At 35.9% G+C, this 461,373-nt stretch carries 410 protein-coding genes, 6 tRNA genes and 1 pseudogene (2 of these 417 only partly in view); 270 read left to right on the top strand and 147 right to left on the bottom strand.

Going from position 1 to position 461,373, the window contains the following annotated elements; all coding sequences use genetic code 11:
- Window positions 1-34, top strand: partial view of an acyltransferase gene (locus KIK00_RS07850; protein ID WP_255816002.1) — the final stretch only. The gene continues 1,082 nt to the left of window position 1, outside the view; the window shows 34 of its 1,116 coding nt (coding positions 1,083-1,116); its start codon lies off the left edge, out of view; the stop codon is at window positions 32-34.
- Between the two features lie 258 nt (window positions 35-292).
- Here KIK00_RS07850 and KIK00_RS07845 read toward each other — a convergent pair whose 3' ends face one another.
- On the bottom strand, window positions 293-1,330 hold the full coding sequence (locus KIK00_RS07845; RefSeq protein ID WP_255816001.1) for a serine hydrolase: 1,038 nt from the start codon (window positions 1,328-1,330) through the stop codon (window positions 293-295).
- Window positions 1,331-1,485: 155 nt separating this feature from the next.
- Between KIK00_RS07845 and KIK00_RS07840 the strand changes: the two genes are divergently transcribed.
- On the top strand, window positions 1,486-1,998 hold the full coding sequence (locus KIK00_RS07840) for a hypothetical protein (protein ID WP_255816000.1): 513 nt from the start codon (window positions 1,486-1,488) through the stop codon (window positions 1,996-1,998).
- Between the two features lie 416 nt (window positions 1,999-2,414).
- Here the strand turns inward: KIK00_RS07840 and KIK00_RS07835 are convergent, their stop codons facing one another.
- From KIK00_RS07835 to KIK00_RS07825, 3 genes are all read right to left on the bottom strand, one after another.
- Entirely contained in the window at window positions 2,415-3,878 is a 1,464-nt protein-coding gene (locus KIK00_RS07835; RefSeq protein ID WP_255815999.1) for a RagB/SusD family nutrient uptake outer membrane protein, read from the bottom strand.
- Between the two features lie 10 nt (window positions 3,879-3,888).
- Window positions 3,889-6,843 carry a SusC/RagA family TonB-linked outer membrane protein gene (locus tag KIK00_RS07830; protein WP_255815998.1) on the bottom strand — a complete coding sequence of 985 codons (2,955 nt, stop codon included), beginning with the start codon at window positions 6,841-6,843 and terminating at the stop codon, window positions 3,889-3,891.
- Window positions 6,844-7,035: 192 nt separating this feature from the next.
- The gene (locus tag KIK00_RS07825) at window positions 7,036-7,188 is read right to left on the bottom strand and encodes a hypothetical protein (protein WP_255815997.1); all 153 of its coding nucleotides are present in this window, start codon (window positions 7,186-7,188) and stop codon (window positions 7,036-7,038) included.
- A gap of 673 nt (window positions 7,189-7,861) precedes the next feature.
- Between KIK00_RS07825 and KIK00_RS07820 the strand changes: the two genes are divergently transcribed.
- Window positions 7,862-9,370, top strand: coding sequence for an adenosine kinase (locus tag KIK00_RS07820; protein WP_255815996.1), 1,509 nt, complete (start codon window positions 7,862-7,864; stop codon window positions 9,368-9,370).
- A 77-nt stretch (window positions 9,371-9,447) separates the two neighbouring features.
- Here KIK00_RS07820 and KIK00_RS07815 read toward each other — a convergent pair whose 3' ends face one another.
- Together KIK00_RS07815 and KIK00_RS07810 are read right to left on the bottom strand one after the other, a co-directional pair.
- The gene (locus KIK00_RS07815; protein WP_255815995.1) at window positions 9,448-10,659 is read right to left on the bottom strand and encodes a winged helix-turn-helix domain-containing protein; all 1,212 of its coding nucleotides are present in this window, start codon (window positions 10,657-10,659) and stop codon (window positions 9,448-9,450) included.
- 133 nt (window positions 10,660-10,792) lie between these two features.
- On the bottom strand, window positions 10,793-11,740 hold the full coding sequence (locus tag KIK00_RS07810) for a beta-1,6-N-acetylglucosaminyltransferase (RefSeq protein ID WP_255815994.1): 948 nt from the start codon (window positions 11,738-11,740) through the stop codon (window positions 10,793-10,795).
- Between the two features lie 441 nt (window positions 11,741-12,181).
- Between KIK00_RS07810 and KIK00_RS07805 the strand changes: the two genes are divergently transcribed.
- From KIK00_RS07805 to KIK00_RS07795, 3 genes are all read left to right on the top strand, one after another.
- Window positions 12,182-12,967 carry a DEAD/DEAH box helicase gene (locus KIK00_RS07805; protein ID WP_255815992.1) on the top strand — a complete coding sequence of 262 codons (786 nt, stop codon included), beginning with the start codon at window positions 12,182-12,184 and terminating at the stop codon, window positions 12,965-12,967.
- A gap of 133 nt (window positions 12,968-13,100) precedes the next feature.
- Window positions 13,101-13,295 carry a cold-shock protein gene (locus tag KIK00_RS07800; protein ID WP_255815990.1) on the top strand — a complete coding sequence of 65 codons (195 nt, stop codon included), beginning with the start codon at window positions 13,101-13,103 and terminating at the stop codon, window positions 13,293-13,295.
- A 349-nt stretch (window positions 13,296-13,644) separates the two neighbouring features.
- A complete protein-coding gene (locus KIK00_RS07795) occupies window positions 13,645-14,103 on the top strand; it encodes a MaoC family dehydratase (protein WP_255815988.1) in 459 nt (152 codons plus the stop codon).
- 178 nt (window positions 14,104-14,281) lie between these two features.
- Here KIK00_RS07795 and KIK00_RS07790 read toward each other — a convergent pair whose 3' ends face one another.
- Window positions 14,282-15,346: a serine hydrolase gene (locus KIK00_RS07790; protein WP_255815986.1), complete on the bottom strand. Its 1,065-nt coding sequence runs from the start codon at window positions 15,344-15,346 to the stop codon at window positions 14,282-14,284.
- 222 nt (window positions 15,347-15,568) lie between these two features.
- Here KIK00_RS07790 and KIK00_RS07785 point away from each other — a divergent pair, with 222 nt between their 5' ends.
- Window positions 15,569-16,399, top strand: a complete 831-nt coding sequence (locus KIK00_RS07785) for an SDR family NAD(P)-dependent oxidoreductase (protein ID WP_255815985.1) — start codon at window positions 15,569-15,571, stop codon at window positions 16,397-16,399.
- Window positions 16,400-16,460: 61 nt separating this feature from the next.
- The gene (locus KIK00_RS07780; RefSeq protein WP_255815984.1) at window positions 16,461-17,381 is read left to right on the top strand and encodes an AraC family transcriptional regulator; all 921 of its coding nucleotides are present in this window, start codon (window positions 16,461-16,463) and stop codon (window positions 17,379-17,381) included.
- A 24-nt stretch (window positions 17,382-17,405) separates the two neighbouring features.
- Here KIK00_RS07780 and KIK00_RS07775 read toward each other — a convergent pair whose 3' ends face one another.
- The 4 genes from KIK00_RS07775 to KIK00_RS07760 all read right to left on the bottom strand — a co-directional run bounded on the left by KIK00_RS07775 (window position 17,406) and on the right by KIK00_RS07760 (window position 21,896).
- Window positions 17,406-17,894: a GNAT family N-acetyltransferase gene (locus KIK00_RS07775; RefSeq protein WP_255815983.1), complete on the bottom strand. Its 489-nt coding sequence runs from the start codon at window positions 17,892-17,894 to the stop codon at window positions 17,406-17,408.
- 939 nt (window positions 17,895-18,833) lie between these two features.
- The gene (locus tag KIK00_RS07770; protein ID WP_255815982.1) at window positions 18,834-19,475 is read right to left on the bottom strand and encodes a DUF6705 family protein; all 642 of its coding nucleotides are present in this window, start codon (window positions 19,473-19,475) and stop codon (window positions 18,834-18,836) included.
- Window positions 19,476-19,760: 285 nt separating this feature from the next.
- Complete coding sequence (locus KIK00_RS07765; RefSeq protein WP_255815981.1) at window positions 19,761-20,345, bottom strand: DUF6705 family protein; 585 nt, start codon at window positions 20,343-20,345, stop codon at window positions 19,761-19,763.
- A gap of 24 nt (window positions 20,346-20,369) precedes the next feature.
- On the bottom strand, window positions 20,370-21,896 hold the full coding sequence (locus KIK00_RS07760) for a hypothetical protein (protein ID WP_255815980.1): 1,527 nt from the start codon (window positions 21,894-21,896) through the stop codon (window positions 20,370-20,372).
- 618 nt (window positions 21,897-22,514) lie between these two features.
- On the opposite strand from KIK00_RS07760, the gene KIK00_RS07755 reads away from it, so the two are divergent.
- Both KIK00_RS07755 and KIK00_RS07750 read left to right on the top strand, forming a co-directional pair.
- On the top strand, window positions 22,515-22,964 hold the full coding sequence (locus KIK00_RS07755) for a hypothetical protein (protein WP_255815979.1): 450 nt from the start codon (window positions 22,515-22,517) through the stop codon (window positions 22,962-22,964).
- Between the two features lie 410 nt (window positions 22,965-23,374).
- The gene (locus KIK00_RS07750; protein ID WP_255815978.1) at window positions 23,375-24,517 is read left to right on the top strand and encodes a serine hydrolase; all 1,143 of its coding nucleotides are present in this window, start codon (window positions 23,375-23,377) and stop codon (window positions 24,515-24,517) included.
- A 67-nt stretch (window positions 24,518-24,584) separates the two neighbouring features.
- Here KIK00_RS07750 and KIK00_RS07745 read toward each other — a convergent pair whose 3' ends face one another.
- Complete coding sequence (locus tag KIK00_RS07745) at window positions 24,585-25,106, bottom strand: hypothetical protein (protein WP_255815977.1); 522 nt, start codon at window positions 25,104-25,106, stop codon at window positions 24,585-24,587.
- 124 nt (window positions 25,107-25,230) lie between these two features.
- Window positions 25,231-27,627, bottom strand: coding sequence for a TonB-dependent receptor plug domain-containing protein (locus KIK00_RS07740; protein WP_255815976.1), 2,397 nt, complete (start codon window positions 27,625-27,627; stop codon window positions 25,231-25,233).
- Window positions 27,628-27,989: 362 nt separating this feature from the next.
- Between KIK00_RS07740 and egtD the strand changes: the two genes are divergently transcribed.
- From egtD to KIK00_RS07715, 5 genes are read left to right on the top strand one after another with little or no spacing between them, the layout of a single operon-like run.
- A complete protein-coding gene (gene egtD / locus KIK00_RS07735) occupies window positions 27,990-28,970 on the top strand; it encodes an L-histidine N(alpha)-methyltransferase (RefSeq protein WP_255815975.1) in 981 nt (326 codons plus the stop codon).
- Window positions 28,971-28,986: 16 nt separating this feature from the next.
- Window positions 28,987-30,177 carry an ergothioneine biosynthesis protein EgtB gene (gene egtB, locus KIK00_RS07730; RefSeq protein ID WP_255815974.1) on the top strand — a complete coding sequence of 397 codons (1,191 nt, stop codon included), beginning with the start codon at window positions 28,987-28,989 and terminating at the stop codon, window positions 30,175-30,177.
- Window positions 30,178-30,185: 8 nt separating this feature from the next.
- The gene (locus tag KIK00_RS07725) at window positions 30,186-31,106 is read left to right on the top strand and encodes an ABC transporter ATP-binding protein (protein ID WP_255815973.1); all 921 of its coding nucleotides are present in this window, start codon (window positions 30,186-30,188) and stop codon (window positions 31,104-31,106) included.
- Window positions 31,103-32,668: an ABC transporter permease/substrate-binding protein gene (locus KIK00_RS07720; RefSeq protein ID WP_255815972.1), complete on the top strand. Its 1,566-nt coding sequence runs from the start codon at window positions 31,103-31,105 to the stop codon at window positions 32,666-32,668. Before KIK00_RS07725 ends, KIK00_RS07720 begins: the two co-directional genes overlap by 4 nt.
- Before the next feature lie 10 nt (window positions 32,669-32,678).
- Window positions 32,679-33,836 (top strand): MalY/PatB family protein, encoded by a 1,158-nt coding sequence (locus KIK00_RS07715; RefSeq protein ID WP_255815971.1) that lies wholly within the window; start codon window positions 32,679-32,681, stop codon window positions 33,834-33,836.
- 115 nt (window positions 33,837-33,951) lie between these two features.
- On the opposite strand, the gene KIK00_RS07710 is transcribed toward KIK00_RS07715, so the two are convergent.
- The 7 genes from KIK00_RS07710 to KIK00_RS07680 all read right to left on the bottom strand — a co-directional run bounded on the left by KIK00_RS07710 (window position 33,952) and on the right by KIK00_RS07680 (window position 41,743).
- Window positions 33,952-34,290 carry a hypothetical protein gene (locus KIK00_RS07710; protein ID WP_255815970.1) on the bottom strand — a complete coding sequence of 113 codons (339 nt, stop codon included), beginning with the start codon at window positions 34,288-34,290 and terminating at the stop codon, window positions 33,952-33,954.
- A 57-nt stretch (window positions 34,291-34,347) separates the two neighbouring features.
- Window positions 34,348-34,743, bottom strand: a complete 396-nt coding sequence (locus tag KIK00_RS07705; protein ID WP_255815969.1) for a hypothetical protein — start codon at window positions 34,741-34,743, stop codon at window positions 34,348-34,350.
- Window positions 34,744-34,970: 227 nt separating this feature from the next.
- Window positions 34,971-35,252 (bottom strand): hypothetical protein, encoded by a 282-nt coding sequence (locus KIK00_RS07700; protein ID WP_255815968.1) that lies wholly within the window; start codon window positions 35,250-35,252, stop codon window positions 34,971-34,973.
- A complete protein-coding gene (locus KIK00_RS07695) occupies window positions 35,252-38,326 on the bottom strand; it encodes a deaminase domain-containing protein (RefSeq protein WP_255815967.1) in 3,075 nt (1,024 codons plus the stop codon). The genes KIK00_RS07700 and KIK00_RS07695 overlap by 1 nt, the downstream gene beginning before the upstream one ends.
- 45 nt (window positions 38,327-38,371) lie before the next feature.
- On the bottom strand, window positions 38,372-39,826 hold the full coding sequence (locus KIK00_RS07690; protein ID WP_255815966.1) for an ATP-binding protein: 1,455 nt from the start codon (window positions 39,824-39,826) through the stop codon (window positions 38,372-38,374).
- Between the two features lie 107 nt (window positions 39,827-39,933).
- Complete coding sequence (locus tag KIK00_RS07685) at window positions 39,934-41,376, bottom strand: contractile injection system tape measure protein (RefSeq protein ID WP_255815965.1); 1,443 nt, start codon at window positions 41,374-41,376, stop codon at window positions 39,934-39,936.
- Window positions 41,377-41,422: 46 nt separating this feature from the next.
- Window positions 41,423-41,743 carry a hypothetical protein gene (locus tag KIK00_RS07680; RefSeq protein ID WP_255815964.1) on the bottom strand — a complete coding sequence of 107 codons (321 nt, stop codon included), beginning with the start codon at window positions 41,741-41,743 and terminating at the stop codon, window positions 41,423-41,425.
- A gap of 572 nt (window positions 41,744-42,315) precedes the next feature.
- Here KIK00_RS07680 and KIK00_RS07675 point away from each other — a divergent pair.
- From KIK00_RS07675 to KIK00_RS07585, 19 genes are all read left to right on the top strand, one after another.
- Window positions 42,316-42,900 (top strand): DUF4255 domain-containing protein, encoded by a 585-nt coding sequence (locus KIK00_RS07675; protein WP_255815963.1) that lies wholly within the window; start codon window positions 42,316-42,318, stop codon window positions 42,898-42,900.
- A gap of 47 nt (window positions 42,901-42,947) precedes the next feature.
- Complete coding sequence (locus tag KIK00_RS07670) at window positions 42,948-44,417, top strand: phage tail sheath subtilisin-like domain-containing protein (protein WP_255815959.1); 1,470 nt, start codon at window positions 42,948-42,950, stop codon at window positions 44,415-44,417.
- Window positions 44,414-44,689, top strand: a complete 276-nt coding sequence (locus tag KIK00_RS07665) for a phage tail sheath C-terminal domain-containing protein (protein ID WP_255815958.1) — start codon at window positions 44,414-44,416, stop codon at window positions 44,687-44,689. The genes KIK00_RS07670 and KIK00_RS07665 overlap by 4 nt, the downstream gene beginning before the upstream one ends.
- An 86-nt stretch (window positions 44,690-44,775) precedes the next feature.
- On the top strand, window positions 44,776-46,497 hold the full coding sequence (locus KIK00_RS07660) for a phage tail sheath C-terminal domain-containing protein (protein ID WP_255815957.1): 1,722 nt from the start codon (window positions 44,776-44,778) through the stop codon (window positions 46,495-46,497).
- 37 nt (window positions 46,498-46,534) lie between these two features.
- Window positions 46,535-46,966: a phage tail protein gene (locus KIK00_RS07655; RefSeq protein WP_034699490.1), complete on the top strand. Its 432-nt coding sequence runs from the start codon at window positions 46,535-46,537 to the stop codon at window positions 46,964-46,966.
- Between the two features lie 23 nt (window positions 46,967-46,989).
- Window positions 46,990-48,363, top strand: a complete 1,374-nt coding sequence (locus KIK00_RS07650) for a phage tail sheath family protein (RefSeq protein ID WP_255815956.1) — start codon at window positions 46,990-46,992, stop codon at window positions 48,361-48,363.
- A 35-nt stretch (window positions 48,364-48,398) separates the two neighbouring features.
- Window positions 48,399-48,830, top strand: a complete 432-nt coding sequence (locus KIK00_RS07645) for a phage tail protein (RefSeq protein WP_034699490.1) — start codon at window positions 48,399-48,401, stop codon at window positions 48,828-48,830.
- 2 nt (window positions 48,831-48,832) lie between these two features.
- Window positions 48,833-49,300 (top strand): phage tail protein, encoded by a 468-nt coding sequence (locus KIK00_RS07640; RefSeq protein ID WP_047388278.1) that lies wholly within the window; start codon window positions 48,833-48,835, stop codon window positions 49,298-49,300.
- A gap of 201 nt (window positions 49,301-49,501) precedes the next feature.
- Window positions 49,502-49,663, top strand: coding sequence for a DUF5908 family protein (locus KIK00_RS07635; RefSeq protein WP_255815955.1), 162 nt, complete (start codon window positions 49,502-49,504; stop codon window positions 49,661-49,663).
- Window positions 49,663-50,382, top strand: a complete 720-nt coding sequence (locus KIK00_RS07630; RefSeq protein WP_255815954.1) for a LysM peptidoglycan-binding domain-containing protein — start codon at window positions 49,663-49,665, stop codon at window positions 50,380-50,382. Before KIK00_RS07635 ends, KIK00_RS07630 begins: the two co-directional genes overlap by 1 nt.
- 1 nt (window position 50,383) lies before the next feature.
- Window positions 50,384-52,129, top strand: a complete 1,746-nt coding sequence (gene vgrG / locus KIK00_RS07625) for a type VI secretion system tip protein VgrG (protein WP_255815953.1) — start codon at window positions 50,384-50,386, stop codon at window positions 52,127-52,129.
- 5 nt (window positions 52,130-52,134) lie between these two features.
- Window positions 52,135-52,425 carry a PAAR domain-containing protein gene (locus KIK00_RS07620; RefSeq protein ID WP_047421512.1) on the top strand — a complete coding sequence of 97 codons (291 nt, stop codon included), beginning with the start codon at window positions 52,135-52,137 and terminating at the stop codon, window positions 52,423-52,425.
- Window positions 52,426-52,580: 155 nt separating this feature from the next.
- A complete protein-coding gene (locus KIK00_RS07615; protein ID WP_255815952.1) occupies window positions 52,581-52,724 on the top strand; it encodes a hypothetical protein in 144 nt (47 codons plus the stop codon).
- 7 nt (window positions 52,725-52,731) lie between these two features.
- On the top strand, window positions 52,732-52,992 hold the full coding sequence (locus KIK00_RS07610) for a GPW/gp25 family protein (protein WP_255815951.1): 261 nt from the start codon (window positions 52,732-52,734) through the stop codon (window positions 52,990-52,992).
- 89 nt (window positions 52,993-53,081) lie between these two features.
- Entirely contained in the window at window positions 53,082-56,132 is a 3,051-nt protein-coding gene (locus tag KIK00_RS07605; RefSeq protein ID WP_255815950.1) for a baseplate J/gp47 family protein, read from the top strand.
- 24 nt (window positions 56,133-56,156) lie between these two features.
- Entirely contained in the window at window positions 56,157-58,970 is a 2,814-nt protein-coding gene (locus KIK00_RS07600; protein WP_255815949.1) for a hypothetical protein, read from the top strand.
- Window positions 58,960-61,962, top strand: a complete 3,003-nt coding sequence (locus KIK00_RS07595; RefSeq protein WP_255815948.1) for a PKD domain-containing protein — start codon at window positions 58,960-58,962, stop codon at window positions 61,960-61,962. The genes KIK00_RS07600 and KIK00_RS07595 overlap by 11 nt, the downstream gene beginning before the upstream one ends.
- A gap of 85 nt (window positions 61,963-62,047) precedes the next feature.
- Window positions 62,048-65,659, top strand: a complete 3,612-nt coding sequence (locus tag KIK00_RS07590; RefSeq protein WP_255815947.1) for a hypothetical protein — start codon at window positions 62,048-62,050, stop codon at window positions 65,657-65,659.
- A 105-nt stretch (window positions 65,660-65,764) separates the two neighbouring features.
- Window positions 65,765-66,673, top strand: coding sequence for a hypothetical protein (locus KIK00_RS07585; protein WP_255815946.1), 909 nt, complete (start codon window positions 65,765-65,767; stop codon window positions 66,671-66,673).
- A gap of 74 nt (window positions 66,674-66,747) precedes the next feature.
- Here the strand turns inward: KIK00_RS07585 and KIK00_RS07580 are convergent, their stop codons facing one another.
- Window positions 66,748-67,410 carry a S24 family peptidase gene (locus KIK00_RS07580; RefSeq protein WP_255815945.1) on the bottom strand — a complete coding sequence of 221 codons (663 nt, stop codon included), beginning with the start codon at window positions 67,408-67,410 and terminating at the stop codon, window positions 66,748-66,750.
- Window positions 67,411-68,178: 768 nt separating this feature from the next.
- Here KIK00_RS07580 and KIK00_RS07575 point away from each other — a divergent pair.
- The 14 genes from KIK00_RS07575 (at window position 68,179) to KIK00_RS07510 (ending at window position 84,060) form a co-directional block, all read left to right on the top strand.
- Entirely contained in the window at window positions 68,179-68,337 is a 159-nt protein-coding gene (locus KIK00_RS07575; protein WP_156106583.1) for a hypothetical protein, read from the top strand.
- A 385-nt stretch (window positions 68,338-68,722) separates the two neighbouring features.
- Window positions 68,723-68,890, top strand: a complete 168-nt coding sequence (locus tag KIK00_RS07570) for a hypothetical protein (RefSeq protein ID WP_156118455.1) — start codon at window positions 68,723-68,725, stop codon at window positions 68,888-68,890.
- A 60-nt stretch (window positions 68,891-68,950) separates the two neighbouring features.
- Entirely contained in the window at window positions 68,951-69,331 is a 381-nt protein-coding gene (locus KIK00_RS07565; protein WP_255815944.1) for a hypothetical protein, read from the top strand.
- 307 nt (window positions 69,332-69,638) lie between these two features.
- On the top strand, window positions 69,639-72,719 hold the full coding sequence (locus tag KIK00_RS07560; protein ID WP_255815943.1) for a hypothetical protein: 3,081 nt from the start codon (window positions 69,639-69,641) through the stop codon (window positions 72,717-72,719).
- Window positions 72,637-73,689: a hypothetical protein gene (locus KIK00_RS07555; protein WP_255815942.1), complete on the top strand. Its 1,053-nt coding sequence runs from the start codon at window positions 72,637-72,639 to the stop codon at window positions 73,687-73,689. Before KIK00_RS07560 ends, KIK00_RS07555 begins: the two co-directional genes overlap by 83 nt.
- The gene (locus tag KIK00_RS07550) at window positions 73,686-74,822 is read left to right on the top strand and encodes a hypothetical protein (protein ID WP_255815941.1); all 1,137 of its coding nucleotides are present in this window, start codon (window positions 73,686-73,688) and stop codon (window positions 74,820-74,822) included. The genes KIK00_RS07555 and KIK00_RS07550 overlap by 4 nt, the downstream gene beginning before the upstream one ends.
- A 181-nt stretch (window positions 74,823-75,003) precedes the next feature.
- Window positions 75,004-75,411, top strand: a complete 408-nt coding sequence (locus KIK00_RS07545; RefSeq protein WP_255815940.1) for a 5-fold beta-flower protein — start codon at window positions 75,004-75,006, stop codon at window positions 75,409-75,411.
- 406 nt (window positions 75,412-75,817) lie between these two features.
- On the top strand, window positions 75,818-76,675 hold the full coding sequence (locus KIK00_RS07540) for a hypothetical protein (RefSeq protein WP_255815939.1): 858 nt from the start codon (window positions 75,818-75,820) through the stop codon (window positions 76,673-76,675).
- A 74-nt stretch (window positions 76,676-76,749) separates the two neighbouring features.
- Complete coding sequence (locus KIK00_RS07535; protein WP_255815938.1) at window positions 76,750-77,613, top strand: hypothetical protein; 864 nt, start codon at window positions 76,750-76,752, stop codon at window positions 77,611-77,613.
- A gap of 340 nt (window positions 77,614-77,953) precedes the next feature.
- Window positions 77,954-79,807: a hypothetical protein gene (locus KIK00_RS07530; protein ID WP_255815937.1), complete on the top strand. Its 1,854-nt coding sequence runs from the start codon at window positions 77,954-77,956 to the stop codon at window positions 79,805-79,807.
- A gap of 432 nt (window positions 79,808-80,239) precedes the next feature.
- Window positions 80,240-80,977 carry a hypothetical protein gene (locus KIK00_RS07525; protein WP_255815936.1) on the top strand — a complete coding sequence of 246 codons (738 nt, stop codon included), beginning with the start codon at window positions 80,240-80,242 and terminating at the stop codon, window positions 80,975-80,977.
- 672 nt (window positions 80,978-81,649) lie between these two features.
- The gene (locus tag KIK00_RS07520) at window positions 81,650-82,966 is read left to right on the top strand and encodes an ATP-binding protein (protein ID WP_255815935.1); all 1,317 of its coding nucleotides are present in this window, start codon (window positions 81,650-81,652) and stop codon (window positions 82,964-82,966) included.
- Window positions 82,967-83,053: 87 nt separating this feature from the next.
- A complete protein-coding gene (locus KIK00_RS07515; protein ID WP_255815934.1) occupies window positions 83,054-83,623 on the top strand; it encodes a hypothetical protein in 570 nt (189 codons plus the stop codon).
- Entirely contained in the window at window positions 83,620-84,060 is a 441-nt protein-coding gene (locus KIK00_RS07510; RefSeq protein ID WP_255815933.1) for a lysozyme, read from the top strand. Before KIK00_RS07515 ends, KIK00_RS07510 begins: the two co-directional genes overlap by 4 nt.
- A gap of 122 nt (window positions 84,061-84,182) precedes the next feature.
- Here the strand turns inward: KIK00_RS07510 and KIK00_RS07505 are convergent, their stop codons facing one another.
- Window positions 84,183-84,365, bottom strand: coding sequence for a hypothetical protein (locus KIK00_RS07505; RefSeq protein WP_255815932.1), 183 nt, complete (start codon window positions 84,363-84,365; stop codon window positions 84,183-84,185).
- Window positions 84,366-84,401: 36 nt separating this feature from the next.
- Here KIK00_RS07505 and KIK00_RS07500 point away from each other — a divergent pair, with 36 nt between their 5' ends.
- Genes KIK00_RS07500 through KIK00_RS07490 form a run of 3 tightly spaced genes read left to right on the top strand, consistent with a single transcriptional unit; the run spans window position 84,402 to window position 90,861 of the window.
- A complete protein-coding gene (locus KIK00_RS07500; protein WP_255815930.1) occupies window positions 84,402-85,244 on the top strand; it encodes a hypothetical protein in 843 nt (280 codons plus the stop codon).
- Window positions 85,245-85,258: 14 nt separating this feature from the next.
- Window positions 85,259-86,278, top strand: coding sequence for a hypothetical protein (locus KIK00_RS07495; protein ID WP_255815929.1), 1,020 nt, complete (start codon window positions 85,259-85,261; stop codon window positions 86,276-86,278).
- Entirely contained in the window at window positions 86,278-90,861 is a 4,584-nt protein-coding gene (locus tag KIK00_RS07490; protein ID WP_255815927.1) for a hypothetical protein, read from the top strand. Before KIK00_RS07495 ends, KIK00_RS07490 begins: the two co-directional genes overlap by 1 nt.
- Window positions 90,862-91,043: 182 nt before the next feature.
- On the opposite strand, the gene KIK00_RS07485 is transcribed toward KIK00_RS07490, so the two are convergent.
- Window positions 91,044-91,490: a hypothetical protein gene (locus KIK00_RS07485; protein ID WP_255815925.1), complete on the bottom strand. Its 447-nt coding sequence runs from the start codon at window positions 91,488-91,490 to the stop codon at window positions 91,044-91,046.
- A gap of 565 nt (window positions 91,491-92,055) precedes the next feature.
- Here KIK00_RS07485 and KIK00_RS07480 point away from each other — a divergent pair.
- Genes KIK00_RS07480 through KIK00_RS07470 form a run of 3 tightly spaced genes read left to right on the top strand, consistent with a single transcriptional unit; the run spans window position 92,056 to window position 96,924 of the window.
- Entirely contained in the window at window positions 92,056-92,907 is an 852-nt protein-coding gene (locus KIK00_RS07480) for a hypothetical protein (protein ID WP_255815924.1), read from the top strand.
- A gap of 2 nt (window positions 92,908-92,909) precedes the next feature.
- Window positions 92,910-94,328: a hypothetical protein gene (locus KIK00_RS07475; protein ID WP_255815923.1), complete on the top strand. Its 1,419-nt coding sequence runs from the start codon at window positions 92,910-92,912 to the stop codon at window positions 94,326-94,328.
- Window position 94,329: 1 nt separating this feature from the next.
- The gene (locus tag KIK00_RS07470; RefSeq protein WP_255815922.1) at window positions 94,330-96,924 is read left to right on the top strand and encodes a pyocin knob domain-containing protein; all 2,595 of its coding nucleotides are present in this window, start codon (window positions 94,330-94,332) and stop codon (window positions 96,922-96,924) included.
- A 402-nt stretch (window positions 96,925-97,326) separates the two neighbouring features.
- Here KIK00_RS07470 and KIK00_RS07465 read toward each other — a convergent pair whose 3' ends face one another.
- A complete protein-coding gene (locus KIK00_RS07465; protein ID WP_255815921.1) occupies window positions 97,327-98,325 on the bottom strand; it encodes an NADP-dependent oxidoreductase in 999 nt (332 codons plus the stop codon).
- Between the two features lie 229 nt (window positions 98,326-98,554).
- Between KIK00_RS07465 and KIK00_RS07460 the strand changes: the two genes are divergently transcribed.
- The 7 genes from KIK00_RS07460 to KIK00_RS07430 all read left to right on the top strand — a co-directional run bounded on the left by KIK00_RS07460 (window position 98,555) and on the right by KIK00_RS07430 (window position 107,694).
- A complete protein-coding gene (locus KIK00_RS07460; RefSeq protein ID WP_213279976.1) occupies window positions 98,555-99,142 on the top strand; it encodes a Crp/Fnr family transcriptional regulator in 588 nt (195 codons plus the stop codon).
- A gap of 496 nt (window positions 99,143-99,638) precedes the next feature.
- Complete coding sequence (locus tag KIK00_RS07455; RefSeq protein ID WP_255815920.1) at window positions 99,639-100,397, top strand: SDR family NAD(P)-dependent oxidoreductase; 759 nt, start codon at window positions 99,639-99,641, stop codon at window positions 100,395-100,397.
- Window positions 100,398-100,768: 371 nt separating this feature from the next.
- On the top strand, window positions 100,769-101,386 hold the full coding sequence (locus KIK00_RS07450; protein WP_255815919.1) for a TetR/AcrR family transcriptional regulator: 618 nt from the start codon (window positions 100,769-100,771) through the stop codon (window positions 101,384-101,386).
- Window positions 101,387-101,438: 52 nt separating this feature from the next.
- The gene (locus KIK00_RS07445) at window positions 101,439-102,773 is read left to right on the top strand and encodes a TolC family protein (protein WP_255815918.1); all 1,335 of its coding nucleotides are present in this window, start codon (window positions 101,439-101,441) and stop codon (window positions 102,771-102,773) included.
- 16 nt (window positions 102,774-102,789) lie between these two features.
- Entirely contained in the window at window positions 102,790-103,833 is a 1,044-nt protein-coding gene (locus tag KIK00_RS07440; RefSeq protein ID WP_255815917.1) for an efflux RND transporter periplasmic adaptor subunit, read from the top strand.
- Between the two features lie 6 nt (window positions 103,834-103,839).
- Window positions 103,840-106,905 carry an efflux RND transporter permease subunit gene (locus tag KIK00_RS07435; RefSeq protein WP_255815916.1) on the top strand — a complete coding sequence of 1,022 codons (3,066 nt, stop codon included), beginning with the start codon at window positions 103,840-103,842 and terminating at the stop codon, window positions 106,903-106,905.
- A gap of 12 nt (window positions 106,906-106,917) precedes the next feature.
- The gene (locus tag KIK00_RS07430; RefSeq protein ID WP_255815915.1) at window positions 106,918-107,694 is read left to right on the top strand and encodes an SDR family oxidoreductase; all 777 of its coding nucleotides are present in this window, start codon (window positions 106,918-106,920) and stop codon (window positions 107,692-107,694) included.
- A 494-nt stretch (window positions 107,695-108,188) separates the two neighbouring features.
- Here the strand turns inward: KIK00_RS07430 and KIK00_RS07425 are convergent, their stop codons facing one another.
- Entirely contained in the window at window positions 108,189-108,992 is an 804-nt protein-coding gene (locus KIK00_RS07425) for an abortive infection system antitoxin AbiGi family protein (protein ID WP_255815914.1), read from the bottom strand.
- 177 nt (window positions 108,993-109,169) lie between these two features.
- Window positions 109,170-112,148, bottom strand: a complete 2,979-nt coding sequence (locus KIK00_RS07420) for a TrlF family AAA-like ATPase (RefSeq protein ID WP_255815913.1) — start codon at window positions 112,146-112,148, stop codon at window positions 109,170-109,172.
- A 605-nt stretch (window positions 112,149-112,753) separates the two neighbouring features.
- On the opposite strand from KIK00_RS07420, the gene KIK00_RS07415 reads away from it, so the two are divergent.
- Complete coding sequence (locus KIK00_RS07415) at window positions 112,754-113,299, top strand: hypothetical protein (protein WP_255815912.1); 546 nt, start codon at window positions 112,754-112,756, stop codon at window positions 113,297-113,299.
- Window positions 113,300-113,373: 74 nt separating this feature from the next.
- Here the strand turns inward: KIK00_RS07415 and KIK00_RS07410 are convergent, their stop codons facing one another.
- Window positions 113,374-113,886, bottom strand: a complete 513-nt coding sequence (locus KIK00_RS07410; protein WP_255815911.1) for an AAA family ATPase — start codon at window positions 113,884-113,886, stop codon at window positions 113,374-113,376.
- 149 nt (window positions 113,887-114,035) lie between these two features.
- Here KIK00_RS07410 and KIK00_RS07405 point away from each other — a divergent pair, with 149 nt between their 5' ends.
- From KIK00_RS07405 to KIK00_RS07390, 4 genes are all read left to right on the top strand, one after another.
- On the top strand, window positions 114,036-114,707 hold the full coding sequence (locus KIK00_RS07405; RefSeq protein WP_255815910.1) for a hypothetical protein: 672 nt from the start codon (window positions 114,036-114,038) through the stop codon (window positions 114,705-114,707).
- Between the two features lie 145 nt (window positions 114,708-114,852).
- On the top strand, window positions 114,853-117,357 hold the full coding sequence (locus KIK00_RS07400; protein WP_255815909.1) for a PIG-L family deacetylase: 2,505 nt from the start codon (window positions 114,853-114,855) through the stop codon (window positions 117,355-117,357).
- Window positions 117,358-117,457: 100 nt separating this feature from the next.
- Complete coding sequence (locus KIK00_RS07395) at window positions 117,458-119,149, top strand: sodium:solute symporter (RefSeq protein ID WP_255815908.1); 1,692 nt, start codon at window positions 117,458-117,460, stop codon at window positions 119,147-119,149.
- Window positions 119,150-119,183: 34 nt separating this feature from the next.
- Complete coding sequence (locus KIK00_RS07390; protein WP_255815907.1) at window positions 119,184-119,702, top strand: DUF2911 domain-containing protein; 519 nt, start codon at window positions 119,184-119,186, stop codon at window positions 119,700-119,702.
- Window positions 119,703-120,392: 690 nt separating this feature from the next.
- Here the strand turns inward: KIK00_RS07390 and KIK00_RS07385 are convergent.
- Together KIK00_RS07385 and KIK00_RS07380 are read right to left on the bottom strand one after the other, a co-directional pair.
- Window positions 120,393-121,046, bottom strand: coding sequence for a hypothetical protein (locus tag KIK00_RS07385; protein WP_255815906.1), 654 nt, complete (start codon window positions 121,044-121,046; stop codon window positions 120,393-120,395).
- 468 nt (window positions 121,047-121,514) lie between these two features.
- On the bottom strand, window positions 121,515-121,853 hold the full coding sequence (locus KIK00_RS07380; RefSeq protein WP_255815905.1) for a hypothetical protein: 339 nt from the start codon (window positions 121,851-121,853) through the stop codon (window positions 121,515-121,517).
- 639 nt (window positions 121,854-122,492) lie between these two features.
- Between KIK00_RS07380 and KIK00_RS07375 the strand changes: the two genes are divergently transcribed.
- The 4 genes from KIK00_RS07375 (at window position 122,493) to KIK00_RS07360 (ending at window position 130,626) form a co-directional block, all read left to right on the top strand.
- Window positions 122,493-125,513: a SusC/RagA family TonB-linked outer membrane protein gene (locus KIK00_RS07375; RefSeq protein ID WP_255815904.1), complete on the top strand. Its 3,021-nt coding sequence runs from the start codon at window positions 122,493-122,495 to the stop codon at window positions 125,511-125,513.
- 22 nt (window positions 125,514-125,535) lie between these two features.
- A complete protein-coding gene (locus KIK00_RS07370; RefSeq protein WP_255815903.1) occupies window positions 125,536-126,939 on the top strand; it encodes a RagB/SusD family nutrient uptake outer membrane protein in 1,404 nt (467 codons plus the stop codon).
- On the top strand, window positions 126,929-129,475 hold the full coding sequence (locus KIK00_RS07365) for a S9 family peptidase (RefSeq protein ID WP_255815902.1): 2,547 nt from the start codon (window positions 126,929-126,931) through the stop codon (window positions 129,473-129,475). The genes KIK00_RS07370 and KIK00_RS07365 overlap by 11 nt, the downstream gene beginning before the upstream one ends.
- A 959-nt stretch (window positions 129,476-130,434) precedes the next feature.
- Window positions 130,435-130,626 (top strand): cold-shock protein, encoded by a 192-nt coding sequence (locus KIK00_RS07360; protein WP_255815901.1) that lies wholly within the window; start codon window positions 130,435-130,437, stop codon window positions 130,624-130,626.
- Between the two features lie 184 nt (window positions 130,627-130,810).
- On the opposite strand, the gene KIK00_RS07355 is transcribed toward KIK00_RS07360, so the two are convergent.
- From KIK00_RS07355 to KIK00_RS07330, 6 genes are all read right to left on the bottom strand, one after another.
- On the bottom strand, window positions 130,811-130,942 hold the full coding sequence (locus tag KIK00_RS07355) for a hypothetical protein (protein WP_255816656.1): 132 nt from the start codon (window positions 130,940-130,942) through the stop codon (window positions 130,811-130,813).
- Between the two features lie 472 nt (window positions 130,943-131,414).
- Window positions 131,415-133,880: a glycoside hydrolase family 3 N-terminal domain-containing protein gene (locus KIK00_RS07350; RefSeq protein ID WP_255815900.1), complete on the bottom strand. Its 2,466-nt coding sequence runs from the start codon at window positions 133,878-133,880 to the stop codon at window positions 131,415-131,417.
- Between the two features lie 5 nt (window positions 133,881-133,885).
- A complete protein-coding gene (locus KIK00_RS07345; protein WP_255815899.1) occupies window positions 133,886-134,917 on the bottom strand; it encodes a nucleoside hydrolase in 1,032 nt (343 codons plus the stop codon).
- Between the two features lie 10 nt (window positions 134,918-134,927).
- The gene (locus KIK00_RS07340; RefSeq protein WP_255815898.1) at window positions 134,928-135,806 is read right to left on the bottom strand and encodes an alpha/beta hydrolase; all 879 of its coding nucleotides are present in this window, start codon (window positions 135,804-135,806) and stop codon (window positions 134,928-134,930) included.
- A gap of 332 nt (window positions 135,807-136,138) precedes the next feature.
- Window positions 136,139-138,430, bottom strand: coding sequence for a glycoside hydrolase family 3 N-terminal domain-containing protein (locus KIK00_RS07335; RefSeq protein WP_255815897.1), 2,292 nt, complete (start codon window positions 138,428-138,430; stop codon window positions 136,139-136,141).
- 10 nt (window positions 138,431-138,440) lie between these two features.
- Window positions 138,441-140,699 carry a TonB-dependent receptor gene (locus KIK00_RS07330; protein WP_255815896.1) on the bottom strand — a complete coding sequence of 753 codons (2,259 nt, stop codon included), beginning with the start codon at window positions 140,697-140,699 and terminating at the stop codon, window positions 138,441-138,443.
- Window positions 140,700-141,070: 371 nt separating this feature from the next.
- On the opposite strand from KIK00_RS07330, the gene KIK00_RS07325 reads away from it, so the two are divergent.
- On the top strand, window positions 141,071-141,820 hold the full coding sequence (locus KIK00_RS07325) for an NUDIX domain-containing protein (protein WP_255815895.1): 750 nt from the start codon (window positions 141,071-141,073) through the stop codon (window positions 141,818-141,820).
- 183 nt (window positions 141,821-142,003) lie between these two features.
- Here the strand turns inward: KIK00_RS07325 and KIK00_RS07320 are convergent, their stop codons facing one another.
- Complete coding sequence (locus KIK00_RS07320) at window positions 142,004-142,144, bottom strand: hypothetical protein (RefSeq protein ID WP_255815894.1); 141 nt, start codon at window positions 142,142-142,144, stop codon at window positions 142,004-142,006.
- A gap of 174 nt (window positions 142,145-142,318) precedes the next feature.
- On the opposite strand from KIK00_RS07320, the gene KIK00_RS07315 reads away from it, so the two are divergent.
- The 4 genes from KIK00_RS07315 to KIK00_RS07300 all read left to right on the top strand — a co-directional run bounded on the left by KIK00_RS07315 (window position 142,319) and on the right by KIK00_RS07300 (window position 143,521).
- Window positions 142,319-142,459, top strand: coding sequence for a hypothetical protein (locus KIK00_RS07315; RefSeq protein ID WP_255815893.1), 141 nt, complete (start codon window positions 142,319-142,321; stop codon window positions 142,457-142,459).
- A 7-nt stretch (window positions 142,460-142,466) separates the two neighbouring features.
- Complete coding sequence (locus KIK00_RS07310) at window positions 142,467-142,598, top strand: hypothetical protein (RefSeq protein ID WP_255815892.1); 132 nt, start codon at window positions 142,467-142,469, stop codon at window positions 142,596-142,598.
- 485 nt (window positions 142,599-143,083) lie between these two features.
- Window positions 143,084-143,269 carry a hypothetical protein gene (locus KIK00_RS07305; RefSeq protein WP_047433500.1) on the top strand — a complete coding sequence of 62 codons (186 nt, stop codon included), beginning with the start codon at window positions 143,084-143,086 and terminating at the stop codon, window positions 143,267-143,269.
- 87 nt (window positions 143,270-143,356) lie between these two features.
- Window positions 143,357-143,521 (top strand): VOC family protein, encoded by a 165-nt coding sequence (locus KIK00_RS07300; RefSeq protein WP_255815891.1) that lies wholly within the window; start codon window positions 143,357-143,359, stop codon window positions 143,519-143,521.
- A 285-nt stretch (window positions 143,522-143,806) separates the two neighbouring features.
- Here KIK00_RS07300 and KIK00_RS07295 read toward each other — a convergent pair whose 3' ends face one another.
- Window positions 143,807-144,370 carry a ferritin-like domain-containing protein gene (locus KIK00_RS07295; RefSeq protein ID WP_255815890.1) on the bottom strand — a complete coding sequence of 188 codons (564 nt, stop codon included), beginning with the start codon at window positions 144,368-144,370 and terminating at the stop codon, window positions 143,807-143,809.
- A gap of 121 nt (window positions 144,371-144,491) precedes the next feature.
- Here KIK00_RS07295 and KIK00_RS07290 point away from each other — a divergent pair, with 121 nt between their 5' ends.
- Complete coding sequence (locus KIK00_RS07290) at window positions 144,492-144,875, top strand: low affinity iron permease family protein (protein ID WP_255815889.1); 384 nt, start codon at window positions 144,492-144,494, stop codon at window positions 144,873-144,875.
- Window positions 144,876-145,053: 178 nt separating this feature from the next.
- Window positions 145,054-145,650 (top strand): Crp/Fnr family transcriptional regulator, encoded by a 597-nt coding sequence (locus KIK00_RS07285; protein ID WP_255815887.1) that lies wholly within the window; start codon window positions 145,054-145,056, stop codon window positions 145,648-145,650.
- Window positions 145,651-146,072: 422 nt separating this feature from the next.
- Here the strand turns inward: KIK00_RS07285 and KIK00_RS07280 are convergent, their stop codons facing one another.
- On the bottom strand, window positions 146,073-147,542 hold the full coding sequence (locus tag KIK00_RS07280; RefSeq protein WP_255815885.1) for an AraC family transcriptional regulator: 1,470 nt from the start codon (window positions 147,540-147,542) through the stop codon (window positions 146,073-146,075).
- Between the two features lie 375 nt (window positions 147,543-147,917).
- Between KIK00_RS07280 and KIK00_RS07275 the strand changes: the two genes are divergently transcribed.
- The 7 genes from KIK00_RS07275 to KIK00_RS07245 all read left to right on the top strand — a co-directional run bounded on the left by KIK00_RS07275 (window position 147,918) and on the right by KIK00_RS07245 (window position 159,522).
- On the top strand, window positions 147,918-148,490 hold the full coding sequence (locus tag KIK00_RS07275) for a hypothetical protein (protein WP_255815884.1): 573 nt from the start codon (window positions 147,918-147,920) through the stop codon (window positions 148,488-148,490).
- Window positions 148,491-148,593: 103 nt separating this feature from the next.
- Window positions 148,594-149,121, top strand: coding sequence for a hypothetical protein (locus KIK00_RS07270; protein WP_255815882.1), 528 nt, complete (start codon window positions 148,594-148,596; stop codon window positions 149,119-149,121).
- 169 nt (window positions 149,122-149,290) lie between these two features.
- Window positions 149,291-155,083, top strand: coding sequence for a thrombospondin type 3 repeat-containing protein (locus KIK00_RS07265; protein ID WP_255815880.1), 5,793 nt, complete (start codon window positions 149,291-149,293; stop codon window positions 155,081-155,083).
- 139 nt (window positions 155,084-155,222) lie between these two features.
- A complete protein-coding gene (locus tag KIK00_RS07260; protein WP_255815879.1) occupies window positions 155,223-155,651 on the top strand; it encodes a transposase in 429 nt (142 codons plus the stop codon).
- Window positions 155,652-155,662: 11 nt separating this feature from the next.
- Window positions 155,663-155,989, top strand: a complete 327-nt coding sequence (locus KIK00_RS07255) for a helix-turn-helix domain-containing protein (RefSeq protein WP_255815878.1) — start codon at window positions 155,663-155,665, stop codon at window positions 155,987-155,989.
- An 803-nt stretch (window positions 155,990-156,792) separates the two neighbouring features.
- Window positions 156,793-158,475 (top strand): helix-turn-helix domain-containing protein, encoded by a 1,683-nt coding sequence (locus tag KIK00_RS07250; RefSeq protein ID WP_255815877.1) that lies wholly within the window; start codon window positions 156,793-156,795, stop codon window positions 158,473-158,475.
- Between the two features lie 582 nt (window positions 158,476-159,057).
- Complete coding sequence (locus KIK00_RS07245; protein WP_255815876.1) at window positions 159,058-159,522, top strand: hypothetical protein; 465 nt, start codon at window positions 159,058-159,060, stop codon at window positions 159,520-159,522.
- Between the two features lie 219 nt (window positions 159,523-159,741).
- On the opposite strand, the gene KIK00_RS07240 is transcribed toward KIK00_RS07245, so the two are convergent.
- Window positions 159,742-159,818: transfer RNA gene (locus KIK00_RS07240), tRNA-Arg, on the bottom strand.
- Between the two features lie 60 nt (window positions 159,819-159,878).
- Here KIK00_RS07240 and KIK00_RS07235 point away from each other — a divergent pair.
- Genes KIK00_RS07235 through KIK00_RS07225 form a run of 3 tightly spaced genes read left to right on the top strand, consistent with a single transcriptional unit; the run spans window position 159,879 to window position 163,659 of the window.
- Window positions 159,879-160,925 (top strand): ABC transporter substrate-binding protein, encoded by a 1,047-nt coding sequence (locus tag KIK00_RS07235; protein WP_255815875.1) that lies wholly within the window; start codon window positions 159,879-159,881, stop codon window positions 160,923-160,925.
- Between the two features lie 45 nt (window positions 160,926-160,970).
- Window positions 160,971-161,615, top strand: a complete 645-nt coding sequence (gene mtgA, locus KIK00_RS07230; RefSeq protein ID WP_255815874.1) for a monofunctional biosynthetic peptidoglycan transglycosylase — start codon at window positions 160,971-160,973, stop codon at window positions 161,613-161,615.
- 13 nt (window positions 161,616-161,628) lie between these two features.
- Window positions 161,629-163,659, top strand: a complete 2,031-nt coding sequence (locus KIK00_RS07225) for a site-specific recombinase (protein ID WP_255815873.1) — start codon at window positions 161,629-161,631, stop codon at window positions 163,657-163,659.
- Window positions 163,660-163,729: 70 nt separating this feature from the next.
- On the opposite strand, the gene KIK00_RS07220 is transcribed toward KIK00_RS07225, so the two are convergent.
- The 3 genes from KIK00_RS07220 to KIK00_RS07210 form a co-directional block, all read right to left on the bottom strand.
- A complete protein-coding gene (locus KIK00_RS07220; RefSeq protein ID WP_034699575.1) occupies window positions 163,730-164,023 on the bottom strand; it encodes a hypothetical protein in 294 nt (97 codons plus the stop codon).
- 157 nt (window positions 164,024-164,180) lie between these two features.
- Entirely contained in the window at window positions 164,181-165,260 is a 1,080-nt protein-coding gene (locus KIK00_RS07215; RefSeq protein ID WP_255815872.1) for a DNA replication/repair protein RecF, read from the bottom strand.
- 3 nt (window positions 165,261-165,263) lie between these two features.
- The gene (locus KIK00_RS07210; protein ID WP_255815871.1) at window positions 165,264-166,019 is read right to left on the bottom strand and encodes a hypothetical protein; all 756 of its coding nucleotides are present in this window, start codon (window positions 166,017-166,019) and stop codon (window positions 165,264-165,266) included.
- Window positions 166,020-166,037: 18 nt separating this feature from the next.
- Here KIK00_RS07210 and KIK00_RS07205 point away from each other — a divergent pair, with 18 nt between their 5' ends.
- From KIK00_RS07205 to KIK00_RS07100, 22 genes are all read left to right on the top strand, one after another.
- Window positions 166,038-171,944 carry an alpha-2-macroglobulin gene (locus KIK00_RS07205; protein WP_255815870.1) on the top strand — a complete coding sequence of 1,969 codons (5,907 nt, stop codon included), beginning with the start codon at window positions 166,038-166,040 and terminating at the stop codon, window positions 171,942-171,944.
- A gap of 151 nt (window positions 171,945-172,095) precedes the next feature.
- The gene (locus KIK00_RS07200; RefSeq protein ID WP_255815869.1) at window positions 172,096-172,584 is read left to right on the top strand and encodes an ecotin; all 489 of its coding nucleotides are present in this window, start codon (window positions 172,096-172,098) and stop codon (window positions 172,582-172,584) included.
- 413 nt (window positions 172,585-172,997) lie between these two features.
- The gene (locus tag KIK00_RS07195; protein ID WP_255815868.1) at window positions 172,998-174,416 is read left to right on the top strand and encodes a TolC family protein; all 1,419 of its coding nucleotides are present in this window, start codon (window positions 172,998-173,000) and stop codon (window positions 174,414-174,416) included.
- A gap of 11 nt (window positions 174,417-174,427) precedes the next feature.
- Window positions 174,428-175,384 carry an HlyD family secretion protein gene (locus KIK00_RS07190; RefSeq protein ID WP_255815867.1) on the top strand — a complete coding sequence of 319 codons (957 nt, stop codon included), beginning with the start codon at window positions 174,428-174,430 and terminating at the stop codon, window positions 175,382-175,384.
- 66 nt (window positions 175,385-175,450) lie between these two features.
- A complete protein-coding gene (locus KIK00_RS07185; protein WP_255815866.1) occupies window positions 175,451-176,659 on the top strand; it encodes an ABC transporter permease in 1,209 nt (402 codons plus the stop codon).
- 376 nt (window positions 176,660-177,035) lie between these two features.
- Window positions 177,036-177,491, top strand: coding sequence for a DUF1569 domain-containing protein (locus KIK00_RS07180; RefSeq protein ID WP_149832696.1), 456 nt, complete (start codon window positions 177,036-177,038; stop codon window positions 177,489-177,491).
- A gap of 10 nt (window positions 177,492-177,501) precedes the next feature.
- A complete protein-coding gene (locus tag KIK00_RS07175) occupies window positions 177,502-177,972 on the top strand; it encodes a hypothetical protein (RefSeq protein WP_255815865.1) in 471 nt (156 codons plus the stop codon).
- Between the two features lie 2 nt (window positions 177,973-177,974).
- Complete coding sequence (locus KIK00_RS07170) at window positions 177,975-178,379, top strand: hypothetical protein (RefSeq protein ID WP_255815864.1); 405 nt, start codon at window positions 177,975-177,977, stop codon at window positions 178,377-178,379.
- A complete protein-coding gene (locus tag KIK00_RS07165; protein ID WP_047378065.1) occupies window positions 178,376-178,747 on the top strand; it encodes a VOC family protein in 372 nt (123 codons plus the stop codon). Before KIK00_RS07170 ends, KIK00_RS07165 begins: the two co-directional genes overlap by 4 nt.
- A 15-nt stretch (window positions 178,748-178,762) precedes the next feature.
- Window positions 178,763-179,308: an SRPBCC family protein gene (locus KIK00_RS07160; RefSeq protein WP_255815863.1), complete on the top strand. Its 546-nt coding sequence runs from the start codon at window positions 178,763-178,765 to the stop codon at window positions 179,306-179,308.
- Between the two features lie 37 nt (window positions 179,309-179,345).
- A complete protein-coding gene (locus KIK00_RS07155; protein WP_255815862.1) occupies window positions 179,346-179,795 on the top strand; it encodes a VOC family protein in 450 nt (149 codons plus the stop codon).
- 165 nt (window positions 179,796-179,960) lie between these two features.
- Window positions 179,961-180,062 (top strand): DUF1398 domain-containing protein, encoded by a 102-nt coding sequence (locus KIK00_RS07150; RefSeq protein WP_255815861.1) that lies wholly within the window; start codon window positions 179,961-179,963, stop codon window positions 180,060-180,062.
- A gap of 128 nt (window positions 180,063-180,190) precedes the next feature.
- On the top strand, window positions 180,191-180,868 hold the full coding sequence (locus KIK00_RS07145) for a DUF2490 domain-containing protein (protein WP_255815860.1): 678 nt from the start codon (window positions 180,191-180,193) through the stop codon (window positions 180,866-180,868).
- Window positions 180,869-180,945: 77 nt separating this feature from the next.
- Complete coding sequence (locus KIK00_RS07140; protein ID WP_255815859.1) at window positions 180,946-181,950, top strand: bestrophin family protein; 1,005 nt, start codon at window positions 180,946-180,948, stop codon at window positions 181,948-181,950.
- 122 nt (window positions 181,951-182,072) lie between these two features.
- Window positions 182,073-183,686: a Na+/H+ antiporter gene (locus KIK00_RS07135; protein ID WP_255815858.1), complete on the top strand. Its 1,614-nt coding sequence runs from the start codon at window positions 182,073-182,075 to the stop codon at window positions 183,684-183,686.
- 231 nt (window positions 183,687-183,917) lie between these two features.
- A complete protein-coding gene (locus KIK00_RS07130) occupies window positions 183,918-184,343 on the top strand; it encodes an SRPBCC domain-containing protein (RefSeq protein WP_255815857.1) in 426 nt (141 codons plus the stop codon).
- 3 nt (window positions 184,344-184,346) lie between these two features.
- Complete coding sequence (locus KIK00_RS07125) at window positions 184,347-184,853, top strand: GNAT family N-acetyltransferase (protein WP_255815856.1); 507 nt, start codon at window positions 184,347-184,349, stop codon at window positions 184,851-184,853.
- Window positions 184,850-185,233 (top strand): VOC family protein, encoded by a 384-nt coding sequence (locus KIK00_RS07120; RefSeq protein WP_255815855.1) that lies wholly within the window; start codon window positions 184,850-184,852, stop codon window positions 185,231-185,233. The genes KIK00_RS07125 and KIK00_RS07120 overlap by 4 nt, the downstream gene beginning before the upstream one ends.
- Window positions 185,234-185,268: 35 nt before the next feature.
- Window positions 185,269-186,291: a glutaminyl-peptide cyclotransferase gene (locus KIK00_RS07115; protein WP_255815854.1), complete on the top strand. Its 1,023-nt coding sequence runs from the start codon at window positions 185,269-185,271 to the stop codon at window positions 186,289-186,291.
- 159 nt (window positions 186,292-186,450) lie between these two features.
- Window positions 186,451-187,347 (top strand): hypothetical protein, encoded by an 897-nt coding sequence (locus KIK00_RS07110; protein ID WP_255815852.1) that lies wholly within the window; start codon window positions 186,451-186,453, stop codon window positions 187,345-187,347.
- Window positions 187,348-187,374: 27 nt separating this feature from the next.
- Window positions 187,375-187,989 carry a deoxynucleoside kinase gene (locus tag KIK00_RS07105; RefSeq protein ID WP_002977952.1) on the top strand — a complete coding sequence of 205 codons (615 nt, stop codon included), beginning with the start codon at window positions 187,375-187,377 and terminating at the stop codon, window positions 187,987-187,989.
- An 87-nt stretch (window positions 187,990-188,076) separates the two neighbouring features.
- Window positions 188,077-188,427 (top strand): ArsC/Spx/MgsR family protein, encoded by a 351-nt coding sequence (locus KIK00_RS07100; protein ID WP_255815851.1) that lies wholly within the window; start codon window positions 188,077-188,079, stop codon window positions 188,425-188,427.
- A 49-nt stretch (window positions 188,428-188,476) separates the two neighbouring features.
- On the opposite strand, the gene KIK00_RS07095 is transcribed toward KIK00_RS07100, so the two are convergent.
- The 3 genes from KIK00_RS07095 to KIK00_RS07085 form a co-directional block, all read right to left on the bottom strand.
- Entirely contained in the window at window positions 188,477-188,947 is a 471-nt protein-coding gene (locus KIK00_RS07095) for a hypothetical protein (protein ID WP_255815850.1), read from the bottom strand.
- A gap of 66 nt (window positions 188,948-189,013) precedes the next feature.
- On the bottom strand, window positions 189,014-189,319 hold the full coding sequence (locus KIK00_RS07090) for a DUF493 family protein (protein ID WP_255815849.1): 306 nt from the start codon (window positions 189,317-189,319) through the stop codon (window positions 189,014-189,016).
- 40 nt (window positions 189,320-189,359) lie between these two features.
- The gene (locus KIK00_RS07085) at window positions 189,360-190,031 is read right to left on the bottom strand and encodes a DUF4197 family protein (RefSeq protein WP_255815848.1); all 672 of its coding nucleotides are present in this window, start codon (window positions 190,029-190,031) and stop codon (window positions 189,360-189,362) included.
- Window positions 190,032-190,395: 364 nt separating this feature from the next.
- On the opposite strand from KIK00_RS07085, the gene KIK00_RS07080 reads away from it, so the two are divergent.
- From KIK00_RS07080 to KIK00_RS06985, 20 genes are all read left to right on the top strand, one after another.
- Window positions 190,396-193,245 carry a SusC/RagA family TonB-linked outer membrane protein gene (locus KIK00_RS07080; protein WP_255815847.1) on the top strand — a complete coding sequence of 950 codons (2,850 nt, stop codon included), beginning with the start codon at window positions 190,396-190,398 and terminating at the stop codon, window positions 193,243-193,245.
- A gap of 3 nt (window positions 193,246-193,248) precedes the next feature.
- Complete coding sequence (locus KIK00_RS07075) at window positions 193,249-194,700, top strand: RagB/SusD family nutrient uptake outer membrane protein (RefSeq protein ID WP_255815846.1); 1,452 nt, start codon at window positions 193,249-193,251, stop codon at window positions 194,698-194,700.
- A gap of 75 nt (window positions 194,701-194,775) precedes the next feature.
- Window positions 194,776-196,170, top strand: a complete 1,395-nt coding sequence (locus KIK00_RS07070) for a glucoamylase family protein (protein WP_255815845.1) — start codon at window positions 194,776-194,778, stop codon at window positions 196,168-196,170.
- A 38-nt stretch (window positions 196,171-196,208) separates the two neighbouring features.
- Window positions 196,209-196,916 (top strand): prolyl oligopeptidase family serine peptidase, encoded by a 708-nt coding sequence (locus tag KIK00_RS07065; RefSeq protein ID WP_255815844.1) that lies wholly within the window; start codon window positions 196,209-196,211, stop codon window positions 196,914-196,916.
- An 80-nt stretch (window positions 196,917-196,996) separates the two neighbouring features.
- The gene (gene bglX, locus KIK00_RS07060) at window positions 196,997-199,324 is read left to right on the top strand and encodes a beta-glucosidase BglX (protein WP_255815843.1); all 2,328 of its coding nucleotides are present in this window, start codon (window positions 196,997-196,999) and stop codon (window positions 199,322-199,324) included.
- Between the two features lie 93 nt (window positions 199,325-199,417).
- Window positions 199,418-199,804, top strand: a complete 387-nt coding sequence (locus tag KIK00_RS07055; RefSeq protein WP_255815842.1) for a hypothetical protein — start codon at window positions 199,418-199,420, stop codon at window positions 199,802-199,804.
- Window positions 199,805-199,923: 119 nt separating this feature from the next.
- The gene (locus KIK00_RS07050; protein WP_255815841.1) at window positions 199,924-200,334 is read left to right on the top strand and encodes a hypothetical protein; all 411 of its coding nucleotides are present in this window, start codon (window positions 199,924-199,926) and stop codon (window positions 200,332-200,334) included.
- 321 nt (window positions 200,335-200,655) lie between these two features.
- Window positions 200,656-202,260 carry a T9SS type A sorting domain-containing protein gene (locus KIK00_RS07045; protein WP_255815840.1) on the top strand — a complete coding sequence of 535 codons (1,605 nt, stop codon included), beginning with the start codon at window positions 200,656-200,658 and terminating at the stop codon, window positions 202,258-202,260.
- Between the two features lie 6 nt (window positions 202,261-202,266).
- A complete protein-coding gene (locus KIK00_RS07040; RefSeq protein ID WP_255815839.1) occupies window positions 202,267-206,013 on the top strand; it encodes a DUF5977 domain-containing protein in 3,747 nt (1,248 codons plus the stop codon).
- 8 nt (window positions 206,014-206,021) lie between these two features.
- Window positions 206,022-206,555, top strand: a complete 534-nt coding sequence (locus KIK00_RS07035) for a hypothetical protein (protein WP_255815838.1) — start codon at window positions 206,022-206,024, stop codon at window positions 206,553-206,555.
- Window positions 206,556-206,567: 12 nt separating this feature from the next.
- Window positions 206,568-207,578, top strand: a complete 1,011-nt coding sequence (locus KIK00_RS07030) for a hypothetical protein (RefSeq protein ID WP_255815837.1) — start codon at window positions 206,568-206,570, stop codon at window positions 207,576-207,578.
- Window positions 207,579-207,587: 9 nt separating this feature from the next.
- Window positions 207,588-211,142 (top strand): DUF6443 domain-containing protein, encoded by a 3,555-nt coding sequence (locus tag KIK00_RS07025; RefSeq protein WP_255815836.1) that lies wholly within the window; start codon window positions 207,588-207,590, stop codon window positions 211,140-211,142.
- A 434-nt stretch (window positions 211,143-211,576) separates the two neighbouring features.
- Entirely contained in the window at window positions 211,577-211,717 is a 141-nt protein-coding gene (locus tag KIK00_RS07020) for a hypothetical protein (RefSeq protein WP_255815835.1), read from the top strand.
- 376 nt (window positions 211,718-212,093) lie between these two features.
- Window positions 212,094-213,521 carry an adenylosuccinate lyase gene (purB, locus tag KIK00_RS07015; RefSeq protein ID WP_047377647.1) on the top strand — a complete coding sequence of 476 codons (1,428 nt, stop codon included), beginning with the start codon at window positions 212,094-212,096 and terminating at the stop codon, window positions 213,519-213,521.
- Between the two features lie 50 nt (window positions 213,522-213,571).
- Window positions 213,572-214,543 carry a WG repeat-containing protein gene (locus tag KIK00_RS07010; RefSeq protein ID WP_255815834.1) on the top strand — a complete coding sequence of 324 codons (972 nt, stop codon included), beginning with the start codon at window positions 213,572-213,574 and terminating at the stop codon, window positions 214,541-214,543.
- A 189-nt stretch (window positions 214,544-214,732) separates the two neighbouring features.
- The gene (locus tag KIK00_RS07005) at window positions 214,733-218,428 is read left to right on the top strand and encodes a phosphoribosylformylglycinamidine synthase (protein WP_255815833.1); all 3,696 of its coding nucleotides are present in this window, start codon (window positions 214,733-214,735) and stop codon (window positions 218,426-218,428) included.
- Window positions 218,409-218,822, top strand: coding sequence for a ribonuclease inhibitor (locus KIK00_RS07000; protein ID WP_255815832.1), 414 nt, complete (start codon window positions 218,409-218,411; stop codon window positions 218,820-218,822). Before KIK00_RS07005 ends, KIK00_RS07000 begins: the two co-directional genes overlap by 20 nt.
- A 390-nt stretch (window positions 218,823-219,212) precedes the next feature.
- On the top strand, window positions 219,213-219,842 hold the full coding sequence (locus tag KIK00_RS06995) for a GDSL-type esterase/lipase family protein (RefSeq protein WP_255815831.1): 630 nt from the start codon (window positions 219,213-219,215) through the stop codon (window positions 219,840-219,842).
- Entirely contained in the window at window positions 219,842-220,174 is a 333-nt protein-coding gene (locus KIK00_RS06990; protein WP_255815829.1) for a gamma-glutamylcyclotransferase family protein, read from the top strand. The genes KIK00_RS06995 and KIK00_RS06990 overlap by 1 nt, the downstream gene beginning before the upstream one ends.
- Before the next feature lie 190 nt (window positions 220,175-220,364).
- Window positions 220,365-220,823 carry a GyrI-like domain-containing protein gene (locus KIK00_RS06985; protein ID WP_255815827.1) on the top strand — a complete coding sequence of 153 codons (459 nt, stop codon included), beginning with the start codon at window positions 220,365-220,367 and terminating at the stop codon, window positions 220,821-220,823.
- Window positions 220,824-220,930: 107 nt separating this feature from the next.
- On the opposite strand, the gene KIK00_RS06980 is transcribed toward KIK00_RS06985, so the two are convergent.
- A complete protein-coding gene (locus KIK00_RS06980) occupies window positions 220,931-221,317 on the bottom strand; it encodes a diacylglycerol kinase family protein (RefSeq protein ID WP_255815826.1) in 387 nt (128 codons plus the stop codon).
- Window positions 221,318-221,649: 332 nt separating this feature from the next.
- Between KIK00_RS06980 and dnaN the strand changes: the two genes are divergently transcribed.
- The 6 genes from dnaN (at window position 221,650) to KIK00_RS06950 (ending at window position 228,723) form a co-directional block, all read left to right on the top strand.
- Window positions 221,650-222,780 carry a DNA polymerase III subunit beta gene (gene dnaN, locus KIK00_RS06975; protein ID WP_034699704.1) on the top strand — a complete coding sequence of 377 codons (1,131 nt, stop codon included), beginning with the start codon at window positions 221,650-221,652 and terminating at the stop codon, window positions 222,778-222,780.
- Window positions 222,781-222,929: 149 nt separating this feature from the next.
- Window positions 222,930-223,763: a M23 family metallopeptidase gene (locus tag KIK00_RS22865; protein ID WP_304664988.1), complete on the top strand. Its 834-nt coding sequence runs from the start codon at window positions 222,930-222,932 to the stop codon at window positions 223,761-223,763.
- A gap of 56 nt (window positions 223,764-223,819) precedes the next feature.
- Complete coding sequence (locus tag KIK00_RS06965) at window positions 223,820-224,650, top strand: AraC family transcriptional regulator (protein ID WP_255815825.1); 831 nt, start codon at window positions 223,820-223,822, stop codon at window positions 224,648-224,650.
- Between the two features lie 62 nt (window positions 224,651-224,712).
- On the top strand, window positions 224,713-225,330 hold the full coding sequence (locus KIK00_RS06960; RefSeq protein ID WP_255815824.1) for a DUF417 family protein: 618 nt from the start codon (window positions 224,713-224,715) through the stop codon (window positions 225,328-225,330).
- A 206-nt stretch (window positions 225,331-225,536) separates the two neighbouring features.
- Complete coding sequence (gene pheT / locus KIK00_RS06955) at window positions 225,537-227,939, top strand: phenylalanine--tRNA ligase subunit beta (RefSeq protein ID WP_255815823.1); 2,403 nt, start codon at window positions 225,537-225,539, stop codon at window positions 227,937-227,939.
- Window positions 227,940-228,312: 373 nt separating this feature from the next.
- Complete coding sequence (locus tag KIK00_RS06950; RefSeq protein ID WP_047377637.1) at window positions 228,313-228,723, top strand: META domain-containing protein; 411 nt, start codon at window positions 228,313-228,315, stop codon at window positions 228,721-228,723.
- Between the two features lie 48 nt (window positions 228,724-228,771).
- Here the strand turns inward: KIK00_RS06950 and KIK00_RS06945 are convergent, their stop codons facing one another.
- The 6 genes from KIK00_RS06945 to KIK00_RS06920 form a co-directional block, all read right to left on the bottom strand.
- Window positions 228,772-229,011, bottom strand: coding sequence for a hypothetical protein (locus KIK00_RS06945; RefSeq protein WP_002977986.1), 240 nt, complete (start codon window positions 229,009-229,011; stop codon window positions 228,772-228,774).
- 52 nt (window positions 229,012-229,063) lie between these two features.
- On the bottom strand, window positions 229,064-229,954 hold the full coding sequence (locus tag KIK00_RS06940) for a 3-hydroxybutyryl-CoA dehydrogenase (protein WP_174774454.1): 891 nt from the start codon (window positions 229,952-229,954) through the stop codon (window positions 229,064-229,066).
- Between the two features lie 10 nt (window positions 229,955-229,964).
- Window positions 229,965-230,375 carry a hypothetical protein gene (locus KIK00_RS06935; RefSeq protein ID WP_255815821.1) on the bottom strand — a complete coding sequence of 137 codons (411 nt, stop codon included), beginning with the start codon at window positions 230,373-230,375 and terminating at the stop codon, window positions 229,965-229,967.
- Between the two features lie 33 nt (window positions 230,376-230,408).
- Entirely contained in the window at window positions 230,409-231,287 is an 879-nt protein-coding gene (gene bla-A / locus KIK00_RS06930; RefSeq protein WP_255815820.1) for a CGA/CIA family class A beta-lactamase, read from the bottom strand.
- A gap of 66 nt (window positions 231,288-231,353) precedes the next feature.
- Window positions 231,354-233,084: a cellulase family glycosylhydrolase gene (locus tag KIK00_RS06925; protein ID WP_255815819.1), complete on the bottom strand. Its 1,731-nt coding sequence runs from the start codon at window positions 233,082-233,084 to the stop codon at window positions 231,354-231,356.
- A gap of 338 nt (window positions 233,085-233,422) precedes the next feature.
- A complete protein-coding gene (locus tag KIK00_RS06920; protein WP_149832655.1) occupies window positions 233,423-234,385 on the bottom strand; it encodes a Gfo/Idh/MocA family protein in 963 nt (320 codons plus the stop codon).
- 116 nt (window positions 234,386-234,501) lie between these two features.
- Between KIK00_RS06920 and KIK00_RS06915 the strand changes: the two genes are divergently transcribed.
- The 4 genes from KIK00_RS06915 (at window position 234,502) to KIK00_RS06900 (ending at window position 237,030) form a co-directional block, all read left to right on the top strand.
- Window positions 234,502-235,152 (top strand): protein-L-isoaspartate(D-aspartate) O-methyltransferase, encoded by a 651-nt coding sequence (locus KIK00_RS06915; RefSeq protein ID WP_255815817.1) that lies wholly within the window; start codon window positions 234,502-234,504, stop codon window positions 235,150-235,152.
- A gap of 208 nt (window positions 235,153-235,360) precedes the next feature.
- On the top strand, window positions 235,361-235,624 hold the full coding sequence (locus KIK00_RS06910; RefSeq protein ID WP_255815816.1) for a prevent-host-death protein: 264 nt from the start codon (window positions 235,361-235,363) through the stop codon (window positions 235,622-235,624).
- Between the two features lie 76 nt (window positions 235,625-235,700).
- Window positions 235,701-236,687 (top strand): D-glycerate dehydrogenase, encoded by a 987-nt coding sequence (locus tag KIK00_RS06905; protein WP_255815815.1) that lies wholly within the window; start codon window positions 235,701-235,703, stop codon window positions 236,685-236,687.
- Window positions 236,688-236,736: 49 nt separating this feature from the next.
- Window positions 236,737-237,030: a hypothetical protein gene (locus KIK00_RS06900; RefSeq protein WP_255815814.1), complete on the top strand. Its 294-nt coding sequence runs from the start codon at window positions 236,737-236,739 to the stop codon at window positions 237,028-237,030.
- Window positions 237,031-237,145: 115 nt separating this feature from the next.
- Here KIK00_RS06900 and KIK00_RS06895 read toward each other — a convergent pair.
- Window positions 237,146-237,582 (bottom strand): annotated as a pseudogene (locus KIK00_RS06895) (endonuclease domain-containing protein).
- A gap of 310 nt (window positions 237,583-237,892) precedes the next feature.
- Here KIK00_RS06895 and KIK00_RS06890 point away from each other — a divergent pair.
- From KIK00_RS06890 to KIK00_RS06865, 6 genes are all read left to right on the top strand, one after another.
- Window positions 237,893-239,878 carry a urocanate hydratase gene (locus tag KIK00_RS06890; RefSeq protein WP_255815813.1) on the top strand — a complete coding sequence of 662 codons (1,986 nt, stop codon included), beginning with the start codon at window positions 237,893-237,895 and terminating at the stop codon, window positions 239,876-239,878.
- Between the two features lie 16 nt (window positions 239,879-239,894).
- Complete coding sequence (locus KIK00_RS06885) at window positions 239,895-240,437, top strand: Crp/Fnr family transcriptional regulator (protein ID WP_255815812.1); 543 nt, start codon at window positions 239,895-239,897, stop codon at window positions 240,435-240,437.
- A gap of 226 nt (window positions 240,438-240,663) precedes the next feature.
- Window positions 240,664-241,425 (top strand): MBL fold metallo-hydrolase, encoded by a 762-nt coding sequence (locus tag KIK00_RS06880; protein ID WP_255815811.1) that lies wholly within the window; start codon window positions 240,664-240,666, stop codon window positions 241,423-241,425.
- A gap of 479 nt (window positions 241,426-241,904) precedes the next feature.
- Window positions 241,905-242,600, top strand: a complete 696-nt coding sequence (locus KIK00_RS06875; RefSeq protein ID WP_255815810.1) for a TonB-dependent receptor plug domain-containing protein — start codon at window positions 241,905-241,907, stop codon at window positions 242,598-242,600.
- 93 nt (window positions 242,601-242,693) lie between these two features.
- Window positions 242,694-243,260 (top strand): hypothetical protein, encoded by a 567-nt coding sequence (locus KIK00_RS06870; protein ID WP_255815809.1) that lies wholly within the window; start codon window positions 242,694-242,696, stop codon window positions 243,258-243,260.
- A gap of 5 nt (window positions 243,261-243,265) precedes the next feature.
- Window positions 243,266-243,721, top strand: coding sequence for a hypothetical protein (locus tag KIK00_RS06865; protein WP_255815808.1), 456 nt, complete (start codon window positions 243,266-243,268; stop codon window positions 243,719-243,721).
- A gap of 97 nt (window positions 243,722-243,818) precedes the next feature.
- Here KIK00_RS06865 and tpx (KIK00_RS06860) read toward each other — a convergent pair whose 3' ends face one another.
- A complete protein-coding gene (gene tpx / locus KIK00_RS06860; RefSeq protein WP_255815807.1) occupies window positions 243,819-244,388 on the bottom strand; it encodes a thiol peroxidase in 570 nt (189 codons plus the stop codon).
- A gap of 173 nt (window positions 244,389-244,561) precedes the next feature.
- On the opposite strand from tpx (KIK00_RS06860), the gene KIK00_RS06855 reads away from it, so the two are divergent.
- The 5 genes from KIK00_RS06855 (at window position 244,562) to KIK00_RS06835 (ending at window position 248,901) form a co-directional block, all read left to right on the top strand.
- Window positions 244,562-246,190: an NADP-dependent glyceraldehyde-3-phosphate dehydrogenase gene (locus tag KIK00_RS06855; RefSeq protein WP_255815806.1), complete on the top strand. Its 1,629-nt coding sequence runs from the start codon at window positions 244,562-244,564 to the stop codon at window positions 246,188-246,190.
- A 144-nt stretch (window positions 246,191-246,334) separates the two neighbouring features.
- Window positions 246,335-246,844 carry an RNA polymerase sigma factor gene (locus KIK00_RS06850; RefSeq protein WP_255815805.1) on the top strand — a complete coding sequence of 170 codons (510 nt, stop codon included), beginning with the start codon at window positions 246,335-246,337 and terminating at the stop codon, window positions 246,842-246,844.
- An 8-nt stretch (window positions 246,845-246,852) separates the two neighbouring features.
- Window positions 246,853-247,671, top strand: coding sequence for a hypothetical protein (locus KIK00_RS06845; protein WP_255815804.1), 819 nt, complete (start codon window positions 246,853-246,855; stop codon window positions 247,669-247,671).
- 116 nt (window positions 247,672-247,787) lie between these two features.
- Window positions 247,788-248,297: an RNA polymerase sigma factor gene (locus KIK00_RS06840; RefSeq protein ID WP_255815803.1), complete on the top strand. Its 510-nt coding sequence runs from the start codon at window positions 247,788-247,790 to the stop codon at window positions 248,295-248,297.
- A 13-nt stretch (window positions 248,298-248,310) separates the two neighbouring features.
- A complete protein-coding gene (locus KIK00_RS06835; protein WP_255815802.1) occupies window positions 248,311-248,901 on the top strand; it encodes a hypothetical protein in 591 nt (196 codons plus the stop codon).
- A gap of 43 nt (window positions 248,902-248,944) precedes the next feature.
- Here KIK00_RS06835 and KIK00_RS06830 read toward each other — a convergent pair whose 3' ends face one another.
- Window positions 248,945-250,342, bottom strand: coding sequence for a S41 family peptidase (locus KIK00_RS06830; protein ID WP_255815801.1), 1,398 nt, complete (start codon window positions 250,340-250,342; stop codon window positions 248,945-248,947).
- 316 nt (window positions 250,343-250,658) lie between these two features.
- Between KIK00_RS06830 and KIK00_RS06825 the strand changes: the two genes are divergently transcribed.
- A complete protein-coding gene (locus tag KIK00_RS06825; protein WP_255815800.1) occupies window positions 250,659-251,756 on the top strand; it encodes an MBL fold metallo-hydrolase in 1,098 nt (365 codons plus the stop codon).
- On the opposite strand, the gene KIK00_RS06820 is transcribed toward KIK00_RS06825, so the two are convergent.
- Window positions 251,757-252,044, bottom strand: a complete 288-nt coding sequence (locus KIK00_RS06820; protein WP_047377616.1) for a GNAT family N-acetyltransferase — start codon at window positions 252,042-252,044, stop codon at window positions 251,757-251,759.
- 486 nt (window positions 252,045-252,530) lie between these two features.
- Between KIK00_RS06820 and KIK00_RS06815 the strand changes: the two genes are divergently transcribed.
- The 4 genes from KIK00_RS06815 (at window position 252,531) to KIK00_RS06800 (ending at window position 256,195) form a co-directional block, all read left to right on the top strand.
- Complete coding sequence (locus KIK00_RS06815; protein ID WP_255815799.1) at window positions 252,531-252,998, top strand: hypothetical protein; 468 nt, start codon at window positions 252,531-252,533, stop codon at window positions 252,996-252,998.
- A gap of 115 nt (window positions 252,999-253,113) precedes the next feature.
- Window positions 253,114-254,019: an AraC family transcriptional regulator gene (locus KIK00_RS06810; RefSeq protein ID WP_255815798.1), complete on the top strand. Its 906-nt coding sequence runs from the start codon at window positions 253,114-253,116 to the stop codon at window positions 254,017-254,019.
- A gap of 86 nt (window positions 254,020-254,105) precedes the next feature.
- The gene (locus KIK00_RS06805; RefSeq protein ID WP_255815797.1) at window positions 254,106-255,107 is read left to right on the top strand and encodes an aldo/keto reductase; all 1,002 of its coding nucleotides are present in this window, start codon (window positions 254,106-254,108) and stop codon (window positions 255,105-255,107) included.
- Between the two features lie 95 nt (window positions 255,108-255,202).
- Entirely contained in the window at window positions 255,203-256,195 is a 993-nt protein-coding gene (locus tag KIK00_RS06800) for an MBL fold metallo-hydrolase (RefSeq protein WP_255815796.1), read from the top strand.
- Between the two features lie 181 nt (window positions 256,196-256,376).
- Here KIK00_RS06800 and KIK00_RS06795 read toward each other — a convergent pair whose 3' ends face one another.
- The 7 genes from KIK00_RS06795 to KIK00_RS06765 form a co-directional block, all read right to left on the bottom strand.
- Window positions 256,377-256,769, bottom strand: a complete 393-nt coding sequence (locus tag KIK00_RS06795; RefSeq protein ID WP_255815795.1) for a DoxX family protein — start codon at window positions 256,767-256,769, stop codon at window positions 256,377-256,379.
- Between the two features lie 45 nt (window positions 256,770-256,814).
- Window positions 256,815-257,591 (bottom strand): thioredoxin family protein, encoded by a 777-nt coding sequence (locus KIK00_RS06790; RefSeq protein WP_255815794.1) that lies wholly within the window; start codon window positions 257,589-257,591, stop codon window positions 256,815-256,817.
- A 352-nt stretch (window positions 257,592-257,943) separates the two neighbouring features.
- Window positions 257,944-258,702: a LytTR family DNA-binding domain-containing protein gene (locus KIK00_RS06785; protein ID WP_255815793.1), complete on the bottom strand. Its 759-nt coding sequence runs from the start codon at window positions 258,700-258,702 to the stop codon at window positions 257,944-257,946.
- A complete protein-coding gene (locus KIK00_RS06780) occupies window positions 258,683-259,696 on the bottom strand; it encodes a sensor histidine kinase (protein ID WP_255815792.1) in 1,014 nt (337 codons plus the stop codon). Before KIK00_RS06780 ends, KIK00_RS06785 begins: the two co-directional genes overlap by 20 nt.
- A gap of 79 nt (window positions 259,697-259,775) precedes the next feature.
- Window positions 259,776-260,219, bottom strand: coding sequence for a cytochrome P460 family protein (locus tag KIK00_RS06775; protein WP_255815791.1), 444 nt, complete (start codon window positions 260,217-260,219; stop codon window positions 259,776-259,778).
- Window positions 260,216-261,199: a heme-binding domain-containing protein gene (locus tag KIK00_RS06770; RefSeq protein WP_255815790.1), complete on the bottom strand. Its 984-nt coding sequence runs from the start codon at window positions 261,197-261,199 to the stop codon at window positions 260,216-260,218. Before KIK00_RS06770 ends, KIK00_RS06775 begins: the two co-directional genes overlap by 4 nt.
- Window positions 261,200-261,371: 172 nt before the next feature.
- Window positions 261,372-262,118 (bottom strand): SDR family oxidoreductase, encoded by a 747-nt coding sequence (locus KIK00_RS06765; RefSeq protein ID WP_255815789.1) that lies wholly within the window; start codon window positions 262,116-262,118, stop codon window positions 261,372-261,374.
- Between the two features lie 101 nt (window positions 262,119-262,219).
- Here KIK00_RS06765 and KIK00_RS06760 point away from each other — a divergent pair, with 101 nt between their 5' ends.
- On the top strand, window positions 262,220-262,555 hold the full coding sequence (locus KIK00_RS06760) for a helix-turn-helix domain-containing protein (protein ID WP_105700908.1): 336 nt from the start codon (window positions 262,220-262,222) through the stop codon (window positions 262,553-262,555).
- 185 nt (window positions 262,556-262,740) lie between these two features.
- Here KIK00_RS06760 and KIK00_RS06755 read toward each other — a convergent pair whose 3' ends face one another.
- The gene (locus KIK00_RS06755) at window positions 262,741-264,960 is read right to left on the bottom strand and encodes an NADP-dependent isocitrate dehydrogenase (RefSeq protein WP_255815788.1); all 2,220 of its coding nucleotides are present in this window, start codon (window positions 264,958-264,960) and stop codon (window positions 262,741-262,743) included.
- 370 nt (window positions 264,961-265,330) lie between these two features.
- On the opposite strand from KIK00_RS06755, the gene tpx (KIK00_RS06750) reads away from it, so the two are divergent.
- The 29 genes from tpx (KIK00_RS06750) to gcvP all read left to right on the top strand — a co-directional run bounded on the left by tpx (KIK00_RS06750) (window position 265,331) and on the right by gcvP (window position 289,871).
- Entirely contained in the window at window positions 265,331-265,834 is a 504-nt protein-coding gene (gene tpx, locus KIK00_RS06750; RefSeq protein WP_255815787.1) for a thiol peroxidase, read from the top strand.
- 82 nt (window positions 265,835-265,916) lie between these two features.
- Window positions 265,917-266,492: a Crp/Fnr family transcriptional regulator gene (locus KIK00_RS06745; RefSeq protein ID WP_255815786.1), complete on the top strand. Its 576-nt coding sequence runs from the start codon at window positions 265,917-265,919 to the stop codon at window positions 266,490-266,492.
- A 67-nt stretch (window positions 266,493-266,559) separates the two neighbouring features.
- Window positions 266,560-267,249: an alpha/beta hydrolase gene (locus tag KIK00_RS06740; protein ID WP_255815785.1), complete on the top strand. Its 690-nt coding sequence runs from the start codon at window positions 266,560-266,562 to the stop codon at window positions 267,247-267,249.
- An 85-nt stretch (window positions 267,250-267,334) separates the two neighbouring features.
- The gene (locus KIK00_RS06735; protein ID WP_255815784.1) at window positions 267,335-267,682 is read left to right on the top strand and encodes a VOC family protein; all 348 of its coding nucleotides are present in this window, start codon (window positions 267,335-267,337) and stop codon (window positions 267,680-267,682) included.
- A gap of 9 nt (window positions 267,683-267,691) precedes the next feature.
- Window positions 267,692-268,096, top strand: a complete 405-nt coding sequence (locus tag KIK00_RS06730; RefSeq protein WP_255815783.1) for a glyoxalase superfamily protein — start codon at window positions 267,692-267,694, stop codon at window positions 268,094-268,096.
- Between the two features lie 39 nt (window positions 268,097-268,135).
- The gene (locus tag KIK00_RS06725; protein ID WP_255815782.1) at window positions 268,136-268,969 is read left to right on the top strand and encodes an AraC family transcriptional regulator; all 834 of its coding nucleotides are present in this window, start codon (window positions 268,136-268,138) and stop codon (window positions 268,967-268,969) included.
- A 48-nt stretch (window positions 268,970-269,017) separates the two neighbouring features.
- Window positions 269,018-270,148 carry an NAD(P)/FAD-dependent oxidoreductase gene (locus KIK00_RS06720; protein ID WP_255815781.1) on the top strand — a complete coding sequence of 377 codons (1,131 nt, stop codon included), beginning with the start codon at window positions 269,018-269,020 and terminating at the stop codon, window positions 270,146-270,148.
- Between the two features lie 63 nt (window positions 270,149-270,211).
- The gene (locus KIK00_RS06715; protein ID WP_255815780.1) at window positions 270,212-271,423 is read left to right on the top strand and encodes a DUF763 domain-containing protein; all 1,212 of its coding nucleotides are present in this window, start codon (window positions 270,212-270,214) and stop codon (window positions 271,421-271,423) included.
- 280 nt (window positions 271,424-271,703) lie between these two features.
- Complete coding sequence (locus KIK00_RS06710) at window positions 271,704-272,294, top strand: Crp/Fnr family transcriptional regulator (protein ID WP_202838587.1); 591 nt, start codon at window positions 271,704-271,706, stop codon at window positions 272,292-272,294.
- A 76-nt stretch (window positions 272,295-272,370) separates the two neighbouring features.
- On the top strand, window positions 272,371-272,778 hold the full coding sequence (locus KIK00_RS06705; protein WP_255815779.1) for a VOC family protein: 408 nt from the start codon (window positions 272,371-272,373) through the stop codon (window positions 272,776-272,778).
- 97 nt (window positions 272,779-272,875) lie between these two features.
- Complete coding sequence (locus KIK00_RS06700) at window positions 272,876-273,286, top strand: VOC family protein (RefSeq protein WP_255815777.1); 411 nt, start codon at window positions 272,876-272,878, stop codon at window positions 273,284-273,286.
- Window positions 273,287-273,319: 33 nt separating this feature from the next.
- The gene (locus tag KIK00_RS06695; protein ID WP_255815776.1) at window positions 273,320-273,781 is read left to right on the top strand and encodes a hypothetical protein; all 462 of its coding nucleotides are present in this window, start codon (window positions 273,320-273,322) and stop codon (window positions 273,779-273,781) included.
- A gap of 256 nt (window positions 273,782-274,037) precedes the next feature.
- Window positions 274,038-274,562 (top strand): DinB family protein, encoded by a 525-nt coding sequence (locus tag KIK00_RS06690; protein ID WP_255815775.1) that lies wholly within the window; start codon window positions 274,038-274,040, stop codon window positions 274,560-274,562.
- Between the two features lie 2 nt (window positions 274,563-274,564).
- Window positions 274,565-275,341: an alpha/beta fold hydrolase gene (locus KIK00_RS06685; RefSeq protein WP_255815774.1), complete on the top strand. Its 777-nt coding sequence runs from the start codon at window positions 274,565-274,567 to the stop codon at window positions 275,339-275,341.
- Window positions 275,342-275,428: 87 nt separating this feature from the next.
- On the top strand, window positions 275,429-275,860 hold the full coding sequence (locus KIK00_RS06680) for a VOC family protein (protein ID WP_047377588.1): 432 nt from the start codon (window positions 275,429-275,431) through the stop codon (window positions 275,858-275,860).
- Window positions 275,861-276,098: 238 nt separating this feature from the next.
- Entirely contained in the window at window positions 276,099-276,512 is a 414-nt protein-coding gene (locus tag KIK00_RS06675; RefSeq protein ID WP_047377587.1) for an SRPBCC family protein, read from the top strand.
- Window positions 276,513-276,547: 35 nt separating this feature from the next.
- Window positions 276,548-276,787, top strand: coding sequence for a hypothetical protein (locus KIK00_RS06670; protein WP_223601634.1), 240 nt, complete (start codon window positions 276,548-276,550; stop codon window positions 276,785-276,787).
- Between the two features lie 167 nt (window positions 276,788-276,954).
- Window positions 276,955-277,821 carry a VOC family protein gene (locus KIK00_RS06665; RefSeq protein WP_255815773.1) on the top strand — a complete coding sequence of 289 codons (867 nt, stop codon included), beginning with the start codon at window positions 276,955-276,957 and terminating at the stop codon, window positions 277,819-277,821.
- A gap of 47 nt (window positions 277,822-277,868) precedes the next feature.
- The gene (locus KIK00_RS06660; RefSeq protein WP_255815772.1) at window positions 277,869-278,702 is read left to right on the top strand and encodes an SDR family oxidoreductase; all 834 of its coding nucleotides are present in this window, start codon (window positions 277,869-277,871) and stop codon (window positions 278,700-278,702) included.
- A 140-nt stretch (window positions 278,703-278,842) separates the two neighbouring features.
- Complete coding sequence (locus tag KIK00_RS06655; protein ID WP_255815771.1) at window positions 278,843-279,271, top strand: SRPBCC domain-containing protein; 429 nt, start codon at window positions 278,843-278,845, stop codon at window positions 279,269-279,271.
- A 43-nt stretch (window positions 279,272-279,314) separates the two neighbouring features.
- Window positions 279,315-279,773, top strand: a complete 459-nt coding sequence (locus tag KIK00_RS06650) for an SRPBCC domain-containing protein (RefSeq protein ID WP_255815770.1) — start codon at window positions 279,315-279,317, stop codon at window positions 279,771-279,773.
- Between the two features lie 125 nt (window positions 279,774-279,898).
- Entirely contained in the window at window positions 279,899-280,357 is a 459-nt protein-coding gene (locus tag KIK00_RS06645; RefSeq protein ID WP_255815769.1) for a DoxX family protein, read from the top strand.
- Between the two features lie 177 nt (window positions 280,358-280,534).
- Window positions 280,535-282,538 (top strand): S9 family peptidase, encoded by a 2,004-nt coding sequence (locus tag KIK00_RS06640; RefSeq protein ID WP_255815768.1) that lies wholly within the window; start codon window positions 280,535-280,537, stop codon window positions 282,536-282,538.
- Window positions 282,539-283,316: 778 nt separating this feature from the next.
- On the top strand, window positions 283,317-283,871 hold the full coding sequence (locus KIK00_RS06635) for an RNA polymerase sigma factor (protein ID WP_223601627.1): 555 nt from the start codon (window positions 283,317-283,319) through the stop codon (window positions 283,869-283,871).
- Window positions 283,872-283,882: 11 nt separating this feature from the next.
- Window positions 283,883-284,215 (top strand): hypothetical protein, encoded by a 333-nt coding sequence (locus KIK00_RS06630; RefSeq protein ID WP_149832605.1) that lies wholly within the window; start codon window positions 283,883-283,885, stop codon window positions 284,213-284,215.
- Window positions 284,216-284,306: 91 nt separating this feature from the next.
- A complete protein-coding gene (locus KIK00_RS06625) occupies window positions 284,307-284,567 on the top strand; it encodes a hypothetical protein (RefSeq protein ID WP_213279852.1) in 261 nt (86 codons plus the stop codon).
- Between the two features lie 143 nt (window positions 284,568-284,710).
- Window positions 284,711-285,352, top strand: a complete 642-nt coding sequence (locus tag KIK00_RS06620) for an alpha/beta hydrolase (RefSeq protein WP_255815767.1) — start codon at window positions 284,711-284,713, stop codon at window positions 285,350-285,352.
- 379 nt (window positions 285,353-285,731) lie between these two features.
- Window positions 285,732-286,379, top strand: coding sequence for a J domain-containing protein (locus KIK00_RS06615; protein WP_255815766.1), 648 nt, complete (start codon window positions 285,732-285,734; stop codon window positions 286,377-286,379).
- A 633-nt stretch (window positions 286,380-287,012) separates the two neighbouring features.
- The gene (gcvP, locus tag KIK00_RS06610) at window positions 287,013-289,871 is read left to right on the top strand and encodes an aminomethyl-transferring glycine dehydrogenase (protein ID WP_255815765.1); all 2,859 of its coding nucleotides are present in this window, start codon (window positions 287,013-287,015) and stop codon (window positions 289,869-289,871) included.
- A gap of 123 nt (window positions 289,872-289,994) precedes the next feature.
- On the opposite strand, the gene KIK00_RS06605 is transcribed toward gcvP, so the two are convergent.
- The 4 genes from KIK00_RS06605 to KIK00_RS06590 all read right to left on the bottom strand — a co-directional run bounded on the left by KIK00_RS06605 (window position 289,995) and on the right by KIK00_RS06590 (window position 293,120).
- A complete protein-coding gene (locus tag KIK00_RS06605; protein ID WP_255815764.1) occupies window positions 289,995-290,780 on the bottom strand; it encodes a hypothetical protein in 786 nt (261 codons plus the stop codon).
- A gap of 448 nt (window positions 290,781-291,228) precedes the next feature.
- Window positions 291,229-291,651 (bottom strand): hypothetical protein, encoded by a 423-nt coding sequence (locus tag KIK00_RS06600; RefSeq protein WP_255815763.1) that lies wholly within the window; start codon window positions 291,649-291,651, stop codon window positions 291,229-291,231.
- Window positions 291,652-291,657: 6 nt separating this feature from the next.
- Window positions 291,658-292,404 (bottom strand): YggS family pyridoxal phosphate-dependent enzyme, encoded by a 747-nt coding sequence (locus KIK00_RS06595; protein ID WP_255815762.1) that lies wholly within the window; start codon window positions 292,402-292,404, stop codon window positions 291,658-291,660.
- Entirely contained in the window at window positions 292,401-293,120 is a 720-nt protein-coding gene (locus KIK00_RS06590) for an AAA family ATPase (RefSeq protein ID WP_255815761.1), read from the bottom strand. The genes KIK00_RS06595 and KIK00_RS06590 overlap by 4 nt, the downstream gene beginning before the upstream one ends.
- A gap of 1,189 nt (window positions 293,121-294,309) precedes the next feature.
- On the opposite strand from KIK00_RS06590, the gene KIK00_RS06585 reads away from it, so the two are divergent.
- Complete coding sequence (locus tag KIK00_RS06585; RefSeq protein ID WP_255815760.1) at window positions 294,310-294,645, top strand: multidrug efflux SMR transporter; 336 nt, start codon at window positions 294,310-294,312, stop codon at window positions 294,643-294,645.
- Here the strand turns inward: KIK00_RS06585 and KIK00_RS06580 are convergent.
- From KIK00_RS06580 to KIK00_RS06570, 3 genes are all read right to left on the bottom strand, one after another.
- Window positions 294,642-295,298 carry a glycosyltransferase family 32 protein gene (locus KIK00_RS06580; RefSeq protein WP_255815759.1) on the bottom strand — a complete coding sequence of 219 codons (657 nt, stop codon included), beginning with the start codon at window positions 295,296-295,298 and terminating at the stop codon, window positions 294,642-294,644. The two genes, KIK00_RS06585 and KIK00_RS06580, sit on opposite strands and share 4 nt — an antisense overlap.
- Before the next feature lie 276 nt (window positions 295,299-295,574).
- The gene (locus KIK00_RS06575) at window positions 295,575-296,546 is read right to left on the bottom strand and encodes a DUF6268 family outer membrane beta-barrel protein (RefSeq protein ID WP_255815758.1); all 972 of its coding nucleotides are present in this window, start codon (window positions 296,544-296,546) and stop codon (window positions 295,575-295,577) included.
- Window positions 296,547-296,553: 7 nt separating this feature from the next.
- Window positions 296,554-296,982, bottom strand: a complete 429-nt coding sequence (locus KIK00_RS06570) for a hypothetical protein (RefSeq protein WP_255815757.1) — start codon at window positions 296,980-296,982, stop codon at window positions 296,554-296,556.
- A gap of 192 nt (window positions 296,983-297,174) precedes the next feature.
- Here KIK00_RS06570 and KIK00_RS06565 point away from each other — a divergent pair, with 192 nt between their 5' ends.
- The gene (locus tag KIK00_RS06565; protein ID WP_255815756.1) at window positions 297,175-298,251 is read left to right on the top strand and encodes a sensor histidine kinase; all 1,077 of its coding nucleotides are present in this window, start codon (window positions 297,175-297,177) and stop codon (window positions 298,249-298,251) included.
- A complete protein-coding gene (locus KIK00_RS06560; RefSeq protein WP_255815755.1) occupies window positions 298,251-298,973 on the top strand; it encodes a LytTR family DNA-binding domain-containing protein in 723 nt (240 codons plus the stop codon). Before KIK00_RS06565 ends, KIK00_RS06560 begins: the two co-directional genes overlap by 1 nt.
- A 254-nt stretch (window positions 298,974-299,227) precedes the next feature.
- Here the strand turns inward: KIK00_RS06560 and KIK00_RS06555 are convergent, their stop codons facing one another.
- Both KIK00_RS06555 and KIK00_RS06550 read right to left on the bottom strand, forming a co-directional pair.
- Complete coding sequence (locus tag KIK00_RS06555) at window positions 299,228-299,962, bottom strand: DNA-formamidopyrimidine glycosylase family protein (RefSeq protein ID WP_255815754.1); 735 nt, start codon at window positions 299,960-299,962, stop codon at window positions 299,228-299,230.
- 100 nt (window positions 299,963-300,062) lie between these two features.
- Window positions 300,063-300,692: a bifunctional 2-polyprenyl-6-hydroxyphenol methylase/3-demethylubiquinol 3-O-methyltransferase UbiG gene (locus tag KIK00_RS06550; RefSeq protein ID WP_255815753.1), complete on the bottom strand. Its 630-nt coding sequence runs from the start codon at window positions 300,690-300,692 to the stop codon at window positions 300,063-300,065.
- A 204-nt stretch (window positions 300,693-300,896) separates the two neighbouring features.
- Between KIK00_RS06550 and KIK00_RS06545 the strand changes: the two genes are divergently transcribed.
- Window positions 300,897-302,252, top strand: coding sequence for a deoxyguanosinetriphosphate triphosphohydrolase (locus tag KIK00_RS06545; protein WP_255816654.1), 1,356 nt, complete (start codon window positions 300,897-300,899; stop codon window positions 302,250-302,252).
- Between the two features lie 7 nt (window positions 302,253-302,259).
- Here the strand turns inward: KIK00_RS06545 and KIK00_RS06540 are convergent, their stop codons facing one another.
- The 6 genes from KIK00_RS06540 to KIK00_RS06515 all read right to left on the bottom strand — a co-directional run bounded on the left by KIK00_RS06540 (window position 302,260) and on the right by KIK00_RS06515 (window position 306,025).
- A complete protein-coding gene (locus tag KIK00_RS06540) occupies window positions 302,260-303,333 on the bottom strand; it encodes a nitronate monooxygenase family protein (RefSeq protein WP_255815752.1) in 1,074 nt (357 codons plus the stop codon).
- Between the two features lie 30 nt (window positions 303,334-303,363).
- Entirely contained in the window at window positions 303,364-303,816 is a 453-nt protein-coding gene (locus KIK00_RS06535; RefSeq protein ID WP_255815751.1) for a nuclear transport factor 2 family protein, read from the bottom strand.
- Window positions 303,813-304,547, bottom strand: a complete 735-nt coding sequence (locus KIK00_RS06530) for an SDR family NAD(P)-dependent oxidoreductase (RefSeq protein WP_255815750.1) — start codon at window positions 304,545-304,547, stop codon at window positions 303,813-303,815. The genes KIK00_RS06535 and KIK00_RS06530 overlap by 4 nt, the downstream gene beginning before the upstream one ends.
- A 7-nt stretch (window positions 304,548-304,554) precedes the next feature.
- Window positions 304,555-304,773, bottom strand: coding sequence for a 4-oxalocrotonate tautomerase family protein (locus KIK00_RS06525; protein ID WP_047377560.1), 219 nt, complete (start codon window positions 304,771-304,773; stop codon window positions 304,555-304,557).
- A 38-nt stretch (window positions 304,774-304,811) separates the two neighbouring features.
- Window positions 304,812-305,345 carry a YceI family protein gene (locus tag KIK00_RS06520; RefSeq protein ID WP_255815747.1) on the bottom strand — a complete coding sequence of 178 codons (534 nt, stop codon included), beginning with the start codon at window positions 305,343-305,345 and terminating at the stop codon, window positions 304,812-304,814.
- Between the two features lie 107 nt (window positions 305,346-305,452).
- Window positions 305,453-306,025 carry a Crp/Fnr family transcriptional regulator gene (locus KIK00_RS06515; protein ID WP_255815746.1) on the bottom strand — a complete coding sequence of 191 codons (573 nt, stop codon included), beginning with the start codon at window positions 306,023-306,025 and terminating at the stop codon, window positions 305,453-305,455.
- Window positions 306,026-306,219: 194 nt separating this feature from the next.
- Between KIK00_RS06515 and KIK00_RS06510 the strand changes: the two genes are divergently transcribed.
- Window positions 306,220-307,158 (top strand): SPFH domain-containing protein, encoded by a 939-nt coding sequence (locus KIK00_RS06510; protein WP_255815745.1) that lies wholly within the window; start codon window positions 306,220-306,222, stop codon window positions 307,156-307,158.
- A 155-nt stretch (window positions 307,159-307,313) separates the two neighbouring features.
- Here KIK00_RS06510 and KIK00_RS06505 read toward each other — a convergent pair whose 3' ends face one another.
- The gene (locus KIK00_RS06505; RefSeq protein ID WP_255815744.1) at window positions 307,314-307,928 is read right to left on the bottom strand and encodes a DUF4377 domain-containing protein; all 615 of its coding nucleotides are present in this window, start codon (window positions 307,926-307,928) and stop codon (window positions 307,314-307,316) included.
- A 159-nt stretch (window positions 307,929-308,087) separates the two neighbouring features.
- Here KIK00_RS06505 and KIK00_RS06500 point away from each other — a divergent pair, with 159 nt between their 5' ends.
- The 3 genes from KIK00_RS06500 (at window position 308,088) to KIK00_RS06490 (ending at window position 311,169) form a co-directional block, all read left to right on the top strand.
- Window positions 308,088-310,097, top strand: coding sequence for a hypothetical protein (locus KIK00_RS06500; RefSeq protein ID WP_370647737.1), 2,010 nt, complete (start codon window positions 308,088-308,090; stop codon window positions 310,095-310,097).
- Between the two features lie 123 nt (window positions 310,098-310,220).
- Window positions 310,221-310,679, top strand: coding sequence for a lipocalin family protein (locus tag KIK00_RS06495; protein WP_255815742.1), 459 nt, complete (start codon window positions 310,221-310,223; stop codon window positions 310,677-310,679).
- A gap of 25 nt (window positions 310,680-310,704) precedes the next feature.
- The gene (locus KIK00_RS06490; RefSeq protein ID WP_255815741.1) at window positions 310,705-311,169 is read left to right on the top strand and encodes a hypothetical protein; all 465 of its coding nucleotides are present in this window, start codon (window positions 310,705-310,707) and stop codon (window positions 311,167-311,169) included.
- A 193-nt stretch (window positions 311,170-311,362) separates the two neighbouring features.
- Here KIK00_RS06490 and KIK00_RS06485 read toward each other — a convergent pair whose 3' ends face one another.
- From KIK00_RS06485 to KIK00_RS06475, 3 genes are all read right to left on the bottom strand, one after another.
- Window positions 311,363-311,707 (bottom strand): DUF962 domain-containing protein, encoded by a 345-nt coding sequence (locus KIK00_RS06485; RefSeq protein WP_255815739.1) that lies wholly within the window; start codon window positions 311,705-311,707, stop codon window positions 311,363-311,365.
- Window positions 311,708-311,866: 159 nt separating this feature from the next.
- Complete coding sequence (locus KIK00_RS06480) at window positions 311,867-313,549, bottom strand: APC family permease (RefSeq protein WP_255815738.1); 1,683 nt, start codon at window positions 313,547-313,549, stop codon at window positions 311,867-311,869.
- A 104-nt stretch (window positions 313,550-313,653) separates the two neighbouring features.
- Window positions 313,654-315,894 (bottom strand): CocE/NonD family hydrolase, encoded by a 2,241-nt coding sequence (locus KIK00_RS06475; RefSeq protein WP_255815737.1) that lies wholly within the window; start codon window positions 315,892-315,894, stop codon window positions 313,654-313,656.
- 257 nt (window positions 315,895-316,151) lie between these two features.
- Between KIK00_RS06475 and KIK00_RS06470 the strand changes: the two genes are divergently transcribed.
- The 4 genes from KIK00_RS06470 to KIK00_RS06455 all read left to right on the top strand — a co-directional run bounded on the left by KIK00_RS06470 (window position 316,152) and on the right by KIK00_RS06455 (window position 321,547).
- A complete protein-coding gene (locus KIK00_RS06470) occupies window positions 316,152-319,115 on the top strand; it encodes a tetratricopeptide repeat protein (protein ID WP_255815736.1) in 2,964 nt (987 codons plus the stop codon).
- A 3-nt stretch (window positions 319,116-319,118) separates the two neighbouring features.
- Complete coding sequence (locus KIK00_RS06465) at window positions 319,119-319,610, top strand: hypothetical protein (RefSeq protein ID WP_255815735.1); 492 nt, start codon at window positions 319,119-319,121, stop codon at window positions 319,608-319,610.
- Window positions 319,611-319,645: 35 nt separating this feature from the next.
- On the top strand, window positions 319,646-321,409 hold the full coding sequence (locus tag KIK00_RS06460; protein WP_255815734.1) for a TonB-dependent receptor: 1,764 nt from the start codon (window positions 319,646-319,648) through the stop codon (window positions 321,407-321,409).
- Window positions 321,410-321,473: 64 nt separating this feature from the next.
- Window positions 321,474-321,547, top strand: a tRNA-Arg gene (locus tag KIK00_RS06455).
- A gap of 135 nt (window positions 321,548-321,682) precedes the next feature.
- Here KIK00_RS06455 and KIK00_RS06450 read toward each other — a convergent pair.
- The 7 genes from KIK00_RS06450 to KIK00_RS06420 all read right to left on the bottom strand — a co-directional run bounded on the left by KIK00_RS06450 (window position 321,683) and on the right by KIK00_RS06420 (window position 329,065).
- The gene (locus tag KIK00_RS06450; RefSeq protein ID WP_255815733.1) at window positions 321,683-324,439 is read right to left on the bottom strand and encodes a hypothetical protein; all 2,757 of its coding nucleotides are present in this window, start codon (window positions 324,437-324,439) and stop codon (window positions 321,683-321,685) included.
- A gap of 48 nt (window positions 324,440-324,487) precedes the next feature.
- A complete protein-coding gene (locus tag KIK00_RS06445) occupies window positions 324,488-325,513 on the bottom strand; it encodes a hypothetical protein (RefSeq protein WP_255815732.1) in 1,026 nt (341 codons plus the stop codon).
- Window positions 325,506-326,309 carry a molecular chaperone gene (locus KIK00_RS06440; protein WP_255815731.1) on the bottom strand — a complete coding sequence of 268 codons (804 nt, stop codon included), beginning with the start codon at window positions 326,307-326,309 and terminating at the stop codon, window positions 325,506-325,508. Before KIK00_RS06440 ends, KIK00_RS06445 begins: the two co-directional genes overlap by 8 nt.
- 84 nt (window positions 326,310-326,393) lie before the next feature.
- Window positions 326,394-326,918 carry a hypothetical protein gene (locus tag KIK00_RS06435; RefSeq protein WP_255815730.1) on the bottom strand — a complete coding sequence of 175 codons (525 nt, stop codon included), beginning with the start codon at window positions 326,916-326,918 and terminating at the stop codon, window positions 326,394-326,396.
- Between the two features lie 298 nt (window positions 326,919-327,216).
- The gene (locus KIK00_RS06430) at window positions 327,217-327,582 is read right to left on the bottom strand and encodes a hypothetical protein (RefSeq protein WP_255815729.1); all 366 of its coding nucleotides are present in this window, start codon (window positions 327,580-327,582) and stop codon (window positions 327,217-327,219) included.
- A gap of 55 nt (window positions 327,583-327,637) precedes the next feature.
- Window positions 327,638-328,468: an AraC family transcriptional regulator gene (locus KIK00_RS06425; RefSeq protein WP_255815728.1), complete on the bottom strand. Its 831-nt coding sequence runs from the start codon at window positions 328,466-328,468 to the stop codon at window positions 327,638-327,640.
- A gap of 420 nt (window positions 328,469-328,888) precedes the next feature.
- Entirely contained in the window at window positions 328,889-329,065 is a 177-nt protein-coding gene (locus tag KIK00_RS06420) for a hypothetical protein (RefSeq protein WP_255815727.1), read from the bottom strand.
- A 299-nt stretch (window positions 329,066-329,364) separates the two neighbouring features.
- On the opposite strand from KIK00_RS06420, the gene KIK00_RS06415 reads away from it, so the two are divergent.
- From KIK00_RS06415 to KIK00_RS06395, 5 genes are all read left to right on the top strand, one after another.
- Window positions 329,365-329,841 (top strand): DUF5675 family protein, encoded by a 477-nt coding sequence (locus KIK00_RS06415; RefSeq protein WP_255815726.1) that lies wholly within the window; start codon window positions 329,365-329,367, stop codon window positions 329,839-329,841.
- Window positions 329,842-329,848: 7 nt separating this feature from the next.
- Window positions 329,849-331,558 (top strand): hypothetical protein, encoded by a 1,710-nt coding sequence (locus KIK00_RS06410; protein ID WP_255815725.1) that lies wholly within the window; start codon window positions 329,849-329,851, stop codon window positions 331,556-331,558.
- A gap of 484 nt (window positions 331,559-332,042) precedes the next feature.
- Window positions 332,043-333,065 (top strand): hypothetical protein, encoded by a 1,023-nt coding sequence (locus KIK00_RS06405; RefSeq protein WP_255815724.1) that lies wholly within the window; start codon window positions 332,043-332,045, stop codon window positions 333,063-333,065.
- 204 nt (window positions 333,066-333,269) lie between these two features.
- Window positions 333,270-334,274, top strand: a complete 1,005-nt coding sequence (locus KIK00_RS06400; protein ID WP_255815723.1) for a terpene synthase family protein — start codon at window positions 333,270-333,272, stop codon at window positions 334,272-334,274.
- Between the two features lie 26 nt (window positions 334,275-334,300).
- The gene (locus tag KIK00_RS06395) at window positions 334,301-335,290 is read left to right on the top strand and encodes a hypothetical protein (protein ID WP_255815722.1); all 990 of its coding nucleotides are present in this window, start codon (window positions 334,301-334,303) and stop codon (window positions 335,288-335,290) included.
- Between the two features lie 217 nt (window positions 335,291-335,507).
- Here KIK00_RS06395 and KIK00_RS06390 read toward each other — a convergent pair whose 3' ends face one another.
- Complete coding sequence (locus KIK00_RS06390; protein ID WP_255815721.1) at window positions 335,508-335,993, bottom strand: hypothetical protein; 486 nt, start codon at window positions 335,991-335,993, stop codon at window positions 335,508-335,510.
- A 433-nt stretch (window positions 335,994-336,426) separates the two neighbouring features.
- Between KIK00_RS06390 and KIK00_RS06385 the strand changes: the two genes are divergently transcribed.
- Window positions 336,427-338,226: a hypothetical protein gene (locus KIK00_RS06385; RefSeq protein ID WP_255815720.1), complete on the top strand. Its 1,800-nt coding sequence runs from the start codon at window positions 336,427-336,429 to the stop codon at window positions 338,224-338,226.
- Between the two features lie 12 nt (window positions 338,227-338,238).
- Here the strand turns inward: KIK00_RS06385 and KIK00_RS06380 are convergent, their stop codons facing one another.
- On the bottom strand, window positions 338,239-339,060 hold the full coding sequence (locus KIK00_RS06380; RefSeq protein WP_255815719.1) for an anti-sigma factor domain-containing protein: 822 nt from the start codon (window positions 339,058-339,060) through the stop codon (window positions 338,239-338,241).
- Between the two features lies 1 nt (window position 339,061).
- The gene (locus tag KIK00_RS06375; protein ID WP_255815718.1) at window positions 339,062-339,631 is read right to left on the bottom strand and encodes an RNA polymerase sigma factor; all 570 of its coding nucleotides are present in this window, start codon (window positions 339,629-339,631) and stop codon (window positions 339,062-339,064) included.
- A gap of 392 nt (window positions 339,632-340,023) precedes the next feature.
- On the opposite strand from KIK00_RS06375, the gene KIK00_RS06370 reads away from it, so the two are divergent.
- The 3 genes from KIK00_RS06370 to KIK00_RS06360 all read left to right on the top strand — a co-directional run bounded on the left by KIK00_RS06370 (window position 340,024) and on the right by KIK00_RS06360 (window position 342,222).
- Window positions 340,024-340,593, top strand: coding sequence for a fasciclin domain-containing protein (locus tag KIK00_RS06370; RefSeq protein ID WP_255815717.1), 570 nt, complete (start codon window positions 340,024-340,026; stop codon window positions 340,591-340,593).
- A 78-nt stretch (window positions 340,594-340,671) separates the two neighbouring features.
- Window positions 340,672-341,382: a ferritin-like domain-containing protein gene (locus KIK00_RS06365; protein ID WP_255815716.1), complete on the top strand. Its 711-nt coding sequence runs from the start codon at window positions 340,672-340,674 to the stop codon at window positions 341,380-341,382.
- A gap of 24 nt (window positions 341,383-341,406) precedes the next feature.
- Window positions 341,407-342,222 carry a ferritin-like domain-containing protein gene (locus tag KIK00_RS06360; protein WP_255815715.1) on the top strand — a complete coding sequence of 272 codons (816 nt, stop codon included), beginning with the start codon at window positions 341,407-341,409 and terminating at the stop codon, window positions 342,220-342,222.
- A gap of 790 nt (window positions 342,223-343,012) precedes the next feature.
- Here KIK00_RS06360 and KIK00_RS06355 read toward each other — a convergent pair.
- Complete coding sequence (locus KIK00_RS06355; protein WP_255815714.1) at window positions 343,013-343,258, bottom strand: thioredoxin domain-containing protein; 246 nt, start codon at window positions 343,256-343,258, stop codon at window positions 343,013-343,015.
- Window positions 343,259-343,521: 263 nt separating this feature from the next.
- Here KIK00_RS06355 and KIK00_RS06350 point away from each other — a divergent pair, with 263 nt between their 5' ends.
- The gene (locus tag KIK00_RS06350) at window positions 343,522-345,045 is read left to right on the top strand and encodes a catalase (RefSeq protein WP_255815713.1); all 1,524 of its coding nucleotides are present in this window, start codon (window positions 343,522-343,524) and stop codon (window positions 345,043-345,045) included.
- Between the two features lie 5 nt (window positions 345,046-345,050).
- A complete protein-coding gene (locus KIK00_RS06345) occupies window positions 345,051-345,572 on the top strand; it encodes an ankyrin repeat domain-containing protein (RefSeq protein ID WP_255815712.1) in 522 nt (173 codons plus the stop codon).
- 105 nt (window positions 345,573-345,677) lie between these two features.
- On the opposite strand, the gene KIK00_RS06340 is transcribed toward KIK00_RS06345, so the two are convergent.
- A complete protein-coding gene (locus tag KIK00_RS06340) occupies window positions 345,678-346,316 on the bottom strand; it encodes a response regulator transcription factor (RefSeq protein WP_255815711.1) in 639 nt (212 codons plus the stop codon).
- Window positions 346,309-349,302 carry a two-component regulator propeller domain-containing protein gene (locus KIK00_RS06335; protein ID WP_255815709.1) on the bottom strand — a complete coding sequence of 998 codons (2,994 nt, stop codon included), beginning with the start codon at window positions 349,300-349,302 and terminating at the stop codon, window positions 346,309-346,311. The genes KIK00_RS06340 and KIK00_RS06335 overlap by 8 nt, the downstream gene beginning before the upstream one ends.
- Window positions 349,303-349,658: 356 nt before the next feature.
- On the opposite strand from KIK00_RS06335, the gene KIK00_RS06330 reads away from it, so the two are divergent.
- The 4 genes from KIK00_RS06330 (at window position 349,659) to KIK00_RS06315 (ending at window position 351,894) form a co-directional block, all read left to right on the top strand.
- Window positions 349,659-350,546, top strand: coding sequence for a hypothetical protein (locus KIK00_RS06330; protein ID WP_255815708.1), 888 nt, complete (start codon window positions 349,659-349,661; stop codon window positions 350,544-350,546).
- Between the two features lie 116 nt (window positions 350,547-350,662).
- Window positions 350,663-351,112, top strand: a complete 450-nt coding sequence (locus KIK00_RS06325; RefSeq protein WP_255815707.1) for a hypothetical protein — start codon at window positions 350,663-350,665, stop codon at window positions 351,110-351,112.
- Window positions 351,113-351,166: 54 nt separating this feature from the next.
- Window positions 351,167-351,586, top strand: a complete 420-nt coding sequence (locus tag KIK00_RS06320) for a transposase (protein WP_255815706.1) — start codon at window positions 351,167-351,169, stop codon at window positions 351,584-351,586.
- Window positions 351,562-351,894 carry a helix-turn-helix domain-containing protein gene (locus KIK00_RS06315; RefSeq protein ID WP_255815704.1) on the top strand — a complete coding sequence of 111 codons (333 nt, stop codon included), beginning with the start codon at window positions 351,562-351,564 and terminating at the stop codon, window positions 351,892-351,894. Before KIK00_RS06320 ends, KIK00_RS06315 begins: the two co-directional genes overlap by 25 nt.
- A gap of 424 nt (window positions 351,895-352,318) precedes the next feature.
- On the opposite strand, the gene KIK00_RS06310 is transcribed toward KIK00_RS06315, so the two are convergent.
- Both KIK00_RS06310 and KIK00_RS06305 read right to left on the bottom strand, forming a co-directional pair.
- Window positions 352,319-352,777, bottom strand: coding sequence for an organic hydroperoxide resistance protein (locus KIK00_RS06310; RefSeq protein ID WP_255815702.1), 459 nt, complete (start codon window positions 352,775-352,777; stop codon window positions 352,319-352,321).
- A 44-nt stretch (window positions 352,778-352,821) separates the two neighbouring features.
- A complete protein-coding gene (locus tag KIK00_RS06305) occupies window positions 352,822-354,120 on the bottom strand; it encodes an epoxide hydrolase family protein (protein ID WP_255815701.1) in 1,299 nt (432 codons plus the stop codon).
- A 253-nt stretch (window positions 354,121-354,373) separates the two neighbouring features.
- On the opposite strand from KIK00_RS06305, the gene KIK00_RS06300 reads away from it, so the two are divergent.
- Complete coding sequence (locus KIK00_RS06300; protein WP_255815700.1) at window positions 354,374-355,231, top strand: DUF4240 domain-containing protein; 858 nt, start codon at window positions 354,374-354,376, stop codon at window positions 355,229-355,231.
- Window positions 355,232-355,309: 78 nt separating this feature from the next.
- Here KIK00_RS06300 and KIK00_RS06295 read toward each other — a convergent pair whose 3' ends face one another.
- The 4 genes from KIK00_RS06295 to KIK00_RS06280 form a co-directional block, all read right to left on the bottom strand.
- Complete coding sequence (locus tag KIK00_RS06295; protein WP_255815699.1) at window positions 355,310-356,116, bottom strand: SDR family NAD(P)-dependent oxidoreductase; 807 nt, start codon at window positions 356,114-356,116, stop codon at window positions 355,310-355,312.
- A gap of 96 nt (window positions 356,117-356,212) precedes the next feature.
- Window positions 356,213-356,800, bottom strand: coding sequence for a TetR/AcrR family transcriptional regulator (locus KIK00_RS06290; protein WP_255815698.1), 588 nt, complete (start codon window positions 356,798-356,800; stop codon window positions 356,213-356,215).
- Between the two features lie 280 nt (window positions 356,801-357,080).
- Window positions 357,081-357,509, bottom strand: a complete 429-nt coding sequence (locus KIK00_RS06285; RefSeq protein WP_370647736.1) for a transposase — start codon at window positions 357,507-357,509, stop codon at window positions 357,081-357,083.
- Between the two features lie 94 nt (window positions 357,510-357,603).
- Window positions 357,604-358,302, bottom strand: a complete 699-nt coding sequence (locus KIK00_RS06280; protein WP_255815697.1) for a hypothetical protein — start codon at window positions 358,300-358,302, stop codon at window positions 357,604-357,606.
- A gap of 681 nt (window positions 358,303-358,983) precedes the next feature.
- On the opposite strand from KIK00_RS06280, the gene KIK00_RS06275 reads away from it, so the two are divergent.
- Together KIK00_RS06275 and KIK00_RS22910 are read left to right on the top strand one after the other, a co-directional pair.
- Window positions 358,984-360,417 carry a hypothetical protein gene (locus KIK00_RS06275; protein ID WP_255815696.1) on the top strand — a complete coding sequence of 478 codons (1,434 nt, stop codon included), beginning with the start codon at window positions 358,984-358,986 and terminating at the stop codon, window positions 360,415-360,417.
- A 69-nt stretch (window positions 360,418-360,486) separates the two neighbouring features.
- Window positions 360,487-360,720, top strand: coding sequence for a helix-turn-helix transcriptional regulator (locus KIK00_RS22910; RefSeq protein ID WP_370647748.1), 234 nt, complete (start codon window positions 360,487-360,489; stop codon window positions 360,718-360,720).
- Window positions 360,721-360,804: 84 nt separating this feature from the next.
- On the opposite strand, the gene KIK00_RS06270 is transcribed toward KIK00_RS22910, so the two are convergent.
- Genes KIK00_RS06270 through KIK00_RS22905 form a run of 3 tightly spaced genes read right to left on the bottom strand, consistent with a single transcriptional unit; the run spans window position 360,805 to window position 364,258 of the window.
- Complete coding sequence (locus KIK00_RS06270) at window positions 360,805-361,242, bottom strand: hypothetical protein (protein WP_255815695.1); 438 nt, start codon at window positions 361,240-361,242, stop codon at window positions 360,805-360,807.
- 49 nt (window positions 361,243-361,291) lie between these two features.
- Complete coding sequence (locus KIK00_RS06265; RefSeq protein ID WP_255815694.1) at window positions 361,292-364,114, bottom strand: T9SS type B sorting domain-containing protein; 2,823 nt, start codon at window positions 364,112-364,114, stop codon at window positions 361,292-361,294.
- Window positions 364,115-364,165: 51 nt separating this feature from the next.
- On the bottom strand, window positions 364,166-364,258 hold the full coding sequence (locus KIK00_RS22905; protein WP_370647747.1) for a T9SS type A sorting domain-containing protein: 93 nt from the start codon (window positions 364,256-364,258) through the stop codon (window positions 364,166-364,168).
- Window positions 364,259-364,617: 359 nt separating this feature from the next.
- On the opposite strand from KIK00_RS22905, the gene KIK00_RS22900 reads away from it, so the two are divergent.
- Window positions 364,618-364,809, top strand: coding sequence for a response regulator transcription factor (locus tag KIK00_RS22900; RefSeq protein WP_370647746.1), 192 nt, complete (start codon window positions 364,618-364,620; stop codon window positions 364,807-364,809).
- 162 nt (window positions 364,810-364,971) lie between these two features.
- On the opposite strand, the gene KIK00_RS06260 is transcribed toward KIK00_RS22900, so the two are convergent.
- Window positions 364,972-365,331, bottom strand: a complete 360-nt coding sequence (locus KIK00_RS06260; protein WP_047377503.1) for a hypothetical protein — start codon at window positions 365,329-365,331, stop codon at window positions 364,972-364,974.
- 249 nt (window positions 365,332-365,580) lie between these two features.
- Here KIK00_RS06260 and gndA point away from each other — a divergent pair, with 249 nt between their 5' ends.
- The 5 genes from gndA (at window position 365,581) to KIK00_RS06235 (ending at window position 371,136) form a co-directional block, all read left to right on the top strand.
- Window positions 365,581-366,999 carry an NADP-dependent phosphogluconate dehydrogenase gene (gndA, locus tag KIK00_RS06255; RefSeq protein ID WP_255815693.1) on the top strand — a complete coding sequence of 473 codons (1,419 nt, stop codon included), beginning with the start codon at window positions 365,581-365,583 and terminating at the stop codon, window positions 366,997-366,999.
- A gap of 12 nt (window positions 367,000-367,011) precedes the next feature.
- The gene (gene zwf / locus KIK00_RS06250) at window positions 367,012-368,493 is read left to right on the top strand and encodes a glucose-6-phosphate dehydrogenase (RefSeq protein WP_255815692.1); all 1,482 of its coding nucleotides are present in this window, start codon (window positions 367,012-367,014) and stop codon (window positions 368,491-368,493) included.
- A 27-nt stretch (window positions 368,494-368,520) separates the two neighbouring features.
- Entirely contained in the window at window positions 368,521-369,231 is a 711-nt protein-coding gene (gene pgl, locus KIK00_RS06245; RefSeq protein WP_255815691.1) for a 6-phosphogluconolactonase, read from the top strand.
- Between the two features lie 670 nt (window positions 369,232-369,901).
- Window positions 369,902-370,540, top strand: coding sequence for a TetR/AcrR family transcriptional regulator (locus KIK00_RS06240; RefSeq protein WP_255815690.1), 639 nt, complete (start codon window positions 369,902-369,904; stop codon window positions 370,538-370,540).
- 356 nt (window positions 370,541-370,896) lie between these two features.
- Complete coding sequence (locus tag KIK00_RS06235) at window positions 370,897-371,136, top strand: hypothetical protein (protein ID WP_255815689.1); 240 nt, start codon at window positions 370,897-370,899, stop codon at window positions 371,134-371,136.
- Here KIK00_RS06235 and KIK00_RS06230 read toward each other — a convergent pair.
- Complete coding sequence (locus KIK00_RS06230) at window positions 371,100-371,453, bottom strand: hypothetical protein (RefSeq protein WP_255815688.1); 354 nt, start codon at window positions 371,451-371,453, stop codon at window positions 371,100-371,102. The genes KIK00_RS06235 and KIK00_RS06230 overlap by 37 nt on opposite strands.
- 306 nt (window positions 371,454-371,759) lie before the next feature.
- Between KIK00_RS06230 and KIK00_RS06225 the strand changes: the two genes are divergently transcribed.
- The 5 genes from KIK00_RS06225 (at window position 371,760) to KIK00_RS06205 (ending at window position 375,087) form a co-directional block, all read left to right on the top strand.
- Window positions 371,760-372,239, top strand: coding sequence for a hypothetical protein (locus KIK00_RS06225; RefSeq protein ID WP_255815687.1), 480 nt, complete (start codon window positions 371,760-371,762; stop codon window positions 372,237-372,239).
- Between the two features lie 5 nt (window positions 372,240-372,244).
- Entirely contained in the window at window positions 372,245-373,171 is a 927-nt protein-coding gene (locus KIK00_RS06220; RefSeq protein ID WP_255815686.1) for an IS1595 family transposase, read from the top strand.
- Window positions 373,162-373,401, top strand: a complete 240-nt coding sequence (locus KIK00_RS06215; RefSeq protein ID WP_255815685.1) for a hypothetical protein — start codon at window positions 373,162-373,164, stop codon at window positions 373,399-373,401. The genes KIK00_RS06220 and KIK00_RS06215 overlap by 10 nt, the downstream gene beginning before the upstream one ends.
- A 12-nt stretch (window positions 373,402-373,413) precedes the next feature.
- Complete coding sequence (locus tag KIK00_RS06210; RefSeq protein ID WP_255815684.1) at window positions 373,414-373,935, top strand: hypothetical protein; 522 nt, start codon at window positions 373,414-373,416, stop codon at window positions 373,933-373,935.
- Between the two features lie 513 nt (window positions 373,936-374,448).
- Window positions 374,449-375,087, top strand: a complete 639-nt coding sequence (locus KIK00_RS06205) for a TetR/AcrR family transcriptional regulator (protein ID WP_255815683.1) — start codon at window positions 374,449-374,451, stop codon at window positions 375,085-375,087.
- A gap of 69 nt (window positions 375,088-375,156) precedes the next feature.
- Here the strand turns inward: KIK00_RS06205 and KIK00_RS06200 are convergent, their stop codons facing one another.
- The 4 genes from KIK00_RS06200 to KIK00_RS06185 are packed head-to-tail and all read right to left on the bottom strand — an operon-like array spanning window position 375,157 to window position 380,679.
- Entirely contained in the window at window positions 375,157-376,686 is a 1,530-nt protein-coding gene (locus tag KIK00_RS06200) for a peroxidase, FMP-type (RefSeq protein WP_255815682.1), read from the bottom strand.
- An 18-nt stretch (window positions 376,687-376,704) separates the two neighbouring features.
- Window positions 376,705-378,156 (bottom strand): ferritin-like protein, encoded by a 1,452-nt coding sequence (locus KIK00_RS06195; protein WP_255815681.1) that lies wholly within the window; start codon window positions 378,154-378,156, stop codon window positions 376,705-376,707.
- 4 nt (window positions 378,157-378,160) lie between these two features.
- Window positions 378,161-380,236, bottom strand: coding sequence for a GMC oxidoreductase (locus KIK00_RS06190; RefSeq protein WP_255815680.1), 2,076 nt, complete (start codon window positions 380,234-380,236; stop codon window positions 378,161-378,163).
- A complete protein-coding gene (locus KIK00_RS06185) occupies window positions 380,233-380,679 on the bottom strand; it encodes a hypothetical protein (RefSeq protein ID WP_255815679.1) in 447 nt (148 codons plus the stop codon). Before KIK00_RS06185 ends, KIK00_RS06190 begins: the two co-directional genes overlap by 4 nt.
- 470 nt (window positions 380,680-381,149) lie before the next feature.
- Here KIK00_RS06185 and KIK00_RS06180 point away from each other — a divergent pair, with 470 nt between their 5' ends.
- Entirely contained in the window at window positions 381,150-381,857 is a 708-nt protein-coding gene (locus tag KIK00_RS06180; protein WP_255815678.1) for a M20 family metallopeptidase, read from the top strand.
- 86 nt (window positions 381,858-381,943) lie between these two features.
- Window positions 381,944-382,447 (top strand): M20/M25/M40 family metallo-hydrolase, encoded by a 504-nt coding sequence (locus KIK00_RS06175; RefSeq protein ID WP_255815677.1) that lies wholly within the window; start codon window positions 381,944-381,946, stop codon window positions 382,445-382,447.
- Here the strand turns inward: KIK00_RS06175 and KIK00_RS06170 are convergent.
- Entirely contained in the window at window positions 382,444-382,860 is a 417-nt protein-coding gene (locus KIK00_RS06170) for a RidA family protein (protein WP_255815676.1), read from the bottom strand. The two genes, KIK00_RS06175 and KIK00_RS06170, sit on opposite strands and share 4 nt — an antisense overlap.
- Before the next feature lie 154 nt (window positions 382,861-383,014).
- Window positions 383,015-383,617 carry an FMN-dependent NADH-azoreductase gene (locus KIK00_RS06165; protein ID WP_255815675.1) on the bottom strand — a complete coding sequence of 201 codons (603 nt, stop codon included), beginning with the start codon at window positions 383,615-383,617 and terminating at the stop codon, window positions 383,015-383,017.
- Window positions 383,618-383,733: 116 nt separating this feature from the next.
- On the opposite strand from KIK00_RS06165, the gene KIK00_RS06160 reads away from it, so the two are divergent.
- Window positions 383,734-384,090, top strand: coding sequence for a helix-turn-helix domain-containing protein (locus KIK00_RS06160; protein ID WP_047377493.1), 357 nt, complete (start codon window positions 383,734-383,736; stop codon window positions 384,088-384,090).
- A 106-nt stretch (window positions 384,091-384,196) separates the two neighbouring features.
- The gene (locus KIK00_RS06155; RefSeq protein WP_255815674.1) at window positions 384,197-384,793 is read left to right on the top strand and encodes a Crp/Fnr family transcriptional regulator; all 597 of its coding nucleotides are present in this window, start codon (window positions 384,197-384,199) and stop codon (window positions 384,791-384,793) included.
- Window positions 384,794-384,822: 29 nt separating this feature from the next.
- Here the strand turns inward: KIK00_RS06155 and KIK00_RS06150 are convergent, their stop codons facing one another.
- The 5 genes from KIK00_RS06150 to KIK00_RS06130 all read right to left on the bottom strand — a co-directional run bounded on the left by KIK00_RS06150 (window position 384,823) and on the right by KIK00_RS06130 (window position 389,197).
- A complete protein-coding gene (locus KIK00_RS06150) occupies window positions 384,823-385,665 on the bottom strand; it encodes a universal stress protein (RefSeq protein ID WP_255815673.1) in 843 nt (280 codons plus the stop codon).
- Window positions 385,662-386,138, bottom strand: coding sequence for a MarR family winged helix-turn-helix transcriptional regulator (locus KIK00_RS06145; RefSeq protein WP_255815672.1), 477 nt, complete (start codon window positions 386,136-386,138; stop codon window positions 385,662-385,664). Before KIK00_RS06145 ends, KIK00_RS06150 begins: the two co-directional genes overlap by 4 nt.
- Before the next feature lie 146 nt (window positions 386,139-386,284).
- Entirely contained in the window at window positions 386,285-387,490 is a 1,206-nt protein-coding gene (locus KIK00_RS06140) for an MFS transporter (RefSeq protein ID WP_255815671.1), read from the bottom strand.
- A gap of 88 nt (window positions 387,491-387,578) precedes the next feature.
- Window positions 387,579-388,493 (bottom strand): AraC family transcriptional regulator, encoded by a 915-nt coding sequence (locus tag KIK00_RS06135; RefSeq protein ID WP_255815670.1) that lies wholly within the window; start codon window positions 388,491-388,493, stop codon window positions 387,579-387,581.
- A 188-nt stretch (window positions 388,494-388,681) separates the two neighbouring features.
- The gene (locus KIK00_RS06130) at window positions 388,682-389,197 is read right to left on the bottom strand and encodes a hypothetical protein (protein ID WP_255815669.1); all 516 of its coding nucleotides are present in this window, start codon (window positions 389,195-389,197) and stop codon (window positions 388,682-388,684) included.
- Between the two features lie 117 nt (window positions 389,198-389,314).
- Between KIK00_RS06130 and KIK00_RS06125 the strand changes: the two genes are divergently transcribed.
- The 3 genes from KIK00_RS06125 (at window position 389,315) to KIK00_RS06115 (ending at window position 393,132) form a co-directional block, all read left to right on the top strand.
- Window positions 389,315-390,730, top strand: a complete 1,416-nt coding sequence (locus KIK00_RS06125) for a PLP-dependent aminotransferase family protein (protein ID WP_255815667.1) — start codon at window positions 389,315-389,317, stop codon at window positions 390,728-390,730.
- Window positions 390,731-391,014: 284 nt separating this feature from the next.
- Window positions 391,015-391,191 (top strand): histone H1, encoded by a 177-nt coding sequence (locus tag KIK00_RS06120; RefSeq protein WP_047377485.1) that lies wholly within the window; start codon window positions 391,015-391,017, stop codon window positions 391,189-391,191.
- Between the two features lie 369 nt (window positions 391,192-391,560).
- Entirely contained in the window at window positions 391,561-393,132 is a 1,572-nt protein-coding gene (locus KIK00_RS06115; protein WP_255815666.1) for a M28 family peptidase, read from the top strand.
- A gap of 100 nt (window positions 393,133-393,232) precedes the next feature.
- Here the strand turns inward: KIK00_RS06115 and KIK00_RS06110 are convergent, their stop codons facing one another.
- The 3 genes from KIK00_RS06110 to KIK00_RS06100 all read right to left on the bottom strand — a co-directional run bounded on the left by KIK00_RS06110 (window position 393,233) and on the right by KIK00_RS06100 (window position 398,549).
- Entirely contained in the window at window positions 393,233-393,889 is a 657-nt protein-coding gene (locus KIK00_RS06110; RefSeq protein ID WP_255815665.1) for an HAD family hydrolase, read from the bottom strand.
- A 42-nt stretch (window positions 393,890-393,931) separates the two neighbouring features.
- A complete protein-coding gene (locus KIK00_RS06105; RefSeq protein ID WP_255815664.1) occupies window positions 393,932-396,055 on the bottom strand; it encodes a Tex family protein in 2,124 nt (707 codons plus the stop codon).
- A 118-nt stretch (window positions 396,056-396,173) separates the two neighbouring features.
- The gene (locus tag KIK00_RS06100) at window positions 396,174-398,549 is read right to left on the bottom strand and encodes a hypothetical protein (RefSeq protein ID WP_255815663.1); all 2,376 of its coding nucleotides are present in this window, start codon (window positions 398,547-398,549) and stop codon (window positions 396,174-396,176) included.
- A gap of 313 nt (window positions 398,550-398,862) precedes the next feature.
- Between KIK00_RS06100 and KIK00_RS06095 the strand changes: the two genes are divergently transcribed.
- Window positions 398,863-399,540, top strand: a complete 678-nt coding sequence (locus KIK00_RS06095) for a YceI family protein (protein WP_105703657.1) — start codon at window positions 398,863-398,865, stop codon at window positions 399,538-399,540.
- Between the two features lie 92 nt (window positions 399,541-399,632).
- Here KIK00_RS06095 and KIK00_RS06090 read toward each other — a convergent pair whose 3' ends face one another.
- Window positions 399,633-399,989: a hypothetical protein gene (locus KIK00_RS06090; RefSeq protein ID WP_255815662.1), complete on the bottom strand. Its 357-nt coding sequence runs from the start codon at window positions 399,987-399,989 to the stop codon at window positions 399,633-399,635.
- A 119-nt stretch (window positions 399,990-400,108) separates the two neighbouring features.
- Here KIK00_RS06090 and KIK00_RS06085 point away from each other — a divergent pair, with 119 nt between their 5' ends.
- The 6 genes from KIK00_RS06085 to ychF all read left to right on the top strand — a co-directional run bounded on the left by KIK00_RS06085 (window position 400,109) and on the right by ychF (window position 406,439).
- Window positions 400,109-400,363, top strand: coding sequence for a DUF1294 domain-containing protein (locus KIK00_RS06085; RefSeq protein WP_255815661.1), 255 nt, complete (start codon window positions 400,109-400,111; stop codon window positions 400,361-400,363).
- Window positions 400,364-400,452: 89 nt separating this feature from the next.
- Entirely contained in the window at window positions 400,453-400,659 is a 207-nt protein-coding gene (locus KIK00_RS06080; RefSeq protein ID WP_047377476.1) for a hypothetical protein, read from the top strand.
- Between the two features lie 137 nt (window positions 400,660-400,796).
- Window positions 400,797-402,602 (top strand): translational GTPase TypA, encoded by a 1,806-nt coding sequence (gene typA, locus KIK00_RS06075; RefSeq protein WP_255815660.1) that lies wholly within the window; start codon window positions 400,797-400,799, stop codon window positions 402,600-402,602.
- A gap of 130 nt (window positions 402,603-402,732) precedes the next feature.
- Window positions 402,733-404,346: a glycoside hydrolase family 10 protein gene (locus KIK00_RS06070; RefSeq protein ID WP_255815659.1), complete on the top strand. Its 1,614-nt coding sequence runs from the start codon at window positions 402,733-402,735 to the stop codon at window positions 404,344-404,346.
- A 269-nt stretch (window positions 404,347-404,615) separates the two neighbouring features.
- Complete coding sequence (locus KIK00_RS06065; RefSeq protein ID WP_255815658.1) at window positions 404,616-405,167, top strand: ferritin; 552 nt, start codon at window positions 404,616-404,618, stop codon at window positions 405,165-405,167.
- A 180-nt stretch (window positions 405,168-405,347) separates the two neighbouring features.
- Window positions 405,348-406,439 (top strand): redox-regulated ATPase YchF, encoded by a 1,092-nt coding sequence (ychF, locus tag KIK00_RS06060; protein WP_047377472.1) that lies wholly within the window; start codon window positions 405,348-405,350, stop codon window positions 406,437-406,439.
- A 129-nt stretch (window positions 406,440-406,568) separates the two neighbouring features.
- Here ychF and KIK00_RS06055 read toward each other — a convergent pair whose 3' ends face one another.
- Window positions 406,569-406,727: a hypothetical protein gene (locus KIK00_RS06055; RefSeq protein ID WP_255815657.1), complete on the bottom strand. Its 159-nt coding sequence runs from the start codon at window positions 406,725-406,727 to the stop codon at window positions 406,569-406,571.
- 239 nt (window positions 406,728-406,966) lie between these two features.
- Between KIK00_RS06055 and KIK00_RS06050 the strand changes: the two genes are divergently transcribed.
- Both KIK00_RS06050 and KIK00_RS06045 read left to right on the top strand, forming a co-directional pair.
- Window positions 406,967-407,905, top strand: coding sequence for an AraC family transcriptional regulator (locus tag KIK00_RS06050; protein ID WP_255815656.1), 939 nt, complete (start codon window positions 406,967-406,969; stop codon window positions 407,903-407,905).
- Between the two features lie 89 nt (window positions 407,906-407,994).
- Window positions 407,995-408,759, top strand: a complete 765-nt coding sequence (locus tag KIK00_RS06045) for an SDR family NAD(P)-dependent oxidoreductase (RefSeq protein WP_255815655.1) — start codon at window positions 407,995-407,997, stop codon at window positions 408,757-408,759.
- A gap of 96 nt (window positions 408,760-408,855) precedes the next feature.
- Here the strand turns inward: KIK00_RS06045 and KIK00_RS06040 are convergent, their stop codons facing one another.
- Window positions 408,856-409,032 (bottom strand): hypothetical protein, encoded by a 177-nt coding sequence (locus tag KIK00_RS06040; RefSeq protein WP_255815654.1) that lies wholly within the window; start codon window positions 409,030-409,032, stop codon window positions 408,856-408,858.
- A 101-nt stretch (window positions 409,033-409,133) separates the two neighbouring features.
- Window positions 409,134-410,285 (bottom strand): methionine aminotransferase, encoded by a 1,152-nt coding sequence (locus KIK00_RS06035; protein WP_255815653.1) that lies wholly within the window; start codon window positions 410,283-410,285, stop codon window positions 409,134-409,136.
- Between the two features lie 227 nt (window positions 410,286-410,512).
- Between KIK00_RS06035 and KIK00_RS06030 the strand changes: the two genes are divergently transcribed.
- Window positions 410,513-411,049, top strand: coding sequence for a DUF2867 domain-containing protein (locus tag KIK00_RS06030; protein WP_255815652.1), 537 nt, complete (start codon window positions 410,513-410,515; stop codon window positions 411,047-411,049).
- 102 nt (window positions 411,050-411,151) lie between these two features.
- On the opposite strand, the gene KIK00_RS06025 is transcribed toward KIK00_RS06030, so the two are convergent.
- The 3 genes from KIK00_RS06025 to KIK00_RS06015 all read right to left on the bottom strand — a co-directional run bounded on the left by KIK00_RS06025 (window position 411,152) and on the right by KIK00_RS06015 (window position 416,213).
- Entirely contained in the window at window positions 411,152-412,375 is a 1,224-nt protein-coding gene (locus KIK00_RS06025; protein ID WP_255815651.1) for a T9SS type A sorting domain-containing protein, read from the bottom strand.
- Window positions 412,376-412,582: 207 nt separating this feature from the next.
- Window positions 412,583-413,308 (bottom strand): LytTR family DNA-binding domain-containing protein, encoded by a 726-nt coding sequence (locus KIK00_RS06020; RefSeq protein WP_255815650.1) that lies wholly within the window; start codon window positions 413,306-413,308, stop codon window positions 412,583-412,585.
- Window positions 413,277-416,213, bottom strand: a complete 2,937-nt coding sequence (locus KIK00_RS06015) for a histidine kinase (protein WP_255815649.1) — start codon at window positions 416,211-416,213, stop codon at window positions 413,277-413,279. Before KIK00_RS06015 ends, KIK00_RS06020 begins: the two co-directional genes overlap by 32 nt.
- Window positions 416,214-416,353: 140 nt before the next feature.
- Between KIK00_RS06015 and KIK00_RS06010 the strand changes: the two genes are divergently transcribed.
- The 7 genes from KIK00_RS06010 to KIK00_RS05980 all read left to right on the top strand — a co-directional run bounded on the left by KIK00_RS06010 (window position 416,354) and on the right by KIK00_RS05980 (window position 425,130).
- Window positions 416,354-418,240, top strand: coding sequence for a DNA topoisomerase IV subunit B (locus KIK00_RS06010; protein WP_255815648.1), 1,887 nt, complete (start codon window positions 416,354-416,356; stop codon window positions 418,238-418,240).
- 98 nt (window positions 418,241-418,338) lie between these two features.
- A complete protein-coding gene (locus tag KIK00_RS06005; protein ID WP_255815647.1) occupies window positions 418,339-418,848 on the top strand; it encodes a hypothetical protein in 510 nt (169 codons plus the stop codon).
- The gene (locus tag KIK00_RS06000; protein WP_255815646.1) at window positions 418,823-421,414 is read left to right on the top strand and encodes a DNA gyrase/topoisomerase IV subunit A; all 2,592 of its coding nucleotides are present in this window, start codon (window positions 418,823-418,825) and stop codon (window positions 421,412-421,414) included. The genes KIK00_RS06005 and KIK00_RS06000 overlap by 26 nt, the downstream gene beginning before the upstream one ends.
- 41 nt (window positions 421,415-421,455) lie before the next feature.
- A complete protein-coding gene (locus tag KIK00_RS05995; protein WP_255816653.1) occupies window positions 421,456-422,097 on the top strand; it encodes a rhomboid family intramembrane serine protease in 642 nt (213 codons plus the stop codon).
- Window positions 422,098-422,128: 31 nt separating this feature from the next.
- Window positions 422,129-423,217, top strand: a complete 1,089-nt coding sequence (locus tag KIK00_RS05990; RefSeq protein WP_255815645.1) for an AraC family transcriptional regulator — start codon at window positions 422,129-422,131, stop codon at window positions 423,215-423,217.
- 159 nt (window positions 423,218-423,376) lie between these two features.
- Window positions 423,377-424,162, top strand: coding sequence for an SDR family oxidoreductase (locus tag KIK00_RS05985; RefSeq protein ID WP_255815644.1), 786 nt, complete (start codon window positions 423,377-423,379; stop codon window positions 424,160-424,162).
- Window positions 424,108-425,130, top strand: a complete 1,023-nt coding sequence (locus tag KIK00_RS05980; RefSeq protein WP_255815643.1) for an NAD-dependent epimerase/dehydratase family protein — start codon at window positions 424,108-424,110, stop codon at window positions 425,128-425,130. The genes KIK00_RS05985 and KIK00_RS05980 overlap by 55 nt, the downstream gene beginning before the upstream one ends.
- 56 nt (window positions 425,131-425,186) lie before the next feature.
- On the opposite strand, the gene KIK00_RS05975 is transcribed toward KIK00_RS05980, so the two are convergent.
- The 8 genes from KIK00_RS05975 to KIK00_RS05940 all read right to left on the bottom strand — a co-directional run bounded on the left by KIK00_RS05975 (window position 425,187) and on the right by KIK00_RS05940 (window position 432,230).
- Window positions 425,187-426,728, bottom strand: a complete 1,542-nt coding sequence (locus tag KIK00_RS05975) for a hypothetical protein (RefSeq protein ID WP_255815642.1) — start codon at window positions 426,726-426,728, stop codon at window positions 425,187-425,189.
- A gap of 7 nt (window positions 426,729-426,735) precedes the next feature.
- Window positions 426,736-427,308: a hypothetical protein gene (locus tag KIK00_RS05970; RefSeq protein WP_255815640.1), complete on the bottom strand. Its 573-nt coding sequence runs from the start codon at window positions 427,306-427,308 to the stop codon at window positions 426,736-426,738.
- A 542-nt stretch (window positions 427,309-427,850) separates the two neighbouring features.
- Window positions 427,851-428,210: a DUF4180 domain-containing protein gene (locus tag KIK00_RS05965; protein WP_255815639.1), complete on the bottom strand. Its 360-nt coding sequence runs from the start codon at window positions 428,208-428,210 to the stop codon at window positions 427,851-427,853.
- A 5-nt stretch (window positions 428,211-428,215) separates the two neighbouring features.
- Window positions 428,216-429,238 (bottom strand): serine hydrolase, encoded by a 1,023-nt coding sequence (locus KIK00_RS05960; protein WP_255815637.1) that lies wholly within the window; start codon window positions 429,236-429,238, stop codon window positions 428,216-428,218.
- 27 nt (window positions 429,239-429,265) lie between these two features.
- Window positions 429,266-430,114, bottom strand: a complete 849-nt coding sequence (gene prmC, locus KIK00_RS05955) for a peptide chain release factor N(5)-glutamine methyltransferase (protein ID WP_255815636.1) — start codon at window positions 430,112-430,114, stop codon at window positions 429,266-429,268.
- Window positions 430,115-430,873, bottom strand: coding sequence for a peroxide stress protein YaaA (yaaA, locus tag KIK00_RS05950; protein WP_255815635.1), 759 nt, complete (start codon window positions 430,871-430,873; stop codon window positions 430,115-430,117). It abuts the gene before it with no gap.
- Between the two features lie 4 nt (window positions 430,874-430,877).
- A complete protein-coding gene (locus KIK00_RS05945; protein ID WP_255815634.1) occupies window positions 430,878-431,579 on the bottom strand; it encodes a CPBP family intramembrane glutamic endopeptidase in 702 nt (233 codons plus the stop codon).
- Between the two features lie 39 nt (window positions 431,580-431,618).
- Window positions 431,619-432,230, bottom strand: coding sequence for an L-threonylcarbamoyladenylate synthase (locus tag KIK00_RS05940; protein WP_255815633.1), 612 nt, complete (start codon window positions 432,228-432,230; stop codon window positions 431,619-431,621).
- A 101-nt stretch (window positions 432,231-432,331) separates the two neighbouring features.
- Between KIK00_RS05940 and KIK00_RS05935 the strand changes: the two genes are divergently transcribed.
- The 4 genes from KIK00_RS05935 (at window position 432,332) to KIK00_RS05920 (ending at window position 432,736) form a co-directional block, all read left to right on the top strand.
- Window positions 432,332-432,404 (top strand) — tRNA-Met (locus KIK00_RS05935).
- Window positions 432,405-432,442: 38 nt separating this feature from the next.
- Window positions 432,443-432,515, top strand: a tRNA-Met gene (locus tag KIK00_RS05930).
- Window positions 432,516-432,553: 38 nt separating this feature from the next.
- Window positions 432,554-432,625: transfer RNA gene (locus KIK00_RS05925), tRNA-Met, on the top strand.
- A 38-nt stretch (window positions 432,626-432,663) separates the two neighbouring features.
- Window positions 432,664-432,736 (top strand) — tRNA-Met (locus KIK00_RS05920).
- A 95-nt stretch (window positions 432,737-432,831) separates the two neighbouring features.
- Here KIK00_RS05920 and KIK00_RS05915 read toward each other — a convergent pair.
- Both KIK00_RS05915 and KIK00_RS05910 read right to left on the bottom strand, forming a co-directional pair.
- Window positions 432,832-433,077 carry an Ada metal-binding domain-containing protein gene (locus tag KIK00_RS05915; protein WP_255815632.1) on the bottom strand — a complete coding sequence of 82 codons (246 nt, stop codon included), beginning with the start codon at window positions 433,075-433,077 and terminating at the stop codon, window positions 432,832-432,834.
- A gap of 29 nt (window positions 433,078-433,106) precedes the next feature.
- The gene (locus KIK00_RS05910; protein ID WP_255815631.1) at window positions 433,107-433,820 is read right to left on the bottom strand and encodes a 2OG-Fe(II) oxygenase; all 714 of its coding nucleotides are present in this window, start codon (window positions 433,818-433,820) and stop codon (window positions 433,107-433,109) included.
- Window positions 433,821-433,991: 171 nt separating this feature from the next.
- On the opposite strand from KIK00_RS05910, the gene KIK00_RS05905 reads away from it, so the two are divergent.
- Window positions 433,992-434,438 carry a GNAT family N-acetyltransferase gene (locus KIK00_RS05905; RefSeq protein WP_255815630.1) on the top strand — a complete coding sequence of 149 codons (447 nt, stop codon included), beginning with the start codon at window positions 433,992-433,994 and terminating at the stop codon, window positions 434,436-434,438.
- A 344-nt stretch (window positions 434,439-434,782) separates the two neighbouring features.
- On the opposite strand, the gene KIK00_RS05900 is transcribed toward KIK00_RS05905, so the two are convergent.
- Window positions 434,783-435,364 (bottom strand): hypothetical protein, encoded by a 582-nt coding sequence (locus KIK00_RS05900; protein ID WP_255815629.1) that lies wholly within the window; start codon window positions 435,362-435,364, stop codon window positions 434,783-434,785.
- Between the two features lie 335 nt (window positions 435,365-435,699).
- On the opposite strand from KIK00_RS05900, the gene KIK00_RS05895 reads away from it, so the two are divergent.
- The 5 genes from KIK00_RS05895 to KIK00_RS05875 all read left to right on the top strand — a co-directional run bounded on the left by KIK00_RS05895 (window position 435,700) and on the right by KIK00_RS05875 (window position 440,562).
- Window positions 435,700-436,065, top strand: coding sequence for a BlaI/MecI/CopY family transcriptional regulator (locus tag KIK00_RS05895; protein WP_047374233.1), 366 nt, complete (start codon window positions 435,700-435,702; stop codon window positions 436,063-436,065).
- Window positions 436,066-436,070: 5 nt separating this feature from the next.
- Window positions 436,071-437,990 (top strand): M56 family metallopeptidase, encoded by a 1,920-nt coding sequence (locus KIK00_RS05890; RefSeq protein ID WP_255815628.1) that lies wholly within the window; start codon window positions 436,071-436,073, stop codon window positions 437,988-437,990.
- 57 nt (window positions 437,991-438,047) lie between these two features.
- On the top strand, window positions 438,048-438,950 hold the full coding sequence (locus KIK00_RS05885; protein WP_255815627.1) for a GLPGLI family protein: 903 nt from the start codon (window positions 438,048-438,050) through the stop codon (window positions 438,948-438,950).
- 158 nt (window positions 438,951-439,108) lie between these two features.
- Window positions 439,109-439,675, top strand: a complete 567-nt coding sequence (locus KIK00_RS05880; protein WP_255815626.1) for a sugar O-acetyltransferase — start codon at window positions 439,109-439,111, stop codon at window positions 439,673-439,675.
- Window positions 439,676-439,695: 20 nt separating this feature from the next.
- The gene (locus KIK00_RS05875; RefSeq protein WP_255815625.1) at window positions 439,696-440,562 is read left to right on the top strand and encodes a GLPGLI family protein; all 867 of its coding nucleotides are present in this window, start codon (window positions 439,696-439,698) and stop codon (window positions 440,560-440,562) included.
- A gap of 72 nt (window positions 440,563-440,634) precedes the next feature.
- On the opposite strand, the gene fsa is transcribed toward KIK00_RS05875, so the two are convergent.
- The gene (gene fsa / locus KIK00_RS05870) at window positions 440,635-441,288 is read right to left on the bottom strand and encodes a fructose-6-phosphate aldolase (RefSeq protein WP_047374243.1); all 654 of its coding nucleotides are present in this window, start codon (window positions 441,286-441,288) and stop codon (window positions 440,635-440,637) included.
- 220 nt (window positions 441,289-441,508) lie between these two features.
- Here fsa and KIK00_RS05865 point away from each other — a divergent pair, with 220 nt between their 5' ends.
- Window positions 441,509-441,997, top strand: coding sequence for a YdeI/OmpD-associated family protein (locus KIK00_RS05865; protein ID WP_255815624.1), 489 nt, complete (start codon window positions 441,509-441,511; stop codon window positions 441,995-441,997).
- Window positions 441,998-442,243: 246 nt separating this feature from the next.
- Here the strand turns inward: KIK00_RS05865 and KIK00_RS05860 are convergent, their stop codons facing one another.
- The gene (locus KIK00_RS05860; protein ID WP_255815623.1) at window positions 442,244-442,780 is read right to left on the bottom strand and encodes a hypothetical protein; all 537 of its coding nucleotides are present in this window, start codon (window positions 442,778-442,780) and stop codon (window positions 442,244-442,246) included.
- 196 nt (window positions 442,781-442,976) lie between these two features.
- Here KIK00_RS05860 and pepE point away from each other — a divergent pair, with 196 nt between their 5' ends.
- The 4 genes from pepE to KIK00_RS05840 all read left to right on the top strand — a co-directional run bounded on the left by pepE (window position 442,977) and on the right by KIK00_RS05840 (window position 447,172).
- Window positions 442,977-443,669 (top strand): dipeptidase PepE, encoded by a 693-nt coding sequence (pepE, locus tag KIK00_RS05855; protein ID WP_255815622.1) that lies wholly within the window; start codon window positions 442,977-442,979, stop codon window positions 443,667-443,669.
- Entirely contained in the window at window positions 443,669-444,523 is an 855-nt protein-coding gene (locus KIK00_RS05850; protein WP_255815621.1) for a hypothetical protein, read from the top strand. Before pepE ends, KIK00_RS05850 begins: the two co-directional genes overlap by 1 nt.
- A gap of 96 nt (window positions 444,524-444,619) precedes the next feature.
- Window positions 444,620-445,993: a D-alanyl-D-alanine carboxypeptidase/D-alanyl-D-alanine-endopeptidase gene (gene dacB / locus KIK00_RS05845; RefSeq protein ID WP_255815620.1), complete on the top strand. Its 1,374-nt coding sequence runs from the start codon at window positions 444,620-444,622 to the stop codon at window positions 445,991-445,993.
- Between the two features lie 6 nt (window positions 445,994-445,999).
- A complete protein-coding gene (locus KIK00_RS05840) occupies window positions 446,000-447,172 on the top strand; it encodes a HAMP domain-containing sensor histidine kinase (RefSeq protein WP_255815619.1) in 1,173 nt (390 codons plus the stop codon).
- Here the strand turns inward: KIK00_RS05840 and KIK00_RS05835 are convergent.
- From KIK00_RS05835 to KIK00_RS05810, 6 genes are all read right to left on the bottom strand, one after another.
- Entirely contained in the window at window positions 447,164-447,376 is a 213-nt protein-coding gene (locus KIK00_RS05835; protein WP_255815618.1) for a hypothetical protein, read from the bottom strand. The genes KIK00_RS05840 and KIK00_RS05835 overlap by 9 nt on opposite strands.
- Before the next feature lie 275 nt (window positions 447,377-447,651).
- On the bottom strand, window positions 447,652-449,508 hold the full coding sequence (locus KIK00_RS05830) for a peptidase M61 (RefSeq protein ID WP_255815617.1): 1,857 nt from the start codon (window positions 449,506-449,508) through the stop codon (window positions 447,652-447,654).
- A 132-nt stretch (window positions 449,509-449,640) separates the two neighbouring features.
- Window positions 449,641-451,272 (bottom strand): M1 family metallopeptidase, encoded by a 1,632-nt coding sequence (locus tag KIK00_RS05825; RefSeq protein WP_255815616.1) that lies wholly within the window; start codon window positions 451,270-451,272, stop codon window positions 449,641-449,643.
- A 123-nt stretch (window positions 451,273-451,395) separates the two neighbouring features.
- Complete coding sequence (locus KIK00_RS05820; RefSeq protein ID WP_255815615.1) at window positions 451,396-454,356, bottom strand: reprolysin-like metallopeptidase; 2,961 nt, start codon at window positions 454,354-454,356, stop codon at window positions 451,396-451,398.
- A 225-nt stretch (window positions 454,357-454,581) separates the two neighbouring features.
- Window positions 454,582-455,409 carry a twin-arginine translocase subunit TatC gene (gene tatC, locus KIK00_RS05815; protein WP_255815614.1) on the bottom strand — a complete coding sequence of 276 codons (828 nt, stop codon included), beginning with the start codon at window positions 455,407-455,409 and terminating at the stop codon, window positions 454,582-454,584.
- Window positions 455,410-455,542: 133 nt separating this feature from the next.
- On the bottom strand, window positions 455,543-456,502 hold the full coding sequence (locus tag KIK00_RS05810) for an SIS domain-containing protein (RefSeq protein ID WP_255815613.1): 960 nt from the start codon (window positions 456,500-456,502) through the stop codon (window positions 455,543-455,545).
- 158 nt (window positions 456,503-456,660) lie between these two features.
- On the opposite strand from KIK00_RS05810, the gene recQ reads away from it, so the two are divergent.
- The 5 genes from recQ to KIK00_RS05785 form a co-directional block, all read left to right on the top strand.
- Entirely contained in the window at window positions 456,661-458,865 is a 2,205-nt protein-coding gene (gene recQ / locus KIK00_RS05805) for a DNA helicase RecQ (protein WP_255815612.1), read from the top strand.
- 1 nt (window position 458,866) lies between these two features.
- Window positions 458,867-459,421, top strand: a complete 555-nt coding sequence (locus tag KIK00_RS05800) for a hypothetical protein (protein ID WP_255815611.1) — start codon at window positions 458,867-458,869, stop codon at window positions 459,419-459,421.
- Window positions 459,422-459,431: 10 nt separating this feature from the next.
- Window positions 459,432-460,514, top strand: coding sequence for a glycosyltransferase (locus tag KIK00_RS05795; RefSeq protein WP_255815610.1), 1,083 nt, complete (start codon window positions 459,432-459,434; stop codon window positions 460,512-460,514).
- A 78-nt stretch (window positions 460,515-460,592) separates the two neighbouring features.
- Window positions 460,593-460,943, top strand: coding sequence for a hypothetical protein (locus KIK00_RS05790; RefSeq protein ID WP_255815609.1), 351 nt, complete (start codon window positions 460,593-460,595; stop codon window positions 460,941-460,943).
- A gap of 48 nt (window positions 460,944-460,991) precedes the next feature.
- Window positions 460,992-461,373, top strand: partial view of a cupin domain-containing protein gene (locus KIK00_RS05785; RefSeq protein ID WP_255815608.1) — the 5' portion only. It continues 5 nt past the right edge of the window; 382 of the gene's 387 nt are visible here — the first part of the coding sequence; the start codon lies at window positions 460,992-460,994; the stop codon falls past the right edge of the window.

Here is a 461,373-nt window from a genome sequence, read left to right as displayed (position 1 = left end):
CATTAAATCCAGAGTTTTGAAAAAAATTGCTTAGTATTCTAAGTTCGCAGGAAAAATTACCAGATGTTCATTTTTTTTAACGCAAAGTTTTATCTTTTCAATCTGAATATGTAAGGGAGCAAAGCTGGAATCACTTTTATTGATTCTTATTAAGCTGACGATAATCACGAAGCTTCAATGCAACTTTGTCGCTATTTCTTTGCCCTCTTTAATTGATCTGTTTAAATTAATAAAACTTTGCGTTTAAGAATTTATGTCTCGAAGATTATGAATATTTGTAAAGTACTTACAATTATTTGGATCTCATTGCTTTTAACACTGCATTCTTTATCGAAGCTTCTTTAAAACTCCAGTATTCACTTTTTTCAGGCATCTGATTTTCTAAAATAACCAAAGTAGTATCTGTAGAAGGGAAGTATACATTAAGACATGTGAATCCATCACCAAGACCTGTCACGGCAAAATAATCAAGGCCTGCTTCTTTGATAAATCTTACATTGTATCCAAATCCCATACTTTCTTTTCCAAAAACATTGTGTTGGGAGCTTGTGGAAGGGGTCAGCATCTGCTTTTGAAACTCTGGAGAGAGAAGTTTTCCTTTAAATAATGCCTCATCCCATTTGGCAAGATCCTGTACTGTAGAAATAATGCCTGCAGCAGGAGACATATTATCATTCAGGAATGATTCTTTCACTTTTTCAAACTGATTGTTTTCGTTCATGTAGCCGGGAACAAGAGCCTGATTATTCTTAGTATTGTATACCAATGTTTTATCCATTTTCAGTTTTTTGAAAAGAGGAATGGCAAGCTCTGTGAAATTTTTTCCCGTGGTATTTTTAAGGATTTCTCCCAGTAGCATATAAGAAAGATTACCATATTTGAACTGGGAACCGGCTTTGAAAGCTGCTGGCTTATTAATATCTGTAATACCGTGAGTATGATTCAGAAGATGATGGATGGTAACGCTATCTGCCCAGCTTTGAGTAAGAGTAGGCAGGTACTTTTTGATAGGGGTATGAAGATTCAGTTTTCCCTGTTCTGCAGCCTGTAAAATCAAAACAGCGGTAACCTGCTTTGAATTGGACATGATTTCAAACTGGTCGTCTGTTTTCAAAGGAATTTTCTTTTCGAAATCTTTGTAACCATTGGATTTCAGATATTGGATTTTTCCTTTCTGAGCAATCAACACAACACCGTTGAAAGCGATCGGACTGGATGCTGTTATAATACTGTCTATTTTTTGCGTATAAATGTTTTTCTTCTGAGCTGTTGCAGTAACAGACAGTACTGCTGAAAATAGAGCTGTAAAGAATAATTGTGCTTTGGTCATTACGTATTTTTATTTATTGAAAGGTATAAGGTGGAAAGTGAAAATGATATTCTTTAAAATTATTTTGTGAGTGATTATTTAAAGGAATTTAGATTTTCAAATATATGTATTTCCTCTTTTTTCTTTTACTGCAAATATTTTAATAATTTAGTTTCATGAAAATAAAAACTATTAGCCTTTTTATCCTTCTTTTCGCTGTTATTTCCTGTAAAAAAGATAAAGAATATCCGAAATATGCTGAGCTGCAATCCGGTGGTGGAGAATATTCACTTTATATAAAAAACGGGAACTTTGAATTTTTAAAAACAGAACATATCAGTTATGATCAGATTTCAACAGCTTCATTTTCGGAAGGGAAATATGAGATATCTGGAGATGAAATTATTTTAAGAAGCGATAAAGGAAAAAAGTATACTTTCAAAATAGGGAATGAAGCTGAACTGATTCCTGAAAAAATGGATTCTTTAAAAGACCTGAAAGGATTGTACCCTGTTCAAATTCTTCATAATAATAAAATGCCGAAAGAAATTGGGCGCCTGGATTCCTTAGGAAGAAAAAATGCACTGTGGCTTTATTTCAATGAAAAAGGGAAGGTGATCAATCAGAGGTTGTACAAAAATGGTGAGTTACTGAAAGACAATTATAAATCTGATATTATTATAAAATAAAGAATCTGTAGAGTTCTTTTATCTCTCGCAGATCTTGCAAATTAAGCAGATTTAAAAAATCAGCGTAATATCCCGAATCAGTGTGAGAATTTGCGTATTTTTTAACGCAAAGTTTCTTTTATACCTCCATCATTTTGTAAGGGAGCAAAGGTTGAATCAACTTCATTAATTCTTTCTAAGCGGACGCATTATTAAACCACCTTCATCAGCGACAAAGTTGAAGTTCTTTACCTCCTTTACTATATTTTGCCTTATTAAACCTTGCGTTTAAGATAGCTCAATCTTCTTATTCTTTGTTGGGAAATCACGAAGACGCAAAGTTTTTCTAATAGATTAGATATAAAAAAGGCACCATTTACAAGTAAATGGCACCTCGTCACTGAATATATTTGAATGTAAAATTGTTTTAGGTTTATCTATTCATTCTGTTTGATTTGTGGGTTATTATTAATCTCTTTGTTAGGAATCTGGAATCTGAATTTGTCCGTAGTAAGGTTGAACCTTCCAAAAGTATGATTCGTTCCTGTGTATACTCTTTCTAAGGGAGTGTTTAGTCTTTTCATATCAAACCATGCGTAGCCTTCGCCCCACAATTCTATTCTTTTTTGCAGGATGATCTCATTGATCAGATCATTACCGGATTTTGTAGACAGGGTATAGGCTTTATCCCTTTTCGAGGTAATCTCGAATAATACTTGTCTTGCTTCCGTTTCTCTTCCCTGTCTGGCAAGGGCCTCAGCTTGTACATAATATAATGAGGAAGCTCGGAGGTAAATATAATCTCCTTCAAAAAGAGTAGGATCTTTAAATTTCCAGCTTACATACGGCGGATAATTTTTTGTTTTTCCATTAAAGGTATAAGCCGTATTCTGACTGCCATTGAACACTTTTTTACGGTAATCTGTTTCCGGAATCGCTTCATAAAGGCGTTTGTCTATCAGTTTGCGGATCTGTGCAGCTCCGGCATATCCTTCGTTGGTATTATCAAACATCGAGAAGAATGATGCATAATAATTTCCGATACTCATTGTGGAAATCGTATTATGGAAACCCCATATTACCTCAGGATTATTGATATTGGAAAATCCGGTAGTGGTATAATCATCTTCTGTCATAAGGCCAACTCCCTGTTTACTTTCTTCAGCGTATTTGGCAGCTTTAGTGTAATCTCCTGTTTCCAGAAATACTTCAGCCGCAATAGCTTTGGCCGTTCTTCGGTCAATCTGGGCTCTGGATGGACGGGCATAAGTATCTAAAAGTATAATAGATTCCTCAATATCATTCTTGATTTGTCCGTACACCTCAGCAACAGTTGATCTTGGAAGTCCCTGACTGGGATTGCTTGCGGTAAGCACCAATGGAAGCCCCGGCTCAGACTGGTGGCCATTATAATCGTTGGCATAAAAACGAACCAGATAAAAATAAGAGTAAGCTCTTAAGGCCAATAACTGTCCTGCTATAGCTCTGTTCTTTGCGCTTGCATTTTTATCTAAATCATCGAGAAGCTTGTTGATCACAAATATTCTTGCATAAAAAGTAGTCCATACAATCTCAGAAGCAATATTGCTGGCATTAGTTGCTTCGTAGTTATAGAACATTCCCAAGTGCTGGTTGGTAGACTGGATGACATCATTTGACATCAGGTCGGCTCCTGCTTTGATTCCCATGATTCCAAAATCTGAGTGAACGGTAGTACCGCCGGCACCATTGCTGCGAAGATCAAGATAGATTCCGCCTAGAATTTTTTCCGGACTGGAAGAGTCGTTATTCAGCTGCTCACCGGAAATATCGCCTTCTGGTAAAGTATTGAGATCGTTGGCACAGCTTGAGGTAATAAAACCAAGGGTTACAGCTGCTATAAAGTATTTTATTTTTTTCATTCCTATTCTTTTAAAAATTAAGTTTAAAACCTAAAGAGACACTTGACAGCAGAGAATATCGGTATGCATCAGAAACTCCCGTCAATGAAGCTCTTGGATCGTATCCTTTTCTCTTAGACCACAGATACAGGTTGTTGCCTGTCAGATAGACTTTCAGGCCTGATAAACCTGCCTGCTGTGCAAAACCATCAGGAAGCTGATAGGAGAGGGTAACATCCTGAAGACTGATATAATCAGATTTAATAAGATAAAGCGTTGAATTTCCGTTCTGGTTTGTAGCGGTGAGATCTACTCTTGGCAGCGCTGCAGTCGGATTTTCAGGAGTCCATGTTTTATCCAGATCCGTTGAATAATTAGAACCATAGCTGTCCGAATGGAATAGGCTTCTGTAAATATCATCATATCCATATCCTCCGAACTGATAGGCAAAATTCACTGCCAGATTAAATCTCTTGTAAGTAAAATCTGTTCCGAATCCACCATATACCTTTGGAATAGCTGATTTACCAGTGTTATAATCCGTAGCTTCCTTATAATTGCTAGTAACCGTTCTTTCCTCTTTCTGAGTGGCAGGGTTTATGGCAGTGCGATACCATAAAGCATCCCCGTTTTCAGGATTTACTCCGGCAAATTCTTTCAGGAAATAGGTATAGCGGTCTCCACCTTCTGTAAGGATAAACAATCCGGTAACCAAACCTGTATTTCTCTGCTCAGCTGGTAGTCTGGTAATCTTATTCTTATAATGGGTGGCATTGGCATAAACACTCCATTGGAACCCGTCACCACGGAGAATATCCACACTTAGATTCGCCTGAACACCTCTGTTGGTCATATCTCCAATATTTCCGTATTTCACATAAGAACCCGCATTGGATGGAGGAAGAGGAAGTGCGTAAATCATATCTGATACCTTCCTTTCAAAATAATCTGCATTCAAGGTTATTCTGTTTTTTAAAAGTGAGAGCTCAAAACCGGCATTAAGATTTTTGGAAGTCTCCCATTTTAAATCCTTATTTCCCTGTTTTTTTAGTGAAAGAACCGGCTTGTCATCACCGAAATTATTAATTCCATAGATATCCTGGTAGGCATAATAATCTCTGCTGGAACCTCCTAAAAGGATATTATCATTCCCCTGCTGGCCGTAAGAACCTTTTAACTTCAAAGAACTAATCACGCTGTTGTCCTTAAGGAAATCTTCTTTTGCAATATTCCAGGCCAGTCCCAATCCATAGAAATTTCCCCATCTGCTTTCCGGAGAAAAGACAGAAGAACCATCTCTACGGATATTGGCATTAAAGAAATACTTTCCGTCATAATTATACAATAGCCTTGTGAAATATCCTTCTACAGCATATTCATAGCCGCTTCCTGATAAATCCGTAATTTTCACGGCATTGTCAAAAGATTGAGAGTCGGGTAATAAAAGCTGCTGTTTTGATCCTGAAAAACCATCATCTTTTATCTTGTTCAGTTCATGTCCTACAAGAAGGTTAAAGCTGTGATTTCCAAGTTTTTTCTGATAGGTAAGCAATTGCTGATGGTTCAACGTATATTTAAAATTGGAGCCTTGAGAAATAGTACCGCCTACAGAGGAAGAAGTTCCTCCTTCCGTATTTCCGAACTGAAGGTTTCTTGTATTCTCAAGATAGGCACCGAAATTGTACGTGAAATCCAGTCCTTTGATGATTTCATAATTTAAACCAAGATTAAGATTGGTGATATTACTGATGATCTGAGATTTATCTTTCTGAAGGTTACCTACAGGATTTTCAAAAACGGCATATGATCTTGTGGCTCCGTTGGGTCCCTGGCCGTCTCCATAGTCATATAATGCATTTCCATTACTGTCATACAATCTCTGGTAATTATTATCTCTGAGGAAAACAGGATAGAAAGGAGCAATATTTCTGGCAAACTGGAAAGGGTTGGAAAAGCCTCCGGTTTCCCCAAAATCCTGCTTACTGTAGGTATAAGACAAAGCACTGGTTAGCTTCAGCTTTGATGTAATAGAGTAGTCTACATTTGATCTGATCCCGAATCTTTCAAAGCCGGAAGAAATTAAATATCCTTTGTCATCCAGATAATTAAGGGAAGTATAAGATTTTACCTGTTCCCCATTGGCGTTGATACCTACCGTAGCTTCTCTTCTCAAAGAAGGTCTGAAAAGAAGTTTTTTCCAGTTGTCCTGATACAGTAACTGTGCATCCGGATTGAAAGATCCATCCTTTGAAATCAGTTGATTAAACGGAACATTATAAACATTATATCCTAATTTATTCAACGCTGAAAGTCCCACATCATGTGGACTGGCACCAGAAGGAACAGCTCCCGGCTGCTTCAGTCTTGCGATTTCGCCAATTCTGGCTCTGTTATAATAAGCAGTATAATAATCCTGGGGAGAAGTATAAACTGAGTAATCTTCAATAGATCTGAAATTAACCCCGGTTCTTACATCGGCTTCAATACTTACTCCTTTACTCTTACCTCTTTTTGTATTTACAATAATCACTCCATTGGCTCCTCTGGAACCGTATAATGCATTGGAAGAAGCATCTTCAAGAAAAGAAATGCTTTCAATATCTGATGCTGCTATACTGTTCAGGTTTCCGCTGTATGGGATGCCATCCAGTACAATTAATGGATCACTGGAAGCATTGATGGAACCTATCCCTCTCATTCTGATGGTGGGTTGAGAACCAGGCTGGCCGGAAGAGATCACCTGTACACCTGCTACTTTTCCTCCAATTCCCTGAAGAATATTTCCGTTCTGAAGATTAGACAGGTCTTTTGCCTTCAATGACTGTACAGATCCTGTGATTTCTTCTTTTTTTTGCTTCCCGAAGGCCACCACAACCACTTCCTTTATTGAAGTTTCTTGGGAAAGGCTGTCCTTAGTTTGGGCAAAGCCGTATTCCGCGAATAGGAGTAAAGCCAATACACCAAGTTTACATTGTTTCTTTTTCATTATATTAATCTAGGTTTAAAATTGAACTGTGTATTACTGCTGATCTCTCTATGCTAAATATAACTTCCTGCCTCCTTTTTCAGGGAGGGTATAAGAAATAGATAGTAAAATTTACAGGAGATGTACCCGGATTAAAGAAGCCTTGAACTCATGGCTTTCATTCCTACAGTAATGAATGTATCTCTTAAAAAGTTATGACATCATCATTTTACACATCATATCAAAGCACATGTCTTGAGAAATACAGGTGTGCTGTGAATGGCGGGACTCTGCAGAACACTGATGCTGCATCGGAGCTGTTGCCGTGATAGTGCATAGGTAAGAATCAAAGTAGTTCTTATTCATGAGAATAAAGTTTATATTTTTTTTTAACTGTGTCAAAATTATTTAATAATTGATGAACCCCGGTAAAAGAGGAGTATGAGATAAATCATATTAACCTACTAAATTAGTAGACTAATGTAAAAATGTAAAGCTTATTTATTGTATCTGCTTGATAATCATTAATTTGATTAAGCATTGGAAATGTTAAAAAATTATAAAAAAATAGGATTTAAAGCTGTGAATTAAAATTAACACCATAAGTCTATTGTTTTTATAGACTTTTTATTTATTTTATAACACAAGCTGCTGTCTGAACTGGAAGACTGATAGGTGAAATTTTTGTAGGAGGTTTGGTTTTGGCTAAGAATAAGATAGATCCGGCGATGTCTGCTTTATCAGATGTCTAAGAATAGATAAATTTTATAGTTTTGATAAAAAAATAATAAAATAAGGCTGTCTTTCAGGTAAGGCATCCTTTTTCTTAAGATTGTTTTTGTAACTCAGTGAATTGCATTTGCAGCAACCTTTGAAAAACTGTTTCTGAAATTTAAAAATTGATATCTTTCATCATTCTTAATGGAGATTGGAGTTCTTTTACAGAAAAATTAATTATATTTTTGATAATTATTTTATTTGCACAATTCTTTATCAAAAGTGATAAAGCGTAACGATTGTAGAAAACCACTCCAATATTATGATGAAAAAGTACCTTACTTATATAGCACTTTTGGGAGCACCTTTGTTTTGGGGACAAAATAACGTAACCGAAACATCTGCTTACCAGCAAAGCTTGAAATTATCAGAGAAGGAAAATGAAGCCATGGCATTTGATAACGATATAAAATTATCTGATGCTGAAATAGCTTTGGATAAAAAGATATTCCAAATACGTAAGCAGTTTCTGAGTGATACAGAATCTAAAAAAATATCATTATACAACAGCTCTTTCTATGAAATAAAACCTTTAGTAGAAGGCAGTAAGCTGTATGAAATACTACAGGCCATGCCGAAAGGAGGTTTACTGCACACCCACAGCGGAGGGATAACGGAGGTGAAATGGATTATTTCGGCTGCCAGAAAATATCAGGAATGCTACGTTTACGATCAGAAAGATAATGATCAGTTCATTTTCGGACAGCTGGCTTTTTTTGAAAAAGGAAAAGTTCCAAACGGATTTGTCAGCCTTGATAAAAAGCTGAACTCAAACCCTGATTTTGAAAAGCAACTACAGGAACTTCTTACTCTGAAACGTGATAACCTTTGCTCTTATACAGATTATTGGATTGAATTTGAAAAACGATTTAAGCGTATCAATCTGCTGCTTCCTTATCGTCCTTTCTTCAAAGAATATTATTTAAAAGGATTCCAGGATTTGATCAAAGATAAAGTACAGCACGTAGAAATCAGATATATTTTTGATGAGCTTTATGATTTCCAGCATGGGAAATACCCTTTAAAAACTTCAATCACAGATCTGCAGGATATTCTTAAAGAAGTACACAAGTCTGATCCGCAATTCACCCTGAAACTGATTTATTCAAGCTTTAAATTCCTGGATAATGAAAGTATCGGAAAACAGCTGGAAACAGCATTTGCGATGAAAAGAGAATTTCCGGATATGATTTCGGGGTTTGACCTTGTGGCGGATGAAGCTGCCGGACATAACATCAGCTTTTTTGAAAAAAACTGGGCAAAACTGAAAGAGCTTAATAAAAAGTACGGCGTAGAAATGCCTCTTTTCCTTCACGCAGGAGAAAGTAACTCTTCCCTGAATAAAAATGTTCTGGATGTAGCCTTATTAAACAACAAAAGAATTGGACACGGACTGAATCTGATTTATTTCCCAAAAACAATGGAGCAGATCAGAACACAAAATAAACTGGTTGAAGTAAGCCCAATCAGTAACCAGGTTTTGGGATATGTGAGTGATATGAGAAATCATCCCGCCAGAGTATTATTAAGCAATGGAGTACAATGTTCCATCAACAGTGATGATCCTTCTGTATATGGATACACAGGGCTTAGTTATGATTTCTGGGTAGCATTGGTGTATTGGGAACTGGATGTAAAAGCGTTAAAAAAACTGGTTTTCAATTCCATTAATTATTCTTCTTTAAATGAAAATGAGAAAAAGAAATCATTAACCTATCTGAACCAGCAATGGAGTGATTTTGTCCAGAAAACGAATCAGAAATTAAACTAATCAGGGGTTTCCTGGAAAAAATAAAATCGCATTATTGACTTAATAATGCGATTTATCTTTTAATAGATCAATGAAGATTACTTTTTAAACCTTAATCTGGATAATTCTTTTTTTACAGTAGTGCCCAATTTTGATGGGCTCACCTTTGTCAGAACCCAGGATTCACAACCGTTGAAGACAGCAAAGCGTTTTATGGTTTCTACAAAAGGTGTAAGCCATAATTCAGGAGCTATCGTATTGTTTTCAATATGTAAATGAATAAGTTCAAATTTTTTTTCCTTTCTGTGCGCTTTACAGTCAACCCTTCCGATGAACTGATCTCCAAACAGAATGGGCAGACAGAAGTAACCATACTGTCTTTTTTCTTTTGGAGTATAGCATTCCAACCGGAAATCAAAATCAAAAATCTGTTTGATCCGGTCACGATGAATAATAGAATTATCAAATGGTGACAGCAGCCATACATTAGAATCTGTCAGATCAAATGTTCTTTCCAGCAGTTTATTTTGAACATAAACAGAGTTTCCTCCATCAACTTTAGCTTTCGATATTGTATCTTCTTCAAGCATAGCCTGTAAAACTTCATTCACATTTTTCTTCAGGTCATTTCCTGTCCGAAGATGGGTAATCTGCTTTACTGTAGTAAACCCATAAGCACGGAGATTGGTTGTTACCAGATATTTCGCAAACTCAAGTGGAGTAGGTTCTGTGGTATTAATGGAAGAGGGCAGAACTCTTTCAGCCAGATCATATGTTTTCTGCATTCCGGAACGTCCGCTGATCATCAGATCACCCTGCATGAAAAGCCTTTCAAGAGCTAGTTTGGCAGGTTTCCAGTTCCACCAGGTTCCTGCTTTATGACTTTCGTTTTCAAAATCTCTTGCCCGTTTAGGACCTTCATTGCGAATGATGTCTATGACATATTCCATTACTTTTGGGTCTGCATTGTAGTAGCGGGATTCCCCTCGCTTGATGGTAAGCATTTGAGGTAAAACATACCGGAAATCCTGCATCGGAAGATAAGAAGCTGCATGAAACCAATATTCAAATACCTTACGCTCCTCAACCAGTTCTTCAAGATAATCTGCCTTAAAGTCAGGAATTCTTGTCCAAAGCGTATGATGATGGGCACGCTCCACCATAGATAAAGTATCAATCTGTATATATCCGAGATGCTCCAAGGCATGAAGAACCGCATCTTTTCCGGTTCCGAACGGTGTAATTTGTGTTAATCCCTGACTGTCTAATGTTGCAAGCTTTAAGTGTTCTAACGCCAACTTCTTTTCCATATCCGAAGAAAACAGGTTTTTGATGTTTTTTCAAATATAAGGATTTGACCGAAAAGCTTTGGGTAAGATATCATTTAAATACGCCGGGTAATGGCTGGTAATATAGAATAATGATACTATAGAGGTAAAAAACTCAGTTGTTCTGGCGGTTATCTCTTTTTAATTCCCTTTCAATTTCATTCACAAAGGGTAAGGGAAGATGAAAACTTTCTTCAATATATTTTCTGATATTTTCATCAGTTTTGTTGTTTATCTTCCTGATAAAAAGTTGGTTGCCGGATTTTAAAGATTCAATATAATTGAATGTACTCTGTGTATTTTGAAAAATTGATTTCTCAAGTACAGCTCTTTTATCATCATTAATAATGATATCACTAAATGATGTATTCATAAGAACAGTCTGAAAAAAAGATTCTGCAGGTAAAAAAGTATGAAGATAATAATCTTCAAAATCCATTACCATTTTATTATTGATTAAGAATAAGCAGGTTTCTCTTGTAAAAATGAACCATTTTCCGCCAATAAAAGGGGTTACTCCTTTCATAAATGTTCTTTTGTAGATGAAAGATGAGATCACATAGGCAAATTCTGTAAAATAACTTTGTATTCTTTGCAGGGTGTCCGGTCTGTAAAATTTCTGGTCGTAATAAAAAAGATAATTTCTGTCTTTATGGGTAGAAAGAAATTGGCGGATAATATTTTGTGATTTCAGGGGATAATCTTCACCGCTTAGATTAATAAAATAGTCCCATTCTTTACTTACATTTAAGAGAAACTCCATAGCATTCAATTCAGCCTGAACCATATTGAAGCCTCCTGAAACAATATTCAGACTGTCCAGAATATAGACATTGGGAAACTGAACTGCATATAGCTGTATTTCTTCAATGAAATCAGGCTTGGCTTTTCTGTCGATATGAATAAGATAAAACTGATCCCTTGTATAAATTTTCTTAAACATCTCCTTAAATACTTCAGATTTATGATGTAGCATAATAAAATATGCAATCCTTACATGTGGGCCTGTATGTGATTCTAGTGTTTTGGGATAAGGTTTTGTTCTGGGATCAGAAGTTTGCATGATTCGGAGTTTAAAATCATCTGCATCAGCAAACAATTTAGTTAATTGCTAGAAGATACGAATAATTTTTTGATAATCAATCAATTAAATAGAATTGTGTTTGTTTTTTTTATTGTAAGTTTGCAAAACATTTATAAAACAGGTCACTGCCTTTGCTATTCTGTCACAGTTTAAAATCACATTTTTTTCTTTCAGTTTTGCTTTTTCAGCTACCAATTTATAGTCTTCATTTTCTTGGCAGAAATCAGAGATTATAAAGTTCTATTGTAGATTAGGAGCGATACGTCATAGCTGGATAATATGTTACAGATATTATTGTAGCTAAAAGAAGAAAAAGATGAGCAGAAAAGAATACTCTTTATTTGTTTATCCTTACCAGATACCAACTCAAATTCTGATCAACAGATTTGCTTACAAAATACCGGAAAGCCGGAATTTATAATGAATTTTAAAAATTTAAATCTAATCAACCCAATTATCCGTGCAGTGACAGAAGCAGGATATTCCAGGCCCACTGAAATACAGTGTAATGCAGTTCCGTCTATTTTAGCTGGGAGAGATGTTGTAGGATATGCTCAAACGGGTACAGGAAAAACAGCAGCATTTGTTATGCCTATTTTGCAACTGTTGAAAAGACATACTCCGGACCATAAAGAAATACGAATTTTAATACTTACGCCAACACGGGAATTGGCTATGAAGCTGGAAGAAAATCTTGGAATTTACAGTAAGTATTTACCATTGTCTCAGCTTTCTGTTTATGAAGGTTTTCCCATTGGAAGCCAGCTTGCAGCGCTGAGGAAAAGAGTGGATATTCTTGTGGCAACACCAGAAAGACTTCTTGATTTAGAGAATCAAAGACATATTGACCTTACCAAAATTGAAATATTTGTTTTAGATAAGGCAGATAAAATGCTTGATATGGGCTTCATTAATGAAGTGAAAAAAGTTTTAAAACTGCTTCCCCAGAAAAGACAGAACCTGTTTTTTTCTACAACAATGCCAGGAAGCGTAAAACATTTTGCCGGAACAATTCTGAACAATCCTGTGGAAGTTATTGTTAGTCCGGTATCTTCAACAGCAAAGACGGCTAAGCAGCCGGTTTGTTTTATAGAAAAAGAAAAGAAAACAGATTTGCAGACAGATGCACTGCAGAAAAAAAATATAAGATCAATGGTTTTTACACGTACTAAGCATGTAGCCAATAAACTGGTCCAGCAGCGGTAGAATTTCCGAATATTCCTGAAACCTGTGTTCACAGGATTGGATGAACCGGAATAGAAGGAACTGCTATTTCATTTTTATAAATAGAATCTGTAGCGTTTACAGACTATAATATACAATTTTAATAATAATTACAATGCAAGAAGGCACCGTAAAATTTTTCAATGAAGCAAAAGGCTTCGGTTTTATTACTCCAGCAGATGGAAGTAAAGATATATTTGTACATTCTTCAGGATTAAACACAGGAACGATCCGTGAAAATGATAAAGTAGTTTTTGATGTACAAAAGAGTGATAAAGGCTTAAATGCTGTTAACGTAAAGTTGGCATAATTAAAGTCTTACTTGCAGGTATGTTACAATAACATCCCTTTCCATATTAAGTTTCATATTTTTTATATTTTTTTACAGATTCGAAATCCATAAAACTTAGTATCTGGATCTATTGTTTGAAAAAACATTAATGTAATTTAGATTACTTTTTATTTTCATTAGCCTCTTACTTTACGTGAGAGGTTTTCCAGGATTTGAAAAGATAAGAATAGTAATTGGACCAGATATTGATAGACTGAGATTGGATGTCTGAAAAATTTATAAAAAATATGCAGACTTGGTATATCATTATTACAGTGTTTATGACAGCTGTAAATATTTTAATCCCTCAAAAGGTTCAGAAAATAATATGATTATTATTAATAATTTTAATGAGTATAAGTCTCTTGAAGGACAGATGATAGGAGTTTCTGACTGGCATACGATACATCAGGATCAGATCAACAGATTTGCAGATGCTACTTTAGATGATCAGTGGATACATACTGATCAGGAAAGGGCAGAAAATGAAGGCCCTTTTAAATCAACTATTGCTCATGGTTATTTAACATTATCATTGATTCCTTATCTCTGGAAACAGATTGCAGATGTTCGAAATGTAAAAATGGAAATCAATTACGGAATAGAGAACCTTAAATTCGGAGATGCTGTTCCGGTAAACAGTGAGGTGAGGCTGCAGGCAACAGTAAAATCAGTAATCAATCTCAAGGGAACTGTAAAAGCAGTCGTTGAAGCTAAGCTGCTGATTAAAGATCATATAAAACCTGCTTATACAGGTGATGTTGTTTTCCTTTATCATTTTTCCTGATACAGAATTTTAAAAAGTAAATCCGTTAATTTTATTATCATCTTATAAATAAAAAGCATCATTGAATTCAATGATACTTTAACCTTTTGCTACCTGTTCAATGTTTTTATAAAACAGCTGTCCATGTATTTTTAACTGGTGACTGTTATTTCATGATATTCAAACTATTGGGTAGATATCATTGTTTATCTTTGATTTCCGGAAGTTTAATTTCTTTGTTATAAAGCAGATCAACTACATTTTTGATGAAACTTTCTTTTTTGATTCGTTCTCCGTTGGTATTATATGCAATGGAGAGATCAGCCTCTTTATTATAGATAAGAATAGCGTGTGACCCTAAGGTATCACCGCCATGACCATAAAATGTAATGCCGTCAAAATCCCAGATTGCCATTCCTCTTCCCCAGGTTTCTTTTCCCAATACAGGTTCCATCAGTTTCAGAGTCTCTTTTTTCAGAATAGTACTGTGGAATAAACTGTTGATGAAAATATTCAGATCATAAGGCGTTGAAGAGACATCACCCACACCAATTACATTGAGAAAGTCTATTTCCTCTTTCAACATACTCCAGGAATTGTTTTCATAATGATAAGGCAGAAGTATATTTTTTTGATTCGCCTGGAAAGAAGCTGAATTTTTTAATTGAAGAGGTCTTAGAATCTCTGAACGAACTATTTTGTAATACGGTTTTTTATATTTCTGTTCAAGAATTTTTGTTAAAAGATAATAAGCAGAATTGGAATAGGCCACCTTTTCACCAGGCTCAAAACTCTTACCTTGTTTGATGATCAGATCCATGATCTCTTTGTCACTCTCTTTTCCGGTAACCCATACTTCTCCATCTTTCACCACATAGCTTCCCAGTCCGCTGGTATGCTCTAATAAATTTTTAATAGTTATTTTATCTGAATTAATAATTTCAGGATAAAACTCAGAAAGCTTATTATTGAGATTCAGTTTGTTTTCTTCAATTAATTTGAAAATTAAAACAGCTGTAATCATTTTGGTAACAGAGCCCACTTGATATTTAGTATTGTTATTGTAAGTTAACTCAGGGATGTTTTTTTGTCCGAAATTTTTAGAATAAACTTCTTTACCATTTTTAAAAATGGACAGACTGCCTACTCCCAGATTATTATTTTCAATATAATTAAAGTAATGATCTAATTTTTCAGGGTTGATGGTTTGTGAAAAAAGATAATTGGAAATAAGAAGAAGCAGTAATGTAATTTTAATATTCATGATGAGTCTTTGTGGGTTAGTCATTGATAAAACAACCGGATAGGTAAGAATATTACATAGCATGATGTTTCTGTCCTCCAAAACTCCCTTAAGTGTTTAAAGCTCTTGTGGTTTCGTTTCTGCTTAAAGATCCTCAATTCGCCTACAAAGGTCTGCGATTAGACTACAATTTCAGGAGACAGGCTTTATAATTTTGCTTTATCAAAAAAACATTTTAAAATTATGATACAACAAAATAGAATCTGGTTTATCACTGGAGCATCAAGAGGCTTCGGACGCATCTGGACTGAAGCAGCGTTGGAACGTGGTGACAAAGTAGTAGCCACGGCAAGAAAACTGGAAAGCATTGCCGATTTTAAGGAGAAATACGGTGATAACGTACTTACTTTAGCATTGGATGTTACCCAGCCTGAGCAGGTAAAAGAAGCCGTGCATAAAGCCCACCAACATTTCGGAAAGCTGGATATCGTACTGAACAACGCAGGATATTCGCTGGTAGGAACCATAGAAGAGGCAGGTGCAGATGAAATCCGTGCTTTATATGAAACCAATATTCTTGGTCCCGTAAGTGTCATTCAGGCGGTATTACCGATTATGAGAGAACAGGGATATGGGCATATTCTGGGGACATCAAGCAATCTCGGACACGTTACATTGCCGGTCATTGGGTATTACAGTTCTTCCAAATGGGCTTTTGAAGCAATCCATGAGAGCCTTGCAGAAGAGATTAAGCAATTCGGGATCAAAGTGACGATTATAGAACCGGGAGCGTATGCTACAGAATTTGGAAGTCAGGATTCACTGAAGTTTTCCCAGAGCCTGGAGGTGTACAATGATTTTAAAACAGAATTTATAAAGACCATTCAGTCTTATGAGAAGGGAGATCCTAAAGCGACACCTGAAGCGCTCTTTAAAATGGTAGATGCTGAAAATCCACCGTTACGCTTTCATCTGGGAAGTCATAATCTTCCTTTGGTGAAGTCTGTATATGCAGAAAGAATCAATCTCTGGGAAGCCTGGGATGAAGTTTCCAGTGCAGCGCAGGGATCATAACAAACAGTAACAGCCGGTTATAAAATTATAGCCGGTTTTTCGTACCTTTAAAATACCAATTATGAAAAAGACAGATCAGACTCCATTCAAATTTGAATCGTTATCAGAGGCCAGCCGGTTTTTCGGACTGCCAACACCCAAGCATCCACTCATCAGCTTAATGAATGGGGCACATAATCTGGTGGCAACAGATAAGTTGTCTCAAAAACATGTGTTGAGTTTCTATAAAATATCCTATAAACCCAAACTGGAAGGCAGAATAGAGTACGGACAAGGCTATTACGATTTTAATGAGGGGGGACTTCTCTTTGCAGCACCCGGTCAGGTGATAGGAGGGAACGGAAACAGTGATACCGCCTGTTCACAATACTCTCTGCTCATTCATCCTGACTTCTTTCTTGGGTATCCCATCGCCAGGAAGATCAGGCAATATGGTTTTTTCTCCTATTCTACGAAAGAAACCCTGCATCTTTCTGAAGAAGAGAAAAATACGGTGCTTTCTATCTTTAATTTTATTGAATCTGAACTCAACAGCCGTATTGACGACTTCAGCCATGATGTGATGATCTCTCAGATAGAACTGCTCCTTACCTATGCCAATCGTTTTTATAAGCGCCAGTTTATCACCCGTAAAGCAACCAGCAGCAGCCTTCTGCAAAAATTTGAAGATTTGCTTGATGGATATTTTAAAGATGAAATATCTCTTAATAAAGGGATACCCACGGTAAGTTATTTTGCAGAAAATCTACATCTTTCACCCAGTTACTTAAGTGATATGCTGCGTTCCTTAACGGGGCAGAGTACCCAGCAGCATATTCATGACAAACTGATTAGCGAGGCAAAGGAAATGCTTTCCACCACCAGCCTGTCTGTGAGTGAAGTAGCGTATGCACTGGGGTTTGAGCATTCCCAGTCGTTCAGTAATCTATTTAAAACAAAAACCAAGCTTTCTCCTTTAGAATTCAGGAAGTCTTTCAATTAATGCTTTGATTTTATTGGGATTAAATTAACGGTCGAGTCTGTAAATAAATTCCTCAATCTCCGTTTGTCTGGCATTGGCAAAGCCTTTATCTGTACCGATTTTGACAAAACCACAGTTTTCCAACACTTTTTGCGAACCGAAATTATCAAAGGCAACCCGTCCGAAAATAGGTCTGGTGGTTTCAAGGGTGAGAAAATCTTTCAATGCTGTTGTGGCAACCCCTTTTCCCCAGAAAGGCTTATCAATCCAATAGGTGATTTCTGCATCCCCTTCCATGATAAATTTGGCAATACTTCCGGCGATCACATTATCAGCCATAATAGTCTGGTTGTTGATGGTAGGGTCATTCAGCAGTCTTGTGAATTTGGCGAGATAAGCTTCTTTATTGGCGAAATCTTTTGAAGTAAAAGCTGCCAGATACCTGGCTTCAGGGTCAAGCTGAAATTCAAAAAGAATATCCAGATCAGCCACTACGGTAGGCCTGAGTTGTATTTCATAATTACTGTTTTTCATTGTAATGGGTGTGTTGGTTGATCTTCAAATATAATTAAATACTGGGATCAAAATGTATCGGGGGTTCGAATCCCTTCCTCTCTGCAAGATTTGATGAGGGTTCGAATCCCTCCAACTTCATGAAAAGTAGGTGAGTGGTTGTTATGTCAGTAGTTTATTGAGGTTAGCAAAAAGATTTTTATCCCTTTACCCCTTCAGAAGTCCCTCGAACCACTATGATAAGGGGCTAGACCCTCTTTGATAAGTATCTCTAGCCCCTTGTGTAACACCCTTTACCCCCTTATACAACCCCCTATACCCCCTTACTTAAGAGGGTAGAGCCACTTGCTCAAGGGGGTAGAGGCTGTTCCGAAGTCCCTGGAGAGGGTATGATAAGTGGGTAGAGCCCCTTAGATAACGGTCTGGAGGCAGTTTATAGGTTTCGGGACACACTTATATGATTGTCAATATACAGTTATCTAAGTGTCTGTAGACAGTTCTTTAAGTGGTCAGAGCGACTAGAGAAGAAGCTGAAGATATTTCTGTAAGTGGTTCCGGACACATAGGTAAGTGTTGCAGATTATTTCTGAAGGGGGTGCAGACAGTTTGGAAAATCCTTCCGGATACTTGTAGAAATGTCCGGAGGTTCTTTGAAAGTGCCTTCAGCCTTTGTATTTGAATTCTATGTTTTTAAGAAAGCACTGAACCAGCTTGGTTAATAATATTCAAATACTCTTTCTATTTTTTGTTGTATTATCCCTTGATCATCTACTAATTCTTCATAAATGGAGTTGGCTTGCGGTTTGCATTATTACATCCATAATCCTTCTTTCATCGTCAATTCCCATAAAACGTAAAGTTATGAGTTTATGACTTGTAACTGAAAGTAGCTTAAAATAAAAATGATTGGCTTTACCTGTCGCGGTATAACCAATCATTTTTTATTTCATCAACTTTAATTTATTGTTTTACCAAGGATATTGATTTTTTATATGGTATAGTAGGTTGGTAGGATGGTGGACATTCTCCCCATGTAATGTCAGCATCTTGCAACATCAGTATACTCATTTTATTTGGTGTTTCTGGTTTAATTCTTAAATAAACGATTCCTTCTTCGCCACAAGCAAATTCACTGTTACCAATAAAGTACATCATGTATGCTTTTAAATCGGGTTGAAAATTCAATCCATCAAAATTTGTTTTTATATCATTAGGTTCATTAAAAGTATTATAGATAATATTTCCGTTAGTATCAGTTACTTTCATTCTACCAATTAATTTATCTCTTTTTATACCTATTTCCTCATAAATGCCTTTTTTGAGTTGAATCTCATAGGTTTTACCATTATAAGTTCCTTTCCATGTACTGATATATTTATCTAGAGAATTATTAATATCTTTTGCGTAATTATAGTTTGGGCAATTAGGATTTGTTAGACATTGAGCCGCTTCTTCTAAAGAAATTACTTGTGCGTTACAAGAAATAGTAAAAAAGATTAAAGTAAAAAATAAGTATTTCATAATATTTTTTTTAGTTTGGACAATTTGTTTCTGTTGTATCTGTTTTATCAGAATTAAGGCTAATTTCTGTGGTTGTTCCATCTGTATTCATTCTATACAAACTTACTCCTTTATCTCACTCAGAGAATAGGAACAATTAATACAATGAAATTATTGATTAACTTATAATATATTAACATATAGAGCACTTTCCTGTTCTTGAATCTATCGTACAGCAAGTATTTTTTAAGCTATTCTTATTGTGTTTTCCAAGTCTTAAACCTTGATTTTATGACTTGTACCTGAAAGCAACTTAAAATAAAAATGATTGGCTTTACCTGTCTGTGGTAGAACCAATCATTTTTTAGTTAAAGATATTGAGTGTAATTACTGTTTAGTAAAAATCAAATCTTTTGTTTTTGGTAAGTAAATTTTCGTGTCTAAAGTAGGAGGGCACTTACTTGCTGTTGTCACCAAATCATTTGGTAAATACTCCCAAGACATTTGAGTGGTATTTATTTTCTTTAATATTATTTTACCCCAACCTACACCACAATTTGTTCCAGAATAGTTTAATGTTACTCTTGTCCCATTTTCTGTAACCCATAAACTATAAATTGTATGTAATGAATCTGGTTGAAATATCATACTTTTAGTATCCTGAAGAATGGCTCCAGAAGAATTTTTTATGATATATCTTATAGATAAAACATCTTTGTAAATCTGTTTACCTCTGGTGTTAAAAAGCTTATCGTTTTCTTTATCAATATATAATGTAATTTGATTTCCATTATATGTTGATAAATATGTACCTACAAAAGATTGAAGTTCATTATTTGTGTCTTTTAAATGAGACATATTAGGAATGTTATCAATTGATGTTAATAACGGAAAATTTTGTTGCGCTTTGCAAGATATTACGCTTAAAAATAAGCCTAAAATTAATACTGTTCTTTTATATGTTACTTTCATATTTCTTTATTATTTTGATTAATATTAAGGACATGGTGTTGCTGTAATTGCCCCAGTACTATCTTGACTTATATTATATACAGTTCCATTAGGTTCTACTCGTTGAAGAATAACTTTATTATCTATTCCTATATTTTTTAAAGTGTCAAAGAAAAGGGTTTCAAGTCCTTTTTCATTTAATTTACCCGAACTATTAATATAGGTGGTTCCATGTAATATTGGTTCAGATAATTCACTTTCTTTAGTTTGGTAATCATTTTTAAATTGTATCATTTGTGCAGGTGAATATACAAAATTTGCTAATTCTCCTCCCGTGCCCAAATAACGTATTACATAATGTATATATTTAACGTTATCAGGACAAGTGCTACAAGGTTCTCCAGCAATCATACCAAAATAAGCATTCCCAACTCCATCAGATACACTTTGTGCTGCTGCAAATCCGAATAAGGTTTCCACAATATCTGGTGGAGAAAAGATATGAATCCCTGTAGCAGTATGATTGTGATACCCTCCATAGCCATCCGTTACATCATTGAATACAACTTGGTGGGCAGAATTAACATCAGCAAGTACTACAGTTCCATCTTTCTTTTCTTTAAAGCCTAATTCTCCTATATTTGGATTGGTAACAGTAAGTTTTGCATTTCCTTTTATATTATTAATACCTTGTTGCACATTAGGTCTATTTAGCATTACTTTTGTTTTTTCACATGGTGATGCTTTGCTGGCTAGTGAAAATGTTGGTAATGTAGGAGTTCCTTCATTTGGTCCACTCCCTAAGCCCGTAGTAGGCCCCAATTCGCCACCTCCTGGTGAGCCATCATCTCCTAAGGCTGTACTTGCTGTGCAGACTAATGCTACTACAGTAAGGTGTTGAGCGGGATAACCTCCTTCACTTTGCCAGTTACAGCCTCCCCAACTGTCTTCATTACCCTGGTGATGTTCTCCTGTGTAGCAAGAAAAATAGATATCTACTGTTTGATAAGAGCAGGATTCGGCGCCTCCCATGCTTCTATTAGAAATCACTCCTCCATATGTTCCTTTTGCAAGCTCAATAGCTGTTGTTTTACCAGTCGTTTTCACACCTTTTCCCGCAAGTAAGTCAAGTTTTTCTTGCGGTGTAAAATTATAAGTAACTAAAAGCTCCTTATAAGTTCCATCAGGTAATGAAGATAATACAAGGTTTTCTAAAGGAGCATTTTCAGGAGCATTTTCTCTATCCAGATTAAATGTGTAGGTATGGAAAGTTGGTCCATATTCGATGTAAGTTACATTATCAGTGTCAATCGAAACTCCATTTGTGAAATCAACTGATTTGCCTGATGCGTTAATACTGGTTTTTTGGAGATTAATTTGTGCTTTCTGTAATTCAGTTTTAAGCACTAGTTTATGTTTACTTTGTTCTAAACTAATTGTTTTGGATGTTGGTCTGAATTGACCACTGTTGTTATAAGTTTCTTGTTCCGATGTTAGTTCATTCCTACAGGAATATAACAAGACCATAATAGTTACCAAAGAGAGTAACCTAGCAATAAATTTGTTTTTCATTATTTGTTTTTAAGTTAAAGTTTGTTTTAACCTTATTTTGCGCAAAGATATAAATTAATTCAGTCTCAACAGGATGGCATTGTCTTTATTTATTCTTTACAACAGTGCTGCAAATGTACATCCACAAAGCGGCAAAACGTGTCGTAGTATATTTAATAAATACTTATTTAAAAATAATTTATTTATTACAAATGAAGCTTATATAGAATTTCAAGATTCCAGCCCCTAAAAATTATTTTTGATAAGATACACCAGAAAAAAAGATAAGGGCTAGAATCCGTAAACACCTAGGTAAAAAACGGCTAATTTTTATTACCTGACCAAGTGCCATTCACCCCAGCAGAATTATTTACCCAAGTTCCAGTTGCTGAGGTACCTTCCATTTGGCCTGTAAATTTTGCTCCTGATTCAGCAGTTCCAGCAATAGCAGAGAAACTTCCAGATTCAGAAACTTTACCTTTTACATTGAAGTTTTCTTGAAAGACGATCGATGTTGTTGTTCCTGTTACGTCTCCCGCTGAACTTACATTGATCTTAGATGTTCCATGATCTTTTTGTCCTGAATATGTTGAACCTCAGCTTTGGAAAGGTGGTAAGAAGCGCTCCGGGTTACAGCTGATGGAGAACTTTTTCCAGTTCAATGATCTGGCAGCCTCTAAAGAGAAGTTAAACAGCATTATGAGTTACGCCGTAAAGCGAAATAGCTGGATCAATGAAGATCCGTCGGTAGTTTTTCAGTTTCATCAGGCGGTGCAGTCGTTTGTACGTGCGTGCTACCTCATCCACTTAGAAGGAAAGAAATGGGTTGCAGATCCTCCGTTGGAAAATCCTTCTCCAGGGGTTCTCGGCTTGCTTTCGGAGAAGGAATATCAAAATCCTCTGTTGGTTTTTAAAAAGGCATTCAAAGAATACAGCGTCAAAGAGTTTGATTATTTTATGTCCGGGATTGTGTATTTTTCAATGGGTATGTATGAAAATTTGCCGGAAAGAAATATCGTCATTCCCTACATTCACCTCACGAAAATGCTGGATGCTGCACACCACATCCTTGAAAGAAGAGGGAGGTAGGAGCTGGGAGCGGGAAGCTGGAAGAAGAGGAAGTTATTGTAAGGTGTAGCGATAGCTGGTGGGCGTGAAACGTCTAATTTCAAGCTTCTATCAAAATTTAACGCAAAGGATTATAATATCATTATCTGATTATAAGAGAGCAAAGCTGGAATCAATTTCAAAAATGTATGCATAAATTCAAAGCTTTGTATGAAATATTTTTGAATTGGCTATTGAGCTAATTGGAATACTTGAGCTGGAAGAAGGAAATTACTATGGGTTGCAGGTATTGGTCGTCAGCATACAATGACGTTTTTTAACTGAAAATCAGAAAACTCCTGAAGCAGTGTATAATACTGATGATATTCTTTGTACTTTTAGTACGGCAATAAAGGCGAAGGAGAAACGTCAATATTGTAAACAAATAGAAAATGAACAGCAAAATAATACAATCCATCTTTGGCTTATCTTTTACCTTACTTCTTCTTTCCTGTTCGGGAACAAAGCACGCTGTTGGGGTTGAAAAGCTGAAAAGAGATTCACTCTATACCGAAATTCAGCGAATCGGTTTGGAAGCAACCAAAAATAACAATGTTCCCGGAGTAGCCATAGCTGTTATTCAGAATGGGAAAATAGTCTGGACACAATGTATAGGATTTGCTGATAAGGAAAGCCAAAAGCCGGTAACCACAGAAACTATTTTTAATGTAGGTTCTGTTTCCAAAATGGTATCTGCATGGGGATTGATGCAATTGACAGAGAAAGGACTTGTAAACCTGGATGACCCTGTAAATGAATACCTGACCCGCTGGAAATTACCCGTTTCCCAATATGATGTATCAAAAGTTACGCTGAGGCGTATTCTCAGCCATACGGCAGGACTATCAGTACATGGTTATGGAGGCTCTGAACAAGGAACAAAATTGTTGAGCCTGGAAGAATCCCTTTCCGGAAAGACAAAAAGAAACGGAGAAAGTGTACGTTTAATAAGCGAGCCGGGAACACAGTGGGAGTACTCAGGCGGTGGCTACACATTAGCACAGCTGATGTTGGAAGAAAGAACGAAGGAGAAATTTTCAGATTATATGAAAAAGAATGTTTTCAACCCTTTAGGATTGAATCATACTACTTATGAATGGACGGAAGAAATGATGAAAAACTCTGCAACAGCTTATGATGCTTCAGGTAAGCCTATAAAGAACAGAATATTTACAGAACAGGCTGCAGCAGGATTGCAAACAACAGTTTTGGATCTGGCGCATTTCGCAGAACTGTCACTAAACTATAAACAAAACGAATTGAATAAAGTTCTGAAACCGGCAACCGTACAATTGATGGAGAAACCTGTTTTACCATTTTCTGATAAAGGAAAAAGCGGTCTTGGATATAGGTTCATGAATTATGAAGGGCTTGAAACAGTAGGACATACCGGAGAAAATGAAGGCTGGAGCGCTGGCCTGTTTATGCATTTGCCCACAAAGAGCAGTATTGTAATTCTCTGTAATGGTTCAAACGGAGATCGTGTCTGGTTTCCGATCTATCAGAGCTGGGCAAAAAGAATAAAAGCAAATTGAAACAGAGTACTGTAATAAAAAATCCAGAAAACACTTTTCTGGATTTTTGTATGATAGCTTAGGAGATTTATTTCAGGACTTTGTCGTAGATCTCATTCAGCAGGTTTTGTCTCATTTTTGAATTTCTTTGATTGAGAAGGATGATAATTCCCCATTTTTTTACCCTGTTGTAGCAGATGATGGACAATTGGCAAACTGGAATTTGAAGTTCTTTTGAAATATCCTGTATGGTTAAAGAAGGATTAAGAAACGGCTTTTCTTCTGTCATCAATTTCTTCAGTTTCAATAATTCCTCATTGTGTACATTTTCATTAACGGCTTCGGAATTATTATTTTTTTCCTCAGAAATAATATCGGAAACAAGCTTTAATTTGGAATTGATATGAGTACCGGCATTATTTTCAAGGTAGAGCTTTTTAGAAGCGGTATCTACAGTATAAAAGCGAGGCAGTAAAGCAATATTTGCGATTAAAAAAGGAAGGAGATGGATGAGGTACTTGGGTTTGAGCTTAAAGTCAGAATAACAAACAGACAGTACATACAGATAAAAAACAGGAATCTGTAAAAATGCACATGTATTTCTCAGCATTCCCAGATTGGAAGGACCGTCAGAAATTCAACTAGCTATTCTTTATGACGATCATAACTTCCTCCTTCCAGCCTCCAGCTTCAAAACTAAAAAAGCCTCTCAGGATCATTGAGAGGCTTTTTTATTATTTCAAAATCTGCTGATCATAAAGAATATGGTCATCTTCATCAAAACTTATGATCAGTACTTTATATTGTTTTGCACTGTCGTTATTGAAGAATTTAATTCTTGGCGGAACGTAATCGCTGTCAAATAAATTAGGGTTCCAGTAAAGGGTTTCTCTGGTGTCATTTTCAATTTTTGCCGGAGCATCTTCATCTATCATTTCAATAGGAAACTCCGAGGGTTTATCATATCCTTTGATGATAGCTGAGTTGTTCTTTGGAACTTCTTTTTCATTAGTTTTAGATTTCATATTACCTTTCATGGTATAGATGGCTACGGCATCACCTATTAATCCTGAACCTTTAATAATTTTTACCATCGCAATATTATTGACAGGAATGTTTGAAATCATGGTAGGATCAGTAAGCACCTCATCTAAATACAGCTTAGCCTGCTGGCCTCGGATGTAGGGAACATTTACCCCTGAATTATTTCTTTGAAATGTTAAGCCGGCAGCTCTTCCCTGCAGCCAGTCTAATATATTAGTAGATCCTGCGGCATGCTGGTCTTCATTCACAAAATCAAAGACGGTAGAATTTACAGAACTGAACATTCCGGTGGACAGTTGTTTGTCTAATTCTTCTTTTGGGTCTTTCTTTTTTCCTACTAATGCTACTTCCTGAATCTGGATATCATTACCCTCTGTTTTTTTATAATTTTTTTGAGTGTTGATAGCTCTGGAAATTGCTGGAGGAAGGATTTTGCTTTTAGCAGATTTTACCAGTGTATATTTTGTACCCGGGAAGTTGCCTTTAAATTCTGAAGGAGTTACAAGCGGTTCCACGGTAACAAATAGATTATCAGTGCTTGACTCTTTATTTTCTGAATTTACAAATAATGAAACATTCACAGGCTCATCATTGTTAAGATTATTTAAATAGACATATCCGCTTTGATCTGTTTTAAATTGATTAAAGGCTGGCTCATTTTTACCCAATTGTAATACTAAATTTACATCTGAGTTGATTAGCAGAGCATTATTTTTAATAGGTTTTACTCTGTAAGAAAGATATTGCTGAGATTTGGTTTTGATGGTGGGGGCAGTTCCGCTGAGTACGGAATTCCAGTCGAATCTCTTCCAGTTTTCAGAAATAAGCAGAGCATCCAGCGCTTCACTATTGGCGTTTTTGGAAAAATATTGTGCCGGGCTGTCTATTTTTGAAGTAAAATCTCCCGTTAGCCAAAGTCCGCTAAGGATATTTTCTTCTTCCGGAGTTGAGGTGCCGTCATCTTCACTCACCAAAACAGTATAATTTTTAAAATAAGACTCCGGAGAAAGATCAATGCTATTGAAAGATCTCGGGGTTTGTTTTAAGCTCTGAGCTATGATTTCTGCTTTTTCAATCTTTAAATCACCAGGTTTTATAAAGCAAAGTCTTTGAGCCACAAGATTATCCTGCTCATCAAAAATTGCCAATTGCAAAACACCGTTGGCGCCGTTGCTGATTTTTGTGGGAATAAGACTTGAAGCTTCATTGGTTAAATGGTTGATATTTGCTCTGTAAGCAAGATGGTTATTGATAAGTCCTACAATTTTATAGCCCTGGAGCTGCTGTTTCAGATTAACACCTTTTAGAGTGTATTTAATCCCTTCTTTAGAGCTGGAAACGTCTACATTCAGACCGCTGTCAGCAACCTGTGGCAGATCTATTGTCTGGCTTTTTCCATTATTATCCTGAATAACAGCCTGGTATTTTTTTCCTGATGCCGGAGTTATTTTAAAGGAAGCAACATTTTTATCAAAAGATTTAAATGTAGTAACAGGAGTTTTTGGATTTTGTACATCAATTATTTTTCCGGTCCAGTTTTCCGGTAAAGAAGAATTGGCAGATAATCTTACGGCAAATTTGGTAGGCATGCCATTAATGAAAGTTCCTCCTTCTGGAAACACTTTTGCAGACCAATCAGAATTTTTAGCAATCACTAATGATTCTGTGGAATTTGGGTTGTAAACGGGAAGTGTTTTAACAATCTGAAAATCTTCGTTAAAATTGGTCATGTAAGGTGTATAAGCTCTCACAAAATAAACCTGTTCAGGAAGATCTTCTTTCAGTTGAAAATCTCCGCTGCCTTCACCATTGGTAAGAAGTACCGTTTTCCAGTCTATTAATTTTTTATCAGAATTGTACAATTCAACAAATAGGGTAGTAGATAATGCAGAGCGGTTATATCCATCAAATACGAAACTTTTGAACCAGATTTTATCACCAGCGGCATATTGGGATTTATCGGTAAGTAAGTATACTTTTTCCTGCTCGTAATTATTCTCAAGATTGGTAATTGCTTTTTCTAATTTAGTCTGGGCCAGTACAGGCTGTACCATTGAAATAAGCAAAACACAGAATATATTTTTCATAAAAATCTCAGCGCATTTTAATTCTGGGCTAATTTAATCATTTAAAGACTTCGGAAGGGTTAAAAACTGATATTTATCCAATTTAAAGAACATTACTTTCAGATTATGATACACTGGTTTTTAAATGCAAAACTGTCAGTGATCTTTGTCGGAAAACGATGCTGATAAAACGGTTTGATCAAGGAAAAGCATCTGTGGACTGTTACATATCTTACCAATAAAATGAGATGTGGTAGGTGAAATTCACAAATAAATCCTACCTTTAATTAGATGAATTGGAGACGCTTATAGGTACATGGGGGATAATTCCGGTGTCGGCAAGATAGTTGTATTCAATGAACAACCAAAACAAAATTTAAACTATGAATGTACCGTTAAAAAAGGATTGTCATTTTAAAAATGAAGGTACCGACAATTTCGGTTCGGACGTTTTGAAAGGCTTGTTCGCTCATCCGAAAAAATTATCTTCAAAATATTTTTACGACAAAACAGGCGATCACCTTTTCCAGCAGATTATGGCCATGCCGGAATATTATCTTACCAATTGTGAACTGGATATATTTCAAAATAAAACTGAGGAACTCGCAAAGGCAATTTCCAATATCAATGAATCTTTTGATCTGATAGAATTAGGTGCAGGTGATGCAATGAAATCATCTTACCTTCTCAAAAATTTAGTAGAGAAAGGAACAGATTTTACTTATATGCCTATTGACATTTCAGGGAATATTCTTTCTGTTTTGCAGGAAACCCTGAAGAAAAAATTGCCAGGGTTGAAAATATTACCGTTGGAAGGAGAATACTTTGATATGCTTGATAAAGCCACTGGCATTTCAAAAAGAAAAAAAGTAGTTCTTTTCTTAGGCGGAAATATAGGAAACATGGAAAGTGAGGAAGCCAGAATTTTCTGCAGTGAAGTGAAAAGAAAACTGAATGCCGGAGACCTGTTTCTCGTAGGTTTTGATCTTAAGAAAAACCCAAACACTATTCTTGCTGCATACAACGATTCAGCGGGAATTACTGCTTCGTTCAATCTTAATCTTCTTACAAGAATCAATCGGGAGCTGAAAGCTGATTTTAATGTGGACAATTTCCAGCATTATCAAAATTATGACCCGATTTCAGGAGCCTGCAGAAGTTTTCTGGTAAGTCTCTGTGATCAGGAAGTTCATGTGGGAAACCATTTGTTTCACTTTAAAAAAGATGAGCTGATTGATATGGAAATTTCTCAGAAATTTTCGGAACAGGACATCAAAAAGCTGGCTGGAGATTCAGGATTTCATATCCTTGTTGAAATTAAAGATGCAAAAAACTGGTTTGTAGATTCTATTTGGATGGTATAGTTTAAAATGATTTTTTATGAAAAAAGATGCAACACTGGTAAAAGCAAATTCTCATAAAAACTGGATAAAAAAGTACTCGGAAATCCGAAATCATTCCGTTGAGATTTGCAGTCCTTTGGAAATTGAAGATTATGTGGTTCAGCCTATAGTGGATGTAAGTCCTCCGAAATGGCATTTAGGCCACACAACCTGGTTTTTTGAAACCTTTATATTGCAACCTAATTTTCCGGGGTATGAAGTTTTTGATCCTCAGTATAATTTTGTGTTCAACAGTTATTACGAAACCATCGGGGCCCGTGTTATCCGTACCGACAGGGGAAATCTGAGCCGTCCCTCCGTTTCAGATGTTTTTAAATATCGTGAATATGTAGACCAGAAGATGGATGAATTTCTTCAGAACGGATATCTTACAGAATCTCTGGAATCTCTGTTGGAATTAGGCTTAAACCACGAACAGCAGCACCAGGAACTGCTACTGACAGACATCAAATATATTTTAGGACACAATCCTTTATTTCCTGCTTACAGAAAGAAAGATATTTCTAAAAAGGAAAGCGCTGGAAACTCAGAAATGATTAGTTTTTCAGAAGGAATTTATGAAATTGGTTTTAATGGTGAAGGTTTCTGTTTTGATAATGAGCTTGGAAGACATAAGGTGTATCTGAATGATTTTAATATTTGCAGTCAATTAGTAGCCAATAAAGAGTACTTAGAATTTATTGAAGCCGGAGGTTATGAAGATTTCCGGCACTGGCATGCTGAGGGCTGGGACTGGGTGCGGCAAAACAATGCGAAATCCCCTTTATACTGGCATTTCATTGATGGAAAATGGATGAATTATACTTTAAACGGTTTACAGGAAATCGACCCAGAGGAAGCGGTCTGCCACATCAATTTTTTTGAAGCTTCTGCTTTTGCTTCATGGAAAGGAAAACGTCTGCCTACCGAATCTGAATGGGAAGCCGCATCAGAATATTTTGACTGGGGAAAACGCTGGGAGTGGACGAATTCCGCCTATCTTCCATACCCTGGATTTAAAAAAGAAGCAGGAGCTGTAGGAGAATATAACGGAAAATTTATGGTGAATCAAATGGTACTTAGAGGTGCTTCAGTGGCCACTCCGCCCGGGCATAGCAGAAATACCTATCGGAACTTTTTCCAGACTCATTTACAGTGGCAGTTTACCGGAATCAGACTTGCACAATAATTTTGCCTATGATTACAGTTGAATCGGTTTCAAAAAGTTTTAACGGGAAAAAAGTGGTTGATGCTATTTCTTTTCAGGCCAATGATAAGGAAATTTTGGTTCTGTTAGGAACTAGCGGGTGCGGAAAAACAACCATGCTGAAAATGATAAACCGTCTCATCGAAGTAGATTCCGGGAATATTTTGATTGACGGTAAAAATATTCAGTCACAAAAAGTGGAAGAGGTACGCATGGGGATTGGCTTTGTTATGCAGCATTCCGGATTGTTTCCTCATTACACCATTCAGCAGAATATTGCAGTCATTCCCGATTTACTGAAATGGGACAAAAAAAAGACGAATAGTAAAATCCGTGAATTATTACATAAGCTTCATCTTTCAGAAGAGGTACTTACACGGTTTCCTAACGAATTAAGCGGTGGCCAGCAGCAAAGAGTGGGGATTGCCCGTGCTCTGATTGCAGATTCGCCTGTTTTGTTGATGGATGAACCGTTTGGAGCGTTAGATAATATTACCAAAACTGATATTCATGCAGAATTCAAATCACTGGAAGAGCTTAAAAATAAAACTATTATTCTGGTTACTCACGATGTTCAGGAAGCATTCGACTTAGGTCATAAAATTTGCCTGATGGATAACGGAAAAATTATTCAGACGGGAACTCCAAAAGAAATGCTTTACCAGCCTGAAAATGATTTTGTTAAAAATTTCTTTGCTAAAAACCGGCTTTTACTGGAGTATAAAGTGGCCAGACTGAAAGATGTGATACCTTTGATTGAAGGCCGCCGTTTCTATGGAGAACTTCAGTTTTCAGAAAACACAGGAGTTTGGGATGCTTTACAACAGTTGAGTGCAGATACTTCGCTTTCCGAAGATTACGAAAATCTGGTTAAAGCTTTTAATGAATACCGAAAATTTCAGACTGTATGAGTGAACTAAGTTTTTGGCAGTTTATCACAGAGCAGCATGAAAAATTGCTTACTCAGGTTGTTCAGCACCTGGGCCTCACTTTTTTATCTTTGTTTCTGGCGATCATTATTGGTGTACCCTTAGGAATTTTAATTGCCCGAAAAAGAAAATTATCAGGTTCTGTTTTAGGAATTGCAGGAATTTTGCAGACTATTCCCAGTATTGCATTGCTTGGTTTTATGATTCCCGCATTCGGAATCGGGGCAACTCCGGCCATTGTTGCCTTGCTGATCTACGCGCTTTTACCCATCATCAGAAATACCTATACAGGAATTACAGAAGTAGATCCAATGGTCATTGAAGCTGCAAAAGCAATGGGAATGAATAGAAAACAACGGCTTTTTAAAGTTGAACTTCCTTTAGCGATGCCTGTCATTATTGCGGGAATCAGAACGGCAGCAGTTATCAATGTTGGTGTGGCAACTTTAGCTTCATTTGTGGCGGCAGGAGGATTGGGAGAATTTATTTTTGGCGGAATTTCCCTCAATAACACCAATATGATTCTGGCCGGAGCCATTCCTGCAGCATTACTGGCTGTTCTTTTAGATCAAGCCATCGCAGTTCTGCAGAAATTAAGCTATCAATCTGTAAAGAAATTAAAATATATTGTCCCGGTTGTATTAGCGATTATTGGGGGGATTTATCTTTTGCCTTCTGTTTCGGATCATAAGCTTAAAGCAGGTTTTACGCCAGAATTTATGGGACGGCAGGATGGAGATCTGGGACTTCGTTCGGTATATGGGCTGGATGTACATCCCTTGGTTGTAAGCGATGCCATTATGTACAAAGCAGCTTACGAAAAAGATCTGGACCTCATCAGCGGATATTCCACGGATGGCAGAATCAAAGCTTTTGATTTGTATGTTCTGGAGGATGACAAGAAGATTTTTCCTCCTTATTTTGCAGCGCCGGTGATCAAAACAAAAACACTGGAAAAGTTTCCCGGATTGGAAAAAACATTGAATCTTTTATCAGGGAAATTCAATGATTCCGTAATGACAGATCTGAATTATAAAGCTGATTATCTCAAACAAACTCCTGAGAAAATTGCCAAAGATTTTTTAATAAAAACAAATTTATATAAAGATCCGCGCAAGGGAAATTCCTCCACTATAAAAATTGGATCAAAAATTTTTGGTGAACAGTATATTCTTGCCGAAATTTACAAAATGCTCATTGAAGGCTATACTGATTATAAAGTGGAAACGAAAACAGGGCTTGGCGGAACAAAAATCTGTTTTGATGCTCTGATGAATGATGCGATTGACTTTTATCCCGAATATACAGGAACCGGGCTTTTGGTTTTGCTGAAACCTTCTGCAAAAACGATAGAAGAAGTCTCTAAAAGTCCGGAAAAAACATTTAATTATGTCAATCTGGAATTCCAGAAACAATACGGAATCAAATGGTTGAAGCCCCTCGGGTTTAATAATGCTTATGCTTTGATGATGCGGAAAAAGCAGGCTGATGAGCTTACTATTAAAAATATTTCAGACCTGAAAAATTATCAGGATTCAAAATAATGACGTTAACATGAAATATAATTTTGATGAAATCATAGAAAGAAGAGGAAGCCATTCTGTAAAATGGGATTGGGCAAAAGAAGATATCTTACCCATGTGGGTTGCTGATATGGACTTTAAAACTGCTCCGGAAGTTCTATTGGCTATTTCCGAGAAGGTTTCTCATGGTATTTTCGGATATGGTATGATTCCCAAAGAGTTTCATTATTCGGTGATTGATTGGTGGAAAACGAATCACCATTTTACTATAGAAAAAGACTGGCTTTTGCCTGCAACGGGAATTCTTCCTTCACTTTCGGCCATCATTCGTGCTTTTGTGAAACCTGACGAAAATATTATTTTGCAAACGCCTGTTTACAATCATTTTTTTACCATTTTAGAAAATTATGGATGTCATATTGTCTGCAATGATTTGAAATATGAAGGAGGAAATTACACCATTGATTTTGATGATCTGGAAGAGAAAGCTTCCGACCCAAAAACTAAACTTTTATTGTTGTGCAATCCGCATAACCCAGTTGGAAAAGTATGGACGAGAGAGGATTTGGAAAAGATAGCTGAGATTTGTTCACGGAATAGGGTGATGGTGGTTTCTGATGAGATTCATTCCGATTTGATTTTTAATAACCGCCAGCATATTCCATTTGTTTCTGTAGCTCAGAATTATGAGCTTCAATCGGTGACTTGTGGCTCGCCGTGTAAGACTTTTAATTTTTCAGGTTTGCCGGTATCATATCTTATTTCCCGGGACAAAAATATATTGGAACAGACTCGTAAGACTTTAGAACTTCAGGAAAACAGTTATCCTAACCCAATTGCAATGGAAGCCTTGATTTCAGCCTATACAAAAGGACATGAATGGATGGATGAACTTAAGGACTATCTGTATCAGAATTTTATATTTCTGAGAAATTTTTGCAGTGAACATTTGCCTTCAATCAAAGTGGTTCCTTTGGAAGCAACATATCTGGTTTGGCTGGATTGCCGTTCATTCGGTAAAACCTCTGATGAGCTGTCAAAAATTCTTCTGATGGATGGTAAGGTTTGGCTTAATTCAGGAACCATGTATGGTGGAAATGGGGAAGGTTTCCTGAGGATCAATATCGGATGTCCGAGGCAGCTTCTGATGGAAGGTCTGGAACGGCTAAAAAAAGCTTTGAAGGCCTGAAACAGGAACAGAATTACTCTTTTCAGACAACTCATCACTACTTCTGAAAATAAATAGTTGCTGATCAGATATCAAAATCAGAGCAGAAATAATCTGCTCTGATTGTATTTTTTACTTATTGATAAATGCTTTCTAAAAATAACATATACCTTCCGGGCTGAAATTCTCCATATGAAAACAGATAGATCATATCATTCTTTTTCAGATAATGAATTTCCAATCCCTCTTCAGATACATATTTTTCAATGAAACTGTTTTTTACATTAAATTTACTTTCTCTGACGATGGTATCAAAACTTTCACCATCTATTTCTTTTTTTAAATCTCTTAACGGACTGTTGTAAAAATCAATCAATTTAATTTTTTGATTCTCTATTTCAAAAATTTCTTTTAGGCATTCTTGTTCATCGCCATCAAATAATTTTTGTCTGGTTATTTCGTTTTTTTTGATCATGCGAATTTGTCATTGTATAATCATCTTTGTCTAAGGATTCTTCAAAATTTGAGTGTTTTAGTCAATATTGAAAGACGCCATATTTGATTTTTCACCAAGATATTCTATTTGAAAATAATAGGTTTCATCTTGTTTGACATTAAAATTAGCTCCTTTAAAATCGAGAAAAAGGTCATTCTCTATTTCTTCAAGTTTCGCTTTTAATATAAGCCGAGCAGATTCTCCTGTTTCAATTGAAGTTAGATTGGTAACATCATCTATAGGAATCATATAGCTTACTCCTTTATGTAATCTATCCTTATTTTTATCATATAAATGAACTGTTTCTCTTACAAGCCCACCCGTATTATTAGACAGGTTTAGCTTTAATGTCTCTTCAGATATATTGGAAATATTTACATAGAACAAGAAAGATTCTCCATCCTTTTCTATCTCTGCGTTTATTTTAATCATATTGATTTTTAATTACTAATTCTATATGGTATTCTATTTTTTTAATTTCCCAGTTACCGATAATCCTTTCGTGTGGTTTAATCTTATAAATCAAATATTTTAAAAACAAAAATATGCTTAAAAATGCTTAAAAAAATTATCATGTAAATTACAGCAGCAAAACTCATCTTTGAAAAATAAAAGCCACACAATATAATCGAGTGGCAGTGGGTGAATCTAAATTTTATTTAATCTAACCGATATTTGTCATCTTCCTTTGGCGGGAGAGGGTATTTTAGATAGTCTAACGAATACTTTTCTTTTTGAGATAGCTCGTTTTGTATTTCTCCAAGTCGAAGTGTATATTTAAAAATTAATTCTTTACTAGTGTCCTTAAAATCAATTTCTACAAAAGGTACACCTTCTTTATATTCTGCATATGCACAAATTTGTGTATTGTTTTGATTATTAAACCAATGAGTAAATTGTATTACTGCAATGTCTGCATAAAAAGCGCTGCTTATTTTCATTATTTCATATTTTTAATTCCGTCAACCAAATTTATTTTTACATTTGGAAACATTTTGCTGAAATCTTGAATTACTCCCTGGCAAGAAATGCAATAAGGTAATTCTGATGCAATTGTAATTTCCCCTTTAATATTTGTATATATTTTTCCTTTTTTCGCGCCTAGATTATTAGCAATTTTACTTAATTCAACGTATTCAGTATCAAATTCTCTACTCCAGGCATCAGGAGTATTTATATTTCCATTCTTATCAACTTTATATGTTTCAAATATCTCTTCTCCTTCGTATTTATTGCCACTTACTACAACATCAGAAGAATTAAATTTAAGCCCATCTATTTCTCCTTCAATATAAGCTAAATTTCTTTTCTCAAATCTTCCGGTTTCTAAAGCAAGCTCCTCGCCTGAAAGTTGTTTTTTTAAATTATATTTTTTATTCTCCCGAAACTCTTTGAATGTTCTTTTTGCTTTTGTGTAATCACGGCTAAAGCCTCTATAAATGTTTTGGTCTTCAACTAATTTAGAAGGTACTTTATCTGTTTCTTCCAGTAAATTCTTCACCTTTACAAGGTCATTATCTGCCATTGCTTTTTCAAGCTCGATAGCCAGCTTGTCATCTTTGGCTAAAGTTTTTGCCTTTTCAAAGGTATTTTTAACCACAAGCAATTGCTCAGGGGTTAATCCTGTCTCGCTTATGAGTTTGGTTAGTTTGAGTTCAGCTACAAAACTATCAAATGTAACAATTCCTTTCCGAATAGCAAATACTGCTCTGGCTAATAATTCGCCTGTTTGTGCCAAACCTGGTATTGTTGCGTAAGTAAGTTGTTTTGCTTTTACAAAGCCAGCCAGTATTTTTTGCTGTTGGGCTTGTATTTTAGCCTGTTTAATAATATTTTCCCTTACTTTTCTTTCAAGACCCTCGATTTTAAGTAGATCACTTTCTAAAGTGGCTAATGCTTTTGTAGCATCGTCGGCATCATTAAATGTTTTGGCCGCCACAGAAATAGGTTTAGCTGATCTTAGTATTTTTGCTAATGATCCTGCATCTAACGCAGCACCTGCAATGGCGAGTACCAGCCAAGCCAAACTTGGATCGTTACCTTGCAGCACCTGTCCGACTTGTATTGAGGCATCATATAGACTTTGGTTTAAGTTATAGTCATGAATCTCCTGTTTTACATAATATGTACTAATTGCTAAAGTACCTCCGCTGGCTAAAATAGCTAATAAAAATGGAGTAGCTTGCCCTAAGGATACAATGGAAAGAATGATACCTCCGGCTATAAGAATAATATTTTTTATAAGTTCATATTTCGCTTCCTGCCGTACTTTATCTTGTATGACTTTCACAGCATTTTTATTGCTGGAAATACCTGCCTGTTGTATAGAAATAGGAATAAGTTCTCCTAAATCCCAAATGAAATCTAAATCTTCATCTATTATATTTTCTTCAGCTTCATTTATTTTTTCCAACTGTGTTATAATGCTGTTTTTTAAATCAGATATAATTTGTTCGTCGGTTTTTAAATCAAAATTTTCCCAATCAGGAGCCCATTCTTGCTTTTCGGCTTTCATCCCTTTATTGTTGAAATCATCACCTATTGATAAAATAGGAATAGCTCTGTAAATTTCATTTCTGGCAGAGTATTTTCTTTCAATTCCTGATGCTTTATTTACTTTTTGATCATGAATGTCTGTTGCATAAGGATCCCTGCCAACAGCATCGTATGCTTCTTGATATAGCTTTTGCTGCTCTTTAAAACTAGGCAGGCTAGCTTGTATAGCAGCCATTTGTTTTTTATAAGCTTCTATACCGGATTTAAGTTCCTGTAATTTATTTTTATGTTCTCCATATGGCAGCCAAATACCATGTCTCTCTGCCTCTGTAAGAATTAATTTTCTGTTAATTTGAAGCATATAAAGAGCCATTTCTTTTCCGAATTTTTCAAACTCTTCAATTAATATGTCTTGTGCTTCGCTATTTTTAGGGGTTTTCTCTAAAATCGCAGCTGCTTTTTTGCCTTTTGGAGATAGTTCAGGTGCTTTTAATGATTTTAGTTTGTTTTTTAGTGCTATATATTCACTATCCTCTGTAATTTTACTGTATTCGTTGGTTAAAAATTTGTTAAGCTCTTCTCTGTTAATTTCCTTTTCATCTTTTTTATCTTTACCATTGTCTACAATTCCTAATAATTTTTGCTTTAAAGCTTCTCTGGCAGATTCGTTTTTTGGTGCTCCAAAGAAAAGATTATCAAGATATTTCTCAAGGGGTACATTTACATTTGTTGGTGTTCCTGCTTTAATCTCTCTTGCAAAGTTTATTCTACCGTCTTCACCCCAGCGTTCAGCTACTTTTATTGCATTCTCTTTACTGCCACCATATACAGCCTGATAATAAATAGCGTATCCTTCAATTGTATTTCCTTTTGGGATGTTTGTAGTGGGAATGAAGCTGACGATTAAGCAATAATCAAGTGCGTGTTCAGGGTTACATTTTTTTAATTTTATAGGATCTTTGCCTGTTTGGAAAGATGATTGGAAAAATTCTTGACTTTCAAGCTTAGATTCTGAACGAGATGCAGGTTCAGATGTCCCTTTATTGCTTTTGTCCGATTCTGTTTTTTTATTTGGTAATGGGGCATTTTTGATTGTTTCCCTTTCATCTGAATTTTTTGTTCCCTCATTCATTTTCAACAAAGTTTTCTTATCAAAGATTCCAGAGCGTGTAATTCCGTTATTGCTTTGAAAGTTGATGAGTGCAAGCCTTGTTTTATCGTCAAAATAAGCTTTGTTCTCGGATACTGTATGCCCTAACTTTTCAAGTGCATTATTAAGTGCTGCTACATGCTGCCCTTTATCAAATAATTGAATAACAGATCCATTTTTTTCTATTTTACTGAATGCCCTGTTTTTAAAAGGATCATATGTTATTTGGGTAACTTCTGTTTTTGCGAGAGATATTTTGCTGTCCTGATCGGTGATCTGTTCTTGTTGTTCTTTATCCTCTTTACTATTGTTGTTTTGCTTATCGGACCTGCCAGCCCTGGGTGCAAATGTTTTTTTGTGTCTGCTCATGTTATTGGTTATTAGATGAGTTTTTATTATGCTGTGCTAGGGGTTTTATTCTGGTTTTTGTACAAATGGGCTGAGACGGGATTGATTTTTTCCAAAAGCCTTTTCATTTTCTATCATTAGATAAGTGCTTATTAATGAATAGGTAATACTGGTTTCATTACGGTCATGCAATGCCATAGCAACATTTTTCATAATGTTTCGGATATTAGCACCCGTATAAGCGTACTCTTTGGTTAAATGTTTTAAGAGCTCCTCACTTTCAAAAGTTATATTTTTAGGCAAATAGTGCTCCCAAAGGGCTTTTCTGGTAGTTTCAGTCGGTCGTATTACATTGACAGAAACATCTATTCGGCGCTTGAAAGCATCATCCATATTGTTTTCAAAATTGGAAGCCAGGATTGTTAATCCGTCAAATTTTTCTATTCGCTGCAATAAATACGAAACTTCCTGGTTGGCGTAGCGGTCATGAGCATCTTTTACATCAGAACGTTTCCCAAACAAAGCGTCAGCTTCATCAAAAAACAGCATACAGTTTTTACCCTGCAGCCTGTTGAATAATACTTCAAGATTTTTCTCAGTTTCACCAATGTATTTGCTCACAACCTGTGAAAGGTCTACATGATACATATCAATACCATATGCATTAGCAAGAATACCAGCCAGCATTGTTTTTCCTGTTCCAGGTGAACCGTAGAATAAAGCAATGAAGCCAGGTTTAAAGCTATGTTCATTGGTTTTGAAAAAGCCGTTTTCCAATGCTTTTATATAATGTCCAATGGGTTTTATCTGTTCCCTCACATTATCTTCTAAAATAATATCGTCCATGGTGAGATCAGATTTGTAAAGCCTGCCGGGAAAGTAAGAACCATGATCCAGTTGTGGTTTCTGACCTGATAAAAAATAATTGAGATAAGCGGTATCCAATTCAATTTTTCCATGAATAAATTCTGTTGAAGAACGGTTGTAAATAATATCGTTTTTCAATAGTACACTGCCATTGATGAGTTGTGCACCATACTGTGACCAAAGTGATAAATCTTTACCTGCCAGCAAAAAAAGTGCGGTTTGAAAAGTTGGCTTAAAGCTGCGGTTGATTTTATCATATTCACCACCTGCTTCAATAGCAAATGCATTGCTGCTTTCTTCTATCTGTACAAATGTTTTCAGGATGGACGGATAATGAGCCGAAGCAATGCCCAGCGCTAAAATTATTCTGTCCACAACAGTAAGCTGATGGGTGTTGATCGTAATGGAATAAGGAGATTGGCCATCTGATTCCGGAGGTTCAGGTATTTCATAACCAATATTCAATTCTGTCTCATCTTCCAGAAATAGTTCTTTGCATCGCTTTTCAATAAGTGATTGTAACCATTTCATTTCTTCATTTAAAGAGTTATGATTTACAGCATTGACTTGAAATAAGGGATTGATTATTTCTGTTTTTTCATTAATATTTGTTTTTATTAATGATGAGTGTTCATAGTTAATAGGAGATTTCATAATCTTATTTTGAATTAATAGGGTTGCAGTGAGGGTATTGCTGATGTAAAATCAGCAACTTTAGAGTATTTGAAAGCGTTAGAATATTTAGAAAATGTGCCCTGTTATTACCAGTTTACAAAGATGAATTTTTTCTGCCAGGGGAGTTTTACGAGACCAATTCCCCAGGAAAGCTTTTCAAGAAGAATATCCTGTGTCTTTCGCTCTACGATAAGGGTGTAATCAGAGTCAGTGATGACTAATTTCCCTGGTCGCTGGAAAAACTCGTTTTGTAATAATGCAGCAGATGATTTTTTCATGGGAGCCCAGTTATGCTGTACACTTTCTATTACATTTTTAGCCTGCGATTTATGCTTACGTGAAAGTTTAATATGTCTGTTAATAGGTTGGTGTATCGGAATATTGCACAGGAATTTTTCAAAAATCATGTCATATTCAGGAGAATTTATTTTTCCGGTAGCGATATAATGCAATAGATGGGCACACAATTCCGGATCAATGAGCTGCTGGGTTTTTGGATCAAGGAGTTCACAATGTTCAAACAGGGTTTTGATGAATGGATGGATCAAAATAAGCCCCGCATTTTGAATATATTGTCCCTCGTTCTGGGTTACATCTTCCTGAACTATTACATTTTTTTCCTGAATAGGTTCTATTGAGGTTCTTACATTTTCAGGTTGATCTGCTACATTAGTTTTGATGCTATCAGAAATTTCATTTTCTGTAATAAAAGGGAATATCTTAACTATTGTTTTCCTGTTCTGATGATTGTTTTTTGTTGTTGATAAACCAATCTGTTCTATTGTTGAAATTTCCTGTAAAAGATACTCCCTGGGATGGTTATTGGATGTATTCCAATACTCCGATATTACATTGATGATCAAGCGCCATATTGCAATTCTGTCTGTATGATTCAGTTTTGATATATGACGTATTGTATCAGTTTCCAGGTTGATTTTCAATTCCTTGTTTTTCAAAATCGCCAGGCATAATTGCGCAATTTGTTCATTGGAAAGCTGATTGATAAGTCGGTTTCGAACATTTTCTTTTGACAAAACAGATATAATGCTTTTTTGAAAGCTATCAGCCAAAATAAGGCGATCAAAAACCGTTGATTCCAAAATAGCCATATTGTTGCTTTCCGAATTCCACCAGGGCATAGTTCCTTTTTCTAAAAAATAGATAAAAGCTCTGAGCATCTTTTCCTGATGATCTACCAGATAGGGTTTAGCCTCACTTTCTGTTTCCTGATGGGAAGTTTCAATGGGATTGGTAATTTCTGCCAGTTCTTCTTTAAAGAGTTCAGCTATTTGATCTTTTAACTCCGTGTTTAATGCGCTGCTTTTTACCTCCACATTTAATTCTAAACGGGGAATCTGTAGGGTATGGCCGGCCAACTTATATTCTAAAGCCTTGATATGCTTTTCTATTTCCGGAAAAACATCAATAGATAAAAAGCTGTTAATATCATCTTTTATACGCAATGCTTTTTCTTTGTTGTTAACGGTAATTTCAAGAAAAACTTTCTGAATGATATGATCTTGCTTCACATTGAATAGGATTAAATTATAAAATACTGGAAGTCGTCAGACAGTCTTACTTTTTGTCGAACTCTCCACCCCAGAAACCTGCAGGACAAAGACTGAATCTTGATCTCTGTTTGGCACTCAATCTGCATCCGCAGCCTCTGACAAATCCATCTTTTGGACCATCTATCACTTCTAGTGTATCTGGATTGAGCCATTTCATTGCATTGCAATTGTTGCCGTTTTTTAAAGGACATGCATTACAAATTTGTTCCCTTAATGAGAAAATAGCTTCTTCGTTTTGATTTGCTACACCCAATTTTGAGCGTAGTTCGTTAAAATGACCACCAATGATTTCATTGCGCTTGCTGAAAAGATTTTTAATATTCATATGATTAAAGTTTTTTAAATTATTGGGTCAAAATTAGAAAGAAGAGATCCTATTTTGCGAATTATAAGGGGGCTCTATTCTGTCTTTGCAGTAAAAGGCAAAATCATATCCTAATGATGCAGAGTTATATTTTCTGGAAATTACTGGTTGCGAAAAAGCTGATCTTTCTAATCAGGAAAGCATATGATTTTTTTGGAGAACCAATACTTTAGACAATCCATCATCGTACTCAATTATTAATCATTCGGAAAATACAGACCACTAAAAATAGCCATGTAATTAATGGACAATCATGTGTTGAAATACAATGATTTTTAAAAGCAGAATGAGACTCAATTAACAGACTGAAATTTGGCCATCATAAGAGGAGGAAAATCTTCGGGCTAGAATTTAATTTTTTAATACCGTTTTTAATGTATTTGTTGTCAGTGTATTAATAGTGTTGTTTTTAGTTTTCTTTTATAAGAATTAAAATCCTATTTACTGCAAAGACTGTATTGAGCCCTCAAAATATTTGTCTTTTGAGGGGGTGTGATTGTATGTTTGCACCATAATAATTAAGAACAGAAATTATGATTAATAAAGTATTAACAGTTTTAAAAAATCAGCTAAATGCTCCGGATGGTTTATGGGATCCTAACGTTCCTGGCGAAATTGAAATTGCTGTTGTTGATGACATCGCAAAACATGATGACAACACTGAGGGACTTAGTAACAAAGTAGTAATTAGTCTGCTCAACATTGAGGAGGAATCAACATTGAAAAACAGATCAAGGTATCAGCAGGTTGTGGTAGACAACAATCCGATTCGATATGATAAGGAAAGCACTCCGGCTTACTTAAATCTATATGTAATGATCTCTGCCAACAGAAGCACATACAGCAAATCTTTACTAAGTATTTCAAAAGTTATTGAGGTATTTCAGGCAAAGAATGTTCTGGAATATGTTGATCTTGAGCCCCAAAACAATTTCAGTTTCAGAATTGAACTGCATTCCATTCCCTTTGAACAGCTAAGTTACGTCTGGGGATTATTAGGCGGAAAAATAATGCCTTCTGCTTTATATAAAATCAGCGTGATAAAAATTGCGGCTAAGGAGGTAGTCCCTGTTAAATTAATTAATGACATTAATATACAAAGTATTAAAGTTGATTAATCATAAAAGCAAAAACTAAAAACTAATAACCCTTTAAATTTTTAAACATGTTAAATCCAGCAACACCAGGTGTTTCTGTTGAAGAAATTACAAAACTTCCATACTCAGTTGCATACATAGAAACAGCTATGCCAGCATTTATTGGGTATACCGAACTACTCCCTGTGGGGTATAATGAGCCTTTCAGAATCAGCTCTCTTTTAGAATATGAACAATATTTTGGAAAAGCAAAAGAAGAAAATATCCAGCTACAGGATGTAGAAGGTAAAGGAGCAACTATTGTAGCACCTCATGCACAGTTTTTAATGTATTATTCGCTGCAAATGTATTTTGCAAATGGCGGCGGACCTTGTTATATCATTTCTGTAGGAGATTATACGTCAGCAGAAGTACAATTATCCTCATTGGAAACAGGACTGGGTAAGATTGATCATAAAAACATTAAAGAACCAATTCTTATTATTTTCCCTGATGCTATTTCGCTAGCCAATGAATCTGATTTTTATAGCATTTACAATCAGGCAATTGATAAAGCTAAAGATGAGAATAAAAACAGATTTGTTATACTGGACACCTATTACGGGAATTCTGTCATCCAATCAAACAATCTTACCACTATTGAATCTTTTAGAAGTAAAGTAAACCCAACTAATCATGCGGCAGCTTACTTCCCTCACTTAAAAACCATTTTGAATTATACTTTTGATGAGACTAAAACACCTATAATACATACCGGTTTACAAAAAGCAGGACAAGGAAGTGCCCTTTTTTATGCGGGTGAGATCGCCGCTTTAGATGAATTAAAACGTTTGGCAAGTGCCGAAATCTCAACTGGATCTGCTGACGCTTACGTCCTTGCTGATTTATTAGATCAGGCTATTGCGATAGCAGAAGAAGTGAATGAAACAGCAGATGCAGGAGATAAAAAAAATGCTTTAACAGAAGTAATTGATGAGGCAAAAGTTGTGCTGGAAGCCATCTATGACGGAATAATAGATGATTTTATGATCCCTGATGGTTTAGACGAAAATGCACCTGTTTTCAGTGGAGAGTTTGATGCATTAAAAACGGCAATCCTTGAGATAAAAGACGAAAAAGGAGATGCAAACGGGATAACACTTAAAAATTTAGAATCATCCAATTCGGCACTATACAATCAGGTGAAAAAAGAAATGCTGTCGTTAAAAGTTGTATTACCACCATCATCAGCAATAGCAGGAGCATACGGCAGAATAGACAGTACAAGAGGTGTGTGGAAGGCCCCGGCAAATATCAATATTAGCCATGTCATTACTCCGACAGAAAAAATTTCCGATCAGGAACAGGCTGCTTTAAACATAGATGCTTTCGGAAAATCAATTAATGCGATCAGAACCTTTACAGGAAAAGGAACCTTAATCTGGGGAGCCAGAACCCTTGAAGGAAAAGATAAAAATGATGAAGGAAAAGATAACGAATGGAAGAAGGAAAAGATAACGAATGGAAGTATGTACATGTACGTCGCTATTATAATATGATCAGACAATCGATCAACGATGCACTCAACAAGTTTATGAATGAGCCTAATATCCCTCACACATGGTTACGGGCAAAAACAATGTTAGAAAATTTTCTTAACCAGCAATGGATGGAGGGTGCATTAGCAGGCAGCACTCCGAAAGAAGCTTACGAAGTAACAGTTAAGGGAGTAGAAGGAACGACTACGATGAATGTAAATCTCAAAATAGCATTAGTACGCCCGGCAGAGTTTATTATACTCAACTTCTCGCACAAATTGCAACAATTCTAAAAAGATAAAATCAATAAATCAATCACGAATAAATATTCGAAGTTTTACTTCGAAGAATAATTAATATTAACGTAAAATTTTTTAAAATGAATTACAAAACCCCTGGAGTTTACGTGGAGGAACAAGGAAAATTTCCCCCTTCCGTAGCGCAAGTTGAAACGGCTATCCCTGCTTTTATTGGATATACAGCGGATGGACCGAAAAATAAACCAACGAGAATTGCTTCGATGTTGGAGTATGAAGAACTTTTTGGAAAAGCAAACCCGGAAATCTTCGCTGTAGCTTTCAAAGACGGTGTTGCCACAGCAATGCCAACCAAGGTAAGCGACTTTAAAATGTATTATGCCATGCAGATGTACTTTGCCAATGGTGGTGGGCCTTGTTATATTGTTTCTGTAGGAGATTATAAAAGTCCGGAGGCTGTAGGTGCTCCTACACCGGCAGAAGCTTTTTTATCCGGGCTTGAATTATTAAAAAATGAAGACGAACCTACCCTGATCGTTTTTCCGGATCTTCAAAGTTTAGTTCCTTCTGCTGCTGATGTTTCTGCTGCTTCTGCTGTTGTCACTACAGCGTTAAAAGTTAAAAATATTGTTTCTGCGGCTAAAAGTATTGCAGGCCTTGTTGCAGACGCTGTTGCAGGTGCTAATGTAGACGCTGCTGTTGCTGCTGCTGTTGCTAAAGCTGCTGAGTTTAATGTTGCTAATCCTAACGAGTTACAGGCTGCTGGAGCTCAGGGCGGTCAGGCTGTTGTAGCTGCTGTTAAGATTGCTGCTGTTGTTGCTAATGCTACTGTTGCTACTGTTAAAGCTGCTGCTCAGAATGTTGCAACTGCTTTTGAGACAGATTTAACTTCGGCTGCAACTATTGAAACCAATGCTCTTGCTGCCAGCAGTCTTGTTACTGCCAGAGCAGGTGATTCTGTTGCTATCGGCAAAATCTATGCTTTGTACAATAAAGCTTTGGATCAGGCAGAATTATTAAAAGACAGGTTTGTCATTATGGATATTCTTCAAGACGCTGCTGCTTTTAGAGATAAAGTAACTTCTACAGGTCTGAAATATGGTGCGGCTTATTATCCAAAACTGAAGACTGTTTTAAGCTATGATTTCAAAGATGCTGATGTGTTAGTTACCGGTGCATCTGGTATTACCACTTTAGCCGAATTGAAGACTGCTAATTCTGAAATGTATAATCAGGCTAAAAAAGCAATCGAATCTGCATCAGTAGTATTGACGCCGTCATCAGCAATTGCCGGAGTTTATGCCAAAGTGGACAGTACTTCCGGAGTATGGAAAGCGCCTGCTAATGTAGGACTTAGTTTAGTAGATCTTCCTGCAGAAAAAATTTCTACCAAAGAGCAGGATCTGCTTAATGTAGATGCTACATCAGGAAAATCAATTAACGCGATCAGAACTTTCGCAGGAAAAGGAACATTAGTCTGGGGAGCAAGAACATTAGACGGAAACAGCAATGAATGGAAATATGTACCTGTACGTAGATTCTTCAATATGGTAGAAGAATCTGTGAAGAAAGCTACAGAACGTTTCGTTTTTGAACCGAATACTGCCAATACATGGACTCGTGTACAGGCTATGATCGAGAATTTCCTTGATCAGCAGTGGAGAGACGGTGCATTAGCCGGAAGCAAGCCGGAAGAAGCTTATTACGTAAGCGTTGGTCTAAACAAAACAATGTCTGCTCAGGATATTTTAGAAGGAAGAATGATCATTGAAATCGGGATGGCAGCAGTACGCCCGGCTGAATTTATCGTGTTACGTTTTTCACACAAATTACAGGAAGCATAAAATAAAATTAAATAACAATTAAAATTAAAAATAAATTATGAGTACATATCCATTAGTAAAGTTTGCCTTTGAAGTAGATTGGGGCGGAACAAAAGTAGGTTTTCAGGAAGTGAGCGGTTTGAATGTTGAAGCAGCTTTAATCGAGTACAGACATGGCGCAAGTCCTGATTTCAGTAAGATCAAAATGCCTGGAATGAAAACTTTCAGTAACATCACTTTAAAGAGAGGAACTTTCAAAACTGATAACGAATATTTCGACTGGTTCCAGAGTATTCAGCTAAGCACGGTAGAGCGCAGATCTATTACCATTTCCCTTTTAGACGAAACAGGAGCTCCTGCAGTAACCTGGAAAGTGAAAAATGCATTCCCGCTTAAATTACAATCAACAGATTTAAAAGCTGAAGGTAACGAGGTGGCTATTGAAACTCTGGAAATTGCACACGAAGGATTAACTATTGAAAATAACTAATATTAACTTTAAATTTTTAACAAATGAATTACAAAACACCTGGAGTTTACGTAGAAGAAATTGCGAAATTCCCACCATCTGTAGCACAAGTAGAAACGGCTATCCCTGCTTTTATCGGGCATACGGATAAAGGACCAAGAAATGAACCAACAAGAATCTCTTCTATGTTGGAATACGAAACGATTTTTGGAGGAGCAAAAAATGAAAAAACAGCGATCTCCATTTCGATTGAAGATACTGTTGTGACTGCAAAAGTAGACAACGCCAAGCTAAGTCCTTATAAAATGCATTATGCTATGCAAATGTATTTTGCTAACGGTGGCGGACCATGCTATATTGTTTCAGTAGCTGACTATGAAAAAACTCCTGTATTAGGAACAGAAACGGTTGCTGGCGGTTTATGGTTCGGACTGAAATCACTGGAAAAAGAAGATGAGCCAACGCTTATTGTTTTCCCGGATGCTGAAGTTTTAGGAGCAGATGCTTACAAGTTATACAATAAAGCTTTGGATCAGGCAGAAGACTTGAAAGACAGATTCGTTATTATGGATGTTTTTGAAGACGCTGCTGCTTTTAGAACCGGAGTAAATGCTACAGGATTAAAATATGGAGCTGCATATTATCCAAAATTAGAAACAGTTTTAAGCTATAGCTTTGATGATAAAGATGTTAAAATCGATAGCTATAAAGAAATCAATGCTTCAGGAGCCCTTGTGGATGTTACAATGCCTCAGAATGAAAATAATTTAGCATGGCTAAAATCAAAAAGCTCAGCATTGTACAACCAGGCAAAAAGAGAAATTGAATCTAAAAGATTGGTATTGGCTCCATCTTCATCAATTGCCGGAATTTATGCCAAAGTAGACAGTACTTCCGGAGTATGGAAAGCGCCTGCTAATTTAGCAATTAGCAATGTACTGGCACCAGTTGTAAAAATTTCCAATGAAGTACAAGACGGTCTTAACGTAGATGCGGTAGCAGGAAAATCAATCAATGCGATCAGAACTTTCACAGGAAAAGGAACGTTAGTCTGGGGAGCAAGAACACTAGACGGAAACAGTAACGAATGGAAATATGTACCTGTACGTAGATTCTTCAATATGGTAGAAGAATCTGTGAAGAAAGCTACAGAACGTTTCGTTTTTGAACCGAATACTGCCAATACATGGGTTCGTGTACAGGCTATGATCGAGAATTTCCTTGATCAGCAGTGGAGAGACGGTGCATTAGCAGGAAGCAAGCCGGAAGAAGCTTATTACGTAAGCGTTGGTTTGCACAAAACAATGTCTGCTCAGGATATTTTAGAAGGAAGAATGATCATTGAAATCGGTATGGCTGCAGTACGCCCGGCTGAATTTATCGTGTTACGTTTTTCACACAAATTACAGGAAGCATAAAATAAAATTAAATAACAACTAAATATAAAAACATTATGAGTACATATCCATTAGTAAAGTTTGCCTTTGAAGTAGATTGGGGCGGAACAAAAGTAGGTTTCCAGGAAGTGAGCGGTTTAAATGTTGAAGCAGCTTTAATTGAATACAGACATGGCGCAAGTCCGGACTTTAGTAAGATTAAAATGCCTGGAATGAAAACTTTCAGTAACATCACTTTAAAGAGAGGAACTTTCAAAACTGATAACGAATATTTCGACTGGTTCCAAAGTATTCAGCTAAGTACAGTAGAACGCAGATCTATCACGATCTCCCTTTTGGATGAAACAGGAGCTCCTGCAGTAACCTGGAAAGTGAAAAATGCATTCCCGCTTAAATTACAATCAACAGATTTAAAAGCTGAAGGTAACGAGGTGGCTATTGAAACTCTGGAAATTGCACACGAAGGATTAACTATTGAAAATAACTAATCATGGCAGTTTTATATCCTCCAACCAGTTTCTCTTTTATTGTTAATGGGATTTCAACAACAGAGGGTATTGACTCCAGATTTCAATCTATATCTGGTTTATCAACAGAAATTGGAACTGAAGAATATGCCGAAGGAGGCGAAAACAGGTTTACACACCAACTTCCTTTGAGACCCAAATATCCTAATCTGGTTCTTAAACGTGGGTTAATCGTAAGTTCCGGATTGATAAGCTGGTGCAGAAATGCGATGGAAAACTTCCAGTTTGAACCAAGAGACCTGATCATTACTCTTTCAGGGGGAATTCAGTCTACAGCACCCCTAATGGTTTGGAATGTAGTTGGAGCATACCCCGTAAGATGGGAAGTATCAGAATTCAACGCAGAAGAAAGCAAACTTGCTATTGAAACAATAGAACTGAAATATAGATATTTCACAATACCCTCATCGTTAGCAAGCTTAGGCTTGTAATTTCTAAATCAAATCTAAGCACTTGAACGTGTGTTAGTTTAAAGATAACTTTTACCCAAATCTTTTTTCACAAAAACAACAGATTGGTCTATAACAGAGACTGAACACACCCTTCATGTGCTTGGATTTTTAAAAACAAACATGTTAAATCATTGGTTATTAGTGTTTTGAATATTAATGATCGATTAAAAAACAAACGAAATGCCAATAGAAATAAAAGAGCTTCACATTAAAATAAATGTGGACGAAAAAGCTGCAGCTACCACAACTGCCGCATCGGTAGATGAAGCACTGCTTATGCGTGCGATCAGTGAAAGTGTGGAGCAGGCCGCAAAGATAGAACAACGTAAAAAAGAAAGATAATGAGAGGAGCAATTCAAAAACTGACAATCGGGACCTACGAAAACTCCGATTATGAAAAAAGAATTCAGAGCGGTGCTTTTAAAGCTTTTATCAATCCGACAGGTTTTTCTATGACCTATAAAACGAAATATAATACAGACCAGGCAGATGGTAATTCTAAACCTAATTTAGGATATACCTCATCAGCATCACCTGATTTGCAATTAGAATTTCTATTTGACGGGACAGGGGTTACGGAAGCAAATTCAGGACTTAAACTGATTAATAAAATTAAAGGAAAATCCTTTGCAAAAACAGCTGTTACCCAACAGATTAAAGATTTTTATAAAGCGACAGGCGAGCTCGTGGGCTCTATCCATAAACCCTATAATGTTATCCTTAATTGGGGAAGTTTTGAATTTAAAGGTGTGCTTTCTGAATTAACGATAGAATATAAGTTATTTGATAACGAAGGCCAGCCTCTGAGAGCCATAGGAAAGGCAACATTCAGTGAATCAACAAGTCCGAAACTTGCCGGTAAAATTGAAAAGCTGGAATCACCGGATCTTACCCATAAAAGAACAGTACAGGCCGGCGATACACTGCCATTAATGACCGAAAGTATTTATGGAGATTCCAAATATTATCTGGAGGTAGCTAAAGTAAATAACCTTGTTAATTTCAGACAGTTAAAACCAGGCCAGGAATTATTCTTTCCGCCATTAGAAAAAGTTTCATAATATGAATAATAGCGGATACATACAAACAGCAAAAAATCCGGATTTAGTCACCTATAAGGTCATGTCCGGAGGAACAGAACTGCCGGGGAAGTACGGTGTGAAAAGCATTGTCGTGGAAAAAGAATTCAACAGAATTCCTTATGCCCGCATTGTTATTTTAGACGGAAGTGTACCGGAGCAGGATTTCAAGCTCAGTAATGAAGATCTGTTAATTCCCGGAAAAGAAATTGAGATTACCGCCGGATACCATTCTGAAGAAGAAACCATTTTTAAAGGAGTTGTTGTAAAGCACAACATAAAAATCAGAAGTGGATCTTCTTACCTGATTGTAGAATGCAGAGATAAGGCTGTAAAAATGACCTTAGGAAGAAAAAGCAAATATTTCTACGAAAGCACAGACAGTGATGTCATGGAAGAACTCATTAGTAATAACGGGCTTACTGCCGATGTTGAAGCTACTTCAAATTCTCATAAGGAATTGGTTCAGTACCAGGCTTCTGATTGGGATTTTATGCTTACCAGAGCGCAGGTAAACGGTAAACTTTGTTCCGTTGAAGATGGAACCATCAAAATTGCCAAACCTGATTTTAGGGCTGAAGCCGTAGAAACAGTGGTTTACGGATCATCCGTACATGAATTTGACGGAGAAATTGATGCCAGAGATCAATTCAGCAAGATTACAGCCAAAACATGGAGCTATACCGATCAGGAACTGACAGAAGTGGAAGCTCAGGATCCTGCCATTAATCTCAACGGAAATCTTTCATCAGGTGATTTAGCCAATGTTTTCGGAATTGAAGACCTGCAGCTTAAGCATGGTGGAAATCTTACCCAAGGGGAACTGCAGGAATGGGGTGATGCCAAAGCCACTTTCCAGCAATTAGCCAAAACAAGAGGAAGAGTAAAACTCCAGGGAATCCCATCTGTGATACCAGGAGCTTCATTAACACTGCAAGGAGTAGGAAACCGATTCAACGGGAAAATATACATAACCGGTGTCCGTCATGAAATCGCTGAAGGAAATTGGCTGGTGGATGCTCAATTCGGACTTTCTCCAACATGGTTCTCCGAAACCTATGATGTAAGTGAAATGTCTGGTTCAGGAATTATGCCTGCCATAAGCGGATTGCATGTAGGGGTAGTATCACAACTGGAATCAGATCCGGACGGAGAAGACAGAATTCTGGTACAGATTCCTATCATTAATAGCGAGGAAGAAGGAATCTGGGCACGTATTGCCACCCTTGATGCAGGTGAAAACAGAGGATCATTCTTCAGACCGGAAATAGGAGATGAGGTTATCATCGGATTTATTAATGATGACCCCAATGATGCCATTGTGCTTGGAATGCTGAACAGCAGTGCAAAACCAGCTCCTATTGTAGCTTCTGACGATAATCACGAAAAAGGATTTGTTACCCGAAGCGAAATGAAAATGATTTTTAATGACGACAAAATTTCGTACACACTGGAAACACCAAAAGGTAAAAAAGTGATTGTAGACGAAGATGCCGATGTCATTACAATAAAAGATGAGCATTCTAATATTCTTACCCTTAATAAAGACGGTATCAGTATGGAAAGCGGGAAAGACATCAAGATCAAAGCAAAAGGAGACATTAATATGGAAGGAACCAATATCAATGTAAAAGCAAGTGCTCAATTTAAAGCAGAAGGCAGTTCCGGCTCAGAGCTTAAATCAGGAGCAGTAACAGTAGTAAAAGGATCTCAAGTTAAAATTAATTAATAATCATGAAACCGGCAGCAAGAATTACAGATATGCATACCTGCCCTATGGTAACGGGAAATGTTCCCCATGTAGGAGGTCCTATAATGCCGGCAGGAGAACCCACAGTGCTTATCGGCGGAATGCCCGCAGCAAGACAAGGAGACAAAGCAGTATGTACCGGACCACCGGACACCATTGCATCAGGGTCTTCAAGTGTTTTAATAGGTGGGAAACCTGCCGCAAGAATGGGAGATTCTACCGCTCATGGAGGAGTGATAACCGCAGGTGAAGCTACTGTTTTAATAGGCGGATAATATTGAAGGCAGCTTTTAATACAATCATTAGCTCCCTATAAATAGGATCTGACTAAAACTAAAAATGTAAAACATCAATAACAAAAACGGTTAAAATAACCAAAACTCTATGCTACAGATGCAGGATGTGAACATTCAATATAACAAATTAACGTATGAAAATAAATACAGATTTTTTAGGAACAGGCTGGAGTTTTCCGCCTGAGTTTAATGAAACTGAAGGAAAACTGGCCATGACCACAGATGTGGAAGACATCAATAACAGCCTTAAGATTTTATTGTCAACACGCCCGGGGTGAACGTGTAATGTTCCCAAACTATGGGTGTGACTTGCAGGAAATGCTCTTTAAACCTCTGGACTTAACGCTGATTACCCAAATGAAAGGAATCGTTGAGCGTGCTATTTTATATCATGAACCCAGAATCAACATTCTAAGTATTGAAATAGATACTCAGGAAGAGCTTCAGGGAGAAGTTTTAATACAAGTTAACTACGAAGTAAGAAATACTAATACAAGAAGCAATATGGTTTTCCCTTTTTACAAAGGAGAAGCTACCGAAATATAATGAATTACGGGATGTCTGTAGCCATTTTGAATACTACCAAACACTACAATAAGTATTGCATCTGACCATAGAAAGATAAATATAAACAAATGAAAAAAACAGATACATTTTCACATTATCGTGAAGGAAAATCACAAATGCAGCGCTTTTTAGCAGAATTAGATCCTGGGAATCTTGAGTTACACGATTTCGATTTGTTTGACTGGCTATTATTCGCAAACAATTTTGCTCAACGTGTAAACTATTTTGACAAAGATGATAATACAACACCAAAAGGAAACTGGGGAAACTTCTTCCTGGGTGATGATGCCAAGGCTATTCCACGTAGAGAAAGCGTTGAGTATAAAAGTATGAAAAAACAGGTTACAGATCTTATGTCCCAGTTTGAACAGGATAGCAGTCTGACCCCTCACCTGACATTATTTGTTTGCTTTTTAAAATTATTAGATTTCTCAAAAAAAGCCTTCAATAATCTGACGAAAAGACACCTGGATTTCTATTATAACGAAATTCTTCAAATTGAGAAAAATGATGCCAAATCAGACAAAGTCTATGTGATTTTTGAACTTGCCAAAAAAGCGATTCAGGAAAGAATTCCAGCCGGTACATTGCTGGATGGGAATAAAGACGTTGATGGAAAAAAACGAATCTACAAAACAGGTGATGAACTTGTGGCCAATCAGGCAAAAGTAGTTGAGATCAAAAGCTTCTTAAATGATGTTGAAAAAAGAGAACTGAAAATGGCTTCGGTAGCCAACTCTGCTGATGGATTGGGTGATAAATTACCGGAAGACAGCAACTATTGGTGGCCGTTTGGATATAATTCTGATGAAACCGTTTCCAATAAATCTATTTATAAGGAACTTCCAAAAGCCAAACTGGGGTTTTCCATAGCATCCTCATTATTTGATTTAAAAGAAGGAGAACGTACAGTCACTCTTAAGATTGATTTTAATAAGAACTCAACCCAGAAATTACAGAATCTTTCAAAAACAGATATTGAAAATAATATCAAAGTGCTTTGTAGTGGGGAGAAAGAATGGCTATCAGGTGTTGTTTTGAAATGTATTAAAAACGAAGAAGGAAGACTAGAACTTTCTTTTACATTATCTAAAGATTTCTCAGCCGTTGTAAAATACAATAAAGAAGTACTTTCGGAAACATTTCAAACCAGCTTTCCTGTTATAAGATTGATGATTGAAGGAGAAAAATACTACGATATTTATGAAGCTCTTTCGGAAAAACTAATAAAAAACATAGAAATAGCGGTTGATGTAAAAGGAATAAAATCAATTCAGATAGAAAATGATAACGGGACATTAAATTCAGAAAAGCCTTATTATCCTTTCACCGCACAGCCTGTTAAAGGATCTAATTTCTACATCAAATGTCCTGAAATGTTTTCCAAAAAATGGCAAAATGCAGACATTACAATCAACTGGAAAAATGCTCCGGATTCTATAAAAGATTTATACAGCGGATATGTTATTCAGCCTAATCAAAATATCAGTTTAACCGATTTTGAATCCTTAAAAAACTCCTCAATCGTAGGTTCTGACGCTTATTTTAAAGCAGATGTTGCCTTGCTGGATAAGGAAATCTGGTATGACAAAGCCAATGATATTGATGTATTCAGTAAAGTAAAAGGCGCTTATAAAATCCAGTTTTCTGTAAATAATGCAAGTAATGAGGCGGGAACAAGTGAGACGATCAGATTAACACTGAATCAGTCTTCATTACAGGATGTATATCCTAAACTATATACATTGGCATTATCAAGTAATCCGACCTTTAAAAAACTTATTCCCAACGAGCCATATATTCCTTTTGCTGAAGATATAGAGCTGAATTACAGTGCGAAAGAAAATGCATATTCATACCTGAAAAGAGAATCTGCCGGGGAAGCTTCAAAAAATAAAGAAGTACAGCTGTATCACGAAGATGCATTCGGCCAATATGAAAAAGAAGTCGAAACCAATAGCATTGTACCGGTACACCAGAATGGAGGTGAATTATACATCGGTCTGGAAGCAATGCCTCAAACTACAGTGTCACTATTGATCCAAATGCTGGAAGGAAGTGAAAATCCTTTAGTGGAAACTTTCCTGGAAAAAGAATTCATAGAATGGCATATCCTTTCAAACAATACATGGATGAGTTTGTCGGATTATATGCTGCAGAACGAGACCAGAAAGTTCCTGGAATCAGGGATTGTCAAGTTTAAAGTGCCTAAGGATATTGATAAAAGCCATACAAGATTTACCGACGGATTAGTCTGGATCAGAGCCAAATCACAAAGAAGTTATGATGCAGTATGCAAAATCCAGGGAATCTATACTCAGGCGGTTTTAGCAACATTCCAGAATCAGGGCAATGATCTGTCTCATCTCAATAACGGATTGGAAGCAAAAACCATTGCTAAACTTATCACCAGAGTTCCTCAGGTAAAATCGGTCAGCCAGCCTTATAACTCGTTTGATGGTAAATACAAAGAAACAGATACGGAGTTTTACAGACGTGTGAGTGAAAGATTAAGACATAAGCACAGAGCCATTACACAATGGGATTACGAACATTTGGTATTACAGGAATTCCCGGAAGTTTTTAAGGTGAAATGTTTAAATCATACTTCCGAAACTTCATATATGGCTCCGGGCCACGTAACCCTGATGGTGGTTCCGAATATTAAAAATAAAAATGCTTTTGATATCTATCAGCCGAGGGTAAGCAGAGCTTCTTTGAATAAAATTCAAAATTATGTAAATGAATTAAATACAATGCATGTGAAAGCTCAGGTGATCAATCCCAATTATAAAGAAGCAAAAGTAGAAACAAAGGTCAAGTTCTTTGAGCAGTATGATGAAACATTTTATACCAAACAACTGGACGAAGATATTAAAAAATATATATCGCCTTGGGCTTTTACAGACTCTGAAAATATTGATTTTAATGTGGAGTTGAACGTTAATCAGTTGGTTAATTATCTGGAGCAGCTGTATTATGTGGATTACATTGATGAGATTAAAATATTGGTGAACAATGTCCCGCAAAGGCAATCTTTAATTGAAGTAGATCCAAAATCAATTTTGGTATCCGCCAAGCAGCACAATGTCACTATTACAGAACAGGTATGTATTTAATAATAAATAAGAAGAAACATAATCATGTCAGAAAATAAACATATTAGTATATCAAAAAATATAGAAACCGGGGATCAGACAGATTTTCATTTTCTACGCAAAACAGGAATTGAATACATAGAAAAGTTAGGAGGAAAACTCTGGACCGATTATAATTCTCATGATCCTGGTATCACCACTTTGGAAGTTTTAAGCTATGCCATAACGGATCTTGGTATGAGGATGAACCTGAACATGGAAGATATCTTGGCATCTGATGATGTAAAAACAGACATTCATACCCAGTTTTTAAAGGCTACAGAAATTTTACCTTCAAGACCTTTAAACGAACTGGACTACAGAAAGTTGTTTATAGATATCAATATGCCCGGAAGTCTTAAAAGACCGATCCGTAACTGTTGGTTAGTTCCTAAAAATGAAACATTATATGTCGATTGTAAAACCGGGGATTTAGACTTTAAACCTATCGGAGAAAAGACACAAAGTTTTAATGTAAAAGGCTTATATGATCTTTATGTAGATTATGCTGAAGATATTGATGCGGATGGTATCGGATGTGAAAAATCTAATGTCAATATCAAAATATTAGACAGTTACCATGCTAATAGAGGACTTTGCGAAGATCTGGCGGAAATTAAAGAAGTTGAAATCCAGAAAGTTGCAGTATGTGCCCGTATCGGACTTGTCAGTAAAGCAGATGAAGAACTGGTGCATGCTAAAGTAATCAGAACAATCAATAATTATCTATCTCCAGAGGTTCATTTTTATTCACTGAAACAGATGCTGGACAAAGGTCTGACTACAGATCAGATTTTTGAAGGTCCACTCCTGGATAATGGTTTTATTGATACAGAAGAACTTAAAAACAGTCAGTTAAGAAGAGAAGTCCGTCTTTCAGATATCATCAGTGAAATCATGAAAATTGAAGGTGTTAAAGAAATTCATGACGTTTCTATTGCAGGTTGTGACAGTGTGATCAAACAAAATAATGATTGGCTGATCTGTATTGAAAAAGGCAGAAAACCAGAACTGTGCGAACTGAGTTCATTCAGTTACAGTAAAGGATCTCTTCCCTTAAACATCAATGACAAAAAAGTTCAGGATTACTTAGAAATTCTTAAAAGAGAAGAAGAAGTACTTAGAGATGATGCAAGACAGAATAAAGAATTGGCTTTGCCTCAAGGAACTTCATATGATATTGCGAACTATGCTACTATTCTGAATGAATTTCCAGATACCTATGGAGTAGGAGAATCGGGAATTATTGGTAACCCATCCCCGGAGAGAGAAGCCCTGGCTAAACAAATGAAAGGGTATTTGTTATTTTTTGATCAAATCCTTGCCGGCTATTTCAAACATCTTGAGAAAGTAAAAGAAGTATTAAGCATTAATGGTAAGTTAAAAAGAACCTTTTTTACACAGGCTCTTAAGAATATTAAAGGCTTTGATGAACTGGTTTCTGAATATGATACTGAGAATGATGATCAACTTACAGATTCGTTATATGAAGAGCTGGATAACAGCGTGGAACGCCGAAATGAAGTTTTGGATCATTTGATCTCCCGTTTTGCTGAAACATTTAGTGACTACACCTTCTTAATGAAATCATTGTATGGGAAATCTACCGATGAAATTGTCTTAAACAACAAAGAAAACTTCTTAAAAGAGTATTCATCATTAAGTAAAGACAGAGGTTTAGGTTATAATTACACCTTAATTGGAGATTCAGATCTTTGGAATACCAGTAATATTTCCGGTGTTCAGAAAAGAATTGCCCGTTTGCTGGGAATTAAAGATTATACCCAGAGAAACTTATCTCAATCGCCGGTATCCATTATTGAAACAACAGATAATGCTGGTAAAAATACTTATACCTGGAAAATAAAAGATACCACCAGCAATATTGTTTTGTCGTCTGTTAATATTTATACGACTGAGCATATTGCAATCAAAAACCTGAATGAAGCAATTTACCAAACCATTCAGATTGATGAGGAAGACCTTGAAAATGCATTAAAAGAGCCGATTGAGCATAACCGTTTAATTGGAAATATAATCATTCGTTTTTCACTGGGAGGTAATTACTATTTTGAGATTGTAGATGATACCGATAAGAAAAATGTCATTGCTACTCACAAAAAAACAAATCCTTACTCAACGCCGGAAGAGTTGATAGCAGCAATTAGAACTACGGTGAAGTATTTCAAATATGAATTTACAGAAGAAGGTATTTTCCTTGTTGAACATTTATTATTAAAGCCAACCACTAAGGATTATAAACTCATGGGAGGTATTGGCTGCATGTCTGTAGGAGGTACTTTCAGAATCATGTATGACCTTGAAGAAGAAAATCCTACAACAGATCCGATAGAATATTCGGAAGCCTTTATGTCTTCTTGTGAAGAAGGTTGCGAAACTGATGTTTTTGATCCTTACTCTTACAGGGTGAGTGTTGTCCTTCCTGGCTTTGCTTATCGTTTCCAGGACCCTGATTTCAGACGTTATGCAGAAACCGTGATCAGACAGGAAATTCCGGCTCATGTTTTAGCAAAAATCTGCTGGGTGGGAGACCGTTTGAGTGAAAAACAAACCGCTCAGAATGATTTGGCTGAATTTGAAACAGCATTTAAAAAATACCTTTCAGATAAATCGAGAAACAATATTGTGAATCTTGGAAACAGCATTACGGATTTATTGACCGCTCTTAGCCATTTAAACAATATTTATCGACCAGGAAGGCTTTTGGACTGCGACGCCAATGATAACGACAGTCTGGACGGAAAAATCATATTAGGACAATCGAACTTATCAAAAAAATTGAAAAATAATGAACACTAAATTAGACAATGTAACAACCCAATATAGAAAGTTCAACGACAATCAGGCGTTAACAGAAGGGCAATTAAACGAATTTATAGACTATTTCGAAGATCAGGACAGATTATCAAGAACCCGCCTAAGTGGTGTTGGGGTAGTATGTGGTTTTCAATCGAAGTACGTAGAACTTGAAATCTCACCTTCTCTGACAGAAAAAGCATCCAGACCCGGAGATATGGATCTTGAGATTCCCCTTGATACTATTATGATTACACAGGGGGCCGGGGTTACTACAGATGGAGACTTAATAACACTGCGTCAGCAAGGAAGCAAAAGGTCAGAGGCTATCATAGACTTCAAGGCTAAAAATTACAGATACTATAGAAATTATACTGATGTTGTAGGATATGAACATTTTCATATCGGAGGACAGCAGATTCCTCTTTTAGAGTTGTTTACAACACAAGAGTATTTGCAATTGGTGAATGAAGGGGCTAATGCCGGGGATTTTAAGCAGGTAATGGATATTCGTAGCTCATTAAATGATAAAATTGTAATTCTGTATTTAGAAAGTTATTCTAATGATGAGACTCCATGTCAGGATGCAGATTGTGACAATAACGGAGCAGAGCAGGTATCTAATCTTAAAGTACTTCTGGCAGATTCAGCGTCTGTTTCAGAGCTTATCACAAAAGGTGATGCAAAAGATGCTATCTATAAACAGCACAATACATATGAAAAACTCTTTGACAGTTTACCCAACATAGAAGCCAAAAGAGTTATTCTGGATGCACTTGTAAAAACAGCACCACAGTTAAAAACAAAATTTCAGGGTGCTATCAGTACTGTTGCAGAATTAAGTGATGGCTTTACTTCTATTGCGGGAGCTTTTAATGTAAATATGAATCTGGGAGGGCAGACGCTCTTTGATAAATTGAATCCTTTGCTGACAAGCACTTCTCCAAATTTAGAAGATTATCAGTACCGATATGATTTACTAAAGGATTTGATTGACACCTACAATGAAATAAAAGGTTTGGTCCTGCATCTGAATGCTGAATGCTGTCCGGATATTGCCTCATTCCCTAAACACCTTATGTTAGGGCATGTTGGAGCAAAGCAGGAATTAGGAGAATATACTCCTTTACGTCACGGTTTTTATAATTCACCGGTTACTACAAATGATGACGAGAATTATGAAAGAGTCGTAATGCTTGCCAATCGTTTTGTGCAGAAAGTTAATGGATTTCAATCCTATATCGGACGTATTAAAATTACGCCTTCAAATTTGAATGTGAGATTGGGTAATAAAGCAATACCGTATTACTATAATGTAGATCAATCTTTATTGGCTCAATGGAACTTTGAAAAAACAAAAACCGATAGGGCAGCTTACAATTTAAGTTATCATACGGCTAATTTAGCAGGAGAAGATTTTATTCAGAATCCGCTGAATTATAATATTGACAATAATGATTTTTATAGAATTGAAGGTCACATAGGAATGCCTTATAAAACAGCATTGCAAAACATCAATGATCTTAAAACACAATACGGATTAGCTTTTGATGTCATTGCATTGGTTTTGGAAAAGGGCGAAAAACCTGGCAGCGAGCCGCCAATCCGAGAAAAAACAGTATCTATTGAAGAGCTCAGAAAGCAGCTGATATCCATTTCCAGTGATGTCAGCAACCGTACCAACAATTCACAAAATACTTTACAGAACATCTCTAAACTGGATGAACAGTTAAGATTGCTGAACCAGGCTGAATTCTCAAAAGAAGGATCAGCTGAAGGAGTTACGGTAGTAAAGCAAGACCCGAAAAAAGACGATGTTGTAAGTGAACTGTTAAGCGAATTTTTAGAAAGAAAATCAGGCCTGGAGCATGTGGCTGGAGTGGAACCGGGCGGAACTTTCGCACTGATTTATCACTCGGAAGCTGATAACCAGGTTCTTGCAGATTTTTCACTGCCTTACCTATGTTGCTCTAAAAAGGATCCTGCATTCCTGTCGCTACCGGCAAACAAACTATGCCAGAAAGATGCTCCAATTGTGATGACAATTGTTCCGGTAGATGGACAGGTAAAAGCATTTGTAAATGGTGCTCAGATTCCTGCGGTTACACAATCCGGAGGTCAAAGCTTCTTCGATCCTGCATTAGTTAACGCAGCTTATTTTGGACAAACCATTACGTTTACCGTTAATGATGATCCGGTGGAAGCACAGATGGTAGTGTATGCACAACCAAATATATCTGTGACTACAGGTACTGTGAGTTATGATGCTCCTACGATGGACGAAAATGCAAACAACCCTGATGCGACAGTTGAATTTGATGCTTCTGGGGACTTTACAGGTCTTACATTTACCTGGAATTTTGATGATGGTACTCCAATCGTACATAATGAGGCACCAACTAACAAAAAAATCCATGTGTATAAGCTTGTTGCCGGACAGGAAAAAACTTTCAATCCAACACTTACAGTAACCAATGCTAATGGATGTAGTAATGTTTACAGATTAGCTCCGCTAAAATTAAAAGGTCAATCCACTATTGCATGTTTAAGTGGAATGAGAGTGGTTATTCAGTACAGAGACGATGTAGATCAAGGTCACGTTTGTAATGATGCTACTTTCAACTTAAAAGGAAATAATATTGTAATAGGAGGGGTCAATCCATACCCTGGCTTTATTGGAAATATACATTTAAGTAATACAGGAGGTAATCAGGATAGAGGTAACCATAAACAAGGTACTCCTGCGCTGAGCAGATATAATGAAATTATCATTACTCAGGCTGAAGCTAAGCAAATGGCATCACAATCATTGGATGGTTTTGTAGAGTTTTCTCTTGAATGTGCTTTACCTGTTAATAACAGACCACCTACTGGTTGCCACCAGGATGTTGCTTATACGGAAATCTACTTAGCAAACGCTACAGTTCCTATTTATAAAGGATATCCAAACGGGAATTTCCTAAAAATAAACCCTTGTACAGGAGTGACAAAATAATAGTCAGATAATAACTTCATAGACAGTTTGAATTGTCTATGAAGTTTATTAAAAGACCTTAATAAATCATTAAAAATGAACAATAATGAATAATCAATTAAGTAATATAACAGTTCAATATCGAAAGTTCAGTAAAGGACAGTATCTGGAAGATCCTGATCAGTTCAATGAGTTTCTGGACTCCTTCGAAGATCAGGACCGTTTGTCCAGAGTATTGCTGCAGGGGGTAGGTGTTGTATGTGGTCTCAAACCAAAACTTATTTATAAAAACAGACTGTTAGACAGCATAGAGCTTTCCCAGGGAGCCGCCATTACAACTGATGGAGATTTACTAACCCTGAGTAATACCAGCAAGACGAGTGAAGACTTGTACATGAGCGATCTGAAGACAGTTGATCTGGAAAATAAAAAGTTCACCCATTTTAAAGTATATGATAATTTTAAAATAAAATACCCGTCCTTTTACGAAGGAAGCGAGCAGATTGAACTATGGGAATTGGCAACAGCTCAGGAAGCAAGATCTGATTTTCAACCTGTTAATAATCTTACAAATTTAGAAGACAAATACCTGCTGCTGTATTTAGAGGATTATGAAAAAGAAGTTAAACCTTGTAGAGGTGTTGACTGTGATAATCATGGAATACAACAAATCAGAAACCTTAAAGTATTAGTTACTACAGCAAGAGGGATCACTCATATTCTTGGAGAAGATGGTTTTACTCCACCTGACCCCGTAACAGGTGAGGTTAAACTCAAAAGAAAAGATCGTCTTCAGCCTCATCCTTTGTTTATAGAAGATATCATGGAACCTGTGAAGCAAAACAGGGTTATTTTAGAGCAGTTTGTTTCAGACAAAAAATTGAGTGCTTCTGATTTAAAAAATATATATATCAAGGCTCTGGATAAAACTGATTTTGGGAAGGTTGCTTTTGAAAGAATGGAAGCAATCGGTAAAATAGTAGGGATTCCAACAGCTAATTATGATACGTTTAAAGCATCATTTACAAGAATTTTTAATCAGGACTCGGGTTTTCAGTATGCTTACGATGTTGTAAAAGATTTAATGGATACCTATTCTGAAATTGTAGAATTGCTTCCTAAAGCATTTACTAGATGCCTTCCGGATTTTGTTTCTTTTCCTAAACACATCATGCTTGGGAAATTAATATCAGATATCCAATTGGATTTCTCAAGACATCAGTTTTATAATTCGCCTGCTTTGGATGATGAAAAAGCGACTCAAAAAGTTAAAACCTTAATTAATCGTTTTAATCAGCAAGTGGGAAATTTTGATCCTGATACTATTATTAAAAATAAAGAACGGGTTAAAATTACTCCATCGCAAAAATTAAATCCTCTTGGCAATAAGGCAGTTCCTTTTTACTATCATGTTACAGAAGAATTTTTAAAAACATGGAGTTTTGATAAGACAAGCAATCGGTCATCCGGCAATAATCTGACATTTGATACTGATTGGGTGTTAATAGGAAACTCCGAACAAGTAAGTCCTTTAAATCTCAATATAGATAACTATCCGTTTTATAATATAGAAGGCCATCAGGGGATGGATTACCAGGCTGCCTTTGAACAGATAAAAGAAATCAAGGATAAGCAGCAGCTGGGATTTGATATTATGCTCTTGTCTTTAGAAGAATTAAAAGGAAATAAAGATCTGTCAAAAGCATATTTCAATGAATATATAGAAAAAAATTCTGGATTGGAACATAAACGGGGCGTAAAACGTGGTGGCACTTTTATTCTGGTTTATGATTCTGTAAGAAATCCAAAAGTTATTGCAGACTTTTCACTTCCATACATCTGTTGTACTCCAAAAGCGATCATCAAATTAAGTTTGCCAACTTCTGTTATCTGTGCTGAATCCGGCCCAATACCTTTTACAGTATCCCCTATGAATGGAGTTGTGAAAGCAAGTATCGGGGATGGCGTGAAATTTGTCAATGGACAATACATCTTCGATCCGAAGGCTGTGGAAGAACAGTTCTATGGCCAGGAAATTACATTTACTGTGAATGGGAAACCTACAGATTGCAGCATTAAGGTGATTTCAGAACCGGATGTAAAAGTAGAAGTCGTTGAACCTGTCATTTATCCTGGAGGAGATTCAACAGCAACAATAGTAAACATTAAAGTTTCCGGAGCAAACTTTGCAGACTATACGTACAGCTGGGATTTCCTTGGGACTGACGTTTGGGTTCCTATAAAGCCGGATGTAAATGGATTTGTGAGCTATAAATACCTCAATCTGGATCTTAAAAATATTCCGGCAATAAGAGTAAAAGTAGATGGCAGCGGATGTATCCAGGATGTTATAATAAGAGACTGGTACGATGCTCCGGTTCGGTTAAGTTTAGCAACGGATATTATTTGTTCTGTATCCGATTCTATACCTTTTATTGATCTATTCCCTACGGATGGGATTGTGAAAGCCAGTGCTGGTGCTGAAGCCAGTGTTGTATCCAGCAATGGGAGCTATTCCTTCAATCCAAATGCAGTGAATTCTGCTTTGTATGGTCAATACATTACATTTACTGTAAACGATAAATCCACAAACTGCCGTATTAAGGTTATTCCGCCGCCTAAAGTTAATATTAATTATACTGTTGATTATCCAAGTAATGGTTCAACAGAAACCACAATAAACATTGACGTTTCCGGACCATATTTTACAGAATATATGTACGAATGGGATTTCCTGGGTACTGGACAGTTTACTCCTCCCAAACCTATAAATGGTAAAATAAGTTATAAATATTCTAACCTGGATCCGAAAAATATTCCGGTGATAGGAGTGAAGGTGACTGGAGGAGGATGCTCTCAATACACTGCTATAAGAGACTGGTATGATGCTCCGGTTCAATTAAGTTTGCCGGTGGGTACAATTTGTTCTGAATCCGGTTCTATACCTTTTAACGTGGTACCAAACAATGGAGTTGTAGCAGCTAGTGCTGGTGCTGAAGCTAGTGTTGTATCCGGTGCAGGGGGATATTCCTTCAATCCGAACCTGGTGAATCCTGCGTTACACGGTCAGGTAATTACCTTTACTGTAAACGGAAAACAAACCAACTGCAGTATTAAGGTTATTTCGACGCCAAACATTGGAATATCTGTTAAGTCTGTTGATTATCCGGCAGGTAATTCAAATGAAACAAAAGTAAACTTTGTCGTTTCAGGGTCAGGCTTTACAAACTATACTTACAGTGTAGATGGTAACACGCTTTCTCAGCCGGATGCTAATGGAAATATGAGTTATACCTTGATGAATGTAGATCCAAAAAATATCCCGGTGATCAATGTGACGGTGAGTAACGGAGAGTGTACCCAAACCATTACGATAAGAGATTGGTATGTTGCGATCAAAAAGATAGACTTATCAGGTAGTGTAAACTGCTGTCCTGCCACTCTGCCGATTATTAAAGCTGATGCCGGAGCGAAAGATCTGAGGTTTTCTTTATCACTAGGGAGATTTGGACTAAAAGGATCAGGTGATGGAGCGCCGGTACTTCTATACTTCTGGAGCAAACTAGAAGGCCCGAATGTGAGGCTTATTAATGACCCTGCTAACGGGGAACTGATAGTTGAAGATTTAATTGCTGGTAACTATAAATTCCAGCTTCTGGTTAAGGATGCTAATAGTGATGCATTTAGTATTGATACAACAACTGTAACAGTGTATTGAGATTAAACCTAATCTGATATCATGGGGTGTTTTTTTCTTTAGAATGATTTCAACACCCCTTCGATAATAATAAAAATATAATATTAACAATAAAAACATAATATAATGGCAGCAGCAAAATGTGATGTTTCATTCAAAATAGGATATGAATCTTCATTGCCAATAACAGAGGCGACTGTGACTTATTTAAATCCGCCGGGACCTACCCATGATATAAAACAATTGCTTGCAACTGGTGATACAATAAAGCTTAATGATATTCAAAATGATATTCAAGCTCCGGGCACATACGAATTGGAAGTGAAACTGGCTGTAGGTGAAATTGTTACTAAGAGAGATTTTTTTCTGAACGTTGGGAGGTGTAACTCTTCTTCTACTTGTTATGTTCCTAAAATCTATGATATAAAAGTGCTGGATGATGGCCAGATCGTAATGAATTACTGGGTTGATGATACCACCAATCTTGCAACATTGGAATATCAGATAGCAAAAGATCCTGATTTTACAGACGTTATTTATTCAAAAGTGGGCTTTAGTGATACTGCATACACCCAATTTGAAAATATTGATATGAAAAATGGAAAAATTCCTGATAATACTAAGTTATATATAAGAATAAGAAAGTATTGTAAGCCGGATGGAATTTCGGATTGGTCAGATGTTGTTCAGTTTGATTCTAAAGAATGGAGTAGTGCAATAGAAGCCTACTGCTTGTCTGGTATAGATGATCTGAACCCAGACCCTCTTTGTAATGGGACAGACCCTGCCTGGAAGACGAAAGTAATTTTGAAACCCTCTTCAGCAGATATAGGAACTTTGATTTACTTGACTAATGGTATGCTTGCAACACCTACAAATATAAAAGAATTTGAACCAAATGCACCCGAAAGCTTCAAAAGAAGTGGGATCAGATGGATAAGATTCCTAAGTTCATATTTTAACCCAAGTGTCATTTATCGGGTAGATCCGGAAAATGCGACAATAATAGGTATTGAAGAAAAAGTAAGCTGTTAGAATATCTTATTATGATGGGCCGGAATGCCCCAATAAAATCCTCAAGCAATTGAGGATTTTATTCACTCAGGCAGTTATCTTCTGTTGTTTTTACGTCTTGTACTTATAATATTGAAAAGCTTCGCAACATCCTTCAGATGGATTTCGAAATCTTCATAATATTCATTCAGAGAATGAAGGGTGATAATTCCTCTTTCCACATCATGGTTGACGATTCGCTTCACCAAAATTCCTTTCTCTTTGTGAACGATTACAAAATCCCATTTGTCATAATGCAGCTTACTCATCCAGTAATCCTGTCTGATGTTTCTGCATAAGATAATGTCACCTTCCAGGTAGCTTTCGTACGATCCGTTATCCATACTGTCTCCTTTCACTTCAAAGCACATGTATTCACCCCGGTGCTCTACATCGTCCGTAAAAGGAATAGTAGGTAAGCTTTCTATATATTCTTCATCAGCAAAATTACTCAGATAACCGGCTTGTGCATATTGATTCGCCAGTGGAACATGCATAATCTTCAAATCTGAAAAAACAACCGGAGATGCACTGTCATCATTGAGTTCCTGTTGCTTTAATAGTAAATTGGTTACAAAATAAGCCGTCGTTTCCGGTATCTTTCGTTCGCCTTTTTCCCAATATTGCACGGCTCTGGTGCCTACTCCTATAGATTTTGCTATATCAGCCTGCTTCATGTTTAGTTTCTTTCTGATTTCTTTGAATTCTAAATAGTTCATTTTGATATGTTTATAGTTATTTGTAAAAAAAAATGAACAAAATGTTCGTTTTTGTTTTGAAAAACGAACAATGTTCGTATATTTGTTTCGTCATTATGATAGAACAATGCAAATGTACAAAATTATATTTAGAATTTAATATTTTTTTAATATTTGAAAATGTTATTTTTTGTTTGTAATCATCTGTAATTAAAAAAGTTAGATGTTTGTTTTATACCCAATTTATTTAAAATGTAAATATTTTTCTTTTTTATTTTATCCGGTGTTAATTAAAATAAGAAAAACTTTCAATAATCTTTAAAATGTAAAAAGTGCGTTTTTTATATTAATTTATTTGAATTTTGTTCGTTTTGTTGTTGTTTGATTGATGATAAAAATGCGTTTGCTTTTTGATTGACATCTAAATAAAGCAATCATTTTGCTCTTTGCTTTTCCTGAAAATAAAAAATAACCCCAAAATGTAAAATAACACTACTGTTCAGCATATAAAATATCGATTAATTATAGTTGTCAGTAAAGCTGCTAATGCATCCGAAGGGCAAATGAAATTTAAAATAAAGAAGTCAGGGTAAGATTTTATTGGGAAATACCTGATACCGACTTCTGAAACAACAAAATTAAATAATTGAATTAGACATCTTTTTAAAAGGCGGAACATTCGCCTTTAGGGTTTCTTATGACTCAATGAAACGGTCAATGTGTAAGAAATAGGAAGCCTGTCTGATTCGGAAAAAACTTTTTAACCAAAAAAACTTTTAACCATAGAATATGAAACGTAGTAAAGAATTAGTCGAAAAAAGAAAAGATTTTGTCATTGATTATGTAAAACGTAATCAGGATAAACAAATGAAAGTGATTGTCAATGAGCTGATGGAAATGTTGTTTCTGTCTGAAAGAACAATATATAACATTATTCTTCAGCCATAGTGTATGATCACGGAAGAAAGCTCAGTCCTTACCATTTAATATAATGTTGTAATGTGAATATCAGTAAGATAATGTTTGTAGATAGTGTGTAATCATAATTCATGTCTTGAAATTATTCATTCTAAAAAGATAGAAAAGGATTCAAAGTTATTGCTAGATCCTTAACAGCCCATCATCAGATTAAAGGGCTGCTCTGATATCTTTCTCAAATTTAAATTATAGGTAAAATATTAAGGTGAAAAACGGTTTTTGCTTTTTAGTTCTATTGTTTTAAATGAAACATGAATTTTAAAAAGAAACCGTTTGGCCTTAGTGTATTGGAAGGGAAATCAATTTTAAAAAAACTAAAAAATCAATTATTCATTTAATTAAAATTCTAGTAGCCATGAAAAAAAAAGAAAAGAAAAAAAAGAAAAAAGATAAGGAAAAACTAAAGAAACCAGGCAGAGATATCAGTGATATTATTGACGAGCTGGCCTATGCGGATGAGAGCGAAAATATCCGGAAAATCAGAAAATTTTTAGATGATATGTACATCCTGTCTCAGGAATAATTAAACATCTGAAAGTTGTTTGAAAATTAAAATTTTTAATAAATAATAGAGAAGAAAAGAATGAATTTGGATAGTATAAAAGCCCTGTTAATCGGAACTGCAATAGCATTTTCAGGAGGGTTATTAAGGGTACTGGTCTCCATACAAAATAAAGAGAAAAAACAGCCATGGGAACATTTTATCACATTGGTAATTGTAGTAATCGTAGGCTTTACGATGAGCTATTTAATGAACAGAGCAGAATTGCATGACAAATGGTATTCAACAGGAGTACTGTTTGTACTGGGATATGGTTATGATAAATTCCTGAAAATGATCACTAATAATCTGCCTAATTGGATTGATAAAGCAGTGAACCTTCTTATCGAAAACCGATATGGTGGCAGCAATACAGACAGATCATCTGATGAGGAAGAAGAAAAGAAAGATGATATGAAATAATAAAAAGATTCTGAAACAGTCTTTACCGTAATGACAGAATCAATCACTCGAAAAGAGGTTTTATCCTGAAAAAGAGTGTGTTTAAAACTTAAAAAACCTGAAAATTCAAAAACAAGAGAACAAACAAGGAAATGGTTCAGTGTTGCCTGTTTCTCAAAGTCAAATGCCATTTCTATTTACTTACATTCTTAAAGAATCTACCCCAATTGGGACGATTTTTCCAACCCGGCAGGCACCCTATCAGGCACAATATTTTAGTTGTGCCTATAGGTCTTTTAAAACAATATGAAACTAAAAAACTAAGTCAATGAAAGCAGCAAAACCTGTAGAAAAAGACAATAAGGCCCATAAAAACCAGAGCAAAAAGCAAAAGCCGAAGGATCCGGTAGTTGTACCTCAGTCTGAGGTAGATGTGACCGGTATACAAACACAAAAATCCGGAAATCGTGGCATTACTGCCGGATCAGGAGGTCCTAATGATAGTATGCTCAACCTCAATGGTACCATTGCGGGTGTTCATGATTCCCGAAACATTTATGGTCAGGGATCAGAAAGAAATTATGGAAAGCTCCAGGAGAGTCTGGCAAAAACCGGTGATATTAATCATCCCGACACCAAGAAAATTGAAAAAGGCTATATGTCTACTTTGAATGACAATCAAATACAAGATTATCATAAACTCAAATCGGGAACCTATCTGCCCAAAACAGTACAAGAACAAGCTGTAGTTTATCATGAGAGTAAGAGCAATCCTGAAGTAAAAGCGGGTACAAAGATGGCAGGAAAAGCCGGATCCAAGAAACCGGAAGTTGCTGTTGTAGAAAAACCTCAGTCAGACACTGCAGATAAAACGGTGGAGGCTGATGCTGAAACTAAAACTTCTGCAAATGCCACAGACAATCCCGGATTTATAGAATTGAGCGGACGGATTAGTGCTACAGCTCAGGTGCAAAAACGTCATGAACCTGCAAAAAAATCATCGGAAGATGCACAGGCCGCAGCACCATCACCAGCCAATGAGCGTGAAAGTATGGCACAGGCCAGTCAGGTAGACACGATGGATGCACAGAAACCGGGTACATTCAGTAAAGAAGATTTTAAAGCCTTACTGAAAGCCAAAATTGAAGGCATTCAACTTCCGAAGGATGAGGCCGCAGCTGATGAGTTTGAGAAAAACAATAATATACAGGAGGTGAATCAGAGGGCAATGGGCGATGTTAAAAATGAAAAAAATGCAGCTTCAAATGATATTGCTACCACAACGGCTGCAAAACCTAATACTGCTGCACAGCCGGTTCGTTCTGTTGCAAAAATGCCGACACCTGATGTAGGAAAAGCTCCGGGTACCCCAAATGTAGCCAAAGCAATGCCTTCTAAAAGAGATGCAACAGGGGTGGAAAATCCTATACAAGAACAAACTGCTGGTATTGACAATGAAATGAAAGCTCATGGAGTTACTGATAATATGCTGGCCAATTCCAACGAACCTTCATTTACAAATGCTTTGGACGAAAAGAACAAAGCTCAAACGCAAAGTACTGCTGCCACACAGAAGTTTAGACAAACAGAAGAAAAAGAATTGTCTAAAACCAAGAATCAGGCACAGGCACAGGCGGTTCACCATATCACCGGTATGCACAGTGCCCGTAAAGGAGGGCTAGGCAATGCGCATGGTGAGCAAAAACAAACTGCTACAAAAGACAGTCAGAAACGTAAAGAAATTGCTGATCATATTAATAGCATTTATCTTAACTCTAAGAACGAGGTAGATACCATTTTAAATAGTTTGGATAAAACAGTAGCATCCAAATTTGATACAGGAAGTAAAGCAGCTAAAAAAGCATTTGAAGATCATATTGAAAAAAATATGCGTGCCTATAAATTGAAGCGCTATGGTGATGCAGCTAAAAGTTATGGTGCTTTAGCGGCTGCAGGTTTATGGATTTGGGACAAAGTCACCGGATTGCCTAAAGAGGTCAATGCTTATTTCAAAAGCGGTAAAGAGGTGTATATTAAAACCATGGACCGCTATATTGATGATATTGCAACCCATGTTACCAACCAGCTTAATGCTGCTAAGGGTAAAATTGCCAAAGGCAAAAAAGACGTACAGACATATGTTAACAGCTTATCACCAAGTTTACGCAAGATAGGAAAAGAAGCAATTGCTGATATCCAAAGTAAATTCAACGCCCTGGAAGAAAGTGTAAACAACAAAAAGGAGGTATTAATTGATGTGCTCGCTAAAAAATATGCCGAAAATGTGGCTGAAATTGATGCCAGAATCGAAACATTGAAATCGCAGAACAGCGGATGGGTCAACAAAGCATTGGGAGCATTGAGCGGGGTATTTGCCTTTATCATTGAAATTAAAAACACACTTACCAATTTATTGGCTGGCGTTGTAGATGCAATCCAGGCAATCATCGCAGATCCAATAGGATTCTTTAAAAACCTTATTGCCGGAGTTTCACAAGGGTTTACCAATTTCGGGAACAATATCTGGACCCACCTTAAAACCGGTTTCTTCGGCTGGTTAACCGGAGCGATGAAAGGTATTTCTATAACGATGCCGGAAGATGTATTCTCATTAAAAGGAATTTTCTCCATTACAACACAGGTGCTTGGTTTGACATGGAGTGGTATTAGAGCTATCGGTTCTAAAGTGGTAGGAGAACCTGTAATGAAAGTTCTTGAAACAAGCTTTGAAATGGTACAGATTGTTCGCAAAGAAGGTGTTGCCGGACTTTGGGAGCACTTGAAAGATCAGTTTGCAGATCTGAAAGAAACCGTTATGGATGCCATTATGGATATCATCCAGACACAGGTAATCCAGGCAGGGATTAAATGGATCATGGGATTAATGACTCCGGTGGGAGCCTTTATTAAAGCCGCTATGGCTATTATAGATGTGGTGAAATTCTTCATTCAGCGTGCAGCACAAATCATGGAACTGGTAAAAGCCTTCACTGATAGTATAAAAGCAATCGCCAGCGGAAATGTAGGTGCAGTAGCCAAAGCCATAGAAAATGCATTAGGTAAAGCTGTTCCTGTACTGATTGGCTTCTTAGCTTCATTGCTCGGAATTGGCGGTTTAGCAGATAAGGTTGTGGGTGTGATACGCAAAATACGTGAGCGTATTGTGAAGGCTATTACTAAGTTCTGGACTTTTGTAAAGAGTAAGGCTAAAGGTTTGCTTGGAAAAATTGGAATTGGTGGCAAGAAAGGAAAAGATAAAAAGGAAAAAAAAGCAGAAGACCAGCGTACTACAGCTGAAAAGGACAAAGATTTAAGAGGTGGTCTGAATGCAGCCAAAGAATATGCTAAAAAAAACTCAAGATGCCGAAAAAATAAGAAAAAAGCTACCGGAAATAGAAGAACAATATGACATGAAATCTCTTAAGATGGTTGTTGACGGACAAAATGAGAATGTAAAAACAATACATTTTGAAGGAAAAGTAAACCCTGAAGGAAAGACCGAAAAAATTGATATTAAAGCAGAGTCTTTTGGAGAACTAGTTGTGGGAAAACATCCGCTACAAGGAAAAGATAGAGAATCACACCATGTGCCCGAGAATAAATTTATGGATAGAATAAAGGAATTTTATGGTCATATTGGAAGAAAGATAAATGAAAAAGAAGAACCTAATAAGGATAAATACTTTCAAGATATAGCCGATAAGCTTTTGCAAAGAGAAGCTGATATAAAGGTTAATTTCCCCGGCCACGGAAATAACTTATCAGCAATTTTAATGCATAAAGATACACATAGAGAATCTGATAAGGCTGTTCATAGTCAAGAACTACAAAAAGATGTTACTAGAAATATAGAGAAGTATTCTTTAGAAAATAGGCAAATTATAATTATGGGTTATGATGGCGTAAAGAATGCCAAACGAGCTCAGATGTGGAAATCACATTGGGATAATTTTATTAAAGAGGCATATCTGCTATTAAAACGTGGTCATATTGATATAAATAGTTTTGTAGAGGAAAATAAAGGTAGTTTTGTTATAAAATCACAAGATAATAAAGCAGGAGCGTTTGATGTGATTTCAAAAGATGCTACTGATCAAATTCAAGAATTATTTGATAAATTTGCTGGAAATAGTAAAAATAATAGAGAATTTAATAGAGAATTACAGCAAGAAAAAAGAAAGATCTTATCAGATGTTAATGATATCACAATGAAAAGTTATCAGGATGGTTTAGTTGTTGGCCTACAAACAGTAGCCACAGCCCTTAATAAAAGTGATAAAGATGGAGATAAATCTGAACATTTAAAAGCATTAAATAAATTGGAATCAATAGCAAAACAAATATGGGAAAATCATATTGTTAAAAAAATTAATTTATGAAACTAAACAAAATACACCAGGATTTAAAAGAATTGTATGAGGGTAAAGAAAGATTAGATACAATTTTAGGCGTTGAATTTAGTCATCAGGAAGAAGTTAAAATTTATACCAAGATCTTAGAGATAGGGCAATGGTATGTAGCTCCTTTTTCTTTTGAAAGGTATGATAGCTATGCTATTAAATTAACACCAAATAAAAATTTGCTAGATTCTCCTGTTTATTTAAGAAACCGGTGGGACCATTATTTGTTTTCAAATAACTTAGCTAATTTTTTATCTTTTGGGCAGTTAAGAATGTTGGATACTGCTGACTTTATCCAATACATTTTAGATGATTGGCAATTATTGGAGGAACTTTCATTACCGTTTAGAGAATATACTAATAGTTTAGATTCTTTGAAGTTTTTAAAAGAATATCTACATAATGAGGATAAATTGAAATATCTAAAAAATCCTTCCGAATTTTACCCTAACGTATACTTGGATTTTTGGAATCATTATTATGATACTCCACAGCAAAGAGGATACGTTAAGTTGATGCAATTGATGATGGAAAAAGAATCTTACCTTCCAGATTTTGAAATAAAAGATTATGGCATCTGGAATATCAGAGTTTATAATGCTTTATCTCAAAGGGCTTATTCACATTCGTTGTTTGACTTAAATGAACAAAAAAAATCTAATTTTTACTGGCAAAGTTTTATTCAGGCACATGGTTTTGATGCAATGAGGTATGTTTTAGATATTCTACCAGAATTTAGTGCTAATAGTGATTCACAAATGACTACTACAATTGGTTTTGCGAATCCTGATAGAATTTATCAATTTCCAAAAAAAATGCAAGATCATCCATTATTTTTGCCATTAGAGAGAATAATTAAATCCTCAAAGTCATATAATGGAGATGCGCATATAGAGGCCGCTAAAGCTATAGATGAAGAATTAAATGATCCTGTTATGGCTTGGGATGCTTTAGTCAGTGCAGGATATTGGAATGGAGTAAATTTTGGAAGTCCCAATATGAATGCATGGAAAGCAGCTATTGATTTATCTGAGAAGCATGGCTGGACAGAGATTAATGAGGTTTTAATAGATCAATTAGAATTTTATAATCAATATAAAGATAAATTTTAAAAAAATTATTTAATAGCTTAAAGCGAAACTTTTAGAAAAGTTTCGCTTTTTCTTTTAATAAAACTCACTCTTCAGCAAATATAAATGACAGTTTTATTTTAATGATCCAACATAAAAGAATAATCAATACTTTTGAATACATCAAATAAACCAAAGTTAATAATCCATTAAAATCTTAAATATGAAAAAAACACTATTCTTTTGTTCCCTGCTCTTTGGTATTTCTGTAGGTGCCCAAACTATAGAATCCGGAAGCCACAGTACCACAGGATATATTAAAAGTGACGGAACCATAGAAAACAGCAGCCACTCCACTGTGGGATACATTAAAAATGATGGTACTGTTGAAAATAAAAGCCGAAGCACTATTGGGTACATCAAAAGTGACGGAACTATCGAAAACAAGAGCCACTCTACTGTGGGCTATGTGAAAGAAGACGGAACTGTAGAAAACAGCAGCCATTCCACCATTGGTTACATCAAAGATGACGGAACGGTAGAAAATAGTAGCCGCAGCACTATCGGGTATGCAAAAGGAGTTAAAAAAGAGTGGGCGGCGGTAGTGTATTTCTTCTTTAAACTGGATTGAGCATCAATTATGTGAAAATAAATTAGCATTAAGCATATAAGCTGAAAAGGCTCGGATTTTTATAATCTGAGCTTTTTTTATTATAGATACAGACCAGGTTTTATTAAATAAAAATGCTGCCCTGATTATTTTACTTATTCGGAAAAGAAAGGCTACTGCAACTACAGAATAGCGGGGCCAAAAAACTTTCACAGGAACAAAAAAAGTATGAATTTTGGACAATGAAACTTAAGAAGTCATCATCCGGTTTCTTACAAGTAAACGTTACTGCACATACAGCGTAACGAGGCTAAAATCCTTTTCCAGGGATAAAAAAGGATGAATTCAGAACTTTAAAACATAACATAAATTATCATTGAAACCAAAGTGTAATTATGCCCGGAAGCATAACTTATAAAAAAGTATTATGGAGGAAAATAAACTAACAACCAGAGACCAGTTAAAAATCTATTTTGAAACAGGGAAATACCCTACAGAAAGTCAGTTTGCGGATTTAATAGATTCTTTAAGACTTAGAGAAGATGTCTTTACCAAAAGAGAACTGGCCATTTTTGCCAATAATTTAGCAGCTATTGACAACTTATACGTTAATTTTTTAGCAAATAATGTCGGAAATCTAAAATTTTCAATAGTGGTAAGCACGAATGATGAACCGGATCAGGTGATCTCATCTACTGATTTCAGAAGCTTTTTAGATAAACGTTATATTATAGGCAGTGCACCTTATACGATAAAAGTAAAAGAAATCGTAGAAGGTGATTTGGGAGAAACGGAATATTATAATCTGGCTTATCAATTAAATCAGACCTATACCATTTACAGATTATTCGGAAATAATCTGAATGCAGTTTCTGCTGGTTTTGACTTTGGAGAGGTGGAAAGTATCGGCTTACCCATACAAATCACAAAAGGAGCCTATGGAAAAAAAATAAACATTTTAAACACTAATGTTAAGTTCATTAATAAAACGGAAGTACCTATCCAATATAGAATAGAAGCCGTTGGATGGGGCGATCAGTATAGAGCTGAAGATACCGTTACTGATCATTATGATTTGGGAGATTATTTGACCTTCTTTTATAAGGCAGACCTTACAAAAATTAATCAACACATAAAGTGTGAAGTTTATAATGCCGAAAATGATACCCTTTTGACGACAGGTTATTTATCAGCAGGACAAAACCAGAATTCTGTGAATGGCGGCCAGATCAATGAGGTCAGAAATGTAAGAATCGAATGCAGCTATTATGAGAATGTAAAATAGTAAAAGCTAAAAAGATGATTTTTTGAACTCTAGGCAGAACATGCAGAGAAATGAAAACCAAAGAATAAAATATCATGGAAGAAAATAAACTAACCCCAAGAGCCCAATTAAAAACTTATTTTGAAACAGGTAAACATCCCACACAAAACCAATTCTCGGATCTGATAGATTCTCTAAGACATAAGGAAGATGTTCAGACAAAAAGAGAATTGGTAGCCTTTGTTAATCGTATGGCATATATTGATAATGCATTTGTTTACTATTCTGCAAACAACGTTGGAGACTTGGAAATGCAGATTGTGATCACTTCGCATGATGAAGAAGATCAGGTAATCACAATCAGAGATTCTACCAAAGTAGGTACAATAAGACAGTTCTTATTAGGTAGTGGCCCTTATACTATCACAATAGAAAAAATAACAGGAGGCAGTAATTTAAAAGAAACCGAATACTATAGTTTTGGTTATCAATTAGGTGATAACTATTACGTTCGTAAATTATTTGGAAACAATCTGCCTGTAATTCCTGATGGGTATGACTTCGGGGAACTGAAGAATTATAACGTACCCATAGACATTCATAAAGAAGATATTCAGCAAAAAATAAATATTGTCAATACAAATATTAAGTTTATCAATAAAACTGAAATACCTATCCAATATAGAGCATACTCGCAATATTGGGGTGATAAATACAAAACTGAAGACTCTATTACCGATCATTATGATGTATGGGACTTCTTGTATATTTATTATAATGCAGATCTTCGGGCAATCAATCAATCCATACAATGTAATGTGTATGATGCGGATCATGACACGCTTTTAACAACTGGAATCTTAAACGCCGGGCAAAGCCAGGAGACCTGGTGGGGTGGTCAGGTAGAAAAAGTCAGAAATATAAGAATCGAATGTAATTATTCTGTAGATGAAAAATAATAACAAAGTTGAAAAAATTTACAGAAATGAAAAAAGATTGGTCTTAAGCTTTAAAGTATAAAAAGCCATCGATTGGCAACAGATGGTTGCTAATGAAGACACTCAAGAGATCTTATCCCCGCATTACTCCACAAAGGAATACTTAAATATTCATTTTCGGATCAGAACCATATAAAGACAAGAACGTTGAAAAAATACAACGTCAGATGTACAATAAGATTGCAAATCCTGCAATTAAAGGACTGATTATGCAATAGTACTATATTACTCAGGCATCACCAAATTTTATAGATGATACAATTCTATAATTCTAAAACAAAAAATCACTAAAATAAAATATATGTCAATACCATTAAAAACAATATACAGTTACTTCGAAACAGGTGACTTTCCGACTCAGGAGCAATTTCGGGAAGCATGGTCTTCATTCTGGCACAAAGATGAGTCTATTCTTCCATCCAATGTTGCAACTGTGGATGAGCCGGGAAACGTTTCTCCGTTAGGAAATGTTTATACCAAAAATCAGACTGATAACATGTTTATGTCTCACGGAGATTATACAGATAATAACGGAAATATCTTAGCTGAGAAAATACAAGCACTGGGCTTAACCACAATTGTTGAAGCTGTAGAAACCACAATTTCAGAATTTGCAGGCAATTCAGATTCATATAAGTTTGAAAATAATGATTTCATTGCCATTCGGATAAGTGAAGAGAATTATTCACTTTATATGTTCAAAGGAGGTGAAAAGAAAGATAAGAAAAATTATCTGCCAACCGGCATTGCCAATGTTACCATAGGAATGGTGGAAGGGCTCCAGACCGCTTTGAATGAAAAAATGAATAGGCCTGGTAATAATGGTAATTTCTTTATTCGAGGTCTGGGAGAGACTTCAAATTTCGCTTCAATAGCTCCTGCCACGAATTATTTACTTCACTGGGACGGCAGTGATTTCCGGGAATCTAATGTTTATTATAATACAGGAAAACTTGGTATAGATACAACTTCACCCACAGAAATGCTTCAGTTAAATAACGGAAGAGTGAGAAGTAAAGCTTATGTTTTGGATGAAAATAATGAGACCTTAGCAAATCAGATTACGGCTTACAATAGACGGTTATTATTTACAGATAACGGAGGGGTGAAAAAAACAGTTTTAACTGTAGAAGATTTTGCTTCCGAGTTTTTAAAATTGCCATCACTGTTAACACTGGCTCAGAAAGAAAAATTTGGAACAGACTGGAATAATCAGTATTCTAATGGAAGTCTGAATGTGTATAGTATAACACCTACTGTTATCAAAAATGATCATGTAGTTAGCTATCTTGTGTTACAGGGATTGAATTTAAATATAAATCCGGCGTCCACTTCCATACGATTCATACCCGTTGCCAATGCTGTTGGAGTGGGCGAAATAGATTGTTTAGGCTTTCAGACAATCGCCAGTGGCCAATCTATGATTGTTTCTGTCTATGGAGATTCATTACAAGCAGGAACTCAATATAATCTGGTTATAAGAACATCTTCTCCAATGCCGCAGGTTCACAGAACTACCAGCTCAATCAATGTAGCAGGTACTATTGATAGTATTGATGTTAGTAATCTAAAATGGGAGACGAAAACCTATACAAGCGGACAGGAGGGCAGCGTATTTACAACTAATGGCGGAATGTTTGCGTACAATTCCAATGTAAATAATAAAGCTTATGCTTATGAACCCAATGTGATAGTAGGTGCAGCTAAAAGCGACGTAATTTTTGGGGCAAATACGAACTTTTATTTAGAAATGAATATATCTCTTTCGATGACTGGGATTGGAGTTACTGAAGTAAATGATTTTTATGGGTATCTGGGATTGCTTCAAAATAATACTGCTCTGGCGCTGGCAGATAATTCCTTTTTTAGAGTGATAAATTCGAGTTTCAGAAGCGGGGGATATCAATCTATGGTAGTTTGGAACAATATAATGTCCACTGCAACAAAAATAGAACCTGGTGCAATAATGCTAAATGCAAATATTGTTATTATGAGACAAGGGAATGTATATACCCAATTTCTTACGGTAGGTAGTACAACCAGAATTCAATCCATAACATCTACTACAGAAGCCATCTCTCTGTCGCTTGCAGTATCCAATGGAACAACCCAAAAATCTATTAATTGCTCAATCGTTCAGGCATTTATGTTTTAGGATAGTCCAATACCATCAGATACAATATGAAATTCTTTCGAAACCGGATTTTCTAATCCAGTAACGGTTTCACTTTCAAACAAATTCCGTGGAAGCGGAAGTAAAGATTGACTGGAGGAAATGAAGACAGGTGAGTGGTGGATGAAGTAACAATTCTTCTGATAAAAAATAAGACTTACTGTAACTACAGAATAGGCAGGGTGAAAAACTTTAATAATAGGAAAAAAAAGATCAATTTTGGGTTTTGTGTTAAGTGGGTAACTTTTTGATTGTGAGGTGGATAGAATTCGCTGCAACTACAGGATAAAGAGAGTGAAAAACTTTTGTATGAACAAAAAAAGAATCAATTTTGAACTGTACGTCACAACTGGTAATCAGCTCCGGAAAGCAGTTATACTAAGAACATAAGCCAATAAAGAAAACTAAAATATCATGGAAGAAAACAATATATTAACCCCAAGAGAGGAGCTGAAAACCTACTTTGAAACGGGTAAATATCCTACAGAAAGCCAGTTTGGCAGATTCATAGATAATTATCTCCATTTAAATGAGCTTAATTTCGGCCTGGATGTAAAAGCATCAGCAGACTGGACAGCGAAATACTATCATTTCTATCGAGCAGGAAACATTGAAAAATCAGGACGGGGGCATATCAACCTGGAAGCTGAATCCGGAAGCGAACCACAGCAAATAGATAATTATGTACATACTTTCAGCAGAAGTGTAAGTTATAAATATCTGAAGGTAAAATTATCAAACGAATTGGATATTGATAAATACAAGCCTAAGATTATTATAAAACGTTACAAACAGAAAAAAAAGATCAAGAACGGATTCAAAGATGCTGGTTTTTACAGGGAACAGCTATTAGATGCAATATCCTGGGGTAGAATGTCCGAATACCCTGTAACGTCTAAAGAAATGCTTCTGGATATTAATCCTATTAATTATTTCAAACCTGGATCACAGCTCAATGAGTTTTATCCATCGGGTACACTTACCAGACCTGGTTCATTCAGACATACAGTTCATCACAGAAAACCATTTTCTCTTATTCAGATGTTTCTGGAAATTGAGATAAATGGAAAAAAATATACATCGTATCCCGTTAATATAAAAATTATTTTGGGACGGGACTTTTACGATTTGGTTAATTACATTATTGATTAATCACAAACATACCTCAATCGGAGAGATACTCTTTGGCAGGACACCTTTTAGCGTCTGAAATCCAGGAATTTTCTGATGTATAAGCATTAGAATCTCCTCCTGGAAGCAGAATGGCAGGTCTTCGGATCTTTTGTTCTCTTTCAAACGCAGATTGATTCTTTAAAAAGAAGGACTCCAGTGATGGAGCGACTTTCCAAAAGCAGCAGCTGTGTCAGCTGTGGAGAGACGCTCGAATGTGAGCTACTTTCCGGTTGAGGTTTTCTTTAAGCCAACTACGAAATACAATGTAACCATCCTTGAGATATTGCACAATATTTAAAAACATATAAAACATAAACATACCTCAATCGGAGAGATTCTCATTGGCAGGACACCTTTTAGCGTCTGAAATCCCGGAATTTTCTGATGTATAAGCATTAGAATCTCCTCCTGGAAGCAGAATGGCAGGTCTTCGGATCTCTTATTCTCTTTCAAACGCAGATTGATTCTTTAAAAAGAAGGACTCCAATGAAGGAGCGACTTTCCAAAAGCAGCAGCTGTGTCAGCTGTGGAGAAACACTCGAATGTGAGCTACTTTCCGGTTGAGGTTTCTTGAAATCAACCACAGGATAAGTGGAAGCATCTTAAAAGTAAAATGATGCAGTACACCAGATCTTAAAAAGATAAAAACCAATGGAGTCAGAACAATTACAAAAATTATTTACTCATTTAGAAAAGGTTATTACATGGCGTATAAATAATCCTTCAGAGGATTTTAATATAGGAGCCCCTGAATTTAATACCAGTAACCATGAAAATTTTCAATTAGGAGATTATATTTCAGGGAAAGAGCTTGCCCATCAGGAAGTTGTGATTCTTTTAATGGCTTTATTGCCACGATTGGATCCATCATTGCTGAAACGCATTTATCTGGAATTTCCGGGCGGTGCGCTGTTTGACTTCTGTTCAACCAACGATAGTGGCAGGCTCTTTTATCCTACAGTTCAGGCTGCTCAATACGTTTTAGGAGGGGATAGTATTTCAGAACGATTAAAAGCACTGGATTATTTCGGCCCGAATTCGGTTTTGAGTAAAGAAGAACTCATTATTTTTTCAGGTTCAGCTCACGAACAGGCATCAATGAACAGCCAGATAAGTGTTCATGAAGAAGCTTTTAATAAGATCATTTTTGGCTTGGAATTATTACCGAAAATGAGCAATGATTTTCCGGCAGAACAAATACTCACACGCCGATCATGGACAGATTTGATACTTCCTCAAGCTACGTTGCAGGAGCTTAAAAGTATTGAGGCCTGGTACAATAGCAGCCAGATTCTTATGGAAGATTGGGACATGCAGACAAAACTTAAACCAGGGTTCAGAGTGTTGTTTCATGGAGAACCGGGAACAGGAAAAACTCTTGCAGCCAGTCTTTTAGGAAAATACACCCAACGTCCTGTTTTCAGAGTGGATGTTTCTATGCTGGTCTCAAAGTACATTGGAGAAACAGAAAAACAATTGGCCAAACTGTTCGATAAAGCAGAAAATAAAAACTGGATTTTATTTTTTGATGAAGCAGATGCTATTTTCGGAAAAAGAACCTCTGTAAAAGATGCTCATGACAAATACGCCAATCAGGAAGTTTCTTATTTGCTGCAACGCATAGAAACATTTTCAGGGCTTATTATTCTGGCATCCAACTTTAAAAATAATATGGATAAAGCCTTTACGCGACGCTTTCATAGCTGCATACAATTCAATAATCCAAAGCATGAAGAGCGTCTGCGTATCTGGCAGCAAAATTTACCCGAACAATTAGAACTTGAAGGTATTGATCTGGAACAAATTGCCCAACGATATGAATTAACCGGTTCTAATATTATGAATATCATACAGGATGTAAGTTTAAAAACAATTGCATCAAAAGAACCTGGCTACAAAGTAAGTTTAGACGTGTTACTGGATAGCATCAAAAAAGAGTACGTAAAAGAAGATAAAATATTTATGTAAGAATTTGAATTCCAGTTGGGCTTTCTGGGATTGTAGAATTCAAGAAATCAGAGCTATAAGCCTGTTTAATTTTTAAAACTAAAATTAATGAAAACAAAGATTCTGTTATTGATCATATTGAGCAGCCTCATGTTGGGCTGCCGGAGTAAACACAAAATTACAGCCACTTATAAAGAAAATACAAAAAAAACAGAAAAAGTAAAAGCTGATTCTTTAAGCCTACAAAGCTCACAATCAAATCAAAGTATATCAGGTAATGTGTCGCTGAAGGAAGAAAGAAATGAAATATCCGGAGATCTCCTGATTAAGGGAAAATCTGATGTATCTAATCCCTTTGTTTTCCATAACGTGGTAGGGCGAGATACCATTCAAAGAATTTCCATCATGGGAAATGCAGAATATTCCATCAGCAACCATTATGCAAAGGCCAAGCATGAAAAATCAGAAGTTAAAAAAGAAGAAATTACTCATGTTACTCATGATTTAACCCAGAAAACGAGTTCAAAAGAAATGATCAAAGAAGTGGCTTCAAAAGTCTCTGAAGAAACAAAGAAAATTCAATCAAATGGGTTTGAAATTCTGGCCTGGATTTTCATTACGATTATTGGAATCACTTTAATACTCATCTTTTTCACCTACAAATATTTTAAGACATGAAAACATCACAAAAAGGAATAAACCTGATTGTATCATTTGAAGGCTTCAGTTCAAAACCCTATCTGGATTCTGCAGGAATTCCGACAATAGGGTATGGTAACACTTACTATCCGGGAGGAAAGAAGGTAACCATGAAAGATCCTGCAATCAGCAAAGAAAAAGGGATAGAGCTATTTTCATCTGTTCTACCAACTTATGAAAAAATCGTCAACAGTAAAATTAAATTGATTCTTACTCAAAATCAATTTGATGCTCTTGTATCTCACACTTACAATACAGGTGGATCTGACACTTTGTTTTCTTTGATTAATAAAAAAGCAGATGAGAAAGCAATCAGAAACTGGTTTACAGAGAAATACATTACTGCCGCCGGAAAAACGTTAAACGGACTCATCCGCAGAAGAAAGGCTGAAGCCGATCTGTTCTTTTCTAAATAAGCAATTCCCACCTGATAGTGGGGAGTTTAAACGATATATTAATCACTGGAAATAAATCTCCAAAGTCAGGTGATTTCACAAAGCGGCCTACCTTGTTCCGGCTTCAAAACTGCTCATACAGTTCAAATTTCACGCAAAGATTCTATAGTATCCCTGTAATATTTTGAGATAGCAAAAGTGGAATCAGCTTCATTGATTCTTTCTAAGTGAACGTATAGCCATATAGCTTTATCTGTAACGATATGGCTTTCTTCGCTCCCTTTAAAATACCACGCAATAGAAATAATCTTCAGGCCTTTCTCCAATTATCAATTTTATCAAAACTAATTATCAATTATCAAATGAGTACACCATTACATACAATTTTCAGTTGGTTTGAAACTGGAGATTTTCCAACAGAAACCCAGTTTAAAGAAACATTTTTATCTTTTTATCATAAAGATGACATAATCCCTATGGAAAGTATTGAAGGGTTAGAAGAAATTTTTCAATTATTTGTCAGTGCGGAAGCATTTCAGGAACATTTAAAAGACCCAAAGGCTCATTCGGAATATCTGGCATTATTGAATGCCGGCAATCTAACCTCGGCTCATGTTGACAGTTGGAAAAGCAAACTTGGAATTAGCAATGTTGCTACGATTGACAGTTCTGATGAATTGGGTAATGTGTACACTAAAATACAAGTAAACGGTTTTGTTGATGCATTGAAAGATGCTGATAAAGGCTTAGCCCTGGAGATAGAAAATATTAGAGACGTATTATTATCTAATGATCTGTCTTTAGATGAACTGCAGGAAATAGTAGACTTCATTAAAAAAAACCGTGAAGATATTGAAGCTTTAAAAGCTCTTCCAATAGGGGAATCAAGGGAAGATAAAGTAAAGCTGTTACTTGACTACAATTGGCTAAGCAGTCCGAAAAACCAACAGGAATTTAATAAGCAAATCTATGATAAGGTTTTGCTGATCTCACAGACAGCTACAAGTGCAGTGGTGCAGATTACCGGAAGTGCAGTATTTCCCAATACCCTTGAAACTGAAAATGTAATCATTCAAGCCCGGGACAGTGTTACAGGTAAAAAAATAAATATTGATGATTATGCAACCAATCAAACCATCGAGATTAAGATGTTAGGCGATCTCGCAAATCCCATTAACATTCTCATTTTAAAAGTTAAACCATAAAAAAATAAAGAACTATGAATAATAACGCAGTAATCAGTAATAACGCACATCAGGATAATTTTTTCGGGGAGTTGAAACGTACCCGTTTTCAACAATTTACTTCATTTCCTAGTACGGATGGTGTTCCTGCAGGTTGGGTAATTGATTATAATGGTCAGTTGCATCAATGGAACGGAGCCGAATGGGTTAATTTGGCTCAAAATTATGTACATCCTGATTATCCGCTGACTAATAATCCATTTCAAACAGATCAAACAAGCGGACTTCTATTGTTAAGTCAGATACTGACCAATAGTTCAGGACATGTTATTAAAATAGCAGGCCGAAATCTTACCAATGCAGATATTGTTTCTATTTTTTTGAATGATGCCATTCAGTCAGGTACATTTACATGGTCATCCAATAAGATTAGAACTTATATTGAAAATTTAATAGGACAAAGCCTTACAGGAGCACTTATTTATCAGCCGGGAGGTTATATTCCTTCTGCTGCTGAAGGCTCAATGACAGCTCCATCACCCGTTACATCAGCTACAATTAAAACAGGTATGGTGTGGGTTATTACGGCAAATGGCTGGGTGGGTAATGAACCCGTTTCTGTTGGTGATCATCTTATTGCTAATACTGATGATGCTTCCAATGCTCCTAAAAATTATCAGATTATAGAAAAAGGTATTCCTGATATTGTAGATGCTACAGATACAGTGAAAGGACTGATTCAAATAGCAACAGATGTTGAAGCTATTGCGGGAGTTGATACTAGTAAAGCAATGACTCCAAAATCTACGAAAACAGTTTTGGATGCAAAAATTAAATCCAAAACAGTGCAAATCGGAGATGGCTCATCCGTTACTTTTTCCATTAATCATGGTTGGAATACCCAGAATGTTGATTATATCTGTTATCGTAATGCTGATAATAGAAAAATAAATGTAAGCTGTGTGACTACATCAGCAAATGATGTACAAATAGATGTTTTAGCACCTCTTACCCCGAATGAATATAGAATTACTTTAACTGCAAGATTAGACTAATGATTGCTCCTGAATATTTTAACAATCACATCGCTGTAGAAGGCGAAATAATTGTGAAAAGTGTTCCAAACGATGCAGGTTCTGTAATGGTTTGGAATTCTGTAACGAAAAAAATCAGCACAAGAACCCATGCGGAAATTGTGTCTGATTTAAATTTAGTGACGACCAATACGTATCAAGAGATACCTGTAAGAAAAGCCTTCTCAGGAGCTACAGGTAATGCTTATAATGCAGTGGCTTTAGAATTAAGAGGTAATGGAGCATCTGATACAATTTACCCCGCAATATCTTTTCATCAGCCGGGCCTTTATGCCGGTACATTACAATATAGGGCCAACGGTTATCACTTTATGAATATCAATGGCAATGCTTTTGATTACGTGAGATCGGCCGGATATTATAAAGACGGGTCAAATGATGAAAGATTCCTTACGGGAGGCGGCGGAGATTATGATTCCCGAAAAAAAGAAGACTCCTGGTATCATTCCGGAAGAGATTTTCCACAAGGTACATTAATTGAAACTGATGTAGATTATTCTGTAGACTATGGAGATCAGTTTCTTTTAGAGATTAAAGGTAATATGTACGGGAGTGATCAACCTTTGGATTGTAAGATCCAGGGTTATATCTATAACGGTACTATTATTTCTCATAGCGGCTATTCTACATTATATTACTGGAATGCGATTACTGCATTAAACTTAAACGGTAAACTTTGTTTTTGGTTTACTCAATTATCTTATTGGCAGGGGTTTGATGTAAAAGTAACTGTTGGGTATGGAGGTTTAGACCAGGGTAAAAACAGGGTTACTTCAGTTGCGGATCATCCGGATCCGGGAGGTACAAAAAGAGTTCAGATAAATCTTAAACATTTACTTACTAAAGAAGAGTTAGTTTCTGATAATACATTTTGGCAGAAGAAAGATACAGGTGGCTATTGGGCATTAGATTCAGACAGACCTATAGCGGGTTTAAACGGTAATAGTTCTCAAGTTATGTTATCTGGTGGTTTACTGGCTTCCTCTGCTTATGCTGACTCCCAGTTTATTCCTGCTTATGGAATACATTCAAGAGGTTTTGTTCAGACAGATGAAGGTTTTCAAAATAGATTCTACAAAGTAGATGAAAGAAATAGAATTTGGTCATTTGCTAATGCTGATGCTTATGGACTTTCTTATTATCAGGGAAATGCTAATAGCTTGAATGAAGGTATAGGTTTCCATTTTGGAGATGCAGATCATCCTACCCATTTTATGGGGCGGTCAGGTCAGATTTATTCTAAACAAGGTATTTATTCTACTTCATTTACTACAGGAAATACCCAGGTTTTAAATTATGGTAATCCATCTACATTATATATAGGAAACCCTACTATTAATGCTATTATAGAATCTAATAACAATGATATAATACACTATAAGAATGGAGTAAATGGTGTAGTTTGGGATTCTCATAATTTAGATCCGTCAACTTTTGTTAAGTCATCAGCTTTAAATAATTATGTTCCCTATAATGGTGCAACACAAGATATTAATCTTGGGGCAAAGGATTTAGAATTTGATGGTGGGGGATCTATAAATAAACACCAAAATAAGGTAAGGATATTTAATAAAGTTTATCAGGGCTATTATGATGTTGGGGGACATACAGGTATTTTAGCTATTAAAATGCCGCAAGCTTCACCAGATCAGGCTATGTTTAGTATTGATATCAATATTTATGGATATGAAAGTCAGTACTTAGGAAAAGTGAATGTAGCTTTTTACAAATATGTATCCGGGACTATGGTCCCTAATGGTTCAAAAGCTATATGGGAAGTAACAGATAATTTTCCTACCACTACCGCAAGGATTGGGATTGGAACTGATGGATATGTCAGTATTTTATTAGGAGAGCCGAATACATTTTGGAATGCGTATTTTTCATTTGAAGTAGCTAAAGTAGAAGTTAAATATGGAAACTATAATCAAGATTGGAATCTGGGATGGTCTCATGCGATAGAGCCTAATTTTGACTTATATCCTGCCAATATCATTACTTTACCTTCTGATGTAGTGGCTACAAGAAGTTGGTTAACTAATTTTGCAGATAGCAGCTATATCCCTAAAGCTGTACAATATAATGATGACTTCAATAGTCTTGGAGGTTATTCCAATTCTGGAATTTATAGAGCAAACAATAACGCAGGAGGAGTTCAGCATTTATATAGTCCTATGTTGCACATGGGTGCTCAGGATACCACAGCACAGTTACAGATAAAATATAATGACACTAATGCAGACGCAGGAGAATTAGTCTATAGAAGTGGGCATAACGGCAATTGGACACTATGGAGAAGAGCTTGGGATAATGTAAACTTCAAACCGAGTGATTACCAGACAAGAAATACGGATGAAATTATATCGGCAGCAAAATCCTATTATAACAGAATACCTTTCAAACTAAAAAATAGTTCATATAAATCCTGGTCAATTCAGAAACCTACCAATAACAATTTAATATTGGCACCTTCTGTTACAAATAATGCAGAAGATTGGGATTTAAGTAATGGTATAGAATTCACTGATGCAGGTCAGGTTTCAGCAAAAGGGTTCAATAAAGTTGGGTATAATGATAATTATATTTTAACTGCAGGTGGTGGCCAAAGATTAGCCTCAGATTTTGTATCATCTTCAGACTTAGGGAACTATCTCAGAAAAGATGGCGGTACAATGACAGGTGCTTTTAATATAGAGACTCCATCGATGTTAGGTAGATGGAAAAGTACCGCACAAACAGGGAATTATCTGACCTGGCAAAAGTATGATGGGTCTAAAGATATAGCTTATATTGGAGCTGATGGAAATTCGGCATCAGGAGGTGGAGCAGGAGACAGTTTTGCCGTTAGAGCTGTAAATAATGGTGATTTATTATTGAGTTCAGATAGTGGTGTTGTTAAAATTCAAGGGGGCATTCCTTGGACTACTAACAATTTTAATCCCGGAGAATACTTAGCGAAAAGAGGTAATCATCAGGATGCAACTGCGGTAAAAACTGATTATCCTTTAAGTGTTACAGACTGGGCTACAGGTACCGGATTCCCATCTACTTATGGTAACTCTTTACATATTGCAGGAAATAATACATGGTATCATAGAATAGATTTTCCTTTATTCAGCAATCATTTAGAGTATTGGCAGGCTGTTAATTCAACAACCATGACGAAAAAAGGTAATATTCCTTTGCTGTCAGATGGAGAAGCGCTTTGGACCAATAATAATTTTAATCCTGACGCTAAAGTTAATTCTGCAGAAAATGCTCAAACATTAGGATTCTCAAGTGGTTTATCAGCAGGTGCCCCTTATATATATCATAGAACAGATGGTTATGTATTTCTGGCTACTCAATCTTGGGTATCATCTAATTTTACGAGCCAGACCCTGTCAATTCAACCTGAGGAGGAAGGTGGTCAATGGATAAATCTCTCTAATTCAGCCGGAGTCTTAGCTACCAATTACTTTGTTACTTCAAGAGATGGTTCAAGAAACCCGGATACAGTTGTTGCACCTAATGGTAATAGTCGTAGAGTTAGATTTGATTTTATTCAGGCCGGGCATGTTGGAGGAACTGGAAATTATGCAGGTGTAATGACGTATGCTCCTTGGGATGGTACTTCTGCATCAACGGGGGATTCTTCATACCAATTAGCTTTTGCCAATCAAACTGAGATCAATGGAGCAGGAATACCTATGCTTAAAATAAGAAAGGGGATTGATGATAAATGGTCTAGTAAGTGGTTTAAATTGTGGAGTGACGCAGATTTCTCACAAGGTAATATTGATAGCTGGAATTATATGTCTAATAACGGCATTATTGTAAACCAACAGTTTACTAATCAAACAGGTAATGGATTAATGGTTGTTGATAATTATAATGGTGGAGAATCTGGTATATATAATGAAAAAGATAAATTCTACTTAGCTGTATTAAAAGATGAGTATTATAAATATTCAAGCAGTTATAAGGGCTGGGAAGGTATTAATTTCAATAGAGGAAACAAAAACATTGGTATAGGTACACCAGCTAATAATTCGCATAAAGTAAATATTGCAGGATCACTAAATGTTTCAGACTCCGTAAACGTTGGGGGGTCAGTACATGTTTCAGATTCAGTAGACGTTGCTGGTTCAGTATATGTTGGGGACTCAGTAAAGGCTATTAAAAACTTTAAATCCGAAAATGAAGAACCTAATACTTTATTTATTCCGGACGGAAGTTTATCCCGCCTTGATGATGAGATTACCAATGAAGACTCCAGAATGAGATTGTCTCATGGCATGATTGAGCAGCAGCCAGGAACTCAATATTATGATTCTGACAATAGAATGTTGGTCATCAGATGTGTTCATGGCGAGCAATTTACATTAGGAAAATGTTTCCGAGGTCAGAGAATACTTGTATTAAATGCCAGTGATAGTTATGCGCAGGGATTTGACATAAAAAGCGCGGGTTATTCATACAAAATACCACCATATAGCTCTATCCAATTATTTGTCTGGGATGAAAAGACCGTTTATAAATATGCAGAAAATAAGATGTATTAAAACTGGAAAATTTAGAAACAAAAGAATATATAACTGATGTAAAATGGCGTCACTCCTCTTAAAGTGGCGTCATTTGACAGCTTGCGACCAGAACGGATTACCCTCAAAAATGGTTATGGATAATCAATCTTGAAGCTTTTAAGAATAAATATCTTCTATAATTATTAGGTAATTAAAAAAAATTAGTGAACAAGCGCCCATATTAAAACGCCAATTCCGGCATAAACAGTAACTGTAATGATATCAGCTATGGGTTGTGAAAAACGTTTTTCTGCAATTTTCTCGCTGTTGATCTGGTTCTTGTGAAATTTCAGAATTTTTTTAGGATTATAAACAGCATGTGCAACCAAACTGTCGCTTTCCCATCTGTCAACTATTATTTTATAACTCTTTCCATCAACATCAATCTTAACATTTTTGTTAGGGGCAAGCGTCTCCTGAATATTAATTGGGATAGGTGATTGAGCGGCTGTGTTCTGTATTTGCGTAGAAGTGTTACCCACAGATTCAGCAGTCTTTTTGGACTCCTGCTTATTGTTGGTCACTGGATCTGGCTGTTTTTTTACCTGATAAGTATAGCAGCTGGTAAGGGAAAATGATATAATGATGAGATAAAGATACTTTTGCATTGGCCAAATTTAAGAATTAAACGGAATATTCACGAGTTTCTTTTAAAAGATCCTGTTTTTATAAAAAATTATGCCTGCAAATGAGGTATTGGTTCTTATAAATTGGTTTACAGATAACAGGTTTTATTTGTTTTTAAACACTCTTATAAATGATTCGGTGCGTTTAAACTGTAAGTTTACTGCAACTACAGAATGCAGAGCCCAAAAAACTTTCACAGAAACTAAAAAAAAGTGAATTTTGAACACTGTGATTACAGAACAATATCATTCTGTTTCAGAAAAATAAAGTCTATTGCAGCTACAGAATAGAGAGGTCAAAAAACTTTTATAAGAGCGTAAGAAAAATGAAATTTGAGCTCTGAAAAATGTGAAAAGTCATTGAATTCACAAAATGCATAGTTTTCTAAATAATGGCATATAAATTCACTAATTGACAGGATGATAAAAGAGTGATGAATCAAAAATCGCTCAAAAAATATAAAATTCCATTCAAGACAATCAGCCTATGAATACTATAGGTTTCCTGAATGATCAATTTTATCAAAACTAATATTCAATAATCAAAATGAGTACACCATTAAATATAATTTTCAGCTGGTTTGAAAAAGGTGATATTCCTACAGAGTATCAATTTAAACAGACCTTTTCTTCATTCCGTCATTTAGATGAAAAAATCAAAATGGACGAGGTGATGGGCTTACAGGAAGCTTTTCAGAAAACACTGTCCACCACAACTTTTACAAATCACCTGGAAGATGAAAACGCACATGTTTCAGTGCTGGCAAAACTGAACGCATCCAATCTTACTGCTGCCAATGTAGATGAATGGAAAGATAAATTAAAAATCAAATTAGCCGCTACCATAGATGGAGGTGAAGAGATTGGAAATGTTTATACAAAAGAGCAGATCGGGGAAATTGTAAATGTAATTCAGGCAAAGGATGATGAAATGCTTGAACATATTGCAAGAATTAATGAAATACTGCTCTCTAATGACGCTAATCTTGATGAACTTCAGGAAATCGTAGACTATATCAAAGAAAACAGACAGCAGATAGAATTGCTTAAAGAAGCTGTTATCAGAAATATTTCAGATGATAAAATTAACCTTGCCGGCATTTATTCAAGCTGGGGTGCAGTCACCTATCAAAATCAGTTTAATGATTTGGTGTATGCTAAAATTAAAAATATCGAAGATACAGCCAGTTCCGAAAAAATTAAACATGAAGAGAGAGTTAGGGGAGACTCCAGGATAAAACATGATCTTGATACTTTAAGCTTTGTGATTGATGCTTATGACACCGTCACAATGTTTACAATACCCATTAAGGTAAGAAGAATAGACACCAATACTATAGAAGTACTGTTTGACTCATTACCACCAAATATAATTCAGTTAACAATTAAAAAAATATAATTATGGACATTAAATACGCTTATTACCGAAGCTCTGTAGGATACAAAATAGAGGGGAAAACAGACAATGATATTGTAACCGCAGGAGGCGGTACAAGGGCAATCAATTCTTTTTGGCATGATGGAAATTTAAATCCGTTAGATTATGTGCCAAAAACACGTACTCTAACAATTAACGGTACAGCCTATGATTTGTCAGCAAACAGATCATTTACAACACCAGATACAATTACGCGTCTGAAAGGTGGTGCATCCGGTACTTTGGTGTCCGGGGATGTTACTCTTGCAGCAGGGGCTAATATGACGGTTAACCAGACCGGAAATACAATCACATTAGCGTCTACAGATACAACATATAGCGCAGGTAATGGTTTGACATTGGCAGGAACTACATTTTCTTTACCTGTTACTACTTCAGGTACAGGGAATGTGGTTACGGGAGTTAGCCAGACAACCAATGGATTAACGGTATATCTGGGTTCTATGCCTACTTCATCAGATTTAGCTAATTACATCCCGTTATCACAAAAAGGTGCTGCGAATGGAGTTGCTGCACTGGATGCATCCGGACAGGTACCTGCATCTCAATTACCATCTTACGTGGATGATGTTTTGGAGGGATATTATAAAACAGCTGACGGGAAGTTTTACAAAGAAGCGGGTTATACTACTCTTATCACCGGTGAGACAGGTAAAATTTATGTATCCCTTGATACCAACAAAACTTACCGATGGACGGGAACAACGTTCGTTTATATCACCTCCGGAGCCGTAGATTCTGTAAATGGATTAACAGGTGTTGTAGTCTTAAACAAATCTCATGTTGGATTAGCTAATGCCGAAAATACGGCAGATGCAGTGAAAAATGTTCTTTCCGCTACAAAGTGGACCACTCCAAGAACTATTACGCTTTCTGGAGTTACTGCAACAGCACAAACTATTGACGGTTCCGGAAATGTAGCAATACCTATTACTGCTGTTCCTGCAACATTATTAACAGGGACTGCAGCAGTCAATACAACCGGATCAGCTGCAAAACTGACAACGCCAAGAACAATTTCTGCTTCAGGTGATGCTACCTGGACAACAACCTTTGACGGTTCTGCAAACGTTACCTCAGGGTTGACATTAGCTGCAACAGGAGTAACTGCCGGGACTTATGATGAGGTGACCGTTGATGCTAAAGGTAGAGTAATTGCCGGAAATAATAATGTAAAGTCATACACGACCTCTATTTCCGGATCTTCAGGTGTGGTACACAACTTAGGAACCAGAAATGTAGATGTTGCCATGTATGATACGGTAACCTTTTACAAAATAGATGGCAGAATAAAATTAACCGATCCAAATAAAATAGATGTTGAATTTGATTCTGCTTTACCTAATGCTGTATCCATAACAGTAACTCGTAAAGATATTTAGAATGGATGTAAAATACGCATATTATAACACCTCTAAAGGCTATAAAGTAACGGGCGGCACAGCTGCCCAGTTTTTAAAGGCGGATGGTTCTCTGGATAATAATTCCTATGTTAATAGATCGGGAGACCTGATGAGCGGTACCCTTACGTTTAATCATGCTACAAACAGTACAATAAAAAAAGATTTATCTACGATAACGACAGGAACCGGATTTGCAAGAGATATTTTACAGTTGGCAGGTTCTAATGGCGTAGTTGATACTGTTGGGTGGTTTGGCAATGTAGATGCAGAAGGTACTGTAAAAGTGACATATGGTTATTTAGGTACAACTGCTTACAATACTACTAAGGCGCTCCTGTGGACACCAGATCAGAGAGTAGGAATCGGATTAGGAGGAGCCTCATTACCACTCGATGGATATAGGCTTCATGTTTCCGGGAATAGTTATACATCTGGAAATATAGGAGTTGCGGGAGTTATTAACAGTACAGCGGGTGAACTTCAGGTTCAAAGACAGGGAGTAAACAGAATCAGAACAGGTTCAGCATTTACATTAATTTCAGGGGATGGAACTTCGGGAATTGTTTATTTGAGACCTCAGGGAGATTCAACAAGTGCAGGCCAGGTAGTTATCAATGCTAATAATACTCAGTTTGTAGATGCTTATAATTTGTTATTTGGCAGCCAAACGGCAGCAGGATCAGCTATTTTCCATACTAATCTGGCGAATACAACACATGGTTATGGGCTGTGGTTAGGCCACAATTTACAATTTAATGGTACTGATTTTGTCCAACCAAGGGGATCATTAAATTCATGGGGACTTACAGTGAATAACCATAAAAATTTTTCATTTAATTATGGGAGTGCTACTGGTACAAATGGGGAAATTCCTGCATTAACTGAGGTTGTAAAAATTAATAATACAGGTAGAATTACAACACTAAATGATGGAACTTCTGCTGACTGGATATCTGCTTATAATACAGGTTTTCTTTACAAGGGTGTTTTAGGTCCTACAGTAGATTTAAATAGCATTACTTCTACAGGATGGTGGGTTCAGACAGGAAATGCAAATGCAACTTCTGCCAATAATTACCCCGCGGCCTTAGCAGGACAATTAAGAGTTTACTATACTTCAACCCATATAGTTCAGGAGTATACTACTTATGCTAATAACAATGATGTTTACAGGAGATACTATTTTAGTGGAACCTGGTATCCCTGGACAAAAGATTGGGATTCAAATGATTTTTCTGCGGCCAATATAAACAACTGGAATACCGCATTCAATTGGGGAAATCATGCCAATGCAGGATATCTTTCGAATGCTGTATTATCTAATTACTACACAAAAAGTGAATCTTTAGATGTATTCATTAGAAAAAATGGAGTTGAGACAATAAGCGATACAAAGACATTTACCCATAGTCCTGTTATTCCCAATGGAACGTTAGGAACACACGCTGTAAACATTAATCAAATTGCATTAAATGCTAGTTCTGAAAATGAAGGAGGACAGCAATTAACTATTAGTGGCAATAATTCTGTCAATCTTACCAACTTTTTTGTAACATCAAGAGACGGATCAAGAAATGCAGACGATATTGCACCCAATTCTACGCCTAAAAGAGTCAGATTTGATTTTGCTAAATCTAACAGTGCCGGCCTGGGAGCGTCTGGAAATTATGCAGGTATCATGACCTATACTCCCTGGGATGGTACAACCGCCTCTACAGGAGATTCGTCTTATCAGTTGGCATTTGCCAATCAGACTGGTATTAATGGTTCCGGTATTCCGATGCTGAAAATTAGAAAAGGAATTGATGGAAATTGGACTACTTCCTGGTATAAATTCTGGACAGAGGCAGATTTTACTGAAACAAATATTCAGCAATGGAATTATATGGCTCAGTACGGGTTACAGCTAAACACGGACTTCACAGTAAATACCGGATCAGGTTTAGTGATTTCAGATAACCATCTGAATAGTGCTGAATCAGGTATTGTAGATATTCATCAGAAAAGATTTTTAGCAACGAAACGAAATGAATATTATTCTTATGGTTCTGAGTATGATGGGTTTGGAGGTTTAAATTTTCATATGGAGTCCAGTCGCTTCGGAATGGGAAGAGAAGCCAATGATAGTGATAAGTTAGCTGTAAAAGGCTCCATAAAAGCCAGTGAAAACTTTAAATCTGAAGATGAAAACCCAGATACAATGTTTATTCCTAATGGTAGAACAGCTACTCTCAAAGATGAAATTGTTAATGATCAATCTGATCCTAAGGATTACGCCATTAGATTAGATCCACATGAATATGAGTTCTCTTCTAGCAATCTTAGCATAGATGATAGAAACAGGCTTATCCATATTATTGGAGAACAGGTTAAAATGGTGGTCAATTTCAAAGAAATCTATCCAAAACAGCAGATTGTTATTTATAACTTTGACAATGGTGGAGGTACGATGGGAGTTGATGTATATGGCAAAAGAATCTATAATATCAGCCCGGGCTGTTTCCTTAGATTATATGTAACAAAATCAAAAAGAGTGATTGCAGAACAAGAACAGAACTGTAAGTTTATTTGGTAAGAAAATAGAATAGATATTTCAGGATAGAAATTGAAAAAATATCGCTACTTGTTTAAAGTGGCGATATTTTTTTGCGAACTTGCTGCTTGGAACTTCTAACCATTTGAATTTAGCATTAAACCACCATTTTGCCAAACTGCTGATTTCAAATGCTTTTATAGATGATTTGGTTCGCTTAAGCCAAATTAAACAAAAATCATAAAGCTCATTTTTGTCAAGTAATTTCTATTAGATTAACAAGATTATCAAAATATAAGGACTGTGGTCCTTTTTGAATATAAAATTTATTCAGATTTTGTAATAAGAGAAAGTAATTAACCTGATCGATATACCAATCGGGAGGTTATTATACAATTACCTATTAAGAGACGGCAAAAAGAAAAATCTTTTTGCCGGTTGGAGTCATTTCATTTTTATTACAACCTTTCCTTTTGCGCGTCCACTTTCAACATATTTCAAAGCGTCATTGGTCTGTTCATAAGAGTAAATCTTGTCAATTACGGGTTTGATAACATCAGCTTCAATTAACTTGGTTATTTTCTCAAGTTGACTTCCACTCGCTTTCATAAAGAGAAAAAAGAAATCTACATTATGTTTTTTCGCTTTTCTTCTGATGCTTAAACTAAGTAATGATAATACAATCTTCAAATACCAAGGCAATCCAATTTCGTTTGCAAACTCCGGCGTTGGCGGACCAGAAATGGAAATGACCTTACCTTCTGGTTTTAATATGTTGATTGATTTTTCTAATGTTTTATTATCCTGACTGTTGAGTACAATATCGTAATTTTTAAGCATTGTTTCAAAATCCTGTGTTTTGTAGTCAATCAGAACATTTGCCCCTAAATTCTTCAATATCTCGAAACTTTTTGCACTTGCGGTAGTTGCGACAGTAGCTCCCAAATATTTTGCCAATTGAATCGCTATGGTTCCCACACCACCTGATCCTGCCTGGATGAACACTTTCTGTCCTTTCTTCAAATTCGCATTTTCAACCAATGCTTGCCAGGCAGTCAATGCCACCAATGGAATAGAGGCTGCCTCTTCCATCGTTAGGTTTCTTGGTTTGAGCGCTACATCATTTTCGTTAATGGAAATATATTCAGCAAAAGTTCCGATGTGAAAATCTGATACTCTCGAATAAATCTCATCACCAACTTTAAATCTCGTCACATTTTTTCCAACCTGTGTAATTATTCCTGCAACATCATGCCCCAAAATCAATGGAAACTTGTATGGTAACAACAATTTGAACTCTCCCTTTTTGATTTTAGAATCCAAAAGATTTAAACTCGCTGAATGAACTTCTACCAAAACGTCATTGTCACCAACTCTTGGGGTCGGAACATCTGCAAGCTGAAGACCATCTTTGGTGTATTTGTTTATGATGTATGCTTTCATTTTTAATTTTTTAAAAATTGATGACTCTTTTTTGGATTAATGATATTAAATGCTATTTTCGGAAAGAATCTATTGACAAAATTAAAGATTTTTGAATCACCCACGCGAATTATGTGATGATCTTTTGACAAACCATTTATCAGTTCTCTGATCTATTTAGCTCCAATTTAAAATATTTATTTTTTTCTTATTAGATAGTTTAAGTAAATTGCAATAAATTACTTAAACGATGTCTGATTTTCCAGTGTTTTTCGATTACATAGAAAAAATATCGGGCAAATTGCTTTCAGAAGACGACAAGCGTTTGTTGATGGCATATTTCAAACCTAAAAAACTTCGAAAAAGACAATATTTTTTACAGGAAGGAGATGTATGCAAATACATTGGGTTTATTGTGAAAGGATCTGCCAGAACCTTTGCGGTAGATGATAAGGGAAATGAACACGTACTGAAGCTATCTGTGGAAAATTGGTGGCTGGCCGATTTTGAAAGTTTTTTTCTGTTGACCCCAAGCCGTTTTAATATTGAAGCACTGGAGCCACTTGAGATACTACAGTCAACCAATGCTGAAATTGAACAGTTTCTAAAGCATATTCCCGCCTTTTCAGCGATGACGAATGTAATCAATCAAAATTACGCTATTGCAGCTCAAAAAAGAATGCTGGCCTCAAATAGCTATACAGCTGAAGAACGTTATGAAGAACTGATCAGAAGTTATCCTCATTTCCTACAACGGTTTCCACAGAACATGATTGCTTCATATCTGGGTTTATCGCCAGAAACTTTGAGCAGGATAAAGAAAAACTTTTTAAAATAAATTCTTTTTATGTTAAGCGTATAATTCATGATGAATGTCGACTAATTAAATTGGAGATTATACATAAGCTTTTTCCCTGAATGAGAACTTTTCATAATAATCAGCTAGGAAATCACGTAAAATATAATTCTAAATTCATCATTTGATATCAATCATATTACATAGGTTTTCATATTAAGACTAAGTGGTTTTTCAGGCTGTTTCTCAGCAAATCCCCTACCGAAAAAATTGTTTTGCTCGAATAAAAAATTTGGTCTAAAAGGGCCTTTGTGCCGTTTCGATCTTGATGTTTTTTGTTTCTAGAGTGTTTTTAGTACTATTTTAATTTGCAGTATTATAATTGGTTATAAAATTAATTTGATTTAGATTATCATTCTGACTTGACCCATATCAAGCTTACTTAATGATGTATGTCAACCAACATTTCATCACAGGGTCGCATCTTTGTAGAGGCTTCAGAACAAAAATCTGAAGGATATTAACAAACAAAAAAGTAATGAGTAAATTAAAAAACAAAGTAGCAGTAATAACTGGTGCAGCAAAAGGAATAGGTGCTTCAATCGCAAAACATTTTGCCCATGAAGGAGCAAAGGTCGTTGTAAATTATGCTTCAAGCAAAGAAGCAGCGGATAGTGTAGTAAAGGAGATAACAGATCATGGAGGCATAGCCATTGCAGTACAGGCCAATATATCCAATGAAGCTGATGTGAATAGGTTGTTCGAAGAAACCAAAAAAAATTTCGGAACCTTAGATATTTTGGTAAACAACGCGGTTTTTCAACAATTTTTACCTATCGAACAAGTATCGGCAGAAGCTTTCCATCAGCATTTCAATGTCAATGTTTTGGGTTCTGTATTGACTATCCAAGCATCTTTAAAGCTGTTTGGAGATAAAGGTGGCAATATCATTAATATCAGTTCGGGTGCAAGCAAATCGCCAATGGCGGGAGTATCGTTATATTCTTCAACAAAAGCAGCATTAGATGCAATAACGATTTCTTTGTCGAAAGAACTGGGTCCAAAAAATGTTCGTATTAATTCTATTTTGCCAGGCGCTACAGAAACAGAAGGTGCCGTAAGTGCTGGTGTTACCAAAGGCAGTGATTATGAAAAAATGTTTGTTGCCAATACACCACTTGGCCGCAGAGGCCAGCCGGAAGATATTGCGAAAGCTGCGGTATTTCTTGCTTCTGATGATGCAGCATGGATTACAGGAGAGCAAATTAGCGTTTCTGGTGGTATGTTTGGTTTTTAAAAACATTGAAAGAACTGAAGATATGGGTATGTTATTGCATAGCAAATAGTGTTATCGAAATAAATAAAAATGGCGCCACTTGTCTTAATAAGTAGCGCCATTTGGCTTTTAGTGAGCGTATCTTCAAACACTTTTATTCATGATTTGGTTCGTTTGATCCAAATAAAACAAGAATTACAAAGCTTTTTTTATCCAGTAATTTCTATTTAACTCAATTCAAGTAAATAGGTATTTACAAGGAATATAGAGCTTTATTTTGACACACTTTTTAGATATTTGAATTTAATAAAACGAACAAAAATACCGATAAGTATAATTAAAATGAACAACGTTCAAAAAATAATTATATCTTTGCATAGTAAAATTATTTTATGAGCATAAGTGAAAGAAAACAAAAAGAAAAGGAAGCTTTAAGATTACTCATTCTTAATGGTGCAAAAAGACTTTTTGTGGAAAAAGGAATAGAGTATACCACCATAAGAAATATTGCTGATGAAATAAATTACAGTGTAGGTACTGTTTATGTTTATTTTAAAGATAAGAATGCTATTTTTCATGATCTGCATTCCATAGGATTTCAGGAATTGGGTGGATACTTCAGAGATTTAGTCAGTGAAGAAGATCCGTTATTGAGGCTTCGAAAAATGGGATTTGTCTACATGAAGTTTGCAATGGAAAATTCTGAGATGTATGATCTTATGTTCAACCTGAGAGCACCAATGGATTATCTTGAAACACAGAAAAATCAGCTGTGGTCTGAAGGAAATGAAACTTTTGGGTATGTTAAAAAGACGGTGGAAGATTGTATGCAAGAAGGTCATTTTAAGGAGCATAACTCAGAAGCATTATCTTTTTTGATCTGGAGTCTTGTGCACGGTATGTGCTGTCTGGAAATCCGCCAAAGAACAAAAGGTGTAAAATTCAGCAGTCCGGACACCATTATGGCGGAAGGGTATAACGAATTTTTGAAAATGCTGGAAAAGCTATAAATTTTTTTGTCAAAAAAATGAACAATGTTCAAATTATAAACAATGTATTTAAATGAAAAAACTGTCAATGTTATTACTGATTTGTTTAGGATGCATCACATATTCCCAAACTAACCTTGATCGATACATCGAAATCGGTCTTGAAAATAATGAAGTTATCAAACAAAGAAATTTTGATATCAATAAAAGCCTGTATGCTTTACAGGAAGCTAAGTCACTGTTTTCACCTTCGGTAGCTTTAATAACCAATTACACGATTGCCGACGGTGGAAGAACGATTGATATTCCTATCGGGGATATGCTGAATCCTGTGTACAGCACCTTGAATCAGATCACCAATTCCAACGCTTTTCCTTCGCTGGAGAATCAGTCGGTGCTGATTAATCCTAATAATTTCTATGACATAAAGCTTCATACGACAATGCCGCTTTTGAATTATGAGATTATTTACAACAAAAAGATTAAAACACAGCAAGCGGGTTTACAAAAAATTGAACTGGAAATTTACCGGCGCGAATTGGTAAAGGATATCAAGATTGCATACTATAAATACTTGCAATCTTTAGAAGGTATCAGAATTTATCAGAATGCTTTATTGATGGTGAAGGAAAATCAGAGAGTGAACAGAGCGCTTTTTAAGAATGACAAAATCAATCGTACAGCAGTACTGAGAAGTGATAATGAAGTAACAAGAATTCAGGCTAATCTCGAAACCGCCATCAATACAAGCAAAAATGCCCAGGCTTACTTTAATTTTCTGTTGAATCAGAAGCTGGATACTGAGATTGAAACCGATGAAATTATAGAAATTCCGACAGAATTGCTCTCGGAAAATACAGAAAACAAGGAAGAATTGCAGAAGCTGAATCAGGCTAAAGAGATCAATGAAAATGTGTATCAGCTGACAAGATCCAGTTGGTTTCCAAAACTAAGCGGCTTCGCAGATCTCGGTTTTCAGGATTTTGATTTCAGGGTTGATAAGACTTCACGCTATTATTTTGCAGGTCTGAGCCTGGAATGGAATATTTTTTCAGGTAATAAAAACAAATACAAACTGAAACAGGTAGATGAAGAAAGTAAAAAATTAGATTCTCAGATCAATAATGCCAAACAGCAGTTGCTACTCCAGTTTCAGGTTTCTCAAAATAATTTAAAATCCGCTTTGGAACAGTATGAATCTGACAGTAAACAGAAAGAGACCGCTACAAAATACAATGATGATGTCACCAAATTATACAAAGAAGGTTTAGCGATCTACATCGAATTGCTGGATGCCCAAAATCAGGTCGTCAACACACAGCTTAATACCAACATTGCCCTTTACAATTCATGGATTGCCTTCGCAGAGCTGGAAAGAGCCAATGCCACTTTCAATCTTAATCAATAAAATCAACACAGTTATTATGAATAAAACCATAACCATATCCTTGCTTTCAATCTTACTGACAGCTTCCTGCAAAGAAGAAAAAAAAGAGTCAAAACCATTTGAAACAACTGATATAATTGCCGTAAAAACAGCGTCTGTAGGATCATTGGCTCTTGCTTCAAACATCAATGCCTCCGGTTTGGTAACCACAGAAAATGAAACCACCTATTCCTTTAAAATAGGAGGAGTTGTGAACGGAATTTTTGTGGAGGAAGGACAGTTTTTCAGAAAAGGTCAGCTACTGGCCACTTTGGACGAGACAGAGATTCGTTCAGGCCTCAATCAGTCGGATTTAAATGTGCAGAAATACGAACGTGATTACAGACGCGCCACCAACTTATATAAAGACAGCGTGTATACCTTGGAGCAGGTTCAGAACACCAAGACCGGACTGGATATCGCCCGTAAACAGAAAGATGCGGTTGCATTCAATGCCAGATATGCGAAAATTTATGCAACCGCGGACGGTTTCGTTTCCCAAAAAGTGGCCGGTAAAGGTGAGATTGTAGGACCAGGCTCACCGGTTCTCATGATTAATGAAACTTCCAACAATAATAATTATCTATTGAAAGTAGGACTTACCGATACCGAATGGGCTTCTGTAAAGATCGGACAAAAAGCAGTGGTTACACTGGATGGTTATCCCGGCAAAAGTTTCGATGCCTTTATTTTCAGGAAGTCGCAGGCAGCTGATATGGCGCTTGGCTCTTTTCAGGTGGAGCTTAAACTGACGATGAATGACAGCAAGCCCGCAGTAGGAATGTTTGGAAAAGCCGAGATTAAGACTGATCATTCGGAAGATTTTATAATGGTTCCCTACAATTCCTTAATTGAAGCTGACGGGAATAAAGCTTTCGTTTTTGTGGTTGAAAATAACAAAGTGAAGAAAAGACCTATTACGATTGCCAGATTTGAAAATGATAAAGTGTTTGTAAAGGACGGACTTCAAAAGAACAATAAAATTGTGATCTCCAACAGTGCTTATCTGAATGAGCAATCAACTATTAAAATTATTAATTAAGAAACGATGAAGATTACAAATTTTGCCGTTAAAAATTATCAGTTTACGCTGATCATATTTCTTCTTGTTGCGGTGGTCGGTTTCTTAACGCTCTTCACAATGCCAAGATCCGAAGATCCATCCACGCATCCGCCACAATATCTGATCACCGTGATTTATCCCGGAACAAGCCCGAAAGATATGGAAGAACAGGTGGTAAAGCCCATCGAAAATAAAATCTACGGGCTGGAAAATATTGATAAAATACTGACGACTGTAGAAGACGGCGTTGCCGCTTTTCAGGTTAAATTTAAATATGGTGTTGATGTCGATAATAAGTATCAGGAAATTTCAACTGAGATTAATGCCTTAAAAAACAGTGAGCTTCCGAAAGATATTTATCAGATCAAAACAGAAAAAATATCATCTTCTGATGTGAAAATTCTGCAGGTTGCCCTGGTTTCTGAGAGTGCTTCCGAGAAAAAACTTCGAGATGAGGCAGATAAGCTTAAAACAAAACTTGAAAAGATCACGAATCTTAAAAATGTCATCTATTCAGGAATGCCAGAGCAGGAGATTAGGGTTGATCTTAAACTGGATAAGCTTGCACAACTGAGAATACCCTTAAATGTTGTTATGGGAAGTTTGCAGAGTGAGGCAGCCGATATCCCCGGAGGAAGTATCGATATGGGAACCAAGGTGTTCAATGTTAAAACCAGCGGTAAATTCAAAAATGAACAGGATGTTGCCAACACCGTCATTTATAATGCCAATGGTAAGATTGTCTATATGAAAGACGTTGCCGAGGTTGGTTACAAATCGCAGACCGTTGACCATATCACCCGAATCAACGGCCATCGTTGCATTCTTGTAAGTGCCGGAATGAAGGATAATGTGAATATTACCGATGTTCAGAAACAATTTGCCCCTATTTTGGAAGAATTCTCAAAAGATCTTCCTGAAAATATTAAGTTGATCAAAAACTTCGACCAGGCTGATATGGTTTCCCAGCGTCTGGGGCATTTAGGTTTTGACTTCGGATTGGCCATTGTTTTGGTTATCATTACATTGCTGCCTTTAGGTTCAAGAGCATCTGTTATTGTAATGATTTCAATTCCGCTTTCGTTGGCATTAGGTTTAATTGCGATGAATGCACTAGGATTTTCACTGAATCAGTTGAGTATCGTGGGATTGGTTGTAGCATTGGGATTATTGGTTGATGACAGTATTGTGGTTGTGGAAAATATAGAGCGCTGGCTACGTGAAGGGCATTCTAAAAAAGATGCGGTTCTTAAAGGAACCAAACAGATCGGTTTGGCGGTTGTAGGATGTACCGCAACATTGATCATTGCATTTTTACCATTGGCATTCCTTCCTGATATCGCCGGGGAATTCATACGGAGCCTTCCGGTAGCTGTAATTACGAGTGTTTTGGCGTCCATGCTGGTTGCGCTAACCCTCGTTCCATTTTTAGGCAGCCGATTCCTGAAGACCCACGACCATGAAGGTGGAAATATTTTCCTACAGTATCTTCAGAAATTTCTGACCAACAGTTACAAAGGAATTATGCCGAAAGCCTTGAAATATCCCAAAATAACAATCGGAATTTCAATTGCATTAAGTGTTTTGGCATTTGGATTATTCAGTTTAACAGGTTTTAAATTATTCCCGACTTCAGAAAAACCGATGTTTCTGATCAATATCAAAACACCGCTTCAGTCTAATATTTCAGAGAGTGACCGCGTTGCCAGGATTGTTGAATCAGAATTAAAAAAGCATCAAGAAATAACCTTTTACACTTCCAATGTAGGAAAAGGGAATCCACAGATTTACTACAATGTGCATCCACAGGACAGAAAGCCTGATTTTGCGCAGATCTTTGTGCAGTTGGATGACGAAGCAAAACCTGAAACGAAGACTGCTTTGATTGAAACTTTAAGGGAAAAATTCAAAACAATGCCTTACGCCAAAGTTGAGGTAAAAGATTTTGAACAGGGAACTCCGATTGAAGCCAATATTGTCGTGCGCTTATTCGGAGAAGATCCTGCTGTTTTGAGACAACTTTCTTCTCAGGTAGAAAATATTTTGAGAAAGCAAGAAGGAACGATGTACATCAACAATGAACTAAACACCTACAAAACCGATGTTAAAGTAAAAATCAACAAGGAAAAAGCGAGAACTCTAGGAGTGATGACGAGTGAGGTGGATAAAGTCATTCGTCTTGCCGTAGCCGGATTGCCGGTGGGAGACTATATCGACGACCGCGGCGATGCAAGAACAGTAACACTGACTTTACCGAGAGAAAAATTCTCTAATCTGGACGCCCTGAAGAATCTGTATGTCAATAATGTGCAAGGGGTACCAATTGCGCTCAATGAGATTGCTGCCGTTTCATTTGAAACATCTCCTACGGCAATCAACCATTTCAATAAATCAAGATTTGCAAAGGTTTCGGCCATGTCTGCAAAAGGATATTATGCCAATGATTTATTGGTTGACATTATTCCTCAATTGGATCAGCTGAAAATGCCAAAAGGCTACTACTATAAACTGTCAGGAGAAAAAGAATCAGAAGGTGATGCGTTAGGAGGAAACTTCATTTCTGTCATTATCTTAAGCACTTTTCTTTTCATTGCGGTGCTGTTGCTTCAGTTCAAAACTTTTAAAGGAATTATCATTGTATTGTCGATTATTCCATTGGGGATTTTGGGCGGTGTCATTTTGTTGCTGATTGATGGAAGCCCGATGTCATTAGTGGCAATTATCGGATTTATCGGACTGTCCGGAATTCAGGTTAAAAATTCTCTGTTACTGGTGGATTTTACCAACCAGTTGAGATTGGAAGGCCATTCGATTGATGAGGCCATTGCTATTGCGGGTGAAACGCGTTTTCTTCCTGTAGTTTTAACTTCCATCACGGCGATTTGCGGTTTAATTCCTTTGGCTTTAAACTCCAATCCTTTGATCGCTCCATTAGCCATCGTATTGATTGGCGGACTTATCAGCTCAACGATTCTCTCCAGAATTGTTACGCCGGTAATGTACAAACTGATTCCTCCAAGTCTGGACATTGAAAACAATGAAGAATATTAAAATTGAATAAAAATGAAAGAATACATTTTAATAACAGGCGCATCATCCGGTATAGGTTACCATATGGCCGTTCAGTTAGCTGAATTAAAGAAAGATCTGATTTTGGTAGCCCGAAGCGAAGATAAGCTCAAGAAACTTGCATCAGAACTCACTGCTACATACGGAATTTCCGTGGAATATATCGTCAAAGATTTGTCTGTTGTTGAAAATGCCATTGCACTATACCGTGAAGTTCAGGACAGAAATCTGCTTGTAACCGGATTGGTTAATAATGCTGGCGTAGGAACTTACGGAAAATTTACAAAAACATCATTGGAAGAAGAATTAAAAATGATCGATTTGAATATTTCCAGTCTCGTGGCACTTAACAAATTGTTTGTCAAAGATATGGTGACCAGAAAATCAGGCAGAATTATGAATATCTCATCTCTGATGGCATTCTTGCCATTCCCTTATTATTCGGTGTATTCTGCAACGAAGACTTTTGTCTTGGCCTTTACAGAAACACTCGCTTCCGAACTGGAAGGAACGGGCGTAGTTGTAACAGCATTATGTCCCGGGCCGATCGATACAGGCTTCTACAATGAAGAAATGTTACAAGCCAATATGATGAAGAGCAATAAACCCGTTAAGCCTGAGGTGGTTGCAAAAGAAGGTGTGAAACTTCTTTTACATGGAAAAGGTAAGAAAATTGTCGGTTTTATGAACTGGTTCCTGTCTAATATTCCACGCGTAACTCCGGATTTTTTAATGATGAAAATTAAAAAGAATCTGGCTGCAAAGGGGTGATTTCTTAAAGACTGTAAAAAGACATTAATCCGGTAAATAGTGCTATCGAAACAAATAAAAATGGGGCCACTTGTCTTAATAAGTAGCCCCATTTGGCTTTTAGTGATCTCGACGAGCGTATCTTCAAACATTTTATAGATGATTTAATCCGTCTGAGTCAAATTAAACAAGAATTATAAACCTGTTTCTTATCAGATAATTTTCTTGTAGGTGAACTTCTTGAAATTTAATTTTAAGCATTAAAAACAATTGAAGTTAACATAGTTGATCTTTAATTTGCTTTGATGTCACCATACAAGTGATCAACTACTTTTTCTAAAATTTCTCCTGTTTCATTAAAGCTGGTGTTTGTCAATATGGATATCCCTATATTTTGTTTAAGATAAATCACAAACCAATTCTGCATTCCGTAAATGATTGGTAATCATAATTTTTAAAATATTGGGCTCTCTCTCCAAAGTTGGGAGACTTCGGATAGCAGTGGAAATTAATACTTAGAAATCGTTTTTAATGCTTTTAGGATTGAATATTACTAAATTACCACTCAAAATAGATTCAATTACTACTTCTTTTCCAAACTTTTCATTTAAAACTGTGATAATAGACTTTCGTTGAGAGTCACTGTTAATCATTATGTAACGTAAATCATTGATTTCATTAATCTCTAAAGCTAATTCGGGGAAATGAGGTTTTTTTCTGAATTCATTATCTTTTAATAATTGAAATTCATCCTCAGTTTCATGTATTATTTTACTTACTTCATTCGGGAGATTTGGAATATATCTCCATTCTCTTTCCAAATAAGTAATTATTTCTTTTCCTTTATATTCAACTTTCCAGTTTTTGAAATGTTGAATGGCTGGAATTGTTATTTTATTTACTTCTTTAATTATTTTTTCATATTCAGTATAATCAGTTGTATCTTCTTTTCCTTCCAGTTTAGCTTTAATTATTTGTGGAAACATTTTCTCAAATAAGTCCCAAATATGTATATTATTTATATCACGATGTATATTACGGAATTTTGTGTTTTCATGCGTATAAACTACAGGTGAAATAGAATTTTTAATTGCCCAATCTAAGCTCATTCCAATGCCATAATTTCCATATCGTGCATACAATTCAACATCTTTTATAGGAATATTACAAAAACTCACCATAGGAATATAGTAATTGTTATCACCTACTTTTTCGATACAGTATGAGGGAGCAAATCCATTTTTTAGCATACTTTTTAATAAGGAAATATTTCTTGTGTAATGAAAAATATGATTTATTTTCTTTTGTTCGAAGCCCATTAGTTAAATTTTTTTTTTTTGATAATACGGTTATAAATCACTTCTAATATATAATTTAATACATATGTGTATCCCCGCTGCGCAAAGTCTCTTGACTTTGAGGTATGCAATTAAGAATATTTTATAATACATGCTCCGAAGCCGGGAGACTTTGGAAAGTGAGAGAACAGTAATAAATTATGATAATAATTTTTCAAAACGGTATCTTTTTTCTCTAAGGAGAAAAGCATCTTTACCTCCTTCTACAATATCAGCAATATGTTCTCTGATTCCCATTGATTTTAAAAGGTCTTTTTCTTCTTTATTTATTGGTGAGTTATTTTCAATTGCTCCATTTATATAGTCAAATAAAAACTCACTAGAAGATTCAACATCATTTTGACCTTTTTGATTGGCTACAATGATGTTTTCTGCATCTGAGTTTACTACAATATTAGCATTGTGGGTTACTACAATAATTTGACGTTCCAGTTTTTTATTCTTTAAATAAAACACTAAATCACGGGTGATCGATCTGTTATCTAAATTGTCTTCTGGTTGATCTATTAAAATAGGCGATTTCGATATACTTAGTCCGATAATCAACATTAAAATGACAAAACTTGCTTTACCAGTTGACATTTCTCCAAGTTTATCATTTTTATATGTTATTTTCCAGTAATCAAAGAAATAATCATCCAATAGCATTTTAATTCCTTCTTTTTTATTCACTTTAGGAAGAATCGCATAATTACCATTACAAATCTCATCGAAAACTTTTTCCAGCTCTGCTTTGATTACTGCATATTTAAAATCTGAGGTTGCCTTTTTTTGTTCATTGAATATCTCAGGATAGTTATTGTAATGAGCTTTTCTCCCATCACTAATTTCGAAAATCTTTTTATACAATTTCACAAAATTAAACTGAGAAATACCTTCTATTTTTAATCCATCTTTTTCAAGATCTGTTGTTCTTCCTTTTAGATCAGTAATAATTTGCTGATACTCTTTATAAGTACTATCATACATTTTAAATATGTCTTCTTTGCATTTTGCTAATGCTTCATTCTTTTCTATCTTTTCCTTATTGAGTTGGTCGATTTCTGTCAATGTTTTTTTATCAGAAGATATAGAATCGTTTAGTACTTTAACCTGCTGTTGAATTTGTTCATTTTTCTGAAAAGGTCTTAATTCTTCGTTAATAATCTTAGATGTACTTTCAATAATAGATACAAGCTCTTTAAATTTATTATCTTTAGTGAAGGATTTCTTCCCTTCCTCATCTGATACTAACTTAATTTCTTCAACCATAAAATCTATCTCTTGCTTAAGGGTTGAAATCATATCTAATTTTTGACGATAATATTCTTTTATACCCTCATCTTTAATACCATTAATAAATGTATCTTTCGAAGTGTTTAAGTTATCAACCTGTTGTCCAAGTTCTTTTAAAGATTCATTAGTATGTTTAAAGTCTTCTTTGAATTCTTCTTTTTTTTGTGTGTTATCAGCTTTTTTTTCTTGAATTTCTTTATATTTTACTAATTCCTCATCGGATAATCCAGCCTCTTTATTTAATTCTTCAACTTTATCAGTATTTGTTTTGATATTTGTTTCCAAAACCTCTTTATTCGACTTTGTTTTTAAATTTGCTTCTATTTTGTGAATTTCATCATTCAAATCAAAGTACTGATTAATTAGATCTTCTCTATCTTTATCAAAATTCTTAACATTTTTGATAAAAGTATCGTATTTTGACCTAGAATCAACATTTTCGTTAATCAATTCTCTTACAAGTTTATTAAGGGGCCGTCCTTTCTTATTAATCTCTGGTTCGGCTAGTTTAACTAAATAGTTTTGAGGAATATATTTTATATCGGGGATAATGGAATTTTCTTCTGAATCTCTAAGCATAGATTGTGAAATGCCTGATTTTGAGGTAATTTCAAAATTAAATTCGCTATCTATTGATTTTAAATCATATTTCTCTTCTGCAATATCTGTCAATAGTATTTCCTGATCAGGAAGAAGCGTCTTTGCAATTGAATACAATAGAATTGATTTTCCTGAAGACTTACCACCAATAATTACATTTAGGTTAGAATTTAGGTAAATCTCTTTATCTAAAAATTTTTTATTAGGAGAAATAAATTTCACCTTATCAATAATCACTTTATCTTCTTTAAAATCAGGTTTAGAAGTTTGTATTTTAACTCTTTGCTCAGGCTCGAAGCAAATTTGACGTAATCCTTCAAATGTTAGATCTGCTTTAATCCACGTAAATCTATTGAAAAGAGTTGCTTCTGAATGGGAATCACAACCAACAAGGCAAGGTTTTAAAGAGCCTCTTTGGTTTATTACTTCTTCCACTTCTTTTTTATACATTCCTTCGTTATAATCTGTGGCTCCCTCTAATCTTTTTCCTAGAAAATATTTAATATCTCTTGGATTGGTTGAAAAAATACAATGTGAAATTTTATAAATAGAAGTTCTTAAGCCATCCAATGAACCTTCTTCATTTTCGAACAAATCATAATGTTGTTGAACTCCAGAAGCTCCATCTTGATTTGAGTTGCTAACTACTAAAATACAGTTTTCATTAAATTTTTTATTTGCATTAATAAGCTTTTTTAAGGATGTTAAATCGATTACAAAATTATCAACTCCTTTTTTATATCTAAGAGCGTCTGTTTCTAAATTCGCATCTAGTTCTTGGCCATAATCAGTTAAACCATGTTTATTCATTTTTTTTCCTTCTTGGTTCGTAAGATGGCCAAAGAAGTCGTTTTCAAGATGTGCAACGTAGTCGGGATTGAAAATACAATGTATATTTATTAGACGAGCTCTATCTGTTGCAGGCAACATTCTAAGTTCTACATTAGGAAAAATAAATATATTCTTAATAAAGTTAATTTCTTCATCTGTAAACAACTGTGCTCCCGTTGTAGAATCAGTTTTTGTTTGTATTTGAGAGACATATTCCAAAGCATCCTTATAGCGGTCAATAGAGAAATAATCTGTTATGCCAATTGCTTGAACGTTATTGTCATATGCTTTTTTAAAAAATGTGTAAAAGAAATCATCTAAAGTTACGGAAGTAAATTGATCGTTTTTATTAGTACCTTTAGTATGTACATGAAAATTCCATTTTCTCCATTCTGAGCCTCTTTTTATCATAGTTTAGTTTTTATGGTGCTTTAATTAAATATGTCAATAAGTTCTTTCAATTTATAATGTTTAAATTTAAAAATATTTCTTTGATTGTACTTACGGAAAACCGTATTGATATATTTCAATAGCTTTTGAGCAATTAAGGTTTAATTTTATAAGATATTAAAGAATAAATATATAAGATTACTATTTATAAAAACTAAGTGTTTTTACGGAATTTTTAGAGTGTTTTTCAGAATTTCGAAATAATAAATCCCAACTTTCGTCAGGATTTATTAATTATATTGTTTTCGTAATCTATATTCCAATCATCTTGAAAAAGCTGGAAAGAGTCAAATTTCTAGCATGGCAAATTCGCATTATTGTAAGAAGAGCAATTTGATAGGTTTCATCGTCTCGTATTCTTCGAACTGTCTTTTCATCTATATTATGATCTACTGCAAATTTGCTATTATTGTTCAGAGGAATAACCCATTCATCCCTTATAAATTCAACAATTTTTCTATTTGCTTCTGTCATAGAAACAAATAAATTACATATTCTTATAAAAACCTCGGACTCAAATCCGAATGTTTGCAATTTTTTATTACATTTATAAAAAAATACAAACAATGAAAAAGAGCAGAACAAAATTCGATACCCGGTTTCGGGCAGATAAAAAACACTCCGGGTTGCAGCTTATGGAAACTTTCTTTCAGTTTAATGAGCTGGATGTTTCCAAAGAAAGGCTCAGCAACATTATGAATTATGCGGTAAAGAGGAATAGTTGGATCAATGAAGATCCGGCGGTCATCTTCCAGTTTCATCAGTCGATGAGGTCGTTGATCCGGGCAGGGTATCTCATCATGCTGAAGGAAAAGAAATGGACTGTCGATACCCGGCTGGAGAAGATTTCCCCGTGGGTTCTTGGCCTGCTTTCGGAGAAAGAATACCGGAATCCTCTGCTGGTTTTCAAAAAGGCATTCAGGGAATACAGCATCAAAGAATATGATTATTTTATGTCCGGAATCGTCTATTTCTCCATGGGCGTCTATGAAAATCTACCGGAAAGGAATATCGTTATGCCCTACATCTATACGGTTAAAATGCTGGATGCTGCACACCTTATTCTTCAAAGAAGGAGAGAAAAGGAGATGGCTGAGACCCATTCAGGATAAGAAAGTTGAGCATAATGCCAGAATTCAAACCTGTAACCTTTTTAAAGCCTTACAGAAGTTACCCACCTCGGATTCTAGGATAAAATTCCGGTCAACACCTGATCTTTTCGGTTCGATGAAGTTCCGCTTACTTTAATGACCTTTATTCCAAGATCCTCAATCCAGTCATAAAGTAACTCATTAACCTTATGCCTGAGTTTTGGCAGCTCTATTTGATGTTTGGATATCAGATCGGGTTCTTCAATAGGGACAAAAACAAAAACATCAATTTCATCGATGATGGTTTGAATTTTTTCAAAGAGAAACTGGATATTTCGACCTGAATCAAGAACATGAAGATAAGCTAAGATATCAATGACACATCTATCAAATATGACATCATCTCCGCTTTTGAAGACCAGTTTGGCTGCATAATTAAATTGTTCAAGAAAATCGTCAGGATGAGGTTCTTCTGAAAATTCATACCCTGAAGACTCCATCTGGTAATAGGGTTCTATTTCAAGTGTGTATCCGGGAAGGTTCTCCTGAAGTTCTTCTGCCAATGTGGTTTTACCGACTTTGTGAGCACCGATTATTGCAATTCTCATATTTCAGTTTATATTGTAATCCAAAAGTCTAATACGAAATTTTCGTGCCTGTTTTTTGAGCGTCCATTATATAACGTTTTGTCAATCTATTTAACACATAATTTTTCTATATTTAGAACAAGTATATAAATATAATATAAAAAAAGACAATGCCAATAAACCCACTACCTCCGGATGGAGGCATGTTATATAAAGAAACAGATATGGCTCAGTTTTTCCCCGAGCCATTAAATGCAGTAACTGCTATATTATTTTTAGCCATAGCCATTTTCTGGACCCTTAAACTGAAGGGTAATTTCAAAAAATATCCTTTTTTAACATACTGCTTGGTGTTATTATATATTGGTGCCATAGGGGGAACTGTTTACCATTCATTCAGACAATGGCCGGTATTTATCATGATGGATTGGATGCCCATTATGTTGCTCTGTTTGTCTGCCGGATTTTATTTTGTAGCTCAGAGCATCAGGTGGTACTATGCTGCTTTAATGGTTCTTGTATATCTGATATTTATGTTTGCTTTGAGAAATTGGATTTTGGTAGATAACACTTCTCTCTTTATCAACGTAAATTATGCAATCATGGCCTCATTTGTACTTTTTTCGGTATTAAGTTATTTAATCTATACCCAATGGAAAGCAGGCAAATGGGTAGGCTTTGCTTTATTATCGTTTGCTCTCGCGCTCACTTTCCGCATTGTTGATAAATGGGAATGGTTTAGTTTCGGAACACACTTTTTATGGCATACTTTTGGGGCGGCAGCAACATTTTGCATGTTTAATTATATCTACCTTACGCGGAATACAATTAGAAAAACATAAATGATTTTTATTTTCCTTGAAACTCTGATTTATGCATAGGTAATGAGTAGCAATGTTTATTTAATTTTGTGAAATTCACAGTCTAATTCTTTTAAGATTGAAAGAAAGATGATTTACTTATATTTGCCCTGCAAAGTAAAATTAAATGTTTAAAAAAGTAAGCACTGTATTTATCCTTGGATTTTATACGGTTTTTTGTTCGGCCCAGCAGGTTCGGCCCTCCAAATCATCTGAAATTTACCGTGAACTCAAAACACTTAAACAGCTGCCTAAAGTTTTATACCTTGCAGCTCATCCCGATGATGAAAATACAGGATTACTCTCCTGGTTAATCAACGACCAAAATGTAGAAACAGGCTATTTGTCTTTAACCAGAGGTGATGGTGGTCAGAATTTATTAGGTACAGAGCAAGGTGCTGCATTGGGGTTAATCAGAACACATGAACTTTTAGAGGCACGAAAGTTAGACGGCGCCCAACAGTTTTTTACCCGTGCGATTGATTTCGGATTCTCTAAAAATACTACTGACACCTTTAAACAATGGGATGAAAATAGTATTATAGCAGATGTAGTTTGGGTAATCCGTAAATTCCGTCCGGATGTTATCATTTGCCGTTTTCCTCCTACTGCTGCTGCAGGCCACGGACAACATGCGGCTTCGGCTGTGGTTGCGGAAAAAGCTTTTAAGCTGGCAGGCGATAAAACTGCTTTCCCAGATCAACTAAAACATGTTAATGCATGGCAGCCAAAACGCGTATTGTGGAATACCTTCCGCTTTGGTGGGGTCAATACGACAGCTGAAAATCAACTGAAAGTTACCGTTGGGCAATATGATGCACAATTGGGAATGGGCTACGGTGAATTGGCAGGATTAAGCAGAAGTTTACATAAAAGCCAGGGTGCGGGAACACAGTCTGTAGCCGGCATCAGAACTGAATATTTTGCCCATGTTATTGGCGAACCTGCAAAAACAACACTTTTTGACGGAGTAGGTAAAACCTGGACTTCAAAAGGAAACGCTGATATTGACCATTCGTTAGATGAAATTATTTCCGCTTTCAATTTCAATAATCCAGACCGTAGTTTACCTGCTTTGCTTGCTTTGCGAAAAAAGGTTGTAGCTCTTCAGGATGCAGACCTAAAAAGGGATAAAATTAAATCTCTTGACAATATCATTTTAAGCTGTGCGGGGTTTATGGGCGAGGTCGTTACCAATCAAGCTGAAGCTGTTGCTGGAGATCATTACAATTTCAGGTTAAATCTGATTTCAAGAGCTGAAAATCCTGTCGTTTTAGAAAATGTAAAATGGTTAACTCAATCAGAAAGCTTCAACAGAAAACTATCAAAAGATTCTTTAATTACCATTCAGCATGATATTCAGATTCCTGCAGATGCAGCACTCACAGAACCTTACTGGTTGGCAAAATCTCCCACGAACGCAGCAACTTTCTCTGTTCCGAATGATACTTTAATCGGTTTGCCTGAGACAGAATCACCACTGAATGTTTTGCTTAGTTTAAAAATCGGTTCTGAAAATTTTCAGGTTAAACTTCCTTTATCCTTCAAAAAATTAGACCCGGTGCGCGGTGATGTGGTGGAAGCCTTGCGCATTGTTCCCGCATTGGAACTTAAATTTACGCAACCCCTTTATTGGGTCAAAGAAAATGAAGATTTACATTTGAGTTTAAATTTTAAAGTTAATTCTAACAGACAGTATAATAAAGGTATTCTCAACCTGATGTATAACGGAGAACGATTAGGCGGCGCTGATTTAAGTTCACTCAATGGAAAAGATACTACCATCGATTACGTTATTCCAAAAACTAAGTTTGCCTCAATACATTCGGCTCGTTTGCAATTGGATGCCAATTTTGTGGCAGATGGAGTCACTTATAATAAAAAACAAGTATTAATTCAGTACCCGCATTTACCCTCCTTACAATATTTTTCGCCTGCAACTGCAACCGTAATGAAAGGCGATATTCAGGCGAAGGTTAAAAAAGTGGGCTATATAGAAGGAGCGGGCGATTTCATTCCTGAGTTCCTACGCATTGCAGGTATTCAGGTAGATGTTTTGAAAGACGAAGATTTTTATGGCAACATAAATGAATCTGCTGGAAACGGTAGTCAAAACAAGTTATCGCAATATGATGCCATCGTACTTGGTGTTCGTGCCAATAACACAGAGAAAAAACTGGGTCGCTGGATGCCTTTTTTATGGTCTTATGCAAAAGCCGGAGGTAATTTGGTGATGCAGTATAACACCAATCAGGATACAACCGTTGACAAATTGGGAATGTACAATTTCAGTATTGCCAATAAGCGTGTTACCGAAGAAAATGCAGCGGTTACGTTTTTAAATCCAAATCATAAATTACTGAACTTCCCGAATAAAATTACTGCTGATGATTTTAAAGGCTGGGTACAGGAGCGTGGCGCCTATTTCCCTGCTCAATGGGATGCAGCGTATGAACCGCTATTTGAAATGCACGACACAGATGAAGAGCCGCTACAGGGATCAACTTTATACGCCAAATACGGAAAGGGGAATTTTATTTATACACCGTTGGCATTTTTCAGACAGCTGCCTGCGGGAAATGTTGGTGCGGCACGTTTATTTTTTAACTTTTTATCTGCACAGAAAAACTGATGAACAAGCAATTTAAAAATTGGAATACCTTGTATATATTATTAGTAGCTGCATTAGTATTGCAGATCGTATTTTATTATTTGTTTACTAAATTCTGGGCATGAGTAATATAGATTGGACAGTTCTCATTTTGACCCTTTTTGCGGTGGTTGTTTACGGTGTATTTATCGGCCGTGGCCAAAAAAGCAACGAATCATATCTGAAAGCAGATAATAAAATGCCTTGGTACATTGTGCTTATAGGTATAATGGCTACACAGGCAAGTGCCATTACATTTTTGTCAGCACCGGGTCAGGCTTATACAGACGGTATGCGTTTCGTTCAGTATTACTTTGGTTTGCCTTTGGCAATGATTGTTATCTGTATCACTTTTATCCCGATTTTTCAGCGCTTAAATGTTTATACTGCTTATGAATATTTAGAAAACCGTTTTGATAAAAAAACAAGGGTGCTCACTTCACTGCTTTTTCTTTTTTCCAGAGGTTTATCAACAGGAATCAGCATTTATGCTCCCAGTATCATCTTATCAAGCGTTTTAAACTGGAATATCTATTTAACCAATGTTTTAACAGGTGGTATTTTGTTGATTTACACCTATATTGGCGGAGCAAAAGCGATCGCTCACACCCAAAAACTACAGTTTCTCATTATTCTGGGAACAATGGCTTTTGCGGGGTATTTGCTTATTCAAAATATGCCGAATGGAATTGGTTTTAATGACGCACTGTATCTGGCAGGGAAATCAGGAAAGCTCAATGTAATCACCACAGAATTCGATTGGAAAGATAAATACAATATTTGGAGCGGGCTGATTGGTGGTTTTTTTCTGGCACTTTCTTACTTCGGGACGGACCAGAGCCAGGTTGGGAGGTACATTACTGCGAAAGACAATACCAATGCAAAAATGGGTTTACTGTTGAACGGATTGGTGAAAATTCCGATGCAATTTGCTATTCTCCTGATTGGTGCCTTACTTTTCGCATTCTTTTCTCTAAAACCGGCTCCGATCTATTTTAACGAACGGTCTTATCAATATTTAAAGAAAGTACAGCCGGAACAGGCTGCGGTTTTTGAAAAAGAGCATCAGGATTTACAAATAAAATTTAATGCAGAATCGAAAGAAATTCTACAGTTGAAAGAAAATAATTCTCCCCAACTCAAAAAAACAATTCAGGATTTTAAAAACACACAAGCACAAGTAAAAGCACTTCACGGCAGGGTAGAGGAAGCTATCAATAATTCAAACTATAATGCCGAGAAAACGGATACCAATTATATTTTCCTGTATTTCGTAAAAAACACCTTGCCTGTAGGGATGATAGGTTTATTATTTGCCGTAATTTTCCTGGCCAGCTGGGGTTCAATTTCCGCAGCGCTGAATTCTCTTGCCGCCTGCTCATTAAAAGATGTTCATTTGATATTTAAACAAGAAATTCCTGATGATAAAACTGAATTGAAATACAGTCGCCTGCACACTTTAGCCTGGGGGATCTTCTCAATCGGTGTAGCCATGTTTGCCACTCAAATGGGTTCCCTTATTGAAGCGGTTAATGTATTAGGTTCTCTTTTCTACGGTCCGATATTGGGGATTTTTCTGGTCGCATTTTACTATAAAAAAATCGATGGTGCGAATGTATTTATTTCTGCAATTTTATCAGAAATTGCGGTTATTGCCGTTTATCAGTTCGATATTGTTTCTTTCCTTTGGCTTAATGTAATCGGCGCAGCGGCAGTTATTATATTTTCGACAATCATATTGCTGTTTTATAAGCAGAAAGCAGTAAATTCGTAACAAATAATAACAAAAACAAACAAATAAAAATAGTATGAAAACTATCATTAAATCTGCAACCGTACTTGTTGCAACAATGACAATCTCCTTGAATGCCTTTGCACAGGACACTAAAAAACCTGCCAGCCCTCCAGCTACTGCTACGGGAAAAATTAAAGATGCAACCATTACAATTGCTTACAGCAGTCCTTCTGTTAAAGGACGTACAATCTGGGGTGGTCTGGAAGCTTATGATAAAGTTTGGCGTGCGGGTGCCAATGAAGCCACTACTTTCGAAACGGATAAAGACATTACCGTTCAGGGTAAAAAACTTCCTGCAGGTAAATACAGCTTTTTCTTAATCCCTAAACAAAGCGGAACCTGGACTGCAATTTTTAATAAAGAGCCAAAACAATGGGGTGCTTATAAATACGAACAAGCTAAAGATGCTTTACGTGTTGATGTAAAAACAAAAGCTTTACAAGCAACACAGGAAACTTTAGTTTATAAAATAAACAATAATGGATTCACAATGGATTGGGATAAAATCTCAGTTCCTGTAGAGATCAAATAAATGTAAATATCAGAAATGAAAATCCCGTTAATCCGGGATTTTTTGTTTAAAATTTGATTTGAAAGTTTTACTTCTCTATTTCTTTCTCTATTTTCTCTATCATTTTTTCAGCATTACCGTTGGTTCCGCCAAGACTGATTGCTTTTTTATAACTCTCTAATGCTAAATCATATTGCTTATCTGTAAAATAAGCTTCTCCTAAACTATCGAAAAGAATACAATTGCTTCTTTTTGGTTCGTATTATAAAGAGCATTTTTTGCTCTAAGTTCATTCTTTTGATGCTAATATTCTTTCTAAGTTTTTTAGAAATTGTACCAGAGCGGTATTTATTATACGAAGGAAATTTTCTTTATTTCATATATGTACAATAAAAACTTTATTGCATTGACAAAATAAATTTTAGCCAGTTAAATTAATCTATAAATCATTAATTTCCATAGGTTTCATATCGTTAAACCAATAGTCTGGATTTTTCATTTTTAATTGAGGTAGTTCATTATTCATGAAATTTTCCTGATTACTTTTACTCGGAAACTTTAGTAGCAATTTAAATGTATCTCGTATTGTCAATGGTGTGGCTCTACCGCGGGAACTTTATTATTATAAATTAGTCATTGGGAAATTTAAAATGGCGAAACTTTCGACTTCTCCGTACCGTTGCTAATAAGCTGTTATTTGATGTAATTTTTCTATAATTTATCGCAGTAAATTTCAATTCCCTTTATCATTTTTGAAATTTCATTTTTCTGATCCTCAAATTCAGAATTTGCTTCTGCCAAAATAGCGAACTCCTTAGCTTTTTCACATTCACCAACTTCGACCAATGTATATACTAGATTATAGTATAAGTTCGTTTTTTCGGCCTTTGAAGGGTTTTTACTTAAACCAATTCTCAATATCTTTTCTGCTTTCTCGTAAAGTTTTTTCTTATTTAATAGTTTTCCATAATTGATGTAACTAATAACATATGAACTATCAATGGAAAGTGATTTCTCATAGTTTTTCTCGGCATCATTAATTTTGCCTTGCATACTTTCAATGTTCGCAATTCCATTTAATACTATTACATTATTTGGCTCTAAAAAATTTGCATCGGTAAAATATGTATAAGCTTCATCATAGTTATTACTTTCTATTGACTTCAATCCATTTTCAAACAAAGATTTAGCTTCCGAATTATTAATTACTATATTTTCATACACAATAGTCGATCTTGAATCTGTTAAAACGTGATTATTATTATTATTATTATTATTATTATTATTATTATTATTATTATTATTTTTCGGCTCTTGACAAGAACTTAAAAAAAAGATCAACAATAGAATAAGATTTGATTTCATGAAATTTTTAATTAAAATAGCAGGTAACGTCAGTCTGTGAAAAAACCTTCGTTTATTATAATCAAAAATAGTTAAATAAATTCAATAATAAGGGAGTAAATCGGTATGGTTAATGATGCAGCATATTATTTGAACTGACCATAATCAGATAGTAAGAAAGTAAACTTATATAAAATTCATGGTGATCTTCCGTAATAATTACAAAGTCGGACTATGATAACTTTTTTAGAAGTAAAAAAGAAGATGATATTTTATGGACAATGATCAAAGAGAAGATTGCTACAAAAAGTATTTTATTAACCCACTCATCATTCGGTGTAACATATTCCATAACGGATTCACCCGCTTTAACTTCTCTATTTCTATACTGTTCAATCCAATAATCTCTAATATTACAGAACAAGTTCTTTAACAATGTTACGAGGGCTATTACAAAGCAATTGGTAAATAAAAAAAGAGTCCTAATTATTACTTAGAACTCTTTTTTTTTATATTTTTTTCAAATTCTGAAATATCATTATCTGTAATTTTAGAGTACTGCTTTCCAAAATCTATCATTGTATATCCCATAGATTCTACAATAAGTATTATAGTTATCATCGTTGACCTTTTCTTTCCACTAAAGGCATTGCTCACAGTAGCTTTACGAATGTCTGCGTAAGAATTTGTAGCAATTTTCTCATAACTGTTAATTATATCAGCAGTATTATTATCAGTAGTTGCTATATAATTTTTATTACGACCTAATAAAAGCCGTAGTGCTATAGCTACTTTTATCATTATAATTCTTTCAACGTCATTATTCATAGACGCAATTACGAGATATTCAATAATTTATTCGGTACGCTTATGCGTACCATTAAAATTTTTACTATATTTGTAAGATAAGTTACAATAAATGTAACTTTGCGATACTTCAAAGAATTATAGAAGCTATTGCTTAGAATCTCATTCTGAAAACTGGTACTTTTTAACACACGAGATAATAAGTAAGCGGCTCACGACCTAGGCGTGGGCTCTCTTATCTGTGTGTAGGGTATACCAGTACCTCAGAATGGATATTGTAGAGTCCCATGCCGTTTTTTATTTATGCTTTCGCTTTATCTCTACATAATAAATCTAAGCCGCTTCCTAAAACATAGTATCAGACTACACGATACAATAGGAATGTACAACCTATTGCGGCTTTAAAAAGCTTACACGGGAAAACAGATTTCATTCATAAAATTCTTTCCGGTGCCCTAAAGGTCACTGCTTACAGAACCTCACCAGTCCTTTTTCATACCAAAGGGCATCAGGAAAGTCTTTATCTAAAAAATGAATCAAAAAACTACTCAACTTAAAATCAGAAGAAAGAAAAAGCCCCTTCCCATGCAGTTTGGACACTTACGGGAAAGAGCGTAGTTCAGTAATTAATCTTTAAAAATTAAAAACCTTTACAAATCTATGAAAAATTCCTATTACAATATAGGAGGCATTTTCTTTGGGCTCATGTTTACCGCTGTAAGCATCGATACAAAAGCCCAAACACGCACCATTTCCGGTACTGTAACCTCATCCGGCAAACCTTTACAGGGAGTTATAATCTCCCAAGAGGGTAGGGATCAGATAACCATGACCGGCAACAACGGAACCTACACAATACAGGTTTCAGCAGAAAATACCGTCCTATTGTTCAGACACCCTGATTATGCAGAAGAAAAGTTTACAGTCACTAATCAGACCATCGTTAATATCAGCTTAGAACAAAAAGTAAAGGGAATCGCAGAAGTTATTCTCAACGCTGGCTACTACAAGGTTAAGGACAAAGAAAGAACCGGTAGTATTGCCAAAGTTTCAGCAAAAGATATCGGAAATCAGCCCGTTTTGAATGTGCTCTCTGCGGCTCAGGGAAGAGTAGCGGGAGTGAATATTGTACAGAACTCTGGAATGCCGGGAGGAGGCTATGATATACAGATAAGAGGAAAGAACAGTCTGAGGGCGTTGGGGAATAATCCGTTGTATGTAGTGGACGGGGTTCCGGTAGGAGGAGAAATGGCTTCCCAGTTTTCAGGAGCGGTACTGCCAGCCAGCAGTATCAACCCGCTTAATAGTATTAATCCTGCGGATATTGAGAGTATTGAGATTCTGAAAGATGCAGATGCTACCTCGATCTATGGATCAAGGGGAGCGAATGGAGTAGTGCTGGTGACCACGAAGAAAGGGAAGAATGGGAAATCAGGAGGATCAGGAGCGGGAATGGAGAACTTAGGGTTAAATGTGGGGACTTCCTATGCGGTAAGTTCTGTGATTAATAACCTTACCATGATGAAGACCGGGGATTATCTAAGGATGCGAAGGCAGGCTTATCAGAATGACGGGATTACTGCCTATCCGGCTAATGCATATGATATCAATGGAGTGTGGGATCAGGGTAGGTATACGGATTGGAGGAAATCACTGATCGGAAATATCGCAGATGCTTTTACCGCGAATGTTTCATTAAACGGAGGGAATGAGAGAACAAGTTTTTTGGTGGGCTATGGGCACAATGAGCAGTCTACTGTGTTTTCAAAAGACTTTAAATATAAGGCGGATAATCTTTCTGCCAATATCAGCCATAGTTCTGAAGATAAACGTTTTCAGCTGAGTGTTTCCAGCAGGTTCTCGCTTCAAAAGAATAATGTCTTGAGTGAGGATATCACCAGACAGGCTTATCTGATGGTGCCCAATGCTCCGGCTTTGTATCTGCCGGATGGGAATCTCAATTGGGAGAACAATACTTTTAACAATCCTGCAGGACTCTATAACAGTTCTTATTCCTATGAGAACAAGCAGTTTTTAACCAATATGAATGTGCAGTATGAACTGCTGAAACATTGGTTTTTGAAGCTCAATGGGGGACTTAACTATCAGTCTTTTGATGAAAGATCCTTAAAGCCCAATACCATGTATAATCCTGCTTCCTATCAGGGGCAGTCCAGTGCGAGTTCACAGTCGTATAAGAGTAATCAGGACCGGTTTTCGTTTATTCTGGAACCTCAGCTCAACTGGCAGATGAAGAAAGGTAAACATGCCTTGGATGTACTGGCAGGGACTACCTTTCAGCGGGAAATAGGCACGCAGGGCTCTATGATCGGAATTGGATTTGAGAGCAATGCTTTTATAGAGAATGTAGGAGCAGCGAGGACCAAGATCATTACCGATCAGATCAGAATGGAGTACCGGTATGCCGCTTTCTTTGGAAGGGTGAATTACCAGTATGCCGGAAGGTATATCTTGAATGTGACCGGAAGACGGGATGGAAGCAGCCGCTTTGGTCCCAGTAATAAGTTTGTGAATTTCGGGGCTGTGGGAGCGACATGGATATTCTCTCAGGAATCTTTCCTGAAAAATAAGAAATGGCTGAGCTTTGGGAAACTTCGTAGCAGCTACGGAACTACCGGAAGTGATAATATAGGAGACTATGGGTATCTGGATACCTATGATCTCTCAGAATACCTGTATAACAATACCGCAGGGCTGAATCCTTCAAGGCTGTATAATCCTAATTACAGCTGGGAGAAGACCACCAAGCTGGAAGCGGCTTTGGAGCTGGGGTTTTTAAAGAACAGAATTAACCTGACTGCGGCGTGGTATAGGAACCGTTCGTCAAGCCAGCTGGTGGGATATCAGCTTCCGTCCATAACAGGGTTTCCAAGTGTACTGGCCAATCTGGATGCCGTAGTGGAGAATTCAGGCTGGGAGCTGGAACTTTCCGCTAAACCTTTTTCAGGAGGAGATTTTCAGTGGGAATCCGGGATCAATATCAGTTTTCCTAAAAACAAGCTGGTTTCTTTTCCGGGGCTGGCAGGTTCTACTTATGCCAATACCTATGTTATAGGACAGCCCATTACATCGGTGAAGGTATACCAGTATGAAGGGATTGATCCTGCAACAGGACTGTATCGGTTCAAAGATTTTAACGGAGATGGGAAGATCTCAGCTCCGGATGACCGGCAGGCCGTGGAGAATATCGGAGTTCGGTATTTTGGGGGATGGAACAATACCCTTCGCTTTAAGAATTGGAACCTGTCATTTCTTTTTCAGTTTGTGAAACAGAGAAACTGGAATTATAACAACATTATGCCTATACCGGGAACGATGAATAACCAGCCTCAGGAAGTAATGGATGTATGGTCCCAAGATAATCCTGGTGGAACCTATATGCCGTATTCCTCGGGGAGTAACGGAATCAAGAATCAGCTTCATGTGTTTTTTATGAACAGTACAGCAGCGGTGTCTGATGCATCATTCATCCGTCTTAAGAATCTGGAGCTGGGATATCAGGTTCCGGTAAAAGGAACTTTTAAAAGTGTGAAGGTCTATTTTCAAGGGCAGAACCTGCTGACTTTTACGAAGTATTTCGGGCCTGATCCTGAGTTCAGGAATATTGGCTATCTGCCGCCTTTAAAAACCTATTCAATGGGGGTTTTGATTACACTATAAAATAAATGCTAAAAAATTAATAATGAAAAATTCTAAAATCAATATAAATCAATGTTGTCAATTGATGAGGTTCTGTAGAAGCAGGGGATTGGTCCTGCTGTTTTGTGTGCTTCTTTTCTCCTGTGAGAAGATGCTCGAAGTGGAAACGCCTTCCAATCAGATCGGAAAGGATAAGGTCTTTGCAGATGTTCAGACCGCTAATGCAGCGCTGGCTGGGTTGTATGCAGGTTTGAGAGATAACTCACCCCTCTCAGGGGAGTCATTGGGAGCTTTCCTTGGAGTCTATACAGATGATCTGGACTCTTATGCCTTAACGGATACCAATGGGGTACTGGCGCTGTATCATAACCAGCAGACCGATACCAATTCTACGGTGTATTCGGTATGGTCTACAGCCTATCAGCATATCTATGCTGCCAATGCTATTATTGAAGGCGTCAGAGCATCGGCGTTGCCGGGTAATGAAAAAAACAGGATAGAAGGGGAAGCCCTTCTGGTGAGAAGTATCCTGCTGTTTTATCTTCAGCAGGTTTTTGGAGCGGTTCCTTATCCGGTAAGTACGGATTATACAGTAAATCAGTCTCTACCAAGGGTAGAATCTATAGAAGTGCTGTCAAGACTGGAAGCGGATCTTGTACGTTGTGGAGAGTTGCTGCCGGATCAGTACAGGGATGCCGAAAGGGTATATCCTAACCGTAAAGGAGCTGAGCTGATGCTGGCCAGAGTGTATATGCTGGAGCAGAAGTGGGCTCAGGCAGAAACTGTCCTGAAAACGATTCTGGGAAGCCCGCTGTATAGTTTTCAGGATGACCTGTCAAAAGTGTTTCAGAAGGATTCAAAACATATAATATGGCAGTTAAAACCTGCAAACCCAGGTGATCCTGTGAAAGAAGCCATGCTGTATTATTTTTCAGGGGCAGCGCCTACGGGATATGCACTATCTGAAAGTCTGATCAGTTCTTTTGAAGCGGGAGACCTGAGAAAACAGCAGTGGACGGTTCCTGTGACCGTAGGAGGAAATACCTGGTACCGAGTGAATAAGTATAAAAATATAACTAGTAATGATACGGAGGATTCCATAGTGTTCCGTCTCGAAGAAGTGTATTTACTGCTCGCTGAAGCACTGGCTCAGCAGAATAAAGTTGGGGAGTCATTGCAGTATATCAATCCGGTGAGGCAGAGAGCAGGACTGACTGCTTTAGCATCGGTTTCAAAAGAAGTGTTGCTGAGTGAAATCCTTTTGGAAAACAGGAGGGAGTTCTTTACCGAAATGGGACACCGTTTCCTGGATTTAAAACGAAATAACAGACTTGTTGATTTGCAGGCGGCAAAACCAAACTGGAAACCCTTTCATAGTCTATGGCCGGTTCCCCAGAAAGATCTGTTGCTTAATCCTAATTTAAAACCTCAGAATAATGGCTATTAACATCAATAAACTGATAATCCTTGTATTGATTCTTATGGGGATGGTCTGTTATGGTCAGGTCGTTAAGGGTTCATTGAAAGATGAAAGTTCTCAGTATTACAACATTGCCGTTAATAAAGTGTCGGATGACAGCAAATGGATAGTAACCACAAAAGTGTACAGGAATAATTATGATACCGCAGTAGTACTTGCTACAGGAAGATCAGGAGTAAAATCACTGGTTGGAACGCTGACCAAGAAATACCAGTACTCTTTTGTAAAAGGCAATCAGCTGCTGGCATTGGGCCAGGGGAAAGCCTTGTTATGGAATCTTGATACAGGAATGCAGAAAGAAGTGAAAACAGGTCGGGAGGGCAGTGATTCAGGAAGTATTATACAGAGCGGGATCATGGAGAAAGGGGATAAGTACTTTTTGCAGACCAGTGACAGTGTTTTGCATATCTATGATGCGAAATCTGCTCTGCTGGAGAAAGTAGAGCGGGTGCAGTATTTTAAGGTGAGCAGTTCAGGATCTGTATTATATATCGTGAAAAAATCAGGCAGGGAGACTCAGCTGGTAAGATATTCCGGTAATAAAGTAGAGAGCGTGTATGTTACGCCTGGCATGATCCGGAGTATGGAAGAAACGCCTTCAGGAAGCTTCCTGATTCTTAAGGAGGAAACAACATATGAAGGAGGTTCAAACAGTTCATTTCAGAAAGTTGTGCTGCTGGATACAAAGAGAGGGGAACTGGTGTTTCCTGATATAGGTAAAGTTAGAAAGGAAGAATACCTGCGTTTTACTGAAATACAAAACGGAAATGCCATCATGATTACAGGAATGATTCATATTCCGGGAGAAAAGGGAACGGTTGATATCTGGTATGGAAATGATGGTAATCTGGAAGCTAAGCAGGAAGGTTCTTTTGTCAAGAGATACTGGATATGGAAAAAGGATGGGAATGAGTTGATGAGAGTTCCTTCTGATCGTTTTTCAACAGTAATAAGCCTGAATAATCCTGATTATTTTTTGATGTTTAACAGGGAGGAATTGCAGAATTATTCAACACTGTTTCCTCTGATTCACGGTTTTCTGTATGATCGTAAAAAGGGTAGGTATGAGGATTTTGGTATTATGCAGGCGGAAGTTTCAGTGTCAGACGGTGGTAGTTATTTTATATATAAAAATAAGGAGGGCTTATGGGGATTGGTAGATAGGGAGACTTCGAGGAGAACAGTGCTGGAGAAGAAGGATTTGACAAAAGCATATTTCAGTCCGGATGGCAGAACGATCTATTTTGAAAGCAGCAATGATCTTTGGAAATATGAAATAAAGAAGGGACAGTTTATCGCACTTAATATCGATCATGAAAATGAAGTAAAGGTGGTGACGAAGGAGGAAACCGATTTATATCCTGAGTCAGGTTATAATTTTAGGAGAAGTATACTGAATATAAATGTGCCGGTACTGCTGGCAGTTACCCGGAAAGGAACGATTGAGAAAACCTTTTTGAAATGGGAGAAAGGCAGGCTTGAAACAATCACGGCTTCTTCAGCTTCGAATATAACATGGTACAAGATGGATGAATCTTTAAATAAAGCAATTTATGTGGAAGAAAGCCTTCATTACCCTCCGAGAATTGCCAGTAAGGAGATAGGAAAGGAAAAAGGGAATATTGTATTTCAGAGTAATGCACACGATAAAACATCAGTATCAATAAGGAGGGATGTGATTAGTTTTAACAATAGGGAAGGAACGGCTCTGAAAGGACTTTTATATTATCCTATCGGATACACTGAGGGGAAAAAATATCCAATGGTCGTGCATATTTATGAAGTGCAGAGCAGGAATCCGAATCAGTATCTATCCCCTCTGAATAATTTTCCGGTAGGGTTTTCGATTAGGAAGCTATTGCAGGAAGGATATTTTGTGTATCTGCCGGATATTGTGAACGGACATTCAGGGGTAGGAAAGTCAGCATTGGACTGTGTGGAAAGCTCACTGGATGCGCTACAGACCCATGCAGGCGTTGATCTTGCGAATATAGGATTGATAGGCCATTCTTTTGGCGGATTCCGCACAGATTTTATAGCAGGGCATTCTAATCGTTTTAAGACTTATATTTCAGGAGCTGGAGCCAGTGATCTGACCAGAATGTATTTTTCTTATAATGAGACCTCGTCTACTCCTTTTTACTGGCAGTTTGAAGAAGGGCAGTACAATATGCATGCTTCTTTCACGGAGAATAAAAAACTGTATGTGGATAATAATCCGATTGAAAATGTACATAAAGTAAATGCTCCCATGCTTTTATGGACCGGAATGGAAGATAAAAGGATCGTGTGGGACCAGACCATGGAATTTTATATCGGGCTGAAAAGGAATAAGAAAGATGTTGTAGCCTTGTTTTATCCGGGAGAAGCCCATGTTTTTACCATAGGCTCAAAAGCAGAGAAAGATCTGGCTTTAAGAATGCAGGATTGGTGGGATTATTTTCTGAAAGGGAAGAGAGACATCCCATGGATTGATAAACAAATGAGTAAGGATGCTGATTAGCATCCTTACTCATTTATTTACTAAAGTTACTCATTCATAATCCGTAAATCTTAATGGAGTAAAATAATATCAATATGTATATGAAAACCTATAAAAAATTAACTTTTGGTCTATTAAAAGAGGGTATAAAAGGTTCTGGTAACATCAAAGGAGAAATCACTTTTTGAAAAAAGATTTTGATATGGTTCTCTTTCATTATAAACCCAAACCTGAAAAAGAGAAATCCACAAGAATGGCTTCTTATTAATAACGTTTACAGTAAGACTTGGTCTTTCTTTTAAATAGATTTTAATCTTTAAAAACTAATAGACCTACAAGTAAAAAACTTTTCTTTATTTCATATAATAATCCCAAAATCCATTGAAAAAATTGATGTCATGGTTTAAATGATGTATCTGAAAAAAATGTTACATCTTAGATAAGACTTTTTTAACCTATTTTTTATTAGCATTGTAAAAAACGGTACAATTTATTTACATATACTTTTTCTGAAAAAATAGAAAAGACTACAGATTTAAATATTCCCCACTTAATAGGTGGTCTTTATGAAATAACAGTTGAAAAATTACTACTTCATCAGCTCCTGAATCACCCTTTTCCCATTTCATTATCAGGATTCAGTTCTATTATTCATCTTCTGTGTTTAATTGACCAATTTTGAATTTTAATAGATGAGTGAGAAATATAATTGCACATGTCAATTATTAAACCTATGTTTGTAAGATAATAAGGCAACTGCATAATATCAGATTTTAATTTAATCTTACATGTAATGTCAGCCGCTCAATTTTGTCATTAATATTTTAGGTGTTCTACCTTTTAAGAAGTTCGATTTTCACTCTTAAATTCTATTCATCCAATTTTTTTTCTCAAAAATTATTATCGTTTTGATTTACATCAGGACACAAGGATAATTGATCCTTTAAAACAGAATACAATAATTTTTTAATACATATACAATGCAACAAGGAACAGTAAAATTCTTTAACGATACCAAAGGATTTGGTTTTATTACTCCATCAACAGGTGGGCAAGATGTTTTCGTACATACTTCAGGTTTAATAGATAACATTCGTGAAAACGATGTTGTAACATTCGATTTACAAAATGGGAACAAAGGTGTTAATGCAGTTAACGTTAAAATAGCGTAACTTCAATTAATAACTATATACGTTATTGAGAGAGTAAATAATTCATTTACTCTCTTTTTTATTTTGAACTTCTCAGTACATAATTATTTCTGACTCAAATACATTAAGTAATCCTGACTCTGATCCAGCTACAATACATTAATTTTCATTTGAAATATCCCTAGCCCTGCTGAACCCAATTCTACTACCGGATCAAATGTAATCTGTGATCCGGATTGTCTATTCTGCTAATAATCCTATAATGGGTCCAACTCAATTCGGTACGCATTGCGTTCCAAATTGGAAAAGAGCTAAAGAAAACCCTCATATAATTCAGATTTTTTTCATTGAAACCTTTGCCGAACTCAAGAGATAACTGGTTTGCTAAGTTTTTAAGTCATTCCTCGACTCGATGGAAAACCTTGTAAACCTCTACCAAAAGGGCGATTTACTAACAAAGAGAACGATTGGGTGTTTGATATTTCCCCAAAAGTCGTATTTGACGGAAAAAGTTTTCAAACACCTAAAATGAATATTGTTTCTTAGTGTATGTATCAGTATAACAATGAATTAGAAAACAAAAAAAACCGACATCGAAGAGTAAAATCTTCAAATGTCGGTCTTGTGACTTTAACGAGCGTATCTTCAAATACTTTTATAGATGATTTGATTCGCTTGAGTCAAATTAAACAGGAATTATAGAGCTCATCTTTGTCAATTAAAAAATTAAACATTGTCGCTATTTTCCGAAAATTATTTAACCTTAGGTCGGGTAATCAAATTGTACGATCCAATAGTAGCTGGCTATTTTATTTTTTAGGTTTCAGATCTTCAAACTTTTGATCCGATGGAAGGATATGCTGCACTTTTTCAACCACCAGTTCTTTCGGAACAGAAAATTCTGCCGTCTGTTTGATGTCCAAAGAAGATGCACCGACTGACACTTTGTAATTTCCGGCTTCTGCAATCCAGGCAGATTTTGCGGTTTCAAATGAAGCCAAATCTTTCGGGTCCAATGTCAAAGTAACCCTTTGTGATTCTCCCGGTTTAAGTTCTCTGGTTTTCGTGTATGCTTTAAGCTCGGATTTTGGTTTGTCAACATTTTTTCCGGGAGCAGACAGATACAGTTCAACCACTTCCTTTCCTGCAATTTTTCCTGTATTTTTTACTTCAACAGTTACTTCCAATTTATTATTAAAAATCTTGGAAGTGGTTTTAATATCTGAATAAGCAAAATCCGTATAAGATTTTCCATACCCGAATTCATACGAAGGTTTTACACCAAACGTACTGAAATAACGGTAACCTACATATACACCTTCCTGATACGTAACATCTTTCGGATTGTCTGCGGGAACTCCCGGGAAGTTCTCAGCTGAAGCGTGGTCTGTATAATTCACAGGGAAAGTCATCGTCAGTTTTCCTGATGGATTCACCTTTCCAGAAATAACATCCGCAACAGAATGTCCGCCTTCCTGTCCCGGTTGCCAAGCCAAAAGAATGGCATCCACTTTATCTTTCCAGGAAGCGGTTTCAATAACACCACCTATATTCAGAATCACGACAACTTTTTTCCCCTTTGCATGGAAGGCTTTGGAGATTTTATCCAGCATTTCGATTTCTTCAGCGGCTAAATTGAAATCATCATTCACCACTCTGTCACCACCTTCTCCTGAGTTTCTTCCCAACGTCACAAAAGCGATTTCAGAAGTTTCCGCTTTTTTAGCATAGAATGCATCATCCAGTTTTATTTCGGGAAGTCTTTCAGGAAGTGCTAAAATTCCTCTTGCTTTCCTTCTTTCTTTTTCGGCAGTGACTTCTTTTTCAGCAAAGGGCTTATATAAATCAACCAATTCTTTGTCTAATTTATAACCGGCCGTATTCAATCCTTCCAATAAAGAAACTGTGTGCTTGTTGTTCACACTTCCGCTTCCTGTTCCGCCTGTAATCCACGCATAAGAAGTCACTCCGAATAATGAAACTTCTTTCTGCTTGCCTGCAAAAGGTAAAGTATTTTGTTCATTTTTAAGCAAAACCATACCTTCTGTTGCTGCGTTTCTTGTTACTTCTGCATGTTCAACTAAGTTGGGTTTATCATTGTATTCATATTGCGCAAAAGTGGGCGTTTTGAAGACATATTCCAGGATTCTTCTCACGTTGAGGTCGGCCACCTGCTGAGATAATATCCCTGAATTTAAAGCTTCCAGCAACACTTTTTTCTGTGTGGGAATTCCCGGCATCAAAAGGTCGTTACCTGCATTCATCTGTTTTACAACATCGGAAATGCCTCCGTTTCTAATGGATTCAAATCCGGGGAAACCACCGAACCAGTCGGTCATCACAATTCCTTTAAAGCCCCATTCGTTTCTCAAAACCTGAGTCAGTAAATCTTTTGAATCTGATGTATAAATACCATTCACTTTATTGTAAGAAGACATTACCGTCCAGGGCTGAGATTCTTTAACGGCGATTTCAAAATTTCTCAGATACAATTCCCGCATTGCTCTTTCTGAAACGTGAGCGTTGATGGTCAAACGGTTCGTTTCCTCATTATTCGCAGCAAAATGTTTGATGGATGTTCCTACACCTTGAGACTGGATTCCGTTCACGATAGAGGCGGCTGTTTTTCCGGAAACTAAAGGGTCTTCCGAATAATATTCGAAATTTCTTCCGTTCAAGGGGTTTCGCTGGATATTCAGGGCTGGTGCTAAAAGTACGTCCACACCGTATTCTTTCACTTCATTTCCCATTGCTTTTCCAACCTGCTCCAAAAGTGTTTTATTCCAGGTTGAAGCTAAAGCAGTCCCCACAGGAAATGCCGTTGCATAATACGTTCTGGAATCATTTTCCCTGGTCGGGGCAATTCTCAAACCTGCAGGTCCATCTGCCACAATGGTAGCGGGAATTCCGAATCTGTCGAAATTAGCTGTTCCACCTGCTGCACCGGGAACCAAACCTTGCTTTGAGTCTCCGACAGGTCCTGTCAGAACTTCAATTCCGGGCATTCCTGTTCCAATCAGAAGGTTTACTTTTTCTTCGTTGGTCATTTGTTTGATGATGGCGTCAATTCTTTTGTCCACCGAAAGCCTTGTGTCTTCCCAAATATCTAATTTTCCGTTTTTGTTGGAATCTTTAAATGTTTTTCCGTCAACTGTTACGGTTAGATTGTTATTTTGAGCTTTTGCATAAGGTGATGCTGCGAATAAAGCCAGGAATAAACCTGAATATTTTGCTTTCTGAGAAAGTCTGATCAATGTAGATACATTCTTCTTCATAATTTTTATCTTTTAGTATTGAACATTTTAATTTTTGTATAGAAATCTGCGAACATCATTCGTGTATCAAGTTGCGTGTACACTCTGATGTTTCTTCCTTTAGGATTGTATTCGTAAAGTCCGTTATCATTAATTTTTGGAGCATTTTTGACGACATACGAACTTGAAGACGAATCAGCTTCAAACGAAGACTGTAAAGCTGTAAATAACACCAACGGACTGTCCCCCATAATATAAGTTTCACCAATTAACAGATTGAATTTCTGCGTTCTTTCCATTAAATCTTCGATTTTCTTGGTAAGATAAGCTCCTGTTTTTCCTTCAGGCTTCACTTTGGTCACAAGTTCTCCATATGACATCAAAGCTTGTCGGTAAGCATTCCTCGGAATCTGCCAGATATTAAGATTTGATTCGTTAAAAACAACCTGTGCTGCTCTGATGTCGATTCCGAGATTGTATTCCAAAGGCGTGTAACCGGGAGGAGGGGTTGCTAAATCAGGATATTCCGGACCGCCAATCCAAACGACAATAATTTTGTCAGCGATTTTTGGTTCCATTAAATAGGCACTTGCCACTTCCGTCAAACCTGCGCCACAAACCACAAACAAAGGATTTTTCTCATCCGCTTTCATTGCTTCTGCAACAATTGCTTTTGCACCTTCGGAAATGTTTGGCGTTTTCAAGTCTTTCAGCTGATCATTTGAACCTTGGAAAACTGAAAATCTGTTTTTCAAATTCATTACTTCCAACGTTTCGTTGACTTTCTTCACTGCATTTTCAGCAGTAACTTTTGATGAATCAAACGGATCCCCCGGTTTTAAATGGGAACCGATAATTCCTTTGATTTCTGTGGAAGGTGAAAGAATCTGATGAACGAGCTGAAACAAGCCATCCGGGTCGCCACTGAAATCATTGTCGACGATGACTCTGTATCTAGGCTTTACAAATTTGTCCATTCCCGGAAGTGCGGAAGTCGTCTGAGCAAACAATGACACTCCTGCAAATACGGATAATACACTTACCAATATTGTTTTCATCAATGATTAATTATAAAAACTTGTGGAATTTCAACCAATCCAAATAGACATCCGACCATTTATCAACAGGAAGATTTTGTTTCCCCATTCCGAAACCGTGACCACCTTTTTCGTAGATGTGAAGTTCAGTTGGCTGTCCTGCTTCCATCCATTTGTTGTATAATAAAACTGATTTTGGAGCCAGTTTTAATTGGTCATCACTTGCGGCACAAATAAACAATGGTAACGGCGTTGAAGGAATCTGTGTATCTAAAATATCCTGACTTGGCCCGCCGTAAATCGAAGCTGCGAAGTTGGGTAACGTTGAAGCATCTTTGCTGTGAAGAACACTTTCCAAAATCACACTTGCACCCGCTGAAAAACCGATAACACCCAGTTTTTCAGGATTGATATTTAATTCTTTTGCGTGGGTTCTGATGTAGGAAATGGCCGTCTTGATGTCGTCTCCAGCCATTACTTTGATTGGAGCTGTTTTTGCGTCAAATGCTTTTCTGTCTTTGATACCTTCCATCATTTCTTTTGCCGGGTCGTTGGATTTTGTTTCCAGTAATCGGTATTTTAAAACGATTGCAGTAATTCCGTTTTCTGCTAATTTTTTGGCAACATCAATTCCTTCTCTGTTGATGGATAAACTTTGAAAACCACCACCTGGAGCAACAACGATAACTGTTCCGTTGGCTTTTGCTTTATCAGCTTCAAAGACTAGCATTGAAGGTTGTGAAACATTGAAAACAACTTCCGTTTTAAACAATTCATTGAATTGCTGTGCTTCTTTTTGTGTCCAGTTTTCTGTTCCCGGCGCTTTTCCTTTGTATAATGGAATTGATTTTTGAGCGTTGATGGTTGTTAAACCTGCAAGAAATAAACTTGATATGATTAATTTTTTCATTTTTTTAAATTGTTTTGATTTTTAGTTCTTAAACTTTGTAGTTAGTTTGTCATTCCATAGGAATCTAAGCTCAGTATTTCAAATATCATTGTTGAGATACCTACGGAATGACAAAGACTATGTTGGCTTTAACATAGGATTTCTCGCAGCCCGACTTGAACGGAAATCCTTTTTTGCCTGATCTTCGAGTTCTGTTTAAACTGGAATTGTATTGCAAAAAAGATTGGGAGTGGAAGGCGGATAAAGCTCCCCAAATAATTACTGTTAAAGAAATGAGACCGAACATAATGCCCGGTCTCAAGACATCAATTAACTAATTTTTTAATGAACTATTACTTATGATATTTTTGAGTTCTGGCATCTTTAATTACGCCGGACCAGTTCATTCCGTATCCGAAATCGTAGTTATGACCTTCGGAGTCCTTGTGTGTTTCCATATCGTAAGGAACATCCTCTTTCTGCCTTTCAACAGTTGCCATATTTGCAGGCATCTGAAGAGGAAGCAGTCCCGAAGGCTCATATTTTCCGGTTACGATATCCACAACCGCCTGATTGGAGACATTGAAGTTCATCAGAATCGCATCAGCGTGCTTTTCAAATTCGTTGAAGATCATCGGTTTTGAAGCTGTTACAGAAACAATGACAGGTTTTCCGTTCATTGCCTTATAGGTGTTTTCAATCGTCAGTAAATCAGTGAAATTGGTGGCCGTTGAAATTTTATTTTTAAATGTTCTGTCGTGTACATTTGGGGCTACAACGGGGTCGCCTGCCGCAATACTTTTTTCACGGGCTTCTGTCGCTGTGTAAGTCTGATACTGAAGAGAAATCGGAAGATACCCGTTTCCGCCTTCTGCGGCATCGATATCGCTGTAACCGCCCTCTTCACTGTGCGGGCTTTTCACAAAAACCAGTGCGAAATCCGCCTTTGTAGGGTCTTCGGTTACATTATAATGTTTTTTGACTTTTTCGATATCCACGGGATAGTCCAGAGACGGGGCTGTGTAAATTCCCCACCAATTGAATGTTGCGGGAGAATATCGCTTTGGAATGTAAACCGTTTTTCTTTCTTTGATAGGAAGAACACTTCCTTTATTTTTCAGCATCACAATCGATTTAACCTGCGCTTCGTAACCCGCCTTCATAAACTCAGGATTGCCAACGATTTTCCTAGTTTCTTCAACATTAACGTAAGGATTTTCAAACAATCCTGTTCTGAAGAAATTTCTCAGCAAACGAACGGCAGACTGCTCAAATTTTGCACGGTATGCTTTTTCACCGTACTCTTTCATTCCCATCTGATACGCTTCCAAAACGGGTCCTTTATCATTATTTCCTCCAAACTGATCAACACCCGCTTCCAAGACCTTGTAGTGACGTTCAGCGATTGATAATTTCTCGGCACCCCAGGGTTTTCCGGCAAATCCTCCCGGAGTTTTTGGTTCGTCTGCTGTAATTAACCAGTCGGTACACACCACGCCATCATATTTGTATTTTCCACGAAGTAAATCTGTGATCAGATATTTACTGTAACCGTTTCCGACATTTTCTCCGTTTTTCGTATCCTGGTTAAAGCTGATTGTATAATAAGGCATTACCGCAGAAGCTTCTTTTGTTCCTCCGCTTAATTTGAAAGCACCTTCCGTAAAAGGTTTTACGTGATTCTGGAAATTATTTCCCGGATAAACAGCAAATTTCCCCATCGCCCAGTGGCCGTCACGACCGCCTTCTTCAGGACCTCCTCCCGGCCAATGTTTTACCATCGCATTTACACTTTTGTTACCCCAACCGTTTTTGCTTCTGCTAGTTGTCTGGAATCCATCAATATAACCTCTTCCTAAATCTGCTGTCAGTTCCGGACTTTCAGAGAAAACATAAGCGATTCTGTACCAACGCGGTTCTGTTCCCAGGTCGATTTGAGGTGATAGGGCCGTTGAAATCCCCAATGCTCTGTATTCCTGAGCTGCGATGTTCCCGAATTTTCTAACCAATTCCGGGTCGAAAGTTGCACCCATTGCTAAGCCATCCGGCCAAAGAGAAATTTGTCCGCCTGCTCCTTCATTAAACTCAGCCGTTACGGTTGCAGAATGTCTCGGGTCTGTACTGTTGTTGGCTGGAATTCCCAATCCCAGACCTTCTATATAAGCCTGAATATTGTTGCTCCATTGTGCTGCAATTTCAGGAGATTCAACGGTTGTTACCAAAACATGACGAAGGTAGTCTTCTTTTAAAAATTTCTTTTGCTGGTCTGTTAAATCAGAGGCTTTTGCACCGCTTTCTTTATACAGCATTCCGTTATATTTTCCTGCCCGGAAACCGTCTGCAGGTGCAGGAACAGATTGGTGGCCGCTGTACAGCATTAAACCTGCAATCTGTTCGACCGTCATTTTTGATGCTAAATCTTTTGCTCTTTCGTCAACGGGAAGTCTCCAGTCTTCGTATTTGTCAAGTTTTCCGTTTCTGTTTAAATCTTTGAATTTATTTCCACCAATTGTAAGAATTTTTACACCTGAATCTGCGGAATACCCTAAAACAGGACCTTTAGAATTTGTTACTGTCTGAATATTCTGTGCAAATGCTGTTACTCCTAAAAATAATGCAGCAACATTTAAAACCGTTCTTTTCATTGTTTACAATTTAGAAATTAAAGTTTACTGAGAATTGACCTGTCAATGGCATAATATACGTTCCTGTCAGTAGTTTTCCGTAATACGGGCTTGCATCTGTAATCAGTTCGGCACCATTGATGGTTCCGCTTGCCCCTCTCTGGTTCAGGAAGTTGATAACCGTTGCACCTACATTGATGTTTTTGTTAACCGTATAATTTACACCACCGAAAGTTTCCCATCTCGGCGCAAAATATAGTGCATTGGTCAGATTCGCATACTGTTTTGAGAAATACCTGAAACTCGCCCAGAACCTCCATTTGCCGGTCGAGTAGCTTGGGTCGATTTCCATCAGCGTTTTGGCCACCCCCAGAACATTATTGTCGCTGTAATTGTAATCTTTTCCGAAAGCATTGAAATTAAATTTCTTATACACCGGGTTCTGCAATGTAATCAGGTAATGAAGATTAAATCCTTTGAAAGGCTTTAAAACAAAGTCTGTGGTCCAGCCCAATGTCTGGATATCGTAATAAACGGTCGTGGTCTGTGCCTCAGAACTATTGGCAGGATTGACCAGGTTGTACCTGTTAAGGTTATTATTTTTTTTCAGATAGGTTGCCTGGGAAATTAACTGGATCCAGTCTGTATTCCAGAAAATTCCAATTGCTCCCAATGGGCTTTTAATTTTATTGGTATTAGGTTCAAAAGCCTGAGAGTAACTTTCCAATCTTCTGTTTTCTTCTGTGTATAAGAAGTTGGCTAAAACTCCGAAATTTTTGGTAATGTTGTAAGTCGCATTCAAACTTCCTGCAATCTGGAAGAAATTTTGACTGATGTGATTAAACTGACCAGGGTCCGTGAAACTGAACCCAATCGTTCTGGGAGTCAAAGAGTATTCTCCATCTAGGATATGATTTCTCAGATGCAAACCGTAACTCAGATTAAAATTGTCGGTAACTTTCCATTCATCGGTACCATACAGAGAAAGTTTGTTCTCTGTTCCGCTGTGATATTCGCCTCCTGCATTGTAGTTATAGAACCCGTCAGCATCGGTATTTGGGCCGATCAATCGCTGAGGCTGCGGCTCAACAGTCTGGAAGAAGAAAGAACGATTGGACGTGAATTTGTCAACGTGATAATACTGTTCCAATACACCGAAAGTCACGTTATGATTTCCGACCTGTTTATTCAACGAAAAGCGGCCTGCGATATTTGTAATAGGGGTTTCCGGCGTATACATTCCCAGAATAGTTCCTACCTGTCCCGAATAAGCCTGACCACTGGAAGCCAAAGTATATCCTGCAGAAGGATCGGCATTGAAAATGCTTAAAGGAATCATATTGGACATTTTAGCTTTTGAAAAATGGGCTCTTGTGGAGAATCTGAAATTCCAGCCACTGTTCAAAAGATAATTACCAAAGATATCAATGTTGTGGGAGGTTGACCTGTTATCTTTGCCACTCATGGACGCCCAATAAGATTCGCCCGTGAGGATATCTTTGACTTTCATCTGTCCATCTCTTACCACATAGGAATCCCTCCCGATTTTGAAATTATCGAGCTCCGTTACTTTTCCGTTTTCTCCATATTGAAAAACCGCATAATTGGTGATGCTGTAAGAATCCGCATATTTATATAAGATGGAGATTTTGCCCTTATCGTTATCGAAATATTTAGTGGCGCCGACCCTGAAAATCTTTGTTTCATCGGCATTTCTTGCAAACCCCAGTTTATAGGTGCTCGGATCATAATTTGCGAACGCTCCGACTGTATAGCTCCAGCCGTTTTTAGAAATCGGTCCTGATGCATTTACATCGCCCTGCAGCCAACCAAAGGTGCTCGTAGTAAGCTTTCCTTTCAGTTTGAAATCTTTGGTTCCCGTCTGCGCGTATGAATTTACCGCGAAACCAAGATCTCCCATTGTATTTGCCAGCTGATCCATTTTCAGAAGTCCGGTTTTTTCAAGGCCCACACTCTGTCTCCATGTTTTATTGGGCAGTTCCGGCCAGAAAAAATAAACCACAGGAAGGTCGTTTTCAAGAATTGTAATTCCTCCGACGGTTGATGGCAGACCGATATTTACGTCTCTGGGACTTGTGTTATTGGCCGCGTTTAACATGACGTTCCTGTTGTTGTCTTCTTTGGAGGTAACAGTCTTTACACCTTCTGCACCTTTTATAGCTGTATTCACGGCATTTTTCGCTGCCAGGCTATCGGTCTGCTGCCCGAGCGCAGTACTGAAGGAAAACATCAGTCCCAAAGCGGAAATTGTAAATTTTAGATTTTTCATAATTATCAATTAATCTGTTTTTTGTGGTTTTAATCGTGCAGAGAGTTATCGAATCACGGATACGGTATCATTATATGGTATAGGATCCAATATTTCCTGATAAATATTAGTTGCTTCTTAAAGAAGCAACTAATATTACATTCTTTTTTTGATACAACCAAATGGAATGTTGCGAAAAATTAATATTTATGTATTTGTTTGATTATTAGATAAATAAAAAAGTGTTTTATTGTGAAATAGACTGGGAAGTTTAGGGAATGTTAAGAAATCCTGAACTGAACATTACCCAAAAAAACAATCTGGAAGTGTAAATTTTGGTTCTTCCTGAATATGACCTTAAATTTGTTGCAACCAAACAATAGAAAATAAGCATGAGTCCCCATAAGCAGATCATAGAGAAATCAGCTGAGTCCTATCAATTATATTTACCACATATTTCCATCGATACGGTCATTTTTGGCTTTAGCGAAAATGAGCTTAAGGTACTTGCGATCAAAATGAAGTTTAATCAGCAGTGGTTTCTTCCTGGTGGTTATCTTAAAAAGAAAGAGAATATTGATGATGCGGCTGTGAGAATTCTGTCCGAGCGTGCAGGGGTGTCCGATATATTTCTGGAGGAGTTTGCGGTATTCGGAAAGTATGGCAGAAGCGAAGACTCTTTTGCTGATTATGAAGACAGCCTGTGGCATAAACAGAGATTTGTTTCCATTGGGTATTATGCACTGGTCAATTACCATAATGTTTCTCCCAAAGCAGATGAAATGAGTGAAGAATTTGACTGGCTGGATGTCAACAATCTTGACAGATATCCTATTACAATGGACCATAAGGAAATTATCCAGAAAGCGCTCCTGACCCTTAGAGAGCGCATCACCTATAAACCTATAGGGTATAATCTGTTACCGGAGAAATTTACGATGACTGAGCTGCAAAAGTTGTATGAAACGATATTGGGCAGAGATCTTAACCGTGGTAATTTTTATAGAAAGATCAAGAATATGGGTATTCTGAAAAAATTAAACGAGCTTCGAAAGGGTGGGGCGCATAAAGCACAGGAGTTATATTCTTTTGACAGGGAAAATTACGAAAAGGCATTGCAGGATGGTGTCAATAGCTGGTAATTTTCAAATAAGTAGGCGGGGTTAATTGGGAATAATACACATTGGTACGTTATAAAAAAAGATAATGGAAAAATCAAAATGACTGAGTTATTTAAAGGTATAAGATAACCTGTTTTTCAGATATTTTACGAGTATTGAAAATAGCCTGAAAATATGTATTTGAAAAACAGGTTATTAATTTTTTTATGGCTCAAGTCCAGGGCCACCACATGAACTGTACGGAACGCATGTTAGTTTATCATTGATAAAACATAGTCTGGTACAATCTGCTCCGCCAACAATTGTTTTTAATTCTGCTTTTTTAAGCTTTTTTAAATTTTTCATACTAATATATTTTATGTTCACAACAAATCTCATGAATAATTATTATATACTAGTTGAAATTAACGAATTTTAACGTTCTGATTGATTTGGTTTTAAAAGTTGGGAAGCGGCTGCAATGAATAGTTTAAATACTAGATACTATGATGTGATTTTTCATTTAATTTGAGGAAGAACATGCAGGGAAATGATCCTATTTATCAGATTTATTCTCCAGGATCGGTACTTGGGCTGTTTAGTAATGCATTAAAACTTAATGCAACCGTTAATCTTATTTACCTTAAGGGAAGATACTCTTTCGGTGGAGTGAAAGCTTAAAGCTGGAATGGAATCTTTACAGCAGGAAAATGTAAGACTGAATATGGAAGTAAACAATAGTAAAACAGATTATCAAAAGATTGTAATCGCAGCTGTTGCCGCTTTAGTGACAGGATTTTTATTGGCAAAGATATTTTAAAGCTACAGAATTATTATGGAGGCCACTAAAATAAAAGAAGTAAACCGTATTATTGATATGCAACCATAATTCCAGGCGCAACTAAAATTATATTCTATAGAATGTCAGTACCCTCTCATTTTAAGTATTTGTAGTTTTGAATTCAAAAATTGGAGACAGTCATTCTAGGAAAGTCTAATTTATTTATAACGTTCGTAAAATTATTTTCTCGATCAATCAATGAATATTTTTATCCAAACGGCTTAATTTTTGCAATTTTTTTAACCGCTGGGATATTAATCACGTGATAGTAGTAACAAATTAAAAAGATAGGGAAAGGAAATATTTTTATCCCTAAAGTTCGGGTATAGTTTTTTTACCTCGTGTTACAGTTTACCTTAATGCTTGAAAACTGTTTTAATGCTGTGTTGATAATCTAAAAAAGATATCAGTAATTAACTGATAAAATTATAGAATACTATTATTTAACATAAAAAAATACTGTTATGAACGTTAAACGCACATTTGGAACAATACTGACTGTTTTAGGAATCGCAGGTTTGATTTATACAGGATATGAATTGATTAATAAAAGCTCGGCTTATACAACATTAGGTGTAATCGGGGTTCTCGGACTGATATTCTTTTTTTCCGGGATAGGTCTTGTCAAAAATACCAAAGACGAAGCATAATTATTTTGTTTTAAAGAAGATGAGAAGGAGCAGGTCAAAAAAATATTTTGACAGGAATATTTATGCAGTTATTTAAAAAATGCAGACATGGATTTAAAAACCGATAACCAGAATAAAGAGGTGGAACGGCTTCTTAGTATTGGTGCTTCAAAAATAAAGGGATGGAATTATGAAAAGGATGCCGACTATGTTGTTCTTCAGGATCCTGAAGGCAATTCATTTTGTATTGTACAACAGAATATCAAAGAATAAAATGCGAGCAGTCAGGATTTAATAGGAGAGTGATAGGTAACAATACCTCTTATTAAAAGCTGCCGAGATTAATCTATGCAGCTTTTAATAAGTGCATCAAAATGGATATTGTCAAATTGTGAATTCTTTGTGACTATAATCATAAGTTGATGCCATCTTGAATACTACTTTTGTTATATCATAATAGTTGTAGATCAATCTCTACAACCATACCCTCCTTAGTTGGAGGGTTTTAGTTAATGTACCATCTCAGAAATCAATAACAGCTTTATTTATAAGTAATTACTACAAAGCTTTGCTATTGAGTCCAATGTCTGCAATTTTACTCAGTAACTTATCACATTTCTTTTCTTCATTTAGGGTTGCTAAAAGATTTTTTAGACATATATTTTCCTTAAGAACTTTTGCATAGGCAGCAAGTGTCCCATACGTCGAAATTTCATAGTGTTCGACTTTCTGCGCAGCGGCTATGATCCCTGCATCCCTCACCGTACCAGGTTCAGTTTCTTCCATGATGCTTTTCCCCTCATCAAGAAGCCCCTGCATGGCATCACATTTTTTTGCCTGAGCCTTCTTTTTTAGCGATTTAAAACATTCCTCAAGTCTCTTTACATGAACTTCAGTTTCCAGCAGGTGATTTTCAATAGCGAGTTTGAGCTTTTTATCTGTTGCATTTTTATGCATTTTGGGTAAGCTTTTTACCAAAGCCTTTTCTGCCCAATAGATGTCTTTTAACCCTTCTTCAAATAGATCTTTCAATCCTTTAGAAGCATTTTTTTTAGCTGGTGTTTTTCCTGATTTTGCAGGTGTTTTTGTTGTTGTTTTCTTTGATACTGTTTTGGTTGCCATAATATTAGATTTAGTGTGATAATCCTAATTGCTGCAATTCTAGGACCATTTATACTTGGATATGATCTGGCTCATAAATCGATAATGAACAGATCAATACATTAGAAGAAATTTTAGCATTATGAAAAAGAATCTATTTGACCGGTTTGCGGATTGGGCTGTTTGCTTTACAGGCAGTGCGGGTGCTTTTATTGGAGCAAGTTTATTAGTAATCATTTGGGCAGCCACCGGACCGATGTTTAAATTTTCAGAAGTCTGGCAAATGGTTATTAATACAGGCACTACCATTATCACTTTTCTGATGGTATTTTTAATCCAGAAAGCACAAAATAAAGATTCAAAAGCAATCCAGATAAAACTCAATGAACTGATTGCAAGCCATGAGCAGGCAAGTGATAACATAGTTGATATCGAAGACCTTACAGAGGAAGAACTTGATGAGCTCCATAAATTTTATGAAAGGATTGGAAAGGTTCCTCCAAAAAAACAAAACAGTCAGAAATAATTTTTTGATGAATCTAATCCGTTATAGTAGTTTTAAGGTTGAGAATAGATGCCTACTTGTTTCTTGGAGCATCGTTTGAAGATCATTTTTATATGTGAGTGGTCTAAAATTTGCATGTAAAGATATTGTCAATTTTTACTGAGATATTCATTCGGAACCATAACAAAATATAGATAATATGATCATCGATGAAAATCTTTTGCTCGAAAATGGAGCAGTTTACGAGGATTATCCCGCAAAGGAAATTATTTATGAAATGGGAAATATTCCTCAATATTATTTCCAGATTGTTAAGGGGACAGTAGAACTGAACAATTACCATGAGGATGGAAAGGAGTTTACCCTGAATATCCTCTCAGAGGGTCAAAGCTTTGGAGAATCTTTACTGTTTGGGAATAAAAACTATCCCATGAATGCCATTGCAAAAACTGACTGCCGGATCCTGAAATTACCAAAATCCAATTTTCTGAGCATGCTGAGTACAAATACGGAATTGATGTTTACGATTTTCCGTTATCTTTCAGATCGTCTTTTCTACAAATATGTGATGCTGTTTAACAATTCAGCCATTGATCCGGCGTCGAAAATAAAATCGTTAATGGATTATTATAAGGAAAGTTCAATAAAACAAACCCCCTATTCTTACCCAGTTCCGCTCACCAGGCAACAAATAGCCAATTTAACGGGTTTGCGTGTCGAAACAGTAATACGGACGATTAAGAAAATGGCAGAAGATGAGGTTCTTAGGCTTGATGGACGAACGATTTTATATTAAGGTATTTTTATGATAACAATATTTCATGTTGAATAAAAGATAATTCTGTTAACCAGATATTGGAATATAAAAAAGAGGTGATAATATACTTAAATGTATCAATTGTACAGATGAATTAATTTCAGATTCTATAGAAGAAATTTACATAGTATGATACAAACTCTTTAATAAAAACTAGCTGACACGTATAACTATATCATAACCAAAACCTAAACTCAGAAGATTTTTTAAGTCATCAGAAAAAAATAATGCAATTATATACCTGAATGTACTAAAACACAAAACTAAAATATCGCTTATTTTATAATACAGTTCATTAGTAAATAAGTAGTAAAATTGATTTTTTATAAAATTCCAATCTGGTACATTTAGGTATATCATTACCAAATTAAACATAAAGGTCTCTTATATGTTTGTAAAGGTTATGAAGATTTTAGCTGTTCTATAAAATATGATGGTGTAAAACCTGTTTCTTTTTTAAAGGCGTTAACAAATACTCTTGGGGTTGAATATCCGCACTCTTCAGAAAGATAAGCTATTTTGTATTCTCTGTAAACCGGATTTTCATAGAGTTTTTTAATAATATAGTTGATACGGTGTTCATTGATATAGCTGGTAAAATTATGATCCCTGTATATTTTAATAATTTCTGAAAGATATTTTGTATTAGTATTCAGATTGTTAGCCATCCATGTAAGACTGAGATCTTTCCGAAGGTATTTCTCTGAAGTTTCGAATTTTTCAAGTTTAAAGAGAAGTGCTCTCGTTGTATTATCAGTAATTATTACCAATGACTTTGTTTCATTATTTTTAACGCTGTCTTGTAATTTTAATTTCTGCTGTGTTTGTTCTGTACTTACTTTAGTAATAAGATCTTCATATTTTTTGTGAATGATTTTATTTTTTCTTTTCCAAGAAAACCAAGTGATCAACGATAAAATTAAAATAAAACAACCGGTAGCTATAAGTATCATTTTTAAATTAGAACTGTACTCTTTTTCCTTTTTAGTTTCAACATTTGTGACCAGTTTGTCAAATTGTTGACTTACCTCTTTTTTGGCAACCCGGTTGATGCTATCATTTAATGATGCATATAATTTTGCATATTTAGCCTGCTCTTTTGAGTTTCCCAAACCTTCATAAACATCTGTAAGAACCGAATAAGCATAAGATCTGTAAGAAGGACTGTTCTTTGTTTTTTCCCTTTGCAAAACTTCGTTTAAAATTTCAAGTGACTTGTTATAATCTTTCTTATAAGAATAAAAATGAGCAACACCACACAATATTGGTAAATCGAGTTCTTCAAAAATATCAGGATGTGTAGTTTTATAATTATAAGCATCCATAAAATAAGGTTCTGCCAGATCCAGTTGCTGTGGTTTCAAAACCAGATAAGATTTTCCAATATTGAGTTTATTGAGTGCAATGGACATCTGTACTTTTTTTGAATTTTTGTTACTTATTTGTACAAGTTCATTCAGTTCTTTTTTCTGATAATAAAATACAGAATCAGGAGATTTATCATTGAAAAATGTTGCAGTGGCATTATATACATATGAAACTTCTATGTGTCCCTTGTCTCCTCCTATCTTTTTAGCATGCACCAAGGCCTCCCTTAAATCCTGACGCGCTTCTCTTTCTATACCTAGCGCATCATTTGCAAATGATTTATTCATATAAAGTCTGGTAAGTTGCTGATGGTTGTTTCCTAATCCTAATGCTTCTAATTCACGGATGAGTTTAAGCATTCCCTTATAATCTGAATGGTAATCTAAAAAGGAGAGTAAGTTCATTTTACCAACAATCACTCCCTTTTTATAATTGATTTCCTGAGAAGCTTTAATTAACTCTTCTAATTTTTTAACATCCTCTTCATCGTCTGGATAAACCATTTCGTTGGTTTTATATGTACTATCAATTTGCTCCTTTGTGAGAAAATTATTTTGAGCATATACAAGTTGAAAGGAAAATAGAACGAGAATGAGATAATAAAAGTTCTTCATGATTATATGTTAACTTTAAAAAAAGAATTAATTGAGCAAATTTAACATTCAATTTTCACAAATTTAACCAAATAGATTACTATGGATATACTAAGCTTCATATAAATACTGTATGAAGTTTAATTGGTTGATAATCAGTAGTGCATATTTGTAAAAGAAGCTTGATTACACATGAAATTTTCGGAATTGTTCCTTTGTTAAGCTTGTGAAGGTTTTCATGTAGTGATAATATTGCATCAAATGATAACCGATTCTAAAAATAACATGATGATTAAAATCTTCTCTCTTGTATTCTTGAAAGAGAGAAGATTTCTTTTGTTTATACTGTTATTTTGTACTCTTCAGACAACAAAAGGTGTTTCCGCGTGCAAGCAGGAAACTTCATCAGGTAATCAGGGACAAACAGACATAATATTTATTGCAGAGGGTACCGTCATTACAGGAATAGAAAATGTGAATATTTCCGGTATTGAAAAAAAGAAATTATACAGGTTTAGAAAAAAAGGAATCATTGCACACAGCAAAAAAAAGAGAGAAAAAAAGTTTAATATTTCCACTGCCCGTAAATCTTCCAAAGCTGATTTTTTTTTCAATAAAGCCCCAACATCAGGTACATTTTTATTGATATGTTCAGGCAGGCAAAAGCAAATTATAAGCCCTGATCAAAATAAGAAAGAACTGATAAAACCGGAAAATTATTTTCCTGTTTTAATTTGTTTATCAGATATCTGCTTTAAAAATACTTACAAGAGCCACTGGTTCTGCAATTTCAATTTCTTCCGAAACTACCAGCGTCCGCCACCAAGTGTTCCTAATATATTTCAGAAATACGTTTAAGGTAACCTTCGTTGAAGAAAAGTTTAAACGTGATTCATACATATTCGACGGAAATATCCGGTGCGGACAGGTACTGTCATTTAAAAAATCAAACAAAAATATAATGAAAAAAATATCACGGGTAATCGCCTTTTTAGTGATTTATACTGTAAAATCACAGGTGGCAATCGGAAAAGAAAGTACAACCAATACTTCTGTATCATTAGAGTTCTCTTCTGCTGAAAACAGAGGGTTTATCCTTCCCTATATTGAAAACAAATCCGGAGTAACCTCTGAAGGAACCGTTATTTATGATACCACAGATCATAAAGTCAAATATCTTAAAAACAACTCCCAATGGGTCAACCTGAGTGAGGATGATGGAACATCTGCAACAATTGGCGTTGCAGATCTAAGCATACAGGGAGCTGATAAACAAGAGAAAATAACAGCAAAGACAAGTATAGGAATTCCTTCTTCAACAGCTGGTATACTTGTTTTGGAAGCAACAGATAAAGCCATGATTTTACCTAAGGTGGGCAGCCCGCACCTTAACATTATAAATCCTGCAGCGGGATTAATGGTTTATGATACTACGAAACGACAGCTGGCAGTGTATAATGGTAAAGTATGGACTTTTTGGAAGCCTTAAATAGGACTTTTTACATAATTCATTTTTAATCAAAAATTCATATTTCTCTAAACAAATGAAAAAAAATACAATTTTATTAGTTCCGGTTTTTATAAGCACGATTGCTTATGAACAAGTATCTATTACTATCGACTTTCCTAAAATGACACTGGATTAAAAATATTAAACCATGAAAAAACAGACTATCCTTTTTTTCATATTGCTCATTTTGGGTAATATGATAACCAGGGCACAAAACTGCAGTGTAAATGCAGGAGCCAACGTCACCATATGTGGTACATCAGCCAGTCTCTCAGGAAGTCCGGGGGGAAATACTTCAGGAAACCCAACCTGGACACTGGTATCTAAGCCTGCGGGTGCACCCAATCCGGTCATCGCAAATCCGTCTGGTTATAATACCAATGTTACAGGGATGACATCTCCCGGTAATTATGTATTTCAGATTGCACAAAACTGTACTGTTGGTACGGCAACATCGCAGGTAACAGTTACAGCACCGGGTGATGTGTCTTCCTTCACAGCAGGTCCGGATATTACCAATGTTTCTGCCGTTACTGGTGTGGCAACTCTAAATGCAGTAATACCAACAGGGTATACAGCATCTTGGACATATTATAACATTTTTAACAAAGAAAGTTTTAATCAGACCACCACCACAAATGCAACTATGTCTGGAACAACGACTGCAACACCTACCTTGACCTTGACAAAAAAAGCCAATCATGATATTGATCCGGCATATCGTGCGGTCTTAAGGATTACATCCATTAACAACCCTAGTTGTTGGTATGAAGATGATGCTATTGTAAGGTTTATTCCTAATCCACAAATCAGTTTACCTACAACCAATAACAGATGCTACCTGCCAACGGAGACCAATCGGTACATTAATTTTAGCACAACCTCTCCTATATTTGCTACCAATACAGCAAATTCTTCCGGAAACCCGGCATTTGGCACGGCAATTACCGTTAATGCTATCAGTCAGCCTGCAGGAGGCAGCATTTCATTTTCTCAATTAAGGGGTAATTCAATCTTCTTCAATGGAGTAAATACGATTGGAACTTACGTGTTCACTATAACGGTTACCAATGCCAATGGGACATATACAACTCCTCAGATTACTTTAAATTATAATGGCACTCAGCCCAATCATATAAGCTTTCTAGATCCAGCCCATCCGGAACAGATGGCGAACTATTCTTTTACAGGAAGCGGTGGTGCTGTATATTGCAATATGGCAGGAAGTACAGCACCTATCACTGTCTACTTTAAAATAGATCCTTCAGATCCGGCAACAACAATTACAGCAATCAGTAACACTGGTATTGCCCCACCTGGAGGAAACCCTGGCTTAACTTTGAATGGAGCAGGTACAATGAGTAGAAGTATAGTAGTAACTCCGCCTGCCGGAGGATGGCGTGCAGGTACTTATAAAATTAGCATAAATATTCAAAATGGTACTTGCAATACTACTGATTCTTATTTCATTCATATTTCAGATGGTAACCGTTCCAATGTAGCTGTACCTAATACCACCGTATGCTACCCCGGGTCTGGTGTGGTAACTGCAACGATTCCTTTGCCTGTCGTATATCAGGGAGTTGTAAATAGCAGTTATTTTCAGGATTTTACGGGAAGATATGATTTTACAGTGATTTCCAAACCTGCGGGAGCTGCCAATCCTGTTTATGAAAGCTCCAACCTCAGAACTATTACCAGTACTTCTACCGTGATAAGCAATCTTGATAAGCCGGGAGAATATGTTTTTAAAATAAAAGCTGTTCCTAATGGAGGAGGTATAGATGCAAGGTTTTTTGATAGGGAATATGCCTGTTCAGGAACTTCTCCGGAAGGTACGTTCTCTATATTTGTTAGTACCCAGGTTGGAGCTAACGCAGGATCTGCCCAGATGGTGATAGGTTCATCAGAGACAACTCTTAACGGTAACAATCCCGGAGCCAGTTCAACAGGTGTATGGACACTGGTGTCAAAACCTGCTGGGGCAACTGATCCTGCGATTGTAACACCATCAGCATACAATACCAATGTTACAGGTCTTAACAATGTAGGATCTTACACTTTCAGATGGACTGTTACTACGGGTACCTGTACAAGCTTCAGTGATCTGAATGTAAATGTTATAAATGCAGTTGTTGGCGGTGTTACCGGAGCAGATTTCTGGATAAAATCCGATGATGCAGGAAATATAGCAACAGCGTGGAAAGATAATTCAATTAATGCGGATGATATTCCTGCAGTAGGCAGCTGGTCACTTTCACCAGCTGACAGAAATCATAATTTCCATCCATACACTACTGGATATAGTGGTTCAAAATTATTCTATAATAGTACCTCAGCATTAAATCCGACGAATGGAGAACTCCCGAATACATCTTATTCAATCTTCTCAGCGGTGAGACCTGTCTCTTCCGGAACCGGACGTATTACGGGGATTGATGATGATGCAACTTTTGCTTCTGAGCCCGCAACTTCTATTGCAAATGGAAAACCAAGACATTATGAATTTTTTAATGTAACTACATCAACGGATTTTTCTACAACATTTAACATTGGAACGCCGAATATATTTTCAGCAATAGCCAATAATTCTACTACTAATGGAGGATCTTCCAGCTCATCCGGAGGTGAAAAAAAATTAGGGTTAAATGGTGTATATGAAACAACAACCTTTAATAATACGAATAAATTCCAGCTCTATGGACGAAACTTAAGGGTAGGACATGCCGGATGGGATGCCGCTGGTGCTTTCCCTGGAGATATTATGGAAGTTATATGGTTCAAACGTGCTCTGACAGCCAATGAACAATCAAGGATTAACTCTTATCTTGCGGTAAAGAATGGTGTGACCCTAAACGAAAATTATCTTTCCACAACAAGTAATGTGGTATGGGATATAATAAATAATACAGGATATAACAATAATATCTTTGGTATTGCAAGAGACAATATCACGACCTTACATCAAAAACAGGCAGGAAGTACAAATGGAGGACAGCAGCTTATTATTTCTACTACAGGTTTTGCCAATAGCAATGCAACGAACATCACAGATCTAAATAATGATCTTCAATTCCTGATTACCGGAGACAATGGTCTGAAGCAAGATCTTAGCATACCACTGTCTTATACGGCAGGCACTAATGGAGCAACCAACTATCGTTTTGAGTCTATCTGGAAAGTACAGAATACCAACAATGTAGGAACAGTAACTGTAGCGTGGCCAAAAAGTGTAAAAAATCTGTATCTGGTACAGTCTCCGGATGCTGCTTTTGACGGAACAGATACCTTTACTCCCATGACAACGGAAGTGACGGTAAATGGAGTTATATATAACGCCGCAAATGTGACACTAGGAAACGGACAGTTCTTTACTTTTGCCGGTTTTGGAAATGCTCCTGGAGGAGTTGTCAATAATTTATCCTATTGGTACAGAGCTGATAAGAATGCTATCAATACAGGTCCAGGAACAGATGTAACCGGATGGACTGACCTTTGGAACGGAACTACAGTTGCGCAAATGGGAACCAATGCTTTACCAAAGTATGTATCAGGAGCATCCACTTATTTTAACTTCAACCCAGGAATCAATTTTACAGTAGGAACTCAGACCTTAGGAAATAATACTGTACGTACATTGACCAGCCTTGATTTTGATGTATTTACCTTTACTAAGGAAGGCTTGGGCTCTGGTGGAGGAAACCCGAGATTATTTAGTGTTGGGATGGACAATATTACTACTGGTTCTGCTAATTGGGATGCTTTTGGTATTTTCCCAAATGCAATGAATTTAGAAAGAAGGCCATTTGGTGCGGGAACACAATATCCAGGAGTACTTCCAGGATTTGCTTCAAACATACCAAGTATCATGTATTTCAGAAATGCGAATACAACTACAAGCAAGGGTCTGAATGGACAGTCGATAGAGCCTGCTACAAATTATTCTCCTGTAGGCTACCAATTTGGAGGACATATTTTCGGTGATACTCGCTTTTCAGGAAATGGTAGTGATAATGCAGGGTTTACTGGGAATATTGGTGAAACTATTGTATATGGAGCTGGTAGTCTATCAGACATTGAGCGTAGAAGAGTAGATTCTTATCTTGCCATCAAGTATGGTATTACCTTGGGACAAATTAATACCAATCCTTATTTGGATACCGACGGAAATACAGTATGGGATGGAGCAATTAATACTACTTACAACAATAATATCTTTGGTGTATCCCGTGATGATATGGAATTGTTGGAACAGAAGGTATCTAAGAGTGCGAATGCTGGAACGATACTTACTGTTGCTACTGTCAATGACTTTGTAAATCCAAATCAACACGCTTCGCGTTCAGGATTTGCCAATGATAAAACGTATTTTCTTTTAGGAGATGATGCGAATACAGTTACTTCATCTACAGAAATTGCTATTGGGGGTAAAACTTATAAAAGGATTGCAAGAACCTGGCTAGCGCAGGAGAAAAATGTTGATGCAGGAAATTTATTCTTTGAGGCAGACCTTACCGCTTATAATAGCAGCACATTAAATACTGCATCAGGTATGGTAGTTATGCTGGTTGCTGATGATAATGCTTTTACGACTAATGTTACAGTAGTTGATCCTATGTCCAATAATAATGCAAAATGGGTATACAGTCAGAATATTGCTGATGGAAAGTATATTACATTTGCAGCAAATCCTTGTTATGGTCCTGATTCAGATGGAGATGGAATTGCAGACATGTGCGATTTGGATAACGATAATGATGGTATATCCAATCTTAATGAAAACTGTGGAGGATATTATGCAGATAATGAAAACGGCGCATGGAAGGGAAATACAATTTCTAATCTGACTGTAGCAGCTCCAGGTAGTTCCCTGCAGACTGCATCTACTTTTAATGATAACCTTAATCATTTTTATACGGACAGCAATGGAGCAACTAAAAGATTTGTAAAATCCCATACCAATGATGCTGTAAATTTAACGTATAGCTTTTCTCCTGGAGTTCCTGCCAATGAACTGGTATTTTATATCCAGGATGTGGATGGTCTTTCAAACGGATCTTCGTCAGCCAGTTATTCCTTAAAGATAAACGGAGGAAATGTAAATGGGCTACTGATGAAAGATGTGACAACGTCCTTCATGCCAACCACGCCTTCAACAGTAATGAATTACGATCCGGTAACCGGAGCTATTTCCTCAATAGGTTCTGTAAATGATCAGTGGATACTTTTGAGAGGTGTAGGAAATAATCTTGTTACTTCTATCACGCTTACGAGCAATAATTTTGGTACTAATGATGCCGTTGCTTATAATCTATTAGCCCATAAATCCTGTGATACTGATGGTGATGGCATTCCTGATTATCTGGATTTAGATTCGGATGGAGACGGCTGTCCTGATGCTATAGAAGGAACAGGAGGATTTACGGCAGCTAATTTAGTAGATTCTTCGATGCCTGGTGGTAATACAGGAAGCGGTTATACCGGTACAGCTGGTCCGATTATCCAAAACCTTGGTAATACTGTAAATACAAGCGGAATTCCAGCCATTGCCAATACAGGGCAAGCGATAGGAAGTTCTCAAAATGCGTCTGTTTCAGCTTGTATTCCACCATTCTGTTACAAACCTGGCATTATGACGGGTACCATCCTAGATACTAAGGTCGGAATTACAGCGCTTGGCAGAGCAGGGACAAATGCTGATAACTGGCCAATGGTAAGAAAAGGAGGCTGGATTGCATTAGAAGCTAAAACCAAAGGTTTTGTACCAAACAAAGTAGTATTCGATGCTTCAGGAAATCCGATTGGTATTCCACCAGCTAATTTTGTGGAAGGAATGATGGTATATGATACAATCAATAAATGTATGAAGATGTATACCCTTAAAGAAGGTGATTCATCCATGGCTTGGCATTGTATTTCTACACAAACCTGTCCTGATTAAAAAATATAAGTTTTCATAATTTAATTGATAGGAAGCTCAGTTTTGTTGCTTGTTTCAAATAATGAAACTGAGCCTGTCAATTAAAAACCTAAGAGTGAATACATTATGGTTCTCTCTTCTTTTAAAAATAATTTTACTAATGAGGTCAAATTTTAAAAATATCCATATAGGAGAGTTTATACATCTTCGGGTTCAGGAAAATAAAACTGACTTGTCCCGTATCTGTAAATTCATGAAATCTACAAAAGCTGAAATAAATGAAATGTACTTACAGGAATGTCTATCAACAGATATTTTACTGAGATGGAGCAAGTTACTTGAGTATGATTTTTTCAGATTGTATACTCAGCATCTTATACTTTATTCTCCTGCTGCCAATTTATATAAGAATAATAAAACCTCCAATCTTCCTCAGTTCAGGAAGAATATTTACACCCAAGAGATTATAGATTTTATTCTTGAATTAATTAATACAGGGAAAAAGACGAAACGTCAGGTTACTGATGAATATGGAATTCCCTATACTACTTTATGCCGATGGAAATCCAAATATGATAAAAATTTGTAAAATAAATAGATATGAAAAAGAAAAACCAGCCTGATTATATAAAAATCTATTCTGACATTATTCATCAAAAGTTCCCTCATAAAAAAGAGGAGTGTGAAAAATTTTTAACAAAAAAAAGCCTCTCGGCTATAGATATATTGGAACTTAATAAAAGAATTTTTGGAACTAAAGACTATGAAGTCAATAAAATGAATCAAAAACTTCGTTCCTATAGCAAATCAGATATTTTAAGAATACTGGATTATCAAAAAAGCAATAAAATGAAAAACTTTCAGGTAGCGGAACATTTTGGGCTAAGTAAAAATACAATGACCAAATGGAAAAAAATGTTTATATAAAATGAAGTTGATAATACTTAAATGTACCAATTGTGCAGCTAAATTATATGTGCTTGCCGCAGTTCCTCTCACATAGGAATAATTCAGAAAGTTTCATATACTTTTTATCGATTTTACAAATATTCAATATTTTAAATCAGTGTTTTATGTATATTTAGGAATTTGTGCGGATTTAAAATAATCTCAAGTAGGTATTTGTGTTTTTGAGAAGTATATATGATTAAATTTGCAGAAGTTATAATTGCAAAAATTACATTGTCTATGACAAAGTTTCTACTTTCATTTCTACTTTGTTTGCTAATAAGCTTTAGTCTCAACGGGCAAGCCAAGAGGATTCTAAATAAAGAATACATTGATGCCCAGTTAGAGGAACTAAGATTTAATACCAATGTCTCCGATGCGTAAAAAAGAAAAAGTTTTATTCAGTTTGAAATCTGAATCTGAAAAGATTGGATACCGATGGGGTATTCTAAAAAGTGGACGCCGTATCATAGAAATATATGAAAAGCAGAATTAAAATAAAGAAGTTATCAAGCTTGCTACATAGCTTGAAAAAATTGATGCTGGGCCTGTAGCATGCAGAACCATGGCTAATCTTTACCGTTCCAAAGCTTTAGCTTTAGGATATGTAGGACTGAATGAAGCTGGAGAATACGAATATGCTGGATTCGTGTTTTTGTGAATGCTTTCAAGAAAGAAATGGGTTTCAAACCATCCTATTTTGTTGAACAATTGAAAGTCTCTGCGCAGCAATCAATACACTCTTAAAAATGGAAATTCAGTATAAATTGTAATCTTTTCTTATGGCTAGAAAATCATTTTTGGGAACTTCTCGGTTTATCTTTACGAGAAAAAAAGAGAGTTTCAGATATATTCAAAGATTGTATTTGGTGGCTTTTTTGTTGCTTTTCTTTTCACTTTCTATGGCCAATGGAAAAAAAATATTATGTCCAGGAAATAAAAATATAGAGCAAATAATAGACCAGGCAACCTCTCTAAATAAGAACGGGAAAAATAAAGAAGCTCTCGAATTGTTTCAAAAGGCGAATGACCTCGCTAGGGCTGCTGGATGTGAAAAAGGAGAATTGAATGTCACAAAAAACATAATGCTGATCTATTCTGATGGGTATGACTATAAAAAAGCTTTGGAAATATCAAACAGAGCCAGATATTTGGCACTTAACCAGAAAGATTATAAAGCATTGTCAACTGTATATAATAAGAGAGCCATATTGCATGAAAATCTGGGTTTGTATGACGAAAGCATAAAGGAATATGAAACCGCTCTGAGATATGCAAACATGATTTCTGAAAGCGATGAAAGACATTATCAGGCATCGTTGGTTTATTATAATATGGCTCCGTATTATCAGGGACGCTCAGATCAAAAGGTCTTATATTCTTTGGAAAAAAGTAGGGAAGAAATCTTGAAAATAGATGATAAAAGTAAAGATATTCCTTTAGATCAAAAAACTGATATGTTGATATCTGTAAATATGAATCTAGGTATTCATTACAGAGATTCAAGAAATAAAGGACGGAATATAGATCAGTCTGAGTTCTATTTTATGGAAGCCCTAAAGCAAATGGGTTTGGTTAAAGGAAAAATAGATCTTGATACAAAAATAGATTTGTATCAGGCTCTTCAGGAGTTTCATCAGGAGAAAAAAAATTATAAGAAAGCAATAGAATACGGCGAGAATATGCTGGCTATGGAAAAGTCGAACAGTATGCCTTACAATCGAAGAGTAGGGTATATGGTATTGGCAAAATCTTATCTTGCAATTGGAGAAAACTCAACGTCTCAAAAATATCTTGATCTTTTTTCAAAATTGAATGATAGTATTAATTCTGTGGAAAAAGAAGCAGTGGAGGCGCCTGTAAAAAAAATGATCTCGGAAACTAAAGTCAGTGGAGATAAAAAGATAAAAACAATGGCCATTATTTCCTTTGTTACTCTTCTTCTTATAACCGGAGTTATGTTGGTCTATCGAAGAAGAAGTGATAAGATTATCCATAAAAAATATGAAGATCTGATCGCTAAAATACATTTTAAAAATGAAGATGGTACAATAGAACAACCTATATCTGAGAAAAATAGTAAAATAAAAACCTCTGTAACCATTACCGATGAAACACTAAAAGCATTACTTTTTAAGCTTGAAAAGTTTGAAAATTCAGAAAAATATCTTCGGAAAGATCTGAGTCTTACCTGGATGGCCAATAATCTTGCTACCAATACAAAATACCTTTCGGAGGTCATTAAAGTACAGAGAAATCATAACTTCACGAGCTATATTAATGAACTTCGGATCAATTATATCGTTAAGAAGCTTTACGAGAATCCAATATATAGAGAGTACAAGATTGCCTATCTTGCAGAAGAATGCGGGTATGTTACGCCAAGGGTTTTCGTGAATGCTTTTAAACAACAGACAGGCTTTACACCATCATATTTTGTTGAACAACTGAAAGTTTCTGTATAGTGCCTAACATATTTATTATGTAATGTAAGGAAATGATATGGAGTCAATGTTCAGGCTAAGGCTATGCCCAATGAATTTTTAAAAATAGATTTAATATGGGTACCCTAAAGTAGAGTATTGCCTTAATTTAATTTATAGACAAAGTTATATAAAAATGGCGCTACTTTAAGACAAGTAGCGCCATTTGGTTGTTTGTGCTATCAATACGAGCGTATCTTCAAACATTTTTATAGATGATTTGGTTCATTTGGGTCAAATTGAGAAGGAGTGATAAAGAGTCATTTTGTCAAGTGTTTCTATTAGATTAATGCAATTATATACCTGAATATACTGAAACACAAAACTAAAATATTGTTTATTTTATAATACAGTTCATTAGTAAATAAGTAGTAAAATTGATTTTTATATAAAATTCCACTTTGGTACATTTAAGTATATCATTACCAACATTATTTGCGTGGCCCAGTGGGCGTTTAGGAGTTTATCCAGCAAATGCTCAAGGACTTCCCGTATTAAGTCAACCAGGTAAAATAATTAAATTTACTCCTAAAAAATAATTTTATATTAAATTTAAAGTACAACATGAATTACATATCATGGAATTATAGAGGAATTTCCTTTTTTAAAGAAGAGGTTATTCACTTTAATGGTAAGGATAATAAAGAATTTCCATCAATAAGAGACTTTCAACGAAATGGAATCTATCCATCAGAAATTAGGAAGAAATTGTGTAATTATTTAGAGAATTGTCCGGAAATTGTTTCCACTTCTTACAGGCGGCTAAATGCTTATACTCTTGAGCCGATATTTTCTTTAACGTATTTTACAGATGGAGATTTTGTTTTTACTAATTTACTCCAGGAATATATCTATTATGATAATTTTGTTTTACCTCAAAAATGGTATGAATTAATTAAAACCCGAAACTATATCAATGACGATTTTGAATTAAACTATGAAAAAATTTCATCGGGAGAAATTGATGTATTTAATAATTTTGAGAGAAGTTTTGATGATAATAGTATTATTTTTGATGTGATTTTATAAAGAGGAAAGATGTAGTCTGGGTTTGTTAATACATTCCCAGAGTATTTATTAAGGTATTTCTGCATTTTTTTAGTAGATTTTGAACTGAACCTAATGAAAATGAATTTATAACGATGATGTTTTAATGTCAGATTTCAAACGCTCAAATAAGCTACTGTTTGGTGTTCTAAAAGCAAAATAAAAGGCGCCAACTGTATTTAGTTGGCGCTATTTGGCTGTTGGTGACCTCGACAGGATTCAAACCTGTAACCTTCTGAGCCGTAATCAGATGCGCTATTCAGTTGCGCCACGAGGCCTTGTGTTACCTTGTTGTTTAAGGGTTTGCAAATATAGCACTTTTTTCCGTTCTTTGAAAAATGAAACAAAGAATTTTACTTTTATTTACGGTTTTTGCGCTAACAGCTTGTAAAAGAGAATCAAAAATTTCGTCCTCAGACTGGACAAATATCTCCGCCCGTACCCAGTTTAAGGAGCATGATGGTACTTTGGAGCTGAAATCGGGGAATTTCACTTATAATTTTAAACAAAATCAAACTCCATTCAAGAAAATAATCCTGTTGAATGCAAGTATGGCAGGGTATATTTCAGAGCTTGGAGCAGAAAATTTAATCATAGGAGTTTCCAGCCCGGAGTATATTTATTCAGATAAAATCCAGAATCTACTGAAAGAAGGAAAAATTCAGAATGTAGGAAGCGAACAAAAATACGATGTGGAAAAGATCATTTCCATGAAACCCGATGCTATTTTTACCAATCATATTGCCAGTTTTGACAATACTTATGAGCTTTTGAAAAATAATGGCATCCAGGTGATATTTCTGGACGAATACATGGAACAGAAGCCTTTGGAAAAAACAGCTTATATCAAACTTTTCGGAGAGTTTTTAGGAAAAGAAAAAGAAGCGGAAACGAAATACCAGGAAGTTGAAAAAAATTATAATAATCTGAAGCAGCTTGCATCAAAGGCCAAAGAAAAGCCTGTGGTACTTGCTAATGAAATGTACGGAGATGTATGGTATCTTCCCGGAGGAAATACCTCTGTCGCTCATTATATTTCGGATGCCAATGCCAACTATGTCATAAAGGACAACAAAGATGAAAAAGCACTGACAATGAGCTTTGAAGAAGTATATGCCAAAGCAGGAAGCGTTCAGTATTGGGTGAATGCAGGAAGTCACACTTCAAAAAAAGAAATGCTTGGAATGAATCCTTTCTACGGAAAACTTAATGTATTCAATAATGGAAAAATATACACGATCGCAGGAAAAGAAAAACTGAAAGCTAATGATTTCTTTGAAAGTGGTGTAGTAAGAGCAGATCTTATTCTTAAAGATTATATTAAGATCTTCCATCCTGAACTTTTACCGGATTATCAGCTTACTTACATGAAAGAATTGCAGTAAAACTCATACTATTTGCTTATTTTTGCCTTTCCTTTTTATAAAATTATGTGGAAAAAAATTAAACAGCTTATCTTCATCATTCTGGTTCTGAATGTAGTGTTTATTATCTGGGGCAGGTTTTTTAATCCGCCAATTACTCTTACCCAAATAGGTGGCCTTTTTGAATATGGAAAACTGCACAGGGATTATATTTCCTATGACGAAATGGGAAGCAATGTGAAAAAAGCTGTAATCGCCTCTGAAGACCAGAAATTCTTTGCTCATGACGGTTTCGATTATACAGCGATCGAAAAAGCTATGAAATATAATGAGAAAGGCAAAAAAATAAGAGGAGGAAGTACCATTTCCCAACAGACTGCAAAAAATGTATTTCTTTGGCAGGGTAGAAGCTGGGTGAGAAAAGGACTGGAAGCAGTCTATACTTTTATCATTGAAAAAGTATGGAGTAAAGATATTATCCTTGAAAGATACCTGAATTCCATTGAAATGGGGCGTGGCGTATTTGGGGTGGAAGCTGCTGCACAATATTATTTTGGAAAATCATCCAAAGATCTAAGTGCTTCTGATGCAGCCTGGATTGCCGCTGTATTGCCTAATCCAAAAAAATATGATCCTAAAAATCCATCTCCCTATTTAAGAAAGAAACATAATTGGATTATGAGACAGATGAGGAATGTGAGTTTGAAATAGTATCTTTGTACTAATGAAATTCTTTAATTCCAGCACAAACTTTGAGTCAGTTCTTAAAAAATACTTTTCTTTTAAGAATGATACCCTTTCTTTAGAACCCTTTGCAGAGTTTTTAGAGACAATCAAAGAGGCAGACTTTACAGATGTGCTCAATTTTTTCAGAAGCAATCCTAATTTTGCTGAGAACTTTAAACATTATATCCACAATATTTTTAGAGGAAGACCTTTCAATCTTTCGTTGACGGAAGCTAATATTCTTTCAGAAAATGCCTTCTTTCCGGAACTTAAAAAAAGAATCCTGAACAAGGTTCTGCCACCTGTTGAAAATGAAAAAACAGTGTGGTTTATGATTGACAATGTGAGTCTTAGACCTAAGAAGGATCTTCGGTATCTTCATAATCTTCCTGAAAATGAGATTGATGAATTTTTAAACATGCTGGGAGCTTCAGATTTTATACTGAAATCCAATGTGAAGAAAGAACTTATTTTCTCTATGAATATTCTTTCCTGGAGGGTTACGGGAATGGCTATGGAAGTGGAAGTGGTGAGAATGGCTCCGCAGTACAGAAATCTGGATAATCCGTTTCTTGCGCTTCAGAACGAGCTGGAAACATTAGCGGAAGACCTGGTAAAAGATCCTGAACTTCAGCTGCATTCCAAAGACAGCAGATATAAGCAGATTAAAATCTATGCAGAACAATGCCAGGAATTTGTAAATATTGCTTTTAAAAATTCTGCCAAATATGGTATTTCCGGAAAAATTAACCAATCCCTGCTTAAGATCCGCCAGCAGACTGAACGAATTTATGATATCGTGCAGTTATTGGTCATTGATACGGATGAAGATGTTCTGATAAAATCTAAACAGTTGATTTTTAATATTCTGAGCTATAAATCTCATAAAAATAATATTTCTGATCTGATTAATGATAGTACAAGGCTGATTTCCCACCTTATTACTAATCACACTGCAGAAGCCGGGACTCATTACATCACTTCTACCCGGAAGGAGTATATGACGATGTTCTACAAGGCGAGTGGAGGCGGAATCATTGTAGGAGCACTTTGTGTTTTGAAAATGCTGTACGGGTATATCCCCGGAAGTGACTTTTCGCACGCTTTTCTATACTCTATGAACTATGCAATGGGATTCGTGATGATCTATCTGATGGGCTTTACCCTTGCTACAAAACAACCGGCAATGACTGCCGCTACCATGACAAAAGTATTGTCTGAAGAAGGAAAGGCTCAAAGAAATAATACTGAGTTTGCCCATTTGGTATCTAAATTATTCCGAAGTCAGTTTATTGCCTTTGTAGGAAATGTATTGCTTGCTTTTCCGGTGGCACTTGCCATTATTTACGGGCTGGATGTATTTTTCTCACAAAACCTGGCTGTAGACAGATCTGATAAATTGTTAAAAGACCTTGATCCTTTTAAATCAAAAGCGATTCTGCATGCAAGTATTGCAGGGTTTTATCTTTTTATTTCAGGGATTATTTCAGGGAATATCGGGAACAATTCCGTGTTTTACCAGATTCCTGAAAGAATTGCCAAGAACCTTTCAATCAGAAGCTTTTTCGGAAAGAAATTCGCAAAAGGACTTTCAAAATATTACGCTAAAAACTGGCCTGGAATTGTTTCCAACTTTTGGTTTGGGGTGTTCCTTGGGGCAACAGCTCCGGTAGGAATGTTTTTCGGGCTAGATCTGGATATCAGACACATCACCTTTGCAGCGGGTAACTTTGCGTTGGGATTGTATGGGAAAGATTTTTCAGTAGATTCTTATACGTTCTGGATGTCTTTTGTAACAGTTTTCCTGATTGGTTTCTTCAACTTCCTGGTAAGTTTCAGTTTGTCTATGTTCCTGGCATTCAGATCAAGAAAAATGAATTTTGGGCAAGTAAGTGAGATCTATAAAGAAATTTTCAGATATTTTACAAAGCATCCGCTGAAATTCTTCCTGCCATTAAGTTCCAGATTGGATAAAAAAGCAGATGATTTGATGAGTAGTACCATTTCCAATAAATCAGAAGAACATTAATAATTAAAATAAAAAATGCTACCCGAGGGTAGCATTTTTCTATAGGTATATATTTTGTGTCCTTATAATATTATAATATTTGAAGGTCATTAAATTTTTCTATCCCAAATTTATCCTGGAACTTTTTGAGATAGAAGCTTTTACGCATTTTAAAATCATGTTTCAGTAAAGGAGAATCAATTTTAATAATAATACATTCATTTTCTATATTGACACTTCTGATTTCATTGAAAAGGCTTTCATCAAGATACTCTTCAAGGAAATCTTTAATGTCAAAAGCAACAAGTTTATGTTCAAAACCATAAATTCTGGCAAAAGATTTTACCAGTTCAGAGGATTGATATTCACGTTTTTTCTTCTTCATAGTCGGGGTCCAGGTTTCAAGGTGCGTGATGAGTGCTTTGAGGTTTCGAGTTTCGTTTTGGATGATAAGTTAAGATAAAAAATATTACAGTATGGATAAATAAATTTAAATATTTTGTTTTTTTAATTATAATCAAGTATTTCTGTATTGTCAAGTACTACACTTCAAAAATTATACTTTCCTCGTTAATTTTCTTCACTACACTTTCTGTACGCTCTCGATGAGTGTCTGTAATGAAAATCTGTCCAAAGCTTTCTTTATTTACCAGCTCAATCAATTGTGAAACTCTCGTATCATCAAGCTTATCAAAAATATCATCCAGCAATAGGATGGGAGTCTTTTTTGTAAGTTCCTTTACAAGACTCATCTGAGCCAGTTTTAAAGAAATAAGGAAGGATTTCTGCTGCCCCTGAGACCCTGTTTTTTTGATTAAAATATGATCCATTTCAAAAAGAAGATCATCTTTATGAATTCCTTTTGAAGTATAGGTCAGCATACGGTCTCTTTCAAGGCTTTCTTTTAAAAGTTTTTCAAAAGAATCTTCCAGCAGATGAGATTCATAAATAACTGATACCGTTTCTTTTCCGCCGGAAATAATCTGATAGAAATTCTGAACAATTGGGTTGAGCTGCTCTACAAACTCTTTTCTTTTCTTAAAAATTTTAGTCCCAAATCTGGTGATAGGGTCATCGTAAATTTCAAGTGAATCTTTATCCCATGTTCTGTTTTTTGCAAAATATTTCAGTAATGCATTTCGCTGTTGAATTGTTTTCTGATATTGGATAAGATCAAAAAGATATTCTGAATCCGTTTGAGAAATCATTGCATCCAGAAACTTTCGTCTGCTTTCCCCTGAATCTGAAATAAGATTGGAATCATAGGGAGAAATCATCACACTCGGCAGGTAGCCGATATGGTCTGCAAGCCTGTCATAGCTCTTATCATTCTTTTTGATCACCTTTTTAGCTTCTTTCGGCTGGGTAATTCTGATGATATCTTCGCTGTCATCATTCATAATTTCAGCATCAAGAGTAAAGAAGTCTTCTTCTTTTTTAATATTATTGATATCTGTATTTCCCAGGAAGCTTTTTCCTACCGATAAATAATGCAGGGCGTCAAGAATATTGGTCTTTCCCACACCGTTATTGCCCACAAAGCAATTGATTTGTGGTGAAAATTCAAATTTTTTCTCAGAGTGGTTTTTGAAATTGTAAAGGGAAAGCTTCTTGATAATCATTTGTCAAAAATACTCCATTATTAGTAAAAATAAAAAAGGAAGTGCCGAACAAGTTTCTACCCCGAATGAAAAATAGCTGTCATCTCTTTTATTATCAGAGAAATAGATGAGAATATAAGTTACAATGCTGGCCATAAAAAAAGCTATGGCATAAGGTATTTCAAGATAAAAAAATCCGATGATATTGCTTATGAAAACAAGTGCATAGGCAATGTATTTGGTATTCTGAACACCTATCAGCATAGGAAAGGTTTTTACCGTATCACTATTCATATCCCGGATATCAAAAGGAAGCACAAGTGCGGTGATAAAGAAAAAGCTGATCAGAAAAATGGAAACACTGAATTCCGGAAGGGTGAGCCAGCAGTTGACCAAAGCCCAGACTAATCCAACATAAAAAACTTTGAGCAGTGGAATTTTCCGGATATAAACATCCAGAAAAAAACTGTTATAGAGAAGTCCTAATACTACAATAATAAACCATTTCAAAAGCCTGATTTCATTATGATTATGAATGATTAAAAAAGCACATGTGATTCCTGCAATTGCATTGATGACCACTATTTTGTAGAAATGCTTGGTGTATTGATATTTAGTATACAGATAACCACTGAAATAAGTGATGAAAATAAGTGCAAAAGTAGGGAAACGGAATGTGTTTTGCTCTTTCATGAAAAATACTGCAAAAAGAGTTCCCATAAGAGAGACATAAAATTGGCTGTCTATAACAGTTTTTTTCAGTATTTTTAAGATGTTCATTTATCAAAATTAATATATATGAAAAGATTTTCCAAGATTTTTCTGCTTTTGCTATTAATGCTAAGCTTTTCAACGGTATCCGCACAGAAATATTACGATACCCAATGGAAAAAAGTGGCTGAAAACAGTACAAAAGGAGCTTATAAATCTAATCTTCCCATCATTTTAGACATACAAAAACAAGCGATGAAAGAAAATAATACTTTTGAACTGATCCGGTCTCTGAAAGCGGAGTTCAGTATTGTAAACCAAACGGTGGATGATGATCAGAACGATTCCGCTTCCCAATTTTTTAAAAAGCTTAAAGATGCAGAAGGTAAAATGAGCGGGGATGGAAAATTATTATACAAAGTTTTACTGAATGGCTTTTTCATGGATTATTACAGCCAGAACTCATGGAAAATAAACGGAAGAACCAATATCAATTCTCAGGATATTTCACAGATTGAAACCTGGAGCAAGCTTGATTTTAAAAATTATTTGATAAAAAGCTTCCAGGAACTTGATCAGGAGAAACCTGAAATGAAAAAGATTGCTCTGGAAAAATATAAAAATATTTTTTCTGGTACAGGAGACATAGCCTATTTTCCAACATTGTCTGACTGGTATGCGATAAAGAAAGTAGCGTTTTTATCTGAAAACAATATTTTCACAAAAAATGAACTGACAGCAAACCGCATTACAATCAATGCCATTTATGATGAACTGATTGCTCAGAATACCGGAAATGCAAAGCTGTACTTCATGAAAGAAAAGATTGCAGAGAACTGTAACTTCAATCACTGTAAAGATAAGCTTAAACAGCTTCAGGATTTGCTGAAGTCTGACGTAGAAGGGGATTATAAGGTGATGATCATGGGGGATATCATGGATGAGCTGATCGGACAAAAAAAACCTAAAGAAGCTATTGCATTGGCTGCCCAGGCTAAAAATGAATATCCGAAGTCTCCATTTATTGAGAATATCAAAAGCAAGGAAGCACAAATTGTCAATCCGTATCTGACTTTGAAATATGAAGTACAGACTCAGAGCAACATGCCCATTCATTTTGTTGCACAATATCAGAATGTATCAGAATTTACCCTGAATATTTATGAAGTGAAAGACGATTTTACACCATTGCTTCAATACGTTCAGGACTCTTATTCCAATACCTTTGGAAAATTAAAGAAAAATCTGGTAAGGAAAGAAACATTCCAGCTTCCGGATCCTAAGGATTATCAGAATCATAAAACCTCATTGGAAGTGAAACCCCTTCCTTCAGGAGTCTATGTTGCTGAATTTACGGTTGCCGGAGCTGATATGAAAGATACGGATTCCAGACAGAATTTTTACTTTTTGGTTTCAGGAAACAAGATCATTTACCAGTCTAAAACAGACAGAAAACCTCTTGCAGATGAATTGAAATTGGTTAACAGTGAAAATGGTAAACCATTAACGAATGAAGGTCTTAGATTTTATGAATTTGTTTCCAATAAAACGTTAACTAAAATTGAAGGAACAACAAATGCAAACGGAGTATTTAAGTTCCCTTCTTCTGAAAATAAAGATTATTACAGAACTATCCTGATCCAACAGCCTAAGACAAATGATTTTCAGATCATGCAGGTCTATGGAAACAGAGGCTATGCTGACGATTATAACCCTAACAAACAAACCCGTTCAGCTGCCCAGATTTTCATAGACAGAGGAATTTACCGTCCCGGACAGACTGTTTATTTCAAGGTAATTAATACCAGAATCAATAAAGAAGTTGAATCTGTTCTTTCAGGATTAAAACAGAAAATCACTTTACTGAATACCAATAGTGAAGAGGTTTCTTCGCAGGATTTTACCACCAATGAATTTGGTTCTTATCATGGAAGCTTTATCCTTCCGAAAGGAAAACTGAATGGTAATTTTTATCTGAGAATAGACGGTGAAAGCCAGGGATATAAAAATTTCAGGGTAGAAGAATACAAAAGACCTAAGTTTGAAGTCACCTTTGATCCTGTAAAAGAGGAGTATAAATATGGTCAGACTATAGAATTGAAAGGAAAAGCAGTAATGTTCTCCGGGGTTCCGCTGAATAATACTACAGTAAACTATGAAATCAAAAAACAGAATATCAGATGGAGGTATTTCAGCTGGTATCCACAGGACAATGATAATGAAAACTCAATTCTGGGTGAAGCAAAGACCAATGAAAAAGGAGAATTTATTATCCGTTTGGAACTTAAAAAAGATGAAAAACTGGAAGGGATACAAATTGATAACTACGCCATCAATGCTTCTGTTACAGACATCAATGGAGAAACGCAGACTGCAAATACTCAATTGAAAGTAGCTTCGGTTTCTCACTACATTCAGGCAGAAAACATCAGCAATACTTTTGCAGATGAAAATGTGAAAGTGAAGGTAGAAACCAAGAACTATAATGATCAGAATCTTAAGAAACCATATCAGGTTAAGTTATCAAAACTAATAGCTCCGGACAGGATTTTCAGAGATAATTTCAAGTCTGATGTTCAGAATCTACCAAAATATTCAAAAGAAGAATTTATCAGCAAATTTCCACATGATCTTTTTGATAAAAATGATGAGATCAAGAATTGGAAAACAGAAAAAGTATTGGTTGAAAGACAGCAGCAGCCATCTGCTGACAACGCTCAGCTTTCAACAAATCTTGATTTAGGAAAACTGGAAGCAGGAGATTACCAGCTGGAACTTTCCAATATTGAAGGGAAAGACACTATCAAAAGTGCTCAGAATTTCAGTGTTTGGGATAAAACTTCTTTAAAGCCAGCTCAGAAAACATTCCTTACAGTTATTGCTCCGAAAGAAGAATTGTCAAGAGGAGAGAAGGCTAAAGTTTATGTATTCTCAGCAATTCCTGATGCATTAGTGAATGTTTTTGTACAAGATGGATCCGGAAAAACGGTTTCAGAAGTTCATCAGATGAAAAAAGGGATATTGGAATATACTGTTGAAATTCCTAAAGACAAAAGTGTATCTGCACTGAATCTGCAGTTCCAGCTGGTTGCATTTAATGACGTGAGAACAGAATCTGCAGCTTTAAATATAAAAGACACAGAAAAACCTTTAAAAATTGAAACGGTAACTTTCAGAGACAAACTGGAACCGAATTCTAAGGAAAAATGGACGGTAAAAGTAACCGGAAATGATAATGAAAAGATCAATGCTGAGGTATTGGCCAATATGTATGATATGTCTCTGGATCAGTTTGCCGCAAACAGTTTTAGTTGGAGAAAATTGTACACACCATTTGTGATCGTTACTTCATATGGTATCAACAATTACCTGCAGCAGCAAAACTATCAGAAAAGGCTGAGATATTTTGAAGACAAATATGTACAGGTTCCACAGTTTAACTGGTTTGATGGTGACTTTTTGTACATATTGCAGGGAGAAGTTGCAGGGCTTCAAAATAGAGAAGGTGTTAAATCCCCGGCTTATGAACTTCCACCATCACCAATTGCAGGTGCGAAATTTAAAACTGCCAGAGCAGCAGTTGCACAAGAAGTTGTGAGGAATAAAGCGGTAGATGCAATGGCATCTAATGCAGACGGTATTTTAGATCATGATGATGTAAAAAAAGACCTGGACAAAGTAGCTGTCCGTAAGAATCTGAACGAAACTGCTTTCTTCTATCCTAATCTGAAAACTGATGCGGAAGGAAATGTAAGCTTTGAATTCACTTCTCCGGAAGCGTTGACAAAATGGAAACTGATGTTCTTGGCGCATACCCAGGATGCAAGAGCTGCGACATTGGAAAAAGAAGTGGTAACACAAAAAGAATTCTCGGTAACTCCAAATTATCCGCGATTCCTGAGAGAAGGTGATGAACTGAATCTGCAGTCGAAGTTATCCAACCTTACAGATAAAAAACTAAACGGTTCTGCCGAATTACAAATTCTGGATGCATTTACCAATGAGAATATTTCTTCAAAATTTGGAATGAGTTCAGGAGCACAAAATTTCAGTTTAAATGAAAACGGAAGCAGTGCACTTACATGGAAATTGAAAGTTCCGGACAATGTTTCCTCTATTATTTTCAAAGTGGTTGCTAAAGCTGGTGCGTATTCTGACGGAGAACAACAGGCCGTTGCCATATTGCCAAACAGAATGCTGGTAACCGATGCTGTTCCTGTTTTTGTGAAAGAAGGTGAAACCAAAACATTTGTACTGGATAACCTTAAAAACAATACATCCACAACAGCTTCTAATGTTTCCAATACACTAGAACTGACAACCAATCCGATCTGGGAGATCATGTTTGCCCTTCCAAGTCTGAAAAATGATCAGAATAATTCTGCAGATGTGATCTTTAATAAATGGTTTGCGGATGTGCTGGCTTCAGAAATATTCAAAGCCAATCCGAAAATGAAAACGGTTTTTGAAGAATATCAGAATAAAGGATTATTGAATTCAAATCTTGAAAAAAATCAGGAACTTAAACAGTTGTTGCTGGAAGAAACTCCTTGGGTATTGGAAAGCAAAAATGAAGGAGAACAGATGCAGAAACTGGCATTGTTATTTGATGTCAATACGATGAAGAACTCTATCAATCAGGATTGGGATGATTTCAAAAAACTGCAGAATCCGGATGGCGGATTCTCATGGTATCCTGGTTATCCAAGTTCTTACGGAACATCATTATATATCCTTAAAAACTTAGGGAAAATCAATTCATGGTTAAAAGATAATGCAAAAGACTATCAAAACTCAGAACAAAACAGTCTTGTGGCTAAACTTATTCAGTATGTAGACAATGAAGTCAACAAATATTTTGATGTAAAGAAAGGCAATGTTTGGAATAACTGGGCAATGGATTATCTGGACACCAGAAACTACTGGGAAAAACAATATCCATTGAAAGGAAAAGGTGCTACCCTGAAAACGTTAGTTAAACAAAAAGCAAAGACAGCAAAGATCACAGACTTCACATTCTTCGGACTTCACCGTGCAGCATTGTTAATGAATGATTACGGTCTGAAAGATGTATCTGATAAATTGATGACCTATCTTAAAGAAACGTCTACGGATACAAAAACACAAGGTGTTTACTGGAAGCAAAATCTTAATGACTGGGGATGGTTCGGTTCAAAGGTAGTAAACCACGCTGGAGCATTAGAAGCATTCAACAAGTTAAAATCTAATGACCCAAGTTTTATTGAAGACGTAAAAATCTGGCTGGTAACTCAGAAGGAAGTGAACTCATGGGGAAGCTCAAGAGGGACAGCAGAAGTGATCTTTACTATTCTAAATTCAGGAAAATCGTGGACAGGAGCAGAAAGTGATAAAGCTACTATCATTTGGGGAGGAAAAGAACTAGCCCCCCAGACACAGGCTACAGGGTATGTGAAATCAACATTGAAACCAGAAGCTATAGATAAAAACTTAGCATCCGTGACCATTACAAAACCAGGTCCTGGAATTGTTCAGGGAGGATTGTTCTGGCAGTATTATGAAGACCTTGATAAAATCAAATCTTCTGAAAATTATATTTCTGTAACGAAAGAACTTTATAAAAAAGTAAAAACCGTAAACGGAGAAGAACTTCAGAAAATCTCTTCTGAAACACCATTGAAAGTAGGAGATAAAGTAACTGTAAGAATGATTCTGAATACAGACAGAGCCATGGAATTTATCCATATTAAAGATATGCGTGCGGCAGGATTTGAACCTGTAGACGTATTATCCGGGTATCAGTGGAAAAATAATCTTGGGTACTATCAGTCAACTAAAGATGCCTCTACCAATTTCTATATTCAATACATGCCAAAAGGAAAATATGTTTTTGAATATGACGTAGTTGCCAATGCATCAGGGAAGTTTTCCAACGGAATCACTACCATGCAGAATTACTATGCGCCACAGATGAATGCTCATACAAAAGGAAGTAATGTTGCAATTTCAGAGTAATTTATAAACATAGAAAACTGTAGTAATTTTTTTTACTGCAGTTTTTTGTTTCTGGATTTTCAATATAGAATTAAATCGAAAAACCAAACAATTGTTTAATTTTGGAATGGTTTTTGGAATTAGATTAGTACAAATTAAAAAAATTATAAAGATGAAATTTTCTAAAACTTTAATTACTGGATTGGTATTGATGGCTGGAGTAAATGCTTTCGCACAAAAGAAAGCAGAAAAGTTTGAAAAACTACAGATTGAAATGTTCCCAAAAGCTAAAGAAGGATATAAACAAGTATATATTCAGCTTCCAGTAGCAAAAAACGAAAACGATTTAAAAGTTGAACTTTTTGTAGGAGCTGAAAAAATGTTAGACTGTAACAACTATTTCCTGATGGGGGAAATGAAAACTCAGGATCTTCAGGGATGGGGCTACAACTATTATGAAGTAGAATCTAAAGGAGAAACCGGCGGAACCCTGATGGGCTGCATGGATAAAAAACTGACTAAAAAGTTTGTTACCCTAAAGCCTGAAACGGTAAGATACAACAGTAAACTTCCATTGGTATTCTATGTACCGAAAGATATCGAAGTTCGTTACAGAATTTTACGTCCCGATGCTGGCATGAAAAAAGCAGTTCAAAGATAAATCAGCTTATTATAATTATACAGAAAACTCTTCACAGCGATGTGGGGAGTTTTCGTTTTTTATCTACAGTAGTAGATGGGATTAAACATGGCGTTTGTCATTCCATATGAATCCCGTTTCCGAAATTTAGAATCGGAATAAAAACCAGCAAGTGATGTTTTTCCGGTAGAATATTCCTACATCCCTTTATTTCCCAATAAAAATACAATGAAAATGGAACGGAAAAAGTAGAGTTAAATATTTTTTCAACATTTTTTAGTTTTTAATTAACATTTAAACGCATCTGGCAAAACTTTATTTTATAAGCTTTTAAACTTAAACACATTTTAAACTTACTTTAAATTCACCATATTGTAGAATTATCTTTAAGGATTTTACTTTTTTTTGCATTATATTTGTTGTAAACATAAACCATGAAAAACAATTTATTGATTTTTACGTTTAGTTTTTTTGCTTTCCCCGCTTTTGGCTGGGCACAGTCTGCGCCGGATTTTAAAGAACTTCTGGATAGTGCTATGGTTCGGGACTCGAACCTCAAAATGCAGGTCACCCAAAACAAACTTACCGATCTTGACGAACACAAGCTGAAAGATATCTTTCTTCCTACCCTGGAATTGAGTGGTAAAGCAGGTTATCTCAACGGAACAGCAAGACTTACGTCACCGGAAATCAATCTCGCTCCATTTATCAACATTCCGGAAGGAGCTTTTAACAATAACTTCAATGTATCAGGATTTTCAGGTATTGCCAAGGCAGATGCCAAAATGCTTCTGTATTCAGGAGGAAAGGTGAAGTATATGAAGAAAGCTGTTGAAGAAAAGAAGAAATCTGAAGATATCCTTTTGGAGAAAACAAAAGATGAGGTTATAGCTACTATTTCTAAAGCGTATGATCAACTGGCTTTGATTCACCAGTCTAAAAAAGTGCTGGATGAAAGCAAAAAAAGACTTGATATCAACAGAAAAACAGCAGATAAAGCACTAGGTTACGGTTTGATTACTCCTTATGATCATAAGAAAATCGAACTGGCTCAGGCCACTTTAAATGCTAAAATGGTAGAATATGAAGGGAAGAAAGAACTGCTTCTTACCCAGCTTTATATTTTAACAGGAATTGACAGAGAAAGGCTCAGAATGATTGATCCCGTATTATCTCCTGTAGAATTGCTGGCTGCAGAAAAAGGAATAGAACAGAGAGCTGAAATCCGTGCACTGGAACACGGCATAAGTGCTGCAGACTATAAAATAAAAGCCGAAAGAACGTGGATGATTCCTAAAGTACAGCTGATGGCTTCTGCCTATTATATCGGATTGTACGGAAATAGGATCAAATCCTCGGAAAACGTCATTCCTGCAGTTCCAATACTTGGATATGAAGGGAAAAAACTGGACTGGCGACCTAATAATATCAACGTATTTCCATTGATTACGGCAGGAATAGGTTTTAAATGGGAGATTTTTGACGGCAAAGAAGGAAAACATGCTGAAGAAACAGCTAAAGTTGGAAAAGAAGTTCTGCAGAACCAGAAAGAAGATGCCCTGAAAAAACTGACACTGAACCTGGCCAATAATCAGACCAATTATGATATTGCTTCCGCGCAGATTACCTTAAAAGCTAAAGAAAAAGAACTCGCAAAAAATGCACTTGTACAGGCAGAAAAAGAATTCCGATACGGAATGAGCAAATCTTCACAGCTTATTGATGCGGAAAACGATCTTGAAGCTTCAGAACTGGAATATCAAAATGCCATTTTCAACCAGAGAAGAGCGGGAATAGAACTGATGAGATCTACCCAGGAGCTGGATATCACCAAATTTTATTTAATCCCTTAAAAATTTAAATGATGCATAAAAATATATCTATACTCTTCGCTGCTCTGTTTTTGTTGGGGAGCTGTGACAAAAAAAATGAAAAGATCAAAGATCCCGAAGGAAAAACCAAGAAGGATGTGATCTCTTTTGCCCCAAAAGTTACCGGAAGAATTTTAAAAATATATGTTTCCGAAGGGCAGACCGTGAAAAAAGGAGATACCCTGGCACAGCTAGACGTACCGGAGGTTTCTGCAAAAATAGCACAGGCACAAGGCGCAGTAAATGCTGCTTCAGCTCAGGAACAAATGGCAAAAAATGGAGCAACAGCTGATCAGCTGAGACAGCTTCAGGCCAAATATAAAGGTTTGAAAGAACAATATGAATTTGCCCAGAAATCTTACAAAAGAGCAAATAATATGTTCCGCGACAGCTTAATGTCTCCACAAGCTCATGATGAAATCTATGCCAAATTACAGGGTGCGAAGGCACAATATGATGCTGTAGTGGCAGAACTGGATGATGTAAACAGAGGAACCCGTTTTGAAAAAATAGAAATGGCAGCAGGACAGGCTTCACAGGCCAAAGGAGCTTTGCAGGAAGCCAATGTAGCCTATTCCGAAAGATATATTATTGCCACCAACGATATGGAAATAGAAACCATCAGCTTAAACACCGGAGAATTGGCAACAGCAGGTTTCGCTCTGTTTAACGGATATATTCCGGAAAGTACTTATTTCAGATTTACCATCCCGGAAAGTGCCATTTCAAAATATAAAAAAGGGCAGGAGGTTACTATGCAGGTCGTTTACAATAAAGAAAATCTCACAGGAAATATTGTATACATCAAACAGCTTACAAAGTATGCGGATATTACAACGGCTTACCCTGATTACCAATTGCAGGATGCTATTTATGAGATCAAAGTAAAACCTAAAGACATGAACAAAGCTAAAAGTATTTTAGTCAATGCCAATGTCATCCTGAAATAAATTGAAAAGAGCAGATGAAGTTTCTATCGAGTTTCATTTTGTTCTTCAACATATAAAAATCTACAGATGAAAGAATTTTTCCGTCTTTTGAAACGTGAGTTCAAACTTTTTATCAGCAATTCTACCTTAAGGACAGTGTTCTTTTTGGCACCGGTCTTTTATGCAACCTTGCTGGGGTTTGTCTACAAAAGCGGAAAAGTTGAAAATACTCCCGTATTGGTGGTGGACAGAGACAATACTCCTTTGTCCAGCCAATTGACTGAAATGCTGGATGATAATAAAAGCATCAAAATTATCAGATATCTGCAGGAACCTCTGAGCATCAAAGATGAGGTCATCAGGCATGAAGCGGCGGCTGTAGTAATTATTCCCTCAAGATTTGAAGGAGATATGCTTCAGAAAAAATATCCCGAACTGAATGTTTACATCAATACCGGAAATGTTTTAACGGCAAATTTCGCCTCCAAGGCCCTTCAGCTGACCATAGGAACATTCTCTGCCGGAGCATCCATCAAAGCTCTTCAGAAAGCAGGAATGCCTGCCGCAAAGGCAGCTACACAATATGAACCTTTCAAAGCCAATTATATTACCCTTTTCAATACTACCGGAAATTATCTGATCTTTATGTGGCCGGCGATGCTGGCGGTGGTATTGCAACAGGTGATCCTGCTGGCGATGGCAGTAAGCTTTGCAGCTGAATTTGAAAGAGGATCTTTTGTAAAAGAATATCTGAAAATGAAAAAATGGGCTTTCCCAACTATGCTTATTAAAGTCATTCCTATCTGGGTGTTTTCTATTCTCATTGTAGGTATTTATTACTTTATGCACATGATTTTTAGAGTTCCAATGCCGGAAGGAATACTCAATTTTATTCTTCTGACAGCAGTTTTTGTAGGATCAGTTTCATTTTTAGGTGTATTTATCAGTATCCTGATTCCGGATGCTTTGAAGGCGACACAGATCCTTATGGTTATTGCTTCACCGGCCTTTATCATCAGTGGTTTTACATGGCCATTGAGTGCGATGCCTGCTTTCGTTCAGTTTATCGCCAATATTATTCCGTTAACTCCCTTTTTACAGGCTTTCAAAATCTTATTGATTCAGAAAGGTTCCGTAGAACTTACATTCCCTTACCTGAAACATTTAAGTATCCTCTTAGTAATATATGCCGTTATAGGCTGGATTGCTTTAAAGATCAAACTTTGGTTTATTTTCAGAAAAGCAGCGCCACAGGAAATTGTGGTTGAGAGTGCTTCTCAGGAGGATAGTGAGTAATTTTTTGTTGCTGATTGATTTGTTGCTAGTTTTTTAGTTGCGGGTTAGTCACTTTTGTTAAATGTTTAGTTATCAGTATTTAGGCTAAATAATTCAAAATATTAGTAAAAAATAAATCACATCATCTGAACCCTATATTCTCATCACCTGAAAACCCTCAAACCCACATTACGCGTCCCATATCTTAACCTTTATCCCTACACTTAATCACAAGCCCGCAACTAAAAAACTAGCAACTAGCAACTCATAACCCACAACCAATAATCCAGAAACCCCGCAACCCGAATCCCACAATTAACAACTTTCAATTTTTTCACTCAACGATTAAATCAAACAAAAAAACTAATATATTTGTCCATAGTAAAATAGAAATTATATGGAAAATGTATTTGATGCAAAAGATGCTCAAAATTATATTGATAGGATAAATAAATTGGTAGAAGACACCCATGGTTTATGGGGTAAAATGACGGTAGACCAGATGCTGGCACACTGTTGTATAACTTATGAAATGATTTATGAGCCGGAAAAACATAAAAAACCGGGATCTATTGCAAAATTTATATTAAAAACCTTTGTGAAACCTAAGGTAGTGGGAGAAAAAGCATATCCAAGAGATTCTCCTACTGCTCCGCAATTTTTGGTGACTACCAGAAAAAACTTTCACGAAGAAAAAACAAGACTGATTGGTTTTATTCAGAAAACACAGCAATTGGGGGCAGACGCTTTTGATGGAAAAGAATCTTTTTCTTTCGGAAAATTAAAAGCTCAGGAGTGGAACAATATGTTTGCTAAACATCTGAACCATCATCTGTCACAATTTGGCGTTTAAAACTCACTGTATGAAAAAACTTTTATTACTCTTCCTTCTGGCGGCCAATTTTGTATTGGGGCAGATGCCGGATATTTCAAATACCTGGCTGAACAACAGTAAACCTTATCTGGGTACTATCGGAAACAAAGGCCAGGAACTGAAACTTAAGATCAATATTTCTGAACAGAATAAAAAGAATGATCAGGAGTATTTTGTTTCAGGATATTCTCTTGTGGATACCAATTACACAAAATTTGAAGGTAAGATTACCATTTCAAAATATAAAGATTCCCGGAAGCAGGGAACTGTGTTTGGGGAATATGAGTTGGCAGAAGAGAATAAAGGAAAACATTCAGGGCTCTTTAAGGGAAGATTTGTCTATAATTTTAAGTGGAATAAGAAAACAGAAAAGATTGAAGGACAGTATATTGAACTTATAGGAGACTGGAGAAGCTATGACGGAACCATAGAGTTTAAGACCCATTTAAAAAACCAATAATCATGCTGAGAAGAATATTAGCTGTATTGGTGGGGCTTATCGTGGGTTCCATCTGTATTACCGGAGTGGAAAAAATAGGACATTATCTGTATCCTCCTCCAGCAGAAGCTGCTGCCGGAGATATGAAAGCTCTGCAAATGTATATTAGTGATGCTCCTTTTATGGCACTGTTTTTTATCATTCTGGCTTATGCCTTAGCAGCGGTTGTTTCCGGATTTACAGCCTCAAAAATTTCTAACAACGGAAAATCTACATCAGCTGTAATCTGTGGAATCATTTTTTTACTGATGACCATTTATATGATGGTATCTTTACCTACTCCCATCTGGTTCTGGATTTTAGGAATCTTCGTTTGGGGACTGGTTTTCATAGGACATAAACTCGCTTTAAAAACAAAGAAAATATGAAATTAGGAGCATTTTCAATCAGCTTAAGTGTAAAAGACCTTCAGAAATCCAGGGACTTTTATGAGAAACTTGGCTTTACAACCATGGCAGGAACTACAGAAAGTAACTACCTGATCATGAAAAACGGTTCTACACTGATAGGACTTTTTCAGGCAATGTTTGATGGAAATATGCTTACTTTCAATCCGGGATGGGATGAAAATGCACAGAATCTTGAATCTTTTGAAGATGTGCGTGAAATTCAGAAAAGATTAAAAGAAAGCGGAGTTGAAATCGGAAAAGAAGCTGATGAAACAACTTCGGGACCTGAACATATTTACCTGAAAGATCCCGATGGAAATATGATTCTTATAGATCAGCACAGATAATAATTAAAAACATTTATGATGAGAATATTTAAAAGAATTATTTTATTCTTAGTTGCACTACTAATCATTTTGTTAGTGGTGGCTGCTTTTATTTCAGGAGATTGCAAATATGAAAAAACGATTTCTATCAATGCACCAGTAGAAAAAGTATGGCAAAATACCAATACTTTAAAAGCAATGGATCAATGGAGCCCATGGAATGACCTTGATCCTAGTATGAAAAAAGACTGGACAGGCACAACGGGGCAGCCAGGAGAAAAAGTTTGCTGGGACAGTAAAAATGAAAATGCAGGAAAAGGTTGTCAGGAATTGAAAAAAGTAGATGAAGCAGGTAAAAGAATTGATACGGAAATCAAATTTCTTACTCCATATGAAAGTGAAGCAAACGCTTATGTAACAGTAGTTCCGGAAGGAAACGGAAGTAAGGCAACATGGGGATTTACATCACAGATCCCTTATCCGTTTACTTTGATGAAACTATTTATGAACATGGAAGATGCTATCGGAAAAGACTATCAGAAAGGGCTTTCAAGATTAAAAGCTTTATCTGAAAGACCTTAATAAAAATACAAACTCAACTTAAAAAAACAAGACAATTATGGCAACAGTAAACGTTTACCTGACATTCAATGGAAATTGCAAAGAGGCATTCGATTTCTATAAATCTGTTTTCGGAGGAGAATACCCTTACATCGGAACATTTGGAGAAATGCCTCCAATAGAAGGAAAAGAAACTCCTGAAGAAGACAAAAACAAAATCATGCATGTTTCACTTCCGATCTCTAAAGAAACAATATTGATGGGAAGCGATACAGGAGGAGAGTGGTCTTCCAATTTCAAAGCAGGGAACAATTTCTCTATTTCTATCAATGCAGAATCTAAAGAAGAAGCCGACAAATTATTCGGTGGTCTTTCTGCAGGAGGACAGGTAACAATGCCAATGGCGGATACTTTCTGGGGAGCTTATTTCGGAATGTTTAGTGATAAATTCGGGATCAACTGGATGGTAAACTATGATGATCCTGCTAAAATGCAGCAACATCCATAAAATTAATATTTTGTATTTGAAATATAGTTAGAACTTACCGGCAATGCAATTGCCGGTTTTTTATTTGATATATATTTGCATCCCAAAAATTTTTAAATTTGATGGAAGGAGTATATCAGAATAATAAAATGATAGAAGATTTACACTTAACACAAAAAATATAAAATGATGAAATTTACAATTGAAGACATTAAAACCGAGCATCAGAAAGTAAAAAGCGGAGCTGATTTTCCTGTCTATATTCAGACAGAAGAGGTTCCGGGATAGTTTTTTGAGAAAGCGATAAAAATTATTCCATTCGATTTTCTGTAAATCATGTTGTGAAATAGCATTTGCTATTATTGATTTAAATTATTAATTTTGTTAAAAACGATAGATAATAGTAATTAACAGGCATGAGAAAGGTTTTTACGAAGTTGGCATTCACAGTATTAGGTTTGGGGTCCATATTGACATTTGCTCAAAAAAATGATCTGGGTGCATGGTATATGTATTTTGGAAATAACAAGATCAGTAAGAAACTGAACTGGCATAATGAAATTCAGTACCGTAATTTTGATGCGGTTGGAGATCTGGAACAATTACTTATCCGTACAGGAATTGGATATGATCTTACAGAAAATAATAACAATATCTTATTGGGATATGGTTTCATTCTGAGCCAGCCTTATGTAAACGGGGAGAAAAAAGAAAATATAGAACATCGAATTTTTCAGCAGTACATTATAAAGCAAAAATTTGGACGTTTTTACCTTCAGCACCGTTACCGTTTGGAAGAACGTTTTCTGGAAGAGGATTTCAGGATGAGGTTTCGTTACATGCTGGGGGTAAATATTCCAATTACTCAGAAAGAAATGTTGCCAAAAACCCTTTATGCATCTGTATATAATGAGATTTTCCTGCACTTCAACAGTCCGGTTTTCGACAGAAACAGAGTCTATGGAGCTTTAGGATATGTCATTAATAAAAATATGAGGATTGAAGCAGGTTATATGAACCAGATTCAGGAGAACAGAAACCGCGGGCAGATTCAGATTGGTTTTTATAATAATATTCCATTTACCAAAAACTGATTGTAACCGCTGCCGAATGCTTGATGAAAGACCATTATTTGAAAATAAAAAATAATAAACACAAAAAATAAACACCTATGCATTCAGGAAAAAGATTTGGAGCCCGTGAGTTCATTATCTGGACCAGACGCAGCATTTATGCTCTGGTTGTATTATCAGCTATCCCTACAGTTCTGTACTTTTTAGGCTGGAAATTTCTCTCAGTTCCTTGGCAGCCGATTGCTATCATGGGAACAGCAGTTGCTTTTATTGTTGGATTTAAAAATAATGCCAGCTACAGCAGACTCTGGGAAGCAAGACAAATCTATGGAGCCATTATCAATGACAGCCGTAGTTTCGGATATATTCTGAGAGATGCATTGCTTTCCAAAGATAATGGTAAGGTAAAAGAGATGTTTCTTCGTCACTATGCATGGCTTACAGCATTGAGATTTCAGCTTCGTGAACCAAGAGCTTGGGAAAACATGGGTACAGATCAGTTTGATGAATATGCTAAAAAATATGACATTCCGGAGAGGCTTTCCAAACTGGATGAAGAACTGAAAAAATACCTTTCTGAACCAGAGCTTCAGTATATTTTAAGCAAAAAGAACAGAGCGACACAATTGATGGCAAAACAGAGTAAAGCTTTGTCTGAAGCCTATGAAAAAGGAGAACTCAATGATTTTCAGTGGACGCAAATCAATCAGCAATTGGTGAAGTTTACGGACAATCAGGGAAAAGCTGAAAGAATTAAAAACTTTCCGTATCCAAGAAACTTCTCTTCAATCACCACTTATCTCTTGCTTTTATTCATTGTTTTTGTGCCTTTCGGATTGCTGAAAGAACTTGATAAATTAGGAGAGGGAACAATAGTAGAAGGGTGGACATTATGGTTTAATATTCCGTTTTCTTTATTGGTGACCTGGTGTTTTCATACCTTAGACAGTGTAGGGGAGGCTTCTGTAAACCCATTTGAGGGCAGTCCCAATGACGTTCCAATCACTCAGATCAGCCGTACTATAGAGATTGATATGAGAGATATGCTGGATGAATCTGACCTTCCGCCAGCCATTACTCCAAAGAATAATATTGTGCTTTAATTCTATAATCTATCAGAAGAATTGTAAAGCAAAATAAGGATTTATACTTAGAATATATATGAAACCTTATAGGTTTAGATAACGATCCAAATAAAAAATAACACTTAAAAAACTTACTTAAAATGATTCACAGCTATGTTATAATATCCATTGCAGTACTGCTGTCTGTGATGATATTGGTAATGATCGGCCAGAAATTAAAAGTTGCTTACCCGATTTTTCTTGTGATTGCAGGATTGCTGATAAGCTTTGTGCCGGGAATGCCACGTATAGAAATAGAACCAGATCTTGTTTTCCTTATTTTCCTGCCGCCTATTTTGTTTGAAGCGGCCTGGTTTACTTCATGGCAGGACTTTCATAAATGGAGAAAACAAATTTTTTCAATGGCCTTTGGATTGGTGTTTTTAACATCTATCGTTGTGGCTTACCTTTCTTCTTCAATTATTCCAGGGCTTACGGTAGCAATGGGATTCCTGCTGGGGGGTGTCAACTCTCCACCAGATGCAGTAGCGGCCACTTCAGTGCTAAAGCATATGAAAATTCCTAAAAAAATCACCAATATTCTGGAGGGAGAGAGTCTTATTAATGATGCATCCAGTTTAATTGTGTTCAAGTTTGCCCTTGCAGCCGTTATCTCAGGACAGTTTATCTGGAGAGATGCTGTTCAGGATTTCTTTATGATGGCTATCGGAGGAATTGCTGTGGGAGTGGCTGTAGGCTTTTTATTCGGAGCATTGCTTAGAATTATTCCTACCAATTCTAATATCGATACCATTATTACCCTTATTGTGCCGTACATTATGTATGTGGGAGCAGAGCATTTCCATTTTTCGGGAGTACTGGCAGTAGTGGCTGGGGGATTACTGATGTCTTATAATTCACACTGTTATTTGAGTCACACCTCAAGGATACAGTCCGGGAACGTGTGGAGCGTCTTGATATTCCTGATGAATACAATCATTTTCATTCTGATTGGCCTTGAACTTCCTATTGTAGTGGAAGGAATGAAAGAATATACAATTTCTGAAGGTATTTTCTACAGTGTAGTGATTGGTGGAGCTATTATCGGGACAAGAATTCTGTACAGCTATGCATTAATGTATTTCCCAAGAGTCTGCTCCAAAGAATTAAGGTTAAAAGTTCCGAAACCAGATTGGCGGGAACCATTTATCATCAGTTTTGCGGCTATGAGAGGAGTTGTTTCACTGGCTGCTGCATTATCAATTCCTGCGTTTTTACCAAACGGAGAGGCATTTCCGCACCGGAACATTATTTTATTCGTAACTTTCGTTATTATATTGATTACTCTGGTAGGGCAAGGATTATTGCTGAGCCCGATCCTGAAATTATTGAATATACAGGACGCCGGAAGTGAATTGCCGGAAGAAAAACAGGAAGTGATCCTGATGCGCAAGCTGAAAGAAACAGCTCTCCACAAACTGGATAATGATTTTTCTGAACTGGCCGTTACAAACAGCTTAGTACGCCATCAAAAGCATAAACTGGAAAATGAAATGATGCTGATGGCAGACAAAGCCCAGTGCATGGCTTCCACAGGAGATTATGTAACAGCGATCAATGAAAATAAAGATGTCTTACGCCAAATCATTCAGGCACAGAGAAACGAACTGCACAGAATGAAAAGAGAGAAAATATTTGATGATCATGTGATGAGAACCATTGAAATGCAGCTGGATTTTGATGAAGCAAAGATTACCGGATTTTCACATGGGTAATTAAAATTTAAAAAATAAACTACAAAAGTCACAAAAGTTTTTAACCACTTAAGTTGTTTAAATTTATATAAGCAGGAAGTACACTTAAGTTCTAAAGATTTGAGGTTCTTTATTTTGTAAACTTTCTACAAATGCAAGCTCATCTTAGTCTAAATTCTTTTGTGACTTTTGTGGTTAAAATATTTCAGACCAAAATCTTTTTTTAAAATTAAATCTGTTAAAACCAATCATATGAGCACACCAATCACTGTTCAGTACACAATAAATGCTCCCGCTGAAAAAATCTGGAAAGCATTAACCGATAAAAATGAAATGAAATCCTGGTATTTTGATATCCAGGATTTTGCATTAGAAATAGGAAAAGAATTTAATTTCTTCGAACCCGGAGGTGAAAATAAATACCATCATCAGGGAGAAATTTTAGAAATTATACCTAATCAGAAACTGAAGCATACATGGTCATATCCTGATTTTTCAGCGTTAAAAACTATTGTGATCTGGGAATTGTTGCCAGAAGACGGACAAACTCTAGTAAAACTTACCCATGAAAATATTGAAAATTTCAAAGACTTAGGTGATGGCTTTTCAAGAGATAATTTTACACAAGGCTGGAACACCATTTTGGGACAGAGTTTAAAAGAATATGTAGAAAAGTAGACCATGATTACATTAAAATCATTTACCATTCAAGATGCACCTTTGCTGATTTCAAAAATAGAAGATGAAAGAATGCTTCTTCAGTTTGCCGGGCCTGTATACCGTTTTCCACTTACAGCAGAACAGCTGGAGACCGATTTGTCCGATGAAAAAAGAACCTTGTTTACCATTGCAGATCATACAGGGACAACTATTGGCCATGCTCAGATTTTTTTAAAAGAAAAGACATTTCTGCTGGGCAGAATTCTGATCTGGGATGAAAACAACAGAGGAAAAGGATATGGTAAAAAAGTAATGCAGGAACTTCTGAAATATGGTTTTAGTCATTTTGATAAAGAAACTGCAGAATTGAACGTTTATGACTGGAATACCGGAGCTATTGAATGTTACCGGAAAGTGGGTTTTGCCTTTGACCCTGAAGTCAAAAGCGAAGCGAAGATTGATACAGAAACCTGGGTTTCCCTGAATATGAAAATCCACAAAAATACTTTTGAATTACAGGAATTATGACACAGTTTACCGCACTTCGTCCTATTCTCTGGACAGAAAATCTTGATGAGACCATAGGGTTTTACATGCACGTTCTCGGGTTTACCCTGGTGGATAGAAATGACGATTGGCAATGGGCTTCCCTTCGTAAAGATGAAATATACATTATGCTTTCTCAGCCCAACCAGCATGAAGAAAATACTTCAATCGGTTTTTCCGGCTCATTGTATTTCAATGTAAATAAGGTGGATGAACTTTGGGAAGAGCTTAAAACAAAGGCAAAAGTCTGCTATGAAATTGAATCTTTTGAGTGGGGAATGAGGGAGTTTGCGATCTATGATAACAATGGTTATATCCTACAATTTGGTGAACCCATAGATAATATTGGCAATACGGAATAAAATTTGCTATTTTTGGGGAAATATTTAGAAATTCAATGAAAAAAAATATAATAGCGGGTTTCGCAGCGATTTTATTACTGGCATCTTGTAACAAGAATAAAGAAATCCTTGATACACTGAATACTTATAATAATTCAATGGAGGCGAAAGGATACCATTTCGGAGATAAGCTTGAGCTTCCGAAAGAGGTAACGGAAAATGCAGAAAGTGTAACCATCAGCTTTGGAGATAAAGAAACAACAGATCTAACCGTTGATCCTAAATTTTTCACATTAGGCGATAATGCTGTTACATTCAACGTTAAAACAAAAGGAGGAGAAGTACTGAATCAGGATGCAACCATCAATGTATTTGCAAAAAATCCTGAAAAAAATATTCCTTATCAGATTGTAGCAGAATATCCTCACGACCCTAAAAACTTTGTACAAGGTTTCCAGGTGGAAGGAAATACTATTTATGAAAGTGACGGACAGAACGGAGCTTCCCAGATTTTAAAATATACATTGGGAACTACAACGCCGCTTGCTTCTACCAAACAGGCTCAGGAAGACTTCTCTGAAGGAAGTACAATTGTAGGGGATAAAGTATATCAGTTGACATGGCAGAGCAAAAAAGGATATATCTATGATAAAAGCTCTTTGAAACTGCTTTCAGAATTTGCTTATCCCAATGTATTGGGTGAAGGTTGGGGACTGACGTATGACGGCAAAAACCTGATTGCTTCTGACGGAAGTAAACTTTTATATTTCCTTGATGTCAATAATCCTTCAAAACTGATTAAATATATCGCTGTTGCCGGTAGTGCTCAGGCTTATGATCAATTGAACGAGCTTGAATACCACAATGGGTTTATCTATGCAAATGTATGGCAGAAACCTATTATTTTAAAAATTAACCCAGCTAACGGTGAAGTAGTGGGAACTTTTGATTTCACGGAAATTGCCAAACAGAACACGAAAGGAAGTGATGATGTATTGAACGGAATTGCTTTCAAAGGTGATAATATGTTGGTAACAGGAAAGAACTGGCCGAAAATTTATGAAGTTGTAATTAAATAAGAAAAAGTTTAATAACAATTTCTATCTGAATAAAATAAAGTATGTAAATTGGTAGCGTTCCATGAGGAGCGCTATCTTTAGTAAAAAAGAATTTTGAGATTACTATATCTGATATTGACTTTTGCTTTCTGCACATTTTCTGCGCAGAATATAATTCCTTTGGATACTTTAAAATTGAAGGAAGCTAAAGATATGCTTGCCGATGACTACGGAAATCTGTATATCTATAAAAACAAAGATTTTAGTTTTACCAAATACGATTCTTTAGGAAGGCAGATTGGAAAAATGATGCTTACTGTTCCTTACAAAGTGCAGAATGTACAAAATCCGCTGAATGTGCCCTTATTCTCTGAAAATGCCCAGGAAATGAAATTTGTGGATCAGAATATGAATGAAATTCAAAGGCTTGATTTTAAGCAGAAATTTGGTTTCATCAGAATGGCCTATGCCGAAGATCAGCAGCAGCTGTGGCTTTTGGATGACAGTACAAAACGGTTGATACAGTATAATTTCAGAAATGACACGACAATCAATTCATATCCTTTTGATATCAGTTTTGAAGATTTGATGGATATGCTGATCTATGAAAATAAAGTCTATATCTTAACAAGAAAACATATCAGAATTTACAGCCTGAAATTTGAAAAACTTTTTGAAGCCCCTCTAGAAAACGGGAAACGCTTTAGAAGAGAGAATGATGCAATCCTGGTTGTTGCCAGTAACTTCATTTCACAATATGTTCCGGAAAAAGGAATGACAACTATTTTTGAAGATCAGGAAGCACAAATTGTGGATAAAAACATCCTCTCTTATTTTGCAATCAAAGGGAACAAACTCTATCTTTACAGCCTTGAAAAAGTAAAGAAAGCCAAACAGCAAAAACAGCTCGAAGCTCAGCCGGAATCTCTGCAGCAGTCTACAGAAAAACCAGTAGAAAAGACTGAAGAAAAGCCTAATGAGAATACAGTAGAGAAACCTTCAGACAATACTTTACAGAAACTGATTGAAGACACCTCTAAAGTTCAGACTGAAGCAATCGAAAAACTTATCAACTAATCAGTAAATACAAGGAAAAAGAATATTATGCATATTGCAGTTACAGGAAACATCGGAGCAGGAAAAACAACTTTGACAACGATGCTTTCCAAGCATTACGGATGGGATGCACAATTTGAAGACGTAGATCACAATCCTTATCTGGAAGATTTTTATTCAGACATGAGCAAGTGGAGTTTTGCACTGCAGGTTTATTTTCTGGGAAGCAGATTCCGTCAGGTAAAAGAGATCAGAGAAAGTGGTAAAAACATTATTCAGGATCGTACCATTTACGAAGATGCCCATATTTTTGCAGAAAACTTAAATGATATGAATCTTCTTTCGGACAGGGATTTCAATAATTACTCATCGGTTTTCGATCTGATGAAGTCTTTTGTTTCGGCTCCGGACTTACTGATCTATCTGAAATCAGATGTTCCCAATCTGGTCAAAAAAATCTATAAAAGAGGTCGTGAATATGAAGCTTCTATCAGTATTGAATACCTTTCAAAACTGAACCAGAAATATGAAAAATGGATTTCCAATTATACAGAAGGAAAACTTCTGATTGTAGAAGTGGATGATCTTGATTTTGTTGAAAAACCGGAAGATTTCGGATTTATTCTGGAGAAAATTGAAGCAGAACTTCACGGGCTGTTTTAACATACTTTTATTAGAATATTAAGACAAACTCAGTTGAATTCTTCCTAAATTTGTTGAAGAGAATTAATTTTTTTGAATAATTATATCATGGTAGTTAAAGTTTTACATAACGGAAACTGTTCAAAGTCAAATGCCGTACTCGAGTATCTTGACGAAAATGGAGTGCCTTTTGAGATCATTAATATCGTTGAAGATCCGCTAAGTATTCTTGAAATCAGAACCGTATTGAAAAAGCTTAACCAAAGTGTTTTTCATATCATCCGCAAAACAGATAAGTTGTATATTGAGAACTATGCAGATAAAAATTATTCGGAAGAAGAATGGCTGAAGATTCTCTCTGAAAATCCGTCTCTGATACAAAGGCCAATCCTGGTGAAAGGCTCTGTTGCCATGTTGGGAAGGCCAATTGAAAATGTAAAATTCTTTATTGAAAAATAATAAATATATCAATAAAAAAATCCGTTCTGTAAAAGAGCGGATTTTTATTTTATTGGTTTTTTGTTTTCTCAGTTCCGTTGATCGCATTATATAAAGCTTCCAGTTCTTTTGGTGGGTGGCCGGAATCAAAACTTGAAGAAGTATACTCTTTTCCGTTGGAAGTAATAATAATATAAGCAGCCATTGCGCGGTCAGAATGCCTGCCTGTAGTAGGGGATTGAAGGTCTGATATCTTAGATAAGTCAAGAGTTTGTGCAAGTTGGGAAACTGCTTTCCACTCAGCCGAAGATATCTTAGCATTGACGATGTCTTCGTTTGTATTTGTTGTCTTTGATGAGGGAGTAAAAACAATGCTTTTGCTGAACCCTCTTGTTCTTTCTGCTAACTGAATCTGTTCAATTTTTTGCTGTTGCACTGCCATGTTGATATTCGTTGTAGTATTTTCACTATTATTTTTATGAACACAGCTTGTTGCAGATGTGATTAAAATAATATTAAAGAGGATCAATTGGATATTCATAGTGTTTTTATTTATGTTTTAAATAATAAAAAACCGCTTCATTACTATGAAACGGTTTCTGTTTTTTTACAATAGAATAACGCCTTCTATTTTTGCTACTTCTTTATAAATATGCACAACCTGATCCGCATCCAAAACAAATGCATTGATGTTGCAGGCAGTGTATTTTCCATTTTTACTTTCGCGGTTTCCCAGTGTAAATTTAATGCCGTCAAAAACTCTGTATATTTCAGTAAGCTTTGACTGGTCTGTAGGAATAATAAATTTAAATAAATAATCTTCCGGAAAATCATGATGATCCTCCAGTTTATCCTTTAAAGACTTGTAAAAATCTTCAGGATTTGCGTGTTGATTTCCTTGTAATATATCCATCTGCAATTATTAATATAATATAAATATAACGAAATTTCTCCTATTTTCCAAATGGTCCCAGGAGAGATTTGGAGTTCTGATGCTCGTAATCTTCAATGATATTGAATAACCCATTTACCAATTGTTCAGACGCCAGCTGGCTTAATCCACCTGAATTGACTGTGTTTTTATTTCCGCCTAAAAGACTGCCCAGAAAATTGCTTCCCGACAAAGCAGTGTTGATGGTTTTTACAATCCCGTATTCATTCAGTTTCTCATCTACTTTGGGAGCGATTGCGGCAATAAGCTGCTGGGATGTTTTTTCTTTCAGAACCTGTGTGGCAGTAGTTCCCTGCATGATTCTCGTTACATCCTGAGCGTTTAGGCTGTTGACGGCACCCTCCAGAATAGGTTTTGAAGTATTTACCGTATAAGCTGCTGCCTGTGCAATATAATCTCTTTCTTTAGCAACTAAAGACGGAGCAACCTTTTCCAGCATAGAGTTGATGTCTCTTAGCTCTTTGGGAAGTGCTTTGTCTACCATATTATTCTGCAGAAAGGCCTCCTTGTTTCCGTAGATACCCATTCCTTTATCAATACCATTAAGCAGAATTCTTTTAATAATAGAAAGCCCCATGTCTGATGTGGCCAATGTTGTACATGATTGTACACTGGTGGTAATAACAGCACCGGTTCCTATTATAAGAGCGGCTGCAATGATATATTTTTTCATTGATTTTTATTATTTATTTCTAAATGCTTTTTCTCAAAAACTGCACCAAAGGTAATTACTATTCTCTATTTAACAAAATATTAAATCAGGGGTATGATTTGGTGAATTTTTGAGATAAAAATGATAATTTATGATTAATAAAATGATGGATAAATGATCTTTATTTTGAATATAAAATTACAAAAAATCAATAGTTGTTAATTTTATTATAATAAAACAAGATAATTCTTAAATGTTTAAGATAATTTAACATTGTACAATATTTTTTCTATTTTTGGCTAATGTCTTTTTTTGAGATTTTAAATAACTCCACTATTTAGAGACAGGTACAAATTTGAATTTATTTGAATAAAATTGAAACTATATGAAACAAAGTAATTTAAAGTATTCATGTCTCATTGCTGTTTTGTACTTCGGTATGAACGTGAATGCACAGGTTACACAAGATTCTGCTAAAGTCCAAAAAATCGATGAAGTCGTTATGATTGGATATGGTAGCCGTAAAAAAGTAGATAATACTACTTCTATTAGTTCTATCAGTGCAGATGAAGTAACTAAAACCAAAGTATTGAATGCGTCACAAGCTATTCAGGGTAAAGCAGCTGGGGTACAGGTAATTGCTTCAGATGCACCCGGATCAACTCCGACGGTGATGATCAGAGGACTTGGAACGGTACTAGGAGGAAGAACTCCTTTGTATGTTGTTGATGGAATGTTTACAGATAACATTAATAATATCAATTCTAATGATATTCTGACATATGATGTATTGAAAGATGCAGCAGCGTTGGCAATTTATGGTAACAGAGCTGCTAATGGGGTAATCATTATTACTACAAAATCAGGTAGAGGAAAGTTAAGTGTTTCCTATGATGGATTGGTTGGATTTAGAAGCCCTTTAAAAACCATCAAAATGGCTAACGGGTCTGAATTTGCGAATTATAATAACGCAGGTAAAGCAAGTAATTATTTGAATCCTAATCAACCATACGATACTGATTGGTTTAAAGAAATTACAAGGACAGGTATTTATAACCAACATAATTTATCTATTTCCGGATCTTCAGAAGTTGCAAAATACTTTTTAAGTTTAAGCAATTACGATGAACAATCTATCCTTAAAGGAACCAATTACAATAGAACCACAGTAAGAACGAATAACGAGTTCAGAATTACTAAAGGTATCAGGTTAGCTCAGACCTTAAGTGCTACTTTTACGAATGATACTCCTAAATCATATGGCGCTTTTACAAATGCTTACAAACAATCGCCATTAGTTCCTGTATATTATCCGAATGGAAAATACGGTCAGCCTATTTATAATAAGACTACTGGAAATATTGATTATGAAGGAGGTAGATTTAATAATGTGGGTAATCCTGTGATGCAGCTTGCTTATGACAACCAAAGAGGTAGAAATTTCTTATTACAAGGTGGATTAAAATTGGATATAGATATCTATAAAGATTTAAAGTTTACCTCTCAGTTTAGTGGAGAGTATGGTAATTATAAATATTATAATTTCGTAAATTCTAAATCGTTCTGGTTAGATAGTGATCCGATGAGAACGGATAATCAATATTCAACTACATCACCACTTACCAGATTGACTAATAAAAGTCAAAACTATTTCAACTGGTTACTTAATAATTATTTAACATATACAAAGAAAATTGAAAACCATGATATTGAAGTTGTTGTAGGTACAGAAGCTTCAGTAAAGAATGGGCTTGAGACTTTGATTATTAACAGAAAAGATGTTCCTGTTTCAAAAGATTACTGGAACCTTAGCGGCGTTGATTATTATGGTAATCTGTATAGTGATAGCGATACTAAAGCTCTTGAATCTATAAAAGGAAACAGAAATACTACCATTTCCTATTTCGGACGATTCCAATATAAATTTATGAATCGTTATTTATTAAGTGGAACAATCAGAAGAGATGGTTCTTCTCAATTTGCTGCTGGTAATAAATGGGGAACATTCCCATCATTTGGTGCAGGTTGGATTATCTCTGAAGAAAACTTTATGAAAGATGGCTTCTTTGACTTGTTAAAGCTTAGAGGTGGATGGGGTAAAATCGGAAACCAGAATGTCCCTCTGAATTATTTACCTCTTTCAATGGGAGCAACTTATAATTATGCGTTTGGAAGTTCACCAGTAAGTAATGGAGTTACTGTCAATAAAGGTTACGATCCGGATTTGGGATGGGAAGTTACAGAAGAATCTTCTTTAGGATTAGATTTTGGTATCTTGGATAGAAGATTGACAGGTACTTTTGATATCTATAACAGAAAAACCAAAAATCTTATTTTGGGTGTTGTTCCCTATATGGCAACCGGAATTTCTGATTTGAATTATTCACATATGGGAAGTGTTGTTAATAAAGGTGCTGAGATAAGCCTAAACTGGGCTGATAAAGTAGGTGAGGATTTTACCTATTCAATTGGTGCCAATTATTCTTATAATAAGAACAAGCTTGCCAGCATTGATCTTTCTAAGCCGGTTTCTCAAATTGTGGGAGGAAATCTTGGAAATGGACAAGATACAAAACTTTTTAACGCTAATGCAGTTGGTTATGCATTAGGAAGTTTCTATTTATGGGAAGCTGATGGTTATGATGCAAATGGTAACCTGAAGTTTAAAGACTTGAATGGTAACGGAGTTACAGGAAGTGCAGACCCAGGAGACAGACGTTTCTTTGATTCTTACATTCCAAAATCAACGTTAGGTGTAAATATCTCAATGTCTTATAAAAATTGGGACTTTGCCTTGAGTGGTTATGGAGCTTTTGGATTTAAAGTATACAATGGTAAAAAAGCACAAAGAAATGGTGGTGAAAATGTTGAGGCTTCTGTAGCAAATAATTTCTGGACACCAACAAATACTAACGCTGCGAATCCTGTAAATCCTGCAAATATTCCCATTGCCTCGACATTCTATTTAGAAAGTGGAGATTATTTCAGAATCAATAATATTTCGGTAGGATATACATTTAAGAACTTAACTGATTATGTAAAATCAATTAAGCTTTATGTAAGTGCAATTAATCCTTTTGTGTTCCAGAAATATTCAGGATATTCTTCAGAATTATCTGGATACAATCCTGCGGATCCTACTGCAGAAGGAGATCCATATAAACGTGCAGGAGTAGAATTGGATGCTTATCCTACATTGAGATCTTTTGTATTTGGTGTTAACCTAAATTTTTAAAAAATGAACAAGAAATATATCATAGCAGCTGCATTTTTAATTTTAGGAGCTGTTAACCAAAGTTGTAGTAATGACTTTATAGATGTATCACCTACAGAAGCAATTCCTGAGTCTGCATTGGGTGAAATATATAATAATGATACAGGGGCAAATAGTTTAGTTACTGCTATTTATGCTAAATTTTTAGATTGGAACATGAGTACATTTGCCTGGATAGGGGTTACATCAATTGTTTCTGATGATGCAGATAAAGGTTCAAGTGCAAGTGATTCAGGCTCGGATAAAGATATTCTGGATGCTTTGACATTTACACCCTCAACTCCATCATTTAAAGAATTGTTTGCATCGAATTATCAGGGAATTAACAGATGCAACCAGGCATTGAAATATCTCCCTCAATTAGATAAAGCTGATCCGCAATTACGTGAAAGGTTAGCTGGGGAAGCTAAATTTTTAAGAGCATTTATGTATTTTACTTTAGTAAAATCTTTTGGAGGAGTTCCATTGGTGGACCACGTTCCTGTAACAGGGGTTGAAGCAGATAAATTGATGACACTTACAAGAAAAAGTAAAGAAGAAATTTATGCATTTATAGAAAAAGACCTTAAAGACGCCGCAGCAGTTTTGCCTTCTGGAACTGGAGGACAAAGAGCTACAAAAGGTGCTGCTCATGCACTTTTAGCTAAGGTGTATTTATATCAGAAAAAATGGCAGTTGGCTGTGGATGAGACTAATTTGGTTACAGGTTATTCATTGACCCCTAACTTCCAGGAGATTTATAAAGTTTCAGGAGAAAACAATGCTGAATCTATCTTTGAAATTAATGGTAGTGGAGGAACAGCAGGAAGAGCAATTCAACAGTATAGTCAGGTTCAGGGAGCAAGAGGTACTACAGGCTGGGGCTGGGGATTTGCTACACCTACCCAAGGTCTGTACGATGCTTACTCTGCAACAGATTCAAGAAGAGATGCTACGATTATCCACAGAGATATGACATTATATGATGGGTATTATGTAGGTCCAAATACAGAAAATAAATTCTATAATTATAAAGCTTATTCTTCAAATTATAGAGATCAGGCTTCAACCGATGTAAATATTCGTTATTTGAGATATGCTGAGGTATTATTAATCAAAGCTGAAGCAATGAACGAATTAGGACAAACTTCAGCTGCTATTCCTTTCCTGAATCAGGTAAGAAACAGAGCTAATATTGGAAATACTCCTGCTTCATCTCAGGCAGATGTAAGATCAGATATTTGGAAACAAAGAAGATTAGAGCTTGCTTTTGAGCATGATAGATGGTTCGACCTTGTAAGAACCGGACAAGCACAAGCAGCAATGGCAGCAGATGGTGGTAAAAAATTCATCGTTGGAAAACATGAAGTATTCCCACTTCCACAAGACTTCATAATGGAAGCTGGTGGATTGTCTGCTCAAAACCCTGGCTATTAAAATAAACCATAAACATTAGAGGAGAATGAAAGTTCTCCTCTTCTTTTAGTTAGAAACCCTATAAAAAGAGATCTCATGAAAAGGAACGTATTATCAATGGCTATCACCTCTTTATTCTTTGTATATTCCTGTAAAAATGCTCCTGCTGCCAAACAGGAAGTAGGAAAAATTGAAACTGCAAAAAGTAATATTACTGATGAACAGCTGATGGACAGAGTACAGAAAGATGCTCTGAAGTATTTCTGGGATTATGCAGAACCTCATTCAATGCTAGGAAGAGAGCGCTATCATGAAGACAATATCTATCCGGATAATGATAAACATGTTATCACTACGGGAGGTTCAGGCTTTGGGCTGGCAACCATTCTGGTGGGAACAGAAAGAGGATTTGTTCCGAGAAAAGAAGCTGTAAAAAGGCTTACTCATATTATGGATTTCCTGGCTAAGGCAGACCGTCACAAAGGTGCCTGGCCGCACTGGATCAATGGAGAAACCGGAAAGACGGTTCCTTTTGGCAAAAAAGATAATGGCGGTGATCTTGTGGAAACCGCATTCCTTACTTCAGGAATACTGATGGTCCGTGAATATTTTAAAAACGGAAATGCAGAAGAAAAAGCACTGGCAGCAAAATGTGATGAGCTATGGAAAGGAATTCAGTGGAACTGGTATACGAAAGGAGGTGAAAAAGTTCTTTACTGGCACTGGTCACCGGAGTACCAATGGGAAATGAATTTTCCTCTGGAAGGATATAATGAATGTCTTATTACTTATATTCTGGCAGCATCTTCACCTACATATTCTATTGATGCCGAAACCTATTACAAAGGCTGGACGAGAAACGGAACCTACCTTACAGACAAGACAAAATACGGATTACCTCTGTATGTAAAACACAATTACGCTGAAGAATATGGCGGGCCGCTTTTCTGGGCACAATATTCATATATCGGGCTGGATCCTACGGGATTGTCTGATAAACTTGTCAAAAACTATTTTGATATCAATAAAAATCAAACCCTTATCGATTACAAATACTGTGTTGAAAATCCAAAACAATGGAAAGGTTACGGACCTAACTATTGGGGATTGACAGCCGGTTATACCAGAAATGAAGATGGAACTACTGGTTATACAGCTCATATGCCGGGTAATAATGACAACGGTGTGATAACGCCTACGGCCGCATTGAGCAGCTTCCCATATACGCCGAAAGAATCAATGGCTTTCCTGAGATTCATTTATACCCAAACCCCTGAATTTATAGGATCTGCGGGTCCTTACGATGCTACATCAATTAATTACAACAATTGGTTTACCCCAAGATATCTGGCGATAGATCAGGGAACTATAGCACCTATGATTGAAAACTACAGATCGGGATTCCTTTGGAAACTGTTTATGAATGCCCCGGAAATTCAGCAGGGATTGAAAAAACTAAGTTTCCAGTCAACCAAATATGGAATAAAATAACACCAGATCCCAAGACTTTCGTCAAAACCGAAATCAATATGAAATTAAAACTCAAACATATTCCTCTTTTACTTCTGCCGTTTTCATTACAATTAAATGGACAGGAGATAAAAGCAGAACTTAATAAAGAAATTAAAAGACAGGAAAAGATATCCTACATTCTGGATTATCCGCAGAATGCAAAAGGAAATGTACCATTAATAGTCTTTCTTCACGGTTCAGGAGAACGCGGAACTAACCTTGATTTAGTCAAAGCACACAGCCCGTTTACCTATAAGAACCTGATCAAAGAACCTGTGGCTATTCTGGCACCCCAATGTCCGGAAGGAACATGGTGGGATACCGTTACTGTATACAATCTGATTAAAGAAATTCAGAAAAAATATAACATAGATGCTTCCCGTATTTATCTTACCGGACTTTCTATGGGAGGCTGGGGAACATTGAAGCTTGCCATGGAGCATCCTGAAATGTTTGCAGCAGTGGTTTCGGTTTGTGCTCCTACAGATCAGGTAATGACGGCCAATATTCATCAGTTTAAGGATTTGAATATGAAAATATTTCATGGCGGAATGGATGATATTGTACTGCCTGCCAATGCTTTTAATTTTTATCAGAAGCTACATCCTGTAAATTCAACAGCAGAATTGGTTATCTTCCCTAATGACAATCATAATTCATGGGATTCAACTTATTCTAATCCGCAGCTTTATGAATGGATGCTGTCCAAAAAGAAAGAAAAATAACCTGACACACAATGATCGAAAGATAAGCCCATCGAATTAAAACTAAAAATATAAAAACAATAATTTAAGAAGATAGATTTATGAAAAAGTTAATTGTAATAGCCACTTTAGCATTGGCACCTGTGTTTTCCGCACAGGAAATGGTAACGAAGCCTGTCCAGTCATACCAGACGGCTCAGTATCAGGCTAAAAAGAAAGCATTTGTAGATAATCTTTTATCTAAAATGACATTGGATGAAAAGATTGGTCAGCTGAATTTGCCAAGTTCCGGCGATTTTACTACAGGTCTGGCTAAAAGCTCAGATATTGGTAAAAAAGTTGAACAGGGTTTAGTAGGTGGACTATTCAATATAAAAGGTGCTGAGAAGATAAGAGCCGTTCAGAAAGTAGCTGTGGAAAACAGCCGTCTGAAAATTCCTTTGATCTTCGGAATGGACGTTATCCATGGGTATGAAACAACATTCCCGATTCCATTAGGTTTAGCGGCTTCATGGGACATGAACCTTATTCAGCAGTCAGCAAGAGTAGCGGCAAAAGAAGCTTCTTCTGATGGTATCAACTGGACGTTCTCTCCAATGGTAGATATTTCCCGCGAACCAAGATGGGGTAGAGTTTCCGAAGGTTCTGGTGAAGATCCTTATCTGGGAAGTGAAATTGCAAAAAACATGGTGTATGGTTATCAGGGGAAAGATTTATCCGTTGGAAATACCATTCTGGCTTGTGTGAAGCATTTTGCATTATACGGAGCAGGTGAATCCGGGAGAGATTACAATACGGTTGATATGAGTCATGTAAGAATGTTTAATGAATATTTTCCACCTTACAAAGCGGCTGTTGATGCAGGAGTAGCTTCTGTGATGGCCTCTTTCAATGAAGTGGACGGAGTTCCTGCAACCGGAAGCAGATGGCTTCAAACCGAGGTTTTAAGAAATCAGTGGAAGTTTAAAGGTTTTGTGGTAACAGATTACACGGGAATCAATGAAATGGTTGACCATGGCATGGGAGATCTTCAGCAGGTTTCTGCACTGGCTCTGAAAGCAGGTGTTGATATGGATATGGTAGGAGAAGGTTTTTTAACAACATTAAAAAAATCTCTTACAGAAGGAAAGGTAACACAAGCTGAAATTGATATGGCGACAAGAAGAATTCTTGAAGCAAAATATGACCTTGGTTTATTTGATAATCCATACAAACACGGAGATGCAAAACTGGCAGCAAAAGAAGTCTTCAGTATGGAAAACAGAAATATTGCAAGAAGTGCAGCAGCTCAGTCTATGGTTTTAATGAAAAATGAAAACCAGATACTTCCTTTGAAAAAATCAGGAACTGTTGCAGTAATAGGACCATTGGTGAACAATTCATTAAACATGGCCGGAACATGGAGTGTTGCTGCAAAACATGATAAAGCAGTAAACCTGATGCAAGGGCTTCAGGCCAACTATGGTAAAGAGGTGAAATTCCTTTCTGCTAAAGGTGCAAATATTGATTATGATGCTAAATTAGAAGACATTTATGCTGCTCACGGTAAGAAAACCGACAGAGACAGCCGTTCAAAAGAAGAACTATTGAAAGAAGCGGTAGATGTAGCCAATAAAGCAGACGTTATCGTTCTGGCAATCGGAGAATCGGCGGAAATGAGTGGTGAATCATCTTCAAGAACAGAAATCACAATTCCTCAATCTCAGGTTGATCTTTTAAACGAGCTAAAGAAAACCGGAAAACCAATTGCAATGGTTCTTTTCACTGGTCGTCCGTTGGCTTTAACCAATGTAAAAGATACACCGGATGCTATTCTTAATGCATGGTTTGCAGGATCAGAAGCTGGAAATGCTATCGCTGATGTTCTTTTTGGAAAAGTAAACCCATCCGGAAAACTTCCAATGACTTTCCCGAGAAGTCTTGGACAGGTTCCAATCTATTATAATGCTAAAAATACAGGTCGCCCTTTAAGTCAGGAACTGACTGATAAATGTGAGTATCAAAGATTCCGCTCCAATTATATGGATGAGTGTAATACGCCGTTGTATCCGTTTGGGTTTGGTTTAAGCTATACAAAATTCGGATATTCTGATGTTGTAGTATCTAATGCCAATCCAAAAGGAAATCAAACCATTCAGGCATCTGTGACTGTAACCAATAATGGTAATTATGACGGGGCAGAAGTGGTTCAGTTGTATATCAGAGATATGGTAGGCAGCATTACAAGACCGGTAAAAGAACTTAAAGGTTTCCAGAAAGTATTTTTGAAAAAAGGAGAATCCAAAAAAATTACCTTTGATATCACTCCTGAAAATCTGAAGTTCTACAATGGAGACTTGAAATATGACTGGGAATCAGGTGAGTTTGATATTATGATTGGAACCAGCTCTACTGAGGTGAAGCATTCAAAAATCAATTGGACTAAATAATAAAGCGAAAAGTTTTCACAGAAATGTGTATTATGTCTTTTTTGGCATGATTTTTAATAATACCTCGGTAATTACTATTATATGCAAATTGACATGAAAAAAACAATTTTATTGAGTACAATGTTTCTGGGTTCTTTAGTATTCGCACAAAAAGGTGGCGATAGAGATGCACACGGATGTATTGGTTCTGCAGGATATACCTATTCTCAAATCAAGAAAGACTGTGTAAGAACTTTTGAACAGAAAATTAAATTGACAGAAGTAGCTCCAAAAGAAAGTTATACTTCAATAGCTGCCGTTATTTTCAGCAAAGACATGAAAAAAGCTGAGGTTTTTGTGAAAGATGCCGGTGCAGAAAGCCTGATCCTTACCAGAGCAGGAGGTAAAGCCAAAGCCTGGAAAAAGGATGGTTATGTATTGGTTCCTTACAAAAAGAACGGATACCAGCTTAAAAAGGATAATATTGTAATCTATCAATAAGATCAGATTTCAAAATTAAAAACCACTCAGAAGAGTGGTTTTTTTTGTACCTTAGATGAATTAACTAATACCCTATTTAGGGACATAGTTCTACCAACCAGAAAACAAAAATTTTACATATGAAAAAAATAATTTTACTCAGCGCAATGTTCCTTGGATCCTTAATTTTTGCACAAAAACAAGCTCCTGTTCTAGGAGGTGACAGAGATGTTCACGGTTGTATTGGTTCTGCAGGATACACCTATTCACAATTAAAAAATAATTGTATACAAACTTTCAATCAGAAAATAAAACTCAAAGAAGTAAATTCAGATAAAAGTTATACCTCAATGACGGCAATAATTTTCACTAAAGACATGAAAAAAGCTGAAGTTTTTATTCCGGATGGAGCTGCGAAAAGCATTATCCTGAATAAAGAGGGAAAAGGGAAGATCTGGAAAAGCGGAACTTATATTAAAGACAGCTATGTTTTAACTCCATATAAAAAAAGCTACCAAATCAAGAAGAATGATGAAATAATCTATCAGTAAGATCAGATTTCAAAACAATAGAAAGCCACCCAAAAGAATGGCTTTTTTTGTTTACTACAAATTGATAGTTTGAAATAGAACTATCTTATTTTCCGGAACTTAATTTTTTCGGGTAAATATATTTTAACATGTCATGTTCTGTCGTTGCGTGTAGATAATTTTGCATAAGAATGAGACGATTTTCAATACAATATACAGAAGATTTAATTATTAATAGTATGATTTGTAGAAGACTGTATTAAATTGATTCTCATATCTTAAAAAGTGTTAAATTTGCGAAGTTTTAATAAACTAATTACTAACTCAGAAAACAACATTGGAATGAAAAAATTCTATATCAGTGCATTCTCTTTATGCACGGTCTTGGGTATCTCTGCCCAGGAAGTGGTATGGCAGAAAGACATCAAATCCTCTACTCAGGATTTTCTAAGCCAAGTTACCACAACAATCGACCAGCAATATCTTATCACGGGAAGCTCTATCCAAAGCGATAAGCAGCAAGCTTCAGGCAGCAAGCAAAATAATGGTTACGATTTTCATCTTGTAAAACTAAATCAACAAGGAAATGAAGTCTGGGAAAAATACTTTTCAGGATCCAACCATGATTATTTATCAGCAACAGTTACCACGCAGGATGGTGGATTTCTTTTGGCCGGAACCTCTTATTCAGGAAAAGGATTAGATAAAAAAGAAGATTCTAAAGGAGGATCAGATATCTGGCTGATCAGAATCAATGAATTCGGAGATGAATTGTGGCAGAAAACTTTAGGAAGTTCTTCCGACGAAGAAGCAAGGGCTGTGATTCAAACTACAGATTTAGGATTCTTTGTTGCAGGGAATGTTCAAAATTCTTCAAAAGGTTATGGCTCTAAAGATGTCTTAATTACCAGAATCGATAAAAACGGAAAAGAACTCTCCCAATTAATCTTAGGCGGAAAAGGCTTAGACGAAGTGGAGAAAATGATTCCAACGAAAGATGGAGGAGCATTATTGGGAATTTATTCGAGAAGTTCTGAAGTAAAGGCGGGAAACGGGAAGATGGAGGCTGGAAGTAGTATGAAGATCAACTCTTATTCCAAAGACAGCAGCAACTTCGGCGAAGGAGATTATTGGATCGTAAAGCTTGACAAAAACGGCAAAGTAGAATGGGAAAAAAACTTTGGAGGAAAAGGTGATGATCATATCAGAACACTTGCTTTAACTTCAAACGGTTTTATCATTGGTGGAGAATCCAGATCAGAAAGATCAGGAAACAAAACTGTAGGCATCGAAGAAGGCACAGATCTTTGGCTGATTTCTTTAAATGAAAGAGGAGATGAACAGTGGCAGAAGTCTTATAATTTCAAAAACAGAGATATTTTGATGGGAATGAGTGTAATAAGCGGGAAGATGGAAGATGGAAGCGGGAAGTCCAAAGGCATACTGCTGGGAGGCTACACCCAAGCAGAAGGAAGAATACAGACTGATGATGAAATGTTCTGGATGCTATATCTGGATCAGAATGGCAATGAACAGTGGAGAAAGCACGTAAAAGGAGAATCCAGTAAGAAGGAAGAGAGACTTTCTGATTTAAAGCTGAACAGAGACGGTTCTATTGTATTGGCAGGAACCAGTGCAGAAGAATTAGGCAAAGAGAACTGGAAAATTATAAAGCTGGGAGATAAACAGGTTGATCAGTTAATCGAAAAATATGATATTAAGATTTATCCAAATCCTGTATCTGATTATGCTTATGTAGAAATTGGCTTTGATTTTAAGGATGCAGATATTCTTTTGTATGATATGTCTGGAAGGCAGCTTCAGAATCTGAAAACCAAGAACAGAGTGACAAAGATTAATACGCAGGCTTTGGTTCAGGGAGCTTATCTGGTGACGATAAAAACTGATACGAATAAAACAGCGAATGCAAAACTGATTAAGAAATAAATAGAGATGAAAAAGATATTAATACTTATTTATAGTTTATCTATAACTACAATATATACTCAGACAAAATCAAATTCTATTATCCAAAACGCTGTAAATAATACAGCAGTAGTATCTCCTAATACGGCAGCATTATTCAGGTATGCCGAAACACCAGTTTCTTTGTATACAGGAGTACCTGATATTACTATACCTCTTTATACAATTAAAGAAGGTGATATTGAAGTTCCAATCTCTATTTCATATCATTCTGGCGGAATAAAAGTAAATGATGAAGCTTCTTCTGTAGGATTAGGATGGTCATTAAATACAGGTGGGATGGTATCACATATTATGGCGGGGGCCAATGACTTTAGTGCATATGGATATTACAATATTTATCCTAAAAATGCCACTGGTTATGTTGGATCAGTATCAGGTTGCCCTACTCCTACATGGAATAATAGTACTGCCGTAAGCTCATACTATAGTAATACTTTTCGAATGCTTGTTAATGATCCGCAAGGTTCACTATATCCAGAATATGATTTTCAGCCTGATTTGTTTCTTATTAATTTGCCAGGTAAAAGTTATAAGGCCTACTTGGATATGGCAAAAACAACTAAAACTGATTATCCAAAATTTGCTATAGAAGGACAGGCTAATATTAATTTTAAAATTATTCCTAATATAGGTTTTCAGCCTAATGCTTTTGGAGATTATAATTTTCAGATTACTGACGAAAAAGGATTAAATTATTATTTTGATCAAAGAGAAATAACACGATCTAATTATACAACACCCGCTACCGGGATTTCTGATCTTCTTTCGAAAATAGAAGATACAAAAGGAAAAAGTATTAAGTTTTTTTATTCTAATTTTTCACTTAGCGGAATATGGAGATTAGCAGGTTCAAGAAGTACGAGAGTAAATTTTACCCCTACTCAAGGAATACCTTCAGGAAGTGGTACAGGACCTAGCTATTTTAATAATAATTTTGGAGCAAATTATTATAATAAACAAAGGATAGACGAAAATTATATTCAAAAAATTGAATTTACCAATGGTAAAGTTGAATTCACTTGGGAAGACAGGGAAGATATTAATAAATCCAAGAAATTAACTTCTGTTAAAATATATAATAACTATAAACTTATTAAACAATATGATTTCAATTATGACTATTTAATATCTAACGATAATCTTAATACAGAAAAAATAGCTAGCTGGTTAGTCGCTCCAAACAATAAAGTACTAACACACAGATTAAGATTATTAAGCCTTACTGAATCACTGACTAATGAAAGATATTCTTTTGATTATAATACAGCTTATAATTTACCTAATAAATTGAGTTTTGCTGTGGATTTTTGGGGATATTACAATGGGCAGAATAATGATGATACTTTTATTCCATCTCCGGATAAATTTGTAAAAGGAACAAATCCATTTACCCTCACATCTTTTAATCAAGATCCAACAGGATACTGGTATCAACTCCCTGCATATCAAATTCCAAGTCCAACAACACCTATTTTTGATGAAGAGACAACTATGCTTTATACTTATAAAGCAGATGGTAAAAAATATTTATCCGATAGGAGAGCTTCTCTTAGTGCATTAGCAGGAATTTTGACAGGGATAAATTATCCAACAGGGGGAAGAACAGAGTTCGAATATGAATTGAATACATTTTCCAATTATCCAATAAAATCATTAATGGATAATGTTAGTTCAAGTCCCGAAAAGGATTATAGTTTGGGAGGCGGAGTGAGGATAAAAAATATTAAAACAATAGAAAAGCCAGATGCAGTACCTTTAATTAAAAATTATATTTATGAAGAACTGAATAATAACGGAACAAAAATTATATCCAATGGAAATTTAGCTGAATTTCCAAAATTTTATGAAATAGAAAACAGATGCTATTCCCTAAAAAGTGATCTCGCTGGAGGTTCAATAATATCTAATCCAGGTTGTTCAATTCAATATTTACCTAGTACATATGCAGAATATCCATTTAGAATATCAGTATATGAAGGTACTCCGGCTCAAGGTGTATCAACTCTTACCCAAAAAGGTGCTGTAGGGTATTCTAAAGTTATAGAACAGGTTAATGGAAAAGGAAAAACGGAGAACTATTTTATTAATAATGTAAGTGGTTCTTGTTTGACCATGATGCCTAGAGGAAAGAATTATGTTATTGGAAATGGGGACATAACCAAACAAAGATATTATGATGAAAATAATTCATTAATTAAAGAGGTAGGATATAATTATAAGTTTAATTCTCAAGATAATTTAAATACCTATTTTATATCTGGAGCACTATTAGAACCTGTAAATACGTTTGTTGATCATAATTTTACAACAAATGCTTATCCTCCATTTGGAGGACTTATTCACACTTATACAATCAGCCTATATAAGTCTTTGCTTGAATCTATCGTAACTAAAGAATATTTCCCAGCTGGTTCTGGTAATTATATGGAGACAAAATTATTTACGACTTATAATAACAGATATTTACCTAAAACAGAGAAAACAACATTTCCCGATACATCGATAAATGAAACTTCTTATAATTATGCTGAAGAAAAAGGAAATCAGTTAATGATTAGTAAGAACATGGTTGAAATTCCAATGGAGACTATTGTAACACAAACAAAAAATGGATTAACTAAAACTTTATCAAAAATAGAAACTATTTATCCGACTGCATTACCCGATGTTCAGATTGGTGATTTTATACTTCCTAAATCTGTAAAATACTCTGATTTGACTGATAATACATCTTCAACAGAGGTGACATTGGATAAATATGATGCAAAAGGAAATCTTATCCAATACACAACCAAAGACGGATCATCAGTATCTATTATTTGGGGATATAACTTTAGCTTACCAATAGCAAAAATCGAAGGAGCTAAATATGATGATGTAAGTATGTATATTCAGAACATCATTACATTATCTAATGAAGATGCAGGAAATCCTGTTAAAGAAGAGTTGCTATTAGTTGCACAGGATAATCTTAGAAAAAATAATAATTTAAGCAATTATCAGGTTACTACTTATACTCATGACCCTTTAATTGGAGTAACAAGTGTTACACCATCTTCAGGAGTTAGAGAGTATTATAAATATGATATTACTAATAGATTAGAAAAAATCGTAGATGTTAATAATAAAATAATAAAAGAATTTAAATATAGATACGGTAATAGCTCTCCTACAGTGAATACTAATGATGAAAAAAGTGGAGTGTTCACAAGAACAAACTGTACTGGTAATACAGTAGGAGGTTCTTATACCTATATTGTTCCTAGTGGAACATATACTTCTGATGTAAGCAAACTAGCAGCAAATTTGATGGCAATAGAAGACGTTAATACTAATGGACAAAATATAGCTAATCAAAATGGTGCTTGTATACCGATTGTATCTTGCGATTTTACATTCTCTCCAGCACTCGGAAATCCATCGTATATTTATAATTCAACAACGACAGTAAATAACAATGTTAATTTTTATGTTTCATTTTCAAGTTATGGAATTTGGCAGAGCTGGGGAAGTGGGTTAACCTTTGGTAAGGTAGGAACGTCTTGTATACCTTCAGTAAATAGAGAAATAATTTATACAGAAACAAGCTTTAATCGCAAATGGAGAATTTTTATTGATACCTCTGGAAATTGTAATGCAACACTTATTTCTGGAATGGTTGATCCTGCTTCGCAGAATTCAATAAATTTTTATTTTCAATATCAAAAATAAATACAATAATGAAAAAAAGCATAATTCTGCATGAAGCATTGTTTTTATCAATTGTAACCTATGTACAGGCTCCACCTACAGGAAACTATGTTCAAACCAAAATGTATCTTGAGTATAGTGGATCATCAGCTACAAAATTTTCAGAAACAGTTCAGTATTTTGATGGATTAGGAAGCTTTAAACAAATCGTCAATGTAAAAGCATCATCATTAGACCGTATTTTAGGACAAAAGCAGGTTGAAGATGCGCGGGACAACAAACCTGTACTATTTGGATACAATGCTAATGCGGATGCTTCTGCAGCAGCTAATAATGATGAAACTTCACTTTTATCTGTATTGAATACATTCAGAAATAGTTTGCCAAACTATCAGATCACTACTTATACATACGATTCTTTAGTAGGAGTAAGAAGTATCACTCCGCCAACAGGTAGCAGAGAAGTATATTTTTATGATTCGGCTAACAGGCTTAAAGAAATCAGAGAAAACAGCCAGACAGGTAACTTATTAAAAGAATTTAAATATAACTATAAACAATAAAAAACTTAAATTATGAAAAAAATAATATTCATTGCAGGAATTTTAGCAGCTCAATTATCTTTTGCTCAACAAGGAGCATTTTCTGAAGTAACTATTCAAAATCCTTCTCCTATATTATATTTAAAAAGAAGTACCAATGATGGAGGATTTATTCGTGGGATTCAAACCCAATACCTTAATGGGGATAATGGTTGGTTTTTTGGTGATTTGCATGGCAGCCAGTGGATTGTATCCAAAGGAGATTATACAAATCCCAAACTTGTTATCAATGACAATAACGGATATGTGGGAATAGGAACAGTAGGTCCTTTAAGTAAGCTTCATGTAGCCGGAACTATTATGGCAGGAGCTGGCGATTCTGTGACCGGAATTAATGCTTTTTCCATCCCTTACGCCAGTGGTTCCATGAATAACTGGGGAGCATTACGAAGCACTGGTTCCTCTTATATGAGTTATGGAGTAAAAGCAAATGGAGCAAATATAGGATGGCTTTCAAGCAGCGGAGAAGGAAACTTTGTAAAAACAGCAATTACGCTTGATAATGAAGGTTTCAGATTATTGGCATCCTCCTCCCAGCAAGTAGCAATAGATTCACCAGTATCGATGCCTGAAATCATGAAAATTTCTCATACAGGAAATGCTTTACTGCAAGGTAAGCTGGAAGCTAAAGAGATCAAAGTAACGTTAACTCCAACTGCTGATTTCGTATTTGAAGAAAACTATGACCTTCCCAATCTGGAAGAAGTTGCAAAACATATTAAAGAGAAAAAACACCTCCCTGAAATTGCGTCAGCAAAGGTGATGGAAAAAGAAGGGGTGAATGTTGGTGAGTTTCAGATTAAATTATTACAGAAAATTGAAGAACTTACTCTGTATGCCATTAAACAGGAGAGACAGTTAAAGGACCAGCAGGAAAAAATACAGAAATTAGAAGGAGAGAATTCAGATCTTAAAAACGTTGTTTCAGAAATTAAACAATTGAAAGAGCAGTTTCTTATGATGAAATCTAACACAACCCATTAATATAGAAAAATGTATAAGAAAATATATATAAGCATTGGGTTGCTATGGAGTCTTCATCACTTTGGACAGGTGGTTTTAACCGCTCCTCCTGCTCCCAATACTGAAGTGGCAGATCCCCAAAGTATACGTATGCTGCCAGGATTCAAGTTTAGTTCTGTCAATGGAACCTTTCGGGCTTATATTGGAAGTTCTTCCTCAGGTAGTGGTGATACTTATACCCCCATCACTGTAAATTATTCGTCTAGTATTCCAGGTACAGAAAACTATATCTATACCAGACAATATTTGGTACCTACTGCGGTTTCAGACGGATCCCTGCAACAGATACAAAGTGTTCAGTTTTTTGATGGGCTGGGAAGACCCAAACAGTCAGTAAGTATTAAATCTACTCCCACAGGAAAGGATCTGGTAACCCATATTCCTTATGATAATTTTGGAAGGCAGGTGGATAACTGGCTTCCTGTACCGATGGCTTCATTAAGCGGAAATATTCAGACCGGAGTAGAAGCTAGTGCTAATAGCTATTATCAGTCTAATGGGATTAACGATTCTTATCCTTTTAACCATAAGACCCTGGAGAATTCTCCGCTTGACCGTATTCTAAACCAGAAAAGCCCGGGTAACGACTGGCAGAGCAAACCTATTGTTTTTGGATACGAAGCCAATGTGGCAGGCGAGGTTAAAAAATTTACCACTGTTACTACATGGGTTGCCAATGCTACTTCTTCCGAACTTTTATTATCCGGCACGTACGGAGATGCCCAGCTGTATAAAAATACAGTAACAGATGAGGATAATAATAAAACCATAGAATTTAAAAACGGCAAGGGGCAGACTTTACTGGTAAGAAAAGTAATCAGTGCTTCAGAAAATGCAGATACTTATTATGTCTATAATGAATATGACCAGCTTGCATTTGTTATACCGCCTTTGGCTTCCGTTTCAGCAGCAGTTTTAGCCTCTGCACTGGAACATCTTTGCTACCAGTATAAATACGATGGTAAGAACAGACTTGTAGAAAAGAAACTTCCGGGGAAAGGTTTGGAGCAAATGGTTTACAATAAAAAAGATCAGGTTATTCTGTATCGTGATACTGCTCTTAAAAATGGAATTAGCAATTTTTCAGCGGATCAGTCATGGATGTTTACCAAATATGACCGTTTCGGAAGAGTAGTATATACTGGGATTACCAGAGATACCAATCCAAGAAATACCATACAGAATACTATTGATAACCAATCTGTTGATGCCTATGAAGCCCGTGGAGGAAGCTTTACACTGAATGGAATCAGTATTGAATATGGAAATGTATCTTATCCTACAGCAGTTGATAAACTTCTGACGGTCAATTATTATGATACGTATCCTCAGGGAGCGCCAGCGGTAAGTACGGTTCTAGGGCAGGAAGTATTACCTCAGACAACACAGAATTCAGATGTCAGTACTAAAAGCCTTCCAACGGCTTCTTATACTAAAAATATTGAAAATGATGGCTGGACAAAAGTTTATACCTACTATGATAAGAAAGGAAGATCAATCGCTACCCATTCTTTAAACCATCTTGGAGGATACACGAAGACAGAAAGCTTCCTGAAATTTTCAGGAGTACCGGAGTATAGCCTTATTGAACACAAAAGATCTGCAAGTGATACCAAAGTAAATATTAAAGAAACCTTTGAATATGATCATCAGGAAAGATTAGTCAGACATTGGAACCAGGTAAACGGAGGGGCTCAAGAGCTTCTGGCAGAAAATCTTTACAATGATCTGGGGCAGCTGCAGACGAAAAACGTAGGAAATACCACAGGCAGCCCATTGCAAAGTATAAAGTATGCCTACAATATCAGAGGCTGGATGACAAAAGTGAATGATCCATCCAATCTGCAGAATAAACTTTTTGCGTACGAACTGCGTTATAATAGTCCAAACAGTCAGTTTTCAGGTTCAGCAAGATATAATGGAAATATTTCCCAGATGTCCTGGATTACTCAGAATGATGCTGTACTGAGAAATTACTCCTACGAATATGATGCCCTTAACCGACTTAAGGAAGGACGTTTCTGGGATGCCATGAATTTGGAAAGAGGAGAATACCACGAGCAGCTTACCTATGATCTTAACGGAAATATAAAAAGCCTTTTAAGAAGAGGGAAACAGCTTCCGGGATATACTGCTCCTGAAGTAATGGACAATCTGGAATACCATTATGAAAATGGAGAACAAAGTAATAAATTGTCTTATCTTAAGGAAATCGGAACTGGAAATGCCATCAGTGGATATCCGTTAGCATCAGGAATTACAGGAAGCACCATTACTTATGATGTCAATGGAAATATGACCACTCAATTGGATAAAGGAATTTCTTCCATTCAATATAATTATCTAAATTTACCTGGAAAGATTACCCAGAACTCCAAAGTAACAGATTATATTTACAGAGCAGACGGGGCGAAGGTAAGAAAGGTTTTCGGAACAGAAACAACCGATTATTTGGATGGCTTCCAGTATACTAATTCAGTATTGAAGTTTTTCCCAACAGCAGAAGGATATTTTAATGTTGAAACCGGAAAATATGTGTATAATTATACTGATCACCTTGGAAATGTTAGATTAAGTTATGCTAAAAATGGAGCCGGAACAGAGATCATTGAAGAGAGTAATTATTACCCGTTTGGATTGAAGCATGAGGGGTATAATGGATTGGCTGGAAACCCTGCGTATAAATACAAGTACAATGGTAAGGAGCTTCAGGAAAATGGAGTGTATGATTACGGCGCAAGAATGTATATGCCGGATATTGGTAGATGGGGAGTTGTAGATCCATTTGCAGAGGCATCAAGGCAATATTCTCCATACAATTATGTATTAAATAATCCCATAAGACTTATTGATCCAGATGGGAGAAGTCCTTTTAATAATATAGACCCAACTAAAAATGGGTTTGAAATAAAAACAATTAACGATTCTGGAAGTGAAGACCTAGGACGTTTTACTGATCGTGCCAATACCGCTAGAAAATTTTTTCAAGCTATTAGTGGAGGTGATGTTACAGATGACTTAGTGACATCTGAAGATTTAGAGAAAAAATCGGCTGTTATGATGACAAAAAAAACAACTTCTTATCAATATTATAATAAGAATGGAAAAAAAATCAATAAGTCTGAATATAAAAAACTTATGGCATTAAAGGCAAAACCTTATATAGTAAAAGTAGATAAAAATGAATATTATATTGTGGACTTAAATCAAACTCCTAAAAACGAATCATTTGAGAGTGAAAAATATAAATTAGATCATAGAATTTTATTAGAAACGTCTCTTATTCGTCAAAATTATTCAGATTATACATCATTAGATAGCCGAAAGAATGTAACAACATCACAAAGTGTAAAAGTTCTTAAGTTGGAATCAATAGATTTATTGGATTCTAATATCAATCAATCTTTATTAATAGAAGTGCAAAAAGCACATACTTTTAACTATAATCAAATTAATAATCAAATTAATAAAACTCATGATATCATTAAGCAATCAATGGAGTCTACGTCTAAAATTAGTGATTAAATTTATATTGCATTTTTTTGCAATTCTTATAATAAATTGTATATACTTTGTGATTATCTATTATAATATTTTTGGATTGGATAAATTTATTAATGCTTATAAAGTCGGAAATAGTACTGATGCAACAATAAATATGATAATTATTGTATATCTAATGCCAATATTGCTTTCATATGTATATTATTTTATATTTATTTTTAGAAAAGGGAACGTTTTTTTTAAGATTATTTTTTTCATATTAGCTTTAGTATTATCTCAACAGCCATATTCTTATTATATAAAAAATTTCTTAGGTTAAAAATAAAAGTTAAAGATTATAATCCTATAAAATGAGTGTGCTGTGTTTTTACGAAAAATCTGTATATTGGTATTACCAAATTAAAGCGTAATCCGAAAAGCATATAGAGTAGGAGAAAAATCAAAAAAACGTTACTATGAAAAATTTAAGAAAACTTTCAAAAAGAGAATTAAAAACAGTTCAGGGAGGTATCCCTATGTGTCTGCCAGGATACTTCTGGTGTTCATTTGTAAAAAAATGTATCGCAGTAGGGTCACCATGCGGACTTATTGATTAATTTGATTCACGAAAATAATGTAAACAGGCTGTCTCAGAAATGGGACAGCCTATTTTTATGTACTGTTTATCAATCTACTTAGCAATCAGTAGCGTTAAGAAAATTTGAATGGAATCCGTTAAAAAATTTCCACTGTCTGAGCATGGGATGTATTTAGAACCGAAGCAGAACCAGATGATCCATGCGAGTTTGGAAATTTTAGGAGTACATTCAAATTTTTAGCGGATGATTCCCGTCTTGAACTTTTGTATACTTTTGCTTCAAGGTAAAAGTATAAATGAAAATCATCAAAATATAGTTGAAAAATCATGGAAACAGGATTTTCCTCTCTCACTGAAAAATCGTATTTTTGTACATCTAAAAAGTAAAAGAACGAATGAATTCCTACAAAAATCCATTGGAAGAGCGCTACTCCAGTGAAGAAATGTTATTTAACTTCTCACACAATAACAAATTCCAGAATTGGAGAAAACTTTGGATAGCTCTTGCTGAAATCGAAAAAGACCTTGGACTTGAAATTACAGACGAGCAGATCGCTGAGTTAAAAGCTAATGCTGAAAATATCGATTATGAGAAAGCAGCAGAGTACGAAAAAAAATTCCGACATGATGTAATGGCTCACGTTCACGCTTATGGTGATGTGGCGCCTTCAGCAAAGGGGATTATCCACCTGGGAGCTACTTCAGCTTTTGTAGGAGACAATACAGACTTAATTCAGATTCGTGACGGACTTTTAATCTTAAAGAAAAAGTTGGTGAACGTAATGAAGAACTTAGCAGACTTTGCTATTCAGTACAAAGACCTTCCAACTTTAGGATTTACACACTTTCAGCCAGCTCAGTTAACAACAGTTGGTAAAAGAGCTACACTTTGGTTACAGAGTCTGGTTCTTGACATCGAAGAACTGGATTTCTTCCTTGAGACACTTCGTTTCAGAGGAGTAAAAGGAACTACAGGAACTGCTGCAAGTTTCCTTGAACTTTTCAACGGTGATTATTCTAAAGTAAAACACTTAGATAAAGAACTTTCAAAAAGATTTGGTTTCGATAAAGTTTTCGGAGTTTCCGGACAGACTTACGATAGAAAAATTGATGCGAAAGTAGTTGCTTTATTAGGTAATATTGCACAATCTGCACACAAATTCACAAACGACTTACGTTTACTTCAGAACCTTAAGGAAATTGAAGAGCCATTCGAGAAAAACCAGATCGGTTCATCTGCAATGGCTTACAAACGTAACCCGATGAGAAGTGAAAGAATCGGAGCATTGGCAAAATATGTAATGTCTCTGACAACAAGTTCTGCAATGGTAGCTTCTACACAATGGTTTGAAAGAACATTAGATGACTCTGCCAATAAGAGATTAACAATTCCTCAGGCATTTTTAGCGGTTGATGCTATTCTATTGATCTGGAACAACATCATGAACGGAATTGTGGTATATCCGAACAGAATCAACAAGCATATTATGGAAGAACTTCCTTTCATGGCAACAGAATATATTATTATGGAAGAAGTGAAAGCAGGTGGTGACCGCCAGGAAATCCACGAGGTGATCAGAGTTCATTCTATGGAAGCTTCTAAGAAAGTGAAAGAAGAAGGAAAAGAAAATGACCTTATTGAAAGAATCTTAAATGATGATTCTTTAAAACTAGACAAATCAAAACTGAAAGAAGTTCTAGATCCTAAAAACTTTATTGGTTTCGCGCCTATCCAGACTGAAGAATTCGTCAAGAACGAGGTACAGCCGATTATAGACCAAAACAAAGACTTAATAGGATTGGAAGCTGATCTTAAAGTATAAAACAATATGCAGTCTTTTGGGCTGCATATTTTATTTCCAACTCCAATTATATGAAAAAACTACTACTAGCCATTATATTAACACCAATCATTTCCTTTTCTCAGGGGAAAAAGGATTTATATTATTTTAAATCCAAAGATTCTCTGGTTGGAGTAAAAGATAAAGCAGGGAGAATAATCGTTCCTGCACAATTCAAAGTCTTTTCATACCTTAAAGATGGAGATCCCGTAGAAGGAGAAACAATTCTTTTTGATGGAGATAAAGAAGGCGAAAAACCGGAAAAAAATGCTTGGGGAAATGTATATGACAGAAATGGTACATTCCTTTACAAACCTTTCCTTTATGATAATGGACCGGATTATTTCTCTGAGGGACTAAGAAGACTGGTTAAAAATGGTAAAGTAGGATTTGCAGACCGTAACGGTAAGATTGTTATTGAAGCTGAGCATGATTTTGCATCACCATTTAATTACGGTTATGCAGCATTTTGTGACGGCTGCGATTGGGAGAAAACAAATGACGAACACAGATCCATTGTAGGAGGTAAATGGGGGGTGATGAATATCAAAGGACAAACCGTTCAGTCACTTGCAAATCCAACAACTCAGGATGTTGAAATAGACGGGAAATATTATCCGAATCCATTTCAATACAATGAAAAAGAGAAGAATATCCTTCAGTTTTTTGAAAAGCATGAGAAAAAGCTTTCAGCTCTTTATTATGTAAACTTTTACAATAAACTGTCTGAAAATGAAAAGAATTTGTTTTTTGAAATTGTAGAAAGACCAAAAGAGAACTTCCCGTATTATCAGGTAAATACCTATAATTACAGAAAGAAGGACCTGGATATGCTCTACCGTTTCAAGTTTCTGGTTTCAGAAGATGGAAAAATGTTTTATGGGATAGAGGATTTTAATGAAAAGAAGATTCCTTTTGAAAACTGGTTGAAAACAGAAATAAAAAACGCAGAAGATTTTCAGAAAGAGCATAAGGACAATCCGAATAAATTTATCAACAAATAAAATAAAATTGGAAATTCCACAGGGCAAATTTGAAGAAGATATGACTTATTCCGTTAAATTTGCAGAGAATAATGGCTGGAGGGAGAATCTCTTTCAAAAATTTCCAATATAGACGGATTTAAAGAAAGAACTTTAAATTCAGAAAAAGTAAAAAGAAAAATAAATCTAATATTAAAAATCTGACATCTAATGTCTAATAACAAAAGAATTTTCGTAGAAAAAAGAGGAATTTTCGATGTTGAAAGTCCAAAAATTTTTGATGAAGTAAAAGCGGTTGTTCCGGCGGTTCAAAGCGTGAAAGTATACAATGTGTATGATATTTTCAATCTGAATGACGGAGAATTTGAAAAAGTGGTGAACAACACTTTCGTAGACCCTGTTACTGATATTTTGCACACAGAAAACCCAGCAAAGGCTATTCATTTCGGAATGGAATTTTTGCCTGGCCAGTATGATCAGAGAGCAGATTCTGCACAGCAGTGTATCGCATTGCTTACAGAAAATGAAAAATCAAAAGTAAGAAGTGGAAAACTGATCGAATTTGAAGGAGTTTCAGAAGCAGATTTGGTTAAAATCAAAGATCTTCTGATCAACAAAGTGGAATCTCAGGAAAAAGATTTGTCAATTTTGGACATTCCTGCTGATGAAACACCATCAAAAGTAATCATTCACGAAAATTTCATCAATTTCAATGATGCAGAACTTGAAAGCTTCTATAACAATCATGGTTTTGCATTAGGATTGGACGACCTGAAATTCATTCAGGAATACTTCAAAACTGAAGAAAGAAACCCTACGGAAACAGAATTAAAAGTATTAGACACGTATTGGAGTGACCATTGTCGTCATACGACTTTCGAAACAGAATTGTCAGACATTCAGTTTGAGGGTCAGTTCAAACATACTTTGGAGACTATCTTCAATGATTATATCGAAAAAAGAAAATTCTTAGGCCGTGAGCTGAAGCCAATTTCCTTAATGGACCTGGCAACAGTATGTGGTAAATATTTCCATAAAACAGGAAACCTGGATAACCTTGTAATCTCAGACGAGATCAATGCATGTACCATCCAGATTGAAGCAGAATACGATGGTAAAAAAGAACCTTGGTATTTATTATTCAAAAATGAAACGCACAATCACCCAACAGAAATTGAACCTTTCGGAGGTGCTTCTACTTGTTTGGGAGGTGCTATCAGAGATCCATTATCCGGAAGATCTTTCGTTTTCCAGGCAATGAGATTAACGGGTGCCGCAGACGTTTTAGAATCTGTTGACAAAACATTACCAGGGAAATTACCTCAGAAAACCATTACAAAACAGGCTGCTAACGGATATTCATCTTACGGTAATCAGATCGGTCTTGCGACTACAATGGTTTCTGAGATCTACGACGAAGGATACAAAGCCAAAAGAATGGAAGTAGGTTTCGTTACCGGAGCTGTTCCTGTAGACTGGGTAAGACGTGAAAAACCTGAAAATGGTGATTCAATCATTATTTTAGGAGGTGCAACAGGCCGTGACGGAGTAGGAGGAGCAAGCGGAAGTTCAAAAGAACAGGACGAGACTTCTATCCACACGATGAGTTCAGAAGTTCAGAAAGGGAATGCCGTAGAAGAGCGTAAAATTCAGAGATTATTCAGAAATCCTGAAGTAACGAAGCTGATCAAAAAATCAAACGACTTCGGAGCAGGAGGAGTTTCTGTGGCAATTGGTGAAATTGCAGACTCTTTAGAAGTAAATCTTGATGTATTACCATTAAAATACGAAGGATTAAACGGAACCGAACTGGCTATTTCTGAATCTCAGGAAAGAATGGCAGTAGTAGTAGATCCTCAGGATAAAGAAAAATTCATCAGATTCTGTGAAGCTGAAAACATTGTTGCTGTAGAAGTAGCAAAAGTAACAGATTCCGGAAGAATGCAGATGTTCTGGAAAGGAGACAAGATTGTAGACCTTTCAAGAGCTTTCTTAGATACCAACGGATGTTCAAAATCTCAGGAAGTGAAAATTACTCACCTTGAAGAAGTAAAAGAAGAAACTAAAGCTTTCACAGCAGAAAACTTCCTGAACATCTTAAAAGACAAAAACGTAGCTTCTCAAAAAGGATTGCTTGAAATGTTCGACTCTTCAATTGGAGCAACTACAGTAGCAATGCCTTTAGGAGGAAAGTACCAGCAAACCCTGATGGAAGGAAGTGTACAGACACTACCGATTTTAGGGGCAAAAGATATTAAAACCGTTTCTTTAGCAAGCTGGGGATTCGATGCTGAAATCTCAAAACAAAACTCACTGTTAGGATCATCTTACGCCGTAGTAGAAAGTGTGGCGAAGATTGTAGCGATGGGAGGAGATTATAAAAATATCAGACTAAGCTTCCAGGAATACTTCGAAAAACTAGGACAGAATCCAGAAAAATGGGGTAAACCTTTAGCTTCACTTCTAGGAGCTTATGATGCTCAGATCAATTTAGGTCTTGCAGCTATTGGAGGGAAAGATTCAATGAGTGGAACTTACCAGGATCTGAACGTACCACCAACCTTGATTTCTTTTGCATGTGCCAACGGAGACAAAGAAAACATCATCTCTCCAGAATTGAAAAACGCAGGAAACAAACTGTATTTCTTTAATCATATCGCTCAGGAAAGCGGACTTCCGAATTATGATGCTTTAAAAGAAGTTTTTGAATTCATTTTCGAAAACATCAAAGCAGGAAAAATTGTTTCTGTGAAAACTGTAAAAGAAGGAGGTCTTGCAGTAGCTTTAGCAAAAATGAGTTTCGGAAACAGATTAGGCGCTGAAATCAATGCTGATGAAAACGTTTTATTAGCGAAAAATATCGGTAGCTTAATTATTGAAGCAAAAGAGGAATTAAGCTCGGCTGCTCTTCAGCTTATCGGAGAAGTGAAAGATTCAGGTGTTGTAAAAATCAACGGTCTTGAATCTAATATCGTAGACCTTGTATCGGCTAATACAAATACATTTGAGAACCTTTTCCCAACTGTAGAAAAAGAAAAGATTACGGTTGAAATTGATGAAAAATCAAACTCAATCCATCCAAGAAATATCATCATTAAAAAACACGGAATTGCACAGCCTAAAGTTTTCGCTCCGGTATTCCCGGGAACTAACTGTGAGTATGACACGCTGAACGCATTCCAGAAAGAAGGAGCTGTAGTAAGCAGTTTACCTTTGATCAATATCAATCACCAGTTACTGGATGAAAGCATTGATGCATGGGTAGAAGAGATCAGAACATCTCAGATTCTGGCATTCTCAGGAGGTTTCTCCGCAGGTGATGAGCCGGATGGTTCTGCAAAATTCATCGTTAACGTTTTGAAAAACGAGAAAATGAAAAATGCAGTTCATGAATTGTTAGACAGAGACGGGATGATCATCGGGATCTGTAACGGGTTCCAAGCTCTTGTGAAATCTGGGTTGCTGCCTTACGGAAGAATCAAAGATCTGGATGAAAACTCTCCAACGCTAGCTCACAACGCCATCAGAAGACACATCTCTCAGATGGTGACGGTAAAAGTAGTGAATGACGAAAGCCCTTGGTTAAAAGGAATGAAAGGTCAGACCTTCACTATTCCAATTTCTCACGGAGAAGGACGTTTCATGGCTTCAGAAGAAGAAATCAAAAAGCTGTATGAAAACGGGCAGATTGCAACTCAATACATTGATCTTGATGGAAACATTGCTCACGGAATGCCATTCAACCCAAATAACTCATTATTCGGAATCGAAGGAGTTACCAGTCCATGTGGAAAGATCTACGGAAGAATGGGACATCCGGAACGATTTGCTGAAGGTCTCATGAAAAATATACCAACCGCGAATTATCACAACATATTCAAAAACGGTGTTGAATACTTCAAATAATAATACAAGAAAAATGATCGTCATCCATGGCGGTCATTTTTCATCTTTAGCAGGTTTCTACGAAGAAGCTTCCAGCGTTCTGATGAAAGATGCAGACTGGAAAGTAGGAACTTTGGACGGCCTTGATGATATTCTCTATGGAGGCTTCGGAGTATTTGAAAATAAAGAAGAAATTGAAATCATCTGGAAAGAATCACAGAAATCAAAAGACGACTTAGGTTTTACTGCTACCCACGAATTTTATGAAAACAAAATCAGACAGGGAAAACCTTTCAACATAGAATTAATCCAGCAAAAATTAAATGAATTAACAGAAGGAAAAGGACAGACTCTTTTTGATATTCTTGTGGAAATTATACAATCACATACCAATATTATGCTGAGGTTGGAATGATGAGCAATGAGTAATGAGTGGGAATTTTGAAATCTTAATACTTTCCAGCCAGCTTCATCAAATCAACAAGTTGATTCTCCCTTTGCTTCCTGGAATCAACATAATAACAATAAAATCTTTGCGTTGAAAAAAACAGAATAAATATTTAACCATTAAGAATAATAAAGTTTTTAAGCAACGTTAAGATTCATCAATAATGAATAAGGTATTCCTCTTAATAATAGCTTCAGCTGTTATCTTAATAATTCTTCACTCCTTATAAAATCTTAATGGTTCAAACAAAAAGTAAGATCCAGCGTTAAAATCCTATAAATACAACAGTTTTATAATCAGTCAATAATTTTTCTTCCTATTTTTACTGGAACAAAAATAGGAAACAATAAAAGTTGAATGAAGAAAATTATTTATGGGCTGTTCTTTGGTGACAGCATTACTTACGGAGAATATGACGGTGTTTTTGGAGGTTGGGTAGATATTTTGAAAAGGTATGCCCTGCAGCAATTTCACGAAGGAAATGGGGATGAACTGATCTTATTCAATTTAGGAATCGGAGGAGAAACTACAGAAGGATTACTGAAAAGAATTCCCCACGAACTCAACGCAAGAAATTCTGCTGATGGAAACATCGTTTTTTTAAGCTATGGAGCCAATGATCTTGCCATAAAAGAAGGAGTACAGATCGTAGATCCTGAAAAATTTAAAAACAACATGAGTACTGCCATTGCGCATGCCAAAGAATTTTCCAACGAAATTTATCTTGTGAGTATTCTTCCTTTCTCTCAAAAAATAGATGGAGTAGTGGTGAGCTCAGGGAAGTTAAGAACAAATAGGGAAGTTGTTGTCTATAACCAGATCCTTAAAGACCTTGCTTCAGAACACTCATTGGGATATATAGATTTTTATGCTGCATTTTTAGAAGATAAAGAGATTCTATTGTCTGCAGACGGAGTGCATCCCAACGAAAAAGGATACGGAATGATGGCTGAGGTAGCTATACCAATTATTGAAAAATATTTATAATGACCCACTTATTTTCTTACGGAACCCTGCAGAAAGAGCAGGTACAGCTTGAAACTTTCGGTAGAATTTTGCAAGGAGAGAAAGATGTTTTATCAGGATATAAACTGAACAGTATTGAAATTACAGACCCTGAAGTATTGCGGAAAAGCGGACAGAAATACCATCCTGTGCTAGAGTTTTCAGGAAATGATGAAGACCTGATAGAAGGAGTGCTTTTTGAAGTGACAGAAGCGGAAATCCTTCAGGCAGATGAATATGAAGTGGATGACTATAAAAGAATTGAAACTGTTTTTAAATCCGGAAAGAAAGGATTTATTTATGTTGGAAAATAGTCATTGCGAGCAAAGCGAAGCAATCTCAAAAAATATTATTTTACTATTCAAATTTACAAGACAAAATACAATTAATAGGAACGGGATTTAGTCCGTTTATTTAAAAAAGATATTTAAACCAATTAAAAAACTCCTGACATACCCTTGTCACAACCTGTCTTTATCTTTGCCACATAACAAAAATCAAGAAATGAATAACATGAAAGTAGAACCTTTTAAGGTAATCGGTATTTCAGTAAGAACAACCAATGAAAATGGACAGGCAGGAAAAGATATTCCGGTTTTATGGGAAAAAATGATGAATGAAAATATTATTAATTCGATTCCAAATAAGATAGACAACACTATTTATTCAATCTATACGGATTACGAAAAAGACCATACAAAGCCTTATACTACAGTTCTTGGATGTAAAGTGGAAAACCTTGACAATATTCCAGAAGGAATGATAGGTTATTCTTTTGACGGTGGAGATTATGTGAAATTTACCACAAAAGGAGACCTTTCAAAAGGGTTGATCATCAATGAATGGTTGAAAATCTGGGAAATGGATCTGGGAAGAGTGTTTACAGCCGATTTTGAAGTCTATGGAGAAAAAGCACAAAATCCTTCAGATGCCGAAGTCGATATCTTAATTGCCGTCAAATAAGATGAAAAAAAACTTGCCTTCACAGACTTTTGAACTGAAGACGTGAAATTCCCCTCCCTCGGAGGGGTGGCAAAAATTCTTTGATTTTTTGACGGGGTGGTCAGAACCTACAGGAACAACAGTTTTATAGTCTTCATCAATCTTACAACATATTTTCCATACACCAGAATCCCAATAATCACCGAGGCAATAGCTGTTAAAAAAACAGCTCCTGCAGCAATATCTTTAATAAACCCGATTCTTTTGTCGAAATCAGGTTGAATGATATCACAGATCTTTTCAATGGCAGTATTGAAAATTTCGGCTGTCAGAACTGCAAAAGAAGCAATCAGGACCAAAGCAGCATCCGTACTATTAAGACGGAAATAGAAAATGAAGAAGAGGTTGACAAAAAATGCCAAAAGTTCAATCTGGAAATTCCTTTCCGTTTTTATCATCATGAAAACACCCCGGAATGCATTGAGAAAACTTTTATGAATGGGAGATTTTTGCATGATTCTGAACTTTTAAGACAAAGATAGCCTTTGTATTTTGATTGTTGTAAATTATCTTTTATATTTGAAATAGGATATTATAAAAGAAAATGATTAATATTTATCCTCTTTTGCTTCCAATACTAATGTTTTAATAAGTTTTGAAGAAAAAAAGAATAAATACAAATGGAAATAAAGTGAATGTTTTGAAGAAAATTTCAGGATCAAAAGAAATTTAAGCATAATATCAAGGCTCAAAACAAATTAAGGCTCTTTGTTAAAAACTCCTCCATATTATTCTTTTCTTTATTGTATCTATTTATTATATTTGTAGAAACTTATTTTATAAATCTATGAAATTTATTATTTCAAGTGGTGAACTGCAGAAGGCTTTGCAAACTGTAAGTGGCGTAATATCAAGCTCTCAATCGAGACCGATTTTAGAAAACTATCTTTTTGAATTAGACGGAAATAATGTTACCATTACAGCATCTGACGGAGAGACAACTCTTGTTACTTCTCTGGAAGTAAAGTCTGATGATACAGGTAAATTTGCTGTTCCTGCTAAAATTTTTCAGGATTTTATCAAGACATATGGTGAACAGCCTCTGACATTTGTTGTAAAAGACAATGCCGAAGGTACTGGAAGCCAGCTTGAGATTTTAGATGAAAAAGATAATTTCGCAGTAGCATTAGACAATGCTGATGACTATCCCGAATTACCGGAATTCGACGCTTCACAAAGTGTTACGATGCCGGCAGGAGTTCTGTCTGAAGCTTTGACAAACACACTATTCGCTACAAGTAATGATTCCCTTCGCCCAGTAATGACAGGGGTTCTTTTCCAGTTTGGAGAAAACGAAACCAATTTCGTTTCTACAGACTCCCACAGATTGGTGGTGTACAAAAGAGCAGACCTTATGAATGCTGAACCGATGGAGTTTATCATGCCTAAAAAGCCTCTGAACATTTTCAAAAATATCCTGGCAAGTTCCAATGAAGACGTTACTATCGATTTCAATGAGAATATGGCCAAGTTTACTTTTGGTAAGCATATCTGGATCTGTAGACTGATTGATGGAAAATATCCAAACTATACAGCGGTAATTCCAAAGGAAAATCCAAATGTATTGACAATCAACAGAAATCTTCTGTTAGGAGCTATCAAAAGAGCATCTATCATGTCTAATAAATCTACCAATCAGGTAAGATTCAAGCTTTCCGGAAATATTCTTCACCTTCATGCAGAAGATACTGAATATGCAAATAAAGCAGATATGCAGATTCCTTGTGACTACAATGGAGAAGATATCAATATCGGATTCAGTTCTAAATTTTTAACTGAAATGCTGACGATCTTAGGATCTGACGATATCACCATGAAAATGTCCCAACCTAACAGACCAGGGATCATTGAACCTCTTGACGGTCTTGAAGAAAACGAAAATATCTTAATGCTGTCAATGCCGGTAATCGGATTATAACATTAACGTATATAAATAAAAGAAAGCTGGAATTTTTCCGGCTTTTTTTGTAATTCTGCATTCCGCTTATAGCTGTAATTCTGTAGAATCGACTTAGGTATTAGGAGCGTCAAGGCAAAAGTATAGTAAGAAAAAACATTTTAATAAACATGAAAAAAATAACAATTCTCGGATCACTTATCTGCTCTCTATGGGCTTTCTCTCAGAAGAGCGCAAAAATGTATTATGAACATACGAAAGATATTATCACTTACTATGCTGATAATATTGAAATCTATCCCATTTCAATAACTTTCTCTGAACAGCCGGAAACAGAAAATTTGAAAAGTCCGGAAGCATTTAAAATGATCAGAGTGCTGCCTCCTAAATCAATGAAAAACAGAATTGCTTATTTTGTTGTCAATGATAATAAAAAAGGTTGGAAAATTAAGAAAATGCCTGCTTATTATACATTGGCTGGAGATGCAACGATAAAGACCTATGATGCTGACTATATATATGACCTTCCTTTTCAAAAAGGGAAATCCTTCAATGTTTATCAGGGGTACAATGGAATATTTTCTCACCAGAATGAAAACTCTTTAGATTTCGTAATGCCTGAAGGAACAGAAATCACAGCAGCAAGAGAAGGCAAAGTGATTGATGCTGTTCAGAATAATAATACAGGATGCCCTACAGCAAGTTGTGCTAATCAGGCTAATTATATTTCAATTTTACATTCGGATGGAACCATTGCACAGTATTTTCACCTGAAGCAAAATGGAGTTAAAGTTAAAATAGGAGATGAGGTTAAAAAAGGTGATTTAATAGGATTGAGCGGTAACACAGGCTGGACAAATGGTCCCCATTTACATTTCCAGTGCTTTCTTCCCGATCCCTCAAAACCTAAGCAGAAAAATACCCTTAAAACCCTTTTCAGAACTGGTAATGGAAGCAAAAATGAATATCTGACAGAGAAAAAAACATATTCAAAAGAGTATTAGATAGACAGTGTTATTTGTGAATCATTAGAGTTATTGGTGCTTAAAAGGAATTAACCATGGAAATAAAAATACAGTCTTATCCTACTTCAGATTTTCCATCAGAATTCACCACTGAAAACTATAGTGTTATTCTATGGAAAGGTTCCGGTGTTTTCTCTGTGGATGATATTAATTATTCTTACAGTGGATACAACATACTGTTTCTTTCTCCTTATCAAAAACTGAAACTGGCTTCGGAATCTAATGAAAATATCCATATGCTTTTCTTCCATGGTGACTATTATTGTATCGAATATCATAAAGAAGAAGTGGCCTGCAACGGGCTTCTTTTCAATAATATTTACCTGAATCCGGGTGTTGAGCTGTCAGAAGAAAACTATAACTATATTCTCGAGCTTTTTAATCACATCAAAAAAGAAGAATCTGAAAAACATCAGTTTTCAGAATCCATTATCAAAACTTATATACAGCTTATCCTTGCCATTGGAAGCAAACAGAAAAGCAGTACTGAGAGCAGTAGGTTTTCTCACGATAAACTGCCTAACAAAAATGCTGCAGAATTTCAGAAGCTGCTAGAAGTACATTTTAAAAGTGAAAAAGAACTTTCATTTTACAGTGATAGACTGAATATCACCAATAATACATTAAGCAAAGCTGTAAAGAAAGAATTTTCCAAAACACCCACTCAGCTTATCAATGAGAGAATCATCCTGGAATCAAAAAAACTGCTGCATTTAACCTATAGATCCATAAAAGAAATTGCTTCAGAGCTTGGATTTACAGATGAATTTTACTTCAGCAGGTATTTTAAAAAATCAGTAGGATGTTCCCCAAAAAAATATAGAGAACAGGTAGGAATCTCTGTGGTGGCGAAAATGTCCATGTAATGTCCTCAAATATCTATGTTGGCGCTGTATGCATGTGAATACCTTTGAAAAAAATAAATCACATGCAAAACAACAGACTTTATCACCGTTTATTACAATTGGATACCTTGTTTTTCACTTTTCTCAGAATTTCAATCTTCATCGTTATGGTCTGGATTGGAGGCTTAAAGGCATTTCATTATGAAGCGGATGGAATTGTACCCTTTGTAGCTAATAGCCCTGTTATGAGTTTCTTCTACAAAAATGCCGGAAATAAAGTTCTTAATGAAGAGAAAAAGCTTGTTGCAGAATATACCCTGTATAAAAATCCGGAAGGAAAGGTCATTCAGAAAAATATTGATTGGCATAAAGAGAACAGGACTTATGCGTTTTCTTATGGTTTGGGTACAATGATCGTAATAATTGGGGTTTTGGTATTGTTGGGGATCTGGTTTCCTAAAATTGGAGCAATCGGAGGTGTTTTAACGTTTTTAATGTCAATGGTTACCCTGTCATTTTTAGGAACTACCCCTGAGGTATACGTGCCGAATCTGGGTGGAGATTATCCTACACCTCAGTTTGGGTTTCCCTATCTGTCCGGAGCAGGACGTTTGATCTTGAAAGATATTATCATGATGGCCGGAGGGCTGATATTATTTTCTGATAGTCTGAAGAAAGTATTGAAACCATCTGCCCGATAGATTCATCAATCAGAAGAAGAATTATTAACGAAAATTAATTCTCTTAAAGTCGCTTCTAAATTTCTCTATTTCTCAAAAAAACACGACATTTGTAGCTCGAAAAATCACATCGAAATAAGGCGTGGAATTTCAAATAAAAGTTTCAAAATAGAGCAGATGAACCTTAGTGGTTATCTGACGAATTAAATAAGTAGATAGATAAACAAATGAAAATATCAAACAACTGGCTGAAGGACTTTGTAAAAACGGAATCAAAAACTGAAAGAATCGGTGAATTCCTTACAGATATAGGTCTTGAGGTTGAAGGGATAGATAAATTTGAAAGCGTAAGAGGCAGTCTGGAAGGAATTGTTGTAGGTAAAGTATTAACCTGCGAAAAGCATCCGAATGCTGACAAACTGAAGAAGACAACAGTAGATGTAGGAAATGGAAAAGTATTGAATATTGTTTGCGGAGCTCCTAACGTGGAAGCTGGGCAGACAGTTCCTGTAGCCGTTGTCGGAACAAAAATCTATGACAAAACCGGAAACTTTTTTGAAATTAAAGAAGCAAAAATAAGAGGTGAGGTTTCTCAGGGAATGATCTGTGCAGAAGATGAATTAGGTCTTAGTGAAGATCACGGAGGAATCATGGTGCTGGATGAAACAAAATATGAAGTAGGAAAAAACTTTGCTGATTATTTTGAGCTTACCAATGATGAGGTGTTTGAAATCGGATTAACGCCGAACAGAACAGATGCAATGTCTCACTATGGCGTTGCAAGAGATCTTCATGCTTATCTTTCTACAAACCAGCTGAAATCTCAATTTAACAAAGTGGCTTCTGAAGCTTTGAATAATGAGGGAACTCATGATTTTACCCTGGAAATCGAAGATGCAGAATTGTGTCCAAGATATATCGGAGCTGTTATTGAAGACATAAAAGTAGCAGAATCACCATCTTGGTTAAAAGACAGATTAAAAGCAATCGGATTAAGCCCCATCAATAATGTTGTAGATATTACTAATTATATTCTTCACGGATACGGACAGCCGCTTCACGCATTTGATGCAGATAAAATTGCAGATAAGAAAGTGAAAGTAGGGGTTGTAAAACCAGGAACAAAATTTATCACTTTAGACGGAGTTGAAAGAACATTGAACGGTTCTGAAATCATGATCAAAGACGGTAAGGATAATCCAATGTGTATCGCCGGAGTATTCGGTGGAGAGAATTCCGGAGTATCAGAAACTACAAAAACAATATTCCTTGAAAGTGCTTATTTCAACCCGATTGCGGTAAGAAAAGGGGCAAAGGCCCACAGTCTGAATACAGATGCTTCTTTCAGATTTGAAAGAGGAGTAGACCCGAATATTACAAGAACGGCCATCACTCACGCTATTAAAATGATTCAGGAAATTGCAGAAGGAAAATTAGTAGGAGAGTTATTGGAAGAATATCCTAAGAAGATAGAAGACAGTTATGTGATCTTGAGATTCTCTAAAATTGAACAGATTTTAGGAACAAAAATTCACAGAGAAAAAGTAAAAGAAATCTTAAAAGCATTGGAAATTCAGGTTCTGAATGAAATTCCTAATGGTTTTGAAATCTCTGTTCCTGCTTACAGAGCAGATGTAACAAGAGAAATTGATGTAATTGAAGAGATCTTAAGAATCTACGGATACAACAAAATAGATGCCCCACAGAAAATTTCGTTTACCCCTGTTAAGCTAAGTGCTAACGATCAGGATGAATTGGAAAACAGCTGGGCAAGAGCTTTACAGAGCATTGGCTTTAATGAAGTTATGAATAACTCATTGACTTCTGTAAAAGACGAAACCGATGCTGTAAGGTTGTTAAATCCTTTAAGCGGAGATTTAGCATTCATGAGAAAGTCTCTATTAGAAGGACTTCTTCAGAATGCAGTATATAATATCAACAGAAAGAATCAGGACATCAAATTCTTCGAATTAGGAAAAATTTATCACAAAAAAGATAAATACGAAGAAAGAAAACAATTAGCTTTGTTGGTTTCAGGTAGAGACGTTGCAGAAAACTGGCTTCAGCCTAAGTCTGCCGTTAGTTTCTATAATCTTAAGGCTTATGTAAAAGTTTTATTGGAAAGACTGGCCGTAGATTATAAAGAAGCGGCTCTATCCGATGAAAGATTCTCTGATGCATTGGTATATGAAGCAAATGGTAAAGCTTTGGTAAGAATCGGAAAAGTAGCACCTGCTTTGTTAAAAGATTTTGATATTGATCAGGATTGTTTCTATGCAGAAATTGAACTGGAATATGCTCAGGAATTACGTTCTAAAAACGAATTGAAATTCAAAGACATTCCGAAATTCAATAAAATCAGAAGAGACTTAGCTTTATTAATTGATAAGAATGTAAACTATCAGGATTTATATCAGACAGCTAAAAAGAATAAATCTCCCTTCATTAAGAATGTTAACCTATTCGACGTATATGAAGGTAAAAATCTTCCTGAAGGTAAAAAGTCTTATGCAATGAGCTTTGAACTGTTGAATGAAGAGAAAACACTGGAAGAAAAAGAGATTACTGAAGTAATGGATTCTTTAATCAAAGCTTTCCAGAAAGAATTCAATGCTGAGTTGAGATCTTAATACTTGAAAATATATATTTCACGATAAAAGACCCGGACTTTTTAAAGTCCGGGTCTTTATTTTAAATAATTTCGGTTGTATGGTTATGCTGTTTCGGTATATTTTATAAACCAATTAAATATAGATTCCTTCGGAATGACAAAGACACTGTAAAATTTTATCGAAGATAAAATCCTTGCGCCTAAAACTCGCTGCATATTAATACACTTGCGTCTTTGCGTTTTCCAGTTTATGACTATAAATAATATCTTTCACTTTAAAAAATAGCCGGAAAAATATTCAAAATACCAAGTGTTAAAGAATAATAAAATTCACGTCAACCCGTTTAAATAATATAATTTCCGTAAATTTGGATTAATTCAAAAAGAAAAAAATGAAAAATCTTTTTTTAAGTATATGTACAGCTGCAGTTTTGGCTTCATGTGGATCCATGACAAGCCCGTCTGCGTCTAAAGTAGGAAAGGCTCAGCCTGCTCTTGCCAATACAAAATGGACATTGGCTGACAATGTAAAAGGTAAAATCCCGACATTGAATATTGAAGGAGAGAAGATCACAGGAAATGCCGGATGTAACAACTATTTCGGAACGGCTTCAATAGATCCGTCTACAGGTGGTTTTACAGCAGGACAAATGGGATCTACAAAAATGATGTGTAATAACATCGGAGTAGAACAGAATTTTATGGATATGATGGGAAAAGCAAATAAATATGTGATTTCCGGAAATACTTTAGAATTGTATAAAGACAATCTTTTATTATTGAAATTCAATAAATCAGAATAAAAAACAAAAGGAACTCAATTGAGTTCCTTTTTTATGTTTAGAGTGTTATTAATCTTCCTCTTCTTCGTCGTACTTAGCCAACTCTTCGTCGCACCATTTAAACGCCGCTTCTACTACTTTAGTAGCTTCGTCTGCCATAGTTTCTTCATCATCACCTTCAAGATCATCTAACCACTCAACTTCTTCTTCCTCAACGTTTAAGATAAATCTTGGGTATTCTGTATGAACTACGAATAGATCTTCTGGAAACTCCGAATTATCTGCTAATAAAAACTTTGGTAATTTCATTTTTTTAATGTTTTAACTTTCTCAAAGATAAATAAAATTATTGACTTTAAAATTACTTCAAAAACATTTTTGAAACTTTTTCAGCTTTTTTACTTTCAGAATAATCGTAGAATCCTTCACCTGATTTTACTCCAAGTTTTCCTGCTGTTACCATATTTACCAGCAATGGATTAGGGGCATACTTCGGGTTTTTGAAACCATCATACATTACATTCAGGATGGCAAGGCATACATCCAGACCAATAAAGTCTGCCAGCTGAAGCGGCCCCATCGGATGGGCCATTCCCAATTTCATTACTGTATCAATTTCTTCTACACCAGCCACTCCGTTATAAAGTGTTTCTATAGATTCATTGATCATTGGCATCAAAATTCTGTTAGCCACAAAACCTGGATAGTCATTCACTTCTACAGGAACTTTACCTAAAGTTTTACTCATTTCATAGATGGCATCAAAAGTCTCTTTAGAAGTAGAGTATCCTTTGATGATTTCTACCAGTTTCATGATTGGAACCGGGTTCATGAAGTGCATACCGATTACTTTATCAGCTCTTTTGGTAGCTGCCGCAATTTTCGTGATAGATATAGATGAAGTATTGGTTGCAAGGATACAGCCTTCAGGAGCCAGTTCGTCCATTTGGCCAAAGATCTTCAGTTTAAGATCCATGTTTTCTGTAGCAGCCTCTACAATAAGATCTGCAGCGCCTACTGCATCATTTAGTGCTGTGAAAGTAGTGATGTTTCCCAGTGTTTCAGCTTTTTGCTCTTCTGTAAGATTTCCTTTAGCAATGATTCTGTCAAGATTGGTAGTAATGGTTTTTAAACCTCTGTCCAGAGCTTCCTGAGATACATCTACAAGATTTACTTTAAAACCGCTTTGTGCGAAAGTATGTGCAATACCATTTCCCATGGTTCCCGCTCCGATAACTACAATGTTTTTGATCATTTTTCCTTTATTTTTTATAGATAGTTAAATTTTTTACGTCTGTAAGATCCGATTGAGAAACAACCGTTGCCGAATCAAAGAAAACGTTTCCTGTACTTTGGGTTTTCTTACTGTTGTTCTGATTAGAAACAGTAGCCATTAATCCTCTTATAAGACGGCTTTTCTGATTTTTTGTAAGATAGTCTGTACCAACATATAATGTGAATTCACCTTCTCTGCCTCTGCCTTTCTGTATCAGAACTTCCATGCTTTTTATCTGGCTTTTATTCCTGAATTCCTTCAGAAAACTCATAACAGGCTTATCAGATGGCGGACCACAGCATACGCTTCCATAGCTGATTTCTAAATAATTCTGATTCTTCTGCGAGTAAAAGAATGTGAAAGCCAGCAGAGCCGTTGTTACTATTATTTTTTTCATGTTAAAAATCGCTTTAAAAATAAGCTTAAAATTCTATTTATTAAAATATTCCCAAACCTCCTTAGAAATATCAGAAATCATTCTGCAGTTGACAGCATCCGTTTCCATTGAATTACTGACAAATACAGCTAATGCATAATGTTTACCATTAGGTAAAGTAACGATGCCAATTTCATTTTCTGCCCCCGTTAAACCTGCACTATTTTTCCCGGAAGCTCCCGTTTTTCTGGCGACAGGAGTGTTTTTTGGAAGTTGTTCTACCATTTTGTTTAATCCTGTTGAAGTAGACAGCATTACTTGCATCAGATAATCTGTTGATTTTTTTGATAATAATTTTCCGTCATAAAACTTTTTCAGAACATTAACTGCCGATTTTGTAGTACTGTAATTTTCATATTGAACCTTCCAGTCTTTATGCATTGCCTCTTCATTATACTTGATCTGAAAACCTTTTACCCCTTTGGAATCCATGAACTTCTGCACAGGCTGAGTTCCTCCCAATAGTTTGAGAAGGATATCACAGCCATTATTATCACTTTTGGCGACCGTATATTCAATCACTTCACTTAACGAAACTTCAACGTTTCCACCCGGATACTTATCACGAAGCGGAGACCATGTATTTTCAAGTAAATTTGATTTATCCAGTTTAATTTTCTGATCCAGTAAAAGCTTTCCATGATCTACAGAATTCAAAACCGTCGCAGCGATGTGAAATTTAAATACACTTTGCATCGGAAGCTTTTTATCTGCATTTTTATCATATTTAAAACCATTTTCAAAACCTAAGACAGAAACTCCTACTGTAGCTTTTTTGTTCTTAAGAATTGAGTTTATTTTTTGTTCTAATAAAGTAGTTTGAGCAAATGTAAATGCTGAAATCAGAAGAAAAAAGAATGCTGTTTTTTTCATAATACTATCATTAAAAAAGCCCTCTTCTGAAGACCGGAAGAGAGCTGCAATTTAAGATAATTATTACTATTTTACTTCAAAATAATTCAGATTGACACCATCATTTTCAAAGAATATTCTGATGCTGTTTTCCCCTTTCTGAAGGTTGATATTTTTTACAGAAATCGTTTTCCAGTTCTCATTTCCTCCGCTTGAAGGTAATGATACCGTTGCTAAAACTTTTCCGGAAGCTGTTTCAATCCTTATTTTCGAATCAGTGCCTGATGCATACCGGATGTCAAACGTATAATTTTTATCTCCTTTTGACTGAACAGTATACTGGAGCCATTCCCCGGATTCTGTTTTTCCCACATAATATTGATTGGTGATTTTATCATTACATTTATAAATATCTACACCATCATTTCTCATCTGCTGTCCGGAGTTCCATTCTGATCTTTTGGCAGGGTCACTTACCCATAGATTAATGAAGTCTTTGTCCAGATAAGCAGAACCCATTTTCCCCAAATCATATTCCGAAGCGAATATCCTTCCCGGAACCTGATGATTTTTAAACGGTTTTGTAGAAGCATCCGTTGTCTGTCTGAACATGGCATCAATGACATCCTTTTTGACTTCTGTATTGCTCAGTTTGTAGTGGTCAGCAATCTGCATTAAAGCTTTTTTTGCATATTCTTTAGAAGGTTTTTGACCTCCGTTTTTCCAGTAGTCCAAAAGCTTTTCATATTCAGGTGTGATCCTGACATTGGTGATTCCTGCAATATTGTCAATCTTTTTCATCGGCCAGAATGCATATCCGATGTTATGTTTATCCAAAAGCTGAATAAGCTCTGTAAACCAGACATTAGAGTTTTCACCCGTTTCACCAAGCCAGATTGGAATATTATATTTCTCCCGAAGGTCCAGTGCAAACTTCAGCGTTTGATCATCATTGTAATTCCAGTACTTATGAAAACTGAAAACCATATTATTATCCCAGATGGCTGGCAGCCCGTTATAATTATTTCCCCAGCCATTTCCTTCAATAAAAATAATATGCTTTTTATCAACCTCCCTGATTGCGGCTGTGATATCTTTCTGAAGTTTCCAAAGCGGGGCATTAGACATTTCATCAGTACCGTTCGGATTTTTGCCTGTGAAATTGATATTAGGCTCATTAATCAGGTCGTAGCCTCCAATCCATGGGCTGTCTTTATATCGTTCAGCCAGTTTTTTCCAAAGAGCTACAGTTTTTCTCTGATTCTCTTCATTGGCCCAAAGTGAAGGCTTAGACTTATCATTATCAGAAATATTGACATCATTTCCCTGGCCGCCCGGAGCCGCATGAAGATCAAGGATCAGGTATATTTTATTATCAGCACACCATTGCAGCAGATCATCGGTCATTTTAAACCCTTCTTCCAGCCATGTATCTTTTCCTTTTACAGATTCTTTTTCAATCGGAAGAGTGTACAGATTGTAATGCATAGGAAGTCTTACCGAATTGAATCCTGATTTAGCCAGAAAATCAATATCCTGTTTGGTGATTCCGTTTTTCAGATAAGCTTTATAAAATTCGTTCATTCCGTCTTCACCAATTAATTCACCAATTTTTTCTTTAATCTTATATTGAGGGCCGGCAAAGTCAGCCGTTTTCAGCATATATCCTTCTTGAAGCATCCAACCGCCCGGGCCCAGACCTCTCAACTGGATATTTTCACCTTTATCATTAACGATTTTTTGCCCGGAAGTCTTTAATAATTGTGATGTCCCAAATTGAGACAATAAAAATGCGGATAATAGAATGGCTCTTTTCATAGTAGTTTCAATGGTTTAAAATGATAGGAAAATTAAAGATTATAATGAATGGTGACAGAACAAGATGATTCTGTACTCAGATCATTTAGTGTGTCAGATATCCATATATGTAAAATAAAATCTTTCAATACTTTATTGAATTGTTCTTCAAATATATAGTTTTTTTGTTTTGAAAAGGTTTTTTTATTGATAAATCAGTAATTTTTAACGAAAAGTTTTTACTGAAATTTAAGGATTCTGAGCACATAGGAAACTAAAAATGCTACCTCATAATCATTCTTTCGATTATAAGATAGCATTGTATGTAGGGCTGTCATAAAACAGCATGTTTTTATTTTTTAGCTGATCAGCCTCATGATTTCCAAAGCGACTTTCAATGCTTCAGTTCCGTCTTCCAGAGAAACCTCTACATTTTTATCACCTGTAATGGCATCCGCAAAAGAATTCAATTCATCCAAAATAGCATTGTTGGACTGAATATTTGGGTATTCAAACAGGATTTGATTCTTTTCTCCATCTGCATTTTCAATAATCATATCAAATGGAGTAGGATTTTCAGGAGCATCTTTCATTCTGATCACTTCAGCCTTTTTCTCAAGGAAGTCTACAGAGATATAAGCATCTTTCTGGAAGAATCTGCTTTTTCTCATAGCTTTCATAGAAATTCTGGAAGTGGTAAGGTTAGCCACACATCCGTTTTCAAATTCTATCCTTGCATTGGCGATATCCGGAGTCTTGCTTACGACACAAACACCGCTTGCATGGATGTTTTTAACCTTAGATTTTGCCATGCTCAACAGAATATCCAGATCATGAATCATAAGGTCCAGTACCACAGAAACATCTGTCCCGCGAGGATTAAATTCTGCCAGTCTATGTATTTCGATGAACATCGGATTGCTGATATATTCCTTAGTGGCAATAAAAGCCGGATTGTACCTCTCAACGTGTCCTACCTGTGCTTTGATTCCTTTTTCCTGGCATAAGCGTAAAATTTCTTCTGCCTGCTCAAGAGTCTGGGTTACCGGTTTTTCAATAAAGAAATGAAGACCTTTTTCAATGGCTTTTAAAGCATAATCGTAATGATAAACTGTAGGAGTGACAATATCAAGCATGTCAATCTGCTCAAGCAATTCATCAAAGTTTTCAAAATATTTATATCCGAATTCGGCTTCTAATTTCTTTCCGTTTTCAACATCTTTATCATGGAAACCTACAAATTCATATCTATCTGATTGATTAAGAAGTTTTAAATGTATTTTCCCCAAGTGTCCGGCACCTACCAAACCTGCTTTTAACATAGCTGTATTAAATTTTTGTAAAGATAAGAAAGAAGTTACATTGTAGAAGCAGTTTTTGTGGATAATTCTTTCCTCCAATTTATGAAATCTAATTTCTAATTTCTTACTTTTGTCAAATGCAGGATTCGTTTGTACATAAAGGAAAAAGAAAGATTTTAGTAGATTACCTTCGGCACAGAATTGGAATTTCAGACGAAAATGTACTTTCGGCAATGAGTGAAGTTCCAAGACATCTTTTTATCGAAAGTATTTTTGAAGACTTTGCCTATGAAGACAGAGCATTTCCTATTCTGGCACATCAGACCATTTCCCACCCTTCAACGGTAGCAGAACAGTCTGAGTTGCTGCAGGTAAAACCAGGTGAAAAAGTCCTGGAGATAGGCACCGGATGCGGATATCAGACTGCTGTTCTATTGGCCATGAAAGCCCATGTATATACTGTAGAAAGGCAGAAAGATCTATTCGACTTTTCCAAAAAGAAACTCAGGGAACTTCATCTGTTTCCAAAATTTCAGAGCTTTGGAGATGGCTTTGCCGGGCTTCCTACTTTTGCTCCCTTTGATAAAATCATTGTAACCTGTGGTGCTTCCACCTTACCAACAGAGCTTTTGAAACAACTGAACATAGGAGGAATAATGGTGATTCCATTGGGACCTACTGATGAACAGGTTTTATACAGATTTACTAAAATAGGTCCTACAGAATTTGAAAAAGAAGAATTCGGGGCTTATAAATTTGTTCCGATGCTTGGAAAAACCAATCAATAATTTTTATCCATCAGAACCGGAATTGGGAGAAGAACTGGTCTCAAACACCAGTTCTGTTGAATACCAATTTTATTAATAGGAACGGACCTTAGTCCGTTTTTTTATAAATAGACATTCAATTGGCTTTAGCTAAAATTTAAAATATTTTAACTCGTTTCGGAATGAAAATTGGACTTATATGAGAACCCAATCACTAAAATCTATTATTATGGATACGAACAGATTCAAAGCGTCACATGATTTTAGTAATCTTCAGAAAAACCTGAATAATAATCCAGGATATAACGTAGAAAGTTATTCCCAGCAGGTAAAAGATTACATTCATGACATGAAAAGCAGGAATCAGGAAGCAACTAAACAAGGATTTATGTCGCAGGCTCAGAAATCTGCGAAAGAAGTTTGGACAGAAATTCAGGAAATTGCTTCTGAAGCCTGGGAGAAGAACAAAGACCATTCAGATGAAAAGAAATAATTTTTAATATTAAAGTTCAGGAACCTTACTTTTTGCGAGTGAGGTTTTTTATTTAAAATCATCAAACAACAGTATAATGAAAGTTTTTATCAATAAAAGAATTCCCAAAACAGGAATTAAAATGCTGGAAGAAGCTGGGCTGGAAATTACAGTTCCGGAAAAAGAAAACCTTTCTTATGAAGAATGGCTGAGTTACTGTAAAAATACCGATGTGATCTTAAGTATTGGTTCAGAATTTAAATATGACAAAAACTTCTTTGAATCCTGCCCGAATGTTAAAGCCATTGCTTTATATTCTGTAGGTTTTGATCATGTAGATATCAAAGAAGCTACCCAAAGGAATATTCCGGTGGGTAATACTCCTGATGTTTTGAGCAAAGCCACTTCAGATGTCGCTTTTTTACTCATGCAGGCGGTGGCAAGAAGAGCAAGCTATAATTTCCAGAAAGTAAAAGATGATAATTGGGGGACATTTGATCCTTTGGATGCTTTGGGGCAGGAACTTTATGGAAAAACACTGGGGATTTTTGGACTGGGACGTATCGGGTATGAAATGGCTGAAAAATCAAAAAAGGCTTTTGGAATGAATATCATTTATCACAACCGCCATCATAATAAAGAAGCAGAACAGGAATTGGGAGCAGTTTATGTTTCTTTTGAAGAGCTGATCAAAAACTCAGATGTATTGAGCGTTCATGCCAATTTTACCTCTGACCATAAAGAATTATTCAATTATTCCTTATTTGAACAGATGAAACCCGATGCGATCTTTATCAATACAGCCAGAGGAGGCTTCCACAACCAAAAAGACCTGTATCAGGCACTGGTAGATAAGAAAATCTGGGGAGCTGGTCTGGATGTTACCAATCCGGAACCTATGTCTGCAGACGATCCTATTCTTGGGCTTTCCAGTGTTTGTATTCTGCCACACATTGGTTCTGCTACGGTTGAAGCCCGGAATGGGATGGCCAGACTGGCTGCAGGAAATATCATCGCTTTTTCTAAAAATGAAAAAATGCCGCATTGTGCAAATCCTGACGTTTATTCTCATCATTCATCATAACTTGGAATTATTTTTGTTTTGATTATATAAACCTAAAATCTTAAATATCATGGCACCAGAGAAAAATATTAATGAACAAAACAAAAGGTTAGAACAGATGGATTATAACCCGAATGAAGATATATTTAAGAGAGAAAAACACATTTCGCTCGATGGAGACGGAAATCCTATTCTGGATGAAGACCTTGACGATGATAAAATTGATAAAGGCTTAGATATTCCCGGAGCTGATGACGATGATGAAATGGAAGAAATAGGAGAAGAAGATGAAGAGAACAACTACTGGAGTCTCAGCGATAATGAAGATGACCACGAAGAGGAAAACGATGATGTTTTAACCTAAACTTTTACGATACACCAACCAGCCTTATTGATTTTCAGTAAGGTTTTTTTATATTGAAAAACGACTTCTTTTAGTAAGGGCAATTCCCCTCCTTTGGAGGGGTGGATTCAAAAAATTAAATAGTTTTTGAAGACGGGGTGGTTCCATAATGCAGCACAATAAAACCCTCCAACTCCTTCATCACCAAACTCAGATTATTCCTCACATCAAAATCACTAATCCTGAAAACCAACAACCCTAATGGTTCAAGATATTCCTCTCTTATCCCATCATAAACCTGCTTTTCATCATGACTTGAACCATCTATTTCTATAATGAGTCCTAAATTTTCACATAAAAATCAACGATATAATTTCCAATAATTCTTTGTCTGTCAAAGTCAATCTTATGAAAATTTTTTGCACGGACTTTCTTCCAAAATATAACTTCACCAAGAATTCTGGCTTTACGTTTTTCTTTTAATAATTCTTTTAAATAGGGGTTGTAGGGAAGATTTTCTACGAAGTTCCTATAGATCGGAATTCCGTTGATTAGGGTAAGGGTTTCTTTCATGATTGTGTTTATTTTTTACCACCCCGTCTTCCAAAGTTATTAACTTTGAAATCCACCCCTCCAAGGGAGGGGAATTGAGATGGGTATATTCAAATATAGTATTAATATCAAATTGTGAGATATCCGGATTCGATAATTTTGCTTAAACCTTAAACCTTAAACCTTAAACCTTAAACCTTAAACCTTAAACCTTAAACCTTAAACCTTAAACCCTATAAGCCATTTTGATCCTTTCACTTGCCTATATTTTCTAATTTGAATATCTTTAAAACTTCAAACATTGTTTCAACATAGACCTTTAAATAGCAATATGACATTTCAAGAACAGATACAGCAGGGGATTTCTAATCAGCTGCCACAACCAAAACCATACGAGATCAATATCAACCATGCTCCGAAGCGTAAAGAAATTTTAGGGGAAGAAGAGAAAAAGCTGGCATTGAAAAATGCATTACGTTATTTCGATCCTCAGTTTCATGCAGAACTGATTCCTGAATTTAAGCAGGAACTGGAAGATTACGGAAGAATTTATATGTACCGTTTCCGTCCGGATTATGAGATGAAGGCAAGACCTATCACAGACTATCCCGGAAAATCTGAGCAGGCGAAAGCCATTATGCTGATGATTCAGAATAATCTGGATTATGCAGTGGCACAGCACCCTCACGAATTGATTACTTACGGTGGAAATGGAGCTGTATTTTCAAACTGGGCCCAGTATCTGCTGACGATGAAATACCTGTCAGAAATGAGTAATGAGCAAACATTGGTGATGTATTCAGGACATCCTATGGGATTGTTCCCGTCTCATAAAGATGCACCAAGAGTAGTTGTTACGAATGGAATGATGATCCCGAACTATTCTAAACCGGATGATTGGGAGAAATTTAATGCATTGGGAGTTACCCAGTACGGACAAATGACGGCAGGAAGTTACATGTATATTGGCCCTCAGGGAATTGTTCATGGGACAACGATTACAGCTTTAAATGCTTTCAGAAAAATCAAAAAAGAACCAAAAGGAGGACTTTTTGTTACTTCAGGATTAGGAGGAATGAGTGGTGCGCAGCCAAAAGCAGGTAATATTGCAGGTTGTGTGACTGTATGTGCGGAAGTGAATCCTAAAATTACCAAAATCCGTCATGATCAGAAATGGGTGAATGAGATTCATGAAGATCTTGATTCATTGGTGAAAAGAGTAAGAGAAGCACAGGCTAACAAAGAAACTGTTTCCTTGGCTTATCTTGGAAATATTGTTGATGTTTGGGAGAAATTCGATCAGGAAGATTTAAGAATTGACATCGGATCAGATCAGACCTCACTTCACAATCCTTGGGCTGGTGGTTACTATCCGGTAGGACAAAGTTTTGAAGAATCTAATACAATGATGGCTGAAAACCCTGAATTATTCAAAGAAAAAGTTCAGGAAACGTTGAGAAGGCACGCTGCAGCCATCAACAAACATACGGCAAAAGGAACCTATTTCTTTGATTATGGAAATGCCTTTTTATTGGAAGCTTCCAGAGCCGGAGCTGATGTAATGGCAGAAAATCCAACATTGGGAAGAGAATTCAAATATCCGAGTTATGTACAGGATATTATGGGCCCTATGTGTTTTGATTATGGTTTTGGGCCGTTCCGTTGGGTATGTTCCAGCGGAAAGCCGGAAGATCTACAGAAAACGGATGATATTGCGTGTGCAGTATTGGAAGAAATGGTAAAAAACTCTCCTGAAGAAATTCAGCAGCAGATGAAAGATAATATCCAGTGGATCAAAGGAGCACAGGAAAACAAACTGGTAGTAGGTTCACAGGCAAGAATCCTTTATGCAGACGCAGAAGGAAGAATGAAGATTGCAGAAGCCTTCAATAAAGCCATTAGAAATGGAGAAATAGGACCTGTGGTATTAGGTAGAGACCACCATGATGTTTCAGGAACAGATTCTCCTTACAGAGAGACTTCCAATATCTATGACGGGTCAAGATTTACTGCGGATATGGCTATTCACAATGTGATTGGTGACAGTTTCCGCGGAGCTACCTGGGTTTCTATTCACAATGGTGGTGGAGTAGGCTGGGGAGAAGTAATCAACGGTGGCTTCGGAATGCTTTTGGACGGAAGCGATGATGCCGACAGAAGATTGAAGTCTATGCTTTTCTGGGACGTAAACAACGGAATCTCAAGAAGAAGCTGGGCAAGAAACGAAGGCGCTATTTTCGCCATTAAAAGAGCTATGGAAGTAGAACCGAATCTGAAAGTAACTCTTCCAAACCTTGTAGACGAAAATTTACTGTAAAATATAATATTCAACATTGGCAACAATCAACAAACAACTGTTTTCACACCTGAACGTAGAGGATTGTGATCCTGTATGGGAGAAGTTTGCTGAGGTTGAATTTTCAAAAAAAACTCTGTTTACGGACAATAAAGCCTATCTTGTAGAAGATGGGCTTGTTCGTAAATATTATATCAGCAACACATCCGATATTGATACTGAAATCTGTGCAGAATTTTACTTTCCCGGAGATATTTTCACCGTTGACGAAAAAGGATCTGATGCTGTTTACGAGTCTATAAACAGCGGGCTGGCATGGGAAATCACCCTTGATGAGGTGAAAGATATGTTTGTTTTAAATCCGCACTGCCGTTTCGTTCAGAATTATTATCTCAGCAGAAAACTTAATGCTGCTATGAAAAGGGAAATGCTCCTGTTGAAAAATACACCTCAGGATTTGTATGAATACCTTTTGAAGAACAAACCTCATTACATCCAGAATATTCCTTTAAAATATCTTGCCTCTTACATTGGGATTACGCCTATCTCTTTAAGCAGGATCAGAAAAAGGATTGTGTAAGCTGGAAGAGGGGAGCTGGAAGCTGGAAGTTACTACCCGTTTCCCTATTTTCTATAGATTTAATAATTAAATTGATCAATCATTTCAAATAAAAAAAGGAATAGTTATTCTATCACCTCAATAACTCCCATATTCCATCCCCCAGCTCCCAATCTCAACCCTCATTAATTATCTTTTGTTTATTGTCTTGCCTTCCGTAAGTCTTTTCCTTTGTGAAAAAAAAATTATGGAAATACAAAAATTAAACTGGGCCGGTATCAAGCTCACTTCACACAACAAAACCATCTTAATAGACGCTGTAGAAGATTTCTCTTACTATAAACCTGTTTTGGGTGATGCTGTAGAAAGTCTTATAGAATTCTCAGACCATGTACAGGCAGATTATATCCTGTTTACCCATCTGCATCTCGATCATTTTGACAAAGGAGTCATCAGGAAATGTTTGAAGAAAAACGGAAAACTGATTGTCTATGCAGGGCTTGAAGCCGTGGTAAGAAAAATTGTAATTGACGCAGAGATCATTATTCTTGATCTGAATGAAACCTTTACAGAAAACAACATCACCTTCAAACCCGTATTTGCTATGGATGGATTGGGAGAAATACAGTCTTCCTGGATTGTGGATGACGGAAAAACAAAGCTCTTTCATGGTGGAGACACCATCTGGCACAACCAGTTCTGGAAGCTCGGAAAAGAAAATTCCAATATAGATTACGCATTTTTACCCGTAAACGGTGTTGTGGTCAATTTTGAAATCATTGGATTAGAATACAGCCCTGTTCCCGCCTCTCTCAGTCTCAAAGAAGCCTTTGCCGCAGCCCATCTTTTACATGCTAAAAAACTGGTGCTCATCCACTACGGATTGTTTGCTCATGAGAAATTTTATATTCCTCAGGTGTTTGATGACAATGATATGAAGCGTATTTCAGAGGAAGTAGGACAGGAGTATATGGTTTTGAAAGATGGAACAGTGTTGTTAAAATCTTAAATGGTATTCGTAAGGAAAACTGTCATTCTGAATGAAATGCAATGTAGTGAAGAATCTCAACATCAATAGGAACGGGCTTTAGCCCGTTTTTTAGGATCATTTCTGCATCTCATTGTCAATCCACTCAATTGTCACTCCACGATCTTTTGCATAAGTAGAGTTTCTCGCGCCTTTTTATCATTCAACAGGAATCTATACAGCAAAATTTTTAAATTGATGAAAAAATAAGAATTTAGATTCCTCCGGAATGACAAGGTGAAAGCGTAGGAAGACTATGTAAACATTTATTTGTTCAGATCTTAATAGAAGAAACTATCCGCTTAGATTATCCATACAGTCTGTCATTCCGTAGGAATCCAAACAGAATTAGATGCTTAAAAAACCTTACGATTTTTCAACAGAATTTAAAATGTTAGAAAATTTCACAAGCCTTTCCAACCTTTTCTGCCATAGGGTCATCTTTATAATAAAAGCTTACTATGAAAATCACGATACCCAAACCCTGTCATGAAAACTGGAATACGATGTCACCAGATGAAAAAGGAAGATTCTGCACTGTTTGTTCCAAAACGGTACGAGACTTCAGGAAAACTTCGGATGATGATATTATAGATGTGTTTTCTAAGGCTTCGGAAGAAATCTGTGGAAATTTTAATCCATCACAGCTCAACCGGGAGCTGCATTATTCTTATATCAATGATCTTTTTGTGAAATTTGCTGTTGGTTTTATGCTAACAACAGGAGGGATTGTAAATGTGAATGCACAACAAAATAAAACCTGTGATACCCTAAAGGCTGAAGAAATGGAGGAAGTTGTTTTCAATACTCAGAGAGACAGAAAATTGCTTGGTTCTGTTTCGGTAGTGCCAGCGAGAGCTTTATTAGACAGCAAAGAAAAAGAAAAAAAAGAAATTGTCTCAAAATTATCAGGAGTAATTGGTAAGGCTCCTGAAGATCATAACAGTATACGTATTGGTGGAGCTCCCTCAAGTGGAGCAGTATATAAGCCCATGTATATAGTGAATGGAAAAATAAGCGATTATGAAAAAGTAAAAGCACTGGATCCTAATCTTATAAAAACAATGAATATACTAAAGGGCGCTTCTGCAACTACAAAGTATGGCGAAAAAGCCAAAGATGGAGTAGTTGTAATTACTACTAAGAATAAACGGTAAAAAAATAAAACAAGCATAATTTATACGATATATTCTAAATTTTCTATTATTATTATTATTATTATTCTATCTTAGTAATAAATATAACTGACCATGAGACTAAACATTGCAAACCCTTGTCATGAAAATTGGGAAGAAATGACAAGCAATCAAAAAGGGAAATTTTGTTCCGTTTGTTCTAAAACTGTAACAGATTTTACAAGCTCCTCAGATGAAGAACTTTTAATGAGTTTTAAGTCTGATAAAAAAATGTGTGGGAGGTTTACGGGTGATCAGTTAGGTCGAAATCTAAATTTTTCATTAACCTCTAAAATAGCTCTGGGATTATTGGTTGCAAGCGGAGTGGTGACCACAACCAAAGCACAGGAAGTAAAAGGTGAAGAAGTAAAGAAAGTTGATTTTAAGAAAGGGCTTGAAGGAGTAGAGGTCATCAACAATACAATCAATAAAACAATGTGGCTGGGCATGCCAAGTAAAGAAGATATTGAATCTACACAGCCAATGATTCTGCTGGATGGTAAGAAAATATCTGAAGAGAAAATGAAAAAAATAAAAGGAGATAATGTGAAAAGTGTCAATATACTTTCTGGTGAAGGAGCAACCAAACTTTATGGAGATAAAGGGAGATATGGAGTTATTGTGATTGAAAGTAAAAAATAGAATTGTTGAAAAAATATACCGCGCACTATCAAAAAAAAGATATTGTTTTAGTTTCAGAAACTCAAAATGAAGTGGGAAGAATTGTAGATGTCAGGAAATTATTTCACTATGAGCAATATATTGCTTTCAATTCTAAGAAATATGATATCCGGAATGTAGGTTTTCTAAAGAATGATGTAGAACTCTTTGATTCAAATGTGATAACATATTTCACAGATTTAGCAAAGGAAAGAATTATTAAGTCAGGCCAAGGAGTTAGAATTTATTATTTTAAATTAAAAAGCACCTGGCAATTAACTGAAAAAGGGAAGTTACTGATCGAGATACGGGAGGAGAAAAGAAGAGGTAAAGAATCAATTTTTCATCTTGAAGTCGATCATTCTGCTAATGACTTATTAACTTTACTGTTCTTGCATTACTCAACTAAGGAATTTAATTCTATTGGTGGAGATGGAGATTAAAAAATGATGAACATAAAGCATAAAAATCTTGCGTAAAATATAAACTCCGGCGATCGAAGATCGCCGGAGTTTATATTTATTTTAAAATAAAAGATTATTATTTCACCGCTGCAATCGCCGCTTCGTAATTCGGCTCGTGAGAAATATCTGCAACCTGCTCTTCGTAGATAATCTTTCCTGATGGATCTATTACCACTACAGCTCTGCTCAGAAGGCCTTTCATTGCAGAATCTACCAGTTCCACCCCATAGTTCCATCCGAAATCTGAACGGAAATCTGAAAGCATTACAACATTTTTGATTCCTTCTGCACCACAGAATCTTTTCTGGGCAAACGGAAGATCTTTGGAAATACAAAGTACTACTGTATTGGGAAGATTTCCTGCCTCTTCGTTGAAATGGTGTACAGAAGCTGAACAAACACCTGTGTCTACACTAGGAAAGATATTTAAGATCACATTCTTTCCTTTGTAGGAATCCAACGTCTGCTCATTCATATTCACATCTGTAAGGGTAAATTTAGGAGCAGGTTTGTTCAGAGCCGGCAATTTTGCATAGGTGTGTACTTCTTTTCCTCCCATTAAAACTGTATTGGTTGCTTTAGATTTTTGTGCAAAGCTCACTGCAGAGAAGAATAATAGTGTACTGAAAACTAATTTTGAAAACATGAAATTTATTTTTAGGCTAAATTATTCTTTTTTCAGGAGCTGAGATTAATTTTAATTCAAATAGATCAAATCTATGAGCAGATTGTTTTTTTCAAAACATTTTACTTTTACCTTTATATAATAAAACCTCCTTAGAAGGAGAATCTTATCACATAAAAAAAATAGAAAGATTTATGAGTTCAGAAAATACAGCATCATTCCATCACATTTTTAAGGGTGAAAATGAAATTCCGGAAGAATATAAAGTTCCGGTCATTCACCAGAGAACTTATCTTTTGAATGGCGAACTGGTAGAGTGGAACGGAGATGTCACCGAAATCTATTCCCCGGTGTGTATTCCTACAGAAAATGGATTAGAAAGAAAACTTTTGGGAAGTATCCCCAATATTGGCCCGAAAGAAGCCATGGATGTCCTTGAAGCCTGTGTAAAAGCCTACGATAACGGTCTTGGCGAATGGCCGACTATGTCTGTGGAAGGACGCATTAAATGCATGCAAAAATTTGTTTACCTGATGATCCAGCAAAGAGATCTGATCATTAAGTTACTGATGTGGGAAATCGGGAAAACGCTGGCCGATTCTACGAAAGAATTTGACCGTACTGTAGATTATATCAATCAAACCATTGATGCTCTGAAAGATCTGGACAGAGAATCTTCCCGCTTTCAACAGGCAGAAGGAACCATTGCACAGATTAGAAGAGCGCCGCTGGGAGTGGTTTTAAGTATGGGACCGTTCAATTATCCTCTGAACGAAATATTTACCACCCTGATTCCCGCTTTGATTATGGGAAATACGATTCTGTTTAAACTTCCGAAACATGGAGTGTTAGCCCACTATCCATTATTAGAAGCTTTCAAAGAAGCCTTCCCGAAAGGAACAGTGAATACCTTATATGGAAAGGGATCAGAAATTATCACACCCATCATGGAAAGCGGAAAAGTGAATGTTCTTGCCTTCATTGGATCCAGTAAGGTGGCTAACGGACTGAAAAAACTACACCCGAAAGTAAACCGTTTAAGAGCAATTCTTAGCTTAGATGCGAAAAATGCAGCCATTGTTACCAAAAATGCAAATCTGGATGTAGCGGTGAGTGAATGTGTTCTGGGCGCGCTTTCTTTCAACGGACAGCGATGCACAGCATTGAAACTGATATTTGTTCAGAAAGAAATAGCTGAAGAATTTACAAAAAAATTGAGTGAAGCGGTTTCTGCCTTGAAACCAGGACTTCCATGGGAGAAAGATGTAAAAGTAACTCCGCTTCCGGAAGTGAACAAGCCTCCTTACTTGAAAGAATGCATTGATGATGCTTTACAGAAAGGAGCAGCCGTTTTGAATAGAGATGGAGGCTATACGGATGAATCTTTTGTTTTTCCGGCGGTAGTTTATCCTGTAAACAGTGATATGAAACTGTATCATGAGGAACAGTTTGGTCCGGTGATTCCTGTTGTTCCATTTGAAGATATAGAAGAACCTATAGATTATCAGGTGAATGCTTCACATGGGATGCAGGTAAGTATTTTCAGTGAAGATCCGCGGGAAGTAGCAAAGCTGATTGATCCATTCGTGAATCTCGTAAGCCGCGTTAATATCAACTGCCAGGCGCAAAGAGGTCCGGATGTTTTCCCTTTTACCGGAAGAAAAGACAGTGCGGAAGGAACGCTTTCTGTTTTTGATGCGCTCCGTTCATTCTCAATCCGGTCTCTGGTAGCAGCAAAACTTACAGATTCCAATAAAGAATTACTCAATACCATCGTTAGAGAACATGATTCCAATTTTTTAAGTACAGATTATATTTTCTGATTCTGTTGTATTTAACATAATTAAAAATCCTCAATAAACTTCTTTGTTTGCTGAGGATTTTTTTAACTTAATGCCGGAAATTAGTTTTGTGTTATAATTAAGATAATGTTTCAATAAATATTATCTAAGGTCAGTGTGTAAATCATGTCTTCACCGGAAAAAGAATTTTTAGAGAAAATTGAAAAGCACAAAGGTGTTGTTTTCAAGATTTCTAAAATGTACATGGATAATAAGGACGATCAGAATGACCTCTATCAGGAGATCATCTACCAGGCCTGGAAATCATATGGTGATTTTCAAAAGAGAAGTGATTTCTCCACATGGCTGTACAGAACAGCGCTAAACACAGCAATTGTTTTCCTGCGAAGTGAAAAAAAACGTAGTTTTATACAGAATCAGAATGTAGATGGGCTACATGCCCGGCAGGAACCTTACAATGATACGGATGATATGAATATGAAGCTGATGTATGAAGCAATTCATCAGTTGAGCCCTATTGATAAAGCCCTTATATTTTTCTTTTTGGAGGGTTTTTCTGGAAAAGAAATTGCCGTTCAGCTGGGAATTACTGAAGTGAATACAAGGGTAAAGCTGAAAAGGGCAAAAGAGAAGCTGAAAGAGATCATTACCACACAAAGAGCAGGTTCTCATTAAAAGATAAAATGATGGAGTTAGAAAACTTTAAAGAACTTTGGAATAAAGATACAGGACAGGAATCTCCTGAAATTTCTCTTGAAAAACAGAAGGAAATACATTCCCCGTTGCAAATGCTGAAAGTGAATATGGAAACTGAGTTTTGGCTGATGATTGTAACGCTGCCTTTACTTTTAACCAATTTCCCGTTTGCTTCTACTGATTCTAATATTAAAATCATATCTGCATTTGTAACAATCCTGACCATTGTTATTATCGTCTATTTTTATTCCCGTTTTCTGAAATTGTATAAGCTGCTTCAAAAGAATAGTATCAATACAAATTATGATTTGTTCAATCTTAAAAGTCAGCTTCTCATATCAAAAGAAATTTATATAGCTTATTATGTTTCCTATATTCCTCTTGGATTTCTTCTCTCTCTGATCAGAATTAATTTCCATTTTGAGATGGAATATAACCTGGCTATCTTCGGGATCAGTCTTCTGATTACCCTGCTCTTGATTGCTTTTATCATAAAATACTGGATCTATTATATGTACGGAAGGTATATTGATGATGTAGTACGTTTGGTAGATGAGCTTAACGAGATTGAAGTAAGTCCCAGACCTGAAAAGAAAAAAACTTGGTTTGAGCGTTCACAGAAATTTTTCATGAATAAAATGGGCATCAAAGGAAATATTCTGAATACCGTTATCTGGTTTGTTTCGATGTATATTTTTATCATTTTATTTTTGACACTCGTTTTTTTAATTGTCATAATAGCCGGTGCCAAGCTGAACTTCCTTGATATAGAGTCCTTACAAAGAGCTTTAAATAAACTGAATTAGAAGTTTAGTTAAAAATAGAAGAACCTGATAGATAACCTGTCAGGTTTTTTTATTTCTTTGTGAAAATACTGTAACAATTTTTTTTAATGAAAACTAACTCTATAGAGTAACAAATCATGATCTCATTAGAACAAGAGTTTATAAGTCAAATTGAACAGCATAAAGGAATCCTATTTAAGATTTCTAAAATGTATATGACTGAAAAGGATGATCGGGATGATCTCTTTCAGGAGATTACCTATCAGCTCTGGAAAGCATTTCCTGGTTTCAGAGGTGAAAGCGAATTTTCAACATGGCTATACAGAATCGCTTTGAATACGGCCATTATTTTCCTTAAATCAGAAAAAAGAAGAAGCTTTATTGCCCATGAAGATTTTTCCAATCATATTATTGTGCAGGAGGACTATGATTACCGTAAAGAAGAGCGTCTGGCTGAAATGTATAAGGCTATTCATCAACTCAATCCCATTGATAAAGCTTTTGTATTCTACTATCTGGAAGATTTTTCAGGAAAGCAGATCGCAGAACAGATGGGAATTTCTGAAGGAAACGCAAGAGTGAAAATGAACCGGGCAAAAAATAAACTTAAAGATATCTTAAGCCAAATAAAAACCAACAAACATTAAAATCAGTAATCCAATGAATATCAATGAATTGAAAAACACCTGGAATGAAGATATTATGGAGGAAACTCCGGAAATAAGTATTGAACAAAGAAATAAACTGAATCTTCCCCTTGAAAAAATACGTAAAAACATGCGTGTGGAATTCTGGTGGGTGATAGGAATTTTTGTTTTTGCTTTTTTGGTTTGCTCAGTCTGCAGGCCTTTTAAATTGCAATTGTATATAACGGTTTTAATTGCTTCCATGCTTATTGTTACCGTTTTCTTTTTCAGTAAGTTCTTTAAACTCTATAACGAAATCAGTAATACTGCACCTAAGACCTACGATTCTCTGAAAGATCTGGTAATGCAGCTGAATCTGAATAAACAGTATTATCTTTCATACTACATCAGCTTTGCACCGTTTCTGGTATGTGAGATACTGATTGTCCTGGAATTTATCCCATGGCCAAAACCTTTGAGTGAACTAAAAATTGCTGTAATCTTAATTGGTTCTGTGATTGGAGGGTTGTTTATACTCTATCTGGCTGGGAAATTCTGGTTTCACCGTTATTACGGAAGATACATGCAGCATATTGAAAATCTTTTGGAAGAGTTGAAAAGATAGAAAATATTTCGGCGGGCTGAAAGCCCGCCGAAATATTTATAAATTATTGTCCTTTATTATTATCTTTTTCTTTAGCAATTTCATTTTTTATCCAATCCAGCTGTGGGTCTTTTCTGTCAATGATATCCTGCATACTTTCAGTAACCACTACATCGGGAATAACGCCTTTCCGTGAGTCTGAAAATTTGATATTAGGCTGTACAAGAAGTAACCCGATAGGGAACCTGATCTCAGAATTGGGAAGTTTCTGATAAGAATAGAAACCTGCAACTGTTCCGTCATTGGCACCGCCGGTTTCTTCACCTACAAGAGTTGCTCTTTTATCATTCTTAAGCTTAGCGGTAATAATAGAAGATGCTGAGAAGCTTCCTCCGTTAATCAATACAAAAACTTTTCCGTGGAAAGCTTGTTTATTAGGCTTTGTGGGTTTATCAGCTTTCATTTTATAGAAAACCTTCCCGTCTTTTTTATATGTACTGAAAGCCTGTGCGAAGAAATAACTTGGATAGGCAATACTTTTAAGAGCATATTCTAAGGGATTGCTTTTTCTGAAATAATTTGTACGCAGTGGAGTATTCCTTGATGTTACCTGAGAAGGTTTGATCAGGGTAAAAGGTGCATCTGCTAAATAGGAATACAGGTTATTGATCTCATAGAGAGACCCTCCATAGTTATTTCGGACATCTATGATGAGGTAGGGAGTTTTAGCCTCATTGATCTTTGCAAAGGTCTTTTTATAAAATTTATCAGAATAATCTCTGGAGAAACTTTGTACCTTTATATAAGCAATAGTGCTGTCTTTATCCAGGAATTTAAAACTTCTGTTATAAGAATTACTTGAAGCTACATAATCGTTCAGTTTCTTTTCCAGTGTCTTTTTCTTCATTTCCTTATCCTTCTCAAGATCAGAGTAAGATTTTATTTCCCTGCTTAAGGTATAGATTTTTTTTTCTCCCTGATAAAGCGTTTCAAGAGTTGCTTTACTCCCAAAACCGTTTTCTGCAGTATAAAAATTAAAGAAAAGATCTTTTAAAAAATAGGGATGAAAAGTCGTATTATCACCATCACTGCTGATCAGGCTTCTGTATTTCTTTATATAATCTGAGACAGGAATATTGTTGATTGATAAAATTTCGGTTCCGGGTTGTATATGCTCAATAGAATCTCTGTTTTGAATGATATACATCTGATCGCCTGATATATAATATTCAAAACGGCTGAACATTCCTTTCTGATGTTCCAGTCTTTTAAACTCTCTTTTGGTAAATTTCTTTCTGGGAATTCTTAATGAAAGATGCCCTTCACGGATTCCTGCAATGACAGGCTGAAGTTTAAAATAAAACTGAAGAGGAGTAAGAGATTCAGTGAGAGTCTGTTTAAGACTGTCAAATTTATGGTCCAATTCCTTCTTGGGAATATACCAGTATAATTGAGGATGCATTTGCTGTAATTTTGAATAAGCAAAGTCCACATCCTCTTTGAGTTGCTCCGGTGGAATACATGAAGCCCGCTGTTCGTTGTGTTTTCTTATAGAGGCACAAGACGAAAGTATTGCGAGAAGAAATATTACCGAATAATTTTTCAATATATCTGAGTTTTTTTAAGGTGCTAAAATAGAAAGTTTAAAATTAATCATGACTTAAATGATTAATAAATTTTCCAAAATACATGATAAATTTAGTTAAAAAATGTACTAAAACTGAATAAATTTTCATTTAAAGGCAAAAGTCAATACATTTGATATTTATTTTATACAGATGATTTATTGGATTATTACGACTGTAGCTGTTTTGACAGTTACCTTTTTTATAGTGATCAATATGAAGGCGTTTGGCGGGGTGCCAAAAGGAAAGAGGCTGGAACGTATCAGACAGTCAAAACTCTATAAAAAAAGACAGTTTCAGAATATCAGCCATACCCCTTCCATTACAGAAGGTTACAAAATGTCGAAAGTGACTTACGATTTCTTTTTAGGAAAAAAAGATCCACTTTTGAAGCCTTTGAAAGAAATTCCATCTCTTCATACCGATTTAAAAAGCAGAGATAAAAATCAGGATGTATTTATCTGGCTGGGACATTCATCTTATTATCTGCAGACAGATGGTATTTCGTTCCTGATTGATCCTGTATTGAGTTTATATGGTTCACCTTTCAAATATTTTAACAAAGCTTTTAAAGGATCAGATATCTTTAAACCTGAAGATATTCCCAATGTTGATTATCTGGTAATAACCCATGATCATTTTGACCATTTGGATTACCCAACTGTAAAATCTATCAAAGACAGAACAGGAATGGCTATTTTACCTTTGGGAGTGGGAGCGCATCTGGAGAGATGGGGATATGCTGAAAACTCGATGATTGAAGAAGAATGGGGAACTGAAGTGGCTCTGAAAAATGATATAAAAATTGTTTTTACCCCTGCCAGACATTTTTCGGGCAGGAGAATCAGTAAGAATGATACCCTATGGAGTTCCTATGTTCTGATAACACCTACAAAGAAGATTTTCTTAGGAGGAGACAGTGGTTATGATACCCATTTTAAAACAATTGGTGAACAATACGGACCTTTCGATTATGCAATTCTTGAGAATGGGCAATATGGAGAAGCATGGAGGTATATCCATACACTGCCGGAAGATGTTATTCAAGCCAGTATTGATCTCAGAGCAGAACGTATCATTCCTGTTCATGCAGCAAAATTTGCACTTGCACTTCACCCATGGAATGAGCCATTACAAAAGATAACTGCTCTTGGAAAAGAAAAAGGATTGAATATCCTCACTCCGATGATTGGAGAGGTAGTAGATCTGAATCAGCATGAACAACAATTTACAGCCTGGTGGGAAGACTGATCAGGCATGCCAGATGTCTTTATACCTTACGGGATGGTTTTCAAACTGTTGTCGCACAAAATCACATTCCGGGTCTACAAGCAAATCTTTTTCTTCTGCGTAGCGTACAAGCTCATCCAGTAATAGTTTGGCGTATCCTTTTCCTTCACGTTCTTCATCAAGTTTCGTATAATACACAATAAGCAGTCTTCCGTCAACCTCTATGGACATATAACCTGCCTTTTTCCCATCAATAAATAGCTGCAATTCGTCCTGATATGGAGATACCTGAAACTTTATATTTTCCATGATAATGTAAGATTTGGTTGATAAAAAATAATTTGGAGAACTTCCCAAAACATTCTCTCCATTAAAATTACGAAATTAAATAATATGAAATAATAGTTTTCAGGAATCTTAACGAATTTTATAACATAATGATTAAAAGATAAAAGATGTTGTTAATACTTAATAGGGGTCTTTAGCCCAGCCAGACTTTAAAAAAACATCCATTGGTCTTAGCCAAAACTTAAAAAGGTACTCTTTAAAATTCTTGATTTAATTCCAATTTACTGATTGTTATTCGCTTATTATAAAATCTCTGTTTAACGAAATGAATTATATTCTGATTATCATTTCAAGATGATTAACATGTGATAATTTTATGAAAATGTATAATATATTTCAAAGGTAATCAGTTGTTTATGGTTTTTTTTAATAAATATTAGAATTTACAATTAATATTTGGCACTTTAATTGACTATACTATCATGTTTAATTTAAAAGGGGAATGAAATGAAAAAGTTACTTTTAACAGCATTTTTGATTGGGACATTTAGTTTGAGCTATGCCCAGTCAGATTATTACAATGATTACAGAAGAAGTATTTCGGATGTTAACTGGCAAAGAGTTGTTGCCGATCTGTTGCTGTCTACAACACAGGCAAACCAGATTTATGTACTAAATGACCGATATCGTGATTACGATACATGGAACAGGGTGTATGTGGTAGAGCCGGGAAGATGGAGAAACGACCGCTACTCAGAGCTGGAAAGAATCCTGGGTAGAGAAAAATATATCATTTTTAAAAAGAAATATTATAAAGGTCAAAACCCTGTGATTGTTTACGGCAGAAATAAGAACGATTATAAAAAATACCGTAAACAACAGGAGAAATATTATAAAAATCAGGAAAAATACTATAAAAAACAATCTAAGCATCATGGCCGCGGTCACGGGCACGATGATGACGGTTGGGATTAAATCATTATCAACTATATATTCACTTTTAAATGGCTGGCATCTTTGTCAGTCATTTTATTTTTTAAACAGAATTGTTTTTATTGATTAATTTGTTTGAATTTTATAATTTTGATTCATGGAATCACATGAGTCACTTAAAGGTTTTTATGAAAGGAATGCTCCCAATCTGGCATCACAATGTATTGGAGTCAACAGGATGGGGCACTTCAATGTATTTTCGCGGGAATATTGTTCTCCGTTGACTCCCTATAGCAGAAGGGATTATTATAAGATTTCACTGATTATAGGAAAGGGAAAACTGCATTATGCCGATAAATGGATTAAAGTAGACCGGCCTGCTTTATTATTTTCAAATCCTATTATTCCTTATTCCTGGGAGGCAGATGATGAAGATCAGAAAGGCTGGTTTTGTCTGTTTACCGATCAGTTTTTGCATAATGGAAGCCGCATGGGAAACCTTCAGGATTCTCCGCTGTTCAAGATTGGAGGGACACCGGTTTTCTTTGTGGATGAAGAACAGCAGAGGATACTTTCTGATATTTATACTAAAATGATGACGGAAATTCAGTCGGATTATATTCACAAATATGATATGCTGAGAGCTTACCTTCACCTGATGATTCATGAAACCATGAGAATGCAACCGGCAGAAAGTTTTGAACCTTATCAGAATGCTTCACAGCGGGTTGCTTCCTTATTTATGGAGCTTCTTGAAAGACAATTTCCAATCGACAGTCCTGAAGCCTTTTTAAAATTAAAAACACCCAACGACTATGCTCAGAGTCTTTCCATACATGTGAATTCTTTAAACCGTTCTGTAAAAGAGATCACAGGGAAAACAACCAGCCAGCAGATTACCGCAAGGATTATTCAGGAGGCCAATGCTTTACTGAAACACACAGACTGGAATGTAGCCGAAATCGCCTACGGATTAGGTTTTGAAGAACCGGCTTATTTTACCAATTACTTTAAAAAACAAACCGGAATCACTCCTAATGCCCTAAGAATGGACATTGTTTGAATTTTATAATTCTTGGTTTGAATTCTATATAGTGGTTGATTTCCGGATATTCTAATTTTGTCATATAAAATTAAATCATACCTATCATGAAATTTAAAAAATTAGGAAACACAGACGAACAGTTATCAGCAATTGGTTTAGGATGTATGGGAATGAGCTTTGCTTATGGTCCTACAGATGAACAGGAAAGTATCAATACCTTACACAGAGCTTTGGATTTAGGCGTTAACTTCTGGGATACAGCAGATATGTATGCCAATGGAGAAAACGAAAAACTGATTTCTAAGGTTTTGGTTCCGAACAGGGATAAGATTTTTATTGCAACCAAATTCGGATTCAGGTTTAAAGACGGTAAAGCAAGCCATAGTGGAGCTCCGGGAACTTATTTTGACGGTTCTCCGGAATGGATCAGAAAGGCAGTAGATTTAAGTCTTCAAAGATTGAAAATAGATACTATTGACCTGTACTATGCTCACAGAGTGGATCCCAATGTTCCGGTGGAGGAAACAGTAGGAGCAATGGCAGAGCTGGTAAAAGCAGGAAAAGTGAAATATATCGGATTATCCGAAGCTTCAGCAGAATCTATCAGAAAAGCTAATAAAATTCACCCGATTGCAGCATTACAGTCAGAATATTCCATCCTTACAAAAGATGTTGAAAAAGAAATTTTACCAACTATCAGAGAACTGGGAATTTCTTTAGTACCTTATTCACCGTTGGCAAGAGGTCTTTTTACCAATATTTATGATGTACAGAACCTGGGTGATGATGACTTCAGAAAATCTTTACCGCGCTATCAGCAGGAGTATCTTGAAAATAATACTAAACTGGCAAACGAGATTAATGATTTTGCCGCTTCCAAAGGAGTAAAAGGAACTCAGCTTGCCCTGGCCTGGGTATTGAATCAGGGAGATGATATTATCCCGATTCCGGGTACCAAACGAATTAAATACCTGGAAGAAAATATTGCAGCCGTCAATATAGAGCTTTCCCAATCAGATCTGGATACCATTGATGCCATTCTGAAAAAATACCCGAATGTAGGAGAAAGATATACTGAAGGTTCAATGAAACTGGTGAACAACTAAAAACTATTGTACAAAAACTGAGTTCCTGATTATGGTGGAGCTCAGTTTTTTTATTACTCTCAATGAGGAATTTATAATATGAAAAAAACTAAATTATGAACAGAAGAGAACTGTTAAAGAATGGCTTATTGGCAGGAACATTAAGTATGATTCCTTTTTCCAGTGTATTGGCAGAAACTCCAAAAACAGCTGAAAAGACAGGTGATGATCTTTCCGGCTTTAAAAAACTGAAGCTTGGAGAACTGGAACTTTTTGTTCTTACAGACGGATATATTCATGAAGAAAATCTCAACGAATTTGCTCCCAGAGGAACTGTTGCTGAGCTGAAATCAATCCTTAAAGATAATTTCAGGCCGGAGAATTATATTGATATGGCCATGAATATTCTATTGGTTAAAACAAAGAATAAACTCATTTTGTTAGATACCGGAATGGGCATTTTTGCTGATGAAAGGACCGGTTTTTTATTAAAAAGCCTCCAAAAAGCAGGCTTTTCACCAAAAGATATTACTGATGTTTTTATTTCCCATGCCCACCCTGATCATATTGGTGGTGTAGTTGATAAGAAACAGAACCTGGTTTTTCCGAACGCCAATATTTTCATTTCAAAAATTGAACATGATTTTTGGATGAAAGCCACAATTAAAGATTTTGAAAATAGTGCTTTGAAAAAACAGCCTGGACTGCTTAATCAGATTATTCCTGCTGTTCAAAATATTCTGAAGACCATTCAGCCGAAACTTAAGTTTTATGACCTTAATAATCCGCTGTATGATTCTTTCAGTTTTCAGCTGGCTCCCGGTCATACTCCCGGTTTAATAGTAACAACCATTTCCTCAGGGAATGAAAAGTTGATCTACATTGCTGATTTGATTCATTCCGATGTAATCCTTTTTCCACATCCTGAGTGGGGCTACTTTGGAGATACCGATCTGGATATTGCCGCCGTTTCAAGAAAAAAGCTTCTTCAACAGCTGGCAGATACCAAAATCAGAGCATTTGCTTATCATTTGCCATGGCCGGGTCTGGGCTTTACAAAAACAAAATCCGGTGCATTTGAATGGTTCCCGGAAAGTTTTATGAATTAAGTTGCAGGTAATAGGTAATTAGAGATTAGGGAACTATTGTCCTGGATTACTATATATGTGCTCAGCATTCCTCTCCTCCGGAGGGGTGGTCAAATAATCACTTTCAGATATAAACAACTGATCCCCCAGGCAGTGAGAGGATCAGTTTCAAACATAAGAAAAAATTAGAGTTTTCTGATCATCAAGCTTCTCCAAATACCAACTCGGGAGAGTACAGTTTTCTGAACATCAGATAAGTCATTGTAAGCACTGAGAAAGCGACTATTGCGTCTATCGTAGATGGAAAACCCAGTACTGCTATTTTTGAGAAGAAAGCAAAGAGGATATCGAAAAACATTCCTGCAAATACCCATTCTTTCAGCCTCAGTAACCTGTTGGGAAGCAAAAGAACAAGAACACCTGAAATTTTAAAAACCCCCAGTATATAAATGAAATGAGGAGGATAGCCAAGCTGTTGGGTGATGTCCCAAACAACAGGGTTTTTTGTCAGTTCAAAGAAACCACTGGCCCCAAACCATAATGACATAAAAATAGCTCCTGCCCAATAGATGATTTTTGTTGTTTTTGTTTTCATTGTAGTATTATTTTTAGTTGTTATTATTACTGTATTGCGTAAAAGTTATTTGAAGATTGTTTTTGCTGATCCTGATATTTCTCCTGTTTTTGTATTTTGAATAAAAGCTATGACTTCCCAATTTTCAGGAGAAAAGCCGTCCGGAAGCTTAAAGGTTGTTGCTCCTTCCGTTTGTTTATTCAGTGAGACCTGATTTTGCCTGTGAACAATCTGCCAATGATGCAGATGACGGCCTTCATTTTCACCTTTACCTACCTGGGTGGAGGAATGTTTTTCAACCAGATTAATAAGAAGCATATTCTTAGGATCAGTGGCAGAGGTTTTATACTGTACATTGATTTCCTTCTGAGAAATATTTGCTGATAGTTCTACATTTGTTTTTTTAGAATTAAATAAGGCTTCCCGTATTGCATTTTTGATATTGTTTTCATCAGATCCTACAAATTCCGTTTTTCCATTGACAACCAATTGTGGAGTATAAACCTGTGAATTTAAGATACGGCTGTATTGCTGTTGTCGCTGTGAGTTTTCTGCAGTACTGAATCTGTCTTTCCACCCAAGGCGGTTCCAGTAATCCACATGATAGGAGAGAAGGTAAACAGGTTCGTCCTTATATTCTTTTTCAATTTTTCCAATCAGTTCATCTGCCGGTGGGCAACTGGAGCAGCCTTCTGAAGTGAAAAGCTCCAAAACCACAAAACCATTGTTTTCATTAGTTGAATGCTGTGCTGTCTTTTGGATTTTATCTTGATGAATAAATGCTGAAGTAGCAAATAATAATGCGGTAAAAGCGCTTACTATGATTAAGTTTTTTAGTATCATGTCTTTTAATTTGATTCAAAAGTAGATACTTGGGAAAGACAGAAGAATACAAAAAAGGGTTAACCGGACAAATTGAAAGGTGAATCCGGAAATTGTGAGGGGAAGTATATTTTGGCTGGAAGAAGGAGGTTGGAAGCTGGAGGTTCTGGAGTACCAAAAAGGAGTAGAGGTTTGTATTTTTAAATATTGAAATATAAACAGGAAAGAGCTTAATAAATTAAAACAGATCAAATAAAAAACAGAAGAAAACCCTGATCATATCAATCAGGGTTATCATTTATTTTAAAAAAACATCTATAGATTAGAATGGCTTCAAGTACTTCCAGCTCCCAGCCTCAAACTTCCTTCTTCTCTATCTGTCTTCCAGCCAAGTAAAGAAACTATGAGTCTTTTCTTTATTAATAAGAAGCTTTTCGGGGGTTTCTACAGTGAGTTTCACCAATATTTTGCGTTGAAAATAATGTTCCATCTCCTTGATCGCTTTAAAATTGACCAGATATTGTCTGTTGATTCTGAAGAATTGTTTTTCAGAGACCTGTTCTGCGACTTGTCCCAAAGGCTGACTAAGGGGAAACTGTTCTTTGGTAAAGGTTACCAGATGAGTTATCTCATTATGGATATAAAAATAAGCAATATCATCCGTAGGAATCGTTGTATATTTCTGATTTTTAAAAACAAGGAAACTACTTTTACCGGAAGGCTGAGTGATTTTTTGTATAATGGATTCCAAATCTGGCAAGTCATTTTTCTGAAAGAATTTTTTCAGTTCATCAACTTTTCGTAAAGCTTCAGCAATATCTTCTTTTGAAAAAGGCTTTAAAACATAGTCAACTCCCTTACTTTTAAAGGCATCCAGCATATACTGATCAAAAGCAGTACAGAAAACCACAGGACATGTGATATCTACCGATTTGAAAATCTCAAATGAAAGTCCGTCCGAAAGATGGATGTCCATAAAAATAAGATCGGGTTTGAGCTCCTTTAAGCCCTCAATACTTGTTTCGATACTGTCGTAAACACCCAGTATCTTTGAGTTCGGTTTTAAATCTGAAATTAAATTCTGAAGGGATTTTGCAGCCCTGAATTCGTCTTCAATAATGATGATATTCATGAATTAATGGTAGTTTTATTTGAAATGTTTTTTCGTCTGAGTTAATTGTAATTTCCTTTTCCAGTAGATGTCTGTAACGCATTTTAATATTGTCAAGTCCCACTCCCAGAGAGTCTTCAGTATTCATCTTTCGCTGTATAGGATTTTCAATTACAATTTGAGCATCAGCGGTATAGATTTTAATATGTAAAGGTTTACTTTGCGAAACAATATTGTGCTTGATGCAGTTCTCTACCAAAAGCTGAAGTGTAAAAGGAGGGATAAGGGTTTGAGCTGATTCTTTTTCAAGTTCGTTGGTAAACTTAATTCCTTCACCAAAACGGGCTTTCTGAAGAAAAAGATAAGCATCCACTATTTTCATTTCTTCCTGAACACTGATGAGGTCCAGTTTTCTGCTTTCAAGTGTAAATCGGTAAAAATCAGAAAGTTTTACAATAAAATCAACCGTTTCTTCGTCATGCGTTTCTGCCATTAATTTTAATGTATTCAGGCTGTTGAAGAGAAAATGTGGATTGATCTGTTGTTTCAGTAATTCGTACTGGGCCCCTAAATTGTCACTTTTTACCTTTTCCAGTTCAAGCTGTATCTGCTGGCCTGTATAGTTATTTTGAAGCAGTGTTAAAAACATATAGCATACCAGATTGATTAAAATTCCTCTTACTTCAACCATCAGCATTACCGGACCGAAATTGATATGAGATAAAATAAGCTGCTGAATCCAGGCAAGTCCAAACATAATCACCATTCCGAAAGCCAGTACCACCATCAATCTTGAATAGGAAATATGCTGTCTTCGTTTTGCTGTACGGTTCAGCATATAAATATTAATATACCACATGATAATGGAAAATGCTGCTGTAATTCCTGAATTCACCAAGGCTTCTTTCCAGTCAAACTGATGTGAAGCCAGCTGAGGAACAGAAGATAGAATCCCCAGGAAAACAGAGCTTATCCAGATAATGGCTTGTGAAATTTTTATTTTTTGCTGTTGCATGAAATCTGCTGATTTGAAAAAGTTAAATTAATGCTTTTTATTGAAAATATTATGATAAATAGTGAAACCGGAATTTTTATTATGGCCTGCTTACAGGGTGGTAGCTCATAAAATACTGTATTCTTTCTTCTTTATCAGGAGAACTGTTTTGTAGCAAATCATTTTTAATATCATAAGAAATATTTCCCAGCTGATCAGCCTGAACAGTTTCAATACTTACCAGTTCTCCGGTGATTGTTCCGCCGATATATTGAGGATTATCATGATATTTCCAGGTTACCAGTTTCATAACTGCACCTGCTTCCGGTGTCTGGCTTTCCTTTGATAAAGATTCCAATGCTTTTTCATTTCCGTATAAAGCGGACATGGTTTCTTTTCTGGGATTTAAAGAATTGGAAATGAATTTGAGATGACCCGGGTCAAAAACAGTCCTCACGAGTCCATTTTCTTTATCATTATTTTCTTTGCTGCAGGCGGTAAGGGAAACAAGGCTTACCAATAAAATCAGGATTGTATTTTTCATTTTTTCTGTAAATTTTGGATTAATCTTTGAGTATTTACTTTCATAGGAACATCAAACAGATAACCTGTTTTTTCTGCAAGTTGTCTGTGACAGGCGATGCATGATTCTTTGGCGAAAGATGCTGTCTTTCCGGTTGGGTGAAGATCATCTCCTGAGAATTTTGCAAATCCCCAGCCTTCAGTATCTTTATATTGTTTGGAATCTTTTACCATAAATTGTGCATTGATAAATTTTCCGGGTCTGATTTCTCCGTCAGGCAACACCTGTTGTTTCCATACAGATTTTACCACAATGCTTCCGTCTGGCCACGGGTGAAAGTTCTCTGTTTCCACAGCTTTTACAGCGATGTCATTTCCATAGATCACACGGATGGAATTGTCAAAAAGAGTACTCATACTGATGACTTTCCAGTTTTTGAAATCAGGCGTGTACTGAACTCCATTGGGAGAAACCGGAAATTTTGTTGATGCAGAAATGGGTAAAATGGATGAGGCCTGAGGTATTTCAATCTTTTTTTGAGTTGTTGGATTTACTGAGGATAATGAAAGCGTATATTTTCTAATGACTTCAATATCTTTTTGATTAATTTTCGCTGAAGGATGCAGAAGAGTATATTCATGAAGAGGCATTTTTCCACTTTGCATCATATTGAGAATAGCGTACATTTTTCCCTGTTGCTCGGCTGGAGAGTATTTTTCCCATTCTGAAAAATTCAGAACTTCTCTGGCTCTTTTGATATCTTTATTGACTGCCCAGGAAACTGGAGCAATTTTATCATACCAGCTTAGATTCTGCTGGTTGGAATGACAGTTGAAACACGAGTTTTCAAGAATGCTGATCACTTCCCTTGGTGCTTCGATTTTTTTTGTAACCGGTTTTCCTTCTAAAGGCTGACTGAATAACTGCAGCCCTCCGAAAACTCCTAGTATGGCCAGAAAGAAGATGGCAATGGGATTTCTTTTTTTCTTTACGGTCTCCATAATGTGTATTGTTTTTATTTTCTCGTTCAAAAGTAGGTTGGTAGTACATGCTGTGAAACGGAAAACAGGCCGAGTTGGACAAATCAAAAGGTGAATCCGGAATTTTTTAGCCTGAAAATACACATGAAAAATCCCGGTAATTGCGCTGCCGGGATTTGATGAAATCTATCTTTTATAAAGTAATGCCGCCATCTATCACAATTTCAGTACCTGTGATAAATCCCGAAAGCTGATCATCTGATAAATAAGTAACCAGCCTGGCGACTTCTTCAGCGGTTCCCATTTTCTTCATTGGAATCTGATCTATGAGATGATTTTGAATATTCTTCAATGCCTCTTCATCCAGGCCGGCTTTACTCATAATTTCAGTTTTTATAGGACCAGGGCTTATCATATTCACTCTGATTTTTCTAGGTGCCAGCTCTGCTGCTGCTGTTTTCGCAATAGAGTTCAATGCGGCTTTGCTTGCCTGATAAGCCGAACTGTTGGGTTTATAGGTGGAAGCGACAATGGAAGATAAAAAGATCACTGAAGCTCCGTCATTCAATAAAGGAATGAATTTGCTTAATGTGAAATAAGCACCTCTAAAATTAATATTCATTACCTGATCAAAATTTTCTACATCCATATTTTCAATAGGCGTCAGGGTTCCTGTAATGCCTGCATTGATAAACAGAATATCTACCTTGCCGTACTGTTTCTCTACTTCTTTCTTCAGCAGATCAATATCATCAAGATTAGCCTGATCTGCGATGAACGGAACAGCACCGAGTTCCTGAGCCGCCTTTTCTACAGCTTCTTTTCGTCTTCCGGTGATGATCACTTTTGCTCCTTCTGAAATAAGTTCTTTTGCTGCAGCGAATCCGATTCCGCTGTTTCCTCCTGTTACAATAGCCAGTTTATGGGTTAATTTTTTCATTGTAAAATTTTTTGACAAAGTTATTTTAAAATGGTATACTTTTGTAACCAGTATCACAGAGTATACCAGTATAATGAATGATACCGCTTAATTTTGCAGCTATGGAAAGAGATCAGACAGAAGAACTTAGAGCCTTACAGGATACCCTTTATTTTATCGGGGGAAAATGGCGAATTCCGGTGATCAATTCACTTTGTAATGGTAACAGACGTTTCAGGGAAATTGAACGCAGTATTCCCGGAATTACCACCAGAATGCTTTCAAAAGAACTGAAAGATATGGAACTGAACAAACTTGTAAAACGCACCGTTTATCCGGAAACTCCTGTTTTAATAGAATATGAGCCTACAGAATATTGCCGAACCTTTGGAAACATTATTCAGGAAATGATCAACTGGGGAAGAGAGCATAGGAGAGTGATTGTGGAAGATAGGTAGCAGATAGAAGGTTTTAGGCTGCAGGGGTTAAGAATTGGAGATGTGATGACCTTGAGTAGTAAATATGTGCTCAACATTCCCCTCCCTTGGAGGGGTGTCAAAAATTCAAAGAATTTTTGACGGGGTGGTTTCACAAAAAAAGCCCCTTAAAAAAGGAGCTTTTAATTTATATCAAAAACGAAAAATTAAATTCCGTCAATAATTTCATTTAAAACTGTGCTAGGTCTCATTGCTGCATATGTTTTATATGTATCAGTTTTGTAATAACCTTCAATGTTTTGAGGTTTACCCTGAGCACCAATTAATTCAGCATTGATTACTTCTTCGTTTTCCTGCATTGCCTGAGCAATAGGAGCAAACTTAGCAGCCAATTCAGCATCAGCAGTCTGGTTAGCTAACGCTTCAGCCCAATACATTGCTAAATAGAAGTGAGAACCTCTGTTGTCAATCTGACCTACTTTTCTTGCAGGAGATTTGTCTGTAGCTAAGAATTTAGCATTTGCTTCATCTAATGCATCAGCTAAAACCTGAGATTTTGTATTCCCCTGAGTCTGTGCCAAGTGCTCTAAAGAAGCCTGAAGTGCTAAGAATTCACCTAGAGAATCCCATCTTAAATATCCTTCTTCTAAGAACTGCTCAACGTGTTTTGGAGCAGAACCTCCGGCACCTGTTTCGAATAAACCACCACCATTCATCAATGGAACGATAGAAAGCATTTTTGCAGAAGTACCAAGCTCAAGGATTGGGAAAAGGTCTGTTAAATAATCTCTCAATACGTTTCCTGAAACAGAGATTGTATCTTTACCTTCTCTTGCTCTCTTCAGCGTTTCAGTCATAGCATCTTTTACATCAAGGATTCTGATATCAAGACCTGTTGTATCATGATCAGCAAGATATTTCTCTACTTTTTTGATGATTTCTCTGTCGTGAGCTCTTCCTTTGTCTAACCAGAAGATAGCAGGAGTATCAGATAATCTTGATCTGTTTACCGCTAATTTTACCCAGTCCTGGATAGGAGCATCTTTAGTCTGACACATTCTGAAGATATCGTCTTTTTCTACTTTCTGAGAAAGAAGAACGTTTCCTGCTTCATCCTGAACTTCTACAGTTCCGTCAGCTGCTAATTGGAAAGTTTTATCGTGAGAACCATATTCTTCAGCTTTCTGAGCCATTAATCCAACGTTTGGAACAGATCCCATTGTTGTAGGGTCTAGTTTTCCGTGAGCTTTCATATCATCGATTACAGACTGATAGAACCCAGCGTAAGAACGGTCTGGAATGATACAAACTGTATCTTCCTCGTTTCCGTCTTTGTTCCACATTTTACCTCCACCTCTTACAAGAGCAGCCATAGATGCGTCAACGATGATATCAGAAGGTACATGGAAGTTAGTAATTCCTTTGTCAGAATTTACCATTGCCACTCTGGGTCCGTTTGCTAAAGCAGTTTCTATATCAGCTTTGATGTCAGCTTCCTGAGCATTTCCTTTGATTTTATCGAAAAGATCAGCAAGACCGTTATTTGGATTGATGTCTAAAGACTTGAAAGTCTCAGCATATTTAGTAAATACTTCTTTGAAGAAAGTCTCAACGATAGCCCCAAAAATGATTGGATCAGAGATTTTCATCATTGTTGCTTTAAGGTGGGCAGAAAGAAGTACGTTTCTTTTCTTAGCTTCCTCGATAGCTTCCTTAACAAATGCTTTTAATGCATTTAAGTTCATTACAGAAGAATCAATTACTTCACCAGCCTGAAGACCCGCGAAGTCTTTTAATACAGATTCAGAACCATCATTTCCTTTGAATACGATTCTGTATTTTGCAGCATTTTCTAATGTTGTAGAATTTTCTGTACCGTAGAAATCACCATTGTTCATATGAGCTACGTCAGTTTTGCTGTCAGATGCCCAGTCACCCATTCTGTGAGGGTTTGCTTTTGCATAGTTTTTAACAGCCTTTGGAGCACGTCTGTCAGAGTTTCCTTCTCTTAACACAGGGTTTACAGCACTTCCTAATACTTTAGCATATTTAGCTTTGATGGCTTTTTCTTCGTCATTTTTAGGCTCTGCAGGATAGTTGGGAACCGCGAAACCTTTACCTTGTAGTTCAGCAATAGCTGCATCCAATTGAGGCACAGAAGCAGAAATGTTAGGTAACTTAATGATATTAGCGTCAGGTTGAGTCGCCAATTCTCCTAGTTGAGCCAGAGCATCACTGATTTTTTGGTCGTCTTTTAAAAACTCAGGGAAGTTTGCTAGAATTCTTCCTGCCAAAGAAATATCCGGAACTGCGATTTCGATATCTGCTGATTTTGTGAAAGCTTTTACAATGGGTAAAAACGAGTGAGTAGCCAGCATTGGAGCTTCATCAGTAAGTGTGTAATAGATTTTTGATTTTTCTGACATTATACTGTTATTTTTTATTTGAAATTTTAAGTCCCACAAATTTAGTAAATATCATTGTTTTATTTGGGATATTTCCATAAAAAAAAAGGCTTTTACCTCTTTATATTTCATATTGGTTTATATCGGTATAATTGAATAAGCTGCAGATATGTTAACATTTATTTTTTTAATAATTCTACAATTTTTATATATTGGATCTTTTATTACATAGATATTGGTTTTTCAGTACTGTAGCTAAAGGATTTTGTCTGAAAAAAACTGATTATCAAACGAAATACTTTTATTTTCACTTTAAGATTAATTTAACCATAATAAGACTGGGAAAATTTTCTTTTTTGATTAAATTTGGAAAACTAAAAAAATAAATATTATGTCAACGACAATCACTTTAAAAGGAAACGAAGTACACACAATAGGAACATTACCATCTGTAGGAACCACTGTAAAAGACTTTGCTTTGGTAGACTCAGGTTTAGCGGTAAAAACGCTGGAAACTTTTGCAGGAAAGAAAAAAGTATTCAATATTTTCCCAAGCATTGATACCCCTACTTGTGCTGCTTCTTCCAGAAAATTTAATGAAGAGGCTTCAAAACTTGATAATACGGTTATCATCAATGTTTCAAAAGACCTTCCATTCGCATTAGGAAGATTCTGTGCAGCTGAAGGTTTGAATAACGTAGAAACACTTTCAGATTTCAGAAGCAGCTTCGGAGATGATTATGAAGTGACTATCGCGGACTCTCCTTTGAAAGGATTATTGAGCCGTGCCGTGATCGTTACAGACGAAAACAACAAAGTAGTATATACTGAGCAGGTTCCTGAAATTGCTGATGAGCCTAATTACGATGCCGCTCTTGCTGCATTGAACAAATAATAGAAATAATTTTTGTAAAAAAGCCTTGTGAATCATTTTGCAAGGCTTTTTTTGAAAATAAAACCTAATCAAATCACACCAAATGATGTCAAATAATTATAAGAAATATGGGGAACTCTTTCAGGTAGACTCAGAGCACTTTGAAGAATTCTATGCACTGCTTCATGATACAAAGCTTTTAAAGTCTGATTTTTTTCTGAAACAGGGAGAAAAATGCAAGTATCTGGGCTTTATCAAAAAAGGAACCATCAGATCTTTCTATATCAATGATCAGGGACGCGAAATCAATTTCGGATTCTATTTTGAAAATGAATTTTTTACCGACTATGAAAGCATCCTTTGTGATACCGTATCCAATATGAACATCCAGGCGCTGGAAAACTGTGAAATTTTACTGTTGAGTAAAGAAGATCTGCAGAATTTATATAAAAAAGAAGCATATTGGCAGCAATTTGGGAGAGTGATGAGTGAAAAGATTTATCTCGATGCCAAAAAACGGATTGATGATCTGCTGTGTTTTTCCCCTGAAAACAGATATCTTAATCTTGTCAAAAAACAACCTGCGCTCTTTCAGAAAATAGCCCAGAAACACATTGCCAGCTACCTTGGTGTAACAGAACAGTCACTCAGCCGTATCAGAAGCCGTATCGTTAATTAACTTAAGTTAACGTCCACAGATATTTTAAGCCGTAGCTTTATCATCATCAAATTTTAACACAATAATTATGGAACAAAAAGATTTAACCATTATTTTGGTACACGGAGCATGGGGAGACGGTTCACACTGGCAATACGTTATTCCTTCACTGACAAAAGCGGGCTATAAAGTAAGAAGTGTTCAGAATCCATTAACATCTCTGCAGGACGATATTAATAAGACTAAAGATCTTATTGATGCCCAGGAAGGCAAGGTGCTTTTAGTAGGACATTCCTATGGGGGTGCTGTTATTTCAGGAGCGGGACACCATGATAAAGTAGCCGGACTGGTTTATATTGCTGCTTTTGCACCGGATGCAGGAGACAGTCTGGGATCTCTGTTAGGAAGACGGGAATCTCCGGGGGGAGCAAGTATTTATCCTGATAACAAAGGTTTTTTGTGGATTAAATATGATGAATTTAAATCTGCTTTCTGTCAGGATTTGGATGATGAAAAAGCACTGGTAATGTCATTATCGCAAAAACCTATTCACGGTCAGTGTTTCGGTGATGTAGCAGGTGAACCGGCATGGAAAACGCGTCCAAGTTGGTATCAAATCTCACTGCAGGACCGTATGATCCCTGCAGAAACAGAAAAAGAAATGGCAGAACGTCTTGAACCAAAGAAAATAATCTCTTTGGATGCAGGACATGCTTCCTTGGCATCACATCCTGAAGAAGTTATTCAGCTGATTTTAGAAGCTGCTTCGTCAATATAATACAATATACAGTACAATAATTTATCAAGCCTTGTGAAATTTTACGTAATTTCACAAGGCTTTTTTAATGAAAAACTAGTGCAAAATGGTAAAAAGAATCATAGCAAATATTAAAACGAATGATCTTTCCAGAGCCAATCAGTTTTATCAGGATATTCTGGAACTGGACGTTTTGATGGATCATGGCTGGATCAAAACATTGGGTAATGATGAAGAAGCTAAAATTCAAATAAGCTTTGCAGAACAGGGAGGAAATGATACCGAAGTTCCCGATCTTTCCATTGAAGTGGATAATGTAGATGAAGTCTATAACAAAATGAAAAATGCCGGTTTTGAAATTGCTTATGAGCTAACCAATGAAGATTGGGGAGTCCGCAGGTTTTTTGTTAAAGATCCATTTCAGAAACTGATCAATATACTGTCTCACCAATAAAAATTTATAATGAAAGCAGATAGAATTATTCCCATATTAAGAATCTTCGATTATCAGAAAACAAAAGAATTTTACATAGACTGGCTGGGATTTGATATCGTCTGGGAACATTATTTTGATGAAAATACTCCCGTTTATATGGAAGTGAAAAGAGAAAATATCATTTTCCATTTAAGCGAACACCACGGAGATGGAACACCCGGAACAAGAGTTGCCGTCTGGGGTGAAGGCGTTCCGCAATATCATAAAGAACTCATCGACAAAAAATACAAATATAACCGTCCCGGACTTGAAAAAACGTTTTACGGAGCTGTATCTTTTACCGTAATTGATCCTTTTGGGAATAAAATTACCTTTGAAGAAGAATATAATGAAGAAAAACATAAAGATCTGAAGCTTTATTCTCACGATTGATTCTGCACGAACAGCATAAAAAATAGTCATTATTACACTATGTTTTCCAATATACATCAGGAGTTTGAAGCCCCGGAAGAATTAAAGGATACCATTAAGTGCTTCTGGTATAACAGAAGAGATTATGGAGAAAACGTGTCCGAATTTTCAGTACTTCCGGATGGTTATGCCGAAATCATCTTTCATTTTGGGAGTAGATGCAGTATTTCTCATCAGGGAATTCTACAGGCTTTGCCTTCTCCTTTTATCATGGGGCTGCTCAATCAGCCTGCTCTCTTTCATGCTCAGAATCAGCTGGAAATTATCGGGATAAGATGTTTTCCATGGGCTGTTTTTGACTTATTGGGGCTTTCTTCAGAAAAAACTGAAAACGGAGTCCATATATTCGAACATCCTGTTGCACAACTTCACACTGTATTGAATGATCTCATTACACAAGGGAAAATAAAGGATGCTATTGCTCAGGTAGAACAATATTTTCTGAAATTACACAGTCACATCACAGCGGACAGTCTCCTTTCTAAAGCGGGAGCTGCCATGAGGAAAAATAATGGAACGATTCCTGTGAATCGGGTAGCGGATTTAGCCCATACAACCGTCAGGACATTGGAAAGAAAGTTTAAACAATCTTCCGGTCATACCGTAAAAGATGTATCTGGTATTATGCGTTTTGAGCAGATAAGAAACCATCTGTGGCATGCTCCCGATACTTCTATCGCTGAACTTGCTCAGGAATTTGGATATACAGACCAATCTCATTTAAGCAGAGATTTTAAACGGTATAGCGGTACAACACCAGCTGTTTTCGCACGGGAAGCCAGAAAAAGAAAACAAGTCTTAAGCAATGATTTTGTCGCATTTGTACAAGCATGATACTACTACATTCCTGAATTTTGTACCATAATAAATACATTACAAATTATGGTATTGAATCATAAAAAAGTCGCCGTTATTGGCGCAGGACCTGTAGGTTTAACCATGGCCGTTTTATTACAGCAAAAAGATGTTGAAGTAAATGTTTACGAAAGAGATGTGAATGCACAGACAAGAGTCTGGGGCGGTACATTGGATCTTCATAAAGAATCAGGACAGAAATCTATGAAAAAGGCTGGATTGCTGAATAAGTATTACGAGATGGCACTGCCTATGGGAATCAAAATCGCTGATGAACATTGCAATATACTTTTTACGAAAGAAATCACACCTGAAAATCAATATGACAATCCTGAAATCAACAGAAATCATTTGAGAGAAATGCTGCTTGGCAGTCTGGCAGATGATACCGTAATCTGGGATATGAATTTTACAGGAATGGAAGAAAAAGACGGCAAATGGATTCTTCATTTTAAAGACAAGCCTGATGTGATCGCAGATCTCGTTATTGGTGCCAACGGAGGTATGTCCAGAGTAAGAAAATACGTTACAGACGCTGAAGTGGAAGAAACGGGAACGTTTATTATTCAGGGAGATATTCCACAGCCTGAAAAAACATGTCCCGAATTTTTCAAATGGTGTGAAGGAAAAAGACCAATGGCAGCTTTTGAAGGCAATTTATTGGTAGCCAATCCATTTAATAACGATTCCTTGAGTTATGGAGTTATATTCAAAAAGCCCGAGGAATGGAAAGATGGCTGTACTTTGGATTTTAAAAATACAGAACAGGTTCGCCAGTTTCTTGCCAAAAGATTTTCCTCATGGAATGAACTGTATCAGCAGTTATTCCTTTCAACCTCATTTTTTGTGGGGCTGCCAACAAAAAGAATTCCATTAGACAAGCCTTGGAAAAATAACCGCTCATTGCCTGTAACACTTATTGGCGATGCTGCTCATCTTATGCCTCCTTTTGCCGGCCAAGGAGTGAATACCGGGCTGTTGGATGCTTTAATTTTATCAGAAAATCTAACGGAAGGAAAATACCAAACAATATCCGAAGCCATTAATGCTTACGAAAAAGAGATGTTTATCTATGCCAAAGAAGCTCAGCTTGAATCCAGCAAAAATGAACTGGAAATGCGTGATGTCAACTTCTCTTTCACAAGTCTTATCCAATAATTAATGATTCGGATCATTAAAAATTAAGCGGAATAAAACTTACCTTTACACTTTAATCATAGAATGAAACGTTCAGGCACAGCAGATTTACCCCTTCACTATGGCAAAGTACCGCCATGGCTGTATGAACGTATGTCTGTGCTGGGACTTTCCATAATTGAAGTCATTCTGATGGATTATGGTAAAGATGAGGTACTGCGCCGGCTGGCAGATCCGTTCTGGTTTCAGAGTTTTGGGGCGGTAATGGGAATGGACTGGCATTCTTCAGGTATCACTACTTCCGTTATGGGAGCTTTAAAACGTTCTATCAATCCTAATTCTCAATCTCTGGGACTTTATATCTGTGGAGGAAAAGGAAAATTTTCACGGGAAACTCCATCAGAATTAATCAGGATTGCAGATAAAACCGGATTGAACGGAACAGATCTGGTAAGAGCCAGCAAACTTTCTGCAAAAGTAGATAATACTGCTATTCAGGATGGTTATCAGTTGTATCTGCACAATTTCATTCTTTCAGATAGTGGAAACTGGAGTGTTATTCAGCAGGGAATGCATGAATCCGACGGTACAGCAAGAAGGTATCACTGGCATTCTGAAAACATCACCTCATTTGTAGAAAAACCTCACACAGGAATCAATGGGGTTTCAAGAGGAAGAATTCTTAACCTTACCGATACTGAAGCTTCAGAAAACAGAAAGGGAATTTTAGATATTTCCCATACCGATTCAGCAGAAGTGATGAAAGATTTTGCAAGATTGATTCTTCCTGCTCATCATGACGTTCAGGCTTCTGATGTTGATCTGAAGCGTCTGGGAGCACTTCTGTATGTTACCAGAGAACAGCAGCCTCAGAATTTTGAAGATTTGCTGATGCTGGAAGGAGTAGGACCAAGAACCATGCAGTCATTGGCTTTGGTAAGTGAAGTGATTCACGGAGCACCGTCAAGATTTGCTGATCCGGCAAGGTTTTCCTTTGCTCATGGAGGTAAAGATGGACATCCTTTCCCTGTTCCTATCAATACCTATGACGAAAGTATCAGCATTCTCAGAAAAGGAATTGAAAAGTCCAAACTGGGAAATTCTGATAAGCTGAACTCTTTAAATAAGCTTCACCAGATCGTAACAGAAGCAGAAAAAGACTTCACTCCGGATTTTGATATCCAGAAGGTAATTGAAGAAGAAAGACAAAATTCCTGGCGCTTTGGCGGAAAAACAGTTTTTGGAGATGCCGAGAAGCCAAGTTCGCAGAAATCGATACAGCTTTCTCTGTTCTAAGCTTACTATTTTTTTAAGATTCGACAGTTCTATTAATGTCAGATAAATGTTTTATTATACCCATCCTTTGGAAGGGTTTCAAAAATCCAAAGAATTTTTAACGAGGGGGTAAGAGATAGTGTATTTTAAATAGCTGTTTAAAAATTATTGGTTTTAGAAGTAGCTTTTATTTCAGTGTAATAGATGCTTTTTTATAAAAATATTAAAATCTTTGTTTAATGTTTTTTGTTCTTAATTCAATTAAAAATTTTACTTTTAAAGACTTAAAAAATTGACACCAATGACCAATAAAGCCTTAGAAACCTGCTATGATTTCCCTTTCTTTTTCCCTGAAGAACTTGCTGAAATATTTCAGGCTCATGAAAAAACATCTTTCCAGAAAGGTGATTTCATTCTTGAAGAAGGAAAAACGGCTAATGAATATTATATTCTTGAAAGCGGATTGGCGCGTTCCTATGTTAATGATTTCAACGGAAATGAAGTAACCACTCATTTTTTCGTAGAGAATGAAGTGATTATTGAGGTTTTGTCAATGTTTCAACGGGTTCCGTCTCAGGAAAATATTGTTTGTATTACAGATTGTGAATGCTGGAGACTGGATTATGACACTTTCCAGGAATTGTTCCATAAAATCCCAAATCTCAGGGAATGGGGAAGATCATGGATGTCTCAGGAGCTTTTTGCCTACAAACAACGCTCCGTAGAAATGTTCACTCTTTCAGCAACCAGAAGATACCTTAATCTGCTGGAACAGAAATCTAAAGTCATACAATTTGCACCATTGAAGCAGATTGCTTCCTATCTGGGAGTTACAGACACTTCTTTAAGCCGTATTCGCAAAGAAATAGTTTCCCATCCTAAGAAAAATTAAATCTTGCCTTATGACAAGTTGATTTTCATTGCACCTTGGTAATTTTGGATTACAATTTAACACTAAAATTACAAAAATGAAAGTCAATCAAATTTATGTGAACCTTCCTGTAAAAGATGTACAGAAAACAAAAGAATTCTGGACCAAGGTAGGTTTTTCGATTAATGAACAATTCTCTGATGATAAAGCAACCTGCGTTGTTTTGAATGATACCATCTATGCTATGTTTCTGCAGGAAGATTATTTTATGACCTTCACCAATAAACCTGTTGCCAAAGAAAATACAAGCCAGGTTCTTGTAGCAGTAGGTTTGAACAGCCGTGAAGAAGTAGATAAAATAGTGAATACCGCTGTAGAAAACGGAGCGTGGCAACATGAAGAACCTCAGGATTACGGATGGATGTATCAGAATTCTTTCTGGGATCTGGACGGGCACGGCTGGAATATTACTTTTGCTGATATGTCTCAAATGCCGACAGAATAATTTAAATCCAAATAAAAATTAAATCTTGTCCTATGACAAGCACATTCTTACCATATCCTGGTAATTTTGGATGACAATCACCACTAAAATTTACAAAATGAATATTAATGATATTTACGTCAATTTACCAGTAAAAGACGTACAAAAAACCAGAGAATTCTGGACAGAGCTTGGCTTTTCTATCAATGAACAGTTTTCAAACGATAAGGCAATATGTGTTGTCATGAAGGAAAATCATATTTATACGATGTTTCTTAAAGAAGAGTTCTTCCAAACCTTTACCAACAGACCTTTTGCCAAAGGAGATACTACACAGGTACTTCTTGCCATTGGGGTAAACAGCCGCGAAGCAGTAGATCATATGGTAAAAACAGCCATCGGAAACGGAGGTTCAAAATATGGTGAGCCTGTAGATTACGGATGGATGTATCAAAGCAGTTTTGCAGATATCAATGGCCATCAGTGGGAAGTAATGCATGGAGATGCCTCTCAGATGCCTGCAGAATAATATATTATCATTTACTTATTAAATACATATCCAATGGAAGCAATATCAAATGATATAGAATTAATAAAGAATCAGGTAGTGAGCAACTATCAGGTGATTTCTTTGAATACTGAGGGCATTACCCATGAAGAATCTATGATTTTTCCTAATGGTGAAGCTAATTGCATGAACTGGATTCTGGGACATTTAATCTATATCAGAAATCCCCTTCTGAATATTTTAGGTGAAGAATCTGTTTGGGACAGTGAAAAGTTTTCTTGCTACAACAGAGGGGAAATTCCTTTGGACCGTAAAGATGAATTGGTCAGCTTTGAAGATTTAAAATCTTATCTGAAACAATCTCAGGACAGGCTGGAAGCTAAACTTGGAGCTCTTGACAGCTTTAAACCTGAAATGGTTAATGATATTTCAACCCTAAGCCTTCATGAGATTTACCACAGCGGGCAACTGGGTTATCTCCGCAGAATTCTAGGAAAACCAGGCGCCATAAAATGATAGAAGTTTTCAACCCAATTTTGTAGTAATCTGCAAAAACTGAGTGCACCATCTCTAATATAAAAGTTGAGATTCCTTGCCTTGCTCAGAATGACAACGCCGTTTAAATATTGGCATTATCTTTAGATGAGTACAATTTTATCGAAGATAAAAATCCCCGCACCTTAAAAAACGTATAGTTTGTAGAAAACTTAGCGCCTTTGCGTTTCTTCAACATTTTAACCTCTAATTTCTAACTTCTAATCTCTAACTAAAAATGGACACACCAAAATCAAAAAAAATGGAACTCGTTATTCCGGCTTACAGAATGCATTCCCAAAGCTTTATGAATGTATTAGATGGCATTTCGGAAGAAGACGCGTTGAAAAGAATTGAAAATAAAACCAATCATATTGTATGGATGGCAGGAAACTTTGTCAATATGCGCTATGGTCTGGGCTGGGTACTTGGAATACAGGAAGAAGACCCTTACAGCGATTTGTTTTTCCAGGGAAAAGCACTGGATGAAAGCTTTAAATATCCAACTTTGGCCGAATTGAAAGAAAACTTCCATGCCATTTCAGCTAAAGTATTTCAAAAGCTTCATGAAGTAACTGATGAAGAACTGGATGAAATATTTGAAATAGGAATGAATATTCCCTTCATTAAAGAAACAAAACTCAATTTTGTCGGAATGTGTATTGGACGTGAAGACTATCTCTGTGGACAGATAGGCTTGATGCGCAGAATTCTGAACTATCCTGGAATGAAATATGACGTGGACGAAAATCTTAAATATTAATAATGAATCCAGTAGAAAAAGGCTATAAAAAAGTCAACGGCATCCAATTGTATTACGAGATCTATGGATCTGGAAAACCACTGGTTTTAATCCATGGAGGAGGCTCTTCCATTTTATATGATTTTAAAGAAGTTATCACAAGGCTGGAAGATAAGTTTCAGCTCATAGGAATAGACCTGCAAAATCATGGACGAAGTGAACACCGCGATATTCCTGAAACCTTTGAACAGGATGCAGACGATGTAGCCGGAGTACTGGCAGAGCTTAACATTGCAAAAGCTTCCTTTTGGGGATTTAGTAATGGAGGAAGTACTGTAATGCAGATTGGCCACCGTCACCCCGGAATCGTGGAGAAACTGGTTGTTGCCTCAGCTTTTTATAAAAGAAGCGGAATGATAGACGGTTTTTTTGAAGGAATGCAGGAAGCCACTTTTGAATCAATGCCGGAACCTTTCAAAATTAATTTTTTAAATCTCAATCCAGATTTTTCAAAACTGGAAAACCTTTTTGAGAAAGATTGCACAAGGATGCAGACTTTTGAAGACTGGGATGATGAGGTGCTGGCTTCTATCAAATCACCTACATTATTCATCAGTGGAGATCAGGATGTCATGAAACCAGAGCATGCTGCAGCAATGTGGCGCCTGGTGAAAGGCTCCAGATTAATGATACTTCCTGCCACTCATGGTGTCTATATGATGCCTGACTTTGACGGAAGTATTGATGTAAACTTAATAGACTTTACCGTCAGTGAAGTAGAGAAATTTATAAACCATTAAGTGTTTTATTCATATTAAATTAATTAATTCTTAATGGATCACCAGTAGAACCTATATCTTATAATAATAACTTTAAAATTAAAAATCATGGCTAAATTAAATCCGTATCTGAATTTTGATGGAACAGCTGAAGAAGCGTTCAATTTTTACAAAACTGTTTTCGGTGGTGAATTCGTTGGAGGAATCCACAAAATGGGAAATGCTCCCGGTACAGAAAACCTTTCAGAAGAAGAAAAAAATAGGGTAATGCACATTGCTTTGCCTATTGGGGGTGACCTTTTAATGGCATCAGATATCGTACCCGGTTTTGGGCAGACTCTTACTGTAGGAAACAATAATTATGTTTCTATTTTCCCGGATTCCAGAAATGAAGCTGACAGAATCTTTAAAGAGCTTTCTGATGGCGGAAATGTAGAAATGCCGATTGAAGATCAGTTTTGGGGAGACTATTTCGGATGCTTTCAGGATAAATATGGTGTTCATTGGATGGTGAACTATAATGATGAATACGCAAAATAATACTATATTTAACTAATGATAAAAGAGATGGGCTGTCTCAAAAGTGTCATTTTGAACACAAACTGAAATCTGCGAAAGCACTTCTGAAATGTAGTAAAGAATCTTATGTGTTTGGAAATCAATAAGATTATTCCTTCGTCAGAAATCGAAGATTCGATGTAGTCAATGACAATAATCCAATTATTTGACTTTTGAGACGGCTCAGCTCTTTATTTAAACTTTTAAAAAATTTAGAACTATGGATCCAATTAAAATAGACATTACAATTTTAGCACCCGTTGAAAAAGTCTGGAATTATTTCAATGAGCCAAAACACATTACAAAATGGAATTTTGCCCACGAAACCTGGCAGTGCCCTAGTTCTGAAAATAACCTGACGGTAGGAGGCAAATTCAAAAACAGAATGGAAGCTAAAGACAAAAGTTTCGGATTTGATTTTGAAGGAGTATATGATGAAATTATTCCTCATGAAGTTATCAAATATCATATGGAGGACGGACGGAAAGTAGAAGTTGTTTTCGATAAAATAGATGAGAACACAACGAAAGTTATTGAAATTTTCGATCCGGAAAAACAAAATTCTGTGGAAATGCAGCGAGATGGCTGGTATGCTATTCTTAATAATTTCCACAAGTATGTTGAGAATCATTAACACTATTTTTTGTAGCCATGATCAATTTAGTCATCATGTCCAAGAGTTTAAATTCCATTTATGCTTTTAATTATGACCCTAAAGAAGAATTTCTTCATGGGGTTATTGCAATACCTGCAAGAAGAGCCTTAGAAAAAGAAAAAATAAATTCTTTGGAAAAACTTTCAGATTATTCCGAGAAAGAAATTATGCAGCTGCATGGTTTCGGGAAAAATACGATGGTAAAACTGAAGAATTATATGAAAGAAAACCAGGTATGTTTTAAAGAAGTATGAAAGTATAACCAGACATTTCTACAGTGTCATTGCAGATAAAGTGAAGCAGCCTCCTTTAAATGCAAAGACATAAGATTTCTTTTGCTGTAAAATTAATCAGCAGATGAATACAATATCCCTAAGAAAAAGTCAAAAATATATAAATCAATCCACTTAAAAATAAAATTATGAATAACGATATTTTCCCATGTCTCTGGTATGACGGAGACGCCAAGCAGTCTGCCGAATTTTATTGTAAAGTTTTTGGCGGTGAGATTACGGCAGATACGCCTGTGGTGATGAATATTGATTTGTTTGGACAAAGATTGATGCTTCTGAACGGTGGTCCGCAATTCAAAAAAAATCCTTCTATATCTTTCATGGTAATTTGTGAAACAGAAGATGAGGTTCAAAAATACTGGGATAAGCTGCTGGATGGTGGGATGGCTTTGATGGAACTGGGATCTTACTCATGGAGTAAAAAATATGGTTGGGTGCAGGATCAATATGGTGTAACATGGCAGTTGTTTCTGGGCGAAAAAGCAAATGAACAAAAGATAATACCTACTTTGATGTTTATCCATCAGAACAACGGAAAAGCAAAAGAGGCAATGGAACTTTATACCAAAACGTTTCCCAACTCAAGCATAGGAAGCATATTGACCTATGGCGCAGGAAGTGAAGGCCATGATATCCCGGAACCGGCGGAAAATGTTCAGCATGCTCAATTTACAATAGACAATTACAGTTTATTCTGCATGGATAATTCTTACGATCACCAGTTTGATTTCAATGAAGGAATATCATTGGTGGTGATGACGGATGACCAGCTGCAGACCGATAATTACTGGAACACGCTGACAGCAGACGGCGGCAGAGAAAGTATGTGTGGCTGGCTGAAAGATAAATATGGATTGAGCTGGCAGATAGTGCCTAAAAGATTAATTCAGTTAATGAACGATTCCAATCAGGAAAAAGCCTATAATGTAGTTCAGGCGATGATGAAAATGCAGAAAATTATCATTCAGGATTTGGAGGATGCTTATCATTCTTAATCTGTTTCGGCGTATTGTTTGATGTTATTTAGAGAAAAGATTTGCATATGAAGACACAGAACAAATCAGAATCTAAATCAAAAGTCCCTAAAGAAGGGCTGTTTCCGGAAATTATCCGCAACGATTATCAGGGAAGTCAGAAGCTGAAGGGTAAAAAAGCAGTTATTTCTGGAGGAGACAGCGGCATAGGACAGGCTGTAGCCGTTCATTTTGCCAGAGAAGGAGCAGATGTTGCTATTATCTACAAAGAAAGTGATGATGATGCCAAAGAAACCCAAAAACTGATTGAAAAAGAAGGGCAGAAATGCATACTTATTAAAGGTGATCTTACCCGGAAAGCATTCAGAACCAAATGCGCAGACAATATTAAAAAAGAGTGGAAGAAACTTGATATTCTTGTTAATAATGCAGGAATTCATACCTCTAAAAACAGTCTGGAAAAAATCTCTGATGAGCAGATTCAGGAAACATTTGATACCAATATCATTTCTATGATTTCTTTCACCAGAAATTTTCTTCCGATGATTGGAAAAGGAGGAAGAATTATCTGCACAACCTCTGTCACAGCGTACCGCGGAAGCGATCATTTACTTGATTATGCGGCTACAAAAGGAGCCGTGTTGTCTTTTATCCGTTCACTGGCGGATAATCTGGCCGAAAAAGGAATTCTGGTGAATGGAATTGCACCTGGACCTATTTGGACTCCGCTTGTGAAAGAAGCTTTTGATGACCTTTCCAAGTTTGGAAAAGATACTCCGCTGAAGCGTGCGGGGCAGCCATCGGAAGTGGCTCCTGCTTATGTTTTTCTTGCTTCTAAAGATGCAAGTTATATCACAGGAGAAATCATTCACATTAATGGAGGTGATTTCGTCGGAGGATAGAATGAGAAGTTAGGAGTTAGAAGTTAGAAGTTAGAAGTTAGAATTGCAGTTCAATACACTTTTACTCTAATACTTTCAAACCCTCAAACTCCACCCAATCACCTGCAACCTATTATCTACAACCAAATACCTAAAATAAAATGGAACGATTATCATATGAAATAGAAATCAATGCCGAGCCGGAAAAAGTATGGAGTGTCCTTTGGGGAGATATTACATACAGGCAATGGACAACAGCATTTACAGACGGTTCTTTCTATGAAGGAACGCTCGAAGAGAACAATATTATTAAATTTCTCGATCCCAAAAACAACGGGATGTACAGCAGAGTAGAAAAAGTTATTCCCAATGAAGAAATAAAATTTTTGCACCTGGGAGAAATTTATGAAGGTATTGAAGTGCCTCAGGACTGGGGAGAAGCAACGGAAGCTTATTTTCTTGAAGAAAATGAAGAAGGAACGCTTCTGAAAACAGAAATTCAGACCCCTGCGGAATTTAAAGATTTTTTTGAAGAGAAATTTCCAAAAGCGATGACAATCGTTAAGCATCTTTCAGAAAATCAGCTTTAAATATTTCAGTTTGCTCGAAATGACCACTCTAAAAAATAAAAAAATGGAAACCTTATCATACGAAACAGTAATTGATGCTCCTCTACAGAAAGTATGGGATATTCTTTGGAACCCTGAAACATATAGTGAATGGACCCGGTTTTTCGGTGCAGGATCTATCATGAAGTCCGATTGGAAGGTAGACGGAAAGACCTATTTTCTTAATGCGGAGGGAGAAGGAATGGTTTCAACAATAGACAGCCTGGATGAACCCAATCAGATTGTTTTTAAACATCTGGGAATGGTAGACAAAAATGGAGTAGAGGACACCCAAAGCAAGGAAGTAATGGAATGGAACGGAAGCTTTGAAAAATATTTTTTAATAGACTTTGGAGGGAAAACAAAACTTCATGCCGAAGTTCAGGTTGAAAAACAATGGGAAGACCATATGAACACAGGTTTTACAAAAGGATTGATGGTTGTGAAAAGTCTTGCAGAAGGAATAAGTCTTGATTCAGTGTGATTGAAGTTCAAAGTTTAAAATTTAAAGTTCAAAATTTAGAGTTTAGAGTTGCTGTCTTGATATTCATCTCTAATCCCTGCCATCTGCAACCTCTTACTTATAATCTATTACCTATCAACTAAAAAATGAAGCTACTTGTAATACTTTTTGCAACATTTATTCTGGCTTTGCTGGGGACTTTTTTGTTTCAGGGGAAGCCGGATTTTATATTTTCAGGTAATCTTGGAATGGCTGTATTTATCATATTTACAGGTGTTTCCCATTTTAAATTCCAAAAAGGAATGGCCATGATGATCCCGGATTTTATGCCCGCAAAAATGTTTTGGGTATACTTTACAGGTGTTTTGGAAATTGCAGCAGGAATTGGTCTCATGATTCCGGCTATTCGTGAGATAACCGCAGTTTTACTCATTATTTTTTATGTCTTGGTTTTTATAGCCAATATCAATTCTTCCAGGAAAAAGATTAATATTTTTAAAGCAGATTACACCGGTCCGGGAATGAAATACCTTTATACTCAAAGGATTTCCATGCAGATTATCTTAATCGTCTGGACATGGTATTTCGGAATATACTTACACTAAATAAAAAAGACAGTCAACTAAGGCTGTCTTTTTTATATAATTGATATTTTTTTTAATTAAATGATAAAACTGTGTAACGTTTTGTGGGTATGATATGTCTTATTATATAAATGCATTCGTTTTCTATTGTTTTAAAAATGAGTGCTTTCTATAACTTTAACCTTTAAAACAGAAGTTATGAACCTAAATCACAACATTTTCGGTACAGCCCTTATTGTACTTTCTACCATTATGACTAACGCACAAAGTTCTACTGCCAAACTGCCGGGAGATCCTACTTTGCCATCTTCCAAAGCCAATCTTGAGAAGCTTATTTCTTACGACAAAGGAAACTTTAAATACAAAGTTGAAGATTACTTTGCAAGGCCAAAAGCTTCGGCTTTTAAAATCTCTCCCGACGGGAAATACCTTTCCTATAAAGAAAAAGATCAGGACAAAAAGAATCACGTTTATGTAAAAGACCTGAGTTCAGGAAAAATTACCAAAGCTATCGTGGAAAAAGATGATCTGATCAGAGGCTATGGCTGGCTAAATAAAAAGCGCCTTTACTACACACAGGATAGAGGAGGGAATGAGAATATTCATTTGTATGCTACAGATGCAGATGGCGGAAATCAGAAGGATTTAACACCATTTGACGGAGTAAAAGTACAGTCAATCATTCCTATAAAAGATACAGACTTCGTTGTGGTTACCCTCAATAAAAATAATAAACAGATTTTTGAACCTTTTAAAATCAACTTCGTTACCGGAGAAATGACCCAGCTGTATGAAAATAAAGATGTTAACAGCCCTATTGACGATTACCTTTTTGATAAAGATGGAAATTTAAGAGGTTATAGTGTTCTTGAAAACGGATTAACCACAAAAACATATTATAAAGATCTGCAGACAGGAAAATTCAATCTGATCAAATCTGCGGACTGGTCTGATACTTTCAGTATTATAGAATTTAATGAAAATTCTAAAAACAAAGACGAAGCTTATGTAGTAACGAATCTGGATAGCGATAAAGCGAGAATTGTGCTATATGATCTGAAAAAAAATGCTGTGATTAAAGAAATTTATTCTAATCCTGTATATGATGTAAGCTCAATAAGCACTGCCGGAAAAAACAGAAACTATGAGCTGGATTTTATCAGCTATGAAGGGACAAAAGGAGAAACGGTTCCGGTAAGTAAATTTTATAAAGAAATACATGATAAATTAAAATCTCAGTTCGGAGATAAGGAATTTGGAATTGCTTCTTCCGATGATAATAATGATAAACTTCTGGTGGTTGTAGGAAGTGATAAGCTCTACGGAACTTATTATGAATATGATACAAAAACCAAGCAGACCAAGCTTCTTTACAATCTGATGCCTCAGTTGAAGGAAGAAGACATGGCTGAAATGAGACCTATCGAATTTAAAAGCAGAGACGGGCTGACTATCCATGGATATATCACACTGCCTAAAGCGGCACTGGAAGGGAAAAAAGTTCCTTTGATTGTAAATCCTCATGGTGGACCGCAGGGAATCAGAGACAGCTGGGGATTCAATCCGGAAACACAGTTGTTTGCAAGCAGAGGATATGCCACACTTCAGGTCAACTTCAGAATTTCCGGAGGCTATGGGAAATCATTCCAGAAATCCGGTTACAAACAGATCGGAAGAAAGGCAATGGATGATGTGGAAGATGGTGTAAAATATGCCATTGAACAGGGATGGGTAGACAAAGATAAAGTAGCCATTTACGGAGGAAGTCATGGAGGATATGCAACATTAATGGGATTGATCAAAACTCCGGATTTGTATACCTGCGGAGTGGATTACGTAGGAGTTTCCAATATTTTTACCTTCTTTGCTTCCTTCCCGGAATATTGGAAGCCTTATAAAGAAATGGTAAAACAAATCTGGTATGACCTGGATAATCCTGAAGAAGCTAAAATTGCTAAGGAAGTTTCTCCGGTATATCAGATCGATAAGATTAAGAAACCGTTATTTGTAGTACAGGGAGCTAATGATCCAAGAGTAAATATCAATGAATCTGACCAGATTGTAAAAGCAATGCGTGCCAAAGGTTTTGAAGTTCCTTACCTTGTAAAATATGACGAAGGACATGGGTTTGGAAAAGAACCGAACAGAATTGAACTTTACAAATCGATGTTAGGATTCTTTGCAGAAAATTTTAATAAGTAAACTATTAATTAAATAATATTTGAACGGAGGGCTTAGGTCTTCCGTTTTTTTATGACAAAGTTATTGCGAGCAAAGCGAAGCAATCTCATGATAAGTCTAATAAATGGAGTTAGAAAAGCGCAAAGTCGCTAAGGTTTTACAAGCGGTATGCTTTAAGGCGCAAAGATTTTATCTCGGGTAAAATTGTATAGTTCTAAAGATTTTACAGATATTTCAACGGTAAGTTTGTCATTCCGGGCAAAGCGAGGAATCCAGGCTTCATGTTGAAAATAGCTCTTCTTGTTAATTATACAGGTATTGATAAAAACTGTTTAATAACCTTGATCTACACTGATCTACAAGAAAATAAAAAGAATCCCACTTGCTGAAAATCTTTGATTTTCTTGCGCCTTAAAAAATTACGCATAAAGATTAGAAAAACTTTGCGTCCTTGCGACCCCAACAAAAATATATAAGTTTGGAAATACAAAGATTTTGTCATTCATCATTGATACTCTTAGCCCCGATAGCAGCGGTTACCCCGGAACATGAGTAGGAGCGTCGGAGGATAAGGTTGAGGAACAGCCTGGCGTGAGGAGTATGAGCGGATAGCGGGAATAAGCTCCTAAGAAAATAAATAATGAGTAATAAGCAATGGGGTAATCTGATAAAAATAAGAAGATAAAAATGTTGATGAATAAAAGAAAAATTGAATTGTAAGAAAAATATTTTAAATTTATTAAAGTAAAACCAAAAGGCTGGCCGTCATAGCAATATGGAGGTTGTCGAAAAAATAACAATGCCACAGAAAGAGAAAGAAAGCATCATCTCGCAGACCGTTTCCAACTACGGAGGGAAGCTGATGTCCTATATTCGTCCGAAAGTGAAAAATACGGAGGATGCGGAAGATATTCTGCAGGAAGTGTGGTATCAGTTCAGTAGCCTTACGAATATTTCGGAGATCGTAAATGTTGGTGGGTGGTTATATAGAGTAACAGCGAATAAAATCACGGATCGTTACCGTAAAAAGAAAACAGAAAATCTTGAAGATTTCGTATATGAAGATGAAGACGGCAGTTTTTCTATCAAGGATATCTTATTGATGGATGACAGTGCTGGTCCTGAAGTGAAAATGTTTCAGGATGAGATCTGGAAAAAACTGTTTGAAGCACTTGACGAACTTCCTGAAAAACAAAGACTGGTCTACGTAGAAAATGAACTGAACGACAAAACCCTCCAGGAGATTGCCGATGAGCAGGGTGAAAACATCAAAACCATCATCAGTAGAAAAAACTATGCTGTGAAGCATTTGAGAAACAGATTGAGAAAATTATACGAAGATTTAAAAAGTTAGAAAAAGAAATTATGAATCATAAACACAAAAAGGGTTGGATTTTTTTATTGTTATGCCCACCATTAATTTTAGCCGCTGTTACATGGATTGTAATGCTGCTTTGGAATTGCCTTCTCCCAGAGATTTTAGGGGTAAAAGCCATTACATTCTGGCAGGCGATGGGAATACTGATCCTAAGTAAAATTCTTTTCGGAGGTTTCCATTTCGGTAAAGGGATGAAAGACTTCAAGGAAAGAAAAATGAGAGAAAAAATGGAAAGCTGGTCCCCTGAGGAAAGGGAGAAGTTCAAAGAAGTTTGGAGAAATAAATGCTCGGGAGGATTCTTCAACAGAAACAACGAATAATTTGAAATTTTTAAAGAAGTAGTAAAGTAAAATTAGAATTCATTCGTCTCTATAAAAAACAAGAAGTAGTAAAATTTAAAATTTTGAAAAAATGAAAAATTCAGCATTAAAAGGAGCTCTAGGAGCATTAGCCGTTGTGGGTGTAGCCTTAATCGCTAAAAAAGCAATACAAAGAAAAAGATTTATCAAAGGAATTTTTGATGAGTACGGAATCAAGGAAAAATCACCTTTCGGACTGGCAGATAAGATCAGAGAAATGAATGATGAAGACTATCAGGAACTGAAAGGGAAATTCAAAAAAGAATTCCATTCAAGATGCTGTAAAAAAAAGGATAATACCTTCGAAGCATAATACGCAAAGACTAAATTGAAATTGTTACATTCCGGCGCGGAAAGCAAAGCTTCCCGCGCCGGAATTTTTTATTTAAAACAAGCTGTTAAGAGGTGTTTTAGTCTTACATTTGTTTCTTTGTTATAAAGTTTATTCAGAAGATTATGAAAATCAAAAATATTTTTATTGCAGCGCTGTCATTTTTTTCAATGATCATTTACGGACAAAATTCCAGACAGAAACAATATGTTTTCTTTTTACATAATAAGTTTTTAGAAGATCATTCTTTTGAAGAAGCGCATCCCAAATATGGTGTTGCAGAGTATAAAGAAATACTCAATAAATTAAAGGATAAAAATACGATTGTGATTTCTGAGAAAAGAAAAGCCAATTCAGATCCAATGGTCTATGCAGAGAAAGTGAGAAAGCAGATTGACAGTCTTATGAAAAAAGGAATTCCAGCTGGAAGGATTACTGTTGTAGGAACTTCTCAGGGAGGATATATTGCTCAGTATGTATCTTTTTATGAGAAAAATCCGCAATTGAAGTTTGTCTTCATTGGAGCAAGCTTTAAAGATGATTCTTTGGAAAAAGATAAGAACTTTAAGCTGTATGGAAGAATTCTTTCCATTACTGAGAAGTCGGATGACGGGCATGTGCCGTTGTCACAGGAGCAAAGATTGATCAGATCCGGTATTAAGGATTTTAAAGAAATAGAGCTTAATACAGGGATGAATCATGGTTTTCTTTTCAAGGCCCTCAATGACTGGATTGTTCCGGCTAAGGATTGGATTTTCCGCAAATAGATACTGGTTGAGCTATTACCGTTTAGTTCTTATGATTGAAGTTGCTGCGAAATGATCTGCGTAATCGGTGAAATCTGCGGGCAGAAATTAAAGTTGAGATTCCTCGCTATGCTCGGAATGACAAAAGGACTGTTGAGCTCATTCAATTCGCAGCATTTGTTGAGAAGTACAATTTTATCGGAGATAAAATCTTTGCGTCTTAAAATATGCAGTTTGAAAAAGAACTAGCGTCTTTGCGTTTTCCAACTTTAAAATAATAAATGATATTGAGATTGCTTCACCTTTGATTCGCAATGGCTTTTAGATCCGTTCTTCCAACAAAATTTTACCGTAAACATCAAACACAAAGAAAAATAAATCCTTATTTTTGTATTTCTCAATGAAAGACTACTACTATTTTCTCGGTATATCCCAGGATGCTTCGGAAGAAGACGTCAAAAAAGCGTATCGAAAACTGTCTTTAAAATATCATCCTGATAAAAATGATAACGACGACTTTTTTGCTGACCGTTTCCGCGAAATTCAGGAAGCTTATGAGACGTTGAGTGATCCTGTCAGAAGACGTGCTTACGATCAGAATTTAGAAAGTCATCAACGAAGTTTCAGATATAATATTCCACCTGCCATCAAAACTTTTACAGCGAATAAAATTCACGCAAAAAAAGGAGAGGAGATAATCATCAACTGGCAGACGAGTAATGCCGATGTGGTGAAGGTATTGCCTTTCGGATTAGAAAAGCCATATGGAGAGAGGATCTTCAAGATCACAGAATTTAAAGATGGGAAATTCCAGCTTCTGCTTCATGCAACGAATTCTCTTTTGCACAAAACCGTTGTTCAGGGAATTACCATTACGGAAGTTTTTGAAAATGATACTGAAAAATTCAAAAATACGGTAGAAGAAATGTTTAAGCCACAACCCAGAACGGTGATGAACAGGTATGGGCAACCTAAAATTATAATGCTGTTTTGGGGAATTATCGTACTGGCAATTGCCTTATACTTTTTGATTAAAACGCTAGGCTAGGCCATTTTCTTTCTTCCCGGGCATTTTTTGCATCTTTTTCCTTTCTTGAACTTTTTACAACACGATTTCTTTTCACAGAACATCTCTTCGTTATTGAATGAGTAAGGTGCCAAAGGCGGAACTTTAAAAGGGACAATCATATTCATGCTGCAAATATATTAATTTAGAATAAATATAATTAATAAAATTTCATAAAATTCTTTAAACCTGATGTGTAGCAGTTATAGCCTGCTTTTTTCGGCATTAATGGGCTTAAATTTTATACCGGATAATTTCTTACATTCACTATAAACTAGGTTTAAGCTTACACTTTGGAAAAAAATAGTTTTTACCAACTCTTTTTAATATAAGTTTAATTAATAGGTTAAAATCCATTGATTAAATACATTATTTTAGCAATAGATAATGTACTTAATTATATGTTAATTAATGCTTTTCGTTATATATTATGTATAGGATAGTGGTTATTATTAATGAAATTAATGTAAACCTTATCATAAATTATGAAATGTGAATTATGAGAAAAAGTCACAAATAGAGGTGTGAATTATCACCTTGGTAGTACTCTTGTGAAATCGTCCAAAAAATTGTAATTTTACCCATCTTTTTACAAACAAAATCTAATAAATAAAAATGAATACAGAACAGTTTGTGAGCCGTCACATTTCCCTTAATGAAGCCGATAAACAGGCGATGTTGGAGAAACTTGGCGTTTCTAGTATTGAAGAGTTAATTTCTCAGACCATTCCATCTTCTATCCGTTTAGAGAAAGATCTTGAGATCTCGGAACCGCTTTCTGAATACGAAATGTTGAACCACTCAAAAGAATTGGCATCTAAAAATACAGATTATACGAGTTACATCGGATTTGGATACCACAATACACTTTTGCCTTCAGCAATCCAGAGAAATATTTTTGAAAACCCTAGCTGGTATACAGCTTATACTCCGTATCAGGCAGAAATTGCACAGGGAAGACTTGAAGCTCTTCTTAATTTCCAGACTGTAGTATGTGATCTTACAGGTTTTGCATTAGCTAATGCATCTTTGCTGGATGAATCTACTGCTGCAGCTGAAGCAATGCATATGTTCTTCAACAACAGAACGAAAGATCAGAAAAAAGCAGGAGCTAATAAGTTCTTTATTTCTGACCTTGTTCTTCCTCAAACAGTTTCTGTATTAAAAACAAAAGCTGAAGGATTAGAAATAGAAATTGTAGTGGGAGATCATAAAACACACCAGTTTGATGGTTCTTATTATGGAGTTTTATTACAGTATCCTGGTAAAAACGGAATCGTTTTAGATTACACAGAAAATATCGTAGAATACAAAAAGCTGGACCTTCAGGTAGCAGTTGCCTGTGATCCTATGGCTTTGGTTAAGCTGAAATCTCCTGCAGAAATGGGGGCTGACTGTGCGGTAGGAACTACACAGAGATTTGGTATTCCATTAGGGTACGGAGGTCCTCATGCAGCTTTCTTTGCTTGTAGAGAAGACTATAAAAGAGATATCCCGGGAAGAATCATCGGCGTTTCTCAGGATATGTACGGAAGACGTGCATTAAGAATGGCACTGCAGACAAGAGAACAGCATATCAAAAGAGAGAAAGCTACTTCAAATATCTGTACAGCTCAGGTTCTTTTGGCAGTAATGGCTGGAATGTATGCTGTTTACCACGGTCCAAAAGGATTGAACTATATCGCAGATCAGATTCACTTTAAAGCAAATGCTTTGAAAGGAGGTCTTAAAGCATTAGGTTATCAGGTAGTAGAAGAGCCAATCTTTGATACTGTGAAAATCACGATGGCTGAAGATGAGAAAGGAAGATTAGTAAGGTTGATGCTTGATCACAGATTAAATCTAAACTATTTCACAGAAGGTGTGGTAAGTATTGCGATCAACGAAAGTACAACATTAGAGAAATTAAACTATCTGATGGCTTCTTTCGCTCAGTTTAAAGACAAGCAGACTTTCAAATTAGAAATAAAAGAAGGATACAGCATTCCGGACGAAAACTTAAGAAAAGACGAAATCCTTACAGAATCAGTATTCAATAAATACCATACGGAAACAGAATTGATGCGTTACATCAAGCGTCTTGAGAGAAAAGACTTATCATTGACACATTCAATGATCTCTTTAGGATCTTGTACGATGAAACTGAACGCAGCAACTCAAATGTTACCGCTTTCCTGGGAAAACTGGGGAGCTGTTCACCCATTCGTACCTGTTAACCAGGCTGAAGGGTATCAGGAAATGATCCGTGAACTGGAGAAAGACTTAGCAGAAATTACAGGTTTTGCAGGAACTTCTCTTCAGCCAAACTCTGGAGCTCAGGGAGAATATGCAGGATTAATGGTAATCAGAGAATACCATATCTCAAGAGGAGATCACCACAGAAATGTAGTATTGATTCCTCAGTCTGCACACGGAACAAACCCGGCTTCTGCAGCTATGGCAGGAATGAAAATCGTAGTTGTGAAAAACCTTGAAAATGGTGAAATCGACTTCGAAGATCTTAAAGCTAAAACAGAACTTCATTCAGCCAACTTATCAGCTGTAATGATTACTTATCCGTCTACTTATGGATTCTTTGATGCGAACATTAAAGAAATTACAAACCTTATCCACGAGCACGGAGGACAGGTATATATGGATGGTGCCAACATGAATGCTCAGGTAGGATTTACAAGTCCTGGAAACATTGGAGCTGACGTTTGCCACCTTAACCTTCACAAAACTTTCGCAATCCCTCATGGAGGTGGAGGCCCTGGAGTAGGTCCAATTTGTGTAGCTAAACACTTAGTCCCTTTCCTTCCTTCTAACGCGAATATCAGAATCGGGTCTAAAGAAGCTATTGAGGGTATTTCTGCTGCACCTTACGGTTCAGGATTGATCCTTAATATTTCTTATTCTTACATCAAAATGCTGGGAACTGAAGGTCTTAAAAAGGCTACAGGGCATGCTATCATGAATGCTAATTACCTGAAAGAAATTTTAGCTGAGCATTTCCCAATCTTATATTCAAACGAAAACGGAAGAGTAGCTCACGAATGTATCGTAGATTTCCGTCAGTTTAAATCTTTAGGCATTGAAGTGGCTGATGTGGCGAAGAGATTGATGGACTATGGTTTCCATGCTCCTACCGTTTCTTTCCCGGTTGCAGGAACATTGATGATTGAGCCTACAGAATCTGAAAGCAAGTCTGAAATCGATCGTTTTGCAGAAGCATTGATCTCTATCAAAAAAGAAATTGATGAAATTGCCAACGGAGAAGCAGATGCGACTAACAACGTGTTGAAAAATGCTCCTCATACAGAGCAATTGGTAATCTCTGATTCTTGGGATAAACCATACAGCAGAGAAAAGGCAGCTTATCCATTAGAGTGGGTAAGAGACCACAAATTCTTCGCTTCTGTATCAAGAGTAGATGAAGCTTACGGAGACAGAAACTTAGTGTGTACTTGTGAGCCAATTGAAGCTTATATGTAATCTCAGTTTTTTAAATATAAAAATCCCTTTCAGTGATGATAGGGATTTTTTGTTTTTATTCATCTATAGTCATTGCGAGAAAAGAGAAGCAACCTCAAATTACACAAAGCCAATTATGCTCTATTAATCAAATAACTTATATTTCTCTCTATAATCTCCTTTTGCTTTAAAATGTCCTGTTTTTTGATTATAAAGAAAAATATATTCTACAGGAAACTTTTTGAAAGGATTCTCAACAGAATATTTGACCTGCCTGCCATTTATGGTTGTGTTGTCATACCAAAACCCATCTGGTGCTCGTCCCTGGATCAATACGATTTTTCCTGTGAAAGCAATATCATTGAATCCATCGTTATTATAATCTTTTATTTTTAATTGTAACTCATGAGGTTCATAAACTCTGTTGTCCTCATCAGTATCATAAGTTTTGACATTACCATCATAGATATTTACTAAAGAATCTGCTGTTACTTTGTAAATTTCATGGCCTCCATTTCCATGGCCTGTTACTAATGTTGCCAGTAAAAAAGGATTTTGTTTGGGAAAGATTTTTATAAATTCATATCGTTGGGCAAACAAAATTTTGACAAGCTTTCCTTCGGACGTTAATAATATTTGGTTTTTCCAGGGATATCCTGCAGTGGGACCCGTTTTCCAGTCATATTCAATAAAATAATAATCCTGATCCGAACCATTTATTTTTACCTTTTTGAATGCTGTTATTTTTTCGCCTTCCTCCTGTTCAGGGCTTTCATTAATTGTAAGATCAAAAGTCTGCCGAAGATTTTTGATAAACAATGAAGAATCCTTAATTTTCGGATAATCGGAGATCTGCTCGAATTTTTTTTCGTTCTTTTGGGCACAACTAAAAATTATGAGAGAAAGAATTACCAGTAAGGGAGTTTTCATAGGGTTACAGTAAGAAAGAATGGTGTAATTTATTAGATTTCAACGGAAATACAATCATTTATTTGAAATAAAAAGGTTTTCCTTTATTAAAATAAAACCACCTCCCAAAATTGAGAGGTGTTCTATTATTTTGTCATATTCCTTTACCTTCTTTTAAAGCTATAGGCAAGCAAAATGGCTACGCCCATAGTTACGCAGGTTATAATTGAAATAGTTTCAATTGAAATTCCACTTTTCATCTGTGTGTTTTCTTTTTCACATGAAAAAAAGAATAATACTGTCATAAATAGACAGACCGATAGTAATTTTTTATTCATAAACGCATTTGTTTGGTTATGAAAGTTTTACATCAAAAAGTATACCGGATTTGTAGAGTGATAGAAAGGGGTTCATTAAGGTGCTAGATTAGACTTTTAGGATAGATCAATACCCGATTAATAGGACTAAATTATGAAAGATAGTTAACTTTATGAGTAACTTCTTCAACTAATCCCTGGCTTCCAAAATAACAAAATAAATGATTGATGATAAGTCCAAAAAGAGGAAGCAGTTTTCCAAAGAAACCTTCAAAATAAATCAGTGTAATAATAAGAAATGCAAGTGCAAATAAGTTTAACTTCCATAGCCTGACTTTGTAAGTGAGTATTTTGCTTTTTTCATTATAGGTGAATTTTCCGTCATCAATTAAAGACAAATAGTCCCAATTGGATCTTTCTTTAAGAAAACCCTCATTGAAAGAAACAAATCCCGGTCCGTAAAGAATATTTTGAACTTTTTTCTCTCTAAGTATATCACGTGCTGTATAAATTACATTATCAGAAGTTTTATCTTTTGTGATTTCTTTTTCAAAAGTATAAGTAAATGGGAACATATAGTTTTAAGCTTGGTTATTTGTTTTTCCTTCATTCCAATAATAGCTGTCCGGGTAGATTCTGGCCCCAAAAACAGCTGTTCCCACCCGTACAATGGTAGCTCCTTCTTCAATGGCTGTTTCCAGATCTCCGCTCATTCCCATAGACAGTTCTTTCATCTCCACATTCGGAATGTTTTCACGAATGATGTCCTGTTGAAGATTTTTAAGGATTTTAAAACATGCTCTTACTTTCTCGGTTTCAGCACTGAACAGACCAATGGTCATCAAGCCCTTTATTTTCAAAGTAGAGTAGTGAGAAATCTTTCGGATAAGTCCAACCGCTTCATTGGGATCAACTCCAAATTTACTCTCTTCATTGGAAGTATTCACCTGAATTAAAACATCCATTGTCCTGTTTTCAGCTAAAAGTCTCTGATGAAGCTTTTCAGCAAGTTCCAGACGATCCATAGACTGAACGCAGGTAACATCATATTTCAGAATATCTTTGATTTTATTGGTCTGAAGATGGCCTATAAAATGATTGTTATGAGGTATATCTTTTAAATCATCGTACTTCTCCTTTAATTCCTGCACCTTGTTTTCTGCAATTAAGATTTGGCCATTTTCCAGAGCAACTTTAATTCGTTCTGCAGAAACTGTTTTAGTGGCCAGTAATAACTTAACTTCATCAATATTTCTTCCGGATTGTTCACAGGCATTTTTTATCCGGTTATTGATGGTGGTGAGATTGTGGAGAATGTCATCTTTCATGATGGGATGGTTTCTTTGGCTTCCAGTTTTTTAATTAATGCGGCTTTTACAGCCGTTAAAGCATAATCCTTAGCTTCAGCAAAAGAAACAGTGTATTTTCTTTCAACGGTTCTCATTTCTTCCGGAAACTGATTTAGTAATTGATCGTAGAATGTATCCAGGATCTCAGCAGAGGACATTTCATAATTAATCTTTAGCTGGAAGCGTCTTAAAAGAGCGGTGTCAATAATCTCAGGATGATTGGTAGCACAGATTAAAAGAGAATTCTCAGGGTAATAATCAATCAATTGAATCAAGGTGTTCACCAGTCTTCTCATTTCGCCCACATCCTTATCATCACTGCCTCTTGCTTTTCCTATCTGATCCAGTTCATCAAGAAAAAGGACAGATCTTTCTCTGGCGGCCTTATCAAAAATCATTTTAATATTCTGGGAAGTTTCTCCGATGCGGGACGAAACAATATTACTAAGATTTAAAATAATAATATTTTTTCCCAGGGCATTGGCAATGGCTTTTGCTGTCATTGTTTTTCCGCATCCCGAACTTCCCTGAAGTAAAATCTTATTATTAACCGGAAGACCGTATTCCTGCAGCTCTTTAATATAATTGTGTTCCTTGATAAGCTGCACAAGATGTTCCCTGTTGTTTTTATCTAGAAATACTTCATTAAGGTTGACTTGTTCCTTATCCTGGATAATAAGATTGTACAGATTCATGATGACGATAAAATAATTATTGGATAAACAAAGATAAAGTTTTATTGAATGTTAAAAAGAATCCTGAATAATAATAAACATCTGGTCCAGCGTAAAATGAATGATGAGCTATAAATTATGAATGGAAATTCGCATTAGAAAACAATTTATAACAACATGAAAAATATTCCTAAACAATCTGTGGACAATAAACAATTTTTGTTTTTACAGAACACCTTAATAAAAAAAGAAAAGCCAGACTTGCGGCCGGCTTTTCTCATTTGGATATTAAAATTTGTTATGAAACTAAGATCTTTTTGTTTATGTTTTTGGGCCCTTTTACCCGATGGTAAAAGAGCAATCCGATCTCTCAGACTAAAAACATAAAACAATATAATTAGTATAGATTTTCTATAGGCTTGTTTTAATTAGAATTAGTTTCTTTCTCTTCTTACTGTCATGAAATATGAAGTGATTACTACTAAACCTGTTACGATACCGATATAAGTTACCATTTTGTATTATTTTTAATTATTTGACTTTTTTTTATCAATCTTTCAATTGCAATATTACTACTTTCAAATCACGTGCCAAAGTAAAACTTCATGATGTATATCAGTGTATTACGGTTGTTGATGTTCATTTATTGATGAATTTTTGTTTACATTAAATTAATGCATTATTGAAAATTTATTAATACTTTTATTATTCTCTCTGTAAAATTATGTGAAAACGTTAACCGTTTCTTGACTTCTATATTGGAGTTGATAAAACAAATAATAAATAATGCTTGGCATAATATTGTTTTAAACCGCTTTTTTTGAATGTAAATTTTTCACGCGAAAAGGATTTTAATGTTAAGAAAATTTATTTTTAGCCTTGTTTTTCATTCGGAATTTTTGTCAGCTGTCACATTTCATGACGTGGAGAAATATTGATTTTTGTGTCAGATCAGAACAATAAGTTTGCATAATGGCATACTTTTTAAAGCTTTTGAAATGTTGAATGTAGCTAAAAATAAAGCACTTAAGATAACTTAAATGCGTGTGAGAAGTATAATCATATGATTAATGGTTTAAAAAACTGAGATTTTCACAGCGTAGTGAAGACAGAGAACCATCTGCTTTCTTTGGATAAACAGAGAATTTCGCCGTTATTCTTTTTTGGAATTACCTGAGTGCTTTATTACTTTTGTACAAAGAATAAATTTATGGGACGCAGTTATATTTTTCTTGCTTTAGCTATTGTATTTGAGATCATCGCTACGAGTTTCCTGAAAAAATCTGAAGAATTCTCCAAACTATGGCCATCCGTAGTGACAGTCATAGGATATGCCTGTGCTTTTTATTTTCTAAGTCTTACCCTTCGTCAGATTCCTGTAGGGATTACCTATGCAATCTGGTCCGGAGTGGGAATTGTCTTTATAACAATGATTGGGGTTATCGCCTTCAGGCAGATTCCTGATCTTCCAGCTATTATTGGTATTGCTCTGATTGTAATCGGGGTGATTATTATTAATGTATTTTCAAAAATGGGAACGCATTAAAAAATAATCTCCTGATGCTTTTGCATCTGTTTCCAGTGTTTAGATCTTGTTTTGTATAAGAAAAATTTTCCCAGTTTATATTTGAACTTTAAATATCCGCGAAACTCAATACCGTCAAATAATGTAAAGGGAATTGTCGGATTTTCTTCTAATGACTGTCTGATTCCATTACTGAATACAGTAGGTCCTGTAGTAGAATGTATATCATGTGGATAGCGGTGGCTGTTTATATTATCAATCATCAATTCCAGTGTTTTCTTTAGAAAAGGATGATTTTTATTGAAAATAAGTGCCCATTGAACATACAGATTTTCATGTCTTTCTACACTGATTACAGCTTCATCATTATCTTTAATCAATTTTCTGAATGGCTTGATAATACTACTGTCAACATCCAGATATACACCTCCTTTCTTATATAAAACAGCATATCTGAAAAAATCAGCTTTTGCAGCACCAATCCTTAGCTTGCGATAAGTTTCAATATATTGGGGAGAGAATTCTTCTTCGAGAAAATTTTCTATATCCTGATCATCATAAAAGTAATACTTATATTCCGGATTCTTTCTTTTCATATTCCAGATATGATAACGCGTAATCAGAGGAAGTTTTTTAGTTATAAAAGTCTGAAATATTTGTTTGGGTACTGCCATATTCTTTAGTATATTCTTATTAAAATCCTGAGATCATTTTTCATCAACTATGTGCATACACTAATTAAGATTTTTCATGAAGGAGAGAGCTACAATCCCTGAATATGAAACAGCTTATGTTTAGCTGAGGTTTTGATTGTATTTTGTGAGAATGGTTAAATGCTGAAGAGCGAAAATTTTAATTTTTTTTTAATATTCTGGTCTGGGAATATTGATAATAAGTTCAGATATTGTAAAAATTAAAACTAAACAAGGCTGAGAATGACTTTGTTTAGTTTATTTTGCTCTTCGTCTTTCAAAAGGATTATAAGAAATTCCGGCATTGAAATAGAATGAAGGTTTATAAGTTCCTTTCCATATATAATCATTAAAAGACTCCTGTTTATTAAAAGCCCTGGAATTAATATTGGCTCTAAGCCCTGTTTTAAAAGTTCCTATGAAATTTCCCCCAAGATTATGCTCATAGATCACCCCTGAATTGAGAGCAACCTGCCGGAATTCATACGTATTATTCTTTCTGTAGGTGTAAAAAGAAGTGTTGTCCATTTCCGTCCCCAATGAAACTCTTCCATTTGAAGAAATATCTTTTCTTACCAGTACTTTTTTCGGAAGCAGAACATCCAATACCCATCCGTTATTAAATCTGTTTTCATAAGTGAAGATAGGAAGTACAGGTATTTGGGTACTGGGATCAATAATACCAGCCAGCCCAAGAGTCATTTTTATTTTTGGAGTTGCTTTTAAAATCAATGAAGCAGTTATCAATCCTCTGATTCGTTCAAAATGCTGATCACTTCCATCCGTTGAAATACTGGCTGAGTAGATGGCTGTCTTTTTGAGCAATCTTGAAAAATAAGTCAGATTGATGGCTTCCGAATGATAGTGGAAATTTTCGTCAGCTTCAATTCCGGGGATAACAGGATTTTCATTTCTGATCGAAGTGTAACGGTAGCTCAAGGCAGTACTCAAAAGCCAACTCCTGTTTTTGATAAAATAAATATTGGCATCCGCTTTTAACTGCTGAAAGCTTTTCACCTTATTGTCCGGCAGATCCTTTCCCTGAAGCTGTGAAGAGAAAGAGGATGGAGAAACCAGGGTATATTCAAGATTAAAGTTTCGTGCCTGCGGAATTTTATCAGCAAAAAAAGCACGAACCTTCAAAGGAATACTATCCTTTTTCTGGGCATATGTAATGTTTTTAAAAGGGAGGATTGCGAGTGGGACAAGCATTCTTCTCAATGTTTTCATGGGTTGTTTATTTTAAAGGTTGAATTACAGATTGAAAAAAATTAAATGTAAAAATCCTGTCATAGAAAATATCCAGACTGTTTTCAATAATTGCATCAGTGTAGCCGGCCGTATCCGGTACAAATGTTTCCTCTACAAAAACAAACCAGAGTTCCGAAAGTCCGTATCTTCTTCTGAACTCTTCAGAAACATTGCTGTCAGGCACGGTAGAATGCTTGAGATCACAAAACAGAATTCCTTTTTGATCTCCATTATGTTCCACAATATTAATAGGATGATGGAGATAGCTGAGAATTTTCATTTTCGGTTCAAAACATTCTACAAAATGGTGTAAATCAATGATCTGTATTACTTTTTCTTCCTGTTGAGAGTCTGTCATAAAGAAACATTCCAATGATATTTCCTGAGTTAGTTCGTGAAAAGCTGTTAATTCCATATGTGTTCATTTTACAGTACAAAGGAATAGAGAAAAGGGCCGCGTCAATTTGTTTTTATACAAAATGGCTGGTATTTTATACCAAATCCCGGAACATCATAATTGGTATAATAAAATGCAGGTTTTGTATAATAAAATAGTTGTAATTTCCGTTATTGTCTATTTTTGTTAATGATAAAATGAGCCTATCCTATGAAATACAGTCCGCAGAAATTTGAAGAAACCTTTGTAATGGATTTTTTGGTGGAAGCGAAGTATGGGATCCGAAGGCATCTGCTGTTTCTGATTTTCTTTTTCTTTTTACTGTACAGTGCGAGGTTCTGGCATTGGTATTCAGGAATATATCAGTACTATGTTTTGTTCTTTGTGTATATTATTCTGATTGCAATGGTTTACATTAATATATATGTATTGGTTCCACGGTTTTTCTTTAAAACAAAATACCTTACCTACCTTGTGCTGCTTATTCTGATGGGAGTTGTAGGGCTTAATTTTATTGGGTACAGTTTCAGATACCTTTTTGAGGACTTCAGAACACAGTACATTCCGAAAGATAATGAAAGGGGAGGAATCTATGAAGGCGTTCTGATGTGTATTCCGATTATTCTGACAACGACAACCATAAAACTTCTACAAAAATGGATCAATGATAATAAAAGAATCAATGAGCTGAGTACTCTTACGCTGAATATGGAGTTGAATGAGCTCAGAAACCAGATTAATCCCCATTTTCTGTTTAATATGCTCAATAATGTAAAAGCACTCATCAGAACAGATCCGGCAAAAGCTTCGGTGGTGATTGTAAAACTTTCCGAGTTTCTGAGATATCAGCTGTATGAAAACAGTGAAGAAAAAACGTTACTGACCTCAGAAATTGATTTCCTGTCCAACTTTTTAAACCTTGAAAAAATAAGACGTGATAATTTCTCTTTTGATATTCATACCGATGTTGATAAAAGAATGACCAGCAGCACATTTATTCCACCAAATCTGTTTACTACTTTCGTAGAAAATGCTGTAAAGCACAGTGTAGATCTCAGTGGAGGAGAGTCTTATGTGAAAGTGGAAATTAATATTGAGAATAAACAGCTTTATTTCAGGTGTGCTAATTCAAGGAGTGCCGGTTATGTAGTTTCAGACAGTAAAAACAGCGGGCTTGGGCTTGCCAATATTACCAGAAGACTGGAACTTCTTTATAGTGATACTTTTGCCCTGAAGATAGAATCCGGTGAAAAAGAATATATTGTAAATTTAAAAATTCCCGTGTGATGAATTGTATTATAGTTGATGATGAACCTTTGGCAAGATCCGAAATGAGATCTCTGATTGCTGAAATTTCCAGTATTGATATCCTTGGCGAATTTTCCAATGCTCCGTCTGCACTCGAGTTTCTTAAAGATAATGATGTAGACCTTATTTTTCTTGATATAGAAATGCCTATGGTAACAGGTCTTGAGTTCGCGGAAATGCTTCCGAAAAAATCCCTGATCATCTTTACAACAGCCTATTCTCAGTATGCACTGAAGAGCTACGAGCTGGAAGCTGTTGATTATCTTCTGAAGCCTGTTGATCCTCAAAGATTGGAAAAAGCAATTGATAAAGCGATACTTTACACCGAACTTTTATCCAAAGACACTGTAAAAAATACTGTAGAATCCAATACTGCAGACTTTTTATTCATCAAAGCAGAACGAAGGTTCTATAAAATCAGTTTTTCAGACATTAAGTTTATAGAAGGGCTTAAAGACTATGTAGTCATTCATACAAAGCAGCAAAAGCTTATCACTGCAATGAATTTAAAAACCATTCATCAGAAAATTTCCGGTGAAACCTTCATCAGGGTGAGCAAATCCTACGTAGTGAATATGAACTATATAGATTCATTTGATAATCATAATATATACATCGAAGACTCCGAAATCCCTCTTGGAGAAGTATATAGATCAGAATTTTTTACAAAATTTGCCGGTGGACTCCTCAACTCGGATTAATAGATGAGTAATGGGTAATCAGCAATGAGTAATAATAATCAGGCTCAGGAAATATATATATCCATCTGTGAAAATCTGTGGGGAAAAATGTATCAAAGTTGTCATTCTGAACGAATGAAATGTAATGTAGAATCTCATGTTGACTAACAGTAAGATTCTTCTTTCATCAGAATGATAAAAGCCAAATGGTGCAAGGCAGTCTTTTAAATAAACCTTTCAACGGCTTTAGTCAAAAGTTAAAAGCATCATTTATTTTAATAAAGCTTCTGATCTTTTTCACAGTAGAAACTCCTCCTTTTTCCTTTACCTGTTTGTTTCTTGATCAGCTTCTGACCACATACAGGACATACAGATTTGGTATGAACCAACCAATGTTTTTTCAAGACAAATTCTCTTTTCCAATTCAGAAAATCAAAACTGTAATTTCTGGCCTCAGTAATAAGTTCCTTTCTTTTTTTAAGAGGGAGATTACCGACCAGACTTTCAGGCTGCACTCCAATCCTGAAAAGCACTTCATTTTTAATAATATTTCCTACACCTGAAAAAATGTCCTGATTCATCAATGCATCACAAACCATCATTTTAGGATTTGATTTCAGCTTCTCTTCAGTTTTCTTAGGGCTCCACTGATCGTTCATTACGTCAGCTTCCCAATCAATTGTAGTGAGAAAATCAAGATCTACGGATTTTACCGAGCAGGTATAAAAATAGATGCTTCCTGTTGAGAAAAACAAGGCTAACCGCAAACTTTTATCCGGTTTGGTCTGTTCATCAATACTGTAAGAGCCGAACATTAATAAATGAATACGGATGGCTGCTTTTTCAAAAACGAGATAAGTCTGTTTTCCAAAAGTACGGATTTCGAGAAGAGTCTGGCCAATAAAAGAATCTTTTTCAAATTTGGCATTTCCTGAAATCTCTGTGATTTGCTGCCCCGCAAATGGCTGCAGGTTTTCTTTCATTAATATGATGGATGGACCTTCAGGCATAACATTGATTTTGAGATAAAGATTCAAATAGCATTCCATTACTTTATAAAATCTGAAGCTTTATCTCAAACATACCTTTTTAAAACAACTGTTACTCCACTCAGGACAGTTTTTGGCCGACAAATCGGATTACAGAACCTGTTCCATTGTGGAATAATCCTTCATTGAGTTCTATTTCTGTTTCTCTTAATTCAATAATATCATAATCAGGAAAATCAGCTTTGATCTCTTCAATAGAAAATAAAGATTCAATATCCTTTGGACCGCCTACTTTTTCGTTCTTTGCAATATATTCAAGATGATTTTTACTGAAAGCTTCAAAAATAATAAAACCGCCTTTACGCAGATATTGATTCAGCATTTGATGTATGGATGATTTAACAGCACCCGGAAAATGAGCATAGATAAGAGCAATAGCGTCAAACTGTTCTTTGTGATAATTTAAAGTTGAAAGTTCTCCAACCTGATAATCAATCGTGGTTCCCAGTTGCTCTGCAAGCTGTAAAGCCTTGTTTTTGCCATTGGCGCTGATATCGAAAGCTGAAACCTGCCATCCCTTTGCTGCTGCGAAAACGGCATTTCGGCCTTCACCTTCTGCGGGGAAAAGTATTTTGCCTGGTTGTAATTTACCAAGCTGCTCTCTCAGATAATTGTTGGGCTCTGTTCCATACGCAAACTCTTCGCTGCTATACCTTTCGTCCCATCTGTTGAGCCATGTGTTGTCCGTCATTATATAAAGAATTTAAAATTTACATGAAGAAGAATCATAAGTATTCTTCAGTTGTATTAGTCGTATCAAATGTAGAATATTTCCTCAAGTTTTCCGATCCCTAAAAAACGTTCACTATTATAGATTTTTTGAATGACAGATCTGTTTAATAAAAATCTAAATACTATTCCATACAATTAAAATTTGGAGTAATTTTGAAAAATGATGAATTTAAACCAGATTTTCACCAATCAACGTACAGGAAATAATCCACAGACTAAGGCTTCACGAACTGATTTTCAAAGAGATTTCGACAGAATTATCTTTTCTTCTGCGTTCAGAAGACTGCAGAATAAAACGCAGGTTTTTCCTCTTCCCGGAAGTGTTTTTGTACACAACAGGCTTACGCATTCTCTGGAAGTATCATCTGTAGGAAGAAGTTTAGGTAGTATTATCGGTGAATTTATTGCTGAAGATTTTAAAAACGAACTTACTGAAGATTCAAAGAATTTTTACCTCTATAATCTAGGAAACGTAATTGCAGCCGCATGTTTATGTCATGATGTGGGAAATCCTGCTTTCGGTCATTCCGGGGAAGATGCCATTGCAAGCTATTTTGAAAGAAATGAAAAAGATCTGAAGTCAAAATTCAATGAAAAGGAGTGGGCGGATCTGGTTAATTTTGAAGGAAATGCCAATGCCATCAGAGTTCTGGCACAGCAGCAGCAGGGAAAAGATGCCGGAGGTATTCAGCTGACGTTCTCCACGCTGGCAAGCATTGCAAAATATCCTTGTGAGGCTGTAGCAAAGAAAAAAGGAATCATTCACAGAAAGAAATTCGGGTTTTTCCAGAATGAAAAAGATATATTTCTGGAAATTGCCAAAGGAACGCAGCTTATTTCTGAAAGTGAAGAACCTCATATTTTCAAAAGACACCCTTTTGTATGGCTGGTAGAAGCAGCTGATGACATCTGCTACAACATCATTGATATGGAAGATGCCCACAGATTGGGAATTGTTTCAACAGCAGACTGTAAAAATTTATTTTTTGAACTGGTAAAATCTGAAACAAATGATGTTCAGAGAATTGAAACAAAGCTAAGTTCTATCTCCAACGAAAACGAACAGATTTCTTATTTAAGAGCAAAGGTAATCAATGCCTTAATCAACAAATCGATTGAAATGTATAAGCATAACTTTGAAACGATTCTTGAAGGAAATCTTGGTAATGGCTTACTTGATATCTATAAAAAAGAAAATAAAGCACTGCAGGATATTGAAAGTTTCTCGGTAGAAAAAATTTACAATCACAAAGCAGTTGTTGAAATTGAAAATGCAGGCTACAACGTAATGTATGAGCTGCTGGATCATTTTATTCCTTCCATTCTGAAGCCGGATAACCAAAGAAAATCTTATGACGAAAAAGCTTTGAAATTAATTCCAAAGCAATTTATTTACAATGACGGTACCGATTATCAGAAAGTTCTTGGGGTCGTTGATTTCGTTTCAGGGATGACGGACAATTACGCTACCGATTTATATAGAAAAATTAAAGGAATAGACATCGGAATGACCGTGTAAATTCTACTTATTGTAATAATACAGAAGCCTCTTCGATTAATGATTTCATTAAAGTGGAGGCTTTTTTATGTTTTAAAAGCGGGGCGATCTGCCCTGCCCAGAAGAATACCAGATCATTCTTTTGTTGTTCCAAAGCAGCCTTTCTCAATGCTCCCATAAAATGCGTTTGTAAAGGAAACGGCAGTGTCTTATCAGTTGCAGCCAATACATCTCTTGCAATTCTTGTAGTAATTCCGCGTCCTAATCTTCCGGTATAAGCTCTGGTTAAAGTAGTGGATTTTGCTGCGTCGGAAAATAAAAACTCTTTATGAATGGGTAGCGCTCCGGATTCTTCAGTAGCCAGAAAAGCGGTTCCGATTTGTACAGCATCAGCTCCCAGCTTGAAAGCGCCGGCAATTCCATGGCCGTTAGCAATTCCTCCAGCCGCAACAATGGGAATTTTTACACGATCCTTTATCAGTTGAATCAATGCAAAAGTTCCCGTTGTAGAAAGTTCAGCCTGATCCAGAAACGAAGGTCTGTGGCCACCACTTTCAAAACCGGAAGCTACAATAGCGTCCACTCCCGTTTTTTCCAGAACAATCGCCTCATCCAGCGTTGTTGCATTTCCCAATACAACAGTTCCCTGACGATGAAGTTCTTCGATGAGGTTTTCACTAAGCAATCCGAACATAAAGCTGAAAACTTTAGGCTTAATATCAAAAATAACATTTAGCTGATTCTGGAATCTCGATTCAAAAGAGGGGGGAAGTGGAGGTATATCTGTGTTTAAAAGATTAAAATAAGGTTTAAAAATTTCAACAGCCTTTTGATATTGTTTTTTTGTATGCTCTTCGCTAATGATGTCGTGATCATTTACCCAAAGATTAAGATTGTAGGGTTTGTCTGTTTTCGATTGTATTTCTCTGTGAATATCATATATTTCCCGAGGTAACAAGGTATATGCTCCAAAACCTCCCAATCCGCCAAGATTACTCACTGTTGTTGTGAGTTCAACGGTAGAAAGCCCTCCGCCAAAAGGACCTTGTAGAATAGGATATTCAATTCCCAATAATTCCGTAATTCTATTTTTATTCCACATGATTGTATCGGTTTTAATTAAAAATTTGAATTAAGGGTGTACGTTGATCAATGTCTTGTTAACGATCAGCCATTTCCCGTCTATATGATTGAAAGTTATAAAATTATAATAATTAAAATCATACATTCTTACGTTTAGTTTTGCGACAGCAATTGAATTAATGACATCAATTGATATAATTTCAGCTTTAAATCTCTTTCCGGATTTCTCCGGACTTACACGGTTTCCAACTCCTTCAATATATTGTTCTGCAGTTTTGAAATAGGGAACTCCATCTACATCTCCAAAGAGTAAAGCTCCTTTATAAAAAGCTTTTGTAAGAAGTTCAGTATTCCCTTCATAAATCCCTTTGAAATAATAATTCTCTGTGATATTTCTTATTTCAGCTTCTGGTGTTTGGTTGGTTTTCATACTCTTTATATTTTGTGCATGGCCGTTCAACGGAAGGCAGAACAGCCATGCAATGATTAATAATAGTTTCATGATAAATGATGTCCGGCTCCCATTCCTCCGTCTACATTGATGATAGCTCCGGAAATTAATTTGTTCTTAGCAATCGCATGAATCATCTGAGCAACTTCTTCCGGCTCTCCAATACGGTTGATCAAATGTATTCCCGCATTATTATCAACGTCTGCAGCATGCATTGGAGTTCTGATTAATCCGGGAGCAACCGTATTGACCCTGATATTATCTTTTCCAAATTCTGCAGCCAGCTGTAAAGTCAGTGCATGAATAGCTCCTTTACTCGAAATAGGCGCAGTAGAGGGAGATTCCGCAATCGCATGGTATACTAGTGGGGTTCCCACATTGATAACCACTCCGTCTTTTTGTTTAATCATCTGAGGAATAACAGCCTGCGTTGTGAAGAATGTTCCTTTCAGATTCGTTGCTAAAAAACGGTCCAGATAGTCTTCTGTAACCTCTAAAAATGGTTTGTTTTCGTAAATTCCGGCATTGTTGACAAGAACGTCGATTGATCCAAATCTTTCAATTGCTGTTTTTACCAACGCTTCTCCCGTTGATTTCTCTGATATACTTCCGGAAACCATTGCCAGATTTTCTCCTGCTCCCAGTTCATTGTAAACTTGCTCTAATTTGGATGCTGTTTGTGAATTGATGATTACATTATCACCTCTGTCTAAGAAATAACGGGCTGTTTCCAATCCTATTCCTGAAGAGGCCCCTGTTATGATTACGGTTTGTTTTTTCATTGCTGATTTATTTTTTTTCTGTTGAAAATCCCTGTTCTTTTAACACTGAAACCTGTTCTCCGGCGTATCCCCAGTTATCATCCTCAATTTCATTGATGACAATATGGGTTAAATGAGGATCTTTGTTCAAAACTGAAGTTACAGCTTCACTTATTTTTCTGATTAACTGTTGTTTTGTTTCGCGGTTAAGATCTTCGCGAAGCACATCTACTTTTATGAATGGCATGATGGTAAATTTTTAAGATTATTGATAGTTGAATTACACTAGTAAGCTTCAGCAATAAGATGAATATTGAGATCAAAATTGTTATAGATCAATGTGTCGCCAAGATTGGTAAAGAAATTAGAAGACCTGAATTTGATGTTGAATTTCGTTCTGTCAATCACTATTTTAGTATCTAAAACAGCAGTATTATCTGTTTTTACGATACGTAGACTCGTATCGATAGAATGAGTAATGCCTTTTATGGTAAGATATCCTTTTACATAGTAAAGATTTTCATTACCAGGTTCTGCATGAGTGATCTCGAAATAAGCTTCAGGAAACTGTTCAGAATCAAAAAAATCATCAGAAGCCAGATGATTGGCAAACTGTGCATTGGTTTCTGCATCCTCAATATCAAGGATTTTGATACTGCGGGTATCAATAGTAAATTTTCCAGATATAGGTTTTCCCTCTCCGAATATAAAGTTTCCTTCTTTTACACCAATTGTACCATTGTGAGCGCCGGTTACTTTTCTTCCGACCCAGTTGATGGTACTATTTTCTTTATTGACTTTAAAATTTTTTGTGTCCATTTTTATTGGGTTTAAATATTGACACAAAGTTCAGCCGATCGGAAGTAAAACTTACGTGATGTACCTCACAAAATACAAGCGAGGAAAAACGGTTTTAAAGATGATAATTATTGATGAAGTCTGCTCAGCGTTTCTCTGGTTACTCCAAGATAAGAAGCGATGAGGTGTTTCGGAACCAGATTGTATAACTGAGGATACATAGATAAAAGCTCCTGATAACGAAACTTAGCATCATTATTCATGAAAGAAAGCAGACGTTTTTGCGCAGCTACATAACCTTTGTTGGTTCTCCATCGGAAAAAATGTTCAACCTCATGAATTTCACTGCAGATTTTTTCCCTGTCTTCGTTGGAAATAGCCAGAATTGTAGCATTTGTGATACAGTCTACATTGATGGTTGCCCTTGTTTTATTGTACAGTGCATCAAAATCTGTCACCCACCATGTAGGCATAGCAAACTGGAGGATGAACATTTTCATACTGTCATTAAGATAAAATGCTTTCAAACAACCTTCCAGAACAAAATATTCATGGTTCACAAAATCACCTTCCGAGATCAGGCTTTGCCCTTTTTTTAAAGTAATCAGATTAAAATGTTCAAAAACATAGTCAAGTTGTTCTTCAGTAATAGAAGTGAATTTAGAGATGTGATCCTTTAGTATTTCTTTAGAATTGGCCATGATATGCAATGAATATTCAAAAGTAAGTTTTTTCAGGATAATTTTAATTTAAAAACAATCAATAATTCCTGTGCTTGATTTCCAGTGGGTTATATTATAAGGCTTCTATTTATTTTTCTTATATTTAAACAACACAGATAGAAATGCTTTTAACAAAACAGGATTTATAACGACACATTAAAAAAATTAAAACTATGGGAATATATTTAGCGCCCGTTATTTTCTTTGGGCTTATTATTTTGTTCGCTTCATTCTTTGTGGTTAAGCAGGAAACAGCGGCTATTATTGAAAGATTTGGGAAATTTCGGGCTGTAAAACATTCCGGCCTTCACCTTAAGCTGCCAATCATAGATCAGATTGCTAAAAGACTGAATTTGAGAATTCAGCAGCTGGATGTAATGATTGATACAAAAACATTAGACAATGTTTTCATCAAAATGAAAATTTCCGTTCAGTATCAGGTAATCAGAAGCCAGGTAGGAGATGCTTACTATCGTCTGGAAAATCCTGAAAATCAAATTACTTCATTTGTTTTTGATGTGGTAAGAGCAGAAGTTCCAAAGTTGAAACTGGATGATGTTTTTGTAAGAAAAGATGATGTTGCGATTGCAGTGAAAGGTGAGCTTCAGGAAGCTATGAACAGCTATGGCTATGACATTATCAAAGCTTTGGTAACTGATATTGATCCTGATGAACAGGTAAAACATGCCATGAACAGAATCAATGCTGCAGAAAGAGAAAAAACGGCTGCAGAATATGAATCTGAAGCACAAAGAATCAGAATTGTAGCTGTAGCAAAAGCAGAAGCGGAATCTAAAAAACTACAAGGGCAGGGGATTGCCGACCAAAGAAGAGAAATTGCAAAAGGGCTTGAAGAGTCTGTGAGAATGTTGAATAATGTAGACATCAATTCTCATGAAGCATCAGCGCTTATTGTGGTAACACAGCATTATGATACATTACATTCGGTAGGAGCGAGCAGCAGAAGTAACCTTGTACTTCTTCCCAATTCGCCTACTGCAGCAAGTGGGATGCTGAATGATCTTGTAGTAGCTATGACTACTGCGAATACCGTAGGAGAGGTTACAAAAGGAAAATATCCTGATCCTCCTCAAAAAGAAGCTGGATTTTAAATAAAGAGAAGGTACAAGGAAGAGAGAAATAAAAGTACAAAGATGAATCATTTGTTGACTTTTCCCAGTTGACCAAAGTAACTTCGGGCTTCATTCTTCCCACTTCCATCGTAAATAATAAAAAAAGCTCCTGAAAATTTCAGGAGCTTTTTTTATTATTTCTTCGTTTTAGAAATTTGTTCTATCAGTGTGTATTTGATTGAAGAAGCATCTGCCGGCGGGTTCGCAATTTTTTCAGTTTTTACTTTTAAAACATATTCGTAACCCGGCTCATAGGTGAAACCTTCAATATTGCTGTAGAAATTCGTCCAGCTCTCAGAAGCATTCTCTTTTACCTGCATACACTTCATACGCCCTGCTCCTGCAGAACAGTCTACAGTTTGTGGCCCTACGATAATTGTTTTTTCATTAGCCGTCATTTCAGTTTTCTTCGTTTTAGAAACCTGCTTTACCAAAGTGTATTTTATAGATGATCCATCAGCTGGTGGATTGGTAATTTTTTCAGTTTTTACTTTTAAAACATATTCATATCCCGGTTCATAAGTAAATCCTTCAATATTGCTGTAGAAATTAGTCCAGTCTCCGGAAGCGTTTTCTTTTACCTGCAGACATTTCATAGGAGCTACACCTGTACAGTCTGCTGTTTGTGGTCCTACGATGAAGGTAGCTTCATCACCTGCGGATGCATTGGCTGTGGTTGTACATTGCGTCATTGCGAATAATGCTAATGCGGGAGCTGCCCCTTTTAGAATTGTTGCTATACTTTTCATAAACTTGATTTTCCCCATACCTCACAATTACCATGCCGAACTTGGCTTTCCAGAATTTGTAGTACTTCTGCTATTGCTTTTTATTTTTTTAATCATTTAATTTGAATTTCTTAAGACACTAACCAAAACATAATTCTTATAATAAATATGGATAATCAAATGCAAGTTGAAAATTACAGGATTCAAAAACCTGAAATGTGGGCAGGAAATATCGGGGATGAGGAAATAATAAGCCGAATCAAAGACTCCGAATTTGCCAAAAGACAAATTGATGAAGGCCGTGACTACTGCTACTTTTTAGACAAAAAATATTATACCAGCAATACGGAAAACAGCGAATATGTCTGTATGGCTTATACGCTGAACGAGCCGGGAAATCTGGAGAGAGCTTCCGTGTCTGATGTTATTGTGGAGGAAAATGAAGTCTATCAGATTCACAGGATCAGTGTTTTGAGAGACGGGGTGCTGATAGACAAAATTCCGGATACGAATATTAAAGTTCTTGACAGTGAAAACCAGAGCAGCGGAGGTGTTTTAAGCAGTAATAAAAAAATCAACATTACTATTAAAGACCTCAGACTGTATGATGTACTGATTTTAGAAGATTCAAGAATTAAAGAATTTACAGACCGGGATTTCCTAAGAAAGGAATTCTCAAAATATGTATGGGTAAGTCCGGATAATTATTGGGCTTATGGCAGTTTTAAATTTACGTTCATCAATGAGCGCGAGCAGACAATTGCCTACAAAAAAACTTTTTTCAGAGATGAACAGGGTAACGTTCTTGAGCCACAGGTAAATCATTTGAAAAAAGGGGAGCGGTTTGTAATTGAAGAACAGAATTATATCAATCCTGTAGATTCCGGACGAGAGATTTTCCCTTATGTGGATTTTGCTACTGAAAGCAGCTGGAAAGATCTTTCCAACTATATAGTGCCTATTTATGATGAGATTTTCAATACCTCTTCCTTACAGGATTTTGCTCCGAACCTGATAGAAAAGCTGGATGCTATTGCTGATCAGGATGAAAAGCTTCAGTTTGCCATAGAATATGTTCAGAATCATATCTACTATATCTTCAATGCTGATGAAATGAATGGGCATAAGCCACAGGCACCGTCTGTAACCTATGAAAATAAGCAGGGAGATTGTAAAGCGAAATCAGTTTTGTTAAAAGTGATTCTTGATTATATAGGTGTGGATGCTTCCGTTGTACTGGTGAATTTCAATACAGATTATTATATCAAATATTACCTTCCGTCATTGTTAAGTTTCAATCATGTTGTGGTAAAAGTGAATTACAAAGGTCAGGAATATTTCATTGATGCCACGATCCGTGATGAATTTGGTCTGATCGAGAACAGAGGATTCATGTACTTTATGCATTATCTGGAAGTGAAAAAAGATCAGGAACTGCAGGTAAGAAAGCCTTATAAATTCCCTTATTTCTGCATTGACGAAAAAGTAGATTTCAATGTACAGGGGACTGTCGGAAAGCTTACTCTGTCCACTACTTACAAAGGAAGCAGAGCCAATGCCATGAGAAGGTATTTTAAAAGTACCAACAAAAGAGAAATCATAGACAGCTGGAACAGTTTCCTTTTCTATGCACTTAATTATTCCGGTGACAGAAATGGTACGGATGTACGAAATGTATTCAAAGATGCAGCTATTGATGTGGTAAGCGATGATAAAAGACTGAATGAAGTCAAGATTCAATATTCTGCTGTCGTAGAGAGTCCTTATTTTGTAGATCCACAGAAAAACCGTTTTCTGATGTACTTTGACCGAAATGTAATAAAGGCAAGTGCACGGGATTTTATGCATAAAGATTTACCGTTCTGGCATAACTTTGACAGTGAGAAATATGAGATCAACCTGCATACGGATCATAAAATTGATACTGAAGAAAAATATACTGTTCAGGAAAGCACCATTGCCAATCCATATTTTGATTATAAAAGCCGTAAAAAAATAAATAAGAATGGGGCAAGTGTATTTATTGAATACAATCCTCTCATTAATATTGAAATTCCACAAAGTGAATTTGAACAGTTCAGGACAGATCATCATACCATTGCCGACAGCAATTTCGGACTGGGAATTGATATTATAGAACCAGGTCTGATGAATAGGCTTAAGTTCAGTTTTAAGAAAAAATTCAAATAGTATCTTTAAAGTTCAAAATTTAAAGTTTAAGGTTTAAAGTTTCAGCGGGCGGCGGAGCCGCCCGCTGAAACTTTTATTACAGTGTATCCGTTTAAAAATTATCAAAAAAATATAGATTTATTTATGTGTAAGATATTTTGTCTTGCTTCTTTTATAGCAGTTTCATCTCTGATGAATGCTCAAAAATTAACCAAAGAAAATGTTACAGGATTCTGGAAACTGAAAGAAGCCGGATTTTATGAAGATAAGAAGAAAGTAGTAAAAGAATTCGATAACTGCCGCCTGATGAGAAATTATGCCATCAGAGAAGATGGTTTTGCTATTTATAATTATGTAGAAGGAAATACAGGGGACTGCAGTCCATCTGAACCAAGACTTTCTTTTTGGAGAATTGTAGAAAACAGAATTCAGTTTTATGTAGATGATAAAAATATCCTTGAAGAAGTGGAAGTAACAATGAACAAAGATAATACAATAACCTTTTCAAGTTATATCCCTAAACAGAAAAAAGTAGATGGAGATGCTCTTGCTGAGAAAATAGTAAACACCATTCACTACGATATACTTGAAAAACAATACTGATCGTAAACACAAAACTTTTTGATGTATGAATTACGTAACGATAATTTATCTTGTAAATTTGGTATTGTATGCCATGTATTTCTTTGGAAAAACCGGAAGTGAGGTTGCATTGTCCGGTCTGGATTATACGGTTTCCGGAATCCTATCCCTCTTTCTTATCTTTTCAGGATATCTGAATGCAAAAAAAGGAATGATATACAGAACTGTTCTGTGGATGTTTTTTGTGAATGTGTTTTTATTTATTTGCTCCGGTTTATTTGATCAGTTTGGAAGCAACTTCAATATTCTTTCTACAAGTAACAGTGACAGTTTCCTTTTTTCACTGGCACTTCTTGTTTATAACGGATACCTTTTTCCGTTAACGGTTATTCTTGATGGTTCTGGTTTGGCACTAATAGTTCCTGTGGTATTGTCATTTATTTTGCCCTCATTGGGATATTTGATAGGAAAGAAGTTTCATCAGGACAAACAAAATCCTACTGATTTATAGTCATTGCGAACCGAAGGTAAAGCAACCTCAATAGAATTCAAAAGCAGCGGTTGAAAAAGCGCTAATATGCTAAGGGTTTTTATCTCTGATAAAATTTGAGCAGTACCTGTGTCATTCCGAGCAAAGCAAGGAATCTAAACTTCAATGTCTCTCACAGAATAAAACAAATTAAGCAGATGATTATAAAAATATTTTACTGCTGTTCCTGCTTCTGAGGCTGATTGCCAGCCCCAAAGAATTTTTGTTTACCGATTAATAATTCAAAAAACAATCTGAAATCTGAGATAAGAGACCATAAAGGATACTTAAAAGTTGCCGGTTTATTTCTCTCAATCACGGCATGACTGAACCAGGCAAATCCATAGCCTACAATCGGGATGTACCAAAGAAATCTTTCTTTTCCGGAGCTGATAACATATCCTATCACGAAGAATACGAGAAACGTTCCGATAAAATGAAAAATTCGGGTTCCGGTTTTACTGTGTTCTGTAAGATAAAACTGATAAAACTCTCTGTATGTTTTGATTCTTTCAGTCATGGCAGTCTAGTTTGTTGATTGTATAGAAGTTAAAGCAATAATTCTGCCGATTTTTATCAGATGTTTAGAAAAACAAAAAGGCAAAATCGCAAATCAGTCTTTCCATCAGGTTTAACCTATTTGCCATTTTGCCTTTTCGCAATTTTATTTATTGCTTACTTAGCTGTTCTTTAATTCTTTTCCCAGTTTACTGTTCTTGTATCCATAGCAGAAATAAATAACCATACCGATCAGGAACCACATTCCGAACCAGAACCAGTTTTCATGGCTCATTCCGGTAAGAAGATACAGACATGAGCTTAACCCAACTAGTGGAATCAGTGATAAGTTCTTGATAAAAGCTACTACACATAAGATCAGATTGATGATAATAAAGAAGAAAATAGAGGCTCTGAACTCTCCTTCGTTAGGGTCTGACCAGTTCATCAGATTGTCAAAAAACTCCGGCTGCCACTTGTAGAAAACTAGTAAACTGCCAATGAAAACAACGGGGAAAATAATTTTGCCATTCACATATGGAAGGTGAAATCTACCTTTGATTTTCTCTTTGGCAGGAAGCATAAGTACCCCTGCACATACCAATACGAACGCGAAAATAGTCCCGATACTCGTAAAATCAAGGATAAATGTTTTATCCGTAAACAGGATAGGAATACCTACTACAATTCCGGTAACCACAGTTGCATAGGATGGTGTTTTATATTTAGGATGCACCTTCTGAAATCTTGCAGGCATCAATCCATCACGGCTCATTGCGTACCAGATTCTCGGCTGTCCCATCTGGAAAACCAATAATACTGTAGTAATGGCTACGATCGCAACGAAGGAAACGACAAGCTCCATCCAAGCTACATTGGCATTTGTTTTTTCGAATATGAATGAAAGAGGATCTCCTACACCATCGAATTTTTTATAATCTACCATTCCTGTTAATACCAATGTTAAAGCAATATAGATTACCGTACATAATACAAGAGAGATGATCATTCCTTTTGGTAAGGTTTTCTGTGGATCTTTAGTTTCTTCAGATAGTACACTTAAGGCATCAAATCCAATATAGGCAAAGAATACTCCGGATACTGCACTCATTACTCCTGCAAAACCATTAGGCATAAAAGAAGGAGTTCCTGTTGTAGGGCTTACCGGAGTCCAGTTATCAATACTGACATAGGATACTCCAACAAGGATTACTAGTACAATCACTCCCAGTTTTAAGATAACCAGAGAGTTGTTAAAGTTTTTGCTTTCCTTTACTCCTACATAACAAAGCCATGTAATTAAACCGTTAATAACCAATGCCGGAATGTCTACAATAAATTTTAAACTTCCAATTAATGGTGCTGTTTTCCAAGCGTTTAGCAGTTCTTTGTTTTCTGAACCATATTGAACTGCTTTTCTTGCTTCTGTATAGCTGCAGGTAAGGTAGTCAGGAATATGCATTCCGAGGCGTCCCAAGAAACTCGTGAAATAATCTGACCAGGAAAAAGCTACGTAAATATTTCCAAAAGAATATTCCATAATCAGTGCCCAGCCGATAATCCATGCAATCAGTTCTCCAAAGCTGGCATAGGCATAGGTATAGGCAGAACCTGCAGTAGGAATTCTGCTGGCAAATTCAGCATAGCATAAAGCAGTAAACCCACAGGCAAACCCACAAATCAAATATAGAAGGATTACACCGGGACCACCTCTGAAAACGGCTTCTCCTAAACTGCTGAAACTCCCAGCTCCGATAATCGCCGCAATACCAAAAAATACGATGTCCCACACACCTAAGACTCTTAAAAGTCCCGTTGAAGTATCTGTATCTGAATAGATTTTTCTTCTAAAAAGTTGACTCATTCAATAACTATATTTGATTTGAAAAAAAGCAAATGTAATGATTTTTTATTTTGATGTTAACAGTTGTTAAAAACATTTGGGTAAAAATACTCAGACAAAAGGCCTTACTCTTTATAAACAGGGATTTCCACATAGCTGTCATTGTACCATTTTACTTCCAGAGGTTCTCCGGAATCTTTTATCGTTTCATCACTTACATCTTTACCCGATCCATAATTGATCTGCCAGTTGGGACTTTTATTAACCCCAACTAATAAGAGCAGTTTGCTTCCTTTTTCTATCTTTTTACTCATAAAATAGGAATTGTTAATTGGAATTTGCTCCATTTTATTTGGTTCAAGAAGCTGTCTTTTTTCATTGTTCTTTGCATAGCTGGCTCTCACAATATGAGTGGACAGTAAGGAAGACTTTCCATCCGGCTGAATCTGGTACAGATAAGTATCCGTATCAAAGTCCTTTTTGTTGATGGAGACATTGAAGAATCCTGAAAGATTTCCACTGATGATCATATCCTTATCCAATACTTCACTTTCAAAAGCAATTGAAGTAGTCATTTTTATGCTGTCTTTTTTGCTGACTTTGTAGTAAATGTCTTTCTGATCTCTGTTTTTAAAATCAACAACTTGAGTTGTGAAGTTTTTAGTCTCAGGCTTATTAAATACCGAAGAAGTGTTTTTCTTGTCCTGAAGGTAAAATTTCAGGGTAGAAGTATGCATTTTATCAAGATCAGGAACGTGTTTCCATGTATTGGTATTCATTACCTGAAAATTGATTCTATCTTTTAAAATTTCCGGTTTTTTACCTCCTTTAAGAATATAATCAAACCATGAAAAAGCAAGGTCATCAATGCTTATTCTGGCCACCGGATCAATAGGGTTTCCGTTCACATAAGTAAAACCGAAACTCTGTGCTCCTCCATGATTATAGGGACCTATTACCAAATAATGGTCTGCATTTTTATTGTACTGATGATGTTGCTTGAAATAATAAAGTGCACCTATCTGATCGTCATCATAATATCCGGTTGTCGTCAGAATTGGAATATTGATTTTAGAAAAATCCTCTTTGTAAGGTACCATTTTCTGCCAGTATTGGTCATATCCCGGATGATCCAGCCAGCGTTGGAAGATTTTGCTGGGTTTACCGCTTATGGTGTCCAAAGATCTGAATGATTTTCCGCTTTTATACCATTCTGTATTGATTAAATTCCATTTTGCAAAATTACCAAAGTCTACTTCATCCGTAAGTTTATTGTTGGTGACATACTGTATCCACTGAAGCATATAGCTCATGAATATATTATTCTGAGCAGGATAATCTATCCCGATTCCTACTGCAACCTGTGGTACAATCGTCTTTAATGCCGGATGCAGTTTTTTTACTGCCGCCCATTGACTAAAGCCTAAATAGCTTCCACCAATCATTCCAACTTTTCCATTGCACCATGGCTGTTTGCTTACCCAGTCTATGACTTCGTAGATGTCTTCTGATTCATGCTCAAAAGGGTTATTTACATTATTACTGTTTCTTTTGCCGCGGGTATTGACTACAACTCCTACATAATTATAAGTAGCAGCTCTCTTTCCGAAGAATTCATCAAATGGACCTGCATAAATATTATTGGTAAGAATAACAGGAAGTGGAGACGTGTTTTCCTTTTTTCTGACAATGGTAATCGTTAATGTATTTCCGTTTTTTATCTTAAGATCCCTGGTTTCAACAATGAATCTTTCTTTATCTTTTGAAGCCAGCAGCTGCATCACTTGAGGTTTGATGCCGGAATAAGTTTTATAGTTCAGATAACTTTTGCATAGCGCTAGAGCGGTTTTGTAATCAATACTGTCATTGTTCTTTTGTTTGTCCAGTATCTCTTTCATTTGTTTTCTGAATTCTTTCACATTGCCGTCAACTGCAAGACCCAGTCTGGGAATCAGTTTTTCCGGAAGGCTTTCATATTTTTGGTTAAATGATTTTTGAAGCGCAGCGGAAAAGGTAATGTTGCCTTCCTTCTGCGCCAGTTTAGCCATGCTGTACAATTCAAACCCCATAAATCTATATCCTCCCATATTATGATCGGCAAACAGGTTACGGTTTTCAGATAGAGTAGTAATCGAGGTTTTATAATCCTGCGCTACCATCTGTAAACGGAAAAGATTGTCCAGAAGGTCGATCCTGTTTTCCGGTTTATACTTTTCGGATTGAAGTTGGGGGATCACTTGCTGGGCAAGTCCCGGCATCTGTTTTTCCAATATAAGAGAGTCTGTAACGGCTGTCTTTGGAAAGTAAAATTTTTGTGCCTGCATGAGGTTTACAAAAATTAATGCTAAAAGAATCTTAAATTTCATGGAATGGTGTGTTTATGGTATGTTTTTAGCTGCTGTTGAGAAAGTATCAAATTAAAATATGTTTTTGATAACGGTTTATTAAAATTGTTTACATTTTATCAGACGAAAGTAGTAAATTTTATCATTGAATGGTGAGAAAATTTTCTTCGTTATTAATTTGCTATTTAAGCCTAATAAATTGGTTAAAACTTGCTTAAACAATAAGTTTTTAATATTTTCGTTAACTTATTTAGACTAATTTTCTTATATCAAGAAGAATGAAATCAAAAAAAATACTTTTAGCGGCTGCAGTAATTTATTTCGGAATCTCCGATGCTCAACAGTCCCAATATTTTACCCAGAAAGAAAATTACAGATTCAATCTAGCTGAAAATCTTTATCAGACCAAAATATACAACGCTTCTCAATACGAATATGCAAGACAATATTTCTACAATCAGAATTTGTCCCGTTCTAAAAAAGAAGCCGCGCAGTTTTTTGATAATGTGATTGGTGTGATTCTTCAGAAAAATCATGCTGAAGAAGGATTAACAGCTTTCATGAAAGAATATCCTAATTCTGCTTATTTTGCACAGGCTAATCTTCCATTGGCAGATTACTACTTAGCAAAAAAAGATTTTGATAAAGCTTTGGAGACTTTGAAAAAAGTAAACCAGTATCAGCTTTCAAAAGAAGAGAATACACAGTATATTCTGAAGCTTGGGTATGCAAAATTCATGACGGGTGATTCTAAAGGAGCTATCGATGCCCTGGAGGAAGCTTATAAAACAGCAGATCAGTCTCAAAAAGGAGATATTGCCTATATGCTTGGGCATTTATATTACAGCAACAGGCAAAATGATAAAGCTTTCCAGTATTTTGATTCTATAAAGGATCAGGATAAGTTCTCAAAGCTGGTGCGTCCTTATTATGTACAGATGTATTATAATGATAAGAACTATGATCAGGCGATTACAGAAGGAACAGCTCTGTTAAACGAAAATATTTCAGATTCTTATAAAGCGGAAGTTCATAAGATCATCGGAGAGAGTTATTTCATGAAGAATGATTATACATCTGCTTATCCGCATTTGAAAGATTATCTGAGTGTACAGCAGAATCCATCTGAAAACGATTTGTATGAGATGGGATTTGTGGCTGCACAGCTGAAAAAATATGATGAGGCGGTTTCTTATTACAACCAGCTTCTGAACAGCAATTCTGCACTGGCACAGAATGCTTACTACCAGTTAGGAAATGCTTATCTGGCAGTAGATAAAAAGCAGGAAGCTCTTTCTGCATTCCGTTCTTCTTATCAGATGGATTATGATGCGAAAGTGAAAAAACTGGCTCATGAGCAGTATGCTAAATTAAGCTACGATATCGGTAACCCGTTTGAAAGCCCTTCTGCGGTGATCCAAAGCTATATCAACGAAAATCAGAATGGGGCCAATGATTCAGAAATGAGATCATTATTGGTAAAATCATATCTGTATTCCGGAAACTATAAAGAAACCCTGAATGCTATTGACAGATTGCAGAGTTCCACTCCTGAGATCAATAAAGTAGATCAGGAGGTTTCTTATTTATTGGGAACTGAAGAATTCAACAAAGGAAATTATGACGAAGCTGAGAAATATTTCTTAAGAAGTCTTGGTTTCAATCTTAATAAAGAATTTAACAGCAGAGCTTTATATTGGCTGGCACAGGTGTATTACCAAAAAGGAAATTACCCATCTGCCATTGTACGTTATGAAAAGCTTCTGAACGAAAATTTCCCTGAAAAACAACAGCTGCCTTATGATTTAGGATATGCTTATTTTAAATCCAAAAAATTTGATCAGGCTGCAACTTACTTCAAACAATATCTTACCAATCCGAAACCTGAATTTAAAAATGATGCAGAACTTCGTCTTGCAGATATTCATTATGCCAATAATGATCTGAACGAAGCCATTGCCATCTATGATAAAAATGAAGATGCAACGGATTATACTTTGTACCAAAAAGCAATGGCTTTAGGATTCAAAGGAGATACACAGGCGAAGATCACGAACCTTAAAAATCTTTTATCAAAATATCCGGGTTCTGAATATTACGATGATGCTCAGTATGAAATAGGAACAGCTTATGCGGCTCAGGATGATTTTGCCAATTCCAATGATTATTTCGGAAAAGTAATTAAAGAGTCTTCTGACAAGGATTTGATCGCCAATGCTTCTATTTACAGGGCACAGAATTATATAGACCAAAACCAGAATGATAAAGCGCTTTCTGAACTGAAATCTCTGGGTGAGCAGTATAAAAATACCGCTTATGCTCAGAAGGTCGTTCAGGCAGCAAAACCTATCTTCACGAAAAACGGTGATGTTTCAGGCTATGAAAGTTTTGCAAGAAATATTGGTGTGAATGTGGATGCTTCTGAAATTGATGAGATCAACTTATCTACCGGAAAACAATTCTTCTCTAAGAAAGATTATAAGAATGCAATTTCTTATTATGAAAAGTACCTTACACAAAATCCGACAGGGGAAGGATTGTACCAGGCAAAGTATGAATTGGGAGAAAGTTATTATCAAACCAACAATTCAACAAAAGCTTTACTTGTTCTTCAGGAAGTTGCTGGAATTCAGAATGATTACCAAGATGATGCACAAACTCGTTTAGCTCAAATATTCCTTGCACAAGGGAATACAGCAGAAGCTAAAAAGTACCTCGAAGGCATTAAAAACTCTTCCAACATCAGCATTAAGAATTATGCAAATGTTGAGTTGATGAAACTGTATGCAGAAGAAAACAATTTCTCTGAAGCTGAAAAATTAGCCAATGCAGTAATTGCTAATTCTAAAAACTCAGCTGCCGTTATTGAAACCGCGAAAGTGATCAAAGCAAGAAGTCTGATGAACTCAGGAAAGGATAAAGACGCACAGTCTGCGTATACTTCTCTTGAAAAATCATCCAACACTTCGGTAGCTGCAGAAGCTTTATATGCAAAAGCTTATTATCAGAATAAAGGTAAAGCGTTCAAATCTTCTAATGAGACGATCTTTAAGCTTGCCAATAACTATGCATCAGAAGAGTTCTGGGGAGCAAAAGCTTTGGTATTGATGGCGAAAAATTATATTGGCCTGAAGGATAACTACCAGGCAAGTTATACATGTGACCAGATCATTGCAAACTATAAGGATTTCCCTGAAATTGTTGCAGAAGCGAAAGAGGTTAAGAAACAGATTAAGAAATAGTACATGAAGGTTTTTAAAATTGCTATCTGTTCTTTCTTAGTTTCGGCTTCACTCTGGAGCTGCATTCCATCATACAGTGCATATCCTAAAGAGTATAACCGTGCGAAAGCTGACTTTCCAAAGCAAAAAGCTTTTGTAGTGAATAAAAATCTTGAGAGAGAATTTAACATTTTAAAACATTCAGATATTTATGAAATTGTAGAAGACAGTACGAATGCAGCTAAAATAACTCTGCATCCCATGATGACTCGTACTCCTTCTTGCGGAAACCCAATGATAGGAAGTATGATTACAGTCGGGTTACTGCCTTCGGGATTTCCGTACGACATTTCTTACAGCTATGATGTAGCTGAGAACAGTACAACGAAAAATTATCAATACAAATTACAAGTTTATCAAAGCCTTTGGCTGTTTAATATATTCAGACTAGGGAGAACTTTTTCAAAACAGTCAGGGAAAGCTTTATTAGGGAGCTACATTGCTTCCAATAAATAAAAACCCGTTATATATTTTTTTCAAATAAAGAAAATATGAACAAGAAAATTCAAATATTATCCATATTATTTTTAGGGGTTTCGTCGGTGGCGTTTTCCCAGATCAAGGAGGAAAAACTGGTTCTTAACAAAAAAAGAGAGCCGGAAGTGAAGAAGATCGAGAAGAAGAAGACTTCTGTGGAAACTATTAAAAACTATCCGCCGGAAGAGAAATCGCAGACTCCTGTGAAATATACCATTACGGATGTTCCTGCCGTTTCTGATTTCAAAACTTCAACAATTCAGGGAGAAGATGTAGCCCCAAAATTTGACGGAACGGCTCAAAATAATTACTTCCAGATCGGAATGGGTAATTATGGTAAAGTCTTAGTAGATGGAAACATATCCAAAACTCTTGAAAATAAGTTTGAAGTAGGAGCAGATGTTCATGTTCTTTCTACGAATGGTCTTAAAAAAGAGTATGACTGGAAATCCGGGCAGACTTCAGCTAATATTGGTGCTTTCCTGAACTCTTACGGAGAAAAAGGAAAATTCAATATTAATGCTGAATATGGCTTAGACAACTATAATTATTACGGGATCTATGCAATGCAGCCTACTGGTGAGCTTGATCTGAAACAAAAGGTCAATCAGTTTAAGGTAAACGGTTACTATGATTTTTATTCCAATGAAATCTTAAATGATGTAAGGGTAAAATCATCTTTCCTGAAAGATCATTTTGATGCTCAGGAAAATCAGGTTTCCATCCTTGCCAACTTTTCCAAGCATGCCGTAGAATTAGGAAAATCTGGGATCAATCTGAATGCCGATCTTGGCGTAGGATTGGATGCTGTGAAGACCGATTTCGCCATCAGAGATAAAAACTCTTCCAATTTCTTCAATACCAGCCTGACTCCGAAAGTAACGTTCAGAAAAGGAGATTCTTATTTGATGTTAGGATCTACATTCTCTTTCCTGAAGGCTAAAAATTCCAATGATCAGCTGGAACAGCAAAAAAATAACAAAACTTACTGGTTCCCTCAGGCAGAATTCCAGTTTGCTGCTGCTAAAGAATTCAAATTCTATGGTGGAGTAGACGGAGGTCTGAAGCTGAATACTTATGGAGATATGTTACAGACAAATCCATTCATTCTTTCTGACCAGTTTTTAAAGCCTACAGAGACGAAATATCATTTTTATGTAGGACTGAGAGGAGATATCGACGAAACGCTGAAATACGACTTCTCTGCAGGGTATGGAAAGATGAGGGATATTATGTTCTTTAAGGCCAACGGTCTTTTTGATAACACCTCTGTTAACCGTTCTGCATACAATTTTGCCAATACATTCTCTGCAGTGTATGACGATGGAAATGTAAGCGATATCAAAGGTAGCGTACAGTATTTCCCGTTAGAAAACCTGATTTTAGATGGAGAATTAAGATTTACCAAGTATGATCTTAAGAATTATGACAATATTTATAACGTTCCATTGTTCAATGCGAGCATCGGGGCAAAATATACAATGCTTGACAAGAAACTATTGTTAGGATTTAAAGGAATCTTTGCAAGTGACAGAACTACAAACTCTTATGCAATCGAAGGTGTGGGGGCTCCTAATGTAATTTATCAGTCTACGGAGAACACCAATGATAAAGTTGGAGGATATGCTGATTTAAATCTTTCTGCAGAGTATAAAATTCACAAAAATTTCAGTATTTTCGCACTCGGAAATAATCTTCTGAGCTCAAAATACCAGACGTACAAAGGATATAAAGTCCTGGGTGCACAAATTCTGGGAGGAGTGAAAATTACTTTCTAAGTAAATAATGAGTAATTAATAATAAACTATATTTGTATACTTATTATTAATTACTCATCAAAATGGCTTCGTAGTTCAACTGGATAGAATATCGGATTTCGGCTCCGAGGGTTGGGGGTTCGAACCCCTCCGAAGTCACAAGGCTTAAACCAATCTCATAGAGGGTTTAAGCCTTTTTTATTTTTTGAAAGCGGGTTAATTAGTAACAAAAACGGTAACGATTAATACGTGTGAAAAATCTAAACTTCAGATGAGCCCTAGAACTTTCTTAGTCTAATTTCCAAACTTCTTGACGTGTATCCTTTTCTCTGATACTTTGATGATAAATGGTTCAAGATTTATTATTCTTCCCGCCTGAACAGTAAATTCCCGGCTTATTTTCTCAGAATAGGTGTTGGCAGGTAATGAGCTTTCTACAAGCTCAATTCTGTAATTTCCAGATCCTAGGAAAGAGCCAATTTCGCCATTGTCGTCGGTAACTACATGTTGGATAAACTTATCTTTATCATAGATGTTGAAAATAATTCCTGCCGTTTTAGGATCAAATTCCAATGCTTTTTTAGGATCAAATTCATAAGTGATTTTTCCCTGCATTGTTCCATTTTGATGGAGTGGAACCTGAAGAGAATAGCTGTTTCTTTTCACTTCAAACTCAAGTTCATGATAATACCATCCTTGCTGGATCACCTGTTTTAGCATATACTTGCCATACGGAATTGCTTTGTACACAATTTTACCACTTTGATTTGTTTTGAAAGAAACATTGTTGATCATAATAATGTAATTTTCAGCACTTTGGTCGCCTTCATCATAGACACTATTATTATTGTTGTCATAAAATACAAATGCTGTTATTTCTCCTTTTTTACTGGCAATAAGTCTGTTAGGTTGAAAGTTCAGTGTGACACCTGCTTCAATGGTAAAAAAATTATTGCTGAAATTGTTGGAAGAATAATTGAACCAGGAAGAATTCAGGAATATGCCATATCTTTCTTTTGTATATTTCAGGTTAACGAACCCGGAAGGAGACTTGCCATATAAAATATCATCCGTATAGGATAATCCCGAAGTAATATTAAGTTTTTCGGCTAACAGATTTTTGTTAACAAAAGCAGATACTGAAAATTTCTTATAGATGACGTTCTCATTGAAATTTCTTGATGAAGCAAACTCAGAGAGGTAATAGCTGCCATGCTGATATATTCCGTTTATATTAAACCATTTATAGCTGTAGTTTCCAGTGATCTTCATCTGGTAGTCCGAATTGTTGCCATCAGGGTATTTGACCGCTCCTGCTTCCAGTGCCAATAATGAAGAGTGTTTTCTGTTATTGCTGATCCATGTTGTATTTTGGCTGATTCTAAACGCTTTCAGCGTTTGCAGTTCCTGATTTCCTGAAGTATCAAAAAAGTTATTATAGCTGTTAGAACTTTCCTCCTGATACTGAGTGCCCAAAGCAAATCCAAAATTTTTCCTTTTCGCGAAGTTGATTCCAATATCTCCTCTTATGGTATTGGATTTGAAATCATTGTTGTACGAGTAAAATTTGGGAGAAAAGTTAGAGATCATCACATTTGCATACAAATAATGGTTTTCAAAAACAGGGGTTGAAAAATTCTGCTGTATTTGTAGCATTCCTCTTCTGTTTCCGGGATAATAGTCGCTGCTGTAGAAGTAGTTTCCATTCAGATTGACTTTTTTGATAGTTCCTGAATACTGAGTTTCCAAAGCCAGGGAAGGTTTGGTAAGAGATGTATTTTCGTGAAAACTCAGACCACTGTATACTTTGGAATTCATTTTCCAGTATTCATTGAAAGAATATTGAATATCTGTGCCTAGTACATGATGATTCGCTTTTTCATAAGGATCATTTTTAAAAATATAAGTTGCTGAGAAATTTTTCGATGCATTTTGAGCGCCCAATATTCCCCTGGCGTACAATCCGTATCCGTACTTCAAAAAAGAATTTCTTTCAATAAGGCTGAAACTCTGATCTACAAAACCTACTTCTATTTTCTTTTCTTTATCAGAAGAAGTATAAGCATATTCTGCACCTCTTCCAAATAATGAAACTTCCATCATTTTACTGATATTCCCTAAGGTGAATTCACTTTGTTCTCTGTGATAAGATACATAGGTATTGCTTACAACAGGATCACTTTGATTGTTCAGCGTATAAATATTACCGCGTATAAACATATAGCCCGAAGGAAGATTAAAGCCGCCTGATCCTATCAGCTGATACATATCTGTAGTGTTGCCGACGCGCCTGTAACTGGCAGTAATGCTATTTTTGCTGTAATTTGAAAACAGATCAAACTCCATATCCTGATAACGCTGGGTAGAAGAAACATTTTGCACTGATATAGAAGTAGTACCAAAGATTTCCTTGTCTGGCTCTCTGAAACCGACGATATTAACCGTAAACTGTGAGCTCTTCAGCAGATTTCCGGAAGGCAGAAACCGAAAAACAAATACAGAATCTTTCTGTACATCAATAGTTCCTTTTTTTTCGATAAAAAGGTTCTTTTGGGTAGCTTCGGGGATTTTAAATACAATGGTAACATGCTGCTTTTTGTTTCCTAAATTGGAAACCCTTGCCCGGACTTCCAGAGAATCCTTATTAGTTCCCATGTAGACAACAGGATTTTCAGCTGTTATCTGCATATTATTGTTCTCCATCACCACATAGGGAAGGTTCTTTTTTACAACCTGTTGATTTTTTTCATCGGTAATGGTGAATGTGAGATCTGTTTTACCCGAAATGATAGTGTTACTGGTCAGTATTTTTATGGGAATAAACAGATTCTGGCTGGGATTCAGTTCTATTTCAGAATTGCTGTCAGAAATTGTTCTGAAACCTTTTGGAGTCTTAACTTCAACTCTGCCTTTAAAATATTTATTTCCATTGTTTTTCAAAACGAGCAGAATCTCTATAATGTTAGGATTAGCCCGATTAGGCTCATTACGGATCTCCATGTTTATATCTGTGTCAGTCTGAGCCGAAATCCAGATGGAAAACGGGACCATAATAAAAAGTATTATTTTCCTGAACAGCCTGTTATGGAGCATTATAAATTATTGAGGAGTAATCTCGAATTGAAGGGTTGTCGTATAATCTTCTGCTTTAGCATTGATAAATCTTTCATCATTAGGTTTAGTAGAATACTTCATGTCATAATAAACATCAGTATTCTGTGTAGAACCACCGGCAGCGATAAGTTGTGGCATTGTACTCAGCAAAACAGCAGATACAGTTCCCATATTGCCTGAAATAGGAATCAGATTAAGCTGTACTGCATCAAGAGGCAGAAAATTACCAGAAGAAGAACTGAACTGAGTCTGAAGGGATTTTAATTTGATCTGATAATTCGTATTGCTTTTTACAATCAATGCATTGGAATAAGTCACACTGGCTCCATTTACATAATCCTGCATATTTTTAAATTCCAGATTACCGTTTATTGCAGAAGCTCCAAACTTCATAGACATCTCCGGAATATCCGTTGGGGTTCCTGAAAGCGTACCGATCTGAAATTGAAAATTATGATCTACTGTGCCAATGATGTTATTGTACTGATCATAGGCCGTAAACTGTAATGGAGCTGTAAAAGTAATCCAGGCAGGATATGCTCCCAGATAGGTTCCTCCTGCCAGATTCATGCTGTATTTAATCTGAAGATTATAATAACCATTTGGTTGTGCTGGCTGATTAAATATGGCAGCGTTTGACTGGGGAATTAAGAATACTTCTTGCCCTTCTTTCAAAATCACATTAAGCGGCATACCAATTTGTGGAATGGATGGCACCGGATTGGGGTAAGCCTTTCCTGATGATGAAACCGGCTGAAAAGAAATTTTATTCGCGGGTAAAATATAATTCCCTTTATTTGACATAATAGGCTGCTTCAATCTTACCGAAACTCTCCAATAAGGGATGTTGATATTCCCATTACCAGATAAAGTAAGTGTGTATGCATCCGGATTTGTATTGCCGTTATAAGAATTAATCTGCAGATAACCGTTTACCCATGAGCTGTATGAAATTTGTGAAAAACAGCTCATAGAGATCAATAATAGGATAAGACACAGTTTTTTATTCATGCGTAAAATTCAGTTCTGCCAGCTCCAGATTATTGTTGTCACCATAATCAATCATTACTGATGCTGTATATTTCCCTTTTGAAAGTGTTGCAGGAAGAGGTATAATCACTTCTCTTTTATTTCCCGGCATAGTATAGAAAATAATCTGGTCAAGGGATACTTTATTGCCGTTTTCTGTATTGACAAGTTCCGTTTGTATTTTCCCATCTGTCCATATATTACCTTGATTTTCGAATAAGATGCTAAGATCTTTTTTTGATTGGGCTAATGTAAGATTATGGATTTCAATTTTTTTACTGGCTTTGGCAGTTAACTTATGAAAGAGTTTAATTCCTGAACGAATGCTTACTTTTATATTGGCTCCTTTATTATCCACATCATTCACAGGATTCATCTGACTGACATACAGAACAGCAGTATGGGCTAACATCTGATCTGATAATGTACCGGGAGGAGTGATGGTTACATCAATATCTTTTCTTTCCCCTGGAGCTAAAGTAAAATAGGTATCTTCATTTTTTATGGATATCCAGCTGGCGCAAGATGTCGGCAGTGTATTGGCTGGAGACATTTTGTTTTCTCCTGTTTCATTATATTCCCAGTCACCTAAACTGACAGCCATGTCCAGAGAGTTTTTTGCACTTACATTGGTTACTGTTACTTTCTGGGTAGTACTTTTTCCTGCATCAGATTCAAAATAAAGTCTAGGAGGAGATACTGATACTCCTGTCTGAGCCTTGATTGGAGAACAGAAAAAAAGTAAAGAGAATACAATGAAGATATAGGATCGGTTCATTATTATACTTTGCTGTTAAAGTACAGATAAAGTGCTACAATTTGTAACACTTTATCTGTAGTAGTTTATATAATATCTAAATACTTATTGAGAAATAATAGTATACGTTAACTCTGTTGTATAAACGGTAGGATCCTGACCTGCAATATAATTGTCAAGATAAGCATTGGCTCCTGCTCCTTTATATTCAATGTTAATTTTTTTGTCTACACCACCATTAGCGGATGTTACTAATGTAGCTTCGTTAGCTGAAAGCTGTACATTCTGTGCATACTGAGCTCCGTTAAGAACTTCAGTTCCTGCACTGGCCTTAATTTGAATTGTGTTGGCCTGGATATTCTTTGCTCCACTTTGCAATGCTGCATTAGCACTTTTTACTTTAACCTGAAAACCTCCGGTACTATAAATACTTAAATGGTCAGCATTTACAGAGGATACTCCGTTTGCATAATCATCTTTGGTTTTATAGTCTAAGTTGACAACTTTTTGAGCAGGATTAACAATAAGGGTTTGAATAGGTTTTAATCTAACATTTAATGTTACATTTTGTTGAGCCTTGAATGCAACAAAACCAAATAGCGACATTGAGGCTACAATATATTTCTTCATAAATAACGGAGTTTTAATAGTATATTAATTCTTGTTTTTTTTCAGGTGCAAATTTAGAAAGAGGTATAGGTACTTATTTTGTGAAAAAGTACTAAAGATTTGTAAATTTGGTTTTGGAAATAATCTTGCTGAAAAAGAGTATTTTATAAAGAAATATGGAGGTTTAAGTTAATTAAAAATTAAAAATATTGTTAATGTTGTTAAATCAATATTATATTATTGTCAATTTACTAAAAATGAATAGGTGAAAATTTAAAAAAATAATATTTAATGCATAGTAAATAAGCTGCAGATCGGCTTATTGAGAGATTAAAGTTAACATCATAGAAGTAGACTTATCTTTAAACTGTTTTATAATTTTATCTATTTTTTGATTTATCATGAATTTTTTTTCTATAACTCCATTCTGACTTTTGATGAGATTATACTCATCTTTATCATCCTGCTGAATTCCTAACTGAAAACCTGATGGACTTGAAATGATAACAGCGTTCATTTCCGGCTGGATACTTTCATCTGTATCATCAGTCATTTCACTGTCACCTCCAAGTGCCAGCATTTGTGTAGGATAAAGTCTTACATTCACCTGAACATCATCTGCCTGCGCATAGATACTCATGGAAACAAAAAGGAAAATTACTGAAAAAAAACATCTTTTCAACATATATTAATTTTTCACTGATCTGTTATTTATCCAAAAATACAATATTATTTTTATATTATTTCATTTCTGAGGGATTTTTTCCTGTATGTTTCTTAATAAAGTTACTAAAATTACCTTCATCGCTGAATCCCAGATCATAAGCAATTTCAGAAATGTTGTGGCCTGAGAAACTAAGGGATTTTTTGCATTCATTGATCAATTTTTCAATAATAATATGTTTTGCTGTTTTTCCCAGAACATACTCAGTCATTTCAGTTAGTTTTCTTGGAGTGATATTGAGTTCATTAGCATAGTGGGAAACCTTTTTAGCCTTTTTATAGTCCCTCTGTAAAAGAACTTTGAATCTATTGACGTAGTGGAGATAGTCAAATTTGATATCTTTTTTCAGTGTTTCGGCCGGGATATGCAAAAATGCATCCAGTATCAGTCTTTCAATAGCGTTATGGGCAGCAGAAACATATAAACTTTCATCTTTGTGCTGAAAGTTGTGCATTCTTCCCATAAAAACAATGTTCATTTCCTTAATATTTTCAAAAGGTGCTATAAAAACATCAGAATCATAATTAAAAAAAAGTCTTGAATTGATAAACATGCTATCTTTTGCAGATCTTTCATAAAAACTTGATGAAAATGTAATTATATAAATCTCACCGCGTTTAGTTTCTCCAAATACAATTTGTTTTTGCGGGCCTACAAATGCTATATGACCACCTTTTATGGAATATGGAATGTTTTCTACCTCTAATGTGATATCTTCTATAATGATATAGATACAGAAATATTCGAGTGTATTAAAACTTCTTTTATTATTATTTCTCTGTATTATATTATTTAATGTGTTGATGCTAAATCCTAAATTTTTTAAATGATCTGTAATAACGTACATAGTAATAAGCTTCAATAAAATGATTAATTTGTTCTATAAAGGCAGATTATACAGCTAAAATGGGCTCAAAGATCAAGCCATATGGTATAATTAGGATATTTAGTTACTTATTTTGAAGCTTGATTTGAACTAATATAAATGTATATAAAAATAACTATGTTTTAGCATTAAGTTCGGATTTCTTTTCTGTCAGATTTATTATCTGAAAGTTTGATTATAAATGGTAGTTACACTTAAGTATATTACTACTTTATCTTAACAATGTTAAATGTATTACTGTGCTGATGATGAGATGTTTTTACCTTGGCATTGAAAAAATCCTGCAAAATCAGTGATTTGCAGGATTTGTTTGCTTGGAGCTATTATTGTGATTCTCAAAAATACTTCAAAAGTATGTGGCAAATTGTTTTACCTTCTATTTTAAATAGGCTGAGGTATCACAAGATCATCACAATTTATTGTTTTTGGGATGCATCGCTTTACTTTTTCACACCATTGATGAGTGTATATGCATACTGACGGAAATGGCCCTCCAATTATTCCGGCTCCTGTTACTGTTTTCAATTCATTTCTTGAAATTTTTTTTAGATTTTTCATAATACAAAATGTTTTTATTTTCCTACTCTTTTATGTAAAGCTTTTCGGATACCGCTTATTTTATGGTTCAAAAATGAGATATCAGATATTCAGTGCAAAGAAGGGATTAATAAGTGGCGGTGCTTTTTATATAAGTGAAGTCATTTAAGGATTTACTGTATGGGTGGCAGTAGGAAAGACTATTGAAATATTACACAAAAGTGCCATAGACCGGCAGCCGATTTACATGTAATTTTACCATGAAATCAATCGGTATTTCTAGAACTACAGGTTTACCTTCAATCTTAAAATATAGAACCATGAAAACAGCTTTATTGGTAATTGTATTGACCGCTCTTTTTTCAGGCAGTCTTTTTGGGCAAGGAAATTTTGAAATAGTTATTGAAAGAAAACTATCATCAGCGGCTTGTACCTTAGGATATCTCATTGCAGATAAAAAAGTCATCTGTCATACATTGGAACTGCCATGGGAAAATAATATAAAAAATATCAGTTGTATTCCTTCCGGATCCTATAACGGTATTTTAAGATATGATAAAAATGACGGATGGAGAATACAGCTTGAAAATGTACCAGACAGAGATGGGGTACAAATTCATATGGGAAACTATACAAAGCAGATCAAAGGATGTGTTTTGGTGGGAATGGAAACTGATATTAAAAATTGTACTGTGGGAAATAGTAAACTGGCGTACAGTAAATTGAAGAACGCATTTTATGGTACCTCAAATCCTAACAGTACTCCTGATAAAAACATTATAATAACCTTTAAATAGTTTAATCATGAAAAATCTTTATGTAATCATTGTATTGCTATTTGCCAATACTGGAGTTATTTGGTCGCAGGTGACACCAAATTCAAACAAATTTTCAGTCGAAAATTATGTAGCCATAGATAGTAAAGGGAAATATGCGCTTTATAATACCCACGGCTTTTATGAAAATGTTGCTAAGGGTACTGTTGCTAAAGTATTTATATTACCCATTCTTAAGTTTGATATCAATAATATTAAATATATAGACAGTAAAGGAAATGAAACCTACAAGAGTTCTGATAATATCCGTACGTTGATTATTCCGGTAACACAGGAACTGGCATTACCCAATGAAAGCCAGAAAGCATCAATTTGTGCTGCAATAAGAAGCACGACAATAGCAGCTTTTTATCCTCCAATTTTAAAAAATACAAACGGGCAGCCCATGTTGACGCCTTACCTGATTACCAATCCTGGATTAACCAATCATTTCTTTTCCTTAGCCAAGCAGTATGAAACTACCATGCTTGCCCCTCAGGAACTATTGATTAAAGACTATAATACAAATTTTCAAAGCCAGATCATTTCACCTACCGAGGTAGAATTCATTGTGGAAGCAGGAGGGGAAATTGTTTACAGCAAGCGCATTTCAGGAACTTTGGTTGGAAATAAAAGTTTTAAAAATATTAGTATTGAAAATCCTACAGAGTATGTTAAGAATCTGCTGGCAAACGGAAATGGAGATATATCTGTCAGTTACAAATTTAAGAATTCTAAAACCAGTTATATTAATGCACATATAGATGGCAGTACGATTGTTAACCAATTTTTAAGTGATGCTCAAAAGAGCAGTGTCAGCCAGAAATCAAGCGGATGGGCATTTCTTGGATTAGGAAGCAGCAGGAAATCGATGAAGTCTTCATTCAATCAGCAGGTTGACAGCCAGTATAATGCTGAAAAAATTAATAATACGAGAATCGAAATGTACGATGCAGATGATGATATGATTAATCAATTTGAAGAAAAATTCTTTCCTGATATCTCTCAGGAAGAAGCCCTTAAAAATCACCTTCAGGCAGCCGAAAAAGCAAAAGCAGAAGGAAATGATAAGTTGCAGAATTTACATTTGCAGTTTGCAGAGTCATTGCAAAAAAATGATCCTAACCTGACTCCCAATATCGAAGCTGCTGTAGCCGCCCTTGGCAGAAAAGATTATATAGGATTTATAGCCAATGGAGTAAGGTGGGGAAATAATACAGCCCGCGGTAACACCTCCTTTAAAAGGGTGCTGAACAGCACTGAAATGACTAAGACAGTGGAAGATTACAGCCATACGAAAGCAATATCTGTACAGCATGCGGTTACTCAACCTGTCATTGCTAAAGAAGATGTGAAGTTTAGAGCTTCTGTAGGAGTTATAGATGTTATTCCATGGGATGTACAGCTGTATATTTATAATGGATACAATACCGTTCTTCAGAATGTAAAAGGGGTATTAATAGGACCAACGACTGTAGGTGGAGCTTTACATCTCAATAATATCCTGCCTGGTACTCTGGTTAAAAAAGTGGGTTCTTATTCCGTATATGATGCTCAGACTTTTACCGATGCTTTAAAAAACTATGAACCTGGTGAAAGGACCGATTTGACTTTAGTAGTGCCCAATGCAATGAATCCCAATATCTATCAGGAAAAAACCGTGCAATTTACGCTGGGGTCTCTTCCGGTTATTGATTAAAGTTCACTATTAGTAAATATCAAAATTAAAATACTCCTGTAGATTTTCAACAGGAGTTCTTTTTGTAGACTGCAATCATTGGAATATTTTAAAATCTTGAAACCTTTTTCTCTTATTTCTTATTTTTCAGCAATCTTATAAAACCAAACCAAATTATTATGATATTAATTATTTGATTACAGGTAAAATGTTAAATATTTTTCTCTTTTTGAAGTGTTAATTTATTGATAATCTGATGTGTAAATTTGAGTTATTATCATTGGAAACCTATAAGTTGTTGTTATTCAGTGTTATAGATATATTTTAATAGTATAGTGAAATTCCATATTATTTAATAAAATTAATTTGTACATTTATTTCATTGTTCATGAATGTATCTTATTGGTAATTAATGTAATATGTTTTTTTAAAAGTATGGAGAGTCTCATATGTTTAAATAAAACTATTATGCTATAAAAGATAAAAACCATTAAAACATATAATCATGAGTAATGAAAATTTTAACCCTCTTGAACTTCTTCGTACAAAGTTCAGGTATCCATTCCCAACTTTAAAAAATCCTCATGCAGATCAATTGCAGGAAATCACCGAAAATCAATGGATTGATGGTGAATATATGTGGCTGTATCAAAATAATCCTGATCTGCGTAAAAAGTACAAGAAAACCAAAACTGCCCACATCGCTGCCCAATGGTTTCCTACTGCTTCTGCTGAACGTTTCCAGCCTATCTGCAGGTTGATGCTCTGGACACTTTACAATGATGATCTGTATGAAGAAAGTAAGCCTGATGACATTGATGATGTACATGCTCAATCCATTGCTATATTGAATGGTGAGATCTCTGCTTCTCAATCTACAATACCTTTAGCTTCTATGCTTGCCTCATTAAGACAGGAATTGCTTCAGTTTATACCAAAAGAATCAATGCATCGTTTCACACAGATGATCAGCAGGTATTTTAGTGGGCTTAAAAAGGAACAGGAATACAAAAAGAATAAGATGTTTCCTACAACAGCAGAATGCATTGTCTTAAGGGAAGATTCAATCTGTCTGTATCCTTTCCTGCAGCTTACTGAGGTTGAAACAGGCATCATCCTCCCGCCAGAAATTCATGATCATCCGGTGATTCGCCGTCTCCAGGCACTTGCCTGTCATCTGGTAACTTTTTTCAATGAAGTTCAATCTGTAGTAAAAGATGAAGCAACGGGCAGTATCTATTATAATATTGTGAAGGTAATCCAGAATGAACGCAGGGTCTCGTTAGAGGAAGCCTGCCTGGAAGATCTGCGTCTCCATAATGAAGATCTTAAGGAATTTGTAGCCCTGCAGGCCTCACTTCCTGACTTTGGTATATGGCACGAGGCTGTAGTCAATTGGGTACACTATATGAGTATGGTATTGAGTGGCTGGAAAAATATATCCACTAAACTTGACCGCTATAACAAAACAGAATTTCCAAGTGTTTCCGAATTAAAACAAACATTAGGGCATAACCAATTTCAATAAAAATTTAACGATTACCGTCGTATTAAGACCCTGCCGGAGTTTAGAACAGAGTGGGGATATACCAATATTGCTTTACCTGAGTGAATACATGATCTACAATACAGTTGTACAGTAATAACCGCGGTACAGAAGAAATTCGGTTGTGATTTATTACATAAAGCAGTTAATTTATTTAAATACAATAATTTTAAAATATAGATAAAAATGACACCAGAACAATATAATAGTGCAGATTACTTGCCACGGGGATGCTACCCATGGCCCGACCTTATAAATCCACATGCTGAACAAATGGGGGAAGATATGAATGGCTGGATTGATAATGATTATACTTTTTTAACAGAAAAACAACGGAAAATCTATAAAAAAATGGAACTTCATATGTGTACAGCACGTATGTGGCCGCACTTAACCTATGAGCAGGTCATTCCATGCAACAGGTTCATGCTCCAATACGTTGCTCTTGATGATCAGGTGGAGCATTCGTCCCTTGAAGAGATCCAGGAGTTACGAATCCGTTGTACAGATATTCTCAGGGGTGCTCAGGCCCTGCCGGAAGAAAATGCCCTCTATCATCATATGGCAATGATCCGGGATGAATTTCGTGCTTTTATGCCAGACTTATGGTTTGAACGGTTTGTTTACTATTTTTATCAATCTTTCAGATACGGAATCGAATTGGAGTATCCATACAAAATAGCTCATCGCCCACCATCATTGAATCTTTACAAAACCATCAGAGAATATTCTGTGCTAATGCGCCCTTATCTGATCTTTGGTGAGATTGAATCAGGTCTTGTCCTGCCAGAACATATCTTTGAGCATATAGTGGTACAAAAGATGATTTCCCATATGACTCTGGTAGTTGCGTGGCAAAATGACCTTCACTCCCTGCCAAAGGAGATAGCAAAGGGGACAGAGGTTTTTAATCTGGTTTTTGTATTGCAGCAGGAGTATAATCTTTCTTTGGAAGATGCTTGTGCAGAGGCTTTACATATTCATAATGAAGAGCTGGCTAGTCTGAATGGCTTACATAAAGAGTATCGGGAGTTTGGCGAATATCAGGAACACGTCGACAAATTTGTTTATTATGCCGGTGTCGGGCTGCAGGGAGTTAACACTTTTTATCTGGAAACAAACAGATATAAACATGGGGGAGTTGGTTTTGCCTGGCCTGAAGATAATCATGCCACAAATAGCAGTCTGTAAATTAAGTTTAATATAACTTTTTAAAGATGAAACAACAAGATGTTCCTGTTTTGCAATATCCCTGGCCTTATGAAATAGGCCCGTTTTCACAATCCTTTTATGAAGAACAGAATAATTGGATTGATACGGATTATCAGTTTATGTCTGAAGTTACAAGAACTCAATATAAGAAACACGGCCTCGTAGAGGCCGCGTCTTATATGTTTCCGGCGGCTAGTACCAAAGAACAGATCAGTCCTATAGCAAGATTTATGGTTTGGTTGACTCTATTTGATGATTATTATGAGTTGTGCCCGGTTGATAAACTTGCAGATATCAGGGATCATATAATGGATATCATGCTGGGAGAAAAACCCAAAGCAGGTGATATCGGACTGATAAAACAAGTGGCTTTAAGCAGGCAGGAATTTATTCCTTACGTTAATGATGATTGGTTTATACGCTGGACTAAAAACTTTTATAATTATGCTACCTATGGAGTTATGGAAGAAACACCCTACAAGTTAAAAAGAGAATTTCCAACTCTTAGTAATCTTCTGCTTATCCGTGAGTATTCGATTTTTATGTATCCATATGGAGATTCGGTAGAACCTTCTATTAATTACATGGTTCCGGGATATATATCTGAACATCCAATTATAAAACGTTTAAAAATGTTAATGTGCAGAATAATAGCTATTCAGAATGATTTTGCTTCAGTAGAGAAGGAGTTAGGGATTGATACAGAAGTTCTGAACATTATATTGGTTATCAGGAATCAGTATACTATTTCATTAGGAGAAGCCATTACCGAAGCAATGCACATCCATGATTCATATGTTAAAGAGTTTGTTGAACTCCGGAATAATCTGCCAGATTTTGGTAATCAGCAAAAGAATGTTGTACGGTTTGTACATAATATGGCACTGATGATCTCAGGATTAGGAGCATGGTACCATAAAGGCAATTCTACCAGATACAAAATTCCTGGTGAATTTCCCAAACCAGAATACGGGATCATTACACAATACTTTTAATTAAAACACAAATAGTACACCCATGATCAATAGCGAGTTTAAATTTTACTTCCGCAATCACTTTTAGAGGCTGTCTTAAACATAGGAGACAGCCTCTTTTGTATTCGTATAAACCTTTTATTCTGTCTATTTTAGATAATATTAATACTATATTTTGTAGAATAGAAACAAAATTTAAAAGAAATAATTATGTAATATTGATTGGTAATTTCAAGATTTATTTCTTTGGAGTTAAAGATAAATTATCCATATAAACAGCCTGATGTACCCCATTCAGTAAAACTTTCAGCCCTAGATGAGCGTCTTTTTTCAAAGAAATGGTATATGTTTTTTTCTCTCCTGTGATCTTTGAAGGCTTAGTGATTGAAACATAAGATTTTGCATCAGAAGAACTGTTTATTGAGAAAAGCTCTAATGTTGTTTCCCCTCCGTTATCCGAAAGATCAACAGAAAGGGTATAGGTTCCGGTTTTTATTTCCGGAGTTACCAGATACATATTTTCTCCTGGGTTGCTCATTGAGTAAAAAATAATTCTTTTATCACTGGCATACAGCATGGCTTTTCCTGGCTGAGCAGTCCAGCATTTATTGATATCTTTCCAGGTATCAAAATTTTCAGCAAGGGTAGATACAGGTTTACATTGTGCATTTACTGTTAGAAACCCTCCAATAACAGCTATTCCCGAGAGTACGATTTTTTTCATATATTATTTTTATTTATAATGAGTAAAAATAACAAAAAAAGATTGTACTGGAACGGTCTTGTTTTATGATTTAAATTAGCTCTTTTAAGCTTCATACGGTCGAATGTTCCTTTTCGGCCTGCTTTTCATTGTGACGTATGGTATCTGTTTAAGAGATGATAATGGTATTCCAAAGCTTATCAAATAAAATAAGCCTTCCCATTACAGAAAAGCTTATCTGATTTCAAGTAAGATGCAATTATAAACAAGACTCAAAAATAGGATTAAATGTAATCAGATACTTATGAGTGAGATCATATTGAATCTTTGCAAAGGTGTTGAAAATTGTCCTGAAAGATTATTTTCGGCACCTTTATTGATTTTTCTTTTCTATATTGCAAGCCTGTTGGCTTGTAAATTGATGCTAAAAACTGTATTGAATTTTTGATGACTAATGACTAGAACGATTGCAATTTTAATTTTCTTTTTAAGTGGTTTTTTCTTTTTAAATGCACAGGAAAAAAAAGATTCGCTGTATTACAAAATAGAAGAATTTTCGGATAAGAGAAAAGTTACCAAATTCATTCACCGCTTTATATTTCGTAGAGAGCCGGATTCAACTTCCGTTAAGTCCAGGACAGAAAAACTGTCGCAGGAGACTTATAACAAAAAATACATCAGAAAAATCAGGATAGAGACTATTGATCCATTTGGATACGGTTCCAAGGACAGTAAAGAAAGATCCAGATGGTATGATTGGGTGGCAGATCATCTTCATGCCAATACAAAAAATTCCACTGTTAATAATTATTTGCTTTTTGAAGAAGGTGAAGAATATAATGCCCAGAAACTTTATGAATCCGAGCGTTTGCTGAGAGCAATGCCTTTTGTCAACAGAGTGAATATCAGTGTTTCCGACAGCACTTCCGGCAAAGATTCTATTGATGTGGTGGTAAAAGTTCTGGATTCCTGGAGTCTGAAGCCGAGAATCAGCTATTCCGGAAGTAAGCTCGGTCTGGGAGTTACTGAAGAAAATGTATTAGGATTGGGCCACACTCTTGATTTCCTTTACAGAAACGACTCCAAAGAAAAGCAGGATTATCTTTTGGGAAGCTATACAACCTATAACCTTTTAGGTACTTATATCAATGCACAGCTGCTTGGTGAACGGGATTTTTTGAGAAATGAAAGAATCAATTTCAATGTAAGAAGAGACTTTTTCTCGCCTTTAACAAAATGGGCGGGTGGTTTTACGTTTGAATATTTTAAGCGGAAGGTTTTACTTCCTACAGAAACCGATACTGCTTTTCCTGAAGTTCAGATCAAAGTGTACAGTCAGGATGTATGGGGTGGGTATCAAATTCCCGTTTCATCGGATCCTAACGAAAAAGTATCCAGCAATATTGCAGTGATAGGAAGATTTCAGAATTATCAGTATAAAGACAGTCCGGGAATAGATCAGTATAAATATTTTAGCTCATACAACAGCTTTCTGATGTCTGTTGGGTTTATCCATAGAAACTTTTCGGTTCAGAGAAACATTTTTCAATATGATTTGCCGGAAGATGTTGCTTACGGTAATTCCGTGAACATTATTGCGGGAGGTTTATCAAGAAACAAAGAAGTGAACCCTTATGTGGGAATTTCAGCTTCTTATGGTACTTTTACAAAGTTGGGATACTTTACAGTCAAAGGGCAGTTTGGAAGGTTTTTTAATGAAGACAGCCAGAATCGGGAGTCTTTCCGTGTAGACGGAACCTATTTTACGAATCTTATGGATTGGAAGTTTGCCAAAGCAAGACATTTCTTTTCTCCAACTATAGCATTAGGAAATCCACAGCATAACTATTCTTATAAAGACAGAATCAATCTGTCTTCCACAGACGAATTTCCTGTTTACAGTTCTGATTATATAGGAACTAAAAAACTGGTTCTAAGGTATCAGCTTCAATTGTTCATTAATAAAACGTGGAAGAACTTCCATTTCAGTCCTTATTTAACCACTGCAGTAGGGTGGTTGGGAATGCCTGATGATAAACTATTGAAAACAAAAGCAAATACAAAAATTGGGATTGGGGTATTGATTAATAATCCGTACCTGGTTTTCAACAGAATTCAAATTTCTTTCATGTATTATCCACGGGTTCCGTTTGATAATAATCCGGTTTTTGATTTTAACAGCAATAGAAATAATCTTTTACCAATGAATAATTTTGCAACAGATGTTCCACATTTTGTGAACTTTGGAAATTGATAAAGGAGCGTTTTAGATTTCTCCCATTACAAACATATTCTCCATGGTAGGTACTTTACTTCCGCCTTCTTTTTCTAGAGTAATGGCAAAAGCCTGAGCATTTGTAATATTGGCCAGTGCAATTCTGCTGTCTTTATCTTCGGTGTACATTCCTGCACTTACAGGTTGTCCGTTTTCGATGGCCCAAAGCTGATATTGCATTCCTGCGGGAGCTTTAGGAAGTTTTTCGGCATTCAGATAAACTTCTTTTGTTTTTTTATCCCAGAAAACCATTGCTTTGGAATCCGTATGCTTTTCTACACCCTTCAGCATCACCATCTGCATATCAGGATTGGAGAACATATCAATCTTACTGGTCATTTTTTTCATTGCCTGGTCCTGAGCTTGTTTTTCTGCAGACAGCAAAGCGATTTCCTTTTTATTGGATGACTGGGTATTCATCCAGAATAAATTTCCGGCAACACTTATCAGGAACAATGCAGAAGCTGCTATTGCGTAGGTTTTCCAGCGGGTATCTCTCTGAGTATTTACTCTTTCTGTGGTTTCTTTGTGATCTTGCGCCTCAGGAATGTCTGTTGAAACAGCTGGTGTTACTTCTTCGGCAGTCTGTTCCTGCTGAATTTTATTCCAGATCTTAGATTTCAGATCACTTGGAGGTGTTACGGCCTGAGCGGTAGCAAGATGTTCCAAAGTCTTTTGTGCTTCTTCAAAAGCTGCTTTTACTTCAGCATTATTCTTCATCACACACTCCAAAATCCCTGCTTCTTCAGGAGAAGCATGGCCAAGAATATAAGATTCTATAATTCCGGATGATATGTATTCTTTTGTGTTCAATTTATTGATAATCTTTTAACAAATCTTTTAATTTCATCAGTGCATTACGCATTTTCGTTTTCACTGTTCCCAGCGGTATCTTCAGCTTTTCGGATATTTCATGTTGGGTATATCCTTGATAATAAGCAAGATTTATGAGTTCCTGCTTGTCTGATTCCAGTCTTTCAAGCACATTGTTAAATCCGATATAATCAGACGAATTGTTGACTGTTGAAAGTTCTGTAGTATTATATACGAAATCCGGAAGTGATTGGTTTTTAAGCTCATTCTGGAATCCCTTAGACTTTAAATAATCAATAGCGGTATTTCTTGCAATATTAATCATCCAGGTGTAAAACCTTCCTTTGGAAGCGTCGTATTGATGAATGGAGTTCCATATTTTAACAAAAACATCCTGAATAACTTCTTCAGTGTATTCTTTAGACTGAACGATCCGGAGAATGATTCCGTACAGCGCACCGGAATAGTGGTCATACAGATAATGAAAACCGGTTTCGTTTTTTTCTTTTAATAAAACGATAAGTTCCTCTTCCGAATAGGTTGTTTTAATAGCTTTTATTTTTCTGTCCAAATGTAATAAAATAAAACATATAGTCAATGAAATCCAATGTATCTTTTATTTCGTACATGATTTTAAATAAGTCATTGAAAAATATTTAATATGGAAAATCTTACTTCAAGCTTTGTACTTGCTTTTTGTGTCGCTTTGTCCACACATTTTTGTATAAAGCCCAGAGCCAGCTTCTTTAAATTAAAGACTCTTCACGCTCATACATCTGAAAATCTATAGGAACCCAATTTTGCATAAGTTCTATCTGCCTTTAAATTTGTTTCGAATGAAAAATAATATACTGTAAATCAATTAATTAAAAATAATTTCATTTTTTTTCAATCTAAAATAAAACCAGTCTCGTAAATGACATTAAACACACAATTAACTATAATTAATTAAAAAATAACGCAATGAACACACAATCGAAAATCACAGTTTTAGCAATGGTAGCTTTATCATTTGCATTCAGCGGGAAGGTAACAGCGCAAACGATGAAAGAAAAAACAGTAATGGTGGGAGGAGCTCTCATGTATCCATCTAAAAATATTATTGAAAATGCGATCAACTCCAAAGATCACAAAACCCTTGTTGCGGCAGTGAAAGCTGCCGGTTTAGTAGAAACATTACAGGGAGCAGGCCCATTTACAGTACTGGCACCCACAGATGCTGCCTTTGCAAAACTTCCGAAAGGAACAGTAGAAAATCTTGTGAAACCTGAAAACAAAGCAACACTTAACAGTATCCTGACTTATCATGTTCTGCCAGGAAGATACAGCGCAAAAGAAATCTGGACTGCGGTAAAAGCCGGTAATGGAAAAAGCATGATGAAAACAGTACAGGGAGAAGATCTTACTTTCTGGACTAAAGGAAAAGACCTTTACATAAAAGATGCAAAAGGAAACAGTGCGAAAATAACCATCGCAGACGTGAACCAGTCTAACGGCGTGATTCATGTAATAGACACGGTTTTAATGCCATAACAATTTATAAGATTTCAGACAGCATATTTCAGTATGCTGTTTTTCTTCTTTTATCCTAACACTAAAAAAATTAATAGTATGAAAAAGACAATTCAGGTTTCTAATCAGGGAGTTACCCTTGATACAAGCAGAAGAAACTTTTTAAAATTAAGTGGAGTAGGATTGGCTGTCGCAGGCCTTACTTTAATAGGATGCGATGACAATGATGATTTTCAGATTATGGAAGAATCCAAGTATGATCTGGGAACAGGAGATGTAGGCGTATTAAACTATGCCTATGCACTCGAACAGCTGGAAGCAGATTTTTATACCAAAGTGGTCAATAATTTTTATACGGGAATTTCCAGTGTTGAAAAAGAAGTTTTTACAGACCTCTATCATCATGAAGTGATTCACCGGGATTTCTTTAAAGCAGCCATTAGCGGTGCTACAGACCATGTGCTTCCAAAACTTGAATTCCAGTATCCAAATGTTAATTTTAATGATCGTAATTCAGTTTTAGCCACGGCAAAAGCATTGGAAGATACTGGGGTAGCAGCCTATAATGGAGCCGGAAAGTATATTTCCAATCCTGCTTATCTGGTGATTGCCGGTAAAATAGTTTCGGTGGAGGCCAGACATGCTTCTGCGATCAGAAATTTAATCAATCCCGGATCTGCGGATTTTTCAGGAGATGATGTGATAGATGCCAACGGACTTGACCTTGCAAAAGAGCCCAAAGATATCGTAATGGCTGCAGGAGCGTTTATCAAAACACCTTTTACCTGGAAAGAAAGAGGCATTAACTAATCATTCACCCTTAAAAATTACATTATGAATATTCTTAGATTACTGGATAAGCTTTCTTATGATAAATTTTTCACCACGGAAGCTTCAAGACTGGAAACCATTACGAATATGTCATTATTCGGAAAAAAAGCAGCTACAGCAGCTGTACCGCTTGGACTGGGAACATTGATGACTACTCCTGTCAAAGCAGAAACTACAGAAACAAAATTAACAGGTACTGCCTTGAAAAGTACTCTGACTGATGCATTACAGCTGGCACTTGTACTGGAATATCTTGAAAATGAATATTACAGCATAGGGCTATCTACACCAGGATTAATTCCTACTGGAGACAGAACTGTTTTTATGCAGATCTCAAAACACGAATCAGCCCATGTCAGCTTTCTGAAAAGTACACTGACTTCTCTGGGTACAACACCGGGTAATAAACCAACATTTGACTTTACAGCCAACGGAAATTTTATGCCTTTTACAGATTATAATCAGTTTCTTATTCTTGCTCAGGCTTTTGAAGATACTGGAGTAAGAGCTTATAAAGGACAGGCTGGAAATGTAATGTCTAATAAAGTCGTACTTCAGGCTGCATTACAGATTCACTCTGTTGAAGCCAGACATGCTTCACAGGTGAGAAGGATGAGAGCCAATAAAGGCTGGATTGAGCTTGCTGACGGAGGAAGTATGCCCTCTGCAACCAATCCTGTCTATGCTGGAGAAGATAATGTAAACCAGGCAGGCTATAATACAGGAACGTTATTTGGAACAGCAGCCGGTTCTGCGGCTTACGATGAAATATTAAGTGGCAGCGATGCACAGACTATTGCCTCATTGTTCATAGTTTAGTTGTGATTTGGATGATGATAAAGTGGTGTCCATTTCCGGATTTTTCCGGAAATGGATTTTTATTATATTCTATTGAATTGTATATGCTGATTCCAGATGTACGGAATTCATTTTTTTCTTCCTTTAATAATTTCAGTTGAAGCCCCATGATAGAGCATAGTTAAGCAGGTATTAGTTTAAATAAAAAATCCCCAGAAATTCCTGGGGATAAAAACTAATAACCATGAAACTCAAATTAATGAGATAATCAAGCCGCAAATGTATTGAAAAAAGATTCAAAGTCCCATTATTTTGAATTATTTTTTTCTGTTTTTTTTAAAAAATTTACAGAAAGTTTCAACGTTTGCTGCCCGAAAGCATCTCAAAAAAAATAAGATATTTTTAATTGTAGATGGATCTCAAAAAAGATAAGCTGTATGCCTATCTTATATAACCGCTGCCCAACATGTGTAACTATAAGTTTTTCAGCGGTTAAGTTAATATGAATGTTATATTGTTAAGATTAAATGAGAAGTCTACTGTAGTGTTTTCAATTGAGTGGTAAATTCAGTATAATCTATACTACCGACATTCTTATCAATTACTTTCCCATTTTTTATAATAAAAGTTAATGGAATGGTACTATATCCCAGTAGACCATTTCCTCCCAAAAAGGTTTTGATTGATTCAATGTATTCTGTATTTTGAAGTGTAATATCGTTTATTGTATTCTTAGTAAGAAAAGTTTTTAATTTTTCAGAATTTTCATCAATAGATAAAAAAACAAACTTTATGTTTGGATTCTCTTTACTTATTTTTTGAAAGTAGGAATTTCCTGAATACAAGGTTTACACCATGTAGCCCAAACATTTACCACAACGAGATCATTCTTATTCAGATATTCTTTTTGGAAAGGGCTATCTTCAATATTTCCGGAGGATTTTGTTTTGTGCTGGCTGAGTATAGAATTATCAGCTGTACTTATTTTGATGAATTTAAATCCAAGAAAAATAAATGCTGCAGGAATAATGATAATTAATATCACTTTTTTTATCATCTGTTTTTTTTGTAAAATTATGTAAATCCCTGGTATAATAAATGATCGAAACTGTAGACATTAAACTACAGAAATAGCAAATTAAATTGTCACAGATCAGATCTCATTATTATTTTATAAGGATTATTTTTTTTTAATAATAAAGTAGATTTAATCTATTGATTTTTTTTTATTGATAGATTTTGTGAATTTTCGAAATTGAATTTATTGAGAAGGTTTTGAGAGATCAACGGTCTATATTTGCCCCACAATAAATAAAAATTATGAAAAAAAATGTATTTTTAGCTGGGATTTTCATTACATCTACATTGTATTCCCAGCAACTGACAACCAATACAGGAAGCCCTGTAGGAGATAATCAAAATTCTAAAACGGTAGGGAATAACGGACCTGTTTTACTGGAGGACATTCATTTAATTGAGAAGTTAGCCGCTTTTGACAGAGAAAGAATTCCTGAAAGGGTAGTGCATGCGAGAGGGGCCGGTGCCATTGGTGAATTTGTTACAGATGCCGATTTTTCAGATGTTACCATGGCTGATTTTTTATCAAAAGCAGGAAAGAAAACGCCTGTATTGGTAAGGTTTTCTACAGTGGTACATCAACAGGGATCTCCGGAAACCTTCAGAGATCCAAGAGGATTTGCGGTTAAATTTTATACTGATCAGGGAAATTATGATTTAGTAGGTAACAACTTACCGGTGTTTTTCATCAGAGATGCCATGAAATTTCCTGATATGGTTCACGCTTTTAAACCATCTCCGGTTACCAATAACGCTTCTGATAATAATAGGGTTTTTGATTTTATGGCTAATATTCCCGAGGCTACACATATGCTGACCTGGTTATTCTCAGATTACGGAATTCCTGCCAGTTACAGAGAAATGCAGGGAAATGGAGTGCATGCCTTCAAGTGGGTCAATGCAAATGGAGAAGTAACCTATGTGAAGTACAAATGGGTTCCTCAGCAAGGCGAAAAGAATCTTACCCAGGAAGAAGCCGATAAAATTCAATCTACACAAATAGAACATGCGACGAGAGATTTGTACAGCGCTATTCAGAATAAAAACTTTCCTAAGTGGGATTTGTATGTGCAGATGTTGAAAAAAGATGATTTTGAAAAGCTTGATTTTAACCCGGTAGATGTGACCAAAATATGGCCGGAATCTATAGCAAAATCGGTTAAAGCAGGAACGATGACTCTTAATCAGAATCCAACGAACTATTTTCAGCAGGTAGAGCAGGCTGCTTTTTCTCCGGGAACTCTTGTGCCGGGAATTGAACCGTCAGAAGATAAACTGTTACAGGGAAGACTCTTTTCTTATTTTGACACTCAGAGACACAGGATTGGAGGGAATTTTCAGCAGCTGCCAGTTAACGCATCAAAAAATGAGGTTATGACCTACAATCAAAATGGCTACATGTCTATGAAACCTCAAAGCGGTGAAGTCAACTACCAGCCTTCAGCGGGAAAACCGGAAGTGACTGACAATAAAAAATTCAAATATTCTCAGACCGTTTTTCCGGCAGGTATATCATCGGTACAGGCTAAAATAGATAAGGAAAATAACTTTAAACAGGCTGGAGAACTGTACAGGTCTTTTTCTAAAAAGGATCAGGATAACCTGATTAAAAACCTTGGAGGTGCTTTGAACAGCGTTACCAATAAAAAAGTAGTGGCCAAAATGATCTCTTACTTCTACCAGGCAGATTCTGAATATGGAAAACGTTTGGCACAATATGTTAAAATGGACCGTCAGCAGTTAGAGTCTTTATTATCTTCAAAATAAGAATAATGAAATATCTGATTTCAATTGTCATTCTGTTTTTTGCGATTAGCAGAATGAATGCGCAGGACATCTTTTCGCATGCAAAGACAGGCAATGTAGAAGCCATGTCTCAGTTTAAAAACGATATTGATTCTAAAAACACAGAAGGCTATACTCCTTTAATCTTAGCCGTATATCATAACCATTACAAAGCGGCTCGGTGGCTGCTTGAAAACGGAGCTAAACCCGATCTGCAGGATCAAAGTGGTAATACAGCATTAATGGGTGCCGCTTTTAAAGGATACCAGGAAATGGTTTCATTACTCATTTCCTTTAAAGCAGATATGAATGCCAGAAATTATAATGATGCAACAGCTCTTATTTATGCAGCTGTTTTTGGCAGAACAGAAATCCTGAAAGTACTCTTAGAAAAAGGAGCAGATAAGAATATAAAGGATAACAGAGGAAACACAGCTCTACAGCATGCTCTGATGCAGAATAATGAAGAAGCAGTGAAATTGCTTCAAGGTGAATCAGTAAGTAAATAATACAATTATGATCTGCTGATTAAAAATAAAAAATCCCCTTTATCAATCTGATATTGGGGATTTTGTTTGAGTATTACATCTTAGCGTCTTGTTAAATCCTCTGGATTATTTGTATTTGTGTGCCTGGTTTTTATCTCCTAATCGTACAAGATCTACTGTGTTTTTGATGTTCAGTTTTTTGTAGACTCTTGCTTTGTAAGTGCTTACTGTAGAAAGATGCAGGTTCAGTTCATTCGAGATCTCAATATTACCGTATCCTTTTATCAATAAATCAAATATTTCTTTTTCTCTTTCGGATAAAGCTTCTATCGGGTTGATAGGAGTATCTTTTTTAGCTGAAGAAACCAGTTTTTTTACAATATCCGGGGAATAATAGGTTCCTGTTTCAAAGATGTTTTCCACTGCTTCCAGGATATTATTTTCATCACATAATTTATTAATGTATCCGTCCGCCCCTTCAATGATATACTGTACTGCAATATCATTGTCATATACTGAAAACACTAAAATCTTAAGGTCAGGCTGTATTTTTTTTACTTCACCAATCATGCTTAGATACTTACTCTCCGGCATATTGATATCCAGGATCAATAAATCGAATCTCTCAACGAGCAGTTGAGCTGTCAGATCTGTATAAGATTCTGCGTAAGAAATCTTCACGTCTTTGTAGTGGGATTCCAAAATGAGGGTAGTTCCCAATCTCACCACAAAATGATCATCAGCAATAATAATTTTTCTATCCATATTTTTGTTTTTTTATTTTAATCGATACTATTGTTCCATATGGGTTATTGTTTTTAAAGTCTATTTTACCATTGATCATCATGAGTAATTGAAGAATAAGATGCAGTCCCAGACTGTATTTTTGTAAAATGAGTTTTTCATTTTCAATATTATTCTGAAGCTTTTCATAATATTTCATCTGTTCCTGGCTCATTCCTTTTCCTGTGTCTCTTACTTCCAGAAAAAAGATGCTGTCATCTTCAATAGTAGACAGCTCTATGGTACCATTTGTTGTATTTTTTATTGCATTATCTATTAAATTATGAATAATAACCGCTACTACATTCTGGTTGATTTGGGAGTAAGTAGGATTTTTAACATGATTAACGATTTCTGTGTTTTGTTCTCTGGCAGCCCCTTCAAAAAGAGTTTTTTTGGTTTCAATAACTTCGTAAATATTATAAGTTTCCTTTTTCTCGGAAATATTATAAATCTCGGCGTATTCCTTCAGGGTTTTTACAAAGTTGTAGAACTCTATAGAAGATTTATAAAAGCTTTCAAAGTGCTTTTTTTGTATATAATGATCGTGTTCATCTGTTTCATACAATTTCTTTGCCGCAATAGACAGATATTTTATAGGAGTGATAATGTCATGGCTTATCGTTTCCAGCAATTTTTTTTGCTGAACACTTTCTTTGCGGAGCTGCTCCTTCGTATATTCCAGTTTTGAAACAGTTTTTAATAATTTCTGCGTTCTTATTTCAATGATTTTTTCCAGTTCTCTTTTTTTCAGTTCCTGTCTTCTTATCCTTAGTTTGACTAGCTTTAATAAGATAAGTGATAGAATTAAAATGATGAAAAACTTAAAAAACAGTGTTTGATAAAATAGATATTTTACATCAATATTCAGTGTTTTGTAAATGTATTTTCCTTTTGGGGAAGCTAATACCCTTACGATAAGCTGATATTTTCCGGGTTCCAGATTGGTGATGTAGTATTTCCCATCACTGCTTACTTTCTCCCATTTCTCATTTTTGGAACCTTTCAGTTTGGCTTCAATCACAAGGTTTACCCGGTTGGCATAATAGGGTACGTCTACCAGAATCAAAGCTTTATAAAAGTTGTTTTCCAGATTGATGGTGTTCTCTTTTATACTGCTTTTCGAGTCATAAAATACGACACGTTCCATAAAGAAATTCTTCGGATAATAACTTCTGATCTTTTTAGGATCAAAAAATACCAGTCCTTTTATTGAAGGCAGCACAAAGCTTCCGTTCTGCAGAACTGCAGAACTGGGAGAACATCCTCCGTTGAACTCATTCGTATTGAATCCATCTTCTTTACTGTATCTGTAATAGTAAACAGAGGATTTCTTATCTCTGGAATAATTAAGAAGATTGTTTTTCAGCACCTGAAATAGACCGTTATTAGTGCTGATCCAGAAAAAACCTTTTTTATCTTCCAGAATGGTATGCGAAAATAAAAGGTAACCGTCCTTGTCGTCAGGCATTTTTATTAATTCTTTGTTTTTGTAAAGGAAAAAACCGTTTCCCTGAGTCATAATCCAAAAATTACCATCATCAGTTTTTACAATTTCTCTTACATTCAATGGTTTTGAAGATATTTTTTTAGGTGTAAAAGAGGGCGCTTCTATAGAATATAAGGCATCTCTGGTTCCTACCAGCCACTTATTCCGGCCATATTCCTGCACGGAGGTTACAATATTGAAGATGGAGAATTGCAGAAAGGACTTTTTGAAACTGGCATCCTTATAAAAAACAAGTTGAGATCTTAGCGAAGGCTGATGAAACACTACTACATAATAATCTTTGATATTCCATACATAAGATACCGTTTTCCCGAAATCCTGTTGTACTTTTTTTGAATAATCGGTGTCACTGAAATATCGCAGCAGAGATTTGTCCTTTTGTACGATGATGTTTTTTTTGTTATCATACAATAAAAAATACCTGCTGGTAGTATTGAAATGATATTGTTTTAGCAATCCGTTTTCATTATAAACATCTCCTGATGAGGTGATTACTTTATCTTTTCCGAAAAGCAGCGGGGAATAAAAAATATTATCATAAGACTTGTCTGATTTGTTGACTACATGAAAGTTATTGAATTTAATGACATTCAGGCCATCAGATAGGGTTCCCAGATAGAGTTTATTATTGGTTTCATCATGGTAAATGGAGGATAAAGAGTTTTTATTCAGATCATATGCTGCAATTTTTTTTATGCTGATAGCATTGTGATCATATAGTACTTTATACAAGATGTGATCATGAATGATGAAAGACTGATTGTTGATCTGGCTCCAGTATATTTTCGCATTCGTTTGAAAAAATACATCAGGGCCATCCAGATAAGTTACTTTTCCGGAGGATATTTTAATGATCTTTTTTAACTTCTTAGATGTGATAAAAATGTTTTGTCCAAAACAGAATGTATTCAATATATATTTATCATCCAGTCCTTTGATGGGAGCCATGTTCTGGTGCTTATACTGAATAGTACCATCGTTAGCAAGGTGATAGTAGTTGTTCCTATCAAAATAGATAAAATATTTTAAATGCTCTACCTCTTCTAATATTCTGTTTTTTAAAAAGATAGAATGTGACCTGCTTTCACTCAATACTTTTCGGATGCAGCTGGTCTGTTTCTGTAAAACACTTACATTTCTTTTAGAGAGTAAAATGGTGTTTTCACTGTAAGCTGTTAAATTATATATAGAGTCTTTTTCAGCATTTCCAAAAAATAAGGTGAACCTGTTATTCTTAAGATTAAGATGATTAAAGGTTACAAAATTATATCCGTCATAACGCACCAGTCCGTTTTCTGTACTCAGCCAGATAAATCCATATTTGTCTTTGGTAATATCTTTCACACTATTCTGCGGAAGCCCGTTGTCTGTATCATACCATACAGAAGCTATCTGCTGGCTATAACAGAGTTGTGCACAGAATAATAGAAAAAATATATGGATTTTACAGGACATCATTATGGGGAGAAAATTATGTTTGTGTTTTTAATAGAAATAGTGAATTATTATTATAAAGTTAGAAAAAATTAACGGCCAGCAAAAGTATACAATGTCATTTTTAAACTACACACTATTAAATTTAAAATTACAATCATGACTATCTATTTTTACAATAATTATTTTACCATCCGTATGGGTTGTCTGATCTTTGTCCCAACAATTTATTACCTGATTTAACAATGAATGTTAAATATGTTCCCACGTATTTTAAGTAAAATTTCAGGGTGGTTTATACAGGGGAGACTCAGATCTCCTCTGTTAAAATTCAGGTGATCAATAAGCAGATGAATGTCAAAAAAAATAAACCAAAGGTTATGAAAAATAGAAAAATTACATCCTTAGCAGCAGTAATGCTTGGACTATCCATTACCGTATCCGGACAAACCGGAAATGTAGGAATCAATACGACTTCTCCTACAAAAACATTAGATATCAATGGAGAATTGCGTACCCGAACACTACCTGTAATTCCCGGAGGGACTCCTGTGGTTGCTGATGCAGACGGGAATATAGGAATATTCAAACCAGTGAGTCCCAATGATTTTATTGTATATAACTTAGATAGTAATATCAGACAGAATGATGCTAAAAATGTAGACTTAAATTCCATAAGAAACAATGTACAAAATATGGCCTTTGGTCAGATACAGCCTGACGATTGCTGGGTAGTTCCCAATTCCGCTATTACATTGAAGTTTCCACAAAGTACTGTACGACGAGGTACTGTATCTTGGGGAATGTGGTTTGAAATGAAATACAGTGATTTAGGTCCATTTTCTCAGACCTCTATAGAGGGAGGAACAGGTAGAATTAAACTTCCTGTATTTTTCCACAGCAGAGCCTATGCAAGACTTTATAAAAAGACAGGACCAGGTCCTACAGACTGGACTGTACAAAATACGGTTACGGTAGTAATGCAGACCTCACAAATTTCGCCATACTTCACGGCTGCTGCGGATAATGACAGTTCCGGTAACCCATATCCTGTATCGGCTACTACCAATGCCAACTTCAGATATTTTCTTTATGCCAATTACAGTGTAGGTGACGGAACAGGGATTGGTATTGATCCGGATTCTGAATATAAAGTAGAATTGTTATACGGAATTGAAAACTTATCTTCCCGAGCTAGTATTACCAATACTGCTTTTTTACAGAACTGGGGAGTACAGTCTACAGGTTATAGTTTTTACAAGAATTAGATTTTTAATTACATTTTTATAATGAGCGGAGTAGAAATATTCCGCCATTTGAATTCAAACCACTTTTTATAAAAAGCAATATATTAACATTACAATCTTCACAATTTGAGAGTTCAATGAAAATAAACAATAAGAAAAAAGTAATTAATCATATGATTTTTCAGCTGGTACTGATTGTGTTGCTATTGGTAGCAATTATTACACTTAGATTCCTTGATTATCATTTACTTTCAACATTGTTTGTTTTTATTACTCTTTTGGTATTGCTATACGGGAAACTAAAAAACAGGTTTATCTTCGAATATGAAAACTCCGGAGAAATCCTTTCCATAAAAAGTTATCAATGGCTTTCAGCAGGTAAAAAACCTCGTTTTGAAATGCCGCACAGGAAAATCTTAAATATTGAAATAAAGGAAGGCATTTTAAAAAAATACCTGGTTATTCTCTTCTCGGGTTCTTCGGAAAAGGTTTTAAGAATGGATATTGATATTACCTTTTGCAATGAAAATCAGGTGAATTTACTTTTCAAGGATATCACAAAAAATATGACCATGAAAGATCATTAGCTTATTTCCAGAAGGAGATGATGACATTTTGAACAGTAAATAAATTAATATAGGATGGAAAATTTAAAAGATATTCATATCGGAGGCCTGTTGTATAAAAGAGTAAAGGAAGAAGAAGTAGAGATGACCAGAATCTGTAAATTTCTACAGAAAACAGAAAAGGAAATTACAGAAATGTATACTCAGAAGTCTGTAGGTGCAGATGTCCTTTTAAAATGGTGTAAACTGCTTGAATATGACTTTTTCCGGCTGTACTCCAACCATTTGATTTTATACGCGCCGGCTTCCAGTCCCAATAAAAAAGAAAAACGGTCCCAACTGCCTCAATTCAGGAAAAGTCTATACACCAAAGAGATTATAGACTTTATGCTGGAACTCCTGGAGAATAAGCAGATGACTGTTTTAGAGATCATGAATCAATACAGAATTCCAAAATCAACGCTCAATAAATGGATAAGCAAGTACAGATCATAAATATCGGCCCCAACTATAAACAGATTTATCATGATTTTATAGCAGCCAAATGTCCTGATAAAAGAGAATTTGTCAAAGGCTATTTATCCAAGGATAGTCTTTCTGTATCTGATGTGCTGAAGATTAATGCTATCATTTTTCTTGATGGAATATCCGAAAGTCAAAAATTCAAATCCTATGATAAACAGGCTATTATTGAAATCCTCGATTATCAGAAAAAGCATAGATTAAATAATAGCCAGCTGGCCAGTCATTTTAAACTGAGCAGAAATACGGTGACGAAATGGAAACGTACATTTTTAATATAAAAGAGAAGAACACATTTTCCACTAAAGCAATGTTGTTTATAATTTGTTTTTTTCTAAGTTTTTAGAGTATATCTGTTAATAGATATGCTCTTTTTTATGATATTACTGATGATAGCGTAGTAGTTTTTTACCTACAATATGCTGGATTTATTTTACGGCAGCAGCTTATTATATCTACATCATTTATTTTGTTTCTGATCCTTATTGTCAGACTCTTGACAGGTAGTAATGATTAAAATTTAATTCCTAATTCTATTTAATTAATATCGGTTCTAAAAACTAAGGATGAAATATCTAGGGAGATTATTTTCTTTCTAGGTATTTTATTTACATTTTGACTATTTTATTAAAAAAAACAAAACCTTCCTTGTCAAAAAAAGCAAGGAAGGTTTTCAATTAGAACGCCATAAGTACATTCTGATAATTACACCACAACATCTATCTTCACATTGATATTTCCACGGGTTGCTTTTGAGTAGGGACATGTTGCATGTGCTGTTTCTACAACTTTTCTGGCATCATCTATAGGTAGCCCCGGTAAAACGATCTGTAAGTGAGCCTGCAGAAAAAAACCGTCATCATTGGCCGCCAGATCGATTGAGGTATTGACAGACAGGTCCGAAGGAAGATTAACTCCCATTTTGACAGCTCCCAAATGCATGGCTCCGATAAAACATGCCGACCATCCTGCCGCTAATAACTGTTCCGGATTTGTTCCGTTTCCTTTTGCCCCGGGAGAGGTCAGTTCAATATCCAGTTTTCCGTCATTGCTTTTAGCTTCTCCATTGCGTCCTCCGGTTACTACAACGTTACCGGAATACAGCACTTTATTGATGTTAACTACTGTAGTATTTTCTACTTCCTGAATGGTATTTAATTCCATATTTTTATTATTTAGATTGAACAATATTGTTGATTGATCTGTTGTCAAAGTTTTTTTCTCAAGTCTTTGAAAGCTGCCCTAAGCTCTTCTGTGAAAACCTGTGGTTGTTCCCACGCTGCAAAATGTCCTCCTTTTGGAGCTTTGTGATAATAATATAATGTAGGGTAGGCCCGTCTTGACCAGCTTTCAGGAGCCTGATAAATCTCGTGAGGAAATACCGAAATGGCTACGGGAATTTTAATATCTTTCGTTTTCTGTGCTTCAGCACTGAAGTTATTTTTATTGTTTTCCCAATAGAAACGTGAAGAAGATGCTCCTGTATTGGTAAGCCAGTAAAGCGTAATATCATCAAGGATTGCATCACGGCTGATCACATTTTCAGGATGGAGGTCACTTTCGCTCCATTCAGCAATTTTCTCATAAAGGAATGCTGCTAAGGCACCTGGAGAATCGGAAAGTAAATATCCCGTTGTCTGTGGGCGTGTTACCATCATTCCTCCATACGCTGCATTTCTCCCAAAGAAAGTACTCATTGCATGATAAGCCTGTGCTTCTGAAGCTGAAAGCCCGGCGGGAGCAGGATCACCTGCATTGATGGGTTTTACAAGTTCAGCAGGAATTGTGGCCGGCATGGTAAGATGAATCCCCAAAAGACCCGAAGGAGTTTGCTTTGCCAAGGCATCAGATACTACAGAACCGTGGTCACCACCTTCAGAAACATATTTTTTGTAGCCAAGTCTTTTCATCAGTACATCCCAGGCGCGGGCAACACGGTCTGGATTCCAGCCCAGTTCAGTAGGGATTTCTGAAAAACCATATCCAGGAATCGCTGGGATGATTACATCAAAAGCATCACTTGCTTTTCCACCATATTTTACCGGATCTGTCAGAGGACCTATGGCATCAATAAACTCTAGCGGAGAACCTGGCCAGCCATGAGTAAGAATCACGGGCATTGCATTAGACTCTTTTGAACGGACATGGATGAACTGAATATCAAGCCCGTCAATTTTGGTTACAAACTGTGGGAGAGCGTTCAGCTTATTTTCTACTTTTCGCCAGTCATAATCAGTGCCCCAATAGGTGATCAGTTCTTTTAACTGAGCGAGCTGAATTCCCTGAGAAGCATCTTTTACCGTTTCTTTATCAGGAAAACGGGTTTCGGAGATTCTTCTTTTGAGTTCATCCAGCTGAGATTGCGGAATATTGATGTGAAAAGGGCGGATACTGGTATCAGATATTGACGATGCCATATGGGTATCATTGTCTTGCGCTTTTAAGACTGCGGGAGTACTTAGAATAAAAGTTGCTGCTAACAGGATGGTTGAAATTGTTGTTTTCATTGCTTTATTGTTTTAGATTTTACTCTGTTTTTCTTTTTTGATGAGACAAAATTAGGCCCTGAAAAACGGCTGGTAAACGGGTAATTTGTTCAAGTAGTCATATTTCGTATCGAAATAGACATTCAAGATGGTGAACAGGAAAGTGGGATAGTATATAAGGACAAATCTGTGAAAAAGAAATACTCAGAAAAGCTATTCATTTCTCATTTTTTTGTAGTTTTGTTGTTCTGCCAGTCACATTATAAAAGCTTTTATGAAACGAAATTTCATCAATCAGGAAGAACTTTCTGATAAATTCTGGAATATTGAATATTCAGGAACTACACAAAAAATAACATTCGGGAAAAGCGGAACCAAAGGACGTGAAACTATTAAAGAATTTGCCGATGAAAAAGAATGCATTCGCGAATCTGAAAAACTCATCAGCCAAAAGATAAAAAAAGGATACACCGAGATTCAGGATAACGAAGAAGTCCCTCAGAAAAAAGAACTTTCAGAAAATGAAAAAGCAGATATTTATTTCTGGGAAGCGATCGAAAAATCCAATAAATATAAAAAAGCCCATTGGAGTGAATATGATATTGATGAACACCTGGAAAATCTAACAGCTTATCTTGCTAAATTTAGAAAAGAAAGACTTATTCTTTTTGAAAAGACGCTTCAGGAAAAATTAAGTGAACTGTATACCGCTGAAATTGCTGAGCTTTCCTTTATCCTCGAAGGTGATTTCAGGACAGAAAACGGGACGTATATCTTTGATGGTTTCCTTTCTGATGATGGATTTATTTATTTCCGCTGCTGGCTGCTCCTGAAGGGGAAAGAATTTTTTGAAGATATTACAAAAGATATCCAGTCATTTGTAAGTGGAAAATACAGTTTTAATATAGGCGATTGCTGGGGGGAGGGACTTTTATATGTTTCAGATGAAGCTTATTCCGAAAATCATGACAACGATGATGAGTCAGAGATAAGAGATACGGTGCATGAACTGTATCCGGATAATCTTTATGATAGTATAGACCGCCAGATGAGCAGGGTGCCAAAAAAGGGGACCGATCTGCAGAAGATGTATCCGAAATTGGTAAAAGAGATCTGTGAATTGAGAAAATAAAAACTTCTTAAAAAAGAAAAAAATAAGCTCCGTCTTGATAAGAACGGAGCTTATTTTATGATAGTATTGTTGTGAAAATTATCCGTGAGCCTCTACGGATACCTCATTCCATTCTTCCCATACTTTTAGTCGCTGTTCATAATTATGTTTTACAAAAGGAAGGGCTACTTTCCCAAGCAATAAACGCAATGGAGGATTTTCAGTTTCTGCTAATTTTATGAGTGCCGGTGCTGTAGCTTCTACACTTCCGAAAGAGGTCTCAGCTTCTGAAAAGGCTTTTTTAAGACCATCATAAACAGGGTTGCTTTGCGTACTAATTCCTGTATGCCAGATATTGGAAGCATAACCATTAGGTTCTACCAAAGTAACATGAATACCGAATTCTTTCACTTCCGTAGCTAAAGTTTCACTCAATCCTTCCAATGCAAATTTAGAAGCATTGTATAGCCCCATCGTAGGTAAAGTTGCCAATCCCAGAATAGAGGATACCTGAATGATATGGCCGCTTTTCTGACCTCTCATGATAGGAAGTACTGCCTGTGTAAGCCATAAAGTTCCAAAGAAATTCGTTTCGAACTGTGCTCTGGCTTCCTGCTCATTCGTTTCTTCAATAGCGCCCGTTAGTGCATATCCCGCATTATTGATCAGGATATCAATGCTGCCAAAATGCTGCTTTACTTTCTGAGCCACAGCTAAAGATTCTTCACGCTTGTCTACATCTAAAGTTAAGGGCAATACAGAATCTCCATACTTTTCTTTTAAATCATTAAGGGTTTCAACGTTTCTGGCTGTTGCTGCTACGTTGTATCCTTTTGCTAAAAAAGCTTCTGCCCATGCTTTTCCGAAACCTTTTGATGCTCCTGTAATTAAAACTGTTTTTGACATTGTTTTGTTTTTTAATTAATTGTTATGATTATACTTTTTATAAAGTTTTTCTAGTTAATTCATGTGACCGATCGGTCATTTTTTTGAGAAAAAAAATTACACACTATTTTCCTCTATAATTTTTTTCAGACTGTTTGCAATAATTTCTATTTTCTCGTTGCTGCCAGACATTCTTGACATTAAGTGTCCACCCTCAAGCATTGCAAACAAAACCGTTGCAAAGTCTGCCGGATTCCATTCTGCTCTGAATTCTTTATTAATTATTCCTTTTTCTATAATGCCGGAAAGCAATTCTTCACCTTGTTTAATTCCCCGGTTTACCTTTTCTTTAACTATCGGATTGGTATCGTCAGCTTCTGTTCCAAAGTTTAACAAAGGACATCCTCCAACTACAGGCGGATGATTGGGGTCACTGAAAAAATCAATGTATGCGAATAATTGCTCCTTTGAAGTTTTGAATCTGCTTAAAGTTTTCTGAAGTTGATCACTCAGCATTTTCATATTGTGTTCAACAGCGGCGCAGGCCAGTACTTCTTTATTTTCAAAATGGACGTACATACTACCTTTAGACAATTTAGTGGCTTCCATGATATCACTCATAGAAGTAGCGGCAATCCCTTTTGTATTAAAAATAGGTGCTGCTTTTTCTATAATGAACTGTCTGGTTTCTTCTCCTTTTGCCATGATGATACTGAATAATGTTGCAAATATATGACCGATTGGTCATAAAAACAAAACTTTTGTAATTTATTTTTAAAAAAGCATAAAAAATATTTTTAATCATTTGATTTTGTGTTATTTGTGTTTTTGTTTTATAGCATACTGCAGGACCGAAACCCTGCAGTGATCAATTCTCATTTGTGTTATAGAATCGAAGTTTATAAAAAAGTGAAAAATAAGGCATACATTCAATAGAGGGATATTACAATATATGCAGCAACTAAAAATCTTAATTTATAGGAATTCAAAGCTCAATCAGTATTTTTTGATCCATTTGTACAAAGTAGTTTTTGGGATCCTGTAATCTTCTATTATTTGTTGTTTGGTTCTCATTTGTTTTTAAAAGATTGAGGATAAAATCAATCATTTCAACGGTATAAATATTTTTTCTGAACTTGGGAAGCTGTGTTTTTTTCTGTTTTGATTTTTTATAATAATCTGAGGATAGAGGAGGTGAATAGAGCAATAGGTGCTGAGAATAGATCCTGAAGAAATAAGTTAAAAGCTTGCTCCATTTAAGAAGAATCTCTACGTCCAGAGATTTGCTTTTGTACATCTCTGCAAGTTCCTTATGGCTGCATTGCATAAAGTTCAGCAATCTGTCTGGAGAGAATCCGGTTTCTTCTACCCGCTTTTGTATCAAATCACCAATATGGATATCTTTAAACAGCATAATAAACGGATTTGTATAAAAACCACTTTTGTGATGATGTAAAAGTGGTTTTGTATTTTGAAAATCAATATTTTATAAGTCAGCGGGAAATTTATTAGGTACCATAATATACAATACTTAATGAAGCTGTAGTTAACCTATGAGGCCTTGTATAGTTAGCTCGGCAACTTATTATTTCACCAACATTAAAATAGGCTGTCACTCCTATGGTATTTGCTTCAAAAGTAAGATTGTCAGACAAGCTGCTTTGATTTACAGAGAGCTCAGTTGTTGTACCTGAAGCTGTTTTCTTAATAAAGGTCTGTACTGTTCCTCCAGTTGTAGGAGAATTCATACTGACATCTTTTTTTGTGTAAAGTGAAATGCCATAATATCCAGCTTTCAGTACTGTAAAATTTCCTGCGCTGTATGATAAGTTTGCAGAATTGATCTTGTTAGTAGTAAAAGTGTACTTAACTTCTGTATTGGCAGAAATATCAGCGGTTGATGCAATTCCTGTGGCAATTCCTACAATAGAAGGAATACTTGCTGTTGTTCCGTTTACAAGGTTACCATTAGCATCAGTTCCTAATAAACTGAAGTTTTTATAATTTTCCAAGCGTACAGATCCATCATCAGATACGCTAAGCAGCTCCTTGTTCGTACTGTCATTAATCTCCAGAGCTTTTGTAGCACTAGTGGCTCCTTTACTAACTATATCAACGGTAGCACTAGGTGTTGTAGTATTCATACCAACCTGTGAATACACATTCAATGAGGCCAGTAGAACAATGGGTAATAATAATTTTTTCATAGATGTAAAGATTTTAATTTTTTATCTGAGATTTACAGATATGTTAACTTCATGTACTATAAATCAATTAGATTCATTTTGTTTGTACAATATTACTTTCTGAGCTTTATATTATGCAAAATTTTATCTATTACATAGCTATGACATGACTGCAATGTATTGGTAATCAAAGTTTTGTTTTTTATTGAAAAAAGGTATAAACTATTTAAAATATTCACTTTTTGTGATATTTACAGAGGGGAATCAATTGCTATTTTTTGAACGGAGGGTAAAGCCGAACTTAAAGTAGTTGCTGTATTTACACAGTACAGCGGGTTTGGTCTATCAAACTGAAACTTATTCTTATTATTCATTTGTAGAGTTTGATTTTTGTAGCGGGAAGAGAAAATAGTCTGGATAAATAATTAGATTCCATTTCTTAGAAAATAAGCAAAAAAAACAACAATAATTCTTCAGGTAATATAGGTGTCATATCTATGTCATACCTGTATCGGTTTTATTTTTCTTTAAATATTTTATCATTGCCTTTACAATTGGCTATGCTTTCATATGATTATTGATTGGATGCTGAATATTCTTATTATTGATGGTTTTTTAATAATCAAATCATTGATTTTGCTTTAATTATTGTATTATTTTACTATTATATTTGTTATATAAATTATTACACATACTTATTACATGATGAAATTTCTCTTTTTGTTTTTCCCATTCTTACTGTTTGCACAGTCTAAAATCACTACAACAGCTATTGATAAAATGCTGGAGAAATCCAATGCTCTTCTTATTGAAGGACAGACTGATGAAATGGTTACATTGAATCTTTCGATACTTGAGGATGCTAAGCATATTAATTATGCAGAAGGTAAATTGTCTGCATATTATAATCTCGCTCTTGCTTTTTCTATGCAATACAGATATAATAAAAGCAATTACTTCTTAAAGATGATGGAACCCGAATTTAAAAATTCGGATGCTGAAGATCAGGAAATTTCCATGAATATATTATACAGTATTAATTACAGAGGAATTAAAATGTATGACGAAGCCCTGAAAAAATTAAAGAAAAATCTGGTGATGGCAAATAGTTTAAAAAATGATTCTACAAGATGTGCCATAAAAGGACTGATTCTTGTCCAGATGGGACGGAACTATTTGGAGAAAAAGCAATATGACTCTGTTACTTATTATGGAAAGAGAATTGTTGGTGAACTGAAGAAATCAAAAAAAATGGACGCAGGCATGAATTCAAGCTTAAAAGCGGCCATGTTACTTTTAACGGAAGCAAAGCTTAACGAACACAAAATTGATTCCGCCGAATTTTATATCAGATCTGCTCAATCTGTACCAGTCAATTGGGGAAATAATGATTTTTTAACATTTAAACTTTTGGGACAAATTCATGATGTGAGAAAACAATATGATTTGGCAATCGCAGATTATGAAAAAGCAATAAAGCTTGCTGCAAAAGCAAAGAATTTCAGGAAATTATCAGAGTTATACGGTTTAATAGCAAGATCATACGAAAAAACAGGCCAGCTTGATAACGAAAATAAATATGAGCTTAAATATAATAGTCTTAGTGACAGCTTAAAAAGGATAGATGAAGAGAATCTGAAAGATACTGTAGGATTGCTTGTGGAAGAAAAACAGAAACCCTTGGAACACAAAACCAATCTTTTATTATACGTTATGCTGATGGGAATTGTAACTGCAGTTATTGTCATCTTTTTTGTACATGCCAGAATGAAAAAGAAAGATAGAGTGTTGAATATAAGAGAAAAGGAAACTCAGGAACTTAATCAAAAACTGAATTTTGCCTTTGAAGAAGTTATTCAGCTTGCCAAAAATAATGATCCGCACTTTCTGGCTCGTTTTCAAGAGGTTTACCCTGAATTTATCCCGAAATTATTAAAAATTGAACCTGAGCTGCAGAGCACAGAATTAAAATTTTGTGCCCTCTTATTTCTTAATTTCTCTACTAAAGATATCGCAACGTATACCTTCGTTCAGCCTCAATCTGTACAGACCAGAAAAAACCGTCTGCGTAAAAGATTGGGAATTCCATCTGATGATGATATTTATCTATGGATGAAAAAGATGTATACTCAATAATATGAGAAGAATAAATTCACGAAATATGATGGATGTTTTATATTGTTGATTTTTCATATGTAATACCTAATCCATGAATATTGTCCCCGTTTTTCAGAAGAGCTGTTAAAAATTTCTCCTTTAAAAATATCGGAAATAAGATTCTGTGCTTACATCTATCTGAATTTTTCTACCAAAGAGATTGCAGACTATACATTTATCTCAGTAAGGACTGTACAAACCAAAAAATATAATTTAAGAAAAAAGCTTAATATTCCTGCTGACATGGATATCTATGTATGGTTTTCCAAATTATTCAAGTAAAGTAATGGTACCAAAATAAAAAGAGACTACTTCATTCACGAAATAGTCTCTGTTTTTAAATTAATATCCCGTCAATGCCGGCTGTTAATTTTTTATGGTGGAAATATGGATGCATTTTTGTCCGTTAAAATCTACAAGTTCAATGTTGTCAATCATTTCATTATAGACCCGGGTAGTGGTATCGTTAAACTGATATCCTTCAATAAATACAGGTCTGTCCTTTGGAAGATTACTTTGCTCATTGAGCATTTCCAGCGATAAACTGTCAGGATAACCTTCATTTTTTTTAAACCTGATCTCTATTAAGCCGTTGTCAGCGAGATAATCAAACTTCTTTAAATGAGAAGGCAGACTGGCCTTGGTTTTATAAATGTTTACTTTTTCAATACCGCTTTTGTAAAGATCAAACATGCTGGCAGTTCCAATGGCATCATTGTAAACAGCAAATTGTACGCTGCTGTTTTTCTGGGCCCAAAGTAGACCTGAAGAAATAATGAGGAATATATATAATAACTTTTTCATAATAAAATAGATGTTTAAATGTCCAACGATTTACTGTAGAGGGTTGGGACTAATTCCTGTTTTTTACTACAACCCATCCCGTATATTTTATTGGAGTTTGTTTTGTATTGTTCTCATTCCAGCCCATATCAAACCAGTAGGTTCCGGTAGGTACTTTTTTGCCATCCATGGCTCCGTCCCATTTAAATCCGTTTAATTTACTTCCTACATGAAGCTTACTTCCGTATCTGTCATAGATGCTGAACGTGAAGTTATTTTTATTTGCCAAAGCAGAATAATCAAGGACGTCATTTATTCCGTCACCATTCGGAGTGATGATGTTGATCAGATTAGGAACCGTGATTTCTACCTGCAGAGGAGCACATTTGTATGAATCCCTTACGTAGAAAGTATGGCTTCCACGAGATATATTGGTAAATATATTTTCATCCTGCCAGTTGATATTGTCCATCGAATACTGATAAGGTGCTGTTCCTGCAATTACGTTTAAAGTAACCGTATTATTGTTAATAGTAATATCCGAAATAACAGGGTTTTCAGAAGCATACACCTTCACCGTTTGTCTGGTGGTACATTCTCTGGTTTTCAGATCTACCCAATAGGTTCCAACTCCTACATTTTTGATGGACTGTGTTGTTGCTCCCGTACTCCATTCATAAGAAGTAAAACCTGGCCCTGCATCTAATGTAGTAGTGTTTTCTATACAGATAATTTTATCCTTTAATACTTCTGAGTACATAGGAGGAATAACCGTAAGGGTTACTTCTGCAATTCTATAACATCCGTTGGCATTACTTACCTTAACGTAAACCACACCATTGGGGGCAATATAATTGGCTGGAGTCAGAATTTCGTTTGTTCCGTTGTGTGCATCAGTAGGAGATGGATAATACTGCTTAATAGTTCCTGGTTGCACATTAACTCCTGCTGATGTTAAATTAAATACCCCGAGCATAGGATTAGAAGGCTGGAAGCATGATCTTAAGGCCGCATCTTTGACGATTGGACTTTCAGAAACCGTTAATGTTAAAGTTACCTGTTCACAATCTGTAAAATCCGGATTGTTTCCACAAAACTTATAAACAATAGTATCAGTACCCAGATAACCGAAGTTGGGAACATAATTAATCACTCCTGCCGCATCAATGGTAACTGTACCATTTGCCGGAGGAGTAATGATAGTTACAGTACTCGGAACATAAGTTTGGGTAGAATTGGTAAACTCAGGTACTATAGATAGATATCCTTCACAAACAGTTATCGCTTTGGTAGACTCTTCAAGACAGGTATACACCTTATAAACCGGAGTAGTTGCCGGATTACAACTGCCTACTGAAATTTTTACCGTATAATTCCCTGCAACCAATGGAGTATAAGTATTGGCATTGGCTCCGGTAATAGGGTTTCCGTTCAGGAACCATTGGTAGGTGTCGTAGCTGTCACTCACTTCCAGTACAATACCCGGAATACATTCTCCAGTCTTTTTGGAAATCAATGGAATAGAAGAGAAGCCTGCGAAGTATCCACCATATCCGGATGTACTGTATCCACCGTTAATACCCGCCGTTACAGCCTTATTAGAAACAACTGTTACATTTCCGGTGATAGATGGGATAGCATAGGTCACCCAGCCGCTATTTCCCGTTAATGCAAAAGGTCCTTCTGCGGCTGTGGGAGAATTTCCGTTTACCGTTACATTGGCTCCGGCTTCCGTTAAAATATTCAGTTTTACAACAGCTCCGGTTGGGACCGTACTTGTTACTCCCGGTCCGGTTGGCATTTCGTTGATCTTCCCGATTTCTTCAATTTTTCGGGGTAGAAAACAGTTTAATGGTGGGATGTAGTTGAAACCACAGGTTGCACTGCTGTTATTCACAGAAACCATCTGATATAAATAGACATTTTTTGAAGTCGTAATAAACATATTAAAGTGCCCGGAATTTCCCTGCTGAACATAGTTACTTCCTGAAATCCTGTAAAATTCCCCACTGTTGATGGTTGCAATAGGGGTGCTAGAACCATTGATGAATATTTGGGTATTATTTTCTGTTCCTATAACGATACCACCTTCCAGATCAGCATTGGTAGATCTGGTTCTTACCATAGCAAAAGTACTTCCAAGTCTATCCGTAGGTACAGACTGATCAAGAATAGCATCCGATCCCGTACTGGTGTTGCTTCCAAAATTTCCATTAACATTTCCGTTGGTAAGGGTAATGGGTTTATCAGAAACAATTTTAGCTCCAATAAAAGCCGATAGGTTTTGACCATTTGCTCCCGGACCTCCGGCAAAGATAAAAGATTGTCCTTTGTTAAGAGTAATGGTTTGCGAATGAGTTGGTGGTGTTCCTCCAAAAAATGTTACATTTCCGTTCCAGGTAACTGTTACAACCGTATTGTTTTCTGTTGCCAATATACCTGCCGTGAAGTTATATAAGGTAAGTGATGCGGTAGTAGGAGTTCCGGCTACATAAAATTCTTTACCGATCCCGGCTTTTCCTTTACTTGTTATAATTTCAGCGTGTGTAGTACTGCTTACCATTCTTAATGAACAGTAGAAGGGCTTGGCCCCTTGTACATATAAACCTTTATTGATAGTAGTGAAAGCATCTGTTGTAACATTGGCGGCTATATTGCCAATGGGAACCACAAAAGTCTGAGGAGCGCCCTTACTGATGGTTACATTGCCAATCGGAACGTTGTTGCTGTTAATCGTAACAACAAAAGGAGTTGCAGAATCGGTAGAAAGATATAATGCCTGCGTGTAACTTACAGAGGCGTAATAGGGTGCAAACCAGTGATCTGTATCTCTTTGAGCACAAACAGGAATGCCTAATACGAAGAGTAATAGACTAAATATAAAGCTTTTCATGCATTGCTGAATTTTGATCTTAAAAATTACGAATTCTTTTTTAAAAATCAATTATGATTCTTTTATTAATTTTTTATGAACAGTTGTACCTCCATTTTCTATCTCTATTATATATATTCCTTTGATAAGATTGCTAAAATCAATAGCGTTGTTCAGAATTATTCCAGTAGATATGAGCCTTCCAATAGCACTGTAGATTTTGTACTTATGTTATTTACATATAATATAATACCGAACTTACCGGATTAGCATAAATGGGAATACCCGCTTGGTTAAGAGAATTGGGAGCCGCCGGTTTTGAGATTCTGACAGTGTAATATTCCCTTGTTAATCACAGTGTTGCAACTTTAGAACTCGATGATAATGGAGAAATCTCTAAAATAGTCTGTGTAGTGCCCTATTCAATTAATCGGACTGCATGAAATGTCAGGATCATATCCAATACCTCAAAAAGCTATTGGAAATATAATCTCTTTACAGGGAAATGAACGGAAGAATGTAAAATTACCTTAAAAATAAGGAAAACTGAAATTATAGGACTCTATCCTCGGGGATTAAAAATAGAAGAAATTGCAGAGCAATTGTTTGTGTTACCCAGTACCATAGAGTTTCACAGGAGCAAATTGTTTGAAAGAATTGGTATAAAAAATATTATCGAAGCAATATCCTACATAATAACAAATAATTTGCTTTAAACTTTATTTTTTCTAAATGTATTTCAGACCGAAGGTGCTGAAAAACAAATATCTTTTTCGGGTAGTTACAGTTTTTAAATACTAAGAACTGTTTGCTTCTTATACATATGTTTTTGAGAATTGTCCCTCTATGTTTTGTAGAGGGACAATTCCCGGAACAGCTTAATTAAGCTGATAATTTGTGATCACTAAACTCAGGATGAAATGAACATAGTTTTCTTCTACCTCTTTTCTGTTGATCAATTTGTTTTTATACTCATAAGAATTCAGGTCTCTGGATAATTTCTGATACGTTTCGAAATCATCGCCTTTAATCTTTACTCTTATATTACCATCTCTTCTGTTGATAATTACGTCATCTAAAGTTCTTACTTTAAATAAAACTTCACATAATGTAGGACGAGCCTTCATTGACCCGATATATCTTTCAACTATATTAATCTTGAACGAATCAAATTTGATGGTATTAAAAACGATTTTAGAATTAGGTTCCTGAGTGTTGAGTTCAAGTTTATAGTTCATTACTTTATAAATTTTGGCAAATATAAGTTTAATTATGCCAAAAAACAGACTGTTTTAATAGATCATTACCATAATAATGATTGAATTTTATTCTATAAAAAGAAAAACATATGAAAATGTGAATATTAGTAGCTTATAAATGAGGGGAAAACGGAAGTCTTGCGATTTTTTTTCTTCCTTTATTTTTTTCCTTATAGGCATTTACGTAATTTTATTCTCTGTAATTAAATTCATATTAATACCAATATAATGGAAAGATATAGTTATGGAATAGTTGGCCTTGGAGTGATGGGGCGGAATCTTCTTTATAATATTGCTGACAACGGATTTTCAATCGCAGGATTTGACCTTGATCAGGAGAAAGTAAAAGAATTAGAGAATGGTGCTGCTTCAGAAATGAAAGTAAAAGGTACAGGCTCTTTAGAAGATTTTGTATCTGCATTAGAAGTCCCAAGGAAAATTATTCTTATGGTTCCTGCAGGAAAACCTGTAGATGCAGTGCTGGAAAACATTACCCCGCTTTTGAATGAAGGTGATATCGTAATTGATGCAGGGAATTCTTATTTTGAAGATACCAACAGACGCGTTGCTGATCTGGCATCTAAAAAGCTGCATTTTATGGGAATGGGAGTGTCAGGTGGAGAAAAAGGAGCCAGAAGAGGTCCTAGTATAATGCCTGGAGGTGATCTGGAAGCTTTCAAACTTCTTAAGCCAATGCTTGAAGCTATTGCTGCAAAAGTAGACAACGAAGCATGTACAGCGTATATGGGGAAAGGATCTGCCGGAAACTACGTAAAAATGGTACACAACGGTATTGAATATGCCATTATGCAGCTTATCAGTGAAGCTTATGATCTGCTTAAAAGAGGTGCCGGGTTGAATAACGAACAGCTGTACGAGGTTTTCAGAGATTGGAATAATGGAGAAATGAATTCATTCCTTATTGAGATTACCAGAGATATTTTTACTCAGAAAGATTCATTCACAGAAAATTATCTTGTTGATCAGATTTTAGATAAAGCAGGAGCAAAAGGAACCGGAAAATGGACCTCTGAGCAGGCCATGGAAATCGGAGTTTCTATTCCTACCATTGATATTGCGGTAACTTCAAGAATTTTATCCGCCTATAAAGATGAGAGAGTTCAGGCTTCCAAGATATATGCTGAAAAAGAAATCACAAAGGCGGAAAACACAGAATTGTTTATCAAGGAAGTGGGGGATGCTCTTTTTCTTTCAACATTAATAAGCTATGCACAAGGCTTGTCTTTACTGGTAAAAGCATCTGCGGAATACGGTTTTGAAATTCCACTGAAAGATGTTGTGAAAATCTGGAGAGGGGGATGTATCATTCGTTCCGTATTGCTGGAGAAGTTCTACTCAGCTTACACTCAAAACCCTGATCTTTCTAATATTCTGCTTGATCACGATATTTCTGAATTGGTAAAATCAAAAATCAAAGCCTTAAGAAAAACAGCCGGATATGCTGCTGCAAACGGTATTTCAAGTTTGGGAATTCAGACAGCTTTAGGATATTTTGATGCTTACACCACAGAATCTCTTCCTGTGAATCTGATCCAGGCTCAGCGTGATTATTTCGGAGCTCATACCTACCAGCGTATTGACAGGGAAGGAGTATTCCATACTTCTTGGCAAACTGCAAACAATTAAAATTCGGAAAAAATGAATCAAAATAGAATCTTGCAGCCAACAACAATCGTTATTTTTGGTGCTACAGGAGATCTGGCAAAAAGAAAACTTTTTCCGGCATTTTACAACTTATACATCGACGGCAGAATGCCCAAAGGCTTCAATATTGTTGCATTGGGAAGAGCCGAAAATACAGATGAACTTTTTAGAAATTATATTAAAGAAAACCTGGAGAGTTTCTCCAGAAAAAAAGTGACTTCTGAGGATTGGGCAGGTTTTCAGGCTCATATTACTTACTTTCAGCATCAGTTGGATGAAGAAAGTTCTTATCAGAATCTGCAGCAGAAGTTGCTGGACTTTGATACCGTTTACGGAATGAGAGCTAACAGGTTATTTTACCTGTCGATAGGACCTAATTTCATTTCCACTATTTCCAATCATATTAAAACGACAGCGTTAGCTTCAGATCCGAAAAAAGACCGTATCATTATTGAGAAGCCTTTTGGCCACAATAAGCAGTCGGCGATTGAGCTGAATAGTCTTCTGGCAAAAACATTTGAAGAAGAACAGATCTATCGTATTGATCATTATCTGGGAAAAGAAACAGTGCAGAATATATTGGCATTTAGATTTGGGAATTCAATTTTTGAGCCTTTATGGAAGCATAAATATATAGAATCAGTACAGATAACAGTAGCGGAAGAAGTAGGAGTGGAGACAAGAGGTGCTTTTTATGAGCAGACAGGAGCATTGAGGGATATGATTCAGAACCATCTGTTGCAGATCCTGTGTATGGTGGCTATGGAACCTCCGGCTTCATTGGAATCAGGCGAAATAAGAGACCGTAAAGTTGATGTTCTGAAATCAATTCGCAGAATTTCTCCGGATCAGGTTGAGCATTATGCGGTAAGAGGCCAATATGGGAAAAGTACAATAAACGGGGTGGATGTGAAAGGCTACCGCCAGGAGAGCGGTATTGCTGGGGATTCCAATACGGAAACCTTTGCTGCGATAAAATTTTATCTGGATAACGAAAGATGGCAGGATGTTCCTTTCTATGTTCGTACAGGAAAGAAAATGAAAGAAAAGCATTCTTATATTACCATACAGTTTAAGCCGCTTCCTCATTCCACATTTTCAGATAGTCCACATCTTTTATCAGCTAACAGGTTAATTATTAATATTCAGCCGATGATGGATATCAGATTACAGTTTATGACGAAAAAACCAGGACTGACCCTGGATTTGAAACCAGCAGAAATGATTTTTGATAATTTTGCCTGTCAGGATGATACACCTGAAGCTTATGAAACCTTGTTGCAGGATGCCCTTTTAGGAGATCTTACTTTATTTATGCGTTCTGATCAGGTAGAAGAGGCCTGGGATGTTGTTACAACAATACAGGAAGCATGGGAAAATAATAAAGACTTATCCTTCCCGAATTATAAAGCAGGAAGCTGGGGACCGGAAGACTGCAATGCTTTGGTGGAGAGGCAGGGACATAGCTGGGTATAAAACAATATAAATTTAAACAGATAAAAAATGAATATTACAGTATTTGACGATCTGGAAAAACTGTACGCAAAGGCAGCAGATGCATTTGTTGACCTTTCAAAAAAATCTATTCAAAAAAATGAGCGTTTTGTGGTAGCACTGAGTGGCGGTTCTTCTCCAAAAGCCATTTTTAAACTATTGGCAACTCCAAAATATAAAGAACAGATTGAATGGAATAAAGTCTACTTTTTCTGGGTTGATGAACGTTGGGTTCCTTTACATGATGATAAAAGCAACTTCAGAATGACGGATGAGGCTCTTCTCAGCCAGGTTCCTGCTAATAAAAACCATATTTTTCCTATGTACGCTGAAGGAGTCACTCCTGAAGACTATGCAAAGACCTATGAAGAACAGATTAGAGGTGTTCTTGGGAACGAAGGTGTTTTTGATTTTATACTTTTGGGAATGGGGGATGACGGTCATACTGCCTCTTTATTTCCCGGTGAGGAAATTTTAAATGAAAAAGAAAAGTGGGTTGCTGCCTATTATCTGAAACCTCAGGAAATGTTCAGAATTACTTTGACTGCACCCGTAATCAATAATGCTGAAAATATTCTGGTTATCGCATTTGGTGAATCAAAAAAGCACGCATTAAATGAAGTACTGAACGGTGAGTATAATCCATCATTATATCCATTACAGCTTATTGAAAAAAAGGACGGATATCATTTTTTCACAGACGAAAAAGCAAAAGGATAACAAACTTTTTGACCTTTAAAAACATGAGACTGTCCTAGGACAGTCTCTCTTCATATCAACTATTCTATACCGAAGTCGGTATATACAATTTTCTGTATTTCAAAATCAAAAATCTGAACTTTAAATTTAAAAACAGCATCATTAAAGAGCTAATGATACTGTTGCATTTAGTGTTTTTACCTTAGTTGCTTGTGTTCGAAACTTTTTAATTTTTCTCAACTCAATAGTGCTTCTATATAAAATGGTTATTAGTTTGGAGCAAATATACAAAATAAGACACTTCTGAGTGTCTAAAAATAAAAAAAAATAAAATTATTTTCATTCAATGTATAATTAAATTGATAAAATCCTGTAACAGAAGGCGTTTCAAAGTATAAATAAAATTAAAAAAAATAATAGAATAGTTATCTATGACCGCCAAATGCTTCTGTTAAACAAAAACAGCACCATAAAAATGGTGCTGTGAGTAATGTTTTACCTCAGTCATTGAATGTTAAAAACATTTAAACTGAGGGAACTAACGGTACAATCTGATCTCTCTCAATCTCACAACTTTGATCGTTCGTTTATATAAAATGGTTATTAGTTTATGCAAATATATACATTTAGACACTAAAAAGTGTCTAAAAACAAAAAAAATTCATAAACTTGTATGATTGAAAAGTTTACAATGGAAAGAAAGTCAGTTGCAGGAAGTATCCGGAACAAGGAACGCAGTAAAAAAAATTTTTTGGACGCAGTGGGAAAAATACTGAGAACAAGAGGACATGCTGCTTTGAAAGTGAATGATATTGCTGCTACAGCCGGTGTAGACAAAAAGATGATTTATACTTATTTTGGCGGGATAGACGGGCTTATAGATGAATATATCCGGTCTCAGGGCTACTGGAGCAAAGTAACCATTAATGAAATAGAAAAGATAAAACCGAAATTGGATGACGGAGGAAAGTCTTTCATGGAAGAAATGCTTTTGTCACAATTTGATTATGTTTACAATAGCAAAGAAGCGCAGAAATTACTACTGTGGCGTATCTCGGAGCCTAGAAAATCACTAAGAAAACTTACCGATATTCAGGAAGAAAATGGTGAATATATTTTTAAACTGCTGATGGATCCTCATTTCAAAAAAAATGTTGAAGAAGTTCGCTCGATAATGGCTATCCTAGTTTCCGGACTTTATTATCTGAATATGTACTCTGCCATGAATGGCAGTATCTTCTGCGGAATAGACGTGGACACTTCTAAAGGGCGGGAAAAAATCAAAAAAGCAATCTCCTTTTTATTAAATCAAACTTATGAGAATCTGTAATATCCAGTTTGTAATAGTCTCAGGGATTACTGGTAAAAAACAAAACCATTAGAAATCTCTAATGGTCAGTTGTGTTGTGTTTCTACCTTAGCTGTTTCGTGTTCGAAATTGTCTTAAAGTAAGGGAACATAAATAAAACAGTCTGAATTGTCTTATTTTTCAACCTAAAAGTGCTTTAAAATATATAGATGGTTTTAGTTTGTACAAATATATAAAATAAGACACTGTAAAGTGTTTAAAATAATAATTTTTGGTAACTATACGTTAGTTTACACAAACATAAAAAACAAAACAACAAAGACCAACTATTAAATTAGTAGGTCTTTTTTTATTAACAATTTTAAAATTTACTAAAAATGGAAAATTATAATAATTTAATTTTGAAACAAAAGAAAATTTTACATCTTAAAACAATATTATCTAATCTAAATGTGATGATTTTAGATGATAATCTACCATTTGTAATCACAATGATACCAAATAAAAAACATATAGATTATGAAGATTTAAAAGTGTTTTTAGAAAACAGAACATTACCTGAATACAATGAGTTTTTACCTCAAATTGAAGATTTTTTAGGCAGCAATTCAGAATAGATCTTTTCACTCTCGGAGTGTAGTTCTTCATTAATTTTTATAGCATCTTGATATGCTTGTTTAATAGTATCTACAGAAAGTAATGAAATATCAACACCCTTTAAACTTAAAATTGGTGGAAGTAAGGTAAATGTTAAGGCAAAATAACTTTGTTTTTGAGTTATGAAAGTTCTAATCTCAAATAATGAATGCAGATCATCTTCTACAAAGTGAAAATGAATATGTTCGTTAATTTCTTTTATAATTTCATCTTTTGCGTTTATTAAACCCTCTTTGTTTGTAGCTAATAATTCTTCTAATTTTTCAGTTATATCCATAAATTTTTTGCTCTAAATATAGGTAAAAAAGGTACAATTTTTGTATTTTTGTAGGAATATTTATCGAACAAGAAAGCGTTAAGCTATTTTAATCTGGGTTCTGAAATCTGACAGTTTCGACACTTTGCCCCACACGATTAAAGTAACTGAAGCTCACTCCATATGGTGTGGGTATATGTTGCTATTTATCATTGGGGCAGGTTTTGTCAGAACCTCAGAACAGGATTATAGTCTACAAACCCACGCCTTTCTTTTTTAAACCAAAAATATTTCTACTTTGGGTTTGAGTGGATTATCAAATTCACTATGAAAAAAATTATCTTTTCCTTATGCATGTTGTTTGGAGTTTTCTGTTTCTCTCAAACAGTAACAAAGAAGTATAACTCATATTATAACAGATATGAATATTTTGATTCTTCATCAAATCTAATAGGTTATGAAAAATACAATAGTTATTCTGGTCAATGGGAGTATTACAGCTTAAAAAGCCCTCAACAATCAAGGCAACCTTATCAGTATAAAGATCCTCAGCAATTAGATATTTCTAATTTGGGGAATGCTGCAACCACTTTACAGAACAGATATAATAGTAATCAGAAAAATGCTCAATCTGTTGTAGATGATATTCTTTATCAAATAAAGTCTTTAGATATATCTGATGATCGTAAAAACAAGATCATTGAATCTTTTAATAAGACTGTTATTAATAATATGGAAAGCCTTTATAGAGGTAATGTTAGTTGGCTCTATGATGCTGCTAATACAATCATTAAAAACACAAAATAGTAGATATGTTTAACACCAACATAAAATCAGTATTTGAATTAACTCAAACCTTTTCAACAGAACAGGATTGTATTGATTATTTGGAGATGTTGAAATGGAACAAACTTCCTGTAAGTCCTTTTGATGAAAATTCAAAAGTATATAAGTGTAAGAATAATCAATATAGATGTAAGAATACAGGAAAGTACTTTAACATTAAGACGGGAACAATGTTTGAGAATTCTAAAGTTAGTCTTCGTAAATGGTTCATGGCTATTTGGCTTGTTACGTCCCACAAAAAAGGGATTAGTTCTATACAGTTAGGAAAAGATATTGGAGTGAGACAAGCAACAGCATGGTTCATGTTACAAAGAATTAGAGCATGTTTTGGTATTGAGAATAATAATGAGCTTGAAGGTATTGTAGAATGTGATGAAACTTTTATTGGAGGTAAGAACAAGAACCGTCACAAAGACAAGAAAGTTCCACACTCACAAGGGCGAAGTTTTAAAGATAAAGTTCCTGTGATGGGAATGTTACAAAGAGATGGTAAGATGAATGCTTTTGTTGTACCTGATACAAAAAGAAAAAGTATTCAACCATTTATTTATAAGTATGTCAAACCTACAACCCAAACAATCATTACTGATGAATGGTGGGCTTATAACGGATTGAATAAACATTACGATCATAGAATTATAGATCATTCTAAAAAAGAGTATGTAAGTTTGCAGGACAATAATGTACACACAAATAATATAGAAGGAAGTTGGAACATACTTAAAAGAAGTGTTTCAGGAATGTATAATCACGTTTCAAAAAAGCATCTTCAAAAATATGTTGATGAATTTGTGTATAGATTTAACCTGAGAAAGGTCACCGACCAAGAAAAATTCAGATATTTGTTGTCAAATTCAAATGTCCGAACTAAGTATAAAGAATTATGTCATTAGGTGAAGCACTTAAAGAAAAAAATGTGAGATACATTACAAAAGATGGTGTAGATTATTTTTATGTTGAAGATATAAAGAAAAATTATGAATATTTTGCATTCGATGGCACTGAAATAATTTACATAGACAATATTCCTTTAGTTGATGGCAAACATGTGCTTAAATTAGTGGAATTCGATTTGAATATGAAAAAGGTTTTAAACTTTAAACCTAAAAAGAAAGATAAGTAGTTTTAATTGTTTATGCCAGGATTAAAGCCATACAAGAAAGTAATTTACTTTTCAGGTGAAGAAAAGGAAGCTAAAGTTTATGAATACATTGATAAACTGATAGTTTTATTTCCCTTATTCGATTACTTTCGTCCTTATGAATTTTACAAAATAATTGAACCAGAATTTAAAAGTCCAAAAATCACGAGTGTTAATAATGAAATACAAATGATGATGGAAAAATTGGGTTACATAGAACATCCTCCTGGGGGTAATGCAGTCTATGTACTAACAGAAAAGGGAAGATTAGTAAAAGAAAAGGGAGGACATTTTAAATACCTGAAAAGTCTTGAGCCTAAAAGAGATTGGTTTAAAATCATTCCAATTATATTATCAATAGTTTTTGGAATATCAATGGCTGTTATTGGAGTTTTGAATTATAAACTCAACAGAGATAAGGATAAATCCAGTATTGAAAAAGAACAATTAAATAGACAGATTGATTCTTTAAAAGAAAAAATCAAAATATTAGAAAATAAAAGAGGACTTAATTGAGTCCTCTTATTTTTAACTAAGCTGGTGTAAACTGGCGTATAATTACCTAATTTTTTTTAAAATTTAATTTAATTATTTGATTTTCAGATTATTAATTTTATCATGAAAGAAATTATTCTTTGATTGATGCTCATATTTTAATTTAATCATATAACAAAAAACAGAAATCCTTTTTCAAAATAAAGGCTGCATGTCAGCAATTGAAAGGAATAAGCCAATAAATATCTATTGAAAAGTGTTTTATTTATTATCATAACAGCTCTTTGAGAATAAAGATAATACCATTATAGAAATTGATGCTGTTTGGTTGGGTTTCCCCCTCAGTTGTTTATGTTCTTTAAACTGAGGGAACTAGCGATACAATCTAAATGGTTTTTAATTTTTCAATCTCAATAGTGTTTTATCTAAATGGTTTTAGTTTGTACAAATATATACAAATAGTTGAAATTAGACACTTGGTAGTGTCTAAAATGATAAAAAAATTCCTTAAACTTGTATATTGAATGTTTAGTCATGGAAAGAAAGTCAGCATCAGGGAGTATTAGAAATAAAGAACGCAGTAAGAAAAAATTTTTAGATGCAGTTGGGAAAATTCTGAAAACGAAAGGACATGCAGGATTGAAGATAAATGATATCGCTGCAACTGCCGGAGTAGATAAGAAAATGATCTACACCTATTTTGGTGGTATGGATGGTCTGATGGACGAATATGTTCGTACACAAGATTTTTGGGTGAAAGCAACCAGTGAGGAAGTGGAAAAGATGAAACCGAACCTGGAAGATGGAGGAAGAGAATTTATCGAGCATATGCTGCTTTCACAATTTGATCACGTATACACTAATAAAGAGGCTCAGAAACTATTGCTGTGGACCATATCCGAACCTAGAAAATCATTAAAAAAACTAATTGATACCCAGGAAGAAAACGGGGAATATATCTTTAAATTATTGATGGAATCCCGTTTCAAAGATAAAATGGATACCTATCGATCTATCATGGCGATTATGGTTTCAGGGCTTTATTACCTCAATATGTTCGCCTCTCTGAATGGCAGTATTTTCTGCGGGATAGACACCAATACACCTGAAGGACGTGAAAAGATCAAAAAAGCGATATCCTTTATGGTGGATCAGACCTACGAGAATCTTTAATATATCATAGAAAAGATAAAAAAAGAGGCAATAATCTGCCTCTTTTTTGTATCATATTGATGAGTAATTTTATCCTTTATGATAAGGACATCCTGAAGCTGCGCTGGAATTTCCGGCAGTATTAAAGAACTGCTCTTCAATCACTTTTCTTTGATCCTCAGGAATATCTTCTAGTTTACGAAGTGTATTAACCTGGATGTGAGGCCAGCTTGTGGTACCTCCGTCATTTCCAAAATCAAATTCAAAGAATACAATTTGCTCATATTGCAGCTGAAGAATTTCTTTCCCATCTTCAATAATGGTTTCAATCCACATATCCATATCCACTTCAACAGTCGGAACGAAACGGTTTACAAAAGGAACATTTAAAATACCTCCCTGCGCTCCGGTTTTCATTTTGGAAGACATTCTCACATGTACGTGATTGCTGACCTTCTGACCTCTTAATGTATCCCTGAGCCTAAGATCAGGTCGTACAGAATAAGGATATAAATCATGTGCGAGTATTCTCTGGGTGTAGATCTTATTTGATCCCGGATCATTATCATCATTAAGTGTTTCATGAACCCAATCCGGTGCGGGCTTATCAAGATCAATAATTTTTTCAGGTGTTACCCCTGCGTTTCCCATTGTACGGGAAATGGAAAGATGGTTGGTATCCCATGCCTCTTTACCATAAGGGAAACTAGGAGAACCTTCAATTAAATAAAACGTTGTATTATCTTTATTTTGAGGAATAATATCTCCTAATAAAGTAATGGTACTTCCATGAGGAATAACACCGCTTCTTGAGATAGAGTAGTCCGGGATAAAATAAGGACCGTCAAGTCCTGCTCCAGGCTTTATTTCCTGTGCCGGAACTATCTCATAATAAGGCTGTCCCGGCTGCAGCTGGCTTTGAAGAATATACTGAGGGTTTTGCTCTCCGTCAGGTGTTATTCTTACAAGAGGTTCATCTCTGTATTCTCCTGTATAGCCATACTTTTTAGCATCTTCCGTTGAAACGGCATGAATACCGCGGTCTCTTTCAATAGATTCTTTAGTTGCCGCATGGTTGTAGACATCACTCAGCCAGAGATACATTCCGTTTTCTTCATGGATGGGGGTGTATTTTAAAGCTTCCTGTCCCTCTACAGTATTGACACTTTTAATACTTTGCTCATACTTAACAGCTCCACAGAAGAGTTCACTGGCACCACCGCGGTTACGAACTCCGCCCGGGACAATGGAAAATGTTAGCTTCTCGATATATTCTTCACTATCAAAAGCAAATTTTCCGGGTATGGTCCCTGAATTGGTTCCAGGGGAAGGCATAATGGTAGTATGCACCCCGCTTGCTAATGAAGGTTTAGTAATATCTTTATTGTAATTAACATTATAACTTACCCATGTACCAGACAGTGCTGCCAGAATTCCATAATCTACGCTATTCTCTATTGCCTGCAGATTGTCTTCTCGGAATGGTCTTACCGGATCATCGATAAGAAGTTTTGAATATCCATCCATTAGCTCAGCCAGATTAATTTCATTTTGGCCTGGCATTTTACGGAGCAACTGTTCTTCTCCCGCTTGGGGACTTTCTTTTTTTCTTTTAAACATGATATATCGTTTTTATGGTTATAAATCGGTGTATTCAAAAGTTGGCCCTGCATTGCTTTGTGAATCCAATGGTTGTTTCATCAGGTTAACAGCCTGTTCTTTCAATGCATACATGTACATAATGGATTTTTCCAATTCTCTTTGGTTTCCTTCCACAGCACTTTGTATAGCGTCTAATAAACGTCTGTATGTTTTATTAAACTCTATGCCCTGTGCATATAGTTCTTTGTTTTTAATATAATCTTCCACTTTAGGATTAGGCTTCATAGGATATGCTTCATTCCAGTCAACAGGTAAGTCTTTTCCGTTTGGTGGAGTAGTAACAGGCATCATACCGTTTTCATCCATAAAAGGCCCGTAGTTTCCACCAAGATAGAAATGCTCATGGAATACTTCTTTAAATCTGAAATAATGAGCCAGTTCCATCCCTTCTTCGAATTGAGACGGATCAACATCGAAAATAGAATCGTCAGCACCTTCACCCTGTCCTTTGATTTCCTGGAAAACAGCAATTACTCCAGCTACTGCTTCTACAGAATGTAATTTTCCGCCACTTCCATAGTATTGCTCAGGACGGATTTGCTTTGCAGGATTTCCTGTGAAAATTCCTCCGGTATTTAATTCTTCAAAATTCTTCGGAAGAGTTCCATGTTCTTTGTAATAAGCAATGATTTGGAAAATAACAATATAGAAGAATAAAACATCATAATATTCACCAATAGTATGGACATTTTCCATGATGAAACCTTTCATGTTTTCAAGGGTCCACAAGGTGGTATCCTGTACGGCAGCTCTTTGGGAATATAATGCTGAAGAACCTGTTTCGTTGTCATATTTCGGAGCTTTTACCAAAGGGTTTCCTGGACTTTCAATGGCAATAAAAGTTGCAATACTGTTACTTGAGAATGTTTCCAGTCCTACATAGAAATCAACATTCATGGGTAATTTCATTGGATAAGTAGGGTAGTTCTCCTGTTTGTTGACAGATGGCTGGATGTCAATTGCATTCAATACATTACAAACCATGATGAGGTGAAGCATTTCTTCCACAGCAACACTTCGGATGATTTGTGAAGCTAAAGCATTAGTTCCATCCTTGATGGAATACAAAGCTGTAAGATAAGGTGGAATGGTAGAATGCTCAATTAGGATTGCCGTCTGTAAAAGATCCTGTAAAATAGGTTTATAATCAATTTCAGTCAATCCTTTTTTTGATTCAGAAACTTCGGAGCTGAACTGAGATTCCAGATAAGCATTAAAATCATCAATCTGATCATTCAGTAAAAGAGAAGTCACTGTTTTGCTGTGATGTTTTAATCCTTCAATCCAGTCTTCTTTGCTAAGTGCTGAATCAAATAATAAAGAAGGTAATGAAACGGCATCTGCAACGACAGTACTTCTGCTTGCCATTCTTCCTGCTGTTAATGTTTCCTGTGGTTGTGCTGTTTTATTGATAAGTCTTTGTCTCATGTTATTATTTTTTAAGTTGAGTTTCAAGATCAGCAAGAATAGATTCTACTGAACGGATTGTGAATGCTGATAATGTTAAAGTAGGATTTGAAGTTCCTAAAGTGGTCATGTTTCCTGCTCCTACGATGTATAAATTCGGGTGATCCCAAGCTTTACAATAACTGTTGGTTACAGAATCCTCTGCTGTAGAACCCATTCTGTGAGTTCCCACAATATGGCCGGCTCCGTTGTAAGAATATCTTACTCCATTGTACATCACAGAATTCTTGTCTTCAGCAGTATATTTTGTGAAATCATCAATATTTAATTTTTTGAACATCTGATCAGAAGCATTTTTTGCCTGTTCCATAGCCTTCATCTCGTATTCTGTCAGTTCATAATGAATAACAGGGCGTGGAATTCCAAGAACATCTAAATACTGATCATTAATGGTAACTCTGTTATTTGGATTAGGTAACTGCTCAATTTCAAAATGAAATAAAACCTGTTTTGAAAGTCTGTTGGTAAGCTCTTTTCTTAATTCTGTTCCGAAAAGCTTCTGGCTGATAAAATATCCAACATCAGATCCCGGAGAAAATGCCGGCCAGCCCCAGCCCCAATTGTCAAGCGGAGAGATCCACGCAGAAAATTCACCTCTGAAATCTCCATCACGGAAAGACGAGATATTGGTGGTAGAACCAGGACCTCTGTATGGATACACCGGTTCAGGGAAAAGTCCCCACGTAAGCATTACCATATGATCCATCAGGTTTCTTCCCACCTGATCACTGCTGTTGGCCGCCGTTTTTACAACATTATTAACTGTATATTTGGAATTCAGCAGGATTTTTGGATTTTCAAAAGCATTGGCAGCCAGAATCACAATAGCATCTGAAGTATCAATAGATTCTTCAACGAAATCTGTTTTCTCTTTTGAAGTATATCTTCTCAGATGAACCTTTGAGATTTTATCCTTATCGTTCTGGTCAACACTTAATCTGTAAACCACACTCTGTGCCTGAACCTGCATGTATGGATTACGCTTAAGGTTTTCATTATCATTAAGCTTATACAACGCTTTTTTTAATGTTTTTAAAGCATTGTATTTAGCCTGAACAGGACAGATCGGAACGCAGGAAGCATTTCCCTCACAACGTTCTCCCATATAAGGATTCCATACAGAACCAAGAGCTTTATACTCTTCTTTTTCAGAACTGTCTAAAACCAGTTTATATCCGGAATCTTTCGGTTCCGCCTTAATGATCTTTGTTTTTCCGTATTTTGGATTCGGAATAGAATTTCTTCCCTGAGGAGAAGGTACCATCATCAAAGGAATTTCTCCGGAGCTTAGCTTTACGCTCGTACCTTTAAGACCTTCAATGATCTTATGATCCATATAACTTTGCGGAATTTCTTCCATCGGGAATACATAATCTCCATAGTATTGCTCCATATTTTCAGAAATTGGATATTCCTGTCTTGAAACATCTCCGGAAACCCCGATTTCAAATTCTGCCATTTCATAATAAGGCCTTAATTCTTCATAATCTATCGGCCAATTAACAGGACTTGGTTTATCAGAATTTGGCTGAGGAATCGTAATGCCATATTTCTCTGTAAGTTTAAAATCATTCGGAAGCATTCTTGGGGTAGTTCCCAGCCAGTGAAGAGTAGTTCCGCCTCCCACTCTGATGGCGTCACTTGCAAACGGCATTGGCCCGAATTGTACCAGATACCCCTTTTTATCAGGAAACGGCTGAATGATGTGTTCCATATCGAGAACATTTGGAGAAGGTGCCTGCTTCAAATTCGGATAAGGAGAGTTGGGAACTTTAGCTTCTTCTCTGTAGAAAGTACGGATATACTCATTGTAAGTAGTCATTGAAGATACAGAATCCAGTTCAAGACCGGCTTCCAATCCGGCTTCGTACATGAGTATTGATATTTCCTTGATATTATCCGATTTTCCTGCATCTGCACGGTGGATCATTTTACCTTTTGCTACATCAAATACATGATCAGACAGCAGTTTTGCAATTAATGATCCTGCGATCCCCGTTCCTACGATGATTACATCTTTTTTGTTATTGGTTGGATTCATGAGTTGCTGTTTACAGGTTTAATATTCCACGATTTGTAGCCAGGTTGTTTTGCTCCGGGCGGATGAGAATGCATCAGGTTCCAGACAAGACCTTCTTTGTAAGAAAGATCATTGATATAAGCTCCTTCCCAGGTTCCCAAATACCACATGGTGATCACTTTTCCGGCAATATCATTCATTCCGGGGTTGGCAATAATTTCGGATTGAATGGCGTTTTTCAACTGATCTTCATCAGAAGAATTTTCAAGAATATTTTTAGAAACAGTAAGGAATTCTACGAAAGTAGCCGCTTCCAAGCTTTTCAGAACGTAGGTGTAATAGGTTTCTGCCAAGCCTGTAGATTGTAATTCATTTACAGTAAACCCGGAAAGCGCTTCCGAGATAGACATAAACACGTCGAAATAATAATCGTCGACGTTGAGGATTTTGTTAATAATATTCATTTCGTTAAAAATTTGGGTTAGATATCTTCAACTCCTTTCAACAGGAAGTGATCATGCTGATTGATCTATAGCAGCCGGATTTCAGATACAATTTCTCTTTCAGAAATGAATGCATGCTTTTCAAGCTATCCATAGTTGTCAGTTTTTGTTTACCCGAAATTAATCAGATCCTCTCAGATAAGATTCAGTATTTCTACGTAATTTATATTGATGTAATTTTAATTTTTTGTAACAAAGCCTTTGCATAAAGTAGTTTCAAGAGGTTTCGTTTTCACTTAGTTTAGAATTATTTTAAATAATGTGGTAGTGAATAGGGAATAATATGGAAGCAGAATAGATTCAATTGCTTATTAAAATAATAATAATAAATTGATCATAAGGATGTAACAAAGATGAAGTTGTATAGTCTAATTTGTATAGGTAAACTTTTGACACAATAATTGTCAAGATAAAACTACTTACCTCTGACTATGAAACAACTTACATTAACTTTATTATGCTTTGCTTCCGCTCTTTTATCTGCACAAGGATTGAGCAGCAAAAAAGAAACAGTAACTCATTCTTCTAAAAATATCCAGAAACAGAATCTCCATCAATCTGTCCAGCTTGAAACGGATAGAATATTTGATAAACTGGTTAATATCAGGAGGGATTTTCATGAAAATCCGGAGCTGGCAGGGAAGGAGAAACAGACTCAGGAAAAAATTAAACGGTATCTGCTTGATCTCGGTCTGGAAGTTAAAACAGACCTATATGGTTACGGTGTGGTAGGGATTCTGAAAGGGGATCAAAAGGGAAAAAAAATAGCCTGGAGGTCGGATATGGATGCATTACCGAATGATTATCCTGATCCTGAAACTTTCAAATCGAAAATAAAAGGCATTCAGCATGGCTGCGGTCACGATATACATATGGCAGTTGGGTTAGGAATTGCTGAAGTTCTTTCAAAAAATAAAAAATCTTTAAAGGGAACGGTCTATTTCATATTTCAACCTGAAGAAGAGACGTTCAAAGGGGCAAAAGAAATGTTGGATAAAGGGTTGCTTTCTATAATAAATCCTGATGAAATCTACGGACTGCATGTGACGGCAATACCTGTAGGACAGATCATGGTGAAACCTAATGAAATGTTTGCCTATCAGAAGAAAATAAGAGTTCAGAAGAGACAACAGAGTTAACGAAAAAGATCAGTAACTTTCTGTCTCGTATTCAACCCGGAACTAAGCCCTGGGAAATACAATCCATTGTTGATCCTAAAATCGGATTGACAAATCCTGATACTGTTTTCAAAGATTATCTGTTCATGGATGGGAAATTTGATATCTATTCTAAAAATAATGAATCCTTTCTTGAAGCCTATTTATATGAGACGAATTCTTCTAATTTAGGTAAAATAATTCCAGGGGTTCAGAACATCATAGCGGATAGCGGATATAAAGAAAAGCTTCTTTCTGTGTCATTTGTCCAGGATAATCCAACGGTTATCAATGAAGAAAAACTGACAATATCAGCTACAGAAATCCTTCAGAATCTGTATGGTAAAAATACAATTGCTCCAGATTATGGGCAGGTTCCGTTTTTTAATGATGATTTTTCTTATTTTCAACAAAAAATCCCAGGAGTATATTTCTTCCTGGGTGGTTCCAATTTTGAAAAAGGTGTGATTGCCATGAATCACTCTCCTAATTTTCAGGTGGATGAAGAAAGTATCAGAACCGGAGTAAGAAGCTTTTCATCATTAATAATTGAACGACTCAACAGGAACTAACTTTTCACTGCAATTGCATCTATCTCGAACAGCATCCCGGGTAAAGCCAGCTGACTTACCGGAATAAGTGTACTGGTAGGCAGGAATGACTCCTTCCATACTTTCTTAGCTTCTTCCGTCCATATCTCAAGTTTTTCCTGGTTGTGGTCTACAATGAGAAGGGTAATTTTTACAATATTCTCAACCGTCATGAAATGGCTCTGTAAAACGATTTTTAAGTTTTTCAAAGCTTCCTGAACCTGAGTTTTAAAATCATCAGCTAATACATGGTTTTCTCCTACACCGCCACTCTGTCCGGAGATAAAACACATCTGGAAAGAAGAATCTACAGAAATACTGTGTGAAAACCCGTATGGCCCCGGATTAAATAGTTCTGTAGGATTGATCAGCTGAGGTTGTTTATTATTTTCCATAATTTTTATTTTAATCAAGCAAAAATGAGAGATAAAAACAGAAAAAGTCTTTACATATGTTGAAGAAAATATTCTTTTAATTGTGTAAACTTTTTTTAAAATGATGAAAATTCAATTAAAAATGCTGTTCATCAGGAACAGCATTTTTAATTTTTTATTCTACAATTATACTTTCAATCCCTTTTTGCAGGGCTGTTTCCTGAATAACCGGAACAGAAAGACCTTCTGCACGGACAACAGAAATATCCGTCATTCCCATAAATCCAAGAGTTCGTTTTAAGTAAGGAACTACAAAATCGTAGGCCTGCCTTTCTCCTTCAGAATATACTCCGCCACTTGAAAAAGCAAGGTATACTTTTTTGTTTTTTACTAGTCCTTCAGGACCGTTTTCGCTGTAGCTGAATGTTTTTCCTGCTCTGGCAATATGATCAAGCCATGATTTAAGGGTAGAAGTGATGCTGAAATTGTATAGTGGAGCTTCAATGACAATGATGTCTGCTTCATGAAGTTCATCAATTACTGTATCAGAAAGTTTCACAGTTTCCAGCTGCTCAGAAGTACGTTGTTCAGCCGGGGTGAAAAATGCATTGATATGGGCTTCTTCTAAATGAGGAAAAAGAGGGTTGGCAAGATCACGCTTTTTAAAAACACTGTCAGGATATTTTGCTGTGATTTTTTCTACAACGGCATTTCCCAGTTTTTTACTGATGGATGATTCGCTTCTTGGGCTTGAGATAATATGAAGTACTCGTTTCATTTTTTATTTTTTTAAAATTGATGTTTCAAAATTATCTATATTTACTAATAAAAAGATAGTAGTTACTAAAAGGTTAGTAATAACATTTAGGTTAGTAACCAGATAAAACAGAGACAATGGAAGAAGAGAAAATAGTGTATTCAAGGCCGCAATGCAGTACACATCTGGCTGCTACTGAGGATGCTTTATACGTTCTTGGAGGCAGATGGACCATCAGAGTAATGATTGCTATTTTGGGTGGACATACACGCTTTAATGAACTACAGCGAACCATCAATGGAATCTCGGCAAGAGTGTTGTCCAGCGAATTGAAAAAGCTGGAAGTAAATCATTTAGTTGAAAGAACCGTTCTTATCGATCAGAAACCGGTGTTGGTAGAATATGTTCCTACAGAATATAGTGAGTCCCTGAAAGATGTGATTGCTGCTCTGGCAGATTGGGGCACAAAACATAAAAAGAAAATCACTGCATAATAAAAAAGGTAGTGTTGATATCAAAAAATCACTTTTTCTGTGGTATTTGATAAGTTGCAACATTACTTATACTTTAATTATTTTTACTCAAATTAATAATGGCAAGATGATTATATGTGAAGACTTATTATTTTCCCACGGAGCCATTCTGGAAAAATATGATGCGGCAGACTCTATCTTTAAAGAAGGAACTGCAGCTAAATATTATTTCCAGATCAGGTCCGGTACTGTGAAACTGAATACTTTTTTGGAAGACGGAAAAGAATTTGTTCACGGGCTGCCTTTTGATGGGCACTGCATTGGTGAAAGCTATTTATTTACAGATCATCAGTATGCGATCAATGCCATTGCCATTACTGATTGTGAGATTATTAAGATTTCCAAAGCAAAATTTCTGCAGATGCTGTTGGAAAAACCAGCCTTAATGCTGGAAATTAATAAATATATGGCAGACAGAATGCATTTCAGATTTATGATTTCCAGCTTTCTTGCTATTTCAGATCCTATTGTAAAGCTCATGAAGCTTTTTGATCATATTAAAAAGTATTTCGGATTCGAAGAAACCTATTCCTTTCTGATTCCCTATACCAGACAGCAAATAGCTACGTTAACCGGTCTTCGGGTAGAAACGGTGATCAGGTATGTCAAGAAAATGCAGGAACAGAAACTTGTTAAAATTGAAAGTACTAAAATTTATTATTAGCTTTTACTCATTCATTTTTGAAGACCTTATTATTTTAGAATAAGTACGGGCTGATGGGTGTTCTGGTAGATTCCCTCAGAAATACTTCTGCTTGCCAGATAATACAGAAAACTATGCTGGCCTGGCAAAGCTATAATAAGATCTGCTTCATTAGAGGCTGCAAAGGTGAGAATACCCTGAATAACATTTTCATCATGAGAATAATGAATACTGCTTGGAATCTCCGTTAAATGCTCATGGATATATTCTTCCAGCTCTCTTTTTTTATCCTCATCCTCTTTTTCACTGGTATTGATATTCAAAAACATCAGGCGTACATCCTGTTTATGTATAACAGATTTATGATGAAACAATCTTTCTAATCTTTTAATTCCCTTTATATCACAAGGAATAAATATGTTTTTAATAGGAGTGTAGTGATAGCTGTTGGGAACAATTAAGGTCTTCACAGGGCTCGTTCTTGCAATGCTGATAATATTGTCGGAAACAAAACTCTCAGTAGAAGAAGACTGGTCATCACTTCCCAGAATAATCAGCTCTACAGAAGGCTGGGTTTTTAAAAGTTCATTGATGCTTCTGGTAATAGCCCAGTCACTTAATATCCTGGAAACTTTGACTTCAGGTGACTTTTCTGTAATAATACTGCTTAACTGATCAAATAGTGATTCTGTCCTCTGCAGTAAATTATTGACATTTTCTTCATTCACAAATGAATGCCCTTCTGCAATATGCAGATAATCAAACTCAGATTCTCCTGCTGTTTTGAGTAGGATTATGTTTTGATATTCGTAGGTTTTTGCCCAATCTGCGGCAACTCTTACTGCATTTTCCGTAGTTGATGTAAAATCAACGGGTACAAGGATTGTTCTCATATTGTATCATGTTTTGGTCCTGATTCTTCCAGGTTTGCTGTCATTTTTTTTACTAAAAGAAGTGCTTTGATGATTTCTTCTTCATGAATGTCATCAGCTGCCTTTTTATAAAGATCCAATGCCCATGGATAAACGGTTTCTACAATTTGTTTACCCTTCGGAGTTAAAAAAATCTGCTTATTTCTCCGGTCATTTTTATCAGCTATCCGTTCAACAAGATCCCGTTTTGCGAGACTGTTGATGAGATAAGTTATGCTTGATTTGTCTTTGCTTACTTTATTTCCAATTTCCTGCTGGTTGATACCATTATTGCGTGAAAGCAGTCCCAGAATCTCAATCAGCTCAAAAGAAAGATCCGGATCATACTCATTAATCGTAGTCTGAATCTTTTGTCGAAGCCGGCTTTTCATTTCACTCATCGCCAGGCCAAGCTCCAGAGCCAGTTCTGATATATTGTTCTGTTTTTCAGACATATTGTATAATAATAGCATTACAGGGTAAGAGGTGATTTGAAAAAATATCAGCACTGCTTACCCTAACAAATATACGAAAAATTAGTTTTAATTAAAACTAATTAAGCTGATAGATTACCATATAAGGGCTATAAAAAAAGCAGAGACTAGTTCTCTGCTTTTTCTTTCTTCACGGCCTGATGCATAATAAGGATAATTCCCAAAAGGAAACATGCAATGATCAGGTAGCGCCAGGAAAGATCCTTTTGTTCACTTACATTTCCGCTTACTGAAATGATAAAGCTTGTCACAGAAGTAATCACATAGACCAATCCACCCATCAGTCCTCCGGCAGTTCCTGCATTTTTAGGAAAGTAAAGCATACTTGTCGTAAAAAATGAGGTAAATAAAATTCCGGAACAGATATGAATGAAAAAGGCAAAAGGAATCATGATGAAAAGACTTTCTGCAAAATAGCTGATGACAATCAATCCTGCAATCAGAATTAACTGTAAAAGAATAGGCTGTAGAATTCTCGGCTTAAAATCAAGAGTCAGTCTGCGTTTTCCGATAAAGCCTCCGATCATCCAGGAAAATCCTAAGATCAGTGTACAGTATCCAATAACTACCGGTGTAAAATGAAAGGTATTTTCAATAATAAATGGTCCGGTAATATTAAATAACATTACGATAGAGTAGCTCAGTCCTAATATGAAAATTCCCAACATGAAAATCCTGTTCTTAAGCATCATTTTGTATAGGCTGATGTTTTCTGATAGGTCCAGTTTCTTTTTCTGAGGAAGACTCTCCCCGCTGAAGAACCATTCAAACAAAAAAAGGAATCCGGCGTATATAGCCAGGAAATAAAAATTAGCATGCCAGTTAAATATTTTCTCAAGATAACCACCCAGGAATGGTGCCAGAATAGGGCCGCAAGACCATACAATTGTGAAATAACTTAAATAGTGCTTCACTTTCTCAGCATCATAAATATCAACAAAAATAGCCCTCGTAGCCACCACAAGTACTGAAACAGCAGCTCCCTGAAGAATACGAAGCAAACAGATCAATAAAATACTGTTTGTCATTGTAATTAAAATACTGGTCAGGATCAACAGGAATAATGCTATCAATTTGGGACGGTAACGGCCTATGCTGTCCAGAATTCCTCCCACAAACAACTGGGAAATTCCGTAGCTCAGAAGGTATGAGGTCAGAGTGATCTGGATATCTTTTTCTGAAACCATCATTTCTTTGGCCATAGAAGGGAACGATGGTAAATATATATCTGTGACAAACCCCGAAAGCGGGATAGACACGAAAGCCATAATGGTAATTAATCTGATTCGTTTTTCAGATGCTTCTCTCAACATGTTCATTCATTTTTTACTATGCAAAAATAAGTCAAGAAATAGAAAAGTGAATTTTAAAAGACAAAGTAAAAATTACAAAAATCAAATATTAGGATAGATTCTTAAATTTTAATGGTGAAGTCCGGGCGTGCTTTTTAAAGAAGTTATTAAAATGAGCAGGCTGATCAAAACCTAATGTATAGCCAATCTGGGCGATATCCCAATTGGTGTACTTCAGCAGATTTTTAGACTCTTCAAACATCTTTTCTTTAATAATCTGTGTTGTAGTAAGATGGGTTACAGACTTTACCGAAGAGTTCAAATGATTGACATGCACATTAAGGTGATCAGCAAAGTCCGAAGGAGTTTTTAATGCAAGCGGATAAGCAGGAGAATCCAACGGAAACTGCTTGTTGAGCAGCTCATCAAATAGTTTATAGAGCCGTACATTGGCAGGAAGTTCATTAGGATTGATATCTTCTACACGATTTTCCATTGCCAGATGCATAACGGATGCCAGATTACTTTTGATACTGCTGCATCGGAAAGGGTAGGCGGAATTATTCATTTTGTAAATTTGATCAAAATAAAGGGTGGCCAGCTGTGTCTGCTCTTCCGTCAGAAAAACTACCGGTTTGCTCCATTCCTTGAACATTGAAGTCTTTTTAAACAGATTAAATTCTGAATTTCCATTAAAAAATTCCTGATTGAACAGACAGAAATACCCTTCCTGAAGATCACTGTCACACTCCCAGGAATATGGAATGCTTGGAGAAGGAAAGAATAATGCCGGACGGTCAATATACAGCTGATGTGTACCATAATGAATGGTCCCTTTTCCAATGATAAAGCTGATTTTATAATAATCACGGCGGTTATAAGGACTCTTAAAACTACAGTACTTCCGCATCGAAATATTGAAATGAGACTTGCCCATTTCAAAATCCTCAGAATCAAACATCTTGATCTCATTCTTACGGATACGTTTGTAATAATCTTCTATGGTTTCCAGCTGATCGCTCATAAGTAAAAATTATAAAAATCAAAGATATGTAAACTATTGCTTACTTAAAATTATTTTAAGTGAGATAATAAAAATAAGAATGATAGTCTTCCTCAATATTAAAAAAGAACTACTTATTATATGAGATATACGCATTATTAAGATATACACAAACATCAGTGAAAATCCGTGTAATCTGCGGTAAAAAATCAGCTTTTATTAATCTCCAGTTCCAAAATATGAGACGGAAGCTGAAAAGGATCTGCCTTTGAGCCAGATACAGAAATAAACCCAGACTCTTTTAAAAACGCCAAAAGCGGATCATGATCCAGCATATTGATCCATATTATATCTGTAAAGCTCACTGCCGATCTGCATTTTTTCCAAAGTGACTGCCTTGTTTCAGGAGAATCAAATGCTGAAAGAATTACAAAACTGATTTCCGTTGCTCTTTTTCCTTCAGAGATTCCGGGATGCAGAGAACCACTCTTGATGATACTGTATCCGACAGGTTTCTGATCAGCATACGTCATGATCAACTGGTTGGAAAGATCATTCAGGTCATTGATCATCTTTCTCGGATCTATTTCATTGTGAATATATTTTTTAATGTCTTCCTCACTTACAAAGTCTTTATGCAGTGTATAAACGGAAGAATCAATAATGGTTATAAGATCAGAAATTCCCTCTTCAGAACCTACTGTAAATTTTGAAATGATATCCATGGGATCTTTTTTATTCAAAATTATAAGATTAATCCATTCAAAAGGGATACAGTTCTCTAAAATATCATCGGTACAGAAAAGTATTTTTGTAAATTTGTTCAGTACAGTTGATGTGTTATGGTGAAATTTTATAAGTACGAAATTTTTACAGCAGTAATAGAGAAACAGATTCACAGCGGGATTCTGCAGGAAAAAGACAGGCTTCCTTCTGTTCGGGAAATTAAGGAAAAATATAAGCTCAGTACAAGTTCTGTGCAGAGTGGTTTTGAATACCTTATGATTAAAGGCTTAATAAGGAGCTATCCGAGGTCAGGATATTTTGTTGCAGAAATTAAGGAAGAGCATATTCCGGAAAGCATAACAAAACTGCCTGTGGTAGTAAGAGATGAAGAATTTATGAAAAATATGATGCTGACTTCCAAAAGGACCTCAGAATCAAGTTCTTTCAATACAGCTGTGCCCGGAGACCTGCTCATTCCGCAGAAACTCATCCTCAGAATGATGCAGGAAGTAATTCGTGAAAAAGGAGCATCATTGCTCAGGTATTACCCGTCAAATGGTCTGGAAACATTAAGGAAACAGATTGCAAAGCAGATGGGAACTTACGGATGTGTTTTAAATCCTGATAAAATAATCATTACTGACGGTGCACTACAGGCACTCACGATCGCTTTAAAATCTGTCACCAAAGCCGGAGACGTAATCGCTGTTGACAGTCCGTGTGTGTTTTCTGTGCTGGAAGTAATTGCCCATCTGGAACTGAAAGTGATAGAGATTCCCATACACTACAGAAGCGGTTTTGATACAGAATATTTCAGAACAGTCTGTCAGGAAAATAACGTTCGTGCCCTTGTAATAACTCCGAATTTTCATAATCCCACAGGAATGGTGATGGATGATGAAGCAAAAAAAGAAATTCTTAGCATTGCAGAAACCCATCAGTTGTGTATCATTGAAAATGATATGTATTCCGATCTTTATTTTGGCGAACAAAGACCCCGCTGTATAAAAAGCTTCGATAAAAACGGAAGTGTGATGACCTATTCATCATTTTCAAAAACATTGGCACCAGGAATACGTTTAGGCTGGCTTTATGCTGGAGATTTTTATGCAAAATCCGAAAGAGTAAGGTTTGCATTGGGACGGGCGGTTTCTCCCATTTATCAGGAACTGGTTTTGAAATTACTGCAGGGAAACAGTTATGAAAGACATCTTCGGGCATTCAGGAAGAAACTCAGCCAGCAGGCAGTACAGGTGCTGGAAGCTTTAAGAACTTCTTTTCCTGAAGGTTCTTATTTTCACAGGCCTCGGGGTGGTTACAGTATTTGGGGGCGGCTTCCAGAGCATACAGACATGGAAAAGTTCTATGAATATTGTGAAAAGCACCAGATTTTATTTACTCCGGGAGATACGTTTTCGTTCACGAATAAATACCATTATCATTTCCGGATCGTTTTTGCAGAGCGCATTACCTCCGAAAGCATTGTTTTATTAGGAAATGCGGGTAAAAAGGCAGGGGAATTACAGTTTTAAATCATTAAGACATTAAGAGAAATCCAGAATTTTCAAGTAGAATCTTTCAAAGTAGATATTTCCTTTGTTTTTCTTCAATTTGTACTGATTCTGAATGGTTTATTTGTAATCTAAGTAATATTCAAATAGATGGTTGATTTTCCGTAATAATTTAATTTTTATTTTAAAAATTAAATTGAATTTAAGAAAGACCAAAAAAAATGATTAAATCCACTATTTTTTTTCAACACAATTAGGCTGGAATCACCATAAAACCTATATTTGCAGCCTAAATTTTTAAATAAATGAAAGAACTAATTGAAAAAATCAACGCAGAATTTGAAGCGTTCACAACTGAGGCAAACCAACAAGCAGAAAAAGGTAACAAGGCAGCTGGTACAAGAGCTCGTAAAGCAGCTTTAGAACTAAGCAAATTGTTCAAAGACTTCAGAAAAGTTTCTGTAGAAGAAGCTAAAAAATAATTCACTTTTAGCCGGCTTTTGAAGCCGGCTTTTTTAATCCTTTGAATTGAAATTCAAGTATATTAAGAAATTATCGGTTTAAGGATGATTTAATATAAGCATCTGGAACAATGTGCTGGTAATAAACAGAAAAGCGGAACTATACTGCTTTCCTAAGAAGACCAAACATTTCTCAGTGGAAAATAAAATATTATTTCTAAGGATCATACAGACTGTCATATTGACGGTCTTTTTTATGAATTGTAATTTGGTATTTCTTCTTTTATATGCATGGAAAAGTTAATAATATCATTGTAAAACCTCTTTTTTAGGCTCATTCTTTCATCATCTCCCTAATTTCTTTTATCTTTAAACCAATCAATATATATTATGAGGATAAATAGATTTTTTGCAGTGCCTGCAGTAGTGCTGGCTGCTCAGTTTTCCTGGGCTCAGGTAAAGGTTGACCCAAAAGAAAGGCTAAACCCTATCGTAAAAAGTTTTGTAGATGAAGTAAATAATAATTCCCAGTTGGAAAACCTTGCGTATGAGCTGTTGGATGGTATCGGACCACGTCTTGTAGGAACTCCTGAAATGCTTGCAGCAAACGAATGGAGTGCCGGTAAACTTCGTTCATGGGGAGTAGATGCTAATCTTCAGCAGTTTGGAACATGGAAAGGATGGCAGAGAGGTATTACCCATGTGGATATGACGTATCCGCGTGTAAAATCTCTGGCTGCTACACAGCTTGCATGGAGTCCTGCTACTAAAAAAGCGGTTGAGGCAGAAGTAATTATTCTTCCAAAAGCATCATCCAAAGCAGAATTTGATCAGTGGCTTCCTTCTGTGAAAGGAAAAATAGTGCTGATGGCACAGTACCAGAAAATTGGACGTTCTGATGAACAAATCAAAGAATTTGCTACTCCCGAATTGTATGAAAAGCTTAAAGCAGAAAAAGAACAGGCAGCTAAAGATTTCACTGCTTATGTGAAGAATATCGGGTATGACAACAACAGTCTTCCGGAGGCTTTGGAAAAAGCAGGTGCAGCAGGAATTGCTATTTCAAACTGGACAGGAATTATGGGAGCTAACAGAATATTCGGAGCAAAAACAACTAAAATTCCAATGATTGATATTGATGTGGAAGATTATGGGATGCTCTACAGAATGGCAGAAAAAGGAACTCTCCCTAAAATAAAAATTGATGCCCAGTCTAAGATACTTCCTGAAGCCAAAAGTTTTAACACAATTGGTATGATCAAAGGAAAAGAAAAACCGGATGAATATGTAATTCTTTCGGCTCACCTTGATTCATGGGACGGAGCTCAGGGTGCTACAGATAACGGAACGGGAACGATCACCATGCTTGAAACCATGAGGATTCTGAAAAAATATTATACTAATAACAAGAGAACTATTGTAATCGGACTTTGGGGAAGTGAAGAGCAGGGACTAAATGGTTCCAGAGGTTTTGTGGCGGATAATCCTCAGATTATAAAAGGGGTTCAAGCCGCTTTTAACCAAGATAACGGAACAGGGCGTGTTGTGAATATCAGCGGTCAGGGATTTGTAAAAGCTTATGACTATATCGGGAAATGGCTTGATGGAGTTCCGAAAGCGGTAAAGAGTCACATCAAAACTGATTTTCCTGGAATGCCGGGTGGAGGTGGTTCCGACCATGCTTCATTTGTAGCAGCCGGAGTACCAGGATTTTCTTTAGGTTCACTGAACTGGGGTTATTTCGGGTATACATGGCATACAACAAAAGATACATATGATAAAATTGTTTTTGATGAGGTGAAAAACAACGTGATTTTAACAGCTGCACTAGCTTATATGGCATCTGAAGACCCGGAATTTACGAACAGAGAAAAGAGAGCAATGCCTCAGGATGATAAAGGAGAAACGGTAAAATGGCCGGAAGTAAAAGAACCTAGAAGGAGTTCTAAGGATTATAAATAAAGGATTTCTACTGTATAAGAGTAAAAAGGCTGTCTTAATGGGCAGCCTTTTTAGTTTCGTATTGAAGTAATTTTTGTATTTCTTTTACTTTGTTCTAAGCTCAGAAATCTTCATTATTTTGTAATACCGAACCGGATAAGTCTGAAAACGTAAGAATTGCTGGTTCATAAAGTGAATCAGCCAGCTTTCCAAATCCATATTTACAGAAAATAAATGGCAGTCCATTTGCACGTGCGGAGTCATGATCTGTTTGAGTATCACCAATATATATGGAATTTTTGATGGTTAAACCATTTCTTTCCATGAGGAGCTGTATATTTTCAGATTTTGGTTTTTGAGTCCGGCCATGAGATTCAAAATCAATAAACAGATCATTGAACTGATAATAGTCTAAAAATGATTCAATATAACCATCCTGGCAGTTGCTTACAATGAAAAGAGAGTGGGTATTGGCCAGACTCTTTAAAGTTTCTTCTACACCTTCATATAAAATCCCGCCCTGTATGTGCAGTATTTTATTTTCTTCGGCTACAATTTCAGAAAGAAGTTCATGAGCCTGCAGATCTGAAATGCCAGGAATAATATCTTTTATAATATCATGAGCCAATAATCCCATATATTGATTCATATCTTCAGGCTTAAGTTCTCTTTGGATCAACTGACGCCTGCCCAAAACTTCATTCCATATCTTAATGATTGTCGCTCTGGAATCCCATAATGTTCCGTCAAGATCGAAAATTAAATTCTTTGTGTTCAAAGTAAATATTTTGTGGTTTATGCTTTAATTTACAGCTGAAAATTACAAAATCATGCTCAGTTGTACTCTTTTTCTGGCTTCATCTACTTCCGTTACCTTTACACGGACATGCTGATGGAGTTTTACTACTTCATTGACATCCGATACAAAGCCGTCTTTCAACTGGGAAATATGAACCAATCCGCTTTCTTTGATTCCAAGATCCACGAAACATCCAAAAGCAGTAATATTGTTGACAATCCCAGGAAGAATCATGCCAGCTTTTAAGTCTTTAATGCTTTTAACAGTAGGATCAAATTCAAATACTTTGGCAGCCTTTCTTGGATCCAGACCCGGTTTTTCAAGCTCTTTTAAAATATCTTTGATTCCTAAGATCCCGATTTCATCCGTGATATAACTTTCCGGTTTTACCAGAGCTATTTTTTCTTTATTGGCAATCAGTTCATGAGTTTTAATGCCTAAATCTTTGGCTATTTTTTCTACAATTCCATAAGCTTCGGGATGTACGGCAGAATTATCCAGTGGGTTTTTAGCATTTGCAATTCTTACAAATGCGGCCGCCTGCTGAAAGGCTTTTTCTCCAAGTCTCGGAACTTTTTTAAGCTGTTTTCTGTCTTCAAATGCTCCGTTTTCAGCGCGGTAATTGACAATGTTTTCAGCCATTTTCTCTCCAATTCCGGAAACATAGCTTAAAAGCGATTTACTTGCTGTATTTAAATTAATTCCCACAGAATTTACACATTTCATCACAGTAGAATCCAGCTCATTTTTCAGTTGAGTCTGATCTACATCATGTTGATACTGTCCGACACCAATAGACTTGGCATCAATCTTTACCAATTCAGCCAACGGATCAGAAAGTCTTCTTCCTATGGAAACAGCCCCACGCACCGTTACATCATATGTTGGAAACTCTTCTCTTGCAATTTTACTGGCAGAATAAACTGAAGCTCCGGCTTCTGAAACTACAAAAACCTGCAGCGGTTTATCGAAAGCAATCTTTTTGATGAAAAACTCTGTTTCACGGCTTGCTGTTCCGTTCCCGATAGAGATTGCTTCAATATTATAAGCATTAACCATAGAACGGATCTTTTTCATGGCCATTCCGCTTTCATTCTGAGGAGCGTGAGGGTATAGGGTTTCATTGTGTAATAAATCTCCCTTTTCATCCAGACACACTACTTTACATCCGCTTCTGTATCCCGGATCAATTGCCAGAATTCTTTTCTCTCCCAAAGGAGGGGCAAGAAGAAGCTGACTTAAATTCTCAGAGAAAATTTCAATGGCTTTTTTATCTGCTTTTTCTTTGGCTTCCTGTAGGGCTTCATTGGAGATAGCTGGTTCCAGTAGTCTTTTATAGCTGTCTTTTATCGCCAGTGCAATTTGTTCTGAACTTTCATTATTGGATTTGATAATAGCCTTTTCAATAAAGTCAATGGCTTCTTCTTTGTCTATCCCTACATTTGTTTTTACAAAGCCTTCAGCATCTGCTCTTAACATTGCCAGAAGCCTGTGAGAAGGTGTTCTGCTAAGGCTTTCTTCCCATTCAAAATATTGGGAGAATTTCTGTGCGTCTTCCTCATCTTTTTTAGCTTTCACAACTTTGGAGGTAACAACTGCTTTGCGCTGAAACAATCTGCGAAGATTCTTGCGGACGTACATGTTTTCATTGATCCATTCTGCCATGATGTCTCTTGCACCCTGAAGTGCTTCCTCCTCAGACGAAACTTCATTGTTCAGATATTTTGAAGCCAGAAATTGAATGTCATTATTTTTCTGACTCATAATGATTCTGGCTAAAGGCTCCAGCCCTTTTTCCTTTGCGGTATCAGCTTTTGTTTTTTTACGTTTTTTGAAAGGCAGATAAAGGTCTTCCAGCTCCTGGATATCAAAGCTTTCTTCTATTCTCTGCTGAAGCTCAGGGGTTAAAGCATTCTGTTCTTCTATAGATTTTAAGATAGATTCTTTTCTCTTGACAATTTCTTCAAACTGCTTACTGATTTTTGAGATCTGTTCGATCTGTGTTTCATCAAGATTCCCGGTTTTGTCTTTTCGGTAACGGGAAATAAAGGGAATGGTACAGTCTTCAGATAATAGTTGTAAAGTATTGTTGATGCTCTTTTCAGAAATATTGAGCTGTTTCTGTATAAATTCTACGGTCGTCATTGTTCTGTTTTCGGATAGCTAAAATAGGGTTTTGGAATGAGAAAAACGGAAGTATGGATATAAAAAAAGCCCAATTACATGGTATAGCAATCGGGCTGTATGGTTAGTTTTAAATCAATTAAGGCATAACTTCATTATAATAAAGTGGAGTATCATTGTTTTTATCATATCCCATTATAATGATTCTGTACTTCTTTGCGTCATCATTGTTGTAAAATTGCACTCTTGATAGCTCCTCAGGCTGTGCTTCAAGAAAAGAATTCCAGTAAAGAACGCTTCGGGTGTCTTTGGGAATATTTTTAAAACTTTCATTTTCATATACCGGATTTTCGAACTGTATTTCTTTATCATATCCGGTTAACGTAATCTGTCTTAATTTTGAGGGAAGGCTTTTATCTATAGTACCGCTAGAAGAAAGCCCCCGCTTAGTATAAATTGCTACTGCTCCTAAGCCCCCCGCAAAGTATCCTTTTATCACTTTTACCATAGCAATTTCTGATGTAGATAAATTCTCAAGGTGACCAGCATCAACACGCATTTCGTCAACATATAAGTTAACCGTCTGCCCCCTCAAAGTAGGAGCTCCTCGTTCGGGAACTCTTAATCCCATACCTATTCTTTGTATCCATCGCAACATATCGCCCACTACAATATTTGGTGAATCATTGATGAAGTCATAAACCGTTTCATCAATACCTCGGAATAAAGGACTGCTTAATTCCTCGTTTAATTTTTTAGTCTTATTTTTTACCTCTCCTTTTAATTTTATTTCTTCAATATTGGTGATGTTTTCACTGATGACTTTTTGAGCATTGAGTGCTGTAAGTGATCGGCTGACCTCATTAGAAGGCTTGTCATCAGCCGGACGCTGAACCAGTTTGTAAGAACTTGTAGGAAGATTCTTTTTGTAAGGAACAAAATTGGACGTAGGCTGGAAATACACAGAATAGTTATTATTGAGATCCTTTGGTTCTGAATTTAGCTGGTAAAAAAACTTCATAGAATCCTCAAAAACCAGATTGTTCAGTGTTAGAAATCCATTGTTATCCGATTTTATCTGAGACATTCTGGAACCTGGTTCTGAACCGAAAATTAAGTTTACTTCTGTATTAGGAGCAGGTTTCCCCTGAATATTTACCTTTCCTTTATAAGAAAGATAACTTTCCGGTTGATATTTGATCATTGGGTAGTTTCCTGTCATAATAGATTTCCACTCAAAACGTTTCCATTTTTCTGAAATTAAAAGGGCGTCCAATGCTTCTATATTGCGGTTTTTCGTAAAGTACTGAGCCGGATTGGTGATGGATGAAGTGATATCTCCGGTGAGCCATAAAGAACTTAGTAAGCTTTGATCTTCTTCCGAATTCTTGGTATTGGCATCAAGTACTAAAACCGTATAATTGGAGTAATTGGCATCTTTAGGAATATCAAATGAGTTTTTTCCGCGTGGCGTATCTTTTAACGAAACTGATTGCAGCGAAGGCTGCTTGAACTGTAATAATTGGGGCTGTACAAAAGCAAGTCTGTTGGAAACCACATTTTCTTTATCATCAAAAACAGTAAGCTGCAGAATCCCATTCACAAGCTGGTTGTTGGAAATAGAATATTGAGTTTCATTATTGATTTTATTAATCTTCGCCTTATAAACAAGCTGATTGTTGATGGTTCCCAAAACAGTATAATACTGCGAATCCTGAGTCAGATTTTTGGACTTTACCGTATACTTTACATGGTCTTTATCACTTACGACTTGCAGATTTATTCCAGATGCAGAAACGTCAGGGAGTACAATGTTTTGTTTTTGTCCGCTCTTATCCTGAACAATCACTTGGTATTTCTTTCCGGTTTTAGGAATGATATTAAATACTCCGATATTTTGATCAAACCCTTTAAATGTTGTGATTTTTGTATCTGGATTATCAGAGTCTATGACATATCCTTCCCAATCAGAAGGTGTTGTTCCGTTGGATTGTAGTCGTACTGCTACTTTTGTATTGATTCCATCTATGAAACTTCCACTTTCCGGATATGCAGCAGCAATCCAGGGAGTTGGATTAGCTATTAATTTCTCCGATGATGAAGGATTGTAAACGGCAATAGGTTTTATAAGCTGAAAATCTTCATTAAAGTTGGCCATCCAGCTGGTGTAAGCTCTGATATAGTAAACATCTTCCTTGAAGCCTGCAAGTGAAATGTTGCCGCTTCCTTCTCCGTTAATTAATGGAATTAATTTTTTACTGATCTGATTTTTATTGCTGTCATACAGCTCTACAAATAGAGTAGTGGAAATGGTAGATGTAGTATAGCCATCAAATACAAAAGACTTGAACCATAGGTTTTCCCCTGCTACATAACTGCTTTTATCCAATAAAAGATGTATTTTTTCCTGAGGATATTTTTTTTCAAATGTTTTGAGAGCCTCTTCGGCCTTGGTTTGTGCATTAAGACAATAGATCGTGCTTATTGCTAATAGTGTTATTAGTTTTTTTGACATATTCCATTAAAATTTGCGTTTTTCCTACAAAGCGCCAAAAATACATTTTTATTGTGATGTATGATCATAAAATGTAAAATTATAAAGCTAAGACTTAAGTGAATGCTATAAGTGTATTTTAAAGTTCTTTGTATTGAAAAATTTAATAATTGATGCATTTCCATCAAGAAAACTGAGAATTTTAAATTAACACCAACAATAAAAAAACAAAAAAAGTCATTTCTTGATATATGTTAAGATCATACAAAGCAGGTTTTTCTATTTTTGTACCCGAAAACAACAAAATTTCAATAAACTTTTAAAACAGTTCAATATGAAAAAAATTAGCGTAATTGCATTAGTAGGAGTAGGATTGCTTTTGGCATCATGTGATAAAGGAAAAACGGCAGAGACTGCAGCTACCGCTCAGGAACAAACCGTTGCAGAAAGCAAAGGTGAAACTCTGGCTGTAGATACAGTAGGTTCAGTAGTAAACTGGAAAGCTTTCCACAAAGGAGGTATGGCTCCACGTTGGGGAACTCTTACCGTAAAGTCTGGAGATCTTAGTATTGATGGAGGACAAGTTGCAGCAGGAAACTTTGTAATTGATATGAACTCTATCAAAGTAGATCCGGCTTCAGTAACAGAAAAAGATAAAAAACCTGCAGATCTTGAAGCTCACTTGAAAAACCCTGATTTCTTTGATGTAGCGAAAAACCCTACTTCAGATTTCAAAATTACAAGTGTTACAGATTTGAAAGAAGCACCAAAAGATGCTGTAGCAGGAGCTAATAAAACAGTAAGCGGAAACCTTACATTATCAGGAAAAACAATGAATGTTACTTTCCCTGCTAAAGTAGACGTAGCTGAAAACTCAGCAGCTATTCAGGCTAAATTTACAGTAAACAGAGCAGATTGGGGACTTAAATTCGGTACTTCAGAAGCAGATCCTGCAGAATGGATGATCAGCAAAGATATCGAGATCGCTATCGACGTAAAAGCTAAAAAATAAGTTATTTAAACCTTAATAACAATGAGAGTTGTCTTCATCAAGACAGCTCTTTTTATTTTTAAAATAGTTCTTGATCTTTGTTATAAAAGAAATCAGTTCAAAATCTTTGAATTCTGAATTCTCACACAATATTCACTCCCGAGATATAAAGGATTGCCGTGTTTTTCAGACCAGAAACCATCCAGTATATCTTTACTTAGACAGCGGTAAACAGCAACACCTTTATATATTGTATGATTGTCACCTTCATAATTGAAGTTGATTACTAAAATATGGTCTTTGTAAAATCCTGTACCATTTTGCAGATGATCACCAATAACCCATTGGGCAATAATGCGGTTGTTTTCATCTGTGGATAAAGTTAATATACCATGATAAGAAGCCTGCGAAGATTCTTCCTGGTTACTTCCTTCAATAGAGTAGGTTCCCACCAGATCGTGTACTGTCATTAATTTGTTTTTTAACGGAAGGCAAATTTAAATAATATTGTTCTGTATCTTGAATTTAAATTTTCAGGATTTTTCTTTATATAAATTAAACTTTATTTTTGTTTTAAATTAATTTTAAAATGATTCCTTTTCTATTAGTAGCGAACCTGATCACGTTTGGTGTTTTTGGTTTTGATAAATGGCAAGCCAAAAAACATCAATGGCGAATTTCTGAAAATACTCTTTTGGGAATTTCTCTGCTGGGCGGAATCATTGGAGCAGCCTCCGGAATGATTATCTTCAATCATAAGGTTTCTAAAAAGTCCTTTCTAATGAAATTCATCCTTGTTGTCTTAATTGATCTGGTTTTGTTTTACAGATTGATAAGGCATTGATATTAAAAATGTTAAATATTTTAATAATATACTGAGTGTTGAGTTTTTTTTATATTTTTATCAGGCTAATAACAAATAAACAAAACAACATGAGAAATCTTAGAAAAATTTCAAGAACTGAAATGAAATCAGTTCAGGGAGGAATTGTTAAAGGAATGGTAAGATGTAAAGACGCTGATACATGTGCCGTAAGATGGGGTTGGGGAACCGGATTCTCCAGCAATTGTGGTGAATTTGACATTATATGTGGAGAACCGCCTGCAGTAGATCCATGTGAAGTACAGATCTGTATATAGATAGATTAAAGAGTGTTTTTTGAACACTCTTTTTTTATTGTCTTGTAAATAAGTATTTTAAACATAATATTAAATATTTGTATAAGTAAATATTTTTTCATTAAAAATCACTACTTTTGCACCCGTAAAAATCTTTTATGCAAAACATTAGAAATATTGCGATTATCGCACACGTTGACCACGGAAAGACGACTTTGGTTGACAAGATCATTCACGCTACCAACATTTTCAGAGAAAATCAGGAGAGTGGGGAGTTAATTATGGATAACAACGATCTTGAAAGAGAAAGAGGGATCACAATCTTATCCAAGAATATTTCTGTTACTTATAAAGACACAAAAATTAACGTAATTGATACTCCTGGTCACGCCGATTTTGGTGGAGAAGTAGAAAGAGTATTGAAAATGGCTGATGGAGTTATTTTGTTGGTAGATGCGTTCGAAGGACCAATGCCACAAACAAGATTCGTACTACAGAAAGCATTGGAATTAGGATTGAGACCATTAGTAGTGATCAATAAAGTAGATAAACCAAACTGTCGCCCTGACGAAGTTCATGATAAAGTATTTGACTTGTTCTTCAACCTTGAGGCTACAGAAGAACAATTGGATTTCCCTACATTCTACGGATCTTCAAAACAAGGATGGTTCAACACTTCATTAGAACAGACTGAAGATATCTTACCATTATTAGATGGTATCTTACAATATGTTCCTGAACCGAAAATAACAGAAGGAAATCTTCAGATGCAGATTACTTCTCTTGACTTCTCTTCTTTCTTAGGAAGAATTGCAATCGGGAAAGTGACAAGAGGTGAGATTAAAGAATCTCAGTGGATTGGTCTTGCACAGGCAGAAGGTAAAATTGTAAAAGGAAAAGTAAAAGAACTTTACGTTTTCGAAGGATTAGGAAAGAAAAAAGTAACTGAAGTAAAAGCAGGAGATATCTGTGCTGTAGTAGGTTTTGATGCTTTCCAGATTGGTGATTCTTTCGTTGATCTTGAAAATCCTGAACCATTGGAAAGAACTGCAATTGATGAGCCTACGTTGAACATGACGTTCTCTATCAACAATTCACCTTTCTTCGGTAAAGACGGTAAATATGTTACTTCTAACCACCTGAAAGAAAGATTAACAAAAGAATTAGAGAAAAACCTTGCATTAAGAGTTCAGCAGACTGACGATGCTAATACATTCCTTGTATTCGGTAGAGGTATTCTTCACTTATCAGTTTTGATCGAAACAATGAGAAGAGAAGGATATGAGATGACAATCGGTCAGCCGCAGGTTATCTTCAAAGAAATTGACGGTGAAAAATGTGAGCCTTACGAATCTTTGGTTGTTGACGTTCCTGAAGAATTTGCTTCAAGAGTAATCGACCTGGCAACTCAGAGAAAAGGAGACCTTCACATCATGGAAACTAAAGGTGAAATGCAGCACATGGAGTTTGAAATTCCTTCAAGAGGTTTGATCGGACTACGTTCTCAAATGTTGACAGCTACTGCAGGGGAAGCTATTATGGCGCACCGTTTCACTGAATATAAGCCTTTCAAAGGATCTATTCCTGGAAGAAACAATGGAGTTTTAATCAGCAAAACTACAGGTCCTGCTACAGAATATTCTATTGCTAAACTACAGGATAGAGGTAAGTTCTTCGTTGATCCGGGTGAGGAAATCTATACAGGAATGATCATCGGTGAGCAAAACAAACCTGGAGACTTGGTAGTAAATATCGTAGAAGCAAAACAATTGAACAACATGAGAGCTTCTGGAAAAGATAAAGATACCGGTGTTGCTCCGAAAATCTTATTCTCTCTTGAAGAATGTATGGAATACATCCAGGGGGATGAAGCAATTGAGGTAACTCCAAACTTCATCAGAATGAGAAAGAAGATCCTTTCTGAAGAAGAAAGAAAAAGAGTAGAAAGATCTGCAAAAGCATAATAAACTCTTATATATAAAATCAAAGCCTCGATTTTTCGAGGCTTTTTTTCTATGCCAACCCATTAAAATGCTTATTTTGGCATAATAATCTCTGAAAAATAAAAATAAATTTTAAAGTAGTTTTGTGACTATGAGAATGAATAAATTAAAACTTATCGTTTTATTGGGCGTTTTTGCATCTTACACCTCATGTTCCGTACAGAATAATGTTGTAAAAACACCTTCCACGAAGAATCCTACAAAACCCACCAACAATACAACCCCGCCAAAAGTAAATACAGTGGCTACAAAGCCGGCAACGGGAACTGCAACTTCAACCGAAGATAATTTCAGAACCAATCTTCCGGAAATCAAAAGAGAATTCCGTGGTGCTTGGATTGCGAGTGTTGCCAATATCAACTGGCCTTCAAGAAATGATCTTACAGTGGAACAGCAGAAAGCAGAAGCAATAAGTATGCTTGATATGTTGAGAGATAACAATTTCAATGCAGCTATTTTTCAGATCAGACCCTCCGCAGATGCTCTCTATACAAGTAATATCGAACCATGGTCTTACTTTCTGACCGGCGAAACAGGAACTGCCCCTTCTCCTAACTATGATCCACTTCAGTTTTGGATTGAAGAAGCCCACAAAAGAGGATTGGAACTGCATGTCTGGTTAAATCCTTACCGGGCACACCATACCAATGGAGGAGCCGTGAATAATCTGTCAATGGCCAATAAACTGTCCGATATTGTTTTAAGATTAAAGAACGGAATGTATTGGTTTGATCCCGCCAATCCAAAAACACAAGGTCACGTATCCAATGTGGTGAGAGATATTGTTAAAAGATATGATATTGACGCTGTACACTTTGATGATTACTTCTATCCTTACGCAACCTATAATAAAGGGGCTGATTTTCCAGATAATGCAAGCTGGAATGCCTACGTAAGCAGTGGAGGTACATTATCCAGAGCAGACTGGAGAAGAGATAATGTGAACAAATTTGTAGAACGTATCTACAAAGAAATTCATGCAGAAAAAAATAATGTAAGATTCGGAATCAGCCCGTTCGGAATATGGAAGCCTGGATATCCTGCAGGAGTTGTAGGATCCTCACAATATGACGAGCTGTATGCAGATGCCAAGTTATGGTTAAATAAAGGCTGGGTAGATTACTTTTCACCACAGCTTTACTGGCCTATCGATTCCAAAGGGCAAAGCTTTGAAGGGCTGCTAAGCTGGTGGCAGTCTGAAAATACAATGAAACGCCACTTATGGCCGGGATTGAATACTGTTGAGGTTAAAGTATCAGACCGCCCTGCAGAAATCAAAAATCAGATTGAAATCTCCAGAAATATACTGAAAAATGATGCCGGAGAAATCCACTGGAGTATTGCCGGACTTACCAAAAATCCAAATATGCTGCCTGCTTTGAAAAACGGACCGTACAGTGAAAAAGCATTAGTGCCGAAATCCCCATGGATAAAGACCGTTCCATTGCAGACCCCTACATTGTTTATTGCAGACAACGGAAGCTTTGCACAGACAAGCTGGAGCACAAAAAATGCCGCTGATGTTTTTCAGTGGGTTCTTTTCACACAATACAATGGAATATGGCAAACCGAAATTTTAACTCTGGATACCCTTTCAAAAGATATTCCTAAATTTAAAGACGGCAAAAAGCTGAGTGCAGTTGCTATAAAAGCTATCGACAGATTAGGAAATGAAAGTGACTATATGGCCAGAAAAATTAAATAGTATTTTTGATAAAAGGCAAAGAGGTTAATTTTAAAGCTTCTATCTACTATTAGCCATTGTAAACTGTAAGGTGAAGCAATCTCGCTTATAAATTTAAAAACCAGTTCTCAGATAGAACTGGTTTTTATTTTAGAACAACTATAAACTAATAGCTTAAAATGATGATTTTCAATTAAATGAAAAATGTAAATAAATGATTATGTTTAAATATAAATTGCATCGGAATCATTTTTGCATGATTCATCCCATAATCACCAAAATATAACATTATGAATACTAACAGACTTTCCACCAACATGGAAAAAGCACTTAGTGACCAGATGAATAAGGAGATTCATGCATCACACGTTTTTTTATCTTATGGAATCTGGGCAGATGATAAAGGTTATCAGGGAATTGCCAACTTTCTTTACCGCCATGCTCAGGAAGAACGAAATCACTCAATCAAATTTATGGAATACATTTTAAACAGAGGCGGAAAACCAAAAGTAGATGCTATTCCAGCTCCTCCGGCAGATCCGGACAGCCTTACGGCTTGTTTTGATGGCGTTTTTAAACATGAAGTTGACAATACTACCGCTATTTACAGAATTGTAGATCTTTCTATGGAAGAGAAAGACTGGGCAACGTGGAATTTTATGCAGTGGTTTGTACAAGAACAGATTGAAGAAGAAACATTAGCCCATAACTTAATTGATAAATTGAAAATTGCAGGTGGAGATAGGGCTACAGATGAATCTTTATTTACTTTAGATAAAACTTTACAGGAAGCACCGAATGATGTCCCGCTGGCTCAGAATGCTACGGGAGACAATCCATAAAAACGGCCGGTGAATCTGGACCTTTTGAAAATCTGTCAGAATATTGGCAGATTTTTTTATTATGAAACTCCCTCAAAAATCACTATCTTTGCACACTCGTAATTCAAGGTTGAGAGTTCAATGTTTAAAGTTGGAAAAACCTTGGGTTGCCTCTAAACCTTAAACTTTGAATTTTACAATATGAAATGTGGAATCGTAGGCCTGCCGAATGTAGGTAAATCAACTCTTTTTAACTGTTTGAGTAATGCAAAAGCTCAATCAGCAAACTATCCTTTCTGTACTATTGAACCAAACCTTGGGACGGTTTCTGTACCGGATCAGAGATTGTTTGAACTGGAGAAAATAGTAAAACCTGAGAGAGTTTTACCAGCGGTAGTTGAGATTGTTGATATTGCAGGTCTTGTAAAAGGAGCCAGCAAAGGAGAAGGATTGGGAAACCAGTTCCTGGCTAATATCCGTGAGTGTGAAGCAATCATTCACGTTTTAAGATGTTTTGATAATGGAAATATTGTTCACGTAGAAGGTTCAGTAGATCCATTAAGAGATAAAGAAATTATTGATATAGAGCTTCAGCTGAAAGACCTTGAAACAGTAGGGAAAGCAGTTGAAAAAGCTAAGAAATTCATTAAGTCAGGAAAGAAAGAAGATATTCTTACTTACGAAACCCTGCAGAACTTACAGAAATTCCTTGAGGATGGTAAAAATGCAAGAGAATTTGCTGTAGATGATTTTACAAAATCAATTATCGGAGAAGTTCAATTGCTAACCAATAAACCTGTACTTTACGTTTGTAACGTAGATGAAAATTCTATCAAAAACGGAAATGATTGGATTGCTAAGATTGAAGAAATGGCTAAAGGTGAGGGTGCTGAAGTAGTAGTACTAGCAGCACAGATCGAAGCTGATATCAACGAGCTTGAAACTTTTGAAGAAAGAGAAATTTTTCTTGATGAGTTAGGGCTTACAGAACCTGGTGTTAACCGTTTGATCAGAAAGGCTTACGATCTTTTGAAGCTTCAGACTTATTTTACTGCTGGAGTGAAAGAAGTAAGAGCTTGGACTATCGGACAGGGCTGGACAGCTCCACAGGCTGCAGGAGTAATCCACACAGACTTTGAAAAAGGATTTATCCGTGCAGAAGTAATCAAGTATAATGATTATATCCATTACGGTTCTGAAGTAAAGATCAAAGAAGCCGGAAAACTTTCTGTAGAAGGTAAGGAATATATAGTACAGGATGGAGACATCATGCACTTTAGATTCAATGTATAAGAAAATATTAAAGTTCGTTTATAATAAAAAACGCTTCCATGTATTTGGGAGCGTTTTTTGCATTACATACAAAGGTTTTTTATAATGAAATAAAAACTTTTATTTAGCTTTTTCTCATTGTTGACTTAATTACAGTTCAATGCCAGGCTGACATTGTAGCTCTGCACAGGTAAAAGAAAATTTCTTACAAGTAAGGTCCGGAAGCAGACACATTTCTTTTCCTCCAGTTATTACTCTTAATTGTTTTTTGTTCAATTTTTTTCCGTTGGTTAGGTTTTGATTTTTCATTAGTTTTGATTTTTAGTGGGTTAGTGCTAACGAATGTAAGAAAAATAAATGAAGTATATCACTGTGTTTAGAAAAAAATTAATTGAATAATGTATAATAAAATTGATTATTAGATCTTCTGAAATTTTTCAATAAAACAAGTATGGACATTAGTGTTGCATCCTGGTGAGTAATCTGTAATAAACTCAAAGCTGACTATTTCATAAGTTCGTATATTTGAATTTTACAAATCATCTGCGATGGAAAAAATAATACATACTTCACTGGAAGATTTTTACAAAGAGATGGCCGCCAAGTTAGGCAAAGATCTCGAGAGTATTTTTCCCAAAGGACTTCATAAAGATATCGGACACTTTAATGTTTTTGATATTGCCCAGACACTTGAAAGGGCAAAGATTACTTCCGAAATGCCTTACAACAGAAGGAAGTACTATAAGATAAGCTTTATAAGAGGACAGAACAGAGCAGAATATGCTGACAAAGTAATTTCGATAAAACGGAATGCTTTATTATTTGCAACTCCAAAAGTTCCCTATCACTGGATACCTGAAGATCCTGATCAGTCAGGAAGTTTCTGTGTATTTACAGAAGACTTTTTCATTAAAGACAAATCCTATTATTACCTTGAAGATCTTCCTATTTTTAAGCCTGGAGGAGTACCTATCTTTGAAATTGACGATGACCTTGCGAAAGAGATCGAAAACCTTTTTAAAAAAATAAAAAAAGAAATAGATTCAGATTATGTTTTTAAATATGATCTGATCAGAAACTATGTTCTGGAATTGATTCATTATGGGCAGAAACTACAGCCGGCTACCAAAATATCCGCATCAAATGATGCTTCTATGAGAGTGGTTTCTCTATTTATAGAACTGTTGGAAAGACAGTTTCCTATTGAATCCTGGGACCAGAGACTGCAGCTGAAAACCGCGAAAGATTATGCGGACAGATTGGCGGTTCATGTCAATTATTTAAATAAAAGATTAAAAGGAAGTACCGGGAAAACGACTACAGAATTCATTTCTGACCGTATCATTCAGGAAGCGAAAATACTTTTAAAACAGACCAGATGGAACGTTTCAGAAATATCCTATGCCCTGGGTTTTGAAGAAATAGCTCATTTTTCTAATTTTTTTAAAAGGAAAACTTCCTTTACTCCATTAGAATTTCGTTCCTGATTTGAATTTTGCAAATTTCAGATTGATTCAAGCAAACACTTCAATCTGAAAATGTCCCAACTTTGTACCATCAAAATAATCAAAATACAATGAACACAAAAACAAATATCGCATTGGTAACCGGAGGAAGCCGTGGATTGGGAAAAAATTCAGCACTAAAAATTGCTCAAAAAGGATTAGATGTCATCATTACTTACAGAAGCAATAAGGAAGAGGCTGAAGCTGTTGTGAATGAAATTAAAACATTAGGACAGAATGCAGCGGCTTTCCAGCTGGATACAAAAGACATTAAAAGTTTTGATGCCTTTGTAAAAAACGTTACTGATCACTTAAAGGAAAATACAGGAAGCACTCATATTGATTACCTGATCAATAATGCAGGAACAGCCTTATATTCACCCATTACGGAAGTAACGGAAGAACAGCTGGATGATGTGGTAGACATTCATTTCAAAGGTGTATTTTTCCTGACTCAAAAACTTTTGCCATTCATCAATGATGGGGGAGGAATTATCAATATATCTTCAGGATTAGCAAGATTTGCAACACCGGGATCTTCTATTTATGGATCTATAAAAGCAGGGGTAGAAATGCTCACGAAGTATATGGCTAAAGAATTAGGATCAAGAAAAATCAAAGCCAATGTTGTGGCTCCTGGAGCTATTGAAACAGACTTTGGAGGGGGACGAGTAAGAGATAATGAAGAGATCAACGCTATAGTAGCAGGTGCTACCGCCTTAGGAAGAGTAGGACTTCCTGATGATATCGGTGGCGTGGTGGCATTCCTGTGTACGGAAGATGCAAGATGGATTAATGGACAAAGAATTGAAGTTTCAGGAGGAATGTTTTTATAACATTGATTAGCTGAACGAACTGTCATCATTAAAATAGTACGGCCGGCTCAAAAATAAGCCGGCCGTACTATTGTTTTTCTTTTCTTTGAAGTTTTACTATTCAACAGCTTCAAGAGGTTCAGGTAGCTGGCATTTGAGCTCTCTGCATCCGGGCCCGATGTATACGCAATATCCTGAAGAATTGGTACATCTTACGTTGCCCAGCCCTCCATTGATTGTAATTAATTCTTCTTTGTTTAATTTTTTTCCTTGTGAGATGATTTCCTTTTTCATGATTTTGATATTTAATGGATTAGTTATTTTATAAATATATGAAAATCAATAACAATAAGTCATCTGTTTTAGTCTTTCATAATAAAATTGCAAAAAAATTATTACGATATCCTTGATAAATTCTCAATAGCTCTCTCCAACGTTTCCTGTTTCTTGGCAAAACATAGCCTGATCACATTCTCATTCAGCTTATTTTTATAAAACGAAGAAAAAGGAACGCTTGCCACCTTATGATTGATTGTAAGCTCAGAGGCAAAATCAAAATCATTTTTATCCGAAATCTTATCATACTTTACTGCCTGAAAATAAGTTCCTTCGCAATCCAGAAGTTCAAAAGATGTTCCTGTAAGACCTTTTCTCAGAAAATCTCTTTTTTCCTGAAAAAACTGATTCAGATGAATATAATGTTCATCGTTTTTCATGTATTCCGCCAATGCAAGCTGAACAGGAGTATTTACACAGAAAACGTTGAACTGGTGTACTTTTCTGAATTCATCCGTTAAGATTTTGGGAGCTGCACAGTAGCCTACTTTCCAGCCGGTAACGTGAAAAAGTTTCCCGAAAGAAGCAACAAGAAGACTCCTTTCTTTCAATTCCGGATATTTACAGATGCTTAGATGTTGTTTTCCGTCAAAAACAATATTTTCATACACTTCATCACTTAAAATAAGAATGGAAGTTCCTTTTACCAGCTGAATAAGCTCTTGTATATCATTTTCTGTAAGTATTTTTCCGGATGGATTGTTGGGATTATTAAGAATAATCATTCTTGTTTTGTCACTGACAAGATTTTTTACGGCAGTCCAATCAATTTTATAATCCGGAGCTTTCATTTCAAAACGTTTTACAATACCTCCGAAAAGCTCTACAGTAGGTTCATAACAATCATAGGCCGGTTCAAAAATAATCACTTCATCATCCTTCTTGATAAAAGAAGCAATGGCTGTGAAAATAGCCTGTGTTCCGCCTGCCGTAATTGTTATTTCAGAGTCTGGATGATAAATTGTGTGATGGCTGTTCTCAATTTTTCTGGCAATTTCTTCCTTCAGACCAATCATACCGCCCAGCGGGGCGTACTGGTTAAAGCCGTTTTTAATAAAGTGATCTACATGATTTAACAATTCCGGATCAGGCATAAAATCCGGAAATCCCTGAGAAAGATTGATCGCTTCATTTTCGTTGGCAAGTTGAGTCATCTGAGTGAAAATAGTAGTTCCTACATTGGAAAGTTTTGATAAAGGAAGTTGTATCATAAAAACAGTTTTGTTAATCGAATTTAATGAAATATTTAAAACAGATTCAACTTATAAAAATAAAAAATTAAATAGAGATAAGTTAAAGCTGATGTTGAGATATTTAATAGTTTAAATGATAAATTTTTGGATAAATATGATTTTAAACATATGTTTGGTTTTTTGCTTTTTAATTTACAGAAAGATACCTACATTTGTTAGATACACAACTATTAAAAACAATGACAATGAAGATTAAGAAGACAGAGTTTCCTGAAAAATCAGTTTTATCCCAAGGAAAAAAAGATTTTGATTATATTGATAGTTTTGAAGGAGAATTGTCGCATGGCAGCCGGAATATTGATATTTCAGAAATTGGAAAAGCATTCTTTACAAGCGGACCGAAATGGGGAAAGAAAATGTTTGCATTCAGAAATAAAGTAGTAGGGTTGTTAGGGCTTAAAACCGGATCTGAAACAGAAAAGCCGCGGCTGGAAAAGGATTTTAAATGTGAAGTGGGAGAGCGTATGGGTATTTTCAAGGTGTTTGATAAAACAGATAATGAAATTATTATTGGGGAGGATGATAAACATCTGGATTTCAGAGTTTCCCTTTTATTTGATAAAAATAAAGAACATCTTGACGAAAAATCCCTTACCATATCAACTACGGTAAAGTTTCATAATTGGCTGGGGGTGTTATATTTTCTTCCTGTTCGCCCTTTTCATAAGTTGATCGTACCTGTTATGTTGAAAAATATGATTGGACAATTAGAAAAAAGATAAATATCTGCCCTTTACAAGTGATTGGGATATCAAAAATGCAGTCTCAAAAGTTAAATTTTTCGGCTTTTGAAACTGCATTTTGGTTATTGTTTTCTTGATTATTTATTTGGAGATCATTAGTTTCTGTGAACCTGTTTTTCCTTCAGATGTGAGTTCTACAATATAAGTTCCCTGGATTAGCTTCTCAATATTCAATCTGATGTTTTGGCGGCCACTATTGAGATTTTCAATCTTTTCTAATACTGTTTTTCCTGAACTGTCAATAATTCTTACAGCTGCTGTTTCCTTCTTTGAAAGAGATGTTTGTACATCCACATAGTTTTTGGCAGGATTCGGGACTAATAAAATATCTCTTTTTCTGTTCGCCTGAAGCTCCTCTTTCGAAATGGCTTCCAGGTCAGGACGTTTACTGCGGAGACCTGTGTTGTCAGTTTCTTTTAAAATGACTTTTCTTGAATAGCAAAATGTAATGCATGTGCTGCATTTTTTTAAACCTTTGCTGTCAGATTGAATTACACATACCGTGTATGAACCGGGAGTATTATAGGTGTGTGAAGTCATGTGATCAGTAAGCGGAGTTCCATCTCCCCAGTTTACAGAATAGTTGTTGGGAGGATTATAACTGTCTAAAAATACTTTAGCTGTTGCACTATTGCTTGTAGAGCTGAATGAGGTTTCAAGTTTGAAATTCGGGTCACAGTCAGCACACGGTTTTATACAGATGTTGTCATACCATACTATTTCAGATGGATTTGATGTATAATCAGGAGTGATCATTACAGCAGTTGAATTATTGATGATGTTGTTGAAGTCTGTACAGGTTGTGCCACTGCTGGGATCCATTGTCCAGGTTCCTTCAGAATTGGAGGGAAGAACAGAGCCGCTACAGTTGGCAATAGGAGCACGTACCCGTACCCATCCGCTTCCTTCAGTTACAGTGATATTGGCAACAAACGTGATTATTTTGCTTCCGGACATGATGTGAATGGCTGGATGTATGGGTGGAGACCCATTAAAAGTTCCGTCATTTTCAAGATAGAAGTCAAAAAATAAGCATTGTCCCGGAAACCGTTGACCCAGATTCTTAAAATCTATGGTATTGATGAGCCTGGAACCTCCGGAGTCATCAATTAGTTTTAGAAACTGAGAACCGTCCAGCGTGTTGGGGGTGCCGCTTGAAATGGTTACATTGCCATTAGGATAAGGAGCATGAACCCAGTTTCCGGCCGGAAAGGTAGGTGAATCAAAATCTGAGCAGGGTGCTTGTGCTTTGAAAAGCAGACCGCCCAAAAAAATGCAGATGGTAAAAATGTATGCTTTTATCATAATACAGTATTGATTTTATAGATCAAAAATCAACAAAAAACTTTAGTATTAAATTTTGTGTATTGACTTCTGGTAAAGGTATTATGATATTAAAGCGTTCGGTAATACGGGTTGATAAGTGTATTTATTATCTTAATAAGTGTCAGTAAGTTGCTTTTAATTGTAGTTGGATGATGATTTTGGTTTTCGATTGAGAAGGAGTGTTTTTTAATCCAGATATCCTATCCGGTGAAGGAAATCATTCTTTTTCCGGACGGAAACATCCAGTACAGAATGGTCTGCCATCACTACCTGGCCGCCTTTTCCTTTGATATATTCTTTAAGATGAGACAAGTTGATCAGGTGCTTATGATGGATCCTGAAAAAACTATATTTTGAAAGCTGTTCCTCAAACTCGTGGAGTGTTTTGGAAACAATGATCTTGGTTTTATCTGTGAAATAAAATGTAGTATAGCTGGAATCTGCCTCACAACGGATGATTTCATTGATATCTGTGAGTTTAAACCCCTGCAGGGTCGGAAGGCTGATCTTATTATTTTGAAGACTTACTGTATTTTTACTTTTTCTGATGCTCTCCAGAACTTTATTCACGGCGATGATGAATTCCATTTTTTTGATAGGCTTTAATAGGTAATCGGCAGCTCCGTTTTTAATGGCCTGAATTGCAAAATTTTCAAAAGCTGTAATGAAAATAATTCTTGAATCAACTTCTCTGAACTTTGAAAGAAGGTCAAATGCAGTCCCATCTTTCAGCTGAACGTCCAGAAAAAGAATGTCAGGTGAGTTTTTGGTAAGATAAATATAGGCTTCCTCTACACTGGCTGCCTGGTAGGTATTCTCTATTTCTGGAAATTCATTCTCCAGCAGCAGGGAAATATAATCTCTTCCATCCTGCTCGTCATCAATGATGCATGCCTGTATTTTGGTTTTCATAAGGTGTAATATAAAGTGTGATTTGAGTTCCCGGTCTTTTTTCTTTCTCCTGAAGATCGGTTATTTCTAGAATGATATTAGTATCAAAAAGCTGTCTGAATGTTTCAATTCTCTTTTCAGATAATTTTACTCCGAAAGAATTTGCATTAGAATGACGCTTTTTTCCAATGCCTGTACCGTTGTCTTCAATAATTACACAGAGAGTTGTTCCCGTATGATGAAACAACACTTCAATGTTTCCTTTTCTGTCCTGAAGATTCGCTACACCATGTTTTATAGCATTCTCTACAAAAGGCTGTATGAGGAGTGAAGGAACGGTCCAGCTTTCATTTACATTTTTGGAAACGGTAATTTTATAATCGAAAAGATCTTTCAGGCGTAGTTTTTCCATATTCAGATATAAAGACAGATATTCTGCTTCTTCTTTTATGGGCATAAAGGTTTTTTCGGAATAATGAAGCGTTTTCCGGATCATTACAGAAAAGGTATTAAGATAGTTCTCCGCTTCATTATAATCTTTTTTGTAAAGTAAAAAATGAATGGAATTGAGACAGTTATAAATGAAATGAGGGTTAATCTGTGCTTTAATGGCCTGAAGCTCCAGTTCTGCAATTTTCTTTTCGTAATATAAAGTCTCCAGTTTTTTATTTCTCTTTTTCTGAAAATAAAGTGTAATTAGGATAGATAATGCAACGGATCCAATGAAGACAAGAAGCAGTTTGAACCACCACGTCTGCCAGAATGCAGGTTTGATCTCAAAATGCAGGTCGGTAGAGGCATACGACCTTCTCCCGTTGTAGCCCAATCCGAAAATTTTAAAAATATAATCTCCCGGGGGAATAGAGTTGAAAGTAATATTCGGGGAGCTGCCGGTTTGCCAGTCCTCACTTAGTCCTTCAACTTTATATCGATAACTGATTTTTCCCTGTGAAGCAAAATCCGGAAAACTTACATTGAAGGTCAGACTGTTATCCGGAGTCTTGCCTGCCAGTGGTTTGTCAAGATCAAAAAAATGATTATTCCCGATCTTTACAGAATTAATGATTACTTTTTTATGAACAGATTTCTGCTGGCTTAGCAGGTTTTTGATGGAAAGAATGCCCAGACCTTTTGATGTACCTGCATAAACGGTATCTCCGGAAATAACACATCCGGCAACGACATTGGAGGGAAGGCCATCTGTATGGGTGAAATTATCTATTTTTAATTTTTTATCTTTAAACTCAATTCTGCTAAGACCATAATTGGTGCTCACCCAGAAAACTTTTTCATTCTCTATTTCTATTTTTTTGATCTGTCTTGTCAGAAGGCCATTGTTTTCTGTGATTTTTTTTACCACCCTGGAATTATTAAACAAAATGACCCCGTTAAGATTGGTAGCGCCTGCATAAAGGTTATGACTGAGCTTTTTAATATCTGTAAAATAATATCCTTCCAGAAACAGCTTTTTCTTTTGTGTAGCAGTATTCAGTTTATAGAGGTCTTTAAATGTTCCGGCAAAGATGCTGTCTTTGGTATATGGCAATGCTGTATAAATACGGTCACCCATCATCAGCTTTTTATGGAATTCTGTATGGTGATTATAGGCAATAAGACCTTCTAAAGTACAGAAAAGTACAGATCCTGAGGTATAGGGTACCATATTTTTAATAACGATTCCTTGTAAAGCATGTTTTTTTCCTGTTACAGTATTATACCGGACCGGATTTCTGGAAAGCCCGAAGATGGTTGTATTTCCATCAGAAAAAATAGCTTTATTTTCAAGTTGTGAGTTTCCTCCCAAATAAAGGTCCGTGATGACTCCGTTATGGTAAATACCACCTTTGGCTTTATTATAGCCGAGATAGATTCGATTTCCGTTTTTAGTAATAGCCGTAATATGGGATGAGTTGTTCCTAACAGGAAAATGAATATAATTTTTGAAAAACAGGTCCGAAATAAAGAAAAGGCCATTGTTTCTGGTAGAAAACCAAAGATTGTTGTCCTTATCCGTCAATACATCATGGATAATGTAGCCGTCCATCAATCTGATTGGATCTGATAAGCCTTTCGCTTCCATGAAAGAGTTTTTGAAGTACAGGACACCACCATTTTCAAGGCACGCCCAGATACGGGAGTCTTTATCAATCGCCAGACGGCGTATGTCTTCGCGAGCCGTATAGGATGCAATTTTTTTGAAATGGGACTGATGGTAGACTTTGTACACATCAACCATTCTTCCATTTTTTAAAATAAAAAAATCGCCCTTCCTTGTTACTATTGTATTGGTTTCGATCGAAATATTGCAGACTGTTTTTTTTCTGGTGAAAACATTGTAGACTTCCATATTCTTCTTTTTATATTTATCAGAAATGTAAAGAAGTCCGTTTGTTATATTCAACCCGAAAGCAAGATAAGAATCCGAAGCATTCTGATTGAGAAAAAGGGGGATTGTCGTGATTTTCTCGTTTTTGTAAACTAAGATGTTTTTGGGATTGTTTCCCTCATATAGGTAGACTGTATTCCCGTTGACATAAGTATTTGTAGTATAATCAAATTTTATTTTTTTCAATTCCGGATTGCGGTCTGAATTGATGATTCTGCCTTTTTTCAGATACGCGAAATCATTCAGGAAAGAAATAATAAACATTCCGTTGCCGGGAATTGGAAAACAATCAAGGATCTCAATGTTTTTTAACCCGTTCTTACTTCCGAACTGCTTAAATTCTGTTCCGTCAAACCTGAAAAAACCATTGTCACTTCCTATATAGATGAATCCGTCTTCATCCTGATTCAATCCGTAGGTATATGAGCTGTTGAGCCCATCTCCTTCATTATAATGTACCATTCCCGGAATTTGAGCATTACATAATGAAACAGCCAGTAAAATGAAGAAAAATAAGCAAGAGATTGTAATTTTTTTCACATTTAGTAGAATAATTGTGAAAATTATATAATTTGATTGATAATACTGCAATTTTTTTGAGAAAATCTTTAAAAAACAAACTGAAAAATTCGGATAATTTTATACAATTTTGTACTTTTGTATGTTTGCTGAAATCATATATGTCACAAGAAATAAATCCAACCTATTCAGAAGATAATATCAGAACCCTCGATTGGCAGGAACATATCCGTCTGCGTCCCGGCATGTACATCGGGAAGCTTGGTGATGGGTCTTCCGCTGATGACGGTATTTATATTCTGCTTAAAGAAATCCTGGATAACTCCATTGATGAGTTCAGGATGAGATCAGGTAAAAGAATCGAAATAAAAGTGGATGACGGAAAAGTTACAGTTCGTGACTTTGGACGTGGAATTCCATTGGGAAAAGTAGTAGATGCTGTTTCCAAAATGAATACCGGAGGTAAATACGACAGTAAGGCGTTCAAAAAATCTGTAGGATTGAATGGAGTCGGTACCAAAGCGGTAAATGCACTTTCTGAGTATTTCCGAGTACGTTCTTTCCGTGACGGGAAAATGAAAGCTGCAGAATTTTCCCAGGGACTTATCAAAGAGAACTTTGAAGAAAAAGAGACTTCTGACAGAAACGGTACTGAAATTTCTTTCATTCCGGATGGGGATATATTCCTGCATTTCAAATACAGAAAAGAGTATATCGAAAGAATGCTCCGGAATTATGCATACCTGAATCCAGGGCTTAAAATTCTTTTCAACGGAGAAACCTATTTCTCTGAAAACGGTCTTAAAGATCTCCTTGAAGAAGAACTGGAAAGCGAGACACTTTACCCTATTGTTCATTTAAAAGATGATGATATTGAAGTGGCCATCACCCATACTGACAAATCTCAGATGGAAACCTATTTTTCATTCGTAAACGGACAGAATACCACACAGGGTGGAACCCACCTTAATGCATTCCGTGAAGCTTATGTGAAGACAATCCGTGAGTTTTTTAATAAAAGCTTTGAAGCTTCTGATATCAGAAAGTCTATCATTGCTGCAATCTCCATCAATGTAGAAGAACCGGTTTTCGAATCTCAGACCAAAACAAAATTAGGATCTAATGATATGGGACCGAACGGACCTACCGTAAGAACATTCATCATTGATTTCCTAAAAAGCAAACTGGATAATTTCTTACACAAGAACCCGGAAATTGCAGAGGCCATTCAAAGAAAAATATTGATTTCTGAGAGAGAAAGAAAAGAACTTTCCGGGATTCAGAAACTGGCTAGAGAAAGAGCTAAAAAAGTCTCTCTTCACAATAAAAAACTTCGTGACTGCAGACAGCATTATAATGATCAGAAAGCAGAAAGAAAAGGAGATACTCAGATCTTCATTACCGAAGGAGATTCTGCATCAGGATCTATCACAAAATCCAGAGATGTGGAAACTCAAGCTGTATTTTCACTGAAAGGTAAACCATTGAACTGCTATGGTCTTACTAAGAAGGTGGTATATGAAAATGAAGAATTTAACCTTCTTCAGGCTGCTTTAAATATTGAAGAAAGCCTGGAAGACCTGAGATACAATCAGGTGATTATTGCTACCGATGCCGATGTTGATGGAATGCACATTCGTTTGCTGATGATTACTTTCTTCCTGCAGTTCTTCCCGGATCTGATTAAAAACGGACACCTTTATATTCTTCAAACCCCTTTATTCAGGGTAAGAAACAAAAAAGAAACAAGATACTGTTATTCAGAAGCCGAAAGAGTAAAAGCATTGAATGATCTGGGGAAAAATCCTGAAATCACACGATTTAAGGGATTAGGAGAAATTTCTCCGGATGAATTCAAACATTTTATAGGTCAGGATATCAGACTGGAACCTGTGGTGTTAGGGAGAGACCAAACCATTGAACAGCTTCTGGAGTTTTATATGGGAAAAAATACTCCGGACAGACAAACTTTCATTCTTGAAAACCTCGTTGTAGAAGATGATACTGATATTGCTAAAAAAGAAATTCTGAATGAAGTAGAAAATTAAAAAAATTAAAACTTAAAACTATCCATGGGAACAATGCAGAGGTTAAAAAAACACAGTTTGAAGTAAGAAATTAGGAAACTTACAACAAAAAAAATCAAATGAGACTAAGTAACCGTAATAAAGCATCAGTTTATAACTTTTTAAGTACCGTTCTTCTTATGATAATGGCACTTGGAATAATTGTATTTATAGCTAATAAATATAGATTTAATGCGCTGGAGGATGAAAGTTATTTATTGATTATTGTTCCTATTATGATGCTGATTATCTTTTATATTTGCGGACGGCAGATTTTTGAATATGACAGCGATGGAGAAGCTCTGAACTTTAAAAACAGGAATATTATTCCTTTTTTAGACAAGCCTCTTCATGATGAATTTCCAAAATATAAGCTGATAAAGTATGATGTAGTCAGTATTTTATTTATCAAAAGATTATACATCACCGTTTCAAGTAAGAATAATGGATCTACTATACTGAAATACCAGATCTCTTATTTGAACAGAAAAGAAGTAAACGATTTAAAACTCTCTTTGAACAAAGTAGTAAAAGCTAATAAAGAGAATAAAGACAAAAAAACAGATGACGACAGAAGAATATTCGCATGAGGGTGAAAGCTTAAAGAAGGTTTCCGGTCTGTATAAAGACTGGTTTCTGGATTATGCTTCCTATGTAATTTTGGACAGAGCTATCCCTTCGGTGTATGACGGTTTAAAACCCGTTCAGCGAAGAATTATGCACTCTATGCGGGAACTGGAAGACGGCCGTTACAATAAAGTGGCAAACATCGTGGGTAATACCATGAAATACCACCCACATGGAGATGCTTCCATTACAGATGCCATGGTGCAGATAGGACAGAAGGAACTACTGATAGATACTCAGGGAAACTGGGGTAATATTTATACAGGAGACTCTGCGGCTGCTGCAAGGTATATTGAAGCAAGGCTTACTCCTTTTGCACTGGAAGTAGTCTTTAATCCTAAAACTACAGAATGGACCAAGTCTTACGACGGAAGAAATAATGAACCTATCGACCTGCCGGTAAAATTCCCTTTGCTTCTTGCACAGGGAGTAGAAGGTATTGGGGTAGGTCTTTCTACAAAAATACTTCCGCATAACTTCAATGAGCTTATCAATGCATCAGTAGCTTATCTGAAAGGAAAGAGATTTGAGCTGTATCCGGACTTTTTAACAGCCGGTTATCTGGATGTTTCAGAATATAATGACGGTCACAGAGGAGGAAAAGTAAGGGCCAGAGCCAAAATTACACAAACGGATAAGCACACATTGGTGATTTCCGAACTTCCTTACTCGAAAACCACAACCGATCTTATTGATTCTATCTTAAAAGCCAATGAGAAAGGGAAGATCAAAATTAAAAAGATTGAGGATAATACTTCTGATAAAGTAGAAATCCTGATTCATATCCACAATGATGTTTCTCCGGATAAGACAATTGACGCCCTGTATGCATTCACAGACTGCCAGGTGACAATCTCTCCGAATGCCTGCGTGATTGTAGGTGACAAACCTATGTTCATGAATGTGTCCGATATTCTGAAAATGAATACGGACCATACCGTATCATTATTGAAGAAGGAACTTGAAATTGAACTTCACGAACTTCAGGAAAGCTGGCATTTCTCTTCACTGGAAAGAATTTTTATTGAAAATAGAATCTATCACGATATCGAAGAGGTAAAAACCTGGGAAGATGTATTAAAGACAATTGATGCAGGATTAAAACCGCATACCAAACATCTTTTAAGAGCCGTTACTGAAGAGGATATCTTAAAACTCACCGAAATCAGAATCAAGAGAATTTCAAGATTCGATTTAGATAAATTTAAAGAAAATATTGCATCTCTGGAAGGTAAAATAGAACAGGTAAAATACCATCTGGCCAACCTGATCGCCTATGCCATAGATTATTATTTAAATATTCAGAAAAAATACGGTAAAGACAAACAGAGAAAGACAGAACTTAGAATTTTTGATACCATTGATGCTACAAAAGTAGCGGTGGCTAATGAAAAATTCTATGCTAATTTTGAAGAAGGCTTTATCGGAACATCCCTGAAGAAAGACCAGTACCTGTTTGATTGCTCTGATATTGATGATATTATTATTTTCAGAAAAGACGGAAGCATGAAAGTGGTAAAAGTAGAGGCAAAAACATTTGTTGGAAAAGATATTTTGCACGTTGCCATATGGAAGAAAAATGATAAAAGAACAGTGTATAATATGATCTACCGAGAGGGAAGAGAAGGACCATATTATATGAAACGATTCTCTGTAACCGGAGTGACAAGAAATACAGATTATCCGTTAGCTTCAGATAAAAAAGGTTCAGAAACACTCTACTTTTCAGCAAACCCAAATGGTGAAGCAGAAACAGTAACAGTGCTTTTAAAACCAAATCCTAGAATCAGAAAAAACAAAATGGAGATCAATTTCTCCGAACTTGCCATCAAAGGACGTGATTCCAAAGGAAACCTGGTGACAAAATATGCGGTTAAGAAGGTGGATATGAAGGAAGAAGGAGTTTCTACCCTTGCGCCTAGAAAAATCTGGTTTGACGATACCGTAAGAAGGCTGAATGCAGATGCAAGAGGAACATTACTGGGAAGCTTCAAAGGAGATGACAAAATTCTGACCATCAATACAAACGGCGAAGTAAAGCTGGTATCTTTTGATCTTGGCAACCGTTTTGATGATGAATATCTGGTACTGGAGAAATGGAGACCTGCACAGCCTATTACCTGTATTTATTATGATGGAGAAAAAGATATTTACTTCATCAAGAGATTCTTACTGGAAAATACAGTAAATGTCCAGACTTTCATGCCGTCTGAGCATCCGAAATCATTCATTGAAAATGTAATTGTTGCCAATGACGTTACCGCGGAAATTATTTTCGCGAAAGATAAAGGCAAAGAACGTGACGCTGAAACAATAAACATAGATGAATTTATTGCAGTAAAAGGAATAAAGGCAATCGGAAACCAGTTTACGAAATTTAAAGTAAAAGCAATCAATATTACTATTCCTGAACCTGTAGAAGAAGAACCGGAGGTCTATGAAGAGCCGGAACCCACAGGTGATGCAGATGAAGACGGAGGAATTATCGGTGATCTGTTTCAGGGTGATGGGAGTAACGAAAATGAATAGACCATAAAATGTCTGTTTAATTATAACATAAGAAACATATGATGGATATAGTTGTTTTAATAATCATGGCGGTCACATGTATTTTTAGTTACATGGGATTCAACAATACAGCATTATTTGAAAAATATAAATTCAATGTTGGAGCCATTGCAAACCGCAAAGAATACATAAGGCTTATCAGCTCTGCGTTTTTGCATGCGGACTTTATGCACTTATTTTTTAATATGCTTTCCCTGTATTTTTTCCAGGGAGTAGTCATTAGTTTCTTTGGTGAAGTAGGATTTTTGATTCTTTATTTCGGATCAATGATCTTAGGAAATTTATTCAGTTTACAGATTTATAAAAATCAGCCTTGGTATTCTGCTATCGGAGCATCAGGAGCAGTTTCAGGAATTATTTTTGCTTCTATAGCCATGGCACCGAATGAGATCAGTGTCAACTTCCTGCCGGGATGGTTATTTGGAACATTATATTTCGGATATTCTGTATACATGATGCTGAATCCTAAACAATGGGATAACCTGGGGCATGCTGCTCACCTTGGAGGAGCTTTTTTCGGGCTCGTTTACTCTATTGTAATGCATCCGCAGCTGGCCATGAGCAATATCCTTTTCTTAGGAATCATGTCACTTCCATTAATTTATCTGGGATATGAAATTTTTGTAAGGAAACGAATAGGATAAAAGACTATTTTTAATTAAAATATCAAAACCAATGAACACATCAGAGTTAAACAGTTTCATCGTGATACTTATCTATGGTTCATTGGTTTTGCTTTCTCTGCTGAAACTCGCCAATCCTTTGAAAGTAAACCGTAAAGCCAATTTCTGGTTTGGTATATTTCTCTTTCTATGGTCTACCTTTTGGCTGGATGAGGTTTTGTTTCTCATCACAGGGACGACGGTTGAGTTTCATTCCCTGTTTTTTGTCAGATGTATTCAGTTTTTCACACCCATTGTTTTTTACTTTAGTGTGCTGTTCTTTACCAATCCCTCTTTTACTTTCAAAATCAGGGATTTTAAATTTCTTTTACTTCCTACAGCTTTTCTGTTGTGTCTTGTTCTGGTAAAACTAGGTTATGAGACACCATTTGAATATCTGAGTGTCATTTTGATCCTGATTCAGGCACTGTTCTATACCGGACTTTCTTATGTTACTATCAGAAAGCACCAGCGGAAGATTCAGCAGTTTTCCTCCAATACTGAGGGAATCAATCTGAACTGGCTTGAATATATCATTCTGGTACTTCTTATTGTGAACATTATCTATGTGATATATAATCTCTTCTATGATCCCAAATCATTGAATTTCTTTATTAATGCCGTCTTTTTATCTGTTATTTACTGTGTGGGATATTACTCTTTGAAACAAAGGGAAATCTATCCTTTAGAAGAAAAATACAGAGAAGAGCTGATCTCTATCAATGAAGATTCCGATTCAGAAGAAATAAAGAGAAAGCTAATCTCTGATGAAGAATTAGTAAAGATTAAAACCTCACTTGAAGGACTTATGGAAATACAGAAACCTTATCTTGATAGTGAACTTAACCTGATCAGGCTGGCTGAAATGCTGTCTGTTTCTACCCATCATCTGTCTTATGTCATCAATACAGGTTTTGGAAAGAATTTCTTCCAGTATGTAAATGAATTCAGAGTAGAATATGCCCAAAAGCTTCTGAAGGAATCAAACAGTAAATTATCAATTTTGGGAATCGCATATGAATCCGGTTTCAATTCCAAGACCTCTTTTAATACCACGTTCAAAAAAGTGACAGGGCAGACCCCTTCTGAATTCAAAAAATAAGTTCAGGTTTATAAAGTTTTACTTTTTTATTGGTTTATAGTATTGATTTATAGTGGTTTGTGTATGTTGTCTTTCTTTCTTGAAAATCAGTTCGTTCAGATAATCCGGAACATTAAAGCCCTCTTTTCATGATAGCTTTGTACCATAAAATTTAAACGTATGGATACCAAAGAGTCATATGCTGTAGTCACAGGAGCAAGTCAGGGACTGGGCAAATCATTTGCTGAAAATCTTGCCAGAAAAAAGATCAATGTCATTCTTGTAAGCCTTCCGGATCAGAACCTCAAAGAATTTTCCCAAGAGCTGCAAGAGTTGTATGATGTAAAAGTTCATTACTATGAAACAGATCTTTCTGTCAATGGCAATGTCCTGAAGCTTACAGAATGGCTTAACCGTTCCTTTGATATTCATATTCTGATCAACAATGCGGGGCTTGGTGGAACTAAAAAATTCACAGAAGCTTCTTCGGAATATATCAATACCATTCTGCAGGTTAATGTAACGGCTACTTCTCTGATTACCCATCAGTTACTTCCCAATCTTTTAAAACAGCCAAAAGCCTATATTTTGAATGTATCCAGTATGGCAGCCTTTTCTCCCATAGGTTTTAAAACCGTATATCCTGCTTCCAAAAGCTTTATCTATTCATTTTCCAGAGGACTGCACGAAGAACTGAAAGATACCAATGTCTTTGTAAGCGTTGTAAATCCAGGTGCCATGAAAACAAATACGGATGTCTGTAAAAGAATAGAAAAGCAAGGTTTCATAGGAAGATTGACACTTTTAAATCCTGATAAAGTAGCATCATACTGTATTCGTCAACTGTTTAAAAAAGATTCCGTAATTATGGTGAACCCAATCAGCTGGCTGATGATGAAAATTTTACCAATATGGATCAAACTGCCGTTGATGACCCAGGCTATAAAAAGAGAAATAGAAGCATGAAAAAAGTTTGTGTAACCGGAGCGACAGGGCTTCTGGGAACTAATGTTATTATTAAATTATTACAAAATGGTTATTCTGTTATTGCTCTGGTGCGCAAGAAAAGCAGCTGGCTGGGCGAAGAAAATGAGAATCTGAAACTGATAGAAGCAGATCTTTTATCTAATCTTTCATTATTACTCAAAGAAATTGACTGTCTCATTCATATTGCAGCAGAAACACGTCAGAATCTCATCAACTATGATGAATATAGAAAAGTGAATTATGAGACTGCTGTAAACCTGCTTACCCATGCAGAATTAATGGATGTAAAAAAGTTTTTGTTTGTAAGCACAGCAAACACTTTGGGTTATGGGAATACGGCTTTCTGGGGAAGTGAAAAAGCTCCGCAGCTTTATCCTTTCACTCATTCATTGTATGCCCAAAGTAAGGTAGAAGCTGAAGATTATCTTTTAAAGAACCGTAAAAATACAGACGTTATTATCGTTAATCCAACATTTATGATCGGAGCATATGACAGCAAACCGAGTTCCGGAAAAATCATCTTTTGGACCTGGAAAAAGAAGCTGGTTTTCTATCCGAAAGGAGGGAAGAATTTCGTACATGTGGAAGATGCTGCTAACGGAATATTAAATGCTATTCAATACGGAAAGGCTGATGAAAAATACCTCTTAGCCAATGAAAATTTGAGCTATAAAGAATTTTTTAAGAAAGTAAACCGGATTACCGATCAGAATCCAACCATGATAGCTATTCCAAACAGAGTTTTGAGTTTCCTTGGATTGATAGGTGACGGCTTGAGAAAATTAAACATAAAAACAAACCTCAGTACCTCCAATATGAAAGCTTTGCAGATCTGTAATTATTATTCTAATCAGAAATCAGTAGAGGAGTTAGGTATTCAATATCAATCCACTGATAAAGCAATCGAAGATGCTGTTCAGTATTTTATTGAAAATAAGGAATATTGATTTTTCATCCTTTTGAAAATAAAAAACCAGCTTTATAAAAGCTGGTTTTTGTCAAATTATCTTGTTATTTTCTGAGTTACATTTTTGTTGGAAACAACGCAGGCTTTACTGCAGTTATTTGCACTTGAAATATTAACCTGTACCAGTGCTGGTAATGATCTGTATTCTTCCTTATTATAAGGAGCTTCAGTACCATTGCTTCCACCACCTTTAATATCATATTGCAGCTGGGCAACTCCTGTGAATCCAATTGCAGGCCTGAAAGAAAGTGCTCCGGTAGTGGGGAAATAGGTCCACGTTCCTTGACTGTTAGTATAAACACCGCCGGTTATATTCGGAATAACAGCTCCATTGTTATCCAAAAAGCGGAATGAATTAAAATCAAGGTTATTATATGAAAGTGTTGGCGGGTTTTGACCGCTTGCTGAAGAATAAGCCGCATCATTAAGCAAAGGATAATAGGTTGACTTTACCCCTGGGCATCCTGCAAACAGATCATCTGTTACTTCTGCTGCATAAGGTCTGGTAACTCCTAAGTTTCTCAATAAGTGTATATTTTTAGCAGCTCCTGTAGAAGCCGCAAATCCAATTCTGAAAGTTGGAGGAGCTGAAGTATCCAGCGTTCTTACCGTACTGTTGGATATTGTAGTTTCAGTATATTTCAGAGAAGTTGGATAATAATAATTATCAATCACTTTTTCTTTCACAGTTCCATGCTGTATTTCCAGGGTTATATTGTAACCACCAGCAGGATTGGGTACTAATGTGACATATGCTTTACGGAATCTTGCATCATTTTCATTGAGAGGAAAGGTAGTTCCACCACTTTCAATGCTGAATTGCTGAAGAGTTGTGTTTTTAATACCTATATATTTTCCGGTTGCAGTATCCAGATAAGCAGATCTGTTACTGCTGGAAGGTAATGCATTGGTAGCTGTGCTGTAAAGCAACGGATAACCATTGTATCCTGCAGGCTCAGCTGAAGACAGGTATTGGTTTCCGCGTTTACCTCTCAAAGAAACATTGCTTCGTCCATCGGCTAATCCTACGCCAAAAATTCCATTTCTAACTCTTTCACTTTGATTAAAACTAGTTTTAAAATTTCCGTATTCATCCAGACCTATTCCAAGATAGGCTCCTCTAAGTCCTTCTGTAGACTCGCCTCCACGTACAAAACTATATCCTAATCCACCACCAAAGTAGCCGAGATTAAGCTGTTCCTTAGGGATAGATCCATCTACTAAGAATATAGAAATACCATCTCCTCCATTAGTATTTCCCCCATAAATAGCAAATTCAAACTCGAATTTGATTCCCTGGTCACTTTTGAATATTTTATCAGCAAGTATAACACCTCCCGAAATATTATTTACGCTTCGGGTAAGCCGCAATCCATCTGTGGTAAAGGTGGCGTCATTCTGAACTCCACTGGTCGCTACTTTATAGGCTTCCTGAGGCTGTAATCCCTGTGTGAAGTTTACAAAATAAGGATAGCCGGTTCCCTGTTCATTCTGTGCCTTAATATTCTGAGAGAAAATACATAATGAAAAAATGAACAAAAGCCTTTTGCATTGTAAAACTGAGGTATTTTTTATCATCGCTCAGTTATTTAACAACAAAAACAATATTAATAAAAGAACAGTCTGTGGCTGCAGCTTTTACATCATAGGTCATTACACCATCATCAGAAATAGAGATATTACTAAATACATTGGGATCAGCGTCTGTTACATAATAGTAAAGATCTTTGCTTGACGGGAAAAAAGGAATGGCAGCAGGAGCACTCGTACTCTTCGCTTTTGGAGAGCCAAACTGAGTCTTATAGAGTGTATATAAATCTTTAGTTCGGCCGTTGGCATTGCTGGAAGTGTCAAAAGAAACACTCGGCATATAAAACATTTTTACAGCATTACTACTGATACAAAGCCAATCAGGTTTGGTAGGTGTTCCAATATTCTGACTTAAACATTTCTTATCAATATCATAAATAAGTAGCGAATTGGCTGGATTTGTAATAGCATCTCTTTTTGCAGTAGTAAGTCTTGGTATCAGCATGCCTTTATTTTGACTGTAAACATCCAGGATGGCACTTGCGTCAGGCGTAGCTGTATTAATCCCTATCTGGGCATAATAAAAAGAACTTACTAAAACGATTGGTAGAAATAATTTTTTAATCATGATGTCTTTAATAATTTTTTATCTGTGTATTGTATTTTTTTGTGTTGTGTCTTATGAGATACTTTTCTGCCAGCTTAATTTATTTTGAAAATAAATACCCCTACAATTCATTCAAACAATGAATTATACTGACAGCATAGTATGAGGAGACTTTAGTTTCCAAAATAACAGATAGTACAAGCATGTGTCATAGAGACTATCTATGTCTTATCTGAAAGAGTCAAAAAAGAGAATTGAGTTAAGTAGCCCTATTATATAAAATATAAGCTTTTAGAATACTAAAAATCATAATCCTTGTGTTTTTGCAAATATACAAATAAACTACTTAATATATGGTTTTTGAGCGATTAATTTTAATTTAACTTTATTTGTTAGTTAAATTGATGTGTATTGGTTTAAATTTTTACCAATATGATAAAATTAATAGATTATTTTTAATATTCAAATTACTGTGCTTTTTGAAATATGTGTTTTATAAGAAGATATTAATATTAAAAAAAACGATAAGTTGTATGTTTTGAGCTAATCGTCTGAAAAAGAATTTATTTTGATAAATTATCCAATGCGTCTTCCAGTGATTTCAGAAAATTCACATGTTTTGTTTTGTTACTTTCAAAAATAAAGTCCTTCAGGCTCTTACTTTCATAGGTGTCGAAATCCCCTACAATAGCCAGTCCGATACGATAGTTTGAGAATTTTTGAAGAATTTCACCTGCTATTTTTGTTTTTAAATCGAAAAATTCAGGAGTAATGTTTTTTTCATAAAGAATGATTTTGTCAAAACCTTGATAATAGACATTTCCCATGAGATCCAGTCCGTCCTGTGCAGATTGGATGATAATATGATCAGAAATAACTTCTGCAATTTTTATAGTATTAATTTCGTGAGATTGAATAGTCATCTTCTTTATTGAATTGTTTTTTTGATGTCATTTAAAAAATTACCCAAAGGAAATGCTTCTCCCTGATTGGTAAGTGCTATAACACAGCTGTTATGCTGCAGATCTCTCCAGAATAAAGCTTTGAAGCCATTCAGACCACCTGTATGCATTGCAGTTTTTCCACTCTTTTCATCTTCTATAAACCAGGCAAATCCGTAGTTTGAAATCTGGCCGGCGGATAGTTTTGCAGGAGTATACATAAGAGCTGTATTTTCTTTACTGATCAGGGTATAATTCCGTAAGGCCTGATCAAATTTATACAGATCTCCGGGAGTAGAGTAGATTCCGCCGTCGCCAGTTGTTAAGATTGAATAATCATCGGGTTTCTTCTGTTGATTATATCCTAATGCCTTATTTTGAATAGTTGTAGAAGATTCATATACATAAGTATTGTTCATCTTCAAAGGAGTGATAATCTGCTCATTGATGAAAGTACGAAAAGATTTCCCGGAAACCTTTTCGATAATCTGAGAAAGAATGATATATCCGCTATTGCTGTATTTAAACCTGCTGTCTGGATTGAAATCAAGATTTTTAAGACTAAACAGCCAGTCAATCACTTCCTGATTATTCAATCCTTTTTTAGAAAATAAATTCTCATAGTCTCTGATTCCCGATGTATGGTGCAAAAGCTGCCTGATAGTGATATTTTTAGCATATTCAGGAAGTTCAACGAACTGAGAAGCCTTATTATCAAGCTTCAGTAGGTCTTTTTGCTCTAAAGTCATAATCGCTGCAGCAGTAAAAGATTTGCTGAGAGAGGCAATATAAAAAGAGGTATTTTTATCAGATTGGAGCCCTTTTTCAAGATTACGGAAGCCCAGAGCTGTATCACATACAATCCTGCCGTTTTTCACAATCAGAACAGAGCCGCTAAATTCTCCTTTCCTGTAATATTCATCCACAACATCCTGAGGATGCTGTTTGCAGGATGTTAATTGCAGAATCAGCGAAATACCAACGAAGGCATTCCATATCAAAGTTTTCATAAGTTAAGTGTCTGGAAACAAAATTACTTATTTCCTTCCATAAATAAACCTGTCATTTTCAGATAAATCCTTCAACAATTGAACATTAGAGAAATACTGATACAGTTCCAGGGTTTCCGGGCCTAATTTCTGATTGATTTCTAAGAACAAAAGCCCGTCTTTATTCAGGTGCTTTTTAGCATCTTCTGCTATTTTTTTGTAAAAGATTAAAGCATCGGCAGTAGGAGAGAAAAGAGCCATTTTGGGCTCAAACTCTTTCACGGAGTCTGCAATTTCAATCTCTTCCTCAATGCCGATATACGGAGGGTTTGAAATAATGATATCATAGCTTTCAATCAGCTCAAGATTGAGATAATCAGCATGAATGAACTGTATTTCCAGTTGATGATAATCCGCATTTCTTTGGGCGGTCTTCAATGCTTTTTCAGAAAAATCCACTGATGAGACTTCAGCTTCAGGAAAATGTTTCTTTAAAACCAAAGGAATCACTCCACTTCCGGTTCCGATATCCAAAATTTTTAACCCTTGAACTTTAAGCTTTAAACTTTGAATTTCCCTGATGGCAATCTCAAGCAGCTCTTCCGTTTCAGGGCGGGGAATCAGTACATTTTCATCTACAAAGAACTTCATGCCATAAAATTCAGTTTCACCAAGAATCTGCTGATAAGGTCTACCGGTTTTAAGTTCCGAAATCAGATGACAAAGTTTTTCTTCATCATCTGTAAGAAGTTCCTGTTCAGAAAATCTTCTTTGCTGAAAATGATCAAAACCCATTATCTGGTGAATGAATAGGGAAGATAAAAAAATACTTTCCGACTCAGTATAAAGATCAGAAAGCTCTATTTTGAAATATTTTTTAAATGCTGAAATTGTCATTTATCTTGTAAAAACCAGTTTAGTATCTGTAGACTTCTCTTCATCAATTCTATAACCTTCATAGTTGAACGCTTTTACATCTTCCAGTGTCTTGGCGTTAGTCTCAGCACAAAATCTTACCACAAGACCTCTTGCATGCTTGGTGTATACCACAATGGTTTTCAGTTTTCCGTCTTTTAATTCATAAAAATCAAAATCGATCACTTTATGGTTCAGTTTTTTTCTGTCGATTACTTTCCCATATTCATTGCTGGCAAGGTGAAGAAGTATTTCTCCTTTTTTCATTTCAGAATTCAATTGTTCTGTAATTTTTTCTCTCCAGAACCCATACAGGTTTTTATATTGTTCAAACTCAAAAGGACGCCCCATTTCCAATCTGTAAAGCATTACTTTATCAGATGGTTTCAGCAGACCGTAAAGCCCGGAAAGCATTCTGTAGTTTTTCTGCAGATAGTCTACCGCATTTTTATCCAGGGTCTTGGCATCCAATCCTCTATATACTTCTCCTGTAAAAGCAAACATGGCCGGAGCAGATTCTTTTGAAGTAGGCTTGGATTTCCATTTTTGATTTCTTTCCCAGTTTTCATCAGCCAGTTTAGATGATATTTCCATCAGTTCGGAAAGATATTTGGGAGATTTTTCTTTTAAATAAGACTGTATAAATGCTGCTTCTTCAATGAATCTGGGAGTGGAAGATTTCAACAGGTCTGTTGAGTTGTCTACGTTCATTAATTTTGCAGGAGATGTTATAATTTTCATAATGTTAAAATACAGATAAATGTTTAATATTAATAAAATTCAGAGCCATCAGAGAGATAAAATCAATCATGAAATGACAGATGATCAGAATTTTAATATTTGAATAGCGTTTATAAAATAAGGCAAAAACAATTCCAATAAAAAAAGGTCCGAGAACCTGACCTATGGTACCATATGTGCTGTGCAGAATTCCAAATAAAACGGCTGAAATAATAACTCCTGCAGTGGGATTATTATAGATTTTTTCAATCCTGGGCTGTATATAACCCCGCATCAGAAATTCTTCTACAATAGCAGCTGTGAGGCACATGAAAATAATTAAGAAATAATTGTTCTTAAAAATAGGTACAAGATTAAGAAGTTTATCACTTATTTTTTCAGGGATAAAAAATAGGATTATTGTATTCAGAACTGCTCCGCCAATCATGCAGATAAAATATAAGCTCAGAACAGCTTTAATATAAAATAGAATGGAATATGGAGTTTCTTTTTTTAATAAAAATGCCCCCTTTTCAACCCATATATTGTACAGAAATATAATGATCAAAACGATCCATATCACAATCCTACTGAGAAAAAAGCTGTCTGCTGTAATTCCTCTTATTCCTGTAATCAGAGTGATAACCGGGAAAGAATAAAGCATTGCTGCAACCAAAAGCACAAAAGTGAGTAAAATTCCTATAGAATATTTCCCATTAAACCCCATAATCCAAATAACCCTAAACCTTGAACTTTATATTTTGAATTAAATAATTCCTTTTCCCTGACGGATAATCTCCGGTTCTCCGGAAGTAAGGTCTACAATAGTGGATGCCACATTATCTCCATATCCAGAATCAATAACGATATCTACCAAATGATCATATTTCTCTGCGATCAGCTCCGGATCAGTAGAATATTCAATGATTTCATCATCGTCCTTAATAGAAGTGGAAGCAATAGGATGTCCTAATTTTTCAACAATCAGTTGCGGAATCGGGTGATCAGGAACACGGATACCAATTGTTTTATGACCTTTATATGCTAAGGGTAAACTTTTGTTCGCTTCAAGGATAAAAGTAAACGGTCCGGGAAGATGGCTTTTCAGAAATCTGAAAATCGAGGTGTCAATAGGTCTTGTAAAGTCGGAAAGATGGCTGAGATCATTACAGATAATCGAGAATTTAGACTTCTCAAGTTTCATTTTTTTGAGCTGAGCCAGTTTTTCCATGGCTTTTATATCAAAAATATTACAGCCTAAAGCATATATCGTATCAGAAGGATAGATAATCAGCCCGCCATTATTTAAAGTTTTAATGACCTCATTCACAAGATTTTCCTGTGGGTTGTCTGGGTAAATTTTTAATATTTTTGCCATAGAACAAAGATACAAATAATAAAATAGTTTTCATAAAAGTCCTTTATTTAAAAGAAAAATTAGGATTTGTGAAAAATATTCGTACCTTTGCAATCCAATATCGCGGGATGGAGCAGTAGGTAGCTCGTCGGGCTCATAACCCGAAGGTCATCGGTTCGAGTCCGGTTCCCGCTACTAAGCAAGTGTTTTCGGTAAGCACTCTAAAAATACACCGCGGGATGGAGCAGTAGGTAGCTCGTCGGGCTCATAACCCGAAGGTCATCGGTTCGAGTCCGGTTCCCGCTACTAAGCAAGTGTTTTCGGTAAACACTCTAAAAATATACCGCGGGATGGAGCAGTAGGTAGCTCGTCGGGCTCATAACCCGAAGGTCATCGGTTCGAGTCCGGTTCCGCTACTAAGCAAGTGTTTTCGGTAAACACTCTAAAAATATACCGCGGGATGGAGCAGTAGGTAGCTCGTCGGGCTCATAACCCGAAGGTCATCGGTTCGAGTCCGGTTCCCGCTACTAAACGAGAGAAGCAATATTATATTGCTTCTCTTTTTTATTTTTACTGACTGCAAACAAAGTGAAGTTCGCAAGAAATTTGAATTACCTTGGTATCAATATATTCCCTCTTTCCATTTTTTATATGCTTCTCTCATACAATGTCCACAGGGACGGTAGTTGTTTTGTAATGCCTCTTCTTCGTTCTTAAAGAAAATTCTGTTTTCTATCTTCATTCTTTTTCCTGAACTACAACCAAGTAACCCATAAATTTTCAGTTTGATATTTCCCCCAAAACGAATGTCTTGACTGTGGATTCTACTTCTAAGGCTTTCGTTGGATAGCTGAGAATGCTGAATCATGGTGTGTATGTTTAAATAATATTTAATAATTAATTGGTTGCATCATGGAAAATAATACCCAAAGCATATCGACTTCCTTCCTGAACTTCACTTACTCCATGTTTCATATTGACTCTGTAGTATCCCTTGATTCCTTTTTCGGGCTTAAATTGAGTGGTGAAAATGAGGACATCTCCTTTTTTAGGTTTTAAAACAATAGCTTTTGACTGCGCTCTCGGGATTTGCTGAGTGAGTACAAATTCTCCACCTGTAAAATCTTTGTCTGGTTCGCTGAGCATTAACACGATTTGGATAGGAAAGTATATATCACCATATAAATCCTGGTGTAAAGTATTAAAACCGCCTTCTTTATATTTCAAAATTAAGACAGTCGCTTTTTGCTGGCCGTTGGTATGACATTGTTGTAAAAATTCCTGATGATTTAAAGGAAATTGAGTCTCAATATGTAAGGCTCTAAACCAGGAATTGGCAATAGGAGCCAGATACGGATAAATACTCGTCCGTATGATCTGAATTATTTCAGGCAGCGGATAATCAAAATATTTATATTCACCAAGGCCAAAACGGTGTCTGGCCATCACAACCGTTTTTCGGTAAAGAGCGGAATTGTCATAGTTGGATTTCAATAACTCACACTCGTCCTCCGATAACAGATTAGAAATTACAGCATATCCGTTTTCATGCATTGTTTCCGTAAGATACGGCCAATCTACATTTTCTATTTTTTGAATGATATTCTTCATTGGTTGATTGTATACTGCAAAAATCCGAAGTTGTTCAGGATAAGAAAATCCGAAACATGCGGTATTATCTTCAGACTGAATCTTCTGGACTACTAGTATAATATTAATCTGGATTATATGGCTGGTTTTGGTTAAGACTACTTTTGCCCTGTTAATAAAATAAGTATAACGATGAATTACATTATTAAAAAGGCAAGTCTTGAGGATCTTGATGAAACGGCAGAATTATTCAATCTTTACCGTGTTTTTTACAGACAGGAATCAGATATTGAAAAAGGAAAAGCTTTTCTCAAAGAACGGTTTTTAAACAGTGAATCGGATATCTTTCTTGTGATGACTGAAGGAAGAGCTGTGGGATTTGTTCAGCTTTATAAGCTGTTTCATTATTCCCAATTACAAAAGCAATGGCTGCTAAGTGATTTGTTCGTTCATCCTGATTACAGAGGAAAAGGTCTGTCTGTAGCATTAATTGACCGCAGTAAACAATGGTGTGAAGAAACAGAAGCATGTGGACTAATGCTGGAAACAGAAAAAACGAATGATATCGGAAATATGCTGTACCCGCGTTGTGGATTTGAGTATGATGGACTTCATAATTACTATCATTGGTGGAAATAGGCACAAAAGTAAAGAATGATTTTTAGGCTGGGAGTAGAAAACTTCCAGCTTCTTTTCTTAAAAGTAGTATTAGTTCTACAGTTGTGCACGTTTAATTCTACAGGGATTTTCAGCTAATGGAAAGGCAGAGTCCTATTTTTGTAAAGCTCTTACAGGTCATGGGTAGGACAGTTGATCTGTAGAGTGTATGCAAAAAAATCTCTGCCTAATTTTCTACTTTTTCCCCAAGGGTTTTATGATTAGTACCACAAAACTGCTTTTTCCGGCGGAGATTTTTTGCTTTTAAATAAAAAGAGAACCGCAATTGCAGTTCTCTTTTTTTATGTTTTAATATGATTTAGATATTATTGTGCCAGTTGAGCGTAAGGAGTAAGCTTGTTGTCATCAGACATTGTCTGTCCCAAAAAGTCTCTTTTCTGATCTGCTTTCATTCTTCCTGCAGCATCATTGGCATTGAAGTAAGCTTCATTCAATTTTGTAGCGATATCAGCAGGTTTGAAATCAAATTTAGTATCACCTTCTACACCCAGATATCCGTTCTTTCTTGTAAGGTTGGTAATATAATTGTTGTAGTTGATCATTGTACCTCTCATCATATTGTTATGGTATTCCATACATTTCTTAGCTTTTTTAGAAGAATTGTTCAGGATACAGTTTTTCATATTGTTTCTGTATAAAAACCATTCAGATTCCAAAATACCGTATTCTTTACCTAAAGCAATCTTCCCGTTATTCACAATGTTATTATCCCCTTCTTTTGTGGAGATCGTCTGAAGATGCTGAATAACCAATGGAACGGTAGCTTCGATTTTTGATTTTGTATCCTTTAATATGCTTAGATCAGCAGCAGGAGAACCCTTTTTTTGTGCTGTAGTAACGTTAAAAATAAGCAGTAATAGTACAATCAATAAATTATATCTTTTCATGAGAAATTTTTAAAGCACTAAAATAAATATAATTTCCCGGTTAAAACAAATTCATTTTAATTTTATTTAATAAAATTTAACAAGTTTTAAGAATTTATACCTGAAATGACTCTTTTTCTGTGGATTAAGCAGGTGGGTATTTCACTCCTTTAAAAAATTAATATATTTTAACTAATTTTATATTATTGATTTTCAAATAGTTGTATTGTGGTTTGTGCTTATCACTAAAAAAATAGTTGTTTGATTCAATTTTATTTCTACATTTGTATAACTAATTTCTTAGTGATATAAAATTGGATGACTTTATATCACAATAATTGATAAATGAACAGGATATGAAAATTCAGACTTTAACAAAAGCAGAAGAGCAGGTAATGCAGTATTTATGGAAAATAGAAAAAGGATTTCTAAAGGATGTCCTTGATCTTTTCCCGGACCCGAAACCGCATACCAATACGGTCTCTACCATTTTAAAAGTATTGAAAGACAAAGAATTTGTAGACTATCGTGTACATGGAAGACAGCATGAGTATTTTCCGCTGGTTTCAAAGGAACAGTATTCCGGAAAAACCATGAAAAGTCTTGTGAAAAACTATTTTAAAGGATCCTACAAAAGTGCCGTTTCATTTCTGGTAGAAAAAAATGAAATGACTGTAGAAGATCTTGAGATGTTATTGGATGAACTCAAAAAGAAAGATTAATACCTATGGAAGCAATACTTTTATACTTTGGGAAAACTATTTTATGTTCGGGTGTAACATTTTTGTATTACCAGTTGTCTTTAAAAGACAAGACATTCCATCATTATAACAGATTTTATCTGTTGGCAGCAATCGTGATGTCGCTGCTGCTGCCACTCATTAAAGTAGATGATTTTACGATAGAGGTAAATAATGATATGTATATGCTTCTTGATAAGATTCAGAATTTTAATTCAGAAAAAAATATAAACAATGGTAACCTTTATTTTAACATTATTTTTTCAGCTCTGGGACTGGTTTCTCTCTATTTTTTAGGGAAACTTATCTATGGGATTTTCAAAATCCAGCAGTTTAAAAAGCAGTTTCAGAAAGAAAGTTTTGACGGGATCAATTTTTACCGTACAGATCTTAGCGAAGCTCCGTTTTCATATTTTAAGAACCTTTTCTGGAAGAATGCCATCACACTGCATTCTGATATCGGAAAACAGATTTTAAAGCATGAGATGGTACATATTCAGCAGAAACATTCCTTTGATAAGATTTTTATCGAGATTATTACTTCTGTTTTCTGGTTCAATCCGTTTTTTCATATCATCAAAAAAGAAATTAATCTCATCCACGAGTACCTGGCTGATAAAAAGGCCGTACAACAATCGGACACCAAAGCATTTGCGCAGATGCTTTTAGCAAGCCACTTTTCCGGAACACAGTTGCCTGCTGCCAGTCCGTTTCTAAGTTCAAACCTTAAAAAAAGACTTAAAATGTTACAAAAACCAAAAACCAAGTTCGGATATGCGCGAAGAATTCTTGCATTGCCGGTGTTATTTACCGTAGCTTTTGCTTATCTGGTAAATGCGAAGAACAGAGAAATTGAAGAAACGAATCTTTCCATTAAAAAAGTAGTTTCAGAAATCAAAAAAGATACGGTAAGACCTGAAAAATCTGTTCAGGGAAATATAACAGGATTAAAATCTGTATCACCGGAAGATCATACAAAACTGACCGAGCTTGAGAAAAAGATAAAAGAAAAAGAGAAAGAGCTGAAAGGATTGGATCCGGAAAGTGATGCCTTCAGTGATAAAATTGAAGAAATAAGTAACCTGGCATCAGAGATAGGAGAGATGGCTGCCAAAGTTGAAGTTGATGAATATTTCAATTCTGCTGAATGGAAAAATCAGATGAAGGAACTTGAAAATATGGATCCTCTTGATAAGAAAGAACTTCGTAAAATAAAAAGAGAGGCTAAAAAAGCGGAAAGAGAAGCTGCAAGGGCAGTAAAACAAATCGTTCCTCCCACACCACCTAATGCACCAGATGAACCTCAGGCTCCAAAAGCTCCGAAAGTAGTTTATTTTAAAAATAATAATACCCTCTACTATAAGGATCTGAGCTCTAAAGAAAAAGAGGAAGTACGTAAGGCAATGGCAGAAGCTAAAACAGCTATGAAAGAAGCAGCAAAAGCCAGAGTGGAAGGGGAGAAAGCCAGAATAGAGGGAGAAAGAGCCAGAATAGAAGGAGAAAGAGCGAGAGCTGAAGGAGATAGAATACGAAAAGAAGGTATAAGAATACGAATTGATGGGGACAAAATAAGAAGAGAACACGAAAAATTACGTATTGAAGCAGAAAAAATAGCCCAGAACTTCAGAGGAGGTAACTTTTCAATGACCACTTCTTCTCCTAACGTTATTGTAATGAATGCTGATTTCATCAAAAGAGATGGTAATGGGAATATTTTAATGAACGGAGTGAAAAAATTTAACATTGGAGGAGCTGATGACAAATACAAATATTATATTGATGGAAGAGAGGTTTCTAAAGATGATGTGAATGCTTTGAATTCTGCCAATATTTCAAAAGTAATGGTCAACAGCCAGAAGAATGGTGAAGTAAGTAAAGGAGAAGTAAGAATTGAGACAAAGAAATAAAAGTTCCACCAAGCTTTGTCAATTTAATATTGGCAAAGCTTTTTTTAATCATACATTATGAAAAGTAAAGTTCTATTTTTTTTATTTCTGGGAGTGCTTGCCAGTGCACAGGTTAACAGATTTTTTTATGAATATAAGTTTATTCCGGATTCCAATAATAAGGAAGATGTAAAGACAGAAATGATGATGCTTGATATTGATAAAAACGGCTCAAGCTATTACAGTCGTGACAAATTTGTAGCAGACTCCATCGGGAAAGCAGAGCTGGAAAAGCAGCTGAAAGCCGGTGGCGGAAATATCAGTATCAACAGAAGAGAACGATCTGGACAGGTTTCCTATAAAGTAACCAAACAATACCCGGATTTTAAAACTTATCTTTTCAGAAGCATCTCTACAGATAAGTATAAAATAAAAGAAGATCAGAAACCGGAATGGAAAATCCTCCCTGAAAAACAAAAAATAGGAGCATATCAGGCTCAGAAAGCTACTGCCAACTTTGGAGGGAGAGAATGGATAGCCTGGTTTACAACCGATCTTCCTTTTCAGGATGGTCCCTATGTCTTTTACGGACTTCCCGGACTTATCGTAAAAATTGAAGATGCCACAGGCTCTCATATTATGACCATGATAGGTAATAAAACTATTAATACTCCGGCTGCAGAAACCGAAATGCAGGTTCCTGACCATGTAAGGGTGCTTGGAATAGGAGGAAAAGAACTGGAAGTTACAAAAGACCAGTTCAAAAAAGTATGGAGAGCCTATGTCAATGATCCTACCAAAAATATGAGAGAGATGCTGATGAAAAACGGTGATGGCAATACCAAGGTAAGTTTTAAGGTAAGAACAGGAGATGGAAAAGAAATCTCAGACCCTAATCAAGTACTCAGGGAAATGGAAAAGAATACCAAAGAAGCCCTTAAAAAAGATAACAATCCGATTGAACCGGATCTGGTGAATTAATCTTAAATTATTTTACAGTACAAACAGGATGGCAAATGTGTCATCCTGCTTTTTTTGTAACGGAAATGAGTCAAGATGTGATAGATATGAATTCATCATATTATGATATATTTGTTATCTTAATGAATAATAAGTACTAATCATCAATGTTATATCTCATGACAGAAAAGGAAAAATGTGCAGCAGGACTTTTATACAATGCCAATTACGACAAAGATCTGATTCAGGAGCGTATTGCCTGCAAAGATCTGTGTCAGGAATATAATGGGCTGAAAAACTCTGATGCAGAAAACAGATACAGGCTACTCAAGAGAATTATTAGCAGCATAAAAGAAAACATCTGTATAGAACCCAATTTCTGGTGTGATTACGGATATAATATAAAAATTGGAGAGAACTTCTACGCCAATCATAACCTTGTTATTTTAGATTGTGCCAAAGTAGAATTTGGTGATAATGTGTTTATAGGCCCCAATTGCAGTTTCTATACAGCAGGCCATCCGCTTGATGCCAAACAGAGAAATAAAGGCCTTGAATATGCTCACCCGATTACAGTAGGAGACAATGTATGGTTGGGAGGTAATGTGGTAGTACTCCCGGGAGTTTCTATTGGAAATAATTCGGTGATTGGTGCGGGAAGTGTTGTTACAAAAGATATTCCGGATAATGTAGTCGCTGTGGGAAATCCGTGTAAAGTTGTTAAAGAAATTATAGAACAGGATTAAAAAATTATATTAAACTAACCATGAAAAAATTGATCATTATATTGAGTCTTATATTGGCTGTAATCACTAATGCCCAGAATCAAAGATTTATTTATGAATACAAATATATTCTGGATTCCACAGCTAAAGATAAACCGGAAGTGGAAATTATGCTTTTGGATGTTGCGGCAAAAGGATCAAAATTTTACAGTAAAGATTCTTTTGAATCGGATTCTCTTATGGCTTCCGCTATGGAAAAACAACTGCAGATGGGAGTTAAAGAATTGGATTTTTCAGGGATCAAATTCAAAGGCAAAATAAGCTACAGTGTTGAAAAGATGTATCCGGATTATTCAGTGAATTTTTTCACGAATCTTGCTGCTGACGAATATGTAGTTCAAGATGCCCGAAAACAAGAATGGAAAATATTTTCAGATAAAGCAGAGATAGGTGGATTTAAAGTACAGAAAGCAATAGGTAACTTCGCCGGAAGAAAATGGACAGCCTGGTTTACAACAGATCTCCCCATTCAGGATGGTCCGTATAAATTTCATGGGCTTCCAGGATTAATTGTAAAGCTTGAAGACGCTTCCCATACCCATTCATTTGAATTAAAAGGAAATAAAAAACTCCCGGAAGGCTATGAATGGAAGAGTACCAAAGAAAAAGAACGATTTAATGCTCTCGTTACAGTGAATGAAACAAAATATAAAAAAGCTTTTAAAGACTACCTTGCCGATCCTATGAAAAGTGAAAAACAGATGCTGGCTCAGGGCATTGAAATGCAGGAAATAGATGAGTCAGGGAAATTGATTCCTGCAGATAAAGCACAAAAAGAGAAAGAAATAAAAAGGAAGAATGATCTGAAAAAGCAAAATAATATTCTTGAGCTGGATCTGTTGAAATAAAATTAATCATTATAAAAATAAAATCCCGGAACATCGTTCCGGGATTTTTTATATCTGAATAAGAATCAGTTATTATGCTAATTTCTGAGAATCTGCAATGAACTGAGCCAATCCGCTGTCTGTTAATGGGTGCTTCAATAAGCTCAAAATCGGAGGCAGTGGAGATGTAATCACATCGGCTCCGATTTTAGCACAGTCGATGATGTGCATTGAGTGACGGATAGAAGCTGCTAAAATTTCAGTTTCAAACATATAATTATCAAAAATCAATCTGATTTCCTGGATAAGATTAAGACCGTCAGTAGAAATATCATCCAATCTTCCTAAGAATGGAGATACATAAGTAGCTCCTGCTTTTGCTGCCAAAAGTGCTTGCCCTGCAGAGAAGATCAATGTACAGTTCGTTTTGATTCCTTTATCAGAAAAATATTTTAAAGCTTTGATACCGTCTTTGATCATTGGGATCTTTACAACGATATTAGGGTGAATAGCAGCCAATTCATCTCCTTCTTTAATCATTTCTTCATACGTTGTAGAAAGAACTTCCGCAGAAATATCTCCATCTACAAGTTCACAGATCGTTTTATAATGGTTTTTGATTGCTTCAGCCCCCTGGATACCTTCCTTTGCCATTAATGAAGGGTTGGTTGTTACACCATCTAAAATTCCAAGATCTCTCGCTTCCTTGATTTGCTCTAAATTAGCTGTGTCAATAAAAAATTTCATTTTGTTAAATAGATTTATTGGTACAAAGATAGGGAATTAATTGGGTTCTGGGATATGAATTTTGAGTTACGGAGTGTTCGGATTTGAGAGAATATGACTTAGGTTTGAGGGTGAGAGAGTCTTAGAGTTGGAGAGTGGGTGTATATATGATGAAAAAATAAATTTTATGCTGATTTTAAAGCAAATAGTTAATTTTGCATCTTGCATCTAACATATTATCATGAAAAGAAACAGTTTCACAGCCACATTGGAAATCATAGGGATTAATCCTTTTGTTTTTGTTCCGGAAGAAATTTTGGAAAATATTTTTAATGAATCAGGGAAAAATAAAAGTCCGATTCCGGTAAAAGGAACAGTGAACGGGCAGGAATTTGAACAAAACCTGATGAAATATCTGGGGGAATGGAGGCTGTATATCAATCTGACGATGTTGAAAAATTCCCCAAAGAGAATTGGAGAAATCATTGATGTTGTATTGGAATATGATGATTCCGACAGAAGTATTTCTATTCATCCCCATTTGGAAAAAGCAATTAAAGAAAGTCCTCTGGCAGCAGAGAATTTCGAAAATTTGATTCCTTCAAGAAGACATGAACTGGTTCGCTATATCAACAATTTAAAAACCGAAGCCAGTATCCAGCGGAATATCGAAAAAATCATCCGGCATTTGCATGGTGAAACAGATTTTTTCGGAAAGATGATTGAGTAGGCGAACCAAAAACTGAAGATCAGAGTTTTAAAAAAGCAAAGATTAATTGAATATTTAAGCAAGCTAAGAAAGCAACAAAGTCGCTGATGAAGCTTTATATATAAGTACGCTTAGAAGTAAACATTGCTTCCTTAAAATAAAAAGTAAGTAAAATAAACCTTTGTGTAAAACAATTATGAGTTTTCCGTTTGTAAATCAAGTCATTTAAAAAAAAGCCGGAAAAATTTTCCGGCTTTTTCTTTTTTACTAAGAATTTAATGCTTTGCTAAGCTTCACAGCGTCCTGATTGCTAGGGTCATACTGTAAAGATTTGGCAATATGCTCTTTTGCCTTATTAGGATCTGTCTGCTGTTCTGCAAAGGCAATATAGAAATAGGCATAGGCCAGATTTTTCTTATTTTGCTCTACTTCTTCCGGTTTTACGGTTGCAATATACTTTTCATAAGCAATTTTTGCATTGGCATCATCTTTTGCAGACTGATAAGCATAAGCCTGGCTGTAATATGATGGAGCCCAGTCCGGTAATAAAGCAGAGATTTTCTTCCAGGTATCAATGGCATTTGGCCAGTCTGAAGCTTCCTGATAAGCTGCTGCTAATTTTGCTAAGGATTCCGTGTCCTTTGGATTGGCCTCAACCTGTTTTTTAAGACCATCAATTGTTGGATTGCTTGTTTGACTCGTTGCTGCCGAAGTTTCCGGTTGAGTCGTTTGTGCGTTTACAAGACTTACACTTCCTGCCAGTATCAAACCTAAAAATAGATTTCTACTATTAATTTTACTCATTTTCATAATCTTATATTTTAAATTCGAAAATCTAAAATTCAATAATAATTCCATAAAAGTTTAAATTTTAGAAGCTTTAAGGTTTTTTAGAAAATATTAACGGGAAACATGTTTTTTTTAGATTAATTTTTGATTCGTTCATGTTTGAGATTATCTTTGTCTTTCATTTTTTTATTAATAAATATAATTTCGTGGTATGAATATCATATTAGCTTCAACATCCATTCTTTTTGGTGGAGAATATCTGGAATACTTAAGAGAAGAACTAATCCAACTCTATAAAGGAATTGACGAAATTGTGTTTATTCCTTTCGCAAGACCGGGCGGAATTTCCCATGATGATTATACAGCAAAAGCACGTTCTTTCTTTGAAACTATCCATATAAAAGTAAAAGGACTTCATGAGTTTGAAGATAAAACGGAAGCCCTGAACCTTGCAAAAGGATACTTTACCGGTGGTGGAAATACCTTTTTATTGGTTAAAACATTACATGAAGAAGGATTGATGTCTGTCTTAAAAGAAAATGTATCAGGAGGAAAAGCATATCTTGGATGCAGCGCAGGAAGCAATATCGGCGGTCAGAATATGAAAACGACGAATGATATGCCGATCGTATATCCTCCAAGTTTTGACTGTATGGGATTGGTTCCTTTCAATATCAATCCGCACTATCTTGATCCTAATCCGGATTTGAAGCATAATGGAGAAACCAGAGAAACCCGTATTCAGGAGTTTCTTACCCAAAACGACATTAAAGTAGTAGGCCTTAGAGAAGGAAACTGGATCAGAAGAACAGCAGATTCCATTACTGTGGAAGGAAATGAGCTGACAAGGATTTTCGAAAAAGGTAAAGAACCTTACGAAATAGAAGCAGGAAGTACTCTTTAATGAACAAAGAAGAAATTAATCTTTTTGTCGAACGTAATCTGATCAATTTTTCAGTGAACAGCACCGGATGGGATGATCTGATCCGGAAATTACTGTTTGAGTTTGCCGTTGCAGGCTGGAATATGGAACATCGCGTATTTGGCAAGGAAAAGTTTGGTGAATTGAGATGTTACACCTATTCTGAAGACGAATCACTCAATAAAAGGCTTAAAAATATCAAAGATAAATATTCACAATTGTCTGTGAAAACTTGTGAGATCTGTGGCAGTGAAGGCAAAATGAGAACAATAGATTCCTGGCAGACCACGTTGTGTCTGAGTCATTTTCTGGAACAGCAGCCTATTATTGAAATTGATCATAAAGAGAATATCAGGAGAAGTAATAAGACTATTCTGAATATTAAAAACATTGTAAAAGCAGATCTGGAATATGATCTCCAAAAAGTATGGCTTTATACAAAAGAGCAAGGAGAGAGATTTTCTTTTTCATGGCAGGAACCTAATTATTATCTTCTTTTAAAAACAATTCCTCTCTCACTTTTTCCGGAAGACAGACAAAACGAAGTTTCCATGTTGTTTCAAAGTTTGAGTGATTGTGGAATATGCGGTTATAAAGCTGTATATCAAAGAAGCTGTCTGCGTTGTCATAATGAGTCATGGAATGATTCCGGATATTTTATTGAAGATTACGGAGAAAAATCAAACTATATAAAAGAATGTCAGATGGATATTTTCATAGATGAAGATGATTACGGGAAGTATTTTAAATATGACCAGTCGTTTGAAAAATCTCCTGATCATGAGATTCTTTTCAGTTCCGATGACCTCAGGGAATATGAAAAGCTTTTATTTTAACTATATTTGATTAGAATTTAAAACAATGAAAAAGGTTCATATACGGGTTGTGAACTGTATTGAAAACCTTTGTATTTAGACCCAAATAACAATTTAATGAAAAAAACACTTGCTGTTCTCACACTCTCTGTACAGATGGTTGCTGCGCAGAATATTGCACAGAAATTAGATAAAGTAACCAAGGATCTTATGGATTCTTCAGGAACGGTTTCTTCCAGCTTATCATTTTATGTTTCAGATGAAAATGGCAATTTCATATACGAATATCAGGGAAGTAAGGGGCTTTCTACTGCTTCTACACAGAAAATTTTTACTGCTGGTGCCGCATTGGAAACTTTAGGCAAAAATTATACTTTTACAACCACTTCCAGCTATTCCGGAAATATATCCGGAGGAACGCTGAACGGAAATCTTTTCATCAGTTCCAACGGTGACCCTACCTTGGGAAGCTGGAGATATGATGCCTATAAACCTGAAAATTTTAAAAAGAAGCTGATTGAGGCACTTAAAAATTCAGGAATTACAAAAATATCAGGCGATCTGGTGATTGATGATTCTTATTTTGACCATCAGACGATTCCCGGAGGCTGGCCGTGGGATGACCTTGGAAATTATTACGGAGCCGGTGTTTGGGGTGTCAACTGGAAAGAAAACCAGTTCGACATCAATATTAACGGAACAGATTTTAAAAACTTTTCTTATCCTTTGGAGGGAGTGAAATGGCTGAATGATCTGAAAGCAGGTGGCAGTTCTGATCAGAGTCTTATCTTCACCGCACCTCATTCTGATGTAGCGCTGATTAACGGGATGCTTCCGGCAGGAAAAACGGTTACGGTTTCTGGTTCTACTCCTAATCCGCCCTTACAGCTGGCAGCAGAAGTAAAGCAATGGCTGAAAGAATCGGGAATTGAAATTTCAGGAAAAACGGTGACGAATTCACAGCTTGAAATAGAAGGAAAACAACCTTTGGCAGCTCCGAAAAATAATATTCTTTTGACTTACCAGTCTCCGACTCTGGATAAGATTGTCTATTGGTTTTTAAGAAAAAGTATCAATCTGTATGGAGAAACATTGATTAAAACCTTAGGAAAAGAGAAAAAGGGAAATCCAAGCTTCAAAAGCGGGGTTTCTTATCTGAAAGAATTCTGGAAATCAAAAGGAATTAATCCTAATATGATCAATTTCGCAGACGGAAGCGGACTTTCACCACAAAATTATGTGGCGGCAAAAGCAGAAGTACAGGCTCTTTTATATGCAAAAAAACAATCCTGGTTTGAAGCGTACTATGATGGATTCCCGGTACAGGAGAATGGAATGAAGATGAAAAGCGGAACGATGAGAGATACCAAATCTTTTGCAGGATACCACACTGCCAAAGATGGAAAAAAATATGTATTTTCGATCATCATCAACAACTATCAGGGAAGTGGAAATGCAGAGCTGCAGAAAATCCTGAATGTTTTAAAATAAAATTTAATGAAAAATCGTCCGCTTCTATCAAGAATCAATAATTTTTTCGTTTTTGCATTGCTTACAGTAGTGGTCGTAGCATTAATTGTTTCATCCAATTTTCTTATTAAAAATTTAAGAGAAAAAGAGGCTGAAAGAATAAAAGTATTTGCTACTGCAATAAGAATTCTACAAGATAATCAACAAAAAAGTTCAGAAACTCAGGAGCTTCTCTTTGCAATTCTTACAGAGAATGATCAGATTCCATCAATACTTACAGACGAAAATAAGCAACCATTTTTGTTTGAGGGAAGTTCACGTAATATTGCTAAGGAAATCTTGGCTAATCCTAATGAACTAAATAATCTGATTACTAAAATGGAAAGTCATTATGATCCTTTTGAAATTGAAGTTGCAAATGGAGATAAACAACTTGTTTTCTATGATAACTCAGAACTGCTTAATAATTTAAGATATTATCCTTATTTTTTAGGATTATTTATATTAGCTTATCTACTATTTTCGTTTTGGTTTTTAAGAACAATAAAGAAAACCGATGAAGGTTATCTTTGGGCGGGTCTTGCAAAAGAAACAGCTCATCAGATAGGAACTCCTTTATCGTCTATGATTGGCTGGATAGAAATTATGAAATTGGATAATCCGGATTCGGATGGTGTACATGAGATTGAAAAAGATATTGAAAGACTCAGAACGATCTCAGAGCGATTCTCGAAAATAGGCTCTATTCCTGAGCTGAATGACAGAAACTTCAATGAAACCATTCAGGAGAATTATGATTATTTAAAAACAAGAATTTCCAGAAAAATCAATTTTACACTCAATCTTCCTACGTATACCGTTTTGGTTCCTCACAATAAAATTCTGATAAGCTGGGTAATTGAAAATTTGATAAAAAATGCTGTGGATGCGATGAAAGGTGAAGGAGCGATCACCATGTCTGTTTTTGAAAGAAATAAGAATATTCTCATTGAAGTAAAAGACAATGGTAGCGGAATGACAAAACAACAGTCTGTAAATGCTTTTAAACCGGGTTATTCTACTAAAAAAAGAGGATGGGGGCTAGGACTATCGCTGGCGAAAAGAGTAATTCATGAATATCATAATGGAGATATTAAAATTGCCCAAACCGAAATAGGTAAAGGCACTACTTTTAAAATTATTTTAAGGAAATTAGTTTGATGAATAGACAGGGTTTCCAATAACATTAAAATAGGTGACAGAACCATCAGACCAGTCAATTGCATAGTATTTACTATATATCATTTGACCTCCAGGAGTACCTGAACAATATCCGTAAAACATTGTTGTTTTAACTTTGTACTTTCTTCCGTCTAAAAGTCCTCCATAAAAATTAAGCATTTGCTTTCTTGTTAGGTTTTTCATAAGTATGTGTTTTTATTAACATTTAAATATAGTATTTTTATTGTTTGAATCTAAAATTCATCATTTTTTACAATTAACTTCTATTTTTTATGTCTTTTATTTTACAATCATCCTCTTTGATTATAAAACATTAATATTTAAAATCAAAAAGATGGATAATTTTTTGAATATCAATAAGTATTTGATACACAAAATAACAAATGAGAAATGCTTTTAACTGAAAAAATCATTTTATAAAAAACAAAAAAGCGGGGAAACTTTCCCCGCTTTTCTCTTTATTTTTTACCAGTAAGCCACTGTGTCTGTAGTTTCAGTTCTTCCGGAGTTGGATTCGCCTTAAATGAAGGTGTTTCCATTGTCATTTTATCCAGAATAGCCTTTCCTTTCAGAGTCATTTTTTCTTTCTTACCGGCATTATCTCTTAAAATAGTTACCGTAACGTCCTGTCCGTCTTTGATTGTTCGGGTATACCCAATAAAATCCTGTATCTTTTTGATGTCTACTGTTTTCCCATCCAAAGCAAGTACCTGGTCTGTGATTTTAAATCCGATACTTTTTGCAAATGGAGATAGAGCAGAATGATCATCAAAAGCAAAAGCATTGGTCTTTTCATCAAAACCTGTCTGATTTGGATCTTTGATGAACCAGAAAAGAGGCTGACTTTCCTGTTTTTTAAGATCTACACCCGCCATACTCAGATATTGAGCGTAAGGCGTTGGCTGATTTCCTGCAATATATTTGTTATAGAAATCTTTCACCTGAGGATATCCGGTTACTGTTACCAATTCGTCAATCAGTTTATCATCTTTGAAAGGTTTGTTTTCCCCAAATCTCTGAGACAGTTTTCTGATCATATCACGATATCCCATCTCTCCGTTGGAAAGTTTTCTAAGCTCAATATCAAGGCACATTGCCAAAAGAGCACCTTTCTCATACACATTTCTGTACTGATCTTTATAAGGCTCTACCAATACATTTTTGCTCATTACCGTGAATGGCATTGTGTCGTCATAGCTTTTAGAATTGGCAATTTTCTCACCAATTCTTTGAAGGAACTGATCTTTATTGATAAGACCTTCCTGAATTTGGAAAAGATTGGCAAAATACTCCGTTCCACCTTCGTACATCCATAAGTGCTGAGACATCTTTGGATCTGCATAATCGAAATAGTGAATCTCTTCAGAATGTGTTTTCAGAGGATTTACAGTGTGGAAAAACTCGTGGGAAACTACATCTGTAATGGTATTGTCGATGGCATCTTTCGGCATTCCTTCCGGAAGAACCACACTTGTAGATTCGTGGTGTTCCAGTGCTCCGAAACCTTTTACTCTAGGTCCATCTCCTCCGGAAAGATAGAGCATGATTGCATACTTCTTATTGGTATTCATATCACCCAGGAATTTCTTCTGAGCAACCACCATTTTTTCCAGATTGTCTTTGAAATCTGCAGCTTTGTATTTTCCTGTTGGAGAATATACTCCCAGTACAAGATCCATTCCTCCAGCATTGAAGGTAATATAATCCGGTTTTGTATACATAAGTGGTGATTCTGTCACCTTAGCATAGTTCGCAAGGGTATAAGTGTCTGTAGCATCAGATTTGTCCTGGTCTACCAGTGCTGTTGTTCCGTAGAAATCTGTAGGCTTCTGAACAATAAGCTGATAAGGAACATCCTGCATATTATCAATATACCCAATAAATCCGTGGGTATTGATCATATATACTTTTCCGGCTTCAATATCAGTTCCTGACGGAGAAAATACTGCTTTGTGCTTTGATGTATCTAATTCATCATCAAAACTGTCATTCACAAGATAAGAGATTTTGGAAAGACCCTGAGCGTTTTTCAATGAATAGGTATTGTCATTTACTTTAGTGAAAGTAAGTTCTTTGCCTTTATTATCATAAAATTTGATCCCCTCGATGAATCTTCCATAGTCGTCTACAGAATAAGTACCCGGAACCGTTTTAGGGAAATGGAATTTAACATCCCCGGATTTCATTTTCGGAAACTCCATGGTAACGGCTACTTTATCATCTTTTACATTGACTAGATCAATGGTTGTTTTTATAGACTGAGCATTTGCTAAAAAAGAAGCAAAAATACCGAGGCTAAGTACTGTTTTTCTCATTAGGTTTACATTAATAGTTAAATAGTTGCTCTTTTTGTCATTTTGTTACTGAAAAAGTATTAAACTTTTCTTAAAATTTAAAACTAAAAAACAAAAAGGCAAATTTGCTGATGTGCGAATTTGCCTTTTACTTTATTTAGTATTATAATAGTTGATATAATAATTGAGGTTTAGTTCCACCGGAGTACTTTTTTTAAGCTTTACAGTCTGCCATTCTTCCGTAGGATTAATCGTTTGATCACCATTGATAATTATCGGTAATTTCAGATTTTTTACCACATCTGTATAACGGAACTTTAAAGTATCACCATTTTGAGCATACTCAAGGGTTGGAATTTTTATTGTTCTCAAATACTGATCAAAAACAGTTGAAAAATCAATACCCGATTTGGAGGAGATATAATGTTCAATCTGTTGTGTGGTTACGGTCTGATGATAAAAATCTTTATTTAAACCCCTCAGGATTTGTCTGAATTTTTCATCGTCATTAATAACCTGTCTTATCGTATGAAGCATGTTGGCTCCCTTCGGATACATATCTCCGCTGCCTTCATTTCTAACTCCATATTGGCCAATAATGGGAACGTCATTGTCTATCCCTTTCCTGATCCCCTGAACGTAGATTTCACCAGACTTTTTGTCCATATATTTTTCCGTAAAAAGAGTCTCGGAATAATTGGTAAAACTTTCATGGATCCACATATCAGCCTGGTCTTTTGCTGTAATATTGTTGGCGAACCATTCATGGCCGCTTTCATGAATAATAATGAAATCCCAGTTTAATCCCACTCCTGTCCCTGAAAGATCTCTGCCAAGATAGCCGTTCTGATATTTGTTTCCATAGGCTACATTACTCTGATGTTCCATACCAAGGTGAGGGGACTCTACAAGTTTGTATGAATCTTCATAAAACGGGTATGGCCCAAACCAGTATTCAAAAGCGGAAAGCATAGGTTTTACCTGTTGAAATTGTTTTTTTGCCTTGTCTAAATTATAGTCAAGCACCCAATAGTCCAGGTCCAGTTTTCCTTTTTCGCCCTCAAATGTATCTTTGAAATTTACATATTTTCCTATACTCGGTATAATGGAATAGGCATTGATAGGATTTTTAACCTCCCAGGTATATGTGGTTTTACTGCCGGTTGTTTTTTTATCAGTCAGTCTGCCGTTACCCACACCTACCAAGTCATTGGGAGTTACAATTTTCATAATGATTCCGTTATCAGGTTCATCACTCCAGATATCTTTGGTAGGAAGCCATATAGAGGCTCCTATTCCTTCGTCAGCAGCAGTCATCCATGGATTTCCTTTTTCATCTTTAGTGAAAACCCATCCTCCGTCCCAAGGTGCCCTTTTAGCAATAGTAGGCTTTCCGGAATACATGACATTGATGGTGTATTTTTCGCCTTTTTTGAATTTTTTATTGGTGGTAATAAAAATAAAGTCTCCATCCTGCTTATAATTGGCAATGGGAAAATTTCCTTCCACTTTATCAGCTTTCATAGGCTGCTGAAGATCAATCTGGAAAACAGGATTGGTGACGTCTTTTATGATTTCAAAACTGATTTTATTATTTCCTTTAATACTTTTCTGCTCAAAATCCGGCTCTACGGAAAGGTCATATTTTTTGACATCCCAGAAATTTCTGAATTCAGTATTGGACCCCTTTAAAGTATCCTGTTTGGTGAAAACCTTACCTTTCTCAAAGAACTGTCCGAAAACCAGTCCTGATGCAAATAAGAGTGTATATGATAACTTTTTCATTTAGATTTTATTAATAATCTTTTCAAAAATATAAAATTAAAATTAATAGCCATGCTGGAACTCAAATTAAATAAAGACATAAAAAAAGCCCGGTCATTCCCGGGCTGTAAAAACTGGAAGGTTTTATTTTTTGATGAATTTCAGATTTGAAGTCGTTCCTTTGTCTTCAATTGAAATAATATAAGTTCCTGTAGTTAAATTGGATACGGAGATTTTATTATCATTAATCTGGCCATTCATTACTTTCTGACCCGCCATATTGGTAATGATAAACTGAGCTTTAGATGAAATCTGAGTTACATTTAATACATCACTTGCCGGGTTAGGGTATATCTGAATTGAGTTCTTGTCTTTCACGGTTTCATTCGTGGAAAGCTGCTGCTGGATCAATACCGGATAATCCTCAACTTCACCATACTGCTGGTTGCTGCAACCACTGCTTGGCTGGCTTTCATATCCCAGTACAACTCTCATAATTACATTTCCTCCCGTATAAGCATCTGCTGGTACTGAGAATGTTCCGGAAACAGGTGTTGCTATACTAGGTGCACTGGTATAGATTACTTCAGATGAAGAGAATACTCCGTCTTTGTTGAAGTCTATCCATGCTGTTACTCCGTCATTATATTGAGAACCTGTCCATGCTTTGGTAATGCTTACATTGTTACCTGAAGATCCGGACATAAGCGTGATCAGTTTCGAAGGATCTGTAGTGTAATCTGTATAAGGAGTGTTGTTGCTGCTATTTGAAACAGGGCCCATTCCCGCAGCGGTTACTGTAACATTGGAAATATACTCATCAGCAGCATTGGTTCCGGTTATTGAACATTTAGCAAATGAAGCTGTTGTGAAGTTTGTTGATGATGAATAAGAACCTACAGAGGCCCCACAAACATTAGCTACCTGTACTTCGTATTGAGTGGATTCAGTAAGTCCTGAGATGTTATAAGCATTTGTAGAAACAGGAACAGTAGTCCATGTTGCTGTTCCTACTTTTCTATACATTACAGAATACGTTGCTCCTACTAAAGCTGTCCAGTTTACAGATGCTGAAGTTCTTGTAATACCTGTTACTGTAATACCTGTTGGAGCAGATGTTGTACAGGCACTTGCAGATGCAGAAACAGTAGCATTTCCAACCGCATAGAACACATTATCAATTGCGCTTACTCTTATTTTTACGCTGGCACCTGTTGCCAAAGAAGAGAACGAAAATGGCTCAGATCCGTCGTTAGCGGTGGATGAATTAATAACCGTCCATGTAGTTCCGTTGTCTGTAGTATAATCTATTTTAACATTCTGTACATTATACGGAGCATTATTAGTGTTTACCACATCCCAGGTAACAGCTCCCGGTGTATTATTGTAAACAGTAGCTGATGTTACTTTGAAAGGTCCTTCATTTCCTATATCCACTTTCATCAGACTGCTTTGTGTCTGCTGTTGCGCAACATTCGGATTATTATCTCTCACGGTTACCTTGAAATTCATAGTTCTTGGTATATTAGATACGGTTTCCCAATCTGCAGCACTGGTAAGAGCACCATTAAGAACATTTGTGAATTTAGGAAAATAACGCGTAGGAGAGTTTGTTGGCATTAGAGATCTGAAGTTTGAACCATTATTTCTGGTTGCACTTACCGGCCCAAAAGCGGAAGTAGCCAGATCATATTGTTCCCAGGTATAGGTCATCGGATCATTTTGTGTATCTGTTGCAGAAGCCGTTAACACAAAAGCTGTTCCTTTAGGGATCATTTTATTGACCATTGGCTGTATAGAAGGAGGTGTATTTGCTACTGTTGTAATAATACCGCAATCCTGAGAATTGACATATGCTCCTACTTCTTCAATATTTTTAGTATGAAAATAAGCATCAGAATGCATCTGAACATTATAGTTGGTAATACCGGCATATCCCATAATAGTAGATCCGGATCCCGGCTCCATATGGGCACCATGTAAAGCAATAGACATTGTGTGTGCTGCACCAAACTGATGGCCGATTTCATGAGCTACAAAATCTATATCATAATTGTCTCCGAAAGGCTGATCCGGAGTGGATGGTGACGTGATTCCTGCACCTTTAGAAGTAGCATCATTGTTGCTTGCAGGATTTCTGCAGACATTTCCTACATCTCCGGCACTTCCACCACCACCTCTGTGGCCAAAGAAGTGCCCTATATCATATGCATTGTTACCTACACCGGCAGTATTGGAAAGAGTTTGCTGAAGCTGCAGATTCCATGCACCGGGAGCACTATATGTTCCATTTGGATTTGTTATCACATTAGAATAAGGGTCTGTGGTGGGATCTGGAAATATGAGTTGTGGAAGATCCTGTACAATCATATGGATTCCAAAATCTTTTTCAAAAACACCATTTACACGGTTCATTGTAGCATTAATACGGGCTGCAGCAGCAGGAACACCTCCGGCAAGTTGTGTGTATTCACCATTTACGGAGACAGCAATTCTATAGGTTCTGTATTTTTGTTCATTACTTTTATTAGCATTACCTAGCCCGTTTAAAACATTTTTTGTTTTGAGCAGCTTATTCATTTCTTTCTTTGCCTTCTCGGGCTCAGAAGTTCTGCATTCGAAAGGATCTTCATGAGACTTGTTGGATTTGAAAAAAACTCCATATACATCCTTTCCTTTGTTGATGGGCTCTATGAATTCGTATTTGCCTGTATTGGAGTCGAATGTCATAGATTGGAAATCGTTTGGTGCAGTACTGAACCGGATTTGTTTATGTGGGTTATCCAGTCCGATACCGGAATATGCTCCCAATTCATATCTGTCCGCCATAGATTTTTCCACTACAGGCGAGCTGTAAACTGAAAATCTTTCAATCCTTCCGTCTGCTGTAGGAAGGGAGATGATTACGGGGCTTCCTCCTTTTCCAGCTTCAGGAGTGTTTTTCAGCTGATCTCTCAATGCAGAAAGATCAAACTTGTAGGCATATTCTACCTTTACTTCTTTTCTTACCGGTGTGACTTTCTCCGAGACCGGCTCCCAGCGCTGTGCCTGTAAACCGCTCAGACTTAAAGCCAATGCACAGACGAAAATAATTTTCTTTTTCATATTTTTTATTTATTGTTATTGGAGTTTTTAAATATAGTACGTTTTTTTTAATCTTTTACTGATAATATCGTGTTAATTATTCCTAACTTTATAATATTAGCTAAATTTTCTTCTTGTTTTAAGTTATATTAAGAATAAATATAATTAAGGTTAATTTTTTTAATAAAAAAACGCTATCATTCAATTGAATAATAGCGCTTAGATTTTTATTAGTGAAAATACTAGTTATTTCTGTACTGCAGGAAGGTTTCCATTGCTTTTCTGTACCCTCTTATACGTGAATGTACACATCATAATACTGAATTCATACAAAATAAGGAGTGGGAATGCAGCCATCAGCATACTTAAAACGTCTGCAGGAGTAATGATTGCAGCCACCACCATAATCAAAACAATAGCGTGACGACGGTATGTTTTCATAAATGTAGGAGTAAGAATTCCGATGCTGGTAAGGAAATAGATCAGAATCGGGAAAAGGAAGATAACACCCATCCCCAAAACTACCTGCAAAAATAAAGTGGTATAATCACTTAGGTCATAAAGCGGAACGATAATGTCTGAAATTTTAAAAATAACCCCGAAATTAACCGCAAACGGAAGGATTAAAAAATAACCGCATAATACTCCGGTCATGAAAAGAATCCATACCGCATTAATAATATAAATAGAATTTTTTCTCTCTCTCGGATGTAAAGCAGGACCGATAAATCGCCATAATTCCCATACAATATAAGGAAACGCGGCTACCATTCCTCCAAAAACAGAAACAGCCATCATTACATTGAACTGCTGATACAATCTCTGCACACGAACAGGAAAGTCTTTCGGAAGATGAATACTGTCTTCTCCTAAAATCATTCTTGAAAAATGATTAACAACTCTGAAGGTTGGGAAATCATTTCTGGTGGGCCCAAAAAAGATATGGTCCATAATCCAGTTGATATTAAAACCAACCACAAAAGCCGCAATTATGATAGCAATAATCGAACGGATCAGATGCCCTCTTAATTCTCCTATATGTCCAAGAAAGGACATGTCTTTACCATCACTCACAGAATACATTTTTAAAGCGCAAATTTATAAAAAAAATGACAGAAGTAAGCGTCTGCGGATTATTAGTTAAATTTTACTCTTGATCTGCAAATCATCTTTCACTCATTAATCTCTAAACTTTGGATTATATTTTCTAATTAATCCCCTCGTCCAGCAGTTTATGCAGATCTATAATCCCGAAATACTTTCCGTTTTCTGTTACAATAAGCTGGCCGATATTATTTTCTTTCAGTGTTTTCATAGCTTCTTTGGCCAGTGCATCTTTCTCAATAGTTCTTGGATGGGCAGACATAATATCTTTAGCCAATACCTTACTGATATCTTCTCCTTTCATCAGCATCCTTCTTAGATCTCCGTCTGTAATAACACCAATGATCTGATCTGAATTCGTTACTACTGTGATTCCATGGCTTGATGCACTGATTGAGATAATGACATCTCTTATTGATGAATCTTCTGTAACCTGTGGTTTTTGAGAAGAAAGAAACTGTTCTACCTTAGAAGTCAGGTTTTTTCCTAAGCTTCCTCCGGGATGAAATTTGGCAAAATCATTAGCTTTGAAACCATTCAGCTCCATTAAAGCAACAGCCAAAGCATCTCCCAAAGCCATCTGAATTGTGGTAGAGCTGGTAGGTGCCAGTTTATTCGGACAGGCTTCAACGTCAACGTGAGTATCTAAAATAATTTCAGAAAACTCAGCCAGTTTACTTTTTTTATTTCCCGTCATCCCGATCAAAGCGGAAGAATAGTCTCTTAAATAAGGAACCAGATTGGCTATTTCCGGAGAATTTCCGGAATTTGAGATGCATAAAACAACATCCTGTTTTTGAATCACTCCCAGATCTCCATGGATAGCTTCTGAAGCATGCAGGAACTGTGAAGGGGTACCCGTTGAGTTTAAGGTAGCTACAATTTTATTTCCTACATGGGCTGATTTTCCAATTCCTACTACAATAAGCTTTCCTTTTGCTGAGTTGATGATTTCTACTGCCTGTGCAAATTCGTCATCAATTCTGTTTTTTAATTTTTCGAGTTCAGAAATCTCTATTTCTAAAGTGGTTTTTGCAATTGATATAATGTTGGTTCTATCCATTTTATGATGATATGGTATACAAAAAAGTTCTTTAAAAACGTTATATTTTAAAAAGAATATTTAATATAAGTTTTATTTTTTATAAATTCGTTCGCTTTTATTTTAAGCGAAATTTTTATAACTTTGGGTGTGATGCAAATTTAGCAATAGAAAATTAGATGAGCGCAAAAAAAGCCAATTTATCAGGCGAATTGAAAAAGTATTTTGGGTTTTCTACATTTAAGGGCCAGCAGGAACAAATTATAGACAACCTATTGAATGGGAAAGATATATTTGTTTTAATGCCCACAGGTGGTGGAAAATCATTATGTTATCAGCTTCCGGCACTTATTTCGGAAGGTACGGCAATCGTCGTTTCGCCATTGATAGCGTTGATGAAGAACCAGGTAGATGCAGTGAACGGCCTTTCATCTGAGGATGGGGTAGCGCATGTATTAAATTCCTCATTAAACAAAACGCAGACCAAGCAGGTTTTTGACGATATTAAAAGCGGCAAAACCAAACTTCTGTATGTAGCTCCTGAATCATTAATAAAAGATGATTACCTGGATTTTTTGAAAGATGTTAAAATTTCTTTCTTTGCTATCGACGAAGCCCACTGTATTTCAGAGTGGGGACATGATTTCAGACCTGAATACAGGAATCTGAAACAGATTATAGACAGAATCGCCAATGTACCGGTGATTGCTTTAACGGCTACTGCTACTCCTAAGGTTCAGGATGATATCCAGAAGACTTTAGGAATGACTAATGCATTGGTATTCAAAGAAAGTTTCAACCGTCCTAATCTATATTATGAAGTATGTCCTAAAATTAATATAGATAGAGAAGTCGTTAAGTTTATCAATCAGCATAAAGGGAAATCAGGAATTGTATACTGCCTGAGCCGAAGAAAAGTTGAAGAATTTGCCCAGCTTCTGCAGGTAAACGGAATCAATGCACTTCCTTACCACGCGGGTCTTGACCAGAAAGTGAGAGTCGCAAATCAGGATAAATTCCTGATGGAAGAAGTGGATGTGATTGTTGCAACCATTGCCTTTGGGATGGGAATTGATAAGCCGGATGTACGTTTTGTGATCCACTACGACTTTCCAAAATCATTGGAAAGCTACTACCAGGAAACCGGAAGAGCAGGAAGAGACGGAGGCGAAGGCCACTGTCTGGCATTCTACGATCCTAAAGACATTGAAAAATTAGAAAAATTCCTGGCACAAAAACCCGTTTCAGAAAGAGAAATCGGATTACAGCTTTTAAATGAAGTAGTAGGCTATGCTGAAACTTCAATGAGCAGAAGGCAATATATTCTTTATTATTTTGGGGAAAGTTTCGATCCGGTAAAAGGAGACGGAGCCAATATGTGTGACAATTCATCCAATCCGCCAAAAGTAAAGGATGCCACTGCAGATTTAAAAAAATCGCTGGAACTTATTAATGATACAGGAGAAAAATTCAAGTCCAAAGATCTGATTGCCGTTATCGTAGGTAAAGAAAATGCAGTGACAAAATCTTACAAACTTGAACAAAGTTCTTATTTTGGCTTTGGAAAAGATGAAAAAGATAATTACTGGAAAACAATCCTGAGACAGGCAACCGTTCAGAACTTTTTACAAAAAGATATTGAAACATATGGTGTCTTAAAGATTACAGAAAAAGGAAAAACGGTCCTGAATGGTACCTCTAAAGACGTATTTTTAATTGCTGAAGACAGAGAATTTGACCTTACCCAGGCAAAAGCTGAAAGTGATCAGGTACAGCAGCAGGCTGGCGGAGGTATGGATCAGAACCTTTTTAACCTGCTGAAAGAACTGAGGAAAAAAGTAGCCAAAAAACATGGAATTCCACCGTATACCGTGTTTATGGATCCGAGTTTGGAAGATATGACCGTTCAGTATCCGATCACAGTAGATGAAATTAACAAAATCTATGGAGTAGGTGAAGGAAAAGCTAAAAAGTACGGTAAAGAATTCGCAGACTACATCAAAACATATGTAGAAGATAATAATATCGAACGTACTCAGGATATGGTACTGAAGCAGGTGGCCAACAAGTCAAGCCATAAAGTTTTCATTATCCAGAGTACTGATAAAAAGATTGACCTTGAAGATATTGCAAGAGCTAAAAACCTTTCTATGGATGAACTTCTGAAAGAAATGGAAAGGATTGTATATCAGGGAACAAAGCTGAATATCGATTATTATATTGAAGATAATTTTGATGAAGACATCGTAGACGGATTCATGGAGTTCATGAACGAATCTGAAAGTGACAGCATGAAGGTGTTGCTGGATGAATTCGGAGATGAACTGTCTGATGAAGAAGTGAGAATGTTGAGAATTAAATTCATCAGTGACGTAGCAAATTAAAATGATTTTAAACAATAACGAAATAATTTTAAAAGAAATTCTTCCTGAGAAGAGTTTCTTTTTTAATATGACAGAAAAGTTGAGAACAGCTTTTTCTATATTTTACCTTGCAATTGGTGTATTTTTTATTATGAGTAGCTTAAACTCCAGTTTTTGGCTTTTCTCGATAATGGCAGTTGTAATTTTTTGTAATGCTTTATACATTTCTTTTTTCAGATGGATTGTAAAGTATTGGAAACTGAAAAATAACTATTACGTAATTACAAACCAAAGAATAGCTATCGTTGAAAAGGGAAGTGGGAAAATTTTAAAATTTAAAGAACTGAATGAAATAGATCAGGTGAACGCTGAAATGAATTCGAAACATTTTGGCAATATCATTTTTGGTGAACCTGAAAATATGTTTGGTAAAGATGATGAGAATTTTTCTTTTTTTAGAAGAAGAGGAGTCAATTTTGCTGAAGACAAATATGCTTTTTTAAGTGTTGGAAATATTCACGAAATTATTCCTGTATTTAATGAGTTGGGATTGAAGGTTAATAAAACTTTTTACTAACTTTACATTGATGAAAAAGATATCTGTCATATTTATTCTGCCGGACTTAGAAACCGGGGGAGCAGAAAGGATTGTTACTACTATAGCGAACCATCTTTCCAGAGATCGGTTTGAACCCAAGATTTTGCTGTTACGTAAACAAGGCGGATATCTGAATTTTCTGAAAAAAGATGTTGAAATTATTGATATCAATACTGAAAGAATAAGACACTCCTTAAAGCCTATTTTAGGGGAAATCTACAGAAGAAAACCTGATATTGTATTCTCTGGTTTTGGTGAGGTAAATGCCTATTTATCATTATTCATAAAGCTTTTTCCAAGAACAAAATTTATTGCCCGGGAAACCAATGTTGTGACCCAGCATGTAACCCGTAAAGAGATTAAATTTTTCTATAATTTTTACAACAACTATCAGAGAATCATTGCGCAGAGTGATGATATGATGAAGGACCTTGTTGATAATTTTAATATTAAAAAGAAAAAAATTGTCAAGATCAATAATCCTGTAGACTTTGATTTTATTGAAGATAAAATGGCATTGTCTTTAAAACCCGAATGTTTCAAATACAATTATAAAAATGTAGTAGCCATTGGTAACTTATCATCCAGAAAAGGGTTTGATAACCTGTTGAAGGTTTTTTCCAGACTGAAGAATGAAAACATTATGCTTCATATTCTGGGCGATGGAAAAGATAAGGATATCTTACATCAGACCAAAGAACTCTTAGGATTAAAAAAAGTGATTTTCCATGGCAGACAGGATAATCCCTACCAATATCTGAAATATGCGGATCTATTTGTACTTTCTTCAAGATACGAAGGATTCCCGAATGTACTTCTGGAAGCGGGAGCCTGCGGTACCTATTCTCTGGCTAATAACTGCCCCGGAGGAATTAATGAAATCATCCAGCATAATGTAAATGGTGAAGTCGCCGATATTGAAAACTATGATGGTTTTGCCCAACAGATTGTAAAGGTATTGCAGAACAATTATAATAGAGACGCTATAAAAAACTCTATTAAATCAAGGTTTTCAAAGAATATTATTCTGGATAAATATGAAAAGGTATTGTTGGATTTAATAAAACCTTAGTGATCCTTATTTGCTTTATGATTGGTTAATTTCTTACTTTTGGAGCTATAAATTTTATCCGAAAACCAATTTTCATTCATGAATAAAATCCAAAAATTAGGATGTGCCTGTGAGAAGCCTACTTCAAATTATACAGAATATAGAAGTTCAGCATTAGGAATTGATCATACAAACGGGAGATATGGAGAAGTAACAATTCAACAGTGCAAGTTGTGCCAGAGAATATGGATACATTATTTTGTAGAATATGAAAGTTTTTCCAAATCAGGAAGATGGTACAAAGGAATTATTTCTAAAAAAGACCGTCCTCAAATAACCCCGGAAAATGCAGTAGAGTATCTGGAAAGCCTTGACTGGTATGTATATGGTGGTTCTTTTTTTGAAAGTACAGGTGAATTCGGACAAGGAAAATTAAATGTGAGTTTGTAGTATTTTATGTTGATTTAAGAATAAGTAGCACAATTAAATATCAAATTTATGAAGCCATTTATAATCGTTATTTTGATGCTGAATTCTGTTGTAATGATAGCTCAGCATAAGACAATTTCCAGAAAAGAGTTATTAAAAACTGCTCTTGATCAGAAAGTAAAATCCACCGAGATTCAGGAAATAACAATGGCTGCAGGACAAGGAGCTCCCAAACATCTGCACCCCTGTCCCGTTTTAGGAATCATTAATTCAGGAGAGGCTGTCTTTCAGATAGAAGGACAGGAAAGTGTTATCCTTCATCAGGGAGATGCTTTCTATGAACCTAAAAATACTAATATTCTTCATTTTGATAATGCCTCAGCAGAAAAGCCACTCATCTTTACTGCAATTTATTTGAAGGAGGGAAGTGAGGAAAATATAAAATTCATAA

The organism is Chryseobacterium sp. MA9 (genome assembly GCF_024399315.1).
GTDB lineage: Bacteria > Bacteroidota > Bacteroidia > Flavobacteriales > Weeksellaceae > Chryseobacterium.
This window is presented reverse-complemented; position numbering and strand designations above follow the sequence as displayed.

Bases quoted from the DNA above. Each gene is read 5' to 3' on its own strand.
- KIK00_RS06780 (WP_255815792.1), bottom strand. From the start codon at position 259,696: ATGCAACAGCAAAAAATAAAAATTTCACAAGCCATTATCTGGATAAGC.
- KIK00_RS06155 (WP_255815674.1), top strand. From the start codon at position 384,197: ATGATTATATGTGAAGACTTATTATTTTCCCACGGAGCCATTCTGGAA.
- KIK00_RS06290 (WP_255815698.1), bottom strand. From the start codon at position 356,800: ATGGCAAAAGGAGAAGAAACCAGACAGTTCATTATAGAAAAAGCAGCA.
- KIK00_RS06000 (WP_255815646.1), top strand. From the start codon at position 418,823: ATGACGACAGAAGAATATTCGCATGAGGGTGAAAGCTTAAAGAAGGTT.
- KIK00_RS06855 (WP_255815806.1), top strand. From the start codon at position 244,562: ATGAGTTCAGAAAATACAGCATCATTCCATCACATTTTTAAGGGTGAA.
- KIK00_RS06445 (WP_255815732.1), bottom strand. From the start codon at position 325,513: ATGAATAAAAAACTGTGTCTTATCCTATTATTGATCTCTATGAGCTGT.
- KIK00_RS06305 (WP_255815701.1), bottom strand. From the start codon at position 354,120: ATGAAAACAACAATTTCAACCATCCTGTTAGCAGCAACTTTTATTCTA.
- vgrG (WP_255815953.1), top strand. From the start codon at position 50,384: ATGAATAATAGCGGATACATACAAACAGCAAAAAATCCGGATTTAGTC.
- KIK00_RS06200 (WP_255815682.1), bottom strand. From the start codon at position 376,686: ATGTTTAAAAGAAAAAAAGAAAGTCCCCAAGCGGGAGAAGAACAGTTG.
- KIK00_RS07665 (WP_255815958.1), top strand. From the start codon at position 44,414: ATGATCAGACAATCGATCAACGATGCACTCAACAAGTTTATGAATGAG.
- KIK00_RS06410 (WP_255815725.1), top strand. From the start codon at position 329,849: ATGAAAAATCTTTATGTAATCATTGTATTGCTATTTGCCAATACTGGA.
- KIK00_RS07550 (WP_255815941.1), top strand. From the start codon at position 73,686: ATGAAACTAAACAAAATACACCAGGATTTAAAAGAATTGTATGAGGGT.
- KIK00_RS06215 (WP_255815685.1), top strand. From the start codon at position 373,162: ATGTCATTAGGTGAAGCACTTAAAGAAAAAAATGTGAGATACATTACA.
- KIK00_RS06620 (WP_255815767.1), top strand. From the start codon at position 284,711: ATGAAAATCAAAAATATTTTTATTGCAGCGCTGTCATTTTTTTCAATG.
- KIK00_RS06515 (WP_255815746.1), bottom strand. From the start codon at position 306,025: ATGGCCAATTCTAAAGAAATACTAAAGGATCACATCTCTAAATTCACT.
- KIK00_RS07065 (WP_255815844.1), top strand. From the start codon at position 196,209: ATGAAATTAAAACTCAAACATATTCCTCTTTTACTTCTGCCGTTTTCA.
- KIK00_RS07750 (WP_255815978.1), top strand. From the start codon at position 23,375: ATGAACAGCAAAATAATACAATCCATCTTTGGCTTATCTTTTACCTTA.
- KIK00_RS07790 (WP_255815986.1), bottom strand. From the start codon at position 15,346: ATGAATATTAAAATTACATTACTGCTTCTTCTTATTTCCAATTATCTT.
- KIK00_RS07265 (WP_255815880.1), top strand. From the start codon at position 149,291: ATGAAAAAACAGACTATCCTTTTTTTCATATTGCTCATTTTGGGTAAT.
- KIK00_RS06775 (WP_255815791.1), bottom strand. From the start codon at position 260,219: ATGAAAAATACAATCCTGATTTTATTGGTAAGCCTTGTTTCCCTTACC.
- KIK00_RS06265 (WP_255815694.1), bottom strand. From the start codon at position 364,114: ATGAAAAGCTTTATATTTAGTCTATTACTCTTCGTATTAGGCATTCCT.
- KIK00_RS07100 (WP_255815851.1), top strand. From the start codon at position 188,077: ATGGTAGTTAAAGTTTTACATAACGGAAACTGTTCAAAGTCAAATGCC.
- KIK00_RS05875 (WP_255815625.1), top strand. From the start codon at position 439,696: ATGAAAAAATTGATCATTATATTGAGTCTTATATTGGCTGTAATCACT.
- KIK00_RS06525 (WP_047377560.1), bottom strand. From the start codon at position 304,773: ATGCCATTCATAAAAGTAGATGTGCTTCGCGAAGATCTTAACCGCGAA.
- KIK00_RS06875 (WP_255815810.1), top strand. From the start codon at position 241,905: ATGAAAATCACGATACCCAAACCCTGTCATGAAAACTGGAATACGATG.
- KIK00_RS06300 (WP_255815700.1), top strand. From the start codon at position 354,374: ATGAAACGAAATTTCATCAATCAGGAAGAACTTTCTGATAAATTCTGG.
- KIK00_RS06595 (WP_255815762.1), bottom strand. From the start codon at position 292,404: ATGAAAGATGACATTCTCCACAATCTCACCACCATCAATAACCGGATA.
- gcvP (WP_255815765.1), top strand. From the start codon at position 287,013: ATGAATACAGAACAGTTTGTGAGCCGTCACATTTCCCTTAATGAAGCC.
- KIK00_RS07580 (WP_255815945.1), bottom strand. From the start codon at position 67,410: ATGAACTATTTAGAATTCAAAGAAATCAGAAAGAAACTAAACATGAAG.
- KIK00_RS07285 (WP_255815887.1), top strand. From the start codon at position 145,054: ATGATCATCGATGAAAATCTTTTGCTCGAAAATGGAGCAGTTTACGAG.
- KIK00_RS06965 (WP_255815825.1), top strand. From the start codon at position 223,820: ATGGAAATAAAAATACAGTCTTATCCTACTTCAGATTTTCCATCAGAA.
- KIK00_RS07770 (WP_255815982.1), bottom strand. From the start codon at position 19,475: ATGGAACAACCACAGAAATTAGCCTTAATTCTGATAAAACAGATACAA.
- KIK00_RS07395 (WP_255815908.1), top strand. From the start codon at position 117,458: ATGAGTAATATAGATTGGACAGTTCTCATTTTGACCCTTTTTGCGGTG.
- KIK00_RS06135 (WP_255815670.1), bottom strand. From the start codon at position 388,493: ATGAGCGATCAGCTGGAAACCATAGAAGATTATTACAAACGTATCCGT.
- KIK00_RS06560 (WP_255815755.1), top strand. From the start codon at position 298,251: ATGAATTGTATTATAGTTGATGATGAACCTTTGGCAAGATCCGAAATG.
- KIK00_RS07195 (WP_255815868.1), top strand. From the start codon at position 172,998: ATGAAAAACAATTTATTGATTTTTACGTTTAGTTTTTTTGCTTTCCCC.
- KIK00_RS07405 (WP_255815910.1), top strand. From the start codon at position 114,036: ATGCCAATAAACCCACTACCTCCGGATGGAGGCATGTTATATAAAGAA.
- dacB (WP_255815620.1), top strand. From the start codon at position 444,620: ATGAAAAAAACACTTGCTGTTCTCACACTCTCTGTACAGATGGTTGCT.
- KIK00_RS05880 (WP_255815626.1), top strand. From the start codon at position 439,109: ATGACAGAAAAGGAAAAATGTGCAGCAGGACTTTTATACAATGCCAAT.
- KIK00_RS07780 (WP_255815984.1), top strand. From the start codon at position 16,461: ATGAAAAAGACAGATCAGACTCCATTCAAATTTGAATCGTTATCAGAG.
- KIK00_RS06350 (WP_255815713.1), top strand. From the start codon at position 343,522: ATGAAAAAAAATGTATTTTTAGCTGGGATTTTCATTACATCTACATTG.
- KIK00_RS06725 (WP_255815782.1), top strand. From the start codon at position 268,136: ATGTTTTCCAATATACATCAGGAGTTTGAAGCCCCGGAAGAATTAAAG.
- KIK00_RS07450 (WP_255815919.1), top strand. From the start codon at position 100,769: ATGAGCATAAGTGAAAGAAAACAAAAAGAAAAGGAAGCTTTAAGATTA.
- KIK00_RS07545 (WP_255815940.1), top strand. From the start codon at position 75,004: ATGAAAAAAACACTATTCTTTTGTTCCCTGCTCTTTGGTATTTCTGTA.
- KIK00_RS07835 (WP_255815999.1), bottom strand. From the start codon at position 3,878: ATGAAAAAAATAAAATACTTTATAGCAGCTGTAACCCTTGGTTTTATT.
- KIK00_RS05905 (WP_255815630.1), top strand. From the start codon at position 433,992: ATGAATTACATTATTAAAAAGGCAAGTCTTGAGGATCTTGATGAAACG.
- KIK00_RS07715 (WP_255815971.1), top strand. From the start codon at position 32,679: ATGAAATATAATTTTGATGAAATCATAGAAAGAAGAGGAAGCCATTCT.
- KIK00_RS07300 (WP_255815891.1), top strand. From the start codon at position 143,357: ATGGATTTAAAAACCGATAACCAGAATAAAGAGGTGGAACGGCTTCTT.
- KIK00_RS06315 (WP_255815704.1), top strand. From the start codon at position 351,562: ATGGATAAGCAAGTACAGATCATAAATATCGGCCCCAACTATAAACAG.
- fsa (WP_047374243.1), bottom strand. From the start codon at position 441,288: ATGAAATTTTTTATTGACACAGCTAATTTAGAGCAAATCAAGGAAGCG.
- KIK00_RS06050 (WP_255815656.1), top strand. From the start codon at position 406,967: ATGGAAAAAATAATACATACTTCACTGGAAGATTTTTACAAAGAGATG.
- KIK00_RS07130 (WP_255815857.1), top strand. From the start codon at position 183,918: ATGAGCACACCAATCACTGTTCAGTACACAATAAATGCTCCCGCTGAA.
- pgl (WP_255815691.1), top strand. From the start codon at position 368,521: ATGAATATTACAGTATTTGACGATCTGGAAAAACTGTACGCAAAGGCA.
- prmC (WP_255815636.1), bottom strand. From the start codon at position 430,114: ATGACAATTTCAGCATTTAAAAAATATTTCAAAATAGAGCTTTCTGAT.
- KIK00_RS05835 (WP_255815618.1), bottom strand. From the start codon at position 447,376: ATGAAAAACCTAACAAGAAAGCAAATGCTTAATTTTTATGGAGGACTT.
- KIK00_RS07655 (WP_034699490.1), top strand. From the start codon at position 46,535: ATGAGTACATATCCATTAGTAAAGTTTGCCTTTGAAGTAGATTGGGGC.
- KIK00_RS06100 (WP_255815663.1), bottom strand. From the start codon at position 398,549: ATGTCAAAAAAACTAATAACACTATTAGCAATAAGCACGATCTATTGT.
- KIK00_RS06645 (WP_255815769.1), top strand. From the start codon at position 279,899: ATGAAGCTACTTGTAATACTTTTTGCAACATTTATTCTGGCTTTGCTG.
- KIK00_RS05910 (WP_255815631.1), bottom strand. From the start codon at position 433,820: ATGAAGAATATCATTCAAAAAATAGAAAATGTAGATTGGCCGTATCTT.
- KIK00_RS06160 (WP_047377493.1), top strand. From the start codon at position 383,734: ATGGAAGAAGAGAAAATAGTGTATTCAAGGCCGCAATGCAGTACACAT.
- KIK00_RS06425 (WP_255815728.1), bottom strand. From the start codon at position 328,468: ATGTACGTTATTACAGATCATTTAAAAAATTTAGGATTTAGCATCAAC.
- KIK00_RS06520 (WP_255815747.1), bottom strand. From the start codon at position 305,345: ATGGACACAAAAAATTTTAAAGTCAATAAAGAAAATAGTACCATCAAC.
- KIK00_RS07380 (WP_255815905.1), bottom strand. From the start codon at position 121,853: ATGAATAATGACGTTGAAAGAATTATAATGATAAAAGTAGCTATAGCA.
- KIK00_RS05970 (WP_255815640.1), bottom strand. From the start codon at position 427,308: ATGATTAAAAAATTATTTCTACCAATCGTTTTAGTAAGTTCTTTTTAT.
- KIK00_RS06130 (WP_255815669.1), bottom strand. From the start codon at position 389,197: ATGGATATCATTTCAAAATTTACAGTAGGTTCTGAAGAGGGAATTTCT.
- KIK00_RS06810 (WP_255815798.1), top strand. From the start codon at position 253,114: ATGGAATCACATGAGTCACTTAAAGGTTTTTATGAAAGGAATGCTCCC.
- KIK00_RS06755 (WP_255815788.1), bottom strand. From the start codon at position 264,960: ATGTCAGAAAAATCAAAAATCTATTACACACTTACTGATGAAGCTCCA.
- KIK00_RS06640 (WP_255815768.1), top strand. From the start codon at position 280,535: ATGAACCTAAATCACAACATTTTCGGTACAGCCCTTATTGTACTTTCT.
- KIK00_RS07135 (WP_255815858.1), top strand. From the start codon at position 182,073: ATGATTCACAGCTATGTTATAATATCCATTGCAGTACTGCTGTCTGTG.
- KIK00_RS07095 (WP_255815850.1), bottom strand. From the start codon at position 188,947: ATGAATATCCAATTGATCCTCTTTAATATTATTTTAATCACATCTGCA.
- KIK00_RS06545 (WP_255816654.1), top strand. From the start codon at position 300,897: ATGAATTTAAACCAGATTTTCACCAATCAACGTACAGGAAATAATCCA.
- KIK00_RS06700 (WP_255815777.1), top strand. From the start codon at position 272,876: ATGAATATTAATGATATTTACGTCAATTTACCAGTAAAAGACGTACAA.
- KIK00_RS06935 (WP_255815821.1), bottom strand. From the start codon at position 230,375: ATGAAAAAAATAATAGTAACAACGGCTCTGCTGGCTTTCACATTCTTT.
- KIK00_RS07680 (WP_255815964.1), bottom strand. From the start codon at position 41,743: ATGAATATTAAAAATCTTTTCAGCAAGCGCAATGAAATCATTGGTGGT.
- KIK00_RS07340 (WP_255815898.1), bottom strand. From the start codon at position 135,806: ATGAAAAAATTAATCATATCAAGTTTATTTCTTGCAGGTTTAACAACC.
- KIK00_RS06435 (WP_255815730.1), bottom strand. From the start codon at position 326,918: ATGAAGAAATATATTGTAGCCTCAATGTCGCTATTTGGTTTTGTTGCA.
- KIK00_RS06910 (WP_255815816.1), top strand. From the start codon at position 235,361: ATGGATACGAACAGATTCAAAGCGTCACATGATTTTAGTAATCTTCAG.
- KIK00_RS07005 (WP_255815833.1), top strand. From the start codon at position 214,733: ATGTCTAATAACAAAAGAATTTTCGTAGAAAAAAGAGGAATTTTCGAT.
- egtB (WP_255815974.1), top strand. From the start codon at position 28,987: ATGAAAAAAGATGCAACACTGGTAAAAGCAAATTCTCATAAAAACTGG.
- KIK00_RS06220 (WP_255815686.1), top strand. From the start codon at position 372,245: ATGTTTAACACCAACATAAAATCAGTATTTGAATTAACTCAAACCTTT.
- KIK00_RS06900 (WP_255815814.1), top strand. From the start codon at position 236,737: ATGGCACCAGAGAAAAATATTAATGAACAAAACAAAAGGTTAGAACAG.
- KIK00_RS06790 (WP_255815794.1), bottom strand. From the start codon at position 257,591: ATGATACTAAAAAACTTAATCATAGTAAGCGCTTTTACCGCATTATTA.
- KIK00_RS06770 (WP_255815790.1), bottom strand. From the start codon at position 261,199: ATGGAGACCGTAAAGAAAAAAAGAAATCCCATTGCCATCTTCTTTCTG.
- KIK00_RS06395 (WP_255815722.1), top strand. From the start codon at position 334,301: ATGAAACAACAAGATGTTCCTGTTTTGCAATATCCCTGGCCTTATGAA.
- KIK00_RS06625 (WP_213279852.1), top strand. From the start codon at position 284,307: ATGAAAAATTCAGCATTAAAAGGAGCTCTAGGAGCATTAGCCGTTGTG.
- KIK00_RS07150 (WP_255815861.1), top strand. From the start codon at position 179,961: ATGATGAAATTTACAATTGAAGACATTAAAACCGAGCATCAGAAAGTA.
- KIK00_RS07725 (WP_255815973.1), top strand. From the start codon at position 30,186: ATGATTACAGTTGAATCGGTTTCAAAAAGTTTTAACGGGAAAAAAGTG.
- gndA (WP_255815693.1), top strand. From the start codon at position 365,581: ATGGAAAGATATAGTTATGGAATAGTTGGCCTTGGAGTGATGGGGCGG.
- zwf (WP_255815692.1), top strand. From the start codon at position 367,012: ATGAATCAAAATAGAATCTTGCAGCCAACAACAATCGTTATTTTTGGT.
- KIK00_RS07225 (WP_255815873.1), top strand. From the start codon at position 161,629: ATGAAATTCTTTAATTCCAGCACAAACTTTGAGTCAGTTCTTAAAAAA.
- KIK00_RS07565 (WP_255815944.1), top strand. From the start codon at position 68,951: ATGAATTTGGATAGTATAAAAGCCCTGTTAATCGGAACTGCAATAGCA.
- KIK00_RS07205 (WP_255815870.1), top strand. From the start codon at position 166,038: ATGAAAAGATTTTCCAAGATTTTTCTGCTTTTGCTATTAATGCTAAGC.
- KIK00_RS07155 (WP_255815862.1), top strand. From the start codon at position 179,346: ATGGCAACAGTAAACGTTTACCTGACATTCAATGGAAATTGCAAAGAG.
- KIK00_RS07390 (WP_255815907.1), top strand. From the start codon at position 119,184: ATGAAAACTATCATTAAATCTGCAACCGTACTTGTTGCAACAATGACA.
- KIK00_RS06405 (WP_255815724.1), top strand. From the start codon at position 332,043: ATGAGTAATGAAAATTTTAACCCTCTTGAACTTCTTCGTACAAAGTTC.
- KIK00_RS07180 (WP_149832696.1), top strand. From the start codon at position 177,036: ATGGAAAATGTATTTGATGCAAAAGATGCTCAAAATTATATTGATAGG.
- KIK00_RS06080 (WP_047377476.1), top strand. From the start codon at position 400,453: ATGAGAAATCTTAGAAAAATTTCAAGAACTGAAATGAAATCAGTTCAG.
- KIK00_RS06150 (WP_255815673.1), bottom strand. From the start codon at position 385,665: ATGAGAACAATCCTTGTACCCGTTGATTTTACATCAACTACGGAAAAT.
- KIK00_RS06945 (WP_002977986.1), bottom strand. From the start codon at position 229,011: ATGAAATTACCAAAGTTTTTATTAGCAGATAATTCGGAGTTTCCAGAA.
- KIK00_RS07755 (WP_255815979.1), top strand. From the start codon at position 22,515: ATGGAGAACTTTTTCCAGTTCAATGATCTGGCAGCCTCTAAAGAGAAG.
- KIK00_RS06280 (WP_255815697.1), bottom strand. From the start codon at position 358,302: ATGAAAAAATTATTATTACCCATTGTTCTACTGGCCTCATTGAATGTG.
- KIK00_RS06680 (WP_047377588.1), top strand. From the start codon at position 275,429: ATGGCTAAATTAAATCCGTATCTGAATTTTGATGGAACAGCTGAAGAA.
- KIK00_RS07765 (WP_255815981.1), bottom strand. From the start codon at position 20,345: ATGAAAGTAACATATAAAAGAACAGTATTAATTTTAGGCTTATTTTTA.
- KIK00_RS06030 (WP_255815652.1), top strand. From the start codon at position 410,513: ATGAAGATTAAGAAGACAGAGTTTCCTGAAAAATCAGTTTTATCCCAA.
- KIK00_RS07630 (WP_255815954.1), top strand. From the start codon at position 49,663: ATGAGAGGAGCAATTCAAAAACTGACAATCGGGACCTACGAAAACTCC.
- KIK00_RS06045 (WP_255815655.1), top strand. From the start codon at position 407,995: ATGAACACAAAAACAAATATCGCATTGGTAACCGGAGGAAGCCGTGGA.
- KIK00_RS06800 (WP_255815796.1), top strand. From the start codon at position 255,203: ATGAACAGAAGAGAACTGTTAAAGAATGGCTTATTGGCAGGAACATTA.
- KIK00_RS07595 (WP_255815948.1), top strand. From the start codon at position 58,960: ATGAACACTAAATTAGACAATGTAACAACCCAATATAGAAAGTTCAAC.
- KIK00_RS06825 (WP_255815800.1), top strand. From the start codon at position 250,659: ATGATTTATTGGATTATTACGACTGTAGCTGTTTTGACAGTTACCTTT.
- KIK00_RS06670 (WP_223601634.1), top strand. From the start codon at position 276,548: ATGTCCAAGAGTTTAAATTCCATTTATGCTTTTAATTATGACCCTAAA.
- KIK00_RS07720 (WP_255815972.1), top strand. From the start codon at position 31,103: ATGAGTGAACTAAGTTTTTGGCAGTTTATCACAGAGCAGCATGAAAAA.
- KIK00_RS06730 (WP_255815783.1), top strand. From the start codon at position 267,692: ATGAAAGCAGATAGAATTATTCCCATATTAAGAATCTTCGATTATCAG.
- KIK00_RS06040 (WP_255815654.1), bottom strand. From the start codon at position 409,032: ATGAAAAAGGAAATCATCTCACAAGGAAAAAAATTAAACAAAGAAGAA.
- KIK00_RS06345 (WP_255815712.1), top strand. From the start codon at position 345,051: ATGAAATATCTGATTTCAATTGTCATTCTGTTTTTTGCGATTAGCAGA.
- KIK00_RS07305 (WP_047433500.1), top strand. From the start codon at position 143,084: ATGAACGTTAAACGCACATTTGGAACAATACTGACTGTTTTAGGAATC.
- KIK00_RS06055 (WP_255815657.1), bottom strand. From the start codon at position 406,727: ATGAAAAATCAAAACCTAACCAACGGAAAAAAATTGAACAAAAAACAA.
- KIK00_RS06170 (WP_255815676.1), bottom strand. From the start codon at position 382,860: ATGGAAAATAATAAACAACCTCAGCTGATCAATCCTACAGAACTATTT.
- KIK00_RS06095 (WP_105703657.1), top strand. From the start codon at position 398,863: ATGAAAAAAATTAGCGTAATTGCATTAGTAGGAGTAGGATTGCTTTTG.
- bglX (WP_255815843.1), top strand. From the start codon at position 196,997: ATGAAAAAGTTAATTGTAATAGCCACTTTAGCATTGGCACCTGTGTTT.
- KIK00_RS07510 (WP_255815933.1), top strand. From the start codon at position 83,620: ATGAAAACATCACAAAAAGGAATAAACCTGATTGTATCATTTGAAGGC.
- typA (WP_255815660.1), top strand. From the start codon at position 400,797: ATGCAAAACATTAGAAATATTGCGATTATCGCACACGTTGACCACGGA.
- KIK00_RS06070 (WP_255815659.1), top strand. From the start codon at position 402,733: ATGAGAATGAATAAATTAAAACTTATCGTTTTATTGGGCGTTTTTGCA.
- KIK00_RS07605 (WP_255815950.1), top strand. From the start codon at position 53,082: ATGAAAAAAACAGATACATTTTCACATTATCGTGAAGGAAAATCACAA.
- KIK00_RS07775 (WP_255815983.1), bottom strand. From the start codon at position 17,894: ATGAAAAACAGTAATTATGAAATACAACTCAGGCCTACCGTAGTGGCT.
- KIK00_RS07360 (WP_255815901.1), top strand. From the start codon at position 130,435: ATGCAACAAGGAACAGTAAAATTCTTTAACGATACCAAAGGATTTGGT.
- KIK00_RS07830 (WP_255815998.1), bottom strand. From the start codon at position 6,843: ATGAAAAAGAAACAATGTAAACTTGGTGTATTGGCTTTACTCCTATTC.
- recQ (WP_255815612.1), top strand. From the start codon at position 456,661: ATGAGCGCAAAAAAAGCCAATTTATCAGGCGAATTGAAAAAGTATTTT.
- KIK00_RS07070 (WP_255815845.1), top strand. From the start codon at position 194,776: ATGAAAAGGAACGTATTATCAATGGCTATCACCTCTTTATTCTTTGTA.
- tpx (WP_255815787.1), top strand. From the start codon at position 265,331: ATGTCAACGACAATCACTTTAAAAGGAAACGAAGTACACACAATAGGA.
- KIK00_RS05990 (WP_255815645.1), top strand. From the start codon at position 422,129: ATGAACACATCAGAGTTAAACAGTTTCATCGTGATACTTATCTATGGT.
- KIK00_RS06460 (WP_255815734.1), top strand. From the start codon at position 319,646: ATGAACAAGAAAATTCAAATATTATCCATATTATTTTTAGGGGTTTCG.
- KIK00_RS07600 (WP_255815949.1), top strand. From the start codon at position 56,157: ATGTCAGAAAATAAACATATTAGTATATCAAAAAATATAGAAACCGGG.
- KIK00_RS05865 (WP_255815624.1), top strand. From the start codon at position 441,509: ATGAAAAGAAACAGTTTCACAGCCACATTGGAAATCATAGGGATTAAT.
- purB (WP_047377647.1), top strand. From the start codon at position 212,094: ATGAATTCCTACAAAAATCCATTGGAAGAGCGCTACTCCAGTGAAGAA.
- KIK00_RS06340 (WP_255815711.1), bottom strand. From the start codon at position 346,316: ATGGATAGAAAAATTATTATTGCTGATGATCATTTTGTGGTGAGATTG.
- KIK00_RS07270 (WP_255815882.1), top strand. From the start codon at position 148,594: ATGAAAAAAATATCACGGGTAATCGCCTTTTTAGTGATTTATACTGTA.
- KIK00_RS06550 (WP_255815753.1), bottom strand. From the start codon at position 300,692: ATGACGGACAACACATGGCTCAACAGATGGGACGAAAGGTATAGCAGC.
- KIK00_RS05995 (WP_255816653.1), top strand. From the start codon at position 421,456: ATGGATATAGTTGTTTTAATAATCATGGCGGTCACATGTATTTTTAGT.
- KIK00_RS07540 (WP_255815939.1), top strand. From the start codon at position 75,818: ATGGAGGAAAATAAACTAACAACCAGAGACCAGTTAAAAATCTATTTT.
- KIK00_RS07425 (WP_255815914.1), bottom strand. From the start codon at position 108,992: ATGGGCTTCGAACAAAAGAAAATAAATCATATTTTTCATTACACAAGA.
- KIK00_RS06745 (WP_255815786.1), top strand. From the start codon at position 265,917: ATGATGTCAAATAATTATAAGAAATATGGGGAACTCTTTCAGGTAGAC.
- KIK00_RS07325 (WP_255815895.1), top strand. From the start codon at position 141,071: ATGAGTCCCCATAAGCAGATCATAGAGAAATCAGCTGAGTCCTATCAA.
- KIK00_RS07690 (WP_255815966.1), bottom strand. From the start codon at position 39,826: ATGAAATCTCCTATTAACTATGAACACTCATCATTAATAAAAACAAAT.
- KIK00_RS06090 (WP_255815662.1), bottom strand. From the start codon at position 399,989: ATGACAGTACACGATCTGGTGGGAACCTACTCTATTGAAGGAAGTAAC.
- KIK00_RS06185 (WP_255815679.1), bottom strand. From the start codon at position 380,679: ATGAATATTATTAACAAAATCCTCAACGTCGACGATTATTATTTCGAC.
- KIK00_RS06685 (WP_255815774.1), top strand. From the start codon at position 274,565: ATGAATCCAGTAGAAAAAGGCTATAAAAAAGTCAACGGCATCCAATTG.
- KIK00_RS07075 (WP_255815846.1), top strand. From the start codon at position 193,249: ATGAACAAGAAATATATCATAGCAGCTGCATTTTTAATTTTAGGAGCT.
- KIK00_RS07090 (WP_255815849.1), bottom strand. From the start codon at position 189,319: ATGGATATATTACAAGGAAATCAACACGCAAATCCTGAAGATTTTTAC.
- KIK00_RS07370 (WP_255815903.1), top strand. From the start codon at position 125,536: ATGAAAAATTCTAAAATCAATATAAATCAATGTTGTCAATTGATGAGG.
- KIK00_RS06585 (WP_255815760.1), top strand. From the start codon at position 294,310: ATGGGACGCAGTTATATTTTTCTTGCTTTAGCTATTGTATTTGAGATC.
- KIK00_RS06065 (WP_255815658.1), top strand. From the start codon at position 404,616: ATGAATACTAACAGACTTTCCACCAACATGGAAAAAGCACTTAGTGAC.
- KIK00_RS05795 (WP_255815610.1), top strand. From the start codon at position 459,432: ATGAAAAAGATATCTGTCATATTTATTCTGCCGGACTTAGAAACCGGG.
- KIK00_RS07125 (WP_255815856.1), top strand. From the start codon at position 184,347: ATGATTACATTAAAATCATTTACCATTCAAGATGCACCTTTGCTGATT.
- KIK00_RS06600 (WP_255815763.1), bottom strand. From the start codon at position 291,651: ATGTTCCCATTTACTTATACTTTTGAAAAAGAAATCACAAAAGATAAA.
- KIK00_RS07210 (WP_255815871.1), bottom strand. From the start codon at position 166,019: ATGAACATCTTAAAAATACTGAAAAAAACTGTTATAGACAGCCAATTT.
- KIK00_RS06995 (WP_255815831.1), top strand. From the start codon at position 219,213: ATGAAGAAAATTATTTATGGGCTGTTCTTTGGTGACAGCATTACTTAC.
- KIK00_RS06385 (WP_255815720.1), top strand. From the start codon at position 336,427: ATGACTAGAACGATTGCAATTTTAATTTTCTTTTTAAGTGGTTTTTTC.
- KIK00_RS07035 (WP_255815838.1), top strand. From the start codon at position 206,022: ATGAAAAAAAGCATAATTCTGCATGAAGCATTGTTTTTATCAATTGTA.
- KIK00_RS05810 (WP_255815613.1), bottom strand. From the start codon at position 456,502: ATGGATAGAACCAACATTATATCAATTGCAAAAACCACTTTAGAAATA.
- KIK00_RS07185 (WP_255815866.1), top strand. From the start codon at position 175,451: ATGAAAGAATTTTTCCGTCTTTTGAAACGTGAGTTCAAACTTTTTATC.
- KIK00_RS06085 (WP_255815661.1), top strand. From the start codon at position 400,109: ATGATTCCTTTTCTATTAGTAGCGAACCTGATCACGTTTGGTGTTTTT.
- KIK00_RS07255 (WP_255815878.1), top strand. From the start codon at position 155,663: ATGAAAAAGAAAAACCAGCCTGATTATATAAAAATCTATTCTGACATT.
- KIK00_RS06510 (WP_255815745.1), top strand. From the start codon at position 306,220: ATGGGAATATATTTAGCGCCCGTTATTTTCTTTGGGCTTATTATTTTG.
- KIK00_RS06440 (WP_255815731.1), bottom strand. From the start codon at position 326,309: ATGAACCGATCCTATATCTTCATTGTATTCTCTTTACTTTTTTTCTGT.
- KIK00_RS06575 (WP_255815758.1), bottom strand. From the start codon at position 296,546: ATGAAAACATTGAGAAGAATGCTTGTCCCACTCGCAATCCTCCCTTTT.
- KIK00_RS05960 (WP_255815637.1), bottom strand. From the start codon at position 429,238: ATGAAAACTTTGATATGGAATGCCTTCGTTGGTATTTCGCTGATTCTG.
- KIK00_RS05975 (WP_255815642.1), bottom strand. From the start codon at position 426,728: ATGATAAAAAATACCTCAGTTTTACAATGCAAAAGGCTTTTGTTCATT.
- KIK00_RS06230 (WP_255815688.1), bottom strand. From the start codon at position 371,453: ATGGATATAACTGAAAAATTAGAAGAATTATTAGCTACAAACAAAGAG.
- KIK00_RS06295 (WP_255815699.1), bottom strand. From the start codon at position 356,116: ATGTCAAAAACAGTTTTAATTACAGGAGCATCAAAAGGTTTCGGAAAA.
- KIK00_RS06325 (WP_255815707.1), top strand. From the start codon at position 350,663: ATGAAAATAAACAATAAGAAAAAAGTAATTAATCATATGATTTTTCAG.
- KIK00_RS07190 (WP_255815867.1), top strand. From the start codon at position 174,428: ATGCATAAAAATATATCTATACTCTTCGCTGCTCTGTTTTTGTTGGGG.
- KIK00_RS06195 (WP_255815681.1), bottom strand. From the start codon at position 378,156: ATGAGACAAAGACTTATCAATAAAACAGCACAACCACAGGAAACATTA.
- KIK00_RS06140 (WP_255815671.1), bottom strand. From the start codon at position 387,490: ATGTTGAGAGAAGCATCTGAAAAACGAATCAGATTAATTACCATTATG.
- KIK00_RS06020 (WP_255815650.1), bottom strand. From the start codon at position 413,308: ATGAAAACCAAAATACAGGCATGCATCATTGATGACGAGCAGGATGGA.
- egtD (WP_255815975.1), top strand. From the start codon at position 27,990: ATGAATGTACCGTTAAAAAAGGATTGTCATTTTAAAAATGAAGGTACC.
- KIK00_RS06205 (WP_255815683.1), top strand. From the start codon at position 374,449: ATGGAAAGAAAGTCAGCATCAGGGAGTATTAGAAATAAAGAACGCAGT.
- KIK00_RS06690 (WP_255815775.1), top strand. From the start codon at position 274,038: ATGGACACACCAAAATCAAAAAAAATGGAACTCGTTATTCCGGCTTAC.
- KIK00_RS07525 (WP_255815936.1), top strand. From the start codon at position 80,240: ATGGAAGAAAACAATATATTAACCCCAAGAGAGGAGCTGAAAACCTAC.
- KIK00_RS06990 (WP_255815829.1), top strand. From the start codon at position 219,842: ATGACCCACTTATTTTCTTACGGAACCCTGCAGAAAGAGCAGGTACAG.
- KIK00_RS07745 (WP_255815977.1), bottom strand. From the start codon at position 25,106: ATGCTGAGAAATACATGTGCATTTTTACAGATTCCTGTTTTTTATCTG.
- KIK00_RS06615 (WP_255815766.1), top strand. From the start codon at position 285,732: ATGAAAGACTACTACTATTTTCTCGGTATATCCCAGGATGCTTCGGAA.
- KIK00_RS06635 (WP_223601627.1), top strand. From the start codon at position 283,317: ATGCCACAGAAAGAGAAAGAAAGCATCATCTCGCAGACCGTTTCCAAC.
- KIK00_RS06120 (WP_047377485.1), top strand. From the start codon at position 391,015: ATGAAAGAACTAATTGAAAAAATCAACGCAGAATTTGAAGCGTTCACA.
- KIK00_RS06870 (WP_255815809.1), top strand. From the start codon at position 242,694: ATGAGACTAAACATTGCAAACCCTTGTCATGAAAATTGGGAAGAAATG.
- KIK00_RS06925 (WP_255815819.1), bottom strand. From the start codon at position 233,084: ATGAAAAGAGCCATTCTATTATCCGCATTTTTATTGTCTCAATTTGGG.
- KIK00_RS07760 (WP_255815980.1), bottom strand. From the start codon at position 21,896: ATGAAAAACAAATTTATTGCTAGGTTACTCTCTTTGGTAACTATTATG.
- KIK00_RS07490 (WP_255815927.1), top strand. From the start codon at position 86,278: ATGATTGCTCCTGAATATTTTAACAATCACATCGCTGTAGAAGGCGAA.
- KIK00_RS05980 (WP_255815643.1), top strand. From the start codon at position 424,108: ATGGATCAAACTGCCGTTGATGACCCAGGCTATAAAAAGAGAAATAGA.
- KIK00_RS06840 (WP_255815803.1), top strand. From the start codon at position 247,788: ATGATCTCATTAGAACAAGAGTTTATAAGTCAAATTGAACAGCATAAA.
- KIK00_RS07800 (WP_255815990.1), top strand. From the start codon at position 13,101: ATGCAAGAAGGCACCGTAAAATTTTTCAATGAAGCAAAAGGCTTCGGT.
- KIK00_RS06720 (WP_255815781.1), top strand. From the start codon at position 269,018: ATGGTATTGAATCATAAAAAAGTCGCCGTTATTGGCGCAGGACCTGTA.
- mtgA (WP_255815874.1), top strand. From the start codon at position 160,971: ATGTGGAAAAAAATTAAACAGCTTATCTTCATCATTCTGGTTCTGAAT.
- KIK00_RS07640 (WP_047388278.1), top strand. From the start codon at position 48,833: ATGGCAGTTTTATATCCTCCAACCAGTTTCTCTTTTATTGTTAATGGG.
- KIK00_RS07650 (WP_255815956.1), top strand. From the start codon at position 46,990: ATGAATTACAAAACACCTGGAGTTTACGTAGAAGAAATTGCGAAATTC.
- KIK00_RS07220 (WP_034699575.1), bottom strand. From the start codon at position 164,023: ATGAAGAAGAAAAAACGTGAATATCAATCCTCTGAACTGGTAAAATCT.
- KIK00_RS07805 (WP_255815992.1), top strand. From the start codon at position 12,182: ATGAATTTTAAAAATTTAAATCTAATCAACCCAATTATCCGTGCAGTG.
- KIK00_RS06655 (WP_255815771.1), top strand. From the start codon at position 278,843: ATGGAACGATTATCATATGAAATAGAAATCAATGCCGAGCCGGAAAAA.
- KIK00_RS07480 (WP_255815924.1), top strand. From the start codon at position 92,056: ATGAGTACACCATTAAATATAATTTTCAGCTGGTTTGAAAAAGGTGAT.
- KIK00_RS07635 (WP_255815955.1), top strand. From the start codon at position 49,502: ATGCCAATAGAAATAAAAGAGCTTCACATTAAAATAAATGTGGACGAA.
- KIK00_RS06530 (WP_255815750.1), bottom strand. From the start codon at position 304,547: ATGAAAAAACAAACCGTAATCATAACAGGGGCCTCTTCAGGAATAGGA.
- KIK00_RS05885 (WP_255815627.1), top strand. From the start codon at position 438,048: ATGAAAAGTAAAGTTCTATTTTTTTTATTTCTGGGAGTGCTTGCCAGT.
- KIK00_RS06125 (WP_255815667.1), top strand. From the start codon at position 389,315: ATGGTGAAATTTTATAAGTACGAAATTTTTACAGCAGTAATAGAGAAA.
- KIK00_RS07245 (WP_255815876.1), top strand. From the start codon at position 159,058: ATGAATTACATATCATGGAATTATAGAGGAATTTCCTTTTTTAAAGAA.
- KIK00_RS06010 (WP_255815648.1), top strand. From the start codon at position 416,354: ATGTCACAAGAAATAAATCCAACCTATTCAGAAGATAATATCAGAACC.
- KIK00_RS06715 (WP_255815780.1), top strand. From the start codon at position 270,212: ATGAAACGTTCAGGCACAGCAGATTTACCCCTTCACTATGGCAAAGTA.
- KIK00_RS07345 (WP_255815899.1), bottom strand. From the start codon at position 134,917: ATGAAAACAATATTGGTAAGTGTATTATCCGTATTTGCAGGAGTGTCA.
- KIK00_RS06605 (WP_255815764.1), bottom strand. From the start codon at position 290,780: ATGAAAACTCCCTTACTGGTAATTCTTTCTCTCATAATTTTTAGTTGT.
- KIK00_RS06905 (WP_255815815.1), top strand. From the start codon at position 235,701: ATGAAAGTTTTTATCAATAAAAGAATTCCCAAAACAGGAATTAAAATG.
- KIK00_RS06330 (WP_255815708.1), top strand. From the start codon at position 349,659: ATGAAAAATAGAAAAATTACATCCTTAGCAGCAGTAATGCTTGGACTA.
- KIK00_RS05850 (WP_255815621.1), top strand. From the start codon at position 443,669: ATGAACAAAGAAGAAATTAATCTTTTTGTCGAACGTAATCTGATCAAT.
- KIK00_RS07670 (WP_255815959.1), top strand. From the start codon at position 42,948: ATGTTAAATCCAGCAACACCAGGTGTTTCTGTTGAAGAAATTACAAAA.
- KIK00_RS05825 (WP_255815616.1), bottom strand. From the start codon at position 451,272: ATGAAAAAGTTATCATATACACTCTTATTTGCATCAGGACTGGTTTTC.
- KIK00_RS06005 (WP_255815647.1), top strand. From the start codon at position 418,339: ATGAGACTAAGTAACCGTAATAAAGCATCAGTTTATAACTTTTTAAGT.
- KIK00_RS07280 (WP_255815885.1), bottom strand. From the start codon at position 147,542: ATGGTTTATCCAGACGATGAAGAGGATGTTAAAAAATTAGAAGAGTTA.
- KIK00_RS07430 (WP_255815915.1), top strand. From the start codon at position 106,918: ATGAAAGAATACATTTTAATAACAGGCGCATCATCCGGTATAGGTTAC.
- KIK00_RS06355 (WP_255815714.1), bottom strand. From the start codon at position 343,258: ATGATAAAAAAAGTGATATTAATTATCATTATTCCTGCAGCATTTATT.
- KIK00_RS07555 (WP_255815942.1), top strand. From the start codon at position 72,637: ATGCAGCCAAAGAATATGCTAAAAAAAACTCAAGATGCCGAAAAAATA.
- KIK00_RS07385 (WP_255815906.1), bottom strand. From the start codon at position 121,046: ATGAAATCAAATCTTATTCTATTGTTGATCTTTTTTTTAAGTTCTTGT.
- KIK00_RS07170 (WP_255815864.1), top strand. From the start codon at position 177,975: ATGCTGAGAAGAATATTAGCTGTATTGGTGGGGCTTATCGTGGGTTCC.
- KIK00_RS07310 (WP_255815892.1), top strand. From the start codon at position 142,467: ATGGAATCTTTACAGCAGGAAAATGTAAGACTGAATATGGAAGTAAAC.
- KIK00_RS05895 (WP_047374233.1), top strand. From the start codon at position 435,700: ATGAAAATTCAGACTTTAACAAAAGCAGAAGAGCAGGTAATGCAGTAT.
- KIK00_RS06650 (WP_255815770.1), top strand. From the start codon at position 279,315: ATGGAAACCTTATCATACGAAACAGTAATTGATGCTCCTCTACAGAAA.
- KIK00_RS07235 (WP_255815875.1), top strand. From the start codon at position 159,879: ATGAAACAAAGAATTTTACTTTTATTTACGGTTTTTGCGCTAACAGCT.
- KIK00_RS07050 (WP_255815841.1), top strand. From the start codon at position 199,924: ATGAAAAAAATAATTTTACTCAGCGCAATGTTCCTTGGATCCTTAATT.
- KIK00_RS06735 (WP_255815784.1), top strand. From the start codon at position 267,335: ATGGTAAAAAGAATCATAGCAAATATTAAAACGAATGATCTTTCCAGA.
- KIK00_RS06960 (WP_255815824.1), top strand. From the start codon at position 224,713: ATGCAAAACAACAGACTTTATCACCGTTTATTACAATTGGATACCTTG.
- KIK00_RS07795 (WP_255815988.1), top strand. From the start codon at position 13,645: ATGATTATTATTAATAATTTTAATGAGTATAAGTCTCTTGAAGGACAG.
- KIK00_RS06665 (WP_255815773.1), top strand. From the start codon at position 276,955: ATGAATAACGATATTTTCCCATGTCTCTGGTATGACGGAGACGCCAAG.
- KIK00_RS07140 (WP_255815859.1), top strand. From the start codon at position 180,946: ATGCATTCAGGAAAAAGATTTGGAGCCCGTGAGTTCATTATCTGGACC.
- KIK00_RS07815 (WP_255815995.1), bottom strand. From the start codon at position 10,659: ATGGAAAAGAAGTTGGCGTTAGAACACTTAAAGCTTGCAACATTAGAC.
- KIK00_RS06880 (WP_255815811.1), top strand. From the start codon at position 240,664: ATGGAAATACAAAAATTAAACTGGGCCGGTATCAAGCTCACTTCACAC.
- KIK00_RS05965 (WP_255815639.1), bottom strand. From the start codon at position 428,210: ATGACTATTCAATCTCACGAAATTAATACTATAAAAATTGCAGAAGTT.
- KIK00_RS06820 (WP_047377616.1), bottom strand. From the start codon at position 252,044: ATGGAAAATATAAAGTTTCAGGTATCTCCATATCAGGACGAATTGCAG.
- KIK00_RS07440 (WP_255815917.1), top strand. From the start codon at position 102,790: ATGAATAAAACCATAACCATATCCTTGCTTTCAATCTTACTGACAGCT.
- KIK00_RS06190 (WP_255815680.1), bottom strand. From the start codon at position 380,236: ATGAATCCAACCAATAACAAAAAAGATGTAATCATCGTAGGAACGGGG.
- KIK00_RS06785 (WP_255815793.1), bottom strand. From the start codon at position 258,702: ATGAATATCATCATTATTGAAGACGAATTCAGGGCTGCAAAATCCCTT.
- KIK00_RS06950 (WP_047377637.1), top strand. From the start codon at position 228,313: ATGAAAAATCTTTTTTTAAGTATATGTACAGCTGCAGTTTTGGCTTCA.
- KIK00_RS05820 (WP_255815615.1), bottom strand. From the start codon at position 454,356: ATGAAAAAGAAAATTATTTTCGTCTGTGCATTGGCTTTAAGTCTGAGC.
- KIK00_RS06210 (WP_255815684.1), top strand. From the start codon at position 373,414: ATGCCAGGATTAAAGCCATACAAGAAAGTAATTTACTTTTCAGGTGAA.
- KIK00_RS06365 (WP_255815716.1), top strand. From the start codon at position 340,672: ATGAAAAAGACAATTCAGGTTTCTAATCAGGGAGTTACCCTTGATACA.
- KIK00_RS06115 (WP_255815666.1), top strand. From the start codon at position 391,561: ATGAGGATAAATAGATTTTTTGCAGTGCCTGCAGTAGTGCTGGCTGCT.
- KIK00_RS07820 (WP_255815996.1), top strand. From the start codon at position 7,862: ATGATGAAAAAGTACCTTACTTATATAGCACTTTTGGGAGCACCTTTG.
- KIK00_RS07705 (WP_255815969.1), bottom strand. From the start codon at position 34,743: ATGATTAAAATAAACGCAGAGATAGAAAAGGATGGAGAATCTTTCTTG.
- KIK00_RS07560 (WP_255815943.1), top strand. From the start codon at position 69,639: ATGAAAGCAGCAAAACCTGTAGAAAAAGACAATAAGGCCCATAAAAAC.
- KIK00_RS07845 (WP_255816001.1), bottom strand. From the start codon at position 1,330: ATGACCAAAGCACAATTATTCTTTACAGCTCTATTTTCAGCAGTACTG.
- KIK00_RS05945 (WP_255815634.1), bottom strand. From the start codon at position 431,579: ATGGGGTTTAATGGGAAATATTCTATAGGAATTTTACTCACTTTTGTG.
- KIK00_RS07460 (WP_213279976.1), top strand. From the start codon at position 98,555: ATGTCTGATTTTCCAGTGTTTTTCGATTACATAGAAAAAATATCGGGC.
- KIK00_RS06505 (WP_255815744.1), bottom strand. From the start codon at position 307,928: ATGAAAAGTATAGCAACAATTCTAAAAGGGGCAGCTCCCGCATTAGCA.
- KIK00_RS05915 (WP_255815632.1), bottom strand. From the start codon at position 433,077: ATGATTCAGCATTCTCAGCTATCCAACGAAAGCCTTAGAAGTAGAATC.
- KIK00_RS06470 (WP_255815736.1), top strand. From the start codon at position 316,152: ATGAAATCAAAAAAAATACTTTTAGCGGCTGCAGTAATTTATTTCGGA.
- KIK00_RS05830 (WP_255815617.1), bottom strand. From the start codon at position 449,508: ATGAGAAAAACAGTACTTAGCCTCGGTATTTTTGCTTCTTTTTTAGCA.
- ychF (WP_047377472.1), top strand. From the start codon at position 405,348: ATGAAATGTGGAATCGTAGGCCTGCCGAATGTAGGTAAATCAACTCTT.
- dnaN (WP_034699704.1), top strand. From the start codon at position 221,650: ATGAAATTTATTATTTCAAGTGGTGAACTGCAGAAGGCTTTGCAAACT.
- KIK00_RS07695 (WP_255815967.1), bottom strand. From the start codon at position 38,326: ATGAGCAGACACAAAAAAACATTTGCACCCAGGGCTGGCAGGTCCGAT.
- KIK00_RS06430 (WP_255815729.1), bottom strand. From the start codon at position 327,582: ATGTTGAAAAGATGTTTTTTTTCAGTAATTTTCCTTTTTGTTTCCATG.
- KIK00_RS07040 (WP_255815839.1), top strand. From the start codon at position 202,267: ATGAAAAAGATATTAATACTTATTTATAGTTTATCTATAACTACAATA.
- KIK00_RS06485 (WP_255815739.1), bottom strand. From the start codon at position 311,707: ATGACTGAAAGAATCAAAACATACAGAGAGTTTTATCAGTTTTATCTT.
- KIK00_RS07010 (WP_255815834.1), top strand. From the start codon at position 213,572: ATGAAAAAACTACTACTAGCCATTATATTAACACCAATCATTTCCTTT.
- KIK00_RS07410 (WP_255815911.1), bottom strand. From the start codon at position 113,886: ATGAGAATTGCAATAATCGGTGCTCACAAAGTCGGTAAAACCACATTG.
- KIK00_RS07575 (WP_156106583.1), top strand. From the start codon at position 68,179: ATGAAACGTAGTAAAGAATTAGTCGAAAAAAGAAAAGATTTTGTCATT.
- KIK00_RS07515 (WP_255815934.1), top strand. From the start codon at position 83,054: ATGAAAACAAAGATTCTGTTATTGATCATATTGAGCAGCCTCATGTTG.
- KIK00_RS07740 (WP_255815976.1), bottom strand. From the start codon at position 27,627: ATGAAAAATATATTCTGTGTTTTGCTTATTTCAATGGTACAGCCTGTA.
- KIK00_RS06145 (WP_255815672.1), bottom strand. From the start codon at position 386,138: ATGTCTGAAAAACAGAACAATATATCAGAACTGGCTCTGGAGCTTGGC.
- KIK00_RS07350 (WP_255815900.1), bottom strand. From the start codon at position 133,880: ATGAAGAAGAATGTATCTACATTGATCAGACTTTCTCAGAAAGCAAAA.
- KIK00_RS05800 (WP_255815611.1), top strand. From the start codon at position 458,867: ATGATTTTAAACAATAACGAAATAATTTTAAAAGAAATTCTTCCTGAG.
- KIK00_RS07045 (WP_255815840.1), top strand. From the start codon at position 200,656: ATGAAAAAATTCTATATCAGTGCATTCTCTTTATGCACGGTCTTGGGT.
- KIK00_RS07495 (WP_255815929.1), top strand. From the start codon at position 85,259: ATGAATAATAACGCAGTAATCAGTAATAACGCACATCAGGATAATTTT.
- KIK00_RS05900 (WP_255815629.1), bottom strand. From the start codon at position 435,364: ATGAAAAGATATAATTTATTGATTGTACTATTACTGCTTATTTTTAAC.
- pepE (WP_255815622.1), top strand. From the start codon at position 442,977: ATGAATATCATATTAGCTTCAACATCCATTCTTTTTGGTGGAGAATAT.
- KIK00_RS06420 (WP_255815727.1), bottom strand. From the start codon at position 329,065: ATGAAAAATCTAAAAAAAATTTCAAGAAATGAATTGAAAACAGTAACA.
- KIK00_RS07030 (WP_255815837.1), top strand. From the start codon at position 206,568: ATGAAAAAAATAATATTCATTGCAGGAATTTTAGCAGCTCAATTATCT.
- KIK00_RS06985 (WP_255815827.1), top strand. From the start codon at position 220,365: ATGAATAACATGAAAGTAGAACCTTTTAAGGTAATCGGTATTTCAGTA.
- KIK00_RS07260 (WP_255815879.1), top strand. From the start codon at position 155,223: ATGAGGTCAAATTTTAAAAATATCCATATAGGAGAGTTTATACATCTT.
- KIK00_RS07710 (WP_255815970.1), bottom strand. From the start codon at position 34,290: ATGATCAAAAAAAACGAAATAACCAGACAAAAATTATTTGATGGCGAT.
- KIK00_RS07215 (WP_255815872.1), bottom strand. From the start codon at position 165,260: ATGATTATCAAGAAGCTTTCCCTTTACAATTTCAAAAACCACTCTGAG.
- KIK00_RS07485 (WP_255815925.1), bottom strand. From the start codon at position 91,490: ATGCAAAAGTATCTTTATCTCATCATTATATCATTTTCCCTTACCAGC.
- KIK00_RS07610 (WP_255815951.1), top strand. From the start codon at position 52,732: ATGTTCCCAAACTATGGGTGTGACTTGCAGGAAATGCTCTTTAAACCT.
- KIK00_RS07295 (WP_255815890.1), bottom strand. From the start codon at position 144,370: ATGGCAACCAAAACAGTATCAAAGAAAACAACAACAAAAACACCTGCA.
- KIK00_RS07085 (WP_255815848.1), bottom strand. From the start codon at position 190,031: ATGAAAAAATATATCATTGCAGCCGCTCTTATAATAGGAACCGGTGCT.
- KIK00_RS06400 (WP_255815723.1), top strand. From the start codon at position 333,270: ATGACACCAGAACAATATAATAGTGCAGATTACTTGCCACGGGGATGC.
- KIK00_RS06830 (WP_255815801.1), bottom strand. From the start codon at position 250,342: ATGCATCCTCAATTATACTGGTATATTCCCAAGAAGGAATTGGACCAT.
- KIK00_RS07175 (WP_255815865.1), top strand. From the start codon at position 177,502: ATGAAAAAACTTTTATTACTCTTCCTTCTGGCGGCCAATTTTGTATTG.
- KIK00_RS06565 (WP_255815756.1), top strand. From the start codon at position 297,175: ATGAAATACAGTCCGCAGAAATTTGAAGAAACCTTTGTAATGGATTTT.
- KIK00_RS07470 (WP_255815922.1), top strand. From the start codon at position 94,330: ATGGATGTAAAATACGCATATTATAACACCTCTAAAGGCTATAAAGTA.
- KIK00_RS07160 (WP_255815863.1), top strand. From the start codon at position 178,763: ATGATGAGAATATTTAAAAGAATTATTTTATTCTTAGTTGCACTACTA.
- KIK00_RS06675 (WP_047377587.1), top strand. From the start codon at position 276,099: ATGGATCCAATTAAAATAGACATTACAATTTTAGCACCCGTTGAAAAA.
- KIK00_RS07620 (WP_047421512.1), top strand. From the start codon at position 52,135: ATGAAACCGGCAGCAAGAATTACAGATATGCATACCTGCCCTATGGTA.
- KIK00_RS06270 (WP_255815695.1), bottom strand. From the start codon at position 361,242: ATGAAAAAGTTATTATATATATTCCTCATTATTTCTTCAGGTCTACTT.
- KIK00_RS06225 (WP_255815687.1), top strand. From the start codon at position 371,760: ATGAAAAAAATTATCTTTTCCTTATGCATGTTGTTTGGAGTTTTCTGT.
- KIK00_RS05985 (WP_255815644.1), top strand. From the start codon at position 423,377: ATGGATACCAAAGAGTCATATGCTGTAGTCACAGGAGCAAGTCAGGGA.
- KIK00_RS07415 (WP_255815912.1), top strand. From the start codon at position 112,754: ATGAAAAAGAGCAGAACAAAATTCGATACCCGGTTTCGGGCAGATAAA.
- KIK00_RS07675 (WP_255815963.1), top strand. From the start codon at position 42,316: ATGATTAATAAAGTATTAACAGTTTTAAAAAATCAGCTAAATGCTCCG.
- pheT (WP_255815823.1), top strand. From the start codon at position 225,537: ATGAAAATATCAAACAACTGGCTGAAGGACTTTGTAAAAACGGAATCA.
- KIK00_RS07645 (WP_034699490.1), top strand. From the start codon at position 48,399: ATGAGTACATATCCATTAGTAAAGTTTGCCTTTGAAGTAGATTGGGGC.
- KIK00_RS06710 (WP_202838587.1), top strand. From the start codon at position 271,704: ATGACCAATAAAGCCTTAGAAACCTGCTATGATTTCCCTTTCTTTTTC.
- KIK00_RS06740 (WP_255815785.1), top strand. From the start codon at position 266,560: ATGGAACAAAAAGATTTAACCATTATTTTGGTACACGGAGCATGGGGA.
- KIK00_RS06705 (WP_255815779.1), top strand. From the start codon at position 272,371: ATGAAAGTCAATCAAATTTATGTGAACCTTCCTGTAAAAGATGTACAG.
- KIK00_RS06590 (WP_255815761.1), bottom strand. From the start codon at position 293,120: ATGAATCTGTACAATCTTATTATCCAGGATAAGGAACAAGTCAACCTT.
- KIK00_RS06500 (WP_370647737.1), top strand. From the start codon at position 308,088: ATGCAAGTTGAAAATTACAGGATTCAAAAACCTGAAATGTGGGCAGGA.
- KIK00_RS06450 (WP_255815733.1), bottom strand. From the start codon at position 324,439: ATGGTCCCGTTTTCCATCTGGATTTCGGCTCAGACTGACACAGATATA.
- KIK00_RS07500 (WP_255815930.1), top strand. From the start codon at position 84,402: ATGAGTACACCATTACATACAATTTTCAGTTGGTTTGAAACTGGAGAT.
- KIK00_RS07535 (WP_255815938.1), top strand. From the start codon at position 76,750: ATGGAAGAAAATAAACTAACCCCAAGAGCCCAATTAAAAACTTATTTT.
- KIK00_RS07020 (WP_255815835.1), top strand. From the start codon at position 211,577: ATGAAAAATTTAAGAAAACTTTCAAAAAGAGAATTAAAAACAGTTCAG.
- KIK00_RS06570 (WP_255815757.1), bottom strand. From the start codon at position 296,982: ATGGAATTAACAGCTTTTCACGAACTAACTCAGGAAATATCATTGGAA.
- KIK00_RS07145 (WP_255815860.1), top strand. From the start codon at position 180,191: ATGAGAAAGGTTTTTACGAAGTTGGCATTCACAGTATTAGGTTTGGGG.
- bla-A (WP_255815820.1), bottom strand. From the start codon at position 231,287: ATGAAAAAAACAGCATTCTTTTTTCTTCTGATTTCAGCATTTACATTT.
- tpx (WP_255815807.1), bottom strand. From the start codon at position 244,388: ATGTTTTCAAAATTAGTTTTCAGTACACTATTATTCTTCTCTGCAGTG.
- KIK00_RS06835 (WP_255815802.1), top strand. From the start codon at position 248,311: ATGAATATCAATGAATTGAAAAACACCTGGAATGAAGATATTATGGAG.
- KIK00_RS07700 (WP_255815968.1), bottom strand. From the start codon at position 35,252: ATGAAAATAAGCAGCGCTTTTTATGCAGACATTGCAGTAATACAATTT.
- KIK00_RS06475 (WP_255815737.1), bottom strand. From the start codon at position 315,894: ATGAAATTTAAGATTCTTTTAGCATTAATTTTTGTAAACCTCATGCAG.
- KIK00_RS07290 (WP_255815889.1), top strand. From the start codon at position 144,492: ATGAAAAAGAATCTATTTGACCGGTTTGCGGATTGGGCTGTTTGCTTT.
- KIK00_RS07105 (WP_002977952.1), top strand. From the start codon at position 187,375: ATGCATATTGCAGTTACAGGAAACATCGGAGCAGGAAAAACAACTTTG.
- KIK00_RS06415 (WP_255815726.1), top strand. From the start codon at position 329,365: ATGAAAACAGCTTTATTGGTAATTGTATTGACCGCTCTTTTTTCAGGC.
- KIK00_RS07585 (WP_255815946.1), top strand. From the start codon at position 65,765: ATGGCAGCAGCAAAATGTGATGTTTCATTCAAAATAGGATATGAATCT.
- KIK00_RS06465 (WP_255815735.1), top strand. From the start codon at position 319,119: ATGAAGGTTTTTAAAATTGCTATCTGTTCTTTCTTAGTTTCGGCTTCA.
- KIK00_RS07810 (WP_255815994.1), bottom strand. From the start codon at position 11,740: ATGCAAACTTCTGATCCCAGAACAAAACCTTATCCCAAAACACTAGAA.
- KIK00_RS07615 (WP_255815952.1), top strand. From the start codon at position 52,581: ATGAAAATAAATACAGATTTTTTAGGAACAGGCTGGAGTTTTCCGCCT.
- KIK00_RS07435 (WP_255815916.1), top strand. From the start codon at position 103,840: ATGAAGATTACAAATTTTGCCGTTAAAAATTATCAGTTTACGCTGATC.
- KIK00_RS06845 (WP_255815804.1), top strand. From the start codon at position 246,853: ATGATGGAGTTAGAAAACTTTAAAGAACTTTGGAATAAAGATACAGGA.
- KIK00_RS06370 (WP_255815717.1), top strand. From the start codon at position 340,024: ATGAACACACAATCGAAAATCACAGTTTTAGCAATGGTAGCTTTATCA.
- KIK00_RS07275 (WP_255815884.1), top strand. From the start codon at position 147,918: ATGATGATTAAAATCTTCTCTCTTGTATTCTTGAAAGAGAGAAGATTT.
- KIK00_RS07250 (WP_255815877.1), top strand. From the start codon at position 156,793: ATGGCTAGAAAATCATTTTTGGGAACTTCTCGGTTTATCTTTACGAGA.
- KIK00_RS06180 (WP_255815678.1), top strand. From the start codon at position 381,150: ATGAAACAACTTACATTAACTTTATTATGCTTTGCTTCCGCTCTTTTA.
- KIK00_RS07200 (WP_255815869.1), top strand. From the start codon at position 172,096: ATGAAATTTTCTAAAACTTTAATTACTGGATTGGTATTGATGGCTGGA.
- KIK00_RS06815 (WP_255815799.1), top strand. From the start codon at position 252,531: ATGAAAAAGTTACTTTTAACAGCATTTTTGATTGGGACATTTAGTTTG.
- KIK00_RS06335 (WP_255815709.1), bottom strand. From the start codon at position 349,302: ATGATGTCCTGTAAAATCCATATATTTTTTCTATTATTCTGTGCACAA.
- KIK00_RS07520 (WP_255815935.1), top strand. From the start codon at position 81,650: ATGGAGTCAGAACAATTACAAAAATTATTTACTCATTTAGAAAAGGTT.
- KIK00_RS07115 (WP_255815854.1), top strand. From the start codon at position 185,269: ATGAAAAAAAATATAATAGCGGGTTTCGCAGCGATTTTATTACTGGCA.
- KIK00_RS05790 (WP_255815609.1), top strand. From the start codon at position 460,593: ATGAATAAAATCCAAAAATTAGGATGTGCCTGTGAGAAGCCTACTTCA.
- KIK00_RS06915 (WP_255815817.1), top strand. From the start codon at position 234,502: ATGCAGGATTCGTTTGTACATAAAGGAAAAAGAAAGATTTTAGTAGAT.
- KIK00_RS05890 (WP_255815628.1), top strand. From the start codon at position 436,071: ATGGAAGCAATACTTTTATACTTTGGGAAAACTATTTTATGTTCGGGT.
- KIK00_RS07590 (WP_255815947.1), top strand. From the start codon at position 62,048: ATGAATAATCAATTAAGTAATATAACAGTTCAATATCGAAAGTTCAGT.
- KIK00_RS06390 (WP_255815721.1), bottom strand. From the start codon at position 335,993: ATGAAAAAAATCGTACTCTCGGGAATAGCTGTTATTGGAGGGTTTCTA.
- KIK00_RS05940 (WP_255815633.1), bottom strand. From the start codon at position 432,230: ATGGCAAAAATATTAAAAATTTACCCAGACAACCCACAGGAAAATCTT.
- KIK00_RS06310 (WP_255815702.1), bottom strand. From the start codon at position 352,777: ATGGAATTAAATACCATTCAGGAAGTAGAAAATACTACAGTAGTTAAC.
- KIK00_RS06890 (WP_255815813.1), top strand. From the start codon at position 237,893: ATGACATTTCAAGAACAGATACAGCAGGGGATTTCTAATCAGCTGCCA.
- KIK00_RS07055 (WP_255815842.1), top strand. From the start codon at position 199,418: ATGAAAAAAACAATTTTATTGAGTACAATGTTTCTGGGTTCTTTAGTA.
- KIK00_RS06320 (WP_255815706.1), top strand. From the start codon at position 351,167: ATGGAAAATTTAAAAGATATTCATATCGGAGGCCTGTTGTATAAAAGA.
- KIK00_RS05840 (WP_255815619.1), top strand. From the start codon at position 446,000: ATGAAAAATCGTCCGCTTCTATCAAGAATCAATAATTTTTTCGTTTTT.
- KIK00_RS06765 (WP_255815789.1), bottom strand. From the start codon at position 262,118: ATGAAAAAATTAACCCATAAACTGGCTATTGTAACAGGAGGAAACAGC.
- yaaA (WP_255815635.1), bottom strand. From the start codon at position 430,873: ATGAAAATTATAACATCTCCTGCAAAATTAATGAACGTAGACAACTCA.
- KIK00_RS06495 (WP_255815742.1), top strand. From the start codon at position 310,221: ATGTGTAAGATATTTTGTCTTGCTTCTTTTATAGCAGTTTCATCTCTG.
- KIK00_RS06490 (WP_255815741.1), top strand. From the start codon at position 310,705: ATGAATTACGTAACGATAATTTATCTTGTAAATTTGGTATTGTATGCC.
- KIK00_RS06580 (WP_255815759.1), bottom strand. From the start codon at position 295,298: ATGGCAGTACCCAAACAAATATTTCAGACTTTTATAACTAAAAAACTT.
- KIK00_RS07455 (WP_255815920.1), top strand. From the start codon at position 99,639: ATGAGTAAATTAAAAAACAAAGTAGCAGTAATAACTGGTGCAGCAAAA.
- KIK00_RS07475 (WP_255815923.1), top strand. From the start codon at position 92,910: ATGGACATTAAATACGCTTATTACCGAAGCTCTGTAGGATACAAAATA.
- KIK00_RS06850 (WP_255815805.1), top strand. From the start codon at position 246,335: ATGTCTTCACCGGAAAAAGAATTTTTAGAGAAAATTGAAAAGCACAAA.
- KIK00_RS06275 (WP_255815696.1), top strand. From the start codon at position 358,984: ATGATGAAATTTCTCTTTTTGTTTTTCCCATTCTTACTGTTTGCACAG.
- KIK00_RS07660 (WP_255815957.1), top strand. From the start codon at position 44,776: ATGAATTACAAAACCCCTGGAGTTTACGTGGAGGAACAAGGAAAATTT.
- KIK00_RS07335 (WP_255815897.1), bottom strand. From the start codon at position 138,430: ATGAAAAGAACGGTTTTAAATGTTGCTGCATTATTTTTAGGAGTAACA.
- KIK00_RS06235 (WP_255815689.1), top strand. From the start codon at position 370,897: ATGGAAAATTATAATAATTTAATTTTGAAACAAAAGAAAATTTTACAT.
- KIK00_RS07330 (WP_255815896.1), bottom strand. From the start codon at position 140,699: ATGAAAAATCTAAAATTTACAATTTCCGCTTTGGGACTGATGTTTTCC.
- KIK00_RS06165 (WP_255815675.1), bottom strand. From the start codon at position 383,617: ATGAAACGAGTACTTCATATTATCTCAAGCCCAAGAAGCGAATCATCC.
- KIK00_RS06285 (WP_370647736.1), bottom strand. From the start codon at position 357,509: ATGCTGTTTAAAGATATCCATATTGGTGATTTGATACAAAAGCGGGTA.
- KIK00_RS07445 (WP_255815918.1), top strand. From the start codon at position 101,439: ATGAAAAAACTGTCAATGTTATTACTGATTTGTTTAGGATGCATCACA.
- KIK00_RS07120 (WP_255815855.1), top strand. From the start codon at position 184,850: ATGACACAGTTTACCGCACTTCGTCCTATTCTCTGGACAGAAAATCTT.
- KIK00_RS07365 (WP_255815902.1), top strand. From the start codon at position 126,929: ATGGCTATTAACATCAATAAACTGATAATCCTTGTATTGATTCTTATG.
- KIK00_RS06480 (WP_255815738.1), bottom strand. From the start codon at position 313,549: ATGAGTCAACTTTTTAGAAGAAAAATCTATTCAGATACAGATACTTCA.
- KIK00_RS06630 (WP_149832605.1), top strand. From the start codon at position 283,883: ATGAATCATAAACACAAAAAGGGTTGGATTTTTTTATTGTTATGCCCA.
- KIK00_RS05860 (WP_255815623.1), bottom strand. From the start codon at position 442,780: ATGAGTAAAATTAATAGTAGAAATCTATTTTTAGGTTTGATACTGGCA.
- KIK00_RS06555 (WP_255815754.1), bottom strand. From the start codon at position 299,962: ATGCCTGAAGGTCCATCCATCATATTAATGAAAGAAAACCTGCAGCCA.
- KIK00_RS06660 (WP_255815772.1), top strand. From the start codon at position 277,869: ATGAAGACACAGAACAAATCAGAATCTAAATCAAAAGTCCCTAAAGAA.
- KIK00_RS06360 (WP_255815715.1), top strand. From the start codon at position 341,407: ATGAATATTCTTAGATTACTGGATAAGCTTTCTTATGATAAATTTTTC.
- KIK00_RS07840 (WP_255816000.1), top strand. From the start codon at position 1,486: ATGAAAATAAAAACTATTAGCCTTTTTATCCTTCTTTTCGCTGTTATT.
- KIK00_RS06695 (WP_255815776.1), top strand. From the start codon at position 273,320: ATGGAAGCAATATCAAATGATATAGAATTAATAAAGAATCAGGTAGTG.
- KIK00_RS07825 (WP_255815997.1), bottom strand. From the start codon at position 7,188: ATGAATAAGAACTACTTTGATTCTTACCTATGCACTATCACGGCAACA.
- KIK00_RS06760 (WP_105700908.1), top strand. From the start codon at position 262,220: ATGGAAAGAGATCAGACAGAAGAACTTAGAGCCTTACAGGATACCCTT.
- KIK00_RS07530 (WP_255815937.1), top strand. From the start codon at position 77,954: ATGTCAATACCATTAAAAACAATATACAGTTACTTCGAAACAGGTGAC.
- KIK00_RS07570 (WP_156118455.1), top strand. From the start codon at position 68,723: ATGAAAAAAAAAGAAAAGAAAAAAAAGAAAAAAGATAAGGAAAAACTA.
- KIK00_RS07400 (WP_255815909.1), top strand. From the start codon at position 114,853: ATGTTTAAAAAAGTAAGCACTGTATTTATCCTTGGATTTTATACGGTT.
- KIK00_RS07785 (WP_255815985.1), top strand. From the start codon at position 15,569: ATGATACAACAAAATAGAATCTGGTTTATCACTGGAGCATCAAGAGGC.
- KIK00_RS07420 (WP_255815913.1), bottom strand. From the start codon at position 112,148: ATGATAAAAAGAGGCTCAGAATGGAGAAAATGGAATTTTCATGTACAT.
- KIK00_RS07315 (WP_255815893.1), top strand. From the start codon at position 142,319: ATGCAGGGAAATGATCCTATTTATCAGATTTATTCTCCAGGATCGGTA.
- KIK00_RS07165 (WP_047378065.1), top strand. From the start codon at position 178,376: ATGAAATTAGGAGCATTTTCAATCAGCTTAAGTGTAAAAGACCTTCAG.
- KIK00_RS06805 (WP_255815797.1), top strand. From the start codon at position 254,106: ATGAAATTTAAAAAATTAGGAAACACAGACGAACAGTTATCAGCAATT.
- KIK00_RS06535 (WP_255815751.1), bottom strand. From the start codon at position 303,816: ATGAAACTATTATTAATCATTGCATGGCTGTTCTGCCTTCCGTTGAAC.
- KIK00_RS07080 (WP_255815847.1), top strand. From the start codon at position 190,396: ATGAAACAAAGTAATTTAAAGTATTCATGTCTCATTGCTGTTTTGTAC.
- KIK00_RS06795 (WP_255815795.1), bottom strand. From the start codon at position 256,769: ATGAAAACAAAAACAACAAAAATCATCTATTGGGCAGGAGCTATTTTT.
- KIK00_RS06240 (WP_255815690.1), top strand. From the start codon at position 369,902: ATGGAAAGAAAGTCAGTTGCAGGAAGTATCCGGAACAAGGAACGCAGT.
- KIK00_RS06025 (WP_255815651.1), bottom strand. From the start codon at position 412,375: ATGATAAAAGCATACATTTTTACCATCTGCATTTTTTTGGGCGGTCTG.
- KIK00_RS07025 (WP_255815836.1), top strand. From the start codon at position 207,588: ATGTATAAGAAAATATATATAAGCATTGGGTTGCTATGGAGTCTTCAT.
- KIK00_RS07465 (WP_255815921.1), bottom strand. From the start codon at position 98,325: ATGAAAGCATACATCATAAACAAATACACCAAAGATGGTCTTCAGCTT.
- KIK00_RS06920 (WP_149832655.1), bottom strand. From the start codon at position 234,385: ATGTTAAAAGCAGGTTTGGTAGGTGCCGGACACTTGGGGAAAATACAT.
- KIK00_RS07320 (WP_255815894.1), bottom strand. From the start codon at position 142,144: ATGAAAAATTTAAAAAAGCTTAAAAAAGCAGAATTAAAAACAATTGTT.
- KIK00_RS06260 (WP_047377503.1), bottom strand. From the start codon at position 365,331: ATGAACTATAAACTTGAACTCAACACTCAGGAACCTAATTCTAAAATC.
- KIK00_RS22865 (WP_304664988.1), top strand. From the start codon at position 222,930: ATGAAAAAAATAACAATTCTCGGATCACTTATCTGCTCTCTATGGGCT.
- KIK00_RS06980 (WP_255815826.1), bottom strand. From the start codon at position 221,317: ATGCAAAAATCTCCCATTCATAAAAGTTTTCTCAATGCATTCCGGGGT.
- KIK00_RS06105 (WP_255815664.1), bottom strand. From the start codon at position 396,055: ATGACGACCGTAGAATTTATACAGAAACAGCTCAATATTTCTGAAAAG.
- KIK00_RS06035 (WP_255815653.1), bottom strand. From the start codon at position 410,285: ATGATACAACTTCCTTTATCAAAACTTTCCAATGTAGGAACTACTATT.
- KIK00_RS06540 (WP_255815752.1), bottom strand. From the start codon at position 303,333: ATGTGGAATAAAAATAGAATTACGGAATTATTGGGAATTGAATATCCT.
- KIK00_RS07375 (WP_255815904.1), top strand. From the start codon at position 122,493: ATGAAAAATTCCTATTACAATATAGGAGGCATTTTCTTTGGGCTCATG.